Annotated in this window: 420 protein-coding genes, 3 tRNA genes, 1 other RNA gene and 3 pseudogenes (2 of these 427 cut by a window edge); 235 read left to right on the top strand and 192 right to left on the bottom strand. The window is 70.9% G+C overall.

Annotation, left to right across the window (positions count from 1 at the left end):
• The 3 genes from ACA089_RS03455 to ACA089_RS03465 all read right to left on the bottom strand — a co-directional run.
• Positions 1 to 1729: the 5' portion of an ABC transporter ATP-binding protein gene (locus ACA089_RS03455; protein WP_372013391.1), read on the bottom strand. 155 nt of this gene lie to the left of the window's left edge; 1729 of the gene's 1884 nt are visible here — the first part of the coding sequence; it begins with the start codon at positions 1727 to 1729; its stop codon lies off the left edge, out of view.
• 110 nt (positions 1730 to 1839) lie between these two features.
• Positions 1840 to 2283, bottom strand: coding sequence for a c-type cytochrome (locus ACA089_RS03460; protein WP_372013393.1), 444 nt, complete (start codon positions 2281 to 2283; stop codon positions 1840 to 1842).
• A gap of 16 nt (positions 2284 to 2299) precedes the next feature.
• Positions 2300 to 2704: a c-type cytochrome gene (locus ACA089_RS03465; RefSeq protein WP_372017635.1), complete on the bottom strand. Its 405-nt coding sequence runs from the start codon at positions 2702 to 2704 to the stop codon at positions 2300 to 2302.
• A gap of 243 nt (positions 2705 to 2947) precedes the next feature.
• Here ACA089_RS03465 and ACA089_RS03470 point away from each other — a divergent pair, with 243 nt between their 5' ends.
• The 3 genes from ACA089_RS03470 to ACA089_RS03480 are packed head-to-tail and all read left to right on the top strand — an operon-like array spanning position 2948 to position 10700.
• Complete coding sequence (locus tag ACA089_RS03470; protein WP_372013395.1) at positions 2948 to 4084, top strand: efflux RND transporter periplasmic adaptor subunit; 1137 nt, start codon at positions 2948 to 2950, stop codon at positions 4082 to 4084.
• Complete coding sequence (locus ACA089_RS03475; RefSeq protein ID WP_372013397.1) at positions 4081 to 7596, top strand: efflux RND transporter permease subunit; 3516 nt, start codon at positions 4081 to 4083, stop codon at positions 7594 to 7596. The genes ACA089_RS03470 and ACA089_RS03475 overlap by 4 nt, the downstream gene beginning before the upstream one ends.
• Positions 7593 to 10700 carry an efflux RND transporter permease subunit gene (locus tag ACA089_RS03480; protein ID WP_372013399.1) on the top strand — a complete coding sequence of 1036 codons (3108 nt, stop codon included), beginning with the start codon at positions 7593 to 7595 and terminating at the stop codon, positions 10698 to 10700. Before ACA089_RS03475 ends, ACA089_RS03480 begins: the two co-directional genes overlap by 4 nt.
• Before the next feature lie 51 nt (positions 10701 to 10751).
• On the opposite strand, the gene ACA089_RS03485 is transcribed toward ACA089_RS03480, so the two are convergent.
• The 6 genes from ACA089_RS03485 to ykgO form a co-directional block, all read right to left on the bottom strand.
• On the bottom strand, positions 10752 to 11987 hold the full coding sequence (locus ACA089_RS03485) for a TraB/GumN family protein (protein ID WP_372013401.1): 1236 nt from the start codon (positions 11985 to 11987) through the stop codon (positions 10752 to 10754).
• The gene (locus tag ACA089_RS03490) at positions 11977 to 12507 is read right to left on the bottom strand and encodes a GNAT family N-acetyltransferase (RefSeq protein WP_372013402.1); all 531 of its coding nucleotides are present in this window, start codon (positions 12505 to 12507) and stop codon (positions 11977 to 11979) included. Before ACA089_RS03490 ends, ACA089_RS03485 begins: the two co-directional genes overlap by 11 nt.
• An 8-nt stretch (positions 12508 to 12515) precedes the next feature.
• Positions 12516 to 13400 (bottom strand): carbon-nitrogen hydrolase, encoded by an 885-nt coding sequence (locus tag ACA089_RS03495; protein WP_372013404.1) that lies wholly within the window; start codon positions 13398 to 13400, stop codon positions 12516 to 12518.
• Between the two features lie 83 nt (positions 13401 to 13483).
• The gene (locus ACA089_RS03500) at positions 13484 to 14515 is read right to left on the bottom strand and encodes an agmatine deiminase family protein (protein WP_372013406.1); all 1032 of its coding nucleotides are present in this window, start codon (positions 14513 to 14515) and stop codon (positions 13484 to 13486) included.
• 99 nt (positions 14516 to 14614) lie between these two features.
• Positions 14615 to 14944 carry a hypothetical protein gene (locus ACA089_RS03505; protein ID WP_372013408.1) on the bottom strand — a complete coding sequence of 110 codons (330 nt, stop codon included), beginning with the start codon at positions 14942 to 14944 and terminating at the stop codon, positions 14615 to 14617.
• 203 nt (positions 14945 to 15147) lie between these two features.
• Positions 15148 to 15273 (bottom strand): type B 50S ribosomal protein L36, encoded by a 126-nt coding sequence (ykgO, locus tag ACA089_RS03510; RefSeq protein ID WP_010342887.1) that lies wholly within the window; start codon positions 15271 to 15273, stop codon positions 15148 to 15150.
• A 172-nt stretch (positions 15274 to 15445) separates the two neighbouring features.
• On the opposite strand from ykgO, the gene cmk reads away from it, so the two are divergent.
• From cmk to galU, 8 genes are all read left to right on the top strand, one after another.
• A complete protein-coding gene (gene cmk / locus ACA089_RS03515; RefSeq protein WP_372013413.1) occupies positions 15446 to 16123 on the top strand; it encodes a (d)CMP kinase in 678 nt (225 codons plus the stop codon).
• 182 nt (positions 16124 to 16305) lie between these two features.
• On the top strand, positions 16306 to 17994 hold the full coding sequence (gene rpsA, locus ACA089_RS03520; RefSeq protein WP_372013414.1) for a 30S ribosomal protein S1: 1689 nt from the start codon (positions 16306 to 16308) through the stop codon (positions 17992 to 17994).
• A 78-nt stretch (positions 17995 to 18072) separates the two neighbouring features.
• Positions 18073 to 18387, top strand: a complete 315-nt coding sequence (locus tag ACA089_RS03525) for an integration host factor subunit beta (protein WP_372013416.1) — start codon at positions 18073 to 18075, stop codon at positions 18385 to 18387.
• 60 nt (positions 18388 to 18447) lie between these two features.
• A complete protein-coding gene (locus ACA089_RS03530) occupies positions 18448 to 18732 on the top strand; it encodes a hypothetical protein (protein WP_372013418.1) in 285 nt (94 codons plus the stop codon).
• 4 nt (positions 18733 to 18736) lie between these two features.
• A complete protein-coding gene (gene lapB / locus ACA089_RS03535; protein ID WP_372013420.1) occupies positions 18737 to 19915 on the top strand; it encodes a lipopolysaccharide assembly protein LapB in 1179 nt (392 codons plus the stop codon).
• Complete coding sequence (locus tag ACA089_RS03540; RefSeq protein WP_372017637.1) at positions 19915 to 20883, top strand: MraY family glycosyltransferase; 969 nt, start codon at positions 19915 to 19917, stop codon at positions 20881 to 20883. Before lapB ends, ACA089_RS03540 begins: the two co-directional genes overlap by 1 nt.
• 21 nt (positions 20884 to 20904) lie before the next feature.
• The gene (locus tag ACA089_RS03545; protein ID WP_372013422.1) at positions 20905 to 22818 is read left to right on the top strand and encodes a polysaccharide biosynthesis protein; all 1914 of its coding nucleotides are present in this window, start codon (positions 20905 to 20907) and stop codon (positions 22816 to 22818) included.
• Complete coding sequence (galU, locus tag ACA089_RS03550; protein WP_372013424.1) at positions 22815 to 23717, top strand: UTP--glucose-1-phosphate uridylyltransferase GalU; 903 nt, start codon at positions 22815 to 22817, stop codon at positions 23715 to 23717. Before ACA089_RS03545 ends, galU begins: the two co-directional genes overlap by 4 nt.
• Positions 23718 to 23820: 103 nt before the next feature.
• On the opposite strand, the gene ACA089_RS03555 is transcribed toward galU, so the two are convergent.
• The 3 genes from ACA089_RS03555 to ACA089_RS03565 are packed head-to-tail and all read right to left on the bottom strand — an operon-like array spanning position 23821 to position 28079.
• On the bottom strand, positions 23821 to 25026 hold the full coding sequence (locus ACA089_RS03555; protein ID WP_372013426.1) for an acetyl-CoA C-acyltransferase: 1206 nt from the start codon (positions 25024 to 25026) through the stop codon (positions 23821 to 23823).
• 23 nt (positions 25027 to 25049) lie between these two features.
• Positions 25050 to 27422 (bottom strand): 3-hydroxyacyl-CoA dehydrogenase/enoyl-CoA hydratase family protein, encoded by a 2373-nt coding sequence (locus ACA089_RS03560; protein WP_372013428.1) that lies wholly within the window; start codon positions 27420 to 27422, stop codon positions 25050 to 25052.
• A 27-nt stretch (positions 27423 to 27449) separates the two neighbouring features.
• The gene (locus ACA089_RS03565) at positions 27450 to 28079 is read right to left on the bottom strand and encodes a TetR/AcrR family transcriptional regulator (protein ID WP_372013430.1); all 630 of its coding nucleotides are present in this window, start codon (positions 28077 to 28079) and stop codon (positions 27450 to 27452) included.
• Between the two features lie 242 nt (positions 28080 to 28321).
• On the opposite strand from ACA089_RS03565, the gene ndk reads away from it, so the two are divergent.
• The 11 genes from ndk (at position 28322) to ACA089_RS03620 (ending at position 39982) form a co-directional block, all read left to right on the top strand.
• Positions 28322 to 28747: a nucleoside-diphosphate kinase gene (gene ndk, locus ACA089_RS03570; protein ID WP_162375564.1), complete on the top strand. Its 426-nt coding sequence runs from the start codon at positions 28322 to 28324 to the stop codon at positions 28745 to 28747.
• A 39-nt stretch (positions 28748 to 28786) separates the two neighbouring features.
• Complete coding sequence (gene rlmN / locus ACA089_RS03575; protein WP_372017639.1) at positions 28787 to 30001, top strand: dual-specificity RNA methyltransferase RlmN; 1215 nt, start codon at positions 28787 to 28789, stop codon at positions 29999 to 30001.
• Between the two features lie 7 nt (positions 30002 to 30008).
• Positions 30009 to 30800 carry a type IV pilus biogenesis/stability protein PilW gene (gene pilW / locus ACA089_RS03580; RefSeq protein ID WP_372017640.1) on the top strand — a complete coding sequence of 264 codons (792 nt, stop codon included), beginning with the start codon at positions 30009 to 30011 and terminating at the stop codon, positions 30798 to 30800.
• Positions 30797 to 31648 (top strand): helix-turn-helix domain-containing protein, encoded by an 852-nt coding sequence (locus ACA089_RS03585; RefSeq protein WP_372013432.1) that lies wholly within the window; start codon positions 30797 to 30799, stop codon positions 31646 to 31648. The genes pilW and ACA089_RS03585 overlap by 4 nt, the downstream gene beginning before the upstream one ends.
• A 68-nt stretch (positions 31649 to 31716) precedes the next feature.
• The gene (locus tag ACA089_RS03590) at positions 31717 to 32343 is read left to right on the top strand and encodes a YfgM family protein (protein WP_372013434.1); all 627 of its coding nucleotides are present in this window, start codon (positions 31717 to 31719) and stop codon (positions 32341 to 32343) included.
• Between the two features lies 1 nt (position 32344).
• Positions 32345 to 33541, top strand: coding sequence for an outer membrane protein assembly factor BamB (bamB, locus tag ACA089_RS03595; protein WP_372013436.1), 1197 nt, complete (start codon positions 32345 to 32347; stop codon positions 33539 to 33541).
• Positions 33542 to 33569: 28 nt separating this feature from the next.
• Positions 33570 to 34970, top strand: coding sequence for a ribosome biogenesis GTPase Der (der, locus tag ACA089_RS03600; protein ID WP_372013437.1), 1401 nt, complete (start codon positions 33570 to 33572; stop codon positions 34968 to 34970).
• 1 nt (position 34971) lies between these two features.
• Positions 34972 to 35562, top strand: a complete 591-nt coding sequence (gene mobA, locus ACA089_RS03605) for a molybdenum cofactor guanylyltransferase (RefSeq protein WP_372013439.1) — start codon at positions 34972 to 34974, stop codon at positions 35560 to 35562.
• A 16-nt stretch (positions 35563 to 35578) separates the two neighbouring features.
• A complete protein-coding gene (locus ACA089_RS03610; RefSeq protein ID WP_372013440.1) occupies positions 35579 to 36802 on the top strand; it encodes a molybdopterin molybdotransferase MoeA in 1224 nt (407 codons plus the stop codon).
• Between the two features lie 132 nt (positions 36803 to 36934).
• The gene (gene moeB / locus ACA089_RS03615; RefSeq protein WP_372013442.1) at positions 36935 to 38074 is read left to right on the top strand and encodes a molybdopterin-synthase adenylyltransferase MoeB; all 1140 of its coding nucleotides are present in this window, start codon (positions 36935 to 36937) and stop codon (positions 38072 to 38074) included.
• 66 nt (positions 38075 to 38140) lie between these two features.
• On the top strand, positions 38141 to 39982 hold the full coding sequence (locus tag ACA089_RS03620) for a monovalent cation:proton antiporter-2 (CPA2) family protein (protein WP_372013444.1): 1842 nt from the start codon (positions 38141 to 38143) through the stop codon (positions 39980 to 39982).
• 23 nt (positions 39983 to 40005) lie between these two features.
• Here ACA089_RS03620 and ACA089_RS03625 read toward each other — a convergent pair whose 3' ends face one another.
• Complete coding sequence (locus ACA089_RS03625) at positions 40006 to 40791, bottom strand: alpha/beta hydrolase (protein ID WP_372013446.1); 786 nt, start codon at positions 40789 to 40791, stop codon at positions 40006 to 40008.
• Positions 40784 to 41080 carry a DUF1244 domain-containing protein gene (locus ACA089_RS03630; protein ID WP_372013448.1) on the bottom strand — a complete coding sequence of 99 codons (297 nt, stop codon included), beginning with the start codon at positions 41078 to 41080 and terminating at the stop codon, positions 40784 to 40786. The genes ACA089_RS03625 and ACA089_RS03630 overlap by 8 nt, the downstream gene beginning before the upstream one ends.
• A gap of 74 nt (positions 41081 to 41154) precedes the next feature.
• Between ACA089_RS03630 and folD the strand changes: the two genes are divergently transcribed.
• The 6 genes from folD to tadA all read left to right on the top strand — a co-directional run bounded on the left by folD (position 41155) and on the right by tadA (position 52411).
• Positions 41155 to 42021, top strand: coding sequence for a bifunctional methylenetetrahydrofolate dehydrogenase/methenyltetrahydrofolate cyclohydrolase FolD (folD, locus tag ACA089_RS03635; protein ID WP_372013450.1), 867 nt, complete (start codon positions 41155 to 41157; stop codon positions 42019 to 42021).
• A gap of 153 nt (positions 42022 to 42174) precedes the next feature.
• Positions 42175 to 43635, top strand: coding sequence for an IMP dehydrogenase (gene guaB, locus ACA089_RS03640; protein ID WP_372013452.1), 1461 nt, complete (start codon positions 42175 to 42177; stop codon positions 43633 to 43635).
• Positions 43636 to 43773: 138 nt separating this feature from the next.
• On the top strand, positions 43774 to 45342 hold the full coding sequence (guaA, locus tag ACA089_RS03645) for a glutamine-hydrolyzing GMP synthase (protein ID WP_372013454.1): 1569 nt from the start codon (positions 43774 to 43776) through the stop codon (positions 45340 to 45342).
• A 122-nt stretch (positions 45343 to 45464) separates the two neighbouring features.
• Positions 45465 to 50903 carry a response regulator gene (locus ACA089_RS03650; RefSeq protein WP_372013456.1) on the top strand — a complete coding sequence of 1813 codons (5439 nt, stop codon included), beginning with the start codon at positions 45465 to 45467 and terminating at the stop codon, positions 50901 to 50903.
• A 10-nt stretch (positions 50904 to 50913) separates the two neighbouring features.
• Positions 50914 to 51900, top strand: coding sequence for an aldo/keto reductase (locus ACA089_RS03655; protein ID WP_372013458.1), 987 nt, complete (start codon positions 50914 to 50916; stop codon positions 51898 to 51900).
• Positions 51901 to 51919: 19 nt separating this feature from the next.
• Entirely contained in the window at positions 51920 to 52411 is a 492-nt protein-coding gene (gene tadA / locus ACA089_RS03660) for a tRNA adenosine(34) deaminase TadA (RefSeq protein ID WP_372013460.1), read from the top strand.
• 13 nt (positions 52412 to 52424) lie between these two features.
• Here tadA and ACA089_RS03665 read toward each other — a convergent pair whose 3' ends face one another.
• Positions 52425 to 52883, bottom strand: coding sequence for a DUF2721 domain-containing protein (locus ACA089_RS03665; RefSeq protein WP_372013462.1), 459 nt, complete (start codon positions 52881 to 52883; stop codon positions 52425 to 52427).
• Between the two features lie 88 nt (positions 52884 to 52971).
• Here ACA089_RS03665 and orn point away from each other — a divergent pair, with 88 nt between their 5' ends.
• Complete coding sequence (orn, locus tag ACA089_RS03670) at positions 52972 to 53535, top strand: oligoribonuclease (protein WP_372013464.1); 564 nt, start codon at positions 52972 to 52974, stop codon at positions 53533 to 53535.
• Between the two features lie 86 nt (positions 53536 to 53621).
• Here orn and ppsA read toward each other — a convergent pair whose 3' ends face one another.
• Entirely contained in the window at positions 53622 to 55994 is a 2373-nt protein-coding gene (ppsA, locus tag ACA089_RS03675; protein WP_372013466.1) for a phosphoenolpyruvate synthase, read from the bottom strand.
• Positions 55995 to 56137: 143 nt separating this feature from the next.
• On the opposite strand from ppsA, the gene ppsR reads away from it, so the two are divergent.
• From ppsR to ACA089_RS03710, 7 genes are all read left to right on the top strand, one after another.
• Entirely contained in the window at positions 56138 to 56959 is an 822-nt protein-coding gene (gene ppsR, locus ACA089_RS03680; protein ID WP_372013468.1) for a posphoenolpyruvate synthetase regulatory kinase/phosphorylase PpsR, read from the top strand.
• Between the two features lie 100 nt (positions 56960 to 57059).
• Complete coding sequence (locus ACA089_RS03685; protein ID WP_372013470.1) at positions 57060 to 57572, top strand: DUF1249 domain-containing protein; 513 nt, start codon at positions 57060 to 57062, stop codon at positions 57570 to 57572.
• Positions 57573 to 57584: 12 nt separating this feature from the next.
• A complete protein-coding gene (locus ACA089_RS03690; RefSeq protein ID WP_372013472.1) occupies positions 57585 to 58586 on the top strand; it encodes an LLM class flavin-dependent oxidoreductase in 1002 nt (333 codons plus the stop codon).
• 204 nt (positions 58587 to 58790) lie between these two features.
• Complete coding sequence (locus ACA089_RS03695) at positions 58791 to 59000, top strand: cold-shock protein (protein ID WP_013535118.1); 210 nt, start codon at positions 58791 to 58793, stop codon at positions 58998 to 59000.
• A 145-nt stretch (positions 59001 to 59145) separates the two neighbouring features.
• Complete coding sequence (locus tag ACA089_RS03700) at positions 59146 to 59832, top strand: glutathione S-transferase family protein (RefSeq protein WP_372013474.1); 687 nt, start codon at positions 59146 to 59148, stop codon at positions 59830 to 59832.
• 53 nt (positions 59833 to 59885) lie between these two features.
• Complete coding sequence (locus ACA089_RS03705) at positions 59886 to 61445, top strand: protein adenylyltransferase SelO (protein WP_372013476.1); 1560 nt, start codon at positions 59886 to 59888, stop codon at positions 61443 to 61445.
• Between the two features lie 64 nt (positions 61446 to 61509).
• A complete protein-coding gene (locus ACA089_RS03710) occupies positions 61510 to 62043 on the top strand; it encodes an adenine phosphoribosyltransferase (protein WP_372013478.1) in 534 nt (177 codons plus the stop codon).
• A 48-nt stretch (positions 62044 to 62091) separates the two neighbouring features.
• Here ACA089_RS03710 and ACA089_RS03715 read toward each other — a convergent pair whose 3' ends face one another.
• Positions 62092 to 63147 (bottom strand): AraC family transcriptional regulator, encoded by a 1056-nt coding sequence (locus tag ACA089_RS03715; RefSeq protein WP_372013480.1) that lies wholly within the window; start codon positions 63145 to 63147, stop codon positions 62092 to 62094.
• A gap of 120 nt (positions 63148 to 63267) precedes the next feature.
• Here ACA089_RS03715 and ACA089_RS03720 point away from each other — a divergent pair, with 120 nt between their 5' ends.
• The 3 genes from ACA089_RS03720 (at position 63268) to ACA089_RS03730 (ending at position 68306) form a co-directional block, all read left to right on the top strand.
• The gene (locus ACA089_RS03720; RefSeq protein WP_372013481.1) at positions 63268 to 64530 is read left to right on the top strand and encodes a parallel beta-helix domain-containing protein; all 1263 of its coding nucleotides are present in this window, start codon (positions 63268 to 63270) and stop codon (positions 64528 to 64530) included.
• Positions 64531 to 64534: 4 nt separating this feature from the next.
• Positions 64535 to 65731, top strand: coding sequence for an SO2930 family diheme c-type cytochrome (locus ACA089_RS03725; protein WP_372013483.1), 1197 nt, complete (start codon positions 64535 to 64537; stop codon positions 65729 to 65731).
• Positions 65732 to 65876: 145 nt separating this feature from the next.
• A complete protein-coding gene (locus ACA089_RS03730) occupies positions 65877 to 68306 on the top strand; it encodes a TonB-dependent receptor (RefSeq protein WP_372013485.1) in 2430 nt (809 codons plus the stop codon).
• A gap of 148 nt (positions 68307 to 68454) precedes the next feature.
• Here ACA089_RS03730 and dbpA read toward each other — a convergent pair whose 3' ends face one another.
• On the bottom strand, positions 68455 to 69831 hold the full coding sequence (gene dbpA / locus ACA089_RS03735) for an ATP-dependent RNA helicase DbpA (protein ID WP_372013487.1): 1377 nt from the start codon (positions 69829 to 69831) through the stop codon (positions 68455 to 68457).
• A gap of 151 nt (positions 69832 to 69982) precedes the next feature.
• Here dbpA and ACA089_RS03740 point away from each other — a divergent pair, with 151 nt between their 5' ends.
• A complete protein-coding gene (locus ACA089_RS03740; protein WP_372013489.1) occupies positions 69983 to 71869 on the top strand; it encodes an ATP-binding cassette domain-containing protein in 1887 nt (628 codons plus the stop codon).
• 24 nt (positions 71870 to 71893) lie between these two features.
• On the opposite strand, the gene ACA089_RS03745 is transcribed toward ACA089_RS03740, so the two are convergent.
• Together ACA089_RS03745 and ACA089_RS03750 are read right to left on the bottom strand one after the other, a co-directional pair.
• Positions 71894 to 72328: a barstar family protein gene (locus tag ACA089_RS03745; RefSeq protein ID WP_372013491.1), complete on the bottom strand. Its 435-nt coding sequence runs from the start codon at positions 72326 to 72328 to the stop codon at positions 71894 to 71896.
• The gene (locus tag ACA089_RS03750) at positions 72325 to 72765 is read right to left on the bottom strand and encodes a guanyl-specific ribonuclease (RefSeq protein ID WP_372013493.1); all 441 of its coding nucleotides are present in this window, start codon (positions 72763 to 72765) and stop codon (positions 72325 to 72327) included. The genes ACA089_RS03745 and ACA089_RS03750 overlap by 4 nt, the downstream gene beginning before the upstream one ends.
• A gap of 260 nt (positions 72766 to 73025) precedes the next feature.
• Between ACA089_RS03750 and ACA089_RS03755 the strand changes: the two genes are divergently transcribed.
• A complete protein-coding gene (locus ACA089_RS03755; protein WP_372013495.1) occupies positions 73026 to 73637 on the top strand; it encodes a superoxide dismutase in 612 nt (203 codons plus the stop codon).
• A gap of 105 nt (positions 73638 to 73742) precedes the next feature.
• On the opposite strand, the gene ACA089_RS03760 is transcribed toward ACA089_RS03755, so the two are convergent.
• Positions 73743 to 74642 (bottom strand): SDR family oxidoreductase, encoded by a 900-nt coding sequence (locus ACA089_RS03760; protein WP_372013497.1) that lies wholly within the window; start codon positions 74640 to 74642, stop codon positions 73743 to 73745.
• Positions 74643 to 74774: 132 nt separating this feature from the next.
• Between ACA089_RS03760 and ACA089_RS03765 the strand changes: the two genes are divergently transcribed.
• Entirely contained in the window at positions 74775 to 75161 is a 387-nt protein-coding gene (locus tag ACA089_RS03765; RefSeq protein ID WP_372013499.1) for a winged helix-turn-helix transcriptional regulator, read from the top strand.
• A gap of 97 nt (positions 75162 to 75258) precedes the next feature.
• On the opposite strand, the gene ACA089_RS03770 is transcribed toward ACA089_RS03765, so the two are convergent.
• Genes ACA089_RS03770 through ACA089_RS03780 form a run of 3 tightly spaced genes read right to left on the bottom strand, consistent with a single transcriptional unit; the run spans position 75259 to position 80303 of the window.
• Entirely contained in the window at positions 75259 to 78399 is a 3141-nt protein-coding gene (locus tag ACA089_RS03770) for a multidrug efflux RND transporter permease subunit (RefSeq protein ID WP_372013501.1), read from the bottom strand.
• A 12-nt stretch (positions 78400 to 78411) separates the two neighbouring features.
• Positions 78412 to 79629 carry an efflux RND transporter periplasmic adaptor subunit gene (locus tag ACA089_RS03775; RefSeq protein ID WP_372013502.1) on the bottom strand — a complete coding sequence of 406 codons (1218 nt, stop codon included), beginning with the start codon at positions 79627 to 79629 and terminating at the stop codon, positions 78412 to 78414.
• Positions 79630 to 79670: 41 nt separating this feature from the next.
• Positions 79671 to 80303: a TetR/AcrR family transcriptional regulator gene (locus ACA089_RS03780; RefSeq protein WP_372013504.1), complete on the bottom strand. Its 633-nt coding sequence runs from the start codon at positions 80301 to 80303 to the stop codon at positions 79671 to 79673.
• 125 nt (positions 80304 to 80428) lie between these two features.
• On the opposite strand from ACA089_RS03780, the gene ACA089_RS03785 reads away from it, so the two are divergent.
• From ACA089_RS03785 to ACA089_RS03800, 4 genes are all read left to right on the top strand, one after another.
• Positions 80429 to 85414, top strand: a complete 4986-nt coding sequence (locus tag ACA089_RS03785; RefSeq protein ID WP_372013506.1) for an NAD-glutamate dehydrogenase — start codon at positions 80429 to 80431, stop codon at positions 85412 to 85414.
• Between the two features lie 156 nt (positions 85415 to 85570).
• Positions 85571 to 86341: an NAD kinase gene (locus ACA089_RS03790; RefSeq protein ID WP_372013508.1), complete on the top strand. Its 771-nt coding sequence runs from the start codon at positions 85571 to 85573 to the stop codon at positions 86339 to 86341.
• Between the two features lie 106 nt (positions 86342 to 86447).
• The gene (locus ACA089_RS03795; protein ID WP_372013510.1) at positions 86448 to 86933 is read left to right on the top strand and encodes a hypothetical protein; all 486 of its coding nucleotides are present in this window, start codon (positions 86448 to 86450) and stop codon (positions 86931 to 86933) included.
• 45 nt (positions 86934 to 86978) lie between these two features.
• A complete protein-coding gene (locus tag ACA089_RS03800) occupies positions 86979 to 87896 on the top strand; it encodes a 5'-nucleotidase (RefSeq protein WP_372013512.1) in 918 nt (305 codons plus the stop codon).
• A gap of 681 nt (positions 87897 to 88577) precedes the next feature.
• Here ACA089_RS03800 and ACA089_RS03805 read toward each other — a convergent pair.
• The 15 genes from ACA089_RS03805 to ACA089_RS03875 form a co-directional block, all read right to left on the bottom strand.
• Positions 88578 to 89654, bottom strand: coding sequence for a protein-glutamate methylesterase/protein-glutamine glutaminase (locus ACA089_RS03805; RefSeq protein ID WP_372013514.1), 1077 nt, complete (start codon positions 89652 to 89654; stop codon positions 88578 to 88580).
• Complete coding sequence (gene cheD / locus ACA089_RS03810) at positions 89654 to 90250, bottom strand: chemoreceptor glutamine deamidase CheD (protein WP_372013516.1); 597 nt, start codon at positions 90248 to 90250, stop codon at positions 89654 to 89656. Before cheD ends, ACA089_RS03805 begins: the two co-directional genes overlap by 1 nt.
• Positions 90247 to 91110, bottom strand: a complete 864-nt coding sequence (locus ACA089_RS03815) for a CheR family methyltransferase (protein ID WP_372013517.1) — start codon at positions 91108 to 91110, stop codon at positions 90247 to 90249. The genes cheD and ACA089_RS03815 overlap by 4 nt, the downstream gene beginning before the upstream one ends.
• A gap of 172 nt (positions 91111 to 91282) precedes the next feature.
• On the bottom strand, positions 91283 to 93655 hold the full coding sequence (locus ACA089_RS03820) for a methyl-accepting chemotaxis protein (RefSeq protein ID WP_372013519.1): 2373 nt from the start codon (positions 93653 to 93655) through the stop codon (positions 91283 to 91285).
• 67 nt (positions 93656 to 93722) lie between these two features.
• Positions 93723 to 94103 (bottom strand): hypothetical protein, encoded by a 381-nt coding sequence (locus tag ACA089_RS03825; protein WP_372013521.1) that lies wholly within the window; start codon positions 94101 to 94103, stop codon positions 93723 to 93725.
• Between the two features lie 83 nt (positions 94104 to 94186).
• A complete protein-coding gene (locus ACA089_RS03830) occupies positions 94187 to 94666 on the bottom strand; it encodes a chemotaxis protein CheW (RefSeq protein ID WP_372013523.1) in 480 nt (159 codons plus the stop codon).
• 87 nt (positions 94667 to 94753) lie between these two features.
• Positions 94754 to 95521: a flagellar brake protein gene (locus ACA089_RS03835; protein ID WP_372013525.1), complete on the bottom strand. Its 768-nt coding sequence runs from the start codon at positions 95519 to 95521 to the stop codon at positions 94754 to 94756.
• 118 nt (positions 95522 to 95639) lie between these two features.
• Positions 95640 to 97781: a methyl-accepting chemotaxis protein gene (locus ACA089_RS03840; RefSeq protein WP_372013527.1), complete on the bottom strand. Its 2142-nt coding sequence runs from the start codon at positions 97779 to 97781 to the stop codon at positions 95640 to 95642.
• 232 nt (positions 97782 to 98013) lie between these two features.
• Positions 98014 to 99978 (bottom strand): chemotaxis protein CheA, encoded by a 1965-nt coding sequence (locus tag ACA089_RS03845; protein WP_372013529.1) that lies wholly within the window; start codon positions 99976 to 99978, stop codon positions 98014 to 98016.
• 39 nt (positions 99979 to 100017) lie between these two features.
• On the bottom strand, positions 100018 to 100383 hold the full coding sequence (locus tag ACA089_RS03850; protein ID WP_372013531.1) for a response regulator: 366 nt from the start codon (positions 100381 to 100383) through the stop codon (positions 100018 to 100020).
• Positions 100380 to 100688: an STAS domain-containing protein gene (locus tag ACA089_RS03855; RefSeq protein ID WP_372013533.1), complete on the bottom strand. Its 309-nt coding sequence runs from the start codon at positions 100686 to 100688 to the stop codon at positions 100380 to 100382. Before ACA089_RS03855 ends, ACA089_RS03850 begins: the two co-directional genes overlap by 4 nt.
• A gap of 52 nt (positions 100689 to 100740) precedes the next feature.
• Complete coding sequence (locus ACA089_RS03860; protein WP_372013535.1) at positions 100741 to 101427, bottom strand: chemotaxis protein CheW; 687 nt, start codon at positions 101425 to 101427, stop codon at positions 100741 to 100743.
• A complete protein-coding gene (locus ACA089_RS03865; protein WP_372013537.1) occupies positions 101424 to 102212 on the bottom strand; it encodes a ParA family protein in 789 nt (262 codons plus the stop codon). Before ACA089_RS03865 ends, ACA089_RS03860 begins: the two co-directional genes overlap by 4 nt.
• A gap of 14 nt (positions 102213 to 102226) precedes the next feature.
• Positions 102227 to 103177, bottom strand: a complete 951-nt coding sequence (gene motD, locus ACA089_RS03870) for a flagellar motor protein MotD (protein WP_372013539.1) — start codon at positions 103175 to 103177, stop codon at positions 102227 to 102229.
• Between the two features lie 12 nt (positions 103178 to 103189).
• The gene (locus ACA089_RS03875; protein WP_372013541.1) at positions 103190 to 103930 is read right to left on the bottom strand and encodes a flagellar motor protein; all 741 of its coding nucleotides are present in this window, start codon (positions 103928 to 103930) and stop codon (positions 103190 to 103192) included.
• 111 nt (positions 103931 to 104041) lie between these two features.
• Here ACA089_RS03875 and ACA089_RS03880 point away from each other — a divergent pair, with 111 nt between their 5' ends.
• Entirely contained in the window at positions 104042 to 104647 is a 606-nt protein-coding gene (locus ACA089_RS03880) for a DUF6151 family protein (protein ID WP_372013543.1), read from the top strand.
• Here the strand turns inward: ACA089_RS03880 and ACA089_RS03885 are convergent.
• Both ACA089_RS03885 and ACA089_RS03890 read right to left on the bottom strand, forming a co-directional pair.
• Complete coding sequence (locus tag ACA089_RS03885) at positions 104644 to 105912, bottom strand: TIGR03862 family flavoprotein (protein ID WP_372013545.1); 1269 nt, start codon at positions 105910 to 105912, stop codon at positions 104644 to 104646. The genes ACA089_RS03880 and ACA089_RS03885 overlap by 4 nt on opposite strands.
• A gap of 5 nt (positions 105913 to 105917) precedes the next feature.
• The gene (locus tag ACA089_RS03890; RefSeq protein WP_372017642.1) at positions 105918 to 106355 is read right to left on the bottom strand and encodes an FKBP-type peptidyl-prolyl cis-trans isomerase; all 438 of its coding nucleotides are present in this window, start codon (positions 106353 to 106355) and stop codon (positions 105918 to 105920) included.
• A gap of 88 nt (positions 106356 to 106443) precedes the next feature.
• Between ACA089_RS03890 and ACA089_RS03895 the strand changes: the two genes are divergently transcribed.
• From ACA089_RS03895 to ACA089_RS03925, 7 genes are all read left to right on the top strand, one after another.
• A complete protein-coding gene (locus tag ACA089_RS03895) occupies positions 106444 to 106797 on the top strand; it encodes a DUF6164 family protein (RefSeq protein ID WP_372013547.1) in 354 nt (117 codons plus the stop codon).
• A 35-nt stretch (positions 106798 to 106832) separates the two neighbouring features.
• The gene (locus ACA089_RS03900; protein ID WP_372013549.1) at positions 106833 to 107570 is read left to right on the top strand and encodes a sulfurtransferase; all 738 of its coding nucleotides are present in this window, start codon (positions 106833 to 106835) and stop codon (positions 107568 to 107570) included.
• A 97-nt stretch (positions 107571 to 107667) separates the two neighbouring features.
• Positions 107668 to 107743: transfer RNA gene (locus ACA089_RS03905), tRNA-Ala, on the top strand.
• Positions 107744 to 107780: 37 nt separating this feature from the next.
• Positions 107781 to 107856: transfer RNA gene (locus tag ACA089_RS03910), tRNA-Glu, on the top strand.
• 183 nt (positions 107857 to 108039) lie between these two features.
• On the top strand, positions 108040 to 108342 hold the full coding sequence (locus ACA089_RS03915; RefSeq protein WP_372013551.1) for a DUF3892 domain-containing protein: 303 nt from the start codon (positions 108040 to 108042) through the stop codon (positions 108340 to 108342).
• Positions 108343 to 108374: 32 nt separating this feature from the next.
• Positions 108375 to 108734 carry a hypothetical protein gene (locus ACA089_RS03920; RefSeq protein ID WP_372013553.1) on the top strand — a complete coding sequence of 120 codons (360 nt, stop codon included), beginning with the start codon at positions 108375 to 108377 and terminating at the stop codon, positions 108732 to 108734.
• A gap of 69 nt (positions 108735 to 108803) precedes the next feature.
• A complete protein-coding gene (locus ACA089_RS03925) occupies positions 108804 to 109583 on the top strand; it encodes a PDDEXK family nuclease (RefSeq protein ID WP_372013554.1) in 780 nt (259 codons plus the stop codon).
• On the opposite strand, the gene ACA089_RS03930 is transcribed toward ACA089_RS03925, so the two are convergent.
• From ACA089_RS03930 to ACA089_RS03965, 8 genes are all read right to left on the bottom strand, one after another.
• Positions 109580 to 110494 carry a DNA-methyltransferase gene (locus tag ACA089_RS03930; RefSeq protein ID WP_372013556.1) on the bottom strand — a complete coding sequence of 305 codons (915 nt, stop codon included), beginning with the start codon at positions 110492 to 110494 and terminating at the stop codon, positions 109580 to 109582. The genes ACA089_RS03925 and ACA089_RS03930 overlap by 4 nt on opposite strands.
• A 125-nt stretch (positions 110495 to 110619) precedes the next feature.
• Positions 110620 to 110874, bottom strand: coding sequence for a hypothetical protein (locus ACA089_RS03935; protein ID WP_372013558.1), 255 nt, complete (start codon positions 110872 to 110874; stop codon positions 110620 to 110622).
• 209 nt (positions 110875 to 111083) lie between these two features.
• Positions 111084 to 111206 (bottom strand): hypothetical protein, encoded by a 123-nt coding sequence (locus ACA089_RS03940; protein WP_372013560.1) that lies wholly within the window; start codon positions 111204 to 111206, stop codon positions 111084 to 111086.
• Positions 111203 to 111967, bottom strand: coding sequence for a hypothetical protein (locus tag ACA089_RS03945; RefSeq protein WP_372013562.1), 765 nt, complete (start codon positions 111965 to 111967; stop codon positions 111203 to 111205). The genes ACA089_RS03940 and ACA089_RS03945 overlap by 4 nt, the downstream gene beginning before the upstream one ends.
• An 82-nt stretch (positions 111968 to 112049) precedes the next feature.
• Entirely contained in the window at positions 112050 to 112376 is a 327-nt protein-coding gene (locus ACA089_RS03950; protein ID WP_372013564.1) for a hypothetical protein, read from the bottom strand.
• Positions 112367 to 113755: a phage terminase large subunit gene (locus ACA089_RS03955; protein WP_372013566.1), complete on the bottom strand. Its 1389-nt coding sequence runs from the start codon at positions 113753 to 113755 to the stop codon at positions 112367 to 112369. Before ACA089_RS03955 ends, ACA089_RS03950 begins: the two co-directional genes overlap by 10 nt.
• On the bottom strand, positions 113745 to 114161 hold the full coding sequence (locus ACA089_RS03960; protein ID WP_372013568.1) for a hypothetical protein: 417 nt from the start codon (positions 114159 to 114161) through the stop codon (positions 113745 to 113747). Before ACA089_RS03960 ends, ACA089_RS03955 begins: the two co-directional genes overlap by 11 nt.
• Entirely contained in the window at positions 114149 to 114748 is a 600-nt protein-coding gene (locus ACA089_RS03965; protein WP_372013570.1) for a recombinase family protein, read from the bottom strand. The genes ACA089_RS03960 and ACA089_RS03965 overlap by 13 nt, the downstream gene beginning before the upstream one ends.
• 558 nt (positions 114749 to 115306) lie before the next feature.
• Here ACA089_RS03965 and ACA089_RS03970 point away from each other — a divergent pair.
• Positions 115307 to 116044: a hypothetical protein gene (locus tag ACA089_RS03970; RefSeq protein ID WP_372013572.1), complete on the top strand. Its 738-nt coding sequence runs from the start codon at positions 115307 to 115309 to the stop codon at positions 116042 to 116044.
• Here the strand turns inward: ACA089_RS03970 and ACA089_RS03975 are convergent.
• From ACA089_RS03975 to ACA089_RS03990, 4 genes are all read right to left on the bottom strand, one after another.
• Positions 116041 to 118287 carry a VapE domain-containing protein gene (locus ACA089_RS03975; RefSeq protein WP_372013574.1) on the bottom strand — a complete coding sequence of 749 codons (2247 nt, stop codon included), beginning with the start codon at positions 118285 to 118287 and terminating at the stop codon, positions 116041 to 116043. The genes ACA089_RS03970 and ACA089_RS03975 overlap by 4 nt on opposite strands.
• Positions 118284 to 118661, bottom strand: a complete 378-nt coding sequence (locus ACA089_RS03980) for a hypothetical protein (protein WP_372013576.1) — start codon at positions 118659 to 118661, stop codon at positions 118284 to 118286. The genes ACA089_RS03975 and ACA089_RS03980 overlap by 4 nt, the downstream gene beginning before the upstream one ends.
• Positions 118662 to 118671: 10 nt before the next feature.
• On the bottom strand, positions 118672 to 118866 hold the full coding sequence (locus ACA089_RS03985; protein ID WP_372013578.1) for a helix-turn-helix transcriptional regulator: 195 nt from the start codon (positions 118864 to 118866) through the stop codon (positions 118672 to 118674).
• A gap of 370 nt (positions 118867 to 119236) precedes the next feature.
• Positions 119237 to 120523 carry a tyrosine-type recombinase/integrase gene (locus ACA089_RS03990; protein WP_372013580.1) on the bottom strand — a complete coding sequence of 429 codons (1287 nt, stop codon included), beginning with the start codon at positions 120521 to 120523 and terminating at the stop codon, positions 119237 to 119239.
• Between the two features lie 475 nt (positions 120524 to 120998).
• Here ACA089_RS03990 and ACA089_RS03995 point away from each other — a divergent pair, with 475 nt between their 5' ends.
• Complete coding sequence (locus ACA089_RS03995) at positions 120999 to 121463, top strand: hypothetical protein (RefSeq protein WP_372013582.1); 465 nt, start codon at positions 120999 to 121001, stop codon at positions 121461 to 121463.
• 92 nt (positions 121464 to 121555) lie between these two features.
• Here ACA089_RS03995 and ACA089_RS04000 read toward each other — a convergent pair whose 3' ends face one another.
• The 3 genes from ACA089_RS04000 to ACA089_RS04010 all read right to left on the bottom strand — a co-directional run bounded on the left by ACA089_RS04000 (position 121556) and on the right by ACA089_RS04010 (position 124621).
• The gene (locus ACA089_RS04000; RefSeq protein WP_372013584.1) at positions 121556 to 121726 is read right to left on the bottom strand and encodes a hypothetical protein; all 171 of its coding nucleotides are present in this window, start codon (positions 121724 to 121726) and stop codon (positions 121556 to 121558) included.
• 130 nt (positions 121727 to 121856) lie between these two features.
• A complete protein-coding gene (locus ACA089_RS04005; protein WP_372013586.1) occupies positions 121857 to 124226 on the bottom strand; it encodes a heavy metal translocating P-type ATPase in 2370 nt (789 codons plus the stop codon).
• Positions 124223 to 124621, bottom strand: coding sequence for a heavy metal-responsive transcriptional regulator (locus ACA089_RS04010; protein ID WP_372013588.1), 399 nt, complete (start codon positions 124619 to 124621; stop codon positions 124223 to 124225). Before ACA089_RS04010 ends, ACA089_RS04005 begins: the two co-directional genes overlap by 4 nt.
• Before the next feature lie 336 nt (positions 124622 to 124957).
• Here ACA089_RS04010 and ACA089_RS04015 point away from each other — a divergent pair, with 336 nt between their 5' ends.
• Complete coding sequence (locus ACA089_RS04015; protein WP_372013590.1) at positions 124958 to 126385, top strand: basic amino acid/polyamine antiporter; 1428 nt, start codon at positions 124958 to 124960, stop codon at positions 126383 to 126385.
• A gap of 70 nt (positions 126386 to 126455) precedes the next feature.
• Here the strand turns inward: ACA089_RS04015 and ACA089_RS04020 are convergent, their stop codons facing one another.
• A complete protein-coding gene (locus ACA089_RS04020) occupies positions 126456 to 126887 on the bottom strand; it encodes an outer membrane lipoprotein (RefSeq protein WP_372013591.1) in 432 nt (143 codons plus the stop codon).
• A 353-nt stretch (positions 126888 to 127240) separates the two neighbouring features.
• Here ACA089_RS04020 and ACA089_RS04025 point away from each other — a divergent pair, with 353 nt between their 5' ends.
• The 5 genes from ACA089_RS04025 to ACA089_RS04045 all read left to right on the top strand — a co-directional run bounded on the left by ACA089_RS04025 (position 127241) and on the right by ACA089_RS04045 (position 133431).
• Positions 127241 to 128488: an arginine deiminase gene (locus ACA089_RS04025; protein ID WP_372013593.1), complete on the top strand. Its 1248-nt coding sequence runs from the start codon at positions 127241 to 127243 to the stop codon at positions 128486 to 128488.
• 88 nt (positions 128489 to 128576) lie between these two features.
• Positions 128577 to 130019 carry a MipA/OmpV family protein gene (locus ACA089_RS04030; protein ID WP_372013595.1) on the top strand — a complete coding sequence of 481 codons (1443 nt, stop codon included), beginning with the start codon at positions 128577 to 128579 and terminating at the stop codon, positions 130017 to 130019.
• Positions 130020 to 130217: 198 nt separating this feature from the next.
• Complete coding sequence (locus ACA089_RS04035; RefSeq protein WP_372013597.1) at positions 130218 to 130628, top strand: hypothetical protein; 411 nt, start codon at positions 130218 to 130220, stop codon at positions 130626 to 130628.
• A gap of 163 nt (positions 130629 to 130791) precedes the next feature.
• On the top strand, positions 130792 to 131154 hold the full coding sequence (locus ACA089_RS04040; RefSeq protein ID WP_372013599.1) for a hypothetical protein: 363 nt from the start codon (positions 130792 to 130794) through the stop codon (positions 131152 to 131154).
• A 600-nt stretch (positions 131155 to 131754) separates the two neighbouring features.
• Positions 131755 to 133431, top strand: a complete 1677-nt coding sequence (locus ACA089_RS04045; protein ID WP_372013601.1) for a mechanosensitive ion channel family protein — start codon at positions 131755 to 131757, stop codon at positions 133429 to 133431.
• 17 nt (positions 133432 to 133448) lie between these two features.
• Here the strand turns inward: ACA089_RS04045 and ACA089_RS04050 are convergent, their stop codons facing one another.
• A complete protein-coding gene (locus tag ACA089_RS04050; RefSeq protein ID WP_372013603.1) occupies positions 133449 to 134660 on the bottom strand; it encodes a patatin-like phospholipase family protein in 1212 nt (403 codons plus the stop codon).
• 235 nt (positions 134661 to 134895) lie between these two features.
• Here ACA089_RS04050 and ACA089_RS04055 point away from each other — a divergent pair, with 235 nt between their 5' ends.
• The 6 genes and pseudogenes from ACA089_RS04055 (at position 134896) to ACA089_RS04080 (ending at position 139901) form a co-directional block, all read left to right on the top strand.
• A complete protein-coding gene (locus ACA089_RS04055) occupies positions 134896 to 135369 on the top strand; it encodes a DUF6491 family protein (RefSeq protein ID WP_372013604.1) in 474 nt (157 codons plus the stop codon).
• 196 nt (positions 135370 to 135565) lie between these two features.
• Positions 135566 to 135640 (top strand): annotated as a pseudogene (locus tag ACA089_RS04060) (twin-arginine translocation signal domain-containing protein); the annotation flags it as partial.
• The gene (locus ACA089_RS04065) at positions 135641 to 137173 is read left to right on the top strand and encodes a CoA transferase (RefSeq protein ID WP_372017644.1); all 1533 of its coding nucleotides are present in this window, start codon (positions 135641 to 135643) and stop codon (positions 137171 to 137173) included.
• Positions 137174 to 137176: 3 nt separating this feature from the next.
• Positions 137177 to 138547, top strand: a complete 1371-nt coding sequence (locus ACA089_RS04070; RefSeq protein WP_372013606.1) for a carbohydrate porin — start codon at positions 137177 to 137179, stop codon at positions 138545 to 138547.
• Between the two features lie 79 nt (positions 138548 to 138626).
• Positions 138627 to 139589, top strand: a complete 963-nt coding sequence (locus tag ACA089_RS04075; protein WP_372013608.1) for a hypothetical protein — start codon at positions 138627 to 138629, stop codon at positions 139587 to 139589.
• Between the two features lie 3 nt (positions 139590 to 139592).
• The gene (locus ACA089_RS04080; RefSeq protein ID WP_372013610.1) at positions 139593 to 139901 is read left to right on the top strand and encodes a polysaccharide biosynthesis protein; all 309 of its coding nucleotides are present in this window, start codon (positions 139593 to 139595) and stop codon (positions 139899 to 139901) included.
• Between the two features lie 19 nt (positions 139902 to 139920).
• Here the strand turns inward: ACA089_RS04080 and ACA089_RS04085 are convergent, their stop codons facing one another.
• From ACA089_RS04085 to ACA089_RS04095, 3 genes are all read right to left on the bottom strand, one after another.
• Positions 139921 to 140265 (bottom strand): RidA family protein, encoded by a 345-nt coding sequence (locus tag ACA089_RS04085; RefSeq protein ID WP_372013612.1) that lies wholly within the window; start codon positions 140263 to 140265, stop codon positions 139921 to 139923.
• 56 nt (positions 140266 to 140321) lie between these two features.
• Positions 140322 to 140738 (bottom strand): DUF1801 domain-containing protein, encoded by a 417-nt coding sequence (locus ACA089_RS04090; protein WP_372013614.1) that lies wholly within the window; start codon positions 140736 to 140738, stop codon positions 140322 to 140324.
• A gap of 68 nt (positions 140739 to 140806) precedes the next feature.
• Positions 140807 to 141250 (bottom strand): hypothetical protein, encoded by a 444-nt coding sequence (locus tag ACA089_RS04095; protein WP_372013616.1) that lies wholly within the window; start codon positions 141248 to 141250, stop codon positions 140807 to 140809.
• A gap of 108 nt (positions 141251 to 141358) precedes the next feature.
• Here ACA089_RS04095 and motA point away from each other — a divergent pair, with 108 nt between their 5' ends.
• From motA to ACA089_RS04125, 6 genes are all read left to right on the top strand, one after another.
• Positions 141359 to 142213, top strand: coding sequence for a flagellar motor stator protein MotA (motA, locus tag ACA089_RS04100; protein ID WP_372013618.1), 855 nt, complete (start codon positions 141359 to 141361; stop codon positions 142211 to 142213).
• A gap of 4 nt (positions 142214 to 142217) precedes the next feature.
• Positions 142218 to 143201, top strand: a complete 984-nt coding sequence (gene motB, locus ACA089_RS04105; protein ID WP_372013620.1) for a flagellar motor protein MotB — start codon at positions 142218 to 142220, stop codon at positions 143199 to 143201.
• A gap of 42 nt (positions 143202 to 143243) precedes the next feature.
• Positions 143244 to 144347, top strand: a complete 1104-nt coding sequence (locus ACA089_RS04110; protein WP_372013622.1) for a tetratricopeptide repeat protein — start codon at positions 143244 to 143246, stop codon at positions 144345 to 144347.
• A 12-nt stretch (positions 144348 to 144359) separates the two neighbouring features.
• Positions 144360 to 144584 carry an RNA-binding S4 domain-containing protein gene (locus ACA089_RS04115; RefSeq protein WP_372013624.1) on the top strand — a complete coding sequence of 75 codons (225 nt, stop codon included), beginning with the start codon at positions 144360 to 144362 and terminating at the stop codon, positions 144582 to 144584.
• Positions 144585 to 144731: 147 nt separating this feature from the next.
• Positions 144732 to 145784, top strand: coding sequence for a sensor domain-containing diguanylate cyclase (locus ACA089_RS04120; protein WP_372013626.1), 1053 nt, complete (start codon positions 144732 to 144734; stop codon positions 145782 to 145784).
• A 45-nt stretch (positions 145785 to 145829) separates the two neighbouring features.
• Complete coding sequence (locus tag ACA089_RS04125) at positions 145830 to 146444, top strand: mechanosensitive ion channel domain-containing protein (RefSeq protein ID WP_372013628.1); 615 nt, start codon at positions 145830 to 145832, stop codon at positions 146442 to 146444.
• Positions 146445 to 146450: 6 nt separating this feature from the next.
• Here ACA089_RS04125 and ACA089_RS04130 read toward each other — a convergent pair whose 3' ends face one another.
• Positions 146451 to 146714 (bottom strand): DksA/TraR family C4-type zinc finger protein, encoded by a 264-nt coding sequence (locus ACA089_RS04130; protein ID WP_372013630.1) that lies wholly within the window; start codon positions 146712 to 146714, stop codon positions 146451 to 146453.
• Between the two features lie 258 nt (positions 146715 to 146972).
• Between ACA089_RS04130 and ACA089_RS04135 the strand changes: the two genes are divergently transcribed.
• Positions 146973 to 147920, top strand: coding sequence for an SDR family NAD(P)-dependent oxidoreductase (locus ACA089_RS04135; protein ID WP_372013632.1), 948 nt, complete (start codon positions 146973 to 146975; stop codon positions 147918 to 147920).
• Between the two features lie 16 nt (positions 147921 to 147936).
• Here the strand turns inward: ACA089_RS04135 and ACA089_RS04140 are convergent, their stop codons facing one another.
• On the bottom strand, positions 147937 to 149094 hold the full coding sequence (locus ACA089_RS04140; RefSeq protein ID WP_372013634.1) for an SDR family oxidoreductase: 1158 nt from the start codon (positions 149092 to 149094) through the stop codon (positions 147937 to 147939).
• Positions 149095 to 149303: 209 nt separating this feature from the next.
• Here ACA089_RS04140 and ACA089_RS04145 point away from each other — a divergent pair, with 209 nt between their 5' ends.
• The gene (locus ACA089_RS04145) at positions 149304 to 149543 is read left to right on the top strand and encodes a DUF2789 domain-containing protein (RefSeq protein ID WP_372013636.1); all 240 of its coding nucleotides are present in this window, start codon (positions 149304 to 149306) and stop codon (positions 149541 to 149543) included.
• Between the two features lie 6 nt (positions 149544 to 149549).
• Here ACA089_RS04145 and ACA089_RS04150 read toward each other — a convergent pair whose 3' ends face one another.
• From ACA089_RS04150 to ACA089_RS04185, 8 genes are all read right to left on the bottom strand, one after another.
• A complete protein-coding gene (locus tag ACA089_RS04150) occupies positions 149550 to 149885 on the bottom strand; it encodes a zinc ribbon domain-containing protein YjdM (protein ID WP_372013638.1) in 336 nt (111 codons plus the stop codon).
• Positions 149886 to 149952: 67 nt separating this feature from the next.
• Positions 149953 to 150441: a hypothetical protein gene (locus ACA089_RS04155; RefSeq protein WP_372013640.1), complete on the bottom strand. Its 489-nt coding sequence runs from the start codon at positions 150439 to 150441 to the stop codon at positions 149953 to 149955.
• Between the two features lie 63 nt (positions 150442 to 150504).
• The gene (locus ACA089_RS04160; RefSeq protein WP_372013642.1) at positions 150505 to 152082 is read right to left on the bottom strand and encodes a phospholipase D family protein; all 1578 of its coding nucleotides are present in this window, start codon (positions 152080 to 152082) and stop codon (positions 150505 to 150507) included.
• Between the two features lie 78 nt (positions 152083 to 152160).
• On the bottom strand, positions 152161 to 152553 hold the full coding sequence (crcB, locus tag ACA089_RS04165) for a fluoride efflux transporter CrcB (RefSeq protein ID WP_372013644.1): 393 nt from the start codon (positions 152551 to 152553) through the stop codon (positions 152161 to 152163).
• Between the two features lie 12 nt (positions 152554 to 152565).
• A complete protein-coding gene (locus ACA089_RS04170) occupies positions 152566 to 153936 on the bottom strand; it encodes a replication-associated recombination protein A (RefSeq protein ID WP_459077389.1) in 1371 nt (456 codons plus the stop codon).
• Positions 153937 to 154006: 70 nt separating this feature from the next.
• Positions 154007 to 154639 (bottom strand): outer membrane lipoprotein chaperone LolA, encoded by a 633-nt coding sequence (gene lolA, locus ACA089_RS04175; protein WP_372013646.1) that lies wholly within the window; start codon positions 154637 to 154639, stop codon positions 154007 to 154009.
• 69 nt (positions 154640 to 154708) lie between these two features.
• Complete coding sequence (locus tag ACA089_RS04180) at positions 154709 to 155617, bottom strand: hypothetical protein (RefSeq protein WP_372013647.1); 909 nt, start codon at positions 155615 to 155617, stop codon at positions 154709 to 154711.
• A gap of 12 nt (positions 155618 to 155629) precedes the next feature.
• Complete coding sequence (locus tag ACA089_RS04185) at positions 155630 to 157987, bottom strand: DNA translocase FtsK (protein ID WP_372013649.1); 2358 nt, start codon at positions 157985 to 157987, stop codon at positions 155630 to 155632.
• Between the two features lie 219 nt (positions 157988 to 158206).
• On the opposite strand from ACA089_RS04185, the gene trxB reads away from it, so the two are divergent.
• The 6 genes from trxB (at position 158207) to ACA089_RS04215 (ending at position 162638) form a co-directional block, all read left to right on the top strand.
• The gene (trxB, locus tag ACA089_RS04190; RefSeq protein WP_372013651.1) at positions 158207 to 159160 is read left to right on the top strand and encodes a thioredoxin-disulfide reductase; all 954 of its coding nucleotides are present in this window, start codon (positions 158207 to 158209) and stop codon (positions 159158 to 159160) included.
• 76 nt (positions 159161 to 159236) lie between these two features.
• Positions 159237 to 160367, top strand: a complete 1131-nt coding sequence (locus tag ACA089_RS04195; RefSeq protein WP_372013653.1) for a GNAT family N-acetyltransferase — start codon at positions 159237 to 159239, stop codon at positions 160365 to 160367.
• A 27-nt stretch (positions 160368 to 160394) separates the two neighbouring features.
• Positions 160395 to 161141, top strand: a complete 747-nt coding sequence (gene aat, locus ACA089_RS04200; RefSeq protein ID WP_372013655.1) for a leucyl/phenylalanyl-tRNA--protein transferase — start codon at positions 160395 to 160397, stop codon at positions 161139 to 161141.
• 75 nt (positions 161142 to 161216) lie between these two features.
• Positions 161217 to 161435, top strand: coding sequence for a translation initiation factor IF-1 (infA, locus tag ACA089_RS04205; protein ID WP_052633646.1), 219 nt, complete (start codon positions 161217 to 161219; stop codon positions 161433 to 161435).
• 231 nt (positions 161436 to 161666) lie between these two features.
• Positions 161667 to 162035, top strand: a complete 369-nt coding sequence (locus tag ACA089_RS04210) for a hypothetical protein (protein ID WP_372013658.1) — start codon at positions 161667 to 161669, stop codon at positions 162033 to 162035.
• A 237-nt stretch (positions 162036 to 162272) separates the two neighbouring features.
• Positions 162273 to 162638, top strand: coding sequence for a hypothetical protein (locus tag ACA089_RS04215; RefSeq protein ID WP_372013659.1), 366 nt, complete (start codon positions 162273 to 162275; stop codon positions 162636 to 162638).
• 33 nt (positions 162639 to 162671) lie between these two features.
• Here the strand turns inward: ACA089_RS04215 and clpA are convergent, their stop codons facing one another.
• On the bottom strand, positions 162672 to 164960 hold the full coding sequence (gene clpA, locus ACA089_RS04220; protein ID WP_372013661.1) for an ATP-dependent Clp protease ATP-binding subunit ClpA: 2289 nt from the start codon (positions 164958 to 164960) through the stop codon (positions 162672 to 162674).
• Between the two features lie 129 nt (positions 164961 to 165089).
• Positions 165090 to 165416 carry an ATP-dependent Clp protease adapter ClpS gene (gene clpS / locus ACA089_RS04225; RefSeq protein WP_372013663.1) on the bottom strand — a complete coding sequence of 109 codons (327 nt, stop codon included), beginning with the start codon at positions 165414 to 165416 and terminating at the stop codon, positions 165090 to 165092.
• 110 nt (positions 165417 to 165526) lie between these two features.
• Here clpS and ACA089_RS04230 point away from each other — a divergent pair, with 110 nt between their 5' ends.
• The 7 genes and pseudogenes from ACA089_RS04230 (at position 165527) to ACA089_RS04260 (ending at position 170025) form a co-directional block, all read left to right on the top strand.
• Complete coding sequence (locus ACA089_RS04230) at positions 165527 to 166033, top strand: hypothetical protein (protein WP_372013664.1); 507 nt, start codon at positions 165527 to 165529, stop codon at positions 166031 to 166033.
• Between the two features lies 1 nt (position 166034).
• Positions 166035 to 166496 carry an NUDIX hydrolase gene (locus tag ACA089_RS04235; RefSeq protein WP_372013666.1) on the top strand — a complete coding sequence of 154 codons (462 nt, stop codon included), beginning with the start codon at positions 166035 to 166037 and terminating at the stop codon, positions 166494 to 166496.
• A 25-nt stretch (positions 166497 to 166521) separates the two neighbouring features.
• Positions 166522 to 167271 (top strand): annotated as a pseudogene (gene mnmA / locus ACA089_RS04240) (tRNA 2-thiouridine(34) synthase MnmA); the annotation flags it as partial.
• A 133-nt stretch (positions 167272 to 167404) separates the two neighbouring features.
• Positions 167405 to 167758 (top strand): annotated as a pseudogene (locus ACA089_RS04245) (aminomethyltransferase beta-barrel domain-containing protein); the annotation flags it as partial.
• Positions 167759 to 167807: 49 nt separating this feature from the next.
• Positions 167808 to 168419, top strand: a complete 612-nt coding sequence (gene hflD / locus ACA089_RS04250) for a high frequency lysogenization protein HflD (RefSeq protein WP_372013668.1) — start codon at positions 167808 to 167810, stop codon at positions 168417 to 168419.
• Between the two features lie 89 nt (positions 168420 to 168508).
• Positions 168509 to 169702: a methyl-accepting chemotaxis protein gene (locus ACA089_RS04255; RefSeq protein WP_372013670.1), complete on the top strand. Its 1194-nt coding sequence runs from the start codon at positions 168509 to 168511 to the stop codon at positions 169700 to 169702.
• Positions 169703 to 169719: 17 nt separating this feature from the next.
• Complete coding sequence (locus ACA089_RS04260; RefSeq protein WP_372013671.1) at positions 169720 to 170025, top strand: hypothetical protein; 306 nt, start codon at positions 169720 to 169722, stop codon at positions 170023 to 170025.
• Positions 170026 to 170515: 490 nt separating this feature from the next.
• Here the strand turns inward: ACA089_RS04260 and ACA089_RS04265 are convergent, their stop codons facing one another.
• A complete protein-coding gene (locus tag ACA089_RS04265) occupies positions 170516 to 173305 on the bottom strand; it encodes a bifunctional diguanylate cyclase/phosphodiesterase (RefSeq protein ID WP_372017648.1) in 2790 nt (929 codons plus the stop codon).
• 148 nt (positions 173306 to 173453) lie between these two features.
• On the opposite strand from ACA089_RS04265, the gene ACA089_RS04270 reads away from it, so the two are divergent.
• Positions 173454 to 175508 (top strand): sensor histidine kinase, encoded by a 2055-nt coding sequence (locus ACA089_RS04270; RefSeq protein WP_372013673.1) that lies wholly within the window; start codon positions 173454 to 173456, stop codon positions 175506 to 175508.
• A gap of 5 nt (positions 175509 to 175513) precedes the next feature.
• Complete coding sequence (locus tag ACA089_RS04275; protein ID WP_372013675.1) at positions 175514 to 177238, top strand: EAL domain-containing protein; 1725 nt, start codon at positions 175514 to 175516, stop codon at positions 177236 to 177238.
• Between the two features lie 12 nt (positions 177239 to 177250).
• On the opposite strand, the gene ACA089_RS04280 is transcribed toward ACA089_RS04275, so the two are convergent.
• The 4 genes from ACA089_RS04280 to flgA all read right to left on the bottom strand — a co-directional run bounded on the left by ACA089_RS04280 (position 177251) and on the right by flgA (position 179941).
• A complete protein-coding gene (locus ACA089_RS04280) occupies positions 177251 to 178399 on the bottom strand; it encodes an ATP-binding protein (protein ID WP_372017650.1) in 1149 nt (382 codons plus the stop codon).
• 132 nt (positions 178400 to 178531) lie between these two features.
• Positions 178532 to 178864: a flagellar protein FlgN gene (locus ACA089_RS04285; RefSeq protein WP_372017652.1), complete on the bottom strand. Its 333-nt coding sequence runs from the start codon at positions 178862 to 178864 to the stop codon at positions 178532 to 178534.
• Between the two features lie 18 nt (positions 178865 to 178882).
• On the bottom strand, positions 178883 to 179191 hold the full coding sequence (flgM, locus tag ACA089_RS04290) for a flagellar biosynthesis anti-sigma factor FlgM (protein ID WP_372013677.1): 309 nt from the start codon (positions 179189 to 179191) through the stop codon (positions 178883 to 178885).
• 99 nt (positions 179192 to 179290) lie between these two features.
• On the bottom strand, positions 179291 to 179941 hold the full coding sequence (gene flgA, locus ACA089_RS04295) for a flagellar basal body P-ring formation chaperone FlgA (protein WP_372013679.1): 651 nt from the start codon (positions 179939 to 179941) through the stop codon (positions 179291 to 179293).
• A 95-nt stretch (positions 179942 to 180036) separates the two neighbouring features.
• Here flgA and ACA089_RS04300 point away from each other — a divergent pair, with 95 nt between their 5' ends.
• The 53 genes from ACA089_RS04300 to ACA089_RS04560 all read left to right on the top strand — a co-directional run bounded on the left by ACA089_RS04300 (position 180037) and on the right by ACA089_RS04560 (position 235799).
• Positions 180037 to 180984 carry a chemotaxis protein gene (locus tag ACA089_RS04300; RefSeq protein ID WP_372013681.1) on the top strand — a complete coding sequence of 316 codons (948 nt, stop codon included), beginning with the start codon at positions 180037 to 180039 and terminating at the stop codon, positions 180982 to 180984.
• Positions 180985 to 181074: 90 nt separating this feature from the next.
• Positions 181075 to 181491 carry a flagellar basal body rod protein FlgB gene (gene flgB, locus ACA089_RS04305; protein WP_372013683.1) on the top strand — a complete coding sequence of 139 codons (417 nt, stop codon included), beginning with the start codon at positions 181075 to 181077 and terminating at the stop codon, positions 181489 to 181491.
• A gap of 23 nt (positions 181492 to 181514) precedes the next feature.
• A complete protein-coding gene (flgC, locus tag ACA089_RS04310) occupies positions 181515 to 181922 on the top strand; it encodes a flagellar basal body rod protein FlgC (RefSeq protein WP_372013685.1) in 408 nt (135 codons plus the stop codon).
• A gap of 11 nt (positions 181923 to 181933) precedes the next feature.
• Complete coding sequence (locus ACA089_RS04315) at positions 181934 to 182605, top strand: flagellar hook capping FlgD N-terminal domain-containing protein (protein WP_372013687.1); 672 nt, start codon at positions 181934 to 181936, stop codon at positions 182603 to 182605.
• A 46-nt stretch (positions 182606 to 182651) separates the two neighbouring features.
• Positions 182652 to 183875, top strand: coding sequence for a flagellar hook protein FlgE (gene flgE / locus ACA089_RS04320; RefSeq protein ID WP_372013689.1), 1224 nt, complete (start codon positions 182652 to 182654; stop codon positions 183873 to 183875).
• 28 nt (positions 183876 to 183903) lie between these two features.
• Positions 183904 to 184656, top strand: a complete 753-nt coding sequence (locus tag ACA089_RS04325) for a flagellar basal body rod protein FlgF (protein WP_372013691.1) — start codon at positions 183904 to 183906, stop codon at positions 184654 to 184656.
• Between the two features lie 326 nt (positions 184657 to 184982).
• Complete coding sequence (flgG, locus tag ACA089_RS04330; RefSeq protein WP_372013693.1) at positions 184983 to 185768, top strand: flagellar basal-body rod protein FlgG; 786 nt, start codon at positions 184983 to 184985, stop codon at positions 185766 to 185768.
• A 31-nt stretch (positions 185769 to 185799) separates the two neighbouring features.
• Positions 185800 to 186483 (top strand): flagellar basal body L-ring protein FlgH, encoded by a 684-nt coding sequence (gene flgH / locus ACA089_RS04335; protein ID WP_372013695.1) that lies wholly within the window; start codon positions 185800 to 185802, stop codon positions 186481 to 186483.
• A gap of 73 nt (positions 186484 to 186556) precedes the next feature.
• Positions 186557 to 187648 (top strand): flagellar basal body P-ring protein FlgI, encoded by a 1092-nt coding sequence (locus ACA089_RS04340; RefSeq protein ID WP_372013697.1) that lies wholly within the window; start codon positions 186557 to 186559, stop codon positions 187646 to 187648.
• Positions 187648 to 188808 carry a flagellar assembly peptidoglycan hydrolase FlgJ gene (gene flgJ / locus ACA089_RS04345; RefSeq protein ID WP_372013699.1) on the top strand — a complete coding sequence of 387 codons (1161 nt, stop codon included), beginning with the start codon at positions 187648 to 187650 and terminating at the stop codon, positions 188806 to 188808. Before ACA089_RS04340 ends, flgJ begins: the two co-directional genes overlap by 1 nt.
• Before the next feature lie 4 nt (positions 188809 to 188812).
• Positions 188813 to 190693: a flagellar hook-associated protein FlgK gene (gene flgK, locus ACA089_RS04350; protein ID WP_372013701.1), complete on the top strand. Its 1881-nt coding sequence runs from the start codon at positions 188813 to 188815 to the stop codon at positions 190691 to 190693.
• Positions 190693 to 191895: a flagellar hook-associated protein FlgL gene (flgL, locus tag ACA089_RS04355; RefSeq protein WP_372013703.1), complete on the top strand. Its 1203-nt coding sequence runs from the start codon at positions 190693 to 190695 to the stop codon at positions 191893 to 191895. Before flgK ends, flgL begins: the two co-directional genes overlap by 1 nt.
• A 353-nt stretch (positions 191896 to 192248) precedes the next feature.
• The gene (locus ACA089_RS04360) at positions 192249 to 193073 is read left to right on the top strand and encodes a flagellin domain-containing protein (protein ID WP_372013704.1); all 825 of its coding nucleotides are present in this window, start codon (positions 192249 to 192251) and stop codon (positions 193071 to 193073) included.
• A gap of 208 nt (positions 193074 to 193281) precedes the next feature.
• A complete protein-coding gene (gene fliD / locus ACA089_RS04365) occupies positions 193282 to 194622 on the top strand; it encodes a flagellar filament capping protein FliD (protein WP_372013706.1) in 1341 nt (446 codons plus the stop codon).
• Positions 194623 to 194745: 123 nt separating this feature from the next.
• Entirely contained in the window at positions 194746 to 195159 is a 414-nt protein-coding gene (gene fliS, locus ACA089_RS04370) for a flagellar export chaperone FliS (protein WP_372013708.1), read from the top strand.
• Positions 195156 to 195464 (top strand): hypothetical protein, encoded by a 309-nt coding sequence (locus tag ACA089_RS04375; RefSeq protein WP_372013710.1) that lies wholly within the window; start codon positions 195156 to 195158, stop codon positions 195462 to 195464. The genes fliS and ACA089_RS04375 overlap by 4 nt, the downstream gene beginning before the upstream one ends.
• A gap of 25 nt (positions 195465 to 195489) precedes the next feature.
• Entirely contained in the window at positions 195490 to 195708 is a 219-nt protein-coding gene (locus tag ACA089_RS04380; RefSeq protein WP_372013712.1) for a hypothetical protein, read from the top strand.
• Positions 195705 to 196277: a PilZ domain-containing protein gene (locus tag ACA089_RS04385; protein WP_372013714.1), complete on the top strand. Its 573-nt coding sequence runs from the start codon at positions 195705 to 195707 to the stop codon at positions 196275 to 196277. Before ACA089_RS04380 ends, ACA089_RS04385 begins: the two co-directional genes overlap by 4 nt.
• A 72-nt stretch (positions 196278 to 196349) precedes the next feature.
• Entirely contained in the window at positions 196350 to 196982 is a 633-nt protein-coding gene (locus tag ACA089_RS04390) for a response regulator (RefSeq protein ID WP_372013716.1), read from the top strand.
• Positions 196983 to 197185: 203 nt separating this feature from the next.
• The gene (rpoN, locus tag ACA089_RS04395; protein ID WP_372013717.1) at positions 197186 to 198625 is read left to right on the top strand and encodes an RNA polymerase factor sigma-54; all 1440 of its coding nucleotides are present in this window, start codon (positions 197186 to 197188) and stop codon (positions 198623 to 198625) included.
• Positions 198626 to 198635: 10 nt separating this feature from the next.
• Positions 198636 to 199016, top strand: a complete 381-nt coding sequence (locus tag ACA089_RS04400) for a response regulator (RefSeq protein WP_372013719.1) — start codon at positions 198636 to 198638, stop codon at positions 199014 to 199016.
• On the top strand, positions 199013 to 200467 hold the full coding sequence (locus ACA089_RS04405) for a sigma-54 dependent transcriptional regulator (protein WP_372013721.1): 1455 nt from the start codon (positions 199013 to 199015) through the stop codon (positions 200465 to 200467). The genes ACA089_RS04400 and ACA089_RS04405 overlap by 4 nt, the downstream gene beginning before the upstream one ends.
• A complete protein-coding gene (locus tag ACA089_RS04410; RefSeq protein ID WP_372013723.1) occupies positions 200464 to 201165 on the top strand; it encodes an acyltransferase in 702 nt (233 codons plus the stop codon). Before ACA089_RS04405 ends, ACA089_RS04410 begins: the two co-directional genes overlap by 4 nt.
• Positions 201166 to 201232: 67 nt before the next feature.
• Positions 201233 to 201691 (top strand): adenylyltransferase/cytidyltransferase family protein, encoded by a 459-nt coding sequence (locus ACA089_RS04415; protein ID WP_372013725.1) that lies wholly within the window; start codon positions 201233 to 201235, stop codon positions 201689 to 201691.
• Positions 201691 to 203262 (top strand): CDP-glycerol glycerophosphotransferase family protein, encoded by a 1572-nt coding sequence (locus tag ACA089_RS04420; RefSeq protein ID WP_372013727.1) that lies wholly within the window; start codon positions 201691 to 201693, stop codon positions 203260 to 203262. The genes ACA089_RS04415 and ACA089_RS04420 overlap by 1 nt, the downstream gene beginning before the upstream one ends.
• Positions 203250 to 204533 (top strand): ATP-grasp domain-containing protein, encoded by a 1284-nt coding sequence (locus tag ACA089_RS04425; protein WP_372013729.1) that lies wholly within the window; start codon positions 203250 to 203252, stop codon positions 204531 to 204533. Before ACA089_RS04420 ends, ACA089_RS04425 begins: the two co-directional genes overlap by 13 nt.
• Positions 204530 to 206071, top strand: coding sequence for a glycosyltransferase (locus ACA089_RS04430; protein ID WP_372013731.1), 1542 nt, complete (start codon positions 204530 to 204532; stop codon positions 206069 to 206071). The genes ACA089_RS04425 and ACA089_RS04430 overlap by 4 nt, the downstream gene beginning before the upstream one ends.
• An 80-nt stretch (positions 206072 to 206151) precedes the next feature.
• Positions 206152 to 207282, top strand: a complete 1131-nt coding sequence (locus ACA089_RS04435; protein WP_372013733.1) for a DegT/DnrJ/EryC1/StrS family aminotransferase — start codon at positions 206152 to 206154, stop codon at positions 207280 to 207282.
• Entirely contained in the window at positions 207279 to 208586 is a 1308-nt protein-coding gene (locus ACA089_RS04440; protein WP_372013735.1) for a CDP-glycerol glycerophosphotransferase family protein, read from the top strand. Before ACA089_RS04435 ends, ACA089_RS04440 begins: the two co-directional genes overlap by 4 nt.
• Positions 208583 to 212098: a glycosyltransferase gene (locus ACA089_RS04445; RefSeq protein WP_372013736.1), complete on the top strand. Its 3516-nt coding sequence runs from the start codon at positions 208583 to 208585 to the stop codon at positions 212096 to 212098. Before ACA089_RS04440 ends, ACA089_RS04445 begins: the two co-directional genes overlap by 4 nt.
• Before the next feature lie 136 nt (positions 212099 to 212234).
• Positions 212235 to 212615 (top strand): flagellar hook-basal body complex protein FliE, encoded by a 381-nt coding sequence (gene fliE, locus ACA089_RS04450; RefSeq protein ID WP_372013738.1) that lies wholly within the window; start codon positions 212235 to 212237, stop codon positions 212613 to 212615.
• A 19-nt stretch (positions 212616 to 212634) separates the two neighbouring features.
• Positions 212635 to 214356, top strand: coding sequence for a flagellar basal-body MS-ring/collar protein FliF (fliF, locus tag ACA089_RS04455; protein ID WP_372013740.1), 1722 nt, complete (start codon positions 212635 to 212637; stop codon positions 214354 to 214356).
• 7 nt (positions 214357 to 214363) lie between these two features.
• Complete coding sequence (gene fliG / locus ACA089_RS04460) at positions 214364 to 215353, top strand: flagellar motor switch protein FliG (RefSeq protein ID WP_372017654.1); 990 nt, start codon at positions 214364 to 214366, stop codon at positions 215351 to 215353.
• On the top strand, positions 215350 to 215970 hold the full coding sequence (locus ACA089_RS04465; RefSeq protein ID WP_372013742.1) for a FliH/SctL family protein: 621 nt from the start codon (positions 215350 to 215352) through the stop codon (positions 215968 to 215970). Before fliG ends, ACA089_RS04465 begins: the two co-directional genes overlap by 4 nt.
• Positions 215967 to 217382: a FliI/YscN family ATPase gene (locus ACA089_RS04470; RefSeq protein WP_372013744.1), complete on the top strand. Its 1416-nt coding sequence runs from the start codon at positions 215967 to 215969 to the stop codon at positions 217380 to 217382. Before ACA089_RS04465 ends, ACA089_RS04470 begins: the two co-directional genes overlap by 4 nt.
• Complete coding sequence (gene fliJ, locus ACA089_RS04475) at positions 217379 to 217831, top strand: flagellar export protein FliJ (RefSeq protein ID WP_372013746.1); 453 nt, start codon at positions 217379 to 217381, stop codon at positions 217829 to 217831. The genes ACA089_RS04470 and fliJ overlap by 4 nt, the downstream gene beginning before the upstream one ends.
• Positions 217828 to 218994, top strand: coding sequence for a flagellar hook-length control protein FliK (locus ACA089_RS04480; RefSeq protein ID WP_372013748.1), 1167 nt, complete (start codon positions 217828 to 217830; stop codon positions 218992 to 218994). The genes fliJ and ACA089_RS04480 overlap by 4 nt, the downstream gene beginning before the upstream one ends.
• Before the next feature lie 90 nt (positions 218995 to 219084).
• Positions 219085 to 219612, top strand: a complete 528-nt coding sequence (locus tag ACA089_RS04485; protein ID WP_372013750.1) for a flagellar basal body-associated FliL family protein — start codon at positions 219085 to 219087, stop codon at positions 219610 to 219612.
• An 18-nt stretch (positions 219613 to 219630) separates the two neighbouring features.
• Complete coding sequence (gene fliM / locus ACA089_RS04490; RefSeq protein WP_372013752.1) at positions 219631 to 220650, top strand: flagellar motor switch protein FliM; 1020 nt, start codon at positions 219631 to 219633, stop codon at positions 220648 to 220650.
• A complete protein-coding gene (fliN, locus tag ACA089_RS04495; RefSeq protein ID WP_372013754.1) occupies positions 220647 to 220985 on the top strand; it encodes a flagellar motor switch protein FliN in 339 nt (112 codons plus the stop codon). Before fliM ends, fliN begins: the two co-directional genes overlap by 4 nt.
• A gap of 5 nt (positions 220986 to 220990) precedes the next feature.
• Positions 220991 to 221395, top strand: coding sequence for a flagellar biosynthetic protein FliO (gene fliO, locus ACA089_RS04500; protein ID WP_372017656.1), 405 nt, complete (start codon positions 220991 to 220993; stop codon positions 221393 to 221395).
• Position 221396: 1 nt separating this feature from the next.
• On the top strand, positions 221397 to 222167 hold the full coding sequence (gene fliP / locus ACA089_RS04505; protein WP_372013755.1) for a flagellar type III secretion system pore protein FliP: 771 nt from the start codon (positions 221397 to 221399) through the stop codon (positions 222165 to 222167).
• Between the two features lie 711 nt (positions 222168 to 222878).
• Complete coding sequence (locus ACA089_RS04510) at positions 222879 to 223148, top strand: flagellar biosynthetic protein FliQ (RefSeq protein WP_372013757.1); 270 nt, start codon at positions 222879 to 222881, stop codon at positions 223146 to 223148.
• Positions 223149 to 223163: 15 nt separating this feature from the next.
• Positions 223164 to 223958, top strand: a complete 795-nt coding sequence (fliR, locus tag ACA089_RS04515) for a flagellar biosynthetic protein FliR (protein ID WP_372013759.1) — start codon at positions 223164 to 223166, stop codon at positions 223956 to 223958.
• Between the two features lie 199 nt (positions 223959 to 224157).
• Positions 224158 to 226365, top strand: a complete 2208-nt coding sequence (locus ACA089_RS04520; RefSeq protein ID WP_372013761.1) for an EAL domain-containing protein — start codon at positions 224158 to 224160, stop codon at positions 226363 to 226365.
• Between the two features lie 114 nt (positions 226366 to 226479).
• Positions 226480 to 227634, top strand: a complete 1155-nt coding sequence (flhB, locus tag ACA089_RS04525; protein ID WP_372013763.1) for a flagellar biosynthesis protein FlhB — start codon at positions 226480 to 226482, stop codon at positions 227632 to 227634.
• Between the two features lie 20 nt (positions 227635 to 227654).
• Entirely contained in the window at positions 227655 to 229721 is a 2067-nt protein-coding gene (gene flhA / locus ACA089_RS04530; RefSeq protein ID WP_372017658.1) for a flagellar biosynthesis protein FlhA, read from the top strand.
• A 36-nt stretch (positions 229722 to 229757) separates the two neighbouring features.
• Positions 229758 to 231200 (top strand): flagellar biosynthesis protein FlhF, encoded by a 1443-nt coding sequence (flhF, locus tag ACA089_RS04535; RefSeq protein WP_372013765.1) that lies wholly within the window; start codon positions 229758 to 229760, stop codon positions 231198 to 231200.
• Positions 231187 to 232080, top strand: coding sequence for a P-loop NTPase (locus ACA089_RS04540; RefSeq protein ID WP_372013767.1), 894 nt, complete (start codon positions 231187 to 231189; stop codon positions 232078 to 232080). The genes flhF and ACA089_RS04540 overlap by 14 nt, the downstream gene beginning before the upstream one ends.
• Complete coding sequence (locus tag ACA089_RS04545) at positions 232077 to 232820, top strand: RNA polymerase sigma factor FliA (RefSeq protein WP_372013769.1); 744 nt, start codon at positions 232077 to 232079, stop codon at positions 232818 to 232820. The genes ACA089_RS04540 and ACA089_RS04545 overlap by 4 nt, the downstream gene beginning before the upstream one ends.
• 61 nt (positions 232821 to 232881) lie before the next feature.
• Positions 232882 to 233274, top strand: coding sequence for a chemotaxis response regulator CheY (cheY, locus tag ACA089_RS04550; protein ID WP_372013770.1), 393 nt, complete (start codon positions 232882 to 232884; stop codon positions 233272 to 233274).
• Positions 233271 to 233906 carry a protein phosphatase CheZ gene (locus ACA089_RS04555; protein ID WP_372013772.1) on the top strand — a complete coding sequence of 212 codons (636 nt, stop codon included), beginning with the start codon at positions 233271 to 233273 and terminating at the stop codon, positions 233904 to 233906. The genes cheY and ACA089_RS04555 overlap by 4 nt, the downstream gene beginning before the upstream one ends.
• A gap of 18 nt (positions 233907 to 233924) precedes the next feature.
• Positions 233925 to 235799, top strand: coding sequence for a chemotaxis protein CheA (locus ACA089_RS04560; RefSeq protein ID WP_372013773.1), 1875 nt, complete (start codon positions 233925 to 233927; stop codon positions 235797 to 235799).
• A 49-nt stretch (positions 235800 to 235848) separates the two neighbouring features.
• On the opposite strand, the gene ACA089_RS04565 is transcribed toward ACA089_RS04560, so the two are convergent.
• From ACA089_RS04565 to ACA089_RS04580, 4 genes are all read right to left on the bottom strand, one after another.
• Entirely contained in the window at positions 235849 to 238035 is a 2187-nt protein-coding gene (locus ACA089_RS04565) for a M56 family metallopeptidase (protein WP_372013775.1), read from the bottom strand.
• Positions 238028 to 238447: a BlaI/MecI/CopY family transcriptional regulator gene (locus ACA089_RS04570; protein ID WP_372013777.1), complete on the bottom strand. Its 420-nt coding sequence runs from the start codon at positions 238445 to 238447 to the stop codon at positions 238028 to 238030. The genes ACA089_RS04565 and ACA089_RS04570 overlap by 8 nt, the downstream gene beginning before the upstream one ends.
• A 246-nt stretch (positions 238448 to 238693) precedes the next feature.
• Complete coding sequence (locus tag ACA089_RS04575; RefSeq protein WP_372013779.1) at positions 238694 to 239653, bottom strand: HDOD domain-containing protein; 960 nt, start codon at positions 239651 to 239653, stop codon at positions 238694 to 238696.
• A gap of 99 nt (positions 239654 to 239752) precedes the next feature.
• Entirely contained in the window at positions 239753 to 240679 is a 927-nt protein-coding gene (locus ACA089_RS04580) for a M14 family metallopeptidase (RefSeq protein ID WP_372013781.1), read from the bottom strand.
• A gap of 218 nt (positions 240680 to 240897) precedes the next feature.
• Here ACA089_RS04580 and ACA089_RS04585 point away from each other — a divergent pair, with 218 nt between their 5' ends.
• The 3 genes from ACA089_RS04585 to ACA089_RS04595 all read left to right on the top strand — a co-directional run bounded on the left by ACA089_RS04585 (position 240898) and on the right by ACA089_RS04595 (position 242095).
• Positions 240898 to 241239 (top strand): YkgJ family cysteine cluster protein, encoded by a 342-nt coding sequence (locus ACA089_RS04585; RefSeq protein ID WP_372013783.1) that lies wholly within the window; start codon positions 240898 to 240900, stop codon positions 241237 to 241239.
• A gap of 18 nt (positions 241240 to 241257) precedes the next feature.
• Positions 241258 to 241464, top strand: a complete 207-nt coding sequence (locus ACA089_RS04590) for a hypothetical protein (RefSeq protein ID WP_372013784.1) — start codon at positions 241258 to 241260, stop codon at positions 241462 to 241464.
• Between the two features lie 148 nt (positions 241465 to 241612).
• Positions 241613 to 242095 (top strand): YaiI/YqxD family protein, encoded by a 483-nt coding sequence (locus ACA089_RS04595; protein ID WP_372013786.1) that lies wholly within the window; start codon positions 241613 to 241615, stop codon positions 242093 to 242095.
• 18 nt (positions 242096 to 242113) lie between these two features.
• Here the strand turns inward: ACA089_RS04595 and ACA089_RS04600 are convergent, their stop codons facing one another.
• Positions 242114 to 242626 (bottom strand): YciI family protein, encoded by a 513-nt coding sequence (locus tag ACA089_RS04600; protein WP_372013788.1) that lies wholly within the window; start codon positions 242624 to 242626, stop codon positions 242114 to 242116.
• Positions 242627 to 242745: 119 nt separating this feature from the next.
• Between ACA089_RS04600 and ACA089_RS04605 the strand changes: the two genes are divergently transcribed.
• On the top strand, positions 242746 to 243888 hold the full coding sequence (locus ACA089_RS04605; RefSeq protein WP_372013790.1) for a serine hydrolase domain-containing protein: 1143 nt from the start codon (positions 242746 to 242748) through the stop codon (positions 243886 to 243888).
• An 18-nt stretch (positions 243889 to 243906) separates the two neighbouring features.
• Here the strand turns inward: ACA089_RS04605 and ACA089_RS04610 are convergent, their stop codons facing one another.
• The 3 genes from ACA089_RS04610 to ACA089_RS04620 form a co-directional block, all read right to left on the bottom strand.
• The gene (locus ACA089_RS04610) at positions 243907 to 244791 is read right to left on the bottom strand and encodes an acyltransferase (RefSeq protein ID WP_372017660.1); all 885 of its coding nucleotides are present in this window, start codon (positions 244789 to 244791) and stop codon (positions 243907 to 243909) included.
• Positions 244792 to 244964: 173 nt separating this feature from the next.
• Positions 244965 to 245462, bottom strand: coding sequence for a hypothetical protein (locus ACA089_RS04615; protein WP_372013792.1), 498 nt, complete (start codon positions 245460 to 245462; stop codon positions 244965 to 244967).
• 118 nt (positions 245463 to 245580) lie between these two features.
• The gene (locus ACA089_RS04620) at positions 245581 to 246114 is read right to left on the bottom strand and encodes a hypothetical protein (RefSeq protein ID WP_372013794.1); all 534 of its coding nucleotides are present in this window, start codon (positions 246112 to 246114) and stop codon (positions 245581 to 245583) included.
• Between the two features lie 283 nt (positions 246115 to 246397).
• On the opposite strand from ACA089_RS04620, the gene ACA089_RS04625 reads away from it, so the two are divergent.
• The gene (locus tag ACA089_RS04625; RefSeq protein WP_372013796.1) at positions 246398 to 247486 is read left to right on the top strand and encodes an NAD(P)/FAD-dependent oxidoreductase; all 1089 of its coding nucleotides are present in this window, start codon (positions 246398 to 246400) and stop codon (positions 247484 to 247486) included.
• Positions 247487 to 247515: 29 nt separating this feature from the next.
• Here the strand turns inward: ACA089_RS04625 and ACA089_RS04630 are convergent, their stop codons facing one another.
• The 4 genes from ACA089_RS04630 to ACA089_RS04645 all read right to left on the bottom strand — a co-directional run bounded on the left by ACA089_RS04630 (position 247516) and on the right by ACA089_RS04645 (position 251152).
• Positions 247516 to 247884, bottom strand: a complete 369-nt coding sequence (locus ACA089_RS04630) for a response regulator (RefSeq protein WP_372013798.1) — start codon at positions 247882 to 247884, stop codon at positions 247516 to 247518.
• A complete protein-coding gene (locus tag ACA089_RS04635) occupies positions 247877 to 249016 on the bottom strand; it encodes an ATP-binding protein (protein ID WP_372013801.1) in 1140 nt (379 codons plus the stop codon). Before ACA089_RS04635 ends, ACA089_RS04630 begins: the two co-directional genes overlap by 8 nt.
• A gap of 112 nt (positions 249017 to 249128) precedes the next feature.
• Positions 249129 to 249602 carry a GlcG/HbpS family heme-binding protein gene (locus ACA089_RS04640; protein ID WP_372013803.1) on the bottom strand — a complete coding sequence of 158 codons (474 nt, stop codon included), beginning with the start codon at positions 249600 to 249602 and terminating at the stop codon, positions 249129 to 249131.
• Between the two features lie 38 nt (positions 249603 to 249640).
• Entirely contained in the window at positions 249641 to 251152 is a 1512-nt protein-coding gene (locus tag ACA089_RS04645; protein WP_372013806.1) for a PQQ-dependent sugar dehydrogenase, read from the bottom strand.
• Between the two features lie 149 nt (positions 251153 to 251301).
• Between ACA089_RS04645 and ACA089_RS04650 the strand changes: the two genes are divergently transcribed.
• From ACA089_RS04650 to ACA089_RS04660, 3 genes are all read left to right on the top strand, one after another.
• On the top strand, positions 251302 to 253527 hold the full coding sequence (locus ACA089_RS04650) for a winged helix-turn-helix domain-containing protein (RefSeq protein ID WP_372013809.1): 2226 nt from the start codon (positions 251302 to 251304) through the stop codon (positions 253525 to 253527).
• Positions 253528 to 253645: 118 nt separating this feature from the next.
• Positions 253646 to 254038, top strand: a complete 393-nt coding sequence (locus tag ACA089_RS04655; protein WP_372013812.1) for a DUF1398 family protein — start codon at positions 253646 to 253648, stop codon at positions 254036 to 254038.
• A gap of 77 nt (positions 254039 to 254115) precedes the next feature.
• Entirely contained in the window at positions 254116 to 255177 is a 1062-nt protein-coding gene (locus ACA089_RS04660) for an ROK family protein (protein WP_372013815.1), read from the top strand.
• A gap of 21 nt (positions 255178 to 255198) precedes the next feature.
• On the opposite strand, the gene ACA089_RS04665 is transcribed toward ACA089_RS04660, so the two are convergent.
• Together ACA089_RS04665 and ACA089_RS04670 are read right to left on the bottom strand one after the other, a co-directional pair.
• Positions 255199 to 256239: a S66 peptidase family protein gene (locus ACA089_RS04665; protein WP_372013817.1), complete on the bottom strand. Its 1041-nt coding sequence runs from the start codon at positions 256237 to 256239 to the stop codon at positions 255199 to 255201.
• Between the two features lie 95 nt (positions 256240 to 256334).
• On the bottom strand, positions 256335 to 256778 hold the full coding sequence (locus ACA089_RS04670) for a hypothetical protein (RefSeq protein ID WP_372013820.1): 444 nt from the start codon (positions 256776 to 256778) through the stop codon (positions 256335 to 256337).
• Positions 256779 to 256995: 217 nt separating this feature from the next.
• Between ACA089_RS04670 and ACA089_RS04675 the strand changes: the two genes are divergently transcribed.
• Positions 256996 to 257475, top strand: a complete 480-nt coding sequence (locus ACA089_RS04675; RefSeq protein ID WP_372013823.1) for a VOC family protein — start codon at positions 256996 to 256998, stop codon at positions 257473 to 257475.
• Positions 257476 to 257615: 140 nt separating this feature from the next.
• Here ACA089_RS04675 and ACA089_RS04680 read toward each other — a convergent pair whose 3' ends face one another.
• The gene (locus tag ACA089_RS04680) at positions 257616 to 258581 is read right to left on the bottom strand and encodes a GGDEF domain-containing protein (protein ID WP_372013826.1); all 966 of its coding nucleotides are present in this window, start codon (positions 258579 to 258581) and stop codon (positions 257616 to 257618) included.
• Positions 258582 to 258709: 128 nt separating this feature from the next.
• On the opposite strand from ACA089_RS04680, the gene ACA089_RS04685 reads away from it, so the two are divergent.
• Positions 258710 to 259384 carry a glutathione S-transferase family protein gene (locus tag ACA089_RS04685; RefSeq protein WP_372013829.1) on the top strand — a complete coding sequence of 225 codons (675 nt, stop codon included), beginning with the start codon at positions 258710 to 258712 and terminating at the stop codon, positions 259382 to 259384.
• A 52-nt stretch (positions 259385 to 259436) separates the two neighbouring features.
• On the opposite strand, the gene ACA089_RS04690 is transcribed toward ACA089_RS04685, so the two are convergent.
• Complete coding sequence (locus ACA089_RS04690; protein WP_372013832.1) at positions 259437 to 260285, bottom strand: hypothetical protein; 849 nt, start codon at positions 260283 to 260285, stop codon at positions 259437 to 259439.
• A 221-nt stretch (positions 260286 to 260506) separates the two neighbouring features.
• Between ACA089_RS04690 and ACA089_RS04695 the strand changes: the two genes are divergently transcribed.
• A complete protein-coding gene (locus ACA089_RS04695) occupies positions 260507 to 261934 on the top strand; it encodes a DUF1254 domain-containing protein (RefSeq protein WP_372013833.1) in 1428 nt (475 codons plus the stop codon).
• Between the two features lie 91 nt (positions 261935 to 262025).
• Positions 262026 to 263201, top strand: coding sequence for a DUF1254 domain-containing protein (locus tag ACA089_RS04700; protein ID WP_372013836.1), 1176 nt, complete (start codon positions 262026 to 262028; stop codon positions 263199 to 263201).
• A gap of 56 nt (positions 263202 to 263257) precedes the next feature.
• On the opposite strand, the gene ACA089_RS04705 is transcribed toward ACA089_RS04700, so the two are convergent.
• Entirely contained in the window at positions 263258 to 264031 is a 774-nt protein-coding gene (locus tag ACA089_RS04705; RefSeq protein WP_372013839.1) for an oxygenase MpaB family protein, read from the bottom strand.
• A gap of 245 nt (positions 264032 to 264276) precedes the next feature.
• Between ACA089_RS04705 and ACA089_RS04710 the strand changes: the two genes are divergently transcribed.
• On the top strand, positions 264277 to 265614 hold the full coding sequence (locus ACA089_RS04710) for a tyrosine/phenylalanine carboxypeptidase domain-containing protein (protein ID WP_372013843.1): 1338 nt from the start codon (positions 264277 to 264279) through the stop codon (positions 265612 to 265614).
• Positions 265615 to 265657: 43 nt separating this feature from the next.
• Here ACA089_RS04710 and ACA089_RS04715 read toward each other — a convergent pair whose 3' ends face one another.
• The 4 genes from ACA089_RS04715 to ACA089_RS04730 all read right to left on the bottom strand — a co-directional run bounded on the left by ACA089_RS04715 (position 265658) and on the right by ACA089_RS04730 (position 268066).
• Positions 265658 to 266497: an amidohydrolase family protein gene (locus ACA089_RS04715; protein WP_372013846.1), complete on the bottom strand. Its 840-nt coding sequence runs from the start codon at positions 266495 to 266497 to the stop codon at positions 265658 to 265660.
• 75 nt (positions 266498 to 266572) lie between these two features.
• Positions 266573 to 266854 (bottom strand): hypothetical protein, encoded by a 282-nt coding sequence (locus ACA089_RS04720; RefSeq protein ID WP_372013849.1) that lies wholly within the window; start codon positions 266852 to 266854, stop codon positions 266573 to 266575.
• Between the two features lie 23 nt (positions 266855 to 266877).
• Positions 266878 to 267654: a hypothetical protein gene (locus tag ACA089_RS04725; RefSeq protein WP_372013851.1), complete on the bottom strand. Its 777-nt coding sequence runs from the start codon at positions 267652 to 267654 to the stop codon at positions 266878 to 266880.
• Positions 267655 to 267718: 64 nt separating this feature from the next.
• Positions 267719 to 268066 (bottom strand): DUF2200 domain-containing protein, encoded by a 348-nt coding sequence (locus ACA089_RS04730; RefSeq protein WP_372013854.1) that lies wholly within the window; start codon positions 268064 to 268066, stop codon positions 267719 to 267721.
• Positions 268067 to 268371: 305 nt separating this feature from the next.
• On the opposite strand from ACA089_RS04730, the gene ACA089_RS04735 reads away from it, so the two are divergent.
• Positions 268372 to 268509: a hypothetical protein gene (locus ACA089_RS04735; protein ID WP_372013856.1), complete on the top strand. Its 138-nt coding sequence runs from the start codon at positions 268372 to 268374 to the stop codon at positions 268507 to 268509.
• 51 nt (positions 268510 to 268560) lie between these two features.
• On the opposite strand, the gene ACA089_RS04740 is transcribed toward ACA089_RS04735, so the two are convergent.
• Positions 268561 to 269442 carry an acid phosphatase gene (locus tag ACA089_RS04740; RefSeq protein ID WP_372013860.1) on the bottom strand — a complete coding sequence of 294 codons (882 nt, stop codon included), beginning with the start codon at positions 269440 to 269442 and terminating at the stop codon, positions 268561 to 268563.
• 135 nt (positions 269443 to 269577) lie between these two features.
• On the opposite strand from ACA089_RS04740, the gene ACA089_RS04745 reads away from it, so the two are divergent.
• The 3 genes from ACA089_RS04745 (at position 269578) to ACA089_RS04755 (ending at position 270835) form a co-directional block, all read left to right on the top strand.
• The gene (locus ACA089_RS04745; RefSeq protein ID WP_372013863.1) at positions 269578 to 270000 is read left to right on the top strand and encodes a YciI family protein; all 423 of its coding nucleotides are present in this window, start codon (positions 269578 to 269580) and stop codon (positions 269998 to 270000) included.
• 98 nt (positions 270001 to 270098) lie between these two features.
• A complete protein-coding gene (locus ACA089_RS04750) occupies positions 270099 to 270548 on the top strand; it encodes a VOC family protein (protein WP_372013866.1) in 450 nt (149 codons plus the stop codon).
• Positions 270549 to 270658: 110 nt separating this feature from the next.
• Positions 270659 to 270835: a hypothetical protein gene (locus tag ACA089_RS04755; RefSeq protein ID WP_372013869.1), complete on the top strand. Its 177-nt coding sequence runs from the start codon at positions 270659 to 270661 to the stop codon at positions 270833 to 270835.
• Positions 270836 to 270847: 12 nt separating this feature from the next.
• Here ACA089_RS04755 and ACA089_RS04760 read toward each other — a convergent pair whose 3' ends face one another.
• The 4 genes from ACA089_RS04760 to ACA089_RS04775 form a co-directional block, all read right to left on the bottom strand.
• A complete protein-coding gene (locus ACA089_RS04760) occupies positions 270848 to 271828 on the bottom strand; it encodes a DUF4344 domain-containing metallopeptidase (RefSeq protein WP_372013871.1) in 981 nt (326 codons plus the stop codon).
• 104 nt (positions 271829 to 271932) lie between these two features.
• Positions 271933 to 272769, bottom strand: coding sequence for a glycoside hydrolase family 11 protein (locus ACA089_RS04765; RefSeq protein ID WP_372013874.1), 837 nt, complete (start codon positions 272767 to 272769; stop codon positions 271933 to 271935).
• Between the two features lie 170 nt (positions 272770 to 272939).
• Positions 272940 to 273329, bottom strand: coding sequence for a cupin domain-containing protein (locus ACA089_RS04770; protein WP_372013877.1), 390 nt, complete (start codon positions 273327 to 273329; stop codon positions 272940 to 272942).
• 177 nt (positions 273330 to 273506) lie between these two features.
• Complete coding sequence (locus ACA089_RS04775) at positions 273507 to 274118, bottom strand: class I SAM-dependent methyltransferase (RefSeq protein ID WP_372013880.1); 612 nt, start codon at positions 274116 to 274118, stop codon at positions 273507 to 273509.
• A gap of 144 nt (positions 274119 to 274262) precedes the next feature.
• On the opposite strand from ACA089_RS04775, the gene ACA089_RS04780 reads away from it, so the two are divergent.
• On the top strand, positions 274263 to 274796 hold the full coding sequence (locus tag ACA089_RS04780) for a hemerythrin domain-containing protein (protein ID WP_372013884.1): 534 nt from the start codon (positions 274263 to 274265) through the stop codon (positions 274794 to 274796).
• 189 nt (positions 274797 to 274985) lie between these two features.
• Here ACA089_RS04780 and ACA089_RS04785 read toward each other — a convergent pair whose 3' ends face one another.
• The 4 genes from ACA089_RS04785 to ACA089_RS04800 all read right to left on the bottom strand — a co-directional run bounded on the left by ACA089_RS04785 (position 274986) and on the right by ACA089_RS04800 (position 278634).
• Complete coding sequence (locus ACA089_RS04785; protein WP_372013887.1) at positions 274986 to 276518, bottom strand: tryptophan halogenase family protein; 1533 nt, start codon at positions 276516 to 276518, stop codon at positions 274986 to 274988.
• A gap of 276 nt (positions 276519 to 276794) precedes the next feature.
• Positions 276795 to 277265 (bottom strand): SRPBCC domain-containing protein, encoded by a 471-nt coding sequence (locus tag ACA089_RS04790; protein WP_372013890.1) that lies wholly within the window; start codon positions 277263 to 277265, stop codon positions 276795 to 276797.
• The gene (locus ACA089_RS04795) at positions 277262 to 277582 is read right to left on the bottom strand and encodes an ArsR/SmtB family transcription factor (protein WP_372013892.1); all 321 of its coding nucleotides are present in this window, start codon (positions 277580 to 277582) and stop codon (positions 277262 to 277264) included. The genes ACA089_RS04790 and ACA089_RS04795 overlap by 4 nt, the downstream gene beginning before the upstream one ends.
• 581 nt (positions 277583 to 278163) lie before the next feature.
• The gene (locus ACA089_RS04800; protein WP_372013895.1) at positions 278164 to 278634 is read right to left on the bottom strand and encodes a hypothetical protein; all 471 of its coding nucleotides are present in this window, start codon (positions 278632 to 278634) and stop codon (positions 278164 to 278166) included.
• Positions 278635 to 278833: 199 nt separating this feature from the next.
• On the opposite strand from ACA089_RS04800, the gene ACA089_RS04805 reads away from it, so the two are divergent.
• On the top strand, positions 278834 to 279763 hold the full coding sequence (locus tag ACA089_RS04805; protein ID WP_372013898.1) for an HNH endonuclease: 930 nt from the start codon (positions 278834 to 278836) through the stop codon (positions 279761 to 279763).
• A 794-nt stretch (positions 279764 to 280557) separates the two neighbouring features.
• On the opposite strand, the gene ACA089_RS04810 is transcribed toward ACA089_RS04805, so the two are convergent.
• From ACA089_RS04810 to ACA089_RS04830, 5 genes are all read right to left on the bottom strand, one after another.
• The gene (locus ACA089_RS04810) at positions 280558 to 281244 is read right to left on the bottom strand and encodes a hypothetical protein (RefSeq protein ID WP_372013901.1); all 687 of its coding nucleotides are present in this window, start codon (positions 281242 to 281244) and stop codon (positions 280558 to 280560) included.
• Positions 281245 to 281255: 11 nt separating this feature from the next.
• Positions 281256 to 282323 (bottom strand): ParA family protein, encoded by a 1068-nt coding sequence (locus ACA089_RS04815; protein WP_372013904.1) that lies wholly within the window; start codon positions 282321 to 282323, stop codon positions 281256 to 281258.
• Positions 282324 to 282366: 43 nt separating this feature from the next.
• On the bottom strand, positions 282367 to 285945 hold the full coding sequence (locus ACA089_RS04820) for a methylmalonyl-CoA mutase family protein (protein ID WP_372013906.1): 3579 nt from the start codon (positions 285943 to 285945) through the stop codon (positions 282367 to 282369).
• 352 nt (positions 285946 to 286297) lie between these two features.
• Positions 286298 to 287176, bottom strand: coding sequence for an alpha/beta hydrolase (locus ACA089_RS04825; protein WP_372013909.1), 879 nt, complete (start codon positions 287174 to 287176; stop codon positions 286298 to 286300).
• A 79-nt stretch (positions 287177 to 287255) separates the two neighbouring features.
• The gene (locus ACA089_RS04830) at positions 287256 to 287900 is read right to left on the bottom strand and encodes a TetR/AcrR family transcriptional regulator (RefSeq protein ID WP_372013912.1); all 645 of its coding nucleotides are present in this window, start codon (positions 287898 to 287900) and stop codon (positions 287256 to 287258) included.
• A gap of 222 nt (positions 287901 to 288122) precedes the next feature.
• Between ACA089_RS04830 and ACA089_RS04835 the strand changes: the two genes are divergently transcribed.
• On the top strand, positions 288123 to 289223 hold the full coding sequence (locus ACA089_RS04835) for a Glu/Leu/Phe/Val family dehydrogenase (RefSeq protein WP_372013915.1): 1101 nt from the start codon (positions 288123 to 288125) through the stop codon (positions 289221 to 289223).
• Between the two features lie 147 nt (positions 289224 to 289370).
• Entirely contained in the window at positions 289371 to 290528 is a 1158-nt protein-coding gene (locus tag ACA089_RS04840; protein WP_372013918.1) for an isovaleryl-CoA dehydrogenase, read from the top strand.
• 495 nt (positions 290529 to 291023) lie between these two features.
• On the opposite strand, the gene ACA089_RS04845 is transcribed toward ACA089_RS04840, so the two are convergent.
• Positions 291024 to 293900, bottom strand: a complete 2877-nt coding sequence (locus ACA089_RS04845; RefSeq protein WP_372013921.1) for a S8 family serine peptidase — start codon at positions 293898 to 293900, stop codon at positions 291024 to 291026.
• A gap of 162 nt (positions 293901 to 294062) precedes the next feature.
• Between ACA089_RS04845 and ACA089_RS04850 the strand changes: the two genes are divergently transcribed.
• The 8 genes from ACA089_RS04850 to ACA089_RS04885 all read left to right on the top strand — a co-directional run bounded on the left by ACA089_RS04850 (position 294063) and on the right by ACA089_RS04885 (position 301552).
• Positions 294063 to 295238, top strand: coding sequence for a thiolase family protein (locus tag ACA089_RS04850; protein ID WP_372013923.1), 1176 nt, complete (start codon positions 294063 to 294065; stop codon positions 295236 to 295238).
• 122 nt (positions 295239 to 295360) lie between these two features.
• On the top strand, positions 295361 to 295714 hold the full coding sequence (locus tag ACA089_RS04855; RefSeq protein ID WP_353688798.1) for a hypothetical protein: 354 nt from the start codon (positions 295361 to 295363) through the stop codon (positions 295712 to 295714).
• Between the two features lie 174 nt (positions 295715 to 295888).
• A complete protein-coding gene (locus ACA089_RS04860; protein WP_372013926.1) occupies positions 295889 to 296287 on the top strand; it encodes a hypothetical protein in 399 nt (132 codons plus the stop codon).
• A 118-nt stretch (positions 296288 to 296405) separates the two neighbouring features.
• Positions 296406 to 298013, top strand: a complete 1608-nt coding sequence (locus ACA089_RS04865) for a carboxyl transferase domain-containing protein (protein ID WP_372013929.1) — start codon at positions 296406 to 296408, stop codon at positions 298011 to 298013.
• Between the two features lie 5 nt (positions 298014 to 298018).
• Positions 298019 to 298768, top strand: coding sequence for an SDR family oxidoreductase (locus ACA089_RS04870; RefSeq protein WP_372013932.1), 750 nt, complete (start codon positions 298019 to 298021; stop codon positions 298766 to 298768).
• Between the two features lie 38 nt (positions 298769 to 298806).
• A complete protein-coding gene (locus ACA089_RS04875) occupies positions 298807 to 299583 on the top strand; it encodes an SDR family NAD(P)-dependent oxidoreductase (RefSeq protein ID WP_372013935.1) in 777 nt (258 codons plus the stop codon).
• An 82-nt stretch (positions 299584 to 299665) separates the two neighbouring features.
• Complete coding sequence (locus tag ACA089_RS04880) at positions 299666 to 300115, top strand: SRPBCC family protein (RefSeq protein WP_372013938.1); 450 nt, start codon at positions 299666 to 299668, stop codon at positions 300113 to 300115.
• A 72-nt stretch (positions 300116 to 300187) separates the two neighbouring features.
• On the top strand, positions 300188 to 301552 hold the full coding sequence (locus ACA089_RS04885; protein WP_372013940.1) for a glycosyl hydrolase family 8: 1365 nt from the start codon (positions 300188 to 300190) through the stop codon (positions 301550 to 301552).
• Positions 301553 to 301592: 40 nt separating this feature from the next.
• Here the strand turns inward: ACA089_RS04885 and ACA089_RS04890 are convergent, their stop codons facing one another.
• Genes ACA089_RS04890 through ACA089_RS04900 form a run of 3 tightly spaced genes read right to left on the bottom strand, consistent with a single transcriptional unit; the run spans position 301593 to position 303970 of the window.
• Positions 301593 to 301844, bottom strand: coding sequence for a DUF6587 family protein (locus ACA089_RS04890; protein WP_372013943.1), 252 nt, complete (start codon positions 301842 to 301844; stop codon positions 301593 to 301595).
• A gap of 15 nt (positions 301845 to 301859) precedes the next feature.
• Entirely contained in the window at positions 301860 to 303719 is a 1860-nt protein-coding gene (gene feoB / locus ACA089_RS04895; RefSeq protein ID WP_372013946.1) for a ferrous iron transporter B, read from the bottom strand.
• A complete protein-coding gene (locus ACA089_RS04900; protein ID WP_372013949.1) occupies positions 303716 to 303970 on the bottom strand; it encodes a FeoA family protein in 255 nt (84 codons plus the stop codon). Before ACA089_RS04900 ends, feoB begins: the two co-directional genes overlap by 4 nt.
• A 125-nt stretch (positions 303971 to 304095) precedes the next feature.
• Here ACA089_RS04900 and ACA089_RS04905 point away from each other — a divergent pair, with 125 nt between their 5' ends.
• Genes ACA089_RS04905 through ACA089_RS04925 form a run of 5 tightly spaced genes read left to right on the top strand, consistent with a single transcriptional unit; the run spans position 304096 to position 310750 of the window.
• On the top strand, positions 304096 to 304884 hold the full coding sequence (locus ACA089_RS04905; RefSeq protein ID WP_372013952.1) for an enoyl-CoA hydratase-related protein: 789 nt from the start codon (positions 304096 to 304098) through the stop codon (positions 304882 to 304884).
• 2 nt (positions 304885 to 304886) lie between these two features.
• A complete protein-coding gene (locus ACA089_RS04910; RefSeq protein ID WP_372013955.1) occupies positions 304887 to 305276 on the top strand; it encodes a VOC family protein in 390 nt (129 codons plus the stop codon).
• A 7-nt stretch (positions 305277 to 305283) separates the two neighbouring features.
• Positions 305284 to 307308: an acetyl/propionyl/methylcrotonyl-CoA carboxylase subunit alpha gene (locus tag ACA089_RS04915; protein ID WP_372013958.1), complete on the top strand. Its 2025-nt coding sequence runs from the start codon at positions 305284 to 305286 to the stop codon at positions 307306 to 307308.
• The gene (locus ACA089_RS04920; RefSeq protein WP_372013961.1) at positions 307305 to 308198 is read left to right on the top strand and encodes a hydroxymethylglutaryl-CoA lyase; all 894 of its coding nucleotides are present in this window, start codon (positions 307305 to 307307) and stop codon (positions 308196 to 308198) included. Before ACA089_RS04915 ends, ACA089_RS04920 begins: the two co-directional genes overlap by 4 nt.
• Positions 308195 to 310750 carry a sensor domain-containing protein gene (locus ACA089_RS04925; protein WP_372013964.1) on the top strand — a complete coding sequence of 852 codons (2556 nt, stop codon included), beginning with the start codon at positions 308195 to 308197 and terminating at the stop codon, positions 310748 to 310750. The genes ACA089_RS04920 and ACA089_RS04925 overlap by 4 nt, the downstream gene beginning before the upstream one ends.
• A gap of 115 nt (positions 310751 to 310865) precedes the next feature.
• On the opposite strand, the gene ACA089_RS04930 is transcribed toward ACA089_RS04925, so the two are convergent.
• Both ACA089_RS04930 and ACA089_RS04935 read right to left on the bottom strand, forming a co-directional pair.
• Positions 310866 to 311564 carry an MOSC domain-containing protein gene (locus ACA089_RS04930; RefSeq protein ID WP_372013966.1) on the bottom strand — a complete coding sequence of 233 codons (699 nt, stop codon included), beginning with the start codon at positions 311562 to 311564 and terminating at the stop codon, positions 310866 to 310868.
• A 28-nt stretch (positions 311565 to 311592) separates the two neighbouring features.
• On the bottom strand, positions 311593 to 312792 hold the full coding sequence (locus tag ACA089_RS04935) for an aminotransferase-like domain-containing protein (protein ID WP_372013969.1): 1200 nt from the start codon (positions 312790 to 312792) through the stop codon (positions 311593 to 311595).
• 144 nt (positions 312793 to 312936) lie between these two features.
• Between ACA089_RS04935 and ACA089_RS04940 the strand changes: the two genes are divergently transcribed.
• The gene (locus tag ACA089_RS04940; RefSeq protein WP_372013971.1) at positions 312937 to 313128 is read left to right on the top strand and encodes a hypothetical protein; all 192 of its coding nucleotides are present in this window, start codon (positions 312937 to 312939) and stop codon (positions 313126 to 313128) included.
• A gap of 4 nt (positions 313129 to 313132) precedes the next feature.
• Here ACA089_RS04940 and ACA089_RS04945 read toward each other — a convergent pair whose 3' ends face one another.
• From ACA089_RS04945 to hrcA, 6 genes are all read right to left on the bottom strand, one after another.
• Entirely contained in the window at positions 313133 to 314242 is a 1110-nt protein-coding gene (locus ACA089_RS04945; protein ID WP_372017662.1) for a prephenate dehydrogenase, read from the bottom strand.
• Between the two features lie 20 nt (positions 314243 to 314262).
• Positions 314263 to 315165 carry a pyridoxal kinase gene (gene pdxY / locus ACA089_RS04950; protein ID WP_372013973.1) on the bottom strand — a complete coding sequence of 301 codons (903 nt, stop codon included), beginning with the start codon at positions 315163 to 315165 and terminating at the stop codon, positions 314263 to 314265.
• A 180-nt stretch (positions 315166 to 315345) separates the two neighbouring features.
• A complete protein-coding gene (dnaJ, locus tag ACA089_RS04955) occupies positions 315346 to 316473 on the bottom strand; it encodes a molecular chaperone DnaJ (RefSeq protein WP_372013976.1) in 1128 nt (375 codons plus the stop codon).
• Between the two features lie 101 nt (positions 316474 to 316574).
• Positions 316575 to 318497, bottom strand: a complete 1923-nt coding sequence (dnaK, locus tag ACA089_RS04960; protein ID WP_372013979.1) for a molecular chaperone DnaK — start codon at positions 318495 to 318497, stop codon at positions 316575 to 316577.
• Between the two features lie 112 nt (positions 318498 to 318609).
• Positions 318610 to 319122 carry a nucleotide exchange factor GrpE gene (gene grpE / locus ACA089_RS04965; RefSeq protein WP_372013981.1) on the bottom strand — a complete coding sequence of 171 codons (513 nt, stop codon included), beginning with the start codon at positions 319120 to 319122 and terminating at the stop codon, positions 318610 to 318612.
• An 87-nt stretch (positions 319123 to 319209) separates the two neighbouring features.
• Positions 319210 to 320274 (bottom strand): heat-inducible transcriptional repressor HrcA, encoded by a 1065-nt coding sequence (gene hrcA, locus ACA089_RS04970; RefSeq protein WP_372013983.1) that lies wholly within the window; start codon positions 320272 to 320274, stop codon positions 319210 to 319212.
• Between the two features lie 131 nt (positions 320275 to 320405).
• On the opposite strand from hrcA, the gene recN reads away from it, so the two are divergent.
• The gene (gene recN / locus ACA089_RS04975) at positions 320406 to 322151 is read left to right on the top strand and encodes a DNA repair protein RecN (RefSeq protein WP_372013986.1); all 1746 of its coding nucleotides are present in this window, start codon (positions 320406 to 320408) and stop codon (positions 322149 to 322151) included.
• Positions 322152 to 322175: 24 nt separating this feature from the next.
• Here recN and fur read toward each other — a convergent pair whose 3' ends face one another.
• Positions 322176 to 322583, bottom strand: coding sequence for a ferric iron uptake transcriptional regulator (fur, locus tag ACA089_RS04980; RefSeq protein WP_372013989.1), 408 nt, complete (start codon positions 322581 to 322583; stop codon positions 322176 to 322178).
• 116 nt (positions 322584 to 322699) lie between these two features.
• Between fur and ACA089_RS04985 the strand changes: the two genes are divergently transcribed.
• Entirely contained in the window at positions 322700 to 323104 is a 405-nt protein-coding gene (locus ACA089_RS04985; RefSeq protein ID WP_372013992.1) for an outer membrane protein assembly factor BamE, read from the top strand.
• Here ACA089_RS04985 and ACA089_RS04990 read toward each other — a convergent pair whose 3' ends face one another.
• A complete protein-coding gene (locus ACA089_RS04990; RefSeq protein WP_372017664.1) occupies positions 323105 to 323368 on the bottom strand; it encodes an RnfH family protein in 264 nt (87 codons plus the stop codon).
• Between the two features lie 2 nt (positions 323369 to 323370).
• Complete coding sequence (locus ACA089_RS04995; RefSeq protein ID WP_372013995.1) at positions 323371 to 323799, bottom strand: type II toxin-antitoxin system RatA family toxin; 429 nt, start codon at positions 323797 to 323799, stop codon at positions 323371 to 323373.
• Between the two features lie 45 nt (positions 323800 to 323844).
• Here ACA089_RS04995 and smpB point away from each other — a divergent pair, with 45 nt between their 5' ends.
• Positions 323845 to 324360 (top strand): SsrA-binding protein SmpB, encoded by a 516-nt coding sequence (gene smpB / locus ACA089_RS05000; RefSeq protein ID WP_372013998.1) that lies wholly within the window; start codon positions 323845 to 323847, stop codon positions 324358 to 324360.
• 207 nt (positions 324361 to 324567) lie between these two features.
• Positions 324568 to 324780, top strand: a complete 213-nt coding sequence (locus ACA089_RS05005) for a hypothetical protein (RefSeq protein WP_372014001.1) — start codon at positions 324568 to 324570, stop codon at positions 324778 to 324780.
• A gap of 75 nt (positions 324781 to 324855) precedes the next feature.
• On the opposite strand, the gene ssrA is transcribed toward ACA089_RS05005, so the two are convergent.
• Positions 324856 to 325210: a transfer-messenger RNA gene (gene ssrA / locus ACA089_RS05010) on the bottom strand.
• 149 nt (positions 325211 to 325359) lie between these two features.
• On the opposite strand from ssrA, the gene ACA089_RS05015 reads away from it, so the two are divergent.
• The gene (locus ACA089_RS05015) at positions 325360 to 326007 is read left to right on the top strand and encodes a UdgX family uracil-DNA binding protein (RefSeq protein WP_372017665.1); all 648 of its coding nucleotides are present in this window, start codon (positions 325360 to 325362) and stop codon (positions 326005 to 326007) included.
• Positions 326008 to 326106: 99 nt separating this feature from the next.
• Positions 326107 to 326343 (top strand): hypothetical protein, encoded by a 237-nt coding sequence (locus ACA089_RS05020; RefSeq protein WP_372014004.1) that lies wholly within the window; start codon positions 326107 to 326109, stop codon positions 326341 to 326343.
• 7 nt (positions 326344 to 326350) lie between these two features.
• Here the strand turns inward: ACA089_RS05020 and ACA089_RS05025 are convergent, their stop codons facing one another.
• From ACA089_RS05025 to ACA089_RS05050, 6 genes are all read right to left on the bottom strand, one after another.
• On the bottom strand, positions 326351 to 326830 hold the full coding sequence (locus ACA089_RS05025) for an MgtC/SapB family protein (RefSeq protein ID WP_372014007.1): 480 nt from the start codon (positions 326828 to 326830) through the stop codon (positions 326351 to 326353).
• Between the two features lie 58 nt (positions 326831 to 326888).
• Entirely contained in the window at positions 326889 to 328331 is a 1443-nt protein-coding gene (locus ACA089_RS05030) for an efflux transporter outer membrane subunit (protein WP_372014009.1), read from the bottom strand.
• On the bottom strand, positions 328325 to 329071 hold the full coding sequence (locus ACA089_RS05035; protein ID WP_372014012.1) for an SDR family oxidoreductase: 747 nt from the start codon (positions 329069 to 329071) through the stop codon (positions 328325 to 328327). The genes ACA089_RS05030 and ACA089_RS05035 overlap by 7 nt, the downstream gene beginning before the upstream one ends.
• A gap of 116 nt (positions 329072 to 329187) precedes the next feature.
• Positions 329188 to 332358, bottom strand: coding sequence for an efflux RND transporter permease subunit (locus ACA089_RS05040; RefSeq protein WP_372014015.1), 3171 nt, complete (start codon positions 332356 to 332358; stop codon positions 329188 to 329190).
• A gap of 113 nt (positions 332359 to 332471) precedes the next feature.
• On the bottom strand, positions 332472 to 333674 hold the full coding sequence (locus tag ACA089_RS05045) for an efflux RND transporter periplasmic adaptor subunit (RefSeq protein ID WP_372014018.1): 1203 nt from the start codon (positions 333672 to 333674) through the stop codon (positions 332472 to 332474).
• 29 nt (positions 333675 to 333703) lie between these two features.
• Positions 333704 to 334495, bottom strand: a complete 792-nt coding sequence (locus tag ACA089_RS05050; protein WP_372014021.1) for an SDR family NAD(P)-dependent oxidoreductase — start codon at positions 334493 to 334495, stop codon at positions 333704 to 333706.
• A 347-nt stretch (positions 334496 to 334842) separates the two neighbouring features.
• Here ACA089_RS05050 and ACA089_RS05055 point away from each other — a divergent pair, with 347 nt between their 5' ends.
• Positions 334843 to 335877: a LysR family transcriptional regulator gene (locus ACA089_RS05055; protein ID WP_372014024.1), complete on the top strand. Its 1035-nt coding sequence runs from the start codon at positions 334843 to 334845 to the stop codon at positions 335875 to 335877.
• 75 nt (positions 335878 to 335952) lie between these two features.
• On the opposite strand, the gene ACA089_RS05060 is transcribed toward ACA089_RS05055, so the two are convergent.
• From ACA089_RS05060 to ACA089_RS05090, 7 genes are all read right to left on the bottom strand, one after another.
• Positions 335953 to 336630: an OmpA family protein gene (locus ACA089_RS05060; RefSeq protein ID WP_372014027.1), complete on the bottom strand. Its 678-nt coding sequence runs from the start codon at positions 336628 to 336630 to the stop codon at positions 335953 to 335955.
• Between the two features lie 91 nt (positions 336631 to 336721).
• On the bottom strand, positions 336722 to 338137 hold the full coding sequence (locus ACA089_RS05065; protein WP_372014030.1) for a replicative DNA helicase: 1416 nt from the start codon (positions 338135 to 338137) through the stop codon (positions 336722 to 336724).
• 215 nt (positions 338138 to 338352) lie between these two features.
• Entirely contained in the window at positions 338353 to 338805 is a 453-nt protein-coding gene (gene rplI, locus ACA089_RS05070; protein WP_372014032.1) for a 50S ribosomal protein L9, read from the bottom strand.
• Positions 338806 to 338959: 154 nt separating this feature from the next.
• The gene (gene rpsR / locus ACA089_RS05075; RefSeq protein WP_052633502.1) at positions 338960 to 339190 is read right to left on the bottom strand and encodes a 30S ribosomal protein S18; all 231 of its coding nucleotides are present in this window, start codon (positions 339188 to 339190) and stop codon (positions 338960 to 338962) included.
• A gap of 11 nt (positions 339191 to 339201) precedes the next feature.
• Positions 339202 to 339630 carry a 30S ribosomal protein S6 gene (rpsF, locus tag ACA089_RS05080; RefSeq protein ID WP_372014035.1) on the bottom strand — a complete coding sequence of 143 codons (429 nt, stop codon included), beginning with the start codon at positions 339628 to 339630 and terminating at the stop codon, positions 339202 to 339204.
• Between the two features lie 293 nt (positions 339631 to 339923).
• Complete coding sequence (locus tag ACA089_RS05085; protein ID WP_372014037.1) at positions 339924 to 341723, bottom strand: DUF885 domain-containing protein; 1800 nt, start codon at positions 341721 to 341723, stop codon at positions 339924 to 339926.
• A 160-nt stretch (positions 341724 to 341883) separates the two neighbouring features.
• Positions 341884 to 342216, bottom strand: coding sequence for a HesB/IscA family protein (locus tag ACA089_RS05090; RefSeq protein ID WP_372014039.1), 333 nt, complete (start codon positions 342214 to 342216; stop codon positions 341884 to 341886).
• 177 nt (positions 342217 to 342393) lie between these two features.
• Between ACA089_RS05090 and asnS the strand changes: the two genes are divergently transcribed.
• From asnS to ACA089_RS05155, 13 genes are all read left to right on the top strand, one after another.
• Complete coding sequence (asnS, locus tag ACA089_RS05095; protein WP_372014041.1) at positions 342394 to 343794, top strand: asparagine--tRNA ligase; 1401 nt, start codon at positions 342394 to 342396, stop codon at positions 343792 to 343794.
• Between the two features lie 13 nt (positions 343795 to 343807).
• Positions 343808 to 344113: a hypothetical protein gene (locus ACA089_RS05100; RefSeq protein WP_372014043.1), complete on the top strand. Its 306-nt coding sequence runs from the start codon at positions 343808 to 343810 to the stop codon at positions 344111 to 344113.
• Positions 344110 to 344409: a hypothetical protein gene (locus ACA089_RS05105; RefSeq protein WP_372014045.1), complete on the top strand. Its 300-nt coding sequence runs from the start codon at positions 344110 to 344112 to the stop codon at positions 344407 to 344409. Before ACA089_RS05100 ends, ACA089_RS05105 begins: the two co-directional genes overlap by 4 nt.
• A 4-nt stretch (positions 344410 to 344413) precedes the next feature.
• Positions 344414 to 345046, top strand: coding sequence for an FMN-binding negative transcriptional regulator (locus ACA089_RS05110; RefSeq protein WP_372014048.1), 633 nt, complete (start codon positions 344414 to 344416; stop codon positions 345044 to 345046).
• A 48-nt stretch (positions 345047 to 345094) separates the two neighbouring features.
• Positions 345095 to 345760: a carbonate dehydratase gene (gene can, locus ACA089_RS05115; protein ID WP_372014050.1), complete on the top strand. Its 666-nt coding sequence runs from the start codon at positions 345095 to 345097 to the stop codon at positions 345758 to 345760.
• A gap of 29 nt (positions 345761 to 345789) precedes the next feature.
• Complete coding sequence (locus tag ACA089_RS05120) at positions 345790 to 346353, top strand: 3-hydroxyanthranilate 3,4-dioxygenase (RefSeq protein WP_372014052.1); 564 nt, start codon at positions 345790 to 345792, stop codon at positions 346351 to 346353.
• A 24-nt stretch (positions 346354 to 346377) separates the two neighbouring features.
• A complete protein-coding gene (gene kynU, locus ACA089_RS05125; protein WP_372014054.1) occupies positions 346378 to 347661 on the top strand; it encodes a kynureninase in 1284 nt (427 codons plus the stop codon).
• A complete protein-coding gene (locus tag ACA089_RS05130; protein ID WP_372014056.1) occupies positions 347651 to 349045 on the top strand; it encodes an FAD-dependent oxidoreductase in 1395 nt (464 codons plus the stop codon). The genes kynU and ACA089_RS05130 overlap by 11 nt, the downstream gene beginning before the upstream one ends.
• 13 nt (positions 349046 to 349058) lie before the next feature.
• Complete coding sequence (gene sbcB, locus ACA089_RS05135) at positions 349059 to 350498, top strand: exodeoxyribonuclease I (protein WP_372014058.1); 1440 nt, start codon at positions 349059 to 349061, stop codon at positions 350496 to 350498.
• Positions 350495 to 351181 (top strand): DUF2461 domain-containing protein, encoded by a 687-nt coding sequence (locus ACA089_RS05140; RefSeq protein WP_372014060.1) that lies wholly within the window; start codon positions 350495 to 350497, stop codon positions 351179 to 351181. Before sbcB ends, ACA089_RS05140 begins: the two co-directional genes overlap by 4 nt.
• A gap of 2 nt (positions 351182 to 351183) precedes the next feature.
• Positions 351184 to 351780: a DUF2939 domain-containing protein gene (locus tag ACA089_RS05145; protein ID WP_372014062.1), complete on the top strand. Its 597-nt coding sequence runs from the start codon at positions 351184 to 351186 to the stop codon at positions 351778 to 351780.
• 89 nt (positions 351781 to 351869) lie between these two features.
• Positions 351870 to 354533, top strand: a complete 2664-nt coding sequence (locus ACA089_RS05150; protein WP_372014065.1) for an N-acetylmuramidase domain-containing protein — start codon at positions 351870 to 351872, stop codon at positions 354531 to 354533.
• Positions 354534 to 354726: 193 nt separating this feature from the next.
• Entirely contained in the window at positions 354727 to 357774 is a 3048-nt protein-coding gene (locus ACA089_RS05155; protein ID WP_372014068.1) for a hypothetical protein, read from the top strand.
• Positions 357775 to 357839: 65 nt separating this feature from the next.
• Here ACA089_RS05155 and ACA089_RS05160 read toward each other — a convergent pair whose 3' ends face one another.
• The 3 genes from ACA089_RS05160 to ACA089_RS05170 are packed head-to-tail and all read right to left on the bottom strand — an operon-like array spanning position 357840 to position 361099.
• Positions 357840 to 360431 carry a bifunctional aconitate hydratase 2/2-methylisocitrate dehydratase gene (locus ACA089_RS05160; protein WP_372014071.1) on the bottom strand — a complete coding sequence of 864 codons (2592 nt, stop codon included), beginning with the start codon at positions 360429 to 360431 and terminating at the stop codon, positions 357840 to 357842.
• A 52-nt stretch (positions 360432 to 360483) separates the two neighbouring features.
• Positions 360484 to 360885 (bottom strand): type II toxin-antitoxin system VapC family toxin, encoded by a 402-nt coding sequence (locus ACA089_RS05165; RefSeq protein WP_372014073.1) that lies wholly within the window; start codon positions 360883 to 360885, stop codon positions 360484 to 360486.
• Between the two features lie 7 nt (positions 360886 to 360892).
• The gene (locus tag ACA089_RS05170; RefSeq protein WP_372014076.1) at positions 360893 to 361099 is read right to left on the bottom strand and encodes an AbrB/MazE/SpoVT family DNA-binding domain-containing protein; all 207 of its coding nucleotides are present in this window, start codon (positions 361097 to 361099) and stop codon (positions 360893 to 360895) included.
• Positions 361100 to 361325: 226 nt separating this feature from the next.
• Between ACA089_RS05170 and acnA the strand changes: the two genes are divergently transcribed.
• Complete coding sequence (acnA, locus tag ACA089_RS05175) at positions 361326 to 364091, top strand: aconitate hydratase AcnA (protein ID WP_372014079.1); 2766 nt, start codon at positions 361326 to 361328, stop codon at positions 364089 to 364091.
• A 165-nt stretch (positions 364092 to 364256) separates the two neighbouring features.
• On the opposite strand, the gene ACA089_RS05180 is transcribed toward acnA, so the two are convergent.
• Positions 364257 to 364685: a nuclear transport factor 2 family protein gene (locus tag ACA089_RS05180; RefSeq protein ID WP_372014081.1), complete on the bottom strand. Its 429-nt coding sequence runs from the start codon at positions 364683 to 364685 to the stop codon at positions 364257 to 364259.
• A 126-nt stretch (positions 364686 to 364811) separates the two neighbouring features.
• Here ACA089_RS05180 and ACA089_RS05185 point away from each other — a divergent pair, with 126 nt between their 5' ends.
• Positions 364812 to 366515: a long-chain fatty acid--CoA ligase gene (locus ACA089_RS05185; protein ID WP_372014084.1), complete on the top strand. Its 1704-nt coding sequence runs from the start codon at positions 364812 to 364814 to the stop codon at positions 366513 to 366515.
• A gap of 230 nt (positions 366516 to 366745) precedes the next feature.
• Positions 366746 to 367615 (top strand): crotonase/enoyl-CoA hydratase family protein, encoded by an 870-nt coding sequence (locus ACA089_RS05190; RefSeq protein ID WP_372014086.1) that lies wholly within the window; start codon positions 366746 to 366748, stop codon positions 367613 to 367615.
• A 105-nt stretch (positions 367616 to 367720) separates the two neighbouring features.
• Here ACA089_RS05190 and ACA089_RS05195 read toward each other — a convergent pair whose 3' ends face one another.
• The 6 genes from ACA089_RS05195 to ACA089_RS05220 form a co-directional block, all read right to left on the bottom strand.
• Entirely contained in the window at positions 367721 to 369916 is a 2196-nt protein-coding gene (locus ACA089_RS05195) for an ATP-binding protein (RefSeq protein ID WP_372014089.1), read from the bottom strand.
• Entirely contained in the window at positions 369909 to 371048 is a 1140-nt protein-coding gene (locus ACA089_RS05200) for an HD-GYP domain-containing protein (RefSeq protein ID WP_372014091.1), read from the bottom strand. The genes ACA089_RS05195 and ACA089_RS05200 overlap by 8 nt, the downstream gene beginning before the upstream one ends.
• Before the next feature lie 164 nt (positions 371049 to 371212).
• Positions 371213 to 372742: a lysine--tRNA ligase gene (gene lysS, locus ACA089_RS05205; protein WP_372014094.1), complete on the bottom strand. Its 1530-nt coding sequence runs from the start codon at positions 372740 to 372742 to the stop codon at positions 371213 to 371215.
• A gap of 127 nt (positions 372743 to 372869) precedes the next feature.
• Positions 372870 to 373998 (bottom strand): peptide chain release factor 2 gene (gene prfB / locus ACA089_RS05210; RefSeq protein WP_372014097.1). Its coding sequence is split into 2 segments (ribosomal slippage): positions 372870 to 373922 and positions 373924 to 373998, totalling 1128 coding nucleotides; the frame shifts between segments, so codons are not numbered across the junction.
• Positions 373999 to 374065: 67 nt separating this feature from the next.
• Positions 374066 to 375781, bottom strand: coding sequence for a hypothetical protein (locus tag ACA089_RS05215; protein ID WP_372014099.1), 1716 nt, complete (start codon positions 375779 to 375781; stop codon positions 374066 to 374068).
• Positions 375782 to 375794: 13 nt separating this feature from the next.
• The gene (locus ACA089_RS05220; protein WP_372014102.1) at positions 375795 to 376391 is read right to left on the bottom strand and encodes an NfuA family Fe-S biogenesis protein; all 597 of its coding nucleotides are present in this window, start codon (positions 376389 to 376391) and stop codon (positions 375795 to 375797) included.
• 78 nt (positions 376392 to 376469) lie between these two features.
• Here ACA089_RS05220 and ACA089_RS05225 point away from each other — a divergent pair, with 78 nt between their 5' ends.
• From ACA089_RS05225 to zupT, 3 genes are read left to right on the top strand one after another with little or no spacing between them, the layout of a single operon-like run.
• The gene (locus ACA089_RS05225; protein ID WP_372014105.1) at positions 376470 to 376814 is read left to right on the top strand and encodes a 4a-hydroxytetrahydrobiopterin dehydratase; all 345 of its coding nucleotides are present in this window, start codon (positions 376470 to 376472) and stop codon (positions 376812 to 376814) included.
• Positions 376815 to 376817: 3 nt separating this feature from the next.
• Entirely contained in the window at positions 376818 to 377240 is a 423-nt protein-coding gene (locus ACA089_RS05230; RefSeq protein WP_372014107.1) for an energy transducer TonB, read from the top strand.
• A gap of 28 nt (positions 377241 to 377268) precedes the next feature.
• A complete protein-coding gene (gene zupT / locus ACA089_RS05235; RefSeq protein WP_372014110.1) occupies positions 377269 to 378078 on the top strand; it encodes a zinc transporter ZupT in 810 nt (269 codons plus the stop codon).
• A 42-nt stretch (positions 378079 to 378120) separates the two neighbouring features.
• Here zupT and ACA089_RS05240 read toward each other — a convergent pair whose 3' ends face one another.
• Entirely contained in the window at positions 378121 to 379083 is a 963-nt protein-coding gene (locus tag ACA089_RS05240; RefSeq protein ID WP_372014112.1) for an RluA family pseudouridine synthase, read from the bottom strand.
• A gap of 428 nt (positions 379084 to 379511) precedes the next feature.
• Between ACA089_RS05240 and ACA089_RS05245 the strand changes: the two genes are divergently transcribed.
• Entirely contained in the window at positions 379512 to 382529 is a 3018-nt protein-coding gene (locus ACA089_RS05245; protein ID WP_372017667.1) for an Rne/Rng family ribonuclease, read from the top strand.
• A gap of 55 nt (positions 382530 to 382584) precedes the next feature.
• Here the strand turns inward: ACA089_RS05245 and ACA089_RS05250 are convergent, their stop codons facing one another.
• On the bottom strand, positions 382585 to 383232 hold the full coding sequence (locus ACA089_RS05250) for a response regulator (RefSeq protein ID WP_372014115.1): 648 nt from the start codon (positions 383230 to 383232) through the stop codon (positions 382585 to 382587).
• Positions 383233 to 383333: 101 nt separating this feature from the next.
• On the opposite strand from ACA089_RS05250, the gene ACA089_RS05255 reads away from it, so the two are divergent.
• Positions 383334 to 384257, top strand: coding sequence for a M28 family metallopeptidase (locus tag ACA089_RS05255; RefSeq protein ID WP_372014118.1), 924 nt, complete (start codon positions 383334 to 383336; stop codon positions 384255 to 384257).
• Between the two features lie 11 nt (positions 384258 to 384268).
• Here ACA089_RS05255 and ACA089_RS05260 read toward each other — a convergent pair.
• Positions 384269 to 384358 (bottom strand) — tRNA-Ser (locus ACA089_RS05260).
• Positions 384359 to 384505: 147 nt separating this feature from the next.
• Positions 384506 to 385480, bottom strand: coding sequence for a LysR family transcriptional regulator (locus ACA089_RS05265; RefSeq protein ID WP_372014121.1), 975 nt, complete (start codon positions 385478 to 385480; stop codon positions 384506 to 384508).
• A 116-nt stretch (positions 385481 to 385596) separates the two neighbouring features.
• On the opposite strand from ACA089_RS05265, the gene ACA089_RS05270 reads away from it, so the two are divergent.
• Positions 385597 to 386181 (top strand): FMN-dependent NADH-azoreductase, encoded by a 585-nt coding sequence (locus ACA089_RS05270; protein WP_372014124.1) that lies wholly within the window; start codon positions 385597 to 385599, stop codon positions 386179 to 386181.
• Between the two features lie 41 nt (positions 386182 to 386222).
• On the opposite strand, the gene serS is transcribed toward ACA089_RS05270, so the two are convergent.
• The gene (serS, locus tag ACA089_RS05275) at positions 386223 to 387500 is read right to left on the bottom strand and encodes a serine--tRNA ligase (RefSeq protein WP_372017669.1); all 1278 of its coding nucleotides are present in this window, start codon (positions 387498 to 387500) and stop codon (positions 386223 to 386225) included.
• 108 nt (positions 387501 to 387608) lie between these two features.
• On the opposite strand from serS, the gene ACA089_RS05280 reads away from it, so the two are divergent.
• Both ACA089_RS05280 and ACA089_RS05285 read left to right on the top strand, forming a co-directional pair.
• Positions 387609 to 388232: an energy transducer TonB gene (locus ACA089_RS05280; RefSeq protein ID WP_372014127.1), complete on the top strand. Its 624-nt coding sequence runs from the start codon at positions 387609 to 387611 to the stop codon at positions 388230 to 388232.
• A 130-nt stretch (positions 388233 to 388362) separates the two neighbouring features.
• The gene (locus ACA089_RS05285; RefSeq protein ID WP_372014130.1) at positions 388363 to 388926 is read left to right on the top strand and encodes an energy transducer TonB; all 564 of its coding nucleotides are present in this window, start codon (positions 388363 to 388365) and stop codon (positions 388924 to 388926) included.
• A 12-nt stretch (positions 388927 to 388938) separates the two neighbouring features.
• On the opposite strand, the gene aroA is transcribed toward ACA089_RS05285, so the two are convergent.
• The 3 genes from aroA to serC form a co-directional block, all read right to left on the bottom strand.
• Complete coding sequence (aroA, locus tag ACA089_RS05290) at positions 388939 to 390246, bottom strand: 3-phosphoshikimate 1-carboxyvinyltransferase (protein ID WP_372014133.1); 1308 nt, start codon at positions 390244 to 390246, stop codon at positions 388939 to 388941.
• Between the two features lie 66 nt (positions 390247 to 390312).
• On the bottom strand, positions 390313 to 391479 hold the full coding sequence (gene pheA, locus ACA089_RS05295) for a prephenate dehydratase (protein WP_372014136.1): 1167 nt from the start codon (positions 391477 to 391479) through the stop codon (positions 390313 to 390315).
• Positions 391480 to 391548: 69 nt separating this feature from the next.
• Entirely contained in the window at positions 391549 to 392634 is a 1086-nt protein-coding gene (serC, locus tag ACA089_RS05300; RefSeq protein WP_372014139.1) for a 3-phosphoserine/phosphohydroxythreonine transaminase, read from the bottom strand.
• 149 nt (positions 392635 to 392783) lie between these two features.
• Here serC and msrP point away from each other — a divergent pair, with 149 nt between their 5' ends.
• Both msrP and msrQ read left to right on the top strand, forming a co-directional pair.
• Positions 392784 to 393755 (top strand): protein-methionine-sulfoxide reductase catalytic subunit MsrP, encoded by a 972-nt coding sequence (gene msrP / locus ACA089_RS05305; protein WP_372014142.1) that lies wholly within the window; start codon positions 392784 to 392786, stop codon positions 393753 to 393755.
• Positions 393756 to 393792: 37 nt separating this feature from the next.
• Complete coding sequence (msrQ, locus tag ACA089_RS05310; RefSeq protein WP_372014144.1) at positions 393793 to 394437, top strand: protein-methionine-sulfoxide reductase heme-binding subunit MsrQ; 645 nt, start codon at positions 393793 to 393795, stop codon at positions 394435 to 394437.
• Here the strand turns inward: msrQ and ACA089_RS05315 are convergent.
• Complete coding sequence (locus ACA089_RS05315; protein WP_372014147.1) at positions 394406 to 395194, bottom strand: FHA domain-containing protein; 789 nt, start codon at positions 395192 to 395194, stop codon at positions 394406 to 394408. The genes msrQ and ACA089_RS05315 overlap by 32 nt on opposite strands.
• Positions 395195 to 395280: 86 nt before the next feature.
• Here ACA089_RS05315 and ACA089_RS05320 point away from each other — a divergent pair, with 86 nt between their 5' ends.
• The 3 genes from ACA089_RS05320 (at position 395281) to ACA089_RS05330 (ending at position 397301) form a co-directional block, all read left to right on the top strand.
• The gene (locus ACA089_RS05320; protein WP_372014149.1) at positions 395281 to 395556 is read left to right on the top strand and encodes a polyhydroxyalkanoic acid system family protein; all 276 of its coding nucleotides are present in this window, start codon (positions 395281 to 395283) and stop codon (positions 395554 to 395556) included.
• Positions 395557 to 395628: 72 nt separating this feature from the next.
• Positions 395629 to 396120: a phasin family protein gene (locus ACA089_RS05325; protein WP_372014151.1), complete on the top strand. Its 492-nt coding sequence runs from the start codon at positions 395629 to 395631 to the stop codon at positions 396118 to 396120.
• A gap of 215 nt (positions 396121 to 396335) precedes the next feature.
• Positions 396336 to 397301, top strand: a complete 966-nt coding sequence (locus ACA089_RS05330; protein ID WP_372014156.1) for a restriction endonuclease — start codon at positions 396336 to 396338, stop codon at positions 397299 to 397301.
• A gap of 76 nt (positions 397302 to 397377) precedes the next feature.
• On the opposite strand, the gene gyrA is transcribed toward ACA089_RS05330, so the two are convergent.
• The 5 genes from gyrA to ligA form a co-directional block, all read right to left on the bottom strand.
• Entirely contained in the window at positions 397378 to 399975 is a 2598-nt protein-coding gene (gyrA, locus tag ACA089_RS05335) for a DNA gyrase subunit A (protein WP_372014159.1), read from the bottom strand.
• A 308-nt stretch (positions 399976 to 400283) separates the two neighbouring features.
• On the bottom strand, positions 400284 to 401342 hold the full coding sequence (mtnA, locus tag ACA089_RS05340; RefSeq protein WP_372014162.1) for an S-methyl-5-thioribose-1-phosphate isomerase: 1059 nt from the start codon (positions 401340 to 401342) through the stop codon (positions 400284 to 400286).
• 25 nt (positions 401343 to 401367) lie between these two features.
• Positions 401368 to 401970 carry a DUF3011 domain-containing protein gene (locus tag ACA089_RS05345; RefSeq protein ID WP_372014165.1) on the bottom strand — a complete coding sequence of 201 codons (603 nt, stop codon included), beginning with the start codon at positions 401968 to 401970 and terminating at the stop codon, positions 401368 to 401370.
• Between the two features lie 255 nt (positions 401971 to 402225).
• Positions 402226 to 403206 carry an EF-P lysine aminoacylase EpmA gene (gene epmA / locus ACA089_RS05350; RefSeq protein WP_372014167.1) on the bottom strand — a complete coding sequence of 327 codons (981 nt, stop codon included), beginning with the start codon at positions 403204 to 403206 and terminating at the stop codon, positions 402226 to 402228.
• The gene (ligA, locus tag ACA089_RS05355; RefSeq protein ID WP_372014170.1) at positions 403203 to 405548 is read right to left on the bottom strand and encodes an NAD-dependent DNA ligase LigA; all 2346 of its coding nucleotides are present in this window, start codon (positions 405546 to 405548) and stop codon (positions 403203 to 403205) included. Before ligA ends, epmA begins: the two co-directional genes overlap by 4 nt.
• 86 nt (positions 405549 to 405634) lie before the next feature.
• On the opposite strand from ligA, the gene ACA089_RS05360 reads away from it, so the two are divergent.
• Positions 405635 to 406762: a pyridoxal phosphate-dependent aminotransferase gene (locus ACA089_RS05360; RefSeq protein ID WP_372014172.1), complete on the top strand. Its 1128-nt coding sequence runs from the start codon at positions 405635 to 405637 to the stop codon at positions 406760 to 406762.
• A gap of 42 nt (positions 406763 to 406804) precedes the next feature.
• Here ACA089_RS05360 and fosX read toward each other — a convergent pair whose 3' ends face one another.
• From fosX to smc, 3 genes are all read right to left on the bottom strand, one after another.
• Complete coding sequence (gene fosX, locus ACA089_RS05365; protein ID WP_372017670.1) at positions 406805 to 407236, bottom strand: FosX/FosE/FosI family fosfomycin resistance hydrolase; 432 nt, start codon at positions 407234 to 407236, stop codon at positions 406805 to 406807.
• A 20-nt stretch (positions 407237 to 407256) separates the two neighbouring features.
• Positions 407257 to 408006, bottom strand: a complete 750-nt coding sequence (zipA, locus tag ACA089_RS05370; RefSeq protein ID WP_372014175.1) for a cell division protein ZipA — start codon at positions 408004 to 408006, stop codon at positions 407257 to 407259.
• Positions 408007 to 408094: 88 nt separating this feature from the next.
• Positions 408095 to 411598: a chromosome segregation protein SMC gene (smc, locus tag ACA089_RS05375; RefSeq protein ID WP_372014178.1), complete on the bottom strand. Its 3504-nt coding sequence runs from the start codon at positions 411596 to 411598 to the stop codon at positions 408095 to 408097.
• A 254-nt stretch (positions 411599 to 411852) separates the two neighbouring features.
• Between smc and ubiM the strand changes: the two genes are divergently transcribed.
• A complete protein-coding gene (gene ubiM, locus ACA089_RS05380) occupies positions 411853 to 413076 on the top strand; it encodes a 5-demethoxyubiquinol-8 5-hydroxylase UbiM (protein WP_372014180.1) in 1224 nt (407 codons plus the stop codon).
• A 6-nt stretch (positions 413077 to 413082) separates the two neighbouring features.
• Here the strand turns inward: ubiM and ACA089_RS05385 are convergent, their stop codons facing one another.
• The 6 genes from ACA089_RS05385 to ACA089_RS05410 form a co-directional block, all read right to left on the bottom strand.
• Entirely contained in the window at positions 413083 to 413637 is a 555-nt protein-coding gene (locus tag ACA089_RS05385) for an NADPH-dependent FMN reductase (RefSeq protein ID WP_372014182.1), read from the bottom strand.
• 90 nt (positions 413638 to 413727) lie between these two features.
• Positions 413728 to 416007, bottom strand: coding sequence for a thiamine pyrophosphate-dependent enzyme (locus ACA089_RS05390; RefSeq protein ID WP_372014185.1), 2280 nt, complete (start codon positions 416005 to 416007; stop codon positions 413728 to 413730).
• Positions 416008 to 416017: 10 nt separating this feature from the next.
• Complete coding sequence (locus ACA089_RS05395; RefSeq protein WP_372014188.1) at positions 416018 to 416659, bottom strand: glutathione S-transferase family protein; 642 nt, start codon at positions 416657 to 416659, stop codon at positions 416018 to 416020.
• Complete coding sequence (locus tag ACA089_RS05400; RefSeq protein WP_372014191.1) at positions 416656 to 417207, bottom strand: GNAT family N-acetyltransferase; 552 nt, start codon at positions 417205 to 417207, stop codon at positions 416656 to 416658. Before ACA089_RS05400 ends, ACA089_RS05395 begins: the two co-directional genes overlap by 4 nt.
• 112 nt (positions 417208 to 417319) lie before the next feature.
• Entirely contained in the window at positions 417320 to 418483 is a 1164-nt protein-coding gene (locus tag ACA089_RS05405; RefSeq protein WP_372014194.1) for an acyl-CoA dehydrogenase family protein, read from the bottom strand.
• Between the two features lie 139 nt (positions 418484 to 418622).
• Positions 418623 to 419441 (bottom strand): glycine zipper 2TM domain-containing protein, encoded by an 819-nt coding sequence (locus ACA089_RS05410; RefSeq protein ID WP_372014197.1) that lies wholly within the window; start codon positions 419439 to 419441, stop codon positions 418623 to 418625.
• 154 nt (positions 419442 to 419595) lie between these two features.
• On the opposite strand from ACA089_RS05410, the gene ACA089_RS05415 reads away from it, so the two are divergent.
• Together ACA089_RS05415 and ACA089_RS05420 are read left to right on the top strand one after the other, a co-directional pair.
• Positions 419596 to 419817: a DUF6116 family protein gene (locus ACA089_RS05415; RefSeq protein ID WP_372014200.1), complete on the top strand. Its 222-nt coding sequence runs from the start codon at positions 419596 to 419598 to the stop codon at positions 419815 to 419817.
• A 9-nt stretch (positions 419818 to 419826) separates the two neighbouring features.
• Entirely contained in the window at positions 419827 to 420603 is a 777-nt protein-coding gene (locus ACA089_RS05420; RefSeq protein ID WP_372014203.1) for a TatD family hydrolase, read from the top strand.
• A gap of 12 nt (positions 420604 to 420615) precedes the next feature.
• Here the strand turns inward: ACA089_RS05420 and ACA089_RS05425 are convergent, their stop codons facing one another.
• Entirely contained in the window at positions 420616 to 421413 is a 798-nt protein-coding gene (locus tag ACA089_RS05425; protein WP_372014205.1) for a tRNA threonylcarbamoyladenosine dehydratase, read from the bottom strand.
• Positions 421414 to 421491: 78 nt separating this feature from the next.
• Between ACA089_RS05425 and ACA089_RS05430 the strand changes: the two genes are divergently transcribed.
• Together ACA089_RS05430 and ACA089_RS05435 are read left to right on the top strand one after the other, a co-directional pair.
• Entirely contained in the window at positions 421492 to 421926 is a 435-nt protein-coding gene (locus tag ACA089_RS05430) for a hypothetical protein (RefSeq protein WP_372014208.1), read from the top strand.
• 150 nt (positions 421927 to 422076) lie between these two features.
• Complete coding sequence (locus ACA089_RS05435; RefSeq protein WP_372014211.1) at positions 422077 to 422580, top strand: glycine zipper 2TM domain-containing protein; 504 nt, start codon at positions 422077 to 422079, stop codon at positions 422578 to 422580.
• Between the two features lie 81 nt (positions 422581 to 422661).
• Here the strand turns inward: ACA089_RS05435 and ACA089_RS05440 are convergent, their stop codons facing one another.
• A complete protein-coding gene (locus ACA089_RS05440) occupies positions 422662 to 422871 on the bottom strand; it encodes a cold-shock protein (protein WP_372014214.1) in 210 nt (69 codons plus the stop codon).
• A 241-nt stretch (positions 422872 to 423112) separates the two neighbouring features.
• On the opposite strand from ACA089_RS05440, the gene ACA089_RS05445 reads away from it, so the two are divergent.
• The 3 genes from ACA089_RS05445 to arsC are packed head-to-tail and all read left to right on the top strand — an operon-like array spanning position 423113 to position 425242.
• Complete coding sequence (locus tag ACA089_RS05445; protein WP_372014217.1) at positions 423113 to 423598, top strand: DUF456 domain-containing protein; 486 nt, start codon at positions 423113 to 423115, stop codon at positions 423596 to 423598.
• A 34-nt stretch (positions 423599 to 423632) separates the two neighbouring features.
• A complete protein-coding gene (locus tag ACA089_RS05450; RefSeq protein ID WP_372014220.1) occupies positions 423633 to 424823 on the top strand; it encodes a phospholipase A in 1191 nt (396 codons plus the stop codon).
• Positions 424823 to 425242 carry an arsenate reductase (glutaredoxin) gene (arsC, locus tag ACA089_RS05455; RefSeq protein ID WP_372014223.1) on the top strand — a complete coding sequence of 140 codons (420 nt, stop codon included), beginning with the start codon at positions 424823 to 424825 and terminating at the stop codon, positions 425240 to 425242. The genes ACA089_RS05450 and arsC overlap by 1 nt, the downstream gene beginning before the upstream one ends.
• A gap of 7 nt (positions 425243 to 425249) precedes the next feature.
• Here arsC and ACA089_RS05460 read toward each other — a convergent pair whose 3' ends face one another.
• The gene (locus tag ACA089_RS05460; protein ID WP_372014226.1) at positions 425250 to 425885 is read right to left on the bottom strand and encodes a glutathione S-transferase family protein; all 636 of its coding nucleotides are present in this window, start codon (positions 425883 to 425885) and stop codon (positions 425250 to 425252) included.
• Between the two features lie 73 nt (positions 425886 to 425958).
• On the bottom strand, positions 425959 to 427491 hold the full coding sequence (locus ACA089_RS05465; RefSeq protein WP_372017672.1) for a fumarate hydratase: 1533 nt from the start codon (positions 427489 to 427491) through the stop codon (positions 425959 to 425961).
• Positions 427492 to 427608: 117 nt separating this feature from the next.
• Between ACA089_RS05465 and ACA089_RS05470 the strand changes: the two genes are divergently transcribed.
• Both ACA089_RS05470 and ACA089_RS05475 read left to right on the top strand, forming a co-directional pair.
• Entirely contained in the window at positions 427609 to 428523 is a 915-nt protein-coding gene (locus ACA089_RS05470) for an RNA polymerase sigma-70 factor (RefSeq protein ID WP_372014228.1), read from the top strand.
• Positions 428524 to 428561: 38 nt separating this feature from the next.
• On the top strand, positions 428562 to 429002 hold the full coding sequence (locus ACA089_RS05475) for a carboxymuconolactone decarboxylase family protein (RefSeq protein ID WP_372014231.1): 441 nt from the start codon (positions 428562 to 428564) through the stop codon (positions 429000 to 429002).
• Between the two features lie 22 nt (positions 429003 to 429024).
• On the opposite strand, the gene ACA089_RS05480 is transcribed toward ACA089_RS05475, so the two are convergent.
• Entirely contained in the window at positions 429025 to 429909 is an 885-nt protein-coding gene (locus ACA089_RS05480) for a LytTR family DNA-binding domain-containing protein (RefSeq protein ID WP_372014234.1), read from the bottom strand.
• Between the two features lie 156 nt (positions 429910 to 430065).
• On the opposite strand from ACA089_RS05480, the gene ACA089_RS05485 reads away from it, so the two are divergent.
• Both ACA089_RS05485 and ACA089_RS05490 read left to right on the top strand, forming a co-directional pair.
• On the top strand, positions 430066 to 431265 hold the full coding sequence (locus ACA089_RS05485) for an acyltransferase family protein (RefSeq protein WP_372014237.1): 1200 nt from the start codon (positions 430066 to 430068) through the stop codon (positions 431263 to 431265).
• Between the two features lie 76 nt (positions 431266 to 431341).
• Complete coding sequence (locus ACA089_RS05490; RefSeq protein ID WP_372014239.1) at positions 431342 to 433300, top strand: diguanylate cyclase domain-containing protein; 1959 nt, start codon at positions 431342 to 431344, stop codon at positions 433298 to 433300.
• Positions 433301 to 433318: 18 nt separating this feature from the next.
• Here ACA089_RS05490 and recJ read toward each other — a convergent pair whose 3' ends face one another.
• The 12 genes from recJ to ACA089_RS05550 form a co-directional block, all read right to left on the bottom strand.
• Positions 433319 to 435040 (bottom strand): single-stranded-DNA-specific exonuclease RecJ, encoded by a 1722-nt coding sequence (gene recJ / locus ACA089_RS05495; RefSeq protein WP_372014242.1) that lies wholly within the window; start codon positions 435038 to 435040, stop codon positions 433319 to 433321.
• Position 435041: 1 nt separating this feature from the next.
• Entirely contained in the window at positions 435042 to 436007 is a 966-nt protein-coding gene (locus ACA089_RS05500) for a phosphoglycerate mutase (protein ID WP_372014245.1), read from the bottom strand.
• Between the two features lie 12 nt (positions 436008 to 436019).
• Entirely contained in the window at positions 436020 to 436496 is a 477-nt protein-coding gene (gene greA / locus ACA089_RS05505; RefSeq protein WP_372014248.1) for a transcription elongation factor GreA, read from the bottom strand.
• A complete protein-coding gene (gene carB / locus ACA089_RS05510; protein ID WP_372014250.1) occupies positions 436493 to 439738 on the bottom strand; it encodes a carbamoyl-phosphate synthase large subunit in 3246 nt (1081 codons plus the stop codon). The genes greA and carB overlap by 4 nt, the downstream gene beginning before the upstream one ends.
• A gap of 30 nt (positions 439739 to 439768) precedes the next feature.
• Positions 439769 to 441676, bottom strand: a complete 1908-nt coding sequence (locus ACA089_RS05515) for a S9 family peptidase (RefSeq protein WP_372014252.1) — start codon at positions 441674 to 441676, stop codon at positions 439769 to 439771.
• Positions 441677 to 441720: 44 nt separating this feature from the next.
• Positions 441721 to 442839: a glutamine-hydrolyzing carbamoyl-phosphate synthase small subunit gene (gene carA / locus ACA089_RS05520; RefSeq protein WP_372014254.1), complete on the bottom strand. Its 1119-nt coding sequence runs from the start codon at positions 442837 to 442839 to the stop codon at positions 441721 to 441723.
• 186 nt (positions 442840 to 443025) lie between these two features.
• On the bottom strand, positions 443026 to 443754 hold the full coding sequence (gene dapB, locus ACA089_RS05525) for a 4-hydroxy-tetrahydrodipicolinate reductase (RefSeq protein ID WP_372014256.1): 729 nt from the start codon (positions 443752 to 443754) through the stop codon (positions 443026 to 443028).
• 90 nt (positions 443755 to 443844) lie between these two features.
• Complete coding sequence (locus tag ACA089_RS05530; protein WP_372014258.1) at positions 443845 to 444471, bottom strand: DUF2058 family protein; 627 nt, start codon at positions 444469 to 444471, stop codon at positions 443845 to 443847.
• 42 nt (positions 444472 to 444513) lie between these two features.
• Positions 444514 to 444750, bottom strand: a complete 237-nt coding sequence (locus ACA089_RS05535; RefSeq protein ID WP_372017674.1) for a SlyX family protein — start codon at positions 444748 to 444750, stop codon at positions 444514 to 444516.
• Positions 444751 to 444761: 11 nt separating this feature from the next.
• Positions 444762 to 446126 (bottom strand): UDP-glucose dehydrogenase family protein, encoded by a 1365-nt coding sequence (locus tag ACA089_RS05540; protein ID WP_372014260.1) that lies wholly within the window; start codon positions 446124 to 446126, stop codon positions 444762 to 444764.
• Between the two features lie 25 nt (positions 446127 to 446151).
• Positions 446152 to 447033 (bottom strand): FKBP-type peptidyl-prolyl cis-trans isomerase, encoded by an 882-nt coding sequence (locus ACA089_RS05545; protein WP_372017676.1) that lies wholly within the window; start codon positions 447031 to 447033, stop codon positions 446152 to 446154.
• 138 nt (positions 447034 to 447171) lie between these two features.
• A complete protein-coding gene (locus ACA089_RS05550; protein WP_372014263.1) occupies positions 447172 to 447735 on the bottom strand; it encodes a glutathione peroxidase in 564 nt (187 codons plus the stop codon).
• 122 nt (positions 447736 to 447857) lie between these two features.
• Between ACA089_RS05550 and ACA089_RS05555 the strand changes: the two genes are divergently transcribed.
• The 7 genes in view from ACA089_RS05555 to ACA089_RS05585 are tightly spaced (at most 28 nt apart) and all read left to right on the top strand, a layout consistent with a single transcriptional unit that may run on beyond the window.
• Entirely contained in the window at positions 447858 to 448106 is a 249-nt protein-coding gene (locus ACA089_RS05555) for a hypothetical protein (protein ID WP_372014265.1), read from the top strand.
• A gap of 2 nt (positions 448107 to 448108) precedes the next feature.
• On the top strand, positions 448109 to 448471 hold the full coding sequence (locus ACA089_RS05560; protein WP_372014267.1) for a GntR family transcriptional regulator: 363 nt from the start codon (positions 448109 to 448111) through the stop codon (positions 448469 to 448471).
• Complete coding sequence (locus ACA089_RS05565) at positions 448471 to 449379, top strand: ABC transporter ATP-binding protein (RefSeq protein ID WP_372014270.1); 909 nt, start codon at positions 448471 to 448473, stop codon at positions 449377 to 449379. Before ACA089_RS05560 ends, ACA089_RS05565 begins: the two co-directional genes overlap by 1 nt.
• The gene (locus tag ACA089_RS05570) at positions 449376 to 450377 is read left to right on the top strand and encodes an ABC transporter permease (RefSeq protein WP_372014272.1); all 1002 of its coding nucleotides are present in this window, start codon (positions 449376 to 449378) and stop codon (positions 450375 to 450377) included. Before ACA089_RS05565 ends, ACA089_RS05570 begins: the two co-directional genes overlap by 4 nt.
• 28 nt (positions 450378 to 450405) lie before the next feature.
• Positions 450406 to 451230: a DUF4097 family beta strand repeat-containing protein gene (locus tag ACA089_RS05575; protein WP_372014275.1), complete on the top strand. Its 825-nt coding sequence runs from the start codon at positions 450406 to 450408 to the stop codon at positions 451228 to 451230.
• Positions 451231 to 451250: 20 nt separating this feature from the next.
• Positions 451251 to 451919: a hypothetical protein gene (locus ACA089_RS05580; RefSeq protein ID WP_372014277.1), complete on the top strand. Its 669-nt coding sequence runs from the start codon at positions 451251 to 451253 to the stop codon at positions 451917 to 451919.
• A 12-nt stretch (positions 451920 to 451931) separates the two neighbouring features.
• Positions 451932 to 451969, top strand: partial view of a YggN family protein gene (locus tag ACA089_RS05585; RefSeq protein WP_372014280.1) — the start only. The gene runs 679 nt beyond the window's last position; the window shows 38 of its 717 coding nt (coding positions 1–38); the start codon lies at positions 451932 to 451934; its stop codon lies off the right edge, out of view.

A 451969-nucleotide genomic window follows, 5' to 3' on the forward strand; every position in this document is an offset into this window, starting at 1 on the left:
GCACCGCGGTGCGCCGGTGCGAGAGTTCCTTGAAGCGCTGGAACACCTCGAACTCGCTGCGCGCGTCGAGCGCGGCGGTCGGCTCGTCGAGGATCATCACCTGCGCGTCGCGCATGTAGGCGCGGGCGATCGCGATCTTCTGCCACTGCCCGCCGGACAGGTCCACCCCGTTCTTGAAGCGCCGGCCGACGACCTGGTCGTACCCCAGCGGCAGCGCCTCGATCACCTCGTCGGCCATCGCCCGGCGCGCCGCCTCGCGGATGCGCGGGCCGTCGTCCATCGCCTCGATCCGCCCCACGCCGATGTTCTCGCCGGCGCTGAGGTGGTAGCGGACGAAGTCCTGGAAGATCACCCCGATGTTGGCGCGCAGGTCGTCGAGCTGGTAGTCGCGCAGGTCGCGGCCATCGAGCAGGATCCGGCCCTCGTCGGGGTCGTACAGGCGGGCCAGCAGCTTGACCAGGGTGGTCTTGCCGGCGCCGTTCTCGCCCACCAGCGCCAGCACCTCGCCGGCGCGCAGCTCGAACTCCACCCCGCGCAGCGCCCATGCGTCCGCGCCCGGGTAGCGGAAGCCGACATTCTCGAAGGCGAAGCCGCGGGCGATCGGCCGCGGCACCGGTGCCGCATCCGGCCGCGAGGCGATCTCGGCCTGGATTTCGAAAAACGAGTACAGGTCGTCGAGGTACAGCGCCTGGCCGGCCACCTGCGAGAACCCCACCAGCAGGCCTTCCAGCAGCTGGCGCAGGCGGCGGAAGCTCCCCGCCAGGAAGGTCAGGTCGCCGATGCTGAAATCGCCGCGCACCGTGCGCCAGGCGATGTAGGCGTAGGCCACGTAGTAGCCCAGCGTGCCCAGCGCGGCCAGCAGCGTGCCCCACAGCGCGCGGCGGCGGGCCAGCGCGCGGTTGGCGACGTAGAACCGGTCGGCGAGGGTGCGGTAGCGGTCGATCAGGAAGCGGTGGAGGTTGAAGATCTTCACCTCCTTGGCCGTCTCCACGCTGGCGCCGGTCTGGCGCAGGTACTCGAGCTGGCGCCGCTCGGGGGTCCACTGGTAGTTGAGCGAATAGCCCAGGGCGTTGAAGTGCGCCTCGCCGATGAAGGCCGGCACCAGCGCCACCGCCAGCAGCAGGATCAGCCAGGGCGCGTAGACCAGCAGGCCGATGGCGAAGGCGACCACGGTGACCGCATCCTGGACCTGGCCGAACAGCTGGCTCATCAGGTTCATCCGGCTCATGGTCAGCCGGCGGGCGCGGTCGAGCTTGTCCTGCAGGTCCGGGTCCTCGAAGTCCTCCAGGTCCAGGGTCGCCGCGTGCTCCATCAGGCGCACGCTGCTGGCGTTGGTGAACAGCTCCGAGAGCAGGCCGTCGGCGTAGCTGACCAGCCGGCCGAGCAGGTCCGAGCCGACCGCCAGCGCCAGCTCCAGGCCGAGCAGCCACAGCAGGTGGTCCAGCTGGCCGCCGCGCAGCGCATCGCCCAATCCGTCGAACTGCAGGCCCAGCCCGACCACCCGGATCGCCTCGTCGATGATCAGCTTGCCGATGTACAGCGTGACCACCGGCATCAGCGCCCGCAGCAGGCGCAGGCCGAGGCTGGCCAGGGTCAGGCCGGGGCTGGTCTGCCAGATCTGGCGCAGGAACGGCGGCAGGTTGCGCATCGCGTCGAAGCGCTCGCGCAGGCTGGGCGTGGCGCGTTCGCGGCGCGGCTTGGCGGGTGCGGAAGCGGGGGCGGTGGACATCGCGGCATTGTGCCGGCTGGCGGGGCCGGTTGCCGGTGAACGGGGGGGCCGGAAACGACGAAGGCCCGCTCGCGCGGGCCTTCGTCAGGCAACCGGGATGGCGCGGATGCTCAGTGCACGCCGTGCAGGTCGCGCAGCTGGGTCGGGCGCGAGGCGAAGAACGCGGCCAGGTCGGCGATGTCCTGGTCGCTCAGGCCGGTGGCCTGCGGCGTCATCAGCGAGTGCTGGCGTTCGCCGGCGCGGTACTGCTGCAGGGCATGGGCGATGTAGTCGGCGTACTGGCCGCCCAGCTTGGGGTAGGTGGCGTCGATCGGCGCGTTGCCGTCCGGGCCGTGGCAGTCGATGCAGCTCTGCCCGGTGGCCTTGCCCTTGGCGCTGGCCAGCTGCTCGCCGGCGGCGATACGGCCATCGGGCAGGCCGGCCGAGGAGCTCTGCGCGGCGTGGGCTTCGCCTTCGGCGGCGGCGTGGGAACTTTCCTGTCCGGAGCAGGCCGCCAGGGCCAGGGCGGCGAGCAGGGCGATGGCGAGACGCGGGGCGGTCACGGCTGTCGTCATGATGGGTGGCGGCTGCTTACTTGAGGGTGGACAGGAAGGCGGCGATGTCGGCGATGTCCTGGTCGGAGAAGCTCTGCGCCTGGGCCTGCATGGTCGGGTGCTTGCGCTTGCCCTGCTGGTACTCGTGCAGCGCCTGGGCCAGGTACTCGGCCGACTGGCCGCCGATCAGCGGCACCTTGAAGCTGGGATATGCGTTCTTGTAACCGGTGATGCCGTGGCAGCCCTGGCAGGTGTAGGCCAGCTGGCGGCCCGCTTCCGGGTTGCCGGTCAGGGCGGCCGGACCGGGTGCCGGGGCGGCTTCGGCAGCGGCGGGTGCGGGGGCTGCAGGCTCGGCCGGCGGCTGCGCGGCATCCTGGGCGGCGGTGGTGAAGGGCAGTGCGGAGACCAGGGCAAGGCAGGCGGCTAGCGGCAGCGGGCGCATCATTCGGTGGTCCGGGGTCGGTCGCGGAGAGGGCCGTCGTGGCGGCCCGGGGGCCGGTCACGAAGCCGCCGCAGTATAGCCTCAGCATTCACGCGACCGGAACCTGCCGCCTCTTCGCCCGGTCCAACACGCCGCCATGACGGGACCCATGACCTTCGGCGCATGGCGGCCAACTGTTCAGGTGATCTACTTGCATACAACACCTGATCACACCCTCCACCACCGAACCCTATGGATATCGCCATGGCCACTCGCCATACCCCCACCCGGCGCCACGGACTGCGCGCCGCTGCGGTCGCTTTTGTTCTCGCCACCGCGCTGACCGCCTGCAAGAAGGGCGGGGAGGGTGGCCCGGGCGAGGCCCAGGCCAAGGAGCCGGAGGTCGAGGCGATCCCGGTCGAAGTGGTCAAGGCCGCCAACCGGCCGATCGCGGCCAGCTACACCGGCACCGCGGCGCTGGAGCCGCTGGCCGAATCGCAGGTCGTGGCCAAGACCTCCGGCGTCGCCCTGGCGGTGCTGGTCCAGGAAGGGCAGCAGGTCAAGGCCGGCCAGCCGCTGGTGCGGCTGGATCCGGACCGCGCGCGCCTGGCCGTGGCCCAGGCCGAGGCGCAGCTGCGCAAGCTGGAGAACAACTACCGCCGCGCCCAGCAGCTGGTCGCCCAGCAGCTGATCAGCGCCGGTGAAGTGGACCAGATGCGCTACGACCTGGAGAACGCGCGCGCCCAGTACAACATGGCGACGCTGGAGCTGTCCTACACCACGGTGACCGCGCCGATCTCCGGCGTGGTGGCCTCGCGCTCGATCAAGCCGGGCAACTTCGTCCAGATCAACACGCCGATCTTCCGCATCGTCGACGACTCGCGCCTGGAAGCGACGCTCAACGTGCCCGAGCGCGAGCTGGCCACGATGAAGGCCGGCCAGCCGGTGCTGATGCAGGTCGATGCGCTGCCGGGCCGTACCTTCGAGGGCGTGGTCGACCGCGTCGCCCCGGTGGTGGACGCCGGCAGCGGCACGTTCCGGGTGATCAGCGCCTTCACCGGCGGCGACGCGCTGCAGCCGGGCATGTTCGGCCGCATCCGCATCGACTACGACCAGCGCCCGAACGCCCTGGTGGTGCCGCGGGTGGCGCTGCTGGACGACGGCGAGCCGGCGGTCTTCGTGATCCGCGAGAGCAAGGCGGCGCGCGTGCCGGTCAAGGTCGGCTACGTCGACGGCGAGTGGATCGAGGTGCGCGAAGGCGTCAAGCCCGGGGACCAGATCGTGACCGCCGGCAAGGTCGCGCTGCGCGAAGGCAGCGCCGTGCAGGTGATCGGCGCCGAGGCCCCGGCCAAGGCCGTGGCCGAGACCGCCGCCGCCAAGAACGCCGGTAGCAAGCAGTGAGCGCCGCCGACCACGGGCCGCACGGCGCGGCGGGCGGTGGCAGGCTGGGAAGCGGACTGGTCGAGTTCTCCACCCGTCGTCGCGTGACCATCGCGATGATCACGGTGACGATGGTACTGTTCGGCCTGATCTCGCTGGGCAGCCTCAAGGTCAACCTGCTGCCGGACCTGAGCTATCCCACGCTGACGGTCCGCACCGAGTACACCGGCGCGGCGCCGCTGGAGATCGAGACCCTGATCACCGAACCGGTGGAAGAAACCATCGGCGTGGTCAAGAACCTGCGCAAGCTCACTTCGGTGTCCCGCACCGGCCAGAGCGACGTCGTGCTCGAGTTCGCCTGGGGCACGGACATGGACCAGGCCAGCCTGGAAGTCCGCGACAAGATGGAGCTGCTCGCGCAGTTCCTGCCGCTGGAGGCCAAGGCCCCGGTGCTGCTGCGCTTCAATCCCTCGACCGAGCCGATCCTGCGCGTGGCCCTGTCCGGCAAGCAGGACACCACCAGCGACGCAGAGAGCGTGCGCGTGCTCACCGAGCTGCGCCGCTATGCCGACGAGGACCTGAAGAAGAAGCTCGAGCCGGTGTCCGGCGTGGCCGCGGTCAAGGTCGGCGGCGGCCTGGAGGACGAGATCCAGGTCGACATCGACCAGCAGAAGCTCGCCCAGCTCAACCTGCCGATCGACACGGTCATCCAGCGCCTGCAGCAGGAGAACATCAACATCTCCGGCGGACGCCTGGAGGAAGGCTCGCAGCGCTACCTGGTGCGCACGGTCAACCAGTTCGCCACCGTGGACGAGATCCGCGAGATGCTGGTCACCACCCAGAGCGGCGGCGACAACGCCGCGGCTTCGGCGGCGCAGCAGATGGCGGCGATCGCCGCCGCTTCGGGGGATGCCAGCGTGCTGGCCGCGGCGGCCTCGGTGCAGAGCGCTTCCGGTGGCGGCGGCGGTGGCGCCGTCGCCGGCGGCATGCCGGTGCGGCTGAAGGACGTGGCCGACGTGCGCCAGGGCTTCAAGGAGCGCGAGGCGATCATCCGCCTGGCCGGCAAGGAAGCGGTCGAGCTGGCGATCTACAAGGAAGGCGACGCGAATACCGTCGCCACCGCCAAGGCGCTGAAGGAGCGCCTGGAGCAGCTGAAGAAGCAGGTGCCGCCGGACGTGGAGCTGACCGTCATCGACGACCAGTCGCTGTTCATCGAGCACGCCATCGCCGACGTCAAGAAGGATGCGGTGATCGGCGGCGTGCTGGCGATCCTGATCATCTTCCTGTTCCTGCGCGACGGCTGGAGCACGTTCGTGATCAGCCTGTCGCTGCCGGTGTCGATCATCACCACGTTCTTCTTCATGGACCAGCTGGACCTGAGCCTGAACGTGATGTCGCTCGGCGGCCTGGCGCTGGCGACCGGCCTGGTGGTCGACGACTCGATCGTGGTGCTGGAAAGCATCGCCAAGGCGCGCGAGCGCGGCCTCGGCGTGCTGGAGGCGGCGATCGTCGGCACCCGCGAGGTCAGCATGGCGGTCGTGGCCTCCACCCTGACCACCATCGCGGTGTTCCTGCCGCTGGTGTTCGTGCAGGGCATCGCCGGCCAGCTGTTCCGGGACCAGGCGCTGACCGTGGCCATCGCCATCGCAATCTCGCTGGTGGTGTCGATGACCCTGATCCCGATGCTGAGCTCGCTGAAGGGACGGCCGCCGATGGCGTTCCCCGAGGAAGGCGCGCATCCGCAGTGGCGGCCGGATTCGCGCTGGCAGAAGCCGGTCGCCGCGACCGGGCGCGGGATCGGCGCGCTGGTCCGCGGCGCGTTCTTCGGCGTGGCCTGGCTGGTGGTCCGTGCGTGGCGCGGCGTGGTCGCGGTCGTCGGCCCGGTCATGCGCAAGGCCAGCGACGTGGCGATGTCGCCCTACCATCGCGCCGAGGCCGGGTACATGCGGTTGCTGCCGGCCGCGCTGGATCGCCCCGGTCGCGTGCTCGGCCTGGCCGCCGCGGTGTTCGTGGCGTCGCTGCTGGTGGTCCCGCAGCTGGGCGCCGACCTGATCCCGCAGCTGGCGCAGGATCGCTTCGAGATGACCGTGAAGCTGCCGCCGGGCACCCCGCTGGCACAGACCGACTCGCTGGTGCGCGACCTGCAGGTCAAGCACGCCGGCGCGCCGGGGGTGCAGGCCCTGTACGGCGTGAGTGGCAGCGGGACGCGGCTGGATGCCAGCCCGACCGAGAGCGGCGAGAACATCGGCAAGCTCACCGTGGTCATGGCCAACGGCGGCAGCGCCCAGGTCGAGGCCGACACCACCGAGGCGCTGCGCGCCACGATGGAAGGCCGACCGGGCGCCCAGGTCGATTTCAGCCGCCCGCAGCTGCTGAGCTCGTCCACCCCGCTCGAGGTCGAGCTGCGCGGCCAGGACCTGGCCAGCATCGAGCATGCCGGGCAGAAGCTGGCGGCGATGCTGCGCGCCAATCCGCACTACGCCGACGTCAAGTCGACGGTGGAGCAGGGGTTCCCCGAGATCCAGATCCGCTTCGACCAGGAGCGCGCCGCCGCGCTCGGCCTGACCACGCGCCAGATCGCCGACGTGGTGGTCAAGAAGGTGCGCGGCGAAGTGGCCACGCGCTACAGCTTCCGCGACCGCAAGATCGACGTGCTGGTGCGGGCGCAGGAGCACGACCGCGCTTCGGTGGACAGCATCCGCCGGCTGATCGTGAACCCCGGCAGCACCCGCCCGGTGACCCTGGCGGCGGTGGCCGACGTGGTCGCCACCACCGGGCCCAGCGAGGTCCACCGCGCCGACCAGGTGCGCGTGGCGATCGTCTCGGCCAACCTGCGCGACATCGACCTGGGCACGGCGATGGACGAGGTCCAGCGCATGGTCGCCGACGATCCGCTCGGCGCGGGCGTGGGCATGCACATCGGCGGCCAGGGCGAGGAGCTGTCGCAGTCGCTGAACTCGCTGCTGTTCGCCTTCGGCCTGGCCGTGTTCCTGGTCTACCTGGTGATGGCCTCGCAGTTCGAGTCGCTGTTGCATCCGTTCGTCATCCTGTTCACCATCCCGCTGGCGATGGTCGGCGCGGTCGGCGCGCTGTTCCTGACCGGCTCGCCGGTGTCGGTGGTGGTGTTCATCGGCCTGATCCTGCTGGTCGGCCTGGTCACCAAGAACGCGATCATCCTGATCGACAAGGTCAACCAGTTGCGCGAGGCCGGCGTGGACAAGCGCACGGCGCTGGTCGAGGGCGCCCGTTCGCGCCTGCGCCCGATCGCGATGACCACGCTGTGCACGGTGTTCGGCTTCCTGCCGCTGGCCATCGCGCCGCTGTTCGGCAGCCCGGGCGCGGAGGTGCGCTCGCCCATGGCGGTGACCGTGATCGGCGGCCTGCTGGTGTCCACGCTGCTGACCCTGGTGGTGATCCCGGTGGTGTACGACCTGCTCGACCGCCGGGCCGACGAGTACTACCGCGAGCGCGGCCGCCGCGCGCAGGGCCAGGTCGGCCATGCCGCGGTCGAAGGCGAGGGCTCGCCCGCATGAGCGTCGCGGAGTTCAGTATCCGGCGACCGGTCACGACGGTGATGTTCTTCGTGTCGCTGTTCGTGATCGGCCTGATCGCCGCGTTCCGCCTGCCGCTGGAGGCGTTCCCGGAGGTCTCGCCCCCCTTCATCTTCGTCCAGCTGCCGTACACCGGATCGACGCCGGAGGAGGTCGAGCGCACCGTCCTGCGCCCGGCCGAGGAGGCGCTGTCGACGATGCCGGGCATCAAGCGGATGGAGGCCCAGGCCAACGCCGAGGGCGCGCGGGTCTTCATCCAGTTCTCCGACTGGGACCGTGACGTGGCGATCGCCGCGTCCGAGGCCCGCGAGCGGCTGGACGCGATCCGCGACGACCTGCCCGACGACCTGCAGCGCTACTTCGTCTTCAAGTTCTCCACCACCGACGAACCGGTGCTGCGGGTGCGCCTGGCCAGCGCCACCGACCTCACCGGCGCGTACGACATGATCGAGCGCGAGTTCAAGCGCCGGATCGAGCGGATCCCCGGCGTGGCCCGGGTCGAGGTGTCGGGCGCGCCTCCGAACGAGGTCGAGATCGCGATCAACCAGGACCGGCTGACCGCGCACGACCTCAGCCTCAACGACCTGACCACGCGCCTGCAGGCGGCCAACTTCTCGATCTCCGCCGGCGTGATCAGCGACGGCCCGCAGCGCCTGCGCGTGCAGCCGGTCGGCGAGCTGACCGACCTGCAGCAGCTGCGGGACATGGTCGTGGGCGGCAACAACGTGCGCCTGGGCGACATCGCCGACGTGCGCCTGAAGCCGGCGCGGATGGACTACGGCCGGCGCCTGGACGGCAAGCCGGCCGTGGGCCTGGACATCTTCAAGGAGCGCAACGCCAACCTGGTCGACGTGTCGAGCAAGGCGCTGGCCGAGGTCGAGGCGATCCGCGCGCAGCCCTCCCTGCGCGACGTGCAGATCAAGATCATCGACAACCAGGGCAAGAACGTCACCTCCTCGCTGCTGGAGCTGGCCGAAGCCGGCCTGATCGGCCTGGTGCTGTCGATCGTGGTGCTGTGGTTCTTCCTGCGCCATTGGCCGTCGGTGGCGATGGTGACCCTGGCCATCCCGATCTGCTTCGTGATGACCCTGGGCTTCATGTACTTCGCGGGCGTGACCCTCAACATCCTGACCATGATGGGCCTGCTGCTGGCCATCGGCATGCTGGTCGACAACGCGGTGGTGGTGGTCGAGAGCATCTACCAGGAGCGGGAGAAGTACCCGAACGACCCGGTCGCCGCGTCGATCGTCGGTACCCGCCACGTGGCCATCGCGCTCTCGGCCGGCACCTTGTGCCACTGCATCGTGTTCGTGCCCAACCTGTTCGGCGAACGCAACTTCCTGAGCATCTACCTGGGCCAGATCGCGATCACGATCTCGGTGTCGCTGCTGGCCTCGTGGCTGGTGGCGGTCAGCATGATCCCGATGATCTCGGCGCGGCTGAAGACCCCGCCGCTGGTGCACAACACCAACGGCTTCATCCCGCGGATGCAGAAGCGGTACGCCGGGTTGCTGCGCTGGACGCTGGACCACCGCGGCTGGAGCGTGCTGGGCATCCTGCTGGTGATCCTGGTCAGCCTCGTGCCGATCAAGTTCACCAAGTTCGACATGTTCGGCGGCGACGAGGGCGGCGAGGCCCAGATCTACTACCAGTGGAAGGGCTCGTACACCAAGGAGCAGATGTCCAGCGAGGTGCTGCGCATCGAGCAGTTCCTGGAGGGCAACCGCGACAAGTTCCGCATCACCCAGATCTACTCGTTCTTCAGCGAGCAGGGCTGGGGCGGCACGATGGTCAAGTTCGACACCGACAACCCGGGCGAGACCAAGACCCTGGTCGAGGCGCTGCGCAAGGACCTGCCCAAGTCCGCCCGCGCCAACATCGGCATCGGCAACCAGGGCGGGCAGGGCGGCGGCGGGCAGCCGGGCCAGAACGTGTCGTTCCAGCTGGTGGGCGACTCGACCCAGACCCTGGGCGAGATCGCCAACGAGCTGGTGCCGATCCTGGCGCGGCGGCCGGAGCTGCGCGACGTGCGCGTGGACATCGGCGACCAGAACAGCGAGCTCAACGTGAGGGTGGACCGCGAGCGCGCGGCCGCATTCGGCTTCAGCGCCGACCAGGTCGCCAGCTTCGTCGGCCTGGCCCTGCGCGGGGCGCCGCTGCGGGAGTTCCGCCGTGGCGAGACCGAGGTGCCGGTGTGGGTGCGCTTCGCCGGCGCCGAGGACTACGGCACCGAGGACCTCGAAGGCTTCATGGTCCGCTCGCCCGACGGGCGCATGGTGCCGCTGCTGAGCCTGGTGGACGTGACGGTGAAGCCGTCGGCCACCCAGATCCAGCGCACCAACCGCCAGACGACGCTGTCGGTGCAGGCCAACCTGGCCGACAAGGTCACCGTGCCGGACGCGCGCAAGGCGATGGAGGAGACGCTCAAGGGCATGGTGTTCCCGCCCGGCTACAGCTATTCCTTCGACGGCGGCGCGTTCCAGGAGGAGGACGAGGCCAGTGCGCAGATGATGTTCAACCTGCTGATCGCGCTGGTGATGATCTACATCGTGATGGCGGCGGTGTTCGAGTCGCTGCTGTTCCCGGCGGCGATCATGAGCGGCGTGCTGTTCTCGGTGTTCGGCGTGTTCTGGCTGTTCGCCCTCACCGGCACCACGTTCGGGATCATGTCCTTCATCGGCATCCTGGTACTGATGGGCGTGGTGGTGAACAACGGCATCGTCATGGTGGAGCACATCAACAACCTGCGCCGCCGCGGGATGTCGCGCACCGACGCGCTGGTCGAGGGCAGCCGCGAGCGCCTGCGCCCGATCCTGATGACCATGGGCACGGCGATCCTGGCGATGATCCCGATCGCCCTGGCGGAAACGAAGATGGCGGGCGACGGCCCGGCCTACGCGCCGATGGCCCGCGCCATCGCCGGTGGCCTGGCGTTCTCCACCGTGGTCAGCCTGCTGTTCCTGCCCACGATCTACGCGATCCTCGACGACCTCAGCAACGGGGTGAAGCGGCTGGTCCGGCGCGCGCGCGGTGCACAGGAGGCCGGCACGCGCGCGGCCGCGGTCGCGGCGATCCACGCGGAGTAGCGGGGACACCCGTCCGTCGCTGGCCGACGGACGGGGGCGGCGTGTGCCGGGTCAGCCGACCAGCCGGCCCAGCATGCGCAGGCCGCCGGTCCACACGCCGATGGCGGTGCCCAGACTGGTCAGGAAGAAGTTCAGCAGGACCCGCGCGACCCCGTTGCGCCACCAGCCCTTCACCGTCTGCACGTCATCGCGCAGCGCCATGAAGTCGGCGTAGGTCGGTTTGCGAAGGGTCGCTTCGACCAGCGCGCTGATCGTGCCCGAGGCCAGGGCCGGGTGCAGGGGCGTGAGCGGGGAGGCGATGAAGGCCGCGATGATGCTCAGCGGATGGCCGCCGGCGATGGCGCAGCCCAGCGCGCCGAGCAGGCCGGTCGCCAGCACCCACTGCACGACCAGGTCGGAGCCCACGTCCAGCCCGCCCTGCCAGAATCCCCAGGCGAAGCCGCCGACCACGAAGACCGCCAGGGCGAGGGTGAACCACGGGAAGCTCTTGCGGACCTCGACCGCCTCCAGCTCGGTCCGGACGGCCGCGGGTGCGGTGGTGTCCTCGCCCAGGTGCCGCTCCAGCCCGGGCAGGTGGCCGGCGCCAACGACGGCGAGCACCTCGCGCGCGCCTTCGCCGGCCTCGCGCAGGTTCGCCGCCATGTAGCGGTCGCGTTCGGCGATCACGCTCTCGTACAGCGCCGGGCTGTGCGCGGCGAACTCGCCGAAGCTGGACTCCAGGACGTCGCCGCCCTTGAGCTTCTCGATGTCGTCCTCGGCGATCTCCTCGTCGCCGACCATCGCCAGCAGGATCCCGGCGCCGGTCTTGGCGCGTCCCCACCAGCCCAGCCGCTGCATGGCGCGGCGGAAAGTCAGCCCGACCTCGCGGTCGATCAGGTGCACCGGCAGGTCGCGCGCGCGCGCCTCCTGCACGGCCGCCTTCAGTTCCGCACCGGGCTCCACCCCCAACTGCTCGGCCAGCCGGCGCTGGTACGCGGCCAGCGCCAGGTTCGCGGCGAACAGGTGGGTCTTGCCCTCGCGCAGCACCTTGACGATGTCCAGGCGGGCCAGCGCGTCGGGATCGCTGAGCGACTGCAGGCGGCCCGGGTCGAGCTCCACGGCCACCGCGTCGTAGGCGCCGCTGTCGATCGCCGCGCGCACCGCGTCGATGCTGGCCTGCGAGATGTGCGCGGTGCCGAGCAACGTGTAGCGCACGCCGTCACGCTCGACCACGCGGACGGGTTGGCCGTGCAACGGGTCGGAAGCCGCGCCCGGCGAAGCCGGCGCGGTGGGGATGTCATCGTTCATGCGGAGGCTCGTGGTTGCCTGGGCCAAGCCCGCGCTGCATCTGCACGGTGTCCAGCCAGCGTCCGTGCTTCCAGGCGATGCCGTGGAAGGTGCCGACGTGGTGGAAACCGTGCTTCTCGTGCAGCCGGATCGAGGCGGTATTGGTGGGTTCGCCGATCACGGCGACCATCTGCCGGTAGCCGCGCGTCCCGCACTCGGCGATCAGCCGTTCCAGCAGGGCCGCGCCGATACCGCGGCCCTGGCGGTCGGCGGCGACGTAGACCGAATTCTCGACGGTGAAGCGGTAGCCGATGCGCGCGCGATAGCTGCTGGCGTAGGCATAGCCGGCGATGCCGCCGCCGTCCTCCGCGACCAGGTACGGATACCCGGTGTCCAGCAGTGCGTGCATGCGCCGGGCCATCTCGACGGTGTCGGGGGGCTCGTATTCGTAGCTATTGACGTGTCCGAGCACTTCCGCGGCGTAGATGGCGGTGATCGCCGGTACGTCGTCCGGCGTCGCGTCGCGGATCGAGGCGGGCACGCGTGCGTTCAGTCGATGTAGCGCTTGAGCAGGTCGCCGTAGGCATCGATCCGGCGATCGCGCAGGAACGGCCAGATGCGGCGCACGTGCTCGCTGCGTTGCAGGTCGACGTCGCAGACCAGCACGGTGGGCTCGCCGCCGGCTTCGGCGATGAATTCGCCCTGGGGGCCGAGCACGTGGCTGTTGCCCCAGAAGCGGATGCCCGACGCGCCCAGCGGCGAGGGCTCGTGGCCGACGCGGTTGCAGGACAGCACCGGCAGGCCGTTGGCCACCGCGTGCCCGCGGTGGCTGAGCACCCACGCGTCACGCTGGCGGTTCTTCTCGTCCTGGTCGTCGTCCGGATCCCAGCCGATCGCGGTCGGATACAGCAGCAGTTCGGCGCCGGCCAGGGCCATCAGGCGCGCGGCCTCCGGATACCACTGGTCCCAGCACACGAGCACGCCGAGGCGGCCGACCGACGTATCCACCGGCCGGAAGCCGATGTCGCCCGGCGTGAAGTAGAACTTCTCATAGAAGCCCGGGTCGTCCGGAATGTGCATCTTGCGGTACTTGCCCAGCAGGGTGCCGTCCTTTTCCAGCACCACCGCGGTGTTGTGGTACAGCCCGGCAGCCCGGCGCTCGAACAGCGAGCCGACGATCACCACGCCGTGCTTCTTCGCGAGCGCGCCGAGGCGTTCGGTGCTGGGGCCCGGGATCGGTTCGGCCAGGTCGAACTCGGCGACCGACTCGTGCTGGCAGAAGTAGGCGCCGTTGTGCAGTTCCTGCAGCAGCACCAGTTTCGCGCCCTGTGCGGCCGCTTCGGCCACGCGCTGCTCGATCGCCGCCAGGTTGGCGTCGGCATCGCCGTGGTTGCGTTCCTGGACGAGGGCGACGGAAAGGGTCTTGCGGCTCATCGGCGTGGGCGGTTCGCGGGGAAGTGCGATGGTAACCCGGTGCGGCTCACCGGGATCTGAAGACCGGCCGCGGCGGCCGGCTTTCAGCGGCCCAGGCCGCGCGGCAGCTGCATGGTGATGCAGTGCAGGCTGCCGTTCTGCCAGATCAGCGGGCGGCAAGGCACCTGCACGATCTCCCGGCCCGGGAAGGCGTCGGCCAGTACCGCCGCCGCGCGCCCGTCGGCGGGATCGCCGTACGCGGGCATCAGCACGGCGCCGTTGACCACCAGGAAGTTGGCGTACGAGGCCGCCAGGCGCCTGCCTTCGTCGAGGACCGGCGCGGCCCAGGGCAGGGGGAACAGCCGGTACGGACGCCCGTCGGGCGTGCGCAGGGTGGCGATCTGCGCCGCCATCGCCTGCAGTTCCGGGTAGTGCGAATCGGAGGGATCGTCGCAGGCCTGGAAGACGATCGCGTCGCCGGGCGCGAACCGGGCCAGCGTATCGATGTGGGCGTCGGTGTCGTCGCCTTCGAGGTAGCCGTGGTCCAGCCACAGCACCCGGTCCTGGGCGAGCCAGCCGCGCAGGTCGGCATCCAGTTCCTCGCGGGTGGCTTGCGGATGGCGCTCGTGCAGGCAGTGCCAGGTCGTGAGCAGGGTGCCGGCACCGTCGGTCTCGATGCCACCGCCCTCGAGCGCGAAATCGATCCGCTGGCGCGTCGCATCGCCGAACACGCCCTCGCGGGCGAGGGCCTCCACCAGGCGATCGTCGCGTCCGGCCTCGAACTTGCCGCCCCAGGCGGTGAAGCGGAAGTCCAGCACGCGGAAGCCCTCGCCGTCGCGCAGCGTGATCGGGCCCGAGTCGCGCAGCCAGGTGTCGTCGTAGTCGAACGCGATGAAGCGCACGCGCGCCATGTCCACCCGCGCCGAGCGCAGGCGCGCCTCGGCGTAGGTCTGCAGGTCGTCGTCGGCCACGCAGATCCATGCGTCCTGGAAGCGGGTGATCGCCGCCACCAGCGCGATGTAGGTTTCCTCGACCTGCGCCAGGCGCTCGGCCCAGTCGGTGCCGGCATGCGGCCAGGCGATGAGGATCGCGGCCTGGGGTTCCCATTCGGCGGGGAAGCGCAGGGTATCGGTCATTCCGGGTAAGGCTCGTCGGGCCCGGCGGCGCCGGGCAGGGCAGTCGGGGTCCGCGTCGCGGACCGGCCGTGCCCGCGTGGCGCGGGCACGGCGTGCGGCTTAGCGGATCGGCGGCTTGGGGCCGATTTCCTGGGAATCGGCCTGGCGTGCGACCACGTCGATGACCTTGTTCTTCTCGAAGTACACGATGAACTGCGGGTACACCCAGCGGTTGATCATCGGCCACTGCCGCTTCTGGCCGCCGCGCGGATCAAGCTTTTCCTGCGGGGCGCCGAAGCGTGCTTCCACCTCGCCCATGGTCAGGCCGCGGGTGGGCTGGGCGACGGCGGGCGCCTGGTTGGCGCGCTCGACCAGCAGGGTGTCGGCCCGGGCGCCGCCGCACAGGGCGAGCAGGGCCAGCAGGACGAAGGTATTGGGACGATGGGTCATCGCATTGCTCTCCCCGTGGATGGATGGCCGCCGGCGCCAGCCGCGCGGGCACGTGTGTTGCCGCCCGATTGTAAGCAGACGGACCCGGTCCAAGGTGGGGCCGGCGTCAACATCCGCGGCAGGCGGGGCCGGAAACGTCGAAGGCCGCATCGCTGCGGCCTTCGCGTGGATCCGCGCCCGGTCGGCCGGGCACGCCTGCCTGCTCAGCGCTGGCGGGCCTTGAAACGCGGATTCGACTTGCAGATCACGAAGACCTTGCCGCGGCGGCGGACCACCTTGCAGTCGCGGTGACGGGCCTTCGCCGACTTCAGGGAGGACAGGACTTTCATGACACACCTCGGAGGACGACGGATGGGAAGCCAGGGCCGTTGTGGCCGAGGCGTGCAAACAAGCCCGCCATTCTATCCGGGTTTCCTTTGCTCTTTCAAGCGGTTGCGCGAAGGTCCGGGCCGGGGCGGGCGCGCGGCTACAATCCGCGCCCCAGATCCCCTCGGAGCCGCCATGCCGTCCACTGTCCCGGTCCTCACCATCGACGGCCCTTCCGGGGCCGGCAAGGGTACCGTAAGCCGGCTGGTGGCTACCCGGCTGGGCTGGCATTACCTGGATTCCGGTGCCCTGTACCGGGCGGTCGGGGTCGCCGCCAGCTGGGCCGACCTGGACCTGTCGGACGCGGCGGCGCTGGTCCGCTGCACCTTCGATACGGCCATCGAGTTCCGGGACGGTCCGGCCGGCCTGCGGGTGCTGGTCAACGCCACCGACGCCACCGACGAGTTGCGCCTGGAGACCACCGGCACCCTGGCTTCGGCGATCGCCGCCATCCCGGAGGTCCGCGCCGCCCTGAAGGAGCGCCAGCGCGCATTCCGCCGCGAGCCGGGCCTGGTCGCGGACGGCAGGGACATGGGGACCGTCATCTTCCCCGATGCCACGGCCAAGGTGTTCCTGACCGCCAGCGCCGACGAGCGCGCCCGCAGGCGCCATAACCAGTTGAAGGAAAAAGGGGTTTCGGTTACATTTGACGGTCTGCTGCGGGAGATCCTTGCCCGCGACGCCCGCGATGCCCAGCGCGCGGTGGCCCCGTTGAAGCCGGCCGATGACGCCGTCCTCCTCGATACCACTGGCCTTTCCATCGAGGACGTGGTCGATCGGGTGCTGGCGCTGGTGCCACCACGCGCCGGCTGACCATTCCTGCAGGGCCCGGCCCGAACGCAGCAGAAAGCGCGCAGGCGCGAGGCGCCGTCGTGGACGACCACGACGGTTTCATCCAACCAACCACACAAGGCCTCCGGGCCGATCAGGGGGGCGGGGGCACGGCGACAGACGCCGCACGCATTCCGTCCGTGTGTTCAACCGAGTAATCAACAATGACCGAATCTTTTGCCGAACTGTTCGAACAGAGCCAGGCCAACCTGGCCAAGCTGAAGCCGGGCGCGATCGTCGTCGGCACCGTCGTGGAAGTCCGCGGCGATGTCGTGGTGATCAACGCCGGCCTGAAGTCCGAAGGCATCGTGCCGATCGAGCAGTTCCGGAATGACGCAGGCGAGATCGACGTGGGCGTGGGCGACCAGGTCAAGGTCGCGCTCGACTCCATCGAGAACGGCTTCGGCGAGACCGTGCTGTCGCGCGAGAAGGCCAAGCGCGCGATGGTGTGGGACGAGCTGGAAGAAGCCCTGGAGAAGAACGAGACCATCACCGGCCGCATCAGCGGCAAGGTGAAGGGCGGCTTCACCGTCGACATCAAGGACGTCCGCGCGTTCCTGCCCGGTTCGCTGGTCGATGTGCGCCCCGTGCGCGACCCGGCCTACCTGGAAGGCAAGGAGCTTGAGTTCAAGCTCATCAAGCTGGACCGCAAGCGCAACAACGTGGTCGTCTCCCGCCGCGCGGTGGTCGAGAGCGAGCACTCCGAGGAGCGCGAGCAGCTGATGGAGAAGCTGCAGGAAGGCGCGGTGCTGAAGGGTGTGGTCAAGAACCTCACCGACTACGGCGCGTTCGTCGACCTGGGCGGCATCGATGGCCTGCTGCACATCACCGACATGGCCTGGAAGCGCGTCCGCCATCCGTCCGAAGTGGTCAACGTCGGCGACGAGCTCGACGTGCGCGTGCTGAAGTTCGACCGCGAGCGCAACCGCGTCTCGCTGGGCCTGAAGCAGCTGGGCGAGGATCCGTGGGACAACATCGCCCGCCGTTACCCGGCCAACAGCCGCGTGTTCGGCAAGGTCTCCAACGTCACCGATTACGGCGCGTTCGTCGAGATCGAGCCGGGCGTGGAAGGCCTGGTGCACGTGTCGGAGATGGACTGGACCAACAAGAACGTCAACCCGTCCAAGGTCGTGCAGGTCGGCGACGAGGTCGAGGTCATGGTCCTGGACGTGGACGAGGAGCGTCGCCGCATCTCGCTGGGCATGAAGCAGGTCGCCGCCAATCCGTGGGAGACCTTCGCCGCGATCCACAAGAAGAACGACAAGGTGTCCGGCCAGATCAAGTCGATCACCGACTTCGGCATCTTCATCGGCCTGGACGGCGGCATCGACGGCCTGGTCCACCTGTCCGACATCAGCTGGAACACCACCGGCGAGGACATCCTGCGCAACTACAAGAAGGGCGACACGCTTGACGCGGTCGTGCTGGCGGTCGATCCGGAGCGCGAGCGCATCAGCCTGGGCCTGAAGCAGATGGAGCAGGATCCGTTCGGCCAGTACATGGCGACCAACCCGAAGGGCTCGAAGGTCGAGGGCACGGTGAAGGAAGTGGACGCCAAGGGCGCCACGATCGAACTGGCCGACGGCATCGAGGGCTACGTGGCCGCGCGCGACATCGCCAACGAGCGTGTCGACGATGCCACCCAGCACCTGAAGGTCGGCGACAAGGTCGAAGCCAAGTTCGTGGGTATGGACCGCAAGGGCCGCACCCTGCAGCTGTCGATCAAGGCCAAGGACGAGGCGGAGACCGCCGAAGCCCTGGCCGAGTACAACAAGACGGCCGCCGAGGCCGCCGCCGGCACCACCAGCCTGGGCGCGCTGCTGCGTGCGCAGCTGGGCGGCAAGTCCGAGTAAGACCGAAGAAGCAGAACCGCGGCGGCCCGGTGATCCCGGGCCGCCGCGGCCTGTCCACACCCATCCAGCCCGCCTGAGATGACCAAGTCCGAACTGATCGAGATCCTGGCTCGCCGCCAGTCGCACCTGAAGGCCGAGGACGTGGACCTCGCCGTCAAGTCGCTGCTGGAGATGATGGGCGGTGCGCTGGCCTCCGGCGAACGGATCGAGATCCGCGGGTTCGGCAGCTTTTCCCTGCATTACCGGCCGCCTCGGCTGGGCCGCAATCCGAAGACCGGCGACTCGGTCGCCCTGCCGGGCAAGCATGTGCCGCACTTCAAGCCCGGCAAGGAGCTGCGCGAGAAGGTGAGCGACGTCCTGCCGGCCCCCGCTTCCGCCGACGACGGCGCCTGACCGCTCGTCGACCGCTCCGCGGTCCGTTAAGCTTCGCCCGACCGTTGCCGGAGTCGGGACATGAACATCCTCCGTCTGCTCGTGCTCGTCGCCTTCCTGGCGGCCGGACTCGTGCTGGGTTCGCTCAATCCGGAGCGGATCGTGCTCGATTTCGGCGTGGTCGAGGTTGTGACGACCACCGGCATCGCGATCACCGTGGCGCTGCTTGCCGGCGTGCTCCTCGGGGGCGGGATCGTGATGGCCACCACCGTGCTGCCGCTGCAGGCGCGCCTGCGCCGGGCGGGTCGGCCGACCCCGTCCGCCGTCGCGTCCGACGCGCCGCGTCCGCCCTTCCAGGGAAACTGATTCGATGGAATTCCTCAACGAGTGGTTCTGGTTCTTCCTGCTGCTGCCGATCGCGGCGCTCACCGGCTGGGTGGTCGGCAGGCGCGGCGGCCAGCGGCACGGGGACACCCAGGTCAGCCGGCTTTCCAGTACCTACTTCCGGGGCCTGAACTACCTGCTCAACGAGCAGCCCGACAAGGCGATCGAGCTGTTCCTGCATATCGCGGAGCTGGACAAGGAGACGTTCGAGACCCAGGTCGCCCTTGGCCACCTGTTCCGGCGCCGCGGTGAAGTGGACCGCGCGATCCGGCTGCACCAGGGGCTCGTGCAACGCAACGACCTCAGCGACCAGCAGCGGGTGCAGGCACTTTTGGCGCTCGGCGAGGACTACATGAAGTCGGGCCTGCTCGACCGGGCGGAGACCGTGTTCACCGACCTGGCCAGGATCGACGAGCGCGCGCCGCAGGCGCTCAAGCACCTGATCGGTATCTACCAGGCGGAGCGCGACTGGGAACGGGCGATCGACAACGCCATGCGCTATGAGGAAGTGACCGGCGAGCCGATGGGCAAGCTGGTCGCCCAGTTCCAGTGCGAACTGGCCGACAGGCATCGCGCCAACGGCGAACTCGACGGGGCCCGGGTCGCCATCGCCCGGGCATACCAGGCGGATGCGACCAGTGTGCGCGCGGGCATCCTCGAAGGACGCATCGAGGCGGATTCGCAAAACCCCGAGGGTGCGATCCGCGCCTTCGAGCGGGCGGCCCGCCATGATCCGGACTATCTTCCGGAGTTCCTGCCGAGCCTGTTGGCCTGCTACGCCGCGGTCGGCGACAACGCCGGCGCGCGGGCCTTCCTCGCGGAAATGGGCGAACACTACCGGGGGATCGCGCCGGTGCTGGCGCTGACCCGCCTGATCGAGGGGCAGGAGGGTGCGAAGGCGGCCCGCGACTACCTGGGGCGCCAGCTGAAGGACCGGCCCTCCGTGCGCGGCGAGGCGGCACTGATCGACCTGACCCTCGCGGTCGGGGCCGACAGCACCGCCACCCTGCATGATCTGAAGCACATCACCGACCAGTTGCTCGTGCGCAATCCGAGCTACCGCTGCACCCGGTGCGGCTTCGGTGCGCGCACGCACCATTGGCAGTGCCCAAGCTGCAAGGAGTGGGGCACCGTCAAGCCGTTGCTCAACTACGCCGTCGTCTGATGGGGCCGGTGGCGTGGCTGGCGTTCCACTCGGCGGTGTCGGCGCTCGCCACGTGGCTGGCGCTGCTTTATGCCAGGCGACGGAACCTCGTTGACCTGCCGGGCGACCGGCGCAGCCATGCCGAACCCACGCCGCGCGGCGGAGGGATCGGAATCACGGTAGCGCTGCTTGCGGGCTGCGTGGTCGCCGTCCATCTGTCGGTCATGTCGCCGATGCAGGCGGCCTGCGCCGCTGGTGGCCTGCTCCTCGTGGCGGGGATCGGCTGGATCGACGACCACAGACCGCTGTCGCCCTGGACAAGACTCGCGGTGCAATGCGCTGCGGGCCTGGTGCTGGCGTGGGGCCTGCATGGCGCGGAAGGGCGCTGGATGCTGGCGCTGGTGACGGCCGGACTGGTGCCGGTCCTCGTCAATGTCTGGAACTTCATGGACGGCATCGACGGGCTGGCAACCACCCAGGCCATGCTGGCCTCCATTGCCTTCGTCCTCCTGGCGCCCTCCGCGGGACCGGCGGGGTGGGCCCTCGCGGCGGCCGCGGCGGGATTCCTGCCCTTCAATTTTCCGCGGGCACGGATCTTCCTGGGGGACGTGGGCAGCGGCACCTTGGGGTACGCGTTGGCCTGGGTGGCCTCGCTGGGCACCCTGGATCGCCCCGGCCTGCCCATGGCAGTGCTGCTGCTTCCCTTCTGCGCCTTCCTTGTTGACGCGACCTTGACGTTGGCGCGGCGCATGCTGGCCGGCGAAGCCTGGTGGAAACCCCATGCCACCCACCTGTACCAGCAATGGGTACGGAGTGGGAAAAGTCACCGTTATGTGACGTCCATCTACGCTGCATTCAGCTTTGTCACTGCTATCCTTGCGCTGTTTTTGAACATGATGTCTCCCGCGGCCATGGGGACGGCCACGGGTGTCTGGTTCGCTTTCGCGACCCTCGGGTGGTTCTGGCTCAGGCGGCGGATCACCGGGTAAACGGACATACCAAGAGGAACCATGAACCCTGGATCCAACTCCGCCGCTGCGCTAGCCCGTGTTGCGGTGGTAGCGCACGACCTGTTCATGGTCTTCGTCTGCTGGCAGCTGATCCACGTGCTGCGCTATGCCAGCCGCCACGAAGGTTATCCGTGGCTGGATTTTTCGTGGACCATCGCCCTGGTGCTGGTGGCCCAGGGCCTCGTGTTCTGGCGGGTGGGCCTGTATCGCGGCCTGTGGCGTTTCGCCAGCGTGCCGGATCTGTGGAACATCCTGAAGGCGGGCACTTTCGGCCTGCTGGCCATTGTCCTGGGGCTGGCGGTCTACAACCGGATCGAGTCCGTCCCGCGCACGGTCCTGGTCGTATACCCGTTTGCATTGACCGTTCTGCTCGGCATGCCGCGCCTGCTCTACCGTGTCTGGAAGGACCACCATGTCGGCCAGCGGACAATGGCGGCCCGGCGTGTCCTGATCATGGGCGCGGGTCGTGCAGGCGAGGCCCTCGTACGCGACCTGCGTCGCTCCGGCGCCTATGAGCCGGTGGGCTTCCTGGATGATGCGCCCCGGCTCAGGGGTTCGCGCGTCCATGGCGTCCCCGTCCTCGGCCGGCTCGAGGACGCGCCGCTGGTGGCCAAGGAAACCGCCGCCGGCATGCTCGTCATCGCCATGCCGTCGCTCGACGCCGCCGCCATGCAAAGGGTGATGGCGGTATGCGAGCGGACCGGCCTGCCGTTCCGCACCGTGCCCCGGCTGATCGACGTGCTCGAGGGCCAGGCCTTGCCTGGCGAGCTGAAGGAAGTGGCGATCGAAGACCTGCTCGGTCGCAAGCCGGTTACCCCTGACTGGAAGCTCATCCGCGGCTGGCTCGGTGGCCGCACGGTCATGGTGACGGGCGCCGGAGGCTCGATCGGCTCGGAGCTGTGCCGCCAGTGCGCGCGCCATGGCGCCCGCAGGATCGTGCTGCTCGAGGTCAATGAACTCGCCCTGGTCACCATCCACGGCGACCTCCTGCGCGCATTCCCGGACCTCGAGATCGACGCCATCCTCGGCGACTGCGGCGATCCGGCCGTCACCCTGCACGCATTGCGCCAGGCGCAGCCTGACGCGGTCTTCCATGCCGCCGCCTACAAGCAGGTGCCCCTGCTCGAGGCACAGCTGCGTGAGGCGGTGCGCAACAACGTGCTGGCCACCGACACTGTGGCCAGGCTGTGCGGCGAGAACGGCGTCGGCACGTTCGTCTTCATCTCGACCGACAAGGCGGTGGATCCGGCCAACGTGCTCGGCGCGACCAAGCGATTCGCGGAGATGATCGCCCAGTCCCTGGACGCCAAGAGCAGCGGTACCCGCTTCGTGACGGTGCGCTTCGGCAACGTGCTCGACTCCGCCGGCAGCGTGGTGCCGGTGTTCCGGGAGCAGATCCGCAAGGGCGGGCCGGTCACGGTCACCGATCCCGAGGTCACCCGCTATTTCATGACCATCCCGGAAGCCTGCCAGCTGATCGTGCAGGCGGCGGCTTCCGGTTCGCACGCGGCCATCTATACCCTGGACATGGGCGAACCCGTGCCGATCCGCGTGCTGGCCGAGCAGATGATCCGGCTCGCCGGCAAGCAGCCGGGGCGCGACATCGCGGTGGTCTACACGGGGTTGCGCCCCGGGGAGAAGTTGCACGAGACCCTGTTCTACGCCGACGAGCACTACCGGCCCACATCGCACTCCAAGATCCTCGAGGCCGGGGCGCGCGAATCTTCGTCCGAACACGTTCGTTCCGGCGTGGAACGCATTCGCGACGCGGTCGCGCGTTACGACGAAGCGTCGCTCCGCCAGATCCTCCACGACGTGATCCCCGAGTTCGTCCCGGCCACGCTGGCGTCGGACCCGGAAGCGGATGCCGTCATCGTCCAGTTCCCTGCGCGTGAGGCAAGATCGACACGATGACGTCGCGAAGGATCCGAAAGGCTGTATTTCCGGTGGCGGGTCTGGGTACCCGCTTCCTGCCCGCCACCAAGACCGTTCCCAAGGAAATGCTGCCGATCATCGATCGGCCGTTGATCCAGTACGCGGTGGACGAGGCGATCGAGGCTGGGTGCGACACCCTGGTCTTCATTACCAACCGCTACAAGCACGCGGTCGCGGACTATTTCGACAAGGCGTACGAGCTCGAGCAGAAGCTCGAGCGGGCAGGGAAGACCGAGCAGCTCGAACTGGTGCGACACGTGCTCCCCGACGGCGTGCGCGCGATCTTCGTGACCCAGGCCGAGGCGCTCGGTCTCGGGCATGCGGTCCTGTGCGCCAGGGCCGTGGTGGGCGACGAGCCGTTCGCGGTCCTCCTGCCGGACGACCTGATCTGGAATCGCGGGCCAGGCGCCCTCAAGCAGATGGCCGACGCCGCGGAGGCGAGCGGGGCCAGCGTGATCGCCGTGCAGGACGTCCCGCACGAGGCGACCGGCAGCTACGGCATCGTCGCCACCGAGGCCTTCGATGGCAGGCAGGGCCGGATCAACGGCATCGTGGAGAAGCCGAAGCCCGAGGTGGCGCCGAGCAACCTGGCGGTCGTGGGCCGTTATGTGTTGAATCCCCGCATCTTCGAGCTGCTCGAAGCGACCACCCCGGGCGCGGGCGGCGAGATCCAGCTGACGGACGCGATCGCGGCCCTGCTGGCCGAAGAGCAGGTCAACGCCTACCGCTTCCAGGGCACGCGGTTCGATTGCGGAACCCACATCGGCCTGATCGAGGCGACGATCCGGTATGCACTGGACCATGAGAAGCTGAGCGACCCGGCGCGGGACATGATGCAGCGCGCGCTCGGCGAGCTCGGGGTGAGGGACCAGGACTGATCCGCGGCAAGGCAAGCCGCCGCATCGAGCGGCCACAGGAAAACGGCGCCCATGGGCGCCGTTTTTTCTTGCCTTGCGAGCGATTGCGCCGGGCGCCTGGGACTCAGAGCGCCTCGAAGATCCCGGCCGCGCCCATGCCCGTGCCGATGCACATGGTCACCATGCCGTACTTCTGCTGGCGACGGCGCATGCCATGGACGATCGTGGCCGTGCGCACCGCTCCGGTGGCACCCAGCGGATGGCCCAGGGCGATGGCGCCGCCCAGCGGATTGACCTTGGACGGATCCAGCTGGCTGTCGCGGATCACGGCCAGCGCCTGCGCGGCGAAGGCTTCGTTGAGTTCGATCCAGTCCAGCTGGTCGCGGGTCAGGCCTGCCTGCTTCAGCGCCTTGGGGATCGCGGCGATCGGGCCGATGCCCATCACTTCCGGGCGCACGCCGGCCACCGAGAAGCTGACGAAGCGGGCCAGCGGCGTCAGGCCGTAATCCTTGATCGCCTGCTCGGAAGCCAGCAGGACCGCACCGGCGCCATCGCTCATCTGCGAGGAATTGCCGGCGGTGACGGTGCCGCCGAACTGGCCGTTGCGGAACACCGAGCGCAGCTTGGCCAGGCCTTCCATCGAGGTGTCCACGCGCGGGCCCTCGTCGCTATCGGCCAGCTTCTTGCGCAGCTGGATCGTGTTGCCGGCCAGGTCGGGTATGTGCGAGAGGATCTCGTAGGGGCTGATCTCGTCGCGGAACTCGCCGGCCGCGATCGCCGCCAGCGCCTTCTGGTGCGAGGCCACCGCGAAGGCGTCCTGTTCCTCGCGGGAGACCTTCCACTCCTCTGCCACCTTCTCGGCGGTGATGCCCATGCCATAGGCGATGGCGACGTGGTCATCCTTGAAGACCGACGGAGACAGGGCCACCTTGTTGCCCATCATCGGCACCATCGACATCGATTCGGTGCCGCCGGCCAGCATCAGGTCGGCGTTGCCCAGGCGGATCTGGTCGGCGGCCAGGGCCACGGCCTGCAGGCCGGACGAACAGAAGCGGTTGATGGTCTGCGCGGCAACGGTGTCGGGCAGGCCGGCCAGCAGCACGCCGATGCGCGCCACGTTCATGCCTTGCTCGCCCTCGGGCATGGCGCAACCGATGATCGCGTCGTCGATGCGCGAGGTGTCGATGCCCGGCGCCTGTGCGACCACGGACCTGAGCACGTGGGCGAGCATGTCGTCGGGGCGGGTGTTGCGGAACATGCCCTTGGGTGCCTTGCCGACCGGGGTGCGGGTGGCGGCGACGATGTAGGCGTCCTGTACTTGCTTGATCATGTCGGTATGTCCTCGTTCGTCGCTCAGTTGCGCAGCGGCTTGCCGGTCTTGAGCATGTGGCCGATGCGGGCCTGGGTCTTTTCCTGCTGCGCCAGTTCGACGAAGTGCCTGCGCTCGAGCTTCAGCAGCCACTCCTCGTCGACCAGCGCGCCGCGGTCGATCTCCCCTCCGCTGAGCACGGTGGCAATGCGGGTGGCGATCTCGTCGTCGTACGGGCTGATGAAGCGGCCCTCGAGCATGTTGACCAGCAGCATGCGGAAGGTGGCGATGCCCACGTCGCCGGCGGCCTGGACGCGGCGTGCCGGCAGCGGCGGACGGTAGCCGGACTCGGCCAGCGCCCGGGCTTCGGCCTTGGCGACATGCAGCAGTTCGAAGGCGTTGAACACCACCTTGTCGTCCGCGCGCAGCAGGCCCAGCTCCTTGGCTTCCAGCGCGGAGGCCGAGACCTTGGCCATGGCGACGGTCTCGAAGGTCTTCTTGAGCTCGGCGAACACGTCCCCGCCGGGACCGGCCGCACGGGAGGCGCGCACCGCCAGTTCCTTCAGGCCGCCACCGGCCGGCAGCAGGCCCACGCCGGCCTCGACCAGGCCGATGTAGCTCTCCAGGTGGGCCACGGTGCGGGCGCTGTGCATCTGGAATTCGCAGCCGCCGCCCAGGGCCAGCCCGCGCACCGCCGCGACCACCGGCACCAGCGCGTACTTGATCCGCTGGCTGGTGCGCTGGAAGTTGGCGACCATCGCCTCGAACTGCTCGATCTTCCCGGCCTGCAGCGCGCCCAGCGCGCCGGCCAGGTCGGCGCCGGCGGAGAAGGGCTCCTTCTGCTGCCAGATCACCAGGCCCTGGAAGTCACGTTCGGCAATGGTGATCGCTTCCTGCAGGCCATCGAGCACCTGGTCGGAAACGGTGTTCATCTTGGTCTTGAAGCCGACCACGGCGATGCCGTCGCCGTCGTGCCACATGCGCACGCCGTCGTTCTCGAACACGGTCGTGCCGGCGTCGAATTTCTCGCCCAGCAGCGGATCGGGGAAGCGCTGGCGCTGGTAGACCGGCAGGGTGGAGCGGGGCACCAGGGCGTTGTCGGCCGGGCTGTAGCTGCCGGCGGCCGCGTGCACGCCGTCGCGGCCGTCCAGCACCCAGGCCGGCAGCGGCGCGTCGCTCATGGCCTTGCCGGCGGCGATGTCGTCGGCGATCCACTGCGCGACCTGCTTCCAGCCGGCGGCCTGCCAGGTCTCGAACGGACCCAGCGACCAGCCGTAGCCCCAGCGGATGGCCAGGTCGACGTCGCGCGCGGTGTGGGCGATGTCGGCCAGGTGGTAGGCGCTGTAATGGAACAGGTCGCGGAACGCGGCCCACAGGAACTGCGCCTGCGGGTGCGCGCTCTCGCGCAGCTTCGCGAACTTCTCGGCCGGGTTCCTGATCTTGAGGATCTCGACCACCTCGTCGGCGGCCTTGCGGTCGGCGGCGCGATAGTCCTGCTTATCCAGGTCCAGGACCACGATGTCCTTGCCGACCTTGCGGAAGATGCCCGCGCCGGTCTTCTGGCCCAGCGCGCCCTTGGCGATCAGCGCGGCCAGCCAGTCCGGCGACTGGAAATACGTGTGCCACGGGTCGCCAGGCAGGGTGTCGGCCATGGTCTTGATGACGTGGGCCATGGTGTCCAGGCCGACCACGTCGGAGGTGCGGTAGGTCGCCGACTTCGGCCGGCCGACCAGCGGGCCGGTCAGCGCGTCGACCTCGTCGAAGCCCAGGCCGAACTTGCGGGTGTGGTGGATCACCGACAGGATCGAGAACACGCCGATTCGGTTGCCGATGAAGTTCGGGGTGTCCTTGGCGTAGACCACGCCCTTGCCCAGGTTCGTGGTCAGGAAGGTTTCAAGGCCTTCCAGCACCGCCTTGTCGGTGGTGGTGGCCGGGATCAGCTCGGCCAGGTGCATGTAGCGCGGCGGGTTGAAGAAGTGCACGCCGCAGAAGCGGTGGCGCAGCTGCTCGGGCAGCACCTCGGCCAGCTTGTTGATGCCCAGGCCGGAGGTGTTGGAGGCCAGCACGGCGTGGTCGGCCACGAACGGGGCGATCTTCCTGTACAGGTCCTGCTTCCAGTCCATCCGCTCGGCGATGGCCTCGATGATCAGGTCGCAGTCCTTCAGCTGTTCCAGGCCGGTCTCGTAGTTCGCAGGCGTGATCGCTTCGGCCAGGGCCTTGCTGGCCAGCGGGGCCGGACTGAGCTTGCCGAGGTTGGCGACGGCCTTGAGCACCACGCCATCGGCCGGACCTTCCTTGGCGGGAAGGTCGAACAGGACGGTGTCCACGCCCGCGTTGGTCAGGTGGGCGGCGATCTGCGCGCCCATCACACCGGCGCCGAGGACGGCGGCACGACGTACAAGAAGTTTCTGTGACATGTCTTTCAACCCGTTGATTTGGCGTGATTACTTTGCCGAAGCCTGAAGGCCTGCGGCGGCGAAACGGATCAGCTCGCGGGCTGCGCGCGCCCGATGGGTGGCCTCGCTGGCGCCGGGCGGCCGCTTGATCAGGCCGAAGTCGGACATCGCGTAGGTGAGCGATCCGGCCAGGAAGTCCAGGCGCCAGTACAGGGTTTCCTTGTCCAGGTCCGGCAGGCAGCCGGCCAGCGCCTTGCCGAACTCGCGCAGCACATGGCCGTAGTGGTCGGACAGGAACTTGCGCAGGCTTTCGTTGTGCTCGGCGTAGGCGCGGGCGATGACCCGGACGAACGAGGCGCCGCCATTGCGGTCCTGGGCCAGCGCGAGGGCCGGTTCGATGAAGGCCGCCAGGATGGGCTCCAGCTCGCCCGGGTGGTCGCGAAGGGCACTTTCGAGCTGCTGCAGGCGGCTGGCGGTCATGCCGTCCATGCGCCGCCGGAAAACCTCGTTGACCAGGTTCTCCTTCGAGCCGAAGTGGTAGTTGACCGCCGCGATGTTCACCGCTGCCAGGCCGGTGACCTGGCGCAGCGAGGTGCCGGCGAAGCCGTGCTGGGCGAACAGTTCCTCGGCGGCGCCGAGGATCCGGTCCTTGGTGGAGAAGTGTGCTGGCTTGCCCATGCCCATCGGCGTCGCGGGTCCGCGTGAATCAAACGATTGTTTTATCCTAGGCCTGGCGCCCGGCCGGGTCATTTTGCGGTGCAGCAATACGGTTGCCGGGGCGGGCTTCAGCAAAGCCCGGGCGCCGATGCTAGAATCCCGCTACGCATTTGAAGCTAAGCCCGCGTCCCGACGCGGGTTTTTCGTGCTAACCTCCGGCCATCCTGGTCCGGAATGTCCGTCCGTCACTAGAGAAGAAGTCCATGGCGCTTGAGCGCACCCTTTCGATCGTCAAGCCCGATGCCGTCGCCAAGAACGTCATCGGCGAAATCTACTCCCGTTTCGAGAAGGCCGGCCTGAAGGTCGTGGCCGCCAAGTACAAGCAGCTGTCGCGCCGCGAGGCCGAGGGCTTCTACGCCGTGCACCGCGAGCGTCCGTTCTTCAACGCGCTGGTCGAGTTCATGATCTCCGGCCCGGTGATGATCCAGGTGCTGGAAGGCGAGAACGCCGTGCTCAAGCACCGCGAGCTGCTGGGCGCCACCAATCCGAAGGAAGCCGCGCCGGGCACCATCCGCGCCGACTTCGCCGAGTCGATCGACGCCAACGCCGCGCACGGCTCCGATTCGGTCGAGAACGCCGCGATCGAGGTGGCCTACTTCTTCGCCGCCACGGAAGTGGTGTCGCGCTGATCGCGCCCGACCAGCGAAGGATGTAAGCACGTGTCCGATTTGCAGCAGATCCCCAGTGTCACCCTCTCCGGCGAGCCGCTCGCCGCGGGCGTGCCGCGCCAGAACCTGCTCGAACTGGACCGGGAGGGCCTGGAGCGCTTCTTCGCCGAAACCCTCGGCGAGCAGCGCTACCGCGCCCACCAGGTGATGAAGTGGATCCACCACCGCTACGTCAACGATTTCGACCAGATGACCGACCTCGGCAAGGCGCTGCGCGCCAAGCTGCATGCGCATGCCGAGGTCGTCGTCCCCAACGTGGTGTTCGACAAGCCTTCCGCCGACGGCACCCACAAGTGGCTGCTGGCCATGGGCGCCGACGGCAAGAACGCCATCGAGACGGTCTACATCCCCGACAAGGGCCGCGGCACGCTGTGCGTGTCCTCCCAGGTGGGATGCGGGCTGAACTGCACCTTCTGCTCGACCGCCACCCAGGGCTTCAACCGCAACCTGACCACGGCCGAGATCATCGGCCAGGTCTGGGTCGCCGCGCGCCACCTGGGCAACGTGCCGCACCAGCAGCGCCGCCTCACCAACGTGGTGATGATGGGCATGGGCGAGCCGCTGATGAACTTCGACAACGTCGTCCGCGCGATGAGCGTGATGCGCGACGACCTGGGCTACGGGCTGGCCAACAAGCGCGTGACCCTGTCGACCTCGGGCCTGGTGCCGATGATCGACCGCCTGTCCACCGAAAGCGACGTCTCGCTGGCCGTCTCGCTGCATGCGCCGACCGACGCCTTGCGCGAAACCCTGGTCCCGCTCAACAGGAAGTACCCGATCGCCGAGCTGATGGCGTCCTGCGCGCGCTACCTGCGGGCGAACAAGAAGCGTGATTCGGTGACGTTCGAGTACACGCTGATGAAGGGCGTGAACGACCAGCCCGAGCATGCGCGCCAGCTGGCCAAGCTGATGCGCCAGTTCGACAACGCCGTACAGGCGCGGGACTCGGGCAAGGTCAACCTGATCCCCTTCAACCCGTTCCCGGGCACCCGTTACGAGCGCTCGGACGAGGGCCAGATCCGCGCGTTCCAGAAGATCCTGCTCGATTCGCAGGTGCTGACCATGGTGCGCCGCACCCGCGGCGACGACATCGATGCCGCCTGTGGCCAGCTCAAGGGCCAGGTGATGGACCGGACGCGCAGGCAGGCCGAGTTCCGTCGCGGCCTGGACCGCGCCCCGGACCCGAAGGGCCAGGTCGACGGACATGCGGCCTGAGGCGCGGCTGATCCTGCTGGCGGGTGCGCTGCTGCTGGCGGCGTGCTCCAAGTCGCCGACCGTCAAGCCGCCGAAGATCAAGGGCAGCGAGCAGGTCGCGCCCGAATACAGCTACGCGGACAGCGAGGCCACCAAGAAGCGCGTGCAGGTGCGCGAGACCCTCGGGCTCGCCGCGCAGAGGTTCGCCTCGGGCGACCTCGCCGAAGCCGAGAAGCAGGCCCGCAGGGCACTCAAGATCGATCCGGCCGCCGTGGACGCGTATACGCTGCTGGGTGCCATCGCCGCCCGCCGCGGCCAGGGTGCGCAGGCCGGCGAGCACTATCGGCGGGCCGCGGAGCTGGCCCCGGAAAGGGGCGAGGTGCTCAACAACTACGGTGCCTGGCTGTGTGCGAACGGCTACCCGGCGGAAGCACTGGTCTGGTTCGACCGTGCGCTGGCCGCGCCGAACTACCGCACGCCGGGCTCGGCCCTGGCCAATGCCGGGGGCTGCGCCCTGAAAAGCGGGCAGGGCGAACGCGCCGAGCGTGATTTGCGTCGCGCTCTGGAGATCGAGCCCCGAAATGCCTATGCGCTGGCCAGCATGGCGGAGTATCAATATGGCCGGGGTCAGTATTTCGAGGCGCGTGCGTTCGCGGAACGCAGGCTGGCGGCTGCGCCGGCCGATGCATCCGTGTTACAACTCGCGGCCAGGATCGAAGAGAGGCTTGGCGACAAGGCGGCCGCCAGTCGATACCAGCAGCGGCTGAGGGCGGAGTTCCCGCAAGCCGTGCTTTCCAGTACCGGGGAAGGGTCACAGTGATCCAGGAAGCCAGCGCGAACATCCATGGCGATGCTCGGGAGAGCGGCGCGCGCCTGCGCGAAGCCAGGACCGCCGCCGGCCTGAGCCTGCAGGAAGTCGCGACGCGCCTGCGGATGCCGGTACGCGTGGTGGAGGCCCTCGAGGACGGCCGCTGGCAGGTGATCGGCGCCAGCGTGTTCGTGCGCGGCCAGTTACGCAGCTATGCGCGGCTGCTCGGCGTCGACGTCGAGCCGTTCCTGGAAACGGATGTCGCGCCCGCCGCTCCGGTCGACCTGGTAAGCCACGCGCACACGCCCCGCTACCAGCGCCTGATGGAAAGCGCCGGTCGACGCGCTGTCTACGTGGTGATCACCGCGGCGATCGCGGTGCCGGTGTGGCTCGCCACCCGTTCCCATTTCAGCGATACGCCCCCGGCCACGGCATCGCTCGACGCGGTGCCGGCCGAAAGCGCGCCGGCAGCGGCGCCGGGCGCCGAACCGGCGCTGCCGGCCACGCCGTCCACCAGCGTCGCACGCAACGAAGAGGCCGAGGCCAGCGCCCCGTACGTCGCCTCGCTGGCGCCGGTCAACCGCAGTGCTGCGCCGGCCGGCCGGCTCGTGCTCGAATTCAGCGGCGAGAGCTGGATGCAGGTGGCCGGCCGCGACGGCAGCACCCTGGACCAGGGCCTGATGCGTGCCGGGGATACCCGCAGTTTCGACGCCGCCTCCGTGGCTCGCGTGGTGCTGGGGAATGCCTCGGTGGTACGCGTTCAGCAATCCGGCAGTATCGTGGATACGTCGCCGTACCAGCGGGCGAACGTCGCCCGCTTTGCGGTATCCTCTGACGGTTCCGTCACCGCTGCCGAATAACCGGCGCCGGCCGGTACTCCACTGGGACAGCAAGACCCCGCCGGGTCCCGCGCGGGGCAGGGAACTGCATGGCAATCGACGACCTTCTTGACGAACACGAGCAGGGCGAACGCGTCCGTTCGTGGCTGCGCAACAATGCGCTGGGCATCCTCGGCGGGCTGGCGCTGGGTATCGCCGCCATCTACGGCTGGCGCTGGTGGGTTGCCCACCAGGCGCAGCAGCAGCACCAGGCCCATTCCGCCTACGCCGAAGCGATCAAGCAGCTCGATGCCGGCGCGGTCGACAAGGCCGGCGCGCTGCTGGCAGGCCAGAAGGGCACGTACGCGACCCTGGCTGCGCTGCGGGTGGCCAAGTCGCAGGTCGAAGCCGGCAAGCCCGAGGAAGCAATCGCGACCCTCCGTGGCGTCGAGGTCGAGCCTTCGCTGCAACCCCTCGTCAACGAGCGCCTGGCCCAGCTGCTCAACGCCACCGGCAAGCCGGAGGAGGCGCTGAAGCTGCTGGACGGCGACACCGGCGGCGCCGGCCTGGAGCTGCGCGGCGATGCCCTGCTGGCCTCCGGCAAGCGCGACGAAGCCCGCGACGCCTATGCCAAGGCGCTGGCCGCGACCGACGTGGCCTCGCCGGCGCGGCGCCGCGTCGAACTGAAACTGCAGGAAGCCGGTGGCCAGGTCCCCGAGCCGGTGGAGGCGATCTGACATGGCTGGCATCCACACACTCCGCCCGTTGGTGGCCGCCGGCCTCGTGCTGGTCACGCTGTCCGGGTGCAGCACGGTCAAGGGCTGGTTCGCCGGCAAGGACGCGGAGGCCAAGAAAGCCGCCGAACCTGCCGAGCTGGTCGATTTCGACCCCAGTGTCCGTCCCTCGAAGATCTGGTCGGCCAACCTGGGTGATGGCGAGCGCAAGATCGGCGCGCGCCAGGGGCCCGCGGTGCTCGACGGCCGGGTGTTCGCCGCCGCCGCCGAAGACCGGCTGACCGCGCTGGACCTGCAGACGGGCAAGCAGGTCTGGCAGTTCCGTGGCGAGAAGGACGACGCGCTGCGCCTGTCCGGTGGACCCGGCGCGGGCGATGGCCTGGTCGTGGTCGGAAGCCTGGCGGGCGACGTCATCGCGCTGGATGCCGGTACCGGCAGCGAACGCTGGCGGGCCAAGGTGACCAGCGAGGTGATTGCCGCCCCCCTGGTCGCACAGGGCACGGTCTACGTGCGCAGCAACGATGGGCGCATCACCGCGTTCGACGCCTCCACCGGCGAACGCCGCTGGTTCAGCGAGCATGAGCTCCCGGCCCTCACCGTGCGCGGCAACGCGCCGCTGGCGTGGGCGCCCGGCGTGCTGTTCTCGGGCAATGACGACGGCACCCTCAGCGCCCTGGCGCTGCAGGACGGCCGCCAGCTCTGGCAGCAGACGATCGGTACCCCGGACGGGCGGACCGAGCTGGAACGCATGGCCGACGTGGACAGCGCGCCGCTGATCGACGGCACCCAGCTGTTCGTGAGCAGCTTCAAGAACCGCACGGTCGCCATCGACGGCCCGACCGGGCGGCCGATGTGGCAGAGCGAACACGGCGGCATCGGCGGCATGGGCGTGGCCTCGTCCGGGCTGGCGGTGTCGAGCCCGGCCGGTACCGTCTACCTCCTGGACAAGAGCAACGGCGCGGCGCTGTGGTCGCAGCCGGCGCTCGCGCGCCGTTCGCTGACCGGTCCGGCGGTGCAGGGCGACTACGCGGTGGTCGGCGATTTCGACGGCTACGTGCACTGGCTGCGCCTGTCCGACGGCGCGATGGCTGCGCGCGAGCGCGTGGGCGGCAAGACGATCAAGGCCCAGCCGGTGGTCGTCGACGGCATCCTGCTGGTGCAGAACGTCGAAGGCGGCCTGACCGCCTTCCGTCTGGACTGAGCGGACGGATGCAGGCAGGGATCGCGCGATGTTGCCGCTGGTTGCACTTGTCGGACGGCCGAATGTCGGCAAGTCGACCCTTTTCAACGCGCTGACCCGCAGCCGCGACGCGCTGGTCCACGACGAACCGGGCGTCACCCGCGACCGCCACTATGGCGTGTGCCGGCTGGATCCGGACCGCCCGTTCCTGCTGGTGGACACCGGCGGCATCGCCGGTGACGAGGAAGGCCTGGCCGGCGCGACCGCGCGCCAGGCGCGCGCCGCCGCGGGCGAGGCCGACCTGGTGCTGTTCGTGGTCGATGGCCGCGAAGGCGCCTCGGCGCTGGACGACGAGATCCTGGCCTGGCTGCGCAAGCTGTCCAGGCCGACCCTGCTGGTGATCAACAAGATCGACGGCACCCACGAGGAGGCCGTCCGCGCCGAGTTCGCGCGCTACGGCTTCGCGGACATGCTGGCCGTCTCGGCCGCGCACCGGCAGGGGCTGGACGACCTGCACCTGGAAGTCCTCGGGCGGCTGCCGGAAGAGGGCAGCGGGGAAGAGCTGGACAACGATCCGGAGCGGCTGCGCGTGGCCTTCGTCGGCCGGCCCAACGTGGGCAAGTCGACGCTGGTCAACCGCCTGCTCGGCGAGGAGCGGATGATCGCCTCGGAGGTGCCCGGCACCACCCGCGACTCGATCGCCGCCGACCTCGAGCGCGACGGCAGGCGGTATCGCCTGATCGACACCGCCGGCATCCGCCGCAAGGGCAAGGTCGAGGAAGCGGTCGAGAAGTTCAGCGTGGTCAAGACGCTGCAGGCGATCGAGCGCTGCCAGGTCGCGGTGCTGATGCTGGACGCCACCGAGGGCGTGACCGACCAGGACGCGACCGTGCTCGGCGCGGTGCTCGATGCGGGCCGCGCGCTGGTGGTCGCCGTCAACAAGTGGGACGGGCTGACCACCTACCAGCGCGAACAGGCCGAGGCGCTGCTGTCGCGCAAGCTGGCGTTCGTGCCCTGGGCCGAGGCGGTGCGCATCTCGGCCAAGCACGGGTCCGGCCTGCGCGAGCTGTTCCGCGCGGTGCACCGCGCCCACGCCTCCGCGATCCGCACCTTCAGCACCAGCGAGGTCAACAAGACCCTGGAGATCGCGGTGGAGACCAACCCGCCGCCCAGCGTCCGCGGCCATGTGTCCAAGCTGCGTTACGTGCACCCGGGCGGCGAGAACCCGCCGACCTTCGTCGTCCACGGGACTCGCCTGAAGGACCTGCCCGAATCGTACAAGCGCTACCTGGAGAACTTCTTCCGCAAGCGCTTCAAGCTGGTCGGCACGCCGGTGCGGATGCTGTTCCGCGAGGGCGCCAACCCGTACGAAGGCAAGAAGAACGAGCTCACCGACCGCCAGGTCGCGCGCAAGCGCCGACTGATGCGGCACGTCAAGCGCGGCAAGTGAGGTGCCGGCGGTTTTCGCCGCCGATGACCTGACCCTGGGCCTGCTGGCCGGTGGCCGCGGCACCCGGCTGGGCGGGATCGACAAGGCCTGGATCGAGCGCGACGGCGTTCCGCAGGTGCTGCGTTTCGCGCATCGTTTCCCGGGTGAAACCGGCCCGGTGCTGGTCAGCGCCAACCGCGGGCGGGAGCGTCATGCCGCCGCCGGCCTGCAGGTGGTGGGCGACCGCCTGGCCCAAGGCAGCGGTCCGCTCGCCGGCATCGATGCACTGGCCGCGGCCTGCACCACCGGGTGGCTGCTGACGCTCCCGGTCGACCTGTTCGACGTCAATGACTGCCTGGTGCGCACGCTGGCCAGCGGCGCATCGGCGCATGGCGCGGTGGCCGAGGACGACGACGGCCTGCAGCCGCTGGTGGCGCTCTATCGCCGCGATGCATTGCGTGCGGCGCTGCCGGCCGCGATCGCCGCGGGCGAGCTGGCGCCGCGCGATCTCCAGCGCCGCCTCGAGCTGGCCCGCGTGCGCCTGCCGGGGGTACGCTTCGGCAACCTCAACACGCTCCAGGACCTCGCCGCGGCGCGCATCCCGCTGCCGTGAGCGCGCCGCCAGCCGCATGAACCACGACGCTTTCCATACCCGCATCGCCCTGGGCGAGGCGCTGCAGATCATCCGTGACGTGGCCGCGTCGCGGCGGCTGGACAGCGAGCGCGTGGCGACCTCGCGCGCCGACGGCCGCGTGCTGGCCGCCGACGTCGTCGCGACCGTGCCCCTGCCGGCTTTCGACAACAGCGCCATGGACGGATTCGCGCTGCGCCACGGCGACCTGCTACCGGATGCCGAGACCGTCCTGCGCCTGGCCGGCGACCAGTTCGCCGGCCCGGATCTGGGCCTCGCGCTGGCCGCGGGTGAATGCATCCGCATCACCACCGGCGCGCCGATGCCGGCCGGGGCCGACACCGTGCTGATCAGGGAGAACGCCGCCGTCGCCGATGGCAGGGTGTCGGTTCCGGCGGGCCTGCGCGCCGGGGCCAACGTGCGCCTCCGCGCCGAGGACGTCGCGGAAGGCGACCGCGTGCTGTTCGCCGGGCAGGTGCTGACCCCGGCGCGCGTCGGCCTGGCCGCCTCGCTGGGTATCGACCGCCTTCCGGTCTCCACGCGTCCGACAGTGGCGGTCTTCGCCAGCGGCGACGAACTGGTCGAACCCGGCCTGCCGCTGGCGCCGGGCCAGGTCTACAACAGCAACCGCGACCAGCTGATGGCGCAGCTGCGGCAGCTCGGGCTGGAGCCGGTGGCCTGGCCGACGCTGCCGGATGACCCGGAACGGATCCATGCCGTGCTGGACGATGCGGTCGGGAACTTCGACGTCGTGCTGACCTGCGGCGGCGTCTCGGCGGGCGAGAAGGACCACCTGCCGCGCTGGCTGCAGGCGCGTGGCCGGATCCATTTCTGGAAAGTGCGGATGCGGCCGGGCATGCCGGTGCTGTTCGGCGAGGCAGGGCGGGCGCTGGTCCTCGGGCTGCCGGGAAATCCGGTGTCCGTGCTGGCGACGTTCACCGTGCTCGGCCGCGAACTGCTGGATGCGCTGCAGGGACGCGGCGAGCCGCGGGTGCGCTGGCGCGCGCGCCTGGCCGCGCCGTGGCACAAGCGCCACGAGCGCCTGGAGCTGCTGCGCGGGCAGCTGGGGCAGGGCGCGGACGCGTTCCTCGAGGTGCAGCCGAATCCCGCCGACGGCTCGCACCGGTTGCGTGCGGCCGCGGGCAGCGACGTCCTGATCGTGCTCGACGAGGGCGTCCGCGCGTATGCGGCCGGCGAGGTGGTGCAGGTCCTGCCGCTGTAGCGCAGGCGCATCGGCCGACGCTTGCACCCGCGTGCGCGATCGGCGCGGACGCGGCGAACGTTGCGCGATGCGGGACCCTGCGGCCCGTGCGTGGTGCTATCGCTGCCGGGGCCGGCGAACCATAATCGGCCCATGGCCATTTCCGAGATCACGCCGCGGCAGGCGCGCGAACGGCAGCGACAGGGTGCGCTGCTGGTCGACATACGCGAGCCGCATGAACGCGCCAGCGGCCAGGCCGAGGGCGCGCTCGCGGTGGGCCAGGCCGAGCTCGAGGCCGCGCATGCACGGCACCTCCCGTCGCAGGTGGCCACCATCGTGCTGATCTGCCAGTCCGGCCGCCGTTCGGCCGCGACCGCCGCGGCATTGCAGGCGGCCGGCTATGCCGACGTGCACTCGGTGGCCGGTGGCACCACCGCCTGGATGGCCGAAGCGCTGCCGGTCGTGCGCCCGCACCTTGAACCGGACGAGGCCGATTTCCTCGAGCGCTATTCGCGGCACCTGCGCCTGGCCGAGGTCGGCGTCGAGGGCCAGCGCCGGCTGGAGCGCTCCAGCGTGCTGCTGGTCGGTGCCGGCGGCCTGGGTTCCCCGGTCGCGTTCTACCTGGCCGCGGCCGGGATCGGGCACCTGCGCCTGGTGGACGACGACGTGGTCGACCGCAGCAACCTGCAGCGGCAGATCCTGCACGTGGAGTCGACCATCGGCGCGCCGAAGGTGGACTCGGCGCGCGAGCGCCTGGCCGCGCTCAATCCGCGCGTGCGGATCGAAGCCGTGCGCGCGCGGGTGACGTCGGCGAACGTCGAGGCGCTGCTGGACGGCGTGGACGTGGTGGTCGACGGCTCGGACAATTTCCCGCTGCGCTACCTGCTCAACGACGCCTGCGTGAAGCTGGGCAGGCCACTGGTGTACGGCGCGGTGCAGCGCTTCGAAGGCCAGGCCAGCGTGTTCGACGCCGGCCGCCATCGCGGCCGGTGCCCGTGTTACCGCTGCCTGTTCCCGGAGCCGCCGCCGCCGCAGTTCGCGCCCAGCTGCGCCGAGGCCGGCGTGCTCGGCGTGCTGCCCGGCATCGTCGGCCTGCTGCAGGCCAACGAGGCGATCAAGCTGCTGCTCGGCATCGGCCAGACCCTGGCCGGGCGCCTGCTGCAGTTCGACGCGCTGGCGATGCGGTTCCGCGAGGTCCGCCTGGCCGCCGACCCGGACTGCCCGGTCTGCGCGCCGGGTCGTCCGTTCCCCGGATACATCGACTACGCCCGCTTCTGCGCGACGGGCGGCTGACATTCCCGCGCGACGCGGGCACCTGCAACTCCCGGCGCATCCGCCGGCCCGGCAAGGAACGAAGGCATGGCGGCGGAAGGCACCACGGGCAGTCAACTGGTCAACGTCGTGGCGCTGCTCGGCGCCGCGGTGGTCATGGTGCCGCTGTTCCGGCGCCTGGGCCTGGGCTCGGTGCTCGGCTACCTCTGCGCGGGCCTGCTGATCGGCCCGTTCGGGTTGCGCTGGTTCACCGACCCGCAGGCGATCCTGCACGTGGCCGAGCTGGGCGTGGTCATGTTCCTGTTCGTGATCGGCCTGGAGATGCGGCCGTCGCACCTGTGGGGCCTGCGCCGGGAGATCTTCGGGCTCGGCACCCTGCAGATCGCGCTGTGCACGGCCGCGCTGACCGGGGTGGCGCTGCTGCTGGGCCTGCCGTCGAAGGTGGCGTTCATCGGCGCGGCCGGCTTCGTCCTGACCTCCACCGCGATCGTCATGCAGCTGCTGAGCGAGCGCGGCGACATCGCCGTGCCGCGCGGGCAGAAGATCGTCTCGATCCTGCTGTTCGAGGACCTGCTGATCGTGCCGCTGCTGGCGCTGGTGGCGTTCATGTCGCCGCTGCCCCACGACGACGGCGGCAGCCGCTGGATCGGCGTGGCCACCGCGGTGGCGGCGCTGGCCGGGCTCATCGCGGCCGGCATCTGGCTGCTCAACCCGCTGTTCCGGCTGCTGGCCGCGGCCAAGGCGCGCGAGGTGATGACCGCCGCGGCGCTGCTGGTCGTGCTCGGCGCGGCGCTGCTGATGGAGGTCGGCGGCCTGTCGATGGCGATGGGCGCGTTCCTGGCCGGCGTGCTGCTGTCCGAGTCCACCTTCCGCCACCAGCTGGAGGCGGACATCGAGCCGTTCCGCGGGATCCTGCTCGGCCTGTTCTTCCTGGCCGTGGGCATGGCCCTGGACCTGGCGGTGGTCTCGCGCGACTGGCCGCTGATCGCCACCGGCGTGGTGGCGATGATGCTGGCCAAGGGCGCGTGCATCTACCTGGTCGCGCGGGTCACCCGCAGCGGCCATGCCGATGCCCTGGACCGGGCGGTGCTGATGGCCCAGGGCGGCGAGTTCGCATTCGTGCTGTTCGCCGCGGCGCAGGTGGCCGGCGTGATCGATGCGCCGTCCAATGCCAACCTGACCGCGATCGTGGTCCTGTCGATGGCGCTGACGCCGCTGGTGGTGCTGCTGGTCCGCCGCTTCATCCACCGCGACGCGGAGGAATCGATGGAGGGCATCGACGCGGCCGACGGCCTCGGCGGCAGCGTGCTGATCATCGGCTTCGGCCGCTTCGGCCAGGTGATGAGCCAGGCGCTGCTGGCCCGCGACGTGGACGTGACCATCATCGACACCGACATCGAGATGATCCGCAGCGCGGGCGAGTTCGGCTTCAAGGTGTACTACGGCGACGGCCGCCGGCTCGACGTGCTGCACGCGTCGGGCGCCGGCAGCGCGCGGGCGATCGCGGTGTGCATCGACGACCGCGTGGCGGCCAACCAGATCGCCGAGCTGTGCCACGGCCAGTTCCCGCAGGCCAAGCTGCTGGTGCGCGCGTTCGACCGCGAGCACGCCCTGGAGCTGGTCGCGCTGGACGTGGACTACCACGTCCGCGAGACCTTCGAGTCGGCCGTGATCTTCGGCCAGGCCGCGCTCGAGGCGCTGGGCGTGGACGCCACCGAGGCCGCGGGCGTGGCCGAGGAAGTCCGCCGGCTCGACGCGGAGCGTTTCAGCCTGGAGGTGGCCGCCGGCGACGTGCGCGCCGGACGGCCGCTGATCATCGGCAACACCGCCCCGGCCACGCCCACCCCGTTCACCACGCCCCGCCGTGAATCCCAGCGCCTGGACCAGGCCCGGGCCGGCGCCGAGGCGGAGCCGGGCCGCAACGACTGATGGCCGGTCACGCCGGCGCCTGATCAGCGCATGAAATCCGCCAGCGCCCGGCCGTAGGCGGGGTCGCCGGACAGGGTGTTGTGGCCGTCGTCCGGGAACATGACCACCTGCGGCGGGACCGGCAGGGCAGCCACGAGGCGGTCGGTGCTGGCCGGGGGCACGACCGTGTCGTGGCCGGCGCGCAGCACCAGCACGCGTCCGCGGTAGCCATGCAGGAACCCGGCCGACGGGTATCGCTCCTGCAGCAGCAGGTCGACCGGCAGCCAGGGATAGTGGGCCCGGGCCACCTGGGCCAGGCCGTCGAAGGGCGTGACCAGCGTCAGCCGCGAGACCGGGCGCTGCGACGCGACCCAGGCCGCCACGCCACTGCCCAGGCTGCGCCCGACCACGCCGATGTCGCCGCCGGGATGGCGGCGGCGGACGTCGTCGTACAGGGCCAGCGCGTCGGCCAGCAGCGCGTCCTGTTCCGGCTCGCCATCGCTCGCCCCGTAGCCGCGATAGGCCACCAGGTACACGGTGCGGGTGCCGAACCACGCCGCGAAGTCCTCGCGACTGGCTTCGATCCGCTCGGCATTGCCGCCGAAGTAGAGCAGGGCATCGGTGCGCCCCGGGTTGAGCTGCCAGCCGCGCAGGACCACGTCGTCCCTGCGCAGCTCGAAGTCGGTCGCGGAGGCCGCCACGCGGGTATGCGCGGGGTAATAGACCAGCGAGCGCTGGCGCGCGTGCATCAGCAGCAGGATCGCCGCATAACCCAGCAGGGCCACCAGCGCGGCCGCCAGCAGGAGCCTGCCGGCGCGGCGTTCAGCCATGGCGCCGGCGCGCCGCCTCGAACGCGGCCAGCTGCTCGGGCGTGGCCTCGGCCTGGTGGCGGGCCTTCCATTCGGCGAACGGCATGCCGTAGACGGCCTCGCGGGCCTGGTCCCTGTCCATCGGCTGGCCTGCGGCCTCCGCCGCCTCGCGGTACCAGTCGGCCAGGCAGTTGCGGCAGAACCCGGCCAGGATCATCAGGTCGATGTTCTGCACGTCCGGGCGCTGTTCGTTGAGATGCCGGAGCAGGCGCCGGAACGCGGCCGCTTCCAGTTGCACGGTGTCGACCATCGTCCCTACCTCGCCCAAGCCGAATCGGGGACAATGTGCCGATTCCCCGCCCCCAGCCGCAAGCCTCCCGCCCGATGACCGCCCGCATCCTCGATGGCCGCCGCGTCGCCGACGCCCTGCTCGACGAACTCAAGGTGCGGGTCGACGCGCGCGTGGCCGCCGGCCGGGCCCGGCCCGGGCTCGCGGTGGTGCTGGTCGGTTCCGACCCGGCCTCGGCGGTGTACGTGCGCAACAAGCGCCGCGCCGCCGAGAAGGTCGGCATCGAGGCCTTCGACCACGACCTGCCGGCGGGCACGTCCGAAGCGGACATCCTGGCCCTGATCGACCGGCTCAACGCCGACCCGAAGATCCACGGCATCCTGGTCCAGCTGCCGCTGCCGGGCATTCCCGACGCGAGCGGGCTGATCCGCCGGATCGACCCGCGCAAGGACGTGGACGGCTTCCATCCGGAGAACGTCGGCCACCTGGCGCTGCGCCAGTTCGGCCTGCGCCCGTGCACCCCGCGCGGAATCATGACCCTGCTGGCCCATACCGACCGCCCGGTGCGCGGCCGCAACGCGACCATCGTGGGCGTGAGCAACCATGTCGGCCGGCCGATGGCGCTGGAGCTGCTGATCGCCGGATGCACCGTCACCAGCTGCCACAAGTTCACCCCGCGCGAGGTCCTGGAAGCGCGCGTGCGCGATGCCGACATCCTGGTCGTCGCGGTGGGCCGGCCGGGCATCGTGCCGGGCGAATGGGTCAAGCCGGGCGCGGTGGTCATCGACGTGGGCATCAACCGCCTGGACGATGGCCGCCTGGTCGGGGACGTGGGCTACGCCGCCGCCGAAGCCCGTGCCAGCTGGATCACCCCGGTCCCGGGCGGGGTCGGGCCGATGACCGTGGCCACCCTGATGCAGAACACGATCGAGGCGGTCGAGGCGCTCGAAACCGGGGCCTGATCCAGGCGGGAGGTCCGCGTTCGCCCGGGCCGGCGGGTCGAGGCGCGGGCGGGTCGATGCCATCCGCGGGAATGCAGCGTGCCGCTCGCGGGGCAGGCGGGGGCGCCCCGTTCACGGGTATAATGGCGCGCTTCCCCACACCCGGGTATGCCGATGCTCCGCATCCAGGCCGAAGCGCTCACCTACGACGACGTCTCGCTCGTCCCCGCCCACTCCACCGTGCTGCCCAAGGACGTGTCGCTCTCGACGCGTTTCACCCGGGACCTGCGCATCAACCTGCCGATCGTCTCGGCGGCGATGGACACGGTGACCGAGGCCCGGCTGGCCGTGGCCATGGCCCAGCTGGGCGGGATCGGCATCCTGCACAAGAACATGACCGCCGAGCAGCAGGCGGCCGAGGTGGCCAAGGTCAAGAAGTTCGAGTCCGGGGTGATCCGCGACCCGATCACGGTCAGGCCCGATACCACCATCCGCGAAGTGCTGGCGCTGACCCGCGCGCGCAACATCTCGGGCGTGCCGGTGGTCGACGAGTCGGGGCAGCTGACCGGCATCGTCACCCGCCGCGACATGCGCTTCGAGACCGAGCTGGACGACCCGGTCCGCCACATCATGACCAAGAAGGACCGCCTGGTCACGGTGAAGGAAGGCGCGCACGACGCCGAAGTGCTCAAGCTGCTGCACAAGAACCGCATCGAGAAGGTGCTGGTGGTCAACGACGACTACGCGCTGCGCGGCCTGATCACGGTCAAGGACATCCAGAAGAAGACCGACAACCCCAACGCCGCCAAGGACAGCGCCTCGCGCCTGCTGGTCGGCGCCGCGGTGGGCGTGGGCGGCGATACCGAACAGCGCGTCGAGGCGCTGGTGGCCGCCGGCGTGGACGTGATCGTGGTCGATACCGCGCACGGCCACTCGCAGGCCGTGGTCGACCGCGTGGCCTGGGTCAAGAAGAACTTCCCGCAGGTGCAGGTGATCGGCGGCAATATCGTGACCGGCGAAGCGGCCCTGGCGCTGTACGACGCCGGCGCCGACGCGGTGAAGGTCGGCGTGGGTCCCGGCTCGATCTGCACCACGCGCGTGGTCGCCGGCGTGGGCGTGCCGCAGATCACCGCGGTCGACCTGGTCGCCGAGGCGCTGCAGGACCGCATCCCGCTGATCGCCGACGGCGGCATCCGCTATTCGGGCGACATCGGCAAGGCGATCGCCGCCGGCGCTTCCACGGTGATGATCGGCGGCCTGTTCGCCGGCACCGAGGAATCGCCGGGCGAGATCGAGCTGTTCCAGGGCCGCAGCTACAAGAGCTACCGCGGCATGGGCTCGCTCGGCGCGATGGAGAAGGGCTCCAAGGACCGCTACTTCCAGGACGCCTCCGACGCGGACAAGCTGGTGCCGGAAGGCATCGAGGGCCGGGTCCCGGTCCGCGGCCCGCTGTCGGGCGTGATCCACCAGCTGATCGGCGGCCTGCGCGCCACCATGGGCTATGTCGGCTGCGCGACCATCGAGGAGATGCGCAGCAAGCCGAAGTTCGTGGTGATCACCGGCGCCGGCCAGCGCGAGAGCCACGTCCACGACGTGCAGATCACCAAGGAACCGCCGAACTACCGGATGGGGTGAGCGGACGCGCCTGCGAGGCATCGCCTCGCGCGTCAGCGAACGCCCGGCCATGGATGACCGGGCAGGGCACTCCGATGCCCGCCATCTCCCGCCATGGACGGCTACCCCAACCCAGAACGAGAAGCGCCCCGGCCGCCGATGACCGACATCCACAGCGACAAGATCCTCATCCTCGACTTCGGCGCGCAGTACACCCAGCTGATCGCGCGCCGCATCCGCGAGCTCGGCGTCTACTGCGAGATCTGGGCCTGGGACCATGACCCGGCAGAAATCGCCGCGTTCGCGCCGAAGGGCATCATCCTGTCCGGCGGCCCGGAGTCCACCACCGTCGAAGGTTCGCCGCGCGCGCCGCAGCAGGTGTTCGACAGCGGCCTGCCGGTGCTGGGCATCTGCTACGGCATGCAGACCATGGCCAGGCAGCTGGGCGGCGACACCGAGGCCGCCGACCAGCGCGAGTTCGGCCACGCCGAAGTCTCGCTGGTGGCCGCCGACCGCCTGTTCGAGGGGCTGAAGGACCACCCGGGCGCGCCGCCGCGGCTGGACGTGTGGATGAGCCATGGCGACCACGTCTCGGTCGCGCCGCCGGGCTTCACCGTCACGGCCAGGACCGACCGCATCCCGGTCGCGGCCTTCGCCGACGATGCGCGCGGCTGGTACGGCGTGCAGTTCCACCCGGAAGTCACCCACACCAAGCAGGGACAGGCGCTGCTGCGCCGCTTCGTGGTCGACATCTGCGGCTGCCAGACGCTGTGGACCGCCGAGCACATCATCGAGGACCAGATCGCGCGCGTGCGCGCGCAGGTCGGCACGGACGAGGTGATCCTCGGCCTGTCCGGCGGCGTGGACTCCTCGGTCGTGGCCGCGCTGCTGCACCGGGCCATCGGCGACCAGCTGACCTGCGTGTTCGTCGACACCGGCCTGCTGCGCTGGCAGGAAGGCGACCAGGTGATGGCGATGTTCGCCGAGCATATGGGCGTCAAGGTCATCCGCGTCGATGCGCACGAGCGCTATTTCAAGGCGCTGGAAGGCATCGCCGACCCGGAGGCCAAGCGCAAGATCATCGGCAACCTGTTCGTCGAGATCTTCGAGGAAGAATCGAACAAGCTGAAGAACGCGCGCTGGCTGGCCCAGGGCACCATCTACCCAGACGTGATCGAGTCGGCCGGCAGCAAGACCGGCAAGGCCCACGTCATCAAGAGCCACCACAACGTCGGCGGCCTGCCCGAGCACATGAAACTCGGACTGGTCGAGCCGCTGCGCGAGCTGTTCAAGGACGAAGTGCGCCGGCTGGGCGTGGAGCTGGGCCTGCCGCGGCAGATGGTCTACCGCCACCCGTTCCCGGGCCCGGGCCTGGGCGTGCGCATCCTCGGCGAGGTCAAGCCCGAGTACGCCGAGCTGCTGGCCCGTGCCGACGCGATCTTCATCGAGGAGCTGCGCGCCTGGGACCTGTACGACAAGACCAGCCAGGCCTTCGCCGTGTTCCTGCCGGTGAAGTCGGTGGGCGTGGTCGGCGACGCCCGCGCCTACGAGTGGGTGATCGCATTGCGGGCGGTGGAGACCATCGACTTCATGACCGCGCACTGGGCCCACCTGCCGTACGAGTTCCTGGGCCGGGTCTCCAACCGCATCATCAACGAGCTGCGCGGCGTTTCGCGCGTGGTCTACGACATCAGCGGCAAGCCGCCGGCCACGATCGAATGGGAGTGACGCCGGCCGCGTAGCCGGTCCCGTCCCGGCGGCGTGGAGCCGGCCAGGTCGGCTCACCGTGTCGTCACGTCGCCACCGCGGCCCCGGTGCCACGATCGCCCCCCTCAAAAGGGGAGGGGCGGATGAGCTCGGACAAGGTCGCGTTCCTGGCCGGCGGCGGGGAGCTGGGCGCACTGATGCGGGCGCACGACTGGGCCGCCACGCCGCTGGGCCGGCCGGAGGACTGGCCGCAGAGCCTGAAGACCGCGGTCCGGATCATGCTCACCTCGCGCCAGCCGATCTGGATCGGCTGGGGCGACGACCTCCTGTACCTCTACAACGATCCCTACAAGTCGATCATCGGCGGCAAGCACCCGTGGGCGCTCGGGCGCCCCACGCGCGAGGTGTGGCAGGAGATCTGGCCGGAGATCGGGCCGATGCTGGCCACCGCGATGCAGGGCGATGCCGGCACCTACGTCGAGGAGCAGCTCCTGATCATGGAGCGCAACGGCTACCCGGAGGAGACGTACTACACCTTCTCCTACAGCCCGATCCCGAACGACGACGGCAGTGCCGGCGGGATCATCTGCGCCAATTCCGAACATACCCAGCGGGTGATCGGCGAGCGCCAGCTGACCCTGCTCAAGGAGCTGGCCGCGCGCACCGCCGACGCACGCGGGTACGTGGAAGCCTGCGAGCGATGCGCGCAGGCCCTGGCCACCAATACCCGCGACCTCCCGTTCGCGCTGCTGTACCTGGCCGATGGCCAGAACGGTTATCGCCTGGCCGCCGCCAGCGGCGTCGACCCGGCGGGGGCCGGGGTTCCGGCGCCACTCGCCGCCGGCGAGCCGGCCTGGCCGCTGGACCGTGCGCTGCTCGCCCATGCCCCGCAGCAGGTGGACGGGGTGCAGGCCCGGTTTCCCGGCGTTTTCGCCGGCGGTCCGCTGGGGTTGGCGCCGGACCGCGCGGCGGTGTTCCCGGTCCAGGCCTCCGGCGAGGCGGGGCATGCCGGCGCGCTGGTGGTGGGTCTCAATCCTTACCGGCTGTTCGACGAGGGCTACGAGGGCTTCCTGTCGCTGGTCGCCGGACAGATATCCACCGCGCTGGCCAATGCCGAGGCGTACGAGCAGGAGCGCCGCCGCGCCGAAGCGCTCGCCGCGATCGACGCGGCCAAGACCCTGTTCTTCTCCAACGTCAGCCACGAGTTCCGCACGCCGCTGACGCTGATGCTGGGTCCGCTGGAAGACCTGCTGGCGGCGCCCGGACGGCTGGACGGCCACGACATCGAGCGGCTCCAGCTGGCGCACCGCAACTCCCTGCGGCTGCTGCGGCTGGTCAACACGCTGCTGGACTTCTCCCGGGTCGAGGCCGGGCGCATGAACGCGGTGTTCCGGCCGACCGACCTCGGCGCACTCACCGCCGAGCTCGCGTCCGCGTTCAAGGAAGCCACCCAGCGCGCGGGCCTGGGCCTGCACATCGACACCGGCCACCTGGGCGAGCCGGTCTACGTCGATCGCGCGCAGTGGGAGAAGATCGTCCTCAACCTGCTCTCGAACGCGTTCAAGTTCACCTTCGAAGGCGGCATCGAGGTCAGCCTGCGCCAGGACGACGGCCGCGCTCGGCTGGTCGTGGCCGACACCGGCATCGGCATCCCGGCCGAAGAACTGCCGCGGCTGTTCGACCGCTTCCATCGCGTCGAGGGTGCCCGGGGCCGTTCGTACGAGGGCAGCGGCATCGGCCTGGCGCTGGTCAGCGAGCTGGTCCGCCAGCATGGCGGCGGCATCACCGTCCACAGCGAGCCCGGCCAGGGCAGCCGCTTCGTGGTCGAACTGCCCCTGGGCAGGGAGCACCTGCCGCCCGAGAACATCCAGGATGACGGCGAGCTCACCGACCCGGGCGAAGGGGCCGGCAGCATGCGCGCCCGTTCCTTCGTCGAGGAGGCGATGCGCTGGCTGCCGACCGAGCAGCAGCCGGCGACCGCCCCCGGGGCGCCGCCCGCGCCCCTGGCCGGCGCGCGGACCGGCGCCGAGGGTGGCCGCATCGTGCTGGCCGACGACAACGCCGACCTGCGCATGTACATCGCACGGCTGCTCGGCGAGCGTGGCGCCAGCGTCGAGACGGTGGCCGACGGCGAGGCCGCACTGGGCGCGGTGCGGCGCGAGCGCCCGGACCTGGTGATCAGCGACATCATGATGCCGGGCCTGGACGGGTTCGGACTGCTGCGCGCGATCCGCGAGGATCCGGCGCTGCGCGACGTGCCGGTGATCCTGCTGTCCGCCCGGTCGGGCGAGGAAGCGCAGGTCGAGGGCCTGGACGCCGGCGCCGACGACTACCTGACCAAGCCGTTCTCGGCGCGCGAGCTCGTCGCCCGCGCCGAATCGCACCTGGCGATGGGCCGGTTGCGGCGCGAGGCGACCGCGGCGCTGCGCGAGAGCGAGGGCCGGTTCCGCAACATGGCCGACCATGCGCCGGTGATGATGTGGGTCGGTGACACCGCCAACCGCTGCACCTACCTCAACCGGTCCTGGTACGAGTTCACCGGCCAGCAGCCGGGCGAGGGCCTGGAACACGGCTGGATCGAGGCGGTGCACCCGCAGGACCGCGGCCGCGCCGAGCAGGCGCTGGCGCGCGCGCACGCGGCGCAGGATGCCTTCCGGCTGGAGTACCGCCTGCGCCACCGCGATGGCGGCTACCGCTGGATGCTCGGCGCGGCGGCGCCGCGCTTCGGCCCGGATGGCGGGTTCCTGGGCCACGTCGGCTCGATCCTCGACATCGACGACCGTCGCTGGCGGGAGGCGATGCACGGCCTGCAGAGCCGGATGTTCGAACTGGCCATCCGCGAGGGCGTGTTCGCCGACACCCTGGCGGCGATCGCCCGCCTGGTCGAGACCCACTGCGAGGAAGGGGCCGCCGTGTCGATCATGCTCGCGGACCGCGCCGGCACGCGACTGCGCCATGGCGCGGCGCCGAACCTACCCCCTGCGTTCTGCGAGGCGATCGACGGCCTGGCCATCGCCCCCGGTGCCGGCACGTGCGGCGCGGCCGCCTTCAGCCGCGAGCCGGTCTACGCCCACGACATCGCCGGCGATCCGCGGCTGGCCGAGTACCACGACCTCGCGCGCCGGCACGGGCTCGGCGCGTGCTGGTCGACCCCGATCCTGTCCGGCCGGGACGAGATCCTCGGCGTGTTCGCCATCTACCATCCCCGGCCGCGGAGCCCGTGCGCACGCGACCTGGAACTGGTCGAACTGGTGACCCGGACCCTGCTGGTGCTGATCGAACGGCGCCGGGTCCAGGACGCGCTGCGCGACGAAACGCGGGTGCTCGAAACCCTCAACCGCACCGGTTCGGCACTGGCCGCCGAGCTGGACCTGGAGCGGCTGGTGCAGCGGGTGACCGACGCCTGCGTGGAGCTCTCCGGCGCCAGCTTCGGCGCGTTCTTCTACAACGTGACCGACGCGGCCGGCGAGAGCTACATGCTCTACACCCTTTCCGGGGTCGACCGGTCGGCGTTCGCCGACTTCCCGATGCCGCGCAACACCGCGGTGTTCGCGCCGACGTTCAACGGCGAGGGCACGGTGATGTCCGACGACATCACCGGCGACCCGCGCTTCGGCCGCAACGCCCCCTACCACGGCATGCCGCCCGGCCACCTGCCGGTGCGCAGCTACCTGGCCGTGCCGGTGGTGTCGCGGTCCGGGCAGGTGATCGGCGGCCTGTTCTTCGGCCACGACGTCCCCGGCCGCTTCGGCGACCGCCACTGCCGGCTGGTGGAGGGCATCGCCGCGCAGGCGGCCATCGCGATCGACAATGCGCGGCTGTACCAGGACGCGCAGCAGGAGATCGCGCGCAGGCGCGTGGTCGAGGAAGCGCTGCAGCAGCTCAACGAGCAGCTCGAAAGCCGGGTCGTGGCGGAGATCGGCGTGCGCCGCCAGGCCGAGGCGGCCCTGCAGCAGGCGCAGAAGATGGAATCGATCGGCCAGCTGACCGGCGGCATCGCCCACGACTTCAACAACCTGCTGCAGGTCATTTCCGGCAACCTGCAGTTGCTGGGCAAGGACATCGCAGGCAACCCGCGCGCCGAGCTGCGCGTGCAGAACGCGCTGGCCGGCGTGTCGCGCGGCTCGCGGCTGGCCTCGCAGATGCTGGCCTTCGGCCGGCGCCAGCCGCTGGAGCCGAAGGTGATCAACATCGGCCGGCTGGTGCGCGGGCTGGACGACATGCTGCGGCGGGCGCTGGGCGAGGAGATCGAGATCGAGACGACCATCTCCGGCGGCCTCTGGAACACGCTCGCCGACCCGGGGCAGGTCGAGAACGCGCTGCTGAACCTGGCCATCAACGCCCGCGACGCGATGGGCGGACGCGGGCGGCTCACGATCGAGGTCGGCAACGCGTTCCTGGACGACAACTACGTGCGCCTGCACGCCGACGTGCGCGCCGGCCAGTACGTGATGCTGGCGGTCACCGACACCGGTTGCGGCATCCCGTCCGAACTGCTGGAGAAGGTGTTCGAGCCGTTCTTCACCACCAAGCCCGAGGGCAAGGGCACCGGCCTGGGGCTGTCGATGGTGTACGGCTTCGCGCGCCAGTCCGACGGCCACGTCAAGGTGTACTCCGAGGTCGGGCACGGCACCACGATCAAGCTCTACCTGCCGCGTGCCCACGAGAGCGAGGACACCCTGGTGTCGATGGAGCGGCTGCCGGTGGCCGGCGGCAGCGAAACGGTGCTGGTGGTGGAGGACGACGAGGACGTGCGCGCCACCGCGGTGGAGATGCTGACCGACCTGGGCTACCGGGTGCTGCGCGCGGGCGACGCGGCCAGCGGGCTGGCGATCGTCGAAAGCGGCATCCCGATCGACCTGCTGTTCACCGACGTGGTCATGCCGGGGCCGTTGCGCAGCCCGGAACTGGCGCGCAAGGCCCGCGAGCGCATCCCGGGGCTCGCGGTGCTGTTCACCTCGGGCTACACCGAGAACGCGATCGTGCACGGCGGGCGGCTGGACGAAGGCGTGAACCTGCTGCCCAAGCCGTACACGCGCGAGAACCTGGCGCGCAAGGTCCGGCATGTGCTGGCCGGCGTCCGGCAGCAGGCGGCGGCCGGCGCGTCCAGGCGGGAGGCCGCGCCTGCCGCGTCCGACCCGGATGGTCCGACGGACCAGGATCCTGCGACGGTCCAGGCGCCGGAGGCGACGGACATGGCGCCCTCGGGCAAGGGTGCACGCACGATCCTGCTGGTCGAAGACGACGAACTGATCCGCATGGTCACCGCCGAAATGCTGGCCCAGCTCGGGCACCGGGTGCTGGAGGCCGGCGACGCCGACGCCGCCACGCGGATGCTCGAGGCCGCGCCGGTCGACCTGCTGCTGACCGACGTCGAACTGCCCGGTGCGTCCGGGATCGAGCTGGCCCTGCGCGCACGGGCCGCACGCCCGTCGCTGGACCTGGTGTTCGCCACCGGCGACGACAGCCGCATAGAGCGGCACCGGTTCCCCGGCGCGGCGCTGCTTCGCAAGCCCTACGACCGGGCCGCGCTGGTAAGCTGCCTGGCCCGGGTCGGGCAGGGTGCCGCCGGGCCTGACTGAGGAACGGGCAATGCAATCGCGTGTGTTCGGCCGCACCGGCCGCAGCGTCGGCGAGATCGGTTTCGGCGCCTGGGCCATCGGCGCCGCCTGGGGCACGGTGGACGACCGCGAGTCGGTCGCCGCGCTGCATGCCGCGCTCGATGCGGGGCTGGACTTCATCGACACCGCCGACGTCTATGGCGACGGCCACTCGGAGCGGCTGATCGCGCGGGTGTTGAAGGAGCGCGGCGGGCCGCGCCCGTTCGTGGCGACCAAGGCCGGCCGGCGCCTGCCGCAGCAGACCGTCGACGGCTACAGTGCCGACAACCTCGAGGGATGGATCGACCGCAGCCTGCGCAACCTGGACGTCGAGGCGCTCGACCTGGTCCAGCTGCACTGTCCGCCCACCGATGCCTACTACCACCCCGAGATCTTCGAGCGGATGGAGCGGTTGGCCGAACGCGGCAAGCTTCGCCACTACGGCGTCAGCGTCGAGCGCGTGGAGGAGGGGCTCAAGGCGATTGAATATCCGGGCGTGGCCAGCGTCCAGATCATCTACAACATGTTCCGCTTGCGCCCGGCCGAGCTGTTCTTCCGCCAGGCGCAGCGCCGCGGCGTGGCGGTGATCGCCCGGGTGCCGCTGGCCAGCGGGATGCTCAGCGGCAAGTTCCGCGCCGACACGCGCTTCGAGGCCGACGACCACCGCCAGTTCAACCGCCACGGCGAGGCCTTCGATGTCGGGGAGACCTTTTCCGGCGTGCCCTACGAGGTCGGCCTGGCCGCGGTGGAGGAACTGCGGCCACTCGTGCCGGAAGGCGCGACCCTGGCCCAGCTGGCACTGCGCTGGATCCTGATGGACCCGGCGGTCACCGTCGTCATCCCCGGGGCACGCACCGTGCAGCAGGCATTGGGCAATGTCGCCGCGTCGGCGTTGCCGCCGCTGCCGGCCTCGACCATGGAGGCGGCGGCCGGGGTGTACGACCGGCGGATCCGCCAGCATGTCCATGCGCGCTGGTGAAGCGATGGGAGCAGGCCCCATGGCGCCGGACGCGGCCGCGGATGCGGTCGACGAGCGCTGGATGCGGCACGCCTTCGCCCTGGCCGACCATGCCGAGCATGCCTACGACGAGATCCCGGTAGGCGCGGTCCTGGTCGGCGCCGATGGCCAGCCGCTGGGCGAAGGCTGGAACCGCAACATCGCCGACCACGACCCCAGCGCGCACGCCGAGATCGTCGCCATGCGCGAGGCCGGCCGCCGGTCGGGCAACCACCGGCTGGTGGGATCGACGCTCTACGTCACCCTCGAACCGTGCGCGATGTGCGCCATGGCGCTGGTCCACGCCCGCGTGGCGCGGCTGGTGTTCGGTGCCGCCGATCCGAAGACCGGCGCCTGCGGCAGCGTGTTCGACCTGGTCGCCGATCCGCGGCACAACCACCGCGTGCAGGTGCGCGGTGGCGTGCTGGGCGAGGAGGCGGCGCGCCGCCTGACCAACTATTTCCGGGCCAAGCGCGGCCGTCCGCCGCTGTAGCGCGTGCGGGCCGTCAGCCGGGCGAGCGCGGCCGCGGGCGGTGGTCCATCTCCTCGTTGATCGCGGTCACCGCCAGGGTCGATTCGCGTGCCAGCAGGATACTGGCGGCGAACATCGCCAGCACCCCGGCCGAGGCGAGCCAGATCGGCAGGGAACCCAGGCGGTGGCCGGTGAAGGTGTCCACCGACACCGCCAGGCTGGTGCCGACGAAGCAGCTGATCGCCACGTACAGCAGTTGCCCGGCGCGCAGGATGTTGAGGCTGCGCCGGCGCTGCAGGGCGATGCGCCGCTCGTAGAGTGCGCGTTCGCCGGGCTCCTCGATCTCGGCCAGTTCGCGCAGCAGGGTGCGGGCGCGGTCGATGATGCGCGCCAGCCGGTTGTTGGCCGACAGCAGCAGCGAGGCGGTGGCGGTGAGGAAGAAGGCCGGCGCCAGCATGGCGGCGAGCACGGCATGGTTGTTCGCGGGGTCCATCGGGCGGCCGGTGCGGGGGGCTGCGTTATCATGCCAGCCCATGCGCGGCCTGCAAGGACGCGCCCCGACTCCGCCGGAACGAGAACGCATGGCCATCGCAGCAGGACAGGACCGCCTGATCTGGATCGACCTGGAAATGACCGGGCTGGACACCGGCAACGATTCGATCCTGGAGATCGCCACCGTCGTCACCGACTCGCAGCTGCAGGTGCTGGCCGAAGGGCCGGAGCTGGCGATCTCGCACCCGTTGTCCGCGCTGGAAGCGATGGACGAATGGAACCGCAACCAGCACGGCCGTTCCGGGCTGTGGCAGCGGGTGCTGGAGAGCGGGGTGACCCTGGCCCAGGCCGAGGCGCGCACCGTCGCCTTCCTCAATGAATGGGTGCCGGCCAAGGCCTCGCCGATGTGCGGCAATTCGATCTGCCAGGACCGGCGCTTCCTGCACCGCCTGATGCCGCGGCTGGAGCAGTACTTCCACTACCGCAACCTGGACGTGAGCACCCTCAAGGAACTGGCCAGGCGCTGGGCGCCGGAGGTGCTGGCCGGCGTGCGCAAGCAGGCCGCGCACACCGCGCTGAGCGACGTGCACGACTCGATCGAGGAGCTGCGCCACTACCGGCGCCACCTGGCGAAACTGGCCGCCGGATCCTGATCCGCGGGATATCCGCCGGAACCGCGCCAGGAAGAAAGGCCCGCCATCGGCGGGCCTTTCGCGTGTGGCGCCGGCGCCGGGCCCGGTCAGGCCGCCTTCGACCTGGCCAGCCGCAGCCAGGTGTCGACCACGGTATCCGGATTGAGCGACACCGACTCGATGCCCTCGGCCATCAGCCATTCGGCCAGGTCGGGGTGGTCGGACGGGCCCTGGCCGCAGATGCCGACGTACTTGCCGCGCGCGCGCGCGGCCTTGATCGCCAGCGACAGCAGCTTCTTCACCGCCGGGTTCCGCTCGTCGAACAGGTTGGCCACGATCGAGGAGTCGCGGTCCAGGCCCAGGGTCAGCTGGGTCAGGTCGTTGGAGCCGATCGAGAAGCCGTCGAAGATGTCGAGGAACTCGTCGGCCAGCAGCGCGTTGGATGGCACCTCGCACATCATGATGATCTTCAGCCCCCGCTCGCCCTGGCGCAGGCCGTTGGCGGCCAGCACCTCGATGACCTTGCGGCCTTCCTCCAGGGTTCGCACGAACGGGATCATCACCCACAGGTTGTCCAGGCCCATCTCGTCGCGGACCTTGAGCACGGCCCGGCATTCCAGGGCGAAGGCGTCGGCGAACGACGGATCGACGTAGCGGCTGGCGCCGCGGAAGCCGATCATCGGGTTTTCCTCCTCCGGCTCGTAGCGGTGGCCGCCGACCAGGTTGGCGTACTCGTTGGACTTGAAGTCCGACAGGCGCACGATCACCGGGTTCGGCGCGACCGAGGCGGTGAGGGTGGCGATGCCCTCGGCCAGGCGGTCGACGTAGAAGCCGACCGGGTCGGAGTAGCCGGCAATCTTGGCGTCGATCTTCTTCTTCGTCTCCGCGTCCTGCTTCGCGTATTCGAGCAGCGCCTTGGGGTGCACGCCGATGTGGCTGGCGATGATCATCTCCAGGCGGGCCAGGCCGATGCCGGCGTTGGGCAGCTGGCCGAAGTCGAACGCGCGCTCCGGGTTGGCCACGTTCATCATGATCTTCAGCGGCGCCGGCGGCATGTTCCCCAGGTCGGTGGTGGTGCGCTCGAAGGGCAGGGCGCCGTCGTAGATGAAGCCGGTGTCGCCTTCGGCGCAGCTGACCGTCACGACCTGGCCGTCGGTGATCCGGTCCAGCGCATCGTGGGTGCCGACCACCGCCGGCACGCCCAGCTCGCGGGCGATGATCGCCGCGTGGCAGGTGCGGCCGCCGCGGTTGGTGACGATGGCGCTGGCGCGCTTCATCACCGGCTCCCAGTCCGGGTCGGTCATGTCGGCGACCAGCACGTCGCCGGGCTGCACGCGGTTCATGTCGTCCAGCGAACGCACGACGCGGGCGACGCCGCTGCCGATCTTCTGGCCGATGGCGCGGCCCTCGGCGATCACCTGGCCGCGCTTCTCCAGCGCATAGCGCTCGATCTGGGTCGCCTTGGCGCGGGACTTCACCGTCTCCGGGCGCGCCTGGACGATGAACAGCTTGCCGCTGACGCCGTCCTTGGCCCACTCGATGTCCATCGGACGGCCGTAGTGCTTTTCGATCACCAGCGACTGCTTGGCCAGTTCCTGCACGTCCGCGTCGGAGAGCGAGAACTTCGCGCGCAGCTCCGCCGGCGTATCCTCGGTGCGCACGCGCTCGCCCGGCGTCTCCGAGTACACCATCCGGATCGCCTTGCTGCCCAGCGCGCGGCGCAGGATCGCCGGCTTGCCCTGCTGCAGGGTCGGCTTGTAGACGTAGAACTCGTCCGGGTTGACCGCGCCCTGCACGACCATCTCGCCCAGGCCATAGCTGGCGGTGACGAACACCACGTCGCGGAAGCCGGACTCGGTGTCCAGGGTGAACAGCACGCCGGAGGCGCCCACGTCCGAGCGGACCATCAGCTGCACGCCGGCCGAGAGGAACACGTCCTCGTGCTTGAAGCCGTGGTGCACGCGGTAGGCGATGGCGCGGTCGTTGTAGAGCGAGGCGAAGACCTCCTTGACCTTGTGCACGACGTCGTCGGCGCCGGTCACGTTGAGGAAGGTCTCCTGCTGGCCGGCGAACGACGCATCCGGCAGGTCCTCGGCGGTGGCCGAGGAGCGCACCGCGACGGCCACGTCATTGCCGCCGTTCTCGGCCGACAGCCTCGCGTAGGCGGCGCGGATGTCCTGGTCCAGGTCCGACTGCAGCGGGGCGTCGATCACCCAGCCGCGGATTTCCCTGCCGGCCGCGGTCAGCGCCGGCACGTCCTCCACGTCGAGGGTCGCGAGGCGGTCGTAGATGCGCTGGTGCAGGTCGTTGTAGGCGATGAAGGCCTTGAACGCCTCCGACGTGGTCGCGAAGCCGCCGGGAACCGACACGCCCAGCCCGGCCAGGTGGCCGATCATTTCGCCGAGGGATGAATTCTTGCCGCCGACGCGGGCCAGGTCGGCCAGGCGCAGCTCGTGCAACCACAGGATGTTCTGGTTCAAGTGCGAGGCTCCATGGAGCCATCGCCCGGCCGGGCGATGGCCGCCGTCCCGAGATATGTGGAGCCGTTATGATGATCCCGGCATCTGGGCATAGCAATCTTGAAAACAGGCTGGTTTTCGTGTTCGAAGGGGAAAACGCTTCCATGAGCAGCATCCGCCCGGTCTTCTACGTCTCCGATGGCACCGGTATCACCGCCGAGACCATCGGCCACAGCCTGCTCACGCAGTTCAGCGGCTTCCAGTTCCTGACCGACCGCCTGTCCTTCGTCGACGACCCGGACAAGGCGCGCGAGGCGCGCGACCGGATCCACGCCGCCGGGCTCAAGCACGGCGTGCGCCCGATCGTGGTCAATTCCTGCGTGGACGTGCAGCTGAGCATGGTGCTGGCCGAAAGCGGCGCGCTGATGCTGGACGTGTTCGCGCCCTTCATCGAGCCGCTGGAGCGCGAACTGGAGCAGCCGCGCCAGGCGAGGGTGGGGCAGGCGCACGGCATGGTCGATTTCGAGACCTACCACCGCCGCATCAACGCGATGAACTATTCGCTCACCCACGACGACGGCATGGCCTTCGACTACGAGGAGGCCGACGTGATCCTGGTGGGCGTGTCGCGCGCGGGGAAGACCCCGACCTGCGTCTACCTGGCGCTGCACTACGGCGTGAAGGCGGCGAACTATCCGCTGACCGACGGCGACTTGGAGAGCGAGCGCCTGCCGCCGCGGCTCAAGCAGTGGCGGCGCAAGCTGTTCGGCCTGACCATCGACCCGGAGCGGCTGCAGCAGATCCGCCAGGAGCGGCGCCCCGATTCGCGCTACGCCAGGCTGGAAACGTGCCGCCGCGAAGTGCAGGCGGCCGAGGCGATGTTCAGCCTGGAGCGGATTCCGACGCTGAGCACCACGCACACCTCGATCGAGGAGATCTCGAGCAAGGTCCTGACGACGCTGGGGCTGCAGCGGGAGATGTTCTGACGCCGGCGCGGCGACGCGGGAGCGGCTTCCCCACGGTAGGCCTGCGCGCCGTCGCGGTCAATGCTGCCGCCTCCACGCCGCAGCGTGTAGCATCGATCCCATGCAGCAGGTCACCCCACACGACACGCGCATCCCGAGGCTGAGCCGGTTCGGCTGGCTCATGGGGCTGTACGCGGAAAACCACGCCCGGCTCCAGCGCCTGTTCGCCCCGCCGCGACTGGCAGCGGGAAGCTACCTGTCCAGCGTCGGCGACGGCCTGGACGTGCGCCTGGATGTACTCGAGCGCCACCCGTACACCCTGGAACTGCGCCTGACCTACGACCTGCGCGATCCGCTCACCGGGGAGCCTGACCCGTCGGCCTACCTGCGCGTGTACACCGACGCGCGCCAGGTCGAGACCACCCACTGCTATGTCGGCCGCCGCTGGCAGGACGTGATGGGCCTGTATCCGCCGCCGGCCGAGCTGGTCGGCCACCGCCTGCGGATGAACACCTTCCTGGGCAAGTGGCTGGAATACCTGGCCGAGCGCGGCCACGGGGTGGCGACCCTCGTGCCCGCCGGTACCCGCTTGCCGGGAGCCGCCACGCCGCTGGCCGAGCCCGCGCGCCAGTAAAGGCCCCGCCCGGTGTCGACCGTTCCCCTGTCTGTCCTGGATCTGGCGCCGGTCTGCGAGGGCAGCGACGTGGCCGCGGCGCTGGCCAACAGCCTGGACCTGGCGCGCCATGTCGAAGCGCTGGGCTACCGGCGGTTCTGGCTGGCCGAGCACCACAACATGCCGGGGATCGCCTCGGCGGCCACCGCGGTGCTGATCGCGCACGTCGCCGCCGGCACCCGCACGATCCGGGTGGGGGCTGGCGGGATCATGCTGCCCAACCATTCGCCGCTGCAGGTGGCCGAACAGTTCGGCACCCTCGCGGCGCTGCATCCGGGGCGGATCGACCTGGGCGTCGGCCGCGCGCCGGGCACCGACCAGGCCACCGCGCGTGCGCTGCGCCGCTACTTCGAGGCGGCGGACCGCTTTCCGCAGGACGTGCAGGAACTGCTCGGCTGGTTCCAGCCTGCCGAGGCGGGGCAGGCGGTACGTGCCGTGCCCGGCGCCGGGCTGGAGGTGCCGGTGTGGATCCTGGGATCGAGCCTGTTCGGCGCGCAGCTGGCGGCTGCCCTGGGCCTTCCGTTCGCCTTCGCCTCGCATTTCGCCCCCGACGCGATGGACCAGGCGCTGCAGGTGTACCACCGCGATTTCAGGCCCTCCCGCCAGCAGCCGCAGCCCCACGCCATGCTGGCGGTGAACGTGGTGGCGGCCGCGACCGACGCCGAGGCCCGGCGCCTGTTCACCACCGCCCAGCAGGCGTTCGTCAACCTGCGCCGCGGTCGGGCGGGGCTGATCCCGGCCCCGATCGACGACATCGAGGCGTTCTGGACACCCGAGGAGAAGGCCGGGGTCGAACGCGCGCTGGCCTGCAGCGTGGTGGGTGGGCCGGACGCCGTCGCCCGTGGCCTGGCGGCCTTCGCCGCCCGCCACCGGCCAGACGAGCTGATGGTCGTGGCCAACATCCACGACCACCAGGCGCGCAAGGAGTCCTACCGCATCGCCGCCCGGGCGTGGGGGCTGTCGGGGGGCGTCTGAACGCGCCGGAAGCCCGGGCTCGCTATTCAGGGAAAATCCGGGTATCGTGCGCCCACTGTGTTTGCCTGGGTCACCGTGGTTCGTGGCCTGATGAACCGATCTGACGATCGCTACATCGTTCCGCTTTGCCTAACACCTGCAACCCAGTACCGACCCGGGCGTTCCGTGGCCGGTTTTCCATATCCAAGTTGAGGAGTTAGCAAAATGTCCGATCGTCAGACCGGTACCGTCAAGTGGTTCAACGACGCCAAGGGCTTCGGCTTCATCACCCCGGAGAGCGGCGCCGACCTGTTCGTGCACTTCCGTTCGATCCAGGGTTCGGGCTTCAAGTCGCTGCAGGAAGGCCAGAAGGTCTCCTTCATCGTCGTGCAGGGCCAGAAGGGCCTGCAGGCCGACCAGGTGCAGGCGCTGTAATCGCGCCGGCCCGCCGCAAGGCAGGCCACCACGAAACGCCGGGGGCGCGAGCCTCCGGCGTTTTTCGTTTGCGGCGGACGGAGCGCCCACCCACGCCATGGGCCGGGGATGCGAGGATGGGGAGCCCCCATCGAAACCGGCCGCGATGATCACCGTCCACCATCTCGAGAATTCCCGCTCCCAGCGCGTGCTCTGGCTGCTCGAGGAGCTGGCCCTGCCGTACCAGCTGGTCCGTTACGCACGGGATCCGGCGACCATGCTGGCGCCCGCCGCGCTGCGCGCGGTGCACCCGCTCGGGAAGTCGCCGGTGCTGGTCGACGACGGCCACACGCTGGCCGAATCGGGGGCGATCCTCGAGTACCTGGTCGAGCGCTACGACACCGGGCATGCGCTGTCGCCGACGCCGCTGCCGGTCGACTCGCCGGAGCGCCTGCAGTACCGCTACTGGATGCACTACGCCGAAGGCTCGGCGATGCCACCGCTGCTGCTGAGCCTGGTCTTCGCGCGGATCCGCGCGGCGAAGAAACCGTTCTTCGTCCGGCCGATCGCCGAGAACATCGTCAAGCGGGCCATGGCCGGCTTCGTCGGGCCGCAGCTGAAGCTGCACCTGGACTGGATGGAGCAGTCGCTGGCGCGCGGCGTGGGCTGGTTCGCCGGCGAGCGCTTCACCGCCGCCGACATCCAGATGAGCTTCCCGGTCGAGGCCGCGGCCGTGCGCGGCGGGCTGGAGGCGCATCCGAACCTGGCCGCGTTCCTGCAGCGGATCCACGCGCGTCCCGCCTACCAGAGGGCGCTGGCCAAGGGCGGGCCGTTCGCGCTGTCCGCCGGCTGACCCGGCGTGCCGGCAGGCTGGTAACCGGCGGCCACCGCCCCCATCTGGCCGTCATGCGGATCGAATTCGACAATGCGTTCCTGCGCGACCTCCCGGGCGATCCGGAAACCGGTCCGCGGGTCCGCGAGGTGCTCGGCGCGGCGTGGTCGCGGGTCGATCCGACGCCGGTCGCCGCGCCCCGCCTGCTGGCGGCGTCCCCCGAGGCCGCCCGCCTGCTCGGGCTCGACGCGGCCACCGCATTCGCCGATCCGGATTTCGCCCGCGTGTTCGGCGGGAACGCGCTGCTGCCGGGGATGCAGCCATGGGCGGCCAACTACGGCGGCCACCAGTTCGGCAGCTGGGCCGGCCAGCTGGGCGACGGCCGCGCGATCTCGCTGGGCGAGGCGCTGGGCGGCGAGGGCGGGCGCTGGGAGCTGCAGCTGAAGGGCGCGGGGAAGACCCCGTATTCGCGGTTCGCCGACGGGCGCGCGGTGCTGCGTTCCTCGGTGCGCGAGTTCCTCTGCAGCGAGGCCATGCACCACCTGGGCATCCCGACCACCCGTGCGCTGTCGCTGGTCGGCACCGGCGAGGACGTGGTGCGCGACATGTTCTACGACGGCCATCCCCGGCCGGAACCCGGCGCGGTCGTGTGCCGGATGGCGCCCACCTTCCTGCGCTTCGGCAGCTGGCAGCTGCCGGCCTCGCGCGGCGACACCGCGCTGCTCCGCGCCCTGGCCGACTACGCCCAGCGCCACCATTTCCCCGGGCTGGCCGGCCGCGGCGCGGAAGGCGACGCGGAGTGGTTCGCGCAGGTCTGCGAGCGCACCGCGCGGATGGTGGCCGGCTGGATGCGGGTCGGCTTCGTGCACGGGGTGATGAACACCGACAACATGTCCATCCTCGGCCTGACCATCGACTACGGCCCGTACGGCTGGGTCGAGGACTACGACCCGGACTGGACGCCCAACACCACCGACGCGCAGGGCCGCCGCTACCGCTTCGGCACCCAGCCGCAGGTGGCGTACTGGAACCTGGTCCAGCTCGCGCATGCGCTGGCGCCGCTGTTCGACGGAGTGGCGCCGCTGGAGGCCGGGCTGGAACGCTACCGGCAGGCCTGGGACGCGGCCTGGCGCGAGCTGGTCGCGCGCAAGCTGGGCCTGGCGGCCTGCGGCGAGGCGGACCTGCGGCTGTTCGCCGACCTGCAGGCGTTGCTGCAGGACGGGCAGGTGGACATGACCCTGTTCTTCCGCGCGCTGGGCGAGCGGGATGCCGCGGCCCCCGACCTGCTCCCGTTCGAGGCTGCGTTCTACGACGCCGACGCGCGTGCCCGGATCGAAGCGCCGCTGCGCGACTGGCTGGCGCGCCACGCGGCACGGCAGGCGGATGACCCGCTCGAAGCGGTCCAGCGGCGTGACTCGATGCGGCGGGCCAATCCGCTGTACGTGCTGCGCAACTGGCTGGCGCAGGAAGCGATCGACCGGGCCGGCCAGGGCGACACGGGGGGCATCGCCGAGCTGCTGGACGTCATGCGCCGGCCGTACGAGGAACAGCCCGGTCGCGCGCACTACGCCGGCGCGCGACCGGAATGGGCGCGGCACCGGGCGGGCTGTTCGATGCTGTCGTGCAGTTCCTGAGCCGGCACGCCACGGCGCCGGGCATGCTGTGCCACGATCGGGCGGCGAAGACAGGAGCATCGGCATGAGCGACACGCAGGTCCCGCCGTGGGCGGCGCTGATCCGGGAGGTGCCGGACTTCCCGTCGCCGGGGGTCGTCTTCCGGGACATCGCGCCGCTGCTTGCCGACGCCGACGCGCTGGCGGCGATGCTGTCCGCGCTCGCCGCACCATGGCGCGCTGCCGGCATCGAGGCGGTCGCGGGCACCGAGTCGCGCGGCTTCATCCTCGGCGCCGCGCTCGCGCGCGAGCTGGGCGCCGGCTTCGTGCCGCTGCGCAAGCCGGGCAAGTTGCCCGGCCCGCTGCTCGAGGAGGCCTACGCGCTCGAGTACGGCAGCGACCGCCTGCAGATGCAGGCCGCCGCGTTGCCGCCGGGGACGCGCGTGCTGCTGGTCGACGACGTGCTGGCCACCGGCGGCACGCTGGCGGCGGCCGCCCGCCTGATCGGGCGCCAGGGCGCGATGCTGGCCGGTGCCGCCGTGCTCATCGAGCTGGCCGGCCTGCGCGGGCGCGAACGCTGGCCCGCTTCCGTGCCGCTGCGGGCGCTGCTGCGGCACTGACGCGCGCGGTGGCGGCGTCGCCGCCGGGAGGGGCAGCGCGGTGCGCGCTCAGGTCGAGCGGGTCCGCAGCGTGCGCGGTGCCACGCCGGTCCAGCGCTTGAATGCGCGCCGGAATTCGCGTGGATCATGGAAGCCGATCGCCGCGCCGACCGCCGCGATGTTCGAGCTGGCGCCGGCCAGCAGGCTCTCGGCGGCGTCACGCCGCAGCCGGTCGTGGATCGCCTTGAAGCTGGTCCCGGCATCGCGCAGGTGGCGCCGCAGGGTGCGCTCGTTCACGTGCAGCTCGGCCGCGATGTCGACCAGGCGGGGGGCATCGGCCAGCTGCAGGCTCACCAGCTTCTCGACCGCGGCGACGATCCCGCTCGATGCGCGCGCGCTCGGCATCTGCTGCCGGCACAGGTCGAGGAGCTGACGCGAGGTGGCCGGGTTGTGCGCCGGCATCGGCGAACCGAGCCAGCCGCCGTCGATGACCACGCGGTTGGCCTGCGCGCCGAACCGGACCTCGCACCCGAACAGCTTGCGGTATTCCGGCGCGTAGGGCGGCGCCGGGTACGCCAGTTCGACCAGGGCGGGCCCGAACCACGGTCCGAGCAGGCCACGGCACAGCATCAGGCAGCTGGAGAACAGTTCCTCGCACAGGAACGGCTCGATGTCCGGCTCGGGCGTGCCCATGCGCGCGGTCATCGCCACCCCGGGCCGCTCGTCGGCCAGCGCGACCGATTCCAGCTGCAGCTCCATCATCGCGCCGGTGATCGGGGCGAACTCCACCCCGGTGCGCAGCGCCTCGCCGAAGTTCGGCGCGGTCATCATCGCCAGCCCGAGCAGGCCGAAATGGCCCACGTCCTGGGCCTGGCCGAGCGCCAGCCCGTGCGCTTCGCCGGGCAGCGCGTGCAGGGCCCGGCCGACGATCTGGCAGGCCTGGCGGTAGGACAGGTACACGGGGGCGCCGGCGCCGAACTGGGCGCGCTGCAGCCGTGTGCCCTCGAACCAGCCATCGCAGGACACGCCCAGCCGGTCGGCCATGCCGACCAGGCCGGCGACGATCCCGCACTTGATGTTGGCGCCGTGCAGGGGCGGGACGTCGGTCGGGAGTTTTGCCGCCATCGGTCACAGCCTGTCCGTTTTTCCCCCCGACATTATGCCGGCTTTGCCCTCCGCAGGCGTCTGGATGCAAGGGAAACTACCGGCCGGCCACATCACCGTGGCGCTGACCGGGGGCGGACGATGGGCGAGCGGAACGGGCGGGGCGAGGGGCGCACGAAGGGCTGGACGCAGGGCCTGCTGGTGGCCGGGCTGGCGGCGGCGCTGGCCGGATGCGGCGACGGCGGCAGCGGGCACGTACCGACCGCGGCAGTGGCCGAGGGCGATGCCGCCTTCGCCGACGTCCTGCGCCAGAAGCTGCTCGACGCCAGGCCCGGCGACGTCATCGAGGTTCCCGCCGGCCGCTACACCTTCGACCGCGGCCTGAGCCTGCGCGTGGACAACGTGACCCTGCGCGGCGCCGGGCAGGACAAGTCGGTGCTCAGCTTCAAGGGGCAGAAGGCCGGCGCCGAGGGCCTGCTGGTCAACGCCGACCACTTCACCATCGAGAACCTCGCGATCGAGGACGCCAAGGGCGACGGCCTGAAGATCAACGAGGCCGAGCACGTCACCATCCGCGGCGTGCGCGTGGAGTGGACCGGAGGCCCGAAGACCGCCAACGGCGGCTACGGCCTGTACCCGGTGCGCACCCGCAACGTGCTGATCGAGGATTCGATCGCCATCGGCGCGTCGGACGCGGGCATCTACGTCGGCCAGTCGCAGGACGTGATCGTCCGCAACAGCCGCGCCGAATACAACGTCGCCGGGATCGAGATCGAGAACACGATCAACGCCGACGTCTACGGCAACGTCGCCACCAACAACACCGGCGGCATCCTGGTGTTCAACATGCCGGCGCTGAAGCAGCCAGGCGGCAACATCCGCGTGTTCAAGAACCAGGTGTTCGCCAACAACACCGGCAACTTCGGCGCCAAGGGCACCCCGGTGGCCAGCGTCCCGGCCGGCAGCGGCGTGGTGATCAACTCCAATGACGACGTCGAGATCTTCGACAACGACATCAGGGACAACAAGACCGCCAACATCATCGTGTCGAGCGTCTATTCCACCGGCTACAGCGACGACAGCCGCTCGGAGTCGTTCGATCCCTACCCGGAGCGGATCTCGGTGCACGGCAACCGCCTGTCCGGCGGCGGCGACGCGCCGGACGGGCTGGACCTGAAGGCGCTCAAGGTCGCGCTGTTCGGGCTCAACGGCCGGCTGCCCGACGTGCTGTGGGACGGCTACGCCAACGCCAGCCTCGCCGACGGCCCGCAGATCTGCCTGCACGGGGTCTCGGGCGTGGTCAACGCCGACGGCCCGAACCGCTACAAGAACCCCAGCAGCGATGCGTCCGGCTTCGGCTGCACGCTGCCGCCGCTGCCGCAGGTGGACCTCAAGCGTGGTTGAACCGATGTCCCGCGGGCGCGGCCCGCTGTCGCGGAAGCTGATCGCCCTGGCCGGCGCGCTGGTGCTGGCCGCGGGCGTGGTCGCCGGTTGCCGGCCCGGCGCCGGCGGGCAGGTGGTGTTCCATGCCGAAGGCCAGCCCGAATCGCTGGCCGACTGGCACCTGTTCGACATGTCCGGCGGGCGGATGGCGCCGAACGCGCGGGTCCTGCCGTACGACCTCAACACGCCGCTGTTCACCGACTACGCGCACAAGCTGCGCACGGTCTGGATGCCCGAAGGCAGCACCGCACGCTACGACGCGAACGAGGCCTTCGACTTCCCGGTCGGGACCATCATCAGCAAGACCTTCTACTACCCGCGGCTGGAGGGCGAGGCGCGCGACAGCCAGCGGGTGCTGCGCAGCCAGGGCGACGAAGGCGCGCTGCCCGGCGGGGCGCTGGACCTGGACAGGGTGCGGCTGGTCGAGACCCGCCTGCTGGTCCGCCGGGAAGCCGGCTGGGTCGCGCTGCCCTACGTGTGGAACGACGCGCAGACCGGGGCGCGGCTGATGCGCGCCGGCGAGCTGGTGTCGCTGACCTTGGTCGGGGCCGACGGCGCCGAGGAGGAGGCGGCCTACCAGGTACCCGACCAGAACCAGTGCGCGGGCTGCCACGGCAGCGACCTGGCCACCCGCGAACTGCATCCGATCGGGCCCAAGGCGCGGCACCTCAACCGCGACCACGCCTATCTGCAGGCGGACGGCAGCACGCTGACCGCCAACCAGCTGGCACGGTGGCAGGCCGTGGGCTACCTCGCCGGCGCCCCGGTCGCGGCGGCAGTACCGCGCGTGGCGGACTGGCAGGACCGGGCCGCCTCCGTCGACGCGCGCGCGCGCGCCTACCTGGACATCAACTGCTCGCACTGCCACAGCGCGTCAGGGCCCGGCAACACCTCCGGCCTCTGGCTGGCCAGCGACGTGGCCGAGCCGTTGCGCCTGGGCCGCTGCAAGCTGCCGATCGCCGCCGGCCACGGCACCGGCAACCGCCGCTACGACATCGTGCCCGGCAAGCCCGACGAATCGATCCTGACCTACCGGATGGTCAGCAACGACCCCGGGGTGATGATGCCGGAGCTGGGACGCAGCGTGACCCATGCCGAGGGCGTGGAGCTGATCCGCGCCTGGATCGCCGGGCAGCACGGCGAGTGCGGCGACACCGGCTGAACCACCGAATCCCCGCGACCGGCCGCTTGGGGGAGTGCCGGATGCAGGGTACGCGCGGATGCCGCCAGTGCAGCGGCGGCATCCGCGCACTTTCCTCCAGAACCCGCAAGACCAACCAGCCACAGCGCGAGTAGGGGAGAACTCCATGATGGTCCGCAAGCATCCTTTGAGCCTGCGCATCCGCCAGGCACTGTTCGGTGGCCTCGCGGCGGGCGCCGCGTCCATCGCGTTCGCCGCGCCGCAGGAGGGCGAGGCCGCCTCCTCGGCGGTCACGCTCGACACGATCACGGTGACCGCGCAGAGCCGCGAGCAGGAACTCCAGGACGTGCCCATCGCGCTGCAGGTGGTCACCGCGCAGATGCTGGACGACGTCGCCGCGCAGGACCTGAGCGACATCGACATGTTCGTGCCCGGCCTGGTGGTCGACGGCCAGCAGCCGACCCAGCCGAGCTTCGAGCTGCGCGGGATCAGCACCGACGACTTCGGCATCGGCACCGACCCGGCGGTCGGCGTGTACGTGGACGGCGTCTACGCCGGACGCGGCGGCGGCGTGCTGCTGCCGTTCACCGACGTGGCCCGCATCGAGGTGCTGAAGGGTCCGCAGGGCACGCTGTTCGGCCGCAACACCGCGGCCGGCGCGATCTCGATCGTCACCCACCGCCCCGGCGCCGACGCCGAAGCCCGTGCGCGCCTGCGCCTGGCCGAGTACGGCAAGCGCTACGTCGACGCGATGGCTAACATCCCGGTGGGCGAGGACTCCGCGTTCCGCCTCAACGGCGTGTTCAACCAGGCCGATGGCTGGATCCAGGACGCCAACACGGGCCGGGACCTGGCGCCCGAGGACAACTGGGCGACCCGCGCCGCCTTCAGCACCCGCTTCGGCGACAACACCACCGCCTGGGTGACGTGGGACCACGAGAACCTGGACCAGCTCGGCCAGGCCACCATCGGCGTGGTCGCGCTGCCGGCCGCGCCCGGGGTGCCGCCGCTGCCGGTGGACGAGGCCGCCTACCTTGACCCGCGCCGCACGCCGGCGGCGGTGGACGTGGACGGCAACGAGGAGTCGCGCAGCTTCGATGGCCTGACCCTGATCGTGGACCACGCGTTCGAGTGGGGCAACCTGACCTCCACCACCGCGCTGAAGGACTACGACTCGCTCAACCGGGTCGAGGAGGACGGCACCGACCGCCGCGACCTGTACGTGGACTCGGTCAACACCGAGAGCAACCGCAACTTCTACCAGGAGTTCAAGTTCTCCGGCAGCGGCGAGCGCTTCGACTGGGTGGCCGGCGCCAGCTACTACCGCGAGAAGGCCGACCAGACCAGCGAGGTCAACGCCTACACCGATTCGGTCGACACCATCGTGCGCAACATGGGGATGGCCCCGACCCCGGACGGCACCCTGTTCGGCTTCACCAGCCAGGTGATGCAGATGTACGGCATCCCGTTGACGCTGCTGGGCGAGCCCTGGAACGAGAAGTTCGTCAACTCGCTCGAGACCAGCGCCTACGCGCTGTACGGCGACGTGATCTGGCGGGTCAACGACCGCTTCAACCTGACCTTCGGCCTGCGCTACACCCGCGACGAAAAGGAGTTCAGCTGGTTCAACGACCAGCGCTACGCGCCGGGCCTGGACGCGACCCTGGACGCGATGGAGGCGATGGGGATCTTCGCGATGCTGGGCATCCCGAAGGAGGCCTACATCTTCGACATCGCCTTCATCGACCCGCCGGCGATGATGAACAAGGGCGTCACCACCCGCGATTCCGACAGCTGGGACGACATCAGCCCGCGCCTGGTCGCCGACTACCACTTCACCGACGACCTGATGGGCTTCGCCTCGGTGGCCAAGGGCTACAAGGCCGGCGGATTCAACGCGCTGCAGATCGGCAGCCAGTTCGACAACGAAGACGTGTGGAACTTCGAGGCCGGCGTCAAGCACGTGCTGCCCGAGCATGGCCTCCAGTACGACGCGTCGGCCTACTACTACACCTACGACAACCGCCAGGCGATCCGCCTCGACACCACCACCGCGATCCCGCGCTACGTGGTCGACACCTCCGACCTGGAAGCCTGGGGCGTGGACTTCAACGCCGCCTGGCGCGCCACCGCGGCGCTGACCCTGGACTTCAACGCCGGCTACATCGACGCCACCTACAAGCAGTACGTGACCCCGGAGGGGATCGACGTCAGCGGCCAGCCGACCGGCATCCCGAAGTGGTCGATGGCCGCCGGCGCCGCCTACGTCTGGGATCTCGACGAGCACGGCAGCGTCCGCGCCGCCGTCCGCTACGGCTACCGCGGCAAGACCCGCTGCAGCGACGAGTCGCAGAGCCAGGGCACCTGCGGCGTGAGCCCGGCGCTGCGCCTGGGCGAAGCGCAGGAACTGGCGAACCTGCGGGTCGGCTGGACCTCGGCCGGCGGCCGCTACGGGGTGGCCGTGTACGGCGAGAACCTGCTCGACAACCAGTACGTCAACGGCCTGGCCACCTATGGCAAGACCGTGCTGGGCACCGTCGGCGCGCGCCTGACCCCGCCGCGCGTGTGGGGCGTGGAGTTCACCGCGGGCTTCTGATCCGGCTTCCCGTGCTGGCGGGAGTGGGGCTGGCGGGGCGCGACGGGCGCCCCGCCGGCCCCGTTTTTTTCGGGGCGAACGCGGTGCCGGCATCCCGCCTTCGCCCGCGATCAGAACCGGGCAGGTGCGGGCGCCGCCAGCGCGCCGCTCACAGGGGGCGAACCCGGAACCGGCGGCCCTTGATCCTGCCCGCCTCCAGCTGCTTAAGCGCGCGTGGCGCCTGCTCGCGGGCGATCGCCACGTAGGACCGGGTGGCGTGGATGGCGATCTTGCCGATCGCCTTGGCCGGCACTCCCGCGTCGCCGGTCAGCGCGCCGAGGATGTCGCCGGCGCGCAGCTTGTCGGTCTTGCCGCCGTCGATGCGCAGGGTGGCCATCGTCGCCTGCGCCGGCTGCGCCGGGCGGCCGGTGGCCAGGGGCGAGGATTCGCGCGTCGGCGGCGCCGCCTGGGCGGCGGCGACCATCTCCGCCCGCGGGTTCTCGCGCGGCGCGACCAGGCTCAACGCCAGGCCCGTGCGGCCGGCGCGGCCGGTGCGGCCGATGCGGTGGCGGTACGCGTCCACGTCGGTCGGCAATTCGTAGTTCACCACTGCGGCCAGGTCTTCCACGTCGATGCCGCGCGCGGCCACGTCGCTGGCGACCAGGACGTTGCAGCTGCGGTTGGCCAGCTGCAGCAGCACTTCGTCGCGGTCGCGCTGTTCCATGTCGCCGTGCAGGGCCAGGGCGGAGAAGCCGAACTGGCGCAGCGAACCGGCGACCTCGTCCACGTCCTTGCGCGTGTTGCAGAACACCACCGCCGATTCGGGCCGGTAGCGCAGCAGCAGGCCGGCCACGGCCTTCTGCCGGTGTGCCGGGTCGACGTCGAAGAAGCGTTGCTCGATCGCCGGCGCGCTTTCCGCGCCTTCGTGCGCGACCTCCACCGGCTCGCGCAGCAGCTGCCGGGCCAGTTCGCGGATCTCCCCGGGGAAGGTGGCCGAGAACAGCAGGGTCTGCCGGTGCCTGTCGCAGCGGCCGGCGATCTCGCGAACGGGTTCTTCGAAGCCCATGTCGAGCATGCGGTCGGCCTCGTCCAGCACCAGCGTGCGCACGCCGCCCAGGTGGAGGACGCGCTTGCGCGCCAGTTCCTGGATCCGGCCGGGCGTGCCGACCACCACCTGTGGGTCGTGCGCCTGCAGCGAGGCGATCTGCGGGTCGAGCGCGGTGCCGCCGGTGAGGATGCTCAGCTTGAGGTTGGGAATGCCGGTGGCCAGCCTGCGCAGCTGCTTGCCGACCTGGTCGGCCAGTTCGCGGGTCGGGCACAGCACCAGCGCCTGCGCGCGGCTGACCGCCGGGTCCAGCCGCTGCAGCAGGCCCAGGCCGAACGCGGCGGTCTTGCCGCTGCCGGTCGGCGCCTGCGCGATCAGGTCGCGGCCCTCGAGGATCGGTGGCAGCGCGGCCGCCTGGATCGGCGTGGCGGTGGTATAGCCCAGGGCGTCCAGGCCGGGGCGCAGGGCGGGGGAGAGCGGCAGCGAGGCGAAATCGGTCATGCGCCATTTTCGCAGGTCGCGGCCTCCACTGCCCGCCGGGGCCGCGCGGGACCGGCCTGGCCCGGTGCGCGGGCCGCTACAATTGGAACCGCCGGCGTTCCCGCCGCCCCAGACCAAGCCGCAGCCCCCGCTGCCGCCCCTCCCGAAGCGCATGCCCCTGATCACCCTGCACAACGTCGACTACAGCGTCGGCGGCCCGTTGTTGCTCGACCATGCCGACCTGTCGATCGAACCCGGCGAGCGCATCGCCCTGATCGGCCGCAACGGCGCCGGCAAGTCGACCCTGCTCAAGCTCATCGCCGGCGAACTGCAGCCGGACGACGGCCAGGTGCGGGTCCAGGGCGGGGTCCGCGTGGCCCGGCTGGAGCAGGAAGTGCCGGGCGGCACCGGGGGCGACATCTTCGACGTGGTCGCCGGCGGCCTGGGCGAGCTGGGGGCGTGGCTGGCCGAGTTCCACCACCTCAGCCACGCCGCGGAGTACGACGCGGCCGCGGTGTCCAAGGTGCAGGCGAAGATCGACGCGGCCGACGGCTGGGCGCTCGACCGGCGGGTGGGGGAGGTGCTCACCCGGCTGGACCTGGACGGCGATGCGGCGTTCGCGCGCCTGTCCGGCGGCATGAAGCGCCGGGTTTTGCTGGCCCGGGCGCTGGTCAGCGCGCCCGACGTGCTGCTGCTGGACGAGCCGACCAACCACCTGGACATCGAGGCGATCGACTGGCTCGAGTCGTTCCTGAAGGAATGGACCGGCAGCGTCGTCTTCGTCACCCACGACCGCCGGTTCCTGCGGGCGCTGGCGACCCGCATCGTCGAGATCGACCGCGGCCAGCTGACCAGCTGGCCGGGCGACTGGGCCAACTACGAGCGCCGCCGCGAGGAGCGCCTGAACGCCGAGGCGCAGGAGAACGCGCGCTTCGACAAGCTGCTGGCGCAGGAGGAGGCGTGGATCCGCCAGGGCATCAAGGCCCGCCGCACCCGCGACGAAGGCCGCGTGCGCCGGCTCAAGGCCATGCGCACGGAGCGCGCGCAGCGCCGCGAGCTCGCGGGCAACGTGCGCATGGAAGCCGCGCAGGGCGAGTCCTCCGGCAAGAAGGTGGTCGAGGCGAAGGAGGTGTCGTTCGCGTTCGGCGAGCGGAGCATGGTCCGCGACTTTTCCACCACGATCCTGCGCGGCGACCGCATCGGCCTGATCGGACCCAACGGCAGCGGCAAGACCACCCTGCTCAAGCTGCTGCTCGGCGAACTGCAGCCGCAATCGGGCGAGATCAGGGCCGGCACCAACTTGCAGGTCGCCTACTTCGACCAGTACCGCGCGGCGCTGCGCGAGGACTGGAACGCGATGGAGAACGTGGCCGGCGGCCAGGACTTCGTCGACCTCAACGGCAGCCGCAAGCACGTGCTGGCCTACCTGCAGGATTTCCTGTTCACCCCTGAGCGGGCGCGGGCGCCGATCACCCGCCTGTCCGGCGGCGAGCGCAACCGCCTGCTGCTGGCGCGCCTGTTCGCGCAGCCGTCCAACCTGCTGGTGATGGACGAACCGACCAACGACCTGGACGTGGAGACCCTGGAACTGCTGGAGGAGCTGCTGGCCGATTACGCCGGCACCCTGCTGCTGGTCAGCCACGACCGCGACTTCCTCGACAACGTGGTCACCTCCACGCTAGTCATGGAAGGCGAGGGCCGCGTGGGCGAGTACGTGGGCGGCTACACCGACTGGCTGCGCCAGCGTCCCGCGACGACGGAAGCCGCAGCGAAGCCCGCGCGGTCGAAGGCTGCCGATACCGGCGTGGCGCCGGTGGCGGCTCCGGCCCCCGCCGCGGCCCGGCGCAAGCTCAGCTACAAGGACACGCGCGAGCTGGAGCTGCTGCCCGCGCGGATCGAAGCGCTCGAGGCGGAGCTGTCGGCGCTGGCCGCGGCGATGTCCGAGGCCGGCTTCTACCAGCAGGATCCGGGTGCGGTGGCCGCCCACACCCGGCGCATGGCCGAGGCGCAGGACGAACTGGACACGGCCTACGCACGCTGGTCGGAGCTGGACGGCTGACGCGGCCGGCGCAGGGGGCAGGCGTCAGGGCGCCTCGTCCGTCGTCTCCGCAGCGCCGTCCATGAAGGCCCAGAACGGCACCTCGGCCTCGGCCCACCAGGCCGACGCCTCCTGCAGCACGCCGGCCAGCGCGTCGAACTCGCGCGGCAGCGAGGCGCGCAACGGCCCGGTGCCGTCGAGCAGCAGTACGTAGCCCGCGGCTGGCAACCATTCGAGGTCGCGCAGCGCATCCATCAGCGCGTCCCAGTTGCCGCCACGCCCGCCCGGGAGGTCGAGCACGGTGGCGATGCGCAGCAGCAGCGCGCGCTTGTCGCGGCATCCATCCAGGTCCAGGCGCCGCACCAGCAGGCCCGCATCGCGCGCGGCGGCGGCCAGGACCGGCAGGTCGCCTGCCGCCACCTCGTAGACGCCGGCGCGGGATGCATCGTCCAGGCCGAGGTTGAATCCCGATCCGCTCATGGGGCGGCCTCCGCGGCGGGCGGTTCGAACCGGCGGAAACTGTCGTAGTGGTCGGCCGTGTAGTACCACTCGGCCGGCGGATCGCCGCCGGTGACGATCCGCCGCGCTCCGCGGTGCGACAAGCCGGGGGTAGGGACGGTGTATTCGCGGTAGTAGCCGTGGTCGCGTGCCGGCAGCCGGCGCTCGCGGTTGCCGAATACGCTGCCGTCCTGCCGGTGCGCGAAGCGGTCGCCACGCTGGATGGCGGCGATGACCGGCGCCGCTTCCGCCGGCAGGAAGCCGGGCAGGACCGCCTGCGCGTCGCCGGCACCGCCAGCGACCGCGGTGCGGTCGTGTCCGGTCGCTTCGGCCGGGGCGGACGGCCGTTGCTGGTGCCATGCCAGCGCGAACAGCAGGATCGCGGCGGCAAGCCAGGGCAGGGCGCGCGAAAGCGGCATGCGTCGTCGGGGTGATGGCATGCGCCGCAGTATGCGCGACGGCAGGCGCGCCAGCGGTCGCGCCGCCGCTTGCCGTTGTCGTGCGCTTCACGTCGGCCGAACCGCGGCTGCGCGACCCTGTCGGCCCCGTCGGGCAAGAGCGGCGCGGCGGCGGCCGGGATGCAGCATTCCCCGTCGTGGCTTGGTTGCCCGGCCCCGCGTCCCTACACTGTGCCGGCCGCGCCCGGGACTGTCCGGGCACGAAATCCAAGGAGACCACCGTGGCCTATACCCTCCCCGAGTTGCCGTATGCCTACGATGCGCTGGAGCCGCACATCGATACGGAGACGATGAAGATCCACCACACCAAGCACCACCAGACCTACATCAACAACGTCAACGCCGCGCTGGAAGGCACCGAATACGCCGACCTGCCGGTCGACGAACTGGTGGCGAAGCTGAAGACCCTGCCGGAGAACCTGCAGGGCCCGGTGCGCAACAACGGCGGTGGCCACGCCAACCACACCCTGTTCTGGACGGTGATGTCGCCCAAGGGCGGCGGCGAGCCGAAGGGCGACGTCGCCAAGGCGATCGACAAGGACGTGGGCGGCTTCGAGAAGTTCAAGGAAGCCTTCACCAAGGCCGCGCTGACCCGTTTCGGCAGCGGCTGGGCCTGGCTGAGCGTCACCCCCGACAAGAAGGTCGTGGTCGAGAGCAGCGCCAACCAGGACAGCCCGCTGAGCGACGGCAACACGCCGATCCTCGGCCTGGACGTGTGGGAGCACGCCTACTACCTGAAGTACCAGAACCGTCGCCCGGAATACATCGGCGCGTTCTTCAACGTGGTCGACTGGGACGAGGTCGAGCGCCGCTACCACGCTGCGGTGAAGTAACACCCCGCATCCGATCCGGCCGCTGGTCGCGGCCGGCCGGTGCCACCGACGCCCTCGCACGCCACGCGTGCGGGGGCGTTTCCGTTGCAGCGCGTAGCCGCGCGCTCAGGCCGTGGCGATGGCCTGCGCATTGCGCTGCAGCCAGGTGCGGTACTGCAGCGGTGCGCGCCCGGTAAGCGCCTGGAAGTCGAGGGTGACCTCGGCCAGGCCGCCGGCAGCGGTGTTGCTGTCGAAGGACGCGAACACCTCCGGCAGCTGGCCCGGCAAACCGGCCTGGCGCATGGCGTCGATCAGCGCGGACACCGGCACGTCGACCACCTCGATGGCCTTCCCGGCGATGGACGCGACCAGGGCGGCGATTTCCCGCGTGGTGAACGCCTCGCTGCCGGTCAGGGTCAGGGTGCGCCTGCCATCGAAGTCCGCGGCCAGCGCGATGGCCGCCGCTTCGGCCAGGTCCTGGCGGGCGATGTGGGCGATCCGGCCTTCGCCGGCGGCGCTGTACCAGTGGCCGCTCTCCAGGATCGGGCGCAGGCCCAGGAACAGGTTCTCGAAATACCAGGCGTTGCGGAGCGCGGTCCAGTCCAGCGTGCTGGCCGCCAAGGCCTGCTCGGTGCCGTAGTGGTCCGGCGCGAACAGCAGCGGCGACCCCGGTTCGGGCTTGGGCATGGAGGTATAGACCACGTGCCGCACGCCGGCGCGCGCAGCGGCCTCGACCGCGTTGAGGTGCTGGCGCAGGCGCAGGCCCGGTTCGAGCAGGGCGTCGGTGCTCACCAGCAGCAGGCGGTGGGCGCCGGCGAAGGCGGCGTCCAGGGTTTGCGGCCGGTCGAAGTCGGCGGCACGGACCTGCACGCCACGTGCCGCGAGGTCGGCCAGCGAGGCCGGATTGCGGGTGGTGGCGATCAGGCGGTCGGCCGGGATCCGGACGACGTCGAGCAGATGGTCGATGGCGGCGCGGCCGAGATGGCCCGAAGCGCCGGTGACCAGGAGGGTGGGGGAGGCGTTCATCGCGGGTCCTTGGTACCAGAGTGGTTGTTGGTTACCATATGGTAGTAATGGCGCCGGGCCTCGCAAGGAGGGCGGCGGGAGTAACCCGGTTACCGCGCCGTAACCGGACGTGACCACTGGCGGAGGAAAGGGATGGCCCTGCATCGACAGAACAGCGGACTGGCGGAAAAGTGCCCGATCCGCGGCGTGCTGGACCGGCTCGGCGACCGCTGGACGGTGCTGCTGCTCATCGAGCTGAGCAGCGGCCAGACGCTGCGTTTCACCGAGCTGCGCCGGCGCGTGGAGGACATCTCCCCGCGCATGCTGGCCCAGACCCTGCGCCACCTGGAGGAGGACGGGCTGGTGGTGCGCCACGTGCATGCGACCGTGCCGCCGCGCGTGGACTACACGCTGACCGCACTGGGACATTCGTTCTTCGAGCGCGTGAGCGGGTTGATCGACTGGGCCGACCAGCACCAGCACCTGGTCCGCGCCGCGCGCGCGGCTTACGTGGCGCCCGCGGCGAACGCGCCGATGTAGGACGGTGCCGCCGAGCGCGTGCAGCGCGGAGGCGATCCACGAAAAAAGCCCCGGCATCGCTGCCGGGGCTTTCGCTTTCAGGACCGGGTTGCCGCGGTCAGTGCGCCGCGGGCTCGCCCTTGCCGTGCTTCTCCAGCCACTCGCGCGAGGGCTCGTCGAGCTTGTCGCCGAGCATGCGCCGGACCACGATGAAGAACACCGGGATCAGCAGCAGGCCGAGGAAGGTGGCGAAGATCATGCCGCCGATCACGCCGGTGCCGATCGCATGGCGTGCGTTCGCGCCCGCGCCGGTGGACAGGGCCATCGGCACCACGCCCATGATGAACGCGAACGAGGTCATCAGGATCGGGCGGAAGCGCAGGCGGGAGGCCTCGATGGTCGCCTCGCGCAGGGTCTTGCCGGCCAGGCGCTGCTCGACCGCGAACTCGATGATCAGGATCGCGTTCTTCGCGGCCAGGCCAATGATCGTGATCAGGCCGATCTTGAAGAAGATGTCGTTCGGCAGGCCGCGCATCAGGCTGAACATCACCGCGCCCAGCATGCCCAGCGGCACCACCAGCAGCACCGCCACCGGGATCGACCAGCTCTCGTACAGCGCCGCCAGGCAGAGGAAGACGACCACGATCGACAGCACCAGCAGCAGCGTGGCGGCGTTGCCGGCCAGGATTTCCTGGTAGGACATGCCGCTCCAGTCGTAGCCGAAGCCCGGAGGCAAGTCGTTGCTGACGATGCCTTCCATGATCTGCATCGCCTCGCCCGAGCTGTGGCCCGGGGCCGGCGAACCGACGATGTTGACCGCGGCGTAGCCCTGGTAGCGGCTGAGCGACGGCGGATTGGTGGTCCATTCGGCGTCCACCACCGTGCTCAGCGGGATCATGCTGCCGGTGGGGCTGGGCGTGTAGAAGCTGCCCAGCGATTCGGCGCCGGTGCGGAACGGGGCGTCGGCGCGCAGGTTCACGCGCTTGATGCGGCCTTCGTAGAAGAAGTCGTTGGCGTACACCGGCGCCAGCATCAGGCTGATGGCGTTGTAGATGTCGCCGACCTGCAGGCCCATCGACTGCGCCTGCACCCGGTCCACGTGCAGCTGCAGCTGCGGCGCGTCCTCCAGGCTGTTCGGGCGCACGCCCACCAGCGCCGGGTTCTGCGCGGCCTGTCCGAGCAGCATGTTGCGCGCCTGGGTCAGCGCCGCCTGTCCCTGGCCGGAGCGGTCCTGCAGCCACATGTCGAAGCCGCCGAACTGGCCCAGGCCCTGCACGGTCGGCAGGTTGACCACGAAGATCGTCGCCTCCTTGATCCCGAACAGCGCACCGTTGGCCTGCTGGATGAACTCCGGGGCGGTCAGCTCGCGTTCGTCCCAGGACTTGAGCCGGATGAAGGCCATGCCGACGTTCTCGCCCTGGCCGACGAAACTGAAGCCGGCCACCTGCAGCATGCTCTGGTAGCCGTCGATGCCCTCCAGGCGGCCGCGCATGTCGTCGAACACGTGCTGGGTGCGCTGCAGCGACGCGCCAGGCGGCAGCTGCACGATCGCCATCGCATAGCCCTGATCTTCCTCGGGCAGGAAGCTGCCGGGCATGCGCGTGAACAGGAAGCCGCACAGCAGCGCCAGCACCGCGAACAGGATCATCCAGCGCGGCGCGTGCTTGACCGCGCTGCCGATGTGGCCCACGTAGGTATGGCTGACCCGGTCGTAGTACTTGTTGAACGTGCGGAACACCCAGTTGGAATTGGCGTGGTGGCTGGGCTTGAGGAAGGTCGCGCACAACGCCGGGGTGAAGCCCAGCGCCAGGAACGCCGAGAACGCCATCGCGATCGCGATCGTGAGCGCGAACTGCTTGTAGATCTCGCCGGCCGCGCCGCCCTGCAGCGCCGAGGGGATGAACACCGCCGCCAGGACCACGGTGATGGCGACCACCGCGCCGGTGATCTGCTCCATCGCCTTGACCGTGGCGTCGTAGGGCGAAAGCCCCTCCTCGGTCATGATGCGCTCGACGTTCTCGATCACCACGATCGCGTCGTCGACCACGATGCCGATCGACAGCACCATCGCGAACAACGTCAGCTGGTTGATCGTGAAGCCAATGATCGACATGCCCAGGAACGTGCCGAGCAGCGCGACCGGGATGACCAGGGTGGGGATGATGGTGGCGCGGATGTTCTGCAGGAAGATCAGCATCACCAGGAACACCAGCACCACCGCCTCGATCAGGGTCTTGACGACTTCCTCGATCGAGATCTTCACGAAGGTGGTGGAGTCGTAGGGCGACATCCAGGTCACGCCCTGCGGGAAGGTCGCCTGCAGCTCGTCCATCTTCGCGCGCACGGCTTCGGCCACGTTCAGCGCATTGGCGCCCGGCAGCAGCTGCACCGCGAACGCGCCGATCGGCTTGCCGTCGAACTTGGTGTCGAAGCCGTACGAGCCCGGGCCGAAACTGACCCGCGCCACGTCGCGCAGGCGCACGGTCGAACCGTCGCTGTCGGCGCGCAGGATGATCTGCTCGAACTGCTCGGGCGAGCTGAAGCGGCCTTCGGCCGAGACCGTGGCGGTGAAGGCCTGGCCTTCCGGCGCCGGGTCCGAACCCACCGAGCCGGCCGCGAACTGCACGTTCTGGGCGCGGATCGCCGCCAGCACCTGGGTGGCCGAGAGGCCGAAGCCCTGCAGCTTCTCCGGGTCCAGCCAGATGTTCATCGCGTACTCGGCGCCGAACTGCTGGATGCTGCCCACGCCGGGGATGCGCGAGACCTGGTCGATCACGCGCGAGCCGTTGATGTCGTTGAGCTGGTTGCGGTCGACCGCGGGGTTGTCGGAGACCAGGCCGACCACCATCAGGAAGCCGGCGTTGGCCTTGGCCACCACCACGCCCTGCTGGGTGACCTCGGTGGGCAGCCGGGGGGTGGCCAGCGCGACCTTGTTCTGCACCTGGACCTGGGCGATGTCGGGGTCGGTGCCGGTCTCGAAGGTCAGGGTGATGCTCGCGCGGCCGGTGGCGCTGGAGGAGGAGCTGAAATACAGCAGGTGGTCGATGCCGGTGAGCTGCTGCTCGATCACCTGGGTGACCGCGCGCTCGACGGTCGAGGCGCTGGCGCCGGGATAGCTGGCGCTGACGGTGACCTGCGGCGGGGCGATGTTGGGATAGGACTCCACGCCGAGGCCGAGGATCGAGATAACGCCCGAGAGCGAGATCAGGATCGCCACGACCCAGGCGAAGACCGGGTGGTTGATGAAGAACTTGGGCATGGGCGGGTGTCCTTACTCGGCCGGCTTGTCGCCGTCGGCGGGGGCCTTGGCCGGCGCCGCGTCCTTCGCGGGGGCGGGCGCCGCGGCCTGGCCGGGCGCGGCCGGCGCCGCGGCGGCGGCGGGCTGCCACGGGGTCGCGTTCACCGGCGCGCCCTCCTTGGCCTTCTGCACGCCGGAGACGATCACCTTGTCGCCCGGGTTCAGGCCGGAGGTCACGATCCACTGCCCGTCCTGGGCCACGCCGGTGGTCAGGTTGCGCCGTTCGACGTTGCCGTCGGCACCGACCACGCGCGCGAAGGCGCCGTTGGCATCGCGCAGCACCGCTTCCTGCGGCACCAGGAACACCTCGTGCAGTTCGCCCATGTTGACCTTCAGGGTGACGAAGCTGCCCGGGAACAGCACGTTGCCGGGGTTGGGCACCTGCGCGCGCAGCGACACCGCGCCGGTTTCGGGATCGACCGTGGTGTCGGAGAAGTCGACCACGCCCGGCTGTTCGTGGACCCGGTCGCCGGGCAGCACGACCTGCACGGTCGACTTGCCGGTCCCGGCCAGCGACACGTTGGTCGCGGCGCGCAGGCGGGCCAGTTCGGTGGAGCTGATCGAGAAGTTGGCGAACAGTGGGTCGAGCTGGTCGACCGTGGTCAGCAGCGTCGCCTCGCCCTGGCCGACCAGCGCGCCCTCGGTGACGCGCTGCTTGCCGGCGCGGCCGGCGATCGGCGAGGTGACCCGGGCATAGCCCAGGTCGATCTCGGCGTTGCGGACGGTGGCGCGGGCCGCTTCCACCGCCGCGCCGGCGCTGCGCTCGGCCGCGACCGCGTTGTCCAGGTCGTTCTGCGAGACGAACTTCTGCGGCACCAGGCGGCGCGCGCGCTCGGCCACCGCCCGGGCGTTGGCGTAGGTCGCCTCGGCCTGGGCCAGCTGGCCGCGGGCCACGCCGAGCGAGGCCTGCAGCGGGGCCGGGTCGATCTCGAACAGCACCTGCCCTTCGCGCACGTCGCTGCCTTCCTCGTACACCCGGCGCAGCAGCACGCCCGGGACGCGGGCGCGCACGTCGGCGCTGCGGTAGGGCGAGAGCCGGCCGACCAGGTCGCGGGTCAGCGGCACGGTCTGCGGCTTGACCTCGACCACGCCCACTTCGGGCGGCGGCGGGGCGGCGGCTTCGTCCTTGCCGCCGCAGGCCGCGAGGGCGAGCAGGCTGCCGGCCAGGATCAGGGAGTGGTGGAGGCGCATGGGAACTCCGGGGAGGTCGATGAGAACGGGTAGGGGGTGCGTCAGCCGCGCGGGGCGGGTGGGGCGAAGGCACGCAGGAAGCTGTCGACCGCGAACTCCGCCCACTGTGTCTGCAGGCGGGTTGTGTCGCGGTGAGGAACCAGGAAGCGCTGCCGGTCGAAGTCCAGGCCGGTGATCATGCCCAGCAGCAGCTCGGCGGCGCAGTGCGGATCGTCATGCCTGAGCAGGCCACGACGCATCGCCTGTTGCAACCAGGTTGCAATGCGTCCCTGCAGGCCTTCGATCCAGATCGCGTACAGGGCGCGGACCTCGTCCGGAAATTGCGTGGCCTGGCCGGTGAGCAGGCGGGCGGTGCCGATCGTCCCGGGCTCGGAGAGCCGCTGCAGGTGGTCGCAGGCGAAGTGCACCAGTGCGCGGCGCAACGAAGCGGCATCGGGAGCCCCGGGCAGCATCGTGGCGTTGCGGCTGTCCTCGCTGAGCACCTGCAGCAGCAGGGCCTGCTTGGAGCCGTAGCGCGCATAGAGCGTCTGCTTGGAGCAACCGGCGCGGGCGGCGACGGCTTCCATGCTGACCTGCACGCCCTGTTCCCGGACCAGGTCGCGCACGGCGTCGTGGACCCGCTGCTGGCGGGCGTCGTCGGGCGCGCGGACGCTGGTGGGGCCGGAGGGCTGCATCGGACTGGACTATACCGTCCAGTTCATTAATTTGAAAGGGGCGATTTCTTCCGTCCTGCAGCAAGGCTCCCGCGGGGCCCGTGGCTACAATGCGCGCACACACTTTGCTGCGGAGTTCCAGGCTTATGAAATCCACTCCTTCCGGTGGCAAACGGACGACCGGGTCGTCCAAGGCCAAGGCGCCCGCCGCCGCGAGCGCGGGCCGCTTCTCGCTGGAGCCGGTGTACGCCGCGGCGCGCCGCATGGTGCCGGCCGCGCGCCAGGCCGAGCTGCAGGAGTTCCTCGGCGAGTTCTACCGGCGGCTGGAGGAGGACGAGTTTCCGCAGCACCCGCCGCAGGCCTGGGCCGCCATCGGCATCGACATGCTCGGCTTCGCGCGCAGGCGCAAACCAGGTGCGGCGAACGTGCGCGTGTTCAACCCGACCGTGGACGGGCACGGCTGGGATTCGCCGTACACCGTGCTGCAGATCGTCAACGACGACATGCCGTTCCTGGTCGACTCGGTGAGCATGGCCCTGGCCGAAATGGGCGTGGGCGTGCACGTGCTCGGCCATCCGCTGGTGCGCATGGCGCGCGATGCCTCCGGCAAGCTGCAGTCGGTCGGCGACGGGCGCCCTGAGTCGTTGATGCTGCTGGAGATCGACCGCCAGGCGCCGGCCGCGATGCGCCAGATCGAGCAGCGCATCAGCGAGGTGCTGGCCGAAGTGCGCGGCGTGGTCGCCGACTGGGGCCTGATGCGCGAGCGCATGCAGGTGCTCGCCGACGACCTGGCCACGCGGCGCATGCCGGTGGACGATACCGGGCGCCGCGAGGCACAGGAGTTCCTGCGCTGGACCGCGGCCGACCACTTCATCCTCTACGGCTACCGCGAGTACAAGGTCGTCCGCCAGGGCGGCGAGTCGGTGCTCGCGCCGGTCGAGGGTTCGGGCCTGGGCCTGATGCGCGGCAAGGACAACTCGGCGCCGCGCCCGGTGAAGTCGCTCGCGGCGCACGGACTGAACCGGTCCGGCAGCGCCGAGGCGCTGATCCTGACCAAGACCAACGCCCGCTCGCGGATCCACCGCAAGGGCTACATGGACTACATCGGCGTGCTCGAGTTCGACGCCAGCGGCGCGATCACCGGCGAGCAGCGCTTCCTCGGCCTGTACACCTCCAGCGCGTACAACCGCCGCCCGTGGGAGATCCCGCTGGTGCGCGAGCGCTACGAGCACGTCATGCGCCGCAGCGGGCTGTCGCCGAGCAGCCACAGCGGCAAGGCGCTGCGCCACATCCTGGAGACGCTGCCGCGCGAGGAGCTGTTCCACTCCAGCGAGGAGGAGCTGTACCGCACCGCCACCGGCGTGCTCGGCCTGCAGGAGCGGGTCCGCAGCCGGCTGTTCCTGCGCCGCGACCGCTACGGCCGCTTCTTCTCGGCGCTGGTCTACATCCCGCGCGAGCGCTTCAACACCGACGTGCGCCTGCGCATCGAGGCGCTGCTCAAGGACGCGCTGCACGGCGAGCAGGTCGATTCCAGCGTGGTCCTGGGCGAGTCCCCGCTGGCCCAGCTGCACCTGATCGTGCGCCCGCGCGCCGGCGCCGCCGCCGACCTGGACACCAGCGAGCTCGAGCGGCGCCTGGCGCACCTGCTGCGCAACTGGCAGGACGACCTGCGCGAGCTGCTGATCGCGCGCCACGGCGAGGCCGAGGGCCTACGCCTGGCCAACGGCTACGGCCGCGCCCTCCCGGCCGGCTACATCGAGGACATCTCGCCGGAGCTGGCCGCCAACGACGTCGAGCAGCTGGCCGCGCTCACCGGTCCGGAGGACCTGCGCCTGAGCCTGCACGCGGTCAGCCGCGAGGGCACGGCGGGCCTGCGCCTGAAGCTCTACCGCCAGCATGATGACATCCCGCTGTCGGACGTGCTGCCGCTGATGGAGAACATGGGCCTGAAGGTCATCTCCGAGCACCCGTACCGCCTGCAGGCCAGCCTGCCGGGCGGCGGCACCCAGCCGATCTACATCCAGGACTTCGAGGTCGAGCGGGCGCAGGCCGGCGGCGACATCGGCGCGCTCGCGCCGGCGTTCGAGGCGGCGTTCGCCGCGATCTGGTCGGGCCGGGCCGAGAACGACGGCCTCAACCGGCTGGTGCTGGCGGCCGGCCTCGAGTGGCGCCAGGTCGCGCTGCTGCGTGGCTACTGGAAGTACCTGCTGCAGACCGGCGTGCCGTTCTCGCAGAACTACGTCGAGGAAACCCTCGGCCGCTATCCGCTGCTGGCGAGGCTGCTGGTCGAGCTGTTCGAAGCGCGCTTCCACCCGGCCACGGGCAACGAATCGGCGGCTGAGATCCTGGCCGGCCAGCAGCGCCTGGTCGACCACCTGCGCGTGCTCGCCGCCGGCGAGGAGACGACGGTGAAGGCGTTGCAGGAGGTGGTCGACGCACGTAGCGCCGATCGGGAGACCCAGGCGCGAACCACGCGCGCGACGCTGCTGAAGCTGCTGGACCGGGTCGCCAGCCTCGACGACGACCGCATCCTGCGCGGCTTCATCGGCGCGATCGACGCGACCCTGCGCACCAGCTACTTCCAGCGCACCGTGGACGGCCAGCCGGCCCACTGCATCAGCTTCAAGTTCGATCCGGCGCTGGTCCCGGACCTGCCCAAGCCGCGCCCGTACCGGGAAATCTTCGTCTACGGACCGCGCGTGGAGGGCGTGCACCTGCGCTTCGGCCCGGTCGCGCGCGGCGGGCTGCGCTGGTCCGACCGGCGCGAGGACTTCCGCACCGAGGTGCTGGGCCTGGTGAAGGCGCAGATGGTGAAGAACACGGTGATCGTGCCGGTCGGCGCCAAGGGCGGTTTCTTCGTCAAGCAGCCGCCGGCATCCGGCGACCGCGACGCGGTGCTGGCCGAGGGCGTGGCCTGCTACAAGCTGTTCATCCAGGGCCTGCTCGACATCACCGACAACATCGTCGACGGCAGGATCGTGCCGCCGCGCGACGTGGTGCGCCACGACCAGGACGATCCATACCTGGTGGTCGCCGCCGACAAGGGCACGGCGACCTTCTCCGACATCGCCAACGGGCTCGCGCTGGCCCACGGCTTCTGGCTGGGCGACGCCTTCGCCTCGGGCGGCTCGGTCGGCTACGACCACAAGGGCATGGGCATCACCGCCCGTGGCGCTTGGGAATCGGTCAAGCGCCACTTCCGGGCGCTGGGCCGCGACTGCCAGAACGAGGACTTCACCTGCGTCGGCATCGGCGACATGTCCGGCGACGTGTTCGGCAACGGCATGCTGCTGTCCAGGCACATCCGCCTGGTGGCCGCCTTCGACCACCGCCATATCTTCCTGGATCCGGACCCGGACGCGGCCGCGTCGTTCGCCGAGCGCGAGCGCCTGTTCGCGCTGCCGCGTTCCAGCTGGGCCGACTACGACCTCAAGCTCGTCAGCAAGGGTGGCGGCGTGTATCCGCGCAGCGCCAAGTCGATCGAGGTCACGCCGCAGGTGCGCGCCGCGCTGGGCCTGGACGAGGCGGTCCGGTCGATGTCGCCGAACGAACTGATGTCGGCGATCCTGTGCGCCCCGGTGGACCTGCTCTGGAACGGCGGCATCGGTACCTACGTCAAGGCCGCCACCGAGCAGCACTCGGACGTGGGCGACCGCGCCAACAACGCGCTGCGCGTCAACGGCGGCCAGCTGCGTTGCCGGGTGGTGGGTGAGGGCGGCAACCTGGGCATGACCCAGCTGGGCCGGATCGAGGCCGCCCATGCCGGCGTGCTGCTCAACACCGACTTCATCGACAACTCCGCCGGCGTGGACACCTCCGACCACGAGGTGAACATCAAGATCCTGCTCAACGACGTGGTGCGTTCGAAGAAGCTGACCACGCCCGCGCGCAACAAGCTGCTGGCATCGATGACCGACGAGGTCGCGCGGCTGGTGCTGCTGGACAACTACCGGCAGAACCAGGCCATCAGCCTGATGGAGCGGATGAGCGTCAAGCGCCTGGGCTCCAAGCAGCACTTCATCCGCACGCTCGAGCAGCAGGGACTGCTCGACCGCCAGATCGAGTTCCTGCCGTCCGACGCGGAGCTGTCGGCGCGCAAGGCGCGCGGGCAGGGCATGACCCGGCCGGAGCTGGCGGTGCTGCTGTCGTACTCCAAGCTGGTGGCTTTCCAGCAGCTGCTGGACTCGGACATCCCCGAGGACCCGTACCTGTCCAAGGAACTGCAGCGCTACTTCCCGGTGCCGCTGCAGAAGAAGTACGCCGACGAGATGGAGCGTCACCGCCTCAAGCGCGAGATCATCGCCACCGCGGTGACCAACGCCACCATCAACCGGATGGGCGCCACCTTCCTGCTGCGCATGCAGGAGGACACCGGCCGCAGCCCGGCCGAGGTGGCCAAGGCCTACACGATCAGCCGCGAGACCCTGGACGCGCGGATGCTGTGGACCCAGATCGACGCGCTGGACGGCAAGCTGCCGGAGGCCGCGCAGGTCGACGCCCTGCAGGTGATCTGGGGCCTGCAGCGCTCGTTCGTGCGCTGGCTGCTCAACCGTCCCGGCCCGATGCCGAGCATCACCGAGGCGGTGGAGCGCTACCGCGACCCGTTCAACGACATCCGCGAGGCGTCGGGCGTGCTGTCCGACGCGCAGCGGCCGGCCTACGAGGCCTCGCTGCGCGAGTGGCGCGACAAGGGCATGCCGCCGAAGCTGGCGCAGCAGCTGGCCGAGCTGCCGTACCTGGAACCGGCGTTCGACATCATCGAGCTGGCGCGTTCGCGCAAGCTCAAGCCGGTGGACGTCTCGCGCGTGCACTTCCGCCTGGGCGACGCGCTGCGGCTGCCGTGGCTGTTCGAGCAGATCGACGCGCTGGCGGTCGACGGCCGCTGGCACGCGGTCGCCCGCGGGGTCATGCGCGACGAGCTGGCCGCGCACCACCGCGTCCTGGCCGGCCAGGCGATGTCCCAGCCCGGCGGTGATGCCGACGCGAAGGTCCGCCACTGGCTGTCCCGTGACGACGCCGCGCTGCGCTTCACCCTGGGCATGCTCAACGAGCTGTCGGCGCAGAAGACGCTCGACTACCCGACCCTGTCGGTGGCGGTGCAGAAGCTCGGCCAGCTGGCCGCGCGCGGCTGACCGCGGGTGGATGCCGGCGCCCGGCGCCGGCATCCATCGACGGGTTGCGCGCTTCCGGGCGCCGGATCGGAGCGTGCGGGGCATGCGCGTCGTCGCAGCCGGTGCCGGCCGGGTATCCTCATGGCAGGGACGCATGCCGTCCGCCAGGAGAATCCGATGAGCGCCGATCCCCGCATCGCCTTCCTTGCCAGCAGTACGCCCAACGCCCAGCAGGCGCTGGAAGCGATGGTCGCCCGCCACGGCCGGCACGCGCCGGACGAGGCGGACGTGATCTGCGCGCTGGGCGGCGACGGCTTCATGCTGCAGACGCTGCACCGCCATGGCGGCAGCGGCAAGCCGGTCTACGGCATGAAGCTGGGCACGGTCGGTTTCCTGATGAACCACTTCCATGCCGACGACCTGCTCGCGCGGATCGCCGCCGCCGAGCCGGCCAAGTTGCGGCCGCTGGAGATGGTGGCGCAGACCGAATCGGGCACCAGCACCGGCTCGCTGGCCTACAACGAGGTCTCGCTGCTGCGCCAGACCCGCCAGGCCGCGCACGTCCGCATCCACCTCAACGGACAGCCCCGCCTGGAGGAACTCATCTGCGACGGGGTGATGGTCGCCACGCCCGCCGGCAGCACCGCCTACAACTTTTCCGCGCACGGGCCGATCCTGCCGCTGGGTTCGCACACGATCGCGCTCACGCCGATCGCCGCGTTCCGGCCCCGGCGCTGGCGCGGGGCGATCCTCAAGGCCGACACCGAGATCCGCTTCGAAGTCCTGGACCCGTACAAGCGGCCGGTCAGCGTGACGGCCGATTCGCACGAAACCCGCGACGTCGTCGAGGTCGTGATCCGCGAATCGACCGACCGCACCGTGACCTTGCTGTTCGATCCCGAGCACAACCTCGAGGAACGTATCCTCAGCGAACAATTCGTGGTATGACGTAGTTCGCTGGCGCACGACGCCGGCCGGCCGGCATGAAGTGTGAAGACCTTCCCGGCACGAACAACCTGGAGTCATCGAGCTTCAACGGCAGGGGAGGGGTCCCGTGAAGTTGTGGTATCTGATGCTGCTCTGCGCCATGCCGGCGCAGGCGGCTGCTGCTGCATGCATGTTCACCAGCAACGTGAAGCCGTTCCAGGCCGACACGTCCACCCTGGTCGACAACGTCCAGATTCCGGCGCCGGAAATCGAGGCGTCGAGCCTGACCCGCGGCATCGGTGGCGGCGCCACCTGCGACGCGCTCGGCTTCATGTCGATCCAGCTCAAGTGGCCGCGCGGGAGCGACTACGACCTGGACGAGGTCGGGTTCGAGTACCGGCTGGTCGGGGGCGATGCCCCGGCGGGCCTGTTGCCACCGGGCGTGGTGACCTCCCCGGTGAACGGCCGCAAGGCCGAGCACCAGTTCACCTGGCAGGACCTGCCCACCGACCAGCAACGTCCGCTGCGCCTGGAACTGGAGGTGCGGGCGGTGACCCGCGACCGCCAGCGCGGCGCCCCGGCGCGGGTCCGGATCGAGGCGCCCGGCAGCTGACCTGGTGCGCGGGCATGCGGGCCTTGCATGCCCGATAATGGCCGCATGGCCCGCCCGGACGACAACAGCCCCCGCCTGCTCACCATCGCGGTGACGTCGCGGGCGCTGTTCGACCTGGAGGAAAGCCACGCGCTCTACGAGCGCGAGGGCGTCGATGCGTACGCCGACTTCCAGCGCGGGCTCGAGGACGAGGTCCTCGAGCCGGGCGTGGCCTTCCCGGTGGTGCGCAAGCTGCTTGCCCTGAACCGGCGGCTGCCGCCGGGCGCGCCGCAGGTGGAGGTGATCCTGCTGTCGCGCAACTCGGCCGACACCGGCCTGCGGATCTTCAATTCGATCCAGCACCACGGGCTGGGTATCGTGCGCGCGGTGTTCACCGCCGGCGAGCCGACCTGGCCGTACGTGGCGCCGTTCGGCACCGACCTGTTCCTGTCGGCCAATCCCGAGTCGGTGCGCCGCTCGTTGCAGCACGGCGTGGCCGCCGCGACCATCCTGCCGGCGCGCGCGGTCGACGCCCCCCGCGACCAGCTGCGCATCGCCTTCGACGGCGACGCGGTGATCTTCAGCGACGAGAGCGAGCGCATCTCCCGCGAGCAGGGCGTGGAGGCGTTCGGCCTGCACGAGCGCGAGCGCGCCCGCGAGCCGCTCTCGGGCGGGCCGTTCCGCGGCTTCCTATCGGCACTGCACGAACTCCAGGCCGCGTTCCCGCCCGGCGAGGACGCGCCGGTCCGTACCGCGCTGGTCACCGCGCGTTCGGCCCCGGCGCACGAGCGTGTGATCCGGACCCTGCGCGAGTGGGGCGTGCGCCTGGACGAGGCGCTGTTCCTCGGCGGGCGCGCCAAGGGGCCGTTCCTGGCGGCGTTCGGCGCCGATATCTTCTTCGACGACTCCGCCCACAACATCGACAGCGCCCGCCTGCACGTGGCCGCCGGCCACGTCCCGCACGGCGTGGCCAATCCGGACTGAGCACCGCGTCCGGTGCCGGCACCTCGCCGACGACTCCGCCCACGACATCGACAGCGCCCGCCTGCACGTGGCCGCCGGCCACTTCACGCACGGCGTGGCCAATCCGTACTGAGTACCGGGTCAGACTCAGGCACCTCGCCTACGACTCCGCAAAACACATCGACAGCGCCCGCCTGCACGTGGCCGCCGGCCACGTCCCGCACGGCGTGGCCAATCCGGACTGAGTACCGCGTCCGACGCCGGCACCTCGCCGACGACTCCGCCCACGACATCGACAGCGCCCGCCTGCACGTGGCCGCCGGCCACGTCCCGCTCGGCGTGGCCTATCCGGACTGAGTACCGCGTCCGCCGCCGGCACCTCGCCGACGACTCCGCCCACGACATCGACAGCGCCCGCCTGCACGGGGCCGCCGGCCACGTCCCGCACGGCGTGGCCAAGCCGGATTGGGCACCGCGTCCGGCGCCGGCACCTCGCCGACGACTCCGCCCACGACATCGACAGCGCCCGCCTGCACGTGGCCGCCGGCCACGTCCCGCACGGCGTGGCCAATCCGGATTGGGCACCGCGTCCGGCGCCGGCACCTCGCCGACGACTCCGCCCACGACATCGACAGCGCCCGCCTGCACGTGGCCGCCGGCCACGTCCCGCACGGCGTGGCCAGCCCGGACCGCGCGGGTCGCCTAGCCCGTGGCCGCGAGTGGGCGCGCGCCGGCCAGTTCCAGCAGCCGGGGTGCGATGCGGTCCAGCGGCAGGACCTCCTGCGCGGCGCCCAGCTTGAACGCGGCGCCGGGCATGCCCCACACCACGCTGGTGGCCTCGTCCTGGACCAGGGTCGAGGCGCCGGCCTGGCGCAGCTCGAGCAGGCCACGGGCGCCGTCGTCGCCCATTCCGGTCAGGATCGCGGCCACCGCGTTGGCGCCGGCGTTCTGCGCAACCGAGCGGAACAGCACGTCCACCGCCGGCCGGTGCCGGTTGACCGGCGGCCCGTCGTCGATCCGGCAGCGCCAGCGGGCGCCGTCGCGGATCACCCGCAGGTGGCGGTCGCCGGGCGGCAGGTAGGCGTGCCCGGGCAGGATCGCCTCGCCGTCGCCGGCTTCGCGCACCAGCATCTGCGAATGCCGGTCCAGGCGTTCGACGAAGGCGCGGCTGAAGCCGCCGGGGATGTGCTGGGTCAGGACGATCGCCGGGGCATCCGGCGGCATCTGTTCCAGGACCACGCGGATCGCCTCGGTGCCGCCCGCCGACGCGCCGATCGCGATCAGCCGGTCGGTGGTGCGGAAGCGCGCGGCGGTGGCCACGGGGGCCCGCGCCGGCAACGCCTCGAGCTTCTGCGCCGGCCTGGCCAGCGGCTGCACCCGCGCACGCGCGGCCGCCTTGACCTTGGCGACGATCTCGGCGCCGTACTCGCCCAGGCCGCGGGCCACGTCGAGCTTGGGCTTGGTGACGAAGTCCACCGCGCCCAGGGCCAGCGCCTGCAGGGTGATCTCGGCGCCGCGCTCGGTCAGCGAGGACACCATCAGGACCGGCATCGGCCGCAGGCGCATGATGTTCTCGAGGAACGCCAGGCCGTCCATGCGCGGCATCTCGACGTCCAGGGTCAGCACGTCCGGATTGAGCCGCTTGATCTTCTCGCGCGCCAGCAGCGGATCGGCGGCGGAGCCCACCACCTCGATCTCCGGGTCGCCGGACAGCAGTTCGGTGAGGATCTGCCGCACCACCGCCGAATCGTCGACCACCAGTACCTTGATCCTCGCCATCAGAACAGCTCCACGCCGCCGCTGACCGGCGTGCGCGACAGGCGCTGCCGGACCGCCGATTCGGCGGCCACGACCTCGGCGTCATGCGCATGCGGCAGGCGGTTGACCATCACCTTGCCGGTCTGCGGAAAGAAGAACACCTTGCGCGGGTGGATCCCGCGCAGGTCCTCGGCCACCACCTGGATGCGCTCGGCGGCCAGGTAGGCCATCACGAACTCCGCGTTGCGGGTGCCGACCGGATTGCTGGTGAAGCCCTTGAGCACGTTGGCGCCGCCGAACACCTTGGCCTCCAGGCGCTTGCGGCTGGCGCCGCGCTTGAGCAGCTCGTTGATCAGCACTTCCATCGCGTAGCTGCCGTAGCGCGCCGGGGCGCCGTCGCCGGTGTTGCCGTCCGGCAGCAGGAAGTGGTTCATGCCACCCAGCTGCAGCATCGGGTCGCGGATGCAGGCGGCCACGCACGAGCCGAGCACGGTCACCAGCGCGGTGCCGTCGTCGACCACCAGGTACTGGGTCGGCAGCAGCTTGGCCGCGGGCACCTTGAACTGCGGGTCGCGATAGCGCATCACGTCGTCCGCGTGCAGCGCAGCTCCGCTCATGCGCGCACCGCCGGGTTGCGCCGGTACAGGGTGCGGCCGCACGGCTGGATCAGGTCCGCCGCATGCAGGTAGTTCTCCGAGTGGCCCGTGTAGAGCAGGCTGCCGCCATCCATCTGCGTGACCAGCCGCGACAGGATCCCGCGCTGGGTCGGCTTGTCGAAGTAGATCATCACGTTGCGGCAGAAGATCGCCGAGAACGGGCCGCCGACGTCGTAGCGTGGCGCGAGCAGGTTCAGCGGCCGGAACTCGATCAGCGCCTGCAGGGCCGGGTTGACCCGGCAGCGGCCCTCGTTCGGGCCGGTGCCGCGCTGGAAGTAGCGCCGGCGCGTGTCTTCGTCCAGCCCGGAGATGCGGTCCACGCCGTAGACGCCGCGCTGCGCGGTCGCCAGCACCTGGGTGTCGATGTCGGTGGCGAGGATGCGCACCGGCGGGGTGAGCGTGCCGAACGCCTCGCAGGCGGTGATCGCCATCGAGTACGGCTCCTCGCCGGTGGAGGCCGCGCAGGACCACAGGCGCAGCAGGCCGGCGCCGGACAGGTCGCGCAGCTGCGCATGCAGGCGCTCGAAGTGGTGCGGTTCGCGGAAGAACGCGGTGAGGTTGGTGGTCAGCGCGTTGGTGAACGCCTGCCACTCCGGGTGGTCGGGGCTGGCCTCGAGCTGGTCGAGGTAGGCGGCGAAGTCGTTCATGCCCAGCGCCCGCAGGCGCCGCGAGAGGCGACCGTAGACCATGTCGCGCTTGCCCGGCGCCAGCGCGATCCCGGCACTGGCGTGGATCATCTGGCAGACCCGGCGGAAATCGCGGTCGGAGAACGGGAACTCGCGGTGGTCCGTGGGCGGATGCGGGAGGTGGGTGGCGCTCATCTCGGGTCCGGGTGGAAGGGCGGCGCGGCCGTGCGGGAGCATCCCGCTGCTGGAAATATCGGCGCGCGGCGGCGGAAGTTGATGCCGTGCACGCGGGCGCCGGCACGGGGCACGGCGTAAAAAAAAGCCCCGGCGACATGCCGGGGCTCGAATTGCCGCAACTGGAACAGGATCAGAACTCGGCCCAGTCGGCCTCGTTCAGGATGGTGGCGGTGTTGCCGGCCGGACGCGGCGCGGCCGGCCGGCTGGCGGCCTTGCGCGCCGGGAACGCGACCGTGGTGGCCTGCGCGGGGGCCGGCGGCGCCGCGGCCGCGACGCTGCCTTCCTCGATCCGGAACACGGCGATGGCCTGGGCCAGGCCGGCGGACTGTTCCTCCATGGCTCGCGCGGCAGCGGTGGCTTCCTCCACCAGCGCCGCGTTCTGCTGGGTCGTCTCGTCCATCTGCACGATGGTCTGGTTGACCTGCTCGATGCCCGCGGCCTGCTCCTGCGAGGCAGCCGAGATCTCGGCCATGATGTCGGTCACCCGCTGCACCGAGGCCACGATCTCGCCCATGGTCTTGCCGGCCTGGTCGGCCAGCGCGGCGCCATTGGCGACCTTGCCGGTGGAGTCCTCGATCAGGCTCTTGATCTCCTTGGCGGCCGTCGCCGAGCGCTGGGCCAGGGAGCGCACCTCGGTGGCGACCACCGCGAAACCGCGGCCCTGTTCGCCGGCCCGGGCCGCTTCCACGGCCGCGTTCAGGGCCAGGATGTTGGTCTGGAAGGCGATGCCGTCGATCACCGAGATGATGTCGGCGATCTTGCGCGAGGAGGCCTGGATGTCGGCCATGGTGGTGACGACCTGGCCGACGACCTGGCCGCCCTGGGAGGCGACGGAGGCCGCGCCGACCGCCAGCTGGTTGGCCTGGCGGGCGTGGTCGGCGTTCTGCTTGACGGTGGAGGTCAGCTCCTCCATCGAGGCGGCGGTCTCCTCCAGGTTGGCGGCCTGCTGCTCGGTGCGGCGGGACAGGTCGTTGTTGCCCGACGCGATCTCGGTGGAGGCGGTGGAGATGGCCGCCGAGGCGCCCTGGATGCGGCCGACGATGGAGGTCAGCTGCGCGGCGGTGGCATTGGCGTCGTCGCGCATGCGGGCGAACACGCCGTGGAAGTCGCCTTCCATCCGCGCGGTCAGGTCGCCCTGCGACAGCGAGGTCAGCAGGCGCGAGACCTCCGACAGGCTGACGGAATTGGCCTCGAGCAGCGTGTTCAGCTGCTGGGCCAGCTGCAGCAGGAATCCTTCCTTGCCCTCGGTGTCGATCCGGCCGGACAGGTCGCCCGCCGCGGCGGCCTGCACGATCCGCGCCACTTCCTGCTCGGTGTGCACTTCGTTGGTGCGGTCGCGCCATTCGCAGACGGTGCCCACGCTTTCACCGTTGGCATCGCGGATGACCGAGATGTTCTGGGCGAAGCAGGCGGTGCCGTACTGCATCTCGCGCTGGCCGCGGCCATCCCGCTCCAGGCGCGCCAGGAACTCGGCCGGGACCTTGCCGCCGTGCTCGAGGACGGTGACGGGCTGGCCCACCAGTGGACGCTGCGGATCGATCTCCGGCAGCGCGGTGACGATCTGCTCCGCGTACCCGTCGAGCATGTCGCGCAGCGCGGGGTTGGTGTAGACCACGTCCAGGTCGCGGTCGGTGATGATCAGGCCGATCGAGGAGCTGTCCAGCGCGGTGCGCACGCGCAGGTTCTCGCTGGCGACCTTCTGGTCGCGCTCGGTCCGCTCGCGCAGGTCGTGCTGCATGCGCTGCATCGCCTTGAGCAGGTCGCCGATCTCGTCCTCCCGGGAGGTGTCGATCCGGCTGTCGAGCTTGCCGCCGGCGACGTCGTGCGCCACGCCGACCGCCTCGCGCATGGCCTGGGTCAGGCCGCGGGCCAGCAGCCATGCGATGGCCAGGCCGCCGCCGATGCCGGCGAGCAGCATGATCACGATCAGCGACGCCGATGCGGCATAGGCCGAGCTGGCTTCCTCGCCGGCCGTGGTCGCCTGGCGGTCGGCCTCCGCGATCAGGTCGCCGACCACCCCCGTGGTCGCGCTGTGCAGCTGGAAGGTCTCGCCGAGGAAGGTGTCGATGGCGTCGTCCGGAAGCTCCAGGTCGACCATCTCGTTGACCGAATCGTAGGACCCCTTGGCCGCGGCCCAGGCGGCGACGAACTTCTCGTGGAGCTTGCGCTCCTCCGCGGTGGTGATGAGCTTCTTGTACTCGGCCGAGGTGGCCTCGATCCTCGCCGCGATCTCGCCCGATTCCTTGCGCGCGTCCTGCTTGACCGCCTCGCTCGCGCGGGTCAGCCCGCGATAGGAGGAGATGCGGAACTCGCCCAGCAGCGAGCGCAGTTCGGCGGCCGTGGACACCGAATCCATGGAGTTGCCCGCAAGGTGCGTGGTCGCGCGGTTGAGCGAGGCGAGCCCGTAATAGGCGCCTACGCCCTGGACCACCATCAGGACCAGCACGACCCCGAACGCGAGCATGAGCTTGGGCGAGAGCTTGAGGTTCTTCAGCCGATGCATGAAACGATTCCCCCGGTACATGGCAACAGGACCGGCCCGGGCGCGGCGGGCGCCCGGGCCACCGCGATCACTTGATGGTCGCGAGCTTGATGTTCGACGGCGAGGTCACCGCGATTTCGGCGCGGCTGGCGTCGCGCTGGATGGTGCCGATCACGCAGACGTCCCGGCCCTCGAGTTCCTCCGGGGTCGGCTTGAACTTGTTGCGCTGGTCGCCGGGGATGCGGGCGGAGAAGGTGTGGCGCGGGAAGGCGCCGCCCATGTACAGGAAGGTCGGTTCGCCCTCGGAGTTCTGCGCGTAGCGGGTCTTCTCGACCTTGCCGCAGACCATGCCTTCCTTGCCGACGAAGCGCGGGGCCTGGTCGGCGGGAATGGCGTCGGCGGCCAGCGCGGCCAGCGGGGCGCCGGCCATCAGCGCGGCGAGGGTCAGCATGCGGAACGTCGGCTTCATATCGGTACTCCAGTGCGAAAGGTGGGCGCGGGCGAAGGCCCCGTACGGTGCCTATCGGCGCGGGGCCATGGAACTTGAGCGGTTCAGGCGGCGGCTTCGAGCGCGGGGCCGTTGCCGAGGTCGGCGCTGTCGAGCAGGGTCTCGATGTCGAGCAGGATCAGCATCCGCTCGTCCAGGGTGCCGATGGCCGAGATGAAGCGGGTGTCCACCGCCGCGCCGAACTCCGGGGTCGGGCGGATCTGCTCCTGGGCCAGCGGGACCACGTCGGACACGCCGTCCACCACGATCCCGACCACGCGGTCCTCGACGTTCAACACGATCATCACCGTGAGGCTGTCGTAGCGCGCCTCGCGCAGGCGCAGCTTCAGCCGCAGGTCGATCACCGGCACGATGGTGCCGCGCAGGTTGATCACGCCCTTGATGTAGTCGGGCGCGTCCGGCACGCGGGTGACCGCGTCGTAGCCGCGGATCTCCTGGACCTTGAGGATGTCGACGCCGTAGTGCTCCTCGCCGAGGGTGAAGGTGAGGAATTCGCCCGTGGCCGGGCTCTGGGTGCTGCTCATGGATGCGCTCCTGCGGGTCGGGGCCGCGCTGCGCGCGGATCGGTTCGACAGGAAGATCGGCCGGCCGGCCGGCAACTTTAGGCGGCGCTAGACCGCTCGCCGCTCGCGGGCGTTGCGCTGGCGCTCGACCCGGAAGATGTATTGCAGGACCTGCTTCTCCGCCTGTGCCGACAGCCCGACGAAGCGGCAGCCGACGCGCAGGGCGGCCCCGGCAAGGGGTTCGCGCCGGCATACGTGCGCCACTTCCAGCCGGACCGGCAACGGGGCGAGGTCCGGCAGCTTCAACAGGGCCCCCTCCAGCACCCGCCGCGAAGCGAAGCGGCCCTCGTCCTCCTCGCGCACGGCCAGGGCCAGGCCACCGCCGCTGAGGTCGAGCACGCGCAGCTGCAGGGCCTGCGCCGCGTCCTCGGCGGCTGGCAGCTGCACCGTCACCGTCGGCCCCGGGACCAGCTGCAGCCGGTACAGCTCGCGGCGCTGGAGCTTGAGCAGCGACTCCGGGGCCGGTGCGGAGAACGCGGTGCGGCCATCGTTGTCGACCCGCTCCAGGCCCTGCAGGCGGAACTGGATGCGCACCCGGTCCAGCTGCGACACGCAGGTCAGGTGGTGGGCGGTGGCGATGCGCTGGTTGACGCTTTCCAGGTGGTTGCCGTCGACCAGCACGTTGCCGTCGGCGTCCACGTCGAGCAGCGCGGTCGGGCAGGGCAGGCCACCGGGCATGATGTGCGCGCTGATCAGCGCGCCGGCCTCGGCCAGCGACTGCAGCACGCGCGCGATCTCGCGGGGATCATGCAGCACGTAGCGTGCGGCATCCTCCAGGTCCAGCGGTGCGGCGTTGGATTCGAGCGCTTCCGGCATCGGCGGGCGGCGGGCATTCTTCCGTTAACGGCCTATCGGCCGCGCGCGGGAAAAGTTGACGTCTGTCGCGGACGGGCGGCGGCGGCGCCCGCGGGCGCCCGCCGCCGCCCCCGGTGTCCTAGGCGGCCCGGCGCACGGGACGGAGGCCGACGTCGCCGCCTTCCTCGATCCGGAACACGGCGATGGCCTGGGCCAGGCCGGCCGACTGTTCCTCCATGGCCCGCGCGGCGGCGGTGGCTTCCTCCACCAGCGCCGCGTTCTGCTGGGTGGTCTCGTCCATCTGCACGATGGTCTGGTTGACCTGCTCGATGCCCGCGGCCTGCTCCTGCGAGGCAGCCGAGATCTCGGCCATGATGTCGGTCACCCGCTGCACCGAGGCCACCAGCTCGCCCATGGTCTTGCCGGCCTGCTCGGCCAGGGCCGAACCGTCGGCGACCTTGCCGGTGGAGTCCTCGATCAGGCTCTTGATCTCCTTGGCCGCCGTCGCCGAGCGCTGGGCCAGGCTGCGCACCTCGGTGGCGACCACCGCGAAGCCGCGGCCCTGTTCGCCGGCGCGGGCCGCTTCCACGGCCGCGTTCAGGGCCAGGATGTTGGTCTGGAAGGCGATGCCGTCGATCACCGAGATGATGTCGGCGATCTTGCGCGAGGAGGCCTGGATGTCGGCCATGGTGGTGACCACCTGGCCGACGACCTGGCCGCCCTGGGAGGCGACCGATGCGGCGCCGATGGCCAGCTGGTTGGCCTGGCGGGCGTGGTCGGCGTTCTGCTTGACGGTGGAGGTCAGCTCCTCCATCGAGGCGGCGGTCTCTTCCAGGTTGGCGGCCTGCTGCTCGGTGCGGCGGGACAGGTCGTTGTTGCCGGCGGCGATCTCGGTGGAGGCGGTGGAGATGGCGCCCGAGGCGCCCTGGATGCGGCCGACGATGGAGGTCAGCTGGGCCACGGTGGCGTTGGCGTCGTCGCGCATGCGGGCGAACACGCCGTGGAAGTCGCCCTCCATCCGCGCGGTCAGGTCGCCGGCGGCGATGGCCCGGAGCAGCGAGGAGACCTCGTGCAGGTTGCCGTCGGTGGTCTCCATCAGCGTGTTCAGGCCGGCGACCATGGCCCGGAAGTCGTGCTGGTAGGCGTCCACGTCGCCGCGCTGGGCGAAGTCGCCGGCCGCGGCCGCGCCGGCCAGGCGCTTGATCTCGGTGTTGATCGCCGACAGGTTGCGCTTGCACATGTCCATCGCTTCGGTGATCACGATCTTCTCGCCGGGCAGGCGTTCCATGTCCACCGACAGGTCGCCCACGGCGTAGTGGCGCATCACTTCCACCGCGCGCATCTTCACGCCGATGTGCTGGGACACCAGGGTGTTGGTGTCGCGGACCATGCGGCCGAAGTCGCCGGGGAAGCCGCTGTCGTCGATGCGGAAGCTGATCTGGCCCTCGTCATGGCGCACGGTCATCTCGGCCTGGGCGGCGATCACCGCCTTGAGCTGGTCCTGCATGGTGCGCATGGACTCGAGCAGGCGCCCGGCCTCGTCGCGGCTGTCGGCGCGGATCGCGTTGTCCAGGCGGCCCTGGGCGATGTCGCCGGCTACGCGGGTGGCCTTCTGCAGCGGTCGCGACACCGCGCGGGCGATGGCCCAGCCCAGCAGGCCGGCCAGCAGCACCAGCAGCACGATGCCGATCCCGATCGCGGCCACGGTACGCGTGTGCGCGGCCTCGGCCGCGGCGACCTGGTTGTCCAGGCCCTTCACGTTGTACTCGATCAGCGCCTTGAGCGAGCCGGCGAATTCGCGGCGCGCCTTGCGCGAGGCGTCCTCGGATACCTGGGTGGCGGTGACGAAGTCGTCGGCGGCGATGGCCTGGGCGATGTTGTCGTGCGAGGCGAAGTAGGCGGCGCGCGCGGCCTTGACCTTCTCGTACAGGGCCAGCTCGGTCTCGCTGGATTCGGCTTCGATCGCGTTGTACGCGGCCTCGGCCGCCTCGATGCTGCCGCGGGTGTCCGAGATGCGCTTGTCGTAGTCGGCAAGCTCCTCCGGCTGGCCTTGGCGCCCGAGCTGGGCGAGTTCGTAGGTGCGGTACTCGTTGAGCAGCGACAGCATGTCGCCCAGGTGCACGACCGCGGGCATCCAGTTGCTGCTGGTTTCCTTGATCTGGTCGTTGGCGGTGCTCAGGCGCAGCAGCGCGAACAGGCCCAGCGCCACGGTCATCGCCGTGGTCACGGTGAAGGCCAGGGCCAGCTTGCGTGCGATCGGGAGGTCTTGGAACCACTTCATGTCGAGGTCTCGTCTCGGTGGCGACGCACCGCGGAGCGGGCGACACGGAGGTTCCGTGCCTCCGGGATAACGGCGTTGTGCGCGGCGACTTGACGGCGTTTTCGTGAACGTGCTTGCGCGTCCCGACGGACGGTCGGCGCGTGCGCGGCCCGCGCCCGCGTTGCGCGCACCAGGGCGACGGACACGGCGACGCACCCGGCGCCGGCGGCACCGGGTGCGCGGGGCGGATCGATCAGGCCGCCTGCGGCAGCCGCTGGCGCAGGCGGACCAGGCCGCCCACGTCGACGATCAGGGCGACATGGCCGTCGCCAAGGATGGTCGCCCCGGAGATGCCGGGGACGCGCCGGTAGTTGCGTTCCAGGTTCTTGACCACGACCTGCTGCTGGCCGACCAGTTCCTCGACCTCCAGGGCCAGCTTCTGGCCGTCGCCTTCGACCACCACCACCAGCGATTCGCTGCCGGCGTCGCGGAAGCCGTAATGGTCGGCGAGCGAGAGCAGCGGCAGGTACTCGCCGCGCACCCGCAGCACGCGACCGTCTCCGGCGACGGTGCGGATGTCGTCGGACTGCGGCTGCAGCGCCTCGAGCACGTGGTTCAGCGGCAGGATCAGGATCTCGCCGCCGGTGGACACGACCATGCCGTCGAGGATCGCGAGGGTCAGCGGCAGCCGGATCACCACGCGGGTGCCGCGGCCCAGGCCGCTTTCCAGCTGGACTTCGCCGCCGAGCGCCTGGATGTTCCTGCGCACCACGTCCATGCCCACGCCACGCCCGGACAGGTCGGTGACCTGCTCGGCGGTGGAGAAGCCGGGCTGGAAGATCAGGTCCCAGACCTGCGCGTCGACCGGATTGTCCGGCACCTGCAGGCCGCGCTCGTGGGCCTTGGCCAGGATCCGTTCGCGATCGAGGCCGCGGCCGTCGTCGGCCACTTCGATGACGATGTGCCCGCCCTGGTGCGAGGCGGCCAGGGTAATGGTGCCGGTCTCGTCCTTGCCCGCGGCGCGGCGCGCCTCCGGGGATTCCAGGCCGTGGTCGATCGAGTTGCGGACCAGGTGCACCAGCGGGTCGGCGATCTTCTCGATCAGGCCCTTGTCCAGCTCGGTGCCTTCGCCGATGGTGCGCAGCCGCACCTGCTTGCCCAGCCGCGCCGAGAGGTCGCGGACCAGGCGCGGGAAGCGGCGGAACACGGCGTCCACCGGCAGCATGCGCACGCCGATCACGGCCTCCTGGAGGTCGCGGGTATTGCGCTCGAGCAGCTCCAGGCCGGCGGTCAGGCGCTCGGCGAGCGACGGGTCCAGCCCGCCGCTGACCTGCTTGAGCATGGCCTGGGTGATGACCAGTTCGCCGACCAGGTTGATCAGCGCGTCGACCTTGTCGACGCTGACCCGGATCGAGCTCTCGGCCTCGGCGGCGGCCGGGGCGGCGGCGGTCGCGGCGACTGCAGCCACGGCCGGGATGGCCGCCACCGCCGGCGCGGTGGCAACCGCGGCGGCGGCGACGGCCGCCTGCGGCTGGATGTCCAGCTCGCAGTCGTCCACCACCCAGGCGAACACGTCGTTGATGGCGCTGCGCGGGACCTTGCCCTGCAGGCCGAGGTCCCAGGCGATGCAGGCCTCCAGCGGATCGAGCTGGGCGAAGGCGGGCAGGCGCTCGAGCCGGGCAGCCACGTCCAGCTGCCCGAGGTGCTCGAGCTCGCGCAGGATGCGCAGCGGGTCGTTGCCGCTCATGAACAGCGAAGGTGCCGGGGCGAAGGCGATGTTCCAGCCCTCCGGCTCGGCTTCGGCCGCGGCGGCGACCGCGGCTTCGCCGCTGCCCCCCAGCTCGCGGCCCAGGCGTGCGTGCACGGCGGCGACGGCGGCCGGATCGGCCGGCTTGCCCTGTTCGGCCTCGGCCAGCAGGGCGCGCAGCACGTCGACCGAGCCGAGCATCGCGTCCACCGCGCTGGCGGCCAGCGCGCGCTTGCCGCCGCGGATCTCGTCCAGCAGCGTCTCCAGGACGTGGGTCAGCGCGGCCATCTTCTCGAAGCCGAACGTCGCCGCGCCGCCCTTGATCGAGTGCGCGGCGCGGAACACCGAGTTGACCACCTCCGGGTCCAGGCTGCCGCCCTCCAGCGCGAGCAGGCCGGCTTCCATCGCGTCGAGCCCTTCGCGGCTCTCTTCGAAATAGGTGGCGTGGAAGCGTTGAAGGTCCATGCTCATGGCAGGGCGGCTCGCGATGCGTGGATCGGTGGGGGAAGATCAGCCGAGGACTTTCTGGACGGTGGCGACCAGCTGCTCGGGGTTGAACGGCTTGACCAGCCAGCCGGTGGCGCCGGCGGCCTTGCCCTCGGCCTTCTTGTCGGCGGCCGACTCGGTGGTCAGCATCAGCATCGGCGTGAACTTGTAGTCCGGCAGCCCGCGCAGGGCGCGGATCAGCGAGATGCCGTCCATGTTCGGCATGTTCACGTCGGTGACCACCGCGTTGAAGCGCTGGCCCTGGGCCCGGCCCAGCGCGACCTGGCCGTCTTCGGCCTCGTCGACGGCGAAGCCGGCCGAGGTCAGGGCGAAGGACACCATCTGGCGCATCGAGGCCGAGTCGTCCACTACCAGAATGCGTGCGCTCATGCGGCGTTCTCCACGGTTCGTTTCGTTGCGTTGTCGTCGTTGGCCAGTCCCAGCGGCGCGGACAGGCCGAGCAGGCGGGCGGCGTCGCGCAGGGCGTCGCTGCAGGCCGAAAGTTCGGTGCGCCGGCCGTGCTCGGCGCGGCTGCGGAAGAAGGCGCACAGGACCTGCATGGCCGCCGTGTGCACGCGCCGCACGGCGCCGCCGTCCAGCGCGACCGCCGGGTCTTCCAGGTGCGCCGCTAGGCGCTCTTTGAGGTCGGCGCTGGCCTCGATGCCGAGGTCCTCGCCCAGCGACACGGTGTTCATCGCGTCTCCGCAATCAGGATCGGAACAGGTAACGGCCGGCACGGGCGGACCTTTAGGCGGTCGCGCCGGCCGGGGCCAGCAGGCGGGAAGCGTCCAGCAGCACCACCGGGTCGCCGGACTGGCGGGCGATGCCGCGGAACAGGTCGCTGTGGATGCGGCCGGCACGCGTGTTGTCGGGCGCCTCGACCTGCTGGTCGGTGAGGTTGACCACGTCCTCCACCGCCGACACGCGCAGGCCGAGGGTCTCGCCCTTCTCCTCGAGCACCACGATCCGGGTGGCCGCGGTGCCGGGCTGCGCCGCCTGGCCGAGGTGGACGCCGAGGTCCATCACCGGCACCACCTGGCCGCGCAGGTTCATCACCCCGAGCATCGCCGGCGGGGTGCCGCGCAACGGCAGCAGCGGCGTCGGCAGCACCACCTCCTGGACCTTGAGCAGCTCCAGCCCGTAGGCCTGCCCGGCACAGCGCAGGCGCAGCCAGCGCGAACTGCGGTCGGCGGCGCGCCGGTGCGGCAGGGCGCCGTCGTCCGCGGCTGCGGCGACGGAGCCCGCCACGGGCCCGGGAACGGCGCGCGGCGGGACCGCGGGTGCGGCCACCGGTACCAGGCGCGGCGGCAAGGCCGGAATGGAAGCGGCCGCCACGGGTGCGGGGACGGCGGCAGGGGGCGGGGCCGCGGCGACGGCCGGCGCCGGCACCAGGAGCTCGTCCAGGTAATCGTCGAGCACGGCGGCCGGAATCATGCGGCACGCTCCAGCGGCAGGGCGGCTTCCGCCTCGAGGATCCACTCCAGCGCGCGGCGGTAGCTCGACAGCGCGCGCCCCGGGTAGCCGCCTTCCTCGCCGACCGGCTGCACCAGCAGCTCGGCGTTGCACAGCCGGGTGTCGACCGGGATGGCGTCTTCCCAGACGCGCTCGCCGTGGTCGTCCTGCATCTTCCTGAGGGCCTCCTGGCCGGCGCGGGTGCGGCGGTCGTAGAGGGTCGGCAGGACCGAGACCGGCAGCGGACGGCGGCGCGAGCGCTCGACCATTTCCGCGGTCCGGCGCATGCCGGCCAGGCCATGCAGCGCCAGCGGCTCGGCCTGGGTCGGGATCACCACCCGGTCGGCGGCGGCCAGGGCGTTGATCATCAGCAGGCCCAGGGTCGGTGGGCAGTCGAGCAGGACGTAGTCGTGCTGGCCCGCATGGCGGGCCAGCGCCTGCGACAGGGCCAGCCCGAGGCCGGGCTGGTTGGCGCTGCGCCGTTCCAGGGTCGCCAGCGCGGTCTGCGCGCAGACGTAGGAAAGGTTGTCGATCGCGCTGCCGCGGGCCAGTGCCGCCAGCGGCTGCGGCGGCGTGGCGAACAGCTCCAGCACGCCTTCGGGCGCCGGCTCGGCGGGCACGCCGAACGCGCGGGTGAGGGAGGAATGCGGGTCGAGGTCGACCAGCAGCACGCGCTGGCCGCGCAGGGCCAGTCCGCGGCCCAGGGCCAGGGTGGTGGTGGTCTTGCCCACGCCGCCTTTCTGGTTGGCGATCGCCCACACGCGCATGGTTCGGTCCTTTCCTAGGGGTTTGCGCCGACCGCGACCGTGCCGGCGCCGGCAGCGGGCGGTGCGTCCATAGCCGATATCGGCGCCCCCGCCACGGTCTTGACCGCGTCCTGGGCCGGGGCGTCGTCGTCCGGGTTGGCCAGCACGATCAGGACCACGCGCCGGTTGCGGTTGCGGCCTTCCTGGGTGGCGTTGTCCGCGCGCGGGCGGAACTCGCCGTAGCCGACCATGGCCAGGCGTTCCTGGGCCACGCCCTGGCTGGCGAACAGGTGCACCACGCTGGCCGCGCGCGCGGCCGACAGCTCCCAGTTGGACGGGAACACCACCGTGTTGATCGGCTGGTTGTCGGTGTAGCCCTCGACCCGGACCGGGTTCGGGGTGTCGTGCAGCACCGCGGCGAGCTTGGACAGCACGCCGCGGGCGGAGAGGTCCAGCGTGGCCGAGCCGGTGTCGAACAGGATGTCGCTGTTGATCTCCACTTCCAGCCACAGGTCCGAGCGCTTGATCGTGATCAGCCTGGCTTCGACCAGCGAAGCCAGCGCGCCTTCCATCTGGGTGGCGATCTCGCCGAGCTGGCGGCGGGCGCGGCGCACGGCCTCGGTGCTGGTGACGTCCATCGGCTGGCCGGTGCGCATGTGCGAGGCCAGCGCCGGCAACAGGGTGGGGTTGGGGGCGGGCGAGGGCGCCGACGGGCCCTGCTTGGCGCCGGACTTGATCGGCGAGGGGCGGTCGAAATCGGCGCCCTGCAGCTGGTGGTTGCCGACCTGCACCGGGTTGATCGTGCGCGGCGCGCCGCCGAAGGCCGCGGTGAGCGCGTCGGCCATGACCCGGTACTTGCCTTCGTTGACCGAGGAGATCGCGTACATGACCACGAAGAAGGCCAGCAGCAGCGTCATCAGGTCGGCGTAGGGGATCGCCCACGCCTCGTGGTTGCCGTGTTCCTCGTGCTTCTTCTTGCGCGCCATCGCCTGCGGGCCTCAGTGCAGGAAGCCGGCGAGCTTGGACTCGATGTTGCGCGGGTTCTCGCCCTGGGCGATCGCGATCAGGCCCTCGATGATCATCTCGCGCTCGCCGGTGCGGCGGGCGATGACGCTCTTGAGCTTGGACGCCACCGGCAGGAAGAACAGGTTGGCCGAGGCGATGCCGTAGATGGTCGCGGTGAACGCGGCGGCGATGCCGTGGCCGAGCTTGCTCGGGTCGGCGAGGTTCTTCATCACCGCGATCAGGCCGAACACCGCGCCGATGATGCCCAGGGTCGGGGCGTAGATGCCCATGCCCTCGAACACCTTGGCCGCGGCCAGGTCCTGGTGTTCCTGGCCATCCAGGTCGATTTCCAGCATGTGCCGGATCTGTTCGGGCTCGACGCCGTCCACCAGCATCTGCAGGCCCTTCTTCAGGAACGGGTCGCCCTGTTCGGCCACCTGCTGCTCCAGCCCGAGCAGGCCCTGGCGACGGGCGATGTTGCTCCATTCCAGGATCTGCGCCATCAGCGCCTCGCGGTCGGCGGCCGGCGGCTTCATCACCCAGCCGGCGATGCGCAGGGCGCGCTTGAACACGGCGGGCGGGGTGTGGACGAAGATTGCCGCGATCGTGCCCAGGATCACGATCACGAACGCGGCAGACGACCACAGGGAGCCGAGGCCGGCGCCCTTGAGGATGCTTCCGCCGACCAGCGCGACCAGTGCCAGCAGCAGACCGACGAGGCTGAGGATGTCCATGGACCTCCGTATCGGCCCGATGTGAACGGACTTGAATCCCCCGGCCACGGCGCGCTTCGCGGTACCCTTGCCGCCAGCGCCCCGCGGGCGAAGGACAGGAAGGAATCCGCCATGTTGATGCCGTTGCGATGCCGGTGCGGCCAGGTCCGGGGCGAGCTCGACCTCGCCGGCGCCCATGCGCGGGCGACCTGCTACTGCCGTGACTGCCAGGCGTTCGCGCGTTTCCTCGGCGGCGACGGGCTGCTCGATGCGCGCGGCGGGACCGACGTGGTGGCCTCCGCCCCCGACGCGGTCCGGATCACCGCCGGCATCGAGCAGGTGGCCTGCATGTCGATGAGCCCCAGGGGGCTGCTGCGCTGGTATGCCGCCTGCTGCCGCACGCCCCTGGCCAACACCTCGCGCGATGCGAAGCTGTACTACACCGGCCTGGTGGCCGCGTGCCTGGATGCGGCCCCCGCGGCCGTCGACGAGGCGCTGGGCCCGCGCGACCGGATCGTGGCCAATGCGGGCTCGGCCACCGCGCCGGTCGAGTCGTCGATGCTGCGCTTCCTGGCCGGCGGCGTGCGCATCTTCGGCCCGGTCATCGGCGCGAGGCTGCGGGGCCGGCGCGCCGGGGCACCGTTCTTCGATGCGCAGGGCCGGCCGCTGCGCGAGCCGGAGGTCGTCAGCCGCGAGCGGCGCCAGGCCCTGCAGCGTGGCGGGCCGGCGGGCGCCTAGCGTCCGCTGTCCCGGATCCAGGCGGCGGCCGCGCGCCCCGCGCGCAGGCCGCTGGCGAAGCAGGCGGTGAGCAGGTAGCCGCCGGTCGGTGCTTCCCAGTCCAGCATTTCTCCGGCGCAGAACACGCCGGGCAGGGCGGTCGCCATCAGGGCATGGTCCAGCGCTTCCAGGCGCACGCCGCCGCCGCTGCTGATCGCCTCGTCCACCGGGCGCGGCGCGCGCAGCACCAGCGGCAATCGCTTCAGCGCATCCGCGACCCGGTCCATGTCGGCCAGCGCGTCCGCGGGCAGGACTTCCCTCAGCAGCGCCGCCTTGACCCCGTCCACCGCCGCCTGCCGGCGCAGGTGCTCGCTGAGGCTGCGACCGTCGCGGGGCTTGGCCAGGTCGCGACGCAGGCGCTGCGCATCGCGGCCGGGGACCAGGTCCAGCCACAGGGTGGTGGCGCCGTCGCGGGCGATGGCATCGCGCAGCGGCACCGACAGGGCGTAAACCAGGCTGCCCTCGATGCCGCCGGCGGTAGCCACGCATTCGCCCTGCAGCGCATGCTCCGTGCCGCCGGCGTCGCGCCAGTGGGCGACCACCGGCCGGACCGGGGCGCCGGCGTGGCGCCCGGCGAAGTGGGGACTCCAGCCGACGTCGAACCCGCAGTTGCTCGGCACCAGCGGCGCGACGTCGACGCCGCGCTCCCGCAGCAGGCCGACCCAGCCGCCATCGGACCCCAGCTGCGGCCAGCTCGCACCACCCAGGGCGAGCACCGTGGCCGCGGCATGCACCACGCGCCCGCCCTCGGGGGTGTCGAACAGCAGCGCACCCGCATCGTCCCAGCCGCGCCAGCGATGCTGGACGTGGAAGCGCACGCCCTGGTCCCTGAGCCGGCGCACCCAGCCGCGCAGCAGTGGCGCGGCCTTGCGGTCCAGCGGGAACACGCGGTCGGAGCTGCCGACGTAGGTGTCCACCCCCAGGCCGCGGGCCCAGGCGCGCAGGTCGTCGGGCGCGAAGTCCCGCAGCCACCCGGCCACGTCGCCCTCGCGCGGCCCGAAGCGGCGTGCGAAGCCCGGCATCGGCTCGGCGTGGGTCAGGTTCAGTCCGCCCTTGCCGGCAATCAGGAACTTGCGCCCGACCGAGCCCTTGCCCTCGAACAGGTCCACGTCCACGCCGGTGGCGCGGGCCGCTTCGGCGGCCATCAGGCCGGCCGGGCCGCCGCCGACGATGGCCACGCCAGGCAGGCGGGCGGCCACGGCTGGAGCGTGCGGGACCGGGGGCATGGCGTTCAGCGGGGCGTGACGTCGAGCAGTTCGACCTCGAACACCAGCGAGGCGTTCGGCGGGATCACGCCGCCCGCGCCCTTGCGTCCATAGGCCAGGGCCGACGGGATCAGCAGCGTGCGCCGGCCGCCCACGTGCATCCCCGCCACGCCGTCGTCCCAGCCGCGGATGACCTGGCCGGCGCCGAGCAGGAAGGTGAACGGCTCGCCGCGGTCGCGCGAGCTGTCGAACTTCTCGCCGCGCCGGTCGGGCGCGTGCTGGTCGTAGAGCCAGCCGGTGTAGTGCACGGTGACATCGCTGCCCGGCGAGGCGAGCGCGCCGGTGCCGACCGCATCGTCGATCCGCTGCAGTTCGGCCACGCTGCCGCCAGGCGGGATCGCATCGCTGCCCGGACCACAGGCGGACAGCAGGAGGGCGACGGACAGGCAGAGCAGGGCGGGCAGGCGGGACATGGATGATCCGGGGTTCGCGCGGGCGGCAAGGGTAACCGATGCGTCGCCCCGTTCCGGCACGGCGTTTATGATCGCGGGCATGGCCAAATTGCTGTTCAACCTGCGCAACGTGCCGGACGACGAAGCCGACGAGGTGCGCCAGCTGCTGACCGCGCACGGCGTGGACTGGTACGAGACCCGGCCGGGACCGTGGGGAATATCCACCGGCGCGCTGTGGCTGGAGGATGCGTCGGCCTATCCGGAGGCGCGACGCCTGCTCGACGCCTACCAGGACACGCGCCGCGAGCGGGCGCGGGACGATGCGCGCCTGCATGGGCGCGAAAGCTTCCTCGAACTGCTGGCGCGGCGCCCCGGGTACGTGCTGCCGCGGCTGCTGGCGATCGTGGCGATCGTTGCGCTGGTGCTGGCGCTGCCCTGGCTGCTGTTGCGCTGACCGGGCCGGCGGCGGGCGCCCCGTACAATGGCGGCATGCTCAATGTCGCCGCCTACCACTTCACCGCCCTCGACGACCCCGGAGGGCTGGCCGACCGCCTGCGGCAGGCCGCCGCCGAAGCCGACCTCAAGGGCACGATCCTGCTGGCGGCCGAAGGCATCAACCTGTTCCTGGCCGGCGCGGACGACGCCGTGCGCGGGTTCGTCGACGGGCTGCGCGTGGACCCGCGCTTTGCCGGGATGCAGGCCAGGTACAGCCACAGTGCGGCGGTCCCGTTCGCCCAGCTGAAGGTCAAGGTCAAGCCGGAGATCATCAGCTTCCGCCATCCGGCGGCCACCCCGCTGGCCAGCGGCGAACGCGCCCCGGCGGTCGATCCGCCGACCCTGGCGCGCTGGCTGGCGCAGGGCGCGCGCGACGACGAGGGCAGGCCGGTGGTCCTGCTCGATACCCGCAATGCGCAGGAAGTCGAACACGGCAGCTTTTCCGGTGCGCTGACCCTGCCGATCACGCGCTTCACCGAGCTGCCCGGGGCGCTGGCCCCGCATCGCGAGGCCCTGCGCGGGGCGACGGTGGTGAGCTTCTGCACCGGCGGCATCCGCTGCGAGAAGGCGGCGCTGTGGATGCGCCAGGATGGAATGGACAACGTCCTGCAGCTGGAGGGCGGAATCCTCGGCTATTTCGAACAGGTCGGCGGGCTGGGTTACGAGGGCCGCTGCTTCGTGTTCGACGGGCGCATCGCCCTCGATCCGCAGCTGCGATCGCTGGCCGGCTGAGGTCCGGCGGCACGCGCGGGCACGTCCCGTGAAAAAATTCACGCCGAAGGCTTGCGCATCCCGAAAAGCCTGAATACAATTTCGCTCCTCAGCTCGTGGGGCCATAGCTCAGCTGGGAGAGCGCTTGCATGGCATGCAAGAGGTCGCCGGTTCGATCCCGGCTGGCTCCACCAACTCCGCACCTTCGGGTCGGAGGGGCGACAGGTTCAAGTCCCCATCGTCTAGAGGCCTAGGACATTACCCTTTCACGGTAGCGACCGGGGTTCGAATCCCCGTGGGGACGCCAATTCAGTAGACGGATCAGCAGCTTACGCAGGGTTGACCGATCTACCCACCTAACGACCCACCTACGGGCGTTGGATGGGATGAGACGACGAAGCCGCCCTCTTGGGCGGCTTTTTCTTTGGTGTCGCAACCTATGCGACACCGTCCTACTACAACAACCCTACCAATCATCGTAGGGGGCATCATGGCTAAGTGGGCCGATTACGGCATTTCGGCTGTCCGGTACAACGCGGCGCACACGCACATCGACCGGGTACGCATCCATCAGGACAACGGCGATAGCTTCGGCCCCGCTGCCGAGCACGAGCGCGCGACCATCGTTAGAGCGATCAAGGACGGGGTTACGTTCATTACGATCCCCCAAGCGAACGGGCAGTGGCAGAAGGGACAGCCGGTCTACATCATCAAGGTCAACGGGGTCGAGTACATCAAGACCGTGGACAATGGACAGGCCCGGGACAACCTCGAAAATCTGCCGGAGTTCTGACTGGCGGTGGGGACTCGGGCTATCTTGCGCGCATGGCCAATCCGCGACTGACACCTGACCAACTCGACCTCGCCCGCGCCTTGCTCGATGAAGTGCGGGCGAGGCTCGTGGGCCTGAGCGGCGGCGACAAGGAGCTGCTCTTTGCCTATCGCAGGAAGCTCGCGAAGGAGCTGTCTTATGACGAGCGCAGCAAGCCAATGGAACGGCGCAGGCTCAAGCAGTTCAAGATGAAAGAACAGGGCGGCATCTGCCCCCTATGCAACGAGGCGCTACCCGAGCGGGGTGCCGTCCTCGACCGCGCCCGGGCTATCGACGGCTACACGGCCGAGAACACCCGGCTGATCCATGCCGACTGCGATACCGCCCAGCAGGCGGCGAAGGGGTACACCTAGCCCATCGCCTTCTCGACAAGCGGGAACGGTCGTGCATTACTTGCGGCTTTCCGGCAGAGAGCTTGGCAAGTGAAGATCGTCCACATCGAGTCCTTGATTTCAAAGGGTCCCTATCCGGAATCGGAGGAATGGAGGAGCCAGCGGGAACATATCAAGCGCGCTATTGAGGGAAACGTCTGGCCGCCAGGCTCCGACAAGTTCACGATTCACGCTCAAAGTGGCAAGAAAAGTGGGGAAGGAAATGGCGTTAAGCCCATCAAGGCAATGACGTTGGATGCCATGACCGGCGGAAAAATGGACTCGTACAGTGCCTTGAGGAAACAAGGCAAGTTGCCCACGACGCCTAGTTGGGTCATGGAGGTGCCATTTCCGCCGCACCATCTGCCAAAGCCAAAGGTGAAGCGCAACAAGGACGACACGAAGCCGGAAAAAGTTTTGAAGCCCGGCAAGAGCGATTTAATCTATCTCAATGGCGAAGGATTAATTTGCTTCGAGTGGGAAACCGGAAACATTTCATCCAGTCACCGCTCGCTCAATAAGCTCGCGCAAGGACTGATGCTCGGACACATTCAAGCTGGCGTTCTTGTCGTTCCATCGCGAAAAATGTATCAGTACTTGACGGATCGAGTAGGCAACTACGAGGAGTTGGCTTGGTACTTCCCACTCTGGAAGTCGATCAAATGTGACAACGGAGTGTTGGAGGTTTTCGTGGTTGAGCAGGACGCGGACGATAGCAAATCTTCGGTCAAGGTCCAGCGGATCGGGAAGGGAACGGATGGCCTCGCCGCCCAGGGGGCGGCGCGACTTGCCAAAAAGGTGAAAGCGATGGAAAAAGCCGCGAAAGACTAATCGACGTCCACTACGTCGCCATTGCGGTGCAAAAACAGATCGCCATGGACTCGCTCGGCGATAACGGAAGCAAAATCAATGTCCGTCCCCATCCATCGGCGGTGCTTCGCCTCGCACACCGCGAAAGTGGTGCCGCTCCCGCCGAAGGGGTCTATAACAAGATCACCCGGCTCCGTCGACATTTCGATGACTCGATCCAGTAGCTTCGATGAAAGCGCGTTTGCCTTGCGGTCACCGGACTTGTATTTGGAGTGCCGCACCGGAGGAATGTCGTCCCATACATCGGAGAGGTTGACGCCCTTCGGATTCATCGCGTCACGATGGCCGCCGTAGTCCTTGACCTCGCCGCCACAGTGCCGACAAGTCTGGATTGGGGTGCGGATTTTCCGGAAAGTCTTTGGCTTCCCCTTCGTGAAGTACAAAAGGCTGTAATGCGCGGGATAGAGTCGTTTTGCGATGGGAAGCCCGAGCTTTAGATTGATCGCGATCCAGTGACGGAACTCTAAGCCAATCTCCGTCATGTGCGAGCCTAAGAGAACGTTCCATCGGGGGATGTTGTAGAGGAAAAACGATCCTCCAGGCTTGAGCGTGCGCGCAGCCTCGTTGATCCAACTCCTACACCACGCCAAATACTCCTCTGTCGTGAGGTCGTCATTGGACCGCGCGCCGTAAATCTTCTTGAGGTTGAAGGGTGGGTCCGCAAAGACAGTGTCCACTGTTTCATCTTCGATGCTTTGGAGGAAGACATTGCAATCCTCGCCGAAGATCGCACCATGCTCGGTACGGGAGTAAGGCTTGATGGTCGCCTTCTTCCTCAGATAGGCGCGTTCGTTGAAAGCTGGACCAGCTAGGTCGAACTTCGCATGTGACGCCTTCCCAGAATCCTGCTTAATTTCCCCATCCTCGAACATATGCGCCTTTCGTGTGCGAATTGGGCGACGTTCCTACCAAGATGCGTCGCACGTAGAAGTTGTAGAGCTATCGTAACTGGTAGCTTGTCGGATCGGAAACTCACGCGGTGAGACTCAATCTACAGTCAGGGGAAAACCCACCGCGGCCCCTCGCCCAGCAGGGACCGCGGCGCGAGCCGCCAGCCCCGCGAGGTCTGGATACGTCCGGCCACGAGGCCGTCCAGCGAATCGGGCCTAAGTCCGTGTTCCTCGCGCATTTCGGCCTTGGTGCGGGACACGATCCGCCCGGACTCGACGTGCTGCCAGCGGTAGGTGCGTTCGTCGCGGTGGAAGCCCCGGGCACGCTCCCGGTAGGCAGGATCGGCCCATCGGGCCTTCATTTGGGCGGATATACGTGCCCGGAAGCCGGGGTCGGCCCATAGCTGGGTCATCGCATCCCGGGTCGCGGCTACCTGCCGGGAAACAGCCTCCTCCGGCGCGCGCCGCCCGGAGTCCGCACTCCCACGCGCGCCGGAGTCAGCTGTAGGGTCGGGGCCTCCCGGTAGCGCCAGGTCAGCGCGACGCTTCGCCACCAGGAGGCCCGATAGGGTCAGCGACCGCGGCGGGTCGCCGCGGCACGCTTCTTCTGCTGGGCCATCTTGGCGTTGCGCTCAGCCTGCTTCTTCTCGTGGACGGCCTTAGCCTTCCGGACATTGGGGACAGCGCCTTTCATGCCGCGCCCTCCTCATCCTCACCCGAGGCCTGCGCGATGGCGCGGGCCGCCAGCGCGTTGCTCAGATTGGCGATGGGGTCGGCCTTGCCGCGCACGAACTCGTCATTGGCCGCCCGGGCGCTGGACTCAGCCAGCAGCACACCCTTGAGCTTGCCCACGACCTCGGCGTGCTGCGCGCCCCACACCCTCTCGGCAAACGCCGCCACCGAGAACGGGCGCCGGTCCGAGGGGCGGCGGTCTACCACGGTCGCGACAGCGGCAGCCAGAGGCATGTCCCCGGTGGCAATCGCGGTGATCGCCGCGGTTTCCAGCTCGACCGGACCAGCGCCTTCGAGCTGCATCTGGTATTGCGTGCGCCGGGCCTCGCCCAGGGCGACACGGCCGAGCATCTGCGCCGGCGACTGGCACAGCGTCAGGAGGAACGCGGCATCGGCGGCGACCTTCGCCAGCGGGCGCAGGAGTTCCTCGCGCTGTCCGCGGCTCGATTCCACGATGGTCAGGCGGAACTTGGCGATGCGCGAGGCGAGCTGCCGCTTGGCGAGCTGCTTGGCGACGGCGCGATTGGCGGCATCCGTCTCACGGACAAGGTCGTCACCGTCCCGGCTGAAGCGGTCGCGGGCGTCGGCGACCTGCTGCTGGATGTTGGCGATGCGCGCACCGAAGGCGGTGGCCAGTTCGGCGGCCCGGGCCGCGATCCGGTCGATGTTCTCGACGGTCAGCGGAACATCGGTGGGGATGGTCTTGAAATTGACGTTGGGCATGGGGGCTATTCCTCAGCGCGCGGCCCAGCCAGTGGGGCCGCTCGCTTCCGACCATATGGACCGGATTTGCCCCGCGCGAGTGTTATTTCTTGGGTCGCTTTACTTCTTCGGCCGCAAACGGCACGCATCGTATGGAATTCGTGGACTCGTCCCGACGGCAGTCCATCCGCTCGACTTCTTGTTGAAGTTGACGATTCCCATAGGGCCGCTTGGAAAACCGCGCGGACTCGACCACCTCGACCCGCACCGGCGGCTGCGCGCGCGGCGAGTACGTGCCCACCTTCGCCCGCTCCAATGTTGCCCGGGCATTGAACCGATCCGGTTGTCCGGCATTTGCGCTGCCGGCAGTCAGGGAAAGCGCCAAAAGCATGTAGGAAATTCGCACCGTCATCTCCTCGGTCAAATCCACACCACCCGTTCCTCACGCGGCATCCGCGGCTCAGGCAGGAAGCCCGTCTGCGTCACGCGCCCGCCGACCTCGCCTGCGATCCCGTAGCTGGTCGCGTCGAGGAAGTGGTCATTGGCCGAGCTGTCGCAGTCATCGGGCACCCTCGAATCACGCGGCAGACTCGGGACCGTCGCCAGCCACATGCGGCACCGGCGGGCGACAAAGAACTCGCCGTTGACCATGAGCTGCTTTAGATGCTCGAAACGTGGGACGCGCGCACCCTTCTTAGCAGGCGAGACACGCACCCCAGCCTCGCGGAACAGATCGGCGATGGATGCCTCCGCCCGACCCATCTGGCGCGCCTCGGCGGCCGAATCGATCACGCCACGCGCCCGGACACCGTTGCGCGCCGCCAGCGCATGCAGCGAAGGCGCAATCTGGCCCGGAGTCCGGCCAGTACCCCGGGCGATGTTGCGTGGATCCATTTCGGCATGTTCATCGAACACCACCCACGCACCTCGCGGCATCACCCGGTCATCCGGCAGACGGACTCCGGAGGCGAGCTGCCCGACAAGGACCGTCGCGCAGGGCGCGGCGCTGCCCCAGTCGATGGATAGCTTGAGCGAGGCGAAGCAATCCAGCGGCACGTCGTGATGGTCGATGACCATGCGCTCGGCGTTCCATATTCCTTGGAAGAAATCGCCGACCAGTGCCGACCAGTCGCCCAAGCGCATCGCGCGGTAAAGGGCCGGATCAGTGCGCGCCAGCACCTCGAAGTTGCGGCGGTACGCCTCCGGCAGGTGCGGATTGTCGTCCAGCCGCGACGGTGCGTAGACCCACGTATTGCCCTCGAACTCGAACGGCACCCAAGGCTCGCGAGCGGTGACGTAGCGCTCGGCGAGCGCGCCGTGATTCGTGCCGCCCGGGTTGCCGGAAAGCACCATCCGCAGCGGCACGTCCTTGCCTCGCAGTGAGAGCCCGAGCTGGTCGATCACTTCGATGGCGGGACCCTCGCCAGCCTCATCGCACGCGATCAGTGTGTAGGACATACCCTGCGCCACGTCAGAAAGCGCCGACGCCGATTCGACGTGCGTCAGCTGGATCGTGGCGCCGTTCGGCAACCGGAACATGGCGTCGTTCTGGTTGTAGGCAATGTCGCGCCCATAGGCGGAGCGCAGGAGCTGGCGCATTTCCTCAGCGAACTGGCCCAGCGACTTCAACCGGCGGCGGGTCACGAGAACCCGGGCGCGGTTCTTGTACTGGTCGCAATGGCGCAGGAGCAGGAACTGCACGGCCATCGACTTGCCGCCGCCGCGGCCTCCGCCCAGGAACACGAAATGATCCTCTGGCACGGACAGGACCTGCGTCTGGAACGGGGTCGGCCGAATCTCAACGCTCATGGGTCAGGGCCCCCGGCTGCTGGACTGCGATCACCTGGGCGTACTCGGTCGGCGACAGGGCCGCTTGGATGTAGATAGCGACACGGGGCACCTCGGCGTTGCCGTCGCCCCGGTTGAGCTGGAACACCCGGTCGGCAAGGAACTCGGCCGCCCGCTCGCTGCCCTCCCGCATCCGCTGCTTCATGCAGGCGATGATGTCCCCGGCACCTTCGGCGCGACCTTCCTCCAAGGCCAGCGCGAGCGGCGACAGCTCGCCGGCCTCGGTGTCCTCCTTCAGGGCCTTCCACTGCGGCAGGGTCAGGCCCAGGGCGCGGCGGATGGTGTGCTCGCGGCAGCCCTCCTGAGCCAACAGGCGGACGGTGTCGAGGTTCTGCGGGGTCAGGTCCGGCAAGGTCAGGCCGTGCATGCCATGTTCTCCCGCACCCGATAGATGACCGACATGCTGACCCGGGTCAGCCGGGCGATCCGGTTGATCGGCGTCTTTGCACCTAGGAGTGCCGCTATGCGGCGTTCGGTCTCCGCCGGTACCGGAGGCCGGCCGAGACGCTTCCCTTGCCGCCGGGCACGATCTAGGCCCAGTAGCGTGCGCTCGCGGATCAGCTCCCGCTCGAACTCCGCCAGCGATCCCATCACGTTGAACATCAGCCGCCCAGCCGGGGTGGAGGTGTCCATCGCGAGATTGCGGACGAACAGGCCGACGCGGAGGGCTTCCAGCTCGGCGGCCAACTGCACGAGGTGCGGCAGGCTACGGCCGAGCCGGTCGAGCGCGGTCACCGCGACCATATCCACCTGCCGGCGGACGGCGGCCTGCAGCATCGCGTCCAGCGCCGGGCGCTTGTCTCGGCCCTTGGTGCCGCTAATGCCTTCATCGGCAAACTCGGCCACGATGGTGTGGCCTGCGGCCCGGGCCCACTCCCGCAGCGCGATCAGCTGGTTCTCAACGGTCTGGTCCTTGTGCGTGGATACCCGCACGTACAACGCCACCTTCGCCATTCTCATTCTCCTGTGAGACGGCGTAGACCATAGCTGGCCGGCATTCGGAAATCGACCGATTAACTGGCAGGCAGAACTGGGAAAGTTGTTGAGTGGAAATCGTGGAGTGCGGCGCGTGGCAGGCCGGAGACGATTTCCGAATGGTGGCTTGGCACAGGTGGGCGGCGGCGCGGTGCGATCTGCTCAGAGGGGAGGGCGGAACGCCCCGGAACGCTGCGGAACGCCGCCCAGCAGAAGCGTTCCGGTCGGTAATCCGTGGACTTTTCGCTACTTCGGAACGCCGGAACGCTGGAATAGGTAGAAATCTTCGGGGAGCAGTAGAGCGACCGGCTCGCGCCGTGTCCTGAGCGCGTCCCCGGCACTTACCCGAAACAGTCTCTATAGAAATCCAGCGTTCCGCGTTCCGGGGCGCCGATTTTCATACCTAAGTCCCAGCACCTCTTGAGGATTCTGCCGGAACGCTGGTCGAGCCACTTTAGCGTTCCGGGCTGGCCGAGAAGCAACCGGTAAGCCGTTCTAGCAATAGCCGAACGACGGGGAAGGCTCATGAAGCTATCAATGCTAGCCCTCATCTTGCTGCCGTTTGCCTTTAGTTTGGCAGAGGCGGCTGAGTCGAATAAATCCCCATCCCTGCGTGAATTACAGCAGATCACCGATCGCTCGGTGCGATACGTCGATAGGCAATTGGAGGCCAACAAACGTCGAGCAGCTGAAATCGAAGCTGCGCAATCGGAAGAACGCATGGTCGATCATGCTGAGTCCGGTGCAGAAGCGATGGAAGCAGCAGCAGAAAATCTGGGTAACGCCGCGTCGCCCAATCCTCTCTCTAAGACGAAGGCCGGTTTAGGCGGAGGCCAAGCTGTCGCCGCGATTAGCGAGCAAAAGGCAATCGAGCAGAACTTCATGGAGTCCGTGGTAGATGGGAAGGCAGAACTCCAGCGTCTATCCGACGAGAGACGCGAACTCATCAAATTGCGGAACAAGCTCGCGGAGGTTCAAAGTAGCATTGTACAAGCTCGTCGCAATCTCGCAGCGAAACAGAAGGCCGCCAAGGAGCAGGCAGAGCGTGAAATGTTGGCGTCTCAGCAAGCCTCATCACAGCCTCAATCGCAGGCAACTAGCAAATCTAAATCCACAGGAGGTGAGCCTCGTGGACGTGCTGGGGATCGCGCGGGAGATATCAGAAGTGGCGGAGTTGGGCCACGCAATGATGGCCCCAAGAATGATGGACCAAAGAACGACGGGCCCAAGAACGATGGGCCCAAAGATAGGGGTCCGGACATCAGGCTTAACTAGAACGGCGCCCCTCCACCCGGCTTATCATCACCCGGCCACACATAGATGCGCTGCTTTTCGCCTGCAACCCGAACCGAGCCCTTCACGATGACCCAGCCGAGCGCCATCATCGCCTCGCGCACCTTGCGCGGGACCGCGCCGCAGCGTTCTTTCATTGGTATTTCGAGGTATCGATACACGGCTTCATTGGTCACGATCCAGCGGCCATCACGCTTGCCGGTCGGAGCCAGATTTTCCAGCCTTTCGACATAGCCGTCATCGACCACTCGACGTTCGGCCTGGGCCTCCTTTGCGCCCGTTGCAGCATCGCCAAACAGGGTTAGCCGGTAGCTACCTGAGCGGTAGCGCGCCAAGGCTTCGGCGATCAGTTGGTCCCGCACCGCACGCAGGCCGTCGAGGTCGATCACGCCCACCGCAATCGGCCAGAAGCGCCGGTTCTCGGTGGGATCGAGCAGGAACCGTTCCTCATTGGTCGTGCCGGCAAGGACATACCGGCGCGGAACCGTGACCGCGCAGCGAGCATAGGCCGGGCGTCCGGTGTCGGCCTGCCGCGCAATCGTCGCCTTCAGGGCCGACACGTCGCGCTTCCCCATGCCATCCAACTCGGCGCATTCCAGTATCCAGATGCCGCGGGTCACTTCGAGAACCTCGCGGACGTCGCGCGCGCCAAGAAACGAGGCATCGGAGAAGAAGTCGTCACCGGCGATGATCCGCAACGCCGTGGACTTGCCGACACCTTGCCCACCCAGCAGGACGGGCATGTAATCGAACTTGGTCCCGGGCTCGTAGGCACGCACGACGGCGGCAACAAGCCACGTTGCCCCGGCATCGCGCACGTATGGACTCGCTTCGGCTCCGCAGTAGTCGACCAGCCACGAATCCAGCCGCGGGACGCCGTCCCATGCGGGCAGCAATTCGAGGTGATCGAGCAGCGAATCAAAGCGGTTCTCCGTGCATAGGGACATGACCGCCTTGTTGGTGCTCAGCTCTCCGGGATCGAAGCCGAAGCGCCGGAAAATTTCATCGCGCAGGATGCGCTCGGCATGGTCGGAGAACTCACCTGCAAACTCCTGAAGCTCATGGGCACCTACAAGGTGGCGGTCCCTGAACTTGTCATAGCGACACTCGACGCCCATCAATTGCAGCGCAACGCGCGTGTTCCAGTAGCTGGGGAGTGGCTCGCCTGCCTTGTTGGTCCGGTCCCAGCGCAGGGAGGCCTGCTTCTCGACCTCGGCGCGGGCTTTTTGCACCTGTCCCCATGCGTAGACCATAGGCTTCTGCTGGGCGAGTACATGCGCTGCGCCGCCGTTGTTCTTGTCGAGTAGGACGGCGACAATCAGTTCATCCGGGATACCCGCGCGAGTGAGGCCGCAGCAGATGGCCCAAGTCGCCTCCGACCGGGATGGGTACTTGCCGGGATCGGCGTCGCGTCCGTGGACCAGCGCGGCCAGCGCTGCGTCCGGGAGTACCTTCCCGTTGGCCGTCGCCCATGCTTCGAGTTCGGCGACACCGTAGGGGCCAGCCGGAACCGGGGCAGGCTTCTGCGTGGCGCTAGGGGCCTTCCTGCTGGCAGTTGGCTTCGCAAGGGCAGAATTGGCGACGATAGCCGGGAACGCTGACAGCGGATAGGGCGCGCCGGAGGGGCAGTCGTACACTTTCGCATCGGTCGGCGTACGGCCACGCTCCCGTTTCGTCTCGTTGGGCAGGTTCCGGGTGAACGGCAGCCGCAAAAGCCTGTCGATATTGTGCGTTCCCTTGTCCCCGCCCAGACGGTTGACGAGTTCGCGCGTGTAGCGTTCGGCATCGGCGATCTTGTCGGCGTCGCCATCCACGTCGATAGGCTCCGCGAGCCGCCACAATGCGTTGTAGCCGTTCCCGCTATCAACCGTGATGGACGGTGCCGGATAGCCTTTTTCGTGGAGGCTTCCGTTCAACAGCTTGCGGATACGCGCGCGTTCGGCGTCGAGGTCCTCACCACTGAACGGATCGAGGTCACAGAACAGGAACTCCACGCGGGCAATGTCGGCCTTCGTCGGCTTTTTGTTCACTGGTCCGCGCGTCGGCTGCGGCGTGAAGTACACGTTCTTACCGGCGGCGTTCTGTTCAAGCGCCCAGCGTTCCGCGGCGGCGTAGTCAGTGAAAGTTGCGGTTGTCGTCTTGCCGTCGGGAACAATCGAAGTCAGCGCAACGCTACCGGCAGGGCGAAGCCAGTTCAGGAATTCGGCGATGTTCGTCGGAGTCATTCACGCGACTCCCTACGGAGGTGGGCCTTGTGGCTCAGGTAGATGCCGCGGCCATACTGCTTCTCGAACTTTCCCCACATCGATTTGGGTGGAGCATAGGAGCGTCCATCCATGATGCTGGCGCAGATCAATACCAACTCGCGATGGCGCTTGAAATCGGGACTGCCGTCATCTTCTGCGTTTAGGCGAGAAACAAGATCATCGACCTTGAGACTTGCCTGAAGGATCAATTGTGCGTCATCTTCTTCGGTGATATCAGCCCCTAGCGGGAACACCTCGATGGGTGAAATGCGCAGCATCCACGCTACAAAGGCGGCATCGATTCGCTCCGGCTCACGAGGGGCAGCCGTTAGCCCCTTCTGCTTCTTGATCATGGCTGCGTCCTCAAAACCTTGCGGACTGGCTATCGCGCCAGTCGGCCAGCTCGGATTCGAGGAAGTAGGTGACGCGCTCGGACAACTTGCGCGGACGAGGAAAGGTCGGCTCGTCTTTCAGCTTGCGCCAGAGGGAGCTCAAGCCGATGCCGAGAAACTCGGCGGCTTGCTTCGGGCGCAGGGACTTCGATGCTTGCGTTTGCATTGGGCTGGTTCCGATAAGGGCCCACGCACCCAACAAAAAGGGCAGCGCGAGCCGTTGTTGGCTCACACTGCCCCGTCGCATCGCGCTCAGGTATCGAACAACTCCGGCTAGGGCTTTCCGCTGGATCGGCGGGACGCATCGCGCGCACGACCGCTAACGTTTGTTGTTCGGCAGCAATCTTGTCCCACGTCCGCATCTCGCAGCAGGGATCGAGTTCGATTCTCCTGAAAAACGTCGGGAAGTCTAGCGAAACGTCGCGTTATCCGATTTGAGTCCCGAAGAAGTTGCCGAAGAAGTAAACCGTGTTGGCGATGAAAAGCGTAGCCGTCTCGCGAGGTTGCGTGATTTATGAATCAATCACTACCGGACTTCATGCCGATTGAGTCTTGTTACAGAACTTCGCCCAATCGCTCATCAGCCCGGCACGAAGGATCAAAAGTTCATCGCGTGCATAGGCGGCGCGCGTCGCATCGTTGTTCACGTGCGCAAGCGCGAGTTCGGACACCTCATCGGCGTACTGCGTTTCACTGCGTGCCCAGTCCTTCATCGCGCTGCGGAAGCCATGTGGAACCGCAATCTCGCCATAGTTGGGGTCGAAGTAGCCGACGCCACCGGCTTTCACGTCCGCGGCGTGCATGTCCTTGATCAATTTCGGTAACGCGGCATCGGAAAGCGGATCGCCTTTTGTGTTCGCGAATGGATAGACCTTCCGGCCAGCTTTCTTCTGCCTCTTGAGGAGGGCGATAGCCATATCCGAAAGCGGTACGCGATGGATGCGATCTTCCTTCATCCGCTCCGCTGGAATCGTCCAGAGCTTCTTTTCTAGGTCGAACTCGGACCATGTTGCGCCCCGTACTTCTCCTGGACGCGCAGCAGTCAGGATGAGGAACTCCAGCGCGCGTGCGGAGTCGCCGCCACGCTTGCCCAGTGCCCGGATGAACTCGGCGGTGCGTGCGTAGGGTAGCGCTGGCTGGTGTTGCTCATTGTGGCGGGGCTTGCCCAAAAGGGTTTCAAGGCAACCCTTCCACTCGGCCGGGTTGTCACCGATGCGATATTTCTTGGCCTTTGCATAGTCGAAAACGGCTTTGATCCACTGACGCAGCTTGCGCGCGGTGGGATGCTTCGATTGCCAGATGGGTTCGAGGACCGCCGCGACTTCCTCGTTGGTGATCTCGCCGACGATCCGCTTGCCGAGCGCGGGATGCACGTAGGTGTCGAAGCGAGAGCGCCATAGGGCAGCCGTCTTACCGCCCTTCATCGAGAGGCGCTTGACTTCCAAGGTCGCCCGCTCGCACTCGGCGAAGGTCTTTTGCCGTGCCTGCTCGGCGAGAGCGGCGCTCGCTGCTGCCTTCCGTTCGGTGATCGGGTCGCACCCGCGGGCGATTTGTACCCGGACTTCCTCAGCTTTGGCCCGGGCATCCTTCAAGGGCACGTCGGGGTAGCGGCCCAAGCCGAATTCACGGCGTAGCTGCCGGAACACCCCCGGCTGCGCAGGGTGCGGCCGTTTGCCTACGGTGATCCGTAGGAGCCATGACTTGCCCCCGCTCGGGGCGACCTGCAGGTACAGCCCGGGAGACTCGCCGCCAACGGCGTAGCTCTGAGGGATCGTCTGCCCGCGGACTGGCCGCAAGTTTTCCACGGCCTTCGCCGACAGCATTTTGGCTGCTTTTGGCATCGTACTACCCACCTTCCTACCCGCCTACCGGACGGCGATAGTACGGGATTCGGCGAGGTGACGCTAGACCAAAACTATTCTCAACTTGCTGATATACAAGCTATTTTTATGGATCTATTAGCGTCTAACGAGGTGTCGCTACGTCTCTAGTATGGCTTCCCGTGGGGACGCCAACTGGAACACCACGCAGGGCTGCCGCAAGGCGGCCCTTCGTGTTTCCAGGCCGATGGCGTGCGAACCGCTGATCCCATGGTGGCGTGCCGGTGGCTTCGACGCGCTGCCCGACGGAATGCGGCATCGCATGCGGCGGTCTTCGCGCGCGGTCTTCGCGCACCGCTGCGCAATGCCCGGTGTCGGGCGACCTGTAGCCGATCGCCCGGCCTCCCGCGTGGGCCAAAAGACGTGGTGCCTCCTGGCCGCTCCGTCGCGGACGCGCACGGTCGCAGAATTGGCGGCGATGAACACGCAGTACCCGCACCACGACGCGCTCGCCCGACCTCTTTACGTGCGGCGGGACGTGCACAACGGCGAAGACATCCTCGAATGGGCCCGGGCCCAGGGGTTCGCGTCCCTGGTGGAGCGGGCGACGCTGCACGTGACCGTCGCCTACAGCCGCCAACCCCTGCTCTGGCAGCGGGCGCATCGCGCGCACGATGACGGGACGCCCGTTCATCTGTTCGTACCTTCCGATCCGGCGCGTGCGGTCCAGTCCATGTCTGCAGGCGCGTGCGCGCTCGTATTCGAGAGCCCGGTGCTCGCGCGCCGGCACCACGAGATCCGCGCGGCCGGGGCCTCGTGGGACTGGCCGGACTACCGGCCCCACCTCACCTTCGCGCGTGATGCGGGGACGCGGGACCTGTCGCGTGTGGTGCCGTATTCCGGGCCGATCCTGCTTGGCCCGGAGGTATTCGCCGGCATCTGAAACGCTACCTGCGCAGCGGCGGCGAACGACACGGGCCCGCTTGTGCGGGCCCGTGCCGGTGAAGTCCGCGCCTGCGGCAGCGGACCAGGGGATCAGCGCTGCTGGCGGTGCTGATCGTTCTGCGGGTCCTGCTGCGGGCGCTGCTGCGGGTTGCGACCCTTCTGCTGGTCGTTCTGGTCCTGCCACTGCTGCTGCTGGCCCGGCTGCGAGGGTTCGCGCTGGTTCTGGCGCTGCTGATCGTTCTGGTTCTTCTGGTTGGCCATGTCGGCTGTTCCCGATCAAGCGGCCGTGATTGGCCGCAGGCGAACGATGCAGGGGCGGCGGTAAATCCCGGGTGGACTGTTCGCTACAGCGGCGTAAGGTGTTCAGCTTCCCGGCTGCGCGGTGAAACGTTCATCGACGCGGCCGCCGTTCATGCCGGCGCAGGCGCAGCGCGTTCACGACGACCGAGAACGAGCTCAGGCTCATCGCGAGCGCCGCGAGCATCGGCGACATGACCAGCCCGGTGAACGGGTACAGCGCCCCGGCGGCGACCGGAACGCCCAGGGCGTTGTAGAGCAGGGCGAACGCCAGGTTCTGGCGCATGTTGCGCACGGTCGCGACGGAGATGCCGATCGCCTCGGCGATGCCGCGCAGGTCGCCCTTCACCAGGGTCACCTGCGCGCTGGACATGGCCACGTCCGTGCCGGTGCCCATCGCGATCCCGACGTCGGCCGCGGCCAGGGCCGGGGCGTCGTTGATGCCGTCGCCCGCCATCGCCACCCGGCGGCCCTCCTGCCGCAGTCGCGAAAGCAGCGCGACCTTTCCGTCCGGCGTCATCTCGCCATGCACTTCGTCGAGGCCGAGCTGCCGGGCGACGGCCAGCGCGGTCGCGCGCCCGTCGCCGCTCGCCATCACCAGCCGCAGTCCGCCTTCGTGCAGCCGTGCGAGGGCCTCCGGCGTGCCCGGTTTGACCGGATCGGCGACCGCGAGGAAACCCGCTGCGACGCCGTCGACCGCCAGGAACACCACGCTTGCGCCGTCGTTCCGCATCGTCGCGGCACGGGCGTCCAGCGCGGTGCAATCGACGCTGGCCGCGCGCATCAGCGCGGGCGAGCCGAGCAGCAGCGCCGATCCGGCCACGCGCCCGCGGACACCGGTGCCCGCACCGGATTCGAACCCATCGACCGGCAACAGGTCCAGGCCCCGGCGACGGGCTTCGGCGACGATGGCGTGCGCGAGCGGGTGCTCGCTGCCGGCGTCGAGGCTGGCGGCCAGGGTGAGCACCCGCACCGGATCCCAAGCGGCGGCGGCCACGGCCTCCCGGAACACCGGACGCCCCTCGGTCAGCGTGCCGGTCTTGTCGAACACGACGGTATCGACTTCGCGCAGGCGCTCGATCGCTTCCGCATCGCGGAACAGCACGCCGGCCTGCGCGGCGCGTCCGGTCGCCACCATCACCGACATCGGGGTGGCCAGGCCGAGTGCGCACGGGCACGCGATGATCAGCACCGAGACCGCATGCAGGATCGCGCGTGTCCACGAAGGCTCGGGGCCGGACAGCCCCCATGCCAGCAACGACAGCAGCGCCGCGCCGAGGACCGCCAGCACGAACCAGTAGGAGACGCGGTCGGCGAGCTTCTGCATCGGGGCACGCGAACGTTGCGCCTGCGCGACCAGCTGCACGATCCGGGCCAGCACCGTCGTTTCGCCCACGCGCGTGGCCTGCATCACCAGCGCGCCGCTGCCATTGAGCGTCGCCCCGACCAGCGCATCGCCCGGGGCCTTCGCCACCGGGACGGCCTCGCCGGTGAGCATGGATTCGTCCACGTGCGAGCGCCCCTCGAGCACGATCCCGTCCACCGGGACCTTCTCGCCGGGACGCACGCGCAGGCGGTCGCCTGGCTGCACCTGCGCCAGCGGGACATCCTGCTCGCCGCCGCCCGGGTCCAGCCGCCGGGCGCTGGCCGGGGCCAGTTCCAGCAGGGACCGGATCGCCTCGGACGTGCGCGAGCGCGCCCTGAGTTCCAGCAGCTGGCCCAGCAGCGTCAGCGAAACGATGACCGCCGCGGCCTCGAAGTAGACACCGACCCGCCCGTGTTCGCGGAACGCGGGCGGAAACACCTGGGGTGCCAGCGTTGCCACGATGCTGTACGCGTAGGCCGCCAGCACGCCGGTCCCGATCAGCGTCCACATGTTCGGCTGCCGGGTCGCGATCGAGCCGGCCCAGCGCTGCAGGAAGGGCCAGCCGGCCCAGAGCACGACCGGCGTGGCCAGCACCAGCTCCAGCCACGTGCGCGCGGTCGCGGTCAGCAGCGGGACCAGGTGGCCGAACATCGCCAGCAGCATGGTCGCCAGGCTCAGCGGCAACGACACCAGGAAGCGGCGCCTGAAGTCGACCAGTTCCGGGTGCTCGCCATCGTCCAGGCCCGGGGTCAGCGGTTCCAGCGCCATGCCGCAGATCGGGCAGCTCCCGGGACCATCCCGCAGCACTTCCGGATGCATCGGGCAGGTGTAGGTCGCGTCCGGCGGCGCGGCGGCCGGACCGGGCGCCTGGAGGTAGCGGGCGGGATCGGCCAGGAAGCGGTCGCGGCAACGCGCGGAGCAGAAGTGCCAGTCGATGCCCGCATGCGCGGCCCGGTGCGGACTGCGGCCAGGCTCGACCTGCATGCCGCACACCGGATCGCGGACGCCGGCGTCGTCGCGCGGGGACGTGCCCGCGTGGGCATGGCAGCAATGGCCGGGTCCGGCAGGCGTTTCGCCGGGCGGGTGTCCGTGGCTCACCGTTCCGCCCCCGAAAGCGCGGACATGATCGGGCACTCGTCCAGGCCGCCGTGGCCCGGGCACGCGTCCACCAGTACCCGCAGGGCGTCGCGCACGCGCTGGAGTTCGACGATGCGCTGGCCGATCAGCGTGAGCTTTTCCTGCGCCGCGGCGCGCACGCTGCCCATGTCGGCGTGCCGGGCGTCGCTGAGCGCGAGCAGGCCCCGGATTTCGTCCAGGGTGAAACCCAGCTCCTTGGCCCGCCGGACGAAGCGCAGGCGCCGCGCATCTTCCGCGGCGTACTGCCGGTATCCGTTGGCGCCGCGCGGGGCAGGGGGGAGCACCTGTTCGCGCTCGTAGTAGCGGATCGTGTCGATCGGCACGCCCGCCTGGCGCGCCAGCTGTCCGATGTTCATGGCCGTTCCCGATGCGTCGATAGGAACAGTGTGGACCCTTGAGTGAACTACAGAGTCAAGCACATGGCAAACCAGGCGAGAAAGATCGCCTTATTGGAGGAAAGTAAAGATATTTTCTTCCCGGCGCCCCGGTGGTACGGCACGCGCTGATACGTCCGGCCGGGGTGGGCAGACAGCGGGATGGTGCCGGTTCGAGGGCGGTCGGGACCGGTTTCGCGGTCCGCATCCGTCCCGCGACCGCCGCCCCGGGTGTTGCCCGGCGGCGCGTTGCAATTGTCGATGCGCCGGCACAGCATGGCCCCGACGCCGCCCCGGCGGCCAGGGAAGGGGTAGGGCATGGCATCGGTCGACGGGAAGATGTCGCGGCTGCAACTCACCGCGATGGTGGTCGGAGGCATGGTCGGGGCGGGCATCTTCTCGCTGCCGCGCACGTTCGCGGGCGCCACCGGGCCGCTGGGCGCGGTCATCGCATGGCTCATCGCCGGCACCGGCATGTACATGATGGCGCGCGTGTTCCAGTTCCTGGCCGAACGCAAGCCGGCCCTGGACGCCGGCGTGTTCGCCTACGCGAAGGACGGCTACGGCGACTATCCGGGCTTCCTGTCCGCGTTCGGCTACTGGATCGGCAGCTGCATCGGCAACGTGTCCTACTGGGTGCTGATCAAGTCGACCCTCGGCGCGTTCTTCCCCGTGTTCGGCGAAGGCAACACGATGGTGGCCATCGGCGTGGCCTCGGTCGGCATCTGGCTGTTCCACTTCATGATCCTGCGCGGGGTGCAGCAGGCCGCGGCGATCAACACGGTCGTGACCATCGCCAAGATCATCCCGATCGTGGTGTTCATCGGGATCATGGCCTTCGCCTTCAAGATGGACATGTTCCGGTTCAACTTCTACGGCGGCGGCCTGGAGGGCGGGATCGGCGAGCAGGTGCGCGCGACCATGCTGGTGACGGTGTTCGTGTTCCTCGGCATCGAAGGCGCGAGCGTGTACTCGCGCTATGCCCGCGAACGGCGCGACGTGGGCTTCGCCACGGTCAGCGGGTTCCTGCTGGTGACCACGCTGATGGTGCTGGTCACCCTGTTGCCCTACGCGGTCATCCCGCGCGAGGACATCGCCGGCATGCGCCAGCCCTCCATGGCCACGGTGCTCGAAGCCGTCGTCGGGCCGTGGGGGGCCATGTTCGTCAGCGTCGGCCTGCTGATTTCCGTCCTCGGCGCCTACCTGGCCTGGTCGCTGATCTGCGCCGAAGTGATGTCGGCGGCGGCGCGCACGCGCGCGATGCCGGCGCTGTTCGCCCGCGAGAATTCGGCAAAGGTGCCATCCGCGGCATTGTGGGCGACCAACCTGGTGACCCAGGCGATCGTGATCACCACCTACTGGTCCAACGATGCGTTCGCGCTGATGCTCAACCTGACCAGCTCGATGTCGCTGATCCCGTTCCTGCTGGTGGCCAGCTACGCCATGCAGCTGACCACCCGCGGCGACACCTACGACACGCTGCGGCCGGGCGACCGCACCCGCGACGTGGCCATCGCCGCCGTGGCCACGGTCTACACCGGCTACCTGCTGTACGCCGGCGGCCTGAAATTCCTCGTGCTGTCGGCCATCCTCTACGCCCCCGGAAGCCTGCTCTACGTATGGGCGCGCCGGGAGCAGGGGAGGAAGGTGTTCGAGCGCACCGCCGACCTGGTGCTCATGGCGCTGGCGGTGCTCGGCGCGGCGCTCGGCATCTACTGGATCGCCACGGGTTACATCGTGCTGTAGCCGGGCCATACGCCCGAAAATGGAACCGCCCCGGACAGGCCGGGGCGGTGAAGGCGAGGCACCAGGACGGTCAGCGCGTCACGCGGGTGGTCACGCCGTCGGAGGCGACGCGCACCCGGTCGCCGACGCGGAACTGGTCGGGGCTGCCTTCCTGGACGACCGCCACGGTGCGACCGGATTCGAGCTGGACCGTGACTTCGACGCCCGCGCGCGTGGTCCCGGCGATGGCGTTGCCGGCCGCGCCACCGGCGACCGCGCCGCCGACCGTTGCCGCCGTCTGCCCGCGCCCGCCGCCCACGGTGCTGCCCGCCAGGCCGCCGAGCACGGCGCCGGTGGCCGTGGCCACGCCGCGGGAATCGTTCTGGATCGACACCGCGCGGACGGCAGTGACGGTGCCCGATTCGACGGTCTGGGCCCGGCCGGCTTCCGAACGGGTGAAGGTACTGGGGCTGCCATGCGTGGCGCAGCCCGCCATGGCGAGCATGCCGACGGTCAGTAACACGCCGGTAAGGATCGGTTGCCGATTCATGAGATTCCTCCGAGGGAAGGGTGCTGCGGGCGGAGCGCCGCCACGCCTTGCTGCCGTTCCGGGAACTCGCGCGAAAAACCCCGGGCGACAGGTCGCGGGAAACGCTGGTTCGGGATGCCATCGGACTGCGGCTACCTTCATACTCCCCGTGCGATGCCGCGCGCAAGGGCGCATGCCGCATCGGCGACGCGCCGGGCGGCCCGTTCGACAGCCGGGCACGCGCGGTGTAAAGATGGGGTCGAGGCAGGGGGCCTCGACATCCACCGGCCGCCACGCCTCGCGCGGCAGCACGCCGGCCACAACATGCATCGCCAGGGAGGATCGAGATGTCCGCACCCGTGTATGGCGTCCATTCCGAAGTCGGTGTGCTGCGCAAGGTCCTGGTCTGCTCGCCGGGCAACGCGCACCTGCGGCTGACGCCCCGCAACAAGGATGACCTGCTGTTCGATGACGTGATGTGGGTCGACAACGCCCGCCGCGACCATTTCGACTTCGCCTCGAAAATGCGCGACCGTGGCGTGGACGTGGTCGAAATGCACCAGTTGCTGGGCGAGACGGTGGCGATCCCGCAGGCACGGCAATGGATCCTGGACCACCAGATCAATGCGAACGAGGTCGGCCTGGAGGTCATGGACGATGTCCGCGCCTACCTCGACGGCCTGCCGCCGCAGGAGCTGGCGGGCGTGCTGATCGGCGGCCTGAGCGTGCTCGAGATCCCGGACGAATTCGCCGGGCCCAACCTGCGCAGTGCGCGCGCCGCGCCGGACATGTTCGGCTACCTGCTGCCGCCGCTGCCGAACATGCTGTACACGCGCGACACGACCTGCTGGATCTACGGCGGCGTGACCCTCAATCCGCTGTACTGGCCGGCCCGCCACGAGGAGACCATCCTCACCGCGGCGATCTACCGGTTCCATCCGGATTTCGCCGGCGCCGGGTTCCCGGTCTGGTACGGCGATCCGACCATCGACCACGGCAACGCGACGCTCGAGGGCGGGGACGTGCTCGTTCCCGGCAACGGCGTGGTGCTGGTGGGGATGAGCGAGCGCAGCTCGCGCACCGCGATCGGCCAGCTGGCCAAGTCGCTGTTCGACAACAACGCCGCCGAACGGGTGATCGTCGCCTCGATGCCCAAGCTGCGCTCGGCCATGCACCTGGATACCGTGTTCACCTTCGCCGACCGCGACGTGGCCACGTACTTCCCCGGCATCGTCGACCAGATCACCCCGATCTCGCTGCGCCCGAGCGACAAGGCGCCCGGTTTCGAAGTGACCGTGGAGAAGAAGCACTTCAACGACGTCGTCGCCGAGTCGCTGGGCCTGAAGAAGCTGCGCATGGTGCCGGCCGGCGGGGACCACTACGCCGCCGAGCGCTCGCAGTGGGACAGCGGCAACAACCTGGTGGCGCTGGCGCCCGGCGTGGTCATGGCCTACGACCGCAACGTCACCACCAATACCGCGCTGCGCAAGGAAGGCATCGAAGTGATCACGATCGTCGGCGCCGAACTTGGGCGCGGGCGTGGCGGTGGCCATTGCATGACCTGCCCGTTGATCCGCGACGGGGTGGAATTCTGAGCGGCGCGTTTCCGCCGACAGGTGGAGCCAGGGTGCGGCGGGCGCATGTCCCGCCGCGCGTCGAAACCGGGACCGGCATGGAAGGCTGATGGACAAGACCCCCGCGCGGCGATCGCGCACCCGTACTTCCCCCGGTCGCTTCGGCACCGCCGTCCCGTCGCTGGTGCTGGCCATCGCCGGCGCGCTGTTCGCCGCCCCGGCCGCCGCGCAGGTGGATACCGATGCCATCGCCGACCTGATCGACGAGCCCGGCAGCGCGGGCCTCGGCTTCCTGTACCGCTTCGAGGAGTCTCCGTACCTCGATGCCGGCCAGCGCAGCGACCTCCTGCCGCTCTACCTCTACGAAGGCGAGCGCTTCTACCTCAACGCGGACCGCGCCGGCTTCAAGTTCGTCGACGACGGCACGCACCGCTTCGACGCGTTCCTCGGCCGCCGGCTCGAGGGCTTCCCCGAGGACGACGTGCCCGACGTGGCCGAGGGCATGGCGCCGCGCAACGCCGGGGCCGACCTCGGCCTGCGCTACCGGCATGCGCTGCCGTGGGGCACCTTGCGCGCCACCGCGCTGGCCGACGTGAGCGGCGCCTCGAACGGAAGCGAATTGCGCCTCGGATACTCGTACACCTGGAGCGGCGAACGCTGGAGCCTGCGGCCCGATGTCAGCATTGCCTTCCGCGACGCCGACCTCAACGACTACTACTACGGCGTGGACCGCTGGGAGGCACGGCCGGACCGGCCGGCGTACGCGCCCGGCAGCGGCACCGACTACACGGTCGGCCTGTACGGGACCTACGGTTTCCTGCAGAACTGGCGCCTGATCGGCGGCGTGGCGGTGACGGCGCACGACAGCGCGGTGACCGACAGCCCGATCGTGCGCGACGGCCTGCAACCGGTGGTGTTCGCGGGTGCGGTGTACGACTTCGGCACCGCGATCTCACGCTGGGACGACGATGGCGTGCCGCTGCTGGTGAAGGTGTTCTACGGCCGTGCATCGGCCGACGGCTGCCACATGGTCAAGATCATGACCCTGAGCTGCACCTCGCTGGACCACGACTTCCCGAGCAGCGTGACCGGCGTGCACCTGGGCAAGCCGTTCATCGAGCGGGTGAACGGCTGGCCGCTGGATTTCCACGGCTACGTCGGCCTGCTGTACCGCAACGAGATGAACCGGGTGCAGCCGGACTCCTGGCAGGTCGACGCGTACATGAAGGGCTTCTTCTACGGCTTTCCGTGGAGCCACCGGGTCAACACCCGGATCGGCATGGGCGCCGGCATCTCGTACGCCAACCACGTGCCATCGCCGGAAGTGCTCAGCCAGGCGCGTCGCGAGCGACCGACCTCCAAGCTGCTCAACTACCTGGACCCCACGATCGACGTCAGCCTCGGCGACCTGTTCGGTTCGCCTGGCCTGAAGCAGACCTATTTCGGCCTGGGCATCTCGCACCGTTCCGGCATCTTCGCCAGCTCGCGGCTGCTGGGCAGCGTCGATGGCGGATCCAACTACATCTACGCGTACGTGGAAGCGACGCTGTAACGGGATCGGCCGGAGGCACGCTGGCGCGCCACCGCGCCGCCGCATCGCCGCATCGCCGCATCGCTGGCCGGGCGCGGCCGTCCGCCAGCGCACGCCGGGAGCGAAGTCGGAAAACACCCACGGCGCAGCGCTCCGTTTCCCGCTGCCGTCGCCGCCCGACCGGGTCTAGGCTGCATGCGTTCCATGGAGGGAATGCCCATGCGGCTCCGGCTCATCGTCGCACTCGTCCTGTCGCCGGCCACCTGCGATGCCCAGCAGGTGTTCAAGTGCGTGGGCGGCGAGGCCGTCGTGTACCAGTCCGCGCCGTGCACCGCGGGCCAGGTCCAGGCGAAGACCTGGACGCATGGGGACTATGCGCCCCCCGCGGACGCCGACGTCGAACGACTGCGGCAGGTGCAACAGGCCACGCCGGCCGAGCGCAGGACGGTCGGTGCGCCGCGCGGCCGGCGCGCGACGCGACCCGTCGTGCCGCGCGGGTCTGCAGGCGTCGGCAGCTGCGACGCGGAGAAGGCCCGCCGCGACCGCGCGCTCTACAAGGCCGGCCTGCGCGTCCCGATGGCCCAGCGCCGGGCCTGGACCGCGCGGATCGCCGCGGCGTGCAGATGGTGAGGCCCGGAGGGGGCCCCTCCGCGCCCTCCACGTGCCTCAGGCGTGCAGAACCTCGTTCTGGTGCGGCGGTGCCACGCACGGGTCGCGACGTCCGATCGCGCCGCGTTCCTGCGTTAGCGATGGGACGGCCTCGCGGCCTTCCACCACACACCAGGATCCCGCCATGATTTCATCCAGCTCCCTTCGCTGTTTCCTCCTCGTGCTGCTCGGCATCGCTGCACCGACCGCGCTCGCCGATGAGCGGCCGCCAGCCAAGGTCAAGGACGCAGCCCAGTCGGCCACGCCGGCGCGCGCCCCGGCGCCGGCGGCCCGCGACCTGGCCGCGCCTGCGCCACGGCCCACCCATGCGGTCGGCCGGCTCGTGTGCACCGACCGGTCGTTCAAGATTTCCACCGGGACCGGCGGTGGTTCCTGCCTGTCCAGCGTCAGCGAAGGCGAGTGCAAGGACGGCGTCAACTCGGCCACAGTCAGCTGCAAGGACGGTTGCGGCAAGACGACGGGCAAGGGCACCTGCACCGAGGAGTGAGCCGCGCCGGATGCGGCCGGTTGCGCGCGCCGGTCGCCGGGCAGGCCGGTAGCGGCGGCGCTGACTACCCGCTACGGCCGAACGAGCAAGCATATGCCCGCGGTCCACCTGCTCGCGCAGTCGGCCGCGGGCGATCCGCTCCCCACGCACGCTCGCGGGCCGACCGTGCTGGTCCGACAGGGTGGTGCGCGCTGCATCTGCGCGTGCTGGCGCCGCCGGGGGCACGCGTGCCTCGATCGCATGCGCAGGCCGGCCAGCGCGTTCCCGCCAGTCGTCGGGTACAGCGGCGTCCGCGAACAACCCACGCAGGCCGGCCTGCGTGCATCCGCTGCAAGTCATGCAACGCCGGTTCACGGCCGGCGCCGAACGTTAGGCTCCCAAAGGCTGCTTTTGTAATGATTCCCTGCCATCCCTCTACCAGACCCATCCCTGATATTTCGCATAATGCACATTATGTGCGGATATGGGTGCCCGGTGGGTTCCCAGCACTGCACCTCCGCCTTCCCGGCCATGTTGGCCTCACAGCCAATGGCGGCGGCCGCGGCGCCCGGGTACACCTGCGATCGCGTGGTCCAGGACACCTGTGATGGGAGCCTCACGATGACGAGCATCCAGTCCGTCCTTCCGGCGCTGCCGGTCCTGCGCAGGCTGCGCGGCCTGGTGGCCGTGCTGCTGCTGGCCATGGCCTTTGCGGCAGCATCGACGCCGCCGATGCCATCGGCGACCACGGCACCGGCCACGCCGCCCGCGGACTCGCAGGCGACGGCCCAGGGCGATGCCACCGTACGCTTCTACAACCGCGACATCGTGACCCTGCGAACGGAGTTCCTCGGCCGCACGCCGGAGCTGCGGGCGCGGACCGCCGAGCAAGCCATCCGGCGGGCCTTCGAGCGCGGCGGACCGCTCAAGGTCGATTTCCGCCAGTCCTCCGAAGGCCTGCTGGTGCTGCTGTCCGACGAGCTGGTGATGATCGTTACCCCCGGCGACCTGGACGCCCTGCGCGGCGAAACCATGGCGCAGGCACGCCTCGGGGTCGCCGGCCGGCTGCAGGCGGCGGTCACGACGGCACGCCGGGAGCAGGCCCCGACCCGGCTGCTCCAGGGCGTGCTGTGGTCGTTGCTGGCGACGGTCGTGGCCGTCCTGGCCGCCCGCGTGGTGCTCTGGATCGGCCGACGCCTCCGGGAGCGGCTGAAGCACAGGATCCAGCAGCGCAGCGAGGCCGCCGAGCGCGATGCCATGCGCCACCTGCTGGGTGGCATCCGGATCGCCGCCGGCTGGCTGATGCGGATCCTGGTCGCGGTGGCGCTGTTCCTGATCGTCGAGGAATGGGTGCGCTTCGTGCTCGGGCAGTTCGGCTTCACCCGGCCATGGGCCGATGCGATGACCGACTGGATGATGGGGCTGCTGCAGGGCTGGGCCCATGCAATCGCCGCGGCGTTGCCGGGCCTGGTCGCGGCCCTGCTGATCTTCGTGCTCGCACGCCTGCTCACCCAGTCGGTCCGGCTCACCTTCCGCGGCGTGCAGGAGGGGCGGTTCCAGCTGTTCGGCATCGACCGCAGCCTGGCCGAACCCACCCGCAAGCTGGTCAACGTGGTGATCTGGCTGTTCGCGCTGGCCATGGCCTACCCCTACCTGCCCGGGTCGGGCACCGAAGCGTTCAAGGGGCTGAGCGTGCTGGTCGGCCTGATGATCTCGCTCGGCGCCTCCGGCATCGTCGGGCAGGCGGCAGGCGGCTTCACCATCCTCTATTCGCGGACCATGTCCGTCGGCGACTACGTGCGCAGCGGCGACGTGGAGGGCGTGGTGATGCAGATCGGCCTGTTCACCACCCGCCTGCGCACCGTTACCGGCGTGGAGGTGAGCATTCCCAACAATGTCGTGCTCGGCGGGCAGCTGCACAACTACTCGCGGCATCCGGACGGGCCGGGCATGTGGCTGGAGACGGGCGTCACCATCGGCTACGACACGCCCTGGCGGCAGGTGCACCGGCTGCTGCTGGCCGCGGCCTCGCGCACCGCCGGCGTGGCGGCCGAGCCCGCGCCGTTCGTGCTGCAGACCGCGCTGTCGGACTTCTACGTGGACTATCGCCTGCGGGTACGCGTCGCCGACGTGCTAAGGCGCGCGTTCGTGCTGAGCGAGCTCCATGCGCAGATCCAGGACGCCTTCAACGCCGAGGGCGTGCAGATCATGTCGCCCAACTACGAAGCCGACCCGGAACAGCCCAAGCTGGTGCCGCGGGAGCACTGGGAACGCCTGCCCCCGCCCGGTGGGGCGTAGCCGCGCAGTTCGCTCCCCTACTCGCCTCCACTCATCCCGGGCGGGCGGTTCCTCCACGCGGGGCCGTCGAGCGCCGCCTGGTAGCCGGCCCGGTAGAGCCCGTCCATCTGCGACGGGTCGAATGCGGTGAGGTCGGGAAGGCGCACCCGTTCGTCGATCGTGATCCAGTGGAAGTCGGCGTTGCCGCGACGGGCGAACGCGTATTCGCGATAGAGGTCGCCGACGATGCTGGAACGGGCCGAGACATCGATGGTGCGCACCGCCACGGCGCGCAACGACCGCGGGGTGGATGCCGGCGGCGCGGTGAGCTGGCCGTTGTGGATGACGAAGATGTCCTCGCGCGCCGGGCCGCGGCCGGCGCGTTCGTAGAGCGTGCTGGTCTGGAACAGGCCCGCGTTGAGGAACACGTTGGCCCAGACGAACCCGTCCACGTGCATCTCGTCGTGGCGGCGCCCGCCGGCCTCCACCTCGAACAGTACCGGCGGAAAGGCGATCGGAACCGACGAGGAAGCCAGCATGATCTTCCGGAACAGGGCCAGGGCACGCTCGTCGCCATGTCCGGCGATCATCCCCATGTTCCAGACCACGAAACTGCGGGTGTCGAGGTCGACGGTGCCCATGTACAGGCGCCTGCCCTGCCGGTGGGCCTGCGCGACCTGCGCCAGCAGCGCCGCGTCGACGTAGCGCTCGATCAGCCGGGCCAGTGGCGCGGTGCTGGCCAGTGCGTCGCCACGCATCAGCGCCATCATCCGGGACCGCTCGGTGAACACGTCGCCGCTGGTGGTCGTGGTGTAGAAGCGATGCAGCGCCTCGTCGTGGCCGGGCCCGAGGAACGCGAACGGCGCCATCAGCGCGCCGGTGGACACCCCGGTGACGATCTTGAACACCGGACGCGTGCCGGTCTCCGTCCAGCCCTTGAGGAAGCCGGCGCCGAATGCGCCATTCACGCCGCCGCCGGACAGGGCCAGGTGGGGATAGCGGATCGTGCCGTCCGGCCCGGCCGGGAAATCATCGGGCGACTCCTGCCGGAGCGACAGCAGGTAGTCGCGCTCCATCGCGGGCGCGGGGCGACCGGCATGCGCGCGCACGTCGGGCATGCCCGGCACGACGGCTTCGTACGCCAGGCCGGCCGGTACCGGGTTGCGCGGCAACGCCGAACAGGCGGCCAGCGTGGCCGCAAGGGTGGCGCATGCAACGATTCCCCGGAAAGTCGCGAACGGTGTGGTCATGCGCCTGTGCTTCGATGGGCCGTCGACGATCATCCTCGCAGCGGCGGGCCGCGCCTGCCCGCCGCCGGCCGCGCCTGCCCGGCCCGGACGTGGCGCCCTGGCGTCGCCGGGCCGGCGAACCCCAGCGTACTGCATGTCCGACGGCAGCGAGACCTCGCGCCGCCACCCGAGGTCTTGCGGACCCGGCGCGTAACGGTATTGAATGGCCCATCCATCCAGGACTGGAGTGGGCGTCATGAACCGGATATGGAACGCGCTGGCATTGGCCCTCCTCCTCACCGGGTGCGCGCACTCCGGACCGGCGCTCAGCCCCGCCGAGCGCCTGGAGCTTTACCGCACGCATGCCGGCGCGCCGGTCGCCAGCTTCAACATCGACCGGGTCGCCGGGGTCAACCGGTGGACGCCGCTGGGCGACCAGGCCCTGGCGATCTGGAATACGCCCAACCGTGGCTACCTGCTCGAATTCCGGTCACGTTGCGCCGGACTCTCGCTCGGCAGCTCGATCACCATCAGCAACTCGCTCGGCATGGTCAACCCGCGGCTGGACAGCGTCCAGCCACGCGCGGCCAACGGATCGGCGATCTCGCAACCATGCAGGATTTCCAGTGCCAGGCCACTGGACGGTCGAGCGATCAGCGATGCCAAGCGCGAGTTGCGCGAGGCCAGCGTGGTCGACCGTCCCGAGGGCGTGGCGCCGGAAGAGGAATAGCGCTTCCGGCCGGCGGGCATCGCAGCGACCCGCCGCCCGTCCGCCGCCACAACCGCACGACCGGATATCGGGTTCCCCTCCGCACCGCAGCGTCGGCGTCCGACGCACTCCGTTCGCACCCGCAGGCGCACCGCCCCAGACATCGCTTCCGTACCGCCGATCGCGCAAGCCAGTCATTCCATCCCAGGAGAACTGCATGTCGCCCCCAGACCAGGATCGCCGTACGTTTCTGAAAACAGGAGCCGCCACCGTCGCCGGCGCGGCCCTTGCCATGCGCTTCCCGTTCGACTCGGCGGTCGCCCAGCCCGCCGCCAGCTTCGACATCGACACCAGCTTCGGCGAATTCATGCGCGGGATCGGGGGCACGCCGGCCGACGCCGGGGGCAAGGTCGAGTTCACCGGCGCCGACCCGCTGCTGCGCAGCCACTTCCGCATCGGCGCCTGCATGGCGATCCCGGCCATGGCCGCGGGCGTCGGCGCGGCGGCGATCTGGCGCCAGCGCACCGGCGAAGGCCAGGACCTGAGCGTGGACCTGCGGCAGGCGGTGTGGAACGTGAACCCGCTCATCGGCCTGGTCCACGCCAAGCTGCAGGGCGCCGGCCTGATCCCGGCGAGCGACCCCATCCCCGCCCTGCTGACCTCATGGAAGCCCAACGTCAACGGACTGATGCTGCAGGCCCCGATCGGCCTGGGCAATCCGCTGTCGTTCCAGTCCTTCGAAACGCGCGATGGACGCTTCATCAACCTCACCGGCATCTATCCGCAGCTGATGGACCGGATCCTGGCGGTGCTCAACGTCACCCAGGACCAGGCGGCGATCCGTGCGGCGGTCAAGAAGTGGGACGGGCAGGAACTGGAGGACACCATCGCCGCCCGCCGCGGCGTGGCCGCCCTGCACCGCACGCGCGAGGAATGGCTGGCCCATCCCCAGGGCAGGTACCTGGCGGGCACGCCGCTGATCGAGATCGTCCGGATCGGCGACGCGCCGCCGAAGCCGTTCTCCCCGTCCCCCGAACGGCCGCTGTCCGGCAAGCGCGTGATGGCCTGCACGCACGTGATCGCCGGCACGACCGCCGCGCGGACCCTGGCCGAGTACGGGGCCGAGGTGCTGCACGTCGCCCGCGACCAGAGCTTCGAGCACGAAGCGCTGGTGGTGGACGTCAACGTCGGCATGCGCTCGACCTGGGTGGACCTGCGGGACGCCGCGCAGAACCGGCGGCTGGCGGGACTGCTGCCGCAGACCGACGTCTTCGTCGAGAGCTTCCGTGGCCGCGCGATCGAAGGCCTCGGTTTCGGCGCCGAGGAAGTGGCCGCGCGCAGCCCCGGCATCATCTACCTCTCCGCCCGCGCCTACGGCTGGGACGGTCCCTGGAGCGACCGGGCAGGCTTCGACATGGAAGGCGTGTCCACCACCGGCTTCACCATCACCGAAGGCGGTGGCATCGGCGTGCCGCGTTTCCCGCCGACCCTGGTGATGAACGACTACATCACCGGCTACATCGGCGCGGCCGGGATCCTGGCCGCCATGCGCCGGCAGGCGGCGGAAGGCGGCAGCTGGCACGTCCGGGTGAACCTGTCGCGCGCGGCGATGTGGTTCCAGAGCCTCGGCGATTTCGCCGACATCCGCTTCGATGCGTCGCGACCGGAAAACCGCATGTCGCCGCCGGAGACGATGAGGCGGCCGACGCCCTATGGCGAGGTGGAGCGGCTCGTGCCGCAGGTCCGCCTGTCCAGGACGCCTGGGCGCTGGCGCGAGCCGCTGGTGAGCGTCCGCGGCAGCGACCCGACGCGCTGGGAGGGCTGAGCCATGAAGACTGCGGCTCCCTCCCCTGCCCTGCGTATCCACGTGCTGGCGGCAGGCCTGTGCTGGGGCCTGTCGCCGGTCGCCGGCCATGCCCAGCAGGCGGCAGCCCCGGTCGAGGCCACGGACGCGCCGGCGACCGCGGCCGGCGACCCGGCGCCGCTGGACCTCACCCTGGCGGACATCGCCGACCGGGAGCCCTACCCCGACCTGCTCGACACGTCGATGACCGTGCAGGGCGACCTGCAGGAAGACACCGCGGTGCCGACCGGCTGGATGCGGCGCGAAACGGGCATGAATTCCTGGTTCGCCTGGAAGAACCGCGTGCGCCAGGACACCGGCCTGACCTTCGGCGGCTCGTGGATGATGCTCTGGCAGAACTATTCGAGCAGCCTGGTCGACGAGCACAACGCGGTCGGCAGCAAGCTGACCCTGAATTTCTCCTACGACCTGTTCAACCGCGGCCAGGCCAACGCGATGTCGTTCGACGTCGCCGTCGAGGACCGGCGCCCGGTCGGCACCGACCTGGCGCCGCTGCAGGCCGGCATGGCCACCGGTTCGCTGATCCCCACCGCCGCCACCTACGGCGACTTCAGCCTCGGCGTGACCCAGGCCTACATCCGCCAGAACCTGGCCGACAACCGCTTCCAGTACACGATCGGCAAGATCTTCGCGCCCAACTTCCTCAACGCCTATCCGTTCTTCGACGACAACCGCCAGTTCCTCAGCCAGGCGTTCTCGACCAGCCCGTCGATCGCCGCGCCACTGCGCGGCTTCGGCGCGGTGGCCGCGTGGTATCCGACCACCACCGGGTTCTACCTCAAGCCCGGCATGTTCACCGTCCACAGCGACGACACCGGCAGCACGATCGACGACTTCTTCAGCAAGTCCGAGCACTTCTACATGCTCGAGGTGGGCTGGAGCGCGCTGGCGCGCACCGGCACCCCGATCCAGGCGCGCGCGGCGATGGACGCCAACAACATCCACCTCACCGCCTGGTACAAGGATCCGGAACAGGGCGGGCTGCCGCGGGCGAAGGGCCTGGCGTTCAACGCCAACTACATGCTGGGCACGAACATGATGTGGTTCGCCCGCGCCGGCTGGTCCGAAGGCTGGTTCGTCGACAACAACGCGGCCGTGGGCCTGGGCTGGCGGCCCACCGAGCATTTCTCCGACCTGTTCGGCGTGGCGATCGGCGGCCTGCAGCCGGCCAGCCCGCAGTTGCGCGACCAGTACACCGCCGAGGTGTTCTACCGCTTCCACGTCACCCCGCACTTCGCGATCACCCCGGACGTGCAGGTGCAGGTCGACCCTGCGCTGACCCGGGCCACCGACGCGATCTGGGTGTTCAGCCTCCGTGGAAGGTTGACGTTCTGAGCCAGCGACGCCCGGCTCCCGCGCGATGGCTCAGGTGGCCCGGGCAGGTGCAGGCGGGAACGCCAACGCGCCGCCGGGAATGAAGGGTCCCGGGTGGGCCACGCGGCTGGTGGCCGTCTCGCTGGCCGGGCAGGCGCTGGCCTATGCGCTGGGCGTGGGGCTGGCCCGGCATCTGGGGGTGGCCGGCTTCGAAAGCTACGTGGTGGCTTCGGCGGTGTTCATCCTGATGGTTACCCTGGCCCCGCAGGGGCTGGAGAAGTATTCGCTGAAGCTGTTGCCGCCGCTGGTGGAGCGCCGCGCGGCGGATCCCCTGCACGGCTTCCTCGGCTTCGCGCGCAGGCGCGTGCTGTTGGGGAGCATGGTGGTGGCAGCCGTCGTCGGCGCGTGGGCGTGGCACGCGCCCGGGCTCGCGGCGGACACGCGCCTGGCCGTGGTACTCGCCTGCCTGTCGTTGCCCGCCGGTGCACAGGTGCACCTGCTACTCGAAGTACTCACCGCGTCAGGGCGTCCGCTCTTCGCGGGCCTGGTGTTCCGGGTCCTGGTGCCGGCCACGACGCTCGCGATCGTGGGCCTTGGATTGCTTCTGCCCCGCCAGCCCGGCGCCCAGGCGTGGTGGGCGATCGCCGCCTGGGGCGTGGCGTGGGGCCTGGCCTTCGCGCTGATGGCCAGGCAGGTCCGTCGCGACTGGCCGGGGCAAGCCGCGACGCGCGACACCGCCGCCTCCCGGCGATGGATGCGCGAGGCACGTCCTTTCTGGATCTACCGCGTGTCGATGGGCCTGCTGGCGCAGGCCGCGATCGTCGGCCTGGAATGGCTGCAGGCCCCGGCCAGCGCGGTCGGCGCGTTCGCCGCCGCATTCGCCACCGCCGCGGTCGCCCAGGTGCTGGCGACCGCCACCAACCGGGTCTACGCCGGCCGCCTGTCGCTGCTGCTGGAACGGGGCGACATCGGCGCCATCCACCGGTTGCGGATGCAACGCCTGCGCTGGCTGGTGCCGCCGCTGCTGGCCTACCTCGCGCTCGTGCTCGGGTTCGCGCCGTAGCTGATGGCCTTGTTCCGGCCGGAGTTCGTCGCCGAGGGCGCCACCGCGTTGCGGATCCTCGCGTTGGGCACGGCACTGGGCACGGTGCTGGCGATGGCGCCCACCTACCTCAAGCAGCGGGGGCAACACCGCCGGGTGTTCCAGGCGGTGGCGATCGCCGCATTGCTGCAGGTGGCGCTGCTGGCGGCGCTGGTCCCGCCACTGGGCGCGACCGGTGCGGCGGTCGCGCACGTGGTCGCCAGCGGCGCGATGTACGGGATCATGGCGGTCCGCGCCCACCGCGGCCTGCGGCAGTCCACGCGCGGCCGCTGACCCGCGCCCGGCCGGTGGATCAGACCGCGGCGGTGACGACGATCTCGACCTTCCACTCCGGCTTGGCCAGCGGCGCCTGCACGGTGGCGCGCGGCGGCGTGTGGCCGGCGGCGACCCATGCGTCCCAGGCCTGGTTCATGCCGGGAAAGTCGGCGATGTCGGCAAGGAAGATCTGCGCGCGCAGGATCCGGGTCTTGTCGGTGCCGGCCTGGGCCAGCAGCGCGTCGATCGCCTCGAGCACCTGCCGGGTCTGGCCGGTGATGTCCTGCGACGCGTCCTCCGGCACCTGACCGGCCAGGTACGCCACGCCGTTGTGGACGGCCAGTTCGGACATGCGCGGGCCGACGTCGAAACGCTGGATCATGGGGAACTCCTGACGATGGAGGGGGCCGCGGGGCGGCGGCGCAGCATACACGCCCCTCAGCGGATGCGCTGGGGTTCGAGTGTCGCCGCGCTTGCCCGGAGAAGCTCGCGCAGCACGTCGGGCGCCGCGTCCGACAGCCTGCGCAGGTACAGGCAGGACCTGCCTGCGCGATGGCGGCCGAGACCGGCCAGCAGCGCCTGTCGCTCGGCGAATCCGTCCATCAGGTAGATGGAGATCTCCCTGCCCCGCGGCGAGAACGCCAGCAGCGGCCACGGCAGGCGACGTCCGTCGGCATATTGCTGCGCGTACTGGCCGAAGCCGACGATGTCGCCGCCCCACACCACCGGTGGCTCGCCGGTGACCTCCTGCATCAGCCCCGCCAGGGCGCGGGCGTCGGCGCGCCGTGGCTCGTCGAGCCGTGCGAGGAAGGTTTCGAGCGGAACGTCGGTGGGGCGCGTCTTGGGTTCTGCCATCGTTCCTCTCCGTGGCTGCTGCCTGCCGGCGATTCGGCGTCAGGCGGCGGGAAGCCATTCCCGAGGCTTCAGCCGCACTTGAAGCGTTCGCCCAGGATGTTCGCGCAGCCCTGGTCGGCCAGCCACGTCCAGTACCAGCTGTCGTAGCCGCCTTCGGGATAGTTGCCGCCGCCACCCGGACCATACTGGAGCACCACCGTATACCGGTAGTTGGCGCCGCCGCTTTCCTTCACCGGCTCGCCCTGCGCGTCGGAGAGGATCCAGTAGCGGATCGGGATCGGCGCCACCATGTGCGGCTGGAAGCTGCCGGTGCCGTCCGCGTTGAGGACGATCTTCGGTTCGCCCTGGCGCTCGTACAGGTACACCCCGGGCACGCCGTCCGGGATCACCCGGGTCTTCCAGACCGTGGCGCCGTTCAGCTCCACGCTGTCCACCGCCGGCCCGGCCGCGACCGCGGCGCCCGTGATCAATGCCAGCAGCGTTCCGAGCGCGATGCGGATTCCCCGTGCCATCCCGTGTCCCCCTGTGGACGATTGTCGCGGCGAGTCTAGCGCACGGGCGGCGGCTCAACTTCGGGCCGGCCGCGCCGATACCAGGACGTCACCTCCCCGCACGCCGCCATGCTCATCATCATCGGCTTCATCGTCGTCATCATCAGCGTGCTCGGGGGGTTCGTCCTCTCGCACGGCAAGCTGGCCGCGCTGTGGCAACCGTACGAAGTGCTGATCATCGGCGGCGCGGCGTTCGGCGCCTTCCTGGTGGCCAACCCGCTCAAGGTGGTCAAGGCCGCGCTGCTGGGCATCCCCGGCCTGCTCAAGGGCGCCCGCTACAAGCGCGCCGACTACGTGGACATCCTGTCGATGGTCTACGACGTGCTGGTCAAGGCGCGCAAGGAGGGCATGATCGGGATCGAGAAGGACATCGACAATCCCGAGTCCAGCCCGGTCTTCTCCAAGTATCCGAAGCTGCTCGCCGACCACCACCTGATGGAGTTCACCACCGACTGCCTGCGGCTGATGGTCAGCGGCAACATGGAACCGCACGAGCTCGAGCAGCTGCTGGAGATCGAGGTCGAGACCCACCACCACGAAGCGGCCGAACCGGCGCATGCGCTGCAGGTGTTGGCCGACTCCCTGCCCGGCTTCGGCATCGTCGCCGCGGTGCTCGGCATCGTCGTGACGATGGCCTCGATCGGCGGCGACGTCGCCACCATCGGCCACCACGTGGCCGCCGCGCTGGTCGGCACGTTCCTCGGCATCCTGCTGGGCTACGGCTTCGTCGGGCCGCTGGCCGCGTCGATGGCCCACCGCGCGCACGAGGAAGGCAAGGCGTTCGAGATCATCAAGATGGCGCTGGTGTCCAGCCTGCGCGGCTACCCGCCGACGGTGGCGGTGGAGTTCGCGCGCAAGCTGCTGTTCTCCGACGTGCGGCCGGCCTTCGCCGACCTCGAGGCGCACCTGCGCGGCAGCCGCTGACGCCATGGACGCCAAGCAGCCGATCATCATCCGCCGGGTCAAGAAGGTCGCCGGCGGCCACCACGGTGGCGCCTGGAAGGTCGCCTACGCCGACTTCGTCACCGCGATGATGGCCTTCTTCCTGGTGATGTGGCTGGTCGGCATCGCCAGCAAGGAACAGAAGGCGGCGGTGTCGGAATACTTCAAGAACCCCAGCGCGGTGGAAGGCACCGCGGCGATCCCGGGCACCAGTTCGCTCGGCCCGGGCGGCGCGTCGGACAAGCTGATCCCGACCGCCAACGCCCTGTCGATGCCCGGCGGCGTCGGGCCCAAGGTCGGCGAGCCCGGCGAGGCCACCCGCAGCCGCGTGCCGAGCGATGCCGAGGCCGACGCGCGCGCGGCGGCGGCCGCCGAGGACCACCGCCAGCTGGACGAGCTGCGCCGGGACCTCGAGGCGGCGATCGAGAAGAGCCAGGCGCTGGCGCCGTTCAAGGACCAGCTGCTGATCGACCTGACCCCCGAAGGCCTGCGCGTGCAGATCGTCGACCGCCTGAACCGGCCGATGTTCGACCTCGGCAGCGCCAGCATGAAGGACTACACGGCCGAGGTGATGCACGAGCTGGGCAAGCTGCTCGCCGGCACGCCGCACCGGATCGCGCTGGCCGGCCATACCGACGAGACCCCGTTCCACGCGCCGATGGGCTACGGCAACTGGGAGCTGTCCAGCGACCGCGCCAACGCCGCCCGCCGGGCCCTGCTGGAGGGGGGGCTGGACGAGGCGCGCGTCGCCCGGGTGGTCGGGCTGGCCTCTTCGGTACCGTTCGACCGCAACGACCCGCGTGCCCCCGTCAACCGGCGGATCAGCATCGTGGTGCTGAACCGCGCCTCCGACGGCGCACCGGTGGCCGCCGCCCCGCCCGCTCCCCCGGGCCCTGCCGCGGCTGCGGTCGCCGGCGCACAGGCGTTCCCGGACACCCCCGTCGCCGCCCGCGCCGGCGGCCTGCAATAGGCATACACTCCGCCCCAGACGTGGCATGTCCGGGAGGTTGCCATGCTGACCAGCTGGACCCTGGTGGCGGCGCTGGCATTGGCGCCGGCCCCGCAGGAGGCGACGGCGACCGCGCCCGTCCCCACGGCGCAAGAGGTCATGGCGGTGCCCGAGGCGCTGCGCACGGAGGTGCGTGAGCGCGTGCGGTCCCCGGGCAGCACCCGGGGCGAGCAGCTGGAGCGACTGGCGACCTACGTGTTCGACGAAGGCGGGCTGGTGCTGCAGTACGACAACGAAACCACGCGCACGGTCGCCGAGGTCTATCGCGACCGCAAGGCCAACTGCCTCTCCTTCACCCTGCTGTTCGTCGCCCTGGCGCGCGAGGTCGGGCTGGAGGCCCAGGTCCAGGAAGTCGGCGAGGTGCTCGCCTGGTACCAGGACGAAGGCGTCATCTACAGCGCCAACCACGTCAACGTCGGCGTGCGCACGGCCGTGCAATGGCAGGTCGTGGACGTGGACAGCAACATCATCGCGGCCCGGAACCGGCCCAGCGGCATCGACGACCATCGCGCGATGGCGCACTTCTACAACAACCGCGGTGCCGAAGCGATGGCCGCCGGTGACCTCGATGCGGCACAGGCGCTGCTGGCCGCCTCCCTTTCGGAGGCACCGGGATTCGTCCCGGCGTGGAACAACCTCGGCGTGCTGAAGATGCGCCTGGACGATGCCGGCGGCGCCGAGGAAGCCTACCTGACCGCGTTGCGCCGCCAGCGCAACCACGCGCCGACGATGATGAACCTGGTCACGCTGTACCGGCGCACCGGCGACGAACGCATGGTGCGCAGCTTCCAGCGGCGGCTGGACAACGTGCAGCGTTCCGATCCGTTCCACCAGTTCATGCTGGCGCTGGAATGCGAGAACAACGGCGACTACGATTGCGCCATCGGCCGCTACAAGCGGGCGATCCGGCTGCAGGGCGACGAGCACCAGTTCCATTTCGGGCTGGCGCGGGTCTATTTCCTCTCGGGGAACCTCGAGCTGGCCCAGCGCGAACTCGGCCGCGCCCACACCCTGGGCGACACCGACCACGTTCGCGCGATCTACCGGAAAAAACTCGATGGCCTGCGCCGCTGGCGGGAACAGGCGTCGAGCCAGTTCGACCCCTGAGACCGAGGCGTGATGGAAACCGTCGAATTCGAGCTGGAAGGCGAGCACGTCGAGCTGAACCAGTTGCTCAAGCTGGTCGGCCTGTGCGACAGCGGGGGCGCGGGCAAGGCGCTGGTGGCCGAGGGCCGCGTCCGGGTCGATGGCGCGGTGGAACTGCGCAAGACCTGCAAGATCCGGGCCGGCCAGCGGGTCCAGTTCGAGGGGGGCGCGACGATCCGGGTGCTACCCCCGGCGTAACCCCGGCGGCGCGGGGTATCATGCGGCCAGGGTCGTTGCGCGACGAGGGGACGCCGCATGCCGACCGGGGCTTCCCTGGGACACCATACCGACCGTCGAACCGCGACCTCCGGGTTGTCCGCGGTCGCGCCCGAGCGTCTGGCCCGCATGCCTCGCCAGGTCTATCCGCTGCGCGTGCTCGGGATGGGCCTGGGCGGCGTGGCGCTGGCGGCGGTGCTCCACGAGAACGACGCCGGTGCTTCCAGCTGGGCGTGGCTGGCCTTCACCGCCCTGCTCTGGCCCCAGCTGGCGCTGTGGCTGGCGTTGCGCAGCCGCCATCCGCACCGGGCCGAGGTGCGCAACCTGCTGTTCGATTCGGCGCTGGCGGGTCTGTGGGTGCCGCTGATGCACTTCAACCTGCTGCCCAGCGTCCTGCTGCTGACCCTGGCGACGGTGGACAAGATCAGCACCGGCGTGCCGCGGCTGTGGCTGCAGTCGCTGCCGCTCATGCTGGCGGGCATGGTGCTGGGGAGCGTGGTGGCCGGGCTGGCGTTCCAGCCGGTCACCAGCATGCCGGTGATCCTCGCCTGCCTGCCGATGCTGCTGATCCATACGATCGCCGTGAGCCTGGCGGCCAACCGGCTGATCACGCGCATCCGCGAGCAGAACCGCGAACTGGACCAGTTGCACCGCATCGACGCGCTCACCGGGCTCGCCGGGCGGCGCCACTGGCAGCAGCGCGCCGAGGCCGCGCTCCGCGCGCATCGCGAGACCGGCGCGCCGGCGATGCTGCTGATGGTCGACGTCGACCACTTCAAGCACATCAACGACCAGTACGGCCATGCATCGGGCGACGACGTGCTGCGGCTGGTCGCCGGCATCCTGCGCCGCCACCTCGGCGAGAACGACGATGCGGGGCGCCTCGGGGGTGACGAGTTCGCCGTCGTCCTGGCCGGTGCAGGCCGCGACCGGGGACTGGACGTGGCCGAAAGCATGCGCCGCGACGTCGAGGCCGCCGCGCCTTCCCTGCCCCACCTGCCGGGCCTGCGCTGCTCGATCAGCATCGGCGTGGCCGAAGCCAGTTCCGCCTACGCGTCGCTGCGGCCGTGGCTGGAAGCCGCCGATACCGCGCTGTACGGCGCCAAGCATGCGGGCCGCAACCGCGTCGGGTTCGGCCTGGCGCCCGAGGGCGCGGAATCGCCCTTGCCCGGCATCTCCTAGAATGGAACCGGTGGCCGCGCCCTCCGCGCGGCGGGAGCCGGATCGATGAGGGAGCGTCTGCCCGCCTGGGTGCAGGACTGGCTGCAAACGGTATTGCCGATCGGCGAAGTGCTGCTGGTGCTGCTCGCCGCGTGGCTGCTGCAGCGGCTGGTCCGGGCGCTGGTGCGCCGGCTCGTCGCGCACCGGGGCCTGCCGCCGGAGATGGCGACGGTGCTGCGGCGGGTATCGGCCACGCTGATCGCCTGCGCCACGCTGCTGCTGGTGCTCGAGCGGCTGGGCGTGTCCGGAACGGTGCTGTGGACCGCCTTCACCGGCTTCGCCGCGGTCGGTGCGGTGGCGTTCTTCGCCGCCTGGAGCGTGCTGTCCAACATCTTCTGCACGGTGCTGATCTTCAGCACCCGGCCGTTCCGCCTGCACGACCACATCGAGATGCTGGAGAACGGCGAGAAGCCGGGGCTGAAAGGGCGGGTGGTCGACATCAACCTGATCTACACCACCCTGCAGGAGGTGGCCGGCGACGCCACCGACGAGGGCAGCGTGCTGCAGGTCCCCAACAGCCTGTTCTTCCAGCGCACCGTGCGCCGCTGGCGCGGGCACGCGGTGCCGCAGCGCTGGCTGTCGCAGCCGGTGCGCGAAGCCGCCTCGCAGGACGCCCGCTGATCCGCCTCAGCGCAGCTGGCTGTCCTTGCTGCCGCGGCGGTTGTAGCCGCTGAAGGCGTTCTCCTCGTCGTGCAGTTCCTGGCAGGCCACGCACAGGCGCACGCCGGGCACGGCCTTGCGCCGCGCCGCGGGAATCGGCGCGTCGCATTCCTCGCAGCGCTCCAGGCCCGGTCCGCTGGGCAACTGCCGGCGGGCGCGCTCCACCGCGTCCTTCACCGTCGCATCGATCTGGTCGTTGACCGCGTTGTCGCCTGCCCAGCCGGTCGCCATGTCGTCCTCCTCGTGTACCGCGACGCCAGCGTGCGCGCCTGCCGGTGAACCATGGCCAAGCGGCTGGCGTGCCAGTTGACCCGCCTTCCGGTGCCGCCGGCGCCGGCGCCTGCAGCACCAGGGCCACCCTCGCGATGAACGCTACCGGCTGGCCCTGCCCCGCGGCGTGAATCCGGTCCCCGGTGATCCACGTGCATTCCCCTGCTTGAACGGGGGCGCCTCGACCGCGATCCTGTGCCGCCCGCCAGTCGAGCCTCCATGCACCCCGGACGCCGCCACCTCGTCGCGACCCTCGCCCTGTCCCCGCTCGTGTGCATGGCCGCGCCGCATCCAGGCGCGCGCCCGCGCACGCCGGCCGGCTTCACCGCCACGACCACCGCCGAAGAGGCCACCGCCGGGCTGGACCTGCGCGGGCGCACGGTGCTCGTCACCGGCTGCAACTCGGGCATCGGCCTGGAAACCCTGCGCGTGCTCGCCCTGCGCGGCGCCCACGTGATCGGCACCGCGCGCTCGCCCGACAAGGGCCGCGCCGCGTGCGCCGGCGTCCGCGGACGCGCCACGCCGGTGGTCCTGGACCTGGCCGATTTTGCCTCGGTCCGCGCCTGCGCCTCGCAGGTCCGCGCGATCGCGCCGCGGCTGGACGCGCTGGTCTGCAACGCCGGCATCGTCCTCGACGACTGGGAACGCGTGGGCGGGCTGGAGAAGCAGTTCGTAGTCAACCACCTCGGCCACCACCTGCTGGTGGAGGAACTGCTGGCACCGGTGATCGCGGCCCGTGGCCGCGTGGTGGTGCTCGGCAGCGGCGACCACCGCAACGCCCCGCCGGGCGGCATCCAGTTCGGGCGCCTGTCCGGCGAGGGCTGGCATGCGCGCGGCTATGCCCATTCCAAGCTCGCCAACGGCCTGTTTTCGCTCGAGCTCGCCCGGCGCCTGCGCGGCAGCGGGGCGACCAGCAATTGCGTCACCCCGGGGCACACCCGCACCGCGATCCTGCGCCACGTCGGCAACGGCTACCGCGAGGACGCACGCACCCCGGCGCAGGGCGCGGCGACGCCGTGCTACGCGGCGGTGCATCCGGCGATGGCCGGCGTCAGCGGCGCCTACCTGCGCGACTTCGAGCCGGCGGAACAGAGTCCGCTGCAGCAGGATCCGGCCATGGCGGCGCGCCTGTGGCAGGTATCGCGCGGACTGGTGGCGGCGCGCTGAACGCCAGCCCAGCCGGTCAGCCGTTCGCGCCGCCCGGCGTGCGCGCGTGCCAGGCCTTGAGCACCTCCGCCTCGCGTTCGCGGGTGATCCCGGCGCGCAGCTTGGCCTGGCGTTCGGCGGGCAGGCTGGCGAACCACTGCAGCGTGTCGGCAATGGTCGTCTCCAGCGGCCGGAAGGTGAGGCCGGCGTCCAGCGCGCGCGCGTGGCTGACCTGTCCGTAGCCGGCGTACGGCCCTTCGCCGCGCGGCACCCAGATCGGCAGGTCGACCTTCTGCTGTTCCAGGAAGGCGGGGTCGACGTGGGTGAACGTCGCGTCGCTGCCGCTGACCTTCCTGGAGGCCTGGAGCATGGCGTCCATCAGCAGCGGTTCGCGCGGACCGACCGCGTTGAAGGTGCCGAAGGTCCCGGCCTCGGCCAGGCGGATCATCCATTCGCCCAGGTCGCGGCCGTCGATCACCTGGATCGGGTCGCGGCCATCGCCCGGCACCAGCACGTCCCCGCCCTGCGCGACGCGGTGCGGCCAGTAGGTGAAGCGGTCGGTCTCGTCGCGCGGGCCGACGATGTAGCCGGGACGGATCACCGTCACCCGCTCGCCGAACTGGGCGCGGGCCTCGGCTTCGCTGAGCGCCTTGAGCGGGCCGTACAGGTTTTCCACGTCGGCCATCAGCGTCTGCTGGGTTTCGGCCATCGCGTCGGCGCCCTTGTAGGCGGCCACAGCGGCGTCCTCGGTGATGCCCGGACGGCTGCCGTCGGCATAGACCGAGATCGTCGAGATGAACAGGTAGTGGCCGACATTGCCCTTCAGGACCTGCCCCGCGTCGCGGACCCAGAACGGCAGGCTGGTGGGGTTGTCGATGCACACGTCCCACTGCCGGCCCTTCAATCCGGACAGGTCGCCGCTGTTGCGGTCGCCATGCAGCTGCTCGACCCCGCCCGGCCATTCCGGCGAGGGCCGCTTGCCGCGGTTGAACAGGGTCACCTTGTGGCCGCGGGCGAGCGCGTAGTTGACCTGGAACGGGCCGGTGAAGCCGGTGCCGCCGAGGATCAGGATGCGCAGCGGCCGCGCCGCCCGTGCCACCGGCGTGGCCGGGGCGGCCAGCGCCAATCCCGGCAGTGCGGCGCCCGCCGCCGCCAGGGCGCCCAACCTCATCAGTTCACGACGTGTGGTGCGCATGCATCCCTCTCCTGGTCGATGCGGATGCCGGTATGGTGCGGCCATCCTCCGCGGGCAGCGGGATTGATAGCATCCACCGTCGCGCCATGCCCATGACGGAAGTCGGGGGCCTGACCGGCATGGAGGAACGGCGGCGCCGGTGATCGGGCGTTGACGGAGGCTCCGGCACGCTGTTCGCCCTCCCTTTCCCCACCTCATCGGAATGCCACATGGAACCGACCGTCCACGCGTTCTCCGACCTGTTCGCCCAGCTGGGCCTGGCCAACGACCCGGGCAGCATCCGCGGCTTCATCGCCACCCATGCGCCGCTGCGCGACGACATCCGCCTCGAGGAGGCCCCGTTCTGGTCGCCGGCTCAGGCGCAGCTGCTGCGCGAGGAACGGATCGACGATGCCGACTGGGCGATCGTGGTCGACCAGCTGAACCTGGCCCTGCGCGGCCGCGGCTGACGCCGCTCAGGCCTTGCGCAGGAAGATCGTCTTCAGGACCAGGCCCTTGATCTTGTCGGAGTGGCCTTCGATGTGCTCCGGGTCGTCCTCGACCAGGCGGATGTTGCGGATCACGGTGCCCTGCTTGAGCGGGATCGACGACCCTTTCACCTTCAGGTCCTTGATCACCACCACCGTATCGCCCGCCGCCAGCACGTTGCCGTTGCTGTCGCGCACCACCGGGGCCGGGGCCACCGCCTCGTCCGTGCCCCACTCATGGCCGCAGTCGGGGCAGATCCAGAGCGCGCCATCGGCGTAGGTGTTGTCGAGCCCGCATTGCGGGCAGTTCGGCGGGGATGGCACGGCGGAACCTGTCGCGTTCGGGGCCTGGCAGTTTAACCGCTGCTGCCGGATCGCACGTGCCGCGGAATTACTGCGGCTCGCCCGGTGGCGGCATCGAAGCCGGCCGTGCGCAACCGTTCACCGGCGCGGCACCGTCGATCACCAGCACCGCGCCGAACGGGAACATCGCCCCGGACATGCTGTCCTGGCACGGGGTCGCGACCACCCTGAGCTCCACCACGCCGCTGGCGTCGCTGGCACGCACGGTGCGCGTGTCGCCGTCGATGGTGCTGTCGACCACGTCGAGCCGGCGCTGGTGCTCGATGCCGCGCAGGCCCACGGCCGCGCCGTCGATCGTCGCCTGCCAGAACGGTTCGTTGGTCGACACGATGAGGTCGCCGGCCAGCGGCGCGTCGGCGGGCGCGGCAGGCGGAGCCGCGGCGGGCGCCGGCGGCGGCGCGGCTTCGCCGGTGGACGACGCAGGCGCGGGCGCGGGCTCTCCCGCACCGCAGGCGGACAACTGGAGGCTGACCAGGGTCGCCAGGCCCAGGCCGGCGAAGATCGACGGAACGCGCATGGGTGACTCCCGTTGGCGGCTGGCCGCCATCATGCACCCTGGCGGGCCCGCCGGGGCAGCGGCTCAGAGCTGCGACTCGACCGGCAGGATCCGGGTCAGCCAGGCCAGCGTGCGTTGCGACGCCGTCGCCTCGGGTTCCCGGGTCCAGGTCTGCGTTCCATCGCTCCAGCGCAGGTCGCCGTCGGCGAGTCCCACCCGCCAGGCATGGTCACCATCGCTCTGCCGCTCGAACAGGGTCGCCAGCTCGGCCGCCAGCGCGGCATGCTCGACCAGCACGCCCTGCTCGCAGTTCAGCGAGGTCGAGCGCGGGTCCAGGTTGTAGGAACCGACGAAGATCCCATCCCCGTCGATCACCATCGCCTTGGTGTGCAGGCTCGAACCGGAGGAGCCCGCGAGGCTGAACCTGGCCGGTCCGCCGCTGGGTTTGAGTTCCCACAGCTTCACCCCGCCTTCGACGAGGGCGCGGCGATAGCGGCTGTAGCCGCCATGGACGGCGGCCACGTCGTTGGCCGCCAGCGAGTTGGTCAGCACGCGGACGTCGACCTGGCGCGCGGACGCGCCGACCAGCTCGGCGGTGCCGCGCTCGCCGGGCACGAAATAGGGCGAGATCACCAGCAGCCGGCCGGTGGCTGCGCCGATCTCCGGCAACAGGGCGCCGACCACCTCCGAACGCTGCTCCATCGGCAGCCGCGCCTTCAGCGGATCGTCGCTGACGAAGCGCCAGCGGCCGCTCCAGTGCAGCTGTCCGCCGCCCTCGATCAGCGACTGCACGCGCGGGTCCTCGCGCAGGACCCGGGCGTAGGCGCTGGCGGCCACTTCGCCCGGCACGGCATCCAGCAGCGTGCGCAGCCTGGCCAGGTTGCCGTCGGTGACCGCCTCCGGCGACAGCTGGGCGATGGGATGGTTCGAGGGCGAGTTCCAGAAACGGTCGAAGTTGGACGCCACCGCGTCGACCACCGGGCCGGCCATCAGCACGTCGAGGTCGACGAAATTGGGGCCTTCGCTGGCGCCGAAGTATTCGTTGCCGAGGTTGCGGCCGCCGACCAGCGCCATGCGGCCGTCGGCGATCCAGCTCTTGTTGTGCATGCGGTGGTTGAGCCGCTTGAAGCCGGTGCTGAACTCGCCGGCCATGGCCAGCTTGCCGGAACGGCTGGCCATGGGGTTGTAGAGGCGGACCTCGATCAGCGGATGGGCGTCCAGCGCGGCCAGGCCGGTGTTCTTGGCGCGGGCGTCGAGGTCGTCGGCGAGGATGCGCACGCGCACGCCGCGGTCGGCCGCCAGCAGCGCCTGCCGCGCGAGCAGCTTGCCGGTCAGGTCCGCATGCCAGATGTAGGTCTGGATATCGAGGCTGCGGCTGGCGGCCTGCGCGCTGAACGCGCGCAGCGCGTAAGCCTCGGTGCCATCGCTGACGAGCCGGAAGCCGGACAGGCCTGGATGGGCCGCCAGTGCCGGCACGAGGCGTTCGGCGATGCGGCCCTCGGTGGCCGGGGGCAGCGACGCCTGTGGCGGAGTGTCGGCCCGCGGCGGAAGCTGCGCGCAGGCGCCGAGCATGACCAGCGCGCCGAGCAGCGCCAGCCCGCGGCACCGGCGAAGGCACGCCGTTGCGCGGCGGTGGAGCGGACCAGCACTGGAAGCGGACATCCCCTGCCCCTGCTCCGGCAGGTTCCGTCGGAACCGGGCGGCCGGATGCCCGATCCTCACCGAAGCGCGTCGTGGGCTTCAAGCGCCCAGGCGCAGGATCCGGTAGGTATAAAGGCCTAGCCCCGTCAGCAGCAGCGATCCGCCCAGGTGCAGGACGACCCCGAGCACCGCGGTGCCGTACTGCTGCCGGGTCAGGTGCTGGACGATTTCCGCCGAGAAGGTGGAGAAGGTGGTCAGCCCGCCAAGCAGGCCGGTGACCAGGAACAGCCGCCACTCCGGGGCGATGCCCGGGCGGTGGGTGATCCAGCCCAGCGCGATGCCCACCACGTAGGCGCCGACCAGATTGGCCATGAGCGTGCCCAGCGGCACCGCGCTGCGCGAGGGATTCAGCCACGCCGACAGGCCCCAGCGCAGCCACGCGCCCAGCGCGGCGCCGGCCCCGACCGCGACGAACGAACGCAGCATGTCCATGCCTCCGCCTCCTCAGCCGCGCGCCTTGCGCGCCTGGTCGCGTGCCGCACGCAGGCGGTCGAGCTTGTCCTTCAGCTTGATCTCCAGCCCCCGGTCCACCGGCTCGTAATAGATGCGCTCGCCCATCGCATCGGGAAAGCCCGTCTGGCCCAGCGCGATCCCGCCTTCGCTGTCGTGGTCGTACTGGTAGCCCTTCGCGTAGCCGAGCTGCTTCATCAGCCTGGTCGGCGCGTTGCGCAGGTGCAGCGGGACCTCGGCGGTGCCGTACTGGCGGACATCCGCGCGAGCGCTGTTCCAGGCGTTGTACCCGGCATTGGACTTGGCCGTGCTCGCCAGGTAGATCGCGACCTGGGCCAGGGCCAGGTCGCCTTCCGGGCTGCCCAGGCGTTCGTACGTGTCCCACGCATCGACCGACATCTGCAGGGCGCGCGGATCGGCCAGGCCGACGTCCTCGACCGCCATCCGGGTCAGGCGCCGGGCCAGGTAGGCCGGGTCGCAGCCGCCGTCGAGCATCCGCGCCAGCCAGTACACGGCCGCATCCGGGTTGGAGCTGCGCACGGACTTGTGCAGCGCCGAGATCTGGTCGTAGAACTGCTCGCCGCCCTTGTCGAACCGGCGCGTGCGGTCGGCCAGCACCTGCAGCAGGGTCTGCTCGGTGATGCGGCCCCCTTCGTCGGCGGCGAGCTCCGCGGCGATCTCCAGCAGGGTCAGCGCACGCCTCACGTCGCCGTCGGCGGCGCCGGCGATCTCGCGCAGCAGGGCCTCCCCGACCTCGATGCCCTGCCCGCCCAGGCCACGTTCCGCATCCTCCAGGGCCCGGTGCAGCGCGGCGGTGATGTCGTCCACCGAGACCGCTTCCATCACATGCACGCGGCAGCGCGACAGCAGCGCCGAGTTCAGTTCGAACGACGGGTTTTCGGTGGTGGCGCCGACAAAAACAATGCTGCCGCGTTCGATGTGCGGCAGGAACGCGTCCTGCTGGGCCTTGTTGAACCGGTGCACCTCGTCCACGAACAGCACCGTGCGGCGCCCTTCGGCGAAGCGCTGCGCGGCCTCGCCCAGGACCAGGCGAACCTCGGGCAGGCCGGACAGCACCGCCGAGATCGCCCGGAAGTCGGCATCGGCGTACTGGGCCAGCAGCAGCGCCAGCGTGGTCTTGCCGCAGCCCGGCGGGCCCCAGAGCACCATCGAATGCACCCGTCCGGCCTCGACGGCACGCCTCAGTGCCGAGCCGGGCGCGAGCAGGCGCCGCTGGCCGACCATCTCGTCGAGCGTGCGCGGCCGCATGCGCTCGGCCAGCGGGCGCATCGCTTCCTGGCGGCCCGGATCGGCAAGCAGGCCTTCGTCGTCGGGATTGCCGGTGGTCCGGCGCGTGCGGCTCATGGCGCCATCCTAGCGCCAGTCACCGCAAGGTACGCGTCACAGGGGCCGGTGGTGGCCGCCAGTGCGGCCATCACTGGCCGACGACGTCGACGTCCTTGCCCGGCGCGAACTTGAAGGTGCCCGCGGCGAACGCCGGATTGCGCTTCCAGCCGTCGAAGCGGATCTCGGTCTTCTGCCCGACCAGGTCGAGCACCTGCATCCGCGCCAGCCCCTGCGGGCCGAAGCCCAGGCGCGCCATCTGGAAGTTGGCTTCGGCATCGACCTTGGGCGTGAGGGTCAGCCACTGCAGCCCGTCGCTGGCGGCCGCTTCCTCGCTCACGTCGAACTGCCGGTCCAGGCGCGCGGGATCGAACAGCGCGACCAGCGGGCTGTTGCGTTCTTCCTCGCCCTGCGGACGCACGGTCGCCTGCTGCAGGTCCGGCTCGTAGACCCACACCTTCTGCCCGTCGGCGACGATCAGCTGGGCGAAGGGCTTCACGTATTCCCAGCGGAACTGGCGCGGCGCGGCGACGGCGACCTTGCCGCTGCTGCTCTCCTTGGCCCGCCCGTTGGCGTCGAACACCTGCTGGTTGAACTGCCCTTCGAGGCCCTTCAGGCCGGTGGTGAAGCGGGCGAGTTCGTCGCGCGCGCCCGCGAAGGCGGAACCGGCGAACAGGCACAGGCCCAGCACGGCGATTTGGACGGGACGGCAATTGGGGCGCATGGGGTTTCCGGCAGATCCGTTGGCTGGGCGCAGTGTGCCGCGACGAAGCTGAACAGGGAATCGCGCCGCTCAGGAAGGGGGTTCCGGGGCGAACGCGTCCACTATGCCGGCGAGCCGGTCCTGCATCTGCCGCCAGCGATCCAGGTCCGCCGGCATGTGGTGGAAGCGGATGCGCCACCGCCCGCGTACGAAACTGTGTCCGCACTGGTAACGGTCCGATTCGAAACAGCGGATCGCGGTCGTGACGCGCCCGGCCCCGTCGCGCGCGGTGAGGACGCGCCAGCGCCCTCCCCGCTCGTCCTCGACCAGGAGCTGCTCCAGCCCGGCGCGCTGCCCGCGTTCGATGACGGTGTGGCGTCCGTCGCCTTCGATCGAGTCGAACAGGACCTGCGGGCCGTCGCGGGCGGGGTGCGCGGAGACGAAGTTGCACAGGCGGTCCACGCACCATTCGCGCGCCGGCGCGAAATCCGGCGCCCGCGCGGCAAACATCAGTCCCGGGGAAGCGCTCGGCCAGACCAGGCTGGCCCGGTAACCGCGGGGAATCGAGTAACGGGCGCCGGCGAACCAGAACTCGCGCCTCTCCGGCACGGGCTCCGGCGCGCCGCGGTGCAGGTAGTCCCGCATCGGGGTGCAGGCCACCGGGTGTTGCGGCCACCCGTAGGAGCCGTCGACGAAGCGGCGCTTCCAGTACGACCAGTGCCAGGTCCGCGCCTGGGGCAGGTCACCGACGACCAGCACGGCATGGTGGTAGGCCCCGCGCCCGCGCATCCACACTCCGAGCGTGTCGACGAAGCCGCGTACCGGCCGGTAGCCCGCCGGATCGTCGAGCCCGCTGCCACGCGGGGCCACCTGCAGGCACCAGGGCTGGTCGCCGGCGAGTTCCACCGCTTCGGACCTGAGGCGGAAAGACACGTGGACGCCATAAACCAGCATGGCGAAGGCCAGCGCGATCCCGACGCCCGCCGCCACCCGGCGCATCGCGGGCGCCGGTCAGTCGCGCGGCGGCGGCGGCGCCAGCACGCTGCGGTCGCCGTTGTGTTCGGGCGGGCTGACCACCCCGGCCGCTTCCATCGCCTCGATCAGCCGTGCGGCGCGGTTGTAGCCGATCTTGAGCCGGCGCTGCACCCCGGAAATGGACGCGCGGCGGGTCTCGGTGACGATGCGCACGGCTTCGTCGTACAGCGGATCGGACTCGTCGCCGCCACTGCCGCCGGACTCGGGCAGGCCGGTGGCGCCGACCACCACGCCGTCGCCCATGGTCTGCAGCTCGTCCAGCACGCCCTCGATGTAGTCGGCGCGGCCGCTGGCCTTCAGGTGCTCGACGACGCGGTGCACCTCGTCGTCGCTGACGAAGGCGCCATGGATGCGCTCGGGCATCGCCGTGCCCGGGGGCAGGTACAGCATGTCGCCGTGGCCGAGCAGGGTTTCGGCGCCGGACTGGTCCAGGATCGTGCGCGAGTCGATCTTGCTCGACACCTGGAAGGCGATGCGGGTCGGGATGTTGGCCTTGATCAGGCCGGTGATGACGTCCACCGACGGGCGCTGGGTGGCCAGGATCAGGTGGATGCCGGCGGCGCGCGCCTTCTGCGCCAGGCGCGCGATCAGCTCCTCGACCTTCTTGCCGACGATCATCATCATGTCGGCGAATTCGTCGATGAAGATGACGATGAAAGGCAGCGGCTCCAGCGGGCGTGGCGCTTCGCCCAGTTCCGGGTTCGGCTTGAACAGCGGGTCCATCAGCGGCTGGCCGGCGTCCTGCGCGTCCTTGACCTTCTTGTTGAAGCCGGCCAGGTTGCGCACGCCCACCGCGCTCATCAGCTTGTAGCGGCGCTCCATCTCCGCCACGCACCAGCGGAGCCCGTTCGCGGCCTCCTTCATGTCGGTCACGACCGGCGCCAGCAAATGCGGAATGTCCTGGTAGACGCTCAGCTCGAGCATCTTCGGATCGATCATCAGCATCCGGAGGTCTTTCGGGCTGGCCTTGTACAGCAGGCTCAGGACCATGGCGTTGACCGCCACCGACTTGCCCGAGCCGGTGGTGCCGGCGACCAGCAGGTGCGGCATGCGCGCCAGGTCGGCCACCGTCGGCCGGCCGGCGATGTCCTTGCCCAGCGCCAGGGTCAGCGGGCTGGCGGACTTGTCGTATTCCTTCGAGCGCAGCAGCTCGGACAGGAAGATCATCTCGCGGCTGGTGTTGGGGATCTCCAGGCCGATCACCGACTTGCCAGGGATCACGTCGACCACGCGCACCGACTTCACCGACAGGCCGCGGGCGATGTCCTTGTCCAGCGAGCTGATCTGGCTGACCTTCACCCCCGGCGCCGGTTCCATCTCGAAGCGGGTGATCACCGGGCCCGGATAGGCGCCGACCACCTGCGCGTCGATGCGGAAGTCCTTGAGCTTGAACTCGATCTGCCGCGACAGGGTTTCCAGGGTCTCCTCGGAATAGCCCTTGGTCTGCGGCTTGGGGTCGTCGAGCAGGGCCAGCGGCGGCAGGCCGTCGGCGGTGCCGCCAGTGCCCTGGAACAGCGGGATCTGGGTCTCGCGCTTGGCCCGCTCGCTCTTTTCCACCACCGGCGCGGCGGGCGGCTCGATGCGCACCGGTTCGCGGCGGGCCTGCTTGACCGCGTCGGTCTTGCGGACCTCTTCGCGCTCCTCGCGCAGGTCGCGGGTGCGCTTCCACTCCTCGGCCTGCTGGGTCTTGCGCCGCAGCAGGTCCGGCAGGGCCAGCACGCCCGACCCGATCTTCTCCATCACCCAGAACCAGGACAGGCCGGTGGCCAGCGTGACCGAGACCAGCAGCAGCACGACCAGGAACATGTTGGCGCCGAGCACGCCGAACCCATTCCCCAGCGAATGGCCGACCAGCCGCCCGATCACCCCGCCCGCCTGCGCAGGGTCACCGCCACCACCCATGCCGATCAGCCGCACGTGCAGCAGCCCGGTCAGCGAGATCAGGAAGGCGACGATGCCGACCAGCCGCAGCGCCGGTCCGAGTTCGTCCTCCTCGCCCAGGCCGAACAGCGCGATCCAGGCCACCGCGCCGAGGATCACCGGCAGCACGAACGCCGCGTAGCCGAACAGCTGGATGAGCACGTCGGCGATCCAGGCGCCGGCGAGGCCGCCGAGGTTGCGCACCTCGCCGGTCACGCTACCGCTGTTGGACCAGCCTGGATCGTCCGGCGAGTAGCTGGCCAGGCAGGCCAGCAGGTACAGCAGCAGTGGCGCGATGACGATCAGCGCGAGGTCGCGCCACAGGCGCTGGCGCCGGGGGCTCGCTGCTCCGGCGTCCGCGCGCGCGCCCGTGCCACGGCTGGACTTGCTGCGTTCCGTCAATGCCTTGGCCACGTCGGCTGGTTGATCCGTGTCTGGAAGCGAGGGTCTTGAAGCGCTCGCAGAATGCGATGTTAGGCCTTGATCTTAAACGCTTCTGTGCGGCATTGCCTAGCGGTGTACACGGCCCCTGCCGAAGCCGGCCGCAGGGGTCGCGCGCGGCGTGCTCGCCTTGATTCGCCCCGGTGCGACCGCCACTCTATGCGCTGACTTCCCTGCCCCGCCACGGATCGAATGACCGCCACCAAGCACTCGCGCCTGCTCATCCTCGGTTCCGGCCCCGCCGGCTGGACCGCCGCCGTCTATGCCGCGCGCGCCAACCTCAAGCCGGTCGTGATCACCGGCCTGCAGCAGGGCGGCCAGCTGATGACCACCACGGAAGTGGACAACTGGCCGGGCGATGCCCACGGCCTCATGGGCCCGGACCTGATGGCGAGGATGCAGGCGCACGCCGAGCGCTTCGACACCGAGGTGATCTTCGACCACATCCACACGGCGGACCTGTCGAAGAAGCCGTTCACCCTGTCGGGCGACAACGCGACCTACACCTGCGACGCCCTGGTCATCGCGACCGGTGCGACCGCCAAGTACCTGGGCATCGAGTCGGAGGAAAAGTTCAAGGGTCGCGGCGTATCGGCCTGCGCGACCTGCGACGGCTTCTTCTACCGCGATCAGGACGTGGTCGTGGTCGGCGGCGGCAATACCGCCGTCGAGGAGGCGCTGTACCTGTCCAACATCGCCCGCAAGGTCTACCTCGTGCACCGCCGCGACACCCTGCGCGCGGAGAAGATCATGCAGGACAAGCTGTTCGCGAAGATCGAGGCCGGCCGGATCGAACCGGTATGGCACCACACCGTCGACGAGGTGCTCGGCGACGACGCCGGCGTCACCGGCGTGCGGGTGAAGTCGGTGATCGACGGCAGCACCCGCGACCTCGCCGCACACGGCTTCTTCGTCGCCATCGGCCACCACCCCAACACCGGCCTGTTCGAAGGCCAGCTGGCGATGGACAACGGCTACCTGGAAATCCGCTCCGGGTTGGGCGGCAACGCGACGCAGACCTCGGTCGAGGGCGTGTTCGCCGCCGGCGACGTCGCCGACCAGCACTACCGCCAGGCGATCACCTCGGCCGGTTTCGGCTGCATGGCCGCGCTGGATGCCGAGCGCTACCTCGACAAGGGCGCCTGATGCGTCGCCGCCGTCCCGTGCCGGCACGGCGGCCGACTGACACCCGGATGCGCCGCGCCGGTCCGCACGGGCGGCCATGACCCTGCGTGTTCGCGAACTGGCGGCGCTGGGAGACGTCGAACCGGCACGCTGGGATGCGCTGCACGACGGTCGCAACCCGTTCCTGCACCACGCGTTCCTCGAAGGCCTTGAACGGCATGGCTGCCTGCGCGCGGAATGGGGCTGGAGCCCGCGCCACCTCACCCTCTGGGATGGCGATGCGCTGGTCGCCGCGGCACCGGGCTACCTCAAGACCAACTCGCATGGCGAATTCGTGTTCGACCACGCCTGGGCGCAGGCCTATGCCCGGCATGGGCTGGACTACTTCCCCAAGTGGCTGTTCGCCGTGCCCTATTCGCCGGTGACCGGTCCCCGCCTGCTGGCCCGCGACGACGCCGGGCGGCGGGCGCTGCTGGCGGCCATGGTCGCGCGTCTGGGCGAGCAGGACCTGTCCTCGGCCCACGTCAATTTCCATACCGACGCCGAGGACGCCCTGTTCGACGGCGAATGGCTGGCGCGGATCGATGTCCAGTACCACTGGCACAACCGCGATGGCTGGGCGGACTTCGACGGATTCCTGGCGGCCATGGACCACAAGCACCGCAAGAACATCCGCCAGGAACGGGCCCGGGTGCGACGGAGCGGAATCGGCTTCCGCCGCGTCCATGGCGACGAGGCCTCCGAGGCCGACCTCGACGCGATCCACCGCTTCTATGTCCAGACCTTCCGGGAGTACGGCAACGCCCCGGCCCTGACCCGGGATTTCATCGGATACATTGCGCGAGAAATTCCTCGCAACTTATTGATAATACTTGCAATGAACGACGATCAGCCCGTGGCCGGTGCGCTGTGCCTGCGGGGTGCGGACACGCTGTACGGCCGCTACTGGGGCAGTGACACGCAGCTGCCAGGCCTGCACTTCGAGACCTGCTACTACCAGGGCATCGACTACTGCCTGGAACAGGGCCTTGCCCGGTTCGAGCCCGGCGCGCAGGGCGAGCACAAGCTGGCGCGCGGCTTCCTGCCGGCCATCGTCCACAGCCGCCACCGCATCGCCGATCCCCGTTTCCAGGAGGCCCTGCACGACTGGTGTGCGGACGAGGCGCGCGCGGTGCAACGCTACGCGGCGAACTTGGCCAGGCATTCGCCATTCCGCGCGCCCTCCTGAACACCCGGCCGCCCCTCCGCCCCCTCGATGGCCCACCGTCCTTACCTGCTGCCCGACGATCCGCATGCCCCGTTCCCGCCGGGCGCCGAGGCACTGCGCGAGCCGGAGGGCCTGCTCGCGATCGGCGGCGACCTCTCGCCCACCCGACTGCTGGCGGCGTACCGCGCCGGCATCTTCCCCTGGTATTCGGCTGGCCAGCCGATCCTGTGGTGGTGCCCTGACCCGCGCATGGTCTTCCGGACCGACGCGGTGCGCCTGTCCTCCCGCCTGCTGCGCGATCTGCGGCACCGCGGCTGGCATGCGCGCGCCGATACCGCGTTCGATGCGGTGGTGCAGGCCTGCGCCACGATCCCGCGGCCCGGCCAGGAAGGGACGTGGATCACCCCGCAGATGCGGCAGGCCTATTCGCGCCTGCACCGGCTGGGCCATGCCCACTCGGTGGAAGTGTTTGAAGGAGATGTGCTGGTCGGTGGCATCTATGGTGTGGCGATCGGCCGCATGTTCTTCGGCGAGAGCATGTTCAGTGCCCGCTCCGGGGGCTCCAAGGCGGCGCTCGCGATGCTCGCCCGGCACCTGCACCGGCTGGGCTGGCCGCTGCTGGACGCCCAGGTGGAGAACCCGCACCTGTACTCGCTGGGGGGCGAAGCCTGGCCGCGCCCCCGTTTCCTGGAGGCGGTCGCCGCGCTGGCAGCGCAACCCGGCGATAACGGCAGCTGGACGGCGGCTTTCGGGGCCCCGGAGGTTGCCGCATTGGCCGCCCCGCTCGCCCGTTAACACATTTTTTGCCTTTGCGGCCAGCCTCGCGTAAAATGCCCGGCTTTCCGCCCGCCCGCGCCTATCTGGAACCGCATGTCGAAAGACGACTCCATCGAGTTCGAAGGCACCGTCATCGAGACGCTGCCCAACACCACGTTCCGGGTACGCCTGGAGAACGGGCACGAGATCATCGCCCACATCTCCGGCCGCATGCGCAAGAACTACATCCGCATCCTCACCGGCGACAAGGTGAAGGTCGAGATGACGCCCTACGATCTGACGAAGGGCCGGATCACCTATCGCATGAAGTGATCCGTGCGGGGCGACGGTGTCGCCCGCCGACACGAGAAGGCGGCCACGGGCCGCCTTTTTTGTTTTTGGGGCGACTGGACGCTCCGCCTTACCCGACGCGGATGAACGCGGTATTACCAGCGGGCCCTGCATGACCTTGGTCATTGTCACCATAGGCAGATTCCCGCTCGAAGGGGGGCGCATAGCCTGTGCACGGTCCAATCCGGACCGGACCCCGAACCCCCGATCGCCATGAACATCACGAAGCGCATCTGTCTTGCCGCCCTGATTGCTGGCACCGCCTTTGCCGCCAACGCGGCCGATACCACCGCCCTCACCGATTGCGTCGACCTCTCCGCCAACCAGGAAATCGTCCGTGGCGGCGGCGCACAGAGCATGCTGCTGCGCGACGGTGACTCCCACTACCGCGTCGGGTTCCGCGGCGACTGCAGCTCGCTGTCGACCGCCTCGTCCATCGAGATCGACACCGACGGCACCACCAACCGGCTGTGCCCGAAGGGCACCCGGGTCAAGACCAACCGCTCGACGTGCAGCGTCGGCAAGGTCGAGTCCATCGACGCCGAGCAGTTCGCCACGCTGAAGAAGCGCGCCACGCGCTGATCCCCGGCGCAGGACCGCCGCCTCCCGTCTACTCGTCGTGGCGGGCGGCGGCGGTCCTGCCATTGCCCTGGCGCCGCGGGGCTCCGCGGCGTTCTGCTGTCCACGGGCCGCCGCCGGAAGTCACGGGGACTTCCGCACCAATGACCAGCGTCACTGTCACCACCGGCAGATTTGCAGGATCCGCACCGGTCCTAGCCTGAGCACGGTCCAATCCGGACCGGAGCCGGGCAGCCCGCCATGGATACCAAGCACGCGATCTCCGCGATCCTTCTCGCCGGCGCAGCTTCCATCGCCCAAGCAAAGGACCCCGGGCCGCCCATCGGCGAATGCGTGGACCTGGGCCCGGACCGCGATGTGCTGCGCACCGGCAACATGTCGGCGCTCACGTTGCGCGATGGCACCCGCTATTACCTGATCGAACTGCGCGACGCGTGCAATTCGCTGCGCTCGGTGGATGCGGTTTCGATCCGGGCCCGCGGCGTCGACGGACGGATATGTCCTACCGGCACCCGCGTCCAGACCGGCCAGGACATCTGCCTGGTCAAGCGGATCCGCGAGCTTCCGTCGCAACCGGTGGCGGAGGCCGCGCCCGGCGCGCGCTAGCCGGGCAGTCGTGCCCGGGCAGCGCGGCGCGCCTCAGACGGTCACCGGCAACAGGCGCTCGGGCTCGGACTGGCTTTCGACCACCAGGTCGCCATCGCGCACGTCGATGTTCACCCGGCCGCCATCGACCAGCTTGCCGAACAGCAGCTCGTCGGCGAGCGGACGCTTGATCTTCTCCTGGATCACCCGCGCCATCGGCCGCGCGCCCATCAGCGGGTCGAAGCCGTGCTGGGCCAGCCACTCGCGCGCATTCGGCGATGCCGAGAGCGCCACGTGCTTCTCGTTGAGCTGCATCTCCAGCTCGATGATGAACTTGTCCACCACCCGCAGGATATGGTCGAAGCCCAGCGGCTGGAATTGCACGATCGCGTCGAGGCGGTTGCGGAACTCCGGGCTGAAGCTGCGCCGGATCACTTCCATCGCATCGGTGGAATGGTCCTGGCGGGTGAAACCGATCGAACGCCGCGAGGCCTGCGCCGCGCCGGCGTTGGTCGTCATCACCACCACCACGTTCTTGAAGTTCGCTTCGCGCCCGTTGGTGTCGGTCAGCACGCCGCGGTCCATGACCTGCAGCAGGATGTTGAAGATGTCCGGGTGCGCCTTCTCGACCTCGTCCAGCAGCAGCACGCAGTGCGGCGTCTTGACGATCTTCTCGGTCAGCAGGCCGCCCTGGTCGAAGCCGACGTAGCCGGGAGGCGCGCCGATCAGGCGCGACACCGAGTGCGGCTCCATGTACTCGGACATGTCGAAGCGGACCAGCTCGATGCCCAGCTGCAGCGCGAGCTGCTTGGTCACCTCGGTCTTGCCCACGCCGGTCGGGCCGGCGAACAGGAAGTTGCCGATCGGCTTGTCCGGGTTGCCCAGGCCGCTGCGCGCCAGCTTGATCGCCGAGGCGAGCGTCTCGATCGCCGGGTCCTGGCCGAAGATCACCATCTTCAGGTTGCGCTCCAGGTGCTGGAGCACGTCCTTGTCGGTGGCGCTGACCTGCTTGGCCGGGATCCGCGCCATCTTGGCGACGATGGTCTCGATCTCCTCGACGTCGATCAGCTCCTTGCGCGTTTCCAGCGGCAGCAGCCGCTGGCGCGCGCCGGCCTCGTCGATCACGTCGATCGCCTTGTCCGGCAGCAGCCGGTCGGCGATGTGCTTGACCGACAGGTCCACCGCCGCCTGGATCGCGTCGTCGGCGTAGGTCACGCCATGGTGGGCCTCGTAGCGGGGCTTCAGGCCCTGCAGGATCTCGTAGGCCTCGCCCACGGTCGGCTCGACGATGTCGATCTTCTGGAAGCGCCGCGCCAGTGCACGGTCCTTCTCGAAGATGCCGCGGTACTCCTGGAAGGTGGTCGACCCGATGCAGCGCAGCTCGCCGGACGCCAGGGCCGGCTTGATCAGGTTCGACGCGTCCATGGTCCCGCCCGACGCCGAGCCGGCGCCGATGATGGTGTGGATCTCGTCGATGAACAGGATCGCGCCCGGGATCTTCTTGATCGCCGACAGCACGCCCTTCAGGCGCTTCTCGAAATCGCCGCGGTACTTCGTGCCGGCCACCAGCGCGCCGAGGTCCAGCGCGTAGATCACCGCGTCGGACAGCACGTCGGGCACCTCGCCTTCCACGATCCGCTTGGCCAGGCCCTCGGCGATCGCGGTCTTGCCCACGCCGGCCTCGCCGACGTACAGGGGATTGTTCTTCCGCCGGCGGCACAGCACCTGGATGGTGCGCTCGATCTCGTCCGCACGGCCGACCAGCGGGTCGATCTTGCCGTTGCGCGCCTGCTCGTTGAGGTTGGTCGCATATTCGGCCAGGGCGTCGGTCTTGCCCTCGCCGTCGCCCGCCTCGGCCTTGCCCTCGCCGTCACCCGGCGCCGGCGCGCTGCCGCCGTCCTGCTCGTCGCCGAGCTTGGCAATGCCGTGCGAGAGGTAATTGACCACGTCCAGGCGGGTCACGTCCTGCTGGGTGAGGAAGTAGACGGCGTGCGAGTCCTTCTCGCCGAAGATGGCGACCAGCACGTTGGCGCCGGTGACCTCCTTCTTGCCGGAGGACTGCACGTGGTAGACCGCGCGCTGCAGCACGCGCTGGAAGCCGAGCGTGGGCTGGGTGTCGCGGCCGTCGTCCTCGGCCAGGCGCGAGACCGAGGCCTCGATGGCCTGGTCGAGCTCGCCGCGCAGGCGGTTGGAATCGGCGCCACAGGCCCTGAGCACGGCCTGGGCGGAGGGGTTGTCGAGCAGCGCCAGCAGCAGGTGCTCGACCGTCATGAATTCATGGCGTGCTTCGCGGGCGCGCTTGTAGCACTGGCCGATGGTCTGTTCGAGGTCTTTGCTGAACATGGCGGACTCCGGGGATTGCCAACAATATGCGGCCTGTTGCCCGGAATTCCACAACCCCCGCGGATCGCTGCGTTCAGCCAGCGTCCTGCCCGGCGACCGGCCGGGGCCCCGGGGCCCCGGTCGCGTCCGTCAGGCCTTTTCCATCGTGCACAGGAGCGGGTGCTGGTTCATCCGGGAGAACTCGTTCACCTGGGCCACCTTGGATTCGGCCACCTCGCGCGTGAAGACCCCGCACACGCCGCGCCCGCGCGTGTGGACATGGAGCATGACCTGGGTGGCGCGTTCCAGGTCCAGGGCGAAAAACTGCTGCAGCACGGCTACCACGAAGTCCATCGGGGTGTAGTCGTCGTTGAGCAGGACCACCTGGTACATCGGCGGGGGGGCGACCTCCGGCTTGGCCGGGTCGACCAGGGTGCCGTGTTCGTGTTCGTGTTCGTGTCGGGGGACGTGGGGCATGCGCCGATTATACGGGCAGCGCCAATGGACTCGATCGCGGCCGCTGCCGGACAATGTCGTCCGTTGCCGTCCTTTCGCGCCGCCCCACGCACGCCTACTCCGGGAGTCCCATGTTCGCCATCCGCAGCATTGCCGTCCTTTTGCTGGTTCTCGCCGCCCGGCCGGTCATGGCCGCGCCCGCGCCAGCCGCCGCCAAGCCCAAGGCCGATCCGGCGGTCGCCGTGCTGCTCGACCAGCTCGGCTACCGCTACGAGATCGACGAGGACGGCGACTACAAGATGACCATGTCGGTGGACGACGACCGGCGCACGCAGCTGGTGTTCGTGCGCTCGCCGGTGGAGAGCTACGGCCGGTACCGGGTCCGCGAGATCTGGTCGCCGGCCTACCGCTCGCCCACGGCCGCATTCCCGGGGCCGGTGGCCAACCGGCTGCTCGAGGCCTCCCACGACCTCAAGCTCGGCGCCTGGGTCAAGCAAGGCGGGCACGCGCTGATGGTGGTCAAGATCGACGCCGATGCCGACGCCGAAGCGCTGGAAGACGCCATCACCGCGGCGGTGACCAGTGCCGACGAGATGGAGAAGGAACTGGCCGGTGACCCGGGCAGCGACGAACTCTGACGTGGCAGGCGCCCTGCCCGGCCGGGACTGGCGCGTGGACGTGACGGTGGCCAGCGTGGTCGCGCGCGAAGGCCTGCTGCTCATGGTCGAAGAGCGGATCGACGACCGGCTGGTGCTCAACCAGCCCGCCGGCCACCTCGAGCCCGGGGAGAGCCTGGCCGAAGCGGCGGTGCGCGAAACCCTCGAGGAGACTGGCTGGGAGATCGGCCTGGACGCGTTCGTCGGCGCGTACCAGTGGACCGCTCCGGGTGGCCAGCACTACCTGCGTTTCGCCTTCGCGGGGACGGCGCGGGTCCACCACCCTGCCCGCCGGCTGGACGAGGGCATCGAGCGGGCGCTGTGGCTTCCGCCCGGCGAGTTGCAGGCCCAGGCCGCGCGGCACCGCAGCCCGCTGGTATGGCGGGTGGCCGCGGACTGGCTGGCGGGCCGGCGCCAGCCGTTGCACCTGGTGCAGTCGCTGTGAGCGCCGCCACCGGCAGGGGCACGGCATGAGTACGCCCCGGACCGTCGTCGGCGTGTCGGGGGGCGTCGATTCGTCGGTCGCGGCCCTGCTCCTGGCCCGCACGGACGAACCGCTGGCCGGGCTGTTCATGCAGAACTGGGACGACGACGGCAGCGGCGAGTGCCGCGCCGAGGAGGATCGCCGCGACGCGGTCGCGGTGTGCGGCCGCCTGGGCATCCCGTTCCACTTCCGCGATTTCGCCAAGGAATACTGGGGCGGCGTGTTCGAGCATTTCCTGGCCGAGTACGCGGCCGGGCGCACCCCCAACCCGGACGTGCTGTGCAACCGGGAAGTGAAGTTCAAGCACTTCCTCGATGCGGCGCGCGAACTGGGCGCCGAACGCATCGCCACCGGCCACTACGCGCAGGTCGTCCGCGAGCGGGGCCGCTGGCGCCTGCTGCGCGGCGCCGACCGCGACAAGGACCAGAGCTATTTCCTGCACCAGCTCGGCCAGGGCCAGCTGGCCGCCACGCTGTTCCCGATCGGCCACCTGCCCAAGGCGCAGGTGCGGCAGCTCGCCCGCGAGGCCGCCCTGCCCACCCATGCCAAGAAGGACTCGACCGGCATCTGCTTCATCGGCGAACGCGACTTCCGCGAGTTCCTGGGGCGCTACCTGCCGGCGCAACCGGGCGAAATCCGTGATCCCCAGGGAATCCGGGTCGGCACCCATCCGGGGGTGTTCTATTTCACCCTCGGCCAGCGCGAGGGCCTGAACATCGGTGGCGTGCGCGGCCGCGCGGCCGCGCCCGCCCCCCCGGGTCAGGCCCGCGCGCGGGCCTGACCCGGGGGGGCGGGCGCGGCCGCGCGGCCGCGCCCGCCCCCCCGGGTCAGGCCCGCGCGCGGGCCTGACCCGGGGGGGCGTGCGCGGCCGCGCGGCCGCGCCCTGGTACGTGGTCGGCAAGGACGTGGCCGCCAACATCCTGTACGTGGACCAGGATCGCGACAGCCCGTGGCTGCTCTCGCATGCGCTGCGGACCGAGGCGATGCACTGGATCGAGGGCGCTCCGCCCGCCGCCGCATTCGACTGCACCGCCCAGGTGCGCTACCGGCAGCAGGAGGAGCCCTGCCACGTGCAGGTCAACGACGACGGCACCGTCGCGGTGCGCTTCGTCCGCGCGCAGCGCGCCGCCACGCCCGGCCAGTCGCTGGTGCTGTACGACGGCCCCGCGTGCATCGGCGGCGCGGTGATCGCCGGCACCGATGCACCCTCGCCCGCGGCATGACGCGGCAGGCCACGGCCGCCCGCGCGCGCCGCACGGGTAGAATGGCGGCATGAGCCATTCCTACGACGACCGCGTACTGGCCCTCGCCGGCCTCGCGCAATCCCTGCAGCAGGTACGGCGGATCGCCGAGAGCGGCCAGAGCCACACCGCCGCCGCACAACCGGTCCTCGACAGCGTGTTCCGGATCGATGCCGACAGCCCCGGACAGGTGTACGGAGGCTCGCGGATGCTGGCACCGGGGCTGCGCGCGCTGGCCGACTACCTCACCAACCGCGGCGAGGACCCGCTGCTGCCGCGGCTGGCGCTGGCCACGCTGCAGCTGGAGCGCCGTTTTTCCGGCGAACCCGGCACGCTGGCCGCCGTCGGCAACGGCATCGCCGCGATCGCGCCGCGGGCCGAGGCGCACGGCAGCATTCATCCCGACGTGCTGTCCGCGCTGGGCGGGCTGTACGCCGACACCATCAGCCACCTGCGGCCGCGGATCATGGTCCAGGGCAATCCGCACTACCTCGGCCAGGCCGGGGTGGTCTCGGAGATCCGCGCCCTGCTGCTGGCTGCGGTGCGTTCGGCGATGCTCTGGCGGCAGCTGGGCGGCAGCCAGTGGCAGTTCCTGCTCGCGCGCCGGGCGATGGCCGAAGCGGTCCAGCGGCACCTGGGATGAAAGCTGAACCGGTCGGCCGCGTGCCGTCCGGTCCTAAAGCACCCGGGGCAGCGGCCGATACTGCGAACGTGGTTCCGCAGAGATCGCCCATGGACTCCCGATTGCTCATCCGCATGGCCGCACCGCTGGTGCTGACCCTCCTCGCTCCCATCGCCGTCGGCCTCGAATGGCCCGCGGCGGTGCGTTGGGCAATCCTCACCACCCTGACCCTGAGCTGGTTCGGCTTCGCGGCCTGGCTCCTGCTGCGTGGCCCCGCCGCCGCGGCGCTCTCGCCCGAGCACCAGCGCGTGGTACGCGAGCAGGAACAGCTGCTCGGCGACCTGCGCAGCTTCGTCGGCAAGGAGATCGACGGCTCGCGCCACGAGATCGAACGCGCCCGCGACCTGATCCGCCAGGCCGTCTCCGGCCTGGGCGGCAGCTTCGAGGCGATGAACCGCAAGTCGCGCCAGCAGGGCACGGCCATGGCGCGGATCATCGCCGACCAGGACGGCGCCGGCGGCGTCGACGTCGCCCGGTTCGCCCAGCACGCCAGCTCCCGCATGGAGCAGCTGGTCGAGGCGCTGGAACAGGTCGCCGGCCAGAGCAACGTCACGGTCCAGCACATCGACCAGATGGCGCAGCACCTGGACGGAATCTTCGCCCTGCTCGAGGACGTGAAGTCGATCGCCGACCAGACCAACCTGCTGGCGTTGAACGCGGCGATCGAAGCCGCCCGCGCCGGCGAGGCCGGCCGCGGCTTCGCGGTGGTCGCCGACGAGGTGCGCAACCTGTCCGAGCGCTCGACCACCTTCAACGAGCAGATCCGCAAGCTGGCGCACAGCTCCAAGGACGCGATCCACAAGGTCCGCGAGACGGTCACGCAGATGGCTTCGCGCGACCTCGACCGCTCCCGCGAGGCCCGTGCCGAGGCGGCGCAGATGCTGCAGAACGTCGCGGCGATCAACAGCTCGCTGGGCGACGGCATGCGCGAGATCTCCGAGTGCGGCCGCGCCATCGACGGCTCCGTCGCCGAGGCGGTGCGCGCCCTGCAGTTCGAGGACATCGCCACCCAGGCCCTGGGCGGCGCGCACATCCACCTGGACCGGCTGGACGCGATCAACCGCGAGGCCCTGGCCCTGCAGGAGCTGCTCCACCGCAGCAACGGCGCGGCCGACGAGGACCTGCTGCGCGCCCTGCAGCGCCTGGGCCAGCGCCTGCGCGACCTGCGCGGCGAATGGGAACAGCCGCCGCACAAGCCCGTCGCCCAGCAGAACATGGGCGCCGGCACGGTGGAACTGTTCTGAACCCGGACCGCTCCGGCATGGCTTCCCGTTCCGCCGCGGAAGGTTCCACCCCCAGGCCCCGGCCACGCGCCGGGGCCTGCGCCGTTCCCGCGGCTGCTGCAGTCCCCGCCGACGACGCGCTGGCCGCCCTGCTCGCGGCCGCCGCGGAAGCCGGCACTCCGATCTACGGCCGCCCGGCCGCCCGGCAGCGGCTGCTGGACCAGCTCGAGCAGCTCGCCGGGGCCGAAATCGCGCGGGCCCATCCCCTCGTGCATGGCACGCGCGACGAAGGTGGCGAACTCTCCGCCTATATCGGCTGGGACCTGGACGCCCCGGCCTCCTGAAGCGGCGGCGGCGGGCTGGGCCGCAGGTTGCACCACTCGCCGCGACCCGCTGCGCTCTGCAGCCGATTGCATGTCGCAGGCGGGCGATCCGGTCGCCTTGCCGTACCGCAAGCGCCCGACCCGCAGCGGCCTTCCGCGTGCGGCGTCACGCCACGCCATCCACGTACGGGGACCGCCTTCGGCCAAGCGCAGGAGGTGAGCGCGCGGGTCGGAGCCGCCGCCTGCATGGACGCGCGGCGCGGGACACGGAACGTGGCGGCGATGCAGGCGGGCGCGGGGGCGCATCGACGCACAGCGAACGGACTGGTAGCTGCCCGGGCGCCGTCGTGCACTGCAATGCCTGCTTGCCGGGGCGGGCGCGCCTGCATCCGGCTCGGCGCGTCACGGCGTCGAGCCGCGAGCGGGGTCGGCAGATCGGAACGTAGGCGGCAATGGAGCCGCGCACCCGTGCGCCGCGGCGCGCAGCGCCGACCGTGGCGATGGCCGCGGATCAGCGGCCGTGCGAGGCCACCCCGGCGGCCCAGGCGGCAGGCCCGGGTTCGCCGGACAGCTGGCGCAGCCACTGCGCCAGTTCGCGTGGCGGCAGCGGGCGCGTGTAGAGGTAGCCCTGGATCTCGTCGCAGCCCCAGCGGGCCAGCTGGGCCTGCTCCTCGAGCGTCTCCACGCCCTCGGCCACCACGCGCATGCCAAGCGCATGGCCGAGGTGGATGATGGCCTGGGTCACCTCGCCGGCATTGGGATCGCGCAGCATGTCGGTGACGAAGCTGCGGTCGATCTTCAGGCGCTGGACCGGGAACCGGTTGAGGTACTGCAGGTTGGAGAAGCCGGTGCCGAAGTCGTCGACCGCCAGCTGGACGCCATGGCGCTCGAACACCTGGAAGCAGTGGCGCAGGCTGTCGCTGTCGACGATCAGCGCCGATTCGGTGAGCTCGAGCTCGAGCCGGCCGGGCGGCCAGCCGGCGCGCTGGCACAGGGCCACCACCCGCTCGGCGAAGCCGCGGTCGCGCAGCTGCACGCCGGACACGTTCACCGCGATTCGCCCGAAATCCAGGCCCGCCGCGTGCCAGGCCACCGCCTGGCGGCAGGCCTCGGCGATGACCCATTCGCCGAGGCGCACGATCTCCCCGCACTGCTCGGCCACCGGGATGAACTCGCCGGGATGGCAGAGCCCCGCCGGACGGTGCCAGCGCAGCAGCGCCTCCACGCCCGGGGCCTGCCCATCGCGCAGGCTGACCTGCGGCTGGTACACCAGGCTGAATTCCTCGCGCTCCAGCGCGCCGCGCAGCGAATGCTCGATCTCGAGCCGGCGCCGGGTCTGGCGGTGGATGTCCTCGTTGTGCAGCTGCCAGCTGTTGCGGCCGCGCTCGCGCGCGACCCTCAGCGCCGCGTGGGCCGCGCGCAGCAGGTCGTCGAAGGCGCCGCCGTCGCGGCCGAGCAGCGCGATGCCGGCGCTGGCGCCGACCTTGAGCTGCTCGCTGCCGAAGGCCAGGGGCTCGGAGAGCACGTCGATCAGGCGGCCGGCGAGCGCCTCGGCGGCGGCCGGGTCGGCGCCGCGCAGGACCACCAGGAACTCGTCGCCGCCCAGGCGGCCGAACAGCTCGCCGTTGCCCAGCGCGTGGTGCATGCGCCCGGCGGCGGCCTTGAGCATCGCGTCGCCGGCCGCATGGCCGAAGGAATCGTTGATGTTCTTGAACCCGTCGAGGTCGAACAGCAGCAGCCCCAGCGCCTCGGCCCCGCCGCCGTCCTGGGCGGCGGCGATCGCCTCTTCGGCCTGGGCGCGCAGCAGCGAACGGTTCGGCAGGCCGGTGAGCAGGTCGTAGTGCGAGAGCAGTTCGATGCGTTCGCTGGTCTCGCGTTCGCGGGTGATGTCGCGGAACAGCGCGACCAGGCGCGGGGCGAGCCCGCGGCGGCCGTCGGTCTCGACCAGCACCTGGACCCACACCCGCTGCCCGCTGCCGCGGTAGAAGCACAGCTCCAGCTGCTCGGGGGGGCCGCCGGCGGCCAGCCGCGACAGCGCCGCCTCGAACGCCTGGCGCGAATCGCGGGTGTACAGCGCCAGCGCGTCGTCCAGCGCCAGCGGCCCCGGCGGCAAGCCGTGGATCCGGCAGCACTCCTCGGTCCACTGCACGCGGCGGCTGACCGGTTCGATCTCGCAGCCGCCGATGTGGCCCAGCGCCGAGACCCGGTCCAGCAGCTCGGTGCGCCAGCGCAGCAGCGCATCGGCGCTGCGCTGGGCGGTGACGTCCTGGACCTGGCCCAGTACGCGGACGATATGGCCGGCGGCGTCGAGCTCCGGCCGCGCCCAGGCGTGCAGCTGCAGCGGCGCACCGTGCACGTCGTGCAGGTCCATGTCGAAGTGGACCGGCTGGCCGTCGCGGCGCATCCGCCGCCACGCCGCGCGCAGGGCGGCCGCGGCCGGCCGCGGCAGCCGCCGCAGCCATGCGCGGGCCGAATCGCGCGGACGGTAGGGATGGCCGGTGAGGTGGTACAGGTCGGCCGGCCACCAGCCGGCGTCGAGTCGCGGATCCCACGACCAGGGCACCATCGCCGCGATCCGCTGGATCTCCTCTAGCAGCGCCTGCTGGCGCCGCAGCTCGCCCTCGAGCTGCTTCTGCTCGTCGATCGCGGTGTGCGTGCCGACCATGCGCAGGGGCTGGCCGTCGGCCGACCATGCGACCACCCGGCCGCTGTCGCGGACCCAGCGCCAGCTGCCGTCGCGGTGGCGCACGCGGTGCTCGCCGGCGTACACCCCGGCGTGGCCGTCCAGGTGCGCGCGCACGCTGCGGCGCACGCGCTCGATGTCGTCGGGGTGGACCAGCGCCAGCGCCGACTCCAGGCTGGCATCGGGCGCATCGTCGGCGGTGTAGCCGAGCATCGCCAGCCAGCTTTCGGAGCGGAAGATGCGGTTGGCGGCGATGTCCCAGTCCCACAGGCCATGGCCGGCGCTGTCGAGCGCGACCTGCCAGCGCGAGGCGCCTTCCGGATCGGGGATGCCCAGGGTGTAGGCGAGCACGCCGCCCCCGGGTGCGCGCACCGCGCGCAGCCAGCCGTCCAGTCGCCGCTGCGGACCCGGCAGGCTGCAGGCGACCGCCTGCAGGCCGTCGCTGGCGAGGATCCGGCGCAGGTCCTGCAGCAGCGGCGCGTAGCGCGCGGCCGCGTGCTGCAGGCCCAGGGCCTGCGCCGCGGGATTGGCGGCCAGCGGCATGCCGTCCCGGTCCAGCACGAGCAGCGCGCTGTCGATCGGGTGCTGCATCAGGCTTGCGATCGCGCCCGCGTCCACCCATGCACTCCATGCATCGCCCGAACGGGCCGTCATGCAGGTAACGGCCGCCGCGGACGATTGTTGAGCGCGCCGCGGCGCGGCCCGCCGGGAAGGCGCTGATATGCTTGCCGGGTCAGCCATGGGGGAGCCGATGCTTCGACAGGACATGCCCGCACCATCCGCTTCCCCCGCGCCGCCGTCGGTGGCGACCAGGGCGCGCGGCATGGTCTGGCGGATCGCCCTGTTCTACGTGGTGCTCGGCGTGTGCTGGATCCTGTTCAGCGACCAGGTCATCGCCGCGCTGTTCCGCGACCCGGACGCCATCACCCGCGTGCAGAGCTGGAAGGGCATCGGCTACATGGTCGGCACCGGCGCGGTGCTGTACCTGCTGCTGCGGCCGCTGGTGGAGCGGATGATCGACGCCCAGCAGCGGACCGTCGACTCGGAGGCCCGCTATCGCGAGATGTTCGAGGCCAACCCGAGCCCGATGTGGACCTACGACCTGGCCACCATGCGGATCCTCGATTGCAACCCGGCCGCCAGCGCCTTCCTGGGCTGGTCGCGCGGCGAGCTGCGCGGCATGGAAATGCACGTGCTCTGGCCGGCCGAGAGCCGCGAGTACTACGACGCCGGCGTGGCCGCCATCCGCGCCGCGCCCGACCAGCCCTACGCCAGGCTCGAGCGCCTGCGGATCGCCGACGGCAGCCACCGCGACGTGGAGATGCGCAGTTCGGAGCTGGCCTCCGCCGGCGGTCCGCGGACCCGCCTGATCGTGGTGTCGGACCGCACCGTGGAACTGCAGTCGCAGCGCTCGCGCGAGCAGGCCATGTCGCGCCTGCAGGAGGCGCAGCGGCTGGCGCGGCTGGGCTCGTTCGAGGTCGACGCGCGCACCCGGCGCGGCCACTTCAGCCCGATCCTGCAGCACCTGCTGGGCCAGCCGCCGGCCGAGGACCGCGCGCGCGCCCTGCACGAGGTGCTCGTCGCGGCCGACCCGGTCAACCAGGCCAAGCTCGACCAGATGCTGGACGAACTGGCCGGCGGCCAGCAGCGCAAGATGGACGTGCTGCTGCCGTTCCTCGGCGGCGGCGGCCAGGAGCGGCTGCTGCGCCTGCGCGTGCAGTCCGTGGACGAGGGCCGCCAGCGGTTACTGCGCGGCACGGCCCAGGACGTCACCGAGGAACAGCAGACCCGGCGCCTGCTCGGCGAGCGCGAACAGCAGTTCTCCGAGCTCATGCGGATCCTGCCGGACGCGGTGATGATCCTGTCCGGCGACCACGTGATCTACGCCAACCCCGCGTGCGCGGGCATGTTCGGGCGGCAGAGCGAGCGCCTGCTGGGCGAGCCGCTGTCGGCCCTGGTGGAGGACTCCGACCTGGCGCCGCTGCGCGACTACCTCCAGGGCGGCGGCCAGGGCGCGGATCCTTCCCCGCTGATGCGCCGCGCCGACGGCAGCATGTTCCGGGTCTCGCTGTCGTGCAGCAACGCCCGGTACGGCGGGCAGGCGTGCAAGCTGCTGGTGGTGCGCGACCTGAGCGAACCGGAGCGGATGCGCTACGCGCTGGCCGCGAGCAACCAGGAGCTGCAGGCCATGGGCCGGCAGCTGTTCACCGCCCAGGAGGACGAACGCCGGGCGATCTCGCGCGAACTGCACGACGACATCGGCCAGGCGATCACCGCGATGAAGCTGTCGGCGCACGCGGCGATGGGCGAGCAGGACCCGGAGCGGCGCCAGGAAGACCTGCAGCTGCTGGCCGACACCGCCGACGACACCCTGGACAAGCTGCGCAACCTGTCCACCCTGCTGCGCCCGCCCCAGCTGGACGCGCTCGGCCTGGAAGCGGCGCTGCGCTGGCACGCCGGGATCCTGCTGCGCAACTCGCCGGTGCTGCTCGACCTGGACATCCGCGACCTGCCGCGGCGGCCGGAACGCGAGGTCGAACAGGCCTGCTTCCGGATCGCGCAGGAAGCGCTCACCAACGTCCTGCGCCACGCGCGGGCCCGCGCCGTGAGCCTGTCGCTGGCCGACGGCGAGGACGGGCTGCGGCTGCGGATCGAGGACGACGGCCGCGGCTTCGAGCCGGCCGACGCCAGCGGGCTCGGCCTGGTGATCATGCGCGAGCGCGCGCAGAGCGTGGGCGGCCAGCTCCGGATCGACGCCCTGCCCGGCCGCGGCACCCGCATCCACCTCCAGCTGCCGTACTCGCAGCAGCCCGCCGCCTGAGCACGATGCCGAACCACCTGCCCTACGACGACGGTACCCGGCCCGCGCCACCCCGGCTGGGCGCCGCCAATCCCGAGCTCCAGGCCATGGTCCAGGCGGCCATGGCCGGCGGGCCGCCGCTGATGCTGGTGCACCTGGACATCGACCATTTCGCCTCGGTCAACGAGAACATGAGCGTGGCGGTGGGCGACCTCGCGCTGGAGCTGCTGGCGCGGCGCCTGGAGGAGACGCTCGAGGGCCGCGGCCGGCTCTGGCGTCACGGCAGCGACGAGTTCATCGCCGCCATCCCGCTGGTGCCGGGCAGCCCGGACGCCACCGACATGGCCTGGGAGCTGCAACGCGAGGCGGAACTGCCGCTGAGCGTGCTGCCCTACACCCTGTTCCTGACCGTGAAGCTGGGCGTGAGCCTGTGCCCGGGCCACGCCCAGGACGCCGACGGCCTGCTGCGGATGGCCGAGATCGCGGCGCGCCAGTCGAGCCACGGCGGCGACCGGATCCAGTTCTACGGCGGCCAGAGCCTGCAGAACGTCCACAACGAAAGCGTGATCGCGCGCCAGATCGTCGATGCGATCCCCAACGGCGAGCTGCGCCTGCGCTTCCAGCCGGAAATCAGCGCGCGCGACGGGCGCGTGATCGGCATGGAAGCCCTGCTGCGCTGGCAGTCGCCCAGCCTTGGCCTGCTGGTGCCCGAGCGCTTCATGCCCACCGCCGAGCGCCTGGGCGTGATCGTCCAGATCGGCCGGTGGGTGCTGGAGCACGCGATCGGCCAGGTCCGGCAATGGCGCGAATCGGGGTTCGACGACCTGTTCGTCACCGTCAACGTCTCCACGGTGCAGCTGCAGCGCCCGGCCTTCCCGGACGAGGTGCTCGCCCTGCTGCGGCACGCCGGCGTGCCGCCGGAGTGCCTGGTCCTGGAGATCAACGAGAGCGCGCTGACCGCCAACGTCACTCCGGTGTACGAGGGCCTGATCGCGCTGCGGCGCGAGGGCGTCGGGCTGGCCCTCGACAACTTCGGCACCGGCGATTCGAGCCTCAGCGCGCTGGTGCGCTATCCGGTGGACAAGCTGAAGATCGACCGCAGCTTCATCCGCAGCTCGCCGGCCGGCGAGCGCGAGACCGCGATCGTGCGCGCGATCATCGCCATGGGCCACCAGCTGAACATGAAGGTGATCGCCAACGGGGTCGAGACCGAGGCGCAGCTGGGCTGGCTGCGGCGCAGCGACTGCGACGTGTTCCAGGGCTACCTGTTCGGCGAGCCGATGCCGGCCGACGCCGCCGGGGTGGCGCTGCGCCGCCGCTACCTGCGCCCGGAACTGTTCGCCGCCAGCAAGCAGGACCAGACCCTGCTGCTGGTGGACGACGAGGAGAACGTGCTGCGCTCGCTGGTGCGCCTGTTCCGGCGCGACGGCTACCGGATCCTGGCCGCTGGCAACGTGCGCGACGCCTTCGACCTGCTCGCCACCAACGACGTGCAAGTGATCCTGTCGGACCAGCGCATGTCCGACATGAGCGGCACCGAGTTCCTGGGCCGGGTGAAGATGCTCTACCCCGACACCGTGCGCATGGTCCTGTCCGGCTACACCGACCTGGCCACGGTCACCGATGCGATCAACCGCGGCGCGATCTACCGCTTCCTGACCAAGCCGTGGAACGACGACGAGCTGCGCGAGCACATCCGCCAGGCCTTCCGCACCCACCAGCACCGGCCGCCGGCGCGCGGCGCCGGCTGAGGGCCGCGCGCCTCAGCCGGCCGGCTGGGGCTGGCGCACCGGCAGCACGATGCGGAAGCGCGACCCCTCGCCCATCCGGCTGTCCACGTCGATCCGGCCGTGGTGCTTGGCGACGATGCCGTAGGAGATCGACAGGCCCAGGCCGGTGCCCTTGCCGACCGGCTTGGTGGTGAAGAACGGGTCGAAGATGCGCTGCTGCGCCTCCGGCGGGATGCCCGGGCCGCTGTCGGCGATCTCCACCCAGACCTCGTCGCCGTCGTGGCCGGTCTCGACCCGGATCGAACCGCGCTCGCCGATCGCCTGTCCGGCGTTGATCAGGATGTTCATGAACACCTGGTTGAGCTCCGACGGCAGGCATTCCACCGGCGGCAGCGTGCCGTAGTGCTTCTCCAGCGTGGTGTTGTACTTGAGCTCGTTCCAGATGATGTTGAGCGTCGACTCCAGGCCGGCATGCAGGTCGACGAGCTTCCACGATTCGTCGCGCTCGCTGCGCGAGAAGTCCTTGAGGTCCTTGACGATCCGGGTGACCCGCTCGATCCCCTCGCGCGACTCGGTCATCAGCTGCGGCAGGTCGCGGCTGATGAAGTCGATGTCCAGCCGCGAGCGGGTCTGGTCGATCTCCGGGATCATCGCCCGCGGGTCGGGCGAGCGCAGGGCGCGCTCGTAGGCGTCGATCAGCACGAACAGGCTGTGCAGGTATTCCTGGAGGCTGCCCAGGTTGGAGTGGACGTAGCCGATCGGGTTGTTGATCTCGTGCGCCACGCCGGCGGCGAGCTGGCCGATCGAGGCCAGCTTCTCGGATTGCAGCAGCTTTTCCTGCGCGGCGGTCAGGCGCACGTTCAGTTCCGCGTGGCGGCGCAGCAGGTCCTGCTCGTAGAAGCGCAGTTGCCGCAGGTCCTGCATCACCACCAGGAAGTGGCCGGCGCCGGCGCCGTCGAAGTACAGGTGCACCATCAGGATCGCGTCTTCGCCGAACGCCAGGTGGCCGCTCCAGCGACCGCCGGCGCGCGCCTGGGCCAGCGCGTCGCGCGGCAGCAGCTGCTCCAGGGTGAGGCCGGTGGACAGTTCGCGCGGGTAGCAGTCGCGGCACAGCGCGTGCGCGGACGGATTGGCGTAGAGCAGCCGGCTGCCGGCGTCGTACAGCAGGATGCCCTCGAGCATCTTGTCGCCCAGGGCCTGCAGCGTGGTCACGTCGGGCACGCGGCCCGCGTCAGGGGTGTCGTTCACGGCATCGCGCCTGGGTTCGCAGCGCACGATTCTAGCCGGCCGCGCCGGCGCGGCCGCGGTCGCCGTTCACACCACAGCGAGTTCGCGCCGGGCCTGCAGCTGCTGCGCCTGGCCCTGGGCGTCGTACGCCGGGGCGCTCTCGGCGCGGCCGAGGTGGCGCAGCGCCCAGTTGACCTCGCGCCGGCGGCGCGCCAGCAGCGCGCCATTACTGCGGTTGGCTTCGGCCAGCTCGGACAGGCGCTCGCCGCGTCCGTCCGGCAGCTCCGCTTCCAGCCGGCGCAGGGCGTCCAGCTTGTCGTGGGTGGAGCGGACCAGCAGTTCGATGTCGTGGCCGAGCAGCGCGCGGCGCTCGTCGGCCAGCGCGGAGGCCAGCCGTTCCAGGGCGTCGTCGCTGGGCAGGTCCGCGGCGTGCACGGGTCAGCCGCCCAGCTGCCGGTCCAGGTCGATCATGCGGTCGGCGATCCGCGCCGGGTCGATGCGGTAGCTGCCCGACTCCAGCGCCTGGCGGACCTCGGCCACGCGGGCCTGGTCGATCGCCGGGGCCACGGAGAGCTCGCGCTGGAGGGCCTGCAGGCTGGTGGCTTCGCCGGTCAGGCGCAGGCTGTCGCCGCCCTGGCTGGCTTCCACGGGCGCGGAACGGTCGGCGCCGGCCGCGGCCACGCGACCTCCGACCGGGCCGGTGCTGCGCACGACGGGGGGCGGGGTGCCTTCGATCTTGTGGCTCATGGTGGTGAGTCCTTTACGGGGTACGCCGGGGGTATCGGCGGGGGCTGCGGGAAACTTTAGGGGGTGCGCGGTTTTTTTTCGCGGGCGGCGCCGGCCGCCTCAGCGGGTGACCAGGACCTCGCCGCCGGGGCCGACCCGCCCCTGCAGCACGCGCCGGGAGGACAGGTTCTCCACCGCGACCCGCTCGTCCTCGCCGGCATCGCCCAGGGCGCGCCCGGCGACCCGGACCTCGACCCCGCCCCGCCGCGACACCAGCGCCACCTGGTCGCCGCGCCGCACCAGCCGCGGCGCGACCAGGTCGCCGGCGGACAGGACCGTGCCGGCCGGCAGGGTGCGCCGCGCCACCCGGCCGTTGGCCTGGGCCGGATCGGACAGTGCCGCACCGGCCAGGCGCGACGCGTCGCGGGTCTCGGTGGCCAGCGCGTCGGCGGTGACGGCCTCGCCCGCGGCGATGCCGCGCGCCAGCACCAGCACCGGCTGCGTGCGCCGGACCTTCACCGGCACGTACAGACGCCAGCCATCCGCGCAGCTCACCTCGACCGTCCCTGCCGAGGCCTGCTGCGCCTGCAGCGGCTGGCCGCAGGCGGGCATGCGCAGCGCGGGGTCCAGGCTGGCCTCGGCCTGGCCCCCGGGCACGGCGCCCAGCGCCGCGGCGCGGATCGATTCCACCGGCTGGAAGCCGCCGGCGGCCTGCGCCACCGTCATCGGCAACGCCAGCAGGAACATGAGCAGGGAGCGCGGCAGGGACATGGCGGCCTCGGCACGGAAAACGTCGGCCAGGGCGATGCAAGCGGCGTGCCGCGGCGGTGGCTCAAGCCGCCGGCGATGGCGCCGATACCGGGCACATGGCGCACAACCTGCTCAACCGCATCGACCAGCGCACCCGCCTCGCCGGCCACAACCGGCTGGCCCTGCTCCTGTTCCGCCTCGGCGGGCGGCAGCTGTTCGGCGTCAACGTCTTCAAGGTGCAGGAGGTGCTGCGCCGGCCGCCGCTGTTCCAGCTGCCCGGGCTGCCGCCCCAGTTCGCCGGCGTGGCGGACGTGCGCGGCCGCTCGGTCCCGGTGCTGGACCTGGGCCTGGCCATCGGCCATCCCGAGCACGACGCCGGCGCCGCCGACCCGGACACCCACTACCTGGTGGTGACCGAGTTCAACCGCTCGGTCCAGGGCTTCCTGGTGAGCGGGGTGGAGCGGATCGTCAACATCGCGGTGGAGGACATCCACCCGCCGCCGGACCTGGGCGCGCAGAGCAGCTACCTGACCGCGGTCACCCGCTTCCAGGACGCGCTGATCCAGGTGATCGACGTGGAAAGCGTGCTGGCCGACATCACCCAGGCGCGGATGGACGCCACCCTGGCCCCCGAAATGGCCCTGCCCGCCGACGCCCCGCCGCTGCAGGTACTGGTGGTGGACGACTCGCGCGTGGCCCGGCAACAGATCCGCAGCGTGCTGGACCAGCTGGGGGTGGGCGTCACCCTGCTGTCGGACGGCCGCCAGGCGCTGGACCACCTCTTGCAGGTGCACGCCGGCGGCGAGAACCCGGCCGAGCGCTACGCCATGGTCATCTCCGACATCGAGATGCCGGCCATGGACGGCTACACCCTGACGACGGAAATCCGTCGCCATCCGGGGCTGGCCGGCCTCTACGTGCTGCTGCACACCTCGCTGTCGGGGGTGTTCAACAACGCCATGGTCGAGCGGGTCGGGGCCAACGCCTTCGTCGCCAAGTACAGCCCGCACGAGCTGGCCGAGCACGTGCTGGCGCGGCTGAACCAGGTCGCCCGCGCCGCCTGAGCGGCCGGCCAGGCCCCGGCGCGCGCCCCGCCACCGGCGTTCTGGCACGCCGCTTGCCTCAGTGACGGCACCAGTCCGTCCGGAGGCGGCATGTCCAATCCGATCTCGTCCTACATGGGCGTCCACGCCGACGCCCTGCCCCTGCGCGAACAGCGCATGAAGCTGATCGCGAGCAACCTGGCCAATGCCGACACGCCCGGCTACCAGGCCCAGGACATCGACTTCAACGCCGCGCTGGACGCGGCACGGATGCAGCGGGAAGGCGCGGCCGCACCCGGTGGCGTGCTCTCGGCCACCCACGAGGGCCACCTGTCCGACGCGATCGCCGCCGGTCGCCTGCCGTTCCAGCTCACCCGCCAGGCCAGCCAGCCCAGCCTCGACGGCAACACCGTCGACCCGGACGCCGAGCGCGCCGCCTATGGCCGCGCCGCGCTGGAGTACCGCGCCTCGCTGAGCTTCGTCGAATCCAAGGTGCGCACCCTGCTCACCGCGATCACCGGCCAGTAAGACCGCACGCAAGGGGAACCGCCATGAGCAACCTGCCGATCTTCGACGTCGCCGGCTCCGCGCTGCAGGCGCAGTCGGTGCGCCTGAGCACCATCGCCAGCAACCTGGCCAACGCCGACTCGGTGGCCGGCTCGGCCGAGGCGGTCTACAAGCCGCTGGAGCCGGTGTTCCAGGCCCAGGCCAGCGCCGGCGACCCGAGCCTGACAGGGGTCCGCGTGCGCGAGATCGCGCAGAGCGAGGCCCCGCCGGTGCGCCGCTACGAACCCGGCCATCCGCTGGCCGACGCCGAGGGCTACGTGTTCTCGCCCGACGTCGATCCGGTGGCGCAGATGGTCAACCTGATCTCCGCCTCGCGCAATTACCAGGCCGGCGTGGAAATGATCACCACCGCCAAGGAACTCGCCCTGGCCACCCTGACCATGGGCCGCTGAGGAACCCGCGCATGAGCAGCATCGCTTCCGACATCTATTCCAGCCTCGGGCTCGCCGGCAACGGCGCCACCTCCGCCAAAAAGAAGGAGGAGTCGCTCGGCCAGGCGGACTTCCTGCGGCTGATGACCGAACAGCTGCAGCACCAGGACCCGCTCAAGCCGATGGAGAACAGCGCGTTCCTCGGCCAGCTGGCGCAGTTCTCGACCGTGCAGGGCATCCAGGACCTCAACACCCAGGTCGGCAACTTCTCCAGCGCGCTGGGCAACGACCAGGTCCTGCGCGGCGCCGCGCTGGTCGGCCACCAGGTGCTGGTGCCCTCGTCCAAGCTGGCGCTCGGCGCGGACGGCGGCGTCAGCGGCGCGGTCGCGGCGCCGTCGGCCGGCAACGTCACCTTCACCATCACCGACGCCAACGGCAGCAAGGTCCACGAGTTCACCGTGGCCGCCGCCAAGGCCGGCGAAGTGGCCTTCAACTGGGACGGCAGCGACGCGCTCGGCAACCGGCTTCCCGCCGGCAGCTACGGCGTGAGCGCCAGCCATACCGCCGGCGACGGCACCGCCAGCAAGGTCGACACCTACGTCCGCGGCACCGTGGACAGCGTCACCGTCGGCAGCGACGGGCTCTACCTCGACCTGCCCGGCCTGGGCACCGTCCCGCTCGACTACGTGCTCCGCGTCAGCTGAGCCTTCCCACGAACGCACCACGCACGACTTCACGCAGGAGTCCGCCATGAGCTTCAACACCTCGCTGTCCGGCATCAACGCGGCCAATTCCGACCTCAACGTCACCGCGAACAACATCGCCAACGTCAACACGACCGGCTTCAAGGAATCGCGCGCGGAATTCGCCGACCTGTTCTCGTACACCACCTACGGCCTGTCGCGGAACGCGATCGGCGCCGGCGTGAAGGTCAGCAACGTCGCCCAGCAGTTCTCGCAGGGCAACATCGACCCGACCGGGCGCAGCCTGGACTTCGCGGTCGACGGCGAAGGCTTCTTCACGGTCAACAAGAACGGCAACACGCTGTACACCCGCGCCGGCAACTTCCAGACCGACAACCAGGGGTACGTCGTCACCCCCGACGGCGCGCGCCTGCAGGTGTTCGCGCCCAACGCCGGCGGCAACGGCTTCGACGTCGGCCGCCTGTCCGACCTGCAGCTGCTGACCACCGACAGCCCGCCGGCGCAGACCGGCATGGTCAACCTGATGGTGACCCTGCCCGGCAACGCGACGGTGCCGGTGACCTCGCCGTTCGACCCGGCCGACCCGAACAGCTACACCTCCTCCAGCGGCGGCGTGACCGTGTACGACTCGCTGGGCGTGGGCCACGTGCAGACCTCGTACTTCGTCAAGACCGCCAACCCGAACGAATGGCAGGTGCACAACTACGTCGACGGCACCTCGGTCGGCGCCCCGGCCACGCTGCAGTTCTCCGGCACCGGGACCCTGGTGTCGCCGGCCAGCGGCCAGGTGGCGATGGACCCCTACACCCCGGCCACCGGCGCGGGCGTGCTGAACATGACCCTGGACCTGGCCGGCAGCACCCAGTACGGCAACACCTTCGCCCTGCGCGACGTGCGCCAGGACGGCTACGCCGCCGGCAAGCTCAGCGAGATCAGCGTGGCCGAGGACGGCGTGGTGTTCGCCCGCTACACCAACGGCGACGACGTCGCCCTGGGCCAGGTGGCGCTGACCAACTTCGTCAACCCGCAGGGCCTGCAGTCGCAGGGCAACAACATGTGGGGCGCGACCCACGCCTCCGGCACCCCGCGCACCGGCGCGCCGGACAGCTCGGACTTCGGCCAGATCCAGGCCGGCGCGCTGGAATCCTCGACCGTCGACCTGACCGAGCAGCTGGTGAACATGATCGTGGCGCAGCGCAACTTCCAGGCCAACGCGCAGATGATCTCCACCCAGGACCAGGCCACCCAGACGGTGATCAACATCCGCTGACGCGGCACCCGCCGCACGGAGCTGACCGATGGACAAGGCCCTTTACGTCGCCATGACCGGCGCGCGCGCCACCCTGCAGGCGCAGGGCACGGTCTCGCACAACCTGGCCAACGCCGATACCGCCGGCTTCAAGGCGGCGTTGGCCAACACCGAGGCCTTCCCGGTCCGCGGCGCCGGCTTCGGCTCGCGCACCGCCGCCATGCACATCGACCAGGGCTTCAACGCCCTGGCCGGCGCGCAGCAGGTGACCGGCAACCCGCTCGACGTCTCGCTGCAGGCCGACCGCTGGCTGGCGGTGCAGGCCCCCGACGGCAGCGAGGCCTACACCCGCGCCGGAAACCTGTCGCTCACCCCGAACGGCCAGCTGGTCACCGCCGGCGGCCGTCCGCTGCTGGACCAGGCCGGCAATCCGCTGACGCTGCCGCCGCACCAGGCGCTGGAGATCGGCCAGGACGGCACGATCTCGATCCAGCCGCTGGGCGAAGGCGCCGACACCATGGCCATGGTCGGCCGGCTGAAGGTCGTGGAGGCGCCGCCGCAGCGGCTGGCCCGCGGCCTGGATGGCCTGATGCGCAACAACGATCCGCAGCAACCGCTGGCCCAGGCCACCGGCGCGGTGATGGCCACCGGCGCGCTGGAGCAGAGCAACGTCGACGCCGCCGGCGCGCTGGTGCAGATGATCCAGCTGCAGCGCCAGTTCGAGATGCAGGTCAAGGTGATCAGCCGCGGCGACGACAACGCGCAGGCGGCCAACTCGCTGCTGCGCCTCGGCGGCGGCTGACCGGGCGCGCGCCCGCCTGCCGCCGGCGGGACGGTACGCCGCCGCACGAATCGAAACACGGCAAGGCGGACCGCGACGCCCCACCGCTGCGGGCGGGCTCGTGCGCGGCCGGGTCGCTCATCCCCCGGCGGGCGCCCTGCCCTGCACCCGGGGTCGCGGGACCTCCCCGTCCCGCCTTCCGCCGCACCCGGCCCGGAGGCGGCGCCCGGAGGGGCCCGCGCCTGCCTTCCCGTACCTCCGGGAACGCCACGTCCTCCGCCGCCCCCGGTTCTGGCACGCCGCATGCATCTACCCCGGCGTCAATCCGCGCCGCGAGGTGATGCGTCATGAATCAGGCACTCTGGGTCGCCAAGACCGGACTGGATGCGCAGCAGACGCGCATGTCGGTGGTCTCCAACAACCTGGCCAACACCAATACCACCGGGTTCAAGCGCGACCGCGCCAACTTCGAGGACCTGCTGTACCAGCAGCTGCGCCAGCCCGGCGGCTCGACCTCGGCCCAGACCCAGCTCCCGTCCGGCCTGCAGCTGGGCACCGGCGTGCGGGTGGTGTCGACGTCCAAGGACTTCCAGCAGGGCAACCCGCAGCAGACCGGGCGCTCGCTGGACGTGATGATCAACGGCCGCGGCTTCTTCGAGGTGCTGATGCCCGACGGCAGCTCGGCCTACACCCGCGACGGCAGCTTCCAGGTCAACGCGCAGGGCGAGCTGGTCACCAGCAGCGGCTACCCGGTGCAGCCGGGCATCCAGATCCCGGAGGGCGCGCAGTCGCTGACCATCGGCAACGACGGCACCGTGACCGTGCAGATGGCCGGCGAAGGCCAGGCGCTGGAAGTGGGCTCGCTCACCGTCACCGACTTCATCAACCCGGCCGGCCTGCAGGCCCGCGGCGAGAACCTGTACGTGGAAACCACCGCCTCCGGCCCCGCGCAGAACGGCACGCCGGGCCTGAACGGCCTGGGCCTGCTCGAGCAGGGCGCGCTGGAAGGCAGCAACGTCAACGTGGTGGAGGAGCTGGTCAGCATGATCGAGACCCAGCGCGCCTACGAGATGAACGCCAAGGCCATCTCCACCACCGACTCGATGCTCGGCTACCTGAACAACAACATCTGACGCGCGCGCCAGCGCCGCGGGAGTACATGCCATGAAGCGCCCGACCTACGCCCTCGCCGCCCTGCCGGCCTTGCTGCTGCTCGGCGGCTGCGTCGCCGCCGGCGACGTGCGCCCGTATCCGGCGATGGCGCCGATCGTGCCGGTGGTCGCCGCCAGCGCGCCGGCCACGCCGGGCGCGATCTACCAGGCGGGCCCCGGCCTGTCGCTGTACGCCGACCGCGTCGCCCGCGACGTCGGCGACCTGCTGACCATCACCCTGGTCGAATCGACCACCGCGCAGACCAGCGCGACGACCCAGGTCGGCAAGAACAGCGAGATCGGCATCGCCGCGCCGGAGATCGCCGGCGCGCCGGTGACCTGGAACGGCCGCGACATCCTCTCGGCCACGGTCAGCGGCGAACGCGACTTCGACGGCCAGGGCAAGAGCAGCCAGAGCAACCGCCTGCAGGGCAGCGTCACCGTCAGCGTGATCCAGCGCCTGCCCAACGGCAACCTGGTCGTGCAGGGACAGAAGAACATGCGTCTGAACCAGGGCGACGAGATGGTCCAGATCCAGGGCATCGTCCGCCCCGCCGACATCGGCCGCGACAACAGCGTGCCGTCCAGCAAGGTCGGCGAGGCGCGGATCGTCTACGGCGGCCGCGGCGCGCTGGCGCAGTCCAACGCGATGGGCTGGCTCGGCCGGTTCTTCAATTCGCGCCTGTATCCGTACTGAGGTGGCGCATATGCGAGCCCTTCGCAAGAGCCCGCGCATCCGCGTGCGGGGATTCATCAGGACGGCCCACGGGATGCTCTGCGCCCTCGCGCTGCTGGCCGGATTCATGCCGCTGGCCCACGCCGAGCGGATCAAGGACCTGGCCCAGGTCGGCGGCGTGCGCGGCAACGCGCTGGTCGGGTACGGCCTGGTGGTCGGCCTCGACAACAGCGGCGACCGCACCAGTCAGGCGCCCTTCACGGTGCAGAGCCTGAAGAACATGCTCGGCGAGCTCGGCGTCAACGTGCCGCCCAACGTCAATCCGCAGCTGAAGAACGTGGCCGCGGTGGCGATCCACGCCGAGCTGCCGCCGTTCGCCAAGCCCGGCCAGACCATCGACATCACCGTCTCCTCGATCGGCAACGCGGTCTCGCTGCGCGGCGGTTCGCTGCTGATGGCGCCGCTGAAGGGCGCCGATGGCCAGGTCTACGCGATCGCCCAGGGCAACCTGGTGGTCGGCGGCTTCGGCGCGCAGGGCAGCGACGGTTCGCGCGTGTCGGTGAACATCCCCAGCGTCGGCCGCATCCCCAACGGCGCGACCGTCGAACGTGCCGTGCCCAGCGCGCTGGATGGCGGCGGCGAGATCACCCTCAACCTGCACCGGACCGACTTCACCACGATCTCGCGCATGGTCGACGCGCTCAACGGCGCCTTCGGCGGCAACGTCGCCCGCGCGGTCGACGGCGTCACCGTGGCGGTGGCCGCGCCGGCCGACCCCGGCTCGCGGATCGGCTTCCTGTCGCGGGTCGAGAACCTGGAGCTGACCCCCGGCGCGGCGCCGGCCAAGGTCATCGTCAACGCCCGCACCGGCACGGTCGTGATCGGATCGCAGGTGCGGGTGATGCCGGCCGCCGTGGCGCACGGCGCGCTGACGGTGACCATCAACGAATCGATGGAGGTCAGCCAGCCCGGAGGCTTCGCCAGCGGCCAGACCGTGGTGACGCCCTCCTCCACCGTGAGCACCTCGCAGGAAGGCAGCCGCATGTTCAAGTTCGAGGGTGGCACCACCCTGGACGAGATCGTGCGCGCGGTGAACGAGGTCGGGGCCGCGCCCGGCGACCTGATCGCGATCCTGGAAGCGCTGCGCCAGGCCGGCGCGCTGCGCGCGGAGCTGGAAGTGATCTGATGCGCATCGCCGCGCCCTCGATGGACCTCGCCGCCGCGCCCCGGGCCGATGCCGCGCGCATCGACCAGGTCGCGCGCCAGCTCGAGGGCCAGTTCGCGCAGATGCTGGTCAAGAGCATGCGCGACGCCAGCTTCGGCGATTCGCTGTTTCCCGGCGAGAACCAGACCTTCCGCGACCTCTACGACCAGCAGCTGTCCAAGGCGCTGACCGAGGGCAAGGGACTGGGCCTGGCGCCGATGATCGCGCGCCAGCTCGGACGCCAGTCCGGCATCGGGGAAGCGGCCACGCCCCTCGACACCCGCCTGGACGCAGCCGGCCGCCCCGGCCCCACGCGCGCCGCCGCGGCCGCGCTCGCCTATGCACGCGAGGGCGGCAGCGCACCTGTCCCGGTCGAGGCGGACCGCGCCCTGGACCTGATCGCCGGCCGCACCGGCGACGCCAGCCCCGGCGAAACGGCCGCATCCCCGATGGACGCGCTGGTGGCCCGGCTGATGGCCATGCCCTCCACCGGCGGGCACGAGCCCGGCGCGCCGCCGGCGGCGCCCGCCGTCGACGCCTCGGCCGCCGCGCAGGCGGCCGCCGGCTTCGACCTGCGCAGCCCGGAACGCTTCGTGGCGGGGATCTGGCACCACGCCCAGGCCGCGGCGCGCGAACTGGGCGTGGACGCACGCGCGCTGGTCGCCCAGGCCGCGCTGGAAACCGGCTGGGGCCGCAAGCAGATCCAGCGCGGCGACGGCGCCAGCGCGCACAACCTGTTCGGGATCAAGGCCACCGGCTGGAAGGGCGATCGCGTGAACAGCGGTACCCACGAGTACGTCGGCGGCGTGCGCGTCAGCGAGCGCGCCGACTTCCGCGCCTATGCCTCGCCCGCCGAAAGCTTCGCCGATTACGTGCGCATGCTGAAGAACAACCCGCGCTACCAGAAGGCGCTGCAGTCCGGCGGCGACGTCCGCCGCTTCGCCCAGGCGCTGCAGAGCGCGGGCTACGCCACCGATCCGTCCTACGCCGCCAAGATCTCGGCGATCGCCCACGGCCCGACCATCGGCCGCGCGGTCGATGCGATCGCCACCATCGCCGCGCGCGCCGGCAGCGGCGCGACGTCCGCCGCCGGCAGCGTGATGGCCAGCGCCGCGACTGCCGCCGGCGCCCTCAGGAGGTAACCCGATGTCCGTCCTGTCCACCGGTACCGGCGCGCTGATCGCGTTCCAGCGCGCCCTGAGCACGGTCAGCCACAACGTCGCCAACGTCAACACCGAGGGCTACAGCCGGCAGCGCGCCGAGTTCGCCACGCGCAGCCCGACCGACTACGGCTACGGCTACGTCGGCAACGGCGTCAAGATCACCGACATCCAGCGCATCGCCGACCAGCTGGCGACCTCGCGCCTGCTCGACAGCGGCGGCGAGCTGGCGCGGCTGCAGCAGCTGTCCGGACTGTCCAACCGGGTCGATGCGCTGTTCTCGGACACCGCCACCAACGTGTCCGGGCTGTGGTCGAGCTTCTTCGATTCGGTGAGCGCGCTGTCCTCCAATGCCGCCGGCACCGCCGAGCGCCAGGACATGCTGGCCCAGGCCGGGGCGCTGGCCACCCGCTTCCGCCAGCTCGACGGGCAGCTGCAGGCGCTGGACGGCGAGGTCAACAGCGGCTTGGTGGCCGGCGCGCAGGAGATCAACCGGCTGGCCGCCGAGATCGCCCGCATCAACGGCACCATCGGCGGCAACCTGGCCGGGGCATCGCCCGACCTGCTCGACCGCCGCGACCAGCTGGTGAGCGAGCTGGTCGGCTATACCGGCGGCACCGCGGTCACCCAGGACGGCGGCATGCTCAATGTCTTCACCGCCGGCGGCCAGCCGCTGGTGGTGGGCAACCAGCCATCCACCCTGACCACCACCGCCGACCCCTACCGGCCCCAGCGCCTGCAGCTGGCGCTCAGCAGCCAGGGCACGACGGTGCCGCTGGACCAGCGCTCGCTGGGCGGGCGCATGGGCGGCCTGGCCGAGTTCCGCGCCACCATGCTCGACCCGGCGATGGCCGAGCTCGGCCGCGTCGCGGTCACGATGGCCGACACGTTCAATGCCTCGCACCGCGCCGGCATGGACCTGTACGGCGACATGGGCGTGGACTTCTTCACCCTGCCCGCGCCGCGGGTCAATGCCCACGCCGGCAATGCCAGCGGCGCCAGCCTGCAGGCCAGCGTGGCCGACGCCGGGGCGATCACCGGCCAGGACCTGGTGCTGCGCTTCGACGGCACCGGCTGGACCGCGACCCGCGCCGACACCGGCGTCGCCGTGCCGCTCAGCGGCACCGGCACCGCCGCCGACCCGCTCGTCGCCGGCGGCATCGCGCTGGTGACCTCGACCGCGCCGCCCCCGGTGGCCGGCGACCGCTTCCTGCTGCAGCCCACCGCCGCGGCCGCCGCCGGCATCGCCGTGGCGATCAGCGACCCGTCGCGCATCGCGGCCGCCAGCCCGGTGTCCGGCAGCGCCGACCTGGACAACACCGGCAGCGGCGTGCTCGGCGCGATCAAGGTCGTCGACGCCGCCGATGCGGCGCTGCTCGACGATGCGGTGATCGAGTTCCTCGACGCCGGCCAGTTCACCATCGACGGCGCGGGCCCGTTCGCGTTCGCCCCCGGGCAGACGATCAGCGCCAACGGCTGGAGCGTGACCCTGGACGGCGCGCCCGCCGCCGGCGACCAGTTCCGCATCGTCCGCACCGGCCCGCGCTCGGGCAACAACGGCAACGCCGCGCTGCTGGCCAACCTGGACGACGCGCGGGTGCTCAACGGCGGCACCATCAGCCTCAACGGCGCGCTGGGCGGCCTGACCACGATGGTCGGCTCGGCCGCGCGCCAGGCGCAGTACTCGGCCGACGCGCAGCAGGTGATCCACGACGACGCCCAGGCCGCACGCGACTCGATCTCCGGGGTCAACCTCGACGAGGAGGCGGCCAACATGCTCAAGCTGCAGCAGGCCTACCAGGCGGCGGCGCAGATCATCTCCACCGCCGACACCATGTTTCAGTCCATCCTCAACGCGGTGCGCTGATGACCGATCGCATCTCCACCGGAATGATGTACACCCAGTCGCTGTCGAGCATGCTCGCGCGGCAGAAGCAGCTCAACACGCTGCAGGAACAGCTGGCCACCGGGCAGAAGCTGGTCACCGCCAAGGACGACCCGGTCGCCGCGGGCACCGCGGTCGGGCTCGACCGCACGCTGGCCGAGCTCGAACGCTTCGGCAAGAACGCCAACATGGTCGCCAACCGGCTCGGCCTGCAGGAGAACCTGCTGGCCCAGGCTGGCGACTACATGACCCGGGTCAACGAACTGGCGATCCAGGCCAACAACGGCGCGCTGTCCGACGAGGACCGCCAGGCCATCGCCGCCGAGCTGCGCGCGATCCACGACGGCATGCTGAGCGTGGCCAACAGCACCGACGGCAGCGGGCGCTACCTGTTCGGCGGCAGCGCCGACGACGCGGCGCCCTTCGCCCGCACCGCAGGCGGCGTGGCCTACAGCGGCGACCAGACCCAGCGCCGGGTGGAGATCGCGCCCGAAACCTTCGTCGCCGACGCCACCCCCGGCAGCGAGGTGTTCATGCGCGTGCGCACCGGCGATGGCACCCTCGAAGCGCGCGCGGACGCGGGCAACGGCGGCACCGGCGTGATCGGCGGCTACGGCCGCGCGAGCGGCGGTGCGTGGAACGGCGAGACGTACCGGGTGGTGTTCACCGGAGCCACCACCTACGACGTGCTCGACGGCGGCGGCGCCACCGTCGGCGGCGGCACCTGGGCGAGCGGCCAGGACATCACCCATGGCGGCCTGCGGCTCTCGGTCAGCGGCCAGCCGGCGACGGGCGATGCGTTCGAGGTCGGCCCGGCCGCGACGCGCGACGTGTTCTCGACGTTGCAGAACCTGATCGGCGCGCTGGAATCCAGCGCGGCCACCCCGGCCGAGCAGGCCGCGCGCCAGAATGCGCTGCAGGCATCCATGCGCGACGTGGCGCGCGCCTCCGAACGGGTGATCGATGCGCGCGCCGCCGGTGGCGCGCAGCTGGCCGCGATCGACGACGCCGGCGCGGTACGCGAGGCCAACGGCGTGACCATCAAGGGCACGCTCTCGGAACTTCGCGACCTGGACTACGCCGAGGCCATCACCCGCTTCCAGATGGAAAGCACCGCGCTGCAGACCGCGCAGACGGTGTTCACCCGCATGCAGGGGCTGTCGCTGTTCAACCTGCTGCGCTAGGCGGCCGCACGGTGGCCGCGACAGCGGCCCGGCCTTCGACACGGCGCCCCCCAAGGGCGCCTTTTTCGTTGGGGCGCGCCTGCGTCCCGCGCGCGCCGCGGGCGCCCCTAAATTCCCGCCGCCTGCCGCCGTTATTGCTACCGGCGGGCGAACCGCCACGGTGGCGCGGCGGCAGGCGGCGGCGGAAAACACGGGAATACAGCGAAATTTCCCGGCGACCCGCTAAAGCTTCTTGACAAGGCGCCGTTATCCATACCAGCAGCGGCATCGGTCAACTTGATGACCCCCCTGCGGAGGCTCCGGCCAAGGCTCTGAAACCTTCCCGCCGGGATAAATCGCTTAGGAGAATCAAAATGGCACAAGTCATCAACACCAACGTGATGTCGCTGAACGCGCAGCGCAACCTGTCCACCAACAGCGCGAGCCTGGCGACCACCATCCAGCGCCTGTCCTCGGGCCTGCGCATCAACAGCGCCAAGGACGACGCGGCCGGCCTGGCCATCTCGCAGCGCATGACCACCCAGGTCCGCGGCATGGACGTGGCCGCCCGCAACGCGAACGACGGCATCTCGCTGGCGCAGACCGCCGAAGGCGGCCTGAGCTCGATCGGCGAGAACATGCAGCGCATCCGCGAGCTGGCCGTGCAGGCCGCCAACGGTACCAACAGCGCCACCGACCGCGCCGCGCTGCAGAAGGAAGTCACCCAGCTGTCCGCGGAAATCACCCGCGTCAAGGACAACTCGAGCTTCAACGGCACCAAGCTGCTGAACGGTTCGGCCACCAGCTTCACCATCCAGGTCGGCGCCGACGCCGGCACGGACAACCAGATCAGCATCAGCACGGTCGACATGAGCGCCACGGCCACCGCCGTCGCCGCCCTGGACATCTCCTCGGCCTCCGGCGCCACCGCCGCGCTGACCGCGATCGACACCCAGCTGCAGGCCGTCAACACCGCCCGCGCCGACCTCGGTGCGATCCAGAACCGCTTCAGCTCGGTGATCTCCAACCTGCAGAACAGCTCGGAGAACCTGTCGGCCGCGCGCAGCCGCATCCAGGACACCGACTACGCCAAGGAAACCGCGGAGCTGACCCGCACGCAGATCCTCCAGCAGGCCGGTACGGCGATGCTGGCCCAGGCCAAGTCGGTCCCGCAGAACGTGCTGAGCCTGCTGCAGTAATCCCGCAAGACGCACGCTGGCGGTGCGAGCAGGCCCCTCCCCGGAGGGGCCTGTTTTTGTTTGCGCGGGGACGGCAGCGCCCTGCCGCGGCACGGAACTTGCCTGCACCGGTGACCGGTTCCCGCGCTCAAGGCCGCCGCATCGCGGCCGATAGCGTTCCAGGGAACCCCCGCCAGCCGGCGCGCGTCCGGCGAGGAACGACACCACGATGGCCAATTCGATTTCCGCCTCCGGCTCCGGCCTGGACATCCCCACCCTGGTCTCCCAGCTGGTGTCGGCGGCACGCACCCCCACCGAGAAGCGGATCAACACCGCCGGCACCACCGCCAACGCCAAGCTGTCGGCCATCGGCCAGATCAAGAGCGCGATGACCACCCTGCAGGGCGCGCTGGAGAAGATGTCCGCGGGCGCCGACGCGCCTTCGTTCAAGGCCACCGTCCCGTCGGCGGCCGGCTTCACCGCCAGCGCCACGTCCAAGGCCGTGGCCGGCGACTACAGCGTGGAGGTGGTGCGCCTGGCGACCGCGCAGAAGCTGTCCTCGGCCGCCTACGCCAAGGACGCCAAGGTCGGCAGCGGCACGCTCTCCATCGCCTGGGGCGCCGGCAAGGACGACTCGGTCAAGGTCACCCTCGGCACCGGCGCGACGCTGACGGACATCGCCGCGGCGGTGAACGCCGCCGCGGGGGGCAAGGGCGTGACCGCGAGCGTGGTCACCGCCGACGACGGCCAGCACCTGGTGTTCAGCGCCACCGCCACCGGCAGCGCCGCCACCCTGGCCATCGGCGCCAGCGGCGGCGACGGCGGCCTGGTCGCGCTGACCAACGGCGCCGGCGGCGGCCTCACCCAGACCGTGGCCGCCACCGACGCACTGGTCCGGGTCGACGGATTCGAGCGGACCTCCAGCAGCAACACCGTGTCCGACCTGGTCCCCGGCGTCAGCCTGGCCCTGACCAAGGCGGCCCCGGGCAGCTCGTACACGCTCAACATCGCCGGCGACAACTCCGGCCTCAAGAGCACCATCACCGCGTACGTGTCGGCGTACAACAGCGTGATGGGCACGCTGAAGGCGACCAGCGCGTACAACAGCACCACCCGCACCGCCTCGGCCCTGACCGGCGACTCGCTGGTCCGCACCCTGCAGCAGACGCTGCGCGGCCAGGTCAGCGCCAACGTCACCGGGCTGAAGGACCTGGGGATCGCGGTCGACAAGAACGGCGTGATGAGCTTCGACGCGGCCGCCTTCGACGAGGCGGTCGCCGCCGACCCCGAATCGGTGAAGAGGCTGCTCGGCAAGGAGGGGCTCTACGGCGCCAGCGTGGACAAGCTGCTGGACGGGCACCTCGACTCGATCGACGGCACCCTGGTGCTGCGCACCGAGAGCATCAACAAGCAGATTTCCGGGCTGGAGGACCAGCTGGACAAGCTCGACGCGCGCATGAGCAAGCTGTCGGACATGTACACCGCCCAGTTCACCGCGATGGAAACCATGATCGTGCAGATGCAGGGCAGCGCCAGTTCGCTCAACAACCTGCTGTCCAGCTCCGATTGAGGATCCGACGCTCAAGACGACCGTCCCTCCCGCCGATAGGTACGGTGTCCGGTGTTCCGGTTTCCGCCCCGGCGGGCCGGGGCACGCTCCACCCGATGGCCACGTTCTCCGAGGAATGACCCCATGTACGGTTCCAGCCGCCATTTCGCCGAGCAGTACCGCAAGACCGGCATCTCGGCCAAGGTGAACGAGGCCGATCCCCACCGCCTGATCTCGCTGCTGTTCGAAGGCGCCAGCCAGCGCATCCGCACCGCCCAGGCCTGCCTGGCGCAGGGGGACCCTGCGCTCAAGGGCAAGGCGATCGGCGAGGCCTGCGCGATCGTCGGCCACCTCAACGGCTCGCTCGACCACGAAGCCGGCGGCGAGGTGGCCTCCAACCTGTCGGCGCTCTACGACTACATCGTGCGCCGCCTGACCGAGGCCAACCTGCACAACGACCGCACCGCGCTGTCCGAATCGCTGGACCTGCTCGGCGAGATCGAATCGGCCTGGAACGCGATCCCGCAGGCGCAGCGCGCCATGGCGGTCGAGTCGTGAACGCCGGGACCGCGGCCCGCCTCGACGCGCTGCGCGCGGACATGGACGCCATCCGCGCCGCGCTGGACCACGAGGACCTCGGCGCACTGCCGGCAATGATCGACGGCTACGACGCCCGGGTCCGCGAATTCTGCGCCCTGCCCGGCGCCAACGCCTTCGGCGAGCAGGTCCGGGCGCTGCGCGACCTGCAGCTGGACACCATCGAATGCATGCGCGAGCGCAACGCGCGCCTGCTCGGCCTCATCCGCCAGCAGCGCCAGTCCTCGCGCGTGGCCAGCAGCTACGCCCAAGCCGGGCTGGGCTGAGCCCCGCCCGCCCACCGGAACCGCCATGGACCCCGCCACGCTCGACGCCCTGCACGAGGACCTGCTCAGCCTGCGAGACGCCCTCGGCGAGGAGGACTTCGGCCGGGCCGGCGACGTGCTCGCGCTGCACGACCGCCGCATGCGCGACTACATCGACACCGTCGGCCTGCAGGCGCCGCTGCTGGCCCTGCGCGGCCTGCTGCAGCTGCAGCTGCGGGTGCCGGGCGGGACGAGCCTGCCATGACCGGGTCGTGGCCGGCGGCGGCGGGCGCGGCGGACGCCGCGCTGTTCGACGAGACCCTGGTCTGCGAGGCGGTCCTGCCGGCGGCCTTCGCCCCGGGCCCGGGCCATGGCCAGCCGCTCCAGGCCGAGGCCCTGCTGCGCGGCCTGGCCCAGGTCGAGGACCTGCGCGGCGAGGACGGCGGCGAAGAGAAGCGCGGCGAACTGCCGGCCCTGGCCCAGCGCATGGACGCCAAGCTCGACCTGGTGCTGGCCCTGCTGGGCCGGCTGGTGCGCCAGTCGGCGCCGGTGCTGCCGGCGCTGCCGCTGCGCTGGTCGGCGCGCGGCCTGCGGCTCACGCTGCCGGCCGACCCCGGCCTGGCCGCCGGGACCGGCGGCGTGGTCCGCCTGCAGCCGTCCGAATGGCTGCCCGACGCGCTGGAGCTGCCGGCGACGGTCTCGGCCAGCGCCGCGGTCGACGGCCAGTTCCTGCTCTGGCTGCGCTTCGGCCTGCTGCCGGCGGCCCTGGAGGACGCGCTCGAGCGCCACCTGTTCCGGATGCACCGCCGGGAAGTCGCCGCCCGCCGGCGTTGAGACGGGCGTCCTTTCCCGGGCCGGCGCACTCGGCTAAGGTGCGCGCAGGTTCCGGGGAGATCCCTTCCGCCCGTGCGTGTCCTGATCGTTGACGACCACACCCTGGTGCGCGCCGGCCTGAGCCGGCTGCTGCAGGGCTTCGCCGGGATGGACGTGGTCGCCGAGGCCATGAATGCGGACCAGGCCATCGACCTGGCCGCGATCCACCGGCCCGACGTGGTCCTGCTCGACCTCTCGCTGCCCGGGCGCACCGGGCTGGAGGCGCTCAGCGGCATCCTCGAGAAGGCCCCCGGCACCCGGGTGGTGATGATGTCCATGCACGACGACCCGCTGCACGTGCGCGATGCGCTCGACCGCGGCGCGGCCGGCTTCGTGGTCAAGGACGCCGCCCCGCTGGAGCTGGAACTGGCGCTGCGCTCGGCCGCCGGCGGCGAGGTGTTCCTCAGCCCGCGCATCTCCTCGCGGATGATCGCCCCGCTGCTGGGCAAGGCCAAGCCCGCCGGCGTGGCCGCGCTGCCGCCGCGGCAGCGCGAGATCCTGGCCCAGATCGGGCGTGGCCTCAGCAGCAAGGAGATCGCCGCCGCACTGGGGATCAGCGTCAAGACCGTGGAGACCCACCGGGCGCGGATGATGGAGGCGCTGGGCTGCCGGCGCGCCAACGAACTGGTGCTGCTGGCGGTCAAGCACCAGCGCGAGCTGGGCTGACGCCCCCGGCGACGGCTTTCCGCCGGGGCGGCGCGAGGTGGCGGCGATCCGCCGGTACCGGCCGCGGTTGTAGGGGAAACCCCGACACGCTGTCGGGAAATGGACGAGCCCGCTGGGGTTAGCCCTGATTAAGTTCCCGACGCATTGCGCGCACGATGCACTCCATCGGCGCCGGAGGTCCGGCGCGCACCGGGGAATGCAAGATGAAGGCCACAACGTCGGTCCAGATGGGCCAGCAGCTGAACCTGACGCCGCAGCTGCTGCAGTCGATCCGCCTGTTGCAGCTCGACGCGCAGCAGCTGCAGATGGAAGTGGCCCGGGTGCTCGAGCAGAACCCGATGCTGGAACTCGACGAGGACGCGGTGGCCACCACCGCCGACGGCGAGGAGATCGACCCGGCCGGCGCCGCCGCGCTGGACCGCGCCTCGATCGAGACCGCGGCCTTCGACGAGCTGCCCGAATCCTCGATGTGGGACGTCGCCGGCGCCAGCTGGAGCGGCGAAGGCGAGGACCGCCTGCAGCGCATCGCCGAGCCGGGCTCCAGCGACCCCTGCGTGCGCGCCCTGCAGCGGCTGGCGCTCGAGCTGGATGCGCAGCAGCTGGAGATCGCCGGCTTCTGGCTGGAGCACTGCGACGATGCCGGTTACCTGGACGGCGACCACGAGGCGCTGCTGCTGCGCGCGTGCGCCCGTTTCGACGTCGCCGCCGCTCGGATCGAAGCGGTGCGCCAGCGCCTGCTCCACGGCGAGCCGGCCGGGCTGGCCGCACGCGACCTGTCCGAATGCCTGCTGGCCCAGCTGGCCGCGTTGCCGGCGCCCTGCGCCGGCCGCCCGCTGGCCGCGCGCATCCTCGGCCAGTGCATGGCCGAACTGGCCGCGCACGACCATGCCGCCATCGCCCGCCGCCTGCAGGTCGAGGCCGGCGACGTCACCGAGGCCGTGCGCCTGGTGCTGTCGCTGCAGCCGCGCCCGGCCCAGGCCGAGGCGATGCCCGGCGAATCCGGCTACGTGATCCCCGACGTGGTGGTCTGGAACGCGGACGGCCAGTGGCGCGTGGCGCTGAATCCGGCCACCGCGCCGAAGCTGGCGGTGCACGGCGGCTACGAGCGCGCGCTGTCCCAGTCCGGCGAGGGCGAAGGCGCCAGCCGCCTGCGCGAGCTGCTGCAGGAAGCCCGCTGGCTGACCCGCGGCCTGTCGATGCGCTACGACACCCTGCTGCGCACCACCCGGGTCATCGTCGAGCGCCAGGCCGCGTTCCTCGAGCGCGGCGAGGAAGCGATGGCGCCGCTGACCCTGAAGGAAGTGGCCGACGAGATCGGCATGCACGAGTCCACCGTCTCGCGCATCACCAGCGGCAAGTACGTGCAGACGCCGCGCGGCACGCTCGAGCTCAAGCAGTTCTTCGCCGTGCGCCTGGAAGGGGCCAATGTCTCCGGCGCGGCGGTCAAGGCGATGGTGCGGCGGCTGATCGAGGCCGAACCGGCGGCCCGGCCGCTGGCCGACGACGCCATCGCCGCCCTGCTCGCCCGCCAGGGCGTGCACATTGCCCGGCGCACGGTCGCCAAGTACCGTGAACAGATGTCCATCGCCCCGGCGCGCGAGCGCCGCCGCGGCACCGCCCCGCTGCTGGCCCGCGCGGGCTGAGGAGAACACCATGCGCAACCTCCGTGTCCTGCTCGTGGACGACCACGACGGCTTCATCAACGCCGCCATGCGCCACTTCCGCAAGGTCGAATGGCTGGAGATCGCCGGCACCGCCGGCAACGGCCTGGAGGCGATCGAGCGTTCCGAGGCGCTGCGCCCGGACGCGATCCTGATGGACCTGGCCATGCCGGAGATGGGCGGGCTGCAGGCCACGCGCCTGATCAAGGCCCAGGACGAACCGCCGTACATCGTCATCGCCAGCCACTTCGACGACGCCGAGCACCGCGAGCACGCCATGCGCGCCGGCGCCGACAACTTCGTCAGCAAGCTGTCCTACCTGCAGGAGGTCATGCCGATCCTGGAGCGGCTGGCCGCGGAGGACGCGCCGTGAGCGAATCGCGCATCCTCGTCATCGACGGCCAGGCCGAGCGCGCCGAGCGCCTGTGCGGCCTGCTCGAGTTCATGGACCTCAACCCGCGCTGGGCGGCCTCGCCGGGCGAGGTGAACACGACGCGCCAGCGCCCGACCGACTGGATGGCGGTGGTGGTCGGCGAACTGGACGACGCCGAGGCCGCGCGCGGCTTCTTCGCCTGGCTCGGCGACACGCCGTTGCCGCCGCCCGTTCTGCTGCTCCAGGGTGATACCGCTACCTTCGCGGCGGGCCACGGCCTGCACGAGGCCGGCGTGTGGCCGCTGGAGTCGCCGATCCGCCACGCCCAGCTCGAAGCCTGCCTGCGCCGGGCCAGCCTCAAGCGCCTGGACGCCGAGGCCCAGGCGGGCGCGGTCGCGCCGGACAGCGGCCCCACCGGCAACAGCCCGGCGGTGCAGCGCCTGCGCCGGATGATCGGCCAGGTCGCCCCGTTCGATACCACCGTGCTGGTGCTGGGCGAATCGGGCACCGGCAAGGAAGTGGCCGCGCGCGCGATCCACCAGCAGTCGGCGCGCCGCGACGGCCCGTTCGTGGCGATCAACTGCGGCGCGATCCCGCCGGACCTGCTGGAGAGCGAGCTGTTCGGCCACGAGAAGGGCGCCTTCACCGGCGCGCTGACCGCGCGCAAGGGCCGCTTCGAGATGGCCGAGGGCGGCACCCTGCTGCTGGACGAGATCGGCGACATGAGCATGCCGATGCAGGTCAAGCTGCTGCGCGTGCTGCAGGAACGCAGCTTCGAGCGCGTGGGCGGCAACCAGACCATCAAGTGCAACGTGCGCGTGGTGGCCGCCACCCACCGCAACCTCGAGGACCGGATCGCCGACGGGCATTTCCGCGAGGACCTGTTCTACCGGCTCAACGTGTTCCCGATCGAGATGCCGGCGCTGCGCGAGCGCACCGCCGACCTGCCGGCGCTGGTGGAGACCATCGCCGCGCAGCTGGCGCGGACCGGCCGCGGCGAGATCCGCTTCGCCAGCGATGCGCTGGCCGCGCTGGCCGGCTACGCCTGGCCGGGCAACGTGCGCGAGCTGACCAACCTGGTCGAGCGCCTGGCCGTGCTCAGCCCCGGCGGGCTGGTGCGGCTGGACGACCTGCCCGCGCGCTACCGCGCGCACGTCCCGGCCGGAACCCAGCCCGAGGCGCTGCCGGCCATGCCGGCGGCCGCCCCGGAGCAGGTGGCTGCGGCTGCCGCGCCCGCCGCCGCCCCGGTCCCGGCGGGCCTGCCGGAGGATGGCCTGGACCTGCGCGAGCACATCGCGCGGATCGAGCTGCAGCTGATCCGCGAGGCGCTGGAGCGCAGCCAGGGCGTGGTCGCCCACGCCGCCCAGCTGCTGGGCCTGCGCCGCACCACCCTGGTGGAGAAGCTGCGCAAGTACGGCATCGACCGCGAACAGGTCGAGCTGGCCGAATGAGCGCCGCGTCGCAGGTGCCTGCGCCGGCACTGGCCGAGTGGCGCGACGGCGCGGGCAACCGCGTGCTCGCCCCGGCCGGCCTGGCCACGCTCACCACCGTCTTCGAGGGACGCGACTGCAGCCTGGAGATCGACCCGCGCGCGCGCCTGGGCGCGGTCACGGTCGAGTTCCGCGGCTCCAACGCGCACTGCCGGATCGGCCCGGGCGGCCCGGCCGGCAGCTTCGCCGCGCTGATCCGGCTCGGCCAGGACTGCCGGGTCGAGGTCGGCGCCGGGGTCACCACCACGGCCCGTGCGTTCCTGGCCGCCAGCGAGGGCACGCGCCTGCTGCTGGGCGAGGATTGCATGCTGGCCTCGGACATCCAGCTGCGCACCGACGACGCGCACCCGATCTTCGACGTCCATACCGGCCAGCGGATCAATCCGGCGCAGGACGTGGTGATCGGCGCGCACGTGTGGCTGGCCTACGGCGTGCGCTGCCTGGGCGGCGCACGGATCGGGGACGGCAGCGTGATCGGCATGGGCAGCCTGGTGAACGGCCCGGTGCCGAACAACTGCATCGCCGTCGGCACCCCGGCACGGGTGGTCCGCCGCGACGTCGCCTGGGAGCGGCCGCACCTGTCGATGGATCCGCCCGCCTACAAGCCCGACGCCGGCAGCGTCGTGCGTTCGCGCTACTGGCAGGCCACCTGCGACTGAGCGCCGGCGCCGTGCGGGGCACGGGTCTTGCATGGCACGGGCATCGTCCGCGACCGGAATCCGCCCGATGGCCCTCGTCCTGACCTACGGCACCTTCGACCTGCTGCATGTCGGCCACGTCAACCTGCTGCGCCGTGCCCGGGCACTGGGCGACCGCCTGGCGGTGGGGCTGTCCAGCGACGCCTTCAACGCGCTCAAGCGCAAGCACGCCACCCAGTCCTATGCCGACCGCGAAGCGGTGCTGCGCGCGATCCGCTACGTCGACGAGGTCTTCCCGGAGGACACCTGGGAACAGAAGGCCGCCGACATCCGGCGCCTGGGCGCGGCGATCCTGGTGATGGGTTCGGACTGGGAGGGCCATTTCGACCACCTGTCCGGCCATTGCCACGTCCGTTACCTGCCGCGCACGGAGAACATCTCCAGCTCGCAGCTGAAGGCGGAGATCCGCCGCGGCCCGCCGACCGCCGCGGTGGACGCCGCGCCACTGCCGCGCCTGCCCCGGCTCGCGCATGCGGGGCCACGCTGATGCGACCGCGGCTCCGGCTCGACGTCCACGGCGACCACCTGCACCTGCGGCTGAACGGACTGCCCGCCCATACGCGCGGCCTGTGGCTGGGCACGCGCGACGGCAGCCGGGGGCTGCAGGTGCCGTTGCTCGACCAGCCGGACGGCGGCGCCCTGGCGCAGCTCCCGCTGGCCGACCTGACCGGGCCTGCCGTCGTGCGCCTGGACGTGCGCCTGCAGGACGATGCGGGCCCGCCCCTCGTGCCGGAGCCGCCCGCGCCCGCGCCGCGCCACTTCTTCCGCGCCACCGTCGACGGCCATGGCCTGTCGGCCTACCTCAGCGACAGCGCCGCCTCGCTGGTGCTGATGACCGCGCCGCTGGCGCAGCACGCGCGCCTGGCCGACGCCGAGGACGCGAAGGCCGCCTTCGCCCGCGACCTGCGCACGCTGCCGCTGGAGCGCGACCTGGTGCTGTTCGAGAGCTTCCTGGGCAAGCAGTACGCCGGCAATCCGCGCTACGTCTACGAGGCGCTGCGCGAGCTGCGCCCGGACCTGCGCTGCGTCTGGGCCTACGACGGCCCGCAGGCGATCCCCGGCGACCCGCCGCGCGTGCGCCGCGGCTCGCCCGAATACTTCCGCGTGCTGGCCCAGGCCGGCTACCGGGTCAACAACGTGGTCTTCGCCGCGCACGGGCGCAAGCCGGAAACCGTGTACCTGCAGACCTGGCATGGCACCCCGCTCAAGCGCCTGGGCTGGGACATCGAGGTCGACGGCCCGGAGGCGGCGGCGCGCGGCAACTTCCACGGCGAATCGCGCGGCTGGAGCGTGCTGCTCAGCGCCAACCCCTACTCCACGGCCACCCTGCGCCGCGCCTTCCGCCACGACGGCCCGGTGCTGGAAGCCGGCTACCCGCTGACCGACCCGCTGCTGGACCGCACGCTTGACCGCGATGCGGTGGCCGCGCGCCTGGGCCTGCCGGCGGATCGCCGCTTCGTGCTGTACGCGCCCACCTGGCGCGACCACCGGCCGGTGGGTGCGTGGCGCTTCGACTTCGACCTGCACCTGGACCTGGACGCGGTCTCGGCCGCGCTGGCCCCGGACCAGATGCTGCTGATCAAGGCCCACCACCTGGTCGCCGCCGGCATCGACGCCACGGCCCTGCCGGGCAACGTGCGCGATGTCTCCCACCTGGAGGACATCACCGAACTGTGCGCGCTGGCCGACGTGCTGGTGACCGACTACTCCTCGGTGTTCTTCGACTTCGCCGTGACCGGGCGGCCGATCCTGTTCTACTGCTACGACCTGGAGCTGTACGCCAGCCAGGTGCGCGGCTTCTACCTGGATGTCGAACGCGACCTGCCCGGCCCGATCGCCCGCAATGGCGAGGAGCTGCTGGCCCTGCTCGCCGACCTGCCCGCGGTGGCCGCGCGCCACGCCGGACGCTACCGGCAGTTCCGCGAGCGCTACTGCGCCCTGGCCGACGGCCGCTGCGCGCGGCGGGTGGTGGACGCGGTGTTCGGTCCGGCGCCGGCGTCCGATGCCGGCCGCGCCGGCGGGCGGGACACGGCGGAGGCGCGCGCATGTCTCGCCTGAACATCCTGGTATTCCCGTGTGGATCGGAGATCGGCCTGGAGATCCACGCCGCGCTGCGCTACGCCAAGGACATCCGCCTGCATGGCGCCTCCTCGGTCTCCGACCACGGCGAGTTCGCCTATGCGCGTTACCGCCAGATCGCCGCGCAGGCCGGCTCGGAGGACCTGGTCGACCAGCTCAACGCGCTGATCGCGGAATGGGCCATCGACCTGGTGGTGCCGGCGCACGACAGCGTGATCCCGGTGCTGGCGCAGGCCGGAACGCGGCTGCGCGCGCCGGCGATGGTGCCCGATGCCGAAACGGCGCGGGTCTGCCGCGACAAGCGCCTGACCTACGCGCGCCTGGAGACGCTGGGCATCGTGCCGCCGGCGGTGGCGTGGCCGGCACCCGCGTACCCGGTGTTCGCCAAGCCGGCGGTCGGCCAGGGCAGCCAGGGCGCCGAGCGCGTGGACGACCCGCAGCGCCACCGCCAGCTGCTGGACAGCGGCGTCGACCATGTCGTCAACGAGTACCTGCCCGGCGAGGAGTACACGGTCGACTGCATCTCCGACGCGGGCGGCGCCCTGCTGCACCTGGCGCCGCGGCGTCGGGCCCGGGTCAAGTCCGGGATCAGCGTGCGCACCGAGCCGGTGCCGGCCGATCCGGAACTGGCGGCGATGGCCGCGGCGATCGCCGGCGAACTGCGCCTGCGCGGCGCCTGGTTCTTCCAGGCGCGCCGCGACCGCGCCGGCGTCCCGAAGCTGCTGGAGGTCGCGCCGCGGATCGCCGGCTCGATGGGCCTGTCGCGCGCGCGCGGGATCAACTACCCGCTGCTGGGCATCTACGCCCACCTGGGCCGGCCGTTCTCGGTGCTGGCCCAGGACTACCCGCTGGTGCTGGACCGGGCCCTGGGCAACCGCTACCGCGCCGGCCTGCAGTACCAGCGCGTCTACCTGGACCTGGACGACACCCTGGTGGTGGACGACGCCCCCAACCCGCTGATGATGGCGCTGCTCTACCAGTGGAGCGCGCGCAAGGTACCGGTGGTGCTGGTCACCCGGCACGCGCGGCGCCCGCTGGAGACGCTTGAGCGGCTGCATATCAGCGCCGGGCTGTTCGAGCGGGTGGTGCACATCGAGGACGGCTCGCCCAAGAGCGCGGCCATCGGCCGCGACCCGTCGGCCATCTTCATCGACGATTCCTTCCGCGAGCGCCGCGACGTGCTGGATTCCTGCGGGATTCCGGTGTTCGACCTGGACGCGGTGGAGCAACTGCTGGATCTGCGCGCATGAACCCTGCCCTTCCCGCCCCCGGCGCCGCCGACGCCGCGCCCGCCGCCGAAGCCGGCGGACCGCTGCTGTCGATCGTGGTGCTGGTCTACAACACCGCGCCCTACCTGCGTGAGTGCTTCGATTCGCTGCTGGGGCAGCAGTACCGCAACGTCGAGGTGATCGCGATCGACGACGCCAGCACCGACGACAGCCTGGCGATCTGCCGCGAGTACGAGGCCGCGCACCCCAACTTCCGCTGCATCGGCAAGGCCAACGAGGGTGGCGCGGTCTCCGGCAACCTCGGCGTGTCGCTGGCGCGCGGCGAATACGTGGCGCTGGTCGATTCCGACGACATGGTCACCCCGGCCGGCTACCGCCTGCTGATGGACGAGGCGCTGCGCACCGGCGCGGACATCGCCATCGGCCGCGCGGCCCGGTTGACCAGCAAGGGCCTGTCCTCGGTGGCGTTCCTGTACGAGCCCTACGTGTGGTCCAGGCGCCAGCAGGTCGATTCGGTCGACGAATTCCCCGATGTGCTCCACGACGGCTTCTACTGGAACAAGGTCTTCCGCACCGCGTTCCTGCGCGAGCACGGGTTGGGGATGGAGCCCGGGCTGCTGTATGCCGACCGCCCGTTCGTGCACCGCGCGTACTGGTGCAGCCGCCGCACGGCGATCATCCCCGACCTCGTCTACCTGTGGCGCGTGCGCGGCGAGGGCCAGGCGCGCTCGATCACCCAGAACATCCGCCAGGCCGACAACTTCCTCGACCGCATGCGTTCGGTGCGGATCGAATGGGAGCAGTACCGCGACCTGCCCCATGCGCGCCGATGGCGCGACGCGATCGCCGTCAGCAACCTGCAGCGCGCCCTGCACGCGGCCAACGGCATCGTCGCCTCGCCGGTGTTCCGCAAGGTGTTCATCGGGGCGATGCAGGCACTGCTCGAGCTGTACGGCGACCTGGACTGGCGTTCGCTGGGGGCGCGCCGCTGCCTGTACCTGGAGCTCATCCGCCGTGGAGAAGTGGAGGCCCTGTGCTTCCTGCTCGGAGTGACCACCGAGCGCGGCTGGATCGCCGAGATCGACGGCGCCTGCTACTGGCAGCAGCCATTGCTGGACAACCCGGAGATCCCGCTGCCGCGCGAGGCGATGCGGCTGGATTTCCCCAACATCGGCTTCTTCCAGTTGCTGGACGTGGAGCTGGACGACGAGCGCCTGTCGCTGACCTTGAACCTGCACGACCGGATCATGGAGCGCTGCGAGGTGCGCTTCGAGCTGCACTCGGTGCACGGCGAGGGCGGCTGGTGGTTCGAGCCGCTGGGGCGGGTCGACGAACACCGCTGGCGCTACGCGCTCGCGCTCGGGGACAGGGCTTGGGAGCCGGGCGGGATGTACGGCCTGGTCATGCACTACACCACCCCGGACGGGACCCGCGGCCGCTATCGCGTCGGCCAGAAGATGGTCCCGGCCGAATGGCTGCCGCGGCTGCCGCTGGCCAACGCGCACGGGTGCCTGCTGCATTCGCCCGAGGCCGGGGGGATGGGCTTCGCCGCCAACTGACCGGCGGCCCGGCCGCGGCACGCCGCTTGCATCGTCCGGGACGCCGGCTGGTTGCCGGCCTCGCGCCCCGGAGGGCCCGGATGAAGACCAGCAAGCCCATTCCCGTCACCAGCCCGCTGCTGCCGCCGCTGGAGGAATTCGTCCCCTACCTGGAACGGATCTGGGACAGCCGGATCCTGACCAACGGCGGGAGCATGCACCAGGCGCTGGAGAAGGCGCTGTGCGCCTACCTCGGGGTCGAGCACATCGCCCTGTTCGCCAACGGCACCCTGGCGCTGGTGACCGCGCTGCAGGCGCTGCGCATCACCGGCGAGGTGATCACCACGCCCTACTCGTTCGTGGCCACCGCCCATTCGCTGCTGTGGAACGGGATCAAGCCGGTGTTCGTCGACGTCGACCCGGTGACCTACAACCTCGACCCGGCCAAGGTCGAGGCCGCGATCACCCCGCAGACCACCGCGATCCTGCCGGTGCACTGCTACGGCACCCCGTGCGACGTCGACGGCATCGACCGCATCGCCGAGAACTACAACCTGAAGGTGATCTACGACGCCGCCCACGCCTTCGGCGTCAGCGACGCGCGCGGCAGCGTGCTGCGCCACGGCGACCTGTCGGTGCTCAGCTTCCACGCCACCAAGGTGTTCAACACCTTCGAGGGCGGCGCGATCATCTGCCCGGACGCGCGCACCAAGCAGCGCATCGACCACCTGAAGAACTTCGGCTTCGTCAACGAGACCACCGTGGTCGCGCCGGGCATCAACGGCAAGATGAACGAGGTCTGCGCCGCGTTCGGCCTGCTCCAGCTCAGGCACATCGACCGCGCGCTGGCCCGCCGCGGCGAGATCGACGCGCTCTACCGGCGGCTGCTGGCCGGGGTCCCCGGGCTGCGCTGCCTGCGCCCGGCCGCGGGCGTGACCGGCAACTACGCCTACTTCCCGGTGATGGTCGGCGACGAGTTCCCGATGCAGCGCGACGAGCTCTACCAGCTCATGCGCGACAACCAGGTGCTGGTCCGCCGCTACTTCTACCCGCTGATCAGCGAGTTCCCGATGTACCGCGGCCTGCCGTCGGCCGCCGCGCAGAACCTGCCCGTGGCCAGCGGCGCGGCGCGGCGCGTGCTGTGCCTGCCGATCCACCCCGACCTGTCCGACGCCGACGTCGAGCGCATCTGCGCCCTGGTGGCGTCGCCGGCGCGGGTCCGCGCGGCGTGAGCACGGCGCGGGCCCGGCTGCCGCCATGGCGGCGGCGGATCGTGCACGCCTGGCTGGGCGTGCCGCTGCTGGGCCTGTGGCGCTTGCTCGACCTGCTGCTGCCCAAGCGGATGGACCGCTGGGGCTTCTTCGCCCACCCGCTCAAGCCCGGCCAGTTCATCGAGAACGCGCGCGCGGTGCACGAGCAGGTCCGGCACGACCGCTCGATCGAATGCCGGATCTTCGTCCGCGGCGGCCACCGCCCGCCGGGACTGGAAGACAGCCCGGGCACCCGGGTCGTCGACCTGGACACCGTGGCCGGGCTGTGGGCGCTGGCCCGCTGCGGCGTGCTGCTGCTGACCAATTCCACCGCCATGGACATGGCCCTGGGCTGGCGCGGCGGCGGCTTCGGCGCGCCGCGGCCGTGGCTGCGCCGGCGGGTGGTGGTGAACCTGTGGCACGGGATCCCGCTCAAGCGGCTGTTCGCCCTCGCCAACCCCGAGCAGCGCCGGCATGGCGACCGCAACCGCTTCCGCCGCCGCGAACGACGCCACTACGACGGCCTGGTCGCCTCCTCGGCGGTCGACGGCCATGCGATGGCGGCGATCTTCCACCCGCTGCCGCCTTCGCGGGTCTGGGTCACCGGGCTGCCGCGCAACGACTTCCTGCGCATGCCCGAGGCCAGGCTGCCGCCGTGCCTGCGCGAGGAACTGCTGCGCGTGCGCACGCTGCGCGACGGCCGCCGCCTGGTCCTCTACGCGCCGACCTACCGCGACGCCAGCGTCGCGCCCGAGCTGTGCTACCGCTTCAGCGACGTCGAGGTGCACAGGCTCAAGCAGCTGCTGGACGCGCACGGGGCGGTGCTGGGCGTGCGCGGGCACTACCTGGCCAACGCCCCGTCGCCGTTCGACCGCCGGCGCCATGTCGACGGGCGCCTGATCGTCGAGCTCGAGCACGACGCCTTCCACGAGATCGCACCGATCCTGCGCGAGAGCGCGGCGGTGGTCACCGACTATTCGTCGGTGTACATCGATGCGCTGTGCCTGGACCTGCCGGTGGTGAGCTTCGCCTGGGACCTGGAGCACTACGACCGGCGCCAGAACGGCCTGCTCTACGACATGGAACTGGCCTTCCCGGGCCCGGTGACGCGCAGCTTCGAGGCGCTGCTGGCGGCGCTCGGGGCGGTGCTGGCCGGACCGGCGCCGCCGCCGGACGAGCGCTACCGCGCGACCCGGCGGATGTTCTTCCAGCACGACGACGGCCACAACTCGCGGCGGGTCGTGGAACGCATCAGGCACGCGGTGGCCACGCGGGGCGGCCGGTGAGCGACGGCAGCCGGCAAGCGGCCGCCGCGCCGCTGGTGAGCGTGGTGATCCCCGCCTACAAGGCCACCTGGCTGGCCCAGGCGCTGGAGAGCGTGCGCAGGCAGACCCACCGGCCGCTCGAGCTGGTGGTCTGCGACGATTCGCGCGACGGCCGGATCCAGGCGCTGGTGGAGGCGTTCGCCGCCACCGCCGGCTTCCCGGTGCACTACTCGCGCAACCCCTCGCGCCTGTGGGAAACGCGCAGCACCGCCCGCGCGATCGCGCTGGCCTCGGGCGAGTACATCAAGTTCCTGCACGACGACGACGTGCTGCACGACGGCTGCATCGCCGCGCTGGTCGATGCCTTCGCCCGCGCGCCCAGCGCGGTGCTCGCCACCGCCCGGCGACGGCTGGTGGACGAGGCGGGCACGCCGCTGGCGGACACGCCGGCGACCGCGTTCCCCACCCGCGACCTGCTCCTCGACGGCCATGACGTGGTCGATTTCCTGGCCGATCGCACGCTCAACTTCCTCGGCGAGCCGAGCGCGGTCATGGGCCGGCGCGCGCCGCTGCTGGCGATGGGCGACGGCCTGACCGTGCTGGACGGCGTGCGGGTCACCTGGGTCGCCGACCTGGCGCTGTACGCCAAGCTGCTGCGCCATGGCCCGGTGGCGATGCTGGCCGCGCCGCTGGTCGATTTCCGCGTCTCGCGCGAGCAGTACAGCCAGCTCGGGCGCGACCGCCCCGGCATCGGCACGCCCGGCCACGAGGCCTTCCGCAGCGGCATCCGCGCGCTCGGCTGGTACCGCGCCGGCCGCGAGACCACGCAGGTGCACGCCACGCCGCTGGGCGCGGCCGCCGCCCCCGAACCGCTGGACCTGGCCCAGGCGCTGGCCGAGGCGCATGCCGTGGCGCTCGCGCGCTGGCACAAGCTCGACTGGCAGGCGCGCCGGCGCCTGCCGGCCACCCATGTTCCGCTGTACGAGGCGCAGCTCGCGCAGCTGCCCGAGACGCCGCGGCTCGGCGTCCTGGTGATCCCCGACGAGCGTGCACCCGCCGGGGCGTGCGCGACGCTGGACAGCCTGGCCGCGCACGCGCCGCCAGGTGCCCGCATCGAGGTGCGCGTGGCGGGCGAAGCGTCCGGCGCCTTCCCGGCCGGAACGGTGGCCTGGGAGCAGGACGCGCCCGCGGCCTCGCTCAATGCCGCAGTCGCCGGATGGGACGTGAACTGGGTGCTGGTGGTCGAGGCCGGCGCCGAGTTCACCGGTGGCGGCCTGCTGCGCCTGCTGCCGGAGCTGGCCATGGCCGGCGGCCTGCAGGCGCTGTATGCGGACGAGTGGTACCGCGACGGCGACGGCAACATCGCCCCGGTCCTGCGCCCGGACCTCAACCTGGACCTGCTGCTGGGCAATCCCGGCGCGATGGCCGGGCACTGGATCCTGCGCCGGAGCGCGGTACTCGAGGCCGGGGGCTTCGACCCGGCGCACGACGGCGCCGCCGGTTTCGACCTGGTCCTGCGCCTGCTCCTGGCCCACGGCCTGGGCGCGTTCGGCCACCTGCCCGAGCCGCTGCTGGCCTGCGCCCCGCCGCGGCTGGCCGACGAGGCCCAGCGTGGCGCCCTGCTCCGCCACCTGCACGAGCGCGGCTATCCCGACGCGACCGTGCACGGCGCCGGGCCGGGCCTGCAGCGCATCGACTATGGCCATCCCGGACAGCCCCCGGTGTCGATCGTGGTGCTGGCCGGCGACGCGCCCGCGCCGCTGGAGCGCTGCGTGCTGTCGGTACTCGAGCACACCGCATGGCCCGCCTACGAACTGCTGCTGGTGGACCACGGCGTTCCCGCCGCGCTGCGGGCCTGGATGGACCAGGTCGCAGGCCTGGCCGGCGGCCGCGTGCGCGTGGTCGACGCCGGCCCGGTCGCGCCGGCGGTGGCGCGCAACCACGCCGCGCAGGCCGCGGCCGGCGAATACCTGGTCTTCCTCGATGCCGGCGCGGCGGTGCTGGAAGGCCGCTGGCTGCATGCCCTGCTCAACCACGGCCAGCGCCCGGAAGTGGGCGTGGTCGGCGCCAAGACCGTGGCCGCCGACGGCAGCATCACCCACGCCGGGCTGGTGCCGGGACTGGACGCCGGTGGCGGGCGCGTGTTCGCGGGCCGGCCGATGGATGCCGGTGGCTACATGGGCCGGCTGCAGGTCGCGCAGGACTACGCCGCCGTCGCCGGCAGCTGCCTGCTGGTCGAACGGACGCTGTTCGAAGCGGTCGGCGGCTTCGACGCCGCCGCCTTCCCGGATGCCGGCGCGGACATCGACCTGTGCCTGCGCGTCGGCGCCGCCGGCCGGCTCGTAGTGTGGACGCCCGAGGCGGTGCTGCTGCACGCGCCCGTGGAGGCCGCCTGCGACGGCGCGGTGCGGGAGGCGCTGCATGCGCGCTGGCTGCCGGCGCTGGCACGCGACCCCGCCTACCACCCGGCCATGCGCCTGGACGTGCCCGGCGGCTTCGAGCTGGACGACACCGCGCTGTCGTGGCAGCCGCTGCCCGGACGCCCGCTGCCGCGCGTGCTGGCCCTGCCCAGCGACGGCCACGGCAGCGGCCACTACCGGATCCTGCAACCGTTCGCGGCGCTGCACGCGGCCGCGCACGTGGAGGGCGCCACCTGCGCGCGGCCGCTGGACGTCGTCGAGGTCGAGCGCTTCGCGCCTGACGTCATCGTGATGCAGCGCCGGGTCGGCGACGCGGACATCGCGAGGATGGCGCGCCTGCAGCGCTTCTCCGGCGCGTTCAAGGTGTACGAGCTGGACGACTGGCTGCCCCGGCTGCCGGCGCGCAACATCCATCGCCGGCACATGCCGCGCGACGTCGGCGAACGGTTGCGGCGCGGCCTCGCCCATGCCGACCGCTTCGTGGTCTCCACGCCCGCGCTGGCCGAGGCCTGCGCGGGCTGGCATGCGGACATCGTGGTCGCCGGGAACCGGCTGGATCCGCACCTGTGGACCGCCCTGCCCACCGGCGCGCGCAGGCCCGGCGGCAAGCCCCGGGTCGGCTGGGCCGGCGGTGTCAGCCATGACGGCGACCTGGCGCTGGTCGCCGAGGTGGTGCGCACGCTGGCCGGCGAGGTCGACTGGGTGTTCTTCGGCCTGTGCCCGGAGCGGCTGCGGCCGCACGTGGCCGAGTTCCATCCCGGCGTGCCGATCGGCCAGTACCCGCGCGTGCTGGCCGCGCTCGGGCTGGACCTGGCCATCGCGCCGCTGGAAGACCACCCGTTCAACACCTGCAAGAGCAACCTGCGCCTGCTGGAGTACGGCGCCTGCGGCTACCCGGTGGTGTGCAGCGACCTGGAACCCTACCGCGGCGCCCTGCCCGCCACCCGGGTCCGCAACCGGACCCGCGACTGGGTCGAGGCGATCCGCATGCACCTGGCCGACCGCGCCGCCAGCCAGGCCGCCGGCAAGGCCCTGCGCGAGGCGGTCCATCGCGACTGGATGCTGGAAGGCGCCGGCCTGGAGGCCTGGCGCCGGGCCTGGCTGCCGGACTGAGCCGGCCGCGGCCGGCAGCGCCGTGACCGCCCCCCGCCCCCGCCGACCGGACGCCGGCCACCGCCGCGGCGGAAAGCCGCCGGCGCGTCCGGCACGCCGCTTGCATCGGACCCGGCGTGCACCGCCCGGGGGTCCCATGACCGATTCGATCACATCCGTCCTGTCGCAGATCCGCGCCTACCAGAGCCAGCTGGGCCAGGCGACCGGGATCGGCGGCGACGTGGCGCGCAGCGATGCGATCCAGGGCCTGCAGGGCGCGATCCAGGCCCCCGGCCAGGCCGGCGCGGCATCCGGCCCCAGCTTCAGCGAGACCCTGCGCGGCGCGATCAACGGCGTCAGCGCGGCCCAGGAGAAGTCCGGTGCGCTGCAGCGCGCCTTCGAACTGGGCGAACCCGGCGCCGACCTGGCGCGGGTGATGGTCGCCTCGCAGCAGTCGCAGGTGGCGTTCCGCGCCACCGTCGAAGTACGCAACCGACTGGTACAGGCGTACCAGGACGTCATGAACATGCCGCTCTGACCGCAGGGACACGAACGCGATGGCGCTGTCGATCACCAAGGATTCGTTCAACCGCGAGCAGGCCGCCGAGAAGGCCGCCTCCGCCGTGGTCCGGCTGCAGGAAATGCAGCTGGGCCGCAAGGCCGGCACCCTGCTGCTGATCGCGCTGGCGGTGGCCGCCGGCCTGTACGTGTTCTTCTGGTCGCAGAAGCCCGAGTACAGCCCGCTCTACACCGGCCTGGACCCGAAGGCCACCGCCGAGGCCGCCGACCTGCTGCGCGCCGCGCAGATCCCGTTCAAGCTCGACCAGGCCACCGGCGCGATCTCGGTGCCCGAGGCCAGCCTGCACGACGCGCGGCTCAAGCTCGCCGGCTCCGGGCTGACCGAGAGCGGACGCCTGGGCTTCGAGCTGATGGAGCGCGACCCGGGCTTCGGCGTCAGCCAGTTCGTCGAGAACGCCCGCTACCAGCACGCGCTGGAGACCGAGCTGGTCCGCACCATCGCCACCCTGCGCCCGGTGCGCGACGCGCGCGTGCACCTAGCCATCCCCAAGCCGTCGGCGTTCACCCGCCAGCGCGAGGCGGCCAGCGCCTCGGTGGTGCTGGAACTGCGTTCCGGCGCGATGCTCGAGCGCAACCAGGTCGACGCGATCGTCCACCTGGTCTCCTCCTCGATTCCCGACCTGGCGCCCGAGCGCGTCACCGTGGTCGACCAGAACGGCCGCCTGCTCAGCAGCGCCGGCGCCGACAGCGCCTCGGCGCTGAGCGCCGCCCAGTTCGAGCAGGTCCGCCGCCAGGAGACCTCCTACAACCAGCGCATCCGCGAACTGCTCGAGCCGTTGACCGGCCCCGGCCGGGTCAACGCCGAAGTCACGGTGGACATGGACTTCTCGGTCACCGAGGAGGCGCGCGAGCTGTTCAACGGCGAACCGGCCAAGCTGCGCAGCGAGCAGGTCAGCGAGAACAGCCACACCGGCGACGGCCCGCAGGGCATCCCCGGCGCCACCAGCAACACCCCGCCGGGCGCGGCCGCGCAGGCCGCGAACGACCCGGCCCAGGCCACCGCCGCGGCCGCCGCCGCGCCCGCCACCGCCGCGGCACCCGCCGCGCCGACCGAGACCTCGCGCAGCGCGACCCGCAACTTCGAGCTCGACCGCACCCTGCAGCACACCCGCCAGCCAGCCGGCCGCATCCGCCGCATCACCGCCGCGGTGCTGGTCGACCACGTGCCGCGCCCGGGCAAGGATGGCAAGCCGGCGCTGCAGGCGCTGAGTGCCGAGGAGGTCAAGCGCGTGGAGGACCTGGTCCGCCAGGCGGTGGGCTTCGACGCCGCGCGCGGCGACGTGGTCTCGGTGGTCAACGCCGCGTTCGTCCGCGAGGACGGCGAGGCGGTCGAACCGGCCAAGTGGTGGGAAGACCCGCGCGTGCGCGACGTGGCCCGCCTGCTGCTCGGCGCGCTGGTGGTGCTGGCGCTGCTGTTCGGCGTGCTGCGCCCGGCGCTGCGCCAGATCGCGGGGCCGGCGCCCAGGGCCAAGGCCCGCCACGACGCGGGCGAACAGACCGCCGAGGTCTCGCTGGTCGAGGACGAGCTGCCGGCGCTGGCCGACGACGTCGCCCAGATCGGCGCGCCGCGCCCCCACGCCATCGCCCTGGCGTCGGACGCCTACGAAGACCGCCTGCGCAACGCGCGCGAGGCGGTCAAGACCGACTCCAAGCGGGTCGCCCAGGTGGTGAAGGACTGGTTGGGCAATGAAGCAGCCTAATGAAGAACTGACCGGCGTCCAGCGCGCCGCCGTGCTGCTGCTCTCGCTCGGCGAGGCCGACGCGGCCGAGGTGCTCAAGCACATGGGCGCCAAGGAAGTGCAGAAGCTCGGCCTGGCGATGGCGACCATGAGCGGCGTCAGCCGCGACCAGGTCATCCGGGTGATGGACGACTTCAACGGCGCGCTGGACAAGCAGACCTCGCTGGGCGTCGGCGCCGACGACTACATCCGCAACGTGCTGATCCAGGCGCTGGGCGCGGAGAAGGCCGGCGGCCTGATCGACCGGATCCTGCTCGGCCGCAACACGACCGGCCTGGACACGCTCAAGTGGATGGACTCGCGCGCCATCGCCGACCTGGTCCGCAACGAGCACCCGCAGATCATCGCCATCGTGCTGTCGCACCTGGACGGCGACCACGCCGCCGACACGCTCAAGCTGCTGCCCGAGCGCACCCGCGCCGACGTGCTGCTGCGGATCGCCACCCTCGACGGCATCCCGCCGAACGCGCTCAACGAGCTCAACGAGATCATGGAGCGCCAGTTCGCCGGCAACCAGAACCTGAAGTCGTCGAACATCGGCGGGGTCAAGGTCGCCGCCAACATCCTCAACTTCCTGGAGACCGGCCAGGACCAGTCGATCCTCGGCGCCATCGCCCAGGTCGACCAGGAGCTGTGCCAGCGCATCCAGGACCTGATGTTCGTGTTCGACGACCTGGTCGAGCTGGAGGACCGCGAGCTGCAGACCCTGCTGCGCGAGGTGTCCGGCGAGCGCCTGGGCATCGCGTTGCGCGGCGCCGACACCAAGGTGCGCGAAAAGATCACCCGCAACATGTCCCAGCGCGCCGCCGAGATCCTGCTGGAGGACATGGAGGCACGCGGTCCGGTGCGCCTGTCCGACGTGGAGGCCGCGCAGAAGGAGATCCTGACCATCGTCCGCCGGCTGGCCGATGAAGGCGTGGTCACCCTGGGCGGTGGCGGCGGCGAGGAGCTGGTATGAGCCACGCGGTCGTCCGCTGGCTGGCGCCGGAGCTGGACGCGCCCTCCGCTTCGGCGGTAGACGCCCCCGCCGACCTGCCGCTGCCGCGCCCGCCGAGCCTGGAGGAGATCCAGGCGATCGAGGGGGCCGCGCACCGCGACGGCTACGAGGCCGGGCTGGCGCAGGGCCACCAGGAAGGCTTCGCCCTCGGCCAGGCCGAAGTGCGCCGGCTGACCGCGCAGATCGAAGGCATCCTCGACAACTTCTCCCGCCCCCTCGCCCGGCTCGAGGACGAGGTCACCGCCGCGCTGGGCGAACTGGCCGTGCGCATCGCCGGCAGCCTGGTCGGCCGCGCCTACGACGCCGACCCGGTGCTGCTGTCGGACCTGGTCGCCGAGGCGCTGGACGCGGTCGGCGGCGCCAGCCGCGAGGTCGAGGTGCGGTTGCACCCGGACGACATCCAGTCGCTGGCCCCGCTGCTGGCGCTGGTCAGCGGCGCGCGCCTGGTGCCCGACCCGAGCCTGGGCCGCGGCGACCTGCGCGTGCACGCTGAGAGCGTGCGCATCGACGGCACCCTGGAGGCGCGCCTGCGCGGCGCGCTCGAATCGGTGATCCGCAAGGCGGGGGCCGGCGCATGACCCCTCCCCCAACCTCCGCCGCCGCGCCCGCGATCCCCGGCGCGGTGCCGGCCGACTGGCTGGCCGCGCGCAACCTGCGCCTGGCCACCCGGCTGGACGCGATCGCGCTGGACAGCTCCGCCGGCCGCGGCCTGATCCGCGAAGGCATCCTGCGCCGCGCGGTCGGCCTGACCCTGGAAGCGGTCGGCTGCGAGGCCCCCATGGGCGCAACGTGCAAGGTCGAAGTCGTCGGCGGCGGCTGGGTCGAGGCCGAGGTGGTCGGCTTCGCCGGCGAACGCACCTCGCTGATGCCCAGCGCCGAGCTGCACGGGCTGCTGCCGAACGCGCGGGTGGTGCCGCTGCACCGCCGCGGCGGCGTGGAAGTGGGCGAAGGCCTGCTGGGCCGGGTCATCGACTCGGATGGCGTGCCGCTGGACGGGCGCGGCCCCATCCGCGCCGAGGGCAATGTCGGCATGGCCGGCGTCTCGATCAACCCGCTGGCGCGCGAACCGATCATCCAGCCGCTGGACGTGGGCGTGCGCGCGATCAACGCGCTGCTGCCGATCGGCCGCGGCCAGCGCGTGGGCCTGTTCGCCGGCTCGGGCGTGGGCAAGTCCACGCTGCTGGGGATGATGACCCGCTTCACCTCGGCCGACGTCATCGTCGTCGGCCTGATCGGCGAGCGCGGCCGCGAAGTGCGCGATTTCGTCGAGACCACCCTGGGCGAGGAAGGCCTGCGCCGCGCGGTCGTGGTGGCCGCGCCGGCCGACCGGCCGCCGCTGGCGCGCCTGCACGGCGCCTACCGCGCCACCGCCATCGCCGAATGGTTCCGCGACCAGGGCCTGAACGTGCTGCTGCTGATGGACTCGCTGACCCGCTTCGCCCAGGCGCAGCGCGAGATCGGCCTGTCGGTGGGCGAGCCGCCGACGACCCGCGGCTATCCGCCGTCGGTGTTCGCCAAGCTGCCGGCGCTGGTCGAGCGCGCCGGCAACGGCGCGGCCGGCCGCGGCTCGATCACCGCCTTCTACACCGTGCTGACCGAGGGCGACGATCCGCAGGACCCGATCGCCGATGCGGCGCGCGCGATCCTGGACGGCCACATCCTGCTCTCGCGGCGGATCGCCGACGCTGGCCTGTACCCGGCCATCGACGTGGAATCCTCGGTCAGCCGCGTGGTCCAGGACATCGCCGACGACACCTGGCGCGCGCGCATCCGCGCGCTCAAGCGACTGGTCGCCGCGTACAACAGCAACCGCGACCTGATCGCGATCGGCGCCTACCAGCGCGGCAACGACCCGGTCGTGGACGAGGCGCTGGAGCGCTGGCCCGAGATCGTCGAGTTCCTCGGCCAGGACGTGGCCCACGCCGCCGACCTGCACCACAGCCGCGACGCCCTCGCCGCGCTGCTGCACCACAAGGAGAACGCCGCATGATGCAGTCCCGCCGCATCGACCCGCTGCTGCGCCGCGCGCAGGAGCACGAGGACGCCGTGGCCCGCGACCTGGCCGAGCGCCAGCGTGCGCACGAACTGCAGGAATCCCGGCTGGCCGAACTGCGCCGCTATGCGGAGGAGTACGCTTCCAGCCAGATGGCCGCGGTCAGCCCGGCGCAGCTGGCCAACCGCCGCGCCTTCCTCGACCGGCTGGAAAGCGCGGTGGAACAGCAGAGCCGCAACGTCGACCACAGCCGCGAGAGCGTGGAGGCCGAGCGCACCCGGCTGCTGCTGGCCAGCCGCGACAAGCAGGTGCTCGAGCAGCTCGCCGCCAGCTACCGCGCGCAGGAGCGCAAGGTCGACGAACGCCGCAGCCAGCGCGAGATGGACGATCTCGGCGCGCGCCGCGTGCGTGCCGCCCAGCAGGGCGAAGAGGGAGAGGGACGATGAGCCTGGCGATCACCGGCAGCCCGTCGCCCCCCACCACCCCCGCTCCACCGGCGGGCGGCGCCGGCCCCGGCGCCAACGGCGACGACGGGTTCTCGCGCATGCTCCAGGCCGAGCCGGACCCGGCGACCCAGGCCAAGGCCACGGCCGAGCCGCCGCCGGCCACGGAAACGTCGCGCCGCACCGAGGCCGCACCGCGCGATGGCGGGCGCAAACCGGCGGGCGGCCCCCCGGGATCGAAGGCGTCGGCGGATGCGGACAGCACGGCTCCCGACGCCGCCGCCACGACGACGACGGAGGCGACCGCACTGCAGGAGCCGGCGGCGCCGGCCGGCAGCGACTGGCCGCCCCCGGGCCTGGCCAGCCTGCTCGATCCGGCCGCCCTCGCCTCGCCCCCCGCACCGGTCGCCGCGATGGCTCCGGTGAACGCGACCGCGACCCCCGGCACGCTCGCCGACGCCGGCGCACCGCCGCAGGACTCGCGCCTTCCGGCAGCCCGGGCCGGCACCGCCGGCGGCATCCTGCCGATGCCCGCGCCGGCCGCATCGGCGGGGCGGGCCACGACCGCCGCCCCGGAGAACGCGCCGCTGCCACCTGTCGCGGACGCGGCGACCGGCCTGGTCGCCGGCGCGGGCCGCGGCGAGCCGGTCGCGGCCACCGAACCGTCACCCACGCAGGCGACGTTCGCGCTGCCCGCCACCGCAGGCCCGGCGCCCGCCGCCGCCCCGGCCGCGGCGGCGGTCTCCGCACCGCACGCGCCGGTCCCCGACCTGCACGGCGACGCCTTCGCCGACGAGGTCGGCACCCATGTGCAGTGGCTGGCCGAGCAGAAGATCGGCCACGCCCACATCCGCATCTCGCCGCAGGAGCTGGGCCCGGTGGAGATCCGCCTGCAGCTGGACGGCGACAGGATCAGCGCCGACTTCACCAGCGCCCAGCCCGAAGTCCGCCAGGCGCTGGAGAACGGCCTGCCCCGCCTGCGCGAAATGCTGGGACAGAACGGCTTCCAGCTGGCGCACGCCGGGGTCGGCCAGCAGTCGCGGCAGGACGGCGGCGGCCATGGCCCCGCCCGCGGCGGCCGCGAAGGCGGCGACGGCACGGGCGAGATCCCGGCGGCCGCGCCGGCGCGACTGGCCGCGCGCGGCCTGCTCGACGCCTACGCCTGATCCCCGGCCCCGTCCGGGGCCGTCAAATCCCCGCCGCGCGCGCGGCACGCTGCTTGCATCCTGACCGGGGCACCCTCCAGGAGACGACGCGTGGCCGCCGCTGCCGACAAGAACGCCCCCAAACAGGCCCAGAAAGGCGCCGCCCCCGCCAAGGGCGGCAGCAAGCTGCCGCTGATCGTCAGCGTGGTCGCGCTGCTGGCCGCCGCCGGCGCCGGCGGTGGCTGGTACTGGAGTTCGCGCCAGGCCGCCGCTGCCGAGCACGCCGCCGCCGAGGCCGCCAAGCCCAAGCTGCCCGCGCCGGCCCAGTACTTGGCGCTCGAGCCTCCGTTCGTGGTCAACCTCAACGGCGCCACCGCCGGCCCGCAGTACCTGCAGGTCGAGATCCAGCTGATGACGCGCGATCCGGTGGCCCTGGCCGACCTCGAGCGGCACGCCCCGGCCATCCGCGCCCGCCTGCTGATGCTGCTCGCCCAGCAGGACGCGCAGGGGATCGCCGACCGCACCGGCAAGGAGAAGCTGCAGGCGCAGGCGCTGGCCGAGGTGCGCAAGCTGATGCGCGCCGAGACCGGCTCGCCGGGCGTGGAAGACCTGCTGTTCACCAGCTTCGTGACCCAGTAACCGGAGCGGCCCGCGCCCATGAGCATCAACGACCTGCTGTCCCAGGACGAGATCGACGCGCTGCTGCACGGCGTGGACTCCGGCGCGGTCAGCACCGAGCCGGAACCGGTCGATCCCGGCGTCGCGCGCCAGTACGACTTCGCCAGCCAGGACCGGATCATCCGCGGCCGGATGCCGACCCTGGAGATGGTCAACGAGCGCTTCGTGCGGCTGTGGCGGATCGGCCTGTTCAACCTGATCCGGCGCTCGGCCGACCTGTCGGTGCGCGGCATCGACCTGGTCAAGTTCGGCGACTACATGCATTCGCTCTACGTGCCGACCAACCTCAACCTGGTCCGCTTCAAGCCGCTGCGCGGCATGGGCCTGATCGTGTTCGAGCCCAAGCTGGTCTTCACCGTGGTCGACAACTTCTTCGGCGGCGACGGCCGCTACCCCACCCGGATCGAGGGCCGCGAGTTCACCCCGACCGAGATGCGGGTGATCCAGCTGCTGCTCAAGCAGACCTTCACCGACCTGGTCGAGGCCTGGGCGCCGGTGATGGACGTGGAGTTCGAGTACATCAATTCCGAGATCAACCCGCACTTCGCCAACATCGTCACCCCGCGCGAGTACGTGGTGGTCAGCCGCTTCCACGTCGAGCTGGAAGGCGGTGGCGGCGAGATCCACGTCACCCTGCCGTACTCGATGCTCGAGCCGATCCGCGAACTGCTCGACGCCGGCATCCAGAGCGACCGCATCGACCGCGACGAGAGCTGGAACACCACCCTGCGCGAGCAGCTGATGCTGGCCGAGGTCACCGTGTCCAGCGTGCTGGCGCAGAAGCGCATCGACCTGCGCCAGCTGACCCGGCTGAAGGTCGGCGACATCCTGCCCATCGAACTGCCGTCCAGCGTGCCGGTCTGCGTCGAGGACATCCCCGTGTTCACCGGCGAGTTCGGCCTGGCCAACGGCCGCAACGCGGTGAAGATCACCCAGACCCGCGCGCCCGGCGCGCCGATGCCGCGCACGCCCGCCCTCACCGAGGAAACTTCCGCATGAACCCCAACGAAGAACCGGGCGCGAGCCTGGCGCAGTTCGACGCGCTCCAGTCGGACGCCGCGCTGGACGCGCGCGACCTCAACCTGGACGTGATCCTGGACGTGCCGGTGACGCTGTCGCTGGAAGTCGGCCGTTCGCGCATGCCGATCCGCAACCTGCTGCAGCTCAACCAGGGCTCGGTGATCGAGCTCGAGCGCGGCGCCGGCGAACCGCTGGACGTCTACGTCAACGGCACCCTGATCGCGCATGGCGAGGTGGTCGTGATCAACGACCGCTTCGGCGTGCGCCTGACCGACGTGGTCAGCCCCAGCGAGCGGATCCGGAGACTGCGTTGAGCGCACTGTCCGCCCTCGCCGTCGCCGCGGCACCGGCCGCGCAGGCCGCGCGGCCCGCCGCCCAGGCGGCGTCCTCGCCAGGCCTGTTCGGCGCGTTCTTCGCCCTGCTGCTGGTGCTCGGCCTGATCCTGGGCCTGGCCTGGCTGCTGCGGCGGCTGCCCGGTGCCGGCTTCCGTCCGGTCGAGGGCCTGCGCGTGGTCGCCAGCCTGCAGCTGGGCGCCAAGGAGCGCGCGGTGGTGGTCGAGGTGGGCGGCCAGCAGCTACTGCTCGGCGTCACCGCCGCCGGCATCTCGCGCCTGCACGAACTGCCGCAGCCGCTCCCGCCGGCCGAGCCGCCGAAGCTGCCCAACCTCAAAGACCTGCCCAACTTCGCCCAGCTGCTGTCGCAGCGGCTGCGCAAGGACGCCTGACATGTCGCGCCGTTCCGTATTCCTCGTCATCGTGCTCCTGCTGCTGGCCTGCGCGCCGATGCTGGCGCTGGCCGCGCCGGCCGGCGCGCCGCAGGTGCCGTCGCTGCCCAACCTGACCGTCGGCCGGATCGGCGATGCGCCGGTCAGCGTGCCGCTGCAGACCCTGCTGCTGATGACGGCGATCACCCTGCTGCCGTCGCTGCTGCTGGTGATGACCGCCTTCACCCGGATCATCATCGTGCTGGCGCTGCTGCGCCAGGCGCTGGGCACCGGGCAGACGCCGTCCAACCAGATCCTGGTCGGGCTGGCCCTGTTCCTCACCGCGATGATCATGATGCCGGTCTGGCAGAAGGCCTGGGACGGCGGCTTCGCGCCGTACCTCAACGGCGACATCGATTTCCGCAGCGCCTGGGACCTGGGCACCGCGCCATTGCGCGGCTTCATGCTGGCCCAGGTGCGCGAGACCGACCTGATGACCTTCGCCGGGCTGGCCGGGCATGGCACCTATGCCGGTCCGGACGACGTGCCGTTCCCGGTGCTGGTCGCCTCGTTCGTGACGTCCGAGCTGAAGACCGCGTTCGAGATCGGCTTCCTGATCTTCATCCCGTTCGTGATCATCGACCTGGTGGTGGCCAGCGTGCTGATGTCGATGGGCATGATGATGCTCTCGCCGATGCTGATCTCGGCGCCGTTCAAGATCCTGCTGTTCGTGCTGGTCGACGGCTGGGTGCTTACGGTGGGCACGCTGGCGGCCAGCTTCAACGGCGTCTGACCCCGCCGCATCGCCGTTGCCGTTGCCGTTGCCGTTGCCGTTGATCTTGGCTCGGCTTTCCCTGCCGGTAAAGCGAGCCGAGCATCGCAGGATGACGGGGCCGAAGAGCTGCCCTTGTCTGAGCGAAGCGAGTTTGGGCAGCGTCCCAAGAGGGGATAAATGCCCCGACTGCCGAGGAGCGCAGGGAACCGATCGGCGCAGCCGATCGGCTCGCGTCCCCGGTTGTGCTTTCTTTTGTTTACTTTTCTTTGCACAAGCAAAGAAAAGTGACCCGCGCAAAGCGCGGAAGCTTCGGACTTCGGCATCCGAACCTGTCACCCGGTTCCCTGGCGCGCCCCTCTAACCAGAGATCAACAGCAAGGCTTTCACTCGTCGCTTCGCGTCGAGCGCGTCACTTTTTCTTTGCTTGTGCAAAGAAAAAGTAACCAAAAAGAAAGCACAGCCGGGGACGCGATCCGTCCGCGAAGCGGACGGCACCCTGCGCTTCTCGCGTCGGCGGGGGACGGCCCACAACTCGCTTCGCTCAGACATGTGGGCCTCTTCGCCCCCGCCGCCGCTGCGATGCTCGGCTCGCTTTACCGGCAGGGAAGGTCAAGAGCGAAGCGCAGGAGCAAAGGGCACCAACGAAGCGCAACAGCGAAAACCAACGCACGAGCAGCCCTCGGCGGGATGCCGGCGCGTCGCTGGCACCGTCCTTGCATCTGCCTGGCCATGACCCCCGAACTCGCCCTCACCGAACTGCGCCGCGGCCTCGAAGTCGCCCTCTGGGTCGGCGGCCCGCTGCTGGTCGCCGTGCTCGTGGTCGGCGTGGTGGTCGGCATCGTCCAGGCCGCGACCCAGCTCAACGAGCCCACCATCGCCTTCATCGCCAAGGCCGTGGCCCTGACCGCCTCGCTGTTCGCGCTCGGCAGCTTCCTGCTCGCCTACCTGGTGGACTACACCATCGCGCTGTTCCAGCGCATCCCGCACCTGATCGGCTGACCGGAGCGCCGGGCGATGGACGCGGCCACCGCGATGATGATCGACGGCCAGCAGGCCTTCGGCATGATCGGCACGATCCTGTGGACCATGCTGCGCACCGGCGCGATGCTGATGGCGATGCCGCTGATCGGCACCCGCGCGGTGCCGGTACGCGTGCGCGTGCTGCTGGCCGGCGCGCTGGCGATGGCGATCGCGCCGCTGCTGCCTCCGCCTCCCGCCACCGGCGGCATCGACGCGGCCACCGTGCTCGGGGTCGCCCGCGAACTGGCGCTGGGCGTGGCGATGGGCTTCGTCCTGCGCCTGGTGTTCGAGGCCGGCGCGCTGGCCGGCGAGCTGGTCTCGCAGGGCATGGGCCTGGCCTTCGCGCAGATGAACGATCCGCTGCGCGGCACCAGCTCCGGCGTGGTCGCGCACTGGTTCTACCTGGCCTTCGGCCTGCTGTTCTTCGCCGCCGACGGCCACCTGGCGATGGTCGCCCTGCTGGTGCGCAGCTACCAGGCGCTGCCGGTGGCCGCCCCGTGGTCGGACGCCACCGCCAGCCTCGGCACCGTGGTCGAGCTGTTCGGCGTGGTCCTGCGCGGCGGGCTGACCCTGGCGCTGCCGGTCATGGTCGCGCTGCTGGCCACCAACCTGGCGTTCGGCGTGCTGGCGCGGGCCGCGCCGGCCCTCAACCCGATCCAGCTGGGCCTGCCGGTGGCGGTGCTGATGGGCCTGTTCCTGCTGGCGGTACTGGCCGGCGAACTCGCCGCCCCGGTGCAGGGACTGTTCGACGCCGCCTTCGACACGGGGATGCGGGTGGCCGCCCCCTGAGCGGCGGTCAAGAAGCCCGGGGCAGGCGCCGATAACCCGGGCAGGCCCGCCGCCCCGGTGGCGCGGGACACCGTCGATGCATCTTCCAGCCAGGCGCGGCAACGGGCATCCCGCCGACGGCGGCCGCCGGACCGGTGGCCACTTTCCATCGGCCACGTCCGGACGCATAGTAGGCCGGGGCGATGGCGCAGGGGGCGTCATGCAGCGATGGACACGGCGCCATACCCGCGACGCGATGCTCATCGCGGTGGCCTGCTTCGTCCTGCCGCTGCTCAGCATTCCCTACTGGCCGGGGTTCGGCAGCGGCGCGACCGCCTCGCTCGCCCACCTGCAATGGGGCCTGCTGCTCGCGCTGGCGATGCTCTCGCCGCACAAGCTCTATTTCCGCATCGGCTACCTGTCGCTGTTCCTGGCCTGGTGCGTGCAGCTGTTGCTGCGGGCGCCCGAAGGCACCGCGATCTCCCTGCTGTTGCGCTCGCTGCCGCTGTACGCGGCGATGTACGGCTGGACGGTGCTGTGCGCGCACTGGATGGGCTGGCCGCGGCCGCCGGAGCATGCACGGGTACGGCAGCGCGACATCGTGCCGTTCGGCGCGGTCGCGCTGGTGCTCTACCCGCTCGGATGGGCGCTGGGCCATGCCCTGGTCAACGGCCTGTTCTCGGCGGCGAGCGAGGCCGACCTGCTGCACCAGACCCTGCAGGTGGGCTTCGCCCGCTTCTTCGGCGTGCTGTGCCTGACCCTGCCGATCGTGCTGTTCGTCACCGGCCGCAACGAACCGGCGCCGATGCCCAGCCGCATGCCGTGGTGGGAGTGGGTCCTGCTGGGCGGCTACTCGATGCTGCTCACCGCCCTGCTCTGGGCCCTGCCCGCCCGCGGCGAACACCCGCTCGGTGGACTGCTCGACCAGCGCTTCATGCTCGCCGCGCTGATGGTCTGGGCCGCGCTGCGCCTGCCGTGGCGCTGGTCGACGCCGCTGATGGCGGCCGTGACCCTGCTGCTGGTCTACCTGGTCGGGGTCGGCACCCGCAGCGGCCTGCGCAGCGACGCGCTCCACCTGCTGCAGATCGGCTTCGAGATGAGCGTGCTGCAGCAGCTGCTGGCCCTGACCCAGGTGATCGCGCGCGACAACCGCCGCGCCATCGCCCGGATGGCCGGGGAGAGCCGCCGCGACGGCCTGTCCGGGGTCCCCAACGTCAACGCCCTGCGCCATGACCTGGCCGGCGCGGCGAAGCCGCCGACCGAGATCGCCTGCCTCGGCATCGAGCACATGGACAACCTGATGGCCGGCTACGGCCTGCCGGCGCAGGAGGCGCTGACCGCGGCGATCCACCACTACCTGCAGCCGGAGGTCCAGGCCTACACCCTGGGCATGGGCTGCTTCGCCCTGGTGCCGGTCGGCGAGGTCTCGTGGAAGGCGGTGCTCGCCAGGGTCGAACAGTTCGAGTTCAACTACGCCGAGGCCCAGGTCAGGATCGAGCCGCACCTGGGCGTGTGCCCGCTGCGCGATGCGAGCGCGCAGTCGCTCGACCTGGCGCTCGATGCCTCGTACGGGGCGATGCAGGCCGCGCGGCAGCGCGGGGAGACCGCGCCCGTGTTCGCCACGCCCGGACTCAGCGACCCGGCCGCGCTGCGCGCGATGCTGGAAACCCATTCCCTGGCCCTTTCCCTCCTGAGGCGGCGCCAGCTCGAACTGCACGTGCAGCCGATCCAGCGCCTGTCCGGCGGCGCGCGCATGGGCGAGATCCTGTGCCGCCTGCGCACGGACGATGGCCGCCTGCTGATGCCGCGCGACTACATGGACGAGCTGGACGCCAGCCGCGGCGTGGTCGAGCTCGACCGGGCCGTGATCGAGGTGCTGCTGCAGTGGATGCGCGACAACGCGCAGCACCTGCCCTACCAGCGGCTGACGGTGAACCTCACCGGACGCAGCCTGGTCTCGGAGAACTTCCGCAACTGGCTGCTGTACCAGCTCGACCTGTTCCCGGGCTGCGCCCAGCGCCTGTGCTTCGAGATCACCGAACGGGCCATCACCGGCGGCCTGGCCCAGGTGCGGCCGCTGCTCGACGGCCTGAGCCAGCGCGGCTGCCTGGTCGCGCTGGACGACTTCGGCACCGGCATGCAGAGTTTCGAGCGCCTGCAGCAGCTGCCGATCGACCTGGTCAAGATCGACGGCACCTTCGTCCGCAACGTCGCCGGCAACCCGCGCGACCGCGACCTGGTCAGGGCCATGGTGACCATCGCCCGCGCCTACCACGCCGAAACCGTGGCCGAGTACGTGGAGGACGCCGGGATCCTGGCGGTCCTCGAGGAGCTGCAGGTCGACTGGATCCAGGGCTACCACATCGGTCGCCCGGCCCCGTTGTCCGACCTGGCCGCAGCCGCCCCGGCGCCCGCCAACCTGGCCTGACCTGGCCTGAGCTGAGCTGGCCTGGCCGGTCGGCCGCCGCGGCCGCACCGGTTCTGGAACGGGCCTTGCATCGACCTGCCCGATCCCGGTCGCCCCCGGGCGCAGGAGCCGGCGATGGCCGAGAACGAGGACGGCCAGGAACGCACCGAACAACCCAGTGCCAAGCGCCTGCGCGAGGCGCGGGAGAACGGCAACCTGCCGCGCTCGCGCGAGCTGGCGACGGCGGCGGTGTTCGGCGCCGGCGTGGTCGCGCTGATGGCCACCGGGCCGTCGCTCGCCCACGGCGCCCAGGACTGGCTGCGCGACGCGCTCAGCCCCGACCGCGCACTGCTGCACGCCCCCGGGCGCCTGTTCGGGCACATGGGCACCCTGGTGCTGGAACTGGCCTGGGTGATGCTGCCGCTGGTGGCGGTGTCGCTGCTGGCCTCGTTCGTGGCGCCGCTGGCGATGGGCACGCTGAGCTTTTCCAGCAAGTCGCTGATGCCGGACTTCGGCCGGCTCAACCCGCTGTCGGGGATCAAGCGCACCTGGGGACCGGAGAGCCTGGCCGAACTGGCCAAGTCGCTGCTGCGCGTGGCCCTGGTCGGCGGCGCCGCGGGCCTGACCCTGGCCCACGGCATGGACGTGCTGCGTTCGATGCCCAACCAGAGCCTGGAGGAGGCGGCCCGCACCGGCCTGCACTTCGCCGGGCGGCTGCTGCTGTCCACCGCCGGCGCGCTGGCGCTGCTGGCCGCGATCGACGCGCCGTACCAGAAGTGGAACTGGCTGCGGAAGCTGAAGATGACCCGCCAGGAGCTGCGCGACGAGGCCAAGGAAAGCGACGGCAACCCGCAGGTCAAGGGCAAGATCCGGCAGATGCAGTTCCAGCTGTCGCAGCGCCGCATGATGGAGGCGGTGCCGACCGCCGACGTGATCGTGGTCAACCCGACCCATTACGCGGTCGCGCTCAAGTACGACGGCGGCAGCATGCGCGCGCCGACCGTGGTCGCCCGCGGCGTGGACGAGGTCGCCCACCGGATCCGCGAGGTCGCCGACCGCCACCGGGTCGCGATCGTCTCCGCCCCGCCTCTGGCACGCGCCTTGTATCGGGAAGGCCAGCTCGGCAAGGAAATCCCCGTGAGACTGTACGCGGCCGTCGCCCAGATCCTGTCCTACGTCTACCAGCTGCGCGCCTGGCGCGCCGGCACGGCCCCCGCGCACCCGCAGCTGGGCGCGGTGGCGGTGGACGAGTTCCCTGGCACAGACAAGTCCGCGGGTGACCGCCGGTGAGCGCGCTGCCCGCCCCGCCGATGTCGCGCCGCCTGGTCGAACTGGCCCGCAACGGCCTCGGCGCGCCGCTGGTGGTGATGGCGCTGCTGGCGATGATCGTGGTGCCGCTGCCGCCGATGCTGCTGGACGCGCTGTTCAGCTTCAACATCGCGATCTCGCTGGTGGTCCTGCTGGCGGTGGTCTACGTGCAGCGGCCGCTGGACTTCACCATCTTCCCGATCATCCTGCTGGTCACCACGATGCTGCGGCTGGCGCTGAACGTGGCGTCGACCCGCGTGATCCTGCTCCACGGGCAGGACGGCCACGAGGCCGCCGGCAAGGTGATCGCCGCGTTCGGCGAGTTCGTGGTCGGCGGCAACTACGCGGTCGGAATCGTGGTCTTCGCGATCCTGACCATCATCAACTTCGTGGTCATCACCAAGGGCTCGGGGCGCATCTCCGAGGTCACCGCGCGCTTCATCCTCGACGCGATGCCCGGCAAGCAGATGGCGATCGACGCCGACCTCAACGCCGGCCTGCTGACCCGCGAGGAAGCCAAGGCCCGCCGCGAGGAAGTCCGCGAGGAAGCCGACTTCTACGGCTCGATGGACGGCGCCAGCAAGTTCATCCGCGGCGACGCGATCGCCGGCATCCTGATCCTGTTCATCAACCTGGTCGGCGGCTTCGCGGTCGGCATGTTCCAGCACGGCATGGCCGCGGCCGACGCGGCGTCGACCTACACCCTGCTGTCGATCGGCGACGGCCTCGTCGCGCAGCTGCCGGCGCTGCTGGTGTCGACCGCGGTGGCCATGCTGGTCACCCGCGCCTCTCGCGCCCAGGACATGGGCCAGGCGATGGTCGGCCAGGCCTTCGGCCAGCACAAGGCGCTGGCGATCGCCGCCGGCATCCTGGTCGTGGTCGGCCTGGTCCCGGGCATGCCCAATGTCGCCTTTTTGACGCTGGGCGCCGCGCTGGGCTTCGGCGCCTGGAAGCTGTGGAAGCGCAGCGAGCTGGCCGGCGACGCCGATGGCGACGGGACCATCGCCGGCGCACTGCCGGCGCCGGGCCAGTCCGGCGCCGACCTGGACTGGGACGAACTGCGCCCGGTCGACCCGCTCGACCTGGAGGTCGGCTACCGGCTGATCCCGCTGGTGGACAAGGCGCAGGGCGGCGAGCTGATGGCGCGGATCAAGGCCGTGCGCCGCAAGCTGACCCAGGAGATCGGCTTCCTGGTGCCGCCGGTTCACATCCGCGACAACCTGGAACTGCCGTCCAACCATTACCGCCTGCTGGTGCACGGCGTGCCGGTGGCCACCGCCGAGATCCATCCCGAACGCGAACTGGCGCTGGACCCCGGCGGCGCGCTGGGCAGCATCGAGGGCATCAAGGGCAAGGACCCGGCCTTCGGCCTGGACGCGGTGTGGATCCTGCCGCACCAGCGCGCCCAGGCCGAATCGATGGGCTACACGGTGGTCGACCCGGCCACCGTGGTCGCCACCCACCTCTCGCACCTGGTCCGCGAGCACGCCCCCGAGCTGCTCGGCCACGAGGAGGTGCAGCAGCTGCTGGCGACCCTGGCCAAGAGCGCGCCGAAGCTGGCCGAGGACCTCACGCCCAAGGCGCTGCCGCTGTCGGTGGTGGTGCGGGTGCTGCAGAACCTGCTGGTCGAGCGCATCCCCGTGCGCCAGCTGCGCAAGATCGCCGAATCGCTGGTCGAACACGGCGCGCACAGCCAGGACCCGGCGGTGCTGACCGCCGCGGTGCGCAACACGCTGGGCCGTTTCATCGTCCAGGAGATCGCCGGCGCCTCGCCGGAGCTGCCGGTGTTCACCCTGGCCGCGCCGCTGGAACGGGTCTTGCAGGATTCCGCGCAAGGCGCTTCCGGCGCCGCGCTGGAGCCCGGCCTGGCCGAGCGGTTGCAGCAGAGCCTGGCCGATTGCGCCGGCCGCCAGGAGGCGCGCGGCGAGCCGGCGGTGGTGCTGGTGCCGGCGACGGTGCGCGCCGCGCTTGCGCGGCTGGTCCGCCACAGCGTGCCCTCGCTGTCGGTGCTGGCCTACACCGAGGTGCCGGAAGACAAGCGGCTCAAGCTGGTCGGCACGATCAGCTGAAGCGATGACGGAACAGGTAGCGGGTAAGGAGCAGTCATGAAGATCAAACGATTCGTCGCCGCCGACATGCGCACCGCGCTGCGCATGGTCCGCGCCGAGCACGGCCCGGACGCGGTGATCCTGTCCAACCGCCGCACCGACGAGGGCGTGGAGATCGTCGCCGCCAGCAACTACGACGAGAACGCGGTGCAGAAGGCGCTGCTCGACGCGCAGCGCGCCGCCGAAGCCGAAGCCACCGCCGCGGCCGCACGGGCGGCGGCGCAGGCCGAGGCCCGGATCGCGGCGCGGCCGAATCCGTTCCTCGACGCCCTGCCGCCGGCCCCGCCGGTACAGGTGCAGGCACCGGCCCGCCCGGCACCGGATTTCGCCGCGGCGATGGCCGCCGCCCTGACGACCCCGACCGCGCTGGCGGTCTCCGCGCCGCCGGCCGAACGCGCCGCCATCCCGGAAGCGCCCGCGCCGATCGCCGACGCCCCGGCCATGGTCGCGCCCGCGCCCGCCGAGCCGGCACCCGCCGCCGCGCCCGCGCCGTCGCCGCTGGCCGCCGTGCCGGTACCCGCCACCCCCGCCAACGACGAGCAGCTGCTGGCCATGCGCGAGGAGCTGGCGCAGATGCGGCAGATGATCGAGCGCGAGATGCACCGCCTGACCGACGAGCGCCTGCGCGGCTCGCCGGTGCGGCTGCAGGCGATGGAGCTGATGGAGGACTACGGCTTCGACGCCGGCATCACCCGCGATACCGTGCTGGAACTGCCCGCCGACACCCCCGCCCACCGCGGCCGCGGCCTGATGCTGGGCCTGGTCTCGCGGCGGCTGCCGGTGTGCCCGGTCGACCCGCTCGAGCAGGGCGGCGTGATCGCCCTGGTCGGGCCGACCGGCGCCGGCAAGACCACCACGATCGCCAAGCTCGCCGCCCGCTACGCCGCCGAACACGGCGCGCGCAACGTGGCCCTGGTCACCACCGACACCGCCCGCATCGGCGGCCGCGAACAGCTGCACAGCTACGGCCGCCAGCTGGGCGTGGCCGTGCACGAGGCCGACAGCGACGCCGCGCTGATCCAGCTGCTGCAGCGCCTGCAGGACTACAAGCTGGTGCTGGTGGACACCGCCGGCCTGGGCCAGCGCGACCGCGCCCTGGCCAACCAGCTCAACTGGCTGCGCGCCGCCCGCGAGGTGCGGACCCTGCTGGTGCTGCCGGCCAACTCGCACTACGCCGACCTGGACGAGGTCGTGCGCCGCTTCGGCGCCGCCCGCCCGCAGGGCGTGGTCCTGACCAAGCTGGACGAGACCGGCCGCCTGGGCAGCGCCCTGTCGGTGGTGGTCGACCACCAGCTGCCGCTGACCTGGGTGACCGATGGCCAGCGGGTCCCCGACGACCTCCACCGCGCCAATGCCGCCAGCCTGGTCCTCCGCCTTGAAGATCTGCGGCGCGCGGCCGATAAGCCGAACATCCCGGAGCACGACCATGCCGTCGCGTGAGCACGCCGCCTTGAACCCCGCCCCCGCCAACCCGAACACCGCCACGCCGGGCCGCGCCGTGCGCAGCATCGCCGTGACCGGCGGCAAGGGCGGCGTGGGCAAGACCAACCTGTCGGTGAACCTGGCCGCCTCGCTGGCGGGCCTGGGCAAGCGCACCCTGCTGCTGGACGCCGACCTGGGCCTGGCCAACGTCGACGTGCTGCTGGGCCTGTCCCCGCAGCACACCCTGGCCGACCTGGTCTCCGGCCGCTGCGAACTGGACGAGGTCATCCTCGAAGGGCCCAACGGCATGCTGGTGGTGCCCGCCGCCTCCGGCCGCCGGCACATGGCCGAGCTGCAGCCGGCCCAGCACGTGGGCCTGGTCAACGTGTTCAACGACCTGCAGCGCGACCTGGACATCCTCATCGTCGACACCGCCGCCGGCATCACCGACAGCGTGCTGACCTTCTGCCAGGCCGCGCAGGACGCGGTGGTGGTGGTCTGCGACGAACCGGCCTCGATCACCGACGCCTACGCCCTGATCAAGGTCCTGTCGCGCGAGCGCGGCGTGGACCGGGTCCAGGTGGTGGCGAACATGGTGCGCAGCCCGGCCGAAGGCCGCGGCCTGTACGAGAAGCTCTCGCGCGTGTGCGAGCGCTTCCTCGGCGACGTCTCGCTCAACTTCCTCGGCGCGGTGCCGCAGTGCGACTGGCTGCGCCTGGCGGTGCAGCGCCAGCAGGCCGTCGCCACCGCCTACCCCGCCAGTCCCTCGGCCCGCGCCATCGCCGAGATCGCGCGGCGCGCGGCGCGCTGGGAAGCGCCGCTCGCCCCGCGCGGCAACATCGAATTCTTCGTCGACCGGATGCTCGCACAGGGTGCGCGGCAGGGAGCGGTGGCATGAACGCCTTGGCCGAATACCGCGCCGTCCAGCGCAGCGCCGCCGACGACGCCGTCACCCGCCACGCCGACCTGGTGCGCCGCATCGCCCACCACCTGGCGGCGCGCCTGCCGGCGAGCGTGGAGGTCGACGACCTGATCCAGGCCGGCATGATCGGCCTGATCGAGGCCTCGCGCAGCTACGACCCCGACCAGGGCGCCTCGTTCGAGACCTACGCCTCGATCCGCATCCGCGGTTCGATGATCGACGAGATCCGCCGCGGCGACTGGGTGCCGCGCTCGGTCCACCGCCGCGCCCGCGACGCCGCCTCCGCCATGCGCCAGGTCGAGCAGTCCACCGGCCGCGCCGCCACCCCTCAGGAGGTGGCCGCGCACCTGGACATGCCGCTGCCGGAGTACATGCGCCTGCTCGAGGACGCCTCGCGCGGCCAGGTCCTGAGCCTGGACTCGCACGTGGAGGACCACGGCGAAGTGACCATCCACAGCGGCGGCATGAGCCCGCAGCAGACCCTGGAACGCAGCGACTTCGGCCGCGAGCTGGCGGCCGCGATCGGCCTGCTGCCGGAGCGCGAGCAGCTGGTGCTGTCGCTGTACTACGAGCAGGAGCTCAACCTCAAGGAGATCGGCGCCGTGCTCGGGGTCAGCGAGTCGCGGGTCTGCCAGATCCACGGCCAGGCCGTGCTGCGCCTGCGCGGCCGCCTGTCCCAGTACGAATCGCGCGACGCCGGCCTGGAAGACGAATAGCCGGCCGCGCACCCGCCGCCCCACCCCGCACCACCGCAGAGCCACAGAACCGGAGCACGTAGTGAACAAGAACATGCGCATCCTGATCGTTGACGATTTCTCGACGATGCGCCGCATCGTCAAGAACCTGCTCAACGACCTGGGCTACAGCAACACCGCCGAGGCCGACGACGGCCACACCGCGCTGGCGGCGCTGCGCGCGGCCCCGTTCGACTTCGTGGTCACCGACTGGAACATGCCCGGGATGACCGGCATCGACCTGCTGCGCGCGATCCGCGCCGACGAGAAGCTCAAGACCCTGCCGGTGCTGATGGTGACCGCCGAGGCCAAGCGCGAGCAGATCATCGAGGCGGCGCAGAACGGCGTGAACGGCTACATCATCAAGCCGTTCACCGCGCAGACCCTGGAAGAGAAGCTCGGCAAGATCTTCGAGCGCCTGGCGGCCACCGCATGAGCGCCGTGGCCTGCAATGCCGCCGTGTCGCCCGAGCGGACCGCGCTGATCCAGCGCCTGCACGAGGCCCTGGACGCACTCGAGCGCGGCGACGAGAGCGCCATGCGCGCGGTGATCGACGCGCTCGCCTCGGCCCGCACCCGCCCGCTGGTGCAGGGCCTGGGGCGGCTGGCCCGCGAACTGAGCCAGGCGCTGGGCGAACTGCCGCGGCTGCCCGGCGACGACGGCCAGGCCGCCGAGCTGGACGACGCCTGCGCGCGCCTGGACCACGTGGTGGCGATGACCGAGCAGGCCACCCACCGCACCCTGGACCTGTCGGACCAGTGCCGCGACCTGCTCGAGGACGTGCGCATCGAGGGCGTGTCGGCACGCCAGGACGAAGTGCTGGACCGCGTGCGCCAGAACCTCACCGAGATCGGGCTGACCCAGAGCTACCAGGACCTGACCGGGCAGATCATCCGCCGCGTCGCCGGCATCGTGCGCAAGGTCCACGAAGGCTTCACCGCGCTCGGGCTGCCGCCGCGCGAGGAGCCGGCCGGCCCCGCGCTGGCCGGGCCGGCGGTCAGCGGCCTGGACCGGCATGCGGTCTCGCAGGACGACGCCGACGCCCTGCTGGCGGACCTGGGCCTGTAACACCATGGGAGTCGTGGCATGAGCGGGGTGACGCCGGAGATCGCGGCGGATTTCATCATCGAGGCACAGGAGATCCTGGACCGCCTCGGCGAGCAGCTGGTCGCGCTGGAACATGCGCCGGACGACCGCGACCAGCTCAATGCCGTGTTCCGCGGCTTCCATACCCTCAAGGGTGGCGCCGGCTTCCTCGGCATCCACGCGATGGTCGAGCTGTGCCACGCCGCCGAGGAAACCCTCGGCACCGTGCGTGCCGGCCAGGCCGCGCTCGAGGCGCAGCATTTCGACGCCGCGCAGCGTTCGCTGGACTGGCTGCAGTCGATGCTCGACGCGGTCGCCGGCGGCAGCGAACCGGCCCACGCACCGGCCGAACTGATCGCGCAGTTCAGCCTGGACACGGTCGCCGCACCCGCGCCGGCCGCGGCCGCGGCCGCGAAGGCGCCGGTGGCGGCGCCGGCCACGCCCGGCATGATCGACGACGACGAGTTCGAGGCCCTGCTCGACCAGCTGCATGGCGGCGCCGCGCCCGGCGCCGTGCAGGCCGCTCCCCCGGCCCCGGCGAAAGCGGCGCCGGACATGATCGACGACGACGAATTCGAGGCCCTGCTCGACCAGCTGCACGGCGCCGCCGCGCCCGGCGCCTCGGCCGTCGCGGCGCCGCCGGCACCGCCTGCGCCTCCGCGCACCCAGGCCCCGCCGGCCGCGCCCAGGCCTGCCGCCGCCCCGCCCAAGGCCGCGGCGGCCGAGGCCGAACAGACCGTGCGCGTGGACACGCGCCGGCTCGACGCGATCGTCAACCTGATCGGCGAGCTGGTGCTGGCGCGCAACCGGCTCAAGACCCTGCGCTCGCGCATCAAGGACGAAGAGCTCGACCGCGCCGTCGGCAGCCTCGACGTGGCCACCGCGCGCCTGCAGTCGGCGGTGATGCGCACGCGCATGCAGCCGGTGGGCAAGGTGTTCTCGCGCTTCCCCAAGGTCGCCCGCGACGTCGCCCGCTCGCTGCAGAAGGAAGTCGAGCTGGAAATGGTCGGCGCCGAGACCGAGCTGGACCGCAACCTGGTCGAGGCCCTGGCCGATCCGCTGGTGCACCTGGTCCGCAACGGCATCGACCATGGCGTCGAGTCGCCGGTGCTGCGCGAGGCCGCGGGCAAGCCGCGGGTCGGGCGCCTGCGCCTGTCGGCGCAGCAGGAAGGCGACTACGTCGGCATCGAGGTGCAGGACGACGGCGCCGGCATCGACCCGGAACGGTTGCGCGCCAAGGCCCGCGAAAAGGGCCTGCTGGACCCGGAGGCCGCCGCGCGCCTGGGTCCGGAGGAATGCCTGCACCTGGTGTTCCTGCCCGGCTTCTCGACCAAGACCGAAGTCACGGACATTTCCGGGCGCGGCGTCGGCATGGACGTGGTCCAGTCGCGCATCCGCGAACTGGGCGGGCAGATCCAGATCCAGTCCGAGCTGGGACGCGGTACCCGCTTCCTGATCCGGGTGCCGTTGACCCTGGCGATCCTGCCGACCCTGCTCGTGCAGGCCGGCGACGACGTGTACGCGCTGCCGCTGGCGCGGGTGCAGGAAGTGCTGCATGCCGCGCCCGGTTCGCTCGGCTGGTTCGACGGGCGGCCGGTGCTCGACCGCCAGTCCCATACCCTGCCGCTGCTCGACCTGCGCCGCTGGCTGGGGATCGACTCGCGCGAGGCGCCGCTGCTGACGGTGGTGGTGCTGCAGATGGGCGATTCGCGCTTCGGCCTGATCGTCGACCAGGTCCGTGGCCGCGAGGAAGTGGTGATCAAGCCGCTGCCGCGCGCGCTGCGCGGCCTGCCCGGCTACGCCGGTGCCACGCTCATCGGCGATGGCCGCCTGGCGCTGATCCTAGACGTCGACGGCCTGCGCGCGTCGGGCTGAAGCGCCGCGGCATGGCGATGCGCCCTCGCGGACGCACCGCCGCCGGATCCTACTGCCGCTGCTGCGGCAGCGGCCTGGCCAGGCCCTTGTCCATCGCCTCGGCGATCTGCCGCCGGGTCTCGCGCTCGGCGCGCTGGCTGACCTGGTCCATCTGCCGGCCGAGCCCGTCCATCTGCCGGCCGAGCGCCTCCATCGGCCTGGAGGCCTCCTCCATCTTGCGCGACAGCGCCTCCATCGGCTGCATGCGCTGCTGGTGGCGCGCCGCCTCCGCTTCGAGCTGCTCGGACTGCGCCTCCATCTTCGCCGACAGCGCCAGCTGTTCGCGTTCCAGGGCCTGCATCTGCCGCTCCAGTTCGGCCTGGCGCGTGCCGTCGGCGCGGGCCATCGCCATCGACAGCCGCGCCTGGCGCTCGCCCAGGTCGCCCTGCTGGCGCCCCAGGTCCTCCATCCGCCGCGAGTACGCTTCGATCCCGGCCGGCATGGCCTCCGCGGAAACGCGCTCCATCTGCTGGCCGAGCGCCTCCATCCTGCGGCCGTGTCCTTCCATCTCCTCGCCGAGCACGCGCATCCGCTCACCCAGCGCGTCGGCCTCGGCCCATGACCTGCGCACGCCCGCCAGCGTGGCCGGATCGGTCACGACATAGGCCTTGCCGCCGCGGCGGAACCACAGGAAGTCGCCGTCCAGCGAGCGCTTCGCCGATTCGATCTGCGGCATGTCGTCGCTGGAGCCCGACATCAGGTAGCCGTCGCCGCCCTTGCGCACCAGCGCGTAGGGCTCGCCGCCGCCGTCGCCATGCTGGCGCACGCTAACCCGGGGCGGTGCAGGCGGTGCGGGAGGCGCCGGCGGGGCCGCGATCGCGCCTGCGCTGGGCAGGGCGGGCGGCGCCGGAGGGGCCGGGGGCGCCTTGTGTGCAGGGGCGGCCGGCGGGGCCGGCGGTGCGGGCGGCGCCGGCACCGACGATGCGCGCACCGCGGTGGCCGCCTGCGGCGCGGCCGCCGGCGACGGGGCCGCCGCGGCACTGGCGGTCGCGGCGGGCCGCGCGGTGGATGCGGGCGCCGGCGTGGCGGCCGGGGTGGCCGCCGCCGCGACCGTCGCCGTCGCGGCCGCCTTCGGAGTGGCCAGCGCCACGACCGGTCGCGCGCCGCCGCCCGCCGGGGCCGGCGTGGTGGTGAACACGTTGATGCCGGCCGGCGAGGCCGAGGGGTCGCGGTGCGCCTGGGCGTAGAAGGCCAGGCTGGCGACGGCCAGTCCCAGGAGCGGGAAGACCACGCGGCCGCCGCTGGTGGCGCGGCCGGGCCGGACGAGCTGTTCGATGCGCTTCATGAGGGATCCTCCAGTGGGAGCCAGGGCGGCAAGTGCGGGTTGCGGCGCGGCGCGGCGCGCCGCCTGTTCGTCGGCGAGCGCGGCCAGGGCCCGCGCAAGCCGCCGCGGGTCGCCGGTGGCCTCGGCCGCCAGCCGGTCGGCGACGTGTTCGCGCTCGATGCGGATGCGGCGCGACAGCCACCAGGTCACCGGGTGGTAGAACAGCAGCGCCTCGGCCATGCCCTGCAGCAGGTTGACCAGGTAGTCGTGGCGGCGGACATGCGCCAGCTCATGGGCCAGCAGCGCCTCCAGGTAGTCCGCCGGCAGCCGCGCAAGCAGCGAGGCCGGCAGCAGCACCATCGGCCGCCACCAGCCGACCACGACCGGTGAATCGAGCGCGGCGACCAAGCGCAGCTCCACCATGCGGTGCAGGCCGGCGCGGCGCCCGAGTGCGTCCAGCCGCGCCTGCCAGGCGTGGCGCAGCGATGCCGGCCCCACCTGCGGCAGGCGCCCCAGCCACCAGACGCCCGCCGCCAGGCGCAGCGACAACGTGCAGGCACCCGCCGCCCAGGCCAGCACGATCGCCGGCAGGAACGGTTCGATCCCGCGCACCGCGGCGCCGGCATGGCGCAACGGCGCGGCGATGACGGCGACGGCCGAGGGCTGCGCGCCCGCGTCGAGCGCGCCGGACGCCGGCAGCGCGGGTCCACCGCCGGCCATTGAGCCAGTCCACGCCCAGGCCATGGTGCACAGCGGCGCGAGCACGCATGCCAGCATCGCCATGCAGGCGACGAGGTAGCGCAGCTGCGGCCGTGCGTCGCGCAGGAGCTGCAGGGCGAGGGCCGCCAGCAGGCCGATCAGCGTGCCTTGCCAGAGGAAATGCAACAGGGCCCGGCCGAGTACCGGAACCAGTTCCGCGAACGGCTCATGCATGGCGCTTGCCTCCCTTGCCGGTGGCCGGGGTTTCGCTTTCCTCGAGCAGGCGGCGGATCTCGTCGCGCTCGCCGTCGCTCACGTGCCCGTCCAGCGCGGCCAGCACCAGCGCCTTGCCGGAACCGGCGAACACCTTCTGGATCAGCTCGTCCAGCAGGTTGGTCTGCAGCGCGTCGCGCGCGTGGGCGGCGGCGTAGACATGCGAGCGCTGGCTTTCGTCGCGCACCACCAGGCCCTTGCCGTGCATCACCTGCAGCAGGCGCAGCACGGTGGCCGGCTGGACGTCCGGTCGCTCGGCCTGCAGCGCCTGGTGCACTTCGCGCGCGGTCGATGCCCCCTGCTTCCAGATCACCCGCAGCAGGTCCAGTTCGGCGGCGGTGGGCTTGGGCGGACGGGGAGCGGAACGCGGCATCGGCGGGGCCATCGGGGAACGATGGCGGCATCGTGCACCTTCCAGACAATCTTGTCTAGACAATTCTGTCTAGGTCGAAAGTCATGGTCCGCGCGGCGGATGGGTGGGATGCGGCCCCGCTCCGGCGCCGGCCCTTCGACCGGTCGCCAGGCCCGTCGGTGGGCGTGCACGGCACGCGGCGGCTGCTGTTCGCCAAGCAGCTGCTGACCGAAACCGCGCTGCCGTCGCCGGACCCGCGGCGGCGGCTCAGCCCGCGACGGTCGTCCCTGCGTCGACCCGCATGGTCCGCGAGGCTTCCGCCAGGCTGGCGGCCAGCACCCGCGCGAGCGGCGTGCCGGCGGCGCGTTCCTTGCCCGGATCGTCCAGCGCCTGCAGCAGCGCCGGCGAAAGATGCCACTGGTCGGCGACCAGCCGGCCGATGCGTGGCGACCAGCGCCGCAGCAGGCCCGCGCTGTCGCCGGTGGCCGGCGGCGGGCGGCCGGTGCGCTCGCACGCCTCGCGCAGGGCCTGCACCACCACGATCGCGCCCAGTCCGTGCAGCAGCACCAGCAGCTGCGCGGCAAAGGCATCCACGCCCTCGCCCGCGGCACCCCGCGCCGCCGCCACGGTGGCGCGCTGGGTCTGGTCCCAGATCCGGCCCGGCAGGTCGCCGAACACGCCGCCTTCGGTGCGCATGACCGGCTGCATCAGGGCCACCGCGACCAGCCGGCGCAGGCCCTCGGTACCGACCAGCGTGACCGCCCGTTCGACGCTCTCCACCGGCGCCTGCTGCAGCCGGTAGAGCGGGCTGTTGGCGAGCTTGAGCAGGGTCGCGGCCAGGGCCGGATCGCGCGCGATCAGGGCCGAAATCTCTCGCCCCGACGCGTCTTCGTCATTGAGCGTGCCGAGCAGCTGCGGCAACAGCTGCGGCCGGCGCGGCAGGCGCCCGGGTTCGGAGGCGAAGCGGGCCAGGCGGCGTTCGGCGTCTTCCACCGCGGTGGCGTCCCCGGCCGCCGCCGCCGGGCGATCCGGCGCCGGGTCGAACAGCGGCGCCGTCCAGTCATCCAGGTCCCCGGCCGCGTGGCCGTCCGCGCCGGCCGGCGGAACCGGTGACGGACGCGCCCCCTGCGATGCCGGCGCGCGCGGCGGACGGGCACGCCAGAACCAGGCGCACGCGCCGACCAACGCTGCCAGGGCCAGCAGCCCCAAACCACCCGATAGTGCCATCGTTCCCCAGGGCGCAGCGCCCCCCATGCGTGGCGCAATGGTAGCAACGGATCCACGCCGCATGCGGCGCCCGGCGCCGGCGTGCCGCACCGCCGCCGATCAGTCGCGGGCGTGCGCCAGGGCGTAATCGATCGCCGCGCACACGGCGGCTACCTGCGCCTCGTTGCATTGCGCCGGCGTCGCCGACGGGCTGTCCGGGTAGACCTCGGTGGTCGTCACGTACGCCGCATCGGTGACGCCGGCGCACAGCCCGAGCGCCTTCACCGGATAGTTGATGACGCCGTGGGCCACGACCGGCGAGCCGATCATCTTCCCGTCCGCATCCGCCGGTGCGATGTGGGTGACCCGTTCCACCGCGGCGACCACCGCCTGCTGGAATTCCGGCTGCGGGTTTTCGCTGTCGCCGACCAGGTAGAAGCCGTCCGGAATCCCGCCGGGTTCGAACGGCTTGCCATCGCGCGCGGCCAGCGCCGGACGGAACTCGGACTCGTCGGTGTCGGTGGTCTCGTGCAGGTCGATGTGGACCAGCACGCGCCCGCGCAGCGGCTCAAGCAGGCGCATCAGCGCGATCGATTCCAGCGCCTGGCTGTGCTCCCGGAAGGAGCGGTTCGGATCGACCGCGACCGGGTTCCAGCGCTGGACGTGTTCGTACCCCCACGGACTCACGCAGGGCACCACCAGCACGTTGATCCGGCCTTCGTAGGTACTGCCATGCGCCGCCGCGAACTGCAGCGCGCCATGCACGCCGCTGGTCTCGTAGCCGTGCACCCCGCCGGTCACCAGCGCGATCGGCCGGGAATGGTCCCAGTCGGCGCCGTGCAGGGCGAGCAGCGGATAGAAGTGCGGCGCGTAGTCCAGCTCGCCGTAGGCCTGCGCGTCCCAGTGCCCGTGCAGGCGGCCGATGGCATCGAGCACGTCGTCGGCGTAGCTGCGCCGGCGCACCTGCGCGGCCCGCCACCGGGTGCGTTCGGCCTCGCCCCAGGGCTGGCCGGGCGTGCCGACGGGATAGAAGCGTTCGAGGCTCATGCCTGGGTCCGGGATGGTGTCGCCCCACTCTATCAGCCCCGGTCCGGCGCCCCGCCCCCGCCGGCCGCGCCGGGACCGCGGCACCGCCCGCGTTCACCGGGCGTAGGATAGGATGTCCCCGTACCACCCACGCAGCTGTCGCAGTCCGCATCCACGGCCCGCTTCGCTCCGCCACCGCCGTCCCGTGCGCCCTGGCGCACGGATTACCGGGAGCCCACGTGCGAGGCCACGCCATCCGCGCCGAACCGGCCACCACGCCACGCGACGAGCCGCTGTGCAGCCGCTGCGACGCGGTCTGCTGCCGGCTGACGGTGGTATTGATGCCCGAGGATCGCGTGCCCCGCCACCTGGTCGCACGCAACGACCACGGCGTGGAGGTGATGGCACGCGACGAAGAGGGCTGGTGCGCGGCCGTCGACCCGCTGCACATGCGCTGTTCGATCTACGAGGACAGGCCGGTGATCTGCAGGCGTTTCGCCATGGGCGCGCCGTACTGCCTGGACATCCGCGCCACCTACCGCGAAGAACGCCGCCGCGGCATCCCGTTGACCCTGTATTGAACCGGAGCAGCCCGACCCATGGCCACACGCAAGCCGATCAAGCCCGTCCCGACCGCACCACGCAAGCCGGCCGCCGAATCCGGAAAGGGCGCCGGCTCGCTGACCAGCGAGCGCATTTCCGACGACCTCGACGCGTTCCGCAAGGCGGGCGGCCGGATCGAAGTGCTCGGCAACACCCGCGTGCTCACCAAGATCGACGGCGACGACAAGAAATCGCCGCGCTGAGCGGACCGCGCATGACCACGCCCGGCCACCAGGCCGCGGCCTCCCGGCACGCCTGCGCGCCTTTGGCGCGGCTGCGCGGCGGCGGCAGGATCCCCTTCGGCGGGCACGCCCGCGCGCGCAACCGAGCGCGCCCGTGCCGGGCCCCGCGATGAACCAGGACGACGCCCCCGGCGCTGCGCGCGCCACCCAGATCTGGGTCGACGCGGACGCCTGTCCGGCCGTGGTCCGCGACATCCTGTTCCGGGCCGCCGAGCGCGCGCGCGTTCCGCTCACGCTGGTCGCCAACCAGTGGCTGCGCACGCCGCCTTCGCGCTACATCCGCGCGCTGCAGGTGCAGGGCGGCTACGACGTCGCCGACGACGCGATCGCCGGGCGTGCCGGGCCGGGCGACCTGGTGGTGACCCAGGACATCCCGCTGGCGGCCCGCGTGCTCGAGCGGGGGGCCGAGGCGGTCAATCCGCGCGGCGAACGCTTCACCGCCGACAACATCGCCCAGCGCCTGTCGATGCGCAATTTCATGGACGAGCTGCGTGGCGCGGGCGTCCAGACCGGCGGGCCGGCCGCCTTCCATGCCCGCGACCGGCAGGCGTTCGCCAACGTGCTCGACGGCTGGCTGGCCCGTCGCCGCTGACCGGTCCGGCGTGTCGCCTCAGGGCGAACTGGCGGGTGGCGACGGCGGCACCAGCTGCTTGTGCAGCTCCGGGACCAGCATGTTGGCCGCGCTTCCGTACCAGGGATGGTACTCGGCGACCATCTCGCCGCTGACGATCACCGGATCGCTTTCGGTGAGCCGGCGCGCCTCCTCGAGGTCGGCCACGGCGAACACGAACAGCCCGCGCCAGCCCGCGGGATCCTTCATGAAGGGTCCGGCGAGGACCAGCTTGCCCTGCTCCGCCAGCCGTTCCATGTTGGCGAAGTGGCCGGCGAACATCGCGTTGCGTGCTTCGCCGTCGGGCATCCGCCTGGGGCCGGTCTTCAGCACCACCAGCACATAGGGGCGCATGCCGTGTTCGTCGGCGCCGGTGCGCCTGGCCAGCGCGGCGTCGTAGGCGGGCGCGGCCACGGGCGTCGCCGCCGCCACGGCCGGCAGGGCCGTCAGCGAGGGGATGGCGAAGGCCACGGCGAGGAGCGCGGCGTGGGTATGGGCGGACAGGCGCTTCATGCCGGCTCTCCTTAGGGTGGCGGGGATCATAGTCCCCGGTCGCCGCCCCATGCACCCGGGCATCGACGCCGCGCCGCAACTGCGCTGCAATGCTGGCCCCGTCCCACCGGTCCACCGCCATGCTGCGATCGCTGCGCGCCCCCGTCCTGTTCGCCCTGTGCCTGTCGGCGGCCAGCGCCCTGGCCGCCGACTACGTGCCGACCCGCCACGCGTGGGCGCGCCAGGCACCGGCGGCGGCCGGTTTCGATCCGGCACGGCTGGACGCCGCGGTGGCGTGGGCCCGGGCCAACGGCGAGCAGGCGCCCGCCGACCTGCGCGACACGCTGCTCGCCTCCTTCGGCGCCCACGAGCCCGGCTACCGGATCCTCGGCCCGGTGGCCACACGTGGGACCGCCAACGGCATGGTCCTGCGGGGCGGCCGCATCGTCGCCGAATGGGGCGACACCACCCGCCCGGAAATGACGTTCAGCGTGGCCAAGAGCGTGCTGGCCAGCGTTGCCGGCCTGCTCCACGACGATGGCCTGCTGGCGGACACCGGCCGCCGCGTCGCGCTCGACGTGCCCGGTCCGTGGTTCGAAGGTCCCCACAACGGCGCCATCACCTGGGCGCACCTGCTGCAGCAGACGTCCGACTGGAGCGGCACGCTCTGGGAAGTGCACGACTGGGCCGACCGGCCCGAGGGCGACGACCCGCAACGTCGGCCGCTGCACGCGCCCGGCACCCGCTACAAGTACAACGACGTGCGGGTGAACCTGCTCGCCCTGTCGCTGCTGGAAGTCGCGCGCGAACCGCTGCCGCAGCTGCTGCGGCGCCGGCTGATGGATCCGGTCGGCGCCTCGCCGTCGTGGCGCTGGCACGGTTACGACACCTCGTGGGTGACCCTCGACGGCCTGCGCATGCAGTCGGTGTCCGGCGGCGGCCATTTCGGCGGCGGCATGTTCGTCAGCACCGCCGACCTGGCCCGCTTCGGCCTGTTGATGGAGCGCGACGGCGACTGGGATGGCAATCGCCTGCTGTCGCGCGAGTGGATCGCGGCGGCCACCGCGCCCTCGCCGGTCAAGCCCGACTACGGCTACCTGTGGTGGCTCAACACCGGGCGCAAGGCCATTCCCGCCGCGCCGGAGAGCGCGTACTGGGCCTCGGGCTTCGGCGGCAACCACGTCTACGTCGACCGCGAGCACGACCTGGTGATCGTGCTGCGCTGGACGCCGGACCTCGCCGGCGTGGTCACGCGGGTGCTGGGCGCGATCGAGAAAGAATGAGCCGCCGGCGGCGGCGGTTCAGGCCGCCCCGTCCAGCAGCCGTCCCAGCTGCGCATCCTTCTCCTGCCACAGCGCGTTCATCCATTGCTGGAAGCGGGCACGGAACGCGCGGTCGTCCTGGTAGTCGCCGGCAACCAGCTCGGGCGGGATCGGGCGCTGGCGCACGTGCACGCGGATCGCGGGCACCCGCCCGGCGATCAGGTCGACCATCGAAGGCCGCCCGCCCGGGTAGGCGATGGTCACGTCCAGCAGCGCATGCAGGCCCTCGCCCATCGCGTCCAGGACGAAGGCCACGCCACCGGATTTGGGTTTGAGCAGGTGGCGGTACGGCGAGGCCTGCGAGGCCTGCTTCTGCGGGGTGAACCGGGTGCCCTCGACGAAATTCATCACCGACACCGGGATGTCGCGGAATTTCCCGCAGGCACGGCGGGTGGCTTCCATGTCGCGGCGGCCCAGCTCGGGGTTGCGTGCGATCTGCTTGCGCGTGTAGCGGCCCATGAACGGGAAGTCCAGCGCCCACCAGGCCAGGCCGAGCACCGGCACCCAGAACAGTTGCCGCTTCAGGAAGAAGCGCAGGAACGGCGCCCGCCGGTTGAACACCTTCTGCAGCACCAGGATGTCGACCCAGCTCTGATGGTTGGCCAGGACCAGGTAGTGGCCGCCGCGATGCAGCGCGCCCTCCTCCTCGACCTTGAACGCGGTCGGGGTGAACGCGTCGATCATGCCGCTGTTCACCGCGATCCAGCTCTCGGCCAGCGCGACAAGCACGGCGTTGCATGCGCGCCGCACCGGCGCCAGCGGAACGATCGCCTTCAGCACGCCCACGGCCAGCAGGGGCAAGGCGTGGACCAGCGTGTTGACCACGACCAGCGGAATGATCAGCGCGACGCGCAACCAGCGGATGGGGGACACGGGTCGACCTGTCGGGAGGGGGGCGCAAGCCTAGCAAATCGCCCCGCCCGGCCCGGCGCCCGGGTGCCGCCGCAACGCACGACGGCCGCCCCGGGGCGGCCGTCGTGCTGCATCCGGTTCCGCTCGCGGCCGCGTCGCGGCCACCGCGGACACCCGACCCCGCGTCAGTGCACCAGCGGGATCGACTGCGCCAGGCGCGCCTGGCTGGCCAGGCCCAGGCGACGGCTGATGTGGATCACGCGCGCGGCCTTGCCCGGATCGATGACCTTGGCGTACTCGGCCAGGTATTTCTCGCGCAGGTCGTGCACGCGCTGGTCGCGATCGAGCAGCGCCTGCACGTACTCCATCGCGTCCTGGTCGTTCATGTCGGCGTAATCGCTGGCGTACTCGCGCACCGCGCCGATCTGCGAATCGATGATCGCGCCCTGCTCGGCCTGGAAACGCTTGAACACCGGCCAGAACCGGGTCTGCTCGTCGGCGGTCAGCGAGATCGACTTGGACACCACTTCCGTCTCGATCGCCTGGAGCTCGGTCCTGAACTCGGCCAGCACCTCCTTCGTCGTCTTCCCGCCCGCCTGGTCGCCGGCGGCCGGCTCGGCCGCGGCCAGCGGACCGCCCAGCCACAGCAGGCCGAGCAACACCCATGCACCCGTTTTCGACATCACCCTCTCCCCTTTTCGGCACCGTGGACGCGAGGCAGCCTAGCGGTTCGGGGTCGGCGGTGATGTAGGCCTCTGGGCCAATGGAATGCCGGCCCGGTCGCCGGCATGGGAAGGCGCGCTACAGCGTGCGGATGGTCTCGCCGCCGTGTGCGGACAGCAGGTCGCGGGCGCGGTCGCGCTCGCCATCGTCGACCGCATGCACGACGACCGCGCAGCGGCCCTCCTCCAGCGCGGTGCGGACCTTGCTGACGTACGGGCTGTGGTCCGGGCGCAGCGTCACCAGGCCGCCGCACATCAGGCCGAACACGCCGCCGTACCCGATGATGAGCGCGGCCGCCAGGCCGGGCGAGAGCACGACGGCTTCGAGTCCGAGCGCGAACAGCACCGCGAACAGCAGCGCACCCAGTCCGAGTCCCACCAGGCCAAGCCGGTAATGGGCCACGAGCAGCGTGCGGAAGATGCCGCGGCCCTCCGGCTCGAGCTTGCGCCCCGGCCGCGCATCGCCAGGCGTCACCACCTGCACGTGGCCGGGCGGGACGCCCAGCATGTGCTGCACCTGGCGCGCGATCGCGCGCGCCTCGGGCTCGGTGTCGAAGACCGCGGCGACCTTGCTGTCGGAAAGCTCGCCGGTCACCGAAGACAGGATGTCCATGGTTGTGGGCCGGTAGTGGAGATGGCCCGCAGGCTGGCACCGCCACGATCATGGACGCGTGAGCCCGCGGCGCCGATATGCGGGTGCGGTTCAGGCCTTCGGGCCGTAGCGTTAATGGCGCGGAAACGCCGTGTAAGCAGCCTGTTTCGCCAGCGGGTTCGGCGTCGCGCGCGTCGCCTCCGGGGCGTGGCGCCCGGCGACGCATCGCGCGCCCACTTCACACTGGCGCCATCTTCGCCCCGCGTGATGGCGCCAGCATGGGCCGTCCCGCATTCCTGGCCCCATGCCCGTGTCCCAGCCCGACCTGATCGTCGTCGGCGCCAGCTTCGCCGGTGCCGCCTGTGCCATCGCCGCCGCCCAGCGCGGACTGCACGTGTGCGTGCTCGAGCGCAAGCACGACCCGGGAGAGAAGCTGCACACCACCGGGATCATCGTGAAGGAGGCCGCTGAACAGACCCTGCTCGGCCGCCTGCCGCCGGCCATGACCCGCCGCGTCGACCAGGTGCGGTTGTATGCGCCGAGCCTGAAGCAGGTCGCCCTCGCCGCTCCGGGCTACTACTTCCTCACCACCGACACCCCGGCCGTGATGCGCTGGCTGGCCGCGCAGATGCGCGGCAACGGCGTCGACCTGAGGCTGGGCTGCGCGTTCACGTCCTGTACCCGCCGCGGCGAGGGCTGGGACGTGGACGGCGTGGGCCATGCCCGCTACCTGGTCGGGGCCGACGGTGCCCGTTCGCGGGTGGCGCGGCATTGCGGGCTCGGGCAGGTGCGCCAGTTCCTGTACGGCATCGAGTACGAGTTTCCCGGCGCGACGCTGGCCCATCCGGACGCGCTGCACTGCTTCATCAGCCGGCGCCACGCACCCGGCTACATCGGCTGGATCGCGCAGAACCCCACCGGGATCCAGGCCGGGCTGGCGCTGCGCCACGACCCGGCGCGCGCGCGCATCCCGGACATCGACGCGTTCCTGCTGCGCGTCGGCCATGCAGGCGGCCTGCCCCGTTTGCTACGCCCCGGCACCACCCGTGCCGGGCTGATCCCCTGCAGCGGGCCGGTGTTCGACCTGGCGCGCGACGGCGCGATCCTGGTCGGCGACGCCGCGGGCGTGGTCTCGCCGGTCACCGCCGGCGGCATCCATTCGGCCTGGGAACACGGCTGGGCGGTGGGCTGCGCCATCGCCGCGCGGCTGCGCGATGGCGGCCCGGCGCCGGAACAGGCCGCCATCGCCGCCGCGCCCCGCTTCCGCTTCAAGCGGGCACTGCGCTGGGCCTACGACCGGTTGCCGTTCGACTGGCCGTTCGACCTGCTCCTGCAGACGCCGCCGCTGCGCTGGGCCGCCGAACAGGTCTACTTCCACCGCCATGGCGGCTGAGCGCGCCGGCCTGCGGCGCGCGTGGCGGCTCAGCCCGGATCGCCCGGCCAGGCCGCATCGTCGGCCAGCTTGTCGATCAGCTCCCGGACCCGGAACGGCTTGCCCAGGTAGGCGACCGACTCCGGCAGCGCCGGCAGCTGCGCACTGGCATAGCCGGAGACCAGGATCGTGCGGCAGCCCGGCCGCACGCTCTGCGCCGCGCGCGCCACCTCCAGCCCGCTGATCCCGCCGGGCATGCTGATGTCGCTGATCACGTAGTCGAAGCCGCCCTGGCCGAGCAGGTCCAGGGCCTGGCGCCCGTCATGCGCCTCGACCACCTCGTAGCCCGCATCGTCCAGGGCCATCGTCGTGACCGTGCGCAGCAGCGCATCGTCCTCCACGTAGAGCAGCCTAGCCACCGGCGGGCTCCGGCAGTGGAATGGCGATGGTCACGCAGGTGCCCTCGCCCGGCGCGCTCTGGATGAAGGCGAACCCGCCGGACTGGCTGGCGAAACCGAACACCTGGCTCAGCCCCAGCCCACTGCCGCGGCCGACGTCCTTGGTGGTGAAGAAGGGTTCCATCGCCCGCAGGCGCACCTCCTCCTCCATGCCCGGCCCGTCGTCGGCGACGGAAACGTATAGATAGTCGCGGTCGGGCATGGCCTCGGGATGCAGCAGCAGGTGGGGACGGGTCACGCAGGTGAGCATGCGGATGGTGCCGGGCGCAAGCATCGCGTCGCGGGCGTTGGCCACCAGGTTCACCAGCGCGGCCTGGAGCTGCTCGGCGTCGATCATGACCCGCGTGTCAGCGTCGGTCAGTTCCAGTGTGCACTGCGTGATCGGTCCCGCCGCGCGGCGATAGACCTCGACCGCATCGCGCACCAGGGCGTTGACGTCGTGCAGCGCCGGCTCCAGCGTCTGCCCTCGCGCGAAGGCCAGCATCTGCCGGGTCAGCCGGGTGCCGCGCTCGGCCGCCTGGCGCGCGGCATCGACCAGCCGCTCCTTGCGCGACTCGTTGGCGGTGGGCAGCAGGTCGAGGCTGGCGGTGATCACCGCCAGCAGGTTGTTGAAATCGTGGGCGATGCCCAGGGTCAGCTGGCCGATCGCGCTGATCTTCTGGGCCTGGGCGAGCGAACGCTCCGCGTCGCGCAGGTGCTCGGCGGCCTGGTAGCGGTCGGTGATGTCCTTGGTGATCTTGGCGAAGCCGACCAGCGCGCCCTCGTGGTGGATGGCGTCGATGACGATGTTGGCGCGGAAGCGCGTGCCATCCTTGCGCACGCGCCAGCCTTCGGTCTCGTAGCGGCCTTCGCGCGCGGCGATGGCCAGGCCCTCGCCCGGGGTGCCCCGCGCGACGTCCTCGTCGGGATAGAAGCGGGAGAAATGCTGGCCGATCACCTCGGCGTCGGTATAGCCCTTGATCCGCTCGCCGCCGGTGTTCCAGCTGAGGATGTGCCCGGCCGGATCCAGCATGTAGATCGCGTAATCGGTGACTCCCTGCAGCAACAGGTGCTCGGCATTGAACGGAAACTGCGGCGCGCGTACTGATGTCATTGCTTCCCCCGTCACGGAGGATAGGAAGAATTCCGTTAAACGCACGTCGCGTTGCCGCATGGCCGGTGCAAAGCCACGGGCCCGGTCGCGTGTACCGGGCCCGTGGCGCGGGCTAGTGGCCCGGCGGCGACACCACCAGGCCGGCCGCGGCCGCGCCGCGCGCACCGCATTCGGCGTCGAACGCCGACGGCGCGCCGGACACGCCGACCCCGCCGAGGCTGGCGCCTTCGCGGGTGAACAGCGGCACCCCGCCTTCGGCGGTGGAGATGTGCGGCGCCGCGGACATGTTCCAGTTGGCGGTCTCGCGGGTGGCGAAGCGGTACATCGCCGCCGAGCGCCCCTTCCACAGTGCGACCTCGCCGGCCGCCGGCGAGGCGCCGTGGTTGGCGAAGCTCAGCAGCTGCCCGCCCTGGTCGAACACCGCCACCGCGACGGCGTGGTTGGACCGCTTCGCATGGGCCAGGCAATGGTCGCGCACGGCATCGGCGGTGGATGGGTCGAGCGCGGGCTTCAGGGTCTGCGCATGCGCGGCGTTGGCAAGCAGGCAGGCGACGGCGGCCAGCGCGGCCAGGTTCGTGTGCTTCATCGGAGCTCCTCGTGGGTGGCGGACGGATGGGATGCGCGTCAACGGCGGCGCTGTTCCTGCGCGGTGAGGCGCAGGACCTGCCCGGGTGCGTCGGTGACAATGTAGATGGCGCCATCGGGGCCGACCACCGGTTCGTACGGCCGGCCTTCGGTGCGCAGCAGGACTTCCTCGTGCTGCACGCGCTCGCCATCGAGCGTGAGCAGGCGCAGTTCGCGCGGCGACAGCGCGGTGACCAGCAGTTTGCCCTGCCACAGCGGGAACTGCCGGCCGTCGTAGAAGGCCAGGCCGGACACGCCGATCGACGGCCGCCAGTAATGCGCCGGCTGCCTCACCCCCTCGGCGCGCGTGTGCGGGGTCAGCACGGTGCCGTCGTAGTTGATGCCGTGCGATACCACCGGCCAGCCGTAGTCGCCGCCGCGCTCGACGATATTGAGCTCGTCGCCGCCGCGCGGTCCGTGCTCGGTTTCCCACAGGCGGCCGCTGGACGGTTCGAAGGCCAGGCCCTGCGGATTGCGGTGGCCCAGGCTGTACACCGACGGCAACGCGCCCGCGCGGCCGCGATAGGGATTGTCCGCCGGAATCGTGCCGTCCGGCTGCAGCCGATGGATCTTGCCGCTCGGGCGACCCGGCTCGCGCGCCAGCTCCTGCACGCCGCGGTCGCCCACCGAAAACAGCAGCCGCCCCTCGCGGTCGAACGCCATGCGTCCGCCGTAGTGCCAGAACGGATCGCCATAGGTCGCCGGGTCCGCTTCGAACACCACCTGCTGGTCGACCCAGGCGTTGCCGCGCAGGCGGCCGCGCACGACCCGGGTCATCGCCAGCGGCTTGCCGTCGGGCCCGGGGCGCTCGAGGCGGTGGCTGTAGCTGAGGTAGATCCAGCCGTTGCGGGCATGCGCCGGGTCCAGCGCGATGTCGAGCAGGCCGCCCTGGTTCCAGCGGTGCTCGTGGACGTACACCGCGGGCGTGCCGGCGACCGGCGGCTGCAGCACGCCGTGGCGGATCACCCGCAGCCGCCCCGGGCGCTCGCTCACCAGGATCGTGTCCGCATCGACGAACGCCAGCGCCCAGACCGTCTGCAGGCCCTCGGCGAAACGTTCGGTGCGCACGGCGTAATCGAGGGTGTCGACCACGCCGGGCACCGGATCGAAGGTGCGCGGCGGCTCGGCCCGGGTGCTGTCGTCCTCCGCGGGGACCGCGCCTTCGCGGGCCGGGAGGAACGCGGCGATCGCCTCGATCTGCGCCGCGGAAAGCGTGTCGCCGAACGCCGGCATGCCCTGCGAGGGGATGCCGTTGCGGATGATCCGGGCCAGGTCGCCGCGGGTGCCGCCGTAGCGGTAGTCCCGCGGCGACAGCGGCGGGCCCAGGCCGGTGCCCTGCCGGCCGGCGCCATGGCAGGCGGCGCAGTTGTCGCGGAACAGCGCCGCGCCATCGGCGGCGTCCACGGCACCCGGCGCCTGCGTGGCGGCGGCTGCGGACAGCATCCCCGCCAGCAGGACGAGGGCGGCCTGGAAGGACGGACGGCGTGCGGGGCGTGCACGGGTAGCGCGCATCGGCATGGCTCCTTGCATGGGATCGTTCCCGCGCCCATCCCACCCCGTCGCCCCGCCGCACTGGATGGAGGAATGCTGGAGTTTTGCTATAGATTCGCTGCAGCCGCGGCACCACGACGCCCGCGGCCCTCCTGAGGCGACGCCCCCGCATGAGCGAACAGCCGGCCATCGGCAGGATCGACGATCCCGGCGCCCCCCGTGGCGGCCCGTCGAACTTCACGGCCGGCGAGGCGCTGGTCCAGCCCCCGCTCAACCGGATCGCGATCCACGGCCGCGTCGTCCAGGTCGAGCCCAAGGTCATGCAGGTGCTGGTGCTGATGGCGCAGCGCCCGGGCGCGGTGATTTCGCGCGAAACGTTCCTCGACACGGTGTGGGCCGGCACCATCGCCGACGACTACCTGCTCAACCGCGCCGTGTCCGAGCTGCGCAAGGTGTTCGACGACGACCCGCAGGCCCCCCGCTACATCGAGACGATCCGCAAGGGCGGCTACCGGCTGGTCGCGCCGATCGCGCCGGCCCGGGTCGCCGCGGCGGTCGCCGCGCCGACGCCGGACGCGGCGGCGGCCCCTGCCGCGACCCCGCCCGAAGCGACCGTCGGCGGGCATGCGTCACCGGCGACGACGCATCGCCGGCGCCGGTGGCTGGCCGGCGCGGCGCTGGTGCCGGCCGTCGTCGCCACCGTGCTGGCCCCGCGCCTGCTCCCACGCGACGGCGGCCTGGCGGAGGGCTACGAAGTGCGTCCGTTGACCAGCCTGGTCGGCCGCGAGTTCGAACCGGCGCTGTCGCCGGACGGCAGCCGCGTGGCCTTCATCTGGGACGGCGGCGAGGGCGGCGGCTTCGACGTGCAGGTGAAGACGCTCGGCAGCGAGGACCTGCTGCCGCTGACCCGCACCGCGGCCCATGAACACCATCCGGTGTGGGCGGCGGATGGCCGCAGCCTGCTGTTCGCGCGCCTCGACCAAGACGGCGTCTCGATCATGCGCGTGTCCGCGCTGGGCGGCGGCGAGACGCGGGTGCTGCGCGACGACACCGCGCGCCAGGTTCGCGGGCTGGCACTGTCGCCCGATGGCGCCGGCCTGGCCTACGCCGCCCGCAGCGACCCTGCCTCGCCCTACCGCATCGTCCTGGCCACGTCCAACGGCGCCGGCCGGCGGGTGGCCACCACCCCGCCCGCCGGGACCCTCGGCGACCTCGATCCGCGGTTCACGCCGGATGGCCAGGCGCTGGTCTTCGTGCGCGCGGTCAACGAGGTCACCAAGGACCTGCACCGCATCGAACTCGACGCGCCGGCGGAAACGCCGCCACGGCGCCTGACCCGCGACAACCGCAAGATCAACGGCCTGGCCTGGTCGCCGGACGGCTCGCGCCTGCTGTTCACCTCCACCCGCTCGGGCATGTACGCGCTGTGGTCGGCCGACGCCGATGGCGGCGACCTGCGCCCGGTGCCGCTGGGCAACGAGGACGTGCACCAGCCGGCCACCGCGGCCGGCATCCCGGCGATCGCATTCGAGCAATGGACGCACCGCTCGCGCCTGCGCCAGGTCGACCTGGCGCGTCCGGACGCGAGCGGACCCGACCTGCGCATCCAGTCCACCCGCTGGGATTCCAATCCGGCCTGGTCGCCGGATGGCCGGCGGATCGCGTTCACCTCCAACCGCGGTGGACCGCACGGGATCTGGGTCAGCGACCGCGATGGCGGCAACGCCGTGCAGGTCGCCGGGTTCGATGGTGCGTTCATCGACAACCCGGCCTGGTCGCCGGATGGCCGCGTGATCGCTTTCGACGGCAGCCCCGACGGCACCACCGCGATCTACGCGGTCACGCCCGAGGGCGGCACGCCGGAGCGGCTGGTGCACGGGCCTGGCGACAGCCGCAATCCGTCGTGGTCGCGCGATGGCCAATGGCTGTACTTCGAATCCAACCGCGACGGGCAATGGCGGATCCATGCCGTACCGGCGGCCGGCGGCCGCCCGGTCGCGGTCACCGACGGCCCGGCCGCGCATCCGCGCGAATCGGCCGACGGCCGCCAGCTCCTGTACACCCGGCCCGACCACCCCGGCCTGTGGCAGCTGCCGCGGCGCGACTGGCATCGCGCCGGCGCCGGGAGCGGCACGCCGGTGATCGCCGGGCTGGAGCCCCAGGACGGCGGCAACTGGGCTCCCGGCACCGACGGCATCTACTTCGTGCGGCGCGCGCCCGGCCAGGCGCCGCAGCTGGCACGGCTGGGCCTGGAGGATGGCGCCACCCGCGACCTGCTCGCGCTGCCGGCCGACTTCCAGGGCTGGGGGTTCGACCTGTCGCCGGACCAGCGCCAGCTGGTGTTCTCGGAACTGGCGATGCGCGAGAGCGACCTGCGCCTGGCCGTGCCCCGCTGAGCGGCGCCGCGCCGGCGTTCACCCATCCCTCCCGCGAAGGCGGCATCATCTGCCGACCGCCCCGCATGCCCGCGTCCGCTCCGGTGCATGCGTCCGCCACGCGACCCGAGCCGGCTCCATGTCCACCCTGTACGACATCATCCGCGAAGCGGCCGCCGGCTCGGCCGAGGGCCGGCTGCATTTCGGCCAGGTGATCGGCCTGATGGTCGTGGCCGGGGTGGATGCGTACACCGTCGATTACCGCAGCGCGCGCACCACCTACTACCCGCGCGAGGCCGCGCCGCTGGACCTGCCACTGGCCACCCCGCCGATGCCGATTCCCGAGGCCTTCGATGTCGCCGCGCTGCGCTCCGCCATCGCCGGCTCGCAGCGGGGCCAGGTGATGTACCCGCAGTTCAAGCGGTTGTCGATGGCCGCCGGCTGCGTCGGCTACACCGTGTGGATCGCCGGGCGCCACGTCACCTACTACGGTCGCCGCGGCGAGACCCACGTCGAACAGTTCCCGGACTGACACCCGGCGTCGCCGCACACCCGGCGCTCACCCGGCCCTGCCTAGCCTGAAGCCCCGTCCGCACCGCAGGCGTCGACATGGCCAAGCCTTCCCGTTCCCGCGCCGCGAGCAAGGATGCCCGTGGCCTGCATGGCGCCATGCGCCTGCCCGGGCTGGAGATCGAGCACTACAACCTGCTGGTGCGCGATCCCGATGGCGAAGGCTTCCTCGGCGATCGCGCCAGCCAGACCGCGTTCCGCGAACTGGTCGACACCGCGCGTCGCCACCATCGCACCGGCAAGGACCCGTTCGGCAAGATGCCCACCGCCGATATCGACAAGAAGGCGATCGACCTGGTGCTGGTCGGCGGCGATGCCGACGCCGCGCACCTGGTGCACCTGGCGGTGGAGGAATACGCGCGCCGGCTGGTGCACGTGGTGCAGGTGTTCCTGGCCCAGCCGGAATGGCATGGCGTGGAGCGGATCCTGCTCGGTGGCGGCTTTCCTGACCACGCCACCGGCGGTCTGGCGGTGCGCCGGGCCCTGCGGCTGCTGCAGCTCGCGCGGGTGGACGTGAAACTGGACCAGGTCGGACACCACGCCGACGAAGCCGGCCTGCTCGGCTGGGTGCCCCTGCTGCCGGCGGCCGCGCGACGCGCCGACGCCTTTCTCGCCGTGGACGTGGGCGGCACCAACATCCGTTGCGGCATCGTCGAGCACCGCCTGGGCAAGGCCGACGACGGCAGCCGCGCGCGGGTGCTCGAACGCCTGAAGTGGCGGCACGCCGACGATGCGCCCGATCGCGCCGAAGCGGTCCGGCGCATGGCGGCCATGCTCAACGGGCTCGCCGCGCAGGCGCGCACGCTCGGGCTTTCCCTGGCGCCGTTCGTGGGCATCGCCTGCCCCGGCCGGATCGAGGTCGACGGCGGCATCTCGCAGGGCGCGCAGAACCTGCCCGGCGACTGGGAGCGGCCGTTCCACCTGCCCGACGCGCTCGGCGCGCTGCTCGACGACATCGGCGGCAAGGCCCCGCGCGTGGTCCTGCACAACGACGCGGTGGTCCAGGCGCTGAGCGAGCGCCAGCGCATGCGCAAGGCCTCGCGCTGGGCGGTGCTGACCATCGGCACCGGCCTGGGCAACGCCAGCTTCAGCAACCGCTGAGGCGGCGCCCGGCGCGGCGCTTCAGTGCTGGAAGACGGGCTCCAGCATGCGCAGCGTCCCCGCATCCGCGTCCAGCTCCACCTGGCCGCCCACCGGCAGGATGAACTGCTGGCGGATGTGGCCGATCATCGCCCCGCGGTAGGCGGGCACCTTCAGCGGCAGCAGGTAGTCGTCGAGGATCTGCGGCACGGTCAGCGAGCCGTAGCCCTCGCCCGGATCGCAGTCGGTGCACTCGCCGAACACCACCCCGGCCACCTGGTCCAGCGCGCCCATCAGCCTGAGCGTGCTGAGCATGCGGTCGACACGGTAGGGCGCTTCGCCCACGTCTTCCAGGAACAGGATCTTGCCGCGGAAATCCGGCAGGTAGCGGGAGCCGGCCAGTGCGACCAGCACGCTGAGGTTGCCGCCGACCAGCTCGCCGCGGGCGCGGCCAGGGGCAATCGTGACCGTGCGGTTCCGGCGCTGCACCAGTTCGTCGCCGCGGTCGGCCACGTTGCGGAACTCCACCAGCTGCCGTTCGAGGAGCACGCGCCGGAACTGGTCGGCGTTGAAGGCGTTCCAGCTGCCCGACCCGATCGGGCCATGGAAGCTGACCAGCCCGGCCTGGCTCAGCAGCGCGTTGTGCAGCGCGGTGATGTCGGAATAGCCGAGCAGCGCCTTCGGGTTGCGCCGGATCATCGGGTAGTCCAGCAGCGGCAGCACGCGCGCCGCCCCGGAGCCGCCGCGCACGCAGACGATCGCCCGCACCTGCGGGTCGGCGAACATCGCGTTGATGTCGCCGGCCCGCTCGGCATCGGTCCCGGCCAGGTGTCCGCGGCGCGAGCCCAGGTGCGGGCCTGCCTTCACCTGGAACCCCAGCGCCTGCATCGCTTCGGCCGCGAGCTGCAGGTCGAGGGGATCGTCGGTGGCCGCCGACGGAGCGACCAGGCCGACCGTGTCGCCCGGGTTGAGCGGCACCGGCAGGACCCGCCGTATCGCGGCCGTCGCGGGCGCGGCGAAGGCGGGCAACAGCAAGCCCGCCGTGGCGAGGGCGGCGCTGCCGATGAAGTGTCGTCGATGCATGGAGCTGCCTGCGTGGAGGACCCGCCGCAGGGTAACAACCCGCCTTGCATGCAACAAACCGCGCCCTCCGGCGCGCGTGATGCCGGCGCCTCGCACTACAGGTCCAGCCCCTCGCGCACCTTGACGATCGAGGTCATGGCCATGCCGCTGCGGGCGGCGCCCTTCTGCACGCGCACGATGAAGGGAATGGTGCCGTTGCCGACGAGCGACCAGGGCTCGCGCACCAGCTGGTAGGTGCCTTCCAGGCCGGCGATGCCCGCGACCTCGACCACGAAGCACCCGCCGAGCTCGCTGAAGTGGTGGCCCATCTGCCACAGCCTGAAGTTGGCCTTCTTCAGGCCGGCCACCGGCGCGCCCTCCTGGTCGGCGACGTGGACGACGACGATCAGCCGTTCGTCATCCTTGAGCGTGGCGCCCTGCGCGGTCACCCGCAGCGGTCCGCCGGCGAGGGTCGGGCGATGGGTGGGCGTCGTGGTGACGTCGCCCCGGCGCGCCGGCGTGGTACCGCGCGCGGTCTTCTTCGTCGCTTTCGTGGCCATGCCTGCGCTCCGCTGGAGTTGTCATGCGATCCAACGCAGGCCATCGCCGCCCGGGGCCATGCCCGGCCCGGATCCACGCAGGCCCGCCCGGTCGCAAGGCGCCGCTTCGCCCGCGCTTAATCGCCCCTCCGCTCTACTCCCGGACGGACGCCCCCCGCGTGTCGATCCGCACGACCGCCGGTCGTCGCTTGCATGCCCCCCGAACCAGGAGACCCCGATGACCGCCCGCAACACGATCTGCCTGTGGTACGACGGCACCGCCCTGGAGGCGGCCACCTTCTACGCGGAGACCTTCGACGACAGCGCGGTGACCGCCGTGCGCCGCGCGCCCGCCGACTATCCCTCCGGCAAGGAGGGCGACGTGCTCACCGTGGAGTTCACCGTGCTCGGCATTCCCTGCATCGGCCTCAACGGCGGCCCGACCTTCACCCACAGCGAGGCCTTCTCGTTCCAGGTGGCCACCCGCGACCAGGCGGAGACCGACCGCCTGTGGAACGCCATCGTCGGCAACGGCGGTCAGGAAAGCGCCTGTGGCTGGTGCAAGGACAAGTGGGGCCTGTCGTGGCAGATCACCCCGCGCGTGCTGACCGAAGCGATCGCCGACCCGGACCAGGCCGCGGCCCGGCGCGCATTCGAGGCGATGATGACGATGCGCAAGATCGACGTGGCCGCGATCGAGGCTGCGCGCCGCGGCTGAGCGCGGCCCCGGGCCGCTCCACCGCTACCCGGCGGGCATCGCGGCCGTGGCGGCACCGCTCCGCGCCGGCGGCTTTCCGCCGACGCCCCCCGCCGGGCATGACCCGCCGCGCAAGGGTGGCGCCGGCGCGGCGCCGGACCCTACAGCCGCTCGATCCGGTTCCGGCCGCCGCGCTTGGCCGCGTACAGGCGGCCGTCGACGGCCCTGAGGAAGTCCTGCGAGGTGGCCATCGCATCGACCAGGGCGGTGCCCATGCCCAGGCTGGCGGTGACCAGCGCACCGGTGCGCGGCGCACCGTGGGCGATCCCGAGCGCGGCGATCCGGGCGACGCATTCGTCGGCCAGCGCACGCGCGGCGGCGGCATCGGTCTCGGGCAGCAGCAGGATGAACTCCTCGCCGCCGAACCGCGCCACCACGTCGCGCGGCCGGCGGGCGACGCCGGCCAGCTCGCCGGCGATATGCCGCAGGCATTCGTCGCCGGCGACGTGGCCATGGGCGTCGTTGAACTGCTTGAAGTGGTCGATGTCGAGCACGATCAGCGACAGCGGCTGCCCGCTGCGCCGGGCCGCGCCCCACTCCGTCTCCAGGCACTGGTCGAAGCGGCGGCGGTTGGCGATGCCGGTCAGGCCGTCGGTCATCGACTGCTGCTCCAGCTCGCGGTGCAACCGCATCAGCTCTTCCTCGTCGCGCTTGCGCTGGCTGATGTCGAACATGAAGCCGACCAGGCAGTCGACCTCGCCGGCGGCATCGCGGACCACGTGGACCACGTCGCGGATCCAGACGTAGCCACCGTCGGAGGTCAGGGCCCGGTAGTCGGCCTCGTGGTCCACCCCGGCGCGCGACTGCGAGACGCAGAAGCCGACCACGCGGTCGCGATCGTCCGGATGCATGCGCGCGACCCAGTCATCGACCGTCTGCCAGCTGTCCTGCGTCCAGCCCAGCAGCGACTCGATCTGCGGCCCGATGTAGGCGAAGCGCATGCTGGCCCAGTCGATCTTCCACGGGATCGCCCGGGTGGATTCGAGCAGGGTCCGGTACACGTCCGGGCTTTCGGGCAGGGCGTGCGGGTCGGGATCGCGGGTGGCGCGCAGCGTGGCGTTGTTCATGCCCCGATGGTACGCAAGCCCCGTGCCAGCTGCGGGACCGCGCGGCGTGTGCCCGCCCCCGCAGTACGGTCCCGGGTCGAACGCCGGGACTTCCATCCGTCGAACCTGCAGAACCCCGGAGCCACGCCATGCCGCCCACCCTGACCGCCTTCGAACACTCCCCCGACCGCGGCCAGGGCCTGGCCCGCGACATGCGCGTGCGCTGGGCGCTGGAGGAAGCCGGCCAGCCCTACGACGTACGGCTGCTGTCGTTCGAGGCGCTGAAGCAGCCCGCCCACCTGGCCCTGCACCCGTTCGGTCAGATCCCGACCTACGAGGACGGCGGGCTGGTCCTGTTCGAGTCCGGCGCGATCGTGCTGCACGTGGCCGAGCGGCATCCCGGGGTCCTGCTCCCCGCCGCCGCCGATGCGCGGGCCCGGGCGATCGCGTGGATGTTCTGCGCGCTCAACACGGTGGAGCCGCCGGTGTTCGAACGGGCGATGGCCCTGGTGCTGGAGCGCGCGCGGCCGTGGCACGCCGCGCGCCTGGCGATGCTGGAGGAACGCATCCACGACCGCCTGCACCGGCTCGCGGCCCACCTGGGCGACGCCGACTGGCTGGAGGGCGCGTTCAGCGCCGGGGACCTGCTGGTGGTCAGCGTGCTGCTGCGGCTGAAAACGTCCGGCCTGCTGGACGCCTTTCCCAGCCTGGCCCGCTACCTGGCGCGCGGCGAGGCGCGGCCCGCCTACCAGCGGGCGTTCGCCGCGCAACGGGCGGTGTTCGCCGCGGGCGAGGCGGCGCGCGGCGGCGCCGCTCCCGGCTGAGCACCACGGCCGCCATCGCGCGGGTGCCGGTGGCGAGCGACCGGACCCGCCCTCAGCGGTAAGGTCCCGGCCCGCGCCAGACCAGCTCGCCGCGGTGGTACACGTACATCACCGTGATCACCTGGCGGGCGTCGCGGATCTTCTCCATCTCCGGATCGTTCGGGTCGAGCAGCCGGCACTTGCTCGACTCGCGCTTGAGCGCGACCTCGGCCGGGCAGACCATCAGGTAGCGGGTGCCGGGCAGCGGGATCGACAGCTCCTCCAGTCCCTGCGCCATCCACAGCCGCAGCCGCTCCTCGGCCAGCAGGTCGTAGATGATCTGGTAGCCGCCGACCTGCATGTTCGGCTCGCCGGCGGCCATGTCGCGTTCGTTGCCGTCCTGGTTGGACGGCCCGCGCGAGCGCCCATCGTCGTGGGACACGTCCTCGTCCAGCATCCCGGGCGGGCGCCCGGTCCAGGTCTCCGGCCGGCGCTGGGCCGGGGCCGGCGAGCTGCTGGCCGGCGCCTGCGCGCGGGACTCCGCCGGCGGCGCCTCGTTCTGCCGCGACTCGGGCTCCGGCTCGCCAGGCGGTTCGACGAAGGTCGCTTCCATCACCGGCTTGCGCGGTTCGGCGCGCTGGCGGGCCACCGCCGGGGACGGCGGAGTCGCCTGGGCCGGCGACGGACGCGGCGACACCGGCGCCGGCGTGGCCTCCCCGGCCGGCTCGCCGACGAAGTTGACCCGCATCCGGCCGCTGCTGGAGGTGCCCTGCGGGGTGGTCACGATGGGCTTGGACGACCACAGCAGGACCAGCAGGAACAGCAGGTGCAGCGCCGCGCTGAGCAGCGCGGCGATCCAGGGCTGGAGACGGTGGATCCGGGGGTCGGCGGCAGCGTCCGGGCGAGGGGCGGAATCGCTCATGCCACCGGGGGACGGTCGTGGATGCGGGGCCGCATGGGCGGGCGTCGGGAATGCGGCGGGGGTGGCGCATCGTACCCGTTCAGCGGCCGCCGGGGAGCCGCCCTGCCCCGGTGCCACCCGGGGCGGTCCGGTCGGCGAAGCCCGTCACGGCCGCCTAACGGTGAAGGCCATGTGATGGAGCCCCGCCATCGAGGATTGCCGACATGATCCATGCAACACGGATGTTGATCGCCCCCGTCCTGGCCGCCTTCCTGCTCGCCGCATGCGATCGCACGCCGGCCCCGGCCGCTTCTGCCGATGCGCCACCCAGCGCCCCGGGGGCGGCGCTGGCGCCGGAGGAAGCCCGCGCCATCGCCCGCGACGCCTACGTGTACGGCTTCCCGATCGTCGACAGCTACCGCATCCAGTACGCCTACGCGGTCAACAAGGACGACCCGGAATACAAGGGCGACTGGAACACCGTGCACAACACCGCACGCGTCTATACCCCGGCCGACAAGGCGATCCAGACGCCCAACTCGGACACGCCCTATTCGTTCGTGTCCTATGACCTGCGGGCCGAGCCGCTGGTGTTCATCGTTCCCAAGGTCGACAAGGACCGGTATTTCTCGCTGCAGTTCATCGACGTCTACACCCATGACTTCGCCTACGTCGGCAGCCGCGCCACCGGCAACGACGGCGGGGCGTTCCTGCTCGCCGGCCCCGGCTGGGAGGGCGCGACGCCGCCGGGGATCACCTCGGTGATCCGCAGCGAGACCGAGCTGGGCCTGGTGCTCTACCGCACCCAGCTGTTCTCGCCGGACGACCTGGAGAACGTGAAGAAGATCCAGGCCGGCTACCAGGTCAAGCCGCTGTCGGCGTTCCTCGGCCAGCCGGCACCGCCGGCGCCGTCCCCGATCGATTTCGTGAGGCCGCTCACCGCCGAGCAGGAACGGACCGCGCCGGAGTTCTTCGAGGTGCTCGACTTCGTCCTGCAGTACGCGCCCACGCACCCGTCGGAAACCGCGCTGATGGAACGCTTCGCCAGGTTGGGCATCGGCGCGGGCGGCAGCTATCGCGCGGCGGACCTGTCGCCCGAGCTGCTGCAGGCGGTCAAGGACGGGATGGCCGATGCCTGGAAGGAGCATGACGCGCTGAAGCTGCGGCTGGCGCAGGGCGAGCTCGACAGCGGCGACCTGTTCGGCACCCGCGAGTTCCTCAAGAACGACTACCTCAAGCGCATGCTGGCCGCGTCGGCCGGGATCTACGGCAACGCCCGCGAGGAGGCGATGTACCCGGGCCTGGTGCAGGACAGCCAGGGCCAGCCGCTGGATGGCCGCCACCGCTACGTGGTGCGCTTCGCCCCGGGGCAGCTGCCACCGGCCAATGCGTTCTGGTCGGTGACGATGTACGAGCTGCCCGCGAGCCTGCTGGTCGACAACCCGATCGACCGCTACCTGGTCAACTCGTCGATGCTGCCCTCCCTGAAGAAGGACCCGGATGGCGGGCTGACCCTGCACGTCCAGCACGAGTCCCCCGGCGAGACGCTGGAATCGAACTGGCTGCCGGCGCCGGCCGGACCGTTCCAGATGGCCATGCGCCTGTACTGGCCCAAGCCGGAGGCGCTCGACGGCACCTGGAAGGCGCCCGTGGTCGAGAAGGTCGACTGACCGCCGGCCACCTGGCCACCCGCGCGGGCGCCCGTGCGTCCGCGCCCTGCTCCCGCCGGCACGGCCGGCACTCTTCGACAAGGAACCGGACATGCACATGCCGTCGTCGAACCGCCTTTCCCCGAAGTCCGCCTGCCTGGCCGCGCTGATCCCGCTGCTGGTCGCCGCGTGCAACCGCTCCGAGCCTGCCGCCGACCCCGCTCCCGCCGCGGCCTCGCCCGCGGCCGCCGAAGCATCCCCCGCGCCTGCCGCCGCTCCCGCCGCCACGGCCTCGCCGACGCTGCCGCTGCCACCGCCGCGGACCACCGCCGACGGCGCGCAGCTGGTCGATGCCGACAACATCGTCCGCGCCGAGACCGACGTGGCGTTCGCCGGCATGGTCACCCAGGGCACCCTGGGCACGTTCACGCACAACCGCGGGATGACCCCGCTCGACCAGCAGACCGTCCTGCGCCAGAACCGCGACACGCTGTACTCGGGCGCGGTGTTCGACCTGGACGCCGGACCGGTGACGATCACGCTGCCCGACGCCGGGACCCGCTTCATGTCGATGCAGGTCTTCGACCAGGACCAGTACACCCACCAGGTCGGCTACCGGCCCGGCGCCTATACCCTGCGGCGCGAGGACATCGGCACGCGCTACGCGGCGGCGGCCGTGCGCATCCTCGCCAACCCGTCCGACCCGGCCGACCTGCAGGCCGTGCACGCGCTGCAGGACCAGATCCAGGTCAGCCAGCCCGGCGGCCCGGGCACGTTCGAGGTGCCGCGCTGGGACATGGCCAGCCTCGGCAAGCTGCGCGACGCCTTCGCCGTGCTCGGCGACAGCCTGCCGGACAAGAACCGCATGTTCGGCAGCAAGGCCGAGGTCGATCCGGTGCGGCGCGTGATCGGCGCGGTGACTGCCTGGGGCGGCAACCCGGAGAAGGACGCGACCTACCTCAACTTCACCCCGGCCAGGAACGACGGACGCACCGTGCATACGCTGACGGTGAAGGACGTGCCGGTGGACGGCTTCTGGTCGGTCACCGTGTACGACGCCAAGGGCTACTTCCAGCGCAACGAGCTGGACGCCTATTCGGTCAACAACCTCACCGCGACGAAGGCCGACGACGGCTCGGTCACCGTGCAGTTCGGCGGCTGCGACGGCAAGGTGCCCAACTGCCTGCCGGTCACCCCGGGCTGGAACTACCTGGTGCGCCTGTACCGCCCCCGCGCCGAAATCCTCGACGGCACCTGGAAGTTCCCCGAGCCGCAGGCCAGGGGCTGACATCCGACCGACCGCGCCCGCGACCGGCATCCGCCGGTCGCGGCGCGCCGGCGGGCTCATTCCGGCGTGCGCAGCTGGCGCAGGAAGAACCGCGCCGGCCAGTGCCGCACCCACGCCGGCAGCGTCCAGTACAGGCGCGGCGCCCAGTGGCGGAAACGCCGCCAGCGGCGCTCGTCGGCGGCCGTCCACGGCAGGTCGAACATCTTCCGCAGGTGCGGCGGCAGCAGGGCGCGGGTGACGAACGCCTGCAGCGGCAGCGCCGGCCGCAGGTACCAGGGCGCGCCGGCGGCCAGCACCGACGCGAAATACGCGCGCACTTCCGCGTCCACGTGCAGGTGCCGCTGGCGCGCGTCCCACCACGCGTCGAACGCATCGGCCGTCGGCGGCCACTGCGCGTCGTCCACCTGCAGCGTGCGGCCGAACGCCCAGGCCTCGCGGTACAGCGACTCGCGGCTGGCCTCCGGCACCGGGCCGACGAACAGTTCGTACATCTGCACGCCGCCGCGGTACAGCGTGGCCGCGACCCACAGCTGCAGGTCGCGGTCGAACGCGCTGTAACCCTCGCCGCGGACCGGCGCGTGCGCGCGGTTCACGTGGCGGGCGATGGCCGCGCGGTCGGCATCGGTGCCCAGCGACACCGCGTAGACGTAGGCCATGGTCGCGCGCAGGCGCGACAGAGGCCGGCGGATCGTCTCGCTGTGCCGGGCCACGCCGCGGCCCACGCCGGGATCGGCCAGCTGCCAGGCGACCGCGGCGCCGGCGCCGAAGTAGATGTAGGACTCGAGGTTGATGTCGGCCAGGCGGACGCGCGCGGGGTCTGGGGTCGGCATGGCGCCACCCTAGCCCGGCCGGTGTCGGCGGGCTGTCACAGCCGTCGCCGGCATGAGGACGGCCCGCGTGCATTGCCGCGCCCGCCCTCGCTCGCGATGCACCGCCGCGGCGACGTCCCGGCGTGGGGCCAATGGCCAATTGAAGCTCCCCCGGCTGCGCGCAAGGCTGGACCATCGTGCGCCGATGCGCCCGCCGCACCACCACCGCTCCGCGCACCCCGGCGCCGGGGCCCGGGAGAGCCGCCATGCATGCCGTCGAATCCGGGCCCGCCCATCCCGCCAGCGCCGATCCGGCGCTGGCGCCGCTGCTCGAACTCGACGCGCGCCTGGCGAAGATCGGCGGCAGGATCCGCATCCTTTCCGGGCTGGCCTGGCCGGTGGAGATGGAAGCGCGCTTCCTCGAGCGCTGGCGCGCCGGCCAGCCCGAGATGCCACGGCCGCCGACGCAGGCGGAGGACCACGCGACCACGATCGAAGCGCTGGACGACATCATGCGCCGCATCGACCGTGGCCATCCCATCGGCGACTGGCTGTACAAGACCGCCTGGAGCTACCGGGTCGCCGCGCTGATGCTGTCCAGCATCGGCACGCCGCGCTTCACCGAATGCTCGGCCCTGCTCTACGGCCATCCGACCACGCACTACCGCTCGCAGGACACCACCATCGCGCAGTCGGCCGCGCACATGCTCGCGATCACCGACCAGCTGATCGACGCGCGCTACGTCCCCGAGGTGCCCTACGACATCCCCGCGCCGCTGTTCGCCGACCGCCTGCGCGCGCGGATCGAACCGTTCTTCGGCGACGACCCGGTCAAGGTCACGCTCGACCCGCAGCTCGCCTCGAAGGCCGCCGCCGGCAGCAAGGCGATCCGCATCCGCGCCGACGCGCTGTTCTCCGAGCTGGACCTGGACCAGCTGGTCGAGCACGAGGCCTTCATCCATTCGCTGACCATGCTCAACGGCAAGCGCCAGCCGTGGCTGCGCTGCCTGGGCACCGGCTCGCCACGCACCACCCGCACCCAGGAAGGGCTGGCGACCTTCGCCGAGATCATCACCGGGGCGATGGACATCAACCGCCTGCGGCGGCTGGCGCTGCGCGTGCTGCGCCTGCAGGAGGCGCTGGAAGGCGCCGACTTCATCGAGGTGTTCCGCGCCTTCCTCGCCGCCGGGCAGTCGGAGGTGGACGCCTACCGCAGCGCCGCGCGCATCTTCCGCGGCGGCGACGTCCATGGCCGGGTCTGCTTCACCAAGGACGGCGCCTACGTCGAAGGCCTGCTGCTGGTGACCGCCTTCATCAAGCGCGCCCTGCACGAGAACCGCGGCGACACCCTGCGCCTGCTGTTCTGCGGCCGGGTCGCGCTGGGCGACCTGGTGACGCTGGCCGCGTACCGCGACAGCGGCCTGATCGCCGCACCCCACTACGTGCCGCCGTGGGCCCGGCACCTGGAGCGCGTGCTGGCGACCCTGGCCTTCTCCACCGCCGCGCAGTCGCTGCGGCTGGATTCGTTCGAGCTGCAGCGCTTCACCGAATACGAGGACGAGGTGCTGGAGGCGGCGGACTGGTCGCGGCCGGCGGCCCCGTAGGCAGCGGCCCGCTGTATGCGTTGGCGGACCGCAGCGCGTTGGCCTAGCGGCCGAACAGCCGCCGGGCGTTGCCCGAACGGATCTTCGCCTTCTCCTCGTCGGTGAGGTCCAGCCGCTCCAGCGCCTGCACCGTCCGTGCCAGGCTGATCTGCGGATGGTCCGAGCCGATCAGGATCCGCTCGATGCCGACGTTGCGCAGGGTCCAGACGAACTCGGCCTCCAGCGGCGAACCCGGCGCCAGCAGCACCGTGCCGGAGATGTCGAAATGGATGTTCTCGGCGAAGAAGTCCTCGGCCGTGCGCGCCAGCGCCAGGATGTTCCAGAAGCGGAAATCCAGCCCGCCCATGTGGGCGAAGATGAAGCGCGTCTTCGGCGCGCGCACCGCCAGCTCGAACAGGGCCTGGCTGTCGCCGGCGACGATCCCGGCGTTGTCCAGCAGCACCACCATCCCCAGCTCGCCGGCGCGGCGCACCAGCGGCAGCACGCGCGCATCGCCAAGGTCGAAGCGCTGGGTGTGCGGATGCAGCTTGAGCACGCGCACGCCGGCGGCGGCGACCCGCGCCAGCTCGTCCAGCGCGGCCTGGTCGTCGTAGGGATGGACCGTGGCCACCGGCACCACCGACGGATGCGCGCGCGCCAGGGCGATGATCCCGTCGTTGCCGGCGCGGATCGCCGCCGGGTCGCCGGCGCGCGCCTGCTGCGGCCCGCCGAACCACATCGCCGCCACTCCGGCCAGCTCGAGGCCGGAGGCCGCCACCTCGCGCTCGTACGTCGCCAGCGACGCCTCGCCCTCGCGCAGGTGGACATGCGTGTCGAACACCGCCTGCCCGGCGGCTGGCGCGGCGACCACGAGCAACAGGCAAAGGGCGATGGATCGGAACATGCGCGGTCACCGGCAGGAGGCGGGCCGACAGTCTAGGTCATCGAGTCTGGCGGTCGTGCCCGGCGGAGCGCCGCTTCAGCGCGACCACGGCCGCAAGGGCGAGACGTGCCCGCAGGCCTCGCAGCGACGTCCGCCCTCGGCCGTGCCGTCGCGTGCCATCGAACGCGCATCGATCGTGGCGGTCCACGTCGCCGCGGCGCTGTATGCCGCCGCGCCGGCAGCGGTGACGCCCAGCACCAGCGCCCACGTCGGCACGGGCGGCGCCGCCACCGCCCACGCGGCTACGCCGGCGGCCAGCAGCAGTGCGCCCATGCCGATGGCGAAGAACGTGCCGGGTGCCGTGTCGGGAATGCGCATCTGGCCACCGCAGCCGCCGCACTTCATGGTGCCGGATCCACCTCGACCCACGGATCGCCGCGCTCGATCCGCGACCAGCGCCGCAGGCCGAAGCCGTACGCGCTCTGCACGTAGGGACCGCGCACGACCTGCGCGCGCGGCGCGCGGTGGCCGCTGCCGAGCAGCTGCACCAGGCTGGCGCAGTCGGCCTCGTCGGGCGCGTCCTTGCGCGAGAGCTGGTAGTCCACCACCGCGGCCGCTTCCTCCACCGAGGTGGCGTGCACCAGGAAACAGGTGTCCGGCCCGTTGCCTCCACCGGTCACCGGGTCGTCCGAGTCGTTGCCCCAGCGCACCACCTCGTACAGGTCCATCGGCCGCGCCTCGGCCTGGAACATCGCGTCCGGGCCGAGGATCCGCGGGGCCATCGACGGCCGCGCCTCTTCGGCCCGCAGGCGGGCGAAGCGCGCCTGCACGGAGCAGCCTTCGCCCTCGAACACCAGCGTGCGCAGGCCTGCGCCGGCGCGCACGACCAGCCGCCCCGGCAGCTGCCGCGCCCAGCCTTCGATGCGCACGTCCTCCACTTCCCAGGCGGCCAGCTGGACCCCGCTGGTGCCGGTGGCCTCGCGTCCGCGGCGGGCCGGCACCGGCGGTGCGAACGGCAGCGCGAAGCGCAGCCTCAGCAGCGGCCCGTCGCGCTCCAGCAGCACCTCGTGCAGGTCGATCGCGCCGGCATCGCGCCCGCCCTCGAGCAGGGGCCGGACCGCCTCCGGATTGTCCAGTGCATCGACCCAGCAACCACCCGCTTCAACCTCACCACCCATGCGTTTCCCCTGTCCGCGTGCCCGCCGTATCGTAAATCAGGCGACGACGGCCGATCGCGCCGCCTCAGCGCAGCACCTTCTCCAGCGCCTTGCCCTTGGCAAGCTCGTCGACCAGCTTGTCGAGGATGCGGATCTCGCGCATCAGCGGATCGTCCACGTCCTCCACGCGCACGCCGCAGACCACGCCGGTGACCCGGTCGCGGCGCGGGTTCAGGGCCGGCGCCTGGGCGAAGAAGCCGGCGAAGTCGACCCGTGCGGCGAGCTGCCGCTCCAGGTCCGGCTGCGCGTAGCCGGTGAGCCAGCGGATCACCGCGTCCACCTCCTCGCGCGTGCGGCCCTTGCGCTCGGCCTTCTGCACGTACATCGGATAGACCTGCGCGAACGCGGTCCCGAAGATCCTGTGTCCTGCCACGCCGTCCTCCGTGCCTCGGCCCGGCACGGTGCCGGACGTCCCGATGCTACGCCGCCGCACCCTTCGGGCGACGGGCGTGCCCGGCGCCGGCGCTGCGAAGCTGGGTCCGACCGGGATTCCTCCGGGCCACCACCGCACCGCCGCGGGTGTGGGCGTCATCCGGGCCTGCGCGGTCGAATCCCCGCTCGCGCCCCCTCCGACGCGCGGACGCCCGCTGGCTGTACCGGCGCCGCCCATCGGCCCGGCTGGCCGGGCCGGGACGGCGGATGGCCCCTACAATGGGCCTTCCCCAGTGCGAGACACCCATGGCCAAGCCCAATTATTCGTTCGAGAAGAAGCAGCGCGAACTCGCCAAGAAGAAGAAGCAGGACGAGAAGGACGCCAAGAAGCGCGCCAGCCGCGAGGCGGCCAAGCCCGCCGGCGGCGAGCCCGAAGCGCGCTGAGGCGCGCGTTGCCCGCGGGCGGCGCGCTCCCCTCCACCGCCCACGGTTCCGCTACAGCACGCCCTCGATCGGCATCGCCAGCGCTGCCGCCTCCGCCGCGCAGTCGCGGCCCGGGCGCTTCCCGGCCGCGCGGGCGCGGGCGAGGTCGGCGGCCGCCAGCTGCACGTCCTGGCGGTAGGTCGCATCGGACTGCAGCAGCGCGTAGGTGGCCGCGGCCACCACCCGTCCCTGCAGCACGTCGCTCTGCCAGTGCGCATTGCACACCAGCCGGCTTTCGCCGAACGCGCGGCCGCGCTGGAACAGCGCATCGGCGCGCGCCGGATCGACCTGCGCCAGCACCAGCGCCTGGGTCCAGCCGATGGCGGTGTGGCCGGACGGATACGAGCCGTCGGTGCGCAGCGCCGCCTCGTCCTTGGGCAGGCAGGTGTCCTCGCCGTGGACCACGAACGGCCGCGTGCGCCGGTACGTGTTCTTGGCCCCGTAGGTGGACAGGCCGCCGTCCACCAGGGTGCGCTTGAGCAGCCGCGCCAGGTCGGGCGTATCGGTGTCGTTGACCGGCACCCCGAGCGCGCAGCTGAACGTCTCCAGCGCGCTGGGCTTCATCAGTTCGGCGTCGACCGCGGCCACCTGCCAGCGCGGCGTGCCGCGCAGCCGGCGCGCGGCCGCGTGCACGGCCTCGTCGTTGGCCATCGCCGCGGTGCCCGGTGCCGGCGGCGGCGGCAGCAGCGCCAGGCTGTCCACGCCCTTGCCCGCGGCCAGGTAGCCGGCCATCACCCCGGGCCGGATCTCCGGGACCGGCGCCGTGCCGGCAGGCGCCGCCGGTGCCATCGGTGCGCCCGCCACGGGCGCCGATGACGCGCACCCGCCCAGTGCGGCCACCCCGGCCGCGAGGACCGCGGCGACCCACAACGTCCTGCCGTTCGTGCGATGCATGGCCTGCTCCACGGGGTCCGGTGCGGGCGAGGATAGCGCGGCCGGCGCCGGCCACGTGACGTCGCCACGGCGATGTCGATCCGGGCCCTGCCCGTCCGTCGTCCCCATGAACCCGCAGCACGACCGGAGACCGACATGCGCGTCATGGTGATCGCCAAGGCCACCGCCACCAGCGAGGAAGGCGTGCTGCCCACGCCCGAGGCGTTCGCGGCGATGGACCGCTATACCGACGAACTGGTCGCCGCCGGCATCCTGGTCGCCGGCGCCGGGCTCAAGCCCTCGCGCGAGGGCAAGCGGCTGGCCTACGACGGCCAGCGCTACCTGGTCACCGACGGCCCGTTCACCGAGACCCGCGAGCTGATCGCCGGCTTCTCCATCTGGGAGGTCAGGGACATGGACGAGGCCGTGGCCTGGGCGCAGCGCTGCCCGCCGGGCTCGTGCACCGGCGTGCTCGAACTGCGCCCGTTCCTGGAAGTGAAGGACCTGGCCGACCTGCCCAGCCCGGAAGAACGCGAAACCCCGCGCGACGGCGAGCGCGGCCGCCTGGGCGTCGCCTGAGCCTCGCACCGTCATCGACGCGCCATCGCGCGTTCGCCCTCCCCTAACCCACCGGGGTGTACGCAGGAGCCCCACCCGTCCATGAGCAAGGAGACCGCATGAAGATCGTGACCAGCCTGAGTTTCCGCGGCCAGTGCCGCGAAGCGTTCGAGTTCTACGCCAAGGTCCTGGGTGGCCGCCTCACCGCCGCCTTCCCCTACGGCGACGGCATGCCGGGCATGGAGATCACCGACCCCAAGCAGAAGGAATGGCTGATGCATGCCTGGCTGGAGGTCGGCGACCAGGCGCTGATGGGCGCGGACATGGATCTGGCCTGGGCGCCGAACATCGACAAGCCCAAGAACGGCTTCGACGTCACCCTGCACACCGACGACATCGGCCAGGCCCGGCGCTGGTTCGACGAACTGTCCGCCGGCGGCAAGGAGGTCATGCCGTTCGGCGAGACCTTCTGGTCCCCCGGCTACGGCTCGTTCATCGACCGCTTCGGCATCCCGTGGATGGTCAACACCAACGCCGGGCCGGACTGGAAGCCCTCGCAGGGCGCGTAGGCGATCGCTGCGTGATGAGGTGCGTCGCGCGTGCCGGTCACGCGCGACGCCGGTGGCGATGGACGCGGGCGCAGATGTATCGGACGACAGGGCACGGCATGCCCGCCCCAATGAGCCGCACGCGTCGAGGTGATCGCCTGCCCCAGGCGCGACGGAACATTGACCGCCGCCCGCTCGCCACGGCCCGGCTGAAACTCGCCATGGGCGCAGGGCTGGCGGTGCTGGCACCGCTGACCCAGGCCGGCGCCGCCGCGGCGGCGGCGCTGATGTGGTGGCCGGTGCCGTGAGCGCAGGCGCGCTCAGCGATGCCCGCCCGGCCCCACCCAGCCCTTGCCGTCCAGGAAGCGCTGCGCCTCCTCGCCGTAGACCTCGTACCCCGGGGCCAGGTGCGGCACCAGCAGCCGGATCCAGGCGCGGCTGGCGCTGCGGGTGTCGCGCGGGCAGACCGCGGCGCGGGCGGCGGTGAGGTCGCCGGCGGCGACCATGCCGGCGAAGCCCTCGGGGTCGGTGCCGTAGATCAGGCACTGCAGGTTGAAGAAGCGCTGCTCGCCCAGCGCGTGCTCGTCGGCGTAGGCGTCCAGGTCGTAGGCGCCGGTGCTGCGCGAGAGCATCCAGTTGGCGGCCAGGCGCAGGTTGCCGATCACCTGCTCCGGGGTCTCGTCCAGGCCGGCGAAGCGCAGCATCAGGATCGCCGCCAGCTGGTCCACCGCATCCTCCTGGCGACCCGTGACCGGCAGGTCGAGCAGGTCCACCAGCGCGTGGCCGGTCTCGTGCAGCACGATGAAGCGCACGTTGGCCCGCAGGTAGCGCAGCGGATGGTCGTCGCCCAGGCCCAGCGCCTGCTGGTGCGAGCGGCCCTGCTCGTAGAGCGTGCGCAGGGTCTCGTAGCACAGCACCACCTCGGTGTCCTCCGGGTGGTAGAACGCGCCGAACTCGCCGCACTCGGCGGTGACGAAGCGCAGCGGGCGCGGCAGCATGAACATGCCATCGATCGCCTGCACCTCCGGCAGCTGCCGCCACAGGTCGGCTTCGACGACGCGGCGGTAGATGTCCCTCAGCTCGCGCGACTGCGGCGGGGTGTAGGCGAACTGGAACGCCGGGCCGCCGGTGCGGGCGGTCTTGCTGGGCTGGACGACCGAGCGCGGGAGCGCCTGGGTGGCGTCCGGCGGCGATGCACCGCGCCCGTCGCGGGCCGCGGCGGGCGATGACGCGCTGGCGCAGCCGACAACGGCCATGGCCAGCGCGAAGATCAGGGCGTTGATGCGGGGTGCGGAAGCCATCGAACCACCGGGGCTGGACAGTCGCGCAAGCGTAGGTGAATCGCCCGTGGCGATCCACGCATTCCCCAGGGCCGTGCCGCGTCTGACGCCGTTACCGGGTGCGCCTACTTCCCGGCATCCCACACCCGCCCCGCCGCGGTGCCGCTGTTCTCCACCAGGAACACCTCGATCGCGAACACCTGATAGGTCGGGTCGTCGCTGGCGTCGAAGTTGTCCAGGTCGGGGAGCTTCCAGCCGCTGGCTTCCCAGGCTTTCACGTGGTCGGCGAAGATGATCTTGTGGTCGACGCCGAGCGGCATCTGTTCCTTGGGCCTGCTCCAGTACTGGTAGAACGTGGCGGTGTTGTTGATCGAGGGCTTCTGCGTGCGCACGGTGCGGTAGGTGGTGTACTCCACGCCGTTGCTGGTGAAGGTCACGCCCTGCTCGCCGCCCTGGCCCGGCTCGCGGGCCCAGCGCTGGACGATGTAGTACTCGACCAGGTGGGCCGGATCGGCCGGGTCCATCGTCTTGTCGTAGCCCCAGCCGTAGAGGGTGGCGTAGCTGGCGCCGGAATCCTCGTCGAGGCGGTAGCCGATCACGCGGTTGCGGTCGCCGCTTTCCCAGCCCGGGCCGCCGACGTAGTTGTAGTCGCCGCCGATCCAGTCGATCATGAAGTTCCCCTGCTCGTCCAGCTTGAACGAGGCTTCGCCGCCGTCCTTCCAGTGGGTGAAGAACACATCGCCCACGTGGCCGGTCGCATGGCCCTGGGTGAGCAGCGTCTGGCCGTCGAAGCGCTGGGTGTAGGCCTTGAACTTGCTGATCGGCGGCTTGGCGGGGAGCGCCGCCGCATGCGTCGCCGCGGCCTGGGGAGACGGCGCGTCCGCGGCCGGGGGCTTGGCGCAGCCGGCGATGCCGAGGATCAGCGCGGAGGTCAGGAGCGAGGTCGTGAGGCGGTAGTTCATGAGGGGGCGTCGCAAACCTTGGTTTTTTGCACGGGGAGGACGACCCTACCATCGACCACGGGAATGTTCACGCCCGACGAATGTCGTAAGCACCCCGCGCGGGAACGTGCACGCCGACCCCGTTCCCGCTGCGGCCGCTGTTTCCGCACGCCCTGGTTCCGCGCGCCGTCCTAGTCCAGGTCGGTCTGGATCCATCGCGGAGAGTGATGGATGTCGATCGTCTGCAGGCGGCCCGGCCCGAGGTTCTCGAAGCGGTGCGGCACGCCTGCCGGACCGAACACCGTCTCGCCCGCGCTCGCCTCGATCGTCGTCTCGCCGACGAAGAACCGGGCCCGCCCCTCGACCACGATGAAGGTCTCGTCATAGGGATGGACGTGCAAGCGCGGACCCGTGCCCGGCGTGTCGTTACCGTAGGCCAGCACGGTGACCGCGCCACCCACGGCGACACCCTCGATCGAACCGCGCCACGGCCCTTCGACGGCCGGATCGAACAGCGTCGCCTTCGCCGCCGGCCGTCCATCCGGGGGCACCGTGGCCGGGTCGAAATCGTTGCGGGCCATGCCCAGTCCTCCTGTGGGGTTCTCCACCGCAGACCCATCCACGATGGCCGTTGCATGCGAATGATAGCCAGCGGACGGCGAAGAGAAGGCCGATGCGTCGATAGCGCGATGAGGCGTCGGCCGGACCCAAGCGCAGGAACGGAATCGGGTCGGAAAGCGCATCCGACCCCGCCTCGTTTACCCCGCCCTGCGCGCCAGCACGGTGCGCCAGGCGCCGCCCCTGCCCTCCCGCGCCTCGTCCCATGCGACCGCGAAGCCGGCCTGCGCGAGGCGCGCATCCAAAGCCGCGGCGGTCCAGTGGACCACGCGGTAGTCGCCGGCCGCGCCGTGCTCCTCTGTGTCGCCCTCGCCTTCGGGATACATCAGCAGCAGCGCGCCGGACGCGTCCACCGCATCGGCCAGTCGACGCAGGACGGTGTCGAGCGCCGCGCGTTCGAAGTGCTGCAGCACGCAGAGCATCATCGCCCCGTCGTAGCGCGCGTCGATCGGATCCTCCAGCACGTCGAGCCGGTCGCAGCGCTTGCCTCGCTGCGCCTGGAACGCGCAGAACGCGACCGCCGCCTCGGTGCGATGGACCTCCACGCCCAATGCCTCCAGTGCGTCTGCATCCCATCCCGGTCCGGAGCCGATCTCCAGCACGCGCGCACCCGGTCCCACGACGCGGGCCAGCCGCTGCATGGCCTCCACACTCGCCGACGGCCGGCCGTCCACCGTGGCCACGTAGTCCTGCGCCGTCTGTTCGTACTCGGCCACGGCACGCCGGTTGTCGTCGTTCGACCCGGAAGGCATGGCGGGTTCTCCGGTGCGGCGGGTACCGGCGAGTATGCGCGCGTGAAGCGGGGTCAGCGGAACGTGCATTCCAACCAGGGCCTTGGTCACGGCGCCACGACGATGGTTGCCGCAAGGTCGACATCCCCCATCAGGAGCCGAGCCATGGCGTCGCGCGACATCCTCAAGACCCTCAAGACCGAACACGACCTGCTCCGCGCCCTGTTCGAGGAAATGGAATCCACCACGGACCGGGCCGAGAAACGGCGCACGGAACTGCTGGCCAGGATCGAGGCCAACCTGCTGCCGCACGCCAAGTGGGAAGAGACCGTGTTCTATCCCAGCTTCGCCGAGCGGGCGGACCGCGACGGCCTCAAGCTGCACGCCGAGGCGGTGGAAGAACATCGCGCGGTCGAGAAAACGATCATGCCCGACGTGCACGCCGCCGACATCACCTCGCCGCAGTTCGCCGGCCGGGTGAAGGTGTTCGGCGAGCTGATCGACCACCACGCCAAGGACGAGGAGACCGAGATGTTCGTCATGGCGCGCAAGTTGTTCACTCCGGCGGAGCTGGCCGAGCTCGACGAGGCCTACGAGGAATGGAAGGCGTCGGCCGCCTCGACCCTGGTGTCGGGCATGGCGGCACTCAAGACCGAAGCCGCTGCCACCGTGCGTAAGGTGACGCGCCGCGCGCAGTAAGGCCACCGTCTTGAAGGATGCCTCCCGGCCACACCCGGCGGGGAGGTATCCGGCATCCCCGGCGCATCCGCCCCGCCGCCGGCGTCACAGCGCCGGTGCACCCTTTCAATATCTCATCGACCGAAGCCGCGGCCCGGCACACCGGATTCCGATCCTCGCGTAAACGCGTATCTGGTCCCGGCTCCGGCCTCACGCCACCGGCGGCTCGGCCCTAACGTTCTGCTCGATATACGCCGCATGGTCCGGCATCCCCGCCACCGTGCCGGCAATGGCCTGGCGCAGGCGCGAGAAGTGGGTGAGCAGCGCCTGCTCGTCCACCTGCTGGACGAAGCGGTCCAGGCGTTCGGGGCGCAGGCCCAGGCCCAGGTAGAGCGACACCCATGACGGTTCCAGGAAGCTCTCCGGATCACTCACGACCACGTGCCCGGTGGCGCGGAACAGCTCGATCTGGTGCGCCAGCGTGTCGGGCACCTTCATGCTCCGGCAGTAGCGCCACAGTTCCGAGTCGTCGCGTTCGGTCAGGTGGTAGTGCAGCACGATGAAGTCGCGGATGGCCTGGTACTGGATCTCCTGCCGGCGGTTGAACTCGTCCGCCAGCGAGGGATGGAAGTCGCGGTCCGGGAAGTACTGCAGCAGCCGGCCCACGCCATCCATGATCAGGTGGATGCTGGTGGACTCCAGCGGCTCCAGGAAGCCGCCCGCCAGGCCCACGGCCACCACGTTCTTGACCCACGCGCGCTTGCGCCGGCCGGTCACGAAGCGCAGCGGCTTGGGCGTGCCCTGCGGCTTGCCCTCGAGGTTGGCCAGCAGCAATGCGCTGGCCTCGTCGTCGCCGATGGAATCGCTGTGGTAGACCAGGCCACTGCCGGTGCGGTGCTGCAGCGGGATCGTCCACTGCCAGCCCGGCGCATGCGCGGTCGAGCTGGTGTACGGCCGCAGCGGCGCGGTGCGTTCGCTGGACACCGCCAGCGCCCGGTCGCAGGGCAGCCAGTGGCGCCAGTCCTCGTAGCCGGCCTTGAGCGCACCCTCGATCAGCAGGCCGCGGAAGCCGGAGCAGTCGACGAACAGGTCGCCCTCGATGCGGCGCCCGTCGGCCAGGCGCACGGCGGAGACGAAGCCGTCCTCCGGCCGCAACTCGACATCCACGATCATGCCCAGCTCGCGCTGCACCCCGCGCGCCATCGCGTACTCGCGCAGGTAGCCGGCATACAGCCAGGCGTCGAACTGGTAGGCGAACGCGTAGGCGTTGTGGGCCGACTTCGGCCCGCCCTCCCGCGGCGGCGTGAACTTCATGTGCCGCGCCATCACGCTGGAGGTGGACCAGTCCTCGTAGTCCGGGAAGCCCGGATCACGCGCCTTCAGCCGCAGCCAGTGCCAGTAGGGCGAGCGCCCCTCGATCTCCGGGCCGAAGTCGCCGAACCCGTGGAAGAAGCGGTGGCCGATGCGGCCCCAGTTGCGGAACTCGATCCCCAGCTTGTAGGTGCCCTGCGTGCGCCGGGTGAACTCGGCCTCGTCCAGTCCCAGCGAGCGGTTGTACCAGCGGATGGGCGGAATGGTCGCCTCGCCGACCCCCACCGTGGCGATCTCCGGCGACTCCACCAGCACGATCTCGCAGCCCATCGGCCCCTGCCGCGGCAGCCGCTGCGACAACGGCGCCGCCGCCATCCAGCCGGCGGTGCCCCCGCCCACGATGACGATGCGGCGTATCGCTCGATCACTCATGCCTTGGCCCTCCCCGACCGTTGCATGGCACAGCTATGTTTCGGCGGAGGATAGCAGGCGGGATTCGTGCGGCGACGCGGGGGATTCCGGGTGGAAACAGCCTGTCTGCTCCGCAGGCCTTCCGCCCGCGCCACTCCCGCCGGGCACGTGCACCCTGCCCCCTGTTCCGGACCCGTGCAGTGCCAGGGACACTCCGCGCCGGTCGACGGCATGTCCCTGGCACCGGTCCTGCGCGTCGCTGCCGCCTGTGCTCCGACCAGGCGGCAGGGCTTCGGCTCAGGCGGCGGCCAGCTCGTCCAGGTTGCGGTACGACGCTTCCATGCCTTCGTCCATTCCGGAGGCAAGCATCGCCTCGCGCGCCTCGCTGGAAGGCAACGACATGACCACCTTCAGCACCGTGTGGTCGCCGTCCTTCTCGAAGGTGGTGGTCACGTGGTTGTCCGGGGTCGGGTCCGGAAGATGCATGCGTTCGACGTGCTTGATCTTGGTGTACGGGTCCAGCGCCACGTACTCGCCGGTCAGGTAGAACCCGCCGTGCTCGGCGTGCGCCCACTCGAACCGGATCTTCCCGCCCGGCCGGTTCTCGCTGATGCACACCGGCATCGTGTACCCGGGCGGGCCGAGCATCCACTTCCGGATCAGGTCGGCTTCGGTGTGGGCCCGGTACAGGAACTCGGGGCTCGCCTTAAACCTGCGGGTCACGACGACCTGGTTGTCGCCACGCGTTTCCAGCTTGAGTGTGTTCACTGGTTCTTCTCCATATCGGCCAATAGGGTGTCGAGACGTTGGTAGTTCAGTTCCATCGTGGCCTTCAACCTGGCGAGCCAGGCATCCAGGTTGCCGACGGCGCCCCGGTCCAGGTTGTAGATCCGCCGGGTGCCTTCATTGCGCTTGACGACGATCCCTCCTTCCAGAAGCACCTTCAGGTGATGGGAAATGGTTGGCTGGCTGAGCCCGAACGGCGCGGCCAGTTCGGACGCGCTGCGCTCGCCTTCGGCCAGCCGTTCGACGATGGCGCGGCGGGTGGGATCGGCCAGGGCCAGCAAGGCGTGGTTGAGGTCCATAATTAGATATTTGTCTATATTGACTTCAATCTATTTGATGGCCCGGCCGGCGTCAAGGCCTCCTGTCGCGACCCTGGCTGCCGGGTGGATGCCCGGCGACCGTGACCGCGCGGCCGGACGTGCCGGTACCGGCAATCCCCGCCGCTGACGGCGGGCGGCCCGCGCGGCCGCCGCGTCCGGGTTCAAGGCTCGATCCACCGAGCTCCAGACTCGGCGCACCGAGTCCAAGGCTCGGCCGATGGAGTCGGCGACTCGACACGCCGAGTCCGAGGCTCGGTCCGCCGAGTCCGGAACTCCACCCGCCGAGTCCAGGACTCCATCGACCGAGTTCGAAGCTCGGCGCGCCGAGTTCCGATCCTCACGCGCCGAGTCCAGAACTCGGCACGCCGAGTCCGGAACTCCATCGACCGAGTTCCGGACCCTGATGGTTGCAAAAGAAACGGCCGCGCGCGCCAGGGGGCGGGGCGGCCGTGGAAGGTGCAGCGAGGGGTGTGGCCCGGGTCGGGCTCCGCTGCACCCCGGCGCGGGGGAGAGGCAGCGCCGGCGGGGGAAATCGATGCAAACGGGTCAGGCGGCGCGGCTCAGGCCTCGGCCGGTTCAGCCTCCGCGCTGCTGCGGCGGGCCCAGCGGCTGGACAGCTCCTTGCGTAGGCCGTCCAGGCCCTGCTGCTTGCCCGACACCCGCAGCAGCGCGTAGCCCTCCAGCGCGGCGTCCATCACGTCGGCGCCCAACGCCATCTCGGTGTCGCGGCCGCGCTCGGCCAGGCGCTGCACCCGGTCCAGCAGCGGCGCCAGCTGGTCCAGCGCCTGCAGGTCGGCCTGCGCCTCGGCCAGCGCCAGCCCCGGCGGCACGATCTGCGGGTTCTGCGCTAGCACGCGCAGGGTCTGCCGGCAGAACACCTCCGACTTCTGCCCCATCTTGGTCAGCCGCCGGCGCTCGGCGATCGACAGCGACACCAGCCCGGCCAGGGCCTGCTCCAGCGCGGTGACGGCCTGCTCGGCCTGCGCCAGCTGCTCGTTGCTAATTTCCAGGGACACCAGGTTCTGCGACACGGCGGTTCTCCTTTTCCGGTGCGCCAGCCACCATGGCTGGACGGACGCAGGGTCAACGGAAAGGCGCCGCGGGCGTAGTCGGTACACGCCTCGCTGGCGTGTAGGAAGGGGCTGGGATTCGTGTAGGAATTTTCCTATTCGCAGGTAGGATAATAGCCGGGCCGGAGCGGGTTTCGCCTCCGCGGGGGAGTGGAGCGGAATGTTTGAGATTCCTTACGAGGCGGGCGCGCTCTATAGCCGCCAGTTGGACATCCACGCGCCATTTGGCGGTCAACAGCGCGGTGGCATCTCGACCCCTACTCGGGCGCCGATGGTTGTGATCTTCACCGGTGAGGCCGGTAAGACCCACGGGTATCACGACTACTGGGACGACTATGGAATCTTCCACTACTTTGGGGAAGGTCAGAGCGGCGACATGCGGATGGCAGGCGGCAATCGAGCCATCCTCAGGCACCAACAGGACGGTAAGCACCTCCTACTCTTCCAGATGATGGGCAAGAGTCGTCCGTATAGGTACCTCGGTGAGTTCGAATGCCTCAGCTATTACGAGAAGGAAGGCATCCTCGATACGAACGGCTCGCCGCGCAAAGCACTTGTTTTTCGATTGCAGCCGATCGCGGATATTGGGACCGCCATCTATGTCAATGATGGCGACAGCGATACCGGATTAGACAAGACGGTCAGCGCCCAAACGGTTGAGGTTCGCACCAAGCAAAGTCTCTTCCGGCGCAGACTGATCGGCGTAGAGAAGGAATGTCGAATCACCGGAATTCGAGACCTTCGGTTCGTCCGCGCCAGCCATATAAAACCTTGGTCCGCTTGCGCCACCGGAAACGAACGAACAGACGGACACAATGGCCTGCTACTCAGCCCCACAGCGGACCACCTGTTCGACTCTGGCTGGATATCGTTTGGTCACGACGGACGATTGCTGCGCACCGACGACTTGCCGAGCGAGGTACTGGATCGCCTCGGCTTGGACCTAACCAATGGACGCTCTGTTGGAAGCTTCAACGCTAAGCAGCTTCCGTACCTTGAATATCACCGTAACGCGATCTTCCAGAAGCGCTACAAGCAATCAAGTAATCCGCAGGAAGCAATCATCAAGGCGCTTGGACAGCTGCCTTAGCGCTTACGTGCCCGCGCCCCAGACTGACCCATGGCGCGCGAACAAAATCGCGCACTCGCGGCCCTGACGCTCACTCAGGAAGTGAATCTGACCCCCGTTAGCTGGCCTGCCCGTCGACTGGGACGGCGCGCTAGGCCAGAAGACCTCTCGCGGCTGCCGGACTCGGAGATCTCGTTCTCATTGCCCGTCAGCGTCGCCGGATGAGGGCCAAACACCTGCGCGCCTTCTCGATACTGCTCTTCGGAGAAAGAAACCAGCAGCCAAGAGAAAGAATGCAAGAATGAACGTGAGAGCGAACGTTTCCACGAAATAGCGCCCCAACGATTCGACCCTCCGTCCGCAAAAAGCACCGAGCAAAGTTGCTGCTTGCACGCCCGCATGCATAGTGGCACCCGCCAGGATGCATCGTCTCGCGCGCTCCTCTACGTTTAACCAAGGGGGCACTATAAGAGACGACATCGAAACAGCTAGACCGAAGACGGGCGCGGTTATCGCGAGAGCGGCAAGCACCAGCACACCCGTCGAGACCGAGGCCAACAGACCCGGGGATATCAGCAGCACAGCAAGCGTGCCGAAGCACAAGGTATCGATCACAACAGCGCCAGCAACAAGCGCTCTTGAGTTAGATAGCTTTAGTGCTTCACCCCACATGCGGCCTCCTTAGCATTCCTAGTCCTCACTAGCCCACTCAACTATCTGAAATGGCGCTTTGGCTGCGCCATGTTTCATCCTCCATAAGAAAGTGCACCTTGAACCCGGTTCGGCCCGGTCACTTTTGGCGCTGGAAGGATGCTCTACTCCAAGGAAAGCTTAGAGAATCGGGGCTTTGCCACTGCAGTGCCCATCGCATGATCCCAGTACTGGAGCACCCATCGAATCTTCTCCCGCACAGAAGACGACGAGATAGATCGGATGGATTCAGCCAACTCCATCACCCGGCTAGAAAGATTTCGGCCATTACGCGCAGCGTAATGAAAATAATCGACGAATACTGCACCGTCGTCTTCTAGTACGATCATATGAGAGAATCCAACGTCACCTGGGCTATAAAGATCAAGTATGTCTTGCGAGATTAAAATGCGTGGATACTTTGCACTTTCCGATTCGAGTCGATATGCCGATATCATCGCATCGGAGAACATGAAGCTTGCTTCCGAGTAGTGTTTGCCATACGCAATGCCACCACGGCATAACAGCCCTTTCTCAAACAGCATGACCTGCAGTTCCGCAACTACCTCTAGAAAAGGGCGTAACGACGACAGACTTATAGGCACACTCAAAACGATTGAATCAGAGAACTGGGTCAACTTGATGGGAAGCCCCGATTTACCCACCAAATCAATGATTGCCGCATGAACCTCATATAGGCGCTCTACAAATAACAGATCCCCATCGCCAGCTTCTGTATCGTGCTTAACCATCTCCGCAAAGCCGAGGACATCAATAAATGCAACGAAATGGTTTAAGAAGCTAATTGCCATGGGCTTATCTGTCACCGGCCAGCAACCCCTTCCAAGCGAGCTGCCAGCGCAGCAAAGGTCTGCTTATACTCGCGCATTCTCATCTGTGCATCCGTCCAAGTGCCGCCCTGCCAAGCCTGACCATTCTCTGTTGCATATGCTGTATCAGCCTGCTCAATGGCAAACACAGCCTTTCCCAGGCGCTGAGCCAGCGGAGCGAGGGTTCCGAAATCCGGAATTTCGGCAGCCAGGTAATCGTTAGGACAGGTAATCAGGGGGTGCCCGTTGCGCGAGAACGGAGCAAGTGCTGGTACCAGACACTGCTCAATCTTATCTGGAATTTTATCGATCCATAGCTGATACGCTTTCTTGGCCCTACCTCGATACCTCTTAAATGATTGAACAATCGCACCCAGAAATAGCGGCTTCCCCTCAGAGATAGGAAGACTGATACCCAGGTAATCGTCGTAGATGTCTTGATGCTCTCTAATCCACCGCGAGACGATGGATGAGACGGTGCCAATCGCTTGCACACTGAAGCGGTCAGGGGCAACGGGAACAAAGAAGCTGTCACACGCCAGAAAACACGACCTTGTCAATGCCCCCGAACTCGGCCCAACATCAATAAAGATGTAGTCGTAACCGCGCTCACGCTCCAATCTTCGAAGAAGATCCCCGAGAGCAACGTAGTTCCTGCGAAGATGCGTCTTGGTGGCAAACCGCTGGACATGCGCCTCTGCGAAGTCGTCTTCCAACTCAGACAGATCGACGCTACCCCGGATAATGTCTATGCCTGGACGAACTCCAACAACTTCTACAGACGCTGTATCGATCTGAGCTACTTCACCCTGTAGGCGCGGCTGAAGGATCTCTTTGAGAGTGTTTCCTGGCAATTCGTGCACAGCGCCACCCGCATCTGCAGCGGCTTCGTCTTGCCGCTCAATTAGATCCGCGAGAGCGATCTCAGTGATATTGCACTGCGGGTCGGCATCTACGAGCAGAACCCGCTTTCCCTGCCCAGCCAAATACCAGGCCAAGTTAAAAGTAGTGGTGGTTTTAGATACACCACCCTTGTGATTGTAGAGCGTAACGATCGCCATCTAATTCCTACCCCCTAGTATTTCCGCAAGATTTTCGGCGAACTCACATATTCCGCCGATATTCCCCACCCACGTCATACAGCGCATGGCTGATCTGACCGAGGCTGTGGGTCTTGACCGCTTCCACCAGCGCCGCGAAGACGTTCCCCCGCCTGCGCGCCGTGTCTTGAAGATACGCCAGGCCGTGGCCGTCGTGCACCTCGGCCGCGCTCTCCCCGCCCTCTTCCGCCACCACGTGGCCGTGGCCGGTTTCCCCTTCCGGGGCAAGCCCATTACGTGAGGCCTGCCAGCCGCGCACGTTCTCGATCTGCTGGGCCTTCTCGCCCTCGGTCGAGCGGATCAGCTCGATCTCGGTGGCCACCTCGCCGGCGTGTTCCTTGGGCAGGAAGGTGTTGACGCCCACCAGGGGCAGCGAGCCGTCGTGCTTCCTGTGTTCGTAATAGAGGGACTCTTCCTGGATCTTGCCGCGCTGGTACATGGTGTCCATGGCGCCGAGCACGCCGCCGCGCTCGCTGATGGCCTCGAACTCCTTGTAGACGGCTTCCTCGACCAGGTCGGTCAGGTACTCAACCGCGAAGCTGCCCTGCCACGGGTTCTCGCAGAAGTTCAGCCCCAGCTCCTTGTTGATGATCATCTGGATGGCCACCGCGCGGCGCACGCTCTCTTCGGTGGGCGTGGTGATGGCCTCGTCGTAGGCGTTGGTGTGCAGGCTGTTGCAGTTGTCGAACAGTGCGTACAGGGCCTGCAGCGTGGTGCGGATGTCGTTGAACTGGATCTCCTGCGCGTGCAGGGAGCGGCCGCTGGTCTGGATGTGGTACTTCATCATCTGGCTGCGCTCGTTGCCTTGGTAGCGCTCGCGCATGGCGCGGGCCCAGATCCGGCGGGCGACGCGGCCGATGACGGTGTACTCCGGATCCATGCCGTTGCTGAAGAAGAAGCTCAGGTTGGGCGCGAAGTCGTCGATGTGCATGCCGCGCGCCAGGTAGTACTCGACGATCGTAAAACCATTACTCAGGGTGAAGGCGAGCTGGCTGATCGGGTTCGCCCCGGCCTCGGCGATGTGGTAACCGGAGATGGACACCGAATAGAAATTGCGGACCTGGTGGTCGACGAAGTACTGCTGGATGTCGCCCATCATGCGCAGGGCGAACTCGGTGCTGAAGATGCAGGTGTTCTGGGCCTGGTCTTCCTTGAGGATGTCGGCCTGCACGGTGCCGCGCACGGTCCTAAGCGTTTCGGCCTTGATCGCGGCGTAGGTGTCGGCGTCGAGCAGCTGCTCGCCGGTGATGCCGAGCAGGCTCAGGCCCAGGCCGTCGTTCCCGGCCGGCAGGTCGCCGTGGTAGCGCGGGCGCGGGCGACCTTCGAAGAACGCGTCGATCTTCTGCTGTGCGTCGGCCCAGCGCTGCGGGTCGGCCTTGAGGTACTTCTCGACCTGCTGGTCGATGGCGGTGTTCATGAACATCGCCAGGATGATCGGCGCCGGGCCGTTGATGGTCATCGACACGCTGGTGGTCGGCGCGCACAGGTCGAAGCCGGAGTACAGCTTCTTCATGTCGTCCAGCGTGGGCACGTTGACGCCGGAGTTGCCGATCTTGCCGTAGATGTCCGGGCGCGGCGCCGGGTCTTCGCCGTACAGGGTGACCGAGTCGAACGCGGTGGACAAGCGCGCGGCCGGCTGGCCGGCGGACAGGTAGTGGAAGCGGCGGTTGGTGCGCTCGGGCATGCCCTCGCCGGCGAACATGCGGATCGGGTCTTCGCCGGTGCGGCGGTACGGGTAGACGCCGCCGGTGTAGGGGTAGCTGCCGGGCAGGTTCTCCTTGCCGAGGAAGGTCAGCAGCTCGCCCCAGGACTTGTAGGTGGGCGCGGCGATCTTGGGGACCTTCTGGTGGCTGAGGGATTCGCGGTAGTTCTCGACGCGGATGGTCTTGTTGCGGACCTGGTATTCGGTGGCTTCGTCGGTGATGGACTTGAGGCGGGCCGGCCATTCGCGCAGGTTGCGCAGGGAGTCGCTGGAGAGCGATTGGACGGCGTCGTTGTAGCGCTGGCGCAGGGTGAGCAGGGAGCGGTCGCCCTCCCCTTGCAGGTCGGCGCTGTCGTACAGGGCGAGCGCGGCGGGCAGCCTGGCGTCGCCCAGGTCGCGCAGGGATTCCCAGTAGGACTGGGCGCGGCTGGCGGTCTCGGCTTCGCTCTCGATGCGGCGGTTGATGCCGCGGCCCTGCTCGGCGATCTCGGCCAGGTAGCGCACGCGCGCGCCGGGGATCAGCACGGTCGCGCGCGGCTCCTTGAGCGTGGTGTCGATCTGCGGGGTCCACTTCTCGGCCGGCAGCGACAGCCTGGTGGACAGCAGCCGGCACAGGTTGGCGAACATCCAGCTGATGCCGGGGTCGTTGAACTGGCTGGCAATGGTCGGATAGACCGGCACGTCGGCATCGGCGGTGCTGAAGGCGGTGCGGTTGCGCTTCCACTGCTTGCGCACGTCGCGCAGCGCGTCCTCGGCGCCGCGGCGGTCGTACTTGTTGAGCACGATCAGCTCGGCGTAGTCGAGCATGTCGATCTTCTCGAGCTGGCTGGCCGCGCCGTAGTCGGAAGTCATCACGTACATCGGGAAGTCGACCAGGTCGACGATCTCCGAATCCGACTGGCCGATGCCGGCGGTCTCCACGATCACCAGGTCGAAGCCCAGCGACTTGAGGTAGCCGATGCAGTCCTTGAGCACCGCGTTGGTGGCCACGTTCTGCCGGCGGGTGGCCATCGAGCGCATGTAGACGCGGTGGTTGCGCAGCGAATTCATGCGGATGCGGTCGCCGAGCAATGCTCCACCACTACGACGACGAGTCGGGTCGACCGAGATCACCGCCATGCGCATGGCCGGGAAGCTGGACAGGAAGCGGTTGAGCAGTTCGTCGGTGACCGAGGACTTGCCGGCGCCGCCGGTGCCGGTGATGCCGATGACCGGCGTGCGGCCGGCGGCCAGCTGCCACTGCTTGCGCAACTTCGCCAGCTCGGCCTCGCCGTGTTCGCCGTCCTCGATCGCGCTGAGGGCGCGGCCGATGGTGATTTCGTCGGGGGAAGAGAAACCGGGGTCAGAGTGCACTTTCCCCGTCACGCCGCTCACCGTATCGGAGGCCCCGGAGGAAAGTGCACTCTGACCCCGGTTTTTCCCCTCGCGCGCGGCAGTGGCGCGGGCGACGACGTCCTCGATCATCTCCACCAGCCCCATCTTCATGCCGTCGTTGGGGTGGTAGATGCGCTCGACGCCGTAGGCTTCGAGTTCGCGGATTTCCTCGGGGGTGATCGTGCCGCCGCCGCCGCCGAACACGCGGATGTGCGCGGCGCCGCGCTCCCTGAGCATGTCGACCATGTACTTGAAGTACTCGACGTGGCCGCCCTGGTAGCTGGACAGCGCGATCGCGTCGGCGTCCTCCTGCAGCGCGGCGCGGACCACGTCCTCGACGCTGCGGTTGTGGCCCAGGTGGATGACCTCGGCGCCCTGCGCCTGGATCAGCCGGCGCATGATGTTGATCGCCGCGTCGTGGCCGTCGAACAGGCTGGCGGCGGTGACGAAGCGCAACGGCGTGGTGTCGGCGTGCGGTGCAGGAATCTGGCTGGCGGGCGTGCTCATGCGCGGGCTGCTTGAATCAAGGACTTGGGCCCGATTCTAGTGCTTGCACGCGAAACCGATGGGTGCGCTGCAGCGTGACTTTGGTCGCAGGCGACGGGGTTGCCCGTGTGTGCCGAACCTGCGGCCGCGTACTGCCCGGTGGCCCTCGCGTGCGGGCGGCCTGCGGGTCGATGCCGGGCAGTGCGGCAGCGCATCCCCGGCCACGCCGCCGGCAAGCCCGCCCCACCCGGCCATCAGGCGCCCTGGGGAGGAACCGCCCCGTCGAGGGGGCGGGCTTGCCGGCGGTGCGGGCGATGGATCGCGCCTGCCCTGCAGGCCTGGCACAGGCGACCGGCGCGGCCGGCCGCCAGGCTCAGGCGAACCCGAACGGCAGGTTCGGCGAGGACACCACGCGCTCGCCGACCGCTTCGCCGCGGACGAACCGCAGCGCCGCTTCGATCACCGTGGCGTCGCCGGCGATGCGGTGGTGGCCCAGGCCGGTGGTGGTGAGCAGGCGCGCGTCGGGCCACAGGCGGGCGTAGCGCTCGCCCTCCTCCCACGGCACGTCGTCGTCTTCCAGGTCGTGCACGACCAGCGCCGGGGCGGCCATGCGCGGCGCGTGGTGCTGGGCGGCGAAGCTGTCGACCGGCAGGCCGATCTGGCGCTCGAAGCCTTCGAACATGCGCGCCACCAGCGGCGGCGCCAGCCCGATCATCCGGCCGAAGCGGCCGCCGGCCGCGCGCAGGTCGGCGGCCGGCGCGACCAGCACCACGTGCCCGGCGCGCAGGCCGGCGCTGAGCGCGAGCAGCGCGGCCGCGCCGCCCATCGAATGGGCAACCAGCACCGCCGGCGCGCCATGCCGGCGCGCGACCGCGGCAATCGCGGCGGCGAACGCCGGCAGGATCGCGCGGCCGCCGTCGTTGCGGCCGTGGCCGGGATGGTCGAACGCGACCACCGCGTAGCCGGCCTCGCGCAGCGGCGCGATCCACGGCCGGCAGCGCAGGCCGAAGCTGGACCAGCCGTGCGAGAACAGCACGTATGGCTGCGTCGCTGGATCGCCCCAGGTGTAGGTAGCGATGGAATGGCCGTCGCTCATGACCTGGCCCACGACCGCGTCGTCAGCCTCGGCCGCCAGCGCCCGGCTGCGCGAGGACGCCATCGGCGTGCCGAACAGGCGCGAGGCGCGGCGCACGGTGGCCTCGGGCATCAGCCAGCCACCGACGGCGAACGCGGCGCGCAGCAGCCGGGGCACCGACGGAGACCGAACGGTCGTGCTTTTTTGCGGCGAAGTGACGGGCGCGACGGCGGCCATGGCGGGGCTCCTGCGGGGCTTACGGCTGGGGGGGATGGGCCGGCGCGGGGGCGTCGGCGGTATAGCGCGCGAACAGGTCGGCGACCGCGCGGCGCGCGAGGTCCTGCGCGGCCTGCGGCTGGTGCAGGCGGGCGTGGTGCAGGCCTTGCATCAGCGCATCGAGCTGGAACGCGACCAGCGCCGGATCGGTGCCGGCGCGCAGGTGGCCCTGCTCGACCGCCAGGGCGACCGCGCGTTCGAGCGCGGTGCGCCAGGACTGCATCATCGTGGCCACGTGGTCGCGCATCGGCCCGGGACGGCCGTCGTACTCGAACGAGGCGCCGAGGAACACGCAGCCGTCCGGGTGGGCCATGATCCAGCCGATCCAGGCTTCGACGATCGCGTGCAGGCGCGGCAAGCCGCGCGGCTGGCGCATCGAGGGCGCCATGACCTGGGCGATGAACTGCTCGGCGGCCCAGTCCAGGGTCTGCCGGACCAGGTCCTCGCGCGAGCCGAAGTGGGCGAACACGCCGCTCTTGGACATGCCGGCCGCGCTGGCCAGCTCGCCGATGGTCACCCCTTCCAGGCCGACCCTGGCGGCCATGCCGCAGGCGCGTTCCAGCAGCATCCCACGGGTGCTGGCGCCCTTGGCGGTGGCGGCGGCGATGGCGGCGGACGGGGTCATGGCGGCTTGAATAGCACGACCGTTCGTATCTTTCAAGCCCGGACGCGACCAGTGTCACAAGGCTGGAGTTAGAATGCGCCCTGCGACGACCGCCCCTCCCCCTGGCTCCGTCGCATTTTTGTTTTCTGGACCCGGTGTTTGCCGGGCGTTGACCCGCCACCTTCAGCCACACGGCCACGGTCGCGCCCCACCCGCCACGCGCGACACGACGCGGAGCCCATGATGCTTTTCGAAACCCTCGCCACCTCAGGCCACGAGCAGGTGGTCTTCTGCAACAACCCGGACGCAGGCCTGAAGGCGATCATCGCGGTGCACAACACGGTGCTCGGGCCGGCGGTCGGCGGCGCGCGCATGCGCCACTACGCCAACGAGGCCGATGCGGTGCGCGACGTGCTGCGGTTGAGCCGCACGATGACCTACAAGAACGCGCTGGCCGGGCTGAACATCGGCGGCGGCAAGGCGGTGATCCTGGGCGACCCGAAGACCGACAAGACCGAGGTGCTGTTCCGCGCCTTCGGCCGCGCGGTCGAGGCGCTGGGCGGGCGCTACATCACCGCCGAGGACGTCGGCACCGACGTCAACGACATGGAACAGATCTACCTGGAGACCGAGTTCGTCACCGGCGTGCACCAGGTGCACGGCGGTTCCGGCGACCCGGCCCCGTTCACCGCCTACGGCACCCTGCAGGGGCTGATGGCCTCGCTGCAGCGCAAGCTCGGCCACGAGGAAGTGGGCAAGACCAGCATCGCCGTGCAGGGCCTGGGCCACATCGGCATGGAGCTGGTGAAGCTGCTGCGCGAGCGCGGCGCCAAGCTGTACGTGAGCGACCTGGATCCGAAGCTGGTGGACCGCGCGGTGTCCGAGTACGGCGCCGAGGCGGTGAAACCCGACGAGATCTACGACGTGGCCGCCGACGTGTTCGCGCCCTGCGCGATGGAAGGCAGCATCGACGCGAAGACGCTGGAGCGGCTGAAGGTCAAGATCGTCTGCGGCTCGGCCAACAACCAGTTGGCCAGCCACGCGATCGGCGACGAGCTGTACCGGCGCGGCATCCTGTTCGCGCCCGACTACGCGGTCAACGCGGGCGGGGTCATGAACGTGTCGCTGGAGATCGACGGCTACAACCGCGAGCGGGCGATGCGGCTGATCCGCAGCATCTACTACAACGTCGGCCGGATCTTCGACCTCTCCGAGAAGGAGAAGATCAGCCCGCAGTACGCGGCCGACCGCATCGCCGAGGCGCGCCTGTCCTCGATCGGCAAGCTCAAGCTGCCGATGGGCCGGACCCGGCCGCGGATGGGGCACCTGCGCGGCGAGCACTGAGGCGCTGGCCGGCGGCTGACCTGCCCCGCCCCGCGTCGCTGCAACGGCCCCGCGAAGCGCATTCGCGGGGCTTTTTTGTGCACCCGCACGTGTGGTCCGGCGGGCCGCGGCCTACACTAGGTACAAACGAAACCATCAGGGGGCGCAATGCGGATTTTCCAGCTCGGCGAGGAGATCGACGCGCTGCGCGAGGCCGTCCGCCGCTTCGCCGAGGCCGAGATCGCGCCGCGCGCGGCGGCGATCGACGAAGACAACGCGTTCCCCCAGGACCTGTGGCCCAAGCTCGGCGAGCTCGGCCTGCTCGGCATGACCGTACCGGGCGAATATGGCGGCAGCGAGATGGGCTACCTGGCCCACCTGGTGGCGATGGAAGAGATCTCGCGCGCCTCCGGCTCGGTCGGGCTGAGCTACGGCGCGCACTCCAACCTGTGCGTGTCCAACCTGTACCTCAACGGCAACGAGGCGCAGCGCACGAAGTACCTGCCGAAACTGTGCAGCGGCGAGTGGAAGGGCGCGCTGGCGATGAGCGAACCGGGCGCGGGCTCGGACGTGGTCGGCTCGATGAGCTGCCGCGCCGAACTCAAGGACGGCGCGTGGGTCGCCAACGGCAACAAGATGTGGATCACCAACGGCCCGGAGGCCGACGTGCTGGTGGTGTACATGCGCACCGCCGGCAAGGACGCGGGCAGCCGCTGCATGACCGCCTTCATCGTCGAGCGCGGCATGAAGGGGTTCTCGACCGCGCAGAAGCTGGACAAGCTCGGCATGCGCGGCTCCAACACCTGCGAGCTGGTGTTCGAGGACTGCCGGATCCCCGCGGAGAACGTGCTGGGCGAGGTCAACCAGGGCGTGCGCGTGCTGATGAGCGGCCTGAACACCGAGCGGCTGGTGCTGACCGGCGGCCCGATCGGGCTGATGCAGGCGGCGCTGGACATCGCCCTGCCCTACGTGCGCGAGCGCAGGCAGTTCGACCAGGCGATCGGCACCTTCAGCCTGATGCAGGGCAAGCTGGCCGACATGTACACCGCGCTGCAGTCCAGCCGCGCGTTCGCCTACCAGGTCGCGCGCGAGTTCGACGCCGGCGTCTCCTCGCGCGCCGCCGCGGCCGGCTGCCTGCTGCACGCGTCGGAGGCGGCGGTGCAGGTCGCGCTGGAGGCGATCCAGGCGCTGGGCGGCAACGGCTACATCAACGAGTTCGCCACCGGCCGCATCCTGCGCGACGCCAAGCTCTACGCGATCGGCGCCGGCACCAACGAGATCCGGCGGATGCTGATCGGCCGAGAGCTGTTCGAGGGGCGAGGCTGATCCGCTTGCGCGGCATGCCGCGCGGGTCAGCCGAGCGCCCGCCGCGCTGCGGCGGGCCGGAACGAGGCTGATCCGGCTTACGCGGCACTGCCGCGTGGATCAGCCGAGCGCACGGCGCGCTGGGCCGGGCCGGAACGAGGCCGACCCGCTTGAGCGGCATGCCGCGTGGATCAGCCGAGCGCACGGCGCGCTGCGCCATACTGGACCCACGCTGATCCGCTGCGCGGCCAGCCGCGTGATTCCATCTCTGCCCCGGCCACGCTGCGCCCGGCAGGACCCACACTGACCGAGCTTGCGCGGCACTGCCCCGTGCATCAGCCGAATGCATGGCGCGCCGCAGGGCCGAACTGGATGCCCGTCCGCGCGGCACGCCGCACGCGCCCCGCGTGCCTACCGGTACGAAACCCGGCTCCGCGCGACCGGGACCACAACGGAAGAGCCGGGCATGGCCCGGCTCTTCCGTATCACCCCATCCCTTCGGCGCGTCCGCGCGGATCAGAACCCGAACGCATACCTCAACGACACCATGCTCGCGTCCCCGCGCGGGCCGAAGCGCTGGTCGTAACCGAGGGACAGGCTCGAGGCCGGCGTCAGCCAGGCCGAGGCGGACAGGCCGAACATGCCACCCGACAGCGCCGGGTTGGACGCTGCCAGCGGCGACCACGCCTCCACGCCGACGAAGCTGGCCGACAGCGCCAGCCCCTCGCTGGCCAGCGTCTGCTGCCATTCGACGTAGCCGTCCAGGCGGACGCGCTGCCAGTCCCGCCCCGCGCGCAGGCCGGCGATGGCCTGGGTGCGCGACGAGGTGCTCGCCCCGGTCCGCAGCCCGAAGCCGGCGGCGCCGTCCTCGTGGAAGCCGTCGCTGCGCACGCGCGCATGTTCGGTGGCCAGGTACGGCACCAGGGTGCCGGCCGCGCCTTCGAAGCGGTAGCCGGTCTCCACGCCGGCGACGGCGAAGTCGCCGTCATAGTCGCTGTGCAGGCCGTAGCGGCTGGCGCCCAGCAGCAGCTCGCGATCGATCTGCCGCTGCCACTGGCCGGCGCCGAACTGGCCCATCACGTAGGCCTGGTTCCATTGCCGGCCCAGGTAGGCCTGGGCCTGCGCCTGGCGCTCGCGGGCTCGGTCCGCCAGTCCGTCGAGCCGGCTGTCGCTGCGGCTTTCGCCGAAGGCCAGGCCGGCCACGGCCGCGCCGCCCATCGACAGGTCGTGGCCGGCCATCCAGCCGTTGACCTGCGCGTCGGTGCCATCGCCGCTCGATGCCGTTCCACCCAGGGCCCGCAGCCAGCTCCCGGCGCGGCTGCTTCCGCCGGCCAGTTCGGCGAACCGCGACGACAGCGCCCGCCGGCCGAGGTCGAGGGTGTCGTACGTCGCCGCCGCGGCCGAGGCGTGCACCTCGCCGGACAGGCTGCGCAGCGAGCGGGCCGCCAGGCCCGCGTCGGTGGTGTGCTGGAACTCGCCGGCCGTGCGGATGAAGCCGTCGGAAACGACGCCGGCGCCGGTGCCCTGCTGCCCGTCGATCCCGTCGAAGGCCGCTTCCACGCGCTGCGCCGCACCCAGCGCCGCGGGGGTGATGTCGGCCAGGCTCGCCGCCGCCGCGGTCACGTCCAGGCGGCGCACGTCGAGCCAGGCCGCGTTGCTGGTGTACAGCAGCGAGGCATCGAGGAACACCGTCGAGGCGCTGGTGAGGCCGGCGAACCGGCCACTGATCCCGCCGGTGGCCGTCAGCACGTCCTCGCGGGACTGGGTGACGTAGCCGCTGCGCACGCCGGCCACGTGCACGTTGCCGCCCTCCAGCGTGGCGGTGCCGTCCACCTGCAGGTGCCCGTGGCCAAGCACCATGGACAGCTGGCTGCCGGCGCGCTGCACGTAGTTGCCGTCGACATTGATGCCGGTGGTCCCGGTCGTGGCCGGGCCGATGTGCACCACGCCCGCGTTGGTCAGGTCGCCGCCGAGCTGCGCGGCGCCTTCCAGCCGGCCTCCCGCCTCCACGAACACGTCCGACGCCTGCACGTTGCCCAGCACCCGCAGGATGCCCGCCTGCACGCGCGTGTCGCCGGTGTAGGCCAGCCCCGCCGAGGGGCCGCCGATGCTCAAGGTGCCCTGGCCCTGCTTGACCAGGCCGCCGCTGCCCGTGATCGGGTTGGTCCACGCCGAATCGCCGGTGACGTTGGCGGTGACCGTGCCCCAGTCGAACTTGCCCGGCCCGCCGAGTGCCCTGGCGACGTCGAGCAGGCCGTAGCCGAACACATCGTCCGGCCCGGCGGCACCCAGGTCGGCGGCGGTGCCGAGCAGCGTCTGGCGCACCAGGTCGTTGTTGAAGTAGGGGAACTTCTCCCAGACCACGGCCGCGGCGCCGGACACCAGCGGCGCGGCGTACGAGGTACCGCTGCCGTATGGCAACGGCACGCTGGGCGTGGCGCCCGTGTCGGTATGGGAGGGGAACTGGGCAGTGCCCGGCGCGACCAGGCAGTAGTTCTTCGCCAGGCCGCAGGCGTTGGAGTAGTACATCAGCCGGCCGGGGCTGGACGTATCCAGCGCCGCGACCGCCAGCCAGCCCTTCTCGAGGTCGGCGGCCGGCATGGTGCCGTTGCTGCCCGCCTTGCTGGGCAACGACGACATGTCGGTGGGATTGGCGCGGCCTTCGTTGCCGGTGGCGAACACCACGAGTCCGTCGTGGTCGTTGATGAAGAACCGGTACTCGTCGGCGATCGGCGCGGTCGCGCTGGCCTGGGTCCAGTACAGGCCACCCCACGAGTTGTTCATGATCCGCATGCCACGCGCGACCAGGTCCTGGTGGATCGGCTTGAGGCCCAGCGCGCCGGTGACCTCGTTGCCTTGACCCGAACCGTCGTCCTTGGGCCGCTCGTCGTTGATGATCCGCGCCGACAGGATCGAGGCTCCCGGCGCGATGCCGCCTGGCCAGCTGCCATAGGCCGCGCCGGCGGCGAGCATGGCGACGGTGGTGCCATGGCCTACCTTGTCGTCCACCGTCATGTCGTTGCCGGTCCGGCTGACATAGACCAGGTTGGCCGCCACCCGCCCGGCGAGGGCCGGGTGGTTGTGGTTGACGCCGGTATCGATCACGCCGATCCGGTAACCGGCACCGGTGTAACCCTGGCGCTCGGCGGCGGTGGCGTGGGTCAGGGTCAGGTGCGCGTCGATCGGCGGCTTGGCGATCGGCGGCGGTGGCGAGGTCGGCGGCGGCGGCGGGGGTGGTGACACCGGAGGCGAGGTCGGGCTGCCCGAGCGCAGGTTGCCGCCGCCTCCCCCGCCGCACGCCGCCAGCCCGCCCGCGAGCGTGGTCGCGATCGCCACGGCCAGCACCGTCCGCGCCACGCCGCCGCATGCGCCTTGGTTCAAGAGGATTCGCATTTCATCACCTGAATTGTTGATCTTGACCGGCTTGCGCCGGCCACCCCCGCACATGGAGGTTCTATACCGCAAAGCCCGCCGACTGTCGCCTGCCCGGGCGGACGGTGGCAGGTGTCATCGCCTGCGCCGATAATCAGCCCTCTTTCCCACAGGCCCGCCCCCATGTCCGACATCGTCATCGCCGCCGCCAAGCGCACCGCCATCGGCTCGTTCCTGGGCCAGTTCACCGGGGTGCCCACGCCGACCCTGGGCGCCGCCGCGATTTCCGCCGCGCTGGAGCAGTCCGGCGTGCCGGCCGCGGATGTTTCCGAAGTGATCATGGGCTGCGTGCTGCCGGCCAACCTCGGCCAGGCGCCGGCCCGGCAGGCCGCCCTGGCCGCCGGCCTGCCGACCGGCACCGGCGCGACCACCATCAACAAGGTGTGCGGTTCCGGCATGAAGGCGATCATGCTGGGGCACGACCTGATCAAGGCCGGCTCGGCCACGGTCGTGGTCGCCGGCGGCATGGAATCGATGACCAATGCCCCGCACCTGATCCCCAACTCGCGCACCGGCAACCGCTACGGCGGCTTCCAGGCGGTCGACCACATGGCGTGGGACGGCCTGACCAACCCGTACGACGGACAGGCGATGGGCGTGTTCGCCGAGGCGACCGTGGCCAAGTACGGCTTCACCCGCGAGGAGCAGGATGCGTTCGCCATCGAATCGGTCAAGCGCTCGCAGGCCGCGCAGGCTTCGGGCGCGTTCGACGGCGAGATCGTCCCGGTCAAGGTCGCCACCCGCAAGGGCGAGGTGGAGTTCGCCAGCGACGAGCAGCCCGGCAAGTCGGACATCGCCAAGATCCCGACGCTCAAGCCGGCGTTCAAGAAGGACGGCAGCGTGACCGCCGCCAGCTCCTCGTCCATCTCCGACGGCGCCGCGGCGACGGTGCTGCTGTCGGCCGACGAGGCCGCCCGCCGCGGCCTGCAGCCGCTCGCGCGGATCGCCGCCCACGCCACCTTCTCCCACCAGCCGGAGTGGTTCACCACCGCACCGGTCGGCGCCATCACCGCCGTGCTCGACAGGGCCGGCTGGAACGCCGTGGACGTCGACCTGTTCGAGATCAACGAGGCGTTCGCGGTCGTGGCCATGGCGCCGATCAAGGAGCTGGGCATCCCGCATGCCAAGGTCAACGTCAACGGCGGCGCCTGCGCGCTGGGCCATCCGATCGGCGCGTCCGGCGCGCGCCTGGTCGTGACCTTGGTCAACGCCCTGCGCACCCGCGGCCTCAAGAAGGGCGTCGCCGCGCTGTGCATCGGCGGCGGCGAGGCTACCGCGATCGCCCTGGAAGTGCTGTAATCGTTTTTCACGCCTTTTCGACGAAAATGACCCGTGGCCGCTTGACAGTGGAAACGGGCTTGTCATCATGTTGCCGGCGCGCAACCGCGCGTTGCCCAAACTAACGACGAGGAATATCCAACATGAGCATCAACAAGCTGCTGATCGCCCTGGCTCTGGGTCTGGCCCTGGCCGCGTGCTCGAAGCAGGAGCAGGCCCAGGACGCCGCCGCCGCTGCTGACGCCGCCGCCGCCGAGGCCCAGGCTGCTGCCGATTCGGCCGCTGCCGCCGGCGCCGCCACCGCCGACGCCGCCCAGGGCGCTGCTGACGCCGCTGCCGCCGCTGCCGACACCGCCGCCGACGCTGCTGCCGCCACCGCTGGCGCCGCGACCGACGCGACCGCCGAAGCCGCTGCCGACACCGCCGAAGCCGCTGCCGACGTTGCCGACCAGGCCAAGGACGCTGCCGAAGAGGCCAAGGAAGAAGTCAAGCAGTAATCTGCTGACCTTCCTGCTGTACCGAAGCCGCCGGGAAACCGGCGGCTTTTTTTTGCGCGTGGCATAGCGCGGTCCGACGCCGCTTCGGCGCGTGGCCGGGGCGGTTCACGGGACGATGAAGCGGGTCCGGGCAAGCTGCGCCCGCTTGACCCCCATCCACCAGAGGAGTGCCCGATGAACCGCATGTCCGTGCTTGCCCTCAGCGTCCTGCTCGTCCCGCTGGCCGCCTGCACCCCGCCGGCCGAGCGCGAGGCAGAACAGGCTGCCGACCACGCCGCCGCCGCGGCCGACCACGCCGCCGCGGCGACCGAGCATGCCGCCGCCAACGCGGTGGACGCCGCCCAGGAAGCGGGTGCCAAGGCCGAAGCCCAGGCCGAGCAGGCCGCCGCGAAGACCGAGGCGGCGCTCGACGACGCCGCGGTCGCCACCCGCGACGCGGCCAGCCGTGCCGCCGACGCGACGGCCGACGCCACCGCGCGCGCCGCCGATGCCACGGCCGACGCCGCCGAGCGCGCGGCGATCGAAGCCCGCGAGGCGGCCGACGCCGCCGAGCGCAAGGCCGAGCAGAACTGAGCCCTCCCGGTCCGCCGGCACCCGCCGGCGGGCCGGTCTGCTGCCGGCGTGCTGCGCCGCCAGAAGGCCCCGCGCGCGGGCTCACGTATCCTTCGGGCATCCGCACGCCAGGACGCCCATGCCCGCCCTCCGCAGCCAGATCGACGCCCGGTCCCCCGAATTCGCCGCGCACGCCGAGCACCACCGTGCGCTGGCGGCCGAACTCCACCGCCGCCTGGAGCGCGCCGCCGCCGGTGGCGGCGACAAGGCCCGGCAACGCCACACCGAACGCGGCAAGCTGCTCGCACGCGACCGCATCGACGCCCTGCTCGATCCCGGCTCGCCCTTCCTCGAGATCGCCCCGCTCGCCGCCGAGGACATGTACGAGGGCGCGGCGCCCGCCGCCGGCATGGTCTGCGGCATAGGCCGGGTCATGGGCACCGAGGTGGTGGTCGTGGCCAACGACGCCACGGTCAAGGGCGGCACCTACTTCCCGATGACGGTCAAGAAGCACCTGCGCGCGCAGGAGATCGCCCGCGAGAACCGCCTGCCCTGCGTCTACCTGGTCGACTCCGGCGGCGCGTTCCTGCCGCTGCAGGACGAGGTCTTCCCCGACCGCGAGCATTTCGGCCGCATCTTCTACAACCAGGCGCGGCTGAGCGCGGAGAACATCCCGCAGGTCGCGGTGGTGATGGGCAGCTGCACCGCCGGCGGCGCCTACGTGCCGGCGATGTGCGACGAGTCGGTGATCGTGCGCGACCAGGGCACGATCTTCCTGGGCGGGCCGCCGCTGGTGAAGGCCGCCACCGGCGAGGTGGTCGATGCCGAGGCGCTGGGCGGCGCCGACGTGCATACGGCGGTATCGGGCGTGGCCGACCACTACGCCGAAGACGACGCGCACGCGCTGCAGATCGCGCGCGCCATCGTCGGCCACCTCAACCGGAGCAAGGCACCGCCGGTGGCGCTGCGCGAACCGCGCGAACCGCTGTACCCGGCCGAGGAGCTGTACGGCATCGTGCCGGCGGATACGCGGCGCCCGTTCGACATCCGCGAGGTCATCGCCCGCCTGGTCGACGGCAGCGAGTTCGACGAGTTCAAGGCGCGCTACGGCAAGACCCTGATCACCGGCTTCGCCCACATCCACGGCTGTCCGGTCGGCATCGTCGCCAACAACGGCATCCTGTTCGCCGAGAGCGCGCTGAAGGGCGCGCATTTCATCGAACTGTGCAACCAGCGCGGCATCCCGCTGGTGTTCCTGCAGAACATCACCGGCTTCATGGTCGGCCGCAAGTACGAGAACGCCGGCATCGCCAAGGACGGGGCCAAGATGGTGACCGCGGTGGCCTGCTCCTCCGTGCCGAAGTTCACCGTCGTGATCGGCGGCAGCTTCGGCGCCGGCAACTACGCGATGTGCGGGCGGGCCTACGGCGCCCGCTTCCTGTGGATGTGGCCCAATGCGCGGATCAGCGTGATGGGCGGCGAGCAGGCCGCCAGCGTGCTGGCCACGGTGCGCCGCGACGCCATCGAGGCCGGCGGCGGCCAGTGGAGCGCCGACGAGGAAGAAGCGTTCAAGGCGCCGGTGCGCGAGCAGTACGAGCAGCAGGGCAGCCCCTGGTACGCCACGGCCCGGCTGTGGGACGACGGCATCATCGATCCGGTCGATACCCGCCGGGTGCTCGGCCTGGCCCTGTCGGCCTCGCTCAACGCGCCGATCGAACCCGCGCGCTTCGGCGTGTTCCGGATGTGAGCGCGATGCAGCGCAAGGTGGTGCTGGTCACGGGCGCCGGGCGCGGCATCGGCGCGGCCACCGCGGTGCTCGCCGCGGAGCGCGGCTACGCCGTGGCGGTCAACTACCGGCGCGACGCCGACGCCGCGGAGGCGGTCGTGGCCCGCATCCGCGACGCGGGCGGCGATGCGGTCGCGCTGCGCGCGGACGTGGCGGTCGAAGGCGAGGTCGCCGGGCTGTTCTCGCAGGTCGATGCGCGCTACGGACGCCTCGATGCCCTGGTCAACAACGCCGGCATCCTCGAAACCCAGGTGCGCGTGGACGGGATGGACGCGGCGCGCGTGCGCCGCGTGCTCGACGCCAACGTGGTCGGGCCCCTGCTCTGCTGCCGCGAGGCGGTCCGCCGCATGTCGACGCGGCACGGCGGCCGCGGCGGCGCCATCGTCAACGTCTCGTCGGTGGCCGCATTGACCGGTTCGCCGGGCGAGTACGTCGACTACGCCGCCTCCAAGGGCGCGCTGGACACGCTGACCCGCGGCCTGTCGCAGGAAGTGGCGCAGGAAGGCATCCGCGTCAACGGCGTGCGGCCGGGCTTCATCTACACCGACATGCACGCCAGCGGCGGCGAGCCCGGCCGGGTCGACCGGGTCAAGGCGTTCGTGCCGATGCGGCGCGGCGGCCAGCCCGAAGAGGTCGCGCAGGCGATCCTGTGGCTGCTCTCGGACGAGGCTTCCTACAGTACCGGCGGCTTCATCGACGTGGCCGGCGGCCGCTGACCGGATCCGCCGACCTTCGTTCTTCTCCGGAGGCCACCATGGACCTGCAACTGCAAGGCAAGCGCTGCGTGGTGCTGGGCGGCAGCCGCGGCATCGGCCGCGCGGTCGCCCTGGGCCTGGCCGCCGAGGGCGCGGATGTCGCGGTCTGCGCGCGGGGCGCCGGCGCGCGCGGCAGGAACGCGCTGCAGGAGGTGGAAACCTCGCTGCGGACTTACGGCCGGCGCATCCACGTACGCCCGTGCGACCTCGCCGACGCCGCTTCGCTGGCCGCGTTCTTGGACGGCGCACGGCAGGCCTTCGGCGGCGTGGACGTGCTGGTCCACAACGCCTCGGCGCTCGCGCTGGGACCGTCGGTGGCGGACTTCGAGGCCAGCCTGCGCGTGGACGTGCTGGCGGCCGCACGCGCCTGCGAGCAGGTGATCCCGTGGATGAAGGCGGCCGGCGGCGGCAGCATCGTCCTGGTGGCATCGATCTCCGGGCTGGAGGCCAGCCCCGGCCCGGACTTCGGCTATGCCTCGGCCAAGGCCGCGCTGATCGCCTACGCCAAGAAGCTGTCGATCTTCCACGGGCCGGACCGGATCCGCGCCAACGCGATCGCGCCCGGGTCGATCGAGTTCGAGGGTGGCCTGTGGGACCAGGTCCGGCGGCAGGATCCGCCGCGCTACGAGGCGGTGCGCGCCGGCATCCCCTGGGGCCGGATGGGCACGCTGCAGGAAGTGGCCGACGTCGCCGTGTTCCTCGCCTCGCCGCGGGCGCAGTGGGTCACCGGTGCCTGCGTGCCGATCGACGGCGGGCAGCACAAGGGCATGCGCTGACGCGGCGGCGCCCGCGGGTGCCTGTGTCGATCCCGTGCCCGGCCGCACGTCGGGTGCATATTCCCAACGCAAGGAGATCGTCATGGCTACCGGAACCGTCCGCCTGCACCGCGTCCTGCGCTGCCCGCCCGAGCGCCTCTACCGCGCATTCCTCGAGGCCGCCGCCATGGCCAAGTGGCTGCCGCCGCATGGCTTCACCTGCCACGTCGAACAGTTCGAGCCCCGGGTCGGCGGCCGCTTCCGGATGGCGTTCACCAACTTCGGCACCGGCCACCGCCATGCCTTCGGCGGCGAGTACCTGGAACTGGTCCAGGACCGCACCATCCGCTACGTGGACCGCTTCGACGACCCCGGCCTGCCCGGCGAAATCCAGGTGACGGTCAGCCTGGCGCCGGTGCTGTGCGGCACCGAACTGCAGGTCGTGCAGGAGGGCATTCCGGAAGCGATCCCGGTGGAGATGTGCTACCTGGGCTGGCAGGAGTCGCTGCAACAGCTGGCGCAACTGGTTGAGCCGGAGATTCCCGACGCCTGACTGCGTGCAGGTACGCATGGCGCATGCGGTCTGCTAGCTTCTCCGGTTCCCCGACGCCTGCACTGGAACCGCATGACCGTCCGCCGCTTCGCCGTCCATGCCCGCGCCGCGGGCGGCCTCCTCTCGATCCTGCTGTTCGCCGCGTGCACGCGTCCCGCCGCCACCGAAGCGGCGGCCACGGTTTCCGCGGATACGCCCGCCACGGCCGCGCCGGCCGGTGCGGTGGCGCGCGGCACCCATCCGGACCTGTTCGCGGAGGCCGGCTATGCGCGCGCCGAGGTCGACGCCCGGATCCAGGCCGCGTTCCAGCAGCTGTTCCACGGCGACCAGGCACAACAGGCCGTCTACTACGAGGACGGCGGCAACGAGCACGGCCCGATGGCCTACATCCACGACGTCAACAGCGGCGACGTCCGCTCGGAGGGCATGTCCTACGGGATGATGATCGCCGTGCAACTGGACCGGAAGGCCGAGTTCGACGCGATCTGGAACTGGGCGATGACCCACATGTACCAGGACGATCCGAAGCACCCCGCCTACGGCTACTTCGCCTGGTCGGTGCGCACCGATGGGGTACCCAACGACGAGATGCCCGCGCCCGACGGCGAGGAGTACTTCATCACCGCCCTGTACTTCGCGGCCCAGCGCTGGGGCGATGGCGAGGACTTGTACGACTACCGCGCCCACGCCGACCGCCTGCTGGCCGACGTGCTGCACCGCGCACCCATCACCGGCGCCACCTCGCGCGGCCCGATGACGGCGGTCAACCTGTTCGACCATGAGGCGAAGATGGTGCGCTTCACCCCGGACCAGGCCAACGCGGCGCATACCGATGCGTCCTACCACCTGCCGGCGTTCTACGAGGTCTGGGCGCGGGTCGGTCCGCAGGCGGACCGGGCGTTCTGGAGCGAGGCCGCACGGGTCAGCCGCGACTATTTCGCCAAGGCCGCGCACCCGCGGACCGCGCTCACGCCCGATTACGGCAACTTCGACGGCACGCCGTGGGCGGCGTCGTGGCGACCGGAGTCGGCCGATTTCCGCTACGACGCCTGGCGCAGCGCCATGAACTGGTCGGTGGACTGGTCGTGGTGGGCCGTCGACCCGCGCCAGGTCGAGATGAGCAACCGCCTGCAGGCGTTCTTCGAGTCGCAGGGCATGGCCGGCTACCAGAGCCTGTACACCCTGGACGGCACGCCGCTGGGCGGCGGCCAGACCACCGGGCTGGTCGCGACCAATGCCGTGGCCAGCCTGGCGGCCGACCACCCCCGCCGGCTGGCGTTCGTGCGCGCGCTGTGGGAGCTGCCGGTACCGAGCGGGCAGCATCGCTACTACGACGGCATGCTGTACCTGATGGCGCTGCTCCACTGCAGCGGCGATTTCCGCGCGTGGCTGCCGCCCGGACCGCCCGCCGCCCGGGCGGCTCCGGAGCGACGCTGACGCCGGCCTCCGCCAGGCTCCGGCGCGCGTGCCGGAGGCCTCAGCGTTTGGGCCCCTCGGGGCCGCAGTCGGTGCAGCCCCCGCAGGCGGCCGCACCGCCCCGGGAGGGCGGCGCGATCCATCGCGCCAGCCCGCGCATCCAGGGCGGCCGTCCCTCGCGCACGAGCGGCGCGGCAGCGGCCAGCCGCACCCGCCGCACGGTTCCGGGCAGCTGCTTCCTGGCGAAGATCCACAGCGCGACCAGCACGATCGCACCGACCAGCAGGTACTGCAGCCACAGCGGCAGGTCCATGGCCGTCGCCCTGCCCTAGCCCGCGCCCAGCCGCACCGCGACCTGGTAGGTCAGCAGCGACGCCAGGTAGGCCAGCGCGAAGAGGTAGCCGGCGGCGATCGCCATCGTCTTCCACGAGCCGGTCTCGCGCTTGATCGCCGCCCAGGTGGCCAGGCACTGCGGGGCGTAGATGAACCACACCAGCAGCGACAGGCCCGTGGCCAGCGACCAGCCGTCGGTGATCAGTGGGGTCAGCGCCTGCGCCGCGGCCTCGTCGTCGGCGGCCGACAGCGCGTACACCGTGGCCAGCGACGACACCGCGACCTCGCGTGCGGCCAGCCCCGGGATCAGCGCGATGCAGATCTGCCAGTTGAAGCCGAGCGGTGCGAACACCACGGCCATGGCATGGCCGATCCGGCCGGCGAAGCTGTAGTCGATCGCCGGCATCGTCGCGTCGGCCGGCGCGGCCGGGAACGAGAGCAGCACCCACAGCAGCACGGTCAGGGCGAAGATGATCCCGCCCACGCGCTTGAGGAAGATCATGCCGCGCTCGTACAGGCCGATCAGCAGGTCCCGCGGATTGGGCAGCCGGTAGGACGGCAGCTCCAGCATCAGCGGATGCTCGCCCTTGTCGCGGCGCCACTTCTTCATCACGAACGACACCGCCAGCGCGCTGAGGATGCCGGCCATGTACAGGCCGAACAGGACCAGGCCTTGCAGGTTGAAGCCGCCCCACACCTCGCGCGCCGGGATGAACGCACCGATCAGCAGCGCGTACACCGGCAACCGCGCCGAGCAGGTCATCAGCGGCGCGACCAGGATCGTGGCCAGGCGGTCGCGCGGGTCCTGGATGCTGCGCGTGGCCATGATCCCGGGGATCGCGCAGGCGAAGCTGGACAGCAGCGGGATGAACGAGCGCCCGGACAGGCCGGCGCCGGCCATCATCCGGTCGAGCAGGAACGCCGCGCGCGGCAGGTAGCCGGATTCCTCCAGCGCCAGGATGAAGGCGAACAGCACCAGGATCTGCGGCAGGAACACGATCACCCCGCCCAGGCCGGCGATGATCCCGTCCACCAGCAGGCTGGCCAGCGGGCCTTCGGCCATGCGCGCGCCGACCCATTCGCCCAGCGCGGCGGTGCCGGCCTCGATCAGGTCCATCACCGGCGTGGCCCAGGCGTAGACCGCCTGGAAGATCAGGAACATGATCACCGCCAGGGTCAGCAGCCCGAACAGCGGGTGCAGCAGCCAGCGGTCCAGCGCGTCGTCGATCCTGGCGGTGCGGGTCGGCATCGACACGGCCGCGGCCAGCAGGCGCCGGGTTTCGGCATGCAGGTCGGCATCGTCGGCCAGCTGCGCGGCCGGTGGATGCGGGTGGGCGGCGACCTGGTCGATGCGCTCGACCAGCGCGCGCGCGCCGTGGTGGCGCACGGCCACCGTCTCCACCACCGGCACGCCCAGCTCGCGCTCCAGCGTGGCGCGGTCGATGGCGATGCCACGGCGCTCGGCGGCGTCGCTCATGTTCAGGGCCACGATCATCGGCCGCCCCATCTGCCGGACCTCGAGCACGAAGCGCAGGTGCAGGCGCAGGTTGGTCGCATCGACCACGCACACGAGCACGTCCGGCGCCGGTTCGCCGGGATAGAAGCCGCGGCACAGGTCGCGGGTGATCGCCTCGTCCAGGCTGGCCGGGGTCAGGCTGTACGCGCCGGGGAGGTCGAGGACCGCGTAGGACCGGCCCGCGGGCGACTGCAGCCGGCCTTCCTTGCGCTCGACGGTGACGCCGGCGTAGTTGGCGACCTTCTGCCGGCTGCCGGTGAGCTGGTTGAACAGCGCGGTCTTGCCGGAATTGGGATTGCCCAGCAGGGCCAGGCGGAGCGGGACGGCGGGCGCGCTCATGCGGGCGCTCCGGCGACGGGCGCCGCGACCCGCACGCGGGCGGCTTCGGCGCGGCGCAGGGCGAAACGGGTGTAGCCGACCTGGACCAGCAGCGGCTCGGCGCCGAACGGACCCCGGGCGACGACCTGGACCTGCTCGCCGGCGACGAAGCCCAGCTCGCGCAGGCGCCGCGCGATCGGGTCATGCGGGTGGCGGTCTTCCACGGATTCGACGAGGACGGGGGTGCGGGGCAGCAGTTCGGACAGCGTCACGTGACATCCGGTTATCAAGAACTGTTCTCAATTCTACCACCGCCGGCCCCGCCCCGCCGCGCTGCGTCATGGCCGCTCGGGGCCTCGCGGCTATCATCGAAGGCCGCAACGATCCGGGAACGACGATGGCGCCACCGCTGCTGATCGCCCGCGCAGGCCCCGTGCTGCGCCTGCGCCTGAACCGCCCGCAGCTGCACAACGCCTTCGATGCCACGCTGATCGCCGCGCTGACCGCCGCCCTGGACGAGGCCGGCGCCGACCCCGAGGCCAGGGTGGTGGTGCTGGAGGGTGAAGGCGCATCGTTTTCCGCCGGCGCGGACCTGCAGTGGATGCGCGGCATGGCCGCCGCCAGCGAGGAGGTAAACCGCGAGGACGCGCTGGCCCTCGCCCGCCTGATGCGCACGCTGGACGAACTGCCCCGCCCGACCATCGCCCGGGTCCACGGGCCGGCGTTCGGCGGCGGGGTCGGCCTGGTCGCATGCTGCGACATCGCCATCGGCACGCCGCAGGCACGCTTCGGCCTCACCGAAAGCCGGCTCGGCCTGCTGCCGGCGGTCATTTCGCCCTATGTGGTCGCGGCGATCGGTCCGCGCCAGGCACGGCGCTGGTTCGCCACCGCCGAAACCTTCGACGCGGAAGCGGCGCTGCGCCACGGCCTGCTGCACCAGGTGGTCGAAACCCAGGCGCTGGACGCCGCGGTCGCCGCGCAGGTCGCGCTGCTGTGCCGGGCCGCGCCGCTGGCCGCAGGCACCGCCAAGGCGCTGGTCCGGCAGGCCGCTGCCGGGGGCGACCCGGCGGCGCAGGACCGTGCCAACGCCGCGCTCATCGCGCGGCTGAGGGTGTCGGCCGAGGGCCAGGAAGGCATCGGCGCCTTCCTGGAAAAGCGCGCGCCCGCCTGGGCGCCCGGGGAGTGAGCATGCTCGACCATGTCGGCCTGGCGGTATCGGATTTCGCCCGCAGCCGCGCGTTCTACACGCAGGCGCTGGCGCCGCTGGGCATCGCGGTGGTGATGGAGGTGGGGCCGGAATCGACCGGTGGCACCGCGCACGCCGGTTTCGGGCGCGCGGGCAAGCCATTCTTCTGGATCGGCGATGGCGGGCCCGCCCACGGCGGCACCCATGTCGCCATCGTCGCCGACTCGCGCGCGCAGGTGGACGCGTTCCATCATGCCGCGCTGCAGGCCGGCGGCCGCGACAACGGCGCGCCGGGCCTGCGCCCGCATTACCACGAGAACTACTACGGGGCGTTCGTGCTCGATCCGGACGGCCACAACATCGAAGCCGTCTGCCACCGGGCGGACGCCTGAGGACTGCATGTTCACCAAGATCCTGATCGCCAACCGCGGCGAGATCGCCTGCCGCGTGATCCGCACCTGCCGCCGGCTGGGCATCGCCAGCGTGGCGGTGTATTCGGACGCCGACGCCGGCGCGCTGCACGTGCGCCTGGCCGACGAGGCGTGCGGCATCGGTGGCCCGGCCCCGGCCGACAGCTACCTGCGCGGCGCGGCGGTGATCGATGCGGCGCTGCGCAGCGGCGCGCAGGCGATCCATCCCGGCTACGGTTTCCTGTCGGAGAACGCGGAGTTCGCCGAGGCGGTGGCCGCCGCCGGGCTGGTGTTCATCGGCCCGCGCGCGGCCTCGATGCGGCGCATGGGCAGCAAGGCCGGCGCCAAGCAGCTGATGGCCGGAGCCGGCGTGCCGGTGGTGCCCGGCTACAACGGCGAGGACCAGTCGCTGGCCACGCTTTCGCGCGAGGCCGCGCGCACCGGCTTTCCGCTGATGCTCAAGGCCGCCCATGGCGGCGGCGGCAAGGGCATGCGCGTGGTCCACCGGCTGGAGGACTTCGCGCCCGCGCTGGAGAGCTGCCAGCGCGAGGCCCGCAACGCGTTCGGCCGCGACCGGGTGCTGCTGGAGCGCTACGTGGCCTCGCCGCGGCACATCGAGATCCAGGTATTCGGCGATGCGCACGGCAACGTGATCCACCTCAACGAGCGCGAGTGCTCGGCCCAGCGCCGCTACCAGAAGGTGCTGGAGGAATCCCCGTCCCCGTTCCTCACCCCGGCGCTGCGCCAGGCCATGGGCGAGGCGGCCGTGGCCGCGGCCCGCGCCATCGACTACGTCAATGCCGGCACGGTCGAGTTCATCGTCGACCCCGACGGCGGCTTCTATTTCATGGAGATCAACACCCGGCTGCAGGTCGAGCATCCGGTCACGGAGATGGTCAGCGGCCTGGACCTGGTCGAATGGCAGCTGCGCGTGGCCGCCGGCGAACCGCTGCCGCTGGCGCAGGAACAGGTGCCCCGGCACGGCCATGCCATCGAGGTGCGGCTGTACGCGGAGGATCCGGACACCGGCTTCCTGCCCGCCTCCGGCACCCTGCGTGCGCTGGACCTGCCGCCGCCGACGCCGCAGGTCCGCATCGACGCGGGCGTGGAGGCCGGCGACACCGTCACCGTGTTCTACGACCCGATGATCGCCAAGCTGATCGTCCACGACGCCGACCGGCCGCGCGCGCTGGCGCGGCTGCGCACGGCCCTCGCGCAATGCCACGTGGCCGGGCCCAAGACCAACCTCGCCTTCCTCGAGGCACTGGCCCGGCACCCGGCGGTGGTCGAAGGCCGCATCGACACCGGCTACTTGGACCGGCACCTGGACGAATTCGTCGCCGGCCAGGCACCGCCCACCCCGGCCCTGCTGGCCGCCGCCTGCGCGGCCTTCCTGCTGCGGCCGGAGGACGCCGGTCCGGCCGCGCTGCGTTCCGCGACCGACGCGCATTCCCCCTGGAGCCGGGGCGATGGCTGGCGCCTGCATGGGCGCGCCGGCCGCCGCCTGCGCCTGCATGCCGGCGGCCAGGTCCACAACGCCGTGGCCACCGGGCACGGCGGCGACTGGCGCATCGCGCTCGCGGACGCGACCCTGGACGTGTCCGCTGCGCGCCTGGCCGATGGTGTCCTCGACCTGCGTATCGACGGACAGGGACACCGGCTGGTGGCCCGCTTCGACGGGGACACGCTGGAACTGCACGACGGCCATCGCCGCCTGCCGCTGCGGCTGCTGCCTGCCGAGCGCGGCGAGGGCCGCGGCGACGGCGGGGGGGACGGCCGGGTGCTGGCGCCGATGCCGGGCCGCGTCGTGCTGGTCAAGGCCACTGCGGGCCAGGCGGTGGCTGTCGGGACCGAGCTGCTGGTGATGGAGGCGATGAAGATGGAGCTGACCGTGCGGGCCCCTCGCGACGGCGTGCTTTCCGAACTGCGCGTCGGCTCCGGCGATTTCGTCGAAGCCGACGTGCTGCTGGCCGTGGTCGGCGACGCGGGCTACGCCGCCACGGAGCCGGCATGAGCGACTTCGTCCGCATCGTCGAGGTCGCCCCGCGCGACGGGTTGCAGAACGAAGCGGCGATGGTGGCCACCGCCGACAAGATCGCCTTGGTCGACCGCCTCTCGGCCACCGGCCTGCGCAGCATCGAGGCGACCAGCTTCGTCAGCCCGAAGTGGGTCCCGCAACTGGCGGACGCGGCCGAGGTGATGGCCGGCATCCAGCGGCGCCCGGGCGTGTCCTACCCTGTCCTGGTGCCCAACGAGCAGGGCTACGCGCGCGCCCGCGACGCCGGGGCCAGCGAGGTGGCGGTCTTCACCGCCGCGTCGGAGGCGTTCAACCGGCGCAATACCAACGCGTCGATCGACGAGTCGCTGGAGCGCTTCGCACCGGTGCTGGCGCGCGCGCGGCAGGACGGGGTGAAGGTCCGCGGCTACGTCTCCACCGTGCTCGGCTGCCCTTACCAGGGCGAGGTTCCGCTGGCCGACGTGGTCCGCGTCGCCCGCCGCCTGTACGCACTGGGCTGCTACGAGATCTCGCTCGGCGACACGATCGGCGTGGGCACCCCGCACCGGGCGCGGGAGATGCTCCGCGCGGTCGCGGCCGAGGTGCCGATGACCGCGCTGGCGGTGCATTTCCACGACACCTACGGGCAGGCCCTGGCCAACGTGGCGGCCTGCATCGAGGCCGGCGTGCGCGTGGCCGACTCGGCCGTGGCCGGGACCGGCGGCTGTCCGTACGCGCGCGGCGCCAGCGGCAATGTTGCCAGCGAGGACCTGGTGTATATGCTGCGGGGCATGGGCATCGATACGGGCATCGACCTCGACGCGCTGGCCGAGACCGGCCGCTGGCTGGCCTCGCGGCTGGGCCGACAGACCGGCAGCAAGGTCGGACGGGCGCTGGCGGCCGCATGAACGCTGCCGGCCAGGCCGTCTCCGAGTCCGCGCACCTGGCGGAACCGGAGGCGGTTTTGGCCGCACTGGAACAGGCCCTGCGCGACCGCGCGCTGCCCGCCCCCACCCGGCTGCTCCTGGAGCAGGCACGCGACGCGCTGCACCACGCGCTGGCCGAGGGCGAATCGGCGCGCCTGCGCTACCACGCGCTGTTCGACGCGGTGCCCGACCCGGTCAGCGTGCTCAGCGAAACCGGCATCGTCCTGGACCTCAACAAGGCCGGCATCCGCGCCTACCACCGGCGGCGCGAGGACATCGTCGGCCAGCCGATCGAGATGCTCAACCCGGACCTGCCGCCCGACCACCTCAAGCCGGTCTGGGAAACGCTCAACCGCGGCGAGACCTACGTGATCGAGGTCACCAACATGCGCGGCGACGGCAGCCGCTTCCCGGTGGAGGTGCACTCGGCCGGGTTCGAGCACGGCGGGCGACGCTGCATCGTCGCCGTGGCGCGCGACCTCAGCAGCCGCTGGCAGGCCGAATCGCGCTACCGGCTGCTGATGGAGTCGATCGACAAGGGCGTGCTGCTGCTGGACCGCCAGTTCAACCTGCTCAGCGCCAATCCCGCCGCGCACCGCATCCTCGGCCACGGGCTGGAGGCGGACCTCGGCACGCACACGCACGAATGGAACATCCTCGACGAACACGGCCGGGTGCTGCCGGAGGACCAATGGCCCGCGCAGCGATCGCTGCGCAGCGGCCAGATCATCCCCAGCACCACCATCGGCCTGCACCATCGCACCAGCGACCGCATGGTGTGGATCTCGGCGACGACGGTGCCGGTGTTCTCCTCCGGCCGCGCCGAGGCCGACCACGTGTTCGTGCTGTTCAGCGACATCACCGACCTCAAGCGCGACAGCGCCCTGTTCGACCGCGCGCAGTCGCTGGCCCACATCGGCGGCTGGGAATGGGACCGCGGCCGGCAACGCCTGTACCTGACCGGCGAGGCGCTGCGCATCATCGACCTGCAGGCCGACGCGCACGGCATGGAGGACCTGCTCGCGCACCTGCGCCCGGGCGATCGCGCGCGCCTGGAAGGCGCTCTCGAGCGTGCGTTCGGCCAGCGCGCGGGCTTCGACCTGGAACTGCAGGGCCAGCGTGGCGACGGCCACGCCTTCTGGATCCGCATGATCGGCGAGGTCGAACCCGGCAACCATGCCTCGCCTCGGGTCGCGGGCACGCTGCAGGACATCACCGAGCGCAAGCAGGCCGAAGAGACGCTGCGCATCCAGGCCCGCACCGATCCGCTCACCGGCATCCTCAACCGCGACGCGATCCTCGGCGAGCTCGACGAGCGCCTGGCCGAGCCGGCGCATGCGTCGGTCGCCGTGCTCTACATCGACCTGGACCGCTTCAAGACGGTCAACGACGTGCTGGGGCACGCCGCCGGCGACGACCTGCTGGTCCGCACCGGGCAGCGCATCGCCCGCGCGATCGGCACCGAAGGCCTGCTCGCGCGCTTCGGCGGCGACGAGTTCCTGGTGCTGTGCGACGGTGCCGACCCGGCGCAGGCCCCGCAGCTGGCCGACGCGATCCTGCGCGCGCTGACGCGGCCGTTCATGTTCGGCGAGGACGAATTCTCGATCAGCGCCAGCATCGGCATCGCCTACGCGCCCGCCGACGGCACGCGGCCGCAGCAGCTGATCCAGAGCGCCGACATCGCCATGTACGACTGCAAGCGCCGCAGCCGCAACGGCTGGCAGGTGTTCACCCCGGACCTGGCGCAGAAGCAGCAGGACCGGCTGCAGATCGAGACCCAGCTGCGCCGCGCGCTGGACAACGCCGAGTTCCGCCTGGTGTTCCAGCCCCAGGTGGACCTGCGCCACGGCCACATCGTCGCCGCCGAGGCGCTGATCCGCTGGCAGAGCCACCAGCTGGGCGAGCTGCGCCCGGACCTGTTCATCAGCCACGCCGAGACCACCGGCGACATCGTCCGGATCGGCGACTGGGTGCTGCGGGAAGCGTGCCGCCAGGTGCGCGAATGGCACGAGCAGGGGCTGGGCATCGTCCGGGTGGCGATCAACGTCTCCTACCGCCAGTTCGTCGCCGAGGACCTGGCAGTCAAGGTCGCCGAGACCCTGCGCGAGTTCTCGCTGCCCGGTTCGGCGCTGGAACTGGAGTTCACCGAGCGCGTGCTGATCGAAGACGCCCCGGCCACGTTGCGGACCTTCGCTGAACTGCGGCGCATGGGCGTGGTGCTGACGATCGACGACTTCGGCGAGGGCTACAGCGCGCTCAACTACCTGCGGCGACTGCCGATCCACGGGCTCAAGCTGAGCCAGCTGTTCGTCGAAGGCGTGCCCGGCAACCGCTCGGACGTGGCGGTGTGCGAGGCGGTCAGCGCCATCGCCCGCAGCCTGGGCCTGGGCCTGGTCGCCGAGGGCGTGGAACAGGAATCGCAGCGGCGCTACCTGCTGGAGCTGGGCGTGCCGGTCGGACAGGGGTTCCTGTTCGCCCCCGGGCTGCCGCCCGACGAACTGGCGCGCCGCCTGGCCGCCGCCGGCAACCGCTGACCACGCACGCCGGCCGTGGTTTGGCCTGCCGGCCCACCTTCGCATCGGCGCACGGCTTGGAGTGGGAACGGCGAGCCGCCCCGGTGCGGCGGGCGGCGTGCGTCCGCGCGCGCCCTCAGCCGGAGGGGCCACCGAGCCGGGAATCCCAGCTCTCGGTCGCGCCCTGCTCCAGGCGGCGCTCCAGCAGCTTCCGCCACGAAGGCACCAGTGGCAGGGCCAGCGCGCTCCGCAGCTCGTCGCGGTCCAGCGTGCGCCGGTAGAGCAGCTCGGCCAGCCGCGGCAGCGGCCAGTCCGCGTGGGGCCGATCCAGCAGCACCACGCTGTCGCCGGCCTGCACGACGCCCTCCTCGAGCACCCGGTAGTACCAGCCGCTGCGGCCGCTGTCCTGCACGCGCCGCGCCATGTCGGGCACGCCGAAGCGGTCCGACAGCTTCCAGCACGGCTGCCGCGCCTGCGACACCTCCACCAGCGCGCTGCCCAGGCGCAGGCGATCACCGAGGCACACGTCGGCTTCGGTGATGCCGGTGGTGCTGATGTTCTCGCCGAAGGCGCCGGGTACCTGCAGCAGCGGGTGCGGGCCGACCTCTTCCCGCCAGCGCGCGTAATGGTCCCGCGGGTAGTGGTGGATCGCCTTGTCGGGCCCGCCGTGCACCCGGCGGTCGCCCTGCTCGTCGCCGGCAAGGCCCTCGGTCCCGACCCGCAGCGCACCGTCGACCGGTCGCTTGGCGATCGCACTGCGGCTGCCGGGCCGCGTGTACTCCACGGCCCGGCCGGTCAGCACCGAGTCGACGATGGCCGCCGGGCGCGTGCTCACCGCCGGGGCCCGCGTGGCGGCTGCCCGCTCAGGCCGCCGCCGGCAGCGCGGCGATCTCGGCCTTGAGCAGCTCGCCGAGGATCTTCACGCCCGCGTCGATCTTCTCGCCCGGCACCGTCACGAACGACAGGCGCAAGGTGTTCTTCTTCGGCTCGACCGCATAGAACGGCGCGCCCGGCACGAAGGCCACGTTGCGCTCGATCGCCTTGGCCAGCAACGCGCCGCTGTCGATCCCTTCGGGCAGGTCGACCCAGATGAACATGCCTCCCTCGGGGCGGTTCCAGGTGACCTGGGCCGGGAACTCGCGCTCCAGCGCGGCCAGCATGCGCTCGCACTGGTGCCCGTAGAGCGTGCGGATCGACGGGATGTGGGCATCGAGGAACCCGTCCTGCACGGACTCGTACACCACCCGCTGCGAGAACGACGGGGTGTGCAGGTCGGCGGCCTGCTTGGCCTGGACCATCTTGCCGAACACCGGTTCCGGGGCGACCACATAGCCCAGGCGCAGCCCGGGGGCCAGCACCTTGGAGAACGAGCCCATGTAGATCACGCCGTCCGGATTCATCGACAGCAGGCTGGGCAAGGCTTCGCCGCCGTAGGACAGCTCGCCGTAGGGGTCGTCCTCGACCAGCGGCACCCCGGCCGCGGCCGCCAGCGCGACCAGCGCCTGGCGCCGCTCCAGCGGCATGCGCCGGCCGGTCGGGTTCTGGAAGTTGGGCAGGCAGTACAGGAAGCGCGCGCCGGCCAGCTGCTCGACGGTCAGGCCGTCGGTGACGATGCCCTGCTCGTCGCTCGGCAGCGAGGCGAACTGCGGCGCGAACAGCGAGAACGCCTGCAGCGCGCCCAGGTAGCTCGGGGTCTCGACCAGGACCTTGCTGCCCTCGTCGATCAGCACTTTGCCCAGCAGGTCCAGGCCCTGCTGCGAGCCGGTGGTGATCAGCACGCGCGAGGCCGGGACCACCGCGCCGCCATGGCTCAGGCGCGCGGCAATCCACTCGCGCAGCGGGGTGAAGCCCTCGGTCGGCCCGTACTGCAGTGCAGCCTGCGGCGCCTCGCGCAGGACCTTTTCGGTCGCCTCGCGCATGCGTTCGACCGGGAAGGTGGCCGGGGACGGCAGCCCGCCGGCGAAGGAAATGACTTCGGGACGCTCGGTGACCTTGAGGATCTCGCGGATCGCCGAACTGGTAAGCGCCTGGGCGCGGCGCGACAGGGTATAGGTGGTCGTCATCCCGGCATTGTAGCGGCTCGGGCCGGACCCCTGCCGGGTCGCCGGCATACGGGGTGTTCACGCGCCGGCCACGGCGGATTAAGGCGGCGGCGCAATAATCCGGCTGTCCACGGTGCACACGCGCACCCTTTCGAGGAGGCCCCCATGTCCTTCCGCCAGTTCCCCGCCACCGGCAGCGACGGCAACGCCTACATCATCCTCGAGTTCAGCGACGGCCAGCCGGGTCCCGACGGCACGCCCTCGCTGCGCTACGAGCTCGCCGACGGCCAGCGCCTGCAGCGGCGGGACGACCGCTTCGCCAACGACGACCGCACGCTGGTACTGACCGCCGACTAGGCGATCAGGGCCGTTCCAGGACGCGGCCGAGCCCGCTGCGGTCGATCTCGGCGGCCGCGCCGCGCAGTGCATCGACATCGGTTCCCGGGTCGAAGCCGATCCGGAAATGCACTTCGCCGGCCGGGGTCCGCGAGGAATGGATCGACGACAGGCTGATCCCCTGTCGCTCGAACACGTTCAGCAGCGCGCGCAGGGATCCGGGACGGTCCTGCGGCAGGTGTACGCTCAGGCGTCGCGTCTCGGTCAGGTCCGCGAGCAGGTAGCCGACGCGCTCGAAGGTGTAGCTGCCGTCCGCGACCGCCTCGTCCCCCCATGCCTGGCGGTTCTGTTCGAGGAAGCGGCAGCGGAATTCGTGCCGCGCCGCGTCGTCGCCCCGCCCGACCAGCGCGCGCAGCCGGGCGATCTCGCCCGCCAGCCGCTCGAGCACCTCGCCGGTATGGGGGTTGCCGAACTGGATGTCCTCGTAGATCTCCGGGTTGAGGGCAAGGATCCTCGCCGTCACCGCCGCGTCCATCTCGAAGCCGATCGAGCGGTACGGCATCAGCGCCGCCGGGTCGCCCAGGTCTTCGGCGAAGCTGCGCAGCACTCCCGCCTGGCCCAGGTGGGCGGCATGCACCATCGCCTGCACCAGTGCCATCACCCGGTCGTGGTGGTCGGGGCTGCTGCGCACGTACTCGCCCTGCAACGCGTCGAGCAGTTGCTGCAGCCAGGGACGCCACGCGTCCAGCCGCGCCTCGCAGACCACCACCACCCTTCCCTTGAGGGTGGGCGTCTTCAGGGGCGCGGTCATCGGATGCAGGCCGACCACTTCGGCCTGGGACGCGAGCATCGCCGCCACCGGCGCCTGCTTGAGCGAGGTGATGTCCAGCCACAGGCGGCCACGCTCGCGGCCGGCCGACGCCGCCACGTACTGCGCGATCAGCGCCGGCGTCTGGCGGATGGGGGTCGCGAACACCAACACGTCCGCGGCGGAGAGCAGGCGTTCCGGGGCGTCGCTGGCCGGATCGGCCGGATCGTGCCCGAGCACCGCGAGGCCCATCCGCTGTTCGAAGAAGCGGCGCAGCCAGAGGCCGTAGGCGCCGGCGCTCCCGACCAGGCCGACCACCGGCGCCATCGTCGGCCGGGCTGCCGTGTTCAAAGGGCGACCGCCGCGAACCGCGCCGGACCGGGGGCGAGCGCCGCGGCCGGCGCAGCCTGCACGTCCAGTTCCTCCCAGTCGTGGGCCAGGGTCGATTCCAGCGCCGCGTGCACGCCGGCCAGGGCGCGCTCGACGGCCCGTTCCGGCGCCTCGCCGCGCAGCAGGAAGGCGGCTAGCAGCGCCACGAGGACGTCCCCGGTGCCGGCCACGTCCACGTCCAGCCGCGGCGACTGCAGGCGCCAGGCGGCATCGCGGCCCACCAGCAGCGTCACCAGCGCTCCGTCGGCGCCGACGACGCTGTGGGCCAGCACCCACTCGGGCCCGCGCAGGAGCAACGCGCGCGCCGCGGCGAGCGCATCGGCTTCCTGCAAGGCCGGACGCCCGGCCAGCCTGGCCAGCTCGAACGCATTGGGGGTGACCATCCACGCCCGTGGCAGCAGCCGCCGGGCGAAGACCTCCTCCAGGCCCGGCTCAACGTAGGCGCCGGTGTGGGTGTCGCCGATCACCGGGTCGAGCACGTAGCGCGGCGCGCTCGCGCCATGCCGCTCCAGCCAGTCGGCGAACGCCTCGCCGTTGGCGACGCTACCGAAATATCCGGAGGCAAGCAGCCGCGCGCGCGAGGTGACCCCGCGCTCGTCCAGCCCGCGCAGCAGGTCGGCCAGCCAGTCGGCCGGCAGCACGCGGCCGCGCAGGGTGGCGTAGAAGGGCGTGTTGCTGAGCAGCGTGGTCGGCACTTCGGCCACCCGCACGCCGAGCATGCGCAGCACCGGCACCGCGGCGCTGTTGCCGGCGTAGCCGTAGGCCAGTTGCGACTGCACCGAAACCAGGTCCACCGGCGAAGGCCCCTGCGGGCGGTTTCCGCGTTCGTGGACCAGGTGGCTTTCCAGCGCGTCGCTCATTCGGGGTGGCCGTGTTCCGGGCCACGCATGCTAGCGCTTCGAATCGCAGGCGGCGCGCTGCGTTTCAGCTGCAACGGAAATAGGCTGATTCCGTCGGGTTGTTTGCGTGGCGCGGCAGAAACGGCTTCGCCCGGCCGCGCGGCGCAAGGCGCCGCCGCGCATGGCGGCGCGACGCCGCGCTCAGGGCGAGGTGATGCGCCCGAAGAACGACTTGACCCCGTCGAGGAAGGTGGCCGAGCGCGGCGAGTGGCGGCGCCCCTCGTCGCCGGTGAACGTCGCCTCGAACTTCTCCAGCAGCTCGCGCTGCTCGGCGGTGAGGTTGATCGGCGTCTCGACGACGACGCGGCAGTACAGGTCGCCGGGGTTGCGGCTGCGCACCGACTTGACGCCCTTGCCGCGCAGGCGGAACACCTTGCCGGCCTGGGTTTCGGCCGGGATGCGGATCTCCGCCTCGCCGTCCAGCGTGGGCACGTTGACCACGTCGCCGAGCGCGGCCTGGGAAATGCGGATCGGCACTTCGCAGTGCAGGTCGTCGCCGTCGCGGCGGAAGATCTCGTGCTCGCGCACGCGCACTTCCACGTACAGGTCGCCCGGCGGCGTGCCCGGCGGTCCGGCCTCGCCCTCGCCGGTCAGGCGGATGCGGTCGCCGCTGTCCACGCCGGCCGGGATCTTCACCGACAGGACCTTTTCGTCCTCGATCCGGCCCGCACCATGGCATTCCTTGCACGGGTTGCGCACCACCTGGCCGCGGCCGCCGCACTCGGGGCAGGCCTGCTGCATGGTGAAGATGCCGCGCTGGAACCTGACCTGCCCGCGCCCGTGGCAGGTGTTGCAGGTCTCGACCTTGCCGTCCTCCGAGCCGCTGCCCTTGCACAGCCCGCATTCGGACAGGGTCGGGATCTCGATGCGCTTCTCGATGCCGGCGACCGCTTCCTCCAGGTCCAGCTCCATCACGTAACCGATGTCGGCACCCCGTCGCGCCGCGCGCGCGCCACCGCCGGCGCCGCCGAAGATCGTGCCGAAGATGTCGCCGAAGATGTCGCCCATGTCCGGGCCCTGGCCACCGCCGCCGCCCATGCCGTGCTCGAACGCGGCGTGGCCGTGGGCGTCGTACGCGCGGCGCTTGGCCCCGTCGGACAGGACTTCGTAGGCCTCCTTGCACTCCTTGAACGCGGCTTCGGCGGCGGCGTCGCCGGGATTGCGGTCCGGATGGTGCTTCATCGCGCAGCGGCGATAGGCCTTCTTCAGCTCCTCGTCGCTGGCGTTGCGGGCCACGCCCAGCACTTCGTAGTAGTCGCGCTTGCTCATCTCGGATCGCAGTCCATCATCGGCTCACCCTCATGGAACAGCCCGCGCCGTCGTCGACGGCGCGGGCTGCGTTGCCGCCGGCGCAGGGCGCCCGGCGCGGCTTACTTCTTGTCGTCGTCCTTGACCTCGGTGAACTCGGCGTCGACCACGTCGTCCTGGGCGCCGCCGGGGGCGCCACCGGCCGCGCCGGCATCGCCACCCTGCTGCTGGGCCGCGGCCGCCGCGTACAGCGACTGCCCGGCCTCCTCAAGCGCCTTGCTCTTGGCGTCGATCTGCGCCTTGTCGTCGTTCTTCATCGCCGTTTCCAGCTCGGCGATGGCGCCCTCCACGCGGCCGATGACGTCGCCCGGCACCTTGTCGCCGTGCTCGGTGATCGCGCTGCGGGTGGCGTGGATCAGGCCGTCGGCCTGGTTGCGCGCCTGCACCAGCTCGTGGAACTTCTTGTCCTCCTCGCGGTGCGCCTCGGCGTCGGCGACCATCCGCTGGATCTCCTCGTCCGACAGGCCCGAACCGGCCTTGATCTCGACCTTCTGTTCCTTGCCGGTCTTCTTGTCCTTGGCGGTGACGTGGACGATGCCGTTGGCGTCGATGTCGAACGACACCTCGACCTGCGGCATGCCGCGCGGGGCCGCGTCGATCCCGGTCAGGTCGAACTTGGCCAGCGACTTGTTGAAGCGGGCCTGTTCGCGCTCGCCCTGCAGCACGTGCACGGTCACGGCCGACTGGTTGTCCTCGGCGGTGGAGAAAACCTGCGAGGCCTTGGTCGGGATCGTGGTGTTCTTCTCGATGATCTTGGTGAACACCCCGCCCAGGGTCTCGATGCCCAGCGACAGCGGGGTCACGTCCAGCAGCAGCACGTCCTTGACGTCGCCGGCCAGCACGCCGCCCTGCACCGCAGCGCCCAGGGCCACGGCCTCGTCCGGGTTGACGTCCTTGCGCGGCTCCTTGCCGAAGAACTCGGCCACCGCCGCCTGCACCTTGGGCATGCGGGTCTGGCCGCCGACCAGGATCACCTCGCCGATGTCGCTGGCGCGCAGGCCAGCGTCCTTCAGCGCGGTGCGGCACGGCTCGATCGTCTTCTTGACCAGGTCGTCGACCAGCGCCTCGAGCTTGGCCCGGGTCAGCTTGATGGTCAGGTGCTTGGGGCCCGACGCGTCGGCGGTGATGTACGGCAGGTTGACCTCGGTCTGCTGCGCGCTGGACAGCTCGATCTTGGCGCGCTCGGCCGCGTCCTTCAGGCGCTGCAGCGCCAGCGGGTCCTTGCGCAGGTCGATGCCCTGGTCCTTCTGGAACTCCTCGACCAGGTAGTCGATGACGCGCGCGTCGAAGTCCTCGCCGCCGAGGAAGGTGTCGCCGTTGGTGGCCAGCACCTCGAACTGCTTCTCGCCGTCGACCTCGGCGATTTCGATGATCGACACGTCGAAGGTGCCGCCGCCCAGGTCGTACACGACGATCTTGCGGTCGCCGCCGGCCTTGTCCAGGCCATAGGCCAGCGCCGCGGCGGTCGGCTCGTTGATGATGCGCTTGACGTCCAGGCCGGCGATGCGGCCAGCGTCCTTGGTCGCCTGGCGCTGGCTGTCGTTGAAGTACGCCGGCACGGTGATCACCGCGGCGCTGACCGTCTCGCCGAGGAAGGCCTCGGCGGTCTTCTTCATCTTCTCGAGGACCTTGGCCGAGATTTCCTGCGGGGCCATCTTGCGGCCGTCGCTGGTCTGCACCCAGGCGTCGCCGTTGTCGTGGGCGAGGATGCCGTACGGCACCAGGTCCAGGTCCTTCTTGACCTCCGCGTCGGTGAACTTGCGGCCGATCAGCCGCTTCACCGCATAGAAGGTGTTCTTGGGATTGGTGACCGCCTGGCGCTTGGCCGGCGCGCCGACCAGCACCTCGCCGTCCTTGGTGTAGGCCACGATCGACGGCGTGGTGCGATCGCCCTCCGCGTTCTCGATCACGCGGGCCTTGCCGCCCTCCATGATCGCCACGCAGGAATTGGTGGTGCCCAGGTCGATGCCGATGATCTTGCTCATTGTGTAGGTGCTCCCTCGGGAATGGTGCGGCCCCGTGCCACCGGGCCTTGATCGCTAGATAGGGCCGCGCGGACGCGCTTCAAGTAGGCGTCGCAGCGGCGATGGGACGGATTCAGTCGTGGCGCGCCACCACGACCAGCGCCGGACGCAGCAGGCGGTCGTTGAGCACGTAGCCCTTCTGGAACACCTGCAGCACGCTGCCCGGCGCGGCATCGCCCGGGTCGGCCTGGCTGATGGCCTGGTGGTGGTCCGGATTGAACGGCTGCCCCGCGGGGTCGACCACCACCAGCCCGTTGTCGCCGGCGACCTTGAGCAGCTGGCGGTAGGTCAGTTCCATGCCGTCCTTGAGCGGGCCGGTCTGGTCGCCCGCCGCGGCCAGGCCGGCATCGAGGCTGTCGAACACCGGCAGCAGCTCGCCCAGCAGGCGCTCGTTGGCGAAGCGGCGAGCCTGTTCGACGTCCCGGGCCACGCGCTTGCGCTGGTTCTCCAGGTCGGCGCGCTCGCGCAGCGAATCGGCGCGCAGCTGCTCGATCTCGCCGCGCAGGGCCTCGATCTCGTCGCGCAGCTGCGATTCGAGGGGGGCGTCGTTCTGGTCGCCGGGGGTCGGGTTGGGGTGTTCGGTCATGCAAAGGCTCCCTGGCGGCGCTCCTGGCCGCCCTACCCGGCCCCAATGGGGACTGGACCGGGCCGATTCAAGTCACCGGCCCGCCGCTCAGGGCGACGGACGCTCCCCGGGACCCTGCAGCGCCGTCCCCAGCACGTCGGCGGCGGCCTGGACCACCGGGATCACCCGGTCGTAGGCCATCCGGGTCGGACCGATCACCCCCAGGACGCCCAGCACCTGCCCGCCGGCGCCGTAGGGGGCGGTCACCAGCGACATGCCCTCCAGCGGCGCCAGGCCGGTTTCCTCGCCGATGAAGATCCGCACCCCGGGCGCGCGCTGGGTCCGCTCCAGCAGCTGCAGGATCTCGCGCTTGCGGGCGAAGGCCTCGAACAGCTCGCGCAGCCGCTCCACGTCCGACAGGTCCTGCAGGCCCATCAGCCGGGTCTGCCCGGCCAGCACCATGTCGTCGCCCGGCGGCTCCAGCGCCTGCTCGGCCAGTTCGACCGACTGGGCCAGCAGCAGCTCCATCTCGTCGCGGGCCTGGCGCAGCTCGTGCAGCAGGGTCGCCCGGATCTGCGCCAGCGGACGGCCGGCACAGTGGGCATTGAGGTAGTTGGCGACTTTCTCCAGCTCCGCCGGCTGGAACGCGCGCTGCGGCTCGACCACCCGGTTCTGCACCTCGCCGTCGGCGAACACGACGATCGCCAGCACCCGCCGCCCGCCCAGCGGAACGAAGTCGATCTGGCGGAAGGCGAACTGTTCGCGCCTGGGGGCGCCGACCACGCCGACGAAGTGGGTCATCGCCGACAGCAGCTCCGAGGCGTTCCCGAGCAGGGCCTGGGTGCCGGCACCGGCGGTCATCTCCGCGCGCAGCCGCGCCACCTCGCGCTCGCCCAGCGACTTGACCTGCAGCAGGCTGTCGACGAACACCCGGTAGCCCTGCACCGTCGGCACGCGCCCGGCGGACGTGTGCGGCGAGCTGAGCAGGCCGCTGTCCTCCAGGTCGGCCAGGATGTTGCGGATCGTGGCCGGGCTGACGTCCAGCCCGGCATGGCGGGCCAGGGTCTGCGAGCCCACCGGCTCGCCGTCGCGGATGTAGCGCCCGATCAGGGTGCGCAGCAACTGGCGCGCGCGCGGGTGGAGCGGGGCAGCCGGGGGGGGCGTGGCATTCATGGGCGATAGATAGCGCCAGCGGCGGGGCGGCCGCAAGCACCCGTGCCGCCCTCCGTCTCAGCCGGTGCGATGCGGCCACGACACGCTTCGACCGTCCGTGGTCCGCCCCTGCCCGCCCCTACAATACGGCCATGCTCAGCCACCTCGCCCTCAAGGATTTCGCCGTCGTCCGCGCCACGGAGCTGGAGTTCGGCCCGGGCATGACCGTCATCTCGGGCGAGACCGGGGCCGGCAAGTCGCTGCTGGTGGATGCGCTCGGCTTCCTGTCGGGCCTGCGTGCCGACAGCGGCGTGGTCCGCCACGGCAGCGAGCGTGCCGAGCTTTCGGCCGACTTCGACCTGGCGGGCAGTCCGGCCGCCCGCGAGTGGCTGCTGGAGCACGAGCTGGACGAGGACGGCCAGTGCCAGCTGCGACGGGTGATCCGCGCCGACGGTGGCTCGCGCGCCTGGGTCAATGGCCGTCCGGTGACGCTGGCCCAGCTGGCCGATCTCGCCGGCCTGCTGGTCGAGATCCATGGCCAGCACGAGCACCAGTCCCTGCTGGCGCGCGCCAGCCAGCTGGCGCTGCTCGACGGCCATGCGCGCAACGAATCCGAACGCGCCGCGGTGCGCGCCGCCGCCGCGGCGTGGCAGGCGCTGCTGGCCGAACGCGAGCACCTGCAGGCCCAGGGCGACGTGTCCGACCGCATCGGCTGGCTCGAACACCAGCTGGGCGAGCTGGAACGCGAAGACCTCGACCCGGCCGCGCTGGAAGCGCTCGACCTTGCCCATCGCCGCCAGGCCAACGCGACCGGGCTGATCGCGGCCTGCGACGACGCGCTGGCCCGCCTCGGCGGCGAGGAGTCGCCTTCGCTTGCGCGCCAGCTGCAGCAGACCCGCAGCGCGCTGGCCCGCGCCGCCGAGCACGAGCCGCGCCTGGCCGAGGTCGACGGCATGCTTGAGGGCGCCAGCGTGCAGGTCGAGGAAGCGCTGGCCCTGGTCGGCCGCATCCGCGACGACCTGGAGGTGGATCCGGCCCGGTTCGACCAGCTCGAACGCCGCCTGGGCCGCATCCATGACCTGGCCCGCAAGCACCGCCTGGCCCCGGCCGAACTGGCGGCGCACCGCGACCGGATCGCCGCCGAACTGGCCACCCTGCGCGGCGCGGGCGAACGCCTCCAGCGTCTAGACGGCGAAATCGCCGCGGCCACGCAGGCGTGGCGCGATGCCGCCGCGGCGCTTACCGCGACCCGGCGCAGCACCGCCGAGTCCTTGGCGACCGCGACCAGCGACCTGATCGCCGAGCTGGGCATGGGTGGCGGACGCTTCCTGGTCGAGCTGGTCGAACCGGAAGGCGGTGCCGGCCACCGCCCCGACCCCAACGGCGCCGAACGCGTGGAGTTCATGGTCGCCGCCAATGCCGGCCAGCCGCCGCGGCCGCTCCGCAAGGTCGCCTCCGGCGGCGAGCTGTCGCGGATCTCGCTGGCCATCGAGGTCGCCGCGCTCGGCTCGGACGCGGTGCCGACGATGGTCTTCGACGAGGTCGATTCGGGCATCGGCGGCGCGGTAGCCGAGATCGTCGGCCGCAAGTTGCGCGCCCTGGGCCGCGCACGCCAGGTGCTGTGCGTGACCCACCTGCCGCAGGTGGCCGCGCAGGGCCATGCGCATTACCGGGTCAGCAAGGCGCCGGTCGAAGGCATCACCCGGAGCGCGGTCGAGCTGCTCGACGACGGCGGGCGCGAACACGAACTGGCGCGGATGCTGGGCGGCGTCGAGATCGGCCCGGAGGCCCATGCCGCCGCGAGGCGGCTGCTCGACGAGGCGGTCGCCGCCGATGCACCGGAAGACACGGCGGACGTACCGGTCCGCGCCCGGCGGGCGGCGTCGCGGGGACGCTGAGGCCCGCTGGCCGACCGCCGCCGGTCAGCGACGCTTCTTGCGGACGTACAGCACCAGCGAGTGCTCCTCCAGCTCGTAGCCGTGCTTGGCCGCGATCTCGCGCTGGAGTTTCTCGATTTCCGGGCTTTCGAACTCGATGATCTTGCCGGTGTCCACGTCGACCATGTGGTCGTGGTGGCCGCCGCGGTCCAGTTCGTAGATCGCCTGGCCGCCCTCGAAGTTGTGCTTGATGACCAGGCCGGCCGCCTCGAACTGGGTCAGCACCCGGTACACGGTCGCCAGGCCGATCTCGTCGCCGTGTTCGAGCAGGCGGCGGTAGATGTCCTCGGCGGTGAGGTGGTGCTGGGGCTGCTTCTCCTCCAGCAGTTCGAGGATGCGCATGCGCGGATGGGTCACCTTCAGCCCGACGCGGCGCAGGTCGTTCGATTCCATGGCCTCACTCCGTTGTTCCGGTCCGTTCACTGCCTGTTTACCGCCGGACTTGGCACGGCGGCCCGCGGGCGCGCCGGGAGTGTATCATCGGCCCATCTCCGCCCCGCGTGCCCGCAATGCCCAGCTTCCGTCGCCTGCTGCTGATCGCTCCCCTCTCGCTTGCCGTCGCCGGCTGTGGCGCGCTCTACAAGCAGCCGATCTACCAGGGCAACCTGATGGAGAAGGAGTCGGTCGACCAGCTCAAGCCGGGGTTGAGCAAGCAGCAGGTCGCCGGTTTGCTGGGCACGCCCTCGGTCCAGGACCCGTTCCACGCCCAGCGCTGGGACTACATCGCCACCGAGCGCACCAACCGCCGCGGCACGGTCGAATCCAAGACGCTGACCCTGTACTTCGAGAACGACAGCCTCGTGCGCTGGGACGGCGACTACTTCCCCGAGCAGGACCTGGAGCTGTCCCGGAACGCCTATCGGCAGTTCGGACCCAACCTGGCGAAGGACAAGGGCAAGAAGGGCCGGCGCTGATCAGCCGCCGCGCTGGCGACGGGCGCGCTGGCGCCTGGCCTCCTTCGGATCGGCCTGCAGGGGCCTGAGCACTTCCACGCGGTCGCCGTCGCGGAGCACGGTCGAAGGCTCGACGCGCAGCCCGAATACGGCGTAGCCGGCCACCTCTCCGGCATCGAGTGCCGCCAGCCGTGCCGCGTCAGCCACGGTGGCGCCCTCCTCCAGCTGCAGCTCGCGCGCCAGGCAGACATGGGGTCGCGCGGCGATGACCTGCACGCGCAGCATCGTCATTCCCCGCGATCGGCGACGCGCACGAAATCGTCGACCATGCGGTCGGCGAGCGCCTGGAAGCCGAGGGTGAACACCGGTCCCAGCAGCCTGGAATGCGGTTCGAAATCCAGGGCCAGCGACACCTTGCACGACGATTCGTCCAGCACGTGGAACGTCCATACCCCGTGCAAGCTGCGGAACGGGCCATCACGCAGCTGCATGTCGATCCGGTGCGGCCGCTCGAGCCGGTTCTCGGTCGTGAACCAGGTCCGCAGCGATCCCAGCCCCAGGTCCAGCCGGGCCAGCATCCGCCCCTCGTCCTGCTCCAGCACCTGCGCCTGCTCGCACCAAGCGAACCGTCGCGGATAGGCGGCCACGTCGTTGACCAGGTCGAACATGCGGGCGGCCGAGTGTTCGACCAGGGCGCTGCGTTGGATGCTCGGCATGCGGCGGGGCGTCTGCGGCCACCCGATTTGGGCGACAATGGCGGGATGAGCAAGAATCCGGCCAATGATAAGGCAAAGGCCAAGGCGAAGGCCGAGCCGGCCAACCGCACCATCGCCCTGAACAAGCGGGCGCGCCACGAGTACCACCTGGTCGACCGGGTCGAGGCCGGGCTGGCGCTGCAGGGCTGGGAGGTCAAGGCGATCCGCGCCGGCCGGGCGAACCTGACCGACGGCTACGCCTACATCCAGGATGGCGAGATCTACCTGATCGGGGCCCAGATCACGCCGCTGATCCAGGCCTCCACGCACGTGGTCGCCAACGACCGGCGCACGCGCAAGCTCCTGCTGCACCGGCACGAGATCGACAAGCTCGTCGGCCGCGTCCAGCGCGACGGCTACACCCTGGTGCCCACCGCGATGTACTGGAGCCGGAACAAGGTCAAGCTCGAGATCGCGCTGGCCAAGGGCAAGCAGGAGCACGACAAACGCGACACCGCCAAGGAGCGGGACTGGCAGCGCGAGAAGCAGCGCGCCATGCGCCGCCACAACAAGGACGCCTGACCCGGCTTCGCGGCCCCGCCCAGCGCGGGTAGGAAAATTCCTACACCACGTCGGGGTTCAGTCTGACTGCGTGATACCGCCTTCACCGGGCAATCTGTGACCGCCCCGGCAGAACGGCTTGCACCGCCAGCAACGGAACCGCTCTGCAATGGACAAGGTCGCCGGCAGGATGCCGGGCCGGGGACCCTTCTCGCGAAAGGCCTTCCGATGGACGCCAGCACCCTGCAACTGGTCGGATCCCATGGTGGTTGGCGGTTGATCGACAACGGCACGCCCTCGTTCTGGTTCCTCGAACGCGAGCAGGCCATGCAGATCGCCCGGGTCATCGCCGATTCCCGCGCCGGGCTCCGCTTCATCCCCACCCGGATCGAGGCGGAGAACGACGACGGCGAGCTGGAGCTGGTCGCCTCCTTCCCCTGATCGACCGCATCGCGGAACGCAAAAGGCCGGGAGCGATCCCGGCCTTCTGCGTTCCTGCCGCCAGCGGCGGCGCATTGGTGGAGGTGGGCGGAGTTGAACCGCCGTCCGAAGGCACTCCATCTCCGGCACTACATGCTTAGCTCACCGTTGGTTCTCGTCCCGTGGCAGCACGGCGTGCTAAGCGCACCCTAGGACAAGCCTGCTTTGTTTTGGACGGAGGCTGACAGGCAACCACCCCCGGCGATCCCGTGATAATGACCCTACATCCACGAGCACAGGCACAAGTGGGTTCGGGGCTACGCCTTAAGCGGCGAGAGCGTAGTTGTCGTCGTTGGCAACTATGAGTTTTGCCGCTGGATTAACGAGGAAAGCTGCCCCCTCGGCATGCGCCAGTCGATTTCGCAACCCCCGTCGAAACCAGGACACCCCCGGAAACTTCGGGCGAAGACATCGCCAGACGCAGCCAGTGTAGGGATGGCTCCCGGCCGCTTCAAGCGGCCTGCCCGCGCGCGGGATGCCACCATTCAGGCCGGCATGCGGTTCACCGCGAACCGACGGCAGGCGGTGCACGCTCGGTCCATGAGCGCCCGCAACGGCCATGAGGACCCGCCGCGACTGGCCAAGCCCGTCGCGGAAATACCCGCCGGTTCGCTCGGCCGCCTGCGGCGCAAGGCCGCCGGGTGCCGCCGATGCCCGCTCTGGCGCCCGGCGACGCAGACGGTCTTCGGGTACGGACCGGCGCGGGCGCGGCTCATGCTCGTCGGCGAGCAGCCGGGGTCGGAGGAAGACCTCGGTGGCCGGCCTTTCGTCGGCCCGGCCGGGCGCCTGCTGCGTGGGTTGCTGGAGGAAGCCGGCCTGGATCCACGCACGCTCTATCTCACCAACACGGTCAAGCACTTCAAGTTCGTGCCGCGCGGCAAGCGACGCGTGCACAGCCGCGCGTCGGCGTCCGAACAGGCGGCATGCCGCCCCTGGCTCGCCGCCGAACTGGACCGCCTGCGTCCCGGGGTCGTCGTGGCGCTCGGCGCGATGGCGGCGCAGACCCTGTTCGGCAACGGCTTCAGCGTCACCCGCGACCGCGGCCTATGGCAGGCCCTGGGACCGCAGACCCGCGCGCTGGCGACATGGCATCCGTCGGCGATCCTGCGGATGCGGGCGCCGCAGCGCGCGCAGGCACGCGCCCAGCTGCTGGCGGACCTCACCAGCGCAGCGGATGCCGCACGGTGATGCGCCACCGGTGAAAGCGTGCACGCCGTGCAAGGGATGATCGCCCGCCTTTCACATGGGTCGCGGTCGAATGCGGACTCTCCGTGCGAGGACATGCCCATGGCACGCTGCGACGTCTGCGGGAACGACTACGACAAGGCTTTCCAGCTGGTGCAGGCCGACGGCACCCGCGGTACCTACGATTCGTTCGAATGCGCCATCCACGCGGTGGCCCCGACCTGCGAGCATTGTGGCTGCAGGATCGTCGGCCATGGCGCCGAGCACGACGGACGGTTCTTCTGCTGCGCCCACTGCGCCGGACACGCCGGCGTGCGCGGCATCGAGGACCGGGTCTGAGCCCGGCTCAGCCGCCCCGACCCTGGTCGCCTTCGATCGACCGCACCGCACGGCGTTCGAGCGCGCGCAGGACGGTCAGCACCGCCAGGGTCAACGCGGTGATCGCCAGGGCCAGCACGTAGTAGCGGAAGCCGACGGTGATCCCGATCGCGGCGACCGCCAGTAGCGAGGCTGCGGTGGTGATGCCCTGCACGCTTTCGCCGCTGCGGCTGGCGAAGATCGTGCCCGCGCCGATGAAGGACACGCCCGCGATCACCGCCTCCACCAGGCGCAGGGGATCGATCTGCAGGCCCTTGCCGCCGTACTGGCCGTCCTCGAGCACCATCCGGCTCAGGCCGAGCAGCAGGGCCGCGGTGCCGGCCACCAGCATGTGCGTGCGGAAGCCGGCCGGGCGATCCTTCAACTCGCGCTCGAAGCCGATCGCGCCGCCGAGCGCCATCGCATAGAGCACGCCGGGCAGTACCCGCAGTTCCTCGATCCAGTCCATGGCGCGCACGATGGCCAAGGCGCCGCGGAGGCGCCGTGAAGGCGCCCCGGCGACCCGCTCAGCGTCCTGGCGCGCGCAGTTCGACCGCGGCCAGGCCGTCGCCTTCCCGCTCCGGCGCCCGCCCTGCCCCGCCCAGCGCCTTGTAGACCGCCACGGCGGCGATGTTCACCGCCGCCTCGGCATCGGCCAGCGCGTCGTCGGCCGCCAGCTGGGTGCGCTGGGCATCGAGCAGGGCCAGGAAGTCCGCCGCGCCCTCGCGGTACCCGGCCCGCGCCAGCTGCTCGGCGCGGTGCGCGGCCGCGGCCTGCTCGACGACGATGCGCAACCGTTCCTGGCGGCGGGTGTAGTCCAGCAGCGAGTTCTCGGCATCCTCCAGCGCGGCCAGCACCGCTTTCTCGTACTCGACGGCCACGCCGTCGGCGCCGGCCTCGGCCGCCCGCAGACGGGCGCGCACGCTGCCCATGTCGAACGCGGCCCAGCTGATCGCGGGGTTCACCGACCATGCCTTGTTGCTCCCGGAAACCAGCCCGCCCAGGTCACCGGATATGAAGCCGGCGAACCCGGTGATGCTGATCCGCGGGAACAGGTCGGCGGTGGCCACGCCCACGCGCGCCGTCGCCGCGGCCAGCCGCCGCTCGGCCGAGCGCACGTCGGCCCGCTGGCGCAGCAGCTCGCGCGTGTCGCCCAGCGGCAATGCCCTGGCGTAGGCCGGCGTCTGGCGCGGGACGAGCATGGCGTCCAGCGAGCCGGGGGCCAGTCCGAGCAGCACCGCGAGCCGGTGCCGGGCGCGGGCCGCGGCGGTTTCCAGCAGCGGGATGTCGGCCTCGATCGCCTTGATCCGGGTCCGGCTGCTCTGCACGTCCAGTTCGCTGCCCGCGCCCAGTTCCTGCCGCACTTCGGTCAGGTGCTGGGTCTCGCGCAGGTTGTCCAGGGTGCGGGCCGCGACCTCGAGGCGCTTCTGCACGCCACGGAGGAGGAAGTAGTTGCGCGCCACCTCGGCCGCGACGCTGACCTGCACGTCCTCCAGCCCCGCCTGTTCGGCCTCGAGGTCGGCGCGGGCCGCCTCGGCCCCGCGGCGCAGGCGGCCGAACAGGTCCAGCTCCCAGGCCGCATCGAAGCCCAGGCTGTAGCTCTCGCTGGTGGTGCGCGCGTCCACGACCGGGTCCGCCTGGCCGGTCCGCAGCTGGCCGGCGCTGGCGCCGACGTGCGGCCAGGGATCGAGGCGACGCTCGACGAACACCGCGCGTGCCGCGCGCACGCGCGTCACCGCGATGCGTAGGTCGGGATTGGCCGCGAGCGCGTCGCCGACCAGCCGGTCCAGCACCGGGTCCTCGAACTGCCGCCACCAGTCGGCGACCGGCGAGTCGCCCACGTAGGTGCCGGGTGCCCGGGCATGGTGGAGGTGCACCGGCTGCGGCGCCGCCGCGCGGTAGTCGGGGCCGACCGCGCAGCCGGCAAGCAGCGCGGTGGCCATGGCGATCAGCAGCGGACGGGTCACCATGGCAGTTCGTCGTCCATGTAGAAGAAGCCGCCGTTGGGGCCGTCATCGCCGACCAGCGCCAGGCGCACGCTGGTCCGCGCGCCGTCTGCGACCTCGAGCTCGCCGTTCTGCTGGTCGCCGCTGCGGTTCATGTCGGTCCGCACGTAGCCGGGATGGATGGTGTTGACCTTGATCCGCGAGCCCTTCAGCTCGTGGGCCAGCTGCACCGTCCAGGCATTCACCGCGGTCTTGGACACGTTGTAGGCCGGGATCTTGAAGTCGTAGATGAAGGATTTCGGGTTGAGGTGCTCGGAGATGGAGCCCAGTACGCTGGACACGTTGACGATGCGCGCCGAATCCGATGCGTGCAGCAGCGGCAGGAAGGCGTTGGTCACCGCGACCAGTCCGAACAGGTTGGTGTCGAAGGTGGTGCGCCAGGCCTGCAGCGTCTGCTGCGACGGCTTCAGCGCCGGATCGTCGGCGAGGATGCCGGCGTTGTTGACCAGGATGTCGAGGCGGCCGTGGCGCGACTGCACCGTGCGCACGGCTTCGGCGATGCTGGCTTCGTCGGTGACGTCCAGGGCGATGGCTTCGACCGGCAGGCCTTCGGCTTCGAGCGCGGAGGCCGCGGCCGAGGCGCGGCCGAGGTCGCGACCGGCCAGCAACGTGCGCACGCCGCTGGCCGCCAGCTGGCGGACGGTTTCGAGGCCGATGCCGCGGGTGGCGCCGGTGACCAGGGCGATTCGGATTGGGGTGGTCATGACTGGGTTTCCTCGGGGGTGGTGTTCCCGGCGCACGGCGGAATGCCGGTGCCGGAGGGAACGGAACATCGCATCCGGCGGCGCAACGGGCTCGCCGGATCCGGACATCGCAGCGGCTAGGCGTGCACTCCAGCCGTCCCGGCCGGCGGTGCATGCGACACCAGCGGGCGGTTGGCGAGCTTGCGCAGCGCCACGTAGAACACGGGGGTCAGGAACAGGCCGAACACGGTCACGCCGAGCATGCCGGCGAACACGGTGATGCCGGTGATCGAACGCACTTCGGCGCCGGCGCCGGTGGACAGCACCAGCGGCACCGTGCCGGCGATGAAGGCCACCGAGGTCATCACGATCGGGCGCAGGCGCAGGCGGCAGGCTTCAAGCGCCGCCGTCACGATGTCCTTGCCCTGGAGTTCGAGCTCGCGGGCGAATTCGACGATCAGGATCGCGTTCTTGCAGGCCAGGCCCATCAGCACCACCAGGCCCACCTGCACGAACACGTTGTTGTCGCCGCCGGCCAGCCACACGCCCAGCAGCGCCGACAGCAGCGTCATCGGCACGATCAGGATCACCGCCAGCGGCAGGGTCCAGCTCTCGTATAGCGCGGCCAGCACCAGGAAGGCCAGCAGCACCGCCAGCGGGAACACCACCAGCGCGGCCTTGCCCTGCGTCGCCTGCTGGTAGCTCAGGTCGCTCCAGTCGATGCCCATACCCGGCGGCAGCGCCTGCTGCGCCAGTTCGACGACCTTGGCCATCGCCTCGCCCGAGGACAGCACGCGCGGGTCGGCCTCGCCGAGCAGGTCGGCGGCCGGGTAGCCATTGAAGCGGATCACCGGGTCCGGCCCGTAGGTCTGGCGGATGTCGACCATGGATCCGACCGGCACCATCTCGCCGTTGGCGTTGCGGGTACGCAGGTTGGCGATGTCCTCGACATTGTCGCGGAACTGTCCGTCGGCCTGCGCGATGACCTGCCAGGTGCGGCCGAACATGTTGAAGTCGTTGACGTAGGCCGACCCGAGGTAGGTCTGGAGCGTGTCGAACAGCTCGGTCAGCGGCACGCCCTGCGCCTTGGCCTTGACCCGGTCGACCTCGGCGTCCAGCTGGGGCACGTTGGCCTGGTAGCTGCTGATCGGGAAGCCCAGGCCGGGCGTCTGCGCCGCCGCGCCCTGGAACGCCTGCACCGCCGCCTGCAGTTCGCCATAGCCCAGCCGGGTGCGGTCCTCGACGAACAGCGACCAGCCCGAACCATTGCCCAGGCCCTGGATCGGCGGCGGCATGAAGGCGAAAGTGAAGCCCTCCTCGATGCTGGCAAAGCGCTTGTTGAGCTCGGCGGTGATCTGCTCGGCGCTGTTCTTGCGCTCTCCGAACGGCTTGAGGTTGAAGAACACCACGCCGCTGTTGGGCGTATTGGTGAACTGCAGCGGGTTCAGGCCGGGGAACGCGATCTCGTCCTGCACGCCCTCCACTTCCATGGCCATGGCCGCCATCTTCTTCAGCACCGCGTCGGTGCGCTCGATCGAGGCGCCTTCGGGCATCTTCACGCCGGCGATCAGGTACAGCTTGTCCTGCACCGGGATGAAGCCGGCCGGCACCGCCTTGAACATCACGCCCGCGCCCAGCAGCAGCACGACGTACACCGCGAACACCGCGCCGCGCCGGCCCAGGGCCCTGGAAACGGCCCCCTCGTAGCGCTCGGAACTGCGCTTGAAGAAGCGGTTGAACGGGCGGAACACGCCACCGAACAGCCGGTCCAGCAGGCGCGACAGCGGATCCTTGGGCGCGTCGTGCGGCCGCAGCAGCTTGGCCGCCAGCGCCGGCGACAGGGTCAGCGAATTGATCGCCGAGATCACCGTGGAGATGGCGATGGTGACGGCGAACTGCTTGTAGAACTGGCCGGTGACCCCGGTCAGGAACGCCATCGGCACGAATACCGCGCACAGCACCAGCGCGATCGCGATGATCGGGCCGGACACCTCGCGCATGGCCAGGTGCGCCGCCTCCAGCGGCGTGGCGCCGTGCTCGATATGGCGCTCGACGTTCTCCACCACCACGATGGCGTCGTCGACCACGATACCGATCGCCAGCACCAGGCCGAACAGGGTCAGGGTGTTGATCGAATAGCCCAGCAGGTACAGCACCGCGAACGTGCCCACCACCGACACCGGCACGGCCAGCAGCGGGATGATCGAGGCGCGCCAGGTCTGCAGGAACAGGATCACCACCAGCACCACCAGCAGCGTGGCTTCCAGCAGCGTGGTCACCACCGACTTGATCGAATCGCGGACGAACACCGTGGTGTCGTACACCGAGGTGATTTCCACGCCCGGCGGCAGGGTCTTGCGGATCTGCTCCATCTTTTCGGTGACCGCGTCGCGGATATCGAGTGCGTTGGCGCCGGGCGCCTGGAAGATGCCGATCGCCGAGGCGTTCATGCCGTTCAGGCGCGCCCGCAACGTGTAGTCGCCGGCCGCCAGTTCGACCCGGGCCACGTCGGACAGGCGCACGACCTGCCCGTCCGCGCCGCTCTTGAGCACGATGTTGCCGAACTCCTCGGCGGTCTCCAGGCGGCCCTTGGCGTTGATCGGCAGCAGGAAGTCGCTGCCGTTGGGCATGGGTTCGGCACCGAGCTGGCCGGCGGACACCTGTACGTTCTGCTCGCGCACCGCGGCCAGCACGTCGCCGGCGGTCATGCCGCGGGCGGCGACCTTGTCCGGATCGAGCCAGATGCGCATGGCGTAGTCGCCGCCGCCGAACTGCTGCGCGTCGCCTACGCCTGGAATCCGCGCCATCTCGTCCTTGACGTGCAGCCGCATGTAATTGCGCAGGTAAAGCGAATCGTACCGCCCGTCCTTGGACACCAGGTGCACCACCATCAGGAACACCGGGGACTGCTTCTGGGTGGTGATGCCCTGCCGGCGCACGTCCTCGGGCAGGCGTGCCTGCGCCTGCGCCACGCGGTTCTGCACGCGCACGGCGGCCTCGTCCGGGTCGGTGCCCGGCTTGAAGGTCGCGGTCAGCTGCAGCACGCCGTCGGAGCCGGCGACGGACTTGAGGTACATCATGTCCTCGACGCCGTTGATCGCTTCTTCCAGCGGTGTGGCCACGGTTTCGGCGATGACCTTGGGGTTGGCGCCCGGATAGACGGTGCGCACCACCACCGAGGGCGGCACCACTTCGGGGTACTCGCCGACCGGCAGCAGCGGGATCGCGATCAGGCCGGCGGCGAAGATCACGATCGACAGCACCGCGGCGAAGATCGGCCGGTCGATGAAGAATCGGGAGAAGTCCATGGGTGGATTTCCTTGGAAGTCGGAAAGAACGCCCTGTCCCTCCCGCATGCGCGGCAGGGTGGGCTTCGGACATCGCGGCCAGGCGCAGCCCGGGCCGCTGGATCAGTGCGGGGTCAGTTGGCGGCGACGGCCGGCGCGGCGGCCGGCTTTGCCGCATCCGCCACCGGGCGCGCGTCCACCGGCATGCCGGGGAAGAACACCTTCTGCACGCCGCTGACGATCACCTTGTCGCCGGCAGCCAGGCCCTGCTCGACGATGCGCAGGTCGCCGGCCTTGCGGCCGACCTGCACGTCGCGTCGCTGGGCCTTGCCTTCGCCGTCGACCACGTAGACGTACTTGCGGTCCTGGTCGGTGAGCACCGCCTTGTCGTCGACCAGCGCGGCCTTGAGTTCGCCGCTGCCGAGGACCCGGACGCGTGCGTACAGGCCGGGCGTGAAGCGGCGGTCGGCGTTGTCGAGCACCGCGCGCGCGCGGATGGTGCCGGTGCCGCTGTCGACCTGGTTGTCGAGGAAATCGACGGTGCCGGCGTGCGGGAACCCGGCTTCGTCGGCCAGTGCGACCTGGACCGGCACGCGGCCGTCGCGCTCGCTCGGACGCTGGCCGTTGCGGGCCATTTCGGCATAGCGCAGGAAACTGCGCTCGTCGGCGTCGAAGTGCACGTGGACGGTGTCCAGCGACACCACCGTGGTCAGCACGCTGGCCGCATCGCCGGCGCCGACCAGGTTGCCGGCGGTGACCAGCGCACGCCCGGCGCGGCCGTCGATCGGCGACCGCACCTGGGTCCATTCCACCGCCAGCCTCGCCGACTCCACCGCGGCCTGTGCGGCGGCGACATCGGCCTGGGCCTGCTCGGCGGCAGAGCGGCGCTGCTCCCAGGTTTCGGTCGAGATCACCTGCTGCTCGCTCAGCCGGCGGGCGCGGTCGGCCTCGCTGCGGCCGAGCTCGGCGCGGGTACGGGCGCGGGCCAGCTCGGCCTGGGCGCGGGCCAGCTCGGCCCGGTAGCTGCGCGCATCGATGGTGAAAAGGACGTCGCCCTTCTTCACGTCCTGGCCTTCGCGGTAGTTCACCTGCTCGATGTAGCCGGACACGCGCGGGCGCAGGTCGACGCTTTCGACGGCCTCGATGCGGCCGCTGTATTCGTCCCACTGCTGGACCGGCTTGACCGCGACGGTGGCCACGCCCACCTGCGGCGCCGGGGGCGGGCCTTCGCTGGCCTGGCCGCTGCAGCCGGCGATCACGGCCAGCGCCAGGACGCTGGCCGCGGCGAACGCGAGCGTGCGCGGCGCACGTCCGGAGAACGATGATTGGAACGTCATGGGAATGCTCCTTGGGGGAGGAAGAGGAATCAGGCGGCCTGGCCGCTGTCGGGCGATGCCAGGGTGTGCAGCGGACGGGTGACGTCGGTCGCGAGCAGTCGGCGGGGCGGTGCGGCGCGGGGAGAGGAATACGGAACGATGCAGCGGCCGGTGTCGCCCTCCCCGCACAGCAGGGACACCACGTTGCGGCCCACCGCCAGCGCGCTGGGCCAGCCGGCGCAGGCATGGGCGGCGTTCTCCAGCGTCCACACCGGCGAGTCCACGGCCAGCAGCTGCAGGCGCACGCCCAGCCCGTGGGCTTCCTCGTGCAGGACCTTGGCGAGCATGCGCGAGGCGGCGACGGTGACCGATGCGTGGCCGTAGCCGGACCACCCGCACTCGGTCTGCGGCCCGCCGATCAGGATGTAGCGGCCGACCACGTCCTCGTGGCCGGCCAGCAGCGGCAGCAGGTGGCGCGCCGCGGCCAGGTGCGGCAGCACGTCGGCGTCCAGGATCCGCCGCAGCGAAGACGCCGGCCGGTCGAGCAGGCGCCCGCTGCGGTGGGTGCCGCCGACCGCGTCGACGATGGCGCGCAGCGGGCGCGGGCGCCTGGCGACCTGTGCGGCCAGGCGCGCGGCCTGGCGGTCGTTGGCCACCGAGCCGGGCAGCAGCTCCAGGCCCGGCTCGTCGGCGTGGGCGGCGGCGAGCTGCCGCAGCCGTCCTGCGTCCCGGCCGACCGCAAGCACCGGGCTGCCGGCCTCGAGCAGGGCGGACACGATGCCGCTGCCGACCTTGCCGCTGGCGCCCAGGACCAGGACTTCGGGAGCGAGCATCCCACTCACGGGATATTTTCTCCCGCACAAGGGACAATCCCGCCGATGCATCCTGCCGCGGACCGGCGCGGGGCCGGAACGCCCACCCCGCCCCGCTGCAACCGGCGTGGCACGGTGAATTCGCGAAAATGCCCGCGAGGCCGGCTTTCACCGAGGCTGGGCAGCGCCAAGTCATTGTCATGGCGTGGGCCCGAGGGCGTCAGGAGGCGGGCGATCAGGTCCCGTAATTTCATGGCGGCGGCCCTGGCGTGGGGAAGTGGCGGCCAAGTTACGCCTCCAATCCGGACTTGATTAGTCCGGATTAAAGGGAATAATCATCCCACAACCGGTCCAATCCCCTCCCCCGGACTCTTCCCATGGCACACGACCTCAACGACACCCTGGTCTTCGTCAAAGTCATCGAACAGGGCAGTTTCATCGCCGCGGCCAAGTCGCTCGGCCTGCCCAAGACCACCGTCAGCCGCAAGGTGCAGGAACTGGAGACGCGCCTGGGCGCGCAACTGCTGCACCGGACCACGCGCCGCCTCGGCCTGACCGAGGCCGGCAACGTCTATTACGAACACTGCCAGCGCATCGCCCACGAACTGGCCGAGGCGGAGAGCGCGGTCGGCCAGCTGCAGGGCGGCCCGCGCGGCTGGCTGCGCTTCACCGTGTCCTATTCGATCGGCATCGCCTGGATCTCGCCGCTGCTGGGCCAGTTCCACGAGCTCTATCCCGACATCCGCCTGGACATGCACATGAGCAACGACCCGGTGCACCTGATCGGCAACGAGATCGACGTCGCGTTGCGCGTGGGCAGCCTGGCCGACTCGACCATGGTCGCCCGCCGGCTGGCCGGCTTCCGTACCCAGGTGTTCGCCAGCCCGCGCTACATCGAGCGCCACGGCGAGCCGCTGCATCCTGATGAACTGCAGCACCACCGCATCGTCGCCGTGCGCAAGCCGCACCACCACCATCCCTCGCGGATCACCTGGCCGCTGAGCGACGGCACGCGCACCGTCGAATATCCGATCCAGCCGCTGATGGTCGCCAACGACCCTTCGGCGCTGCTCGGCGCGGTGCTGTGCGGCGAGGGCCTGACCCTCGCCAGCGACGTCACCGCCAAGCCCTATGTCGAGGCGGGCGCGCTGCGCCGGGTGCTGGCGGGCTGGACCGGCCCGGAGGTCGACCTCAACGCGGTGTTCCCGCGTGGCCGGACGATGTCGCCGAAGGTGCGCGCCTTCGTGGACTTCCTGGTCGAGCGGCTCAGCAGCAACGCCGACTACATGATGGCCCAGTGCCCGGCCAAGTGCCTTGCCGGCAAGGGCACGGCCGACGGCACTGAAACCGCCGACGCGGAAGACGCGGCCGAATGGGAGGGCAAGCGGATCCTGGAGCAGGTGCTGGGCTGACCCGGCCCGCCGCTCCGCCCCGCAAGAACGGAAACGGGCCGCGACGCGGCCCGTTTCCTGCACGCAGGGGAGCGGTTACGACTCCACCGGCACCAGGGTGATCTCGACCCGGCGGTTGGCGGCGCGGCCCGCCTCGGTGTCGTTGCTGGCGATCGGATAGCGCTTGCCGCCACCGACCGTGATCAGGCGCTGCTGCTGCACGCCCTGCGCCTGCAGGTACTGGGCGACGGCGCCGGCGCGCTGCTCGGACAGCCGCTGGTTGACCTCGTCGCTGCCGATGTTGTCGGTATGGCCGGCGACCTCGACAACGGTCTGGTTGTATTCGCGCAGCACGCCGGCGACATCGTTGAGTACCGGATAGAAGCTCGGGTCGATGTTGGCGCTGTTGAACGCGAAGGTGACGTTGCCCGGCATGTTCAGGGTGATGTTGTCGCCCTTGCGCGCCACGTCGACGCCGGTGCCGCGCAGCTTCTCGTTGAGCGCGGCCTGCTGGCGGTCCTGGTAGTTGCCGATCGCCCCGCCGCTCAGCGCGCCGATGCCCGCGCCGATCATGGCGTGCTGGCGGCGCTCGACCGCGCTGTCACCGGTGAGCAGGCCGGCGGCGATGCCGATGCCCGCGCCGATCAGCGCGCCCGTCCCGGTGCGGTTGGCCTGCTGCTGGCCGGTGTAGGGGTCGGTGGTCTGGCAGCCCGCGGCCAGCACCGCGACCAGCGCGGCGGTGGCGAGGACGGAATAGGTCTGCTTGCGGATCATGGACACGCTCCTGTGCATGGGAAGCACGGCCAGCCGGCCGTGGCGGGCGCATGGTATGTCCGGTTCCGTGAGCGCCGGGTAAGCGCCCGGCCTACTCGAACACGCCCACCGCGTCGTTGGCGAGGTTGTCGAAGCGCGTGTACTCGCCGAAGAACTTCAGCTTCAGCGAGCCGGTCGGGCCGCTGCGGTGCTTGCCGATGATGATCTCGGCCAGGCCCTTGTCCGGCGAGTTTTCCTTGTTGTAGTACTCGTCGCGGTAGATGAAGGTGATGATGTCCGCGTCCTGCTCGATGGCGCCCGATTCGCGCAGGTCGGCCATCACCGGGCGCTTGTCGGTGCGCGTCTCCAGCGAGCGGTTGAGCTGGGACAGCGCGATCACCGGCACGTTGAGCTCCTTGGCCAGCGCCTTGAGCGAACGCGAGATCTCGGAGATCTCGGTGGCGCGGTTCTCGCTGTTGCCGGGCACCTGCATCAGCTGCAGGTAGTCGATCACGATCAGGCCCAGGCCGTGCTCGCGCTTGAGCCGGCGGCACTTGGAACGCAGCACGTCCGGCGACAGCGCCGGGGTGTCGTCGATGAAGATCTTGGTTTCCTTGAGCATCCGGATCGCGCTGGTGACCCGGCTCCAGTCCTCGTCCTCGAGCTGGCCGGTGCGCAGGCGCTGGGCGTTGACCCGGCCGTTGGACGAGATCAGGCGCAAGGCGAGCTGCGCGGCCGACATTTCCATCGAGAACACCGCCACGGCCTTCTTCGACTTGATCGCCGCGAACTCGGCGATGTTCAGGGCGAAGGTGGTCTTGCCCATCGCCGGGCGCGCGGCCAGGATGATCAGGTCCGTCGGCTGCAGGCCGGCGGTCATGTTGTCGAACTCGGTGTAGCCGGTCGGCAGGCCGGTGATGTTGCCGCCGCTCTCGAAGCGCTTCTGCAGCACCTCGAAGGCGTCGCGCAGCGCGGTGTTGAGGCCGGTGAAATCGGTGCGGCCGCGGGCGCCGGCCTCGGCGATCGCGAACACCTCCTGCTCGGCCTTCGCGAGCAGCGCCGAGCTGTCGCGCCCCTCGGGCTGGAAGCCGTCGTTGACGATCTCGGTGCCGACCTCGATCAGCTGCCGCAGCACGGCCTTGTCGCGGACGATCTCGGCGTAGGCGCGGATGTTGGCCGCCGACGGCGTGGTGGTGGCCAGCTCGACCAGGTAGGCGCCGCCGCCGACCTGCTCGGCCAGGCCCTGCGAATCGAACCACTCGCCCAGGGTCACCGCGTCGAACGGCCGGCTCTTCTCGGCCAGCTCGCGGATCGCACGGTAGACCAGCTGGTGGTCGCGCCGGTAGAAGTCCTTCTCGACCAGCACGTCGCCGACCGAATCGTAGGATTCGGGCGCGAGCATGAGGCCGCCAAGGACCGCCTGCTCGGCCTCGACCGAATGCGGCGGGACGCGAAGCTGGTCGATGCGGGCGTCGCCGCGATCGTTGCGGTCGTTGCGGTCGTTGCGGAAGCCTGGACGGGCGGACATCGGGATGCAGGACTCCTGGGTCGGGCGACAAGCGCCCCGGGCACGACGGGAACCGGTCGGCCATCCTAGTCGCCTCCATGCCACGGGGGTTGCAGACATCCCTGTGCACGGCCTGTGTATAACCGGTGGATCTCGCCGGTTGCGACGAACGGTGGCTTCACAAAAGAGAAGGGCGCCCGGAGGCGCCCTTCCCCTGCAGCACGCCAACCCGGAGGTCAGGCGGCTTCGGCCTCGACCACGACCTTGACCGTGGTCTCGACGTCGGCGTGCAGGTGCACGAGCACGTCGAACTCGCCGATGTTGCGGATCGGGCCCTCGCCCAGGATGACTTCGCTCTTCTCCAGCGGCAGGCCGGCGGCGGTGAACGCCTCGGCGATGTCGCGCGGGCCGACCGAGCCGTACAGCTTGCCTTCGGTCGAGGCGTTGGCCTTCAGGGTCACGCTGGCGCCTTCCAGCTGCGCCAGGCGGGACTGGGCACCGTCGAGGCTGGCCTTCGCCTTGGCTTCGTACTCGGCGCGCTTGGCCTCGAACTCGGCCAGGTTGGCGGCGGTGGCCGGCACGGCCTTGCCCTGCGGCACCAGGAAGTTGCGGCCGTAGCCCGGCTTCACCTTGACCTTGTCGCCCAGGCCGCCCAGGTTGGTGACCTTCTGCAGAAGGATCAGTTCCATCGTATTGCTCCTCTATCCGTTAGCGACGCCCGGGCGGGCGCCGCAACGATTGCTGTCCGGATCGGACGTTTGGATTCAACAGCCGGTTCGTCAATCCGCGGCCTTTCGTGAAAAGTCCGCACATGGATGTGCGGGCTCTTCCGAGGACCCGGATTTACACGTCGTGGTTGTCGGTGTACGGGATCAGGGCCAGGAAACGGGCGCGCTTGATCGCGGTCGACAGCTGGCGCTGGTAACGCGACTTGGTGCCGGTGACGCGGCTCGGGACGATCTTGCCGTTCTCGGTCAGGTACTGGCGCAGGGTGTTGAGATCCTTGTAATCGATCTCCTTGACACCCTCGGCAGTGAACTTGCAGAACTTGCGGCGGCGGAAGAACTTGGACATGGCTGGGCTCCTTAGGCGGCTTCGGCGTTGTCGCCGTCGTTGTCGGCGGCGGCGGCAGTGCCCTCGCCTTCCTCGTCACGGCGGCGGCGCTCGCCACGCTCGGGCTTGTCGCCCTTCTCGTCCTTGCTCTTCATGATCAGCGACTGCTCGGTGTCCGGGCCGTCGCGGCGGATGACCAGGTGGCGCAGGATCGCGTCGTTGAAGCGGAAGGTCTCGACCAGCTCGTCGATCGTGGCCTGGTTGGCCTCGATGTTGAACAGCACGTAGTGGGCCTTGACCAGGTTCTGGATCGGGTACGCCAGCTGGCGGCGGCCCCAGTCTTCCAGGCGGTGGATGGTGCCGCTGGCGTTCTCGATGAGCGACTTGTAGCGCTCGATCATCGCCGGCACCTGCTCGCTCTGGTCCGGATGGACCAGGAACACGACTTCGTAATGACGCATGGTGTCTTCCTCGTGGATGCGGCCCTCGCGGGCCTGGCAGCCCCCCGTCGATCCGGAACGGACGCGGTGGGGCAAGGTCTCCCGGCACGGAGTGGCGCAGGGAGCCGGAAATTATGCAGGTTCAGGCACTTGGGCGCAAACGCGGGAGCCTTGGCCGGTGCCGCGCCGCCGCTGCCGAGGCCTCCTGACACGGCACGGCCGACCGGTGCGGGCCCGCCAGGCGGCCGGCATGGGCCGCCTGGCGTGGTGACGGCCGGGACAGGAATACCACGTAACCGACTGTTTCGTAAGGGCTAGCCTGCCTTGGCTCCCGCCGCCTTCTTCCGCGCCGCGATCCACGCCCGGACATGGGTCTCCAGCGTTTCCAGCGGTACCGAACCGGTTTCCAGCACCGCATCGTGGAAGTCGCGGACGTCGAACGCCGGCCCGAGCTCGCGCGCGGCCTCCTCGCGCAGGGCCGAGATCCGCAGCTGGCCGATCTTGTAGGCCAGGGCCTGGCCCGGCCAGGCGATGTAGCGGTCGATCTCGTTGACCACGTCCTGCTCGGTCTTCGGAGAGTTGTCCATGAAGAAGTCGATCGCCTGCTGCCGGCTCCAGCCCTTGGCGTGCATGCCGGTGTCGACCACCAGCCGCACCGCGCGCCACATGTCGTAGGCCAGCTGGCCCATGCGGTCGTAGGGGTCGTCGTACAGGCCCATGTCGTAACCCAGGCGCTCGGCGTACAGGCCCCAGCCCTCGCCGTAGGCGACGAAGTAGGCGGTCCGCCGGAACATCGGCATGTCCGGCAGTTCGGCGCCGCGGGCGAACTGGAAGTGGTGGCCCGGCACCGCCTCGTGCAGCGACAGCGCCAGCATCTCCCACTTGGGCCGGACCTCCGGCTTGTACAGGTTGACGTAATAGAAGCCGGCGCGGCTGCCATCCACCGCGCCCGGCTGGTAGTAAGCCGTGGTGGTGTCGGGGGCGATGTTGTCCGGGATCGGGCGCACCCCGTACGGCAGGCGCGGGATGGTGCGGAACACCTTCACCAGCTCAGGGTCGATCCGCTTGGACAGGGCCTGGTAGGCCTCGAGCAGGTCGGCCGGGTCCTTGTGGAAGAACTTCGGGTCGGTACGCAGGTGCTGGAAGAACGCACGCAGGTCGCCCTTGAAGCCGACCTCCTCGCGGATCTTCTCCATCTCCGCGCGGATCCGCGCCACTTCCCCCAGGCCGATTTCGTGGATCTGGTCGGCGGTCAGCCCGGTGGTGGTGTACCAGCCGGCGAGGAAGTCGTAGTAGGCCGGTCCGTCCGGCAGCGCGGTGGCGGCGATGGTGTCGCGCGCGCGCGGCAGGTAGTCCTGTTCGAAGAAACGGCCGAACGCGCGGTAGGCCGGCACCACCTTGCCCGCGATCGCCTCGCGCGCCTGCCTGCGCAACGCCTCCTGCTCGGCCCCCGGGATCGACTCCGGCATCTTCAGGAACGGCTTGTAGAACGGACTCTTCGCCGGATCCTCGACCACCTGCGCGCGGATCTGGCCCGGCACGCGCTGCATCAGCACCTTCGGCGGCATGCTGCCCGCCTCCATGCCGGCCCGCATCAGGGCGGTGGTCTGGTCGACCAGCACCGGCAGCGCGTCCAGCCGCGCGATCCAGTTGCGGTAGTCCTGCGCGCTGGCGAACGGCAGCAGCTCGGCCAGCCCGTCGGCGGTCTGCACCCCGCCCTGGTGGCCGACGGGCTGCAGGTACTCGCGGAACTGCTGCCGCGCCACCGCCCGCTCCTGCAACCAGGCGAAGGTGTCGTAGTTGAGCTGGTCGGCCGGCGACAGCGCGGCGCGGTCGATCCGCTTCAATGCTGCCAGCGCGTCGCGGTCGGCCGCTTCGCGGCGGGCCACGGCCGCGAGGCTGACATCGCTCCAGCGGTCGTCATAGCGGCGATCACCCTGGTAGGCCGCGCTCTCGGGCGATTCGCGCAGGCCGCGCTCCCACTCCGACTCGAACAGGCGGTGCAGCGCGGCGGCGGCGGCGTTGCGCGGGGCCGCCGCCGGGGCATCGGCCGCGATGGCCGGCACGACGGGAAGGCAGGCAGCCAGGGCGACGAGCAGGAGGGTGCGGCGCATGGGAAGTCCGGAGGCGGAAAGCGCCAAGCCTAACGCGGCCGGCCTGGGCGCGGCCGTGCCGGAAGTCCCCGTTCGCCGCACGCCATGGCGGCGCGGCGGGGGCATGGCGCCCCGCGACCCGCCGCCGGCGTGGATCCTGCGCTGCGAGCGCCGCGCCCCCTCAGCCCGGACCGGTGGTGAAGCTCTCGCCGCAGCCGCATTCGGCCTGGGCGTTGGGGTTCTCGAACACGAACGCCTCGCTGAGCCCCTGCCGGGCGAAGTCGATCCGGGTGCCGTCGACCAGCGGCAGGCTCTGCGCGTCGACGAAGATGCGGACGCCCTCCTGCTCGAAGACCGCGTCGCCCTCGCGCCGGTCCCGTGCCAGGTCGGCCACGTGGCCCCAGCCCGAACAGCCGGTGCGCTCCACGCCGAAGCGCAGGCCCAGGGCGGTCGGATCGCGCTGCAGGAAGCGCTGCACGCGTTCCAGCGCAAGGGGGGTCAGGGTCACGGCCATGGGGATCTCCGGTTTGCGCCTCGATTATAGGCGTTGGACGCGTCCCGCCGCCGCCGCGATTGGCGTTGGTTCCGGGACGCAGCGGCGTACGCGGGCACCGGCGCCTCGCACCGGCGCGGCCGCAGCCGCTACACTTCCGCCCTTCCAGATGGGCTCCACGACACAAGGATTCAAGCCATGACGGTGGTCAGCGTCGAACATGCGCTCGCGGGCAAGATCCCCGCCGGCGGCGAGGTCACCGTCCGCGGCTGGGTGCGGACCCGGCGCGACTCCAAGGCCGGCCTGAGCTTTGTCAATGTCAGCGACGGCTCCTGCTTCGCGCCGATCCAGGTCGTGGCCCCCGCGGCCCTGCCCAACTACGAGACCGAGGTGAAGCACCTCACCACCGGCTGCTCGGTGATCGCCACCGGCACCCTGGTGGCCTCGCAGGGCCAGGGCCAGAGCTTCGAGATCCAGGCCTCGAAGGTCGAGGTCGTCGGCTGGGTCGAGGACCCGCTCACCTACCCGATGCAGCCCAAGCAGCATTCGCTCGAGTACCTGCGCGAATTCGCCCACCTGCGCCCGCGCACCAACCTGTTCGGCGCGGTCACCCGCATCCGCCACTGCCTGTCGCAGGCCGTGCACCGCTTCTTCCACGAGCGCGGCTTCTACTGGATCAGCACGCCAATCATCACCACCTCCGACGCCGAGGGCGCCGGGCAGATGTTCCGCGTCTCGACCCTGGACCTGGCCAACCTGCCGCGCGGCAAGGACGGCGCGGTGGACTTCTCGCGCGACTTCTTCGGCAAGGAGACCTTCCTGACCGTGTCCGGCCAGCTCAACGTCGAGGCCTACTGCCTGGCGCTGAGCAAGGTCTACACCTTCGGTCCCACCTTCCGCGCCGAGAACAGCAACACCACCCGGCACCTGGCCGAGTTCTGGATGATCGAGCCGGAGATCGCCTTCGCCGACCTGGCCGCCGACGCCGACCTGGCCGAGGACTTCCTCAAGTACCTGTTCCGCGCCGTGCTCGAGGAGCGCGCCGACGACATGGCGTTCATCGCCGAGCGCGTGCAGCCTGACGCGATCACCCGTCTGGAATCGTTCATCAACGCCCCGTTCGAGCGGATCGACTACACCGACGCGATCGGCCTGCTGCAGAAGTCGCAGAAGAAGTTCGAGTTCCCGGTCGAATGGGGCCTGGACCTGCAGACCGAGCACGAGCGCTGGCTGACCGAGGAACACGTCGGCCGCCCGGTGGTGGTGATGAACTACCCCGAGCACATCAAGGCGTTCTACATGCGCCTGAACGACGACGGGAGAACCGTCGCGGCGATGGACGTGCTGGCCCCGGGCATCGGCGAGATCATCGGCGGCAGCCAGCGCGAGGAGCGCCTGGACGTGCTCGACGCGCGCATGGCCCAGTTCGGCCTCGATCCGGAGCACTACCAGTGGTACCGCGACTTCCGCCGCTACGGCGGCGTGCCGCACGCCGGCTTCGGGCTGGGCTTCGAGCGCCTGGTGGTCTACGTCTGCGGGCTGTCCAACATCCGCGACGCGATCGCCTACCCGCGCGCGCCCGGCAGCGCCGAGTTCTGAGGCGCCGGCGGACGTGATCCTGTTCTTCGCCCTGTGCTTCATCGGCGTGGCCATCGCCGGCGCCAGCGCGTTCGTGATCTTCTGGCCGCTGACCCTGGTCCACGTGCGCGACCGCCATGCCGGGACCGCGGCCGATTTCGGCGCCGGCGCGTTCCTCAACCCCGCCGCGCTGCGCTGGCTGCTGGCCGGCGGCTACCGCAGCGCCGGCGACCGTTCGCTCAGCGGGCTGGCCACGCCGGCGCGGATCGCGCTGCTGACCATCATCGCTTCCCTGGCCATGGCCGGCCTGCTGTGGCTGGCCGCGGAGACGCTCGCATGACCCATGACACCTGGTGGATCGCCACCCTCGGCCGCACCCTGCACTGGGCCCGCCTGCGCGAACGCGAGGCCGGCACCGCCGAGGTCCTCGACCACGAAGGCGCGCTGCATGCGTACGACAGCGTGGACACCGCCCGCTCGATGCTGCTGGACGCCAGCTACGTCGAGTTCGACGGCCTGGACGAGGACGACGCGCTGGAGCACGGCTTCTCGCTGGACGAGGTCGCCCCGCCGCGTGCGCCCGGCGACGAGGAGCTGGTGCCCCTGATGAGCGTGAACCTCGGCCGCCGGGCCTGAACGCGTGTACACGCCTCGCGCCTTCGCCGAGGACGACCTGGCCGGACTGGACTGGCTGCTGGCGCGCGATCCGTTCGTCACCCTGGTGACCACCGGCGAGGATGGCCTGCCGCTGGCCACCCACCTGCCGGTCCTGTACGCCCGCCACGGTGGCGACGTGATCGTCGAAGGCCACTGGGCCAGGCCCAACCCGCAGGCATCGCACGCCGGCCCCGCACTGATCATCGTGCACGGCCCGCACCACTACATCTCGCCCGGCTGGTACCCGGACAAGGCCGAGGCCGCGCGCGTGCCGACCTGGAACTATGCCGCCGCCCACCTCCACGGGATGCTCGAGGCGCTGCACGCCGAGGACGAGCTGGCCTCGATCGTCGCGCGCCTGGGCGAGCGCTTCGAGACGCAGGTCGGTGGCGACTGGCGCTACGACCCGGCCGACGAGCGCGAGCGCCGGCAGCTGCGCGGCATCGTCGGCTTCCGCGTGCGCGCCACGCGGATCGAACTCAAGTTCAAGCTCAACCAGAACCATCCGGTCGCGAATGTGGAGGGCGCGATCGCCGGCCTGCGCCAGCTGCCGGGCGAGGCACCGGCCGCGGTCGCCGGGCTGATGGCCGACCGGCTGGCCCGGCGCGCCCGCTGACCGCCCCGGGGGCGGCGCGGCGCCGTCGATGTCTGTGATAATGCCGGCATGGCCGACGAACTCAACGAACTGATCCGCCGCAACCATGCCTGGTCCGAGCGCGTGCGCGCGGAGGACCCGGAATTCTTCTCGCGGCTCTCGCAACAGCAGGCGCCGGAGTTCCTCTGGATCGGCTGTTCCGATTCACGGGTGCCGGCCAACCAGATCATCGACATGGCGCCGGGCGAGGTCTTCGTCCACCGCAACGTGGCCAACGTCGTGGTCCACACCGACCTCAACTGCCTGTCGGTGATCCAGTTCGCCGTGGACGTGCTCAAGGTCAAGCACATCCTGGTGGTCGGCCACTATGGCTGCGGCGGCGTCTATGCCGGCCTGACCAAGCTGCGCCTGGGCCTGGTCGACAACTGGATCCGCCACGTCACCGACGTGGCCGAGCGCCACGCCGAATGCCTGCACCACGTCGGCGCGCTGGAACTGCAGCACGACCGGCTGTGCGAGCTCAACGTGCTCGAGCAGGTGGTCAACGTCTGCCAGACCACCATCGTCCGCGACGCCTGGGCACGAGGCCAGGAACTGACCGTGCACGGCTGGGTCTACAGCCTCAAGGACGGCCGCGTGCACCACCTGGGGATGGACATCGACAGCATCGATTGCCTGTCCTCGAAGTACGACGCCGCCCTGGCCCGCATCCGCGAGGACCGGGAAAACCGCTGAACGGCCGCCAGGCCCACGCAGGAGTCCGCATGCTGCCCGCCCCGCTCAACCTGCAGGCCTGGATCGAGGAACACCGCCACCTGCTCAAGCCGCCGGTCGGCAACAAGTGCATCTACGACGGCGAGTTCATCGTCATGGTCGTCGGCGGTCCCAACGCGCGCACCGATTTCCACTGGGACGAGGGCCCGGAGTGGTTCTACCAGCTCGAGGGCGAGATGGTGCTGCGGGTGCAGGAGCACCCGGACGGCGGCCCGGGCACGCTGCGCGACATCCCGATCCGCGCCGGCGAGATCTTCCTGCTGCCGCCGCGCGTGCCGCACTCGCCGCAGCGCCTGCCCGGCAGCGTCGGCCTGGTGGTCGAGCGCCGCCGGCTGGCGCATGAGCACGACGGGCTGCTCTGGTACTGCCAGCAGTGCAACCACAAGCTGTACGAGGAATTCTTCCACCTGCGCGACATCGAGCAGGACTTCCCGCCGGTGTTCGACCGCTTCTACGGTTCGCAGGAGCGCCGCACCTGCCGCCACTGCGGGCACCTCAACCCGCGCCCGGCGCGCTACGACCCGCAACCCGAATCGCTGGCCGACCTCACCTGAGGCGCCCGCGCCCGCCGAGATTCCATGACCAACGCCCGCACCTATGCCCTCGCCATGGACGCCGCCGACCCGCTGCGTCCGTTCCGCAACGAGTTCCTGATCCCGAAGCACCGCGACCGCGAGCAGACCTACTTCGTCGGCAACTCGCTGGGCCTGCAGCCGCGGGGCGCCCGTGCGCACGTGCTGGAGGTGCTGGACAAGTGGGCCGGCGAAGCCGTCGAGGGCCACTTCAGCGGCGACACCGCGTGGATGACCTACCACGCGCTGGTGCGCGAGCCGCTGGCGCGGCTGGTCGGCGCGCTGCCGCAGGAAGTGGTGGCGATGAACACGCTCACCGTGAACCTGCACCTGATGCTGGCCAGCTTCTACCGGCCGGCCGCGGGCCGCTCCGCGATCCTGATCGAGGCCGGCGCGTTCCCGTCCGACCGCCACGCGGTGGAATCGCAGATCCGGCTGCACGGATTCGATCCTTCCGTCGACCTGGTGGAAGTCCAGCCCGACGAAGCCAACGGCACGATCTCGATGGCCGCCATCGGGCAGGCCATCGCCGACCACGGCCCGCGCCTGGCGCTGGTGCTGTGGCCCGGCATCCAGTACCGCACCGGCCAGGCGTTCGACCTGTCCGCCATCGCCCGGCTGGCGCAGGCCCAGGGGGCGGTCGCCGGCTTCGATCTGGCGCATGCCGTGGGCAACCTGCCGCTGGCCCTGCATGACAGCGGCGCCGACTTCGCCGTGTGGTGCCACTACAAGTACGTCAATGCCGGGCCGGGCGCGGTCGCCGGCTGCTTCGTGCACGAGCGCCACGGCCAGGCCGGGCTGCCGCGCATGGCGGGCTGGTGGGGGCATGACCCCGCCACCCGCTTCCGCATGGCGCCGGAATTCGTGCCAGCCGCAGGGGCGGAAGGCTGGCAGCTGTCCAATCCGCCGGTGCTGGCGCTGGCGCCGCTGCGCGCGGCGCTCGAGCAGTTCGACCGGGCCGGCGGCATGCCGGCGCTGCGGGCCAAGTCCGAGAAGCTGACCGGCTTCCTCGAGGCGCTGATCCGCGAGCGTTTGTCCGGCACGCTCGAGATCATCACGCCAGCCGAGCCTGCGCGCCGCGGCGCGCAGCTCTCCCTGCGCGTGGCCGGCGGCTGCGACGAATCGTCCAGGGGCCGGGGCCGGGAGCTGTTCGAGTATCTGCGCGAGACCGGGATCCTCGGCGACTGGCGCGAACCGGACGTGATCCGGATCTCGCCGGCCCCGCTCTACAACCGCTTCGGCGACGTGCTGCGTTTCGTCGAGGAAGTGGAGCATTGGCGTGGGGTCTGACACCGGCTCGCCGCGCCGCCGCGAACTGACCCTGATCGGCGCCGGCCTGGCCGGCTCGCTGCTGGCCATCCTGCTGTCGCAGCGCGGCTGGAAGGTCACCGTCTACGAGCGCCGCGGCGACCCGCGGATCAAGGGCTACGAGTCCGGCCGTTCGATCAACCTGGCCCTGGCCGAACGCGGGCGCCACGCGCTGCGCGCCGCCGGCGTCGAGGACGCGGTCATGGGCCAGGCGGTGATGATGCGCGGCCGCATGGTCCACGCCGCGGATGGCGGGCTGCAGCTGCAGCGCTACGGCCGCGACGACACCGAGGTGATCTGGTCGGTGCATCGCGCCGACCTCAACATCACCCTGCTGCGCGCCGCCGAGCAGGCGGGCGCGACCATCCACTTCCACCGCCGGCTGCACACCGTGGACTTCGACGCGGGCTACGCGCGGCTGATCGACGACCGCGACGACCAGCCGCACGACATCCGCTTCGAGACCCTGATCGGCACCGACGGCGCCGGTTCGGCGCTGCGGGGGGAAATGGTGCGCAAGGCCGGTTTCGGCGAGCGCACCGAATTCCTCGACCACTCCTACAAGGAACTCACCATCCCGCCCGGGCCGGACGGGGAGTTCCGGATCGAACCGAACGCGCTGCACATCTGGCCGCGCGGGCGCTACATGTGCATCGCACTGCCGAACGACGAGCGCACATTCACCGTCACCCTGTTCCTGCCCAACCACGCCGCCGGCGGCACGGGCGACCCGAGCTTCGCCAGCGTGCGCAGCGGGGCGGAGGTGCGCGCGCTGTTCGCCCGGGACTTCCCGGACGCGCTGCCGCTGATCCCGGACCTGGAACAGGACTGGGAGCACCATCCGCCCGGCCTGCTCGGCACGCTGTACCTGGACCGCTGGCACCTCGGCGGGCGCGCGCTGGTGCTGGGCGATGCCGCGCATGCGATGGTTCCGTTCCACGGCCAGGGCATGAACTGCGCGTTCGAGGACTGCGTGGCCCTGGCCGACGCGATGGACCGGCAGCCTTCGCTGGCGTCCGCCTTCGCCGCGTTCGAGGCCCAGCGCAAGCCCGACGCCGCGGCGATCCAGGCGATGGCCCTGGAAAACTACGTCGAGATGCGCGACCGCGTGGACGATCCGGCGTTCCTGCTCCAGCGCGAGCTCGAGCGCGCCCTGCAGCAGCGCCATCCGCAGCGCTTCGTCCCGCACTACACGATGGTCACGTTCATGCGCATTCCCTACGCGGTGGCGCTGGAACGCAGCGAGATCCAGCGCGGGATCCTGGTGGAGGCCACGCGCGGGCGCACCGACCTGGCCGGCGTCGACTGGGACGCGCTGGCGCAGGTGGTGCACGAGCGCCTCGACGTGCTGGAGGACGCGCGCTGAGGCGCGGATTCCCATGGCCGACAGCTTCCTGTTCTACGACCTGGAGACATTCGGCGCCGACCCGCGCCGCAGCCGCATCGCGCAGTTCGCCGCCGTGCGCACCGACACCGGCCTGGAGGTGGTGGAGGAGCCGGTCAGCCTGTTCGTGCGACCGGCCGAGGACCTGCTGCCCTCGCCCGTCGCCACCCTGATCACCGGGATCACGCCGCAGCAGGCGCTGCGCGATGGATTGCCGGAAGCGGAGGCCGCCGCGCGCATCCTCGACGAACTGGGCCGGCCCGGCACCTGCACGCTGGGCTACAACTCGCTGCGCTTCGACGACGAGTTCGTGCGCCACACCCTGTTCCGCAACTTCTTCGACCCGTACGAGCGCGAGTGGCGCGGCGGAAACTCGCGCTGGGACCTGCTCGACGTGCTGCGCCTGGCCCATGCGCTGCGGCCGGACGGGATCGCGTGGCCGAAGCGCGACGACGGCGCCACCTCCTTCCGGCTCGAGCACCTGGCGCTGGCCAACGGCGTCCGCGAGGGCGACGCCCACGAGGCGCTGTCGGACGTGTTCGCCACCATCGGCCTCGCCCGGCTGCTCAGGCGCCACCAGCCTCGCCTGTGGGACTACGCGCTGAAGCTGCGCGACAAGCGCCATGCCGCCAGCCTGCTCGACGCCTTCGCCATGCAGCCGGTGCTGCACGTGTCGCAGCGCTACCCCGCCAGCCGCCTGTGCGCGGCGGCGGTGCTGCCGCTCGCCACCCATCCTTCGGTCTCCAACCGGGTGATCGTGTTCGACCTGGACGGCGACGTCGACGCGCTGCTGGAACAGGATGCCGGCGGGATCGCGGACCGGCTGTACACCCCGGTCGCCGACCTGCCGCCGGGCGTGGCCCGGGTGCCGCTGAAGGAAGTGCACCTGAACCGTTCGCCGATGCTGGTGCCGTGGGCGCACCTGCGCGCGGACGACTTCCAGCGCCTGGGCATAGATCCGGACGCCGTGCTCGACCGCGTGGCGCGGCTGCGCGCCCATGGGCCCGCGCTGGCCGAAAAGGCGAGGCAGGTCTTCGCCGGCAGCCGCGACCACGCCGAAGCCGACGTCGACGGCTCGCTCTACGCCGGCTTCTGCGGCGACGGCGACCGGCGCCTGTGCGCCCAGGTCCGGTCGACGTCGCCGTCCGAGCTCGGCACGCGCGCGTTCGACTTCCGCGACCCGCGCCTGCCGGAACTGCTGTTCCGCTACCGCGCGCGCAACTGGCCGCACACCCTGTCCGGCGGCGAACGCGAGCGCTGGGACGGCTACCGGCGGCGGCGCCTGCTCGAAGCCGGCGGCCTGTCCGAATACGACTTCCCCGGCTACTTCGCCGAGATCGCGGCACTGCGCGCGGCGCACGCCGGCGATGGCGGCAAGCTGGTGCTGCTCGACCAGCTCGAACACTGGGGCCACGAACTCCGATCGGGACTATGACGACCTATTTCAGCGACGCCAGCCTGCGCTTCCTGCGCGGCCTGGCCCGGCACAACGACAAGGCCTGGTTCGAGGCACACCGGGCCGACTACGAAGCGCACGTGCGCCAGCCGTTCCTGCGCCTGATCACCGACCTGCAGCCGCCACTGGCCGGCATCAGCACGCACTTCCGCGCCGACCCGCGCACCGTCGGCGGCTCGCTGTTCCGCATCCACCGCGACGCGCGCTTCTCCAGCGACAAGTCGCCGTACAAGCCATGGCAGGGCGCACGCCTGTTCCACGAACGCCGGCGCGAGGTTCCCGCGCCATCGTTCTACATCCACCTGCAGCCCGGCGGCAGCTTCGTCGGCGGCGGGCTGTGGCATCCCGAGCCGGACACCCAGCGACGCGTGCGGCAGTTCATCCTCGACAACCCCGGGGCATGGAAGGCCGCCGCGCACGCGCCGGCACTGCGCAGGCGCTTCGACCTGGACGACAGCGAGGTGCTGACCCGGGTGCCGAGGGGCTTCCCGGCCGACTTCGAATTCATCGACGACCTCAAGCACCGCAACTGGGTGTTCCTGCGACCGCTGGACGATGCGACGATGACCGGGCCACGCCTGCGACGGACGCTGGAAGCGGACCTCGCCTCGCTCGGGCCGTTCATCGACTATCTCTGCGCTGCCCTGGACCTGGAGTTCTGACCATGGACCCCCACCCCGCCGCCCCGGACGCCCGCCGCCCGCTGCGCTGGATCGCCGGCGCCCTGGTGCTGGCGCTGCTGGCGCTGGCGGCCTGGGTCGCGGCCGGGCCATGGCTGGCGGTCCGCGGCATCGAGCGGGCCATCGAGCAGCGGGATACGAGCGCGCTCGAACGCCACGTCGATTTCCCGCGCCTGCGCGCGAACCTCAAGGCGCAGCTCGACGACCGCATGGTCCGCGCCGCCGGCGAGGACGTCGCCGGCAACCTGCTCGGCGCGATGGCCCTGGCCGTGGCCGGCAGCGCCACCGGCATGGCGGTCGACACGCTGGCCACGCCGCTGGGCATCGCCGCGCTGCTGCAGGGGCACGTGCTCTGGCAGCGGGCCGGCGGGCGCACCGTGGGCGGCGATGCCTGGGCGCCGGCCGAACCGGCCCGGCCGCTGGCCGGCGCGCGCCTGCGCTACGAATCGCTGTCGCGCTTCACCGGCACCGTCGAGCACGCCGACGGCACCCGCACCGTGTTCGTGCTGCAGCGCCAGGGCCTGCGCTGGCGCCTGGTCGACATCCGCCTGCCGGAAGACCTGTCGACCTACCTGCGCTGAGCGCGCCGATCGACGGCGATGGCATGGCCTGCGCCGCGGCCCGTCTGCGTTGTCCTCGTTGTTGCCACCCGCACAGGAGCGGAGCCCGCATGGACACGGATCTCAAGCGCACCGTCAGCGACGCGATGTGGAAGCAGCTGGCGGCCAGGCTGCAGGTCGAACTGCCCGCCCTCAAGGCGATCGCCGAAGTGGAATCGAGCGGTTCGGGCTTCCTACCGGCACCGGACCGCCGGCCGAAGATCCTGTTCGAGGGCCATATCTTCCACCGCCTCACCGCGGGCCGGTACAGCGCCACCCATCCCAACATCAGCTATCCGAAATGGGACCGGCGCCAGTATTCGGGCTCGCTGGCCGGCGAATGGAAGCGGCTGGACCGGGCCGCCGCGCTGGACCCGGAAGCGGCGATGCAGTCGGCCAGCTGGGGCGCGTTCCAGATCATGGGCTTCAACTACGCGTTGTGCGGATCGGACACCGTGGGCCGCTTCGTCGAGTGCCAGGCACGTGGCGCCGACGGCCAGCTCGAGTCCTTCGCCAACCTGCTCTCCCGCCCGGGCTCGCCGCTGATCCAGCCGCTGAGGCGCAAGGACTGGGCCAAGTTCGCCAGCCTCTACAACGGCCCCGGATACCGCCAGAACCGCTACGACGAGAAGATGGCCGCCGCCTACGCGCGCCACGCGGCCGCTGCACCCGCCGCGCGCGGCGGACGCCGCGCCGCCGCCGCGCGCCCGGCCCCGGCCCGCGCGCTGGTCGCCCCCGGACGCCCGGAGCTGGCGCCGCTGGAAATGCTGGAGATGACCGCCACCGGCGCCGCGCGCAAGCGCACCAGCAGGGTGTTCAACGTGCGCCCGGATGCGGTGGACCTGCGCGACTGGGAGTTCCAGCCGACCGTCGCCTCGGCCCCGGCCGACGTGCGTTATCCGCCGGACGTGCGGCCGATGCTCGACCAGGGCCTGACCAGCGCCTGCACCGGCTACGCGTTGTCGGTGGTGATCGAATACCTGCTGGTCCGCGCCGGCCGCCACGTCGAGGCGATCTCGCCGCACATGCTCTACAGCATGGCCCGCCGCTACGACGAATGGGCCGAGAACGACGACGGCGGGCCGGAGGCCGACACCGGTTCGTCGCTGCGCGGCGCCCTGAAGGGCTGGCTCCGGCATGGCGCCAGCAGCGCGCGGCTGTGGCCGAAGACCGAGATGCCCAAGCCCAAGGCCGCGGCCAGCGAGGACTGGTGGACGGACGCGATCAAGCGTCCGCTCGGCGCGTACTACCGGATCGACCCGCGCTCGCTGCGCGACATGCACGTGGCGATCGACCAGGTCGGCGCGCTGTACGCCAGCGCCTTCACCCACGCCGGCTGGGAGGAACTGCTGGTCGAGGAGGCCGTGCCACGCCCGGAGAACCCGGCCGACCTGCCGGTCATCCGCCGCCGGACCGGCAGTCCCGACGGTGGCCACGCCTTCGCCATCGTCGGCTACACCCGCGACGGCTTCATCGTGCACAACTCCTGGGGCGGCGTGTGGGGCAAGGGCGGGCTGGCCGTGCTGCGCTACAGCGACTGGCTGGAGAACGCGATGGACTGCTGGGTGGCGCAGCTGGGCGTGGTCACCGCCGAGCACGAGGCGATCGCCGACGCCACCTCGCTGCGCACCGACGCGTCGGGCAAGGGCGTGGTCTCGAGCAACCCGATCCTGGCCGCGCACGAGCTGAGCCCGTTCATCATCAACATGGAGAACAACGGCCGCCTCAGCCAGCGCGGGCAGTTCCGCACCCAGGAGGCCGACGTCGATGCGCTGCTGCGCATCCACCTCAAGGAGGCCTGCCGCAAGTGGGGCGTGCGCGCCAACCAGGCGGTGGACGTGGCGATCTACGCGCACGGCGGGCTCAACAACGAGGACGCGGCCGCGGCTTCGGCGCGGCTGTGGGTGCCGGCCCTGTACGACGAGAAGATCTTCCCGGTGTTCCTGATGTGGGAGACCGGCGCGATCAAGACCGTCACCAACATGATCGAGGACAAGATCGCGCCCGAGGAGGCGCGCGCAGCCGGGGGCTGGCAGAAGATCAAGGACGGCTGGAAGGAATGGTGGAACCAGCGCGTGGAAGGCATCGCCCGCCCGCTCGGCCGCCCGCTGTGGGGCGAGATGAAGGAGAACGCGGCCAGGATCAGCGCCAACCCCGCTTCGGGCGTGCGCATGCTGTTCGACCTGTACAAGGCCAAGGGCAAAGAATACGCGCTGCCGAAGATCCGCCTGCACCTGGTCGGCCACTCCGCCGGCGGCATCCTGCACTCGCACTTGGGCACGGCGGCGATCGCCGCCGGCTTCGACCTGCGTTCGGTCAGCCTGATCGCACCTGCGGTGCGCGTCGACGAGTTCGACCGCACGCTCGGCAAGGCGGTGCTCAAGACCGGCACCAAGCTGCTGGTCGCGCACCTGACCGACGCCGCCGAGCGCGCCGATCCGACCTGCAAGCCCTACGGGCATTCGCTGCTGTACCTGGTCTCGCGTTCGTTCGAGGACAAGAAGGAAACGCCGATCCTGGGCCTGGAACGCGACCTGGTGCCAGCGCGCGCGACCCTGCCCTGGGGTGCGCAGATGATGGCCGTGGCCAGCCCGGGCTCGGGCATCGCGCGGCTGCCCAGCGCGACCACCCTGGACGGCAGCAGCAGCCGCCAGACCGAGGCCACGACCCATGGCAGCCTCGACGACGACAAGGCGCTGCAGCGGCTTGTGTTCGACCTGATCCGGAAGTCCTGAGGCCCGCGCGGGCCAGGGAGGAGCGGCCATGGAAACGGCAGCGGGGCCGCGCGCCCGTCGGCGCGCATGGCGGTGGCATGCGGGGCTGCTGCTAGCGCTGGCGGGGGTCCCCCCTGCCCTGGCGACGGCACCGGTGCCGCTGGCGGCGCCGCCACTCGTGGCGGTGGAGGCGACGGACGTCCCGGACCCCGGCGTGGCCGCCGCGGGCGTGCGGGTGGATTCGGCGACCGTGCGCGACGTGTTCGATCCGCTGCCGGGCGTGAGCGCCGGCGCCGGGGCCGAATGGCGCGCGGCGGTCGCCACCCTCCCCGACCCGGTCGAATCGCGGCTGGCGCGCTCGTTCGACATCGAGGTCGCCACGCTGGTGCGCAGCTTCCAGTTCAGCGGCTACGTGCTCCAGGGCCACGCGATGCCATGGCCGGCGGCCGGCGGCAAGGACGAGGATGCCGGAATGCCGCATCCGTACCGCAGCCTGCCGGGGGTGCTGGTGTTCCGCCAGGATGCCTGGCGCGACGCGGCCAACACCGGGCCGCGCACCCGTTACTTCGTGCTGTACCTGGTCGGCGAGTCGCCCACGTTCGGCGTGCAGCCGCTGGCGTTCTGCCGCGCGGTGCGGCAGGCCGCGGCCCTGAACGCCGGCGGACGCACGCCGCTGCGCGACGACCGCGGCCGCCAGTGTCCAACGGTGGCAGGTGCGGGCACGCACGGCGGCACCGCGCCGGTCGCGGTGCTCGGCCCCACCTTCTCCGGCTCGCTCGCCTCGATCGCCGCGATCACCCGGCAGGCCGGGCTGCACCTGGACCTGATGAGCCCGTCGGCCACGGTCGCCAGCAACCGGCTCATCGCCGCACGGGATCCTGAGGGCCGCCACTCGCTGCGCTACCGCACCTTCGCCCAGTGGGACCAGCTGCAGCAGATGTCGCACCTGTTCGCCTACCTGGAGCATGCGCACGGGATCTGTCCCGGCGAGGTCGTGGTCCTCACCGAGGAGTCCGCATTCGGCCAGGGCAGCCAGGAATCACGGACCCAGCTCGCCGGCGAGCAGGCCGCGGCCGAGGCGATGGGCGTCGAGCGCCCGGCCTGCGTGGAGCGGCCGCAACCGACCTACCTGCAGTTCCCGCAGAACATCGCCGCCATCCGCGCCGAACACGCCAGCCTGGCGCGCGAGGCGGCCAAGAATCCGCAGCTGGTGCCGCGACGCTTCCTCGAACTGGACATGCGCGACGCCGGGGCGAGCCTGGACCTGCCGCCGGTCTACCAGCCGCAGCTGAGCACGCGCTCCGACGAGCTGAGCCTGCAGCAGCTGATGGACACCCTCAACGTGTACGTGAGGCCGCGGGCGGTGATGGTGGTGGCCACCGACGTGCGCGACCGGCTGTTCATGCTGGCGGTGGTGCGGCGCGCGGTTCCCGGAGCGATTCCGGTCGCGCTCGAAGGCGACCACCTGCTCACCCATCCGGAGTACCGGCGCGCCAACCGCGGCACGCTCATGGTCGCCAACGGGCGGATGCAGGCGTGCTACGTGCAGGTCACCGATGGCGACCGCCGCTACCAGGCCGAATGCCGCCCCCGCGGCGAGGGCGGGCCGGCGAGCGTGCGCGGCACGCGCAAGGTGTTCGCCTTCCCCACCGATTACGCCGCCAACCTGTTCCGCGCCACGCAGGAGCTGCTGGCTCCGCCCGCCGCCGCGTCCATGCCCCCGGCCCCGGCCGGCGCCGGCGCCGAAGCACCGCTCCCGCCACCGCGCCGCAACCGTTCGCCGCTGAGCGTGGTCACCCTGGCGGGCCTCCAGGCGATCGACGCGACGAGCTACCAGCCGGAGGCGCGCGACCTCGACACGGCCGCGCCGGCCGTCCCTGCCGAAAGCGCGGCGCCACGCAGGTCGGGGCCGCGCAGCACGCTGATCGCCGCCGATTTCCGCATCCTCTCGCTCAACCTGGTATTGCCGATGCTGGTCGCCGCGGCGGCCCTGGCGCTGCTGGCCAGCGGCTGGCTGCTGCTGTCCTCGCGCCCGGGCCGCAGCATCCTGCCGCCGGTGCGCTATGCCCTGCGCGAGGGCGGCTGGCGGCTGGACCGCGCGCTGCGGCCGGGCAACGTCCCGTCCGGCGGGCAGCCGACGCGCGCGTCGGCCCGCCTGGGCCGGCGCCGTCACAGCGCCAGCGCGCTGGCCTGCATGCTGCTCGGGCTGCTCGCACTGGCAACCCTGGTCCTGCTCGCGCTGCGCTGGAGCCACCTGCTGCTGGCCGAGCCGTTCCGCGCGGCGATGCGCGGCGCGCTCGACCTGATCCATGGCCGCGACCGGGTCATGCTGTGGGCGATGTTCGGCCTGTACCTGTGGTTCGCCGGACTGGTGATGACCCGGCTGCGGGCCTGGAACCGGCGGTGCGCGACCCACCTGCTGCAGGCGCCGGCCGAATTCGAGGCTGGCCGCTATCTCGGGCGGCGCTACAGCCTCAGCTCGCTGCTGCTCGCCGCGGCCGCGGTATTGCCGCCGCTGGCGTACTGGGGCAGCCGCATGCCCGATGCGGTCGACGGCGCGCTGATGCCGGGCCTGCTGGCGCTGGCGCTGCTCGGCCTGGGCGTGTTCTTCCTGTCGCAGGCGCTGTTGCAGCACGGCCGGCTGGTGCGCCTGGGCCGCGACCTGCAGGACCACGTGATCGAGCGCCTGCCCGAGGGCGCGCTGCCCGCCGACTGGCCCAATCCGCACTGGCTGGGGATACCCCCGCGTTCGCCGCTGGCCAGCGTGTTCGACGACGAGGACTGGCTGGCGCTGGACCGCGGTGATCCGCACTGGCCCATGCCCGACCCGGTCGAGGTGCAGGCCGCGGTCGGCGGCACCGATCCGCGGGCGCGGCTGGCGCGCTGGCGCGACCAGACCGTGGCCGAGATGCGCTTCGGCCTCACCTGCGTGCGCAGCTGCCTGTGGGCGGCTTTCGCCGCGCCGGTGGTGCTGCTGGCGATGCAGGAGGTGTTCCCGTTCGCGCTGGAGCTGGAACAGAGCGCGGTGTCGCTGGGACTGATGACGGTGGCGTTCGCGGTCGGGGTGTGGCTGTCCATCGCGCTGGAACGGGCGCCGCTGATCGGCCAGATGTTCACCAAGGACCCGCACCACGTGTCGCTGATGGACGTGCTGCGGACCATGGGCACGCGCCTGCTGCTGCTGTTGCTGATGCTCGCCGCCACGCTCACGCCCAACCTGGGCGAATGGCTGCAGAACCTGGTCGGCGTGCTGCGGATCTGAGCCGCCGCCGGAAACGGCGAAGCCCGGCACGGGGCCGGGCTTCGCGCGTCACCGCGGACGGGGACTCAGGCCGCGACGGTCTTCGCCACGTCCTGGTATTCCTCGATCTGGTCGAAGTTCATGTAGCGGTAGATCTCCGCGCCCTTCTCGTTGATCACGCCGATGTCGGCCATGTACTCGGCCTTGGTCGGGATCCGGCCCAGGCGCGAGCAGATCGCGGCCAGTTCCGCCGAGCCCAGGTACACGTTCGAGTTGCGGCCCAGGCGGTTGGGGAAGTTGCGGGTCGAGGTGGAGAACACCGTCGCACCCTCGCGCACCTGCGCCTGGTTGCCCATGCACAGCGAGCAGCCCGGCATCTCCATGCGCGCACCGGCCGTGCCGAAGGTGCCGTAGTGGCCTTCCTTGGTCAGCTCGGACGCATCCATCTTGGTCGGCGGGGCGACCCACAGGCGCGTGGGGATGTCGCGCTTGCCTTCCAGCAGCTTGGCCGCGGCGCGGAAGTGGCCGATGTTGGTCATGCACGAACCGATGAACACTTCATCGATGGTCGCGCCGGCCACGTCGGACAGGGTCTTCACGTCATCCGGGTCGTTCGGGCAGGCCACGATCGGCTCGTGCACGTCGGCCAGGTCGATCTCGATCACCGCCGCGTACTCGGCATCGGCATCCGGCTCGAGCAGCTGCGGATCGGCCAGCCAGGCTTCCATCTTGGCGATGCGGCGCGCCAGCGAACGGGCGTCGGCGTAGCCCTCGGCGATCATCCACTTCAGCAGGGTGATGTTGCTGGTGAGGTATTCGATGATCGGTTCCTTGTCCAGGCGCACGGTGCAACCGGCGGCCGAGCGTTCGGCCGAGGCGTCGGACAGCTCGAACGCCTGCTCGACCTTGAGCTGCGGCAGGCCTTCGATTTCCAGGATGCGCCCGGAGAAGATGTTCTTCTTGCCGGCCTTGGCCACGGTCAGCAGGCCCTGCTTGATCGCGTACAGCGGGATCGCGTTGACCAGGTCGCGCAGGGTCACGCCCGGCTGCATCTGGCCCTTGAAGCGCACCAGCACCGATTCCGGCATGTCCAGCGGCATGACGCCGGTGGCCGCGGCGAAGGCGACCAGGCCCGAGCCGGCCGGGAACGAGATGCCGACCGGGAAGCGGGTGTGCGAGTCGCCGCCGGTGCCGACGGTGTCGGGCAACAGCATGCGGTTGAGCCAGCTGTGGATGACGCCATCGCCCGGGCGCAGCGAGATGCCGCCGCGGGTGGAGATGAACTCCGGCAGGGTGTGGTGGGTCTTCACGTCCACCGGCTTCGGATAGGCGGCGGTGTGGCAGAACGACTGCATCACCAGGTCGGCCGAGAAGCCCAGGCAGGCCAGGTCCTTCAGCTCGTCGCGGGTCATCGGGCCGGTGGTGTCCTGCGAACCGACCGAGGTCATCTTCGGCTCGCAGTAGGTGCCCGGGCGCACGCCCTGGCCTTCCGGCAGGCCGCAGGCGCGACCGACCATCTTCTGCGCCAGCGAGAAGCCCTTGCCGCTGTCGGCCGGCTGCTGCGGCAGGCGGAACAGGTCCGAGGCCGGCAGGCCCAGCGACTCGCGCGCCTTGGCGGTCAGGCCGCGGCCGACGATCAGCGGGATGCGGCCACCGGCGCGCACCTCGTCGAACAGTACCTCGGACTTGACCTGGAACTCGGCGATCACCTCGCCGTTCTTGATCGCCTTGCCCGCGTACGGCTGCAGCTCGACGACGTCGCCGTGCTCCATCTTCGACACGTCCAGCTCGATCGGCAGCGCGCCGGCGTCTTCCATGGTGTTGTAGAAGATCGGGGCGATCTTGCTGCCGAGGCAGACGCCGCCGAAGCGCTTGTTCGGGATGAACGGGATGTCCTCGCCGGTGAACCACAGCACCGAGTTGGTGGCCGACTTGCGAGACGAGCCCGTACCGACCACGTCGCCGACGTAGGCGACCAGGTGGCCCTTGTCCTTCAGCGACAGGATCTCGGCGATGGGGCCGCGCTTGCCGTCCTCTTCCGGCACGAACGGCGCGCCTTCGCGCTTGTTCTTCAGCATCGCCAGCGCGTGCAGCGGGATGTCCGGGCGGGTGGTGGCGTCCGGCGCTGGCGACAGGTCGTCGGTGTTGGTCTCGCCCGGCACCTTGAACACGGTGATGGTCAGGCTCTGCGGTACTTCCGGGCGGCTGGTGAACCACTCCGCGTCGGCCCAGCTGCGCAGCACGGCCTGGGCGTTGGCGTTGCCGGCGCGCGCCTTCTCCTCCACGTCGTGGAACTGGTCGAACACCAGCAGCGTCTTCTTCAGCCCGTCAGCGGCGATCGCACCGACAACCGCGTCGTCGAGCAGCTCGATCAGCGGCTGCACGTTGTAGCCACCCAGCATGGTGCCCAGCAGCTCCGTGGCGCGCTCGCGCGACAGCAGCGCGTTCTTCTCGCTGCCGAACGCCAGCGCGGCCAGGTACGAGGCCTTGACCTTGGCGGCGTCGTCCACGCCGGCGGGCACGCGGTTCGTGATCAGGTCGACCAGGAACTGTTCTTCGCCGGCCGGCGGGTTCTTCAGCAGCTCGATGACCTGCGCGGTCTGCTGTGCGCTCAGCGGCAGCGGCGGGATGCCGAGGGCGGCGCGTTCGGCGGCGTGGTGGCGATAGGCTTCCAACATGGGAACTCTCCGGGGGATTGCAGGTTCGGGTTCGGTACGGGGGCGGCGACGGTCAGGCCTGCGGCACGACCAGCTTCAGGCCCTTGAAGTAGTCGCGGTAGAACGCCGCGTCGGTGGTGATCAGCGCATCGCATTGCAGCAGCGCGTGCGCGCCGACCAGGAAGTCGGCCATCGGCCGTGGCGCGGCATCCTCGCGCTGGCGCTGGCGCCGCAGCATCTCGCCGGCGCGCAGGGCCGACTTGGCCTCCAGCGCGTTGAAGTGGATGCCCATTTCCTCCAGCGCGCCCAGCGCTTCGGCGCCGTTGCGCAGGCTGGCGCAGAGCTGGGCCAGGGCCGCGTCGCTGACCACCACGCGCCCGCTGGTCAGGCACTGGCGCAGGCAGGCCTCGGCGGCATCGGCCTGCGGGCCGTCGGTCAGCAGCTGGACCAGGACGGGGGCGTCGATCGCGATCATCGGATGCTCAGCCCGGGTCCTGTCGCCCGCCGGCGGCGGGGTCCAGCGCGAACTTGCCGCGCACGCGCGAAATGGCGTCGTCCACGCTCTTGCGCAGGACGATGCGGCTGCCTTCCAGCTCCACCTTGAGCACGCTGCCCTTGGTCAGGCCCAGCGCATCGCGCACGGCCTTGGGCAGGGTGATCTGGCCGCGCTCGGCGACGATGGCTTCCACGGGCATTCCTCCGCCGACGGGGTATGCCGCCATGATACATACCATTCCATGCATACTCAAACCTGCATGGCGATCCTCGCGGACAATGCAGGCACGGATCCGCCGGGCCCGCCATCCCCGGAATGGACGATTGCCGCAGCGCACGGACCCGTCATCCAATGGCATGGATAATGCCGTGAACCCTTCCGCCACCCGGATGGTGGCGCCAGCTACAGGAGCCCGCCCCATGCGCGATTCCTTCGCCACCCTCAGCCGCCTGGACGTCGGCGGCCAGACCTACGCCTACGCGAGCCTGCCGCGCCTCGGCCAGCGCTTCGACCTGGCCCACCTGCCCTACTCGATGAAGATCCTGCTGGAGAACCTGCTCCGGCACGAGGACGGGGTCACCGTGCTGCCCGAGCACATCGAGGCGGTGGCGCGCTGGGACCCCGGGGCCGAGCCCGACACCGAGATCGCCTTCATGCCCGCGCGCGTGGTCCTGCAGGACTTCACCGGCGTGCCCTGCGTGGTCGACCTGGCGGCGATGCGCGACGCGGTGGTCAGGCTGGGCGGGCGGCCCGAGCAGATCAACCCGCAGATCCCCTCGGAACTGGTGATCGACCATTCGATCCAGGTCGACGTGTTCGGCAAGCCCGACGCGCTCGACATCAACGGCCGCATCGAGTTCGAACGCAACCAGGAGCGCTACGCGTTCCTGCGCTGGGGGCAGAAGGCCTTCGCCGACTTCAAGGTGGTGCCGCCCAACACCGGCATCGTCCACCAGGTGAACCTGGAAAACCTCGCCCGGGTGGTCATGACCACCGAGAAGGACGGCGAGGCCTGGGCCTACCCGGACACCGTGTTCGGCACCGACTCGCATACCACCATGATCAACGGCATCGGCGTGCTGGGCTGGGGCGTGGGCGGGATCGAGGCCGAGGCGGCGATGCTCGGCCAGCCCTCGTCGATGCTGATCCCGCAGGTGGTCGGCTTCAAGCTCACCGGCAGGCTGCCGGAAGGCGCCACCGCCACCGACCTGGTGCTGACGGTCACCCAGATGCTGCGCAAGCTCGGGGTCGTCGGCAAGTTCGTCGAGTTCTACGGCGACGGCCTGCAGCACCTGCCGCTGGCCGACCGCGCCACCATCGGCAACATGGCACCCGAATATGGCGCGACCTGCGGCATCTTCCCGATCGACGCCGAGTCGCTGAACTACCTGCGCCTGTCCGGACGCAGCGAAGCGCAAATCGCGCTGGTCGAGGCGTATGCCCGGGCCCAGGGCCTGTGGCACGAGCCCGGCAACCCGCCCGCCCGCTACAGCGCCACGCTCGAGCTGGACATGGCCGACGTGAAGCCCTCGCTGGCCGGCCCCAAGCGCCCGCAGGACCGCGTGCTGCTGGGTGACATGAAGCGCAACTACCACGACAACGTGGCCCTGCTGACCGCCAGCCGCGACAAGCGCAGCCCGGAAGTGTCCGACTTCATCGCCGAAGGCGGCACCGCCGCGGTCGGCAACGAGGCGCTGCACAAGGGCGTGGCCCATGTCGAGATCGACGGCCAGCCGCACAAGCTGCGGGACGGCGCGGTGGTGATCGCCGCGATCACCTCCTGCACCAACACCTCCAACCCCGCGGTGATGGTCGGCGCCGGCCTGCTGGCGCGCAATGCCGCCGCGCGCGGCCTGGACCGCAAGCCGTGGGTCAAGACCTCGCTCGGCCCGGGCTCGCGCGTGGTCACCGACTACCTGGAGAAGGCCGGGCTGCTGAAGGAACTGGAGAAGGTCGGCTTCTACATCGTCGGCTACGGCTGCACCACCTGCATCGGCAACTCGGGCCCACTGCCGACCGAGATCAGCGCGGGCATCGCCGCCGGCGACCTGGTGGTCAGCTCGGTGCTGTCGGGCAACCGCAACTTCGAGGGTCGCGTCCACCCCGAGGTGAAGATGAACTACCTGGCCAGCCCGCCGCTGGTGGTGGCCTATGCGCTGGCCGGCACCACCGACATCGACCTCACCAGCGAACCGCTGGGCACCGGCAGCGACGGCCAGCCCGTCTACCTCAAGGACATCTGGCCGAGCAGCAAGGAGATCGGGGACGTCATCGCCGCCACCATCGGCCCGGACATGTTCAAGCAGAACTACGCCGACGTGTTCAAGGGCGATACCCGCTGGAACACGATCGCCTCGCCCGACGGCGAGCTGTATGCCTGGGACGACGCGTCCACCTACATCAAGAACCCGCCCTACTTCGACGGCATGACCATGCAGGTCGGCCGCATCGACGACGTCCACGGCGCGCGCGTGCTCGGCCTGTTCGGCGACTCGATCACCACCGACCACATCTCGCCGGCCGGCAACATCAAGAAGGACTCGCCGGCCGGGCGCTTCCTGCAGTCGCGCGGCGTGCAGCCGGCCGACTTCAACAGCTACGGCAGCCGCCGCGGCAACGACGACGTGATGGTCCGCGGCACCTTCGCCAACATCCGCATCAAGAACCTGTTCTTCGGCGGCGAGGAAGGCGGCAACACGCTGTACTTCGGCGCGCCGGCATCCGGCGCGCAGCCCGAGAAGATGTCGATCTACGACGCGGCGATGCGCTACAAGGCCGATGGCACGCCGCTGGTGGTGATCGCCGGCAAGGAGTACGGCACGGGCTCGTCGCGCGACTGGGCGGCCAAGGGCACCAACCTGCTGGGGGTCAAGGCGGTCATCGCCGAGAGCTTCGAGCGCATCCACCGCTCCAACCTGGTGGGCATGGGCGTGCTGCCGCTGCAGTTCATGGACGGCCACAACGCGCAGACCTTCGGCCTGGACGGCACCGAGGTCTTCGACGTGACCGGGCTGGCCGACGGCGGCAGCAAGACCGCCCAGGTCACCGCCCGCCGCAGCGACGGCACCGCGGTGGTGTTCCCGGTGCACGTGCTGCTGCTGACGCCGAAGGAAGTGGACTACTTCCGCCACGGCGGCCTGCTGCAGTACGTGCTGCGCCAGCTCGCTGCGAAAAAGGCCGCCTAGCTGCCCGGGCGGTGCAGACCGGGCCCCGCGCAGCGCGCGGGGCGTCCGGGCAGGTCGCACGGGCAATGCCCGGCCGGCGCCGCGACGCCCTCCCCGCCACGGCGGCTATCGCATCCGCGTATGCCCGAGCGCGGGAGGCAACGGGGCGCGGCCAACCGATGGCGGCTATTTCGGCCGCCACTCCGCGTAGTACAGGCGCCATTGCCCGTCTTCTTCCCGCCAGCCGCTGGTGACGTCCCAGGCCCGGGCACGTTCCGGCAGGAAACGGCCGCTGCCGCCGGTCGACAGCGCGCTGAAGCGCACCGTGGCCCGGTCCCCCTGCAACTCGACCTGTGCCGGCCCCAGCGTCAGGCCCACGTTGGCGTTGGCGAGCACCTGTGCACGGACGACCTGCTGCAATGCAGCACGATCGATGCCACCTGGACCGGCGAAATCCGCGGCGACGCCGTCCATGAAGTCCGCGCTTCGCCGCTCCTCCAGCGCCTGTTGCATGCCCGCCATCTGCCCGCGCAGGCGCTGTTCCGGCGAACCGCGGTCGCATGCGGCCAGCGCGCACGCCAGGGCGAGCGCGGCCAGCCGCAGCACGAGCCGCATGTATACGTTTCGGTGCATCGCAGCTTCGCCTTTTCCATCCGGGACGGTATGCTCCCATCCAAGGCGGCCGAAAGCGAGTCCGCCGACGGCTTGAAGAGCAGCACAACACCTCGGGAGGGAGGCGCAATGAATCCGGATCGTCCATGGCTGCAAAGCTATCCGCAGGGCGTACCTGCTGAAATCGATCCGGACGAGTATCGGTCCATCGCCGCGGTGTTCGCCGCGTCGGCCTCCCGGTATGCCGACCGCCCCGCCTACAGCAACTTCGGCAAGCAGCTGACCTACGCGCAGGTGGACGAGCTCAGCCGGCAGTTCGCCGCGTACCTGCTCGGCGAGCTGGGACTGAAGAAGGGTGATCGCGTCGCGATCATGATGCCCAACTGCCTGCAGTATCCGATCGCGACCTTCGGCGTGCTGCGCGCCGGACTGACCGTGGTCAACGTCAATCCGCTCTACACCGCCCGCGAACTCAAGCACCAGCTGGTGGACTCGGGTGCCGCGGCGATCGTGGTCGTCGACAACTTCGGCCATACCGTGCAGGACGTGCTGGCCGACACCCCGCTCAAGCAGGTGATCACCACCGGCCTGGGCGACATGATCGGCTTCCCCAAGGGCGCCATCGTCAACTTCGTGCTGAAGTACGTGAAGAAGATGGTGCCGGACTACGACATCCCCGGCTCGGTGCGTTTCCGCGAGGCGCTGGCGGTGGGCAAGCGGCACACCCTGCCGCAGGTGGACATCGATCCGGGCGACATCGCCTTCCTGCAGTACACCGGCGGCACCACCGGCGTGGCCAAGGGCGCGATGCTGACCCACCGCAACCTGGTGGCGAACATGCAGCAGGCCTCGGCCTGGCTGGGCGCCAACCAGCTCGAGCGCGGCAAGGAAATCATCATCACCGCGCTGCCGCTGTACCACATCTTCGCGTTGACGGCGAACGGCCTGGTCTTCATGGAGCTCGGCGGGCTCAACCACCTGATCACCAACCCGCGCGACATGCCGGGCTTCGTCAAGGAGCTCAAGGGCACGCGCTTCACCGCGATCACCGGCGTCAACACGCTGTTCAACGGGCTGCTCAACACGCCCGGCTTCGACGAAGTGGACTTCTCGTCGCTGAAGGTGACCCTCGGCGGCGGCATGGCGGTGCAGCGCGCCGTGGCGGAGAAATGGAAGAAGGTCACCGGCGTGACCCTGGTCGAGGCCTACGGCCTGACGGAGACGTCGCCGGCCGCCTGCATCAACCCGCTCGACATCAAGGAATTCAACGGCTCGATCGGCCTGCCGATCCCGTCGACCGACGTCTGCGTCAAGGACGACGACGGCAACATCCTGCCCAGCGGCCAGGTCGGCGAGCTGTGCGTGAAGGGCCCGCAGGTCATGAAGGGCTACTGGCAGCGCCCGGAGGAAACGGCCAAGGTCATCGACGGCGACGGCTGGCTGCACACCGGCGACATGGCCCGGATCGACGAAAAGGGTTTCGTCTACATCGTCGACCGCAAGAAGGACATGATCCTCGTCTCGGGTTTCAACGTTTACCCGAACGAAGTGGAAGACGTGGTCGCGGCGATGCCGGGCGTGCTCGAGGTGGCGGCGATCGGCGTGCCGGACGAGCGCTCGGGCGAGGCGGTGAAGCTGTTCGTGGTCCGCAAGGATCCGTCGCTGACCGCCGAGCAGATCAAAGCGTACTGCCGGGAGACGCTGACCGGCTACAAGCAGCCGCGCCAGATCGAGTTCCGGACCGAGCTGCCGAAGACCAATGTCGGCAAGATCCTGCGCAAGGAGCTGCGCGACCCTGCCCCCGCCGCCGCGGCGCAGCCCGCCGGCCACTGACCTGCATCGCGCCCCGGTCCGACCGGGGCGCTTCGTTTCCGGCCCGCATCCGGGCCCCGGGGCTTTCCCCCCCCGGATCGCCCGTCCCCTATCGCATTCTTAACGTTCCGCCACGGGGGAATCCGGGCGGGCCGGCCACGCACGTTTAATTTACCGTTCAGGTGTAGCATGGCCGGAACACCCCCCGCCTGCCGTCTCGCCGGCAGGCCACGCCGCCCCCGGAGACGACCATGAGCATCGAGAAGCTGCAGCGCACCCACCACTTCCCCACCATCCGCGTGCAGACGCCGCCGGACGGCAGCGCGCACTGGCTGTACATGCACGCCGACGCCGGCCGGTCGGGCGTGCGCCCGTGCTGCCGGTTCGAGATGCTGGAGGACATGTGGAGCTACATGAGCTCCATCACCCTGCGCGAATCGCAGCGCCACCAGGGCCGCCTGCGCCACTTCGTCCTGGCCTCGGCCGCCTCGGCCTACAACCTCGGCGGCGACCTCGAACTGTTCGGGCGGCTGATCCGCGAAGGCAACCGCGAACGCCTGCTCGCCTACGCGCAGCGCTGCATCGAGGGCGTGCACCACGTGCACACCGGCTTCGGCGGCGACATGCACACCGTGGCCCTGATCCAGGGCGACGCGCTGGGCGGCGGCCTGGAGATGGCGCTGGCCTGCCACACCATCGTGGCCGAGGAAGGCGTCGGCATGGGCCTGCCCGAAGTGCTGTTCGGCCTGTTCCCGGGCATGGGCGCGTACTCGTTCCTGTGCAAGCGCGTCAGCGCGCGCCAGGCCGAGAAGATGATCCTCAGCGGCGAGGTCTACAGCAGCGAGGAGATGTACCGCCTCGGCGTGGTCGACGTGCTGGTCCCGAAGGGCCAGGGCGAATCGGCCGTGCAGGACCTGATCCGGCAGCAGCAGCGTGCGCCCCACTCCTACCTGGCGATGAACGCGGTCCGCAAGATCGGGCAGCCGGTCACCCGCGAGGAACTGATGGGGATCACCGAGGTGTGGGTCGACACGGCCCTGGCCCTGGGCGACAAGTCGCTGCGGACCATGGAACGCATCGTGCGCGCGCAGACCCGCAGGGCCAGCTCGGAAGCCGCCTGATCATTTGCCAAAGCGTCCTTTCCCGGCCGCAGGCCACAGGGGGAAAGATCGGGCCCGGCAGGATGCCGGGCCTTCGCTTTTATGGGCTCCTGCACCGCTCGCGGGCTAGCCCGGCTCGCCGCCGCCGTCGCGCACGCCATGTCCCTGCTGGCGCGCCGCCAGCGCATCCCGCCCCTGGGTGAGCGCGGCATTGAGCATCGCGATCCGCTGCCGCCATTCGTTGCGGATCTGCCAGTCGGCCAGTCGCATCAGTTCGCTGCCCTGCTCGGCCACCCTGACCAGGCCCAGGTTGGCAGCCACGCCCTTGATCGCGTGGGCGTGGTCGCGCAGGCGCGCCCAGTCCGCCGCCTCGGCCGCATGCGACATCGCGCCGATGCAACCGTCGGCATCGGCCAGGCAGTGGGCGATGAACTCGCGCTCGAACTCCTCGCCCATCCCCATGGCCGCGAGCTCGTCGAGCACCGAACTGTCCAGCACGCCGGCGGCCGCCTCGAGCGGGCTGCCCTGGCGCGTCGCCAGCGCCGGGCTGCGGCGGCCGCGCTGGGCCGCGATGTCCGACAGCGTCTCCAGCAGGCGGCCCGCCGCCACCGGCTTGGCCAGGAAGGCGTAGGCGCCGGCCTGTTCGCAGCGCTGGATCGATTCGGGGGTGACGTCGGCGCTGAGCACGATCACCGGCGTGCGGGCGCCGCCGCCGGCCTGCATCACCCGCAGCTGCTTGAGCAGGTCCAGGCCGCTGACGCCGGGCATGTGCAGGTCGACGATCACCGCGTCGTAGTCGCTGGCGGCCATGGCGTCGAGCACTTCCTCGCCGCCCTCGACCGAGGTGACCCGGTGCCCCGCCTTCTGCAGCAGGCGCTGCAGGACCATGCGGTTGGCCTCGTAGTCGTCGGCGACCAGCAGCTGCATGCTGCGCACGCGCGCGCGGTGGCGCAGGAACGGGTCGGCGAACGCGATGACGTTGCCGCCCGCGTCGCGCAGCGCGGTCTCGCTCTCGACCTCGGCCACCGGCGCCGCCAGCGGCCTCGCCGAGCGCTCCAGCGGCGGCGCGAACGGGATCTCGACCCAGAACCGGCTGCCGCGGCCTTCCATGCTTTCGAAGCCGATCCGTCCGCCCATCGCCTCGGCCAGGCCCTTGGCGATCGTGGTGCCCAGGCCGGTGCCACCGTAACGGCGTGCGAGCCCGGCGTCGGCCTGTTCGAACGCCTCGAACAGCCGCCCGCGCATCGCCGCGGGAATGCCGATGCCCGTGTCGGTCACCGAGAACCGCAGGCGGGTGCGGGCGTCGCCCGGCGCGCCCGGCACCGCCTCGACGTCGAGCCGGACCCGGCCCTGGTCGGTGAACTTGACCGCGTTGCCGACCAGGTTGAGCAGCACCTGGCGCACGTGGCCGGCATCGCCGTTGACCACCTCCGGCACGTCGTCGCCGACCACCACGAGGTAGTCGAGATTCTTGGCCCGGGCCTGCGGGTGGAGGATCAGGCCGATGCTGCCGACCACTTCGCGCGGCGAGAAGTCCTGCAGGTTGAGCTTCAGCTTGCCCGCCTCGATCGCCGAGATGTCGAGCACGTCCTCCACCAGCGCCATCAGGGTGCGGGTGGACGCCTGGATCGTGCGCACGCACTCGCGCTGCTCGTCGTCCAGTCGGGTGGTGGCGAGCAGTTCGGACATGCCGCCCAGGCCGTTGAGCGGCGTGCGGAACTCGTGGCTCATGTTGGCCAGGAAGCGGCTCTTGGCCTCGCTGGCGCGACGCGCTTCCTCGGTGGCCCGGGTCAGCTGCTTGAGCAGGCTGGAGAGGTACAGCGGGACCGCCGCCAGGCCGACCAGCAGGCCGATGCCCAGGCCGCGGATCTGCGCCCAGAAGTCGTTGGACAGCAGCACGGTGCCGAAGCTGGCCAGCGCCATCGCCACCGCGAGGTACAGGTAGCGGTTGCCGTAACGCAGGCCGTTGCCGACGGTGACCCACATCACCACCACGTAGACCCAGGCCAGCGGCTCGCCCATCGCGATCATGCCGGCGGCCATCAGCCCGTAGTCGGCCAGCATGCCGATGAAGCGGCGCGCGTCCGAGCGCCCGGGCCTGGCCAGCAGCGCGGCGAAGATCCCCAGGCTCAGGGTCAGGCCGGTGAGCACGATCAGCAACACGTCGCTGTACTTGTCCGGGTCCAAGCCCTGCCGCGACGAGGGCAGCAGCACGTAGCACAGGATCAGCAGGATCAGGACGATGCGGACCAGCGCCTGCCCGTGCTCGCTGTCGGGCCGGTTCGACAGCCGGCGCCGGAACCATCCCAGCAGGTCAGGCATGGTCGAGCCCCCCCGGCCGCGCCGAGGCGGTGGAGTACTGCTCGCAGATCTGCTGGAGGCGCTCGCGCCCGCGCATCAGCGCGTCGACGCAATCCGGGTCGAACAGCCGGCCGCGCTGGGCGTAGAGGTAGGCCAGGGCGGCGTCGAGGGTCCAGGCGTCCTTGTACGGCCGCGGCGAGATCAGCGCGTCGAACACGTCGGCCACCGCCACGATCCGCGCCTCGAGCGGGATCGCCTCGCCGGCCAGCCCGTCGGGATAGCCGCTGCCGTCGTAGCGTTCGTGGTGGCGCAGGGCGATCATCGCCCCGACCTGGATGAAGCGGTTCTGGCTGCCGCTGAGCAGTTCGTGGCCGATCCGCGGGTGCCGGCGCATCACCGCCATCTCCGACTCGTCGAGCTTGCCGGCCTTCATCAGTACCGCATCGGGAATGGCGATCTTGCCCATGTCGTGCAACGGCGCGGCCATCTCGATGGTGCGCACGTCGTCCTCGGGCAGGCCGAGGCCCTCGGCCACCAGCCCGGCGATGCGCGACATCCGCTCCAGGTAGGCGCTGGTGCCGGCGTCGCGGAACTCGATCGCACGCGCCAGCCGCGACAGGGTCTCGCGTTCGCGCTCCTCGACCTCGTGCATGCTCGACAGCAGGCGCTGCTCGAGCGACAGCGCGCGCTGCTTGACCGTCTCCGACTGCTGGCGCAGCTGCAGCAGGTTGTGGCAGCGCGCGCGCAGCTCGCGCGGGCGGACGGGTTTCACCAGGAAGTCGATCACGCCGGCCTCGAGGGCGGCCTGGCGGACCGGCTCGTCGCCGACGACCGTGATCAGGATGACCGGGATGTCGCGGTGCTTGGGCAGCCGGCGGAAGCGCCGCGCGAACTCCAGTCCGTCCATGCCTGGCATGCGGTAGTCGAGCAGCAGCAGGTCGGTCGGATGGCTGTCGCACCAGTCGAGCGCCTGGCGCGCGTCGCCGAAGTCGTGCACGGCCAACTCCGAGGTGATGTCCTCGATGATGTGGCGCAGCATCGTGCGCGCAGATGCCTGATCGTCGACGATGACGATATCCAAGTCCCGCTCCGCCCCGTTCCACCCCGCTCTGGCATCCCAGAATACCGCGGTATCGGCCTTGCCCGCACCCATGGTCCGCTCCCGTCATCCCGGCGACGCGGGCCGCGCCGGCGGCCCGTCTGCAGGTAAATGACGCAGGAACCGTGCCACTGGACGGCCTGGCGCGGCCCGGAAAAGTGACCGAGTGCCGGAAAACGCGCGCCGGGCGAGCCGTTACACCCGCCCTCTCCGGCCGCTCAGCCCGGCTGTCCGGGACGCATGTACGGGAACAGCAGCACGTCGCGGATCGAGGTGCTGCCGGTCAGGAGCATGACCAGCCGGTCGATGCCGATGCCCAGGCCGCCGGTCGGCGCCAGGCCGTACTCCAGGGCACGGATGTAGTCGGCGTCGAAGTGCATGGCCTCGTCGTCCCCGCCGTCCTTGGCCTCGACCTGCGCCTGGAAGCGCGCCGCCTGGTCCTCCGGGTCGTTGAGCTCGGAAAAACCGTTGGCGATCTCCTTGCCGTTGATGAACAGCTCGAAGCGGTCGGTGTACCCCGGCTCGGTATCGCTGGCGCGGGCCAGCGGCGAAACCTCCACCGGGTGGTCGGTGATGAAGGTCGGCTGGACCAGGGTGTGCTCGACGGTGGCCTCGAAGATCTCCAGCAACAGCTTGCCCCAGCCGTACGACGGCTTGACCTTGATCTTCAGCCGCTCGCAGTGGCCCAGCAGTGCGGCGCGATCGGTGCAGTCGGCGGCGCTGATCTCCGGGTTGTAGTGGCGCACGGCTTCATCCATGCGCCAGCGGCGGAACTTCGGTCCCAGGTCGATCGCCTGCCCGTCCCATTCGACCCGGGTGGTGCCGAGCACGGACTGCGCGGTGTCGCGGATCACGTTCTCGGTCAGGTCCATGACCTCGTGGTACGTGGCGTAGGCCTCGTACAGCTCGAGCATCGTGAACTCGGGGTTGTGCCGGGTGGACACGCCCTCGTTGCGGAAGTTGCGGTTGATCTCGTAGACGCGCTCGAGGCCACCCACCACCAGCCGCTTGAGGTACAGCTCCGGCGCCACGCGCAGGTACAGCTGCAGGTCCAGCGCGTTGTGGTGCGTGGTGAAGGGCTTGGCCGTGGCGCCGCCGGGGATGTAATGCATCATCGGCGTCTCTACTTCCAGGAAGCGGCGCGTATCGAGCCATTCGCGCATGGCGCGGATGATCTTGCTGCGCTTGACGAACACCTCGCGCGCCTCGGGCGTCACGATCAGGTCGACGTAGCGCTGGCGGTAGCGCTGCTCGACGTCGCTCAGGCCGTGCCACTTGTCCGGCAGCGGGCGCAGCGACTTGACCAGCAGGCGCAGCGAAGATGCCTTGACCGACAGCTCGCCGGTGCGGGTGCGGGTCAACCCGCCCTCGACCGCGACGATGTCGCCCACGTCGAACGACTTGAACGCCTCGTAGGCCTCGCCCAGCACGTTGCCTTGCAGGAACAGCTGGATCCTGCCCGACTCGTCCATGACCTGGGCGAAGCTGGCCTTGCCCATCACCCGCTTGGCCATCAGCCGGCCGGCGATGGCCACGCTGCGCGGCAGCGCCTCGAGCGCCTCGGCGGTCCACGCCTCGCCGTCCGCATACTCGGCCTGCAGGTCGCCGGCGTAGTCGGCGCGCTTGAAGTCGTTGGGGAAGGCGATGCCCTGCGCGCGCAGCGCGGCAAGCTTGGCGCGGCGCTCGGCGATCAGGTGGTTCTCGTCGACGGGCGCGGTCGGGGCGGCGGTTTCGTTGGGCTGGGTCATGGTGTCGGTCGGACGCGGGGACCGCGTTGGGGATTCGGGGCCGCCCGGCGTCCGCTTCGACGGCACCGGGCATCGCTTCAGTAGGGATGCGGACGCGGTGCCGGGCTCGCCCTCGCGGGCGGCCAGGTCAGGCCGCGTCGGACCGTTTCGCGCCGGCCTCCAGGCCGGCCTTCAGGCTGGCCTCGACGAACTCGTCCAGGTCGCCGTCCAGCACCTTCTGGGTGTCGCTGCGCTCGATGCCGGTGCGCAGGTCCTTGATCCGGCTCTGGTCGAGCACGTAGTTGCGGATCTGGCTGCCCCAGCCGATGTCGGACTTGGTCGCCTCGACCGCGTCGCGCTCGGCGTTGCGCTTCTGGATCTCCAGCTCGTACAGCTTGGCCGCCAGCATCTTCATCGCGTTGTCGCGGTTCTGGTGCTGGCTGCGGCCGGTCTGGCAGGCGACCACTATCCCGGTGGGCACGTGGGTGATGCGCACCGCCGACTCGGTCTTGTTGACGTGCTGGCCGCCGGCGCCGGACGAGCGGTACACGTCGGTCTTCAGGTCGGCCGGGTTGATCTCGATGTCGATGTTGTCGTCGACTTCCGGCGACACGAACACCGAGGTGAAGCTGGTGTGGCGGCGGTTGTCCGAATCGAACGGCGACTTGCGCACCAGGCGGTGCACGCCGGTCTCGGTCTTCAGCCAGCCGTAGGCGAAGTCGCCCTCCACGCGCAGCGTGGCCGACTTGATCCCGGCGACGTCGCCGCCGCTGGCTTCCATCAGCTCGGTCTTCCAGCCGCGCGACTCGCACCAGCGCAGGTACATGCGCAGCAGGATCTCGGCCCAGTCCTGGGCCTCGGTGCCGCCGGCGCCGGCCTGGATGTCGACGAAGGCGTTGGACGCATCCATCTTGCCGGAGAACATGCGCTGGAATTCCAGCGCCTCGATGTGCTTTTCGAAACGGTCGACGTCGGCGACCACCGCCAGCGCGGTGTCCTCGTCCTGTTCGCTTTCGGCCAGCTCCAGCAGTTCGGTCGAGCCTTCCAGGCCCTCCAGCACCGAGGCGATGCCGCCGACGGTCTTCTCGAGCAGGGAGCGCTCGCGCCCCAGGCCCTGGGCGCGTTCCGGGTCGTCCCAGACGTTGGGCAGCTCGAGCTCGCGGTTTACCTCTTCCAGACGCTCCTTCTTGGCGTCGTAGTCAAAGATACCCCCGAAGCGAGACCACGCGACCGGTCAGGTCGGCGATGCGCTGGCGGACGGGATTGAGCTCGATCATGGCGGGGGACGCGGCTGGAAAACGGCCGCAGATTCTAGCAGGTGCCGCCAGCGCGGTGCCCGCCGCGCTAGCCCTGCGGGCGCACGCTGCCGTTGTCTTCCTGCAGCTCCGGCTTGAATGGCACGTCCGGCGGCGGGCGCCCGTCGCTGGGCTGCTCGTTGAGGTCCGGGTCGGTGATGCCGCAGCCACCGCCGAGCTGCAGCACGGAGACCACGCAGCTGATCTTCTTGCCGGTGCCGGGAATGGGGATCGCCACCGACTTGATGCCCTTGCGCACCCAGTCCGCCAGCAGCGATTCGTTGGGCACCCAGTAGCGGTCGAAGCTGGTGGGCTCGTAATCGTAGGGCGGGCGCTTGAGCCAGGTGCCGGACTGGTCGATGCGGTCGCGCGTCCAGTTGTCGTTGTCGCCGCCGGGGGCGCCGCGGTCGGCCACGCCCTCGCCCTGGCCCGTCCCGGCGGCGGGCCCCTGCCCTGCGCCGTCGCCCGGCAGGCGAACCCGCCCCTCGCCGTCGAAGAGGCCGGGTGCGCCGCCCGGGCGCGCCGGGCCGCTGCGCGCCTGGCCCCAGTCGTCGCCGGCACGCGGGCTCTGCCAGCCGCTGCTGGCGCCTGACGGGGAGGTACCGCCGGACGGCGCGGTGCTCCCGGGCGCGCGGCCCGTGGCGGCGCGGGGGGCTTCGGCGCCGGTGGTGGCGGCACCAGGCACCACGGCTGGCGCCGGGGTGGCACTCGGCGCCGGTGCCGGTGCGGCGGCCGGTGAGGGCGCCGGCGGCGAGGGCATCGCCACCTCGCGCTGGCGGAGCGTGGCCTCGGGTGCCTGCGGCAGCCGTGCCTCGACCCGGGGTCCCTGCACCTCCACCGGCCGCACCGCCACCGGGGCCACCGGTTCGTCCACCTCCCGCACCCGCAGCTCCGCCGCGCGCGGTTGCCGTACCGGCACGTCGACGGGACGGACCCGTGCGGCCTGCACCGCAGGCGCCTGGACCACGGCGACCTCGCGCTCCCGGACCTGCGGCTGCACCGGCGCACGCACCGGGACCTCCCGCGGCGTGGTCGGCGGCAGCACGTATTCGATGGTGGGCCGTTCGACCTCGGTCACCTGCACCGGCTGCTCGATGCTGGGGGGCGGCTGGGGCTCGGGGACCTCGCGCACGGCCACTTCCGGCAGGGCCGGCGCCTCGACCGCTGGCACGGGCACGCCGGTGTCGACCTGCGGCATCGGAGGCGGGACCGGTTGCGGCGGTTCACTGGCCTGCGCGGAGGCCGGCGATGCGGTCGCCGGCTCCGCCGGTGCCCCGCCGCCGGGCGGCGAGCCGGCCGCCTCGCCGGCCTCGGCCTGCGGGCTGCCCGGGTCGCCGGCGCCGATGAAGCCGATCGCCACCCGTTCGCCGCCCCCGCCCTGTTCCGGCGGTGGTGGCAGCAGCGCCTGCAGGTAGGCCATCCAGGCCAGGAACACCACGAACAGCACGTGCAGGGCGCCGCTGCCCAGCCGCGACCCCCAGCGCAGGCCGAGTTCGTCGCGCGGAGGCGGCAGCCACCCCTGGTGGAACAGCGAGAAGAACGCCGGCCAGGTCGCCAGCTCCCGTCCACGTGCGGGCGGCGCCTGCGGTCTCGCCTGCAGGAGGCCGACCACCTCGTCCTGCCGGGCGTGGGGCCGGGCCGGCATCGGCGGCAGGGCGCGCAGCCACAGCGCCCACCCGTAGGGCATGCCGGTGGTGCGTTCGACGGGAGGACGGGGCGGCGCGCGCTCGACCAGCGCCTGGACGATCTCGGCCGCCCGCGTCACAGGCGCCGCCGGCTCAGGCCGCGTTTCCGCGCGGCATGTACGGCGCCTGCCCACTGTCGTGGTCGGTGGCGTCACGCACCGCGGTCACTCCCGGCACGCGTGCCATGAGCGTCTTCTCGATGCCCTGCTTGAGGGTCACGTCGGCCATGCCGCAGCCGTGGCAGCCGCCGCCGAAGCGCAGCAGCACGACGCCCTCGCCCGACACTTCCTGCACCGTCGCGCGGCCACCGTGCGAAGCCAGCTGCGGGTTGATCTCGTTCTCCATCACCCAGCGCACGCGCTCGACCAGCGAGGCCGAATCGGCCGGGGCCTCGCCCTTGATCTTCGGCGCGCGGATGGTCAGCTGCGCCGCGGTGCCCTGGTAGACGTAGTCGATCTGCGCGCCATCCAGCCATGCCACGCTGTCGGCCGCCACGTAGAGGGTGAAGCCCTCGCAGTCCACCGCCCATTCGTCGCCGGCCAGCTCGGACGGTTCGGCGAACTCCAGCCGTGCGTCCGCGTCCGGGGTACCCGGGTGCACCGCGCTCAGTCGCACGCCCAGGCCCGGGATGGCCTCGCGTTCGACCAGCTTGCGGAAGTGCGCCTGCGCGCTGTCGGAGATATTGATCATGCGGGTATTCTAGCCTTGTCCCGGCGGCCGCCTGCAGCGCCGCGCGGATCGTTCAGCAACGCACGACGGAGGCCCCCGATGTCCGACCTCATTCCGCTGGCGCAGGCCCACTGCATCCCGCGCAGCGGCCATGAACACCGGCTGGGCCAGGCGCGGGTGGCCGAGCTGATGCCGCAGGTGCCGGGCTGGGAGCTGGCCGAGGAAGGCCGTGCGCTGGTGCGCACCTTCCGCTTCAAGGACTACCACCGGACCATGGCCTTCGTGAATGCGTTGGCCTGGATCGCCCACCGGGAGGACCATCATCCGGACCTGGGCGTGCACTACGACCGCTGCGTCGTGCGCTTCTCGACCCACGACGTTGGCGGCCTGAGCGAGAACGACTTCATCTGCGCGGCGCGCGCCGCGACCCTGCTGGAGGACTGACCCATGCGCCGGACATCCCGCCCGCTCCTGGCCGTCCCGGCCCTCGCCGCCTGGCTGGCAGGCTGCGGCGGCAGCACCCCGCCGCCCGAGCCGGTGCCCGCCCCCACGCCCGTGGCCGCGATCGATACGCCACCGCCGGAGTACCCGCTCGCGCTGGCTTGCGCCGGTGCCGGCGGCCAGACCCTGCTCCAGGTGGAGGTGGGCACGGCCGGCACCCCGACCCGGATCGAGCTGGTCCGCGGCAGCGGCAACGACGACCTCGACCGGCTGGCGAAGGAATCGGTGCAGGGATGGAGGTTCCGCCCGGCCACCCGCGCCGGCGCGCCGGTGGCGCAGACCATCCAGGTCCCGGTCAATTTCACCCCGCCGACCGTGCGCCCGGACGCCTGCTTCGCGCTCGACGCCGGCCGCGCGCCGGGCGCCTGACCACGGCGACTCAGGGACGAGCGCACGCATGTACGACCCCACCACTTCCGCGGTCCTGATCGCGCTCGCGGTGACCCTGGCGGCCGGCCTGGCCACCGGCCTGGGCAGCCTGCTGGTGATCTTCGCGCGCGGCCCCAACCCGCGCCTGCTCGCCTTCGGCCTGGCCTTCGCCGGCGGCGCCATGGTGTACGTGTCGCTGACCGAGATCTTCAGCAAGTCGGTGGCCTCGTTCACGCTGGCCTACGATCCGAAGCTGGGCTTCACCTACGCGACGTTCGCGTTCCTCGCCGGCGTGCTGCTGATCATGGGCATCGACATGCTCGTGCCCAATCCGCACGACACACTGACGACGGACGATCCGACCCTGCGCGAGCACAACCGCGACTACATCCGCCGGGTCGGGCTGATGACCGCGGTGGCGATCACCGCGCACAACTTCCCCGAGGGGCTGGCGACGTTCTTCGCCACCCTGAACAACCCCGCGGTCGGCTTGCCGCTGGCCTTCGCCATCGCCATCCACAACATCCCCGAAGGCATCGCGATCGCGGTGCCGGTCTACTACGCGACCGGCAACAAGGGCTATGCCTTCGTCGCCAGCCTGCTGTCGGGACTGGCCGAGCCGGTCGGCGCCGTGATCGGCTACACCCTGCTCTCCAGCGTCCTGACCGACGCGGTGTTCGGCATGGTGTTCGGCCTGATCGCGGGGATCATGGTGTTCCTGGCCATCGACGAACTGCTGCCGGCGGCCAAGCGCTACGCGCAGGGCCACGAGACGGTCTATGGGCTGGTCAGCGGCATGGGCGTGCTCGCGCTGAGCCTGGTCCTGTTCAAGTGGTAGGGGCACGCGCGCCGGGCCGCCGGTGCGTCCCGCCCGGCCTGCTCAGGCCAGCCGGTCCAGCACGTCGGCCAGTTCCGGCGCCAGCGGCGCATTGATGGTGTAGGACGCGCGCCCGTCGTCGAGGGCGAACTCGAGCGAGGCCGCGTGCAGGAACAGGCGCCGCAGCCCGGCCTTGTCCCTCAGCCGGCGGTTGGCCTCGACCTCGCCGTACTTGTCGTCGCCGGCGACCGGATGCCCCAGGTGCTGCGCATGGACGCGGATCTGGTGGGTGCGGCCGGTGTCGATCCGCACCTCGCAGTAGGACTGGCCCCCGCGCCGCTCCAGCAGCCGGAAGTGGCTCAGCGATGGCTTGCCGGCCGGATCGACCTGGACATGGCGCTCCCCGCCCTGGCGCAGGCCCACGTGCAGCGGCGCGTCCACGCTCATGGTGCCGTCGGGCATGCGCCCGGTGAGCAGGGTCAGGTAGCGCTTGCGGATGCCGCCACCGGCGCCGCCCTCGCGCATCAGTGCCTGCAACTCGGCCAGCGCGGACCGCTTCTTGGCCACGACCAGCACCCCGGAGGTGTCGCGGTCCAGGCGGTGGGCCAGTTCCAGGGTCTGGCCCGGGCGCAGCGCGCGCAGGGTCTCGATCGCGCCGAAGGAGATGCCGCTGCCGCCATGGCTGGCCACGCCCGAGGGCTTGTCCAGGGCCAGCAGGCGGGCGTCCTCGAACACGATGGATGCCTCGATCCGCTGCAGCAGCCCCGGCGCCGGGGTGCCGCGTTCGGCCTCCCCCTCCAGCCGCACGGGGGGGATCCTGACCTCGTCGCCGGCCTCGAGCTTGCGCTCGGCCTTGGCCCGGCCACCGTTGACCCGGACCTGGCCGCTGCGGACCAGCTTGTAGACCAGGCTGCGCGGGGCGCCCTTGAGCTGGCCCAGCAGGAAGTTGTCCAGGCGCTGGCCTTCACGGTCGTCCGGCACCTTCACGGTGCGGGCGCCGGCCCGCGGAGCTTCGGGGTCGGTCATCGGCTTGTTAATTCTGTTAGACTCGGGGGGCGATGTAAGGGTTTGATTCCGCTGGAAGAAGCTGCAGGGCCAGAAGCCCGGGCTTCCCGCGATCCCGGCACAGTGCGCGACCACCGCCCCCGGGGCGGCCATGTTAGCGGCTTGCAGGCAGACCCGGCCATGGCCCGGTGGGTCAGAGCACCGGTAGCTGAACATGTCCCGCGTGGCGTCCGCGCCGCCGGCCCGCTGTACCCATAAGCCATTAGCAAGAGCGCTCCCGCGGCCCGCCGTGGTGTTGCAGCGCTGGAAACCAGGATCCGTCCGGACGCGCCATGCGCGACGGTCGGCGAAACCCGCCCCACCCGCCCCCGCGGGAACGGCGGGATTCCAGTCGGCGAACGCCCGGCGTTCCGCGCGGTAGAGCGCGCGAGGAACGCACCATGAAGCGAATGCTGATCAATGCCACGCAGGCGGAAGAACTGCGCGTGGCCATCGTCGACGGCCAGAACCTGTACGACATCGACATCGAACAGCCGTCGAAGGAACAGAAGAAGTCCAACATCTACAAGGGCCGCATCACCCGGCTCGAGCCCTCCCTCGAGGCGGCCTTCGTCGAGTACGGCGCCGAACGCCACGGCTTCCTGCCGCTGAAGGAAATCTCCCGCGACTACTTCCAGAGCGGCGTGGACCCGAACAAGGGCTCCATCCGCGAACTGCTGCGCGAAGGCCAGGAAGTGGTCGTCCAGGTCGACAAGGACGAGCGCGGCAACAAGGGCGCGGCGCTGACCACGTTCATCTCGCTCGCCGGCCGCTACATGGTGCTGATGCCCAACTCGCCGTCCGCCGGAGGGGTCTCGCGCCGGATCGAGGGCGACGACCGCGCCGAGCTGAAGAAGGCGATGGACGCCCTGCAGATCCCCGACGACATGGGCGTGATCATCCGCACCGCCGGCGTCGGCCGCGACGCGGAAGAGCTGCAGTGGGACCTGGACTATTTGCTGGCGGTCTGGCGCGCCATCGCCGAGGCCGCGCTGAGCAAGCCCGCGCCGTTCCTGATCTACCAGGAAAGCCGGCTGATCATCCGCGCGCTGCGCGACTACCTGCGCAACGACATCGGCGAGATCCTGGTCGACACCGAGGAGATGTACAACGACGCGCGCGAGTTCGTGCAGCAGGTGATGCCGCAGAACCTGCGCAAGCTCAAGCACTACAAGGACGACATCCCGCTGTTCAACCGCTTCCAGATCGAATCGCAGATCGAGAACGCGTACGAGCGGACCATCCGCCTGCCCTCCGGCGGCGCGTTGGTGATCGACCAGACCGAGGCGCTGACCGCGATCGACGTCAACTCCGCGCGCGCGACCAAGGGTGGCGACATCGAGGAGACCGCGTTCCACACCAACCTGGAAGCGGCCGAGGAAGTGGCGCGCCAGCTGCGCCTGCGCGACCTGGGCGGCCTGGTGGTGATCGACTTCATCGACATGTCCTCGTCCAAGCACCAGCGCGCGGTCGAGGACCGCCTGCAGGGTTCGCTCAAGTACGACCGCGCCCGCGTGCAGCTGGGCCGCATCTCGCGCTTCGGACTGATGGAGATGAGCCGCCAGCGCCTGCGCGCCAGCCTGGGCGAATCCAGCCAGATCGTCTGCCCGCGCTGCGAGGGCCATGGCCGCATGCGCAGCGTCGAATCGCTGTCGCTGTCGATCATCCGCGTCGCCGAGGAGCACGCGATGAAGGAGAACACCGGGCAGGTGCTGGTCCAGGCCCCGGTGGAGATCGCCAACTTCCTGCTCAACGAGAAGCGCGGCGCGCTGCGCGAGATCGAGACCCGCCACGACGCGCCGATCATCATCGTCGCCGACGAGCAGCTGCACACGCCCCATTACGAAGTCACCCGCCTGCGCGAGAACGAGCTCGGCGAGGAAAGCACCAGGCCCAGCTACCAGCGCGGCACCCCGCGCAAGCTGCCCGTGCATGCGCTGACCAAGGCCCAGCTCAACATCCCGCCGCCGCCGGCGGTGACCCGCGTCGCCCCGCCGCGCCCGGCCCCGGTGCGCGAGGAGCGCGAGGAAGCCCCCGCTCCGGTCGCCGCGGCACCGGCACCCAGGGCGCCGGCCCCCGCCCCCGCCACCGGCGGCGTCGTCGGCTTCTTCAAGCGCCTGTTCGGCGCCGAGCCTGCGCCCGCGGCCCCCAGCCGCGAGCGCCAGGGCCAGAACGAAGGCCGCGGCAACCGCACCGAGCGTGGTGAGCGTGGCGATCGCGGTGATCGCGGCCGTCGCGACGGCGGCAACGGCCAGCAGCAGGGCAACCGCGGCAACCAGCAGAAGCAGCGCGGCCAGCAGCAGGGCAAGGCCGGCAACGCCCCGCAGCCGTCCGGACAGAAGCAGGAACGCCAGCAGCCGCAGAAGGGCGCGCAGCCGGCGCAAGGCGGCCAGGCGGGCAACCGCCCGCCGCAGCCGCAGCAGCAGAAGCAGCCCAAGGCGCCGAAGCCGCCGGTCGAACCCCAGGACGCCGCCCGGCCAGCGCAGTCGTCGCCGGCCCCGCGTCCCCGTCCCGAGGACGCTCCGCGCCCGGTGGCCGCTCCCTCGCCCGAGACCGTCACCACCGACGCGGTCGTGGCCGGGCTCGCGGTCGCGGCGCCGGCGGCCATCGCGGCGGCCGACGCGTCGGCCACGCAGGCGGCAGTGACGGTGGCGGAAGGTATCGAAGGCACCGAACCTGGCGCCGACGCCGCAACCGGCGAAGGCGGCAGCCGCCGCCGTCGCGGCCGCCGTGGTGGCCGTCGTCGTCGCCGTGGCGGCGAAGCCGCGGGGGCGCTGGCCGAGGGCGGCGCCGAGATCGCCGACGAACTGGACGACGGCAACGATGACACCGACGCGGGCGAGCCGTCCGTCGGCGACGCACCGGTGAGCCCGGCTTCCGCGGGCCAGCCCGAGTTCGACTTCGACGACATCACCCCGCCGGCCGCGCCCGTCGAAGCGGCGGTGACCGCCGCCGAGCCGGCTCCGGCCGAGCGCGCTGCCGAGCCCGCCGCGGTCGTGGTGCAGGTGGCCGACGAGCCGCGCCCGGTGGCGGCCGAGCCCGCGCGTGCCGCGGTCGAGGCGGCAAGCATCGATCCGGCTCCCGCCATCGAGGTCGCCGCACCCGCCGAAGCCGCGGCGCTGGTGGCGGATGCCGACGCGGTCGCGCAGGTCCCGGCGGCTGCCCCGCAGGCCGATACCGCAGTCGCGCCCGCCGGCGAGCCGGTCCAATGGGAAGCGCCCGTCGCGGCGTCCGCGGAACCGGCGGCCGAACCGGTGGCGCAGGCCCCTGTGCCCACCACCGGCGGCCTGTTCGATGCCCCGCCGGAAGCGCCGCTGCCGGCCGCGGACGACGTCCCGGCGAACGGCACCGAAGCCGCGGTGGAGGGCACTGGCACCGTGTCCGACGACGTGGCCGACGAGGACGCGCCGGAGCGCACGCCGCGCTGATCGCCTGCGACCCATCCTCCCGTCTCCGGGAGGATGGGCGGCAACTCCGCCAGTATCAGATCGTGCTGACCGGATCCATCAGCCCGTAGCGCGCCGCCAGGCGGGCCAGGGCGATGCTGTCCTCGACGCCGACCTTCTCGAACAGGCGCGACTTGTGCGTGTTGACGGTCTTGGGGCTCAGGCTCAGGCGCTGGGCGATCGCATCCTGGCGGATGCCCTGCACCAGCAGCATCGCCACTTCGAGTTCGCGTGGCGACAGCGCATCGAACGGCGACACGTCGCCAGCCACGCTGGCCAAGGCCATGTTCTGCGCGATGCTGCTGCCCAGGTAGCGCTTGCCGCGGGCGGCGTCGCGAACCGCGTTGAGCAGTTCACGGGCGTCGCCGCCCTTGCCGACGTACCCGGAGGCGCCGACATCCAGCAGGCGCTTGGGCAATGGCCCGTCTTCCAGTACCGAGACGATCACCACGCGGCAACCCACGCGTCCGCGGATGATGCGTTCGGTGACTTCGAGGCCGCTGATGCCCGGCAGGTGCAGGTCGCACAGCACGACGTCGGGGCGATGCTTGCGGATCAGCGGCAGCGCGTCCTCGCCGCTTTCGGCTTCGCCGACGATCACGATGTCGGTCTCCGCCGACAGGATCATGCGCAGGCCGGTCCTGACCAGTGCATGGTCGTCCACCAGGAAAACACGGATGGTCATGCCGCTCCCTCGGTATGCCCCGTGCGCAGACTATCCCCCGTACTGCCGCCCGGCAAGCGCCCGCCCGGGCATACTGTGCCCCTGTTTCCGGGGAAACCTTCATGCACCAGCACACCCTGCTCCACCGGGCCCGACGCCCGGCCCTGTCCGCGCGGTTGTTCCTCGTCCTGCTCGCCGCGAGCCTGGCGGCACCCGCGGCGGCCGAAGCGCCGCACGAAGCCGTCGCCAACCGCTGGCTGGCGCAGGTGGCCGGGATCAGCGCCGGCGAGGACAGTGCGGCACGCGCCGCCGCGATCACCGCGCGCCTGGACGCGATGGGCGTGCCATGGCAGGAGCAGGCGTTCGAGCAGGAGGGAAGGCAGGGCCGCAACCTCGTCGCCGACCTCGGCGGTCCCGCGGATGCGCCGCTGCTGCTGATCGGCGCGCACTACGACCGGGTCGACGTCGGCCACGGCGCCACCGACAACGCCTCCGGCGTGGCGACCGTGCTCGAACTCGCCCGTGCCCTGCAGGCACGGCCGCTGCGCTCCCACCGGGTCAAGCTGGGGTTCTGGGACCTGGAGGAGCATGGCCTGCTCGGCTCGCGCGCCTGGGTCGCCGCCGCCGGCCAGGAACAGCCTGCCTTGTACGTCAACTTCGACGTGTTCGGCTGGGGCGACACGCTGTGGATGATGACGCCGCAGGACGGCACCCCGCTGGTCGCGGCCTTGCAGGCCGCCAGCAAGGGTGAAGGCCTGGGCTTCCAGCCGGGCGACCGGTACCCGCCCACCGATCACCTCGCCTTCCTCAAGGTGGGCTGGCCGGCGGTTTCCTTCTCGCTGGTCGGCGCCGACGAGATCCCGGCGATCCTGCAGGTCTTCGCCGGGCAGACGCCGGATCCCGCACCCAGGGTGATGCAGGTGATCCACAGCCCGCAGGACGACGACAGCCAGCTCGATGCCGGCAACGTGCCGAAGGCATTGCACGTGCTGGAAGCGGGCCTGCGGTCGCTGGACGCCGGGCCGGCAGCGCCGCGCGCGCCCTAGCGGGAGGGGTGTGGCGGAGAGAGTGGGATTCGAACCCACGGTAGTGTCGCCACTACGCCGGTTTTCAAGACCGGTGCCTTAAACCGCTCGGCCATCTCTCCGTGTGGATGCAGGCTGGCGATGCATCGGCATCGCGCCGTCGGGGTGCTCCACCTCGGCCGGGTCCATCCGCGTGCCGGGGCGCCGCCGCCGCGGAGCGCACGCCGTGCCGCACCGCGGCGGGATTGTCGCACGGGTCGCGGAAGCGATCAGCCCGCCTCGGCGCCTTCCGCCTGTTTCGCGCCGGCCTTGCCGCCGCAGTTTCCGCAGTCCAGGCGCGACGCCTCGATCTGCTGCGGCAGGTGCTCGGCCAGGAAGTCGATGAAGACCCGCACCGCCGGCAGCAGGCCGCGCCGCGAGGCGAACACCGCGTGGCAGATGCCCTGCGGCAACGACCACTCCGGCAGCACCACTTCCAGTTCGCCGCGGCGCACCGCTTCGGCGCACACGGTTTCCGGCAGCATGGTGATGCCGAACCCGTCCTTGACCATGGCCTGCAGCAGCGGGAAATCGAAACCGGCCACGCGCGGCTGCAGGTCGACGCGGCGGACCTCGCCGCCCGGGCCGTGCAGCTCCCAGCGCTGGTGCGCCTCGTCCTCGTGGATGCTCAGGGTCAGGTGCGAAGCGAGGTCGGAAGGATCCCGCGGGCGGCCGGCGCGGTCGAGGTACTTCGGGCTGGCCACCAGCAGCTCCTGGATCTGGCCGAAGCTGCGCATCACCAGGCTGCCGTCGTCGTCCAGTCGCGCACGCACGCGCAAGGCGACGTCGAAACCTTCGTTGATGAGGTCCACACGCCGGTTGCCGATGTGCAGCTGCAGCCGCACCTTCGGGTACTGCTCGAGGAACCTCGGCAGCAGCCTGGGCAGCTGCTGCTGCGCCAGGGCAACCGGCACGCTGACCCGGACCACGCCCCGCGGCTCGGCGCTGAGCCGGTCGACGACCTCGCGCGCGGCCTGCGCCTCGGTGAGCATCGTCTGCGCGTGGCGATACACGCTCATGCCGACATCCGTCACCGCGAAGCGGCGCGTCGAGCGCTGCAGCAGGCGCACGCCCATGTCGGTCTCCAGCTGGCTGATGCGCCGGCTCAGCCGCGACTTGGGGATGCCCAGGGCGCGCTCGGCGGCCGCGAAGCCGCCATGCTCGACCACCATGGCGAAATAGTAGAGGTCGTTGAGGTCCTGCATGGGCTATATTTCCATGTGCGGAACGGATGGTGGCATCTAACCACCTTTATCCTACTTTTGCAACAACGGATAGTGGCCTCCGACGCGGCGACCCGCCGCCCCGACAAGGACACGCCATGAAACTCCTGCACCTCGACTCCAGCGCCCTCGGCCCGAACTCGGTGACCCGGGAGCTGAGCGCAGCCATCGTCGCACAGTGGACCGCCGCTCCGGAGGGCGTGCGCGTGGAATACCGCGACCTCGATGCCAGTCCCCTTCCCCACCTGACCGGCGCAAGCCTGGCCAAGGCCGACCCTGGCGAGGCGGCCGATGCCGAACGCACGCTGCAGCAGTTCCTGGACGCGGACGTCGTGGTCATCGGCGCACCGATGTACAACTTCAGCATCCCCTCGACGCTCAAGGCCTGGATCGACCGGGTGGCGGTGGCCGGACGCACGTTCCGCTATACCGACAGCGGCCCGGAGGGCCTGGCCGGCGGCAAGAAGGTGATCATCGCCAGTGGTCGCGGTGGCGTGCACAGCGGCGCGCCGACCGACTTCCAGGAGCCGTACCTGCGCCAGGTATTCGCCTTCCTGGGCATCGACGACGTCGAGTTCGTCCGCGCCGAGGGCGTGGCCTATTCGGCGCAGCACCGCAGCGAGGCGATCGCCGGCGCCAAGGCCACGATCCCGCAGCCGAGCCGCCTGCGCGCTGCCGCCTGACGCTGCCGTAGCGGGGGCGGTGGCGACGTTGAGCCGGGGGATCAGGCGATGCGTTCGGCCCCGCCCATGTACGGGCGCAGCACCTCGGGCACGGTGATCGAGCCGTCGTCGTTCTGGTAGTTCTCCATCACCGCGATCAGCGCACGGCCCACCGCCACGCCCGAGCCATTGAGCGTATGCACGAGCTCGGGCTTGCCGGTGGCCGGATTGCGCCAGCGCGCCTGCATGCGTCGAGCCTGGAAATCGCCGCAGGTCGAGCAGGACGAGATCTCGCGGTAGGTGGCCTGCGAGGGCAGCCACACCTCCAGGTCATAGGTGCGGCGCGCGGAAAACCCCATGTCGCCGGTGCACAGCAGCACCTTGCGGTACGGCAGCCCCAGCTTCTCGAGCACGGTCTCCGCCGCGCGGGTCATGCGCTCGTGCTCGGCGTCGCTGTCCTCCGGCCTGGTGATCGACACCAGCTCCACCTTCTCGAACTGGTGCTGGCGGATCATGCCGCGGGTGTCGCGGCCACCGCTGCCGGCTTCCGAACGGAAACACAGCGAATGCGCGCTCATCCGCAGCGGCAGTCGCTCGGCTTCGACGATCTCCTCGCGCACGATGTTGGTGAGCGGAACCTCCGAAGTCGGGATCAGGTAGCGCCGGTGCTCGCCCAGTTCGGTCGAGAACAGGTCCTCCTCGAACTTCGGCAGCTGGCCGGTGCCCTGCAGCGAGTCGGCATTGACGATCAGCGGCACGCTGGTCTCCTCGTAGCCGTGCTCGCCGGTGTGCAGGTCGAGCATGAACTGCGCCAGCGCGCGGTGCAGCCGGGCCAGCTGGCCGCGCAGCACGGTGAAGCGCGCGCCCGAGAGCTTGGCGGCGGTGTCGGCGTCCAGCCAGCCGTGGCGCGCGCCGAGCTCGACGTGGTCCTTGACCTGGAAGTCGAAGCCGCGCGGCGTTCCCCAGCGGTGCTTCTCGACGTTGCCGGACTCGTCCGCCCCCTGGGGCACGTCATCGGCCGGGATGTTCGGAATGCCCAGCGAGATCGCGTCGATCCGCCCGCGGATCTCGTCCAGCCGCAGCTCGGACGACTTGAGCTCCTCGCCGAAGCCTGCGACCTCGGCCATCAGCGCCGACACGTCCGCGCCCTTGGCCTTGGCCTGCCCGATCGCCTTGGAGCGGGTGTTGCGCAGGTTCTGCAGCTCCTGGGTGCGCACCTGGATCGCCTTGCGCTCCGATTCCAGCGCTTCGATGGCGGGAATGTCGAGCAGGTAGCCACGGGTGGCCAGGCGTTCTGCCAGGACGGCGGTCTGGTTGCGGAGCAGCGCGGGATCGAGCATGGCGGGCAGCAGGCGGATTCGGTCGTCCATTATCCCCAATCGCGGCGGGCCGCGCCGCGGTTCACCGGGGCTGTGACAGAATCCGGCCGACGACCCACCGTAGCGCCCATGGCCCACACCCCCGCCCTGCCCGGTTTCCTCCAGCGCCTGCCCGGACGCTGGGTGCTCGTCGGCGCCGCTTTCCTCGGCGGATGGCTGCTGTTCGTGCTGGTGTGGCTGGTCGCGCGACGCGACGACGTGGCCGCGCCCGTGCCGATGCAGCCGGTGGCGGCGCCCGCGGCGTTCGAGCCCCTTCCGCGGCCGATGCCCGCAGGCGATGCCGCCACGCCGCTGCCGCCCCCTTCCGACGAGGCGCCGCGCCTGGTCGAGGCCGCGCCGCCGGCGCCCGCTCCCGCCGAGCCCGCTCCGCTGCCGCCCAGCCTCGAGGAGAACGCCCCCGCGGTCGCCGCTCCTGCGCAGCCTCCGGTTCCGCTGCCGGACCAGTCCCCGTCGCCCCGCTATCCGGTCGGGGCGCTGCGCCGTGGCGATACCGGTACCGTCGTGGTCCAGGTCGCGGTGGATGCCGAGGGCCGGCCGGTATCGGTGGAGGTGGTGGAGCGCAGCGGCTCGCGCGAGCTCGATCGTGCAGCCGTCGAGGCTGTTTCGCGCTGGCACTTCGCGCCGGCGCGCGACGCGGCGGGAGCCGCGGTCGCCGGCAGCCTGTCGGTGCCGATCGACTTCAAGCTCGAGTAACCGACTCGCTCACCGCGCCTGCAAGTCGCTGAACGGAGGCGCTTCAGCCGGGAAACGTTCAGCCAATCTCGACCTGGCGAAGACATCTATCTGCCGAGACTCGGTCGCGTCACCCCACCGAGGAATTCGCATGGCCACGTACACCACGCACCATCACGATGCCGCCCACGTAGCCCACGACGAACACGCCGCCCCGCGCCAGCGCACCTCGCCCGTGCTGGTCGCCGCGCTGGGCGTGGCGCTCGTCGCCCTCGGCGCGTGGTGGTACACGCAGCGCGACAACCGGGCCGCGGATGCGCCCGCCCCGGCCGCCACCACCCTTCCCTCCGAGCCGGTAGCGCCGCCGTCGACGGTCGCGACCCGTGACGCCCGGCCGGCCACGGACGCCCCGGGCCGTCGCGCGCCGGTCGTGGCCGATCGGCCCGCCCGCCCGCTGGCGGGCAACCCCATGCCCGAGTATCCGCGCGCCGCGTTGCGCAGCGGCGAGGAAGGCAGCGTGCTGCTGAGCATCGCGCTCGACGCCCGCGGCGTACCCACCGACGTGAACGTCATCCAGCGCAACGGCACCCGGGACCGCAGCTTCGATCGCGCGGCAATCCAGGCGGCGCGCCAGTGGCGCTTCGAGCCCGCGATCCGTGATGGCAAGGCGGTGCCGGCCACGGTGCAGCTGCCCGTGGATTTCCGCCAGGGCTGAGGTCGTCAGGCCTCAGGCGCGCAGGCCGAACCCGCAGCCGCGCGCCAGGGCGTCGAAGCCCGGGAACGACGTCGCCACGTTGGCTACGTCGTCCACCCTGACCTCTCCGGTGGCCCGTTGCGCGGCCACTGCGAAGGCCATGGCGATCCGGTGGTCGCCATGGCTTTCGATCGTTCCGGCGCCCAGCGCCCCCGGTTGGATGGTGGCGCCATCGGGCGTTTCGTCCACCCGCAGGCCCAGGGTACGCAAGCCTGTCGCCATCGCCGCGAGGCGATCGGATTCCTTGACCCGCAGTTCGGCGGCCCCACGGACCACGGTCGCGCCTTCGGCGCAGGCGGCTGCGACGAACAGCGCCGGGAACTCGTCGATCATGTCGGGGACCAGCGCTTCGGGCACGTCGATCCCACGCAATGGTGCATGCCGCACGACCAGGTCGGCGACCGGTTCGCCACCATGCGTGGCCGGGTTTTCCTCGCGGATATCAGCGCCCATCAGGCGCAACGCCTGCAGCAGGCCGGTGCGGCGCGGATTCAGGCCCACCGCCCGCAGGCGCAGTTCGGAACCGGGGACGATGCTGCCCGCGACCAGGAAGAACGCGGCCGAGGAGAAATCCGCGGGCACGGCGATGTCGGTCGCGCGCAGGCGCTGGCCGCCGCGCAGGCGCGCATGCCCCGGCGAAAATTCGATCTCCACGCCGAACGCCGACAGCATGCGCTCGGTGTAGTCGCGGGTCGGATGCGGTTCGGTGATCGCGGTTTCGCCCCGGGCGTACAGGCCCGCCAGCAACAGGGCGGACTTCACCTGGGCCGAGGCCACCGGCAGCGTGTAGTCGATACCGGCCAGGGCCTGGCCGCCGTGGATGCGCAGCGGCGGGGTGCCATCCTCCCGCGTGTCGATCCTGGCGCCCATCTGCGCCAGGGGCCCGGTGACGCGGCGCATCGGCCGCTTCGACAGCGATTCGTCGCCGACCAGCACGCTGTCGAACGGCTGCGCCGCCAGCAGTCCTGCCAGCAGGCGCATGCCGGTGCCGGCGTTGCCGCAGTCGAGCGGACCGTCGGCCGCCTTCAATCCGTCGACGCCGACCCCGTGCACGATCCGCCTCGACGGCGATGGCGTCTCGATGCGCACGCCCAGGCGCGAGAAGATCGCGGCGGTGGCGCGCGTGTCCTCGCCCTCCAGGAACCCGTCTACCGTCGACACGCCATCGGCCAGGGCGGCGAGCATCACCGAACGATGCGAGACCGATTTGTCGCCCGGGATGTCCAGCGTGCCGCGCAGCGGCTGCCCGGCGGTTGCGACCCAATGCTGCGACTGCGACATCTCTACTCCATGCGATGGGGGAAGGCCGTCGCCGACGGCCTCGTTTCATTGCGGCCCGCGGGCGTCCTAGGGAACCGCCACCGGGTACGAGCCCAGCACCTTCACCTGGGCCACGTGCTTTTCCAGTTCGGCCAGCGCCTGCTTCATCGCTTCGTCCTCGACATGGCCGGCCAGGTCGATGAAGAACGCGTATTCCCAGCGGGCCTGGTGCGAAGGCCGCGACTCGATCCGGTTCATGCTCACGCCATGGCGCGCGAACGGGCTGAGCACGTCGAACAGCGCGCCGGGCTTGTCGTGGATGAACACCAGGATCGAAGTGCGGTCATGGCCGGAAGGCGGGAAGATCTTGCGGCCGATCACCAGGAACCGCGTGGTGTTGTCCTTGTCGTCCTGGATCGGGCGCATGATGACCTTCTTCAGGCCATACACGTGCGCCGCGCTCTCGCCGGCGATGGCGGCCGCGTCGTCGGCGCCGCGCGCGCGGCGCGCGCCCTCGGCGTTGCTCGACACCGGGACCTTCTCGGCCTTGGGCAGGTTGGTCCGCAGCCAGCCGGCGGTCTGCGCGAACGCCTGGGGGTGCGCGTAGATGCGCTCGATGTCCTCGATCCGCCCGCTGCGCGAGAGCAGGTACTGGTGCACCAGCAGCTCCACTTCCCCGCAGATCTTCAGCGGCGAGGTCAGGAACATGTCGAGGGTGACCTGGATGGTGCCCTGGCCCGAATTCTCGACCGGCACCACGCCGAAGTCGGCATTGCCCGCCTCCACCTCCTGGAACACCTCCTCGATGCTGCCCAGCGGCAGGCCGTGCGCGGAGCGGCCGAAGTGCTTGAGCACCGCCTGCTGGCTGAAGGTTCCCTCCGGGCCGAGGTAGCCGATCTTCAGCGGTTCCTGCTGGGCCAGGCACGCGGACATGATCTCGCGGAACACGTGCACCAGCACTTCGTCCGACAGCGGACCCTCGTTGCGGTCCACCACCATGCGCAGGACCTGGGCCTCGCGTTCGGGCCGGTAATAGTCGACCGCCGCGGCCAGCTTGCCCTTGGCCTTGCCGACCTGCAGCGCGAAGCGTGCGCGTTCGGCGATCAGTTCCTGGATCCGGCGGTCGATGCCGTCGATCTGCGCGCGCACGTCGGAGAGCGCGGGCGGCGCATTGGCCGGCGGGGCGGCACGCCCGGCCACCGGCTTCTTGCGGGGAACCGGCGTGCCGGTCGCGGGTTTTCTCGGTGCTGCCATGGGTGGGTCCGTGTTCGGGGAGGCCGGCCGCGAAGCGGCGGGTGTGCGTCGCGGGCGGCGATGCTCCGCTCAGCCCTGACGCTGCTGGAAATCGCGCATGAAATCGACCAGGGCCTGCGCCCCGGCCACCGGCATGGCGTTGTAGAGCGATGCACGCAGGCCGCCGACCGCCTTGTGGCCCTTCAGCGCCAGCAGGCCGGCGGCTTTCGATTCGGCCACGAACCGGGCGGTCAGGGTTTCATCGGGCAGGAAGAACGGGATGTTCATGCGCGAGCGCGCAGCCGCAGCGACGTCGTTGCGGTAGAAGCCGCCGGACGCGTCGATGGCGCCGTAGACCAGCGCCGCCTTGGCCGCGTTGCGGCGGGCGAACTCCTCCACCCCGCCTTCGTCCAGCATCCATTTCACGGTCAGGCCGAGCAGGTACCAGTTCCAGGTCGGCGGCGTGTTGAGCATCGAGTCGCGGGCCGCGTGCGAGGCGTAGGTGAAGATATCGGCGCGGGGCTGGCCCTGGCGCTCGAGCAGCTCGCGCCGGACGATCATCACCGACACGCCGACCGGACCGAGGTTCTTCTGCGCGCCGGCGTAGATCAGCCCGTACCTGGACACGTCCAGCGGCTCCGAGGCGATGGACGAACTGAAGTCGGCGAACAGCGGCACCGCACCCACGTCGGGCGTGTCGCGGAACTCGACGCCGTGGATGGTCTCGTTCGCGGTGATGTGCACGTACGCCGCGTCCTGGCTGAGCGACCAGCCCGCGCGGGGCGGGATGTCGTGGAACCCGCCGGGCTCGCCATCGGCGGCCACGTGCACGTTGACGTAGGGCCTCACCTGCCTGATCGCGGTCTTGCCCCAGTGCCCGGTGACCACGTAGTCGACGGTCTGGCCGGGTGCGGCGAAGTTCAGCGCTAGCAGGGCCTGCTGGGTAGTGGCGCCACCGGCCTGGAACAGCACCGCATAGTCGTCGGGCACGGACAGCAAGGTGCGCAGGTCTGCTTCGGCCTGGGCGGCCACGCCCATGAATTCGGCCCCGCGGTGGCTCAGCTCGACGATCGACGCGCCCACCCCGTTCCAGTCCAGCATCTCGGCCTGCGCCTGGCGCAGCACCGGTTCCGGCAATGTCGCAGGGCCGGCACTGAAGTTGTAGGCGCGCGTCATGAACCACCCGTCACGAAAGGCCCCGTAGTATGCCGCAGTGCAGCGGTTGCGGGCGCAACCAAGGCTTGCGTGCCGGCGGCTGCACGCGCCCCGGGAACCCGGCGACCGGTGCCGTGGTCCCAGCCGTTGTCCGCCGATGGAGTCGACCGATGCGCCCCCCGCGCCTGCCCCGGATTCCCGCCAGCGAAATCACCGACGAGGCGGTCTACCGCGACCGGCGCAGGGTGCTGGCCGCCTTCGCCGCCAGCCCGCTGCTGGCCACCCTGCCCGGCTGCGCCGAGGCCGAACCCCCGCCTGCGCCGAAAGTCGCGATCAGCGCCGCGGATGCCCGGGCCGGATTCCGCACGGACGAGCCGCTGACCCGTTACGAGGATGTCACCACCTACAACAATTTCTACGAATTCGGCACCGACAAGGGCGACCCGTCGCGGGCGGCGAAGACGCTGCGCACCTCGCCGTGGTCGGTGACGGTTGATGGCGAGTGCGCCAGGCCGGGCCGCATCGCGCTGGACGACCTGCTGCGCGGGCTCGCCCCGCAGGAGCGCATCTACCGCCTGCGATGCGTCGAAGGCTGGTCGATGGTCGTGCCCTGGCTGGGGGCGCCGCTGGGCGAGGTACTCAGGCGCTTCGAGCCGACGTCGAAGGCGAAGTTCGTCGCCTTCACCACCCTGGCCGATCCACGCCAGATGCCGGGCATGCGCTACCGCTCGATCGACTGGCCGTACAAGGAAGGCCTGCGCATCGACGAGGCGATGCACCCGCTGACCCTGCTGGCGACCGGCCTGTATGGCAAGCCCCTGCCGCAGCAGAACGGGGCGCCGCTGCGCCTGGTGGTGCCATGGAAGTACGGCTTCAAGTCGATCAAGTCGATCGTGGCGATCCGCTTCAGCGAGCGCATGCCGGAGACCGCGTGGCACGAGTTGCAGCCGTCCGAGTACGGCTTCTTCTCCAACGTCAACCCGGCCGTCGACCACCCGCGCTGGAGCCAGAAGACCGAACGCCGCATCGCCGGGACCAAGAGCAAGCTGTTCGCCGAGCGCATCCCGACCCGGCCGTTCAACGGCTATGCCGAACAGGTCGCGCCGATGTACGCGGGCATGGACCTGCGCAAGTGGTACTGAGCGGAAGGTTGGCCCCGCACGCGCGCGCATCATGCGCATGAACCGGCCCGCGCGCCCGGCATCGACGCCCGCGCTTGCCTGGGCGAAAGCGCTCGTCCACGTGCTGTCGCTGCTGCCCGCGGCCTGGCTTGCGTGGCGGGTCTACCAGGTCTGGAGGACCGGAAGCGATGCGCTGGGAGCGGATCCCGTCGCCGAGATCGAGCACTTCACCGGCCTGTGGGCGCTGCGCTTCCTGCTGCTGACGCTGGCCATAACCCCGCTGCGGCAACTCACGGGCCGGTCGGTGCTGCTGCGCTTCCGGCGCCTGCTCGGGCTGTATGCGTTCTTCTACGCCTGCCTGCACCTGGCGGCCTACCTCGCGCTGGACCTGGGTGGCTACTGGACGCAGATCTTCGAGGAGATCGCCAAGCGGCCGTACATCACCGTGGGCTTCGCCGCATGGGTGCTGCTGCTGCCGCTGGCCGTGACCTCGACGGCCGGCTGGATGCGCCGCCTGGGCAGGCGCTGGGGCCAGCTGCACCGCCTGGTGTATGCGGTTGCGGTGCTCGCGGTGCTGCACTTCTGGTGGCTGGTCAAGTCCGACCTGCGGGAGCCCGCGCTGTACGCCGGCATCGTCTGCATCCTGCTGGGCTGGCGGGTCGTGCGCCGGTTCAGCGTGCGCCGAACCACAGCAGCGCGCTGAGCGCCAGGCCGGACAGCAGCGCCGCCAGCAGCAGCCAGGGCAGGCGCCGGGTCGACCCCGCCGGAACGTGCGCCGACGGCGTCGCCGGCAGCGGTGCGTCCGCCGCCGCGCCGCCCGGCGCGGGGGTGGCCGGGACCGCCGGAAACTCGACCACGAAGCGGTGCTGGCCGTCGAACACCACCTGGTCACCCGGGCCGAGCACCGCCTCGCGCACGGGCATGCCGTTCACCACGCTCGGCTCCTGCCCCAGGTTGCGCAGCAGGACCACGTCGCCGTGGCGCTCCAGGAGCGCGTGCCGCGCCGGGAACGCGGGATCGTCGATGCGGATGTCGGCCTCGCGCGATGCGCCGACCAGGCGGGTCGGCCCCAGGGTATAGCTGCGGCCGTGGTGCTGGCCGCCGACGCCGCGCAGGAGCACGCGTGGATCACCGGCGTGCTCGCCCGGATCCAGCGGGCCGGCCGCGCGCAACGGCGCGCGGACCAGCAGTTCGACCCCGTCCGCGTACACCGCATCGCCGGCACGCAGCAGCGCCATCCGCCGCACGGGCCGGCCATTGACGTGCACGGGGCGTGCCCCGGCGGGCACCTGCAGCCAGAGCCCGCGCTGGTCCAGGCAGAACTGGGCCATCAGGGCCGCGCCCGGCGCGTCGCCGATCCCGAGCAGCCCGTTGGCCTGCCGCACCAGCCGGTGGATTCCAGGGGACAGCGGGTGGTCGACCTGCTGGCGATTGCTGAAATGGAGTTGCAGGTCGGTCATTCGGAACAGAGCCTAGCAAATCACGCCCCCCTGTCGCCGCCGGTGCCCCGGCGCTACTCTTGCCCGCCCGTTCCCCTCCGCCCGCCATGTCACGCATCGACATCCTCCATCCGCACACCCGCAGCGCCGACGAGGCGCGTTCCATCGTCGACGGCATCGCCGCCCAGCTGCGCGAGCGCTTCGGGGTGTCCGGCGCATGGGAGGGCGATGCGGTGATGCTTTCCGGCCCGGGGCTGACCGGCCAGGTGCAGCTTCTGCCGCAGCAGGTCCGGGTGACCGCCGAACTCGGCTTCCTGCTGTCGGCCCTGCGCGGGCAGGTCGAAGCCGAGATCCGCCGCGTGCTTGGGGAGCGGCTGGACTGAGCGCGGCTCACGCGCCCTTATCGCCCGCTTGCGGACACTGACCCGGTCTTCCCCACACGTCAGGACCCGGACATGAGTGCCGACCCGCATCACGCTTCAGGCCGTGGCAGCGTCGCCGACTTCCAGGCGCAGGCCTCGCGCATCGCCCGTGAGATGGGCGAGAACGCCCACCAGGTATGGCTCGCCGGGATCGGCGCGCTTGCCCGCGCGCAGAGCGAGGGCAGCCGCCTGTTCGAACAGCTCGCCGAGGAAGGACGGCAGGTCGAGGATGGCGAGGCGCCGGCCGGTGGCGCGGCGAACCGCCTCGACGGCCTGCGGCAGAGCCTGGACGCGGCGATGGGCCGCGCCCAGGCACGCGCAGGCGAGGCCTGGGACAGCATGGGCCGCATGTTCGAACAGCGCGTGCAGCAGGCATTGCGCCAGCTCGACGTGCCGACCCGCGACGACCTCGATGCGCTCGGTGCACGGATCGATGCGCTGACGCTGGAGTTGCAGCGGTCGCGTGCCCAGGCTCCGGCTGACGGTTCCGCAGCAGCCACGCCAGGCGTACCGCCCACCGTCTGATGACGCGCGCCGGCGCGCGTTTTGTTGCACAGCACAAGACGCTGCGGCAGAATCGGAACCGGCCCGCCAGTCCAACCGCCGTTTGCTCCCCTCCCCTCTCGGCTACCGGACTGGCGGGCCTTCTCGTGTCCGTTCGCTCCACGCCGGTCCGCGGGACGCAGCGCGAAACCGGGTAACATCTCGCCCCGGACAGGGGTTATCTCGCAGGGATCGGCATGTCTTCCTGGATTCTGGGACTGGGCCTGGCGGCGCTGGTCGCCGTGCTGGCGGTCCTGTACGTATGGCTGGTCCGGCGGCCGCTGGCGGAAACGTCGGCGGGCCTGCGCGCACTGGCCAACCTGCGCTGGCGGGAATTCGCCACCATCATCGGCCAGGCGATGCAGCAACGCGGCCTTCGTGATGCCAGCCTCGGTCCCGAACAGGGCGGCGACTCCACCAGCAGCCAGTTGCTGATGACCGATGGCGACGGCCGCTGGCTGCTGTCGTGCAAGCACGGGCTGGCCTACCGCCTGGGCGCGTCGAGCGTGGACGAGCTGGTCGGCGCGATGGACCTGGCGGGCGCCCGCAACGGGATCCTGCTCACCCAGGGCCACGCCGAACGCGATGCCCTTGCCGCCGCGAGCATGCATGGCATCGAAGTGATCGACGGGCGCCGCCTGTGGCCGCTGCTCAAGCCGTTCCTGCAGGCCGAGACCACCAGCGGTATCGAGGTGGCGGCGCGGGCGCAGGCCAAGCGGCAGACCGGGCTGGCGGTGGCCGGTGCGCTGGCGCTCGGCCTGGCCGTCGCCGTCCTGCTGCCACGGCTGCAGGCGCCGTCCGCCGAGCGTGCGTCGCCGCCGCCCGCCACCGCTGCGGCACCCGCTGCGCAGACCTCGCCGCCGGCGGCGGAACCCGCTGCGGCCGCCGAGGACGTGATCCTGGACAACCCCGATGACGCCACCCTCGCGCGCTACCAGGGCGATGTGGCACGCACGCTGACCACGGTGCCGGGCATTACCCGGGCGTACTGGCTGACCCGGGCGACGCTGGTGATCGACCGCGACGCCGCCGACCAGATGGTCTGGCCGCTGATCTGCAGCGAACTGGAACGCTATCCCGCGCTGCGCACGTCCCGGGTGCAGCTCAATCCACGGCCCGGAAGCGACGAAGTGGTCCGCTGGAGGCAGTGCCGCACCGTCTGACGGCGCCGCGTGGCGTACGCAAGCAGAAACGCCGGCGCATGGCCGGCGTTTCCGTTCCTGCGGAAGTGGAACGCGGTCAGGCCTGGGGCGCGACGTCCCCGGTAACGGCATCGTCGCCCCTTGCGACCACCGGTTCGTCCTCGTCGTCCAGCGAAGCGTCCACCCGTTCGACCGCCTGCAGCGACTCGCCTTCGGACAGCCGGATCAGGGTCACGCCCTGGGTGTTTCGGCCGACCTGCGAGATCTCGGAGGCGCGGGTACGCACCAGCGTGCCGCCATCGGAGATCAGCAGCACCTCGTGCTGCTCGGACAGCTGGATCGCGCCGACCAGCTTGCCGTTGCGCGCGGTGGTCTGGATCGCGATCACGCCCTGGGTGCCACGGCCCTTCTTCGGGTACTCCTCCAGAGGCGTGCGCTTGCCGTAGCCGCGCTCGCTGGCGGTAAGGATGTCGCCCTCGCCGTCCGGCACCACCAGGCTCACCACCTCCTCGCCCTGGGCCAGGCGGATGCCGCGCACGCCGGTGGCGGTGCGGCCCATCGAACGCACCTCCGATTCGTCGAAGCGCACCGCCTTGCCGTTGGAGGCGAACAGCATGATGTCGCTGCCGCCGTGGGTCAGGGCCACGCCGACCAGCGCATCGCCGTCGTCCAGGCTGATCGCGATCTTGCCGCGCGCCAGGCGGAAGGCAAACTCGGTCAGCGGGGTCTTCTTGACCGTGCCGTCGCGGGTGGCGAAGAACACGTACCAGCCTTCGGCGTACTCGCGCACCGGCAGCACGGCCTGGACCTTCTCGCCTTCCTCCAGCGGGATCCAGTTGATGATCGGCCGGCCGCGCGCGTTGGAACCGGCCTCCGGCAGCTGGTGCACCGGTAGCCAGAACACCTTGCCGTTGCTGGTGAACGTCAGCAGCGTGTCGTGCGTGTTGACCAGCCACAGCTGGTCGATGAAATCCTCTTCCTTGGTCGCCGCCGCGCTGCGGCCGCGGCCGCCGCGCTTCTGCGCGCGATACGCCGACACCGGCTGGCGCTTGGCGTAGCCGGCGTGCGACAAGGTGACCACCACGTCTTCCGGCGCGATCAGGTCCAGGATGTCCAGGTCTTCCTCGCTGGCGCGGATCTCGCTGCGGCGGGCGTCGCCGAACTCTTCCTTGAGGTTGTTCAGCTCGGTGCGGATCACCTCGCGCAGCACGTCCGGGTTCTCGAGGATCTCGATCAGGCCGCGGATGGTCTCGAGCAGCTGGCGGTACTCGTCGGTCAGCTTGTCCTGCTCCAGCCCGGTCAGGCGGTGCAGGCGCATTTCCAGGATCTGCTGGGCCTGGACCTCGGTCAGGTGGTACTTGCCCTCGATGAAGCCGACGCCGTCCGGCAGGTCGTCCGGGCGCGAAGCCTCGGCACCGGCCGCGGCCAGCAGCGCGCCGACCAGGCCGGGCTCCCAGGTCCGGCCGAGCATGCGCTCCTTGGCCACCTGCGGGCTTTCGGAGGTCTTGATCAGCTCGATCATCTCGTCGATGTTCGCCAGCGCGACGGTCAGGCCTTCCAGCACGTGGGCCCGGGCGCGCGCCTTGCGAAGCTCGAAGATGGTCCGGCGGGTCACCACTTCGCGGCGGTGGCGCAGGAACGCCTCGAGGATCTGCTTGAGGTTGACCAGCTGCGGGCGGCCGTCGACCAGGGCGACCATGTTGATGCCGAACACCGACTCCAGCTGGGTCTGCTGGTAGAGGTTGTTGAGCACCACCTCGGCCGATTCGCCGCGCTTGACCTCGATGTAGATGCGCATGCCGTCCTTGTCGGACTCGTCGCGCAGCTCGGAGATGCCCTCGATCTTCTTTTCCTTGACCAGCTCGGCGATCTTCTCGATCAGCCGCGCCTTGTTCACCTGGTAGGGGATCTCGGTGACGATGATCGATTCGCGGCCGTTGTCGGCCACTTCCACGTCGGCCTTGGCGCGCATGCGCACGCGGCCACGCCCGGTGCGGTACGCCAGCTGGATGCCGCCGACGCCGTTGATGATGCCCGCGGTCGGGAAGTCCGGGCCGGGGATGTACTGCATCAGGCCGTCGACGTCGAGCTCGGGGTCGGCGATCAGCGCGAGCAGGCCGTCCACCACCTCGGTCAGGTTGTGCGGAGGAATATTCGTGGCCATGCCCACGGCAATACCGGCCGAACCATTCACCAACAGGTTCGGGAACCGGGTCGGCATGACCGTCGGCTCCAGTTCCTTCTCGTCGTAGTTGGGCTGGAAATCGACGGTTTCCTTGTCGATGTCGGCCATCAGCTCGTGGGTGAGGCGGGACATGCGCGCCTCGGTGTAGCGCATCGCCGCGGCGGAGTCGCCGTCGACCGAACCGAAGTTGCCCTGCCCGTCCACCAGCAGGTAGCGCAGCGAGAACGGCTGCGCCATGCGCACCAGGGTGTCGTACACCGACTGGTCGCCGTGCGGGTGGTACTTACCGATGACGTCACCGACGATGCGCGCGGACTTGTAGTACGGCTTGTTGCTGTGCGCGCCCAGTTCGTTCATCGCGAAGAGCACCCGGCGGTGCACCGGCTTGAGGCCGTCGCGCACGTCGGGAAGCGCGCGCCCGACGATCACGCTCATCGCGTAATCGAGGTAGCTGCGGCGCATTTCGTCTTCGAGGTTGACCGGGATGATTTCTTTCGCGAGGTCGGTCATCAGGACTCTTCGGCGGGTCGTGGTCAGGTGCGCGCGGCGTGCCGTCCAACGGCGCCGGCGCGGCGTTGCGGAAGGACTTCGCGCAACCGGTCGATTCTAGCACAGCCGACCGCCGAAAAGGCCACTATTTCCACGCAGAAACAAGCACTTGCGACCCTTCGCGAGAGCCGCGGGCGGCCCGGGGCGCGGAACTTCCCGGACAGCGGTCCAACCCGCTCCCGCACCACGTTGCCGGGCGGCCAGGGCGGCGGGCCCGGCAGCAGGACCGCGATGTCGGGACCGGGAAGAAACCCGGTCCGCGCGCGGCGTCAGCCGGCGAACATCGCCCGCATCCGTGCCGTGTCGGGACGCTCCACCACGCCCTTCTCGGTGACGATGGCATCGATCAGCGCGGCGGGCGTGACGTCGAACACCGGGTTCCACGCGGCGATGCCCTCGGCCACGGTGCGCACTCCGCCGAGGCCGTGCAACTCGCCAGGGTCGCGCTGCTCGATCTCGATCGCCGCACCGTCCGCGGTCTCCAGGTCGACCGTGGAGGACGGGGCCACCACCATGAACTTCACCCCGTGGTGGCGGGCGGCGATGGCCAGCTGGTAGGTGCCGATCTTGTTGGCGGTGTCGCCATTGGCGCAGATCCGGTCCGCCCCGACCACCACCCACTGCACCGCGCCGGTCTTCATCAGGTGCGCGGCGGCCGAATCGGCGATCAGGGTGGCGTCGATGCCGTCCTGCTGCAGTTCCCACACGGTCAGGCGCGCGCCCTGCAGCCAGGGCCGGGTCTCGCCGGCGAACACCTTGGCGATGCGGCCCTCGGCCACGCCGGCGCGGATGACCCCGAGCGCGGTGCCGAACCCGGCGGTCGCCAGCGAGCCGGTGTTGCAGTGGGTCAGCACGCCGCTGCCAGGGGCGACCAGGCCCGCGCCCAGCGCCCCCATGTGGCGGTTGGCGGCCAGGTCCTCGTCGGCGATCGCGCGGGCCTCGCGCTCGAGCACGTCGCGCCAGTCGCTGCCGGCACCCGCCAGGGCACGGCGCATCCGCGACAACGCCCAGGCCAGGTTGACCGCGGTCGGACGGGCCGCGTTGAGCCGCTGCAGCGCCGGCTCCAGCCGGGCGGCCGCCTCCACGCCATCGCTCGCATCGACCGCGCGCGCGGCCAGGACCACGCCCCAGGCGGCGGCGATGCCGATCGCCGGGGCGCCGCGCACCGCCAGCTCGTGGATCGCGCGGGCGACCTCGTCGCTGTCGCGGCAGGTGACGTGCTCCACCGCGAACGGCAGGCGCCGCTGGTCGAGCAGTTCAAGCGCATCGCCGGTCCACAGGATCGGGCGGATGTGGTCGTAGCGGTCGAAGTCGAAGGCGGTTTCCATGCGTGGATTCTAGCGTTCTACGCGGCTATTCGACGCTGAACTCGCCGCGGCAGCCCTTGTCGACCCAGATCCGTTCGGCATCCCAGCCCCAGGTGCGGCCTTCCTCGCATGCCATCCCGGACAGCTGCCGGAGCAGGCTCGCCCGGTGCTCGATGGTGGTCCCGCAGCTGCGCTTGATCCGGTCCTTGGATTCGCAGGTGACCAGCCGCGCGCCGGGTGGAAACCCGCCGTCGCGTTCGCCGATCTCGAATTCGCCCTTGCAGCCGCGCGATACCCAGACCTCGTTGCGCCCGACGCCCCAGCTCTCGTCGCGGCGGCACGGCAGGGCCGAGCGCTGGCGCAGCAGGCGGACCGGCGCCCCGCGCAGGCTGACCGCGCAGCTCTCGGTGCGCCCGCCTTCGGATTCGCAGCGGATCATCCGGCGCTTGACCGCCGCCGGCTCGCCGCGGGCCCGGAATTCGGCGCGGCAACCGCGAGCGACCCATACCCCGTCGCCATCGACCCCCCAGTCGGATTCGCGGATGCAGGTGTTGCCGGACAGCTGGCGGACCAGGTCGACGCCACCGCCGGTGTCCATCGGGCAGTGCACGCGGCGCATGTCGTCCGATTCGCACCGCACCACGTCCATGGCGTCGTCCGCGCGCGCGGCCGCCGGCCGCGCCGCGGCCCCCCCCGCCCCCCCCCCCCCCCCCCCGGCCCGGGGGGGCGGCCGCGCCCGCGGCCGCCGGCAGCGCGGCGGCCATCCATGCCGCCGCCAGCGCGAACGCCGCGGACCAGCCGCGGACCTTCAGGTTGCCGCCAACCGCCCTCATCCGTGCCGCCCCCTCGACTCGTCAGTCACCCGATTTTCGCGCCGGCCGCGGAAGGGCCGGTGAACATTCCGCTAGGCCCGCCCGAAATCGAACGCCAGGACCTCGCCGATGCGCCCGGTGCCGGCGAGCGCCATCAGCAGCCGCTCCATCCCCAGGGCGACCCCCGCGCATTCGGGAAGACCGGCCTGCAGGGCGTCGAGCAGGCGCCGGTCCAGGGGCGGGCAAGGCGCGCCGCGGGCCGCGCGCACCGCACGGTCGCGCTCGAAGCGCTGCCGCTGCTCGGCCGCGTCGGTGAGCTCGTGGTAACCGTTGGCGAGTTCGAACGGCCCCAGGTACAGCTCGAACCGCTCCGCCACCGGCGGATCGCCCGGGCGGATCTTCGCCAGCGCGCACTGGGTGGCCGGCCAGTCGTGCACGACGGTGATCCGGTCGACGGGGAATCGCGGCTGGATCCGATGCGTCACCAGCAGGTCCAGCCAGTCGTCGCGCCCCAGCCCCGCGCCATCGATGCCGGTCCCGGCCAGCGGCACCCGCAGCTGCGCATCGCTGGCGGCGAAGGGATCGAGCCCGACCGCCTCCAGGAACAGCTCGCGGTACGTGGTGGTCACCACCTCGGCCTGTCGCCCGGCCAGGGCCAGGGCCAGCTGCACCAGCGCCACGGTCTCCTCCGCCAGGCGCAGGTGGTCCCAGCCCACCCGGTACCACTCGAGCATGGTGAACTCGGGGTTGTGGCGGCCACCGGCTTCGCCATTGCGGAACACCCGGCCCAGCTCGTAGCAGTCGCCGATGCCCGCGGCGAGCAGGCGCTTGAGCGGGTACTCGGGCGAGGTGCGCAGCCAGCGCCGCGGCGAGCCGGCATCGCGGTGCCCGCTGAACTCGGCGGTGAAACTCTCGATGTTCGGCTCGGTGTTGCCGGCCTCCGACAGCACCGGGGTCTCCACTTCGAGCACGCCGCGATCGGCGAAAAAGCCCCGCACCAGCGCGTAGACCCGCGCGCGCAGGCGCAGTGCGTCCAGGCCCGCGCTGGGCCGCCAGTCGGCCCCGGCGTTCACCGGTGCTGCTCCAGGAACGCCAGCAGCCGCGCCTCGTCCCAGACCTCGATCCCCAGCTCCTCGGCCTTGGCCAGCTTCGAACCCGCCGCCTCGCCGGCCACCACGAAACTGGTCTTCTTCGACACGCTGCCGGCCGCCTTCGCGCCCAGCGCCTCCAGCCGGTCCTTGGCTTCGTCGCGGCCCATCGCGCTGAGCGTCCCGGTCAGCACCACCGTCTTGCCTTCCAGCGGGCCGGCCGCCTGGTCACCGCGCGCCGGCAGCCGTGCCCGCAGCGCGTCCTGCGCCTGCGCACTGCGCAGCAGCAGCGCGGCATTGGCCGCCTCGTCCAGCCATGCCACCAGCGCGTTCGCGCTCTCGACCGGCAGCCCGGCGGTGACCAGGTTGTGCACGGGCGCGTCGAGCAGGGCCTGGGCACCGGCGAAGGCCGAACCCAGCTGCGCCGCGCGCACCGCCGTGACCTTGGGAATCTCCAGGTCGACCAGCAGCGTGGCCAGGTCCAGGCCTTCGCCGAGCTTCGGGTTCGGGGCGTGGCTGTCGCCGATCCGCACGCCGCGCGCGAGGAGGCGGTCGATCACCTGCTGGTTGCCGGGCTGGTCGAGGAAATGGCCGATCGCGCGCGCCACCTCGCCGCCGATGTCCGGCACCCGCTTGAACAGCGGCCACGGCAGGCGGCGGATCAGCTCCAGGTCGCCGAACCACTGCGCCAGCGCCTTGGCCGTGCTCTCGCCCACGTGTTCGATGCCCAGTGCGTAGAGGAAGCGCGCCAGGGTCGTGTCGCGGCTGCGGTCGATCGCCACGATCAGGTTGTCGGCCCACTTGGTGGCGACCTTGCCCGCCTTCACGGTATCGGGCGTGGTGCCGTCGCGCTCGTCCGCCCGGCGCTTCATTTCCAGCAGGTCGTCCACGCCCAGCCGGTACAGGTCGGACACGTCCTGCAGGTAGCCGAACTCGGACAGCGACTCGATGTAGCGCTCGCCCAGCCCGTCGATGTCCATCGCCCGCCGGCTGGCGAAGTGGAACACCGCCTGGACGCGCTGCGCCGGGCAGCTCAGCTCGCCGGAGCAGCGCCACACCGCGGCGCCTTCCTCGCGCACGACTTCCGAGCCGCAGACCGGGCAAGCCATCGGCATCGACCAGGGCGTGGCATCGGGCGGCCGGCGGTCGACCACCACCTGCACCACCTCCGGGATCACGTCGCCGGCGCGGCGCACGATCACCGTGTCGCCCGCGCGCACGTCCAGCCGGGCCACGTGGTCGGCGTTGTGCAGGGTCGCGCGGGTCACGGTGACCCCACCCACCTGCACCGGCTGCATCAGCGCCCACGGCGTCACCGCGCCCGTGCGGCCGACGTTGACCTCGACCGACTCGACCACCGTGGTCTGCTCCTGGGCGGGGAACTTGTGCGCGATCGCCCAGCGCGGCGCGCGCGAGACGAAGCCCATCTCGCGCTGGCCGGCGTAGTCGTCGAGCTTGTAGACCACGCCGTCGATGTCGAACGGCAACCCGTCGCGGGCCTCGCCGACGCCCGCGTAATAGCCGAGCAGGCCTTCGACGTCATGGACGACGGTGGCCAGTTCGCTGACCGGAAAACCCCATTCGCGCAACCGGGCCAGGGTGCCGGAATGCGTGTCCGGCAGCGTCCCGCCCTCGACCAGGCCGGTGCCATACGCATAGAAGCTCAGCGGCCGCTGCGCGGTGAGGTTCGGGTCGATCTGGCGCAGCGAGCCGGCGGCGCCATTGCGCGGGTTGGCCAGCACCTTGCCGCCATGCAGCCGCGCGCGCTCGTTGTAGCGCTCGAAGTCCGCGCGGGCCATGTAGACCTCGCCCCGCACCTCCAGCACCCGCGGCCAGCCCCGGCCCTGCAGCCGCTGCGGGATCACCGCGATGGTGCGCAGGTTGGCGGTCACGTCCTCGCCGGTGGCGCCGTCGCCGCGCGTGGCCCCCTGCACGAACAGGCCGTCCTCGTAACGCAGGCTGATCGCCAGCCCGTCGAGTTTCGGCTCGGCGGAAAACGCCAGGTCGTCGCGGTCGAGGCGCTCGCGGATGCGGCGCACGAAGTCGGCCACCTCGCCCTCCTCGAACGCGTTGCCCAGCGACAGCATCGGCACCGCATGGGTGACCTGCGGAAAGCGGCCCGACGGCACCGCGCCGACCTTGCGGGTCGGCGAATCGGCCACCGCCAGTTCGGGGTGCTCGGCTTCCAGCGCCTCCAGTTCGCGGACCAGCGCGTCGTACTGCGCGTCGGTGATGTCGGGCGCATCCAGTCCGTGGTAGCGCCGGTTGGCATCCTCGATGCGCTGGCGGAGCTCGGCGACGCGGCGTGCGGGGTCTGCGGTGTCCATGCGCCGATTCTACCGGCCGCCCGGTGCCGCTTGCCGGGTGCCACCTGCTCACGTAGCGTGCCGGAAGCCTCCTTCGTCACGCGCCCATGACATCGCCACTCAGCCGCCGCCATTTCCTCGGACTGTCCGCCTGCAGCCTGGCGACCGCGGGTCTGGGGCCGCTGCTGGGGGCGAGCGGCCGCGCGGCCGCGCAACTGCCCCCGGCGATCCCCGGCATGGATGACCCCGACGCGGTGCTGCTCAACTTCAACGAGAACCCGCACGGTCCGTTCCCCGAAGCACGGCAGGCGGCGCTGGACGGAATGGCGCAGGCCAACCGCTACCTGTTCGGCCCGCAGCGCGAACTGGTCGGGGTGTTCGCCGCGCAGAACGGCCTGCGCGAGGACCAGGTGGCCGGCTACTGCGGGTCCGGCGTCGCCCTGGATGCGTCGGCACTGGCATTCACCTCCGCGCAGCACGGCCTGGTAACCGCCGACCCGACCTTCGAATCGCTGGCGCAGATGGCGGGCGCCCACGGCGCGCGCATCGCGCGCGTGCCGCTGCGCGCCGACGGCGCGCATGACGTGCGCGCCATGGCGGCCGCCGCGCGCGAGGTCGCCGCGGGCCTGGTGTACGTGTGCAATCCGAACAACCCCACCGGCTCGGTCACCCCGCGCGCGGACATCGACTGGCTGCTCGCGAACAAGCCGGCCGGCAGCCTGCTGCTGGTGGACGAGGCCTACATCCACTACAGCGACGAGCCGGACACGCTGGACCTGGTCAGGGCCGGCGCCGACGTGGTGGTGCTGCGCACCTTCTCCAAGATCTACGGCATGGCCGGCCTGCGCCTGGGCCTGGCGGCGGCGCGGCCGGACCTGCTGCAGAAGCTGGTGCTGTTCGGCATGAACAGCCTGCCGGTCCCGAGCGTGGCCGCCGGCATCGCCAGCCTGGGCAACCCGCAGCACCTGGCCACGCGCAAGGCGGAGAACACGCGCCTGCGCGAGGAGACCGTCGCCTGGCTGGCCGCGCGCGGCCATGCCTGCCTCCCCAGCCAGGCCAACTGCTTCATGGTCGACGTGAACGGCGACGGGCGCGCGTTCAGCGCGGCGATGGCCCGGCACAAGGTGTTCGTCGGCCGCAGCTGGCCGGCGATGCCACGGCATGTGCGGGTCACGGTCGGGACGGCGGAGGAGATGCGACGCTTCCGCGAAGCGTTCGCCCAAGTGATGGCCTAGGACGATACCGGCAGGCGCCCCGCGGCCTCGCCACGGCGATGCTCAGCGCGGCCCGTCCGGCGCCTGCCCCGCATCGGCGGCGGCATAGGCGGCCAGCCGGTCCTCCAGCGTGCCGGCATGCAGTTCGAACAGGTGGTTGTCGTCGTCGTGGAAGTAGATCGACGCGCCCTCGCCTTCGATCCGGCTGCGGCCCGCCAGCACCTCCACGCCCAGCGCCCGCAGGCGGTGCAGGCACCCGGGCAGGTCGGCGGCATCGACCGCGAAGGCGACATGCCGGTAACTGCGCCCGGCCAGCGGCTCGCCCTGCATCGCGACCAGCCACAGGTCGCCGAGCAGGAAGAACTTCTCGCGCGAGAGCGAATGCTCGCGGCCGGCGCTGTCGTAGACCTCGCGCGCGCCCAGGCCCTCGCACAGCAAGCGCGCAGTGCGCTCCAGGTCGGCGACCACGAAGGTCACGTGGCTGATGCCGCGCACCGGCACCGGCGGCCTCCGCCCTACCAGCGCGGGGCGCGGGTCAGCGGCGGCGCCTCGTGCTGGCGGTCGTAGGCGCGCAGCTCGTCGCGGATGTGCGCGATGCGCTGGCGACCCAGCGCATTGCGGCTGTCGTCCAGGACCACGCCCTCGAGCAGTTCGGCCATGCGCTGCACGGTCGGCAGCATCTTCTCCCAGGCATCGAGGGCCGGCACCGGCGCCGGCAGGGTCAGGAAGAAGGCGATCGCCGGCGTCTCGAGCTCGCGGATGGTGGCCATGTCGAAGCTGCCGGGCTTGATGATGCTGGCCATGCTGAAGACCGGGCCGCGTTCCGGATGGCCTTCCAGCAGGCGGTGGAACACGCTCATGTGGCCGAAGACCATGCCGGTCTTTTCCGCGGCGACCACGATGTCCTCGCCGCGCAGCACGGCGCCGGCGCGCGCGGCCACGTACAGCGACACGATCTTGTCGAAGTCCTGGGTCTCGCGGCGGCCCAGGTTGCTGGAGGGCGCCGGCTCGGCGGGCAGGCCCAGCTCGGGCTGGCTCACCGCCTCGCCGCTGTAGTCGCCGCCGGCACCGGCCTCGTCGGCGGCATCACCCAGCGAGGGCTCGTGGCGCGCACGGCCGTACTCGGGGCTCATCGCCGGGGAGCCACGCGACTCGCGGCGCCGTCCCTGTTCCTCCCTGCGCGGGCGGCCGAAGAACCAGATCGCGGCCAGCAGCAGCAGGCCGGCGACCAGGATGCCGATGCGCAGCAGGTCTTTGTCGGACATGGAACGCGTCTCCGCCGGGGTCAGTGGGCTGCAAGGATGTCACGAGGAGCGGCCACGGAAAAACCCCGGGGCCGCCCTGTCCCGCCGGTCACGCCGCGCCGGCCAGGCGCGCGGCCTCGTCCAGGTCCACGCTCACCAGGCGCGACACGCCCGGCTCGCGCATGGTCACGCCGGAAAGCTGGTGCGCGGCCTCCATCGTCGCCTTGTTGTGGCTGACGAACAGGAACTGCACCTTCTCGCTCATTTCCTTGACCATGTTGGTGAAGCGGCCGACGTTGGCCTCGTCCAGCGGCGCGTCGACCTCGTCGAGCAGGCAGAACGGCGCCGGGTTGAGCTGGAAGATCGCGAACACCAGCGCCACCGCGGTCATCGCCTTCTCGCCGCCGGACAGCAGCGAGATGTTGGACACGCGCTTGCCGGGCGGCCGGGCCATGATCGCCACGCCGGTGTCGAGCAGGTCCTCGCCGGTCAGCTCCAGGTAGGCATGGCCGCCGCCGAACAGGCGCGGATACAGCTGCTGGATGCCGGAATTGACCCGGTCGAAGGTGTCCTTGAAGCGGCCGCGGGTCTCGCGGTCGATCTTGCGGATCGCTTCCTCGAGCGTCTCCAGCGCGGTGGTCAGGTCGGTGTTCTGCGAGTCCAGGTACTGCTTGCGCTGCTCGGCCTCGCCGCACTCGTGGATCGCCGCCAGGTTGACCGGCTCCAGCCGGCGCATGCGCGCGTCGATCTGGCCGACCGACTGCTCCCAGTCGCGCACGTCGGCCACCTCCGGCAGCGTGTTGACGACGTCCTCCAGCACCAGCCCGTCGGCGGTGATCGCCTGGACCAGCTGCTCGGCCCTGAGCGCCAGCGCCTGCTGGTCGAGCCGGCGCTGGGCGATGCGCTCGCGCTGGGCCAGCGACTGCTCGTCGCGCTGGTGGCGCGACTGCTCGAAGCCGCGCAGCTCGTGGTCGATGGCTTCCAGCACCGCGCGGGCCTCGCCCAGCGCGCGCTCCACGCGCACGCGCTCGGCCAGCGCGGTCTGGTGCTCGGCTTCCAGCGCCTGCACCGGGGAATCGCCGGTGCTCAGCTGCGCGCTGAGTTCACCCAGGCGCGAATCGAGCTGGCCGCGCTGGGCGTCCATGCGCTGCAGGGCCTGGGTCAGCGAGGCGATCTGGGTCCGCTGGGATTCCAGCGCCAGCGCCAGCGCATGGCTGGCGTCGCGGCTGCCCCGGGCGGCGTCGCGGGCCAGGTCGCGCGCTTCGGTGCGCTGGCGACGTTCGGCTTCCAGTGCCTGCCGCGCGGTTTCCAGGTCGCCCATCGAGGCGACCGCATCCTCCAGCCGCGAACGCGCTTCGCGGGCCTGTTCGCGGCTGCCGTCCAGGGTCTGGACCAGCTGCGCCAGCTCGTTCTCGATGCGCTCGATGCGCTGCCGGGCGCTGTCCATCCGGCCCTGCTGGCTCTGCAGCTGGCCGGCCAGTTCGGACACGCTGCGGTGGGCCATGTACAGCTGGCGCTGCGCATCCTCGCGCTGCTGTTCGGCGGCCAGCAGCTGGTCGCGCAGGTGGACCAGGCGGTCCTCCAGCGCGGTTTCCCGCTGCTGCAACTCCTCGATGCCGGCGCGCAGCGACTGGATCTCGCGCTCGCGCAGCAGCGCGCCCTGCTTGGCCGCGCCGGAGCGCGACACCCGCACCCAGCCCTCGCCCAGGCGTTCGCCGGCGCGGGTGATGACCGAATCGCCCTCGCCCAGCCGCGCCATCAGCGCGCGGGCGTCGGCCAGGTCGTCGGCCGCGTGCAGGCGTGCGAGCAGCCGGCGCACCGCCAGCGGGCCGCGCACCCTGGCCGCCAGCGAGGTCGGCGCGAACGACGCATCGCCCGCCTCCGCGGACACCAGCGCGATCCGGCCCTCGCCAAGGTCGGCCAGCGCCTCGACGAGCTGTTCCGGCGCCTCCACCAGCACGCCTTCGATCAGCTGGCCCAGCGCGCTTTCGACCGCGTTTTCCCAGCCCTCGTCGACGGCGAGCGTCTCGCCCACGCGCGCGGCCGAATCCAGCCCGCGCGCCTTCAGCCAGGCTACCGCCGCGCCCTGCTCCTGGCCGAGCGCGGCCTGCTGCAGGGTTTCCAGCGAGGACAGCCGGCCGCGCGCGGCCTGGGCCTGCTTGCGCACCTCGGCGATCTCGGCCTGCGCGGTGCGCTGCTGTTCCTGCAGCGCCGACACGCCCTGCTTGCGCGCCTCGAGCTGCTCGTTGAGTCCATCCAGCGCCGTCTTCTGCGTCTCGTGCTGGATCTGCGCCTGCTCGAACGCCTCGGCCAGCGACTCCAGGTCAAGCCCGGCGCGCTCGCCCGACAGCGCCTCGCGGCGACGGTCCGCCTCCAGCGCCTGGCGGTCCAGGTAGTCCACCCGGGTGCGTTCGACTTCGCCGGCGCGCGAAGCCTCCGCCGCCTCGCGGCCGTGGCTTTCCCAGCGCTGCTGCCAGTCGGACAGCGCGGCCTCGGCCTCGCGCAGCGCTTCCTGCCGGAACACGTCGTCCTCGCGCAGCTGCTCCAGGCGCGGCTCGGCCTCCTCGACCGCCGCGCGCAGCACCTCGAGCTTCTGCCGGTCATCGTCGATGTGCCGGTCCAGCTCGCCCAGCGCGGTGGCCGCCTCGTCGCGGGCCTGGTTCAGGCGCGTGGCCAGTTCGCGCTGGTGCTGGATCTGCTGCTCGATCCGCGCCAGCACGCCGCCGACCTGGTAGACCTCGGCCTGGGCGCGGTTGAGCACCTCGGCGGCCTCCTCGCGGCGGACGCGGCCGGTCTCGATCTCGCGCTCGGCCTCGCGCTGGCCGGCGACGATCTGCTCGAGCTTCGTCTCCTCCTGCGCCAGCTTCTCGCGCAGGCCCTGCAGCTGCAGGTCCAGGGCGCGGAACTGCAGCGCCTTCCACTCGGCGTCCTTGACCTTGCGCTCGGCGGCCAGCGCCTGGTACTGCTCGGCCTGGCGGGCCTGGCGGCGCAGGTGCTCGAGCTGCTTGTCGACCTCCTCGCGCAGGTCGTTGAGGCGGTCCAGGTTCTCGCGGGTGTGGCGGATCCGGGTCTCGGTCTCCTTGCGCCGCTCCTTGTACTTGGAGATGCCGGCGGCCTCCTCCAGGTAGACGCGCAGGTCCTCGGGCCGGGCCTCGATGATCTGGCTGATCATGCCCTGCTCGATGATCGAGTAGCTGCGCGGACCCAGGCCGGTCCCGAGGAACAGGTCGGTGATGTCCTTGCGCCGGCACTTGGTGCCGTTGAGGTAGTACTGGCTCTGGCCGTCGCGGCTGACCGTGCGCTTGACCGAGATCTCGTTGAACGCGGCGAATTCGCCGGCGATGGCGTGGTCGGAGTTGTCGAAGATCAGTTCGACCTGGGCCATCGACACCGGCTTGCGCGCGGCCGAACCGGAGAAGATCACGTCGGTCAGCGAGTCGCCGCGCAGGCGGCTGGCCGAGCTCTCGCCCATCACCCAGCGCACGGCGTCGATGATGTTGGACTTGCCGCAGCCGTTGGGGCCGACCACGCCGGTCATGTTGGTCGGCAGGTGCAGCGTGGTCGGGTCGACGAAGGACTTGAAGCCGGACAGCTTGATCGTGGACAGGCGCATGCGGCGGTCGGTTTCCGGGCTATCGCGGCGCTGGGCGCGCGCGGTGTGATGTCGTTTGCCAGAAACGTCGCCCAAGTGATTGAATCACAAAGGCTGCAGCACCCGTCAAACGTGTTCGGACCGTGCAGTATAGCCGGCGCGGCGCCGCCCTCCGCATGGCATGCGCCTGCCGCCACGCGGGTGCGCTTGACTGCGATCAGGGCGCGCCCGGCCCGGCGGCGCGAGACTGGCCCGGACTCCAGTGGAGAACGGACATGCAGCATGACATCGCCATCGTCGGCGCCGGCCCCGTCGGGCTGTGCCTGGCCCGGGCCCTGGCCGCGCAGGGCCTGCGGATCGCGCTGGTCGAGCGCCAGCCGCGGGAGGCTCTGGCCGGGCCCGCCTTCGACGGCCGCGAGATCGCCCTGACCCACGCCTCGATCCGGCTGCTGCGCGAACTGGGCGTGTGGCAGCGCATTCCCGCTGCCGGGGTCTACCCGCTGCGCACGGCCCGGGTGATGGACCGCGACCTGCCCCAGGAGCTTCGGGTGGCGGCCGACGGCGATCGCCTCGGCAGCCTGGTCGCCAACCACCTGATCCGGCGCGCGGCCTGGGAAGCGGTGCAGGCCACGCCCGGCATCGACCTGCATGCAGGGGCCGCGATCGAGGCGGTGCATGCCGATGCCGGCTCGGCCTGCCTGCAGCTGCGCGACGGCCCCAGGATCGACGCGAAGCTGCTGGTCGCCGCCGACAGCCGGTTTTCCGAGACCCGGCGTGCGCTGGGGATCGACGCGGACCTGCACGACTTCGGCAAGAGCATGCTGGTCTGCCGCGTGCGCCACGAGCTGCCGCACGGCCACGCCGCCTGGGAATGGTTCGGCCTGGGCCAGACCCTGGCCTTGCTGCCGCTGGACGAATACCAGGCCGGCGCGGTGGTCACCCTCCCCGGCGAACAGGCGCGCGCGCTGGCGGCGCTGGACGAGGCCACCTTCGCTGCCGACCTCGAGCGCCGCTACGGCGGCCGGCTCGGGCGCATGGAACTGGACGGCAGCCGCCACGTCTATCCGCTGGTGGCGACCTGGGCGCGACGATTCACCGGTCCGCGCCTGGCCTTGGCCGGCGATGCGGCGGTGGGCATGCACCCGGTAACCGCGCACGGCTTCAACCTCGGCCTGGCCAGCGTGGAGCGGCTGGCCGACCTCGCCGCCACCGCGCTGCGGCAGGGCCGCGACCTGGGGGATCCGGCGCTGCTGGCGCGCTACCAGCGCCGGCACCGCCGTGGCAGCTGGCCGCTGTTCCAGGCCACGCGCATGATCGTGGGGCTGTACAACGACGGGCGGCCGGCGGCCCGCTGGATCCGTGGCGCGGCGCTGCGGGCCGGCGCCGGTCTGCCTCCGTTCCGCCGCCTGCTGGCGGCGGCGCTCACCGACGCCGGCCCGGTGGACCCCACCCCGGCGCAGCGCCTGCGCGATGGCCTGGCGCGGCTGCGGCCGGACTGACCCGGCTCAGGGCCGGTGCTGGTCGATCCACTCGACGAAGCGATCGACGAAATCCTCGAGGAACTCGCGCGTGTCCTGCCGGGTGATCCGGCCATCCTCGTCCACCAGTCCTTCCTTGAAGTGGATGTAGGCCTCCGGCTGCGGCATCACCGCCATGTCCAGGTAGGAGAGGATGTTGCGCAGGTGCTGCTGGGCCATGGCCGTGCCGATGGCGCCGACCGAGGCGCCGGTCACCGCCGCCGGGAGGCCGGCGAAGGCGCTGTCGCCGTAGGGACGCGAGGCCAGGTCGATCGCGTTCTTCAGCACGCCCGGCACCGAGCGGTTGTATTCGGGGGTGACGAACAGCACGGCGTCCACGCCGCGGACCTGCTCCTTGAGCGCCACGCCGGCGGCCGGATAGTCGTCGTCGAAATCCTGGTTGTAGAGGGGCAGCTGGCCGATCTCGACCGCCTCGAATTCGAGCCGGTCCTCGCGCAGGCGCCCGATCGCACGCGCCAGCTGGCGGTTGAACGAGCCCTCGCGGAGGCTGCCGACGAACACCGCGACCTTCCGCTTCTCCATGGCCGTGCTCCTGCTTGGACAGGAGCCGATGCTAGGCAGGCCGGCGCGGCGGCGGAGTGAAGAACCGCCGGCCGCGCCGTGCCGGGACGATCAGGCGTCCAGGGCGGCCGCCGCGGCGACGATGTCGTCGTCGCCGGGGATCACCAGGAACGCGGCGCCGGCCAGCGGCGTGTAGGTGTCGGCACCGACCACCCGGCCGAAGGGCCGTCCCGCGTAGCCGCCCTCGGCGATCGCGGTGAGCACGCCCTCGCCCACCCCGGCGCTGCGCCGCCCCTCGTCCACCACCAGGATCCGCCTGGCGCTGCGCGCCTGGCCGGCGATGAAGGCCTCGTTGAGCGGCACCAGCCAGCGCAGGTCGACCACGCGGACCTTCCAGCCGCGCTCGGCCTCGATCCGGCGCGCGGCGCGCAGGCTCATCGGTACGCCGTTGCCGTAGGTGAACACCACCAGGTCATCGGCCTCCGGGGCGTAGACCCGGCCTTCGCCCAGCACCATCGCCTCGCCCTGCTCCGGGTACGGGAACAGCCACTGGCCGTCGCCGGGATCGTGCAGGTCCTTGGTCATGTACAGCGCGATCGGCTCCAGGAACACCGCCACGCGTCCGTCCACCTTCGCCAGCGCGGCCAGCGTGCGCAGCATCGTCGCCGCATCGTCGCCGCGCGAGGGGCAGCCGACCACCAGGCCGGGGATGTCGCGCAGCGCGGTGATCGAGTTGTCGTTGTGGAAGTGCCCGCCGAAGCCGCGCTGGTAGCCGAGGCCGGCGATGCGCACCAGCATCGGGTTGCGGTACTGGTCGTTGCTGAAGAACTGCAGGCTGGCCGCCTCGCCGCGGATCTGGTCGCAGGCGTTGTGGAAGTAGGCCAGGTACTGGATCTCCGGCAGCGGCAGCATGCCCATGTTGGCGTAGCCCTGGGCCAGGCCGAGGATCATGGTCTCGTCCAGCAGCGTGTTGAACACGCGCGCGCCCTTGAACGCCTTCTGCAGGCCCTTGGTCACGGTATAGACGCCGCCCTTCTGGGCCACGTCCTCGCCGAACAGCAGCGTCTCCGGGTACTTGGCCATCAGGTCATGCAGGGCCTGGTTGATCTGGATCGCCAGGTGCCGCGGGGCCTGCTTCTCCGGAAGCTTCTCCTCGCTGCCGAACGCGGCCATGCGCGCGGCCGGCGGCGCCGGCCGCGCGGCTTCCTTCGCCACCGCGTCGGGCGTGTACGGCGCCAGCGGTGCGACCACCGCGGCCAGCGAAGCCAGACGGGGCCGGCGGTCGGCGTCTTCGGCCGCGGCGAAGCAGCGCGCGCGGGTGGCCTCGTACAGCGCCAGCAGCTCGTCGGCCGACATCAGGCCCGATTCCAGCGCGATGGCCGCGCTGCGCAGCAGCGGGTCGGTGGCTTCCACCGCGCACAGTTCCTCGATGCTGCGCCACTCGATCTCGAAGTCGGTCCCGGCGTGGCCCATGATCCGGGTCGTGCGCAGGTGCAGGAAGGTCGGCCGGCGCGTGCGCCGGCAGTGGTCCACCGCCGCCTGCACCTGGCCGTAGCCCAGCGCGAGGTCCAGCCCGTCGGCGTGGAAATAGTCGAGGTCGGCGCGGTCGCGGAAATTGCGGCCGATCCAGCCATCCGGGGTCTTCACCGAGATGCCGATGCCGTTGTCCTCGCACACGAACAGCACCGGCGCCGGCAGGCCCTGGTAGGCGGTCCAGGCCGCCGCGTTGAAGGCGGTCTGCGCGGTGGCGTGGTTGCTGGAGGCATCGCCGAAGGAACAGATCGCGATGCTGTCGGCCGGCACCGGCAGTTCATGGCCGATGCGGCGCGCCTGCTCGATCGCCACCGCGGTGCCCAATGCCTTGGGCAGGTGCGAGGCGATCGTCGAGGTCTGCGGCAGCACCCACAGCGGCTTGCTGCCCCAGACCTTGTGCCGGCCGCCGGACGCCGGGTCCTCGGCGCTGGCGGCGAAGCTGAGCGCCGAGTCCGTCACCGGGTCCATGCCCGGCAGCTTGCGGAAACGCTCGGCCATGAAGCCGCCGCTGCGGTAGTGCAGGAACGCCGGGTCGGTGTGCCGGGCCAGCCGGGCCACCATCGCGTTGCCTTCGTGGCCGCTGCTGCCGATCGTGTAGAAGACCTTGTTCTGCACGCGCAGCACGCGCGCCATCAGGTCCAGGTGGCGGCTGACCAGCTGCGATTCCAACAGTTCGCGGAAGCCGCGCGCGTCCAGCGCGCTGCCCGGCAGGACCGGGTCGCCCTTGCGCGGGCGCGGCGCCGGCGTGCCGGCCCAGGCGCGGACGAATTCACTGAAATTCCGGTCGCAGATCTCGGCGCGGTTGATGCCGCGCTTCCAGGCGGGGATGGCCGGGGGGGTATGGGTGGCAGCGTTCATTCGCTCGTCGTCAGTGCGGGAGGGCCAGCAGGGCGCGGGCCTCGTCATCCAGGTCGGGCATCGGCACGAAGCCGGGCGTGGCGCGCACGCGGTCCAGCCAGGCGCCGGTGCATGGATAGGCGGCCAGGTCGAAACCGCCGTCGGCGGCACAATGGGTATAGGCGAACAGCGCCGTGTCGGCGATGCCGTAGGCCGGGCCGCTGAACCAGTCGGCCGCCTGCAGGTGCCGCTCCATCACCGCCAGCGCCTGGTGGCCGCGCTCGCGCAGGCGCGGCAGGTCGGCGCGGCGCGGCGAGTCGGCCGGGGTCCAGCCGCGGATGAAGCGGGCCACGGCGATGTACGGCTCGTGGCTGTACTGCTCGAAGAACATCCACGACAGCGCCTGCGCCTTCTGCCAGGCGTCGGCCGGCAGGTAGCCGGTGCCCTCGGCGAGCCAGCACAGGATCGCGTTGGACTCGACCAGCACGCGGCCGTCGTCCAGTTCGATCAGCGGCACCTTGCCGTTGGGATTCTTCGCCAGGAATTCCGGGGTGCGGGTGCCACCGCGGGCGCTGTCGACCTCGATCCAGCGGTAATCGCGGCCGAGCTGCTCCAGCAGCAGGCGCAGCTTGTAGCAGTTGCCCGACATGGCCATGCCGTACACGGTGATCATGCCTTCCGCTCCCTGTTCGCCAGCCATTCGCCGCGCGTCTGCCCCCAGATTTCCACCGGGTGCTCGTGATGCGGCTCGGGCAAGCGGCCCATGCCGCGGTAACGGGAGCCGAGCCTGGCGGCGACCGCCTTCGAGCCGGCGTTGTCCGGCGCGATGGTGTGGATCACCTCGTCCCAGCCCAGGGTATCGAACGCCCAGGCGGTGCTGGCGGCGGCGGCCTCCGACGCATAGCCGCGGCCCCAGCGCGCGCGCGCGATGCTCCAGCCGACCTCGGTGCCCGGCCACCCTTCCGGTTGCCACGGACCGACCCGACCGATCCACTGCCCGGTCGCCTTCTCGATCACCGAGAACATCGCGAAGCCCTTCAGGTGCCACGCACCGACCATCGCCGCCAGGCTGCGCCAGGCCATCGGCCGCGGCTGCAGCCCGCCGATGTGGCGGGTCGCCTCCTCGTCGGCCAGGAAGGCGGCCCATGCGTCGAAATCCTCCTGCCGCGGCAGCCGCAGCAGCAGGCGCGGGGTTTCCAGTTGCAGTGCGGCCAGGTCCATCGCGCGCCACCATCCTGTTGGAGAACACCGGAGCGGACGTGCCGCGCGCGCCGGACCCGAGCCGCGCGCGGCGCCGTCCACCGCTGCCCCGCGCCAGGCGGGGATGCGGCAGTCAGAACGCGTTGATCCCGGTCAGCTCGCGCCCGATCACCAGCTGGTGCACGGTCTCGGTGCCCTCGTAGGTGATCACCGATTCCAGGTTCAGCGCGTGGCGGATCGCCGCATGCTCGGTGGTGATGCCGGCGCCGCCCAGCAGGTCGCGGCATTCGCGGGCGATGTCGATGGCCATGCGGCAGTTGTTCCACTTGGCCAGCGACACCTGCTGCGGCTGCATGGTGCCGGCATCCTTGAGCCGGCCCAGCTGCAGCACGAGCAGCTGCGCCAGGGTGATCCGGCGGGCCATTTCGGCCAGCTTGATCTGCGCGCTTTGCGTCGCCGCGACCGGGCGGCCGAACAGGATGCGCTCCTTGGTGTAGCCCAGCGCCTCGTCCAGGCAGGCGATGGCCGCTCCGATCGGGCCCCAGGTGATGCCGTAGCGGGCCTGGGTCAGGCAGCCCAGCGGCCCCTTGAGGCCCTTGACGTTGGGCAGGCGGCTGGCATCGGGCACGCGCACGTTGTCGAAGAACAGCGACGAGGTCACCGACGCGCGCAGGCTCATCTTGTGCTTGATTTCCTGGGCGGTGAAGCCGGGCGTGCCCTTCTCCACGATAAAGCCCTGGATGCCCTCGTCGGTCTGCGCCCAGACGATGGCGATGTCGGCCAGGTTGCCGTTGGTGATCCACATCTTGGAGCCGTTGATCACCCAGTCGCCGCCGTCCCGGCGCGCGTGGGTCTTCATGTTGGCCGGATCTGAACCGCCGTGCGGCTCGGTCAGGCCGAAGCAGCCGATCACCTTGCCGGCGGCCATCTCCGGCAGCCAGCGGCGGCGCTGTTCCTCGCTGCCGTAGGCGTAGATCGGGTACATGCACAGCGAGGACTGCACGCTGACGAAACTGCGCAGGCCGCTGTCGCCGCGCTCCAGTTCCTGGCAGATCAGGCCGTAGCTGACCGCGTTGAGCCCGGCGCAGCCGTACTCCTCGGGCAGCGACGAACCCAGCAGCCCCAGCGACGCCACCTCAGGCACCAGCTCGCTGGGGAAGCGACCCTGGTCGAAGGCGTCGCCGATGATCGGGATCACCCGCTCGTCGGTGAAGCGCGCCACCGCGTCCTGGACGGCGCGCTCCTCTTCGCTGAGCAGGGAACGCACGTCGAGCAGGTCATACGGGGACAGTGCCATGGCGGTACGGTTCTCGGACGGGAATGGTTGCGATTGTATCGGCCCACCCCTCGAGCCGGGCAATGCGCGGCGCAAAATGCCGCAAAAAAAGAAGGCCGGCGCTGGGCCGGCCTTCTGTCCATCGGTCGACAGGGGACGCCTACTGGCGGGTGGCGCCTTCCGGCACCTCGACCACGGCGGTGGAGGTGACGATCTTGCCGTCCACCACCGGCAGGCGGTCGCCTTCCGGCTTCTCGTCCAGGCGCAGCGTGCCTTCCTGGTCGTTGTAGCGGTAGGTCACGTCGTAGCCGATGACCGCGTCGCTGTTGCCCATCGCCACGCGGGTGCCGGGCTTGCTCGCCATGCGCATGGTGCCAGTCGTGCCGTCGGCGTTGCGGTAGGTCACGTTGTAGCCGGTGACCTTGCTCGACTCGGAAACGGCGTTCTCGGTGTGGCACTGGCGCTCGGTGCGGGTCACGACCTTGCCGCCGACATGGCGCTTGTCGACCTGGTTGCCGATCACGCCGCCGGCGACCGCGCCGGCCGCGGTGGCGGCCTTCTTGCCGCTGCCGCCGCCGACCTGGTTGCCCAGCAGGCCACCGATGACCGCACCGGCCACCGTGCCGCCGACGTTGCCGTCCCTCTCCGGCAGGCGTTCCTGCACCACCACGTCCTCGCACACTTCCTGCGGGGTGGTGGTCTGCGTGGTTTCGCGCACCGGCTCGGTGCCGATCACGGTGGCATACACCTTTTCCTTCTGGGTGACCGGTTCGACCCTGATGATGTCGGCGTACTGCAGCGCGGCGGCCTGCAGTTCGTCCTCGCCCGCACCGGCCGCGTCGTCGGCGGCCAGCGCCGGGTCGGCAGGCGCGACGATGGCGTCGGGCTGGGTGCCGCGATTGTTCATGAAGGCCGCGGTGGCGATGCCTCCGACCAGCAGGGCACCGGCAGCGATCAAAACGGTAGTGGCTTGCTTCATGGCCTTGGCTCCTCGCGGGCGGTCCCCGCGGCGTTCGATGCGGATTCCATCATGGCAAAGCTGAACAGGAACCGGAACGGGTTCGCGCGGCGGGCCGGGTGCGGCCGCGCAGTCGCGTGATAGCTTTCACACATCGCCCGACCGAGCCTGCCAGATGCCCAGTCCCCTGATGCTTCCGTTCCTGGAGTGGGCGCGCGGCCTGCGGTATCCGACGCTGTTCAAGGTCACCGCGGCGGCCTTCGCGATCAGCCTGCTGTGGCCGTTCGACCCGATCCCGCTGCTGGACGAGCTGGTGTTCGGCCTGGGGACGCTGCTGCTGGCCAACTGGAAGCGGCGCAAGGATCCGCCCTCCCTGCCCGATCCCGGGCGTCGCTGAGCCCGCCGGATGCTGCTCGTCGACAGCCATTGCCACCTCGATGCCACCGAATTCGATCCGGACCGGGCCGCGGTAGTCGCCCGGGCGCGGGCGGCGGGCGTGCACCGCCAGATCGTGCCCGCGGTCACGGCGGCCAGCTGGCCGAAACTGCGCGAGGTGTGCGGCGCGGCACCGGGGCTGTTTCCGGCCTACGGACTGCATCCGACCTTCCTCGCCGAGCACCGGCCCGGCGACCTGGATGCGCTGGGCGAATGGATCGTCCGCGAACGTCCGCTGGCGATCGGCGAATGCGGCCTGGATTTCTTCGTTGAAGGACTGGACCGCACCGCGCAGGCGCGCTACTTCGACGGGCAGCTCCGACTGGCCCGCGACCACGACCTGCCGCTGGTCGTGCATGCACGGCGGGCGGTCGATGCGGTGATCGCGGCCATCCGCAGGATCGGCACGGGTTCGCTGCGCGGCGTGGTCCACAGTTTTTCCGGCAGCCCGGAACAGGCGCGGCAGCTGTGGGACCTGGGCTTCATGATCGGCCTGGGTGGACCGGTGACCTACGACCGCGCCCAGCGGCTGCGGCGGCTGGCCGCGCGGATGCCACTGGAGTTCCTGCTGCTGGAAACCGATGCGCCCGACCAGCCCGACGCGGCGATCCGCGGGCAACGCAACGAGCCCGCGCGCCTGCCCCGGGTGCTGGAGGTCATCGCCGGGTTGCGCGGCCAGGATCCCGCGGAAATCGCCGAGGCCACGAGCGCGAACGCCTCGCGGCTGTTCGCCCTGCCGCCGCCCTGAGCCGGCCGGCGATCAGGCCGCGTCGCGCCGCTTGAGCAGGAGCTCGAGCGCCTTGCCGGCCGCCGCGAACGCGAACGCGCCGGTGATGTGGGTCGCCGCCCCCAGTCCGGCGCCGCAGTCGAGCCTGAGCGCCGCATCCGCGCCGACCTGCGGGCGCACGCCGCACACGCTGCCGTCCGGCTGCGGGTACTTCACGTTCTCCAGCGAATAGACCGCCGCGACGCCGAAATAGCGCTGCGGGCTTTTCGGGAAGTTGAACTCGCCGCGCAGCTTCTTGCGCACCAGCGCCAGCATCGCGTCGTGCTCGGTGCGGGAGAGGTCGCGGACGCGGACCAGGGTCGGGTCGGTCCGGCCACCCGCCGAACCGACGGTCAGGACCGGTTGCTTGCGGCGCCGGCACCAGGCGATCGCCTCGACCTTGGTGCGGAAGCTGTCGCAGGCATCGATCACCAGGTCGAAACCGCCGCCCAGAAGGGCTTCGAGGTTGGCGCCGGTCAGGAACGCGGGCACCGGCCGCGCGTCGATCGCGGGGTTGATCGCGCGGCAGCGCTCGGCCATCGCCTCGGCCTTGTTGCGGCCGTACTGGCCGGCGATCGCGGGCAGCTGCCGGTTGGTGTTGGATACGCACAGGTCGTCGGCGTCGATGAGGTCGATCGCACCGACCGCCGAGCGCGCCAGCGCCTCGACCACCCAGCAACCCACGCCACCCAGTCCGACCACCGCCACGCGCCGGCCGGCCAGCCATGCCACCGACCCGCGGCCGTACAGCCGGTCCACGCCGGCGAAGCGCTCGAAAACGGATGCATCCATGCGCGCCATTCTAGCGGGGGTACGCAGGCGGCCACAGCCGACCTATGATCGCGCCACACCCCTACGGATGCCCGCCGCATGGCCAGCCCGCCGCCCCGCCGCACCGGCAATGCCGGGCGCTACCTGTTCCTGTTCCTGCTCGGCCTGGTCGTCGGCGCGGTATGCACGGTCATGGCGCTCCGCGCGCTGCAGGCGAGGCAGGACCCGTTCCCCGATGCGCTGATGCAGGTGATGGCCCGCCAGTCCGGCGAACTGGACCGCGCCGCCAAGGCCAACCGCTGCACCACCAGCGACACGCTGCCGCGGGTGCAGTCGCTGCGCATGCTGGCCAACGACATCGAAGCGGCCTTTCCCGGCCTGCGCGACGACACCCGCTTCGCCGCCGCGGCCAGCGGCCTGAGGGCGACCCTGGACAAGGCGGTCGCGCAGCCGCCCGCCGACTGCGCGGCGCTCGCGGCGCTGACCCGCCAGGTGGGCGAGGACTGCAAGGCCTGCCACCGCGATTTCCGCTGAACCGATCCTGAGAACCTCACGCCTCCACGACGCGGGTCGCAACCGGATTGGCGCGGCATTCACGCGGACACACCGACGATTGGTCCCAGCGCGATGCAACGCGCAGGCATTCCACGATCCGGTCCGTCACCCGTCCCAGGAGAAGTCACGATGATGCAGAAGCGCCCCGTTTCCTATCGAATGCTCGGCGTGGCCGCGGTGGGCATGCTCGCCCTCGCCGGCTGCAGCACCACCTCGCCCAATTACGGCTCGTCCTATCCTGCGTCGTCCTATCCGGGCTCCTCGTCCTATCCGTCGCGCACCACCTGCGCCGACTGCGGCCTGGTCACCCGGATCGACGTGGTGCCGTCCGGCCGCAGCGCGCCGTCGGCGACCGGCGCGGTACTGGGTGGCATCGTCGGTGCGGTCGCCGGCCACGAGATCTCCGACAAGACCGGCGGCAGCAAGGGCAACCAGAACGTGGCGGCGGTGGCCGGCGCGGTCGCGGGCGCAGCGGCGGGCAACGCGATCCAGAACCGCGCGACGTCGGACACCTACAACGTGCACGTGCGCATGGACGACGGCCGCACCGTCGTGATCAACCAGCGCGACCTGGGTGGCGTGCGCGAGAACACCTACGTGCGCGTGGTCAACGGCAAGGTCGTGATCCGCTGAGCGGATCCACCAGGGGAAAAAAGGAACGGCCCGCTACTGGCGGGCCGTTCCGGTGTACACGGGTTTGGAGCAGTGCGTCAGTCAGGCGGCCTGGACGGCGTCCGCCTGCAGGCCCTTCTGGCCCTGCACGACGGTGAAGCTGACCTTCTGGCCTTCCTTCAGGCTCTTGAAGCCCTGCATCTGGATGGCGCGGAAATGGACGAACACGTCCTCGCCATTCTCGCGGCTGATGAAACCGAATCCTTTGGCATCGTTGAACCACTTCACGGTGCCCGTCTCGCGATCTGCCATTACTGCAACTCCTCGAACTTTGCTGGGTGGTGGTTACGCCGTTGCCACGGCGGCTGGTTGCAAGGAGTACGCGAGGTGCATCGATGGAGCGGACCATCACCATCACACTCAGGACCTACCGCTCAGGCCACGGTTCCCGGTGACCTTGCCAAGCGCAGCGACCCCAAAGTTACCCCTCGTTCAGGGGAAATGCAATCATGGCAAGGACTTGCCGGATACCCCTCGAAAGGCCCCGATTCCAATGGATCCCGCCCTGTTCTGGTACACCCTCGCCGTGGTCCTGGTACTGGTCGGCCTGGCCGGGGTGGTGCTGCCCGCCCTGCCCGGCCTGCCACTGGTTTTCGCCGGCATGCTGCTGGCGGCCTGGGCGGGGGATTTCGAGCGGATCGGCGCGGTCCCGCTGGTGGTGCTCGGCCTGCTGACCGTGCTGTCGGTCGTGGCCGACTTCGTCGCCACCGCGGCCGGCGCCAAGCGCGTCGGTGCCGGCCCGATGGCCGTCTGGGGGGCCGCCCTGGGCACGCTGGGGGGGCTGTTCTTCGGCCCGTTCGGGCTGCTGCTGGGCCCGTTCCTGGGCGCGCTGCTCGGCGAACTCTGGCATACCCGGACCCTGCGCCGCGCCGCCCACGTGGGCATGGCGACCTGGCTGGGCCTGCTCCTGGGCACCGTCTTGAAGCTGGCTCTCGCTTTCGCCATGGTCGGCCTGTTCGTGCTGGCCTGGTTCGTCTGACCCCCGCCTCCACCCCCGCCCCGGGAGACCCGATTTGAGCCGCCATCCCGCCCTGGACCTGCTGACCTGCGCCCTCCTCGCCGGTATCGCCGCCTCCCCTGCTGCCGCACAGGAGGCCGCCCCGCGCGCGGCCACCGCGGAGGCCTGCCGGGCGATCGCGTCCGACGCCGCGCGCCTGGCCTGCTACGACGCCGTGCACGGTTACGCCGCGCAGCCCACCGTCCAGGCCGACGAAGTCGCGCGCCAGGCGCAGGAGCAGGTCAAGCAGGAGAAGGCCGAACAGCGGGCGGCCGCGCTGCCGGCCGACGCCACCGCCGGCGACCGGGCGCGGCAGCGCACCAGCGAACTGTTCGGTCGCGACCTCGCCGCCGTGGATCCCGCCGCGCTGGACGCGATCGCCAACGCCGGCCGCGGCTCCCTGCTCGACAGCCGCTGGGAACTGGCCAAGGACTCCAAGCTGGGGATCTTCCAGTTCCGCGCCTACAAGCCCGTGTACCTGCTGCCGGCGTTCTGGACCAGCAGCACCAACGACAGCCCGAGCTCACCCAACCCCAACAACACCGTGACCGAGCCGGAAGACCTGGACAGCGTCGAGGCCAAGTTCCAGATCAGCTTCAAGACCAAGCTGGCCGAGAACGTGTTCGGCGACAACGGCGACATCTGGGCCGGCTACACCCAGAGCTCGCGCTGGCAGGTCTACAACTCGGAAATCTCGCGGCCGTTCCGCGAGACCAACTACGAACCCGAAATCATGCTGCTGTTCCGCAACAACTACAGCCTGCTCGGCTGGAACGGGCGGATGACCGGGATCAGCTTCAACCACCAGTCCAACGGCCGCAGCGACCCGCTCTCGCGCAGCTGGAACCGGGTGATCCTCAACGTGGGACTGGACCGCGAGAACTGGGCCTTCGTCGTGCGCCCCTGGTACCGGATCGAGGAGGACGCGGCCGACGACAACAACGCGGACATCGAGGACTACATCGGCCGCGGCGACGCGATGCTCGTCTACAACCGCGACGGCCACGAGCTGTCGCTGACCGCTCGCCACTCGCTGCGTGGCGGCGACCGCTCGCACGGCTCGCTGCAGCTGGACTACGGCTTCCCGATCACCAACCTGCTGCGCGGCCACATCCAGGTGTTCGACGGTTACGGCGAGAGCCTGATCGACTACAACCACCGCGCCACCTACGTCGGCGTCGGCTTCGCCCTGCTGGAGTGGTTCTGATGGCGCAGGTGACGATCTGGCACAACCCGGCGTGCGGCACCTCGCGCAACGTGCTGGGCCTGATCCGCAACGCGGGGATCGAGCCGGCGATCGTCGAATACCTGCACGCGCCTCCCGACCGGGCCACGCTCGAGGCCGCGATCACGCGGATGGACATCCCGCTGCGCGACCTGGTCCGGCGGAAGGAGGCGCTCTACGCGGAGCTCGGCCTGGATCACGCCGACGATGCGGCCCTGCTCGACGCGATGCTGGCCCATCCGGTGCTGATCAACCGGCCGGTGGTGTTCACCGGTACCGCGGTGCGGCTGTGCCGGCCGTCCGAAACCGTGCTGGACATCCTGCCCCTCCCGCAGCGTGGCGCCTTCAGCAAGGAAGACGGCCAGCCGCTGGTCGACGACGCCGGGCGGCGCATCGGCTGACACCGGCTCAGGTCCAGTCGGTGATGCCCTCGCGCCGGTAGACCTCGGCGAAGGACGGGCGGTCCTTCATCCGTCGCGCGAACGCTTCCAGCACCGGCCAGCGGTCCGTCGGCCTGGGCATGTTGCGCGACCAGCGCATCAGCATGGTCAGGACGAAATCCGCCGCCGACACGTCGGCGCCAAGCAGGTACGGGCCGTCCGCTTCGAGGTGCCCGGCCACCTGCTGCCAGGCCGCCTCGATCTGCCGGCGTGCGCGCGCCCTGACTTCGTCGATGTTGGCCTCGCCGGCCGGCTCGTCCGCGTAGAACCAGCTGCGGTACGCCGGCATCAGCGTGTAGGCGCAGAAGAACATCCAGCGGTAGTACGCGGCGCGCGCGGGCGTACCGGGGTCCGGCGCCAGCCTCGCCTGCGGATGCAGGTCGGCCAGGTGCATGGCGATCGCGGCCGATTCGGTCAGCACCTGCCCGTCGACCAGCAGCGCCGGCACCCGGCCCTGTGGATTGATCGCCAGGTACTCCGGCGACTTCTGCTCGTGCCGGTCGAAGTCGAGCATGCGCAGTTCGTGGTCGACGCCCAGCTCGACCAGCAGCCAGTGGACGACGAGCGACGCGGTGCTGGGCGAACCGTAGAGGACGACGGACATCGGCGGGGACTCCGGAGGGAAGGCGGAATGGAAGAAGCCGGCACGGGGCCGGCTTCGGGTTTCATGCGATGGCTCAGGCCTCGACCACGACCGGGATGCCGGCGATCCGCGCCTGCCATTCCTTCGGCCCGGTCTTGTGCACCGATTCGCCGGCCGAATCCACGGCCACGGTCACCGGCATGTCCTTCACCTCGAACTCGTAGATCGCCTCCATGCCCAGGTCCTCGAACGCCAGCACCTTGCTGGCCTTGATCGCCTTGGACACGAGGTAGGCCGAGCCGCCGACTGCCATCAGGTACACGGCCCTGTTGTCGCGGATCGCATCGATCGCCGCGTCGCCGCGCTCGGACTTGCCGATCATGCCCAGCAGGCCGGTCTGCTCGAGCATCTGCCGGGTGAACTTGTCCATGCGCGTGGCCGTGGTCGGGCCGGCCGGGCCGACGACCTCGTCGCGCACCGGATCGACCGGGCCGACGTAGTAGATGAAGCGGTTGGTGAAGTCGACCGGCAGCGCCTCGCCCCTGTTGAGCATGTCGACCATGCGCTTGTGCGCGGCGTCGCGGCCGGTCAGCAGCTTGCCGTTGAGCAGCACCACCTCGCCCGGCTTGAAGGTCGCCACTTCCTCGCGGGTGATCGTGTCCAGGTTCACGCGGCGCGCGTTCTGCGGGTTGTAGGTCAGCGTCGGCCAGTCTTCCAGCGACGGGGGATCCAGCGTCACCGGGCCGCTGCCGTCGAGGGTGAAGTGCGCATGGCGGGTCGCCGCGCAGTTCGGGATGAGCGCGACCGGCAGGTTGGCGGCGTGGGTCGGGTAGTCCTTGATCTTGATGTCGAGCACCGTGGTCAGGCCGCCCAGGCCCTGGGCGCCGATGCCCAGCGCGTTGACCTTGTCGTACAGCTCGATGCGCAGCTCCTCGACCCGGTTGGACGCGCCGCGGGCCTTGAGGTCGACGATGTCGATCGGCTCCATCAGCGCTTCCTTGGCCAGCAGCATCGCCTTCTCGGCCGTGCCGCCGATGCCGATGCCGAGCATGCCCGGCGGGCACCAGCCGGCGCCCATGGTCGGCACGGTCTTGAGCACCCAGTCGACGATCGAGTCCGACGGGTTGAGCATGGCGAACTTGGACTTGGCCTCCGAACCGCCGCCCTTGGCCGCGACGATCACGTCCACGGTGTTGCCCGGCACGACCTTCACGTTGACCACGCCGGGGGTGTTGTCCCTGGTGTTGGTGCGCTTGCCGGCCGGGTCGGCCAGCACGCTGGCGCGCAGCTTGTTGTCGGGATCGTTGTAGGCGCGGCGCACGCCCTCGTGGACCATGTCCTCCACGCCCATCGTGGCGTCGTCCCAGCGCACGTTCATGCCGATCTCGAGGAACACGGTGACGATGCCGGTGTCCTGGCAGATCGGGCGGTGGCCCTCGGCGCACATGCGCGAGTTGATCAGGATCTGCGCCATGGCGTCCTTGGCCGCCGGCGATTCCTCGCGCTCGTACGCGGCGGCCAGGTTCCGGATGTAGTCGGCCGGGTGGTAGTAGCTGATGTACTGCAGCGCGTCGGCGACGGACTGGATCAGGTCCTCCTGGCGGATCGACACCGGGGCGGAGGACATCGGGGAAGCGGAAGCGGTCACGGCTGGCTCATGGCGGGCGGGAAACCCGCCCATTTTAGGGCAAAGTGTCCGCCCGCCCCGCTGTCACGCCGGCACACGCCGTTCCGTCCTGGCTCCATGGACTCCCTCACGCCCTTCCAGGCCCACCGCCCGCGCCTGCTCGCGCTGGCCTACCGGCTGCTTGGCAGCCGCGCCGATGCCGAGGACGTGGTCCAGGAGGCCTGGCTGCGCTGGCACCAGGCCGAGCGCGCGGCCATCGCCGATCCCGAGGCCTGGCTGGTGACCACGACCACCCGCCTGGGCATCGACCGCCTGCGTGCGCTGAGGGCGCGGCGCGAGCACTACGTCGGCCCGTGGCTGCCGGAGCCGGCGCGGATCGAGGATGGCCAGGCCCTCCATGACGGGCATGCCGACCACGCGCCCGGTCCGGCCCACGCGGCCGAGACGGCCGAGCAGGTCTCGCTCGCGTTCCTCGCCGTGCTGGAACGGCTGGGCGTGGAGGAGCGCGCCGCCTTCCTGCTGAAGGAGGCGTTCGACTACGACTACGCGCAGATCGCCGGACTGCTCGGCCTCGGCGAGGCCAACTGCCGGCAGATGGTGCATCGCGCCCGCCAGCGGCTGGCGGCCGCGCGGCCGCGCTTCGAGGTGACGCCGCAGCGCCATCGGGTGCTGCTGGAGAAGTTCATGCACGCCGCGCGGCAGGGCGACCGTGCGGCCCTGGAAAGCCTGCTGCACGCCGACGCGCGCCTGGTGTCCGACGGCGGCGGCAAGGCGGTCGCGGTGATCCGCCCGCTGTCCGGCGGCGAACGCATCGCGCGGCTGTTCTGGGCGGCGTACCGGCGCCGGGACGCGGCGATCACGTGGAGGATGGGCCGGGTCAACGGCGAACCGGCCATCCTGCGCCACCGCGACGGCGTGCTGGCGGCGGTGATGGTCGCGGTCACCGATGGCGAACGGATCACCGAACTGTTCACCGTCGCCAATCCCGACAAGCTGGGTGTCACGAACGCCGCCGCTGGCGCGTCCTGGTGATGAAGGCGGCCGGGTGGCCGCCATGGACCCGCACCGCCATGAAGTTCCACCGCGTCGATTACCCGAAGCACGTTCCCGTCGCCTTCAAGGGCCTGTACGCCGCCAGCACCGCCCTGCACGAGGGCACGCTGGGCAAGGCATTCCTCGAACTGGTGTTCCTGCGCGTCTCGCAGGTCAACGGCTGCGCCTACTGCATGGACATGCACGCCGGCGCGCTGCGCAGGGCCGGCATCGAGCCGCGCAAGCTCGACACCCTCGCCGGCTGGCGCGACAGCCGCTTCTTCGATGCGCGCGAGCGCGCCGCGCTTGCCTGGGCCGAGCAGTTGACCACCCTGCCCTCCGGGGCCCCGGCCGACGCGACCTACGACGCCCTGCGCGGGCACTTCGACGACCCGGCGATCGCCGAGCTGACCATGGCCGTGGCCGCGATCAACGCCTGGAACCGGCTGGGCGTGGGCATGCAGCCCGAGCTGGCCTGACCGCCGGCGCGGGCGGCGGCGCTCAGCCGCCGTCGCTGCCGTCGATCCGCCCGCGCAGGGCCTGCCGGTAGCGACGGCTGCAGGGCACGACCGTGCCGTCCTTCAGGTGCAGGCGCGCCTCGCCGGCATCCAGCGGCTCGATCGAGGCGACCTGGCCGAGGTTGACGATGTAGCTGCGGTGGACCCGGGCGAAGGCGCGCGGGTCCAGCCGCGCCTCGATCCCGGCGATGGTGCTGCGCAACGGGTAGTCGTGGCCGCGCACGCGCAGGTTCACGTAGTTGCCGGAAGCCTGCAGCCACTCGATGTCGCCGGCGGCAACCAGGAACTCGCGGCCGAGCTTGCGCACCAGGAAGCGCTCGGGGCGTTCGACCGGCTCCACCGCCGGGCCCTCGTCCGGCTCGGACAGCAGGCTGGCCTCGCCTTGCAGGCGCCGCAGCAGCAGCCGGTAGAAGCTCACCAGCACCACCATGTAGGCGTAGCTGCGCACGTCCTTGACGTATTCGTAGAACAGCTCGCGCGGCCAGTGGCCGAATTCGTAGACCTCGCCCTGGCTGGCGTAGGCCAGGGTCCGCAGGCCGACCATCCCCAGTACGTGGATCAGGGACACCACCACGCTGGCCAGCAGGTGCCGGGGCAGCTGGCGCCGCCAGTTGTCCCAGTGGATCGGGAAGCGGCGGCTGAACCAGACCACCGGCCAGACCAGCGCCAGCCAGAGCAGGCCGCTGGACAGCTCCCAGACCACCGGCTCCCACGTCGCGTACGCCAGCCCGTTCTTGCGGATGTCGGTGACCACCGTATAGCTGTTGGCGACCACGTTGACGGCGGTCAGGACGACCCAGAACCCGGGTTCGACCCAGCGGCGCCAGGGCAGGTAGCGTTCGTAGGGGGTGGGACGGGTCGCGGACATCCCGCGCATTCTACGGAGCGGCCCGCGCCGGCCCCAGCCGCCCCGTCACCGCGGTCCGCGATTCGTCCCGCCAGGCCCGCGACCGGTCACCGGGCACGGCGCGCACCGCAGTGATGTCGCCACGCTGGGCGCGTCTTCCGCAGAAGCCGCCTGCCCATGGAACGCCGTTACGACCTCGACTGGATCCGCATCTGCGCCTTCGGCGTGCTCGTGCTCTACCACGTCGGGATGTATTACGTGACCTGGGACTGGCACGTGAACAGTCCCCACGCCAGCCACGCGCTGGAGCCGCTGATGCTGCTGTCGGCGCCGTGGCGGCTGTCGCTGCTGTTCCTGGTCTCGGGCGCGGCGACCGCGTTCCTCTGGGACCGCTGCCGGCGCGACGGCGGCCGCTTCATCGGCCCACGGTCGTGGCGGCTGCTGCTGCCGCTGCTGTTCGGCATGCTGGTGATCGTGCCGCCGCAGTCCTACTTCGAGGTGGTGGAGAAGCTGCCCGGCGGCTACCACGACGGCTACCTGGCGTTCTGGGCGCGCTACCTGGCCGGCGACGGCAGCTTCTGCCGCGACGGCGACTGCCTGGAGCTGCCGACCTGGAACCACCTCTGGTTCGTCGCCTACCTGTGGGTCTACACCGTGGTGCTGTGGGGCCTGCTGCGGTTCGCCCCGTGCGCCGGGTCGGCTGCCGGCGAGCGCGTGCGCGCGTGGCTGGCCCGGCCGGGAGGCCTGCTGTGGCCGCTGGCCTGGCTGGCGCTGGCGCGGGTGCTGCTGGTTGGCCGCTTCGAGTCCACCCATGCCCTGGTCGACGACTGGTACAACCACGCCCAGTACCTGCCGCTGTTCCTGCTCGGTTTCGCGATCGCGCGGCCGGGGCCGCTGTGGGACCGCATCGAACGGGCGCGCTGGCCGGCGCTGTGCGCGGCGCTCGCCAGCTGGATCTTCCTCGTCGGGTATTTCAGCCGGTACAGCGACGGCAGCGCGCCGCCGGAGGCCCTGCGCCAGCTGCAGCGCGTGCTGTGGGCCGCCCAGCAGTGGGGCGCGATCGTGGCCATCCTCGGCTTCGCCCGCCGCCACGCGCCCGGCGACGGCCCGGCCCGGCGCTGGCTGGCCGAGGCGGTGTTCCCGGTCTACATCCTCCACCAGACGGTGATCGTGCTGCTGGCGGTGGGAATGCGGCCGTTCGACCTGCCGCCGGCGGTCGAGGGTCCGCTGCTCGTGGCCGCGACCTTCGCGCTGTGTTTCGTCGGCTATGCGCTGGTCCGGCGGGCGGGCTGGTTGCGGCCACTGCTCGGCCTGAAGGCCCGTGGCCGCCCGGACGCGGTGGAGGCTGTCGCGCAGCCCGGTCGCCCCGGAGGATGACCCCCGGCGATCGCGGCAGGCGCGGCACGCCGCTTGCATGCGCAGGCACGGCTCACCGCCGTCCTGCCGGTCCACCATGCCCGCCCTGCCTGACCATTCCCGCCGCTTCAGCCTGTCCGCCACGCTGCTGGCGATCGTGCTGGCCGTGCCCGCCGCTCCGGCGGCGGCGCCGGGGCCGACCGGCGGCACGACCAGCGGTACGACCACCGACGCGCTGATCGAGCGCTGCTTCGAACTGCGCCGCAACCGTCCGCGGCAGGCGCTGGACCTGGCCGAGGCGGTGCTCGCCGACCCGAAGCTGGACAGCGAGCGCCGGATCAAGGCGATGAGCTGCGAGGGCGTGGCCGCCAACGTGGTCGGCGAGGACGCGCGCGCGGTCGCCATCGCCGACCGCATCGCCCATGAGCTGGAGCGCAATCCCGGGCTGCCGGATGCGTACCGGCTGCGCGCGCTCTCCAACCTCGGCGCGATCCTGCATGGCGCCGGCCAGATCTACCGCGCCGAGCAGGCCTACGCCGCGACCCTGGAAGCGGGCGCGCGCCTCGGCGGCGAGGATGCGCTGCGGATCCAGGCGGCCATGCTCAACAACATCGGCATGGTCCACGCCGACTACCTCGATTCGCCGCGGGTCGCCGACGGCTACTTCCAGCAGGCGCTGGCGCTGGCGCGCTCGACCGGCGAGACCGATCCGCTGCTGCTGTACAACTTCGCCGTCAACCGGGTCCGGCTGGGCGAACGGGAACCGGCGCTGCAGGCGCTGGAGCAGGCGGCGGCCGGCGCGGCCGCCTCCGGCAACGAGCTGGTCGGCCTGCGCGTGCACAGCGCGCAGGTGATGCTCGAACACGACGGACCTGCGCCCACGCCGCTGGCCGAACTGCAGTCCATCCGCGCCCGCCAGGTCGAACTGCCCGATCCGGCCGGCGAAGCGGCCACCCTCGCCCGCATCTCGACCCTGCAGCGGCAGGCCGGCCAGCACGCGCAGGCGCTGGCCTCGGCGCAGGAAGCGCTGGTCCTGGCCAGCCAGGGACACAACCCGCTGGAGACCTACCAGTCGATGCAGGCGCTGATCGACGCCCACGCCGCGCTCGGCAACACCCGCGAGGCGCTCGCCTACGCCGACCGGATGCACGAGCGCAAGCTGGAAGCACTGCGACGGCAGCGGCTGGACCTGCTTGCCGACCTGCAGGCCCGCAACCAGGACACCGTGTCCCAGCGCGAGCTGGAACGGATGCGCTACGAGGACCGCATCCGCACGCTCAACGCCGAGAAGTCGCGCATGCTGCGGATCGCCTGGCTGGCATTGACCCTGCTGCTGGCCTCGTCGGCGGTGGCATTCGGCCTGCTGCAGCGGCGCCGCCACCGGCAGCTGCGCGAAGTCAGCGGCCGCGACGCGCTGACCGGCCTCAGCAACCGCCGCGCGGCGACCGCCGCGCTCAACGCGCTGACCGTGCAGCGCGGCCAGGACGACAGCCGCCACGTGCTGTTCCTGATCGACATCGACCATTTCAAGCAGATCAACGACACCCACGGGCACCATGCCGGCGACGCGGTACTGGTGGAGGTCTCGCAGCGGCTGAAGGCCGCGTGCCGGCCGGGCGACGTGGTCGCGCGCTGGGGTGGCGAGGAATTCCTGGTGGCCTGCGCCGACCTGCAGCCCGCGCAGGCGCAGGCGGTGGCGTCGCGCCTGCGCCAGGCGATGGACTACACCCTGCACACCGCCGAGGGCGACCGCGCCGTGACCGCCTCCCTGGGCATGGCGCCGGTGCCCTTCTTCGACGTCGCGCCCGACGACCATCCGTCGCGCCGCTGGGATTACGCCCTGCGCATGGCCGATCGCGCGCTCTACGCGGCAAAGGAACACCGCAACGGCTGGGTCGGCTACTGGGGAGCCCGGCTTCCCGACGACGCGACCGCCGAGGCAGTGCTCGAGCAGCCCGAGGCGGCCGAAGGCATCATCACCGTGTATGCGAGCCGTCCGCGCGAGCGCTCGCGGCTGCGCGACCAGAGCCTGCGCGACGCCGGCGCCCAGCTCTGACGCCGGCGCGCGGCCGGGTCAGGCCGGCGCCAGGTGCTCGACCACCAGCTGGATCGATTGCCCGCCGCGGTAGTCGTCCGGCGCCAGCCGGTAGGCGAGGTGCAGGTGCTGCGCCGGCGCGGTTCCGCGCCAGCCGCCGAAGTGGATCGCCGCGAGCGGCTCGCGCCGGTCCGGGTGGCGCAGGCTCAGCTTGAGGTGGCGCTCGGCGACCACGCGCCAGTCCAGCAGCTCGAAGCGGCCGTCGAACAGCGGCTCGGGGAAACCCTGCCCCCACGGTCCGCCATCGCGCAGCGCCTCGGCGTGGAACCGGTCGAACTCCTGCGGCCGCAGTTCGCCGTCGCTGAGCAGTTCGGCCTGCAGCAGGCCGTCGTCCAGCACCGCCGCCGCATGCGCGAGCCAGGCCTGCTCGAATGCCGGCAGGTCGCCGCGCGCCAGGCTCAGCCCGGCCGCCATCGCATGCCCGCCGAAGCGCTGGATCAGGCCCGGATGGCGGCTGTCGACCGCCGCCAGCGCGTCACGGATATGGAAGCCGGGAATGGAACGGGCGGAACCGCGCAGCAGGTCGCTGCCGGGCTCGGCCGGCGCAAACGCCAGCACCGGCCGGTGCAGCCGCTCCTTCATCTTCGAGGCGACCAGGCCGACCACGCCCGGGTGCCACTGCGGATCGAACAGGCACGGCGCCAGCGGCGTCCCGGTGCCGGCCAGCACCGCGCCGGCCAGCGCGGCCTCGGCCGCGTCGGTCATGTCCTGCTGCACCGCGCGACGCTCGGCGTTGATCCCGTTGAGCAGGCCGGCCAGTTCGCGCGCCCGTCCGGCGTCGTCGCTGAGCAGGCATTCGATGCCGATCGCCATGTCTTCCAGCCGCCCGGCCGCATTGAGCCGCGGACCGATCGCGAAGCCGATGTCGGCGGCGGTCAGGCGTGCCGGATCACGGCCGCAGACTTCGATCAGCGCGCGCAGGCCGGCGCAGCCATGGCCGGCGCGAAGGCGTCGCAGCCCGGCGGCGACCAGCCGGCGGTTGTTCGCGTCCAGGGGGACCAGGTCGGCGACCGTGCCCACCGCGACCAGGTCGAGCAGCGCGGTCAGGTCGGGTTCGCCGGCGACCAGCGCTCCGGCGTCGCGCAGCCGCCGGCGCAGGGCCAGCAGCAGGTAGAACACCACGCCCACGCCGGCCAGCGCCTTGCTCGGGAATCCATCGCCGGGCAGGTTCGGGTTGACGATCGCATCGGCGGCCGGCAACCGCGGGCCCGGCAGGTGATGGTCGCTGACCACGACCTGCCAGCCGCGCGCGCGCGCGGCCTCGATGCCGGCGTGGCAGGCGATGCCGTGGTCGACGGTGAGCAGCAGGTCCGGCTGCAGCGCGGCCAGTTCGTCGACCAGCGCCGGCGACAGGCCGTAGCCGTGGACCATCCGGTTGGGCACCGCGTGCGAGACGTGGCGGGCGCCGAGCAGGCGCAGCCCGCGCACGCCGGTCGCGCAGGCGGTGGCCCCGTCGCAGTCGAAATCGCCGACCACGACGATGTGCCGGTCGGCCGCGATCGCCTGCTGCAGGAGCGCCGTGGCCCCTTCCAGGCCGTCCATCGCGTCCGGGGCGAGCAGGTCGGCCAGGCGCGGCCGCGCGAGTTCGGGCGTGGACGCGCCGCGGGCGGCGTACACGCGCCGCAGCAGCGGGGGGATCGAATCCGGCCAGTGCGCACCGGGGCTCGCGTCCGCGCGGCGGACGATGCGCGGCACCTGCATCTCAGCCGTTCGAGCCGGCCAGCGCCGGCAGTGGTCGCCGCCAGAACTGCCAGCGGCGCTGGCCGTGGTGCAGGCGGAAGCAGGCGCCGTCCTCGAAATCCAGCTGGAGCACGTCGAACTCGCGGCGCGCCATCGCCTGCAGCAGCGGCGGCAGGGCCTGGGCGCCGAGCAGGTCGAGGCTGCGGAGCCGGCGCATGTCGACCAGGCTGTCGCCGGCGGGCCCACCGTCGCCGCCATCGGGCGCGGCCACCGCCGCGCCGGCCATGCGCGCGAGCCCCTGCAGCAGCGTGTCGGGGCTGCGCACGTGCAGGTAACGCGACTGCACCGACGCGGGCAGCCGGCCGGCCCCCCAGAACCAGAGCGCGTTGATCGCCGGCCTGCCCTGCGCCGCGCGCTCGCGGTTGCGCGGATGCTGGTGCAGCACGACCTGCACCTCGGTGATCAGCGCGCGCCAGCGCCGCGCGGCGGCGTCGTCGCCCTGTGGCAGCGCGGCGAACAGGTCCTCGCCCAGCGCCTCGTCGGGTCCGGACAGCGCCGGCAGCTTCGTCCCGTCCGGCAGCCGCAGGTACCAGCGCGCCGGATGCGGCGCATCGAGCTGGAAGCCGGCGTCGCCGAACAGCGGCTGCAGCGCCGGCAGGAAGGCACGCGCGTCATCGTGGTCCAGGCCCAGTCCGTCGCCCCAGCCCAGCAGGCGCGCACCGTTGAGGTCCGGCGCGACATAGGCCGGATCGGCCCGCAGCCAGGTGTCGGCGGCGTTGCCCGCCCCGCCCCCGCGGTCGTCGACCAGCCGGGTCAGCGCGGCCACCGGCCACTGGTCGGGGACCAGGCGGAAATGGCGGCGCAGCTGGGCGCGCGCGCCGGCCTCTCCGCTGTCGTGGTCGGCGCGACCCAGCACCCGCCCGATCGCCGCCGGCAGCGGCCCCGGCAACCGGGCCCGTTCGGGCAGCAGCAGGGTGATGGTGGCCATGGTCGCGGCGCGTCAGCCGACGTAGGCCACGCCGGCGATTTCGTACTCGCGCTTGCCGCCGGGCGCGTCGATCACGATCGCGTCGCCCTCTTCCTTGCCGATCAGCGCGCGCGCCACCGGAGAGGAGATCGCGATCAGGCCCTGCTTGATGTCGGCCTCCAGGTCGCCCACGATCTGGTAGCGGACTTCCTCGTCCGTTTCCACGTCGGCCAGGGTCACCGTCGCGCCGAACACGACCTTGCTGCCGGCATTGAGCTTGGCCACGTCGATCAGGTCGGCATGGGACAGCTCGCCCTCCAGCTGCTTGATCCTGCCTTCGATGAAGCCCTGCTGCTCGCGCGCGGCGTGGTACTCGGCGTTCTCCTTGAGGTCGCCGTGGCCGCGGGCCTCGGCGATCGCGGCGATCACCTCCGGGCGCTTCACCGACTTCAGGTGGTCCAGCTCGTCGCGCAGGCGCTGGGCGCCCTTCAGCGTCATCGGCGCCCTCACGATTGCAGCTCCCTGTGCAGCTCCTGCAGCGACCACACCGGGCCGGTGCCGCGGAATTCAAGCGAATGCACCAGTGCCTTGGCCCCGGCGATGGTGGTCGAATAGGTCACGCGCTGCTGCAGCGCCTCGCGCCGGATCGAGAACGAGTCGGCGATCGCCGCGCGGCCTTCGGTGGTATTGACGATGTAGGCGATCTCGCCGTTCTTGATCGAATCGACGATGTGCGGGCGGCCCTCGGCCACCTTGTTCACCACCGCGCATTCCAGTCCGTTCTGCTGCAGCCACGCCGCGGTGCCGCGGGTGGCGACCAGGCTGAAACCGCGCTCGACCAGGGCCTGGGCCACCGGCAGCACGCGCTTCTTGTCCGGATCGCGCACCGAGACGAAAGCCTTGCCCGGCGCCGGCGCCTTGATCCCGCCCGCCTCCTGCGCGCGCGCCATCGCCGCGCCGAAGCTGCGGCCCACGCCCATCACCTCGCCGGTGGAGCGCATCTCGGGGCCGAGGATCGGGTCCACGCCCTGGAACTTGGCGAACGGGAAGATCGCCTCCTTCACCGAGTAGTAGTCCGGCACGACTTCCGTGGTCGCGCCCTGCTCGGCCAGCGAACGGCCGGCCATGCAGCGCGCGGCGATCTTGGCCAGGGCCACGCCGGTGGCCTTGGACACGAACGGCACCGTGCGCGAGGCGCGCGGGTTCACTTCCAGCAGGTAGACGGTGTCGCTGCTCCCGTCCTCGTTGGACTGGATCGCGAACTGGGTGTTCATCAGGCCGACGACATTCAGCGCCTTGGCCAGCTCGATCACCTGGCGGCGCAGCTCGTCCTGGGTGGCGGCCGACAGCGAGTACGGCGGCAGCGAGCAGGACGAGTCGCCCGAATGCACGCCGGCCTCCTCGATGTGCTCCATCACCCCGCCGATGAGGGTGGCGCCGGTCGAATCGGCGATCAGGTCGACGTCGACCTCCACCGCGTTGTCCAGGAAACGGTCCAGCAGCACCGGCGAATCATTGGAGACCTTGACCGCGTCGCGCACGTAGCGGGCCAGGTCCGATTCGCCATAGACGATCTCCATCGCGCGGCCGCCCAGCACGTAGCTCGGGCGCACCACCAGCGGATAGCCGATCTCGCGGGCCAGGACCAGCGCTTCCTCGGCGTTGCGGGCGATGCGGTTCGGCGGCTGCTTCAGGCCCAGCCTGTCGACCAGCTGCTGGAAGCGCTCGCGGTCCTCGGCCAGGTCGATCGAATCGGGGCTGGTGCCGATCACCGGCACGCCATTGGCCTCCAGCGCGCGCGCCAGCTTGAGCGGGGTCTGGCCGCCGTACTGCACGATCACGCCCTTGGGCTGCTCGAGCTCCACGATCTCCAGCACGTCCTCGAGGGTGAGCGGCTCGAAGTACAGGCGGTCGGAGGTGTCGTAGTCGGTGGACACGGTCTCCGGGTTGCAGTTGACCATGATGGTCTCGTAGCCGTCCTCGCGTAGGGCGAGCGCGGCATGGACGCAGCAGTAGTCGAACTCGATGCCCTGGCCGATGCGGTTGGGGCCGCCACCGAGGATCATGATCTTGTCGCGGCCCGTGGGCTGCGCTTCGCATTCGTCCTCGTAGGTCGAATACAGGTACGCGGTGCTGGTGGCGAACTCGGCGGCGCAGGAATCCACCCGCTTGTACACCGGCTTGACCTTGAGCACGCGGCGCAGCGCGCGGATGCCGGCCTCGTTGGTGCCCGCCAGCTGGGCCAGGCGCGCGTCGGAGAAGCCGTCGCGCTTGAGCTTGCGCAGGCGCGCGGCGTCGAGCGAATCCAGGCCCTCCGCCGCCAGCTTCTTCTCCTCCTCGATGATCTCCTCGATCTGGTCGAGGAACCACGGGTCGATGAACGAGAGCGCGTGGATGTCCTCCACGCTCATCCCGGCGCGGAAGGCGTCGGCGACGTAGAACAGGCGCTCCGGCCCCGGCGCCTTCAGCTCGCGGCGCAGGGTGGCTAGGTCGTCCTCGTTGCCCAGGTCCAGGCCGGTCGGGTCGAAGCCGACCTTGCCGGTCTCCAGGCCGCGCAGGGCCTTCTGCACCGATTCGCGGAAGGTGCGGCCCATCGCCATCACCTCGCCCACCGATTTCATCTGGGTGGTGAGGCGGGCGTCGGCCTGCGGGAACTTCTCGAACGCGAAGCGCGGGATCTTGGTGACGACGTAGTCGATCGCCGGCTCGAACGAAGCCGGGGTCAGGCCGCCGGTGATCTCGTTCTTCAGCTCGTCCAGGGTGTAGCCGACGGCCAGCTTGGCCGCGACCTTGGCGATCGGGAAGCCGGTGGCCTTGGAGGCCAGCGCCGAGGACCGCGACACGCGCGGGTTCATCTCGATCACCACCACGCGGCCGGTCTGCGCGTTGATGCCGAACTGCACGTTCGAGCCGCCGGTATCCACGCCGATCTTGCGCAGCACCGCGATCGAGGCGTCGCGCAGGCGCTGGTACTCCTTGTCGGTCAGGGTCTGCGCCGGGGCCACGGTGATCGAGTCGCCGGTGTGCACGCCCATCGGGTCGAGGTTCTCGATCGAGCAGACGATGATGCAGTTGTCCGCGGTGTCGCGGACCACCTCCATCTCGAACTCCTTCCAGCCCAGCACCGACTCCTCCACCAGAACCTCGGTGGTCGGCGAAAGCTCCAGGCCGCGGTTGACGATCTCGATCAGCTCCTCGCGGTTGTAGGCGATGCCGCCGCCGCTGCCGCCCAGGGTGAAGCTGGGGCGGATGATCGTCGGGTAGCCGACGCGGGTCTGGATATCCAGCGCTTCCTCGAGCGTGTGCGCGACTTCCGCCTTCGGGCATTCCAGGCCGATCTCGCCCATCGCCACGCGGAACAGCTCGCGGTCCTCGGCCATGCGGATCGCATCGCGCTTGGCGCCGATCAGCTCCACGCCGTACTTCTCCAGCACGCCGTGCTCGGCCAGGTCCAGTGCGCAGTTCAGCGCGGTCTGGCCGCCCATGGTCGGCAGCAGCGCATCGGGCTTCTCCTTGGCGATGATCTTCTCGACCGTCTGCCAGTTGATCGGCTCGATGTACACCGCGTCGGCGGTGTCCGGGTCGGTCATGATCGTGGCCGGGTTGCTGTTGACCAGCACCACGCGGTAGCCCTCCTCGCGCAGCGCCTTGCAGGCCTGCGCGCCGGAGTAGTCGAACTCGCAGGCCTGGCCGATGACGATCGGGCCGGCGCCGATGATGAGGATGGTCTGGATGTCGCTGCGCTTGGGCATTTCGTTCTCTGCTCGTTCCCTGCGGGGGGATCAGGGGCTGCCGGCCCGGGCGTTGTCCGCGCCGGGGCCGATGTGCTTGTCGAAGAAGGCCAGCATCTTCGTGTAGAGGTTCACGTTGTTGTCGAGGTCGCGGAAGCCGTGGCCTTCCTTCGGCTCCACCACCACGAGCTCCGGCTTCTTGCCGGCCTGTTCCATCTTCCCGATCAGGAAGTTCATGTTCTTGATCGGCACGCGCACGTCCTTCTCGCCGTGGACCAGCATCACCGGCGCCCTGAGCCGGTCGACGCCATAGGCCGGCGACTGGGCCACGCGCTCGGCCTTGGTGGGCGGATAGACGTCCCTGAGGTAGTTGCGCCCGGACTCGTGGTCGGCGATGTCCGAATCGCGCTGGGCATCGAGGTCGTAGACGCCGACGTAGCCGACCGCGCAGCGGTAGAGGTCGGGCTCGCGCACCGCGCTCATCAGCGCCGCGTAGCCGCCGTAGGACGCGCCGTAGATGCAGACCCGCCGCGGATCGGCGATCCCCTGGGCGATGGCCCACTTGACCGCATCGGTCAGGTCGTCCTGCATCGTGGTGCCCCACTTGCGGTAGCCCAGCCCCTCGAATGTGTTGCCGTAGCCGCCCGAGCCGCGGTAGTTGACCTGCAGCACCGCGTAGCCGCGGTTGGCGAACAGCTGCACCTCGGGGTTGAAGCCCCACTCGTCGCGCGGGCCGTGCGGTCCGCCGTGCGGGTTGATGATCAGCGGCAGGTTCTTGCCGTCGCTGCCCGCCGGGATGGTGACGTAGCCATGCAGCTCCAGGCCATCGCGCGCCTTGAAGCTGACCGGCTTCATCGGCGACATCTCGGCCGGCTTGATCCATTCCATGCTGCTGGCCAGGAAGGTGGCCTGGCCGGTCTCGCGGTCGAACAGGTAGGCGTCCGGCGGGGCGCGGTCGGAATAGACGCGCATCGCGAGGTAGCGCCCATCGTCGGACGGGCGCAGGAAGCGCACCACCTTGCCCGGGAACGCCTTGGTGAGGCCGGCGTAGACCTTGGTCTCCGGGTGTTCTGGGGCGATCCAGTCCCAGTACGGGACGCCATCCTCGTACAGGACGCCGAGCAGGGTCTTCTCGTCGCTGCTCCACAGCCTCGCCGACGGGCTGACCGTGCCGTTGCGCGACAGCTCCTTCTCCTGGCGGGTCTCGGTGTCGAGCAGGACGATGGACTCCGGCTTGCCATCGACGCCCTTGGCCATGTACGCGTGGCGGTTGTCCCCGGCGAAGCCCAGCGGGAAGTAGGTGGCGCCGTTGCGCTCGCTCTCGTGGACCAGGGTCCAGTTCTCGCCGTCGCGGCGATAGGTGACGTTGCGGCCGTCGTTCATCGCGCCGGACACGTAGCGCGGCCGCCGCTCGTGGTCGACGAGGAAGGTGCCCTGCTCCACCGGCGCGGACGCGACGGTGATCAGGCGGCCGTTGTAGACGTTCAGCTTGGACAGGAACGTATTTTCGACCGACCGCTGGACGAGGATGGTCTGCGGGTCCTCGGGCGTGGTGTCGACGATGGTGTAGTAGCGGCCGTTCGGGATGTCGATCCGCTGGGTGCCATCGATGTTCGATGCGTAGAGGTCGCCCTTCGAGGTCTCGAAGTCGAAGCGCCCGGTCTTGAAGGAGACGTAGAACAGCAGGCGTTCGTTGTTGGCCCAAACGACGTCGCGGAAATGCCGGTCCGGACCGAAGTCCCACTTGCCGACGATGCCCTGGTCGGAGACGCGCAGCACGGCGAGCAGCGTCCGGTCCTCGCGCGGCACGCTCACGGCCATGTGCTTGCCGTCCGGCGACAGGCGCAACGCGGTGAACTCCGCGTCCTTGAAGAAATCGCGGATCGGGACCTCGCGTGCGGCGGCATCGAAGCCGAGCACCAGCATGGCCAGCAGGAACATCCCCTTCAGCAGTCGCATTCCCTTACTCCTGTCGTTGGCGGGTGGAACCGGCACCGCGGCGGTCAACCCGCCATCGAGGCCACGAAACGGTCGAACAGCGGCGCCACGTCGTGCGGGCCGGGCGAGGCTTCCGGGTGGCCCTGGAAGCTGAAGGCGGGGGCGTCGGTCAGCTCGATGCCCTGGTTGGTGCCGTCGAACAGCGAGCGGTGGATCACCCGCACGTTCGCCGGCAGGGTCGACTCGTCGACCGCGAAGCCGTGGTTCTGCGAGGTGATCATCACCCGCCCGCTGTCGAGGTCGATCACCGGGTGGTTGGCGCCGTGGTGGCCATGGCCCATCTTCACCGTCTTCGCGCCGGCGGCCAGCGCCAGCAGCTGGTGGCCCAGGCAGATGCCGAACAGCGGCACCTTCCTGGCCACGAACTCGCGGATCGCCTCGATGGCGTAGTCGCACGGCTCCGGGTCGCCCGGCCCGTTGGACATGAACACGCCGTCCGGCGACAGCGCCAGCACCTCGGCCGCCGGCGTCTGCGCCGGGACCACGGTCACCTCGCAGCCGCGTTCGGCGAGCATGCGCAGGATGTTGGTCTTCACCCCGAAGTCGTAGGCGACGACCTTGAACCTGGGCTCGGCCTGGACGAACGCGTTGCGGTCCAGGTCCAGCTGGCCTTCGTTCCAGCGGTAGCGCTCGGTCGTGCTGACCACTTTGGCCAGGTCCATGCCTTTCAGGCCCGGGAACTTGCGCGCCGCTTCCAGCGCCTGGTCCACGTCGACCGTGCCGGCCATCAGCGCGCCGTTCTGGGCGCCGCGCTCGCGCAGGATGCGGGTGAGCTTGCGGGTGTCGATGCCGGCGATGGCGACCACGCCGCGCGCGGCCAGCCAGTCCTGCAGCGAGGCTTCGCTGCGCCAGTTGCTCGGGCGGCGCGGCACGTCGCGCACGATCAGCCCGGCCGACCAGACCTTGGCGGCCTCGTCGTCCTGGCCGGTGCAGCCGGTGTTGCCGATGTGCGGGTAGGTCAGCGTGACCAGCTGGCGGGCATAGGACGGATCGGTGACGATCTCCTGGTAGCCGGTCATGGCGGTGTTGAACACCACTTCGCCGACCGACAGGCCGCTGGCGCCTACGGATTCGCCCTCGAACACGGTGCCGTCTTCGAGGACGAGGATTGCGGGTTGGGTCACGTCGTTCGCCTTGAGGTGGGGGAGCCCTGTCGCCGTCCGGCTTCGTGGAAACCGGGCTGCAGAAAACCGCGGACTCGGTTTCTCTCCGGTCCGTGGTGGGGGTAACAGGCGAGCGGGAATTGTACCGGCGAAGGGCGCAAAAGGGAACGCCGGTGCCCGGCGCGAGCGATGCCCGGCGGTGGCTATTCAGTTGCCGTCGAACAGCAGGTCGCGCATCGCGTACCGGCCCGGAGCGCGTCCATGCAGGCGCGCAGCGGCCTGCAGCGCGCCCCGGGCGAAGATGTCGCGGCTGGTGGCGCGGTGCACCAGCTCGATCCGTTCGCCGTGGCCGGCGAACTGGACCAGGTGCTCGCCGACGATGTCGCCGGCGCGGAGGCTGGCGTAGCGGGGCTGGGCCCCGCCCCGCTGCGCCGATTCGCCCAGGGTGAGCGCGGTTCCCGACGGCGCGTCCTTCTTGTGCACGTGGTGCGATTCGACGATGTCGCAGTCCCAGCCCGGCAGCGCCCGCGCGGCGCGCTCCACCAGCTCGTCGAGCACCGCCACGCCGACGCTGAAGTTGGACGCCCACAGGACCGGGATCGCCCGAGCCGCGGCGTCCAGCGCCTGGCGCTGCGCCGGCTCCAGCCCGGTGGTGCCGGACACCAGCGCCCGGCCGCGCTCCGCGCACAGCGCGAGCACGGGACCGAAGCCTTCCGGCAGGCTGAAGTCGATCGCGGCGTCGAAATCCGGCGCGCCGGACAGCTCGGCGGCGGCGAAGAACGGCACGCCATCGATCACCCGCTGCGCGGGCGGGCGCCGGGTCACCGCGGCGACCACCTGCCAGTGCGAGGGGGATTCCGCCGCCAGGCGCAGCAGGGCCTGGCCCATGCGACCGGAAGCACCATGGATGAGGACGCGCAGAGGAGTCGTGGCCATAGGCCGCGCAGGCTAGCGGCCACGCCACCGGCCGGCAAGCGACAGCCCGCTTTCAGTCGAAACCGACGCGGCCCGCGCGCGGGGCGCGGATCACCAGACGAGGTCGTCCGGAACCTGGTAACGCGGATCCGCGTAGGGGTCCTCGCCCGCCGGCGCGGCCGGGTCGACCTTCAACGCCACGGCCGGGGCGAAGGCGGCCTCGGCCTCGGCCAGCGCCGCCGCGTCCACCAGCAGGTAGCGGCCATTGAGCTGGACCACGCCCAGCTCGCCGCCGTTGAGCGCCTTCAGCTGCGGCCCGGTGACGTAGATCCGCTTGATCTTGCCGCCGTACTCGAAATGCCGCGCGATGTCGGCCGCCGGATCGTTCAGCGCCTTGTCCTTCAGCAGCAGCTCGAGCCTGGCCTTGGCTTCGCGGCGCACGCGCGCCTCCTCCTGCTTCACCCGCTCGGCATCGATGCGCTGCTGCTTCTCCTGGTTGGCGCGCAGCGCCCAGGCCTTGCCGAGGTCCATTTCGCCCGCGGGCTTGCGGCCCGGGTCGCGCCGCGGCGCGTTGCCGCCGGCGGGCCTGCCCTTCGCCGCGTCCTGCGCGCCGGGCCGTCCGCCGCGCTGGGGCGGCCTGCCCTGCCCGCCCTTGCCCGCGGCGGGCTTGCGCGCCGGCTCGGGCGCGGACTTCTTGAAGCCGAGGTTGAGCAGCTGGTCGCGGAGGCTGTCGGTCATTGCAGGGTGGGGTCGTGCGTGGCCGCGGGCGGCCGGGAAGGTTCAGTAGTGCGGCGGTGGCGGCTCGCTCGCCGCATCGGCGTAGAGCGCACCGCGCAGTCCGCGCAGGTCGGCCAGCACCGCCCGCATCAGTTCGTCGCCACGGGCGCGCTCCAGCCGCGCCTCGGCCAGCGCTTCGCCGAGCTCGGCCAGCGCCTGCTCCTGGAAGGCCAGGCGGGTTTCCAGTTCGATCAGGCGCTGCTCGAGCGCGCTGCCGCCGGCCATGCCGAGCATCTCCATCTGCGCGGGGCTCATGCGTGGCCTCCCGGGATCCGTACCGAACGGCCGCGGCCGATGCCGTAGTAGGCCAGGCCGGCGGCCTCGGCTTCCTCCGGTTCGTACAGGTTGCGCCCGTCGAACACCACGGCGTCGCCGAGCGCGGCGTGCAGCCTGGCGAAGTCCGGGCTGCGGAACTCCTTCCACTCCGTCACCACGACTAGCGCGTCGGCGCCTTCCAGCGCCGACTGCGCCGAGCGGCACAGCACCAGGTCGTCGCGCTCGCCGAAGATCCGCCGCGCCTCGTCCATCGCCTCGGGGTCGTAGGCCCGCACCGTGGCGCCCGCTTCCCACAGCTGCGCCAGCAGCCGCCTGCTCGAGGCCTCGCGCATGTCGTCGGTGTTGGGCTTGAACGCCAGGCCCCAGACCGCGAACACCTTGCCGCGCACGCCTTCGTCCTCGCCGCGGTCGTAGTGGTGCTGGACCAGCGAGAACAGGCGGCCCTTCTGGCGGTCGTTGACCGCCTCCACCGCATCGAGCAGCTGGGCCTGGTAGCCGTGCTGCTGCGCGGTGCGCGCCAGCGCCTGCACGTCCTTGGGAAAGCAGGAACCGCCGTAGCCGGCGCCGGGGTAGATGAAATGCCAGCCGATCCGGGGATCGGACCCGATCCCCTTGCGCACCGCCTCCACGTCGGCGCCGACGCGCTCGGCGATATTGGCGATCTCGTTCATGAAACTGATCTTGGTGGCCAGCATCGCGTTGGCGGCGTACTTGGTCAGCTCGGCCGAACGCACGTCCATCACCACGAAGCGGTCGTGGTTGCGGTTGAACGGCGCGTACAGGCGGCGCATCCGCGCGATCGCCGCCGGGCTGTCGGCGCCGATCACGATCCGGTCCGGCCGCATGCAGTCGGCGACCGCATCGCCTTCCTTCAGGAACTCCGGGTTGGAGACCACATCGAAGGCGACGTCGGCCCCGCGCGCGGTGAGTTCGGCCGCGATCGCCGCGCGCACGCGGTCGGCCGTGCCCACCGGCACGGTCGACTTGTCGACCACGACGACCGGCCGCTCGATGTGCCGGCCGATGGTGCGGGCCACCGCCAGCACGTACTGCAGGTCGGCGCTGCCATCCTCGTCCGGCGGCGTGCCGACCGCGATGAAGACGATCTCGCCGTGGGCGAGGGCCGCCGCCGCATCGGTGCTGAAATGCAGCCTGCCGGCCGCATGGCTGGCCCGGACCATCGGCTCCAGGCCGGGCTCGTAGATCGGGACCACGCCGTTGCGCAGCCCCTCGATCTTGGCCGCGTCGACGTCCACGCAGACCACGTCATGGCCGACCTCGGCCAGGCAGGCCCCGGTGACCAGGCCGACGTAGCCGGTGCCGAATATCGCGACGCGCACGCCAGCCCTCCTTGCCCGGCCGCCCTTACGGGACGATGCCGAGCAGCTCGACGTCGAAGGTCAGGGTCGCGTTCGGGCCGATCTTCGGCGGGCTGCCGCCTTCGCCGTAGGCGAGGTCGGACGGGATCCAGAAGCGGTACTTGGCGCCCACCGGCATCAGGCCCACGCCTTCGGTCCAGCCGGCGATCACGCGGTCCAGGGGGAACTCGACCGCTTCGCCGCGCTGGTAGGAGCTGTCGAACACGGTGCCGTCGAGCAGCTTGCCCTCGTAGTTCACCCGCACGGTGTCGCTCGCCACCGGGCGCGGGCCGCTGCCTTCGCGCAGGACCATGTACTGCAGGCCCGACGGGGTGGTCAGCACGCCCTTCTGGCCCTTGTTCTTGGACAGGAACGCGGCGCCGTCGGCGCGGTTCTTGCCGGCCACGGCCTGCTGCTTGCTGGACATGAAGCCCTGCAGCGTCGAGGCAGCCTCCTGCTCGGTCATCAGCGGCGTACCGGTCTTGCCCAGGCTGGTACGCACCGCCTGCATCAGCACCGCCGCGTCGATCTCGTCCTTCAGCGGCAGCAGCGACGGGCCGACCATGCGGTCGCCGACGAGCAGGCCGACCTGCTCCTTGGTCGGCGCCGGCGGCTCGCTGCCCGGCGGCATGCCCGGCACGCGCTGGCCCGAACGCGCGGCCACCGCGACCTGCAGCGCGTTGTGGGTCGCCTGCGCCTGCTCTTCGGACTGCAGCGGCTGGCCGCCGGCCAGCGCGTTGTCCAGCGCCTTCTTCATCGCCGCGAAGTCGATGTCCTGGGCGATGGGCTGGAACGAGCGCGCGACGTCGAGGCCGATCGCGTAGCTCACCTTTTCCTTCTCGGTGGCCAGCGTCGTCTTGTCCTGTGCCACGGCCGTGCCTGCCATCATGCTCGCTCCCATCACCAGCGACGCCAGAGCGCCGCGCACGCGGTTGTTCATTCGTTGATTCCCTGGAGGGTTGTTCGGTCCACCGGCAGCGCCGGCGCCGCGGCATTGTCGCACGCGGCGCGCACGGCGACGTCCGTTTCAGCGCTTCGGCGACGGCGCCTTCAGCTCGCGCTCGATCGCGGCGACCAGCGCGGGATCGTCGGGCTTGACCTTGCTGGGCCAGTTGCCGACGACCCTGCCGTCGCGCGAGACCAGGTACTTGTGGAAGTTCCATCCGGGCGAAACGCCCGTGGCATCGCGCAGGCGCTGGTACAGGGCGGTGGTCTCCGGACCGGTGACGTGCACCTTCTCGTACATCGGGAACTTCACGCCGTAGGTCAGGGTGCAGAACTCCTGGATTTCCGCCTCGGTGCCCGGTTCCTGGCCGCGGAAATCGTTGGACGGGAAGCCCAGCACGGAGAAGCCGCGGGCCGCGTACCGCTGCTGCAGCGCCTCGAGCCCCTCGTACTGGGGGGTGAAGCCGCATTTGCTGGCGGTGTTGACGACCAGCAGCACCTTCCCGCCCTGCTGATCGTTCAGGTTGACCGGGGCCTTGCCGGCCAGCGGACGGTATTCGAGGTCCAGCAATGCCGGGGCCGCGGCCAGCGCCGGTACCGCGGCCGCCAGAATGATTCCCTTCAATATCAATGATTTGACAGACATCGACATCTCCCTACGAAGGAATGGGGGCGGATAGGCCATCAGTTGGGTCCGCGGCGGTTGACACCCTGTGTTTAGGTGTTATAGTTGAATACAACACCAGTCACCCAAAGCAGGACACCCGCATGAAACGCATCCTGTCTGCCCACCGCTCCTGGTTCATGGCCCTGGGCCTGGCCGTGGCGGTCCTGGGAGCGACCCGGTGGCTGCCCGACCACGATGGACGCCGTGGTGATTATGGACTCGCCGGGGCCGCCGCGGAACGCGGCGACGCGGACCTGGGCACGGCCGCGGAGCGGCCGGCGCGCAGGCTGCGGGCCTCTTCGACCATGCCCTATTTCTCCTTTGCGCAGTCGCTGCGCTCACGGGGTTGACCATGAGTGACATCCAGTGGAGCGACGGCGCTCCCATCTACCGCCAGCTGAAGGACCGCGTCATCGCCATGATGCTCGACGGGATCCTCAAGCCTGGAGAAGCCCTGCCCTCGGTCCGCCAAGTGGCCGCCGAGTACCAGCTGAACCCGATCACCGTGTCCCGCGCCTACCAGGAACTGGCCGACGAGGGACTGGTGGAGAAGCGGCGCGGCCTGGGCATGTTCGTGACCGAGGAAGCGTCCAGGCAGCTGCGCAGCAGCGAGCGCGAACGCTTCCTCAAGGAAGAATGGCCGGCCGTGGCCGAGCGCATCCAGCGCCTGGGCCTGTCCGTGCAAGACCTGCTCACTCCCCTGGGGAACCACTGATGAACGCTGCCGCATTCCCGACCGCCGGCCCCGAGACGACCGCCAGCGCCGGCACCGTCGTTTCCGCCCGCGGCCTGCGCAAGGCCTACAAGAACAAGGTGGCCGTCGCCGGTGCCGACTTCGACATCGGCGCCGGGCGCATCGTCGGCCTGATCGGCCCGAACGGCGCCGGCAAGACCACCGCGCTGAAGGCGATCCTCGGCCTGACCCCGTTCGAGGGCCAGCTGAAGGTCCTCGGCAAGGACCCGCGCACCGAGCGCGACGAACTGATGAACGACGTCTGCTTCATCGCCGACGTGGCGGTGCTGCCGCGCTGGATCCGCGTCGGCGAGGCGATCGACTTCGTCGCCGGCGTGCACCCGCGCTTCGACCGCGCCAAGTGCGAGCGCTTCCTGGCCAACACCCAGCTGCATCCGAAGCTGCGGGTGCGCGAGATGTCCAAGGGCATGATCGTGCAGCTGCACCTGGCGCTGGTGATGGCCATCGACGCCCGCCTGCTGGTGCTCGACGAGCCGACCCTGGGCCTGGACATCCTGTACCGCAAGCAGTTCTACCAGCGCCTGCTGGAGGACTACTTCGACGAGGACAAGACCATCCTGGTCACCACCCACCAGGTCGAGGAGATCGAGCACATCCTCACCGACGTGCTGTTCATCCGCGACGGGCGGATCGTGCTGTCCTCGCCGATGGAAGAGGTGGCCGAGCGCTACACCGAAGTGCTGGTCGGCGCCGACGCGGCCGAGGCCGCCCGCGCGCTGCGGCCGATCGACGAGCGTTCCCTGCCCTTCGGCAAGACCGTCCTGCTCTACGACGGCGTGCCGCGGGCGCAACTTTCGACACTGGGCGAGACCCGCAATCCCGGCCTCGCCGACCTGTTCGTCGCCATCATGAAGGGGACCTACGCATGAATGCCCTGACCGCCTCCACCGCATCGCCGGCCCACGGCACGGCGAAGTTCAAGTGGCTGTTGCAGCGCGAATACTGGGAGAACCGCGGCGGGTTCTTCTGGGCGCCGCTGATCACCGGCGCGATCATCGTCGGCCTGAACCTGATCCTGGCCGTGATCGGCTCCATCGCCGCCCGGCGCAGCATGGGCAGCAGCGGCTTCGTGTTCGACGACGCCGATCCGCACGAGGTCGGCCAGGCGCTGGGCGCGATGGGCGACGGCATGCTGCTGGCGGGCGTGCTGCTGGCCTGCGTGGTGCTTGCCTTCGTGGTGTTCTTCTACGCGCTCGGTTCGCTGTACGACGACCGCCGCGACCGCAGCGTGCTGTTCTGGAAGTCGCTGCCGGTCTCCGATTCGCAGATGGTCCTGTCCAAGGCGGCCTGGGCGCTGGTGCTGGCGCCGCTGTGGGCGATCGGCGTAGGCCTGCTGATCGGCGTGGCGCTGTGGGTCATCTCCGCGCTGACGATCACCGTCAACGGGCTGCCGGCGGCCCACGCGGTGTTCACCCAGTCGCACCCGCTCAAGATCATCTTCGGCGTGGTCGCCTCGCTGCCCGTGTACATGGCCTGGGCGCTGCCGACGGTGGGCTGGCTGATGTTCTGCTCGGCCTGGGCGCGCTCCAAGCCGTTCCTGTGGGCGGTGCTGGTGCCGGTGCTGGCCTGCGTGGTGATCAGCATGATGACGATCCTGCCGGGCGTGGACATCGCCCACGACAAGGTCTGGTACACCGTCGTCTACCGCGGCCTGCTGAGCGTGGTGCCCGGTGGCTGGTACCCGGTGATCGGCGGCGTGGTCGGCGAGTCGGCCGCGATCAACACCCCGGACGACCTGGCCAGCGCCATCGACCTGACCCGCAGCTGGCACGCGTTCGCCACGGCCGACATGTGGATCGGCGTGGTGGTCGGCATCGCCTTCATCGCCGCCTCCGTCCGCCTGCGCCGCTGGCGCGACGAAGGCTGACCCCAGCACGCAACCGGAGAAGACGTCCATGCGCCTGCCCCTGCTCGGCCTGCTGTTCCTGGTTCCCGCTTCGGCCCTGGCCGACGACCACTGCACCCATTCCGCGCCGCGCCAGCTGCAGCTGGACCTGGCGGGGGTGAAGAAGGTCCGGGTGGAGACCCGCCAGTTCGACGTCGCGCTGCGGGCCGCCCCCGGCCCGACCCACGCGTTGCAGGGCCGGGCCTGCGCCAGCAAGGCGCAGTGGCTGCCCGACCTGACCGTCACCCAGGAGCGCAAGGGCGACACCCTGGTGGTCAGCCTGCAGCGCGAGAAGGACCCCGGCCTGTCCAGCCTGTTCGGCGACAACTACGCCTGGATGGAGCTGACCGGCACCGTCCCGGCGGACGTGCTGGTGCAGCTGGTGGTCGGCTCCGGCGACGGCTCGATCGAGGGCGCCGCGTCGGCCAGCGCCGACGTGGGCTCCGGCGACGCCACGCTGCGCAACATCCGCGGCGCGGTCACCGCCAAGGTCGGCTCCGGCGACATCGAAGTCGACGGCGCGGGCTCGCTGCACGTGCTGTCCATCGGCTCGGGCGACGTCAAGGCGCGCAACGTGGGCGGTGCGGTCGAGGTCGGCAGCATCGGTTCCGGCGATTTCGAGCTGGACGGCGCCCGCGGCGACGTGCGGATCGGTTCGATCGGCAGCGGCGACGCCGAGGTGCGCAACGTCGGCGGCGCCGTCCGCATCGACTCGGTGGGTTCCGGCGGCGCCGACGTGCGCGGCGCCGCGCGCCTGTCGGTGGGATCGATCGGCAGCGGCGACGTGGGCCATCGCGACGTGACCGGCGCGGTCGAACTGCCGCGCCGCGACTGAAGCACTGACAGGAGAACGCCATGCACATGCACATCCGACGCCCGATCCTGCCGCTGCTGCTGGCGGCCATGCTGCCGCTGGCCGCGGTGGCGGCGCCGCCCAAGGGCGGCATCGAGGCCGAAATCAGCGCCGACCTGGCCGAGGCGCGCGAGGAGGTGAGCCGCGAGCTGGCCGCCGCACGCCTCGAACTCGAGACCGAAAACCTGCAGCTGGGCGACAGCCTGCATTTCGGCAAGTCCGGCAAGCGCGCGACCCGGTCGTCCGCCCCGCTGCCGAAGGCCGAGATCACGCCGCGCGGCGATTTCCTGGTCGACGGCAAGGCGGTCGCCATCGACGCCGCCCAGCGCCGCGAGCTGCTGGCCTACCGGGGCCAGGTCATCGACATCGCCCAGGCCGGCATCGACATCGGCGAGCGCAGCGCGAAGCTGGCGCTGGAGGCGGTGGACCGCGGGCTGTTCAGCCTGATGTTCAGCGCCATGACCGGCAGCCTGGAACGCGATATCGAGAAGACCATCAAGCAGTCGATCGAACCGGGCGTGGTCCAGATCTGCAGGCGCCTGCCGGCCCTGATGGAGAGCCAGCAGCGGCTGGCCGGCAGCCTGGCCGAGTTCCGCCCCTACGCCACCCTGGAAGCGGACGACGTCGACGACTGCGAAGACGAGATCCGCCGCGAATTCGCCCTGAACTAGAGGTCCTGACCCATGCGCCTGCTGCCCGCCCTCGCCCTCGCCGCCCTGCT

This window comes from Pseudoxanthomonas fibrivorans, assembly GCF_041464125.1.
In the GTDB taxonomy this organism is placed as follows: domain Bacteria; phylum Pseudomonadota; class Gammaproteobacteria; order Xanthomonadales; family Xanthomonadaceae; genus Pseudoxanthomonas.

Bases quoted from the DNA above. Each gene is read 5' to 3' on its own strand.
- ACA089_RS03460 (WP_372013393.1), bottom strand. From the start codon at position 2,283: ATGACGACAGCCGTGACCGCCCCGCGTCTCGCCATCGCCCTGCTCGCC.
- ACA089_RS03465 (WP_372017635.1), bottom strand. From the start codon at position 2,704: ATGCGCCCGCTGCCGCTAGCCGCCTGCCTTGCCCTGGTCTCCGCACTG.
- ACA089_RS03470 (WP_372013395.1), top strand. From the start codon at position 2,948: ATGGCCACTCGCCATACCCCCACCCGGCGCCACGGACTGCGCGCCGCT.
- ACA089_RS03480 (WP_372013399.1), top strand. From the start codon at position 7,593: ATGAGCGTCGCGGAGTTCAGTATCCGGCGACCGGTCACGACGGTGATG.
- ACA089_RS03485 (WP_372013401.1), bottom strand. From the start codon at position 11,987: ATGAACGATGACATCCCCACCGCGCCGGCTTCGCCGGGCGCGGCTTCC.
- ACA089_RS03495 (WP_372013404.1), bottom strand. From the start codon at position 13,400: ATGAGCCGCAAGACCCTTTCCGTCGCCCTCGTCCAGGAACGCAACCAC.
- ACA089_RS03500 (WP_372013406.1), bottom strand. From the start codon at position 14,515: ATGACCGATACCCTGCGCTTCCCCGCCGAATGGGAACCCCAGGCCGCG.
- ACA089_RS03505 (WP_372013408.1), bottom strand. From the start codon at position 14,944: ATGACCCATCGTCCCAATACCTTCGTCCTGCTGGCCCTGCTCGCCCTG.
- ykgO (WP_010342887.1), bottom strand. From the start codon at position 15,273: ATGAAAGTCCTGTCCTCCCTGAAGTCGGCGAAGGCCCGTCACCGCGAC.
- cmk (WP_372013413.1), top strand. From the start codon at position 15,446: ATGCCGTCCACTGTCCCGGTCCTCACCATCGACGGCCCTTCCGGGGCC.
- rpsA (WP_372013414.1), top strand. From the start codon at position 16,306: ATGACCGAATCTTTTGCCGAACTGTTCGAACAGAGCCAGGCCAACCTG.
- ACA089_RS03525 (WP_372013416.1), top strand. From the start codon at position 18,073: ATGACCAAGTCCGAACTGATCGAGATCCTGGCTCGCCGCCAGTCGCAC.
- ACA089_RS03530 (WP_372013418.1), top strand. From the start codon at position 18,448: ATGAACATCCTCCGTCTGCTCGTGCTCGTCGCCTTCCTGGCGGCCGGA.
- lapB (WP_372013420.1), top strand. From the start codon at position 18,737: ATGGAATTCCTCAACGAGTGGTTCTGGTTCTTCCTGCTGCTGCCGATC.
- ACA089_RS03540 (WP_372017637.1), top strand. From the start codon at position 19,915: ATGGGGCCGGTGGCGTGGCTGGCGTTCCACTCGGCGGTGTCGGCGCTC.
- ACA089_RS03545 (WP_372013422.1), top strand. From the start codon at position 20,905: ATGAACCCTGGATCCAACTCCGCCGCTGCGCTAGCCCGTGTTGCGGTG.
- galU (WP_372013424.1), top strand. From the start codon at position 22,815: ATGACGTCGCGAAGGATCCGAAAGGCTGTATTTCCGGTGGCGGGTCTG.
- ACA089_RS03555 (WP_372013426.1), bottom strand. From the start codon at position 25,026: ATGATCAAGCAAGTACAGGACGCCTACATCGTCGCCGCCACCCGCACC.
- ACA089_RS03560 (WP_372013428.1), bottom strand. From the start codon at position 27,422: ATGTCACAGAAACTTCTTGTACGTCGTGCCGCCGTCCTCGGCGCCGGT.
- ACA089_RS03565 (WP_372013430.1), bottom strand. From the start codon at position 28,079: ATGGGCAAGCCAGCACACTTCTCCACCAAGGACCGGATCCTCGGCGCC.
- ndk (WP_162375564.1), top strand. From the start codon at position 28,322: ATGGCGCTTGAGCGCACCCTTTCGATCGTCAAGCCCGATGCCGTCGCC.
- ACA089_RS03590 (WP_372013434.1), top strand. From the start codon at position 31,717: ATGGCAATCGACGACCTTCTTGACGAACACGAGCAGGGCGAACGCGTC.
- bamB (WP_372013436.1), top strand. From the start codon at position 32,345: ATGGCTGGCATCCACACACTCCGCCCGTTGGTGGCCGCCGGCCTCGTG.
- der (WP_372013437.1), top strand. From the start codon at position 33,570: ATGTTGCCGCTGGTTGCACTTGTCGGACGGCCGAATGTCGGCAAGTCG.
- ACA089_RS03610 (WP_372013440.1), top strand. From the start codon at position 35,579: ATGAACCACGACGCTTTCCATACCCGCATCGCCCTGGGCGAGGCGCTG.
- moeB (WP_372013442.1), top strand. From the start codon at position 36,935: ATGGCCATTTCCGAGATCACGCCGCGGCAGGCGCGCGAACGGCAGCGA.
- ACA089_RS03620 (WP_372013444.1), top strand. From the start codon at position 38,141: ATGGCGGCGGAAGGCACCACGGGCAGTCAACTGGTCAACGTCGTGGCG.
- ACA089_RS03625 (WP_372013446.1), bottom strand. From the start codon at position 40,791: ATGGCTGAACGCCGCGCCGGCAGGCTCCTGCTGGCGGCCGCGCTGGTG.
- ACA089_RS03630 (WP_372013448.1), bottom strand. From the start codon at position 41,080: ATGGTCGACACCGTGCAACTGGAAGCGGCCGCGTTCCGGCGCCTGCTC.
- folD (WP_372013450.1), top strand. From the start codon at position 41,155: ATGACCGCCCGCATCCTCGATGGCCGCCGCGTCGCCGACGCCCTGCTC.
- guaB (WP_372013452.1), top strand. From the start codon at position 42,175: ATGCTCCGCATCCAGGCCGAAGCGCTCACCTACGACGACGTCTCGCTC.
- guaA (WP_372013454.1), top strand. From the start codon at position 43,774: ATGACCGACATCCACAGCGACAAGATCCTCATCCTCGACTTCGGCGCG.
- ACA089_RS03650 (WP_372013456.1), top strand. From the start codon at position 45,465: ATGAGCTCGGACAAGGTCGCGTTCCTGGCCGGCGGCGGGGAGCTGGGC.
- ACA089_RS03655 (WP_372013458.1), top strand. From the start codon at position 50,914: ATGCAATCGCGTGTGTTCGGCCGCACCGGCCGCAGCGTCGGCGAGATC.
- tadA (WP_372013460.1), top strand. From the start codon at position 51,920: ATGGCGCCGGACGCGGCCGCGGATGCGGTCGACGAGCGCTGGATGCGG.
- ACA089_RS03665 (WP_372013462.1), bottom strand. From the start codon at position 52,883: ATGGACCCCGCGAACAACCATGCCGTGCTCGCCGCCATGCTGGCGCCG.
- orn (WP_372013464.1), top strand. From the start codon at position 52,972: ATGGCCATCGCAGCAGGACAGGACCGCCTGATCTGGATCGACCTGGAA.
- ppsR (WP_372013468.1), top strand. From the start codon at position 56,138: ATGAGCAGCATCCGCCCGGTCTTCTACGTCTCCGATGGCACCGGTATC.
- ACA089_RS03685 (WP_372013470.1), top strand. From the start codon at position 57,060: ATGCAGCAGGTCACCCCACACGACACGCGCATCCCGAGGCTGAGCCGG.
- ACA089_RS03695 (WP_013535118.1), top strand. From the start codon at position 58,791: ATGTCCGATCGTCAGACCGGTACCGTCAAGTGGTTCAACGACGCCAAG.
- ACA089_RS03700 (WP_372013474.1), top strand. From the start codon at position 59,146: ATGATCACCGTCCACCATCTCGAGAATTCCCGCTCCCAGCGCGTGCTC.
- ACA089_RS03705 (WP_372013476.1), top strand. From the start codon at position 59,886: ATGCGGATCGAATTCGACAATGCGTTCCTGCGCGACCTCCCGGGCGAT.
- ACA089_RS03710 (WP_372013478.1), top strand. From the start codon at position 61,510: ATGAGCGACACGCAGGTCCCGCCGTGGGCGGCGCTGATCCGGGAGGTG.
- ACA089_RS03715 (WP_372013480.1), bottom strand. From the start codon at position 63,147: ATGGCGGCAAAACTCCCGACCGACGTCCCGCCCCTGCACGGCGCCAAC.
- ACA089_RS03720 (WP_372013481.1), top strand. From the start codon at position 63,268: ATGGGCGAGCGGAACGGGCGGGGCGAGGGGCGCACGAAGGGCTGGACG.
- ACA089_RS03725 (WP_372013483.1), top strand. From the start codon at position 64,535: ATGTCCCGCGGGCGCGGCCCGCTGTCGCGGAAGCTGATCGCCCTGGCC.
- ACA089_RS03730 (WP_372013485.1), top strand. From the start codon at position 65,877: ATGATGGTCCGCAAGCATCCTTTGAGCCTGCGCATCCGCCAGGCACTG.
- dbpA (WP_372013487.1), bottom strand. From the start codon at position 69,831: ATGACCGATTTCGCCTCGCTGCCGCTCTCCCCCGCCCTGCGCCCCGGC.
- ACA089_RS03740 (WP_372013489.1), top strand. From the start codon at position 69,983: ATGCCCCTGATCACCCTGCACAACGTCGACTACAGCGTCGGCGGCCCG.
- ACA089_RS03745 (WP_372013491.1), bottom strand. From the start codon at position 72,328: ATGAGCGGATCGGGATTCAACCTCGGCCTGGACGATGCATCCCGCGCC.
- ACA089_RS03750 (WP_372013493.1), bottom strand. From the start codon at position 72,765: ATGCCGCTTTCGCGCGCCCTGCCCTGGCTTGCCGCCGCGATCCTGCTG.
- ACA089_RS03760 (WP_372013497.1), bottom strand. From the start codon at position 74,642: ATGAACGCCTCCCCCACCCTCCTGGTCACCGGCGCTTCGGGCCATCTC.
- ACA089_RS03765 (WP_372013499.1), top strand. From the start codon at position 74,775: ATGGCCCTGCATCGACAGAACAGCGGACTGGCGGAAAAGTGCCCGATC.
- ACA089_RS03770 (WP_372013501.1), bottom strand. From the start codon at position 78,399: ATGCCCAAGTTCTTCATCAACCACCCGGTCTTCGCCTGGGTCGTGGCG.
- ACA089_RS03775 (WP_372013502.1), bottom strand. From the start codon at position 79,629: ATGCGCCTCCACCACTCCCTGATCCTGGCCGGCAGCCTGCTCGCCCTC.
- ACA089_RS03780 (WP_372013504.1), bottom strand. From the start codon at position 80,303: ATGCAGCCCTCCGGCCCCACCAGCGTCCGCGCGCCCGACGACGCCCGC.
- ACA089_RS03785 (WP_372013506.1), top strand. From the start codon at position 80,429: ATGAAATCCACTCCTTCCGGTGGCAAACGGACGACCGGGTCGTCCAAG.
- ACA089_RS03790 (WP_372013508.1), top strand. From the start codon at position 85,571: ATGAGCGCCGATCCCCGCATCGCCTTCCTTGCCAGCAGTACGCCCAAC.
- ACA089_RS03800 (WP_372013512.1), top strand. From the start codon at position 86,979: ATGGCCCGCCCGGACGACAACAGCCCCCGCCTGCTCACCATCGCGGTG.
- ACA089_RS03805 (WP_372013514.1), bottom strand. From the start codon at position 89,654: ATGGCGAGGATCAAGGTACTGGTGGTCGACGATTCGGCGGTGGTGCGG.
- cheD (WP_372013516.1), bottom strand. From the start codon at position 90,250: ATGAGCGGAGCTGCGCTGCACGCGGACGACGTGATGCGCTATCGCGAC.
- ACA089_RS03815 (WP_372013517.1), bottom strand. From the start codon at position 91,110: ATGAGCGCCACCCACCTCCCGCATCCGCCCACGGACCACCGCGAGTTC.
- ACA089_RS03820 (WP_372013519.1), bottom strand. From the start codon at position 93,655: ATGCATCGGCTGAAGAACCTCAAGCTCTCGCCCAAGCTCATGCTCGCG.
- ACA089_RS03825 (WP_372013521.1), bottom strand. From the start codon at position 94,103: ATGAAGCCGACGTTCCGCATGCTGACCCTCGCCGCGCTGATGGCCGGC.
- ACA089_RS03830 (WP_372013523.1), bottom strand. From the start codon at position 94,666: ATGAGCAGCACCCAGAGCCCGGCCACGGGCGAATTCCTCACCTTCACC.
- ACA089_RS03835 (WP_372013525.1), bottom strand. From the start codon at position 95,521: ATGCCGGAAGCGCTCGAATCCAACGCCGCACCGCTGGACCTGGAGGAT.
- ACA089_RS03840 (WP_372013527.1), bottom strand. From the start codon at position 97,781: ATGAAGTGGTTCCAAGACCTCCCGATCGCACGCAAGCTGGCCCTGGCC.
- ACA089_RS03845 (WP_372013529.1), bottom strand. From the start codon at position 99,978: ATGAGCATGGACCTTCAACGCTTCCACGCCACCTATTTCGAAGAGAGC.
- ACA089_RS03850 (WP_372013531.1), bottom strand. From the start codon at position 100,383: ATGAGCGCACGCATTCTGGTAGTGGACGACTCGGCCTCGATGCGCCAG.
- ACA089_RS03855 (WP_372013533.1), bottom strand. From the start codon at position 100,688: ATGAACACCGTGTCGCTGGGCGAGGACCTCGGCATCGAGGCCAGCGCC.
- ACA089_RS03860 (WP_372013535.1), bottom strand. From the start codon at position 101,427: ATGATTCCGGCCGCCGTGCTCGACGATTACCTGGACGAGCTCCTGGTG.
- ACA089_RS03865 (WP_372013537.1), bottom strand. From the start codon at position 102,212: ATGCGCGTGTGGGCGATCGCCAACCAGAAAGGCGGCGTGGGCAAGACC.
- motD (WP_372013539.1), bottom strand. From the start codon at position 103,177: ATGGCGCGCAAGAAGAAGCACGAGGAACACGGCAACCACGAGGCGTGG.
- ACA089_RS03875 (WP_372013541.1), bottom strand. From the start codon at position 103,930: ATGGACATCCTCAGCCTCGTCGGTCTGCTGCTGGCACTGGTCGCGCTG.
- ACA089_RS03880 (WP_372013543.1), top strand. From the start codon at position 104,042: ATGTTGATGCCGTTGCGATGCCGGTGCGGCCAGGTCCGGGGCGAGCTC.
- ACA089_RS03885 (WP_372013545.1), bottom strand. From the start codon at position 105,912: ATGCCCCCGGTCCCGCACGCTCCAGCCGTGGCCGCCCGCCTGCCTGGC.
- ACA089_RS03895 (WP_372013547.1), top strand. From the start codon at position 106,444: ATGGCCAAATTGCTGTTCAACCTGCGCAACGTGCCGGACGACGAAGCC.
- ACA089_RS03900 (WP_372013549.1), top strand. From the start codon at position 106,833: ATGCTCAATGTCGCCGCCTACCACTTCACCGCCCTCGACGACCCCGGA.
- ACA089_RS03915 (WP_372013551.1), top strand. From the start codon at position 108,040: ATGGCTAAGTGGGCCGATTACGGCATTTCGGCTGTCCGGTACAACGCG.
- ACA089_RS03920 (WP_372013553.1), top strand. From the start codon at position 108,375: ATGGCCAATCCGCGACTGACACCTGACCAACTCGACCTCGCCCGCGCC.
- ACA089_RS03930 (WP_372013556.1), bottom strand. From the start codon at position 110,494: ATGTTCGAGGATGGGGAAATTAAGCAGGATTCTGGGAAGGCGTCACAT.
- ACA089_RS03935 (WP_372013558.1), bottom strand. From the start codon at position 110,874: ATGAAGGCCCGATGGGCCGATCCTGCCTACCGGGAGCGTGCCCGGGGC.
- ACA089_RS03940 (WP_372013560.1), bottom strand. From the start codon at position 111,206: ATGAAAGGCGCTGTCCCCAATGTCCGGAAGGCTAAGGCCGTCCACGAG.
- ACA089_RS03945 (WP_372013562.1), bottom strand. From the start codon at position 111,967: ATGCCCAACGTCAATTTCAAGACCATCCCCACCGATGTTCCGCTGACC.
- ACA089_RS03955 (WP_372013566.1), bottom strand. From the start codon at position 113,755: ATGAGCGTTGAGATTCGGCCGACCCCGTTCCAGACGCAGGTCCTGTCC.
- ACA089_RS03960 (WP_372013568.1), bottom strand. From the start codon at position 114,161: ATGCACGGCCTGACCTTGCCGGACCTGACCCCGCAGAACCTCGACACC.
- ACA089_RS03965 (WP_372013570.1), bottom strand. From the start codon at position 114,748: ATGGCGAAGGTGGCGTTGTACGTGCGGGTATCCACGCACAAGGACCAG.
- ACA089_RS03970 (WP_372013572.1), top strand. From the start codon at position 115,307: ATGCTAGCCCTCATCTTGCTGCCGTTTGCCTTTAGTTTGGCAGAGGCG.
- ACA089_RS03975 (WP_372013574.1), bottom strand. From the start codon at position 118,287: ATGACTCCGACGAACATCGCCGAATTCCTGAACTGGCTTCGCCCTGCC.
- ACA089_RS03980 (WP_372013576.1), bottom strand. From the start codon at position 118,661: ATGATCAAGAAGCAGAAGGGGCTAACGGCTGCCCCTCGTGAGCCGGAG.
- ACA089_RS03985 (WP_372013578.1), bottom strand. From the start codon at position 118,866: ATGCAAACGCAAGCATCGAAGTCCCTGCGCCCGAAGCAAGCCGCCGAG.
- ACA089_RS03990 (WP_372013580.1), bottom strand. From the start codon at position 120,523: ATGCTGTCGGCGAAGGCCGTGGAAAACTTGCGGCCAGTCCGCGGGCAG.
- ACA089_RS03995 (WP_372013582.1), top strand. From the start codon at position 120,999: ATGAACACGCAGTACCCGCACCACGACGCGCTCGCCCGACCTCTTTAC.
- ACA089_RS04000 (WP_372013584.1), bottom strand. From the start codon at position 121,726: ATGGCCAACCAGAAGAACCAGAACGATCAGCAGCGCCAGAACCAGCGC.
- ACA089_RS04010 (WP_372013588.1), bottom strand. From the start codon at position 124,621: ATGAACATCGGACAGCTGGCGCGCCAGGCGGGCGTGCCGATCGACACG.
- ACA089_RS04015 (WP_372013590.1), top strand. From the start codon at position 124,958: ATGGCATCGGTCGACGGGAAGATGTCGCGGCTGCAACTCACCGCGATG.
- ACA089_RS04025 (WP_372013593.1), top strand. From the start codon at position 127,241: ATGTCCGCACCCGTGTATGGCGTCCATTCCGAAGTCGGTGTGCTGCGC.
- ACA089_RS04030 (WP_372013595.1), top strand. From the start codon at position 128,577: ATGGACAAGACCCCCGCGCGGCGATCGCGCACCCGTACTTCCCCCGGT.
- ACA089_RS04035 (WP_372013597.1), top strand. From the start codon at position 130,218: ATGCGGCTCCGGCTCATCGTCGCACTCGTCCTGTCGCCGGCCACCTGC.
- ACA089_RS04040 (WP_372013599.1), top strand. From the start codon at position 130,792: ATGATTTCATCCAGCTCCCTTCGCTGTTTCCTCCTCGTGCTGCTCGGC.
- ACA089_RS04045 (WP_372013601.1), top strand. From the start codon at position 131,755: ATGACGAGCATCCAGTCCGTCCTTCCGGCGCTGCCGGTCCTGCGCAGG.
- ACA089_RS04050 (WP_372013603.1), bottom strand. From the start codon at position 134,660: ATGACCACACCGTTCGCGACTTTCCGGGGAATCGTTGCATGCGCCACC.
- ACA089_RS04055 (WP_372013604.1), top strand. From the start codon at position 134,896: ATGAACCGGATATGGAACGCGCTGGCATTGGCCCTCCTCCTCACCGGG.
- ACA089_RS04065 (WP_372017644.1), top strand. From the start codon at position 135,641: ATGCGCTTCCCGTTCGACTCGGCGGTCGCCCAGCCCGCCGCCAGCTTC.
- ACA089_RS04070 (WP_372013606.1), top strand. From the start codon at position 137,177: ATGAAGACTGCGGCTCCCTCCCCTGCCCTGCGTATCCACGTGCTGGCG.
- ACA089_RS04075 (WP_372013608.1), top strand. From the start codon at position 138,627: ATGAAGGGTCCCGGGTGGGCCACGCGGCTGGTGGCCGTCTCGCTGGCC.
- ACA089_RS04080 (WP_372013610.1), top strand. From the start codon at position 139,593: ATGGCCTTGTTCCGGCCGGAGTTCGTCGCCGAGGGCGCCACCGCGTTG.
- ACA089_RS04085 (WP_372013612.1), bottom strand. From the start codon at position 140,265: ATGATCCAGCGTTTCGACGTCGGCCCGCGCATGTCCGAACTGGCCGTC.
- ACA089_RS04090 (WP_372013614.1), bottom strand. From the start codon at position 140,738: ATGGCAGAACCCAAGACGCGCCCCACCGACGTTCCGCTCGAAACCTTC.
- ACA089_RS04095 (WP_372013616.1), bottom strand. From the start codon at position 141,250: ATGGCACGGGGAATCCGCATCGCGCTCGGAACGCTGCTGGCATTGATC.
- motA (WP_372013618.1), top strand. From the start codon at position 141,359: ATGCTCATCATCATCGGCTTCATCGTCGTCATCATCAGCGTGCTCGGG.
- motB (WP_372013620.1), top strand. From the start codon at position 142,218: ATGGACGCCAAGCAGCCGATCATCATCCGCCGGGTCAAGAAGGTCGCC.
- ACA089_RS04110 (WP_372013622.1), top strand. From the start codon at position 143,244: ATGCTGACCAGCTGGACCCTGGTGGCGGCGCTGGCATTGGCGCCGGCC.
- ACA089_RS04115 (WP_372013624.1), top strand. From the start codon at position 144,360: ATGGAAACCGTCGAATTCGAGCTGGAAGGCGAGCACGTCGAGCTGAAC.
- ACA089_RS04120 (WP_372013626.1), top strand. From the start codon at position 144,732: ATGCCTCGCCAGGTCTATCCGCTGCGCGTGCTCGGGATGGGCCTGGGC.
- ACA089_RS04125 (WP_372013628.1), top strand. From the start codon at position 145,830: ATGAGGGAGCGTCTGCCCGCCTGGGTGCAGGACTGGCTGCAAACGGTA.
- ACA089_RS04130 (WP_372013630.1), bottom strand. From the start codon at position 146,714: ATGGCGACCGGCTGGGCAGGCGACAACGCGGTCAACGACCAGATCGAT.
- ACA089_RS04135 (WP_372013632.1), top strand. From the start codon at position 146,973: ATGCACCCCGGACGCCGCCACCTCGTCGCGACCCTCGCCCTGTCCCCG.
- ACA089_RS04140 (WP_372013634.1), bottom strand. From the start codon at position 149,094: ATGCGCACCACACGTCGTGAACTGATGAGGTTGGGCGCCCTGGCGGCG.
- ACA089_RS04145 (WP_372013636.1), top strand. From the start codon at position 149,304: ATGGAACCGACCGTCCACGCGTTCTCCGACCTGTTCGCCCAGCTGGGC.
- ACA089_RS04155 (WP_372013640.1), bottom strand. From the start codon at position 150,441: ATGCGCGTTCCGTCGATCTTCGCCGGCCTGGGCCTGGCGACCCTGGTC.
- ACA089_RS04160 (WP_372013642.1), bottom strand. From the start codon at position 152,082: ATGTCCGCTTCCAGTGCTGGTCCGCTCCACCGCCGCGCAACGGCGTGC.
- crcB (WP_372013644.1), bottom strand. From the start codon at position 152,553: ATGGACATGCTGCGTTCGTTCGTCGCGGTCGGGGCCGGCGCCGCGCTG.
- ACA089_RS04170 (WP_459077389.1), bottom strand. From the start codon at position 153,936: ATGAGCCGCACGCGCCGGACCACCGGCAATCCCGACGACGAAGGCCTG.
- lolA (WP_372013646.1), bottom strand. From the start codon at position 154,639: ATGCGCCCCAATTGCCGTCCCGTCCAAATCGCCGTGCTGGGCCTGTGC.
- ACA089_RS04180 (WP_372013647.1), bottom strand. From the start codon at position 155,617: ATGCGCCGGGTGGCGGCGGGCGTCGGGATCGCGCTGGCCTTCGCCATG.
- trxB (WP_372013651.1), top strand. From the start codon at position 158,207: ATGACCGCCACCAAGCACTCGCGCCTGCTCATCCTCGGTTCCGGCCCC.
- ACA089_RS04195 (WP_372013653.1), top strand. From the start codon at position 159,237: ATGACCCTGCGTGTTCGCGAACTGGCGGCGCTGGGAGACGTCGAACCG.
- aat (WP_372013655.1), top strand. From the start codon at position 160,395: ATGGCCCACCGTCCTTACCTGCTGCCCGACGATCCGCATGCCCCGTTC.
- infA (WP_052633646.1), top strand. From the start codon at position 161,217: ATGTCGAAAGACGACTCCATCGAGTTCGAAGGCACCGTCATCGAGACG.
- ACA089_RS04210 (WP_372013658.1), top strand. From the start codon at position 161,667: ATGAACATCACGAAGCGCATCTGTCTTGCCGCCCTGATTGCTGGCACC.
- ACA089_RS04215 (WP_372013659.1), top strand. From the start codon at position 162,273: ATGGATACCAAGCACGCGATCTCCGCGATCCTTCTCGCCGGCGCAGCT.
- clpA (WP_372013661.1), bottom strand. From the start codon at position 164,960: ATGTTCAGCAAAGACCTCGAACAGACCATCGGCCAGTGCTACAAGCGC.
- clpS (WP_372013663.1), bottom strand. From the start codon at position 165,416: ATGCCCCACGTCCCCCGACACGAACACGAACACGAACACGGCACCCTG.
- ACA089_RS04230 (WP_372013664.1), top strand. From the start codon at position 165,527: ATGTTCGCCATCCGCAGCATTGCCGTCCTTTTGCTGGTTCTCGCCGCC.
- hflD (WP_372013668.1), top strand. From the start codon at position 167,808: ATGAGCCATTCCTACGACGACCGCGTACTGGCCCTCGCCGGCCTCGCG.
- ACA089_RS04255 (WP_372013670.1), top strand. From the start codon at position 168,509: ATGGACTCCCGATTGCTCATCCGCATGGCCGCACCGCTGGTGCTGACC.
- ACA089_RS04260 (WP_372013671.1), top strand. From the start codon at position 169,720: ATGGCTTCCCGTTCCGCCGCGGAAGGTTCCACCCCCAGGCCCCGGCCA.
- ACA089_RS04270 (WP_372013673.1), top strand. From the start codon at position 173,454: ATGCCCGCACCATCCGCTTCCCCCGCGCCGCCGTCGGTGGCGACCAGG.
- ACA089_RS04275 (WP_372013675.1), top strand. From the start codon at position 175,514: ATGCCGAACCACCTGCCCTACGACGACGGTACCCGGCCCGCGCCACCC.
- ACA089_RS04280 (WP_372017650.1), bottom strand. From the start codon at position 178,399: ATGCTCGAGGGCATCCTGCTGTACGACGCCGGCAGCCGGCTGCTCTAC.
- flgM (WP_372013677.1), bottom strand. From the start codon at position 179,191: ATGAGCCACAAGATCGAAGGCACCCCGCCCCCCGTCGTGCGCAGCACC.
- flgA (WP_372013679.1), bottom strand. From the start codon at position 179,941: ATGTCCCTGCCGCGCTCCCTGCTCATGTTCCTGCTGGCGTTGCCGATG.
- ACA089_RS04300 (WP_372013681.1), top strand. From the start codon at position 180,037: ATGGCGCACAACCTGCTCAACCGCATCGACCAGCGCACCCGCCTCGCC.
- flgB (WP_372013683.1), top strand. From the start codon at position 181,075: ATGTCCAATCCGATCTCGTCCTACATGGGCGTCCACGCCGACGCCCTG.
- flgC (WP_372013685.1), top strand. From the start codon at position 181,515: ATGAGCAACCTGCCGATCTTCGACGTCGCCGGCTCCGCGCTGCAGGCG.
- ACA089_RS04315 (WP_372013687.1), top strand. From the start codon at position 181,934: ATGAGCAGCATCGCTTCCGACATCTATTCCAGCCTCGGGCTCGCCGGC.
- flgE (WP_372013689.1), top strand. From the start codon at position 182,652: ATGAGCTTCAACACCTCGCTGTCCGGCATCAACGCGGCCAATTCCGAC.
- ACA089_RS04325 (WP_372013691.1), top strand. From the start codon at position 183,904: ATGGACAAGGCCCTTTACGTCGCCATGACCGGCGCGCGCGCCACCCTG.
- flgG (WP_372013693.1), top strand. From the start codon at position 184,983: ATGAATCAGGCACTCTGGGTCGCCAAGACCGGACTGGATGCGCAGCAG.
- flgH (WP_372013695.1), top strand. From the start codon at position 185,800: ATGAAGCGCCCGACCTACGCCCTCGCCGCCCTGCCGGCCTTGCTGCTG.
- ACA089_RS04340 (WP_372013697.1), top strand. From the start codon at position 186,557: ATGCTCTGCGCCCTCGCGCTGCTGGCCGGATTCATGCCGCTGGCCCAC.
- flgJ (WP_372013699.1), top strand. From the start codon at position 187,648: ATGCGCATCGCCGCGCCCTCGATGGACCTCGCCGCCGCGCCCCGGGCC.
- flgK (WP_372013701.1), top strand. From the start codon at position 188,813: ATGTCCGTCCTGTCCACCGGTACCGGCGCGCTGATCGCGTTCCAGCGC.
- flgL (WP_372013703.1), top strand. From the start codon at position 190,693: ATGACCGATCGCATCTCCACCGGAATGATGTACACCCAGTCGCTGTCG.
- ACA089_RS04360 (WP_372013704.1), top strand. From the start codon at position 192,249: ATGGCACAAGTCATCAACACCAACGTGATGTCGCTGAACGCGCAGCGC.
- fliD (WP_372013706.1), top strand. From the start codon at position 193,282: ATGGCCAATTCGATTTCCGCCTCCGGCTCCGGCCTGGACATCCCCACC.
- fliS (WP_372013708.1), top strand. From the start codon at position 194,746: ATGTACGGTTCCAGCCGCCATTTCGCCGAGCAGTACCGCAAGACCGGC.
- ACA089_RS04380 (WP_372013712.1), top strand. From the start codon at position 195,490: ATGGACCCCGCCACGCTCGACGCCCTGCACGAGGACCTGCTCAGCCTG.
- ACA089_RS04385 (WP_372013714.1), top strand. From the start codon at position 195,705: ATGACCGGGTCGTGGCCGGCGGCGGCGGGCGCGGCGGACGCCGCGCTG.
- rpoN (WP_372013717.1), top strand. From the start codon at position 197,186: ATGAAGGCCACAACGTCGGTCCAGATGGGCCAGCAGCTGAACCTGACG.
- ACA089_RS04400 (WP_372013719.1), top strand. From the start codon at position 198,636: ATGCGCAACCTCCGTGTCCTGCTCGTGGACGACCACGACGGCTTCATC.
- ACA089_RS04410 (WP_372013723.1), top strand. From the start codon at position 200,464: ATGAGCGCCGCGTCGCAGGTGCCTGCGCCGGCACTGGCCGAGTGGCGC.
- ACA089_RS04415 (WP_372013725.1), top strand. From the start codon at position 201,233: ATGGCCCTCGTCCTGACCTACGGCACCTTCGACCTGCTGCATGTCGGC.
- ACA089_RS04420 (WP_372013727.1), top strand. From the start codon at position 201,691: ATGCGACCGCGGCTCCGGCTCGACGTCCACGGCGACCACCTGCACCTG.
- ACA089_RS04425 (WP_372013729.1), top strand. From the start codon at position 203,250: ATGTCTCGCCTGAACATCCTGGTATTCCCGTGTGGATCGGAGATCGGC.
- ACA089_RS04430 (WP_372013731.1), top strand. From the start codon at position 204,530: ATGAACCCTGCCCTTCCCGCCCCCGGCGCCGCCGACGCCGCGCCCGCC.
- ACA089_RS04435 (WP_372013733.1), top strand. From the start codon at position 206,152: ATGAAGACCAGCAAGCCCATTCCCGTCACCAGCCCGCTGCTGCCGCCG.
- fliE (WP_372013738.1), top strand. From the start codon at position 212,235: ATGACCGATTCGATCACATCCGTCCTGTCGCAGATCCGCGCCTACCAG.
- fliF (WP_372013740.1), top strand. From the start codon at position 212,635: ATGGCGCTGTCGATCACCAAGGATTCGTTCAACCGCGAGCAGGCCGCC.
- ACA089_RS04465 (WP_372013742.1), top strand. From the start codon at position 215,350: ATGAGCCACGCGGTCGTCCGCTGGCTGGCGCCGGAGCTGGACGCGCCC.
- ACA089_RS04470 (WP_372013744.1), top strand. From the start codon at position 215,967: ATGACCCCTCCCCCAACCTCCGCCGCCGCGCCCGCGATCCCCGGCGCG.
- fliJ (WP_372013746.1), top strand. From the start codon at position 217,379: ATGATGCAGTCCCGCCGCATCGACCCGCTGCTGCGCCGCGCGCAGGAG.
- ACA089_RS04480 (WP_372013748.1), top strand. From the start codon at position 217,828: ATGAGCCTGGCGATCACCGGCAGCCCGTCGCCCCCCACCACCCCCGCT.
- fliM (WP_372013752.1), top strand. From the start codon at position 219,631: ATGAGCATCAACGACCTGCTGTCCCAGGACGAGATCGACGCGCTGCTG.
- fliN (WP_372013754.1), top strand. From the start codon at position 220,647: ATGAACCCCAACGAAGAACCGGGCGCGAGCCTGGCGCAGTTCGACGCG.
- fliP (WP_372013755.1), top strand. From the start codon at position 221,397: ATGTCGCGCCGTTCCGTATTCCTCGTCATCGTGCTCCTGCTGCTGGCC.
- ACA089_RS04510 (WP_372013757.1), top strand. From the start codon at position 222,879: ATGACCCCCGAACTCGCCCTCACCGAACTGCGCCGCGGCCTCGAAGTC.
- fliR (WP_372013759.1), top strand. From the start codon at position 223,164: ATGGACGCGGCCACCGCGATGATGATCGACGGCCAGCAGGCCTTCGGC.
- ACA089_RS04520 (WP_372013761.1), top strand. From the start codon at position 224,158: ATGCAGCGATGGACACGGCGCCATACCCGCGACGCGATGCTCATCGCG.
- flhB (WP_372013763.1), top strand. From the start codon at position 226,480: ATGGCCGAGAACGAGGACGGCCAGGAACGCACCGAACAACCCAGTGCC.
- flhA (WP_372017658.1), top strand. From the start codon at position 227,655: ATGTCGCGCCGCCTGGTCGAACTGGCCCGCAACGGCCTCGGCGCGCCG.
- flhF (WP_372013765.1), top strand. From the start codon at position 229,758: ATGAAGATCAAACGATTCGTCGCCGCCGACATGCGCACCGCGCTGCGC.
- ACA089_RS04540 (WP_372013767.1), top strand. From the start codon at position 231,187: ATGCCGTCGCGTGAGCACGCCGCCTTGAACCCCGCCCCCGCCAACCCG.
- ACA089_RS04545 (WP_372013769.1), top strand. From the start codon at position 232,077: ATGAACGCCTTGGCCGAATACCGCGCCGTCCAGCGCAGCGCCGCCGAC.
- ACA089_RS04555 (WP_372013772.1), top strand. From the start codon at position 233,271: ATGAGCGCCGTGGCCTGCAATGCCGCCGTGTCGCCCGAGCGGACCGCG.
- ACA089_RS04560 (WP_372013773.1), top strand. From the start codon at position 233,925: ATGAGCGGGGTGACGCCGGAGATCGCGGCGGATTTCATCATCGAGGCA.
- ACA089_RS04565 (WP_372013775.1), bottom strand. From the start codon at position 238,035: ATGCATGAGCCGTTCGCGGAACTGGTTCCGGTACTCGGCCGGGCCCTG.
- ACA089_RS04570 (WP_372013777.1), bottom strand. From the start codon at position 238,447: ATGCCGCGTTCCGCTCCCCGTCCGCCCAAGCCCACCGCCGCCGAACTG.
- ACA089_RS04575 (WP_372013779.1), bottom strand. From the start codon at position 239,653: ATGGCACTATCGGGTGGTTTGGGGCTGCTGGCCCTGGCAGCGTTGGTC.
- ACA089_RS04580 (WP_372013781.1), bottom strand. From the start codon at position 240,679: ATGAGCCTCGAACGCTTCTATCCCGTCGGCACGCCCGGCCAGCCCTGG.
- ACA089_RS04590 (WP_372013784.1), top strand. From the start codon at position 241,258: ATGGCCACACGCAAGCCGATCAAGCCCGTCCCGACCGCACCACGCAAG.
- ACA089_RS04595 (WP_372013786.1), top strand. From the start codon at position 241,613: ATGAACCAGGACGACGCCCCCGGCGCTGCGCGCGCCACCCAGATCTGG.
- ACA089_RS04600 (WP_372013788.1), bottom strand. From the start codon at position 242,626: ATGAAGCGCCTGTCCGCCCATACCCACGCCGCGCTCCTCGCCGTGGCC.
- ACA089_RS04605 (WP_372013790.1), top strand. From the start codon at position 242,746: ATGCTGCGATCGCTGCGCGCCCCCGTCCTGTTCGCCCTGTGCCTGTCG.
- ACA089_RS04615 (WP_372013792.1), bottom strand. From the start codon at position 245,462: ATGTCGAAAACGGGTGCATGGGTGTTGCTCGGCCTGCTGTGGCTGGGC.
- ACA089_RS04620 (WP_372013794.1), bottom strand. From the start codon at position 246,114: ATGGACATCCTGTCTTCGGTGACCGGCGAGCTTTCCGACAGCAAGGTC.
- ACA089_RS04625 (WP_372013796.1), top strand. From the start codon at position 246,398: ATGCCCGTGTCCCAGCCCGACCTGATCGTCGTCGGCGCCAGCTTCGCC.
- ACA089_RS04635 (WP_372013801.1), bottom strand. From the start codon at position 249,016: ATGACATCAGTACGCGCGCCGCAGTTTCCGTTCAATGCCGAGCACCTG.
- ACA089_RS04640 (WP_372013803.1), bottom strand. From the start codon at position 249,602: ATGAAGCACACGAACCTGGCCGCGCTGGCCGCCGTCGCCTGCCTGCTT.
- ACA089_RS04645 (WP_372013806.1), bottom strand. From the start codon at position 251,152: ATGCGCGCTACCCGTGCACGCCCCGCACGCCGTCCGTCCTTCCAGGCC.
- ACA089_RS04650 (WP_372013809.1), top strand. From the start codon at position 251,302: ATGAGCGAACAGCCGGCCATCGGCAGGATCGACGATCCCGGCGCCCCC.
- ACA089_RS04655 (WP_372013812.1), top strand. From the start codon at position 253,646: ATGTCCACCCTGTACGACATCATCCGCGAAGCGGCCGCCGGCTCGGCC.
- ACA089_RS04660 (WP_372013815.1), top strand. From the start codon at position 254,116: ATGGCCAAGCCTTCCCGTTCCCGCGCCGCGAGCAAGGATGCCCGTGGC.
- ACA089_RS04665 (WP_372013817.1), bottom strand. From the start codon at position 256,239: ATGCATCGACGACACTTCATCGGCAGCGCCGCCCTCGCCACGGCGGGC.
- ACA089_RS04670 (WP_372013820.1), bottom strand. From the start codon at position 256,778: ATGGCCACGAAAGCGACGAAGAAGACCGCGCGCGGTACCACGCCGGCG.
- ACA089_RS04675 (WP_372013823.1), top strand. From the start codon at position 256,996: ATGACCGCCCGCAACACGATCTGCCTGTGGTACGACGGCACCGCCCTG.
- ACA089_RS04680 (WP_372013826.1), bottom strand. From the start codon at position 258,581: ATGAACAACGCCACGCTGCGCGCCACCCGCGATCCCGACCCGCACGCC.
- ACA089_RS04685 (WP_372013829.1), top strand. From the start codon at position 258,710: ATGCCGCCCACCCTGACCGCCTTCGAACACTCCCCCGACCGCGGCCAG.
- ACA089_RS04690 (WP_372013832.1), bottom strand. From the start codon at position 260,285: ATGAGCGATTCCGCCCCTCGCCCGGACGCTGCCGCCGACCCCCGGATC.
- ACA089_RS04695 (WP_372013833.1), top strand. From the start codon at position 260,507: ATGTTGATCGCCCCCGTCCTGGCCGCCTTCCTGCTCGCCGCATGCGAT.
- ACA089_RS04700 (WP_372013836.1), top strand. From the start codon at position 262,026: ATGCACATGCCGTCGTCGAACCGCCTTTCCCCGAAGTCCGCCTGCCTG.
- ACA089_RS04705 (WP_372013839.1), bottom strand. From the start codon at position 264,031: ATGCCGACCCCAGACCCCGCGCGCGTCCGCCTGGCCGACATCAACCTC.
- ACA089_RS04710 (WP_372013843.1), top strand. From the start codon at position 264,277: ATGCATGCCGTCGAATCCGGGCCCGCCCATCCCGCCAGCGCCGATCCG.
- ACA089_RS04715 (WP_372013846.1), bottom strand. From the start codon at position 266,497: ATGTTCCGATCCATCGCCCTTTGCCTGTTGCTCGTGGTCGCCGCGCCA.
- ACA089_RS04720 (WP_372013849.1), bottom strand. From the start codon at position 266,854: ATGCGCATTCCCGACACGGCACCCGGCACGTTCTTCGCCATCGGCATG.
- ACA089_RS04725 (WP_372013851.1), bottom strand. From the start codon at position 267,654: ATGGGTGGTGAGGTTGAAGCGGGTGGTTGCTGGGTCGATGCACTGGAC.
- ACA089_RS04735 (WP_372013856.1), top strand. From the start codon at position 268,372: ATGGCCAAGCCCAATTATTCGTTCGAGAAGAAGCAGCGCGAACTCGCC.
- ACA089_RS04740 (WP_372013860.1), bottom strand. From the start codon at position 269,442: ATGCATCGCACGAACGGCAGGACGTTGTGGGTCGCCGCGGTCCTCGCG.
- ACA089_RS04745 (WP_372013863.1), top strand. From the start codon at position 269,578: ATGCGCGTCATGGTGATCGCCAAGGCCACCGCCACCAGCGAGGAAGGC.
- ACA089_RS04750 (WP_372013866.1), top strand. From the start codon at position 270,099: ATGAAGATCGTGACCAGCCTGAGTTTCCGCGGCCAGTGCCGCGAAGCG.
- ACA089_RS04755 (WP_372013869.1), top strand. From the start codon at position 270,659: ATGAGCCGCACGCGTCGAGGTGATCGCCTGCCCCAGGCGCGACGGAAC.
- ACA089_RS04760 (WP_372013871.1), bottom strand. From the start codon at position 271,828: ATGGCTTCCGCACCCCGCATCAACGCCCTGATCTTCGCGCTGGCCATG.
- ACA089_RS04765 (WP_372013874.1), bottom strand. From the start codon at position 272,769: ATGAACTACCGCCTCACGACCTCGCTCCTGACCTCCGCGCTGATCCTC.
- ACA089_RS04770 (WP_372013877.1), bottom strand. From the start codon at position 273,329: ATGGCCCGCAACGATTTCGACCCGGCCACGGTGCCCCCGGATGGACGG.
- ACA089_RS04775 (WP_372013880.1), bottom strand. From the start codon at position 274,118: ATGCCTTCCGGGTCGAACGACGACAACCGGCGTGCCGTGGCCGAGTAC.
- ACA089_RS04780 (WP_372013884.1), top strand. From the start codon at position 274,263: ATGGCGTCGCGCGACATCCTCAAGACCCTCAAGACCGAACACGACCTG.
- ACA089_RS04785 (WP_372013887.1), bottom strand. From the start codon at position 276,518: ATGAGTGATCGAGCGATACGCCGCATCGTCATCGTGGGCGGGGGCACC.
- ACA089_RS04795 (WP_372013892.1), bottom strand. From the start codon at position 277,582: ATGGACCTCAACCACGCCTTGCTGGCCCTGGCCGATCCCACCCGCCGC.
- ACA089_RS04805 (WP_372013898.1), top strand. From the start codon at position 278,834: ATGTTTGAGATTCCTTACGAGGCGGGCGCGCTCTATAGCCGCCAGTTG.
- ACA089_RS04810 (WP_372013901.1), bottom strand. From the start codon at position 281,244: ATGGCAATTAGCTTCTTAAACCATTTCGTTGCATTTATTGATGTCCTC.
- ACA089_RS04815 (WP_372013904.1), bottom strand. From the start codon at position 282,323: ATGGCGATCGTTACGCTCTACAATCACAAGGGTGGTGTATCTAAAACC.
- ACA089_RS04820 (WP_372013906.1), bottom strand. From the start codon at position 285,945: ATGAGCACGCCCGCCAGCCAGATTCCTGCACCGCACGCCGACACCACG.
- ACA089_RS04830 (WP_372013912.1), bottom strand. From the start codon at position 287,900: ATGACCCCGTCCGCCGCCATCGCCGCCGCCACCGCCAAGGGCGCCAGC.
- ACA089_RS04835 (WP_372013915.1), top strand. From the start codon at position 288,123: ATGCTTTTCGAAACCCTCGCCACCTCAGGCCACGAGCAGGTGGTCTTC.
- ACA089_RS04840 (WP_372013918.1), top strand. From the start codon at position 289,371: ATGCGGATTTTCCAGCTCGGCGAGGAGATCGACGCGCTGCGCGAGGCC.
- ACA089_RS04845 (WP_372013921.1), bottom strand. From the start codon at position 293,900: ATGCGAATCCTCTTGAACCAAGGCGCATGCGGCGGCGTGGCGCGGACG.
- ACA089_RS04850 (WP_372013923.1), top strand. From the start codon at position 294,063: ATGTCCGACATCGTCATCGCCGCCGCCAAGCGCACCGCCATCGGCTCG.
- ACA089_RS04855 (WP_353688798.1), top strand. From the start codon at position 295,361: ATGAGCATCAACAAGCTGCTGATCGCCCTGGCTCTGGGTCTGGCCCTG.
- ACA089_RS04860 (WP_372013926.1), top strand. From the start codon at position 295,889: ATGAACCGCATGTCCGTGCTTGCCCTCAGCGTCCTGCTCGTCCCGCTG.
- ACA089_RS04865 (WP_372013929.1), top strand. From the start codon at position 296,406: ATGCCCGCCCTCCGCAGCCAGATCGACGCCCGGTCCCCCGAATTCGCC.
- ACA089_RS04870 (WP_372013932.1), top strand. From the start codon at position 298,019: ATGCAGCGCAAGGTGGTGCTGGTCACGGGCGCCGGGCGCGGCATCGGC.
- ACA089_RS04875 (WP_372013935.1), top strand. From the start codon at position 298,807: ATGGACCTGCAACTGCAAGGCAAGCGCTGCGTGGTGCTGGGCGGCAGC.
- ACA089_RS04880 (WP_372013938.1), top strand. From the start codon at position 299,666: ATGGCTACCGGAACCGTCCGCCTGCACCGCGTCCTGCGCTGCCCGCCC.
- ACA089_RS04885 (WP_372013940.1), top strand. From the start codon at position 300,188: ATGACCGTCCGCCGCTTCGCCGTCCATGCCCGCGCCGCGGGCGGCCTC.
- ACA089_RS04890 (WP_372013943.1), bottom strand. From the start codon at position 301,844: ATGGACCTGCCGCTGTGGCTGCAGTACCTGCTGGTCGGTGCGATCGTG.
- feoB (WP_372013946.1), bottom strand. From the start codon at position 303,719: ATGAGCGCGCCCGCCGTCCCGCTCCGCCTGGCCCTGCTGGGCAATCCC.
- ACA089_RS04905 (WP_372013952.1), top strand. From the start codon at position 304,096: ATGGCGCCACCGCTGCTGATCGCCCGCGCAGGCCCCGTGCTGCGCCTG.
- ACA089_RS04910 (WP_372013955.1), top strand. From the start codon at position 304,887: ATGCTCGACCATGTCGGCCTGGCGGTATCGGATTTCGCCCGCAGCCGC.
- ACA089_RS04915 (WP_372013958.1), top strand. From the start codon at position 305,284: ATGTTCACCAAGATCCTGATCGCCAACCGCGGCGAGATCGCCTGCCGC.
- ACA089_RS04920 (WP_372013961.1), top strand. From the start codon at position 307,305: ATGAGCGACTTCGTCCGCATCGTCGAGGTCGCCCCGCGCGACGGGTTG.
- ACA089_RS04925 (WP_372013964.1), top strand. From the start codon at position 308,195: ATGAACGCTGCCGGCCAGGCCGTCTCCGAGTCCGCGCACCTGGCGGAA.
- ACA089_RS04935 (WP_372013969.1), bottom strand. From the start codon at position 312,792: ATGACGACCACCTATACCCTGTCGCGCCGCGCCCAGGCGCTTACCAGT.
- ACA089_RS04940 (WP_372013971.1), top strand. From the start codon at position 312,937: ATGTCCTTCCGCCAGTTCCCCGCCACCGGCAGCGACGGCAACGCCTAC.
- ACA089_RS04945 (WP_372017662.1), bottom strand. From the start codon at position 314,242: ATGGCGCCGGTGGTCGGCCTGGTCGGGAGCGCCGGCGCCTACGGCCTC.
- pdxY (WP_372013973.1), bottom strand. From the start codon at position 315,165: ATGAGCGACGCGCTGGAAAGCCACCTGGTCCACGAACGCGGAAACCGC.
- dnaJ (WP_372013976.1), bottom strand. From the start codon at position 316,473: ATGAGCAAGCGCGACTACTACGAAGTGCTGGGCGTGGCCCGCAACGCC.
- dnaK (WP_372013979.1), bottom strand. From the start codon at position 318,497: ATGAGCAAGATCATCGGCATCGACCTGGGCACCACCAATTCCTGCGTG.
- grpE (WP_372013981.1), bottom strand. From the start codon at position 319,122: ATGACCGAACACCCCAACCCGACCCCCGGCGACCAGAACGACGCCCCC.
- hrcA (WP_372013983.1), bottom strand. From the start codon at position 320,274: ATGAATGCCACGCCCCCCCCGGCTGCCCCGCTCCACCCGCGCGCGCGC.
- recN (WP_372013986.1), top strand. From the start codon at position 320,406: ATGCTCAGCCACCTCGCCCTCAAGGATTTCGCCGTCGTCCGCGCCACG.
- fur (WP_372013989.1), bottom strand. From the start codon at position 322,583: ATGGAATCGAACGACCTGCGCCGCGTCGGGCTGAAGGTGACCCATCCG.
- ACA089_RS04985 (WP_372013992.1), top strand. From the start codon at position 322,700: ATGCCCAGCTTCCGTCGCCTGCTGCTGATCGCTCCCCTCTCGCTTGCC.
- ACA089_RS04990 (WP_372017664.1), bottom strand. From the start codon at position 323,368: ATGCTGCGCGTGCAGGTCATCGCCGCGCGACCCCATGTCTGCCTGGCG.
- ACA089_RS04995 (WP_372013995.1), bottom strand. From the start codon at position 323,799: ATGCCGAGCATCCAACGCAGCGCCCTGGTCGAACACTCGGCCGCCCGC.
- smpB (WP_372013998.1), top strand. From the start codon at position 323,845: ATGAGCAAGAATCCGGCCAATGATAAGGCAAAGGCCAAGGCGAAGGCC.
- ACA089_RS05005 (WP_372014001.1), top strand. From the start codon at position 324,568: ATGGACGCCAGCACCCTGCAACTGGTCGGATCCCATGGTGGTTGGCGG.
- ACA089_RS05015 (WP_372017665.1), top strand. From the start codon at position 325,360: ATGAGCGCCCGCAACGGCCATGAGGACCCGCCGCGACTGGCCAAGCCC.
- ACA089_RS05020 (WP_372014004.1), top strand. From the start codon at position 326,107: ATGGCACGCTGCGACGTCTGCGGGAACGACTACGACAAGGCTTTCCAG.
- ACA089_RS05025 (WP_372014007.1), bottom strand. From the start codon at position 326,830: ATGGACTGGATCGAGGAACTGCGGGTACTGCCCGGCGTGCTCTATGCG.
- ACA089_RS05030 (WP_372014009.1), bottom strand. From the start codon at position 328,331: ATGGTGACCCGTCCGCTGCTGATCGCCATGGCCACCGCGCTGCTTGCC.
- ACA089_RS05035 (WP_372014012.1), bottom strand. From the start codon at position 329,071: ATGACCACCCCAATCCGAATCGCCCTGGTCACCGGCGCCACCCGCGGC.
- ACA089_RS05040 (WP_372014015.1), bottom strand. From the start codon at position 332,358: ATGGACTTCTCCCGATTCTTCATCGACCGGCCGATCTTCGCCGCGGTG.
- ACA089_RS05045 (WP_372014018.1), bottom strand. From the start codon at position 333,674: ATGACGTTCCAATCATCGTTCTCCGGACGTGCGCCGCGCACGCTCGCG.
- ACA089_RS05055 (WP_372014024.1), top strand. From the start codon at position 334,843: ATGGCACACGACCTCAACGACACCCTGGTCTTCGTCAAAGTCATCGAA.
- ACA089_RS05060 (WP_372014027.1), bottom strand. From the start codon at position 336,630: ATGATCCGCAAGCAGACCTATTCCGTCCTCGCCACCGCCGCGCTGGTC.
- ACA089_RS05065 (WP_372014030.1), bottom strand. From the start codon at position 338,137: ATGTCCGCCCGTCCAGGCTTCCGCAACGACCGCAACGACCGCAACGAT.
- rplI (WP_372014032.1), bottom strand. From the start codon at position 338,805: ATGGAACTGATCCTTCTGCAGAAGGTCACCAACCTGGGCGGCCTGGGC.
- rpsR (WP_052633502.1), bottom strand. From the start codon at position 339,190: ATGTCCAAGTTCTTCCGCCGCCGCAAGTTCTGCAAGTTCACTGCCGAG.
- rpsF (WP_372014035.1), bottom strand. From the start codon at position 339,630: ATGCGTCATTACGAAGTCGTGTTCCTGGTCCATCCGGACCAGAGCGAG.
- ACA089_RS05085 (WP_372014037.1), bottom strand. From the start codon at position 341,723: ATGCGCCGCACCCTCCTGCTCGTCGCCCTGGCTGCCTGCCTTCCCGTC.
- ACA089_RS05090 (WP_372014039.1), bottom strand. From the start codon at position 342,216: ATGGCCGTGACCCTGACCCCCCTTGCGCTGGAACGCGTGCAGCGCTTC.
- asnS (WP_372014041.1), top strand. From the start codon at position 342,394: ATGACGGTGGTCAGCGTCGAACATGCGCTCGCGGGCAAGATCCCCGCC.
- ACA089_RS05105 (WP_372014045.1), top strand. From the start codon at position 344,110: ATGACCCATGACACCTGGTGGATCGCCACCCTCGGCCGCACCCTGCAC.
- can (WP_372014050.1), top strand. From the start codon at position 345,095: ATGGCCGACGAACTCAACGAACTGATCCGCCGCAACCATGCCTGGTCC.
- ACA089_RS05120 (WP_372014052.1), top strand. From the start codon at position 345,790: ATGCTGCCCGCCCCGCTCAACCTGCAGGCCTGGATCGAGGAACACCGC.
- kynU (WP_372014054.1), top strand. From the start codon at position 346,378: ATGACCAACGCCCGCACCTATGCCCTCGCCATGGACGCCGCCGACCCG.
- sbcB (WP_372014058.1), top strand. From the start codon at position 349,059: ATGGCCGACAGCTTCCTGTTCTACGACCTGGAGACATTCGGCGCCGAC.
- ACA089_RS05140 (WP_372014060.1), top strand. From the start codon at position 350,495: ATGACGACCTATTTCAGCGACGCCAGCCTGCGCTTCCTGCGCGGCCTG.
- ACA089_RS05145 (WP_372014062.1), top strand. From the start codon at position 351,184: ATGGACCCCCACCCCGCCGCCCCGGACGCCCGCCGCCCGCTGCGCTGG.
- ACA089_RS05150 (WP_372014065.1), top strand. From the start codon at position 351,870: ATGGACACGGATCTCAAGCGCACCGTCAGCGACGCGATGTGGAAGCAG.
- ACA089_RS05160 (WP_372014071.1), bottom strand. From the start codon at position 360,431: ATGTTGGAAGCCTATCGCCACCACGCCGCCGAACGCGCCGCCCTCGGC.
- ACA089_RS05165 (WP_372014073.1), bottom strand. From the start codon at position 360,885: ATGATCGCGATCGACGCCCCCGTCCTGGTCCAGCTGCTGACCGACGGC.
- acnA (WP_372014079.1), top strand. From the start codon at position 361,326: ATGCGCGATTCCTTCGCCACCCTCAGCCGCCTGGACGTCGGCGGCCAG.
- ACA089_RS05180 (WP_372014081.1), bottom strand. From the start codon at position 364,685: ATGCGGCTCGTGCTGCGGCTGGCCGCGCTCGCCCTGGCGTGCGCGCTG.
- ACA089_RS05185 (WP_372014084.1), top strand. From the start codon at position 364,812: ATGAATCCGGATCGTCCATGGCTGCAAAGCTATCCGCAGGGCGTACCT.
- ACA089_RS05190 (WP_372014086.1), top strand. From the start codon at position 366,746: ATGAGCATCGAGAAGCTGCAGCGCACCCACCACTTCCCCACCATCCGC.
- ACA089_RS05195 (WP_372014089.1), bottom strand. From the start codon at position 369,916: ATGCCTGACCTGCTGGGATGGTTCCGGCGCCGGCTGTCGAACCGGCCC.
- ACA089_RS05200 (WP_372014091.1), bottom strand. From the start codon at position 371,048: ATGGGTGCGGGCAAGGCCGATACCGCGGTATTCTGGGATGCCAGAGCG.
- lysS (WP_372014094.1), bottom strand. From the start codon at position 372,742: ATGACCCAGCCCAACGAAACCGCCGCCCCGACCGCGCCCGTCGACGAG.
- ACA089_RS05220 (WP_372014102.1), bottom strand. From the start codon at position 376,391: ATGATCAATATCTCCGACAGCGCGCAGGCGCACTTCCGCAAGCTGGTC.
- ACA089_RS05225 (WP_372014105.1), top strand. From the start codon at position 376,470: ATGTCCGACCTCATTCCGCTGGCGCAGGCCCACTGCATCCCGCGCAGC.
- ACA089_RS05230 (WP_372014107.1), top strand. From the start codon at position 376,818: ATGCGCCGGACATCCCGCCCGCTCCTGGCCGTCCCGGCCCTCGCCGCC.
- zupT (WP_372014110.1), top strand. From the start codon at position 377,269: ATGTACGACCCCACCACTTCCGCGGTCCTGATCGCGCTCGCGGTGACC.
- ACA089_RS05240 (WP_372014112.1), bottom strand. From the start codon at position 379,083: ATGACCGACCCCGAAGCTCCGCGGGCCGGCGCCCGCACCGTGAAGGTG.
- ACA089_RS05245 (WP_372017667.1), top strand. From the start codon at position 379,512: ATGCTGATCAATGCCACGCAGGCGGAAGAACTGCGCGTGGCCATCGTC.
- ACA089_RS05250 (WP_372014115.1), bottom strand. From the start codon at position 383,232: ATGACCATCCGTGTTTTCCTGGTGGACGACCATGCACTGGTCAGGACC.
- ACA089_RS05255 (WP_372014118.1), top strand. From the start codon at position 383,334: ATGCACCAGCACACCCTGCTCCACCGGGCCCGACGCCCGGCCCTGTCC.
- ACA089_RS05265 (WP_372014121.1), bottom strand. From the start codon at position 385,480: ATGCAGGACCTCAACGACCTCTACTATTTCGCCATGGTGGTCGAGCAT.
- ACA089_RS05270 (WP_372014124.1), top strand. From the start codon at position 385,597: ATGAAACTCCTGCACCTCGACTCCAGCGCCCTCGGCCCGAACTCGGTG.
- serS (WP_372017669.1), bottom strand. From the start codon at position 387,500: ATGCTCGATCCCGCGCTGCTCCGCAACCAGACCGCCGTCCTGGCAGAA.
- ACA089_RS05280 (WP_372014127.1), top strand. From the start codon at position 387,609: ATGGCCCACACCCCCGCCCTGCCCGGTTTCCTCCAGCGCCTGCCCGGA.
- ACA089_RS05285 (WP_372014130.1), top strand. From the start codon at position 388,363: ATGGCCACGTACACCACGCACCATCACGATGCCGCCCACGTAGCCCAC.
- aroA (WP_372014133.1), bottom strand. From the start codon at position 390,246: ATGTCGCAGTCGCAGCATTGGGTCGCAACCGCCGGGCAGCCGCTGCGC.
- pheA (WP_372014136.1), bottom strand. From the start codon at position 391,479: ATGGCAGCACCGAGAAAACCCGCGACCGGCACGCCGGTTCCCCGCAAG.
- serC (WP_372014139.1), bottom strand. From the start codon at position 392,634: ATGACGCGCGCCTACAACTTCAGTGCCGGCCCTGCGACATTGCCGGAA.
- msrP (WP_372014142.1), top strand. From the start codon at position 392,784: ATGCGCCCCCCGCGCCTGCCCCGGATTCCCGCCAGCGAAATCACCGAC.
- msrQ (WP_372014144.1), top strand. From the start codon at position 393,793: ATGAACCGGCCCGCGCGCCCGGCATCGACGCCCGCGCTTGCCTGGGCG.
- ACA089_RS05315 (WP_372014147.1), bottom strand. From the start codon at position 395,194: ATGACCGACCTGCAACTCCATTTCAGCAATCGCCAGCAGGTCGACCAC.
- ACA089_RS05320 (WP_372014149.1), top strand. From the start codon at position 395,281: ATGTCACGCATCGACATCCTCCATCCGCACACCCGCAGCGCCGACGAG.
- ACA089_RS05325 (WP_372014151.1), top strand. From the start codon at position 395,629: ATGAGTGCCGACCCGCATCACGCTTCAGGCCGTGGCAGCGTCGCCGAC.
- ACA089_RS05330 (WP_372014156.1), top strand. From the start codon at position 396,336: ATGTCTTCCTGGATTCTGGGACTGGGCCTGGCGGCGCTGGTCGCCGTG.
- gyrA (WP_372014159.1), bottom strand. From the start codon at position 399,975: ATGACCGACCTCGCGAAAGAAATCATCCCGGTCAACCTCGAAGACGAA.
- mtnA (WP_372014162.1), bottom strand. From the start codon at position 401,342: ATGGAAACCGCCTTCGACTTCGACCGCTACGACCACATCCGCCCGATC.
- ACA089_RS05345 (WP_372014165.1), bottom strand. From the start codon at position 401,970: ATGGACGTGGTGCGGTGCGAATCGGACGACATGCGCCGCGTGCACTGC.
- ligA (WP_372014170.1), bottom strand. From the start codon at position 405,548: ATGGACACCGCAGACCCCGCACGCCGCGTCGCCGAGCTCCGCCAGCGC.
- ACA089_RS05360 (WP_372014172.1), top strand. From the start codon at position 405,635: ATGACATCGCCACTCAGCCGCCGCCATTTCCTCGGACTGTCCGCCTGC.
- zipA (WP_372014175.1), bottom strand. From the start codon at position 408,006: ATGTCCGACAAAGACCTGCTGCGCATCGGCATCCTGGTCGCCGGCCTG.
- smc (WP_372014178.1), bottom strand. From the start codon at position 411,598: ATGCGCCTGTCCACGATCAAGCTGTCCGGCTTCAAGTCCTTCGTCGAC.
- ubiM (WP_372014180.1), top strand. From the start codon at position 411,853: ATGCAGCATGACATCGCCATCGTCGGCGCCGGCCCCGTCGGGCTGTGC.
- ACA089_RS05385 (WP_372014182.1), bottom strand. From the start codon at position 413,637: ATGGAGAAGCGGAAGGTCGCGGTGTTCGTCGGCAGCCTCCGCGAGGGC.
- ACA089_RS05390 (WP_372014185.1), bottom strand. From the start codon at position 416,007: ATGAACGCTGCCACCCATACCCCCCCGGCCATCCCCGCCTGGAAGCGC.
- ACA089_RS05395 (WP_372014188.1), bottom strand. From the start codon at position 416,659: ATGATCACCGTGTACGGCATGGCCATGTCGGGCAACTGCTACAAGCTG.
- ACA089_RS05400 (WP_372014191.1), bottom strand. From the start codon at position 417,207: ATGGACCTGGCCGCACTGCAACTGGAAACCCCGCGCCTGCTGCTGCGG.
- ACA089_RS05405 (WP_372014194.1), bottom strand. From the start codon at position 418,483: ATGGCACTGTCCCCGTATGACCTGCTCGACGTGCGTTCCCTGCTCAGC.
- ACA089_RS05410 (WP_372014197.1), bottom strand. From the start codon at position 419,441: ATGAAGCAAGCCACTACCGTTTTGATCGCTGCCGGTGCCCTGCTGGTC.
- ACA089_RS05415 (WP_372014200.1), top strand. From the start codon at position 419,596: ATGCCCAGTCCCCTGATGCTTCCGTTCCTGGAGTGGGCGCGCGGCCTG.
- ACA089_RS05420 (WP_372014203.1), top strand. From the start codon at position 419,827: ATGCTGCTCGTCGACAGCCATTGCCACCTCGATGCCACCGAATTCGAT.
- ACA089_RS05425 (WP_372014205.1), bottom strand. From the start codon at position 421,413: ATGGATGCATCCGTTTTCGAGCGCTTCGCCGGCGTGGACCGGCTGTAC.
- ACA089_RS05430 (WP_372014208.1), top strand. From the start codon at position 421,492: ATGGCCAGCCCGCCGCCCCGCCGCACCGGCAATGCCGGGCGCTACCTG.
- ACA089_RS05435 (WP_372014211.1), top strand. From the start codon at position 422,077: ATGATGCAGAAGCGCCCCGTTTCCTATCGAATGCTCGGCGTGGCCGCG.
- ACA089_RS05440 (WP_372014214.1), bottom strand. From the start codon at position 422,871: ATGGCAGATCGCGAGACGGGCACCGTGAAGTGGTTCAACGATGCCAAA.
- ACA089_RS05445 (WP_372014217.1), top strand. From the start codon at position 423,113: ATGGATCCCGCCCTGTTCTGGTACACCCTCGCCGTGGTCCTGGTACTG.
- arsC (WP_372014223.1), top strand. From the start codon at position 424,823: ATGGCGCAGGTGACGATCTGGCACAACCCGGCGTGCGGCACCTCGCGC.
- ACA089_RS05460 (WP_372014226.1), bottom strand. From the start codon at position 425,885: ATGTCCGTCGTCCTCTACGGTTCGCCCAGCACCGCGTCGCTCGTCGTC.
- ACA089_RS05465 (WP_372017672.1), bottom strand. From the start codon at position 427,491: ATGTCCTCCGCCCCGGTGTCGATCCGCCAGGAGGACCTGATCCAGTCC.
- ACA089_RS05470 (WP_372014228.1), top strand. From the start codon at position 427,609: ATGGACTCCCTCACGCCCTTCCAGGCCCACCGCCCGCGCCTGCTCGCG.
- ACA089_RS05475 (WP_372014231.1), top strand. From the start codon at position 428,562: ATGAAGTTCCACCGCGTCGATTACCCGAAGCACGTTCCCGTCGCCTTC.
- ACA089_RS05480 (WP_372014234.1), bottom strand. From the start codon at position 429,909: ATGTCCGCGACCCGTCCCACCCCCTACGAACGCTACCTGCCCTGGCGC.
- ACA089_RS05485 (WP_372014237.1), top strand. From the start codon at position 430,066: ATGGAACGCCGTTACGACCTCGACTGGATCCGCATCTGCGCCTTCGGC.
- ACA089_RS05490 (WP_372014239.1), top strand. From the start codon at position 431,342: ATGCCCGCCCTGCCTGACCATTCCCGCCGCTTCAGCCTGTCCGCCACG.
- recJ (WP_372014242.1), bottom strand. From the start codon at position 435,040: ATGCAGGTGCCGCGCATCGTCCGCCGCGCGGACGCGAGCCCCGGTGCG.
- ACA089_RS05500 (WP_372014245.1), bottom strand. From the start codon at position 436,007: ATGGCCACCATCACCCTGCTGCTGCCCGAACGGGCCCGGTTGCCGGGG.
- carB (WP_372014250.1), bottom strand. From the start codon at position 439,738: ATGCCCAAGCGCAGCGACATCCAGACCATCCTCATCATCGGCGCCGGC.
- ACA089_RS05515 (WP_372014252.1), bottom strand. From the start codon at position 441,676: ATGCGACTGCTGAAGGGGATGTTCCTGCTGGCCATGCTGGTGCTCGGC.
- dapB (WP_372014256.1), bottom strand. From the start codon at position 443,754: ATGGCCACGACTCCTCTGCGCGTCCTCATCCATGGTGCTTCCGGTCGC.
- ACA089_RS05530 (WP_372014258.1), bottom strand. From the start codon at position 444,471: ATGACCGACAGCCTCCGCGACCAGCTGCTCAACCTCGGCTTCAAGAAG.
- ACA089_RS05535 (WP_372017674.1), bottom strand. From the start codon at position 444,750: ATGGAGATGCTCGGCATGGCCGGCGGCAGCGCGCTCGAGCAGCGCCTG.
- ACA089_RS05545 (WP_372017676.1), bottom strand. From the start codon at position 447,033: ATGATGGCAGGCACGGCCGTGGCACAGGACAAGACGACGCTGGCCACC.
- ACA089_RS05550 (WP_372014263.1), bottom strand. From the start codon at position 447,735: ATGTCTGTCAAATCATTGATATTGAAGGGAATCATTCTGGCGGCCGCG.
- ACA089_RS05555 (WP_372014265.1), top strand. From the start codon at position 447,858: ATGAAACGCATCCTGTCTGCCCACCGCTCCTGGTTCATGGCCCTGGGC.
- ACA089_RS05560 (WP_372014267.1), top strand. From the start codon at position 448,109: ATGAGTGACATCCAGTGGAGCGACGGCGCTCCCATCTACCGCCAGCTG.
- ACA089_RS05565 (WP_372014270.1), top strand. From the start codon at position 448,471: ATGAACGCTGCCGCATTCCCGACCGCCGGCCCCGAGACGACCGCCAGC.
- ACA089_RS05570 (WP_372014272.1), top strand. From the start codon at position 449,376: ATGAATGCCCTGACCGCCTCCACCGCATCGCCGGCCCACGGCACGGCG.
- ACA089_RS05575 (WP_372014275.1), top strand. From the start codon at position 450,406: ATGCGCCTGCCCCTGCTCGGCCTGCTGTTCCTGGTTCCCGCTTCGGCC.
- ACA089_RS05580 (WP_372014277.1), top strand. From the start codon at position 451,251: ATGCACATGCACATCCGACGCCCGATCCTGCCGCTGCTGCTGGCGGCC.